Origin of the sequence: Microbacterium sp. NPDC087665 (assembly GCF_044743285.1) — a bacterium.
In the GTDB taxonomy this organism is placed as follows: domain Bacteria; phylum Actinomycetota; class Actinomycetes; order Actinomycetales; family Microbacteriaceae; genus Microbacterium.
This window is the reverse complement of sequence record NZ_JBIUWD010000002.1, coordinates 267134-671509: the sequence shown is the minus strand read 5'-3', so window position 1 is coordinate 671509 and position 404376 is coordinate 267134. Positions and strand designations below refer to the sequence as shown.

The following is a 404376-nucleotide window of genomic DNA, read 5'->3' as shown; positions in this document are numbered from 1 at the left end:
ACCTTCGTGTGATCGAACAGGAACCTAGACAGCTCCCACTCGACACCGAAGGTCTCTCCTACGTCAACAACGATCCGGGTCAGTACAGCTAGCGCGGTGCGGCGCCGCCGGTGGGCGCGGTCAGCGCGCGCCTCAGTCGGCGTGGCCTTCGGCGAGGTACGCGAGGCGATGGAGCGTCTCGGCGTTGCGCAGACGGAGCAGCGGCGTCGTCAGAAAGCTCGGAACGAGAGTGGCGGGTCCGCTCACCGGTTCCTCGTCGATCCGCACCATCGCACCGTCGCCCCACGAGCGCACGCGCAGCGTCACGCGGGCTTCGCCGATCGGCCACCCCTTCGCGCGCATCACCATGCGGTGCGGCGGCAGCCACTCCTCGACGACGGTCGTGTCGTCCAGCAGCGCCGGCCAGACTCCGACGGAGTGGTGCAGTTCGGCACCCGGCGACGGCCAGGTGTCATCGACGTCGCGCATGCGCGACGCGCCCACGACCCACGCGGGGTACAGCCAGCCGTTCTCCAGCACCCGGAAGACATCGCTCGGGAGGCAGCTCATCGTGCGTACGTTCTTCGCCATGTGCTGATGGTGGGGCCGAGTGGCCGGCCGCGCACAGGGGCTTGACTCGCGCCGTTCAGCGGGTGAGGTGTGCGCGCAGCGCCTCGACCACGAGTGCGTGGTCGTCGTGCATCTCGAGCCCGCTCACTCCGATCGCTCCGGCGAGCGTGCCGCCGATCCGGATCGGGAAGGCCCCACCGGCCGCGGCGAACAGGGTGGGGTCGAGACGGGAGCTCGTCGAGAAGTCCTCCCCGCGGGAGGCGAAGTCGTAGAACACGGCGAGTGAGGAGTGCCCGAAGTGCTCCACGACCCGGAACTTGCGTTCGAGCCAGGCGTCGTTGAGAGCGCTCGTGCCGGACGTCGCCATGTGGAACGCCCGCTGGCCGCCCAGCACGACCGAGGTGACGATGGGCAGAGCATCCGCCACCGCACGCTCGTGCAGCCATGACCCCACCGTCCACGCGTCTGCCACGGTGAATCGTTCGAAGTCCAACTCCCGCTCCTCGTCTTCGAGGGAACGCAGGACGTCACGGGGATCAGCACTGGTCATGTTCCGGACACTAGCAGCGCGCGATGGTCGCCAGAAAAGAAAGTCCGATCAATCTGTGACGTTTCGTGCGCTGCACCCGTCTTAGAAGTGTCGACGACAGTGCGACCCGCACCACGAGGCGCGGACACAGGCATGAAGGAGCGCATGATGGCGAACGTGACCGGTGGCAACCAGCCGAAGGCTCAGGTCGTGACGGCACCGATGGTGGCGTCTGTGGGGAGGACCACGATCGAAGACGGCGTCGTCGCGAAGATCGCGGGCATCGCTGCGCGCGAGGTCGATGGCGTCTACGCGCTCGGTGGGGGAGCCGCGCGCATGGTCGGGGCGATCCGCGATGCGTTGAACACGACGGACCTCTCGCAGGGCATCGCCGTGGAGGTCGGGGAGACGCAGGTCGCGGTCGACGTGACCATCGTCGCCGAGTACCCGGTGTCGTTGCAGAAGGTCGCCGACGACGTGCGTGCGGCGATCCACACCGCGATGGTCGAGCTCGTCGGCATGGATGTGGCCGAGGTGAACGTCACGATCAACGACGTGCACGTGCCCGCGGAAGACGACGAGGTCGAGGTCGAGGTCGTCCAGGAACGGGTCCTGTAGTCGAACCCCTTGACCGATGGTCGAGCGGAGCGTAGCCAGGGGATCGTGAGGATTCGATTCCGAGATCCGGATTCGAGGTGGGAAGGAGACGCGATGAGCGCCGCAGCACCCATCCGATGTCCACGCGACTCCGAACACCGAGGAGACGCGAGCGAGGGAGCGGGTAGATGGTTCGTGAAGGTTTTCGCGGTGAACTCGAGCGGGCCGACGACAGCATCGTCGCCGGCCGCGCCATGGATGGGGACGTCGCGGCGTTCGCGGTGCTGGTGCGGCGGTACACGCCGATGATGCGCGCGTACACGCAGCGGATGCTGAACGCCTCGGCCGAGGTCGACGACATCGTGCAGGAGGCTTTCGTCACCGCCTGGCAGCGGCTCCCCGAGATCGAGGAGCCGGCCAGGGTGAAGAGCTGGTTGATGCGCATCGTCAGTCGCAAGGCCGTCGACCGCATCCGCGCGCGGCGTCCCGTGGTCGACATCGACGAGATCGATCAGGCCGCACCGGAATCCGCGTCTCCTGCGCGCAGGGCGGAGACGCGGGCGGGGATCGCCGCGCTCGGCGCTGTGCTGGGCGAGCTTCCGGATGCTCAGAGGGAATGCTGGGTGCTGCGTGAGATCGGCGGCTACTCCTACGACGAGATCGCCGAGGAGCTCGGTGTTCCCACTGCCACCGCGCGAGGGCTGCTGGCTCGCGCCCGAAAATACATGATCGTGCGGATGGAGGAGTGGCGATGACTGACGACCGCGAGACTCCCGAACTGCGTCGACTCGGACTCGAGCCGACCGACCTCGACGGGCACACGCTGGAAGAGCTTTCCGACTACCTCGACTCCGGCCGGAGCCCTGCCGATCCGTCGATCGACGGATCGGCCGGATGCCTCCTGGCCCTGGACGCCCTCGACCGGCTCCGCGGTCTCGGCGGACAGCTGATCGAAGAGGATGCGGCGAACGGGCGCGAAGTCGAAGCGAGCTGGGTGGACAGCATCCTGAGCGGAATCGCCTTGGATGCCCGCGCGGGCCGGCGCATCCCCTTCCTCTCCGGCGATCCCACCGAAGATCTTGGAATCACGGAGGGCGCCGTGCGCGGCCTCATCCGCGCGGCCGAGACCGAGGTGCCGGGGCTGCTGGTCGGCCGGTGCCGTCTCGATGGAGATGTCTCCGAGCCGGGCGCGCCGATCCACATCACGCTCGAGGCGAGCATCCGCTACGGCGAATCGATTCCTCGTCTCACCGATCTGCTGCGCGCCGAGGTCGCGCAGCGGCTGAGCGTGCACACTGAACTGAACGTGGTCGGGATCGATATCGCGGTGCGGGGTCTCCAGGAACCCGGATCGCCGAAGGAGGAGGGGCGATGACTCCGCAGGAACGGCTGGATCTCGCCACTCGTCTCGAGGCCGTCGTGCGCGCGGTTCCCGGGGTGACGAACCTGTACAGGTCGGGTTCGCTCGTCTCCAACCTGATCGGCGACGGTGCGGCCGCCCTCGGCGTGCGCGCGGCCGCGGGGCCGTTGATCACCATCACCGAGAGCGATGACCGCATCGCGGTGGAGGCCTCGCTCGGAGTGGCCGGAGACGTCGGCTCTGCCGTGACTCTTCGCGCCGTGCGCGCAGCGATCGCTGCGGCGACCGCACCTGTCGCCGTGAGCGTGCACCTCACCGTGGCATACCTGCATGATCGGGAGTGATGGACTCCGGTCGCAGAAAGGCCCGGTATCCGACGGGGATACCGGGCCTTTTCGCGACAGGAAGCTACCGCCGCAGACGGGGATCAGGCGATCGCGCGCAACCCGTCGACGAGCGGCGTCGTCGCACGGCCGATCAGACGCGCGAGCGTGCCGTCGGTGTCGGCGAGAGCGCCATCGCGGATGCCCGCATCCAGTGCGGTGACGAAGCCCACGGTGCCGGCGTCAAGACCGGCGGCCTCCAGGGCCGCTGCATGCTGCTCCGGCGTCAGCGCACGGTACTCGACCGGGCGTCCGATCACCTCGCCGATCGCAGCGGCGAGGTCGTCGTACGTCCAGGCGACGTCGCCGCCGAGTTCGTACTCCTGGCCGATGTGGCCGTCTTCGAGAAGCACCACGGCTGCGGCATCCGCGAAGTCCGCGCGGCTCGCCGAGGCCACGCGACCGTCGCCGACACCGGCCGACAGCACGCCGGTCTCGCGCGCCTGGGCGAGATCGCCCGCGTAGTTCTCGGTGTACCAGTTGTTGCGCAGGATCACGGCGGGGAGCCCCGCCGCAGCGATGAGTTCCTCGGTGACCTTGTGCTCGGGCGCGAGCACGAGAGCGCTCGTCGGTGCCTTCGGAGCGCTCGTGTAGACGAACTTCGTCACGCCGGCGTTCTTCGCGGCGTCGATGACGGCGCGGTGCTGAGCGACGCGGCGTCCGACCTCCGACCCGGAGACGAGGAGCACGGAGTCGACGCCGTCGAGCGCGGCGGCGAGCGTCTCGGGTCGGTCGTAGTCGACGACGGCCGTGCGCACGCCCCGCGCCGCGAGATCGGAGGCCTTGGCGACGTCGCGCACACCGGCGACGATCGAGGAGGGCTCCGCTCCGCGGGCGATGAGGCTGTCGATGACGAGGCGGCCGAGGTGTCCGGTGGCACCGGTGACGAGAGTGGTCATGAGGGTCCTTTCGTGGGGATGACATCCTCGACAACCGGGCGTTGCTGTGAAACCTTCCGCTCGGTGGGTACCCACTTTGAAGTAAGGTACATACATGTCGGTGAGTTTTGCAGGAATCCGGGACAGCGCTCCGAACATCTTCGAAGAGGGATGCGGTACCCGCGTCGTCCTCGACCACATCATGAGCAAGTGGGGTGTGCTCGTGCTGTCGTGCCTGTCTGACGGCACGCTGCGCTGGGGCGCCCTCCGTCGCGAAGTCGACGGCATCAGCGAGAAGATGTTGGCCTCGACCCTGCGCACCCTCGCCGACGACGGACTCGTGCACCGCGAGTCCTTCCCCACGGTGCCCCCGCACGTCGAATACAGCCTTACTCCGCTCGGCCGCGACCTCATGGAGCGGATGCTGCCGCTGATGGCCTGGATCGCTGAACACTCGGACGGAATGCTCGGTCGCGACTGAAACTGCTGATTCCGTCGAACGCCTCGGGTAGAACCACGAAATCCGTCGCATCCAGAAAACGATTGACGCGATAACGCAACAGCCGTACTGTTCTGACCATGGCAGCAACGACGCCGATTCACCTTGAACGACCCGACGGCAAGGGACTGGCGGCAGGCACGCTGGGGCTGTGGGGTTCGACCGTCATCGGTCTGGCCTCCACCGCGCCCGTGTACTCGCTCGTCGCGACGCTCGGATTCGTGGTCCTCGCCGTCGGCGCGCAGGCGCCGATCGCCTTCATCATCGCTTTCGTGCCGATGCTCCTCATCGCCTTCGCCTACCGGGAACTGAACAATGCCGTGCCCGACTGCGGCACCACGTTCACGTGGGGGACCAAGGCATTCGGTCCCTGGGTGGGCTGGATGGGCGGCTGGGGTGTCGCGGTCGCCGGCATGGTCGTGCTCGCGAACCTCGCCCAGATCGCCTCCGTGTACTTCTGGTCGCTGGTTGGTCAGGACCTCGAGAACAACGACTGGCGGGTGGTGCTCGTCGCCGTCATCTTCATCGCGGCGATGACGTGGGTCAGCTGGCGCGGGGTCGAGATCGGCGAGCGCATCCAGAACATCCTGCTCGGCATCCAATACCTCGCTCTCGTGATCTTCATCGTGACGGCGCTGTGGCAGTTCTTCGCGGGCTCCGCCCCGAACCCCACACCGTTCGACATGGAGTGGCTGAACCCGTTCGCCTTCACCGACTGGTCCGGCTTCACCGAGGCGATCCTGCTCGCACTCTTCATCTACTGGGGCTGGGACACCTGCCTCGCGCTGAACGAGGAGACGAAGGACCCCAAGCGCATCCCGGGTCGCGCGGCGCTGCTGACCACCGTGATCCTGCTCTTCACGTACGTCTCGGTGACGATCGCGGCGATGATGTACGCGGGCCTCGGAGAGACGGGCACGGGTCTCGGCAACGAAGCCAACGCCGACGATTTCTTCCTCGCGATCAAGGACGGCCTGCTCGGCCCGTTCGGATGGGTGCTGGTGGTCGCGGTGATCATCTCGGCGATCTCGTCGACGCAGACCACGATCCTCCCCACCGCGCGCGGCACGCTCGCGATGGGCGTGTACCGCGCCCTTCCCGCACGCTTCAAGGACGTGCACCCCACTTACAAGACGCCGTCGTTCTCGACCCTGGTCATGGGCGTCGTCGCGACCCTCTACTACGTCGGCATGACGCTCATCAGCGACAACATCCTGCAGGACTCGATCCTGTCTCTCGGTCTCGCGATCGCGTTCTACTACGCCATCACCGGATTCGCCTGCGTCTGGTACTTCCGCAAAGACGTCTTCCGCTCGCCCCGCGAGTTCTTCTTCAAGGGACTGTTCCCGTTCCTCGGCGGCCTGATGCTGGCCGCGGCATTCGTGCAGTCGGCGATCGACATGTGGGACGTCGACTACGGCTACACGGTGCTCTTCGGCATCGGCGGAACGTTCGTGATCGGCATCGGTTCGCTCGCCTTCGGTCTGGTGCTGATGTTCGTCTGGTACCTGTTCCCGCGATCGAAGCGCTTCTTCCGCGGGGAGAGCCTCAACCGCGACACCGAAGTGATGGTGCCCGACGAGCCGGCCGTGGCGATCCGGTCGATCGACGGCGGCATCTAACCGCAGCTCCCAGCGTCCGCCGGCGGTGACCTAGGCTTGTCGTCGTGCGCATCCGGCTCGACATCGCCTACGACGGCACCCATTTCCGAGGGTGGGCGCGGCAGCCGACGCTGCGCACGGTGCAGGGCACGCTCGAGCAGGCCCTCTCGCGGATCGTCGGCTCCGAGGTGCAGTTCGTCGTCGCCGGGCGCACGGACGCCGGTGTGCACGCCTCCGGTCAGGTCGCGCACGTCGACCTCGACGAGGAGCAGTGGGGTCGCATCGAGTCGCGGCACGGCAAGGCATCGGTCGACCCGGCGGGCTCCATCGCCGGGCGCATGCGCGGGGTGCTCGGCGCCTACTCCGACGTCACCGTGACCCGGTCATCGATCGCCCCGGAGGGTTTCGATGCGCGCTTCTCGGCGGTCTGGCGCCGGTACCGCTACCGTCTGGCCGATGAGGAGACGGGTTTCGACCCCCTGCGCCGGCTCGACACCACGAGCTTCCGCGGGCGCCTCGACGTGCAGGCGATGGATGCCGCGGCACGCACGCTCATCGGGCTCCATGACTTCGCGGCGTACTGCAAGCCACGCGAGGGCGCCACGACCATCCGCACTCTCCTCGACTACCGGTGGGAGCGCGACGAAGAAGGCGTGCTCATCGCCGAGGTGAAGGCCGACGCGTTCTGCCACAGCATGGTGCGCGCCCTCGTCGGTGCCTGCGTCGCCGTCGGCGACGGGCGTCTCGGCATCGACGAGGTGGTCGCGCTGCGCGATGCGCTGACCCGCACCAGCGCGTTCAAGGTGCTGGCCGCCCGGGGGCTGGCGCTCGTCGAGGTGGGCTATCCCGCCGATGACCTGCTGACGCTGCGAGCCGAGCAGACGCGGGCGCGTCGCGATAGTGAGTGAGAGTCGGGTCGTCTCCACTACCGGACCCTCGGACCGACGACAACCCCGAGGTCGATCCACAGCACTCGGGAGTACCGTATCAAAGTCATGAAAGTCATCTCGTACAACCTCCGGAAGCACAAGGCAGCGGGCGAGCTCGCGGTCCTCGTCGCCGCCCACGATCCCGACATTCTGTGCCTGCAGGAGTGCGACGTGCCTCACCTGCCCGAACGTATCGGCGGACTCGTGCTCGCCGACGCGACACAGGGCAATCGCCTCGGCCTCGCCCTGTATTACCGGGAGAGTTCCTTCCGTCTTCGCGAGATCCGTGCGCTCGAACTCAAGAAGTCGCTGCACGATCGCGTGCTGAAGCCCGCCCACGAGCGGTTGCTCGGCGCGCGACTGATCGACATCGACGAGGGAAGGGACCTCATCGTCGCCTCCTTCCACGCCGCGCCCCTGACCGCGCTGAATTCCTTGCGACGTCACCAGATCCGCGCCGCGCTCACCGAGCTCGCGAAGCTCGGAGAGGACCTGCCGCAACTGATGGTCGGCGACTACAACTACCCGGTGTTCAAGGAGAACCTCGGTCAGGCCGTGCGCAAGCACGGTTACGCGTTGACGCTGAGCGACGACCACACGTATACGCGGTACCGGGTGTTCAGGGGTCACTACGACTTCGCGACATCGGTCGGCTTCGAGATCGACGGCATCACCACGCTTCCGCAGGGGGCGAGCGACCATCGCCCGATCCTCGTCACGGTGCACCCGGACTGAGACGCCCGGCATTTGAGTGAATCGCCCGCGTGGCGTATGCTGTCTCTTTGGTGCCCTTCCCTTCGTGGTGAAGAGCATCATCCGAACGTGAGCCCTCCACTGGCGTGTTCCTCCCCCTCGGGAAAGAACCACCCCGGAGTGGGATTCACGAACTTCTCCGTTCGATACAAGAAAGCAGCACTATCGTGACGCGCACTTACACCCCGAAGGCCGGCGAGGTCCAGCGTGACTGGGTCGTCATCGACGCCACCGACGTCGTTCTCGGCCGTCTCGCCTCGCACGCGGCAACGCTCCTGCGTGGCAAGCACAAGCCCACCTTCGCCAACCACATCGACTCCGGTGACTTCGTCATCATCGTGAACGCAGAGAAGGTCGCGCTCACGGGTCAGAAGCTCCAGAAGAAGCTGGCTTACCGTCACTCGGGCTACCCGGGTGGTCTGAAGTCGGTCACCTACGCCGAGCTTCTCGAGAAGAACCCCGTCCGCGCCGTGGAGAAGGCCATCCGTGGCATGCTCCCCAAGAACAGCCTCGGACGTCAGCAGCTGTCCAAGCTCAAGGTGTACGTCGGTGCCGAGCACCCGCACGCCGCACAGCAGCCGCAGACGTACACCCTCGACCAGGTCGCCCAGTAAGCGCCGTACAGACTTAAGGACATACTCGTGGCTGACATCCAGGACACCACCGAAACCCCCCAGAGCTTCTCGACCTCGACCCCTGAGACCGAAGCAGTCGAGGCGGCTCCCCGCCCCGTGCTCAGCGTCCCGGGTGCCGCTGTCGGGCGTCGCAAGCAGGCCATCGCCCGCGTGCGCATCGTCCCGGGCTCCGGCACGATCACGGTCAACGGCCGTACGATCGAGGACTACTTCCCGAACAAGCTGCACCAGCAGCTGATCAACGACCCGTTCACCGTGCTGAGCCTCACCGGTGCATACGACGTCATCGCACGCATCTCCGGTGGTGGCCCCTCGGGTCAGGCCGGTGCGCTGCGCCTCGGCATCGCCCGTTCGCTGAACGGCATCGACGAGGAGAACAACCGTCCGACCCTGAAGAAGGCCGGCTTCCTGTCGCGCGACGCTCGCGTCAAGGAGCGCAAGAAGGCTGGACTCAAGAAGGCCCGCAAGGCGCCTCAGTACTCGAAGCGTTAAGGTCCGCCGCTTCCGATGCCGATCTTTGGCACGGACGGTGTGCGAGGACTCGCCAATGGCATCCTCACCGCCGACCTCGCGCTCACCCTGGCCCAGGCGACTGCTGTCGTCCTGGGCCAGGGCCGTACTGCGGAGGCCCGTAAGGGCGAAGGCAAGCGTCTGACCGCAGTCGTGGCCCGCGACCCTCGGGTCTCCGGTCATTTCCTCACCGCCGCCGTCGCGGCGGGGCTCGCCTCCTCGGGCGTCGATGTACTCGAAGCCGGCGTCATCCCGACCCCGGCGCTCGCGTTCCTCGTCGCCGACCGTGACGCGGACTTCGGTGTGATGATCTCCGCATCTCACAACGCAGCCCCCGACAACGGCATCAAGATCTTCGCCCGCGGCGGCGTCAAGCTGCCCGACGTGGTCGAGCAGCGCATCGAGGCCGCGATGGCCGGCGAGATGCTGCGCCCGACCGGCGCGGGTGTGGGTCGCATCGATCGATTCTCGGATGCCGAGGATCGCTACGTGATCCACCTCCTCGGTTCGCTGCCGAACCGACTCGACGGCATCCACGTCGTGCTCGACTGCGCGCACGGCGCGGCATCCGGCGTCTCCCCGGAGACGTTCCGCGACGCCGGCGCCGAGGTGACCGTGATCGGCGCCGACCCCGACGGGCTCAACATCAACGACGGCGTCGGATCGACGCACCTCGACAACCTGGCTGAAGCGGTCGTGCGCCTGGGAGCCGACATCGGCATCGCGCACGACGGCGACGCCGACCGCTGCCTGGCCGTCGACGCCGACGGCGCATTCATCGACGGCGACCAGATCATGGCGATCCTCGCGGTCTCGATGAAAGAGCGCGGTCACCTCACCGACGACACCCTCGTCGCCACGGTGATGAGCAACCTCGGTCTGCACGTCGCGATGCGCGAGCACGGAATCACGGTGCGCCAGACGGGCGTCGGCGACCGCTACGTGCTCGAAGACATGAACCAGGGCGGATACGCGCTGGGCGGCGAGCAGTCCGGCCACGTGATCATGAGCGAATACGCGACGACGGGTGACGGCATCCTCACCGGGCTCCACCTGGTCGCCGAGATGGCACGCACGAAGAAGACGATCGCCGAGCTCGCCTCGGTGATGACGATCTATCCTCAGGTGCTCATCAACGTGCGCGGGGTCGACAAAGACCGCGTCGCCGATGACGAGGGCGTGCAGGCAGCGGTGCGCGAGGTCGAGGCCGAGCTGGGCAGCACCGGTCGTGTGCTGCTGCGCAAGTCCGGTACCGAAGCTCTGGTGCGGGTCATGGTCGAGGCGGCAGACGCCGAATCCGTGCAGATCTACGCCGAGCGCCTGGCCGATGTCGTTCGCGAGCGCCTGGCGCTCTGACGACGGCACTCCACGCGACTGGGATAGCCTTCACCGGGAATGTGTCCCCGCCGTGAAGGAGAGCGCGTGTCTTCGAATGACGTGATGGCCGACGAGACGGATCGGCTCGTCGCCGCAGCTCTGCAGGTGAATGGCAGGGCGTCGTGGGGCGAGATTGCGCGCGCCGTCGACCTCCCGGAACGCACGGTCGCGCGGCGCGGGCAGCGTCTGCTCGATCGCGGACTCGTTCGCGTCTCGACATATGTCGATCCGGCGCGCGTGCTCCACGCTCGAGCCGTGCTCTTCCGCATCACGACCGACCCCCAGGCGCTGTGGCACGTGGCCCGCAGGCTCGCACGCAGGACCGACGCGTCGTCGGTATCGGTGCTCGAGGGCAGCAGTGATATCGCAGGTATGCTTCTGCCGCACGATGATGCATCCATCCGGGAACTGCTGTTCACCGATTTCCCTCGCATCGAGGGCATCGTCTCGATCAACGTGACCACCGTGTTGAAGTTCTTCCGCTCGGGCCACGATTGGCGGGCGGGTGTGCTCACCGATGAGCAGGCGCGCATGCTCGATGAGTCTTCGGCGACCGAGGTCGATCCTGCCGATGCGTTGAGCGAGGACGAGGAGGCGTTGATAGCGCTTCTGCTCAAGGACGGGCGACTGCCGGTCGCGCAGCTCGCGAGGGCGCTCGGGCTCAACGTCACGACCACTCGCCGCCGCATGGAATCGTTGACGCGACGGGGGCTCATGCATCCGCGAACGGAAGTCGTTCCGCGCCTGTTCGGTCTCGGCCTGGAAGCACTCGTGTGGTTGCGCGTGCCCATGGAGCGTCTGGAAGATGTCGGCGCGGCCCTGGCCGCCGCGCCCGAGGTGAAGTTCATCGCGGCGACGACCGGAACCTCGCAGCTGCTCGCCAACGTTCTCGTCACGGATGCCGATGCCTTCTACCGGTTCCTCACCGGCCCCGTGGTTGCCGGTCATGACGGGCTCGAAGTCGTCGAGTCGCTCGTGGTGATCACACCGGTGCTCCGAGGGTCGCTGATCGTCGATGAGGCGCCCGACTCCCTGGCGCACGATGCGCCTACCGGGGCCATTCGTCTCTAGGCCGATTCTGTTACGGACGTGTAAAGAATTGGCGAGATAGTTCGCCAAAGCTTGCAACAGTGGCGAAATAGGGCAATCATCTCTTTCGGGGGCAACCAGCCCGCGGAAGGATGATCGTGTTCACGGCAACAGGAAATGACTGGGCGCAGCGCGCGGCCGTACTGCGTCTGCGTACGCGCATGTTCATCGACGGCGAGTGGGTCGACGGCTCGGCGGAACCGCTGAGCCCGATCAGCCCCCGCGACGGGCGGGAACTCCCCTCGATCTCTGCCGCATCCGCTCAGGACGTCGACCACGCGGTTCGCTCCGCGCGTCGCTCGTTCGAATCCGGTGTCTGGTCAGGTCTCGCGCCCCGCGAACGCGGACAGCTGCTCATCGCCTTCGCGCAGAAGATCCACGACGAGGCGGAAGAGCTCGCCCTCACGATCTCGCTCGAGATGGGCAAGCCCATTCGCGAAGCGCTGCAGACCGAACTTCGCGCTGTCGTGAACTGCTTCCGCTGGTATGGAGAAGCCGCGGACAAGGCGCTCGACGAGGTGCCCGTCACGGCTCCGGGGAGCCTCGCGCTCGTCACACGCGAGGCGGCCGGTGTCGTCGCCGCCGTGGTTCCGTGGAACTTCCCGCTGACGATGACCGCCTGGAAGCTCGCTCCCGCGCTCGCCGTCGGCAACAGCGTGGTGCTCAAACCCGCAGAGCACACCACGTTCTCGGCTCTGCGCCTCGCAGAGCTCGCCCATGAGGCCGGGATCCCGGCGGGCGTGCTCAACGTCACGCCCGGTACGGGCCAGATCGCCGGCCGTGCGCTCGGCGAGCACCCCGACGTCGACGTGGTGACGTTCACCGGATCCCCGGAGGTCGGAAGGAAGTTCCTCGGTTACTCCGCGGCGTCGAACGGCAAACGCGTCTGGCCCGAACTCGGCGGCAAGACGGCCAGCCTCGTGATGCCGGATGCCGACCTCGAGCGCGCGGTGCGCGCGACCGCCGACGGATGCTTCTACAACCAGGGTCAGATGTGCACGGCATCCTCCCGGCTGCTCGTGCCGCGCGCCCAGCGTGATCGTGCCTTGGAGATCGCGGCCGATGTCGCGCGCACCAGCCTGCCGTCCGATCCCTTCTCCATCTCCACCGGGATGGGCGCGATCGTCAGCGAACGACAGCTCCAGAGCATCTCCGGTTTCGTCGAGCGGGCACAGGAGCAGGGCGGCGAGCTCGCCGCAGGCACCGCTGAGCGCTTCACCGCGGTCGACGGAGGAAGCTACTTCGCCCCTGTCGTGCTCGGCGTGACCCCCGCGCACGAGATCGCACAGCGTGAAGTCTTCGGGCCCGTGCTGTCGGTGATCGGCTACGACGACGTCGAGGATGCTCTTGCGATCGCGAACGGGACCGAATTCGGCCTCGCCGCGGCGCTGTGGAGCAACGACCTCACGACCGTGCACACCCTGTCTCGACGTCTGCGCGCAGGCATCGTCTGGGTCAACTGTTTCGAGGAGGGCGACATGACGGTGCCGTTCGGCGGCGTCAAGGGCTCAGGATTCGGACGAGACAAGAGTCTGCACGCGATGGAGAAGTTCACGGATCTCAAGACCACGTGGATCGCGCTCTCATGACCCGCCCGTACATCGGCATCACGACCTGGCGCCGTTCCGTCGACACCGACCTCGGATCCGCGCGTCCCGTCCACAGCCTCGGAATCGAATACGCCGCGCCGCTCGAAGCTGCGGGAGCCGCCGTCGTCCTTCTTCCCCCGACCGGAGGCGTCGACGAAGTGCTCGACCGGCTGGACGGTCTCGTGCTGTCCGGTGGTCAGGATGTGCATCCGGGGCGTTACGGCGAACCGCCGCAGGCAGGAAAGTCCTACGACGATGCGCGGGACGAGTACGAGATCGCTCTGGTCCTCGGTGCGAAGAAGCGGGGAATCCCCGTGCTGGCGATCTGTCGCGGTATGCAGGTGATGAACATCGCCCTCGGCGGCACCCTCGTCGTGGATGTGCCCCGATCAGAGCATCACCGTCCGGTGAGAGAAGGAGCAGAGCAGCTCGCCGCGCGGCATCCGATCCACGTCGCCGAAGGCAGCCGAATGTCTGCCGCATACGGGGTCACCGACCGCACAGTGAACACGATCCATCACCAGTGCGTCGGCGTGCTCGCTCCGGGGCTCCTGCCTGTCGCCTGGGCGCCCGACGGCATCGTCGAGGCCATCGAAGCCGACGACGGCTGGCCGCTCTGGGCCGTTCAATGGCACCCCGAGAAGATGACCGGCCCCGATGAGGCCGCAGAAGAGCTGTCGCTGTTCGCGCATTTCGTCGCGGCCGCCCAGGAACGAGCAGTGGAAGTCGCCACTGCAGAGAAAGGAATACGATGACCAAGCAGGTCTTCCTCGAGTACGAGAACGGCGTCCGCGCCGTCGCCACCCTGTTCGAGGATCTCGCCCCTCGCACGTGCGAGGCCATGTGGGGTGCGTTGGAGAAGCCGGTCACCATGCAGGCGATGCACGCCATGTACGCCGGCCCCGAGGTCATGGTCGGTCTGCCCGAAGAGGCGCAGAACTTCGACCCCGAGGCCGTACCGTTCGAGAACCAGCAGGTGGTGCCCGCGCCGGGCGACCTGCAGTGGTACTGGCAGCGTCCTATGCAGATGGGAGGCCTGCCGTTCGAGTGGTACGAGATCGGGGTCTTCTACGATCGCGGGGCGCGAACCCTCGGTCCACTGGGATGGACGCCCGTCAACATCTGGGGCGGAATCACCGAGGGGCTGGCGGAATTCGCCAAGGAAAGCGCCGCCATCCGCATCGACGGCGCCAAGCAGCTCACCATCGGACGCCTGGTTTAGGCGTTCATTCCCCGTGCTGGACCCATCCCGAAGGAGCAGTGCATGAATACTCGCAGAATCCTCACCACCGTTGCCCTCATCGCCGCCGGTGCTCTCGTCCTCACCAGTTGCGCCGCAGGTGACGAGCCCGGTACCCCGACCGGTGACAAAGAGTTCGCCGGCGAGACCCTCGTCGTCACATCGTTCGGTGGCGACTGGGAGGCCGCCTTCATCGAGGCCGTCGTCGAACCCTTCGAGGAGGAGACCGGCGCGAAGGTCGAGCTGATCACCCTCTACAGTGCCGACGCCCTCGCGCAGGTCACCGCCCAGAAGGCGAGCCCGCAGATCGATGTCGTGCACTTCTCCGGAGGGCAGGAGTTCACTGCGGCGCAGGACGGGCTCATCGCTCCGATCGCCGCCGCCGACCTCTCGGAGTCCGGTGACCTCATCGACATCGCGACCGCTGGACTGGAACGCGGGGAGGGGCCCGTCATCCAGCTCGCTCCGATCGGACTCGTCTACAACACCGAGTCGGGCGCCCCGGTGCCCACCTCGTGGCTCGACCTCTTCGACGAGGAGTACGCCGGTCACGTCGCGTTGACCGACTTCTCGAACACCTACGGGGTGCTCTCGATGCTCCGTGTCGCCGACGCGCTCGGCGGCGGCATCGAGGATCCCTCTCAGGCGATCGATGACCTCGGTGAGCTGGCCTCATCGGGCGATGCGATCGTCGTGCCGACGTCTCCGGACCTGCAGACCGCTTTCGCCCAGCGCGACACGTGGCTCGCGCCGTACGCGATGGACTATGCGGGAACGCTGCAGGACGCCGGGCTGCCGGTCGAGTTCATCGTCCCGGATGAGGGCGTCACCGCCTCGCTCATCACGGCGAACGTCGTCGAAGGTCGCGAGAACCCCGAGCTGGCGACGCTCTTCATCGACTTCGAGCTTCGCCCGGAAGCGCAGGCCGCCTTCGCGGAGAACATGCGTTACTCGCCGGTCAACCTGAAGGCGGAGCTCTCCGGCGACACTGCGGATGCCGTGCTCACGGGCGACGAGCTGGACTCGATCGTCGTGTACGCGCCGGGTGAGATCGCTGCGGACCGCCCTGCGTGGACCGATGAGTGGAATGCGCTGATCACACGATGAGTGTTCGAACCCGTAAGGAGCCCTGGCTCCTTCTCCTGCCGGCGATCTCGCTCCTGGCTCTTGCCTTCATCACTCCGGTGGCGGGCATGCTCCTCATGAGCGTGCAATCGCCGGCAGGCGGGTTCACGATCGAGAACTTCACTCGTCTCTTCACGAGCGAGTACCACCTCCAGGCGGCGCTGCGGTCGCTCCGCCTGGGGGTGATCCAGACAGCCATCACCCTGGCGCTCGCCATCCCGCTGTCGTACGTGATGGCGCGGTCGGGGTCGAAAGTACGGTCCTTTCTGCTCATCGTCGTCATCCTTCCCCTGATGACGAGCGTCGTGGTGCGAACATTCGGATGGGTCGTGCTGATGGGGCCCTCGGGTCTTCTCATGCAGATCCCCGGGGCTGATCTCCTCGTCGGCGGCAACCAGGGCTTCCTCGGCACCGAGACGGGCGTCGTGATCGCCATGGTGCAGGTGCTGCTCCCGTTCGCGGTGCTCAGCATCCTCGGGGTGATCTCCGGCATCGGCCCCCAACTGGAGGAAGCCTCCCGCACCCTCGGGGCGGGCTTCTGGCGCACGCTCTGGCACGTCGTGCTTCCGCTCGCCGTTCCGGGCATCGTGGCGGGAGCGACACTCGTCTTCGTGCTGTCGGTGAGTTCTTTCATCACCCCGCGGTTCATCGGCGGTTCGCAGATCCCGGTGTTCGCTCAGACGATCTACGTCGATGCCACGACCAACCTCGACTGGTCGTTCGCTGCCGCTCAAGCGGTGTTGCTGTTCGCCGGCGTGATGTTCGTGCTGGCGGCGACGTCGCGACTCGGGAAGCAGAAGGTGTAATCATGGTTCGCTCCATTCCGATCCTGGGCCGAGTGCTGGCCCTCGCCCTGGGCGTTCTCGTGACGCTGTACATGCTCGTGCCCCTGTTCGTCGTCGCCGGTGCGTCGGTGGGGGAGAGTCGTTTCCTGACCTTCCCCGGCACGGGCTTCACTTTGGACTGGTACGTCGACGCGCTCACCTCCGACACCTACCTCGAACCGTTCCGGCTCAGCCTGATGGTCGGGGTCACCGTGGCCGTTCTCGCGGCGAGCATCGGCACTGCTGCTGCACTCGCCCTGACCCGTTTCCGTATTCCGGGCGCCGGGGCGATTCAGGGACTGCTCATGTCACCCTTGACGATCCCGACGATCATCCTCGCGATCGGAGCCCTGTCGATCGCGTCCCTCACGATCGGTGCACCGAATGTCGCGGTGCTCATCGCTGTGCACGTGGTCATCGCGATCCCCTATGTCATGCGCACCGTCACCGGTGTCATGACCCGCGCCGATCGCTTCACCGAGGAGGCCGCACGCACCCTCGGAGCAAGCACCTGGAACCGCTATCGGCTCGTCGTGCTGCCGATCGCACGTCCTGGCATCGCCGCGGGCGCCTTCTTCGCCTTCAACATCTCGTTCGACGATGCGGTCATCGCCCTCTTCCTGCGCACCCCGCAGCTGGAGACGCTGCCCATCGCCATCTATGGCCAGCTCGAGTTCAGCACGTCGCCCACAGTGGCGGCAGTCTCCACTCTCATGGTCCTGCTCACCGTCGTCCTGATGATCGTTCTCGAACGCATCATCGGCCTGGGAAGGTTGTTCGTCTGATGACCACGCTCACCATCTCCTCTCTCACGAAGGATTTCAAAGGGACGTCGGTGCTCAAGGGCATCGACCTCACGATGCAGTCGGGGGAGTTCGTCTCGTTGCTCGGGCCTTCGGGCTGCGGCAAGACGACGCTCCTCCGCTGCATCGCCGGGTTGGAGTCGCCGAGCGGCGGCACCATCGAGATCGATGGCACGGATGTCACGAACCTCCCGCCGGAGAAGCGGCACCTGGGCATGATGTTCCAGAGCTACGCGCTCTTCCCGCACATGAGCGTGGTCGAGAACGTGCGATTCGGCCTGCGGATGTCCGGCGAGAAGTCGAAGGTCGAGCAGAAGGCCCTGGCCGTGCGTGCGCTGGAGCGTGTGCAGATGGGACATCTCGCCGATCGGTCGCCGGCACAGCTGTCCGGTGGGCAGCAGCAGCGTGTCGCGCTCGCCCGTGCCATCGCGTTCGAGCCTCGTGTCCTTCTGCTCGACGAGCCGCTGTCGAATCTCGACGCGCGTCTACGTGAAGACATGCAGATCGAGCTGAAGGAGCTGCATCGTACGCTCGGCCTCACCACCGTGTTCGTGACGCACGATCAGGAAGAGGCGATGAGCCTTTCCGATCGGATCGTTCTCATGAACGGCGGCGTCGTCGAGCAGGAGGGTGCTCCCGCCGAACTCTACGGTTCTCCGAAGACGTCGTTCGCCGCCGACTTCATCGGTGCGGCCAACCTGCTCCCCGCGTCACGCGCCGGCGCGGTCGCCACACTCGACGGAGCATCGGTGAGCATCCCGTTGACGCATGCGGGGGCGGACGGTGCGGGCTCGGTCATGCTGCGGCAGGAAGACCTGCGCCTTGCGTCCGCTGTCGGCACCCACACCCCGGTCGGCGTCGAGATCGTGACCCAGGTCTATCGCGGCGCGGACCTCGTCTACGTCGTCGAGCTCGCTGGGCAGCGGGTTCGCGTGGTGCGTCCGCGGCACGAGGAAGTCCTGCCGGCGGGCCCCGCGGCGCTCGGATGGCGCGACGGATCCGCACTGTGGATCACCGGCTGAGGCGAAGCGTGCTCCGCTACAGCGACTCGATGTAGCGCAGCAGCACACCCTCGCGCAGCGCCCACGGCGACACTTCGAGCTCGTCGACATCGAGCGCGGTCATCGCGGTGTGCAGTGACACCGCGGCGGCCACGATCTGGAAGGTGCGGTCGGGAGTGATGCGCGGCAGTTCCTGACGCGCCGAGGCGGGCAGGCGCGCGAGCCGCGGAATCCAGGACCCGAGGGATTCCCGGGGGAGCAGCATCCGCTCCGACCCCGACCATCCGGGCGCCGGGTAGCCCACCAGGCGGGCGAGTGAGCGGATGGCCTTCGACGATCCGACGACGTGATCAGGGCGGGGAAGGCCGGCGAACCGGGGGAGCACGCTCGCCAGTGTGGCCTTCGCGTGCACGCGGAGCGCGTCGACATCGTGCTCACCGGGAGGATCGTTCGGCAGGAACTGCACGGTCATGCGCCCCGCACCCAGGGGGACGGATGCCGCGGCATCCGGAAGCTCTTCGCCGCCGGCGGCGATCTCGAGGGATCCGCCGCCGATGTCGAGCAGAAGGATCTGCCCCGCTGACCAGCCGAACCATCGACGCACGGCCAGGAAGGTGAGCTCCGCCTCGGTCTCGCCGTCGAGGACCTGCAGGGGCTGACCCAGCGCCGCTTCGATCCGGGCGATGACGTCTGCGCCGTTCGCCGCGTCGCGCACGGCGCTGGTGGCGGTCGCGAGCAGGGCATCGACGCGTTCGGCCTCGGCCACGCGTCGCGCCTGGGCCACGGCCGTCTCGAGCGCGCGCACGCCCTCTTCCGAGATCGCGCCGTCGGGCGTCAGATATCGCATGAGGCGGAGCACGGAGCGATCGCTGGTGGTCGCGAGCGGGCGGCCACCGGGCCGCACATCGGCGGCCAGCATGTGGACCGTGTTGGAACCGATGTCGAGGACTCCCAAGCGCACGGGAAGAGACTACCGCTGCCCCGATACGATGGTGGGGTGACCATCGCCGACTCCACGCAGCCTCTTTCTCCGTATCGGGAGATCGGTCGCGCGGACTGGGCGCGTCTCGCCGCTGATCTCGATCAGCCGTTGAGCGAGATGGAGGTCGTCGAGATCCGCGGTATCGGTGATCGTCTGAGCCTCACCGAGGTGCGCGAGGTCTACCTGCCCCTGAGCCGGCTGCTCAGCCTCTATGCCACGTCGACCAAGCGTCTGGGGGCGGCGACGAGTTCGTTCCTGCAGGAAGAGGACTCGACCACGCCGTTCGTCGTCGGCGTCGCGGGATCGGTCGCGGTCGGCAAGTCCACGATCGCGCGTCTCCTGCGTGAGCTGATGAGCCGCTGGCCGGGCACTCCGCGCGTCGAGCTGGTCACGACCGACGGGTTCCTGCATTCCAACGCCGAGCTGGAGCGCCGCGGGCTGATGGAGCGCAAGGGCTTCCCGGAGTCCTACGACCGTCGTGCCCTCATCGAGTTCCTCACCGAGGTCAAGAGCGGTGCCCCCGAGGTGCGCGCGCCGTTCTACTCGCACATGCGGTACGACATCGTGCCGGACGCCCATGTGGTCGTGCGCCGCCCCGACGTCGTGATCGTCGAGGGGCTCAACGTGCTGCAGCCACCGGCGTCTCCCAACGATGTGGCCGTCAGCGACCTCTTCGACTTCTCGATCTTCGTCGACGCCGATACCTCGCACATCGAGAAGTGGTACGTCGAGCGGTTCCTCGCGCTCCGTCAGGGCGCGTTCAGCAACCCGTCGTCGTACTTCAACGTCTTCGCCCATCTGACCGATGAAGAGGCGATCACGACGGCGCTCGGGTACTGGAACGAGATCAACATGCCGAACCTCGTCGAGAACGTGATGCCGACCAAGCACCGCGCGCGACTGGTTCTGAACAAGGGCGTGGATCACACGGTCGAGAGCGTTCTGCTGCGCAAGCTCTAGGCCCGTCGGCCGCTTATTGTTCGGACGACTCTCAAAATATGCGGCTTATTCTGGAGCCTATGTGTGGAATCGTCGGATACGTGGGCCCTCGCCCCAGCCAGGACATCCTTCTCGCCGGCCTTGCCCGTCTGGAGTACCGCGGCTATGACTCCGCGGGTGTCGCCGTCATCAACGAAGCAGGCTCGCTCGGCATGCGCAAGAAGGCGGGCAAGCTCAACGCCCTGCGCGAATCGCTGAGCGATGCGCCCCTGCCCGACGGCACCACCGGCATCGGCCACACGCGCTGGGCGACCCACGGAGGCCCCACCGATGTCAACGCGCACCCGCACCTCGCCGACGGCGACAAGCTGGCGCTGATCCACAACGGCATCATCGAGAACTTCGCCGCGCTGCGCGACGAGCTGCTCGCCGACGGCGTCAGCTTCCGCAGTGAGACCGACACCGAGGTGGCCGCGGCTCTCCTCGGTCGCGAATACGCCTCGAACGGCGGCGACCTCGAGCTCGCCTTCCGCGGCGTCGTCAACCGCCTCGAGGGTGCCTTCACCCTTCTCGCCGTGCACCAGGACCACCCGAACCTCGTGGTCGGCGCTCGCCGCAACTCGCCGCTCGTGATCGGTCTGGGCGAGGGCGAGAACTTCCTCGGCTCCGATGTCGCGGCCTTCGTCGAGCACACGCGCAAGGCGCTCGCCATCGGTCAGGACCAGATCGTCTCGATCACTCCGGATGCCGTGACCGTCGTCGACTTCGCCGGCACGCCCGTCGAGCCCGAGCCCTTCGAGGTCTCGTGGGACGCCGCCGCCGCCGAGAAGGGCGGCTGGTCGAGCTTCATGGCCAAAGAGGTCTCCGAGCAGCCCGAGGCCGTGGCCAACACCATCCGCGGTCGCATCCACGACGGCCAGGTCGTCATCCCCGAACTCGACGGTCTCGATGAGCTCTTCATCGGCATCAACCGGGTGATCATCACCGCCTGCGGCACCGCGTCGTACGCGGCGCTCGTCGGCAAGTACGCCATCGAGCAGTGGGCACGCGTCGCCGTCGACGTCGAGCTGGCCCACGAGTTCCGCTACCGCGACCCGGTGATCGGCGCTGACACGCTCGTCGTCTCGATCAGCCAGTCGGGCGAGACCATGGACACGCTCATGGCCGTCAAGTACGCGCGCGAGCGCGGCGCACGCACCCTGTCGGTGTGCAACACGCAGGGCGCGACGATTCCGCGCGAGTCGGATGCCGTCGTCTACACGCACGCCGGCCCCGAGGTCGCCGTCGCATCGACCAAGGCGTTCTCGGCGCAGATCACCGCGCTGCTGCTGCTGGGCCTCCACATGGGTCGCGTACGCGGCACCGTCGCCGACGCCTCGACCGATGTCGAGGAGCTCAGCGCGCTGCCCGAGAAGATCGCCAAGGTCCTCGCCGACGAGAACGAGCACGTCACCCAGCTCGCGAGCTGGATGGCCGACACGCGGTCGGTGCTCTTCCTGGGTCGCCACGTCGGGTACCCGATCGCACTCGAGGGCGCGCTCAAGCTCAAGGAGATCTCCTACATCCACGCCGAGGGCTTCGCCGCCGGCGAGCTCAAGCACGGACCGATCGCGCTCATCGAGCCCGGTCAGCCGGTGTTCGTGCTGGTGCCGTCGCCGCGTCACTCCGCGCTCGTGCACTCGAAGGTCGTCTCGAACATCCAGGAGATCCGCGCCCGCGGTGCCCGGGTGATCGTGATCGCCGAGGAGGGCGATGCCGCCGTGCTGCCGTTCGCCGACGAGGTCATCCACATCCCGCTCGCCGGTGCGATGTTCGAGCCGCTGCTCGCCGTGGTGCCGCTGCAGATCTTCGCGATGGCGCTGGCCACGGCCAAGGGTCTCGACGTCGACCAGCCGCGCAACCTCGCGAAGTCCGTCACGGTCGAGTAAGGCCGCATCTCGTCGCGCGGGGCAGGTGCGTGCGCCGCGAGTAGGCTGGACGGGTGATCATCGGGACCGGCATCGACCTCGTGGACATCCCCCGGTTCGAGCGGACCCTGGAGCGCACGCCCCGTCTTCTCGAGCGGCTGTTCGCGCCGGCCGAACGCGGGCTCCGGCTGGCGTCGCTCGCGGCGCGCTATGCCGCGAAGGAAGCGCTGATCAAGGCGCTCGGCGGATCGGACGGCGTGCACTGGACCGAGATCGAGATCGCGTCAGAACCGTCGGGCCGACCGTACTTCGTGCTGTCGGGATCGACGGCCGACGTGATCGTCGAGCGCGGGATCTCGACGATGCACCTGACCCTCAGCCACGATGCCGGTCTCGCCGCCGCATTCGTCGTCGCCGAAGGAGAACCCCTGTGACCGTTCCGTTCCGCGAAGCGACCATCGACATCGATGCGATCGCCGACAACGTGCGGCACTTCCGTCGTCTCACCGGTACCGAGGTGATCGCGGTCGTCAAGGCCAACGGGTACGGCCACGGCGCGGCTCCCGCGGCGGTCGCCGCGCTGTCGGGCGGGGCCACTCGGCTGGGCGTCGCCGAGATCCCCGAGGCCCTCGAGCTGCGACGACAGGGCATCCACGCGCCGATCGTCGCCTGGCTGCACGCTCCCGGAGAGAAGTTCGAGCAGGCGGCGGCCGAGAACATCGAAGTCGGCATCTCATCGTTCGATCAGCTGGAGGCGGCCGGTGCGGTCGCCAGCGTCGATCGTCCTGTGGCGGTGCACCTGAAGTTCGAGACGGGCCTGTCGCGCAACGGCATCGCGCCGGCGGACTGGGGACGGGTGCTGGCCGAGGCGGCCCGGCACGAGCGCATCGGCCGCCTGCGCATCGTCGGCCTCTTCAGCCATCTCTCCAACACTTCCGAGGCCGACGACCGTGCGGCCCTCGCGAAGTTCGAGGAGGGCGTCGCGGCCGCGGCATCCTTCGGCATCCACCCGGAGATCCGGCACATCGCCGCGACGGCCGCCGCCATCGACCTCCCCGAGATGCGCCTCGACGCGGTGCGCATCGGCGTCGGCATCTACGGTCTCTCGCCCTTCGACGACCGCAGCTCCGCCGAACTCGGCCTGCGCCCGGCGATGACGCTGCGCGGTGCGGTCGCCGCTGTCCGCCGCGTTCCCGCGGGCACCGGAGTCTCCTACGGCTACGACCATCGCACCGATCGGGACACGACCCTGGTCCTGGTTCCGCTCGGATACGCCGATGGGGTGCCGCGGCAGGCCTCCGGGCGACTGCCGGTGTCGATCGGCGGACGCCGGTTCACCAACGTCGGCCGCATCGCGATGGACCAGTTCGTCGTCGATGTCGGTGACATGCCCGTGTCCATCGGCGACGAGGTCACGCTGTTCGGCGACCCCACCCTCGGTGCGCCGTCGGCGGCGGAATGGGCGGATGCCGCGTCGACGATCAACTACGAGATCGTCACGCGCATCGGAGCCCGGGTGCCGCGGAGAACGACGTGAGCATCGATCCCGCTTTCCTCGGACGCCGCGAGATCGCCACCTCGGACGACATGGAGCGTCTCGGCTTCCTGATCGGCGAGCAGCTGCAGGCGGGTGATCTGGTCATTCTCACCGGGCCCCTGGGCGCCGGGAAGACCACGTTCACCCGCGGGCTGGCCGAGGGCCTGGGCGTTCGCGGTCCCGTGCAGAGCCCGACGTTCGTGATCGCGCGCACGCATCCTTCGCTCGTGGGGCGGGTGCCGCTCGTGCACGTCGACGCCTACCGCCTGGGGTCGGGGGCGGAACTCGACGACCTCGATCTCGACCTCGCCCGGTCCGTCGTCGTCATCGAGTGGGGGCGCGGCATGGCGGAAGACCTCGCCGACGTGTGGTGGGACATCGAACTCGAGCGGCCGATCGGTGGGGGAGACGACGAGCTCGACGCCTCCGAGCTCGATGCCGACGCTCCTCGCGTTCTCACCCTCACCCGCGTGGAGCGCTAACCTCCGCGGTCACTGGGGGCGCTGCAGTCCCATACCGGCGAGCGTGTCGTCGACGTCGGGAAACCCGAGTTCGTCCGCCCAGTCGAACTGCTCGCCGGCGCCCTCGATATCGATGTCGAGACCCTCTTCGCCGGTGAGCAGCATCACACCGGCGATGAAGGCGGCGCGGGCGTTCCCCGAATCACCCGCCCTTCGATACCACTCGACCGCGAGCGCCGCGTCCTTCGGCACCCCACGGCCGGTGGCGTACATGCCCCCGAGGTTCGACTGCGCGCGATCGCTGCCGAGCTCGGCCGCCCGGAACGTCCAGCGTTGCGCCGCCTCGTCGTCGGCGGGCACCCCGTCGCCGTTCGCGGTGAGGATGCTCAGTTCGAAGGCCGCGGCGGCCTCGCCACGGAGCGCCGCAGCCTCGAAGAAGCTCGCCGCCGCCTCGGCATCCGCAGCGAAGCCGTACCCCTGGTGCAGGAAGTAGCCGAGGTACAGCAGCACTTCCGCGTTCTCGGGCGAGGAGGTGTGCAGCTCTCCCAACCGGGCGGCGGCTGCCGCCGCGAGTTCGGCGTCGCGATCGAAGTAGGCGGCTCGGATCCATCCGAGTGCGCCCTCGAACGAGCCGAGGTCATCGGCGGCGCGATACAGCTCGACGGCAGCCGCCACGTCGCGGCCGGGGAACGGGGCCCACGGGGCGATCCCACCGCGCTGGTACAGCAGCGCCAGATCGAGGAGGGCAGGGGTGTGGCCCTGGTCTCCCGCCGCGCGGAACGTGCGTACGAGCAGGTCGGGCGCATCACCCGGGAGCAGCCCGATGGAGTGCTCGTTGCGCACGAACGCCTCACGCAGGTCGACCGCTGCCGCATGCAACCGCTCGGGTGGAGTGCCCGCCGTACGAACCAGGAGCGCGGCGTGTTCATAGTGCGAAGACGGCATGCGTCCACCCTAAACGCGCGGATCGCCGGTCACCGGCATCGATCGCGGGCGTCGTATCCCGGTCACGGCGAGCCCTCGTCTCGGCCGACTACCCTGGAGGGGTGATCCTCGCCGTCGACACCTCCCTGGGCAGCGCCGTCGCGCTCATCGATGCAGACGGCGCCACGCGCGCCGAAGCCGGTACGACCGACCCGCTCGGGCATGCCGAGGTGATCGGCGACCTGCTCGTCGACGCGCTCGCCGCCGCAGGGCCCGGCGATGTCACGCACGTCGTGGCGGGAATGGGACCCGGACCCTTCACCGGTCTGCGCATCGGCATCGCCGCTGCCCGCGCCTTCGCACTGGGGCGGAGCATCCCGGTGATCCCGGTTCCCAGCCACGTCGCGGCCGCACTCGCGGTGATCGAAGACGACGGCGTCGACGGTCCGTTCGCGATCGTGACGGATGCCCGCCGGCGCGAAGTCGCGATCACCGTGTTCGACGGCAGCGACTCCGACGGCATCCCGCAGATCACGGCGCAGACGGTGCTCGTGCTCGCGGCGGATGCCGATACGCATCTCGACGGCATCCGCCGCATCGATGTGACGTCCCTCTCGGGCGCGGCCCTCGCGCGGGTCGGCGCCAGGGCGCTCAGCGCCGGGCGCGTACTCACCGGCGGCGAACCCCTGTATCTGCGCAGCCCCGATGTGAAGCTTCCCGGTGCTCCGAAGCGGGTGGGGCTATGACGTTGCGCGACGCGACCCCCGGCGATCTCGCCGGCATCATGGCGATCGAGAACAGCTCGTTCCCCACCGACGCGTGGAGTTCCGAGGCGATGGCCGACGAGTTGGCGAGCCCGCACGGACGCTACCTGGTCGATGAGCACGACGGAGTGGTGATCGGTTACGGGGGAGTGCGGGCTCTGCCCGGGAGCCCGGATGCCGACATCCAGACCATCGCCCTCGACGCGGCGCACCGTGGCGCGGGCCGCGGGCGGGCGTTGCTGCGTTCCCTGCTCGCGGCCGCCGTCGAGCGGGGCGCTCGCGAAGTCTTCCTCGAGGTGCGGGCCGACAACCCCACAGCCGCGGGCCTGTATCTCTCGGAGGGTTTCGAGGAGATCGGCCGTCGGCCTCGCTACTATCAGCCGGATGATGTGGATGCGATCGTGATGCGGCTGGCCCTGCCTTCGCGCGCTGTCGCAGACATGGCAGAGGGGGCGACGCATGAGTGAGCCATTGGTTCTCGGTATCGAGACGAGCTGCGACGAGACCGGCATCGGGATCGTTCGCGGCCGCACGCTGCTGTCGAACACGATCGCCTCGAGCATGGACGAGCACGCCCGGTTCGGGGGCGTCGTTCCCGAGGTCGCCGCGCGGGCCCACCTCGAAGCGCTCCAGCCCTCGATCGAGGCCGCGCTCGCCGAAGCCGGCGTCACCCTCGACGACCTCGATGCGGTGGCCGTGACCAGCGGGCCGGGCCTCGCCGGCGCGCTCATGGTCGGAGTCGGCGCGGCGAAGGGCCTCGCGGTCGCACTCGACAAACCGCTCTACGCCGTCAACCATCTGGTCGGGCACATCGCCGCCGACATCCTCACCGCCGACTCCGAACCGTTGGAGTACCCCACCATCGCCCTGCTCGTGTCGGGTGGGCACACGTCGCTGCTGCACGTGCGCGATCTCACGACCGATGTCGAACTGCTCGGCGAGACCATGGACGACGCGGCGGGAGAGGCGTTCGACAAGGTCGCCCGTCTGCTGTCGCTCCCGTACCCGGGCGGCCCGGAGATCGACCGGGCCGCGCTCACGGGAGACCCGCAGGCGATCCGGTTCCCGCGGGGTCTCTCACGGGCATCCGATCTGGCGAAGCACCGCTACGACTTCTCGTTCTCGGGACTGAAGACCGCGGTCGCCCGCTGGGTGGAACGCTGCGAAGCCGAGGGTCTCGACGTGCCGGTGGCCGACGTCGCCGCGAGTTTCCGCGAAGCCGTCGTCGACGTGCTGGTGACCAAGGCGCTCGCCGCCTGTACCGATCTCGGCGTTCCCCGCTTGCTGCTCGGCGGAGGCGTCATCGCGAACCGCCGCCTGCGCGAGGTCGCGCTCGAGCGCGCCGCCGTCGCCGGTGTGACCGTGCGGATCCCCCCGCTGTCGCTGTGCACCGACAACGGGGCCATGATCGCGGCCCTCGCGGCCGAACTGATCTCGTCGGGCAAGGCGCCGTCGACGCTCGCGTTCGGTGCCGACTCCACTCTGCCGGTCACCGAGATCCAGGTCGCCGAACGGGTGCCCGCATGAGCGATTCCACCGAGCCGACTCCGCCCCTTCCTCCGACGCGTCTCGACAGCCCGAGCGGCGAGGTCGAGGGGCATCCCGCCGGCGCTGCCCGTCTGCCCGGCGCCCGCCGCGACGGGTACACGAAGCTGCCGACCGGCCCCGTCGGGATCGAGCCCGTCGTCGTGAGCGGTCCGGTGGCCGATGCTCCCGCGTCCGACGAGGAGTGGGCCCCGTCGGTGACCGAGATGATCCCGGTCGACGATGCGCGTCTCGCCCCCTGGGCGCTGCTCGCTGCGATCGTCGCGCTCGGCACCTCGTTCTTCGTCGGGTGGGGCATTCCCGTCGCCATCGTCGCGGTGATCGCCGCGATCATGTCGCTGCGGCGCCCGGTCGAGAGTCGGGCGATGGGGCGCTGGGCGCTCGTGCTGGGGCTCTGCGCGACGGTCTACAGCCTGGGCTGGTTGGTCTGGGCGGGCATGCAGTTCGAACGGCTCGGCTGACCGGATGCTCGACGCCGACGAACGGACCGAACTGCGCGCGCTTCAGGCGCGTGCCTACGGGCGCGACGGCGGGCTCGACGAGCGCGACGCCACGCGGCTGCATGAGCTGCTCGCGAGACGCACGGGGGGCGACGATCCGGCACAGGCATCGCCCGGGGCGGGGGACCACGACGGTGAGCGGCTCGCTGCCGCCCCCGCGGCATCCGACACCGATTCCGATGCTCCGGCGGCCACTGTCCCGCCGGAGCGGCCCTCGTTGCGTACCGCTCTCCGTTCGCACGCGATCGCGTTCGCCATCGGCGCGGTGGTCGTACTCGGGCTCGGCGCCGGCGCCGGGTGGCTGCTCGCCCAGCAGCCGTCGGGGGCGGGGGTCGCGCTCGACCCGGAGCAACAGGAGTGGCAGGAGACGATGGTCGCCGAGGAAGATTTCGATGCGGGGTCCGTGCGTGCCGCGGGGATCGAGGCCGACGCCGTCATCTGGGTCGCGACCAAGCAGCAGGGCGAGTGGACGTGCCTGGTCATCGGGACCGGCGAGAACGTGAACCCCGTATGCAATCCGACGGAATCCGTCGAGTCGATGGGCCTGTACGCCGCGGCGGAGGTCGAGGTCGACGACCAGCTCACCCGACAGATCTCGGCGCAACTGTTCCTGACGCTCGACGGCGACCCGGCGATCTCCTCGTACAGCTACATCTTCGCGCCGAGCGACAATGGCACGACCTACGCCAACGAACGCGAGGTCGAGATCGCGGAAGGCCTGGCGGCGCAAGGCTACGACTCGGGCAGCATCCAGCTCATCGGCTACGACGGCGACACGCCGATCTGGACCGCTAGGGAGACGGGGACCGGGGACTCGTGTCTGATCATCAGCGGAGAGGATGCCGCACAGGGGTTCACCTGCGAAGACGGCGACAACCTCGCGAAACCGGGGGCGACACTCGCGATGGCGATCTTCGACGGCGAATCCGGCACGTCCACGCGGTACGAGTACAGCCTCAGCGGCGCACCGCACCTCATCATCACGCACGACTCGGGCACGGGAACGTCCCGTGGCTGAGCTCGACGCGCAGCGCGAGCTGCGCGAGCTGCAGCGCAAGGCCTACGGGCGCGACGGCGGCCTGACCCACAGCGAAGCGGCACGTCTGCGGGAACTGCAGCAGAGCACCGGTGACGTCGCCGTCGTCCCCGAGTCGCCTGCCGCCGCGCCGGAGGCACTCACCGCCGATCCCGACGATGCCCTCATCACCGCGCTCGGGTTCGACGCCCCTGTCGCCGCGGAGCCCGTACGAGAGCCCATAGCCGACGTCGCCGAGCCGACGGACGGGCCGCGGACATCGGCCGCCAGACCGTCGATTCGCGCGGCCGTGCGCACGCACTGGCTCGCGGGCGCTCTCGCCGGAGTGGTGCTGCTCGCTCTGGGCCTGGGCCTCGGGTGGGCGCTCTTCACCCCGCAGGCCCGCGGCATCCCGCTCACGGCTGCGCAGCACGAGCGCCAACGTGTCCTCACGGAGAACAGCGACTTCGACCCCGGCAGTCTCATCGGCGTCGGCAAGGACGACGACGCGCTGGTCTGGTACGGCACGAAGAACGAGGGCGAGCTCGCGTGCATCGTGATCGATGTCGGCGACCTCTCGGAGGCGCAGTGCCAGACCACCGACGAAATGAGCCCGTTCGGCCTCAACGCCTCGGTCATGCTCCCTCCCGAGGCGGGCTCCGAGGAGTCGTTCGATTTCGCCACGGTCAACGGCACCGTGATGTTCTCGACGCAGGGCGAGCCCGTGGCGATCATCCAACGGTGGACGTCGGATGACTCGATGCTCGGCCAGTTCACCGGCGACGAGCGCGCGCGGGCGGAGGAACTGCTCAACCAGGGACTTCTCGCCAACCTGAGCATCGTCGGTTACTTCCGGGATGCTCCGGTGTGGGTGGCGAATCGTTGGACGAACGACCGCGAGCCGGACACGTGCATCATCGTCGACGGGGCTGAGGGGGAGCAGCAGTGCCTGCCGATGTCGGAGGCCATCGACACCGGCATCACCGTGCTCGTCTTCGATGAGGGCGGCACCGCGAGCGCCTCGGCCATCACCGTTGCCTATACGGCCACTCAGACGCCCTACCTGACCATCGCATCGGTCGCCGATGTCGCGTCGTTCGAGGTGAACTCCGACGACCCCGACGACTGACTCCGCCGGGAAAGGCTAGGCGGCCGAAGGCACACGGTCGGCGAGGATCGCGCGACGCTGAGAACCGCTGCGCACCAGGATGAGCGTCGCCGACTGCGTGCCGCGCAGCGTGAGCTTCTTGCGGAAGGCCGCGGGATCGATGTCGACACCGCGCTTCTTGATCTCGAGAGTGCCGATGTCGTGGGCCTTGAGTACCGCGCTGATGGCCTTCGGATTCGCGGCCATGGTCTCGCGCACGCGGAACGACTGCACGAAGGGGCTCGTCACCGCGGCATCCGAGGTGAGGTAGGCGATCTTCTCGTCGAGCATCCCCGCCTCGAGGCTGCGCGCGACGTCGCCGATCAGGCGCGCACGGATGACGGCTCCGTCGGGCTCGTGCAGGAAGGCACCGAGTTCGCGCACCTCGGCGTCGTTGGCGTCGGCTCCGGCGGTCAGTTCGTGCGAACGCTCGCCGCGGATGACGAGGGCCGACCGCCGCACGCCCTCGCGGGCGAGCGCACCGGTCCACAGCACCAGCTCGACGACGCTGCCATCGGCGCTGACCCACTGCGCCTCGGCGTCGGAGGGCAGGGCATCCCGATCGTGGGCGGGGCCCAGCTTGATGCCCGTCGGCATGCGCGAGGCGAGATCGAAGGCCCAGTCGAGCGAAGGGGAGTAGTCGTCGGCCGACACCCGCCGGGTCTCGCTGTGACCCGCCGTGCGCCGCGCAGGGTCCATCCACACGGCATCGCTCGCGGTCAGATCGGCGTCTTCGGCGGTGCCGTGCTGCACGCTCGCGCTGTCACCGAAGGGGGCGAGGTTGTAGGCGGCGATCGCCGCGGTCACCTCGTCGGCGTCGACCGCGTGCACGGCGATGCCTGCGCCGGCGAACGCGAGGGCGTCGCCGCCGATGCCGCATCCGAGATCGGCGATGCTCGTGATCCCCGCTCGACGGAACCGCTGGGCATGGCGCGCGGCGACCCCGAGGCGCGTGGCCTGTTCGAGGCCGGCGCGGGTGAACAGCATCCGCGCAGCGAACGGACCGAACTTGGCGGCGGCCTTGGACCGCAGATGCGCCTGACCGACCACGGCCGAGACGAGATCGGGGGAGTGGCCGTCGGCGCGCAGGCGAGAGACGGTGCGTGCCACGTCGGCCGTCGACTCGACCGGCCCGAGCGCATCGAGCAGCTCCAGTCCTGCCGGGGTCAGCAGGGCTTGCAGCTCAGAGATCTCCACGCGTTCAGCCTACGCGCGCCGCATCCGTTGGCACTCGCATTGCATGAGTGCCAACGGAACGCTTAGACTGGATTAGCACTCTCGGGTTGAGAGTGCGAACAAGTCTTTCGTGTCAGCGTCAAGAAAGAAGAGGTAGACCGTGTCGGTTTCCATCAAGCCGCTCGAGGACCGCATCGTCATCAAGCAGGTCGAGGCCGAGCAGACCACCGCGAGTGGCCTGGTCATCCCCGACACCGCCAAGGAGAAGCCCCAGGAGGGCGAGGTCGTGGCGGTCGGCCCCGGTCGCATCGACGACAACGGCAACCGTGTTCCGCTCGACGTCGCCGTCGGCGACCGCGTGCTTTACAGCAAGTACGGCGGCACCGAAGTGAAGTTCGGCGTGGACGATTTCCTCGTCCTGTCGGCTCGCGACGTCCTCGCGGTCGTCGTTCGCTGAGTCAGCGTTTCTCGAAGGGGCTCGGGTGCTACGGCATCCGGGCCCCTTCTGCATCCGCCAATCCGCATCGGATTCCTGCCGAAGTGCGGGTGCCCGCTCCCGCAGCGCGAAGCCGAGGTGCAGGGCGGGCATAGTGTGGGGCGGTGAGTTCCGCATTTCGCACGCCGTCGAGTCAGACCTCCGGTGTCGCGTACGCGGGCGGCGCCTACCTGCTCTGGGGCGTCCTTCCGCTCTACTTCATCCTGCTCGTTCCGACCGGCCCGTGGGAGGTCGTCGCCTGGCGGGTGCTGCTGTCGTTCGTCTTCTGCCTCGTGCTGCTCACGGTCATGCGGGGGTGGGGCGCGTTCCGGGCGATCATCCGTCAGCCCAAGCTGCTGGCGTGGACCGCCCTGGCGGGCCTGCTGATCTACGTCAACTGGCAGGTGTTCCTGATCGGCACGCTCACGGGGCATGTCGTCGAGACCAGCCTCGGGTACTTCATCAACCCGATCACGACGGTGCTCCTCGGGGTCTTCGTGCTGAAGGAGCGCATCCGGCGCCTGCAGTGGGTGGCCATCGCGATCGCCGCGGTCGCGGTCGTCGTGATCGTCGTCGCGTATGGGGACTTCCCCTGGATCGCCCTGTCGCTCACCGCCTCGTTCGGCCTCTACGGGCTCATCAAGAAGCAGATCGGGGCGGCGGTGGATGCCGTCAGCGGTCTGACGCTCGAGTCGTTCTGGCTCATCCCCATCGCCGTGGTGCAGCTGATCATCGTCGCCCAGACCCCCGAGGGCCTGACGATGGGCATGCACGGAGGATGGCACGCGCTGCTGCTGGCCTGCGCGGGAATCGCGACCGCCGTTCCGCTGCTGCTCTTCGCCGCGGGCGCCCGACGCATCAACCTCACGGTGATCGGGATGATCCAGTTCATCACCCCGGTCATGCAGTTCATCATCGGCGTCGCCGTGCTGGGTGAGCCGATGCCGACGGAGCGATGGGTGGGCTTCATCATCGTGTGGATCGCCATCGTCGTCTTCGTGATCGACCTGTTGCTCGCCGCACGACGAGGCCGAAGGACCGCTCCCACGCCCCTCGTCTGAGTACCGGCATTCCACCTCGGCGCGGATCGTTAACGCACCGAAACACTTGCGACCCCTGCGCGGCGGTTCTTCGCCCTAGGGTTAGAGCACTCGACTGTGGTCACCTCCACTTTCAGTTACGTAAGGGAGCATTATGAACGCACTGAAGGGTTCGCGCACCGCGAAGGTCTTCGCCGGCATTGCGCTGATCAGCGCATCCGCCCTCGTCATGGCAGGCTGCAGCAACACGCCCGCGGAAGAGACGGGTGGCGGCGACAAGCCGGCGACCGATCTCACGCTCAAGCTGGGCTCGCTGCTGCCCCAGACGGGCTCGCTGTCGTTCCTCGGACCGCCCATGGAATCCGGTGTCGGCCTGGCCGTCTCCGAGATCAATGAGGCCGACGCCGGGATCACGATCGACCTGACCGCCGAAGACGAAGGCGACACCGACACCAAGGCGTACGAGACGTCGATCACGAAGCTGCAGGGTGCAGACGTGACGGCCATCATCGGTGCCGCGGCATCCGGTGTCTCCAAGCTCATCCTCGACGGCAACGTCAGTGCAGGGATCCTCCAGATCTCGGCCTCGAACACGTCGCCGGACTTCACCGCGTGGGACGACGAGGGACTGTACTTCCGTACCGCTCCCAGCGACCTGCTGCAGGGCGAGGTGCTCGGCAACCTGATCGCTGAAGACGGCGCGAAGACGCTCGGCATCATCTACCAGAACGACGCCTACGGCACCGGCCTGAACGACGCCATCACGACGACGTTCGAGGGCACCGGCGGCGAGGTCGTCTCCTCGGTCTCGTTCAACGTGGGTGACGCGCAGTTCGACGCCCAGGTCGAGTCGATCAAGGCCGAGAACCCCGACGCCGTCGCGATCGTCTCGTTCGACCAGTTCAAGACCATCGCGCCGCTGCTGGTGAACGCCGGCATCTCGGCCGACAAGTTCTACCTGGTCGACGGCAACCTGTCGGACTACGGCGACGAGATCTCGGTCTCGCTCGAGGGCGCTCAGGGCACCAAGGCGGGCCCCGCGCTGGCCGATGACTTCACCGACCGTCTCCAGACCTACTGGACCGGCGAGGGCAACTCCGAGGTCAAGGACTTCACCTACGCGGCTGAGGCGTACGACGCCGTCGTGCTGGTGGCTCTGGCTTCGCTCGCCGCAGGCTCCACCGAGGGCGCGGACATCGCGGCCAAGATGCAGGAGGTCTCGGGCGGTTCCGGCGATGGTGAGAAGTGCACCAGCTTCGCTGAATGCGCCAAGATCATCAACGACGGTGGCACGGCCGACTACGACGGCTACTCCGGCGACGTCACGTTCGATGAGAACGGCGACCCGCAGGGTGCTTCGATCGGTATCTACAAGTACGCTGCCGACAACATGATCGAGCGCACCAACTGATACCTCTCCACGACGAAGGCCCCGGATGCTCGCATCCGGGGCCTTTCTCGTGCCCTGCCTCTGGGTGCCCGGCTCTGGTGCCCGGCTTCTCGTTGCCGGGGTGTGTGCGCGAGACCCCGCAGACGGCGCCCAAGACAACGCTTGGACGACGCCTGGACGACGAAGGAGGGGCGGGATGCTCTCGCATCCCGCCCCTCCTTCGTGGAATCGCTCAGGCGGCGTCGGTGCCGAGGGTTCCGAGGTAGAGCCCGATCACCTTGGGATCGTTGAGCAGATCGCGTCCTGTGCCCTCGTACGCGTCCTTGCCCTGATCGAGCACGTAGCCGCGATCGCAGATCTGCAGGCAGCGTCGGGCGTTCTGCTCGACCATGATCGTGGTCACGCCCGCCTTGTTGATGTCGGAGACGCGGATGAAGGCGTCGTCCTGACGGACGGGGGAGAGCCCGGCCGACGGCTCATCGAGCAGCAGGACCGACGGGTCCATCATCAGCGCCCGCGACATCGCCACCATCTGGCGCTCGCCGCCCGACAGCGAGCCGGCGCGCTGCTTCAAGCGCTTGCCCAGCTCGGAGAAGATGCCCGTGACGAACTCGAGGCGCTCCGTGTAGATCTTGGGGTTCTGGTAGAGCCCCATCTGCAGGTTCTCCTCGATCGAGAGCGAGGGGAAGACGTTGTTCGTCTGCGGCACGAAGGCCACGCCGCGCTTCACGAGCTTGTCGGCCTTCAGCCCGACGATGCTCTCGCCGTTCAGCGTGACGTCGCCATCCCGCACATTGACCAGACCGAACATCGCCTTCAGCAGGGTGGATTTACCGGCGCCGTTCGGACCGATGATGCCGATGAGCTCGCCCTTGCGCGCGACGAGGTTCGCGCCGTTGAGGATGTTCACGCCGGGAAGGTAGCCGGCGTGCACGTTCTTCAACTCGACGACGACATCTTCGTGCGACGGTGCCGGGGTCGAGCCCGCCGTGGTGTCCGCGCTCATGCGTTGTCCTTCTTGTCCGGGTCGGAGGCGCTCGTCGCTTCGAGCTCTGCCTCGCCCTCCGCCTCGATCTGCTCGCGCAGTTTCTCGGCGGCGGAGCTCTCGATGACGGGGATGCGGCCGGTGACGGCTCCGAGATCGACGTCCTGGTGGGCGCCCAGGTAGGCGTCGACGACTGCGGGGTCGTCCATGACCTCATCGGGCGGGCCCTCGGCGACGACGCGGCCCTCGGCCATGACGACGACCCAGTCGGCGATGTGGCGGACCATGTGCATGTCGTGCTCGACGAACAGCACGGTCATGCCGAGCTCTTTCAGGTCGAGGATGTGATCGAGCAGCGACTGCGTGAGGGCCGGGTTCACACCGGCCATCGGCTCATCGAGCATCACCAGCGTCGGGTCGCTCATGAGCGCCCGTGCCATCTCGAGCAGCTTGCGCTGTCCGCCCGAGAGTGAGGCGGCGAAGTCCTTCTCCTTGGCATCGAGCTTGAAACGGGCGAGCAGCTCGCGTGCCTTCCCCTCGATCTCGGTGTCCTGCTTGCGCCACAGGAACGGGAAGAGGCTCGACCAGAAGCCCTCGCCGCGCTGTCCGGGGGCTCCGAGCTTCATGTTCTCGAGAACGGTCAGCAGCGACAGCGACTTGGTGAGCTGGAAGGTACGCACCTGCCCCATGCGCGCCACCTTGAAGGAGGGGACGCCGGAGAGGCTCGTTCCGTCGAACGACCAGGTGCCGCTGTTGGGCTTGTCGAAGCCGCAGAGCAGGTTGAACAGCGTGGTCTTGCCCGCGCCGTTCGGTCCGATGAGGGCGGTGATCGCCCCGCGGGGGATCTCGAGGTGCTCGACGTCGACGGCGGTCATGCCGCCGAAGCGGCGCTGCACCGCGTCGGCCACGAGGATCGGGTCGACCTTCGGCACGCCGGGCTTGACCGGACCGTTGGTGAGCCCGGTCGTCTTCGGGCGGCGGATGCTCCCGGTTGACGGCGCGGGTTCGGGAATCAGTTCATTTGACAAAGGTCATCTCCCTCTTGTCTCCGAGGATGCCCTGTGGGCGGAAGATCACGAGCAGCATGAGTGCGACGCCCACGAAGATGTAGACGAGCGTCGCGGCCTGGCTGTCGGACATCGGCAGCAGACCCGCCTTCGCCATCTGCGGCAGCAGGTTGGCCATGAACGCGAAGACCAACCAGAACAGGATCGCGCCGAGCGTCGGTCCGAACACGGTCGCTGCGCCACCGAGGAGCAGGATCGTCCAGAGGAAGAACGTCAGCGAGGTCGAGTAGCTGCCGGGGACGACGGCCGATGGCAGCACGAAGACGATTCCACCGGCGGCACCGATCACTCCACCGACGAGGAGCGCCTGCATCTTGTAGGCGAAGACGTTCTTGCCGAGCGAGCGCACGGCATCTTCGTCTTCACGGATGCCCTTGAGCACGCGGCCCCAGGGGCTGCGCATGAGCGACCACACGAGGAGCACGGCGACCGCGAGAACGATGAGCCCGAACACGCGGTTCCAGAGATCGTTCGCGGTGTACGTCCACGGACCGAAGCCGTACGTTCCGGGTGGGAACGGGTTCGCATCGCGGAATCCGCCGTTGTACTGCGCGAGACCGTCGGCCGAGTTCGTGTACTCGTCGAAGACCTGGGTGGTGAACAGCAGGCGCACGATCTCGCCGGCCGCGATGGTCGCGATGGCGAGGTAGTCGGCGCGCAGCCGCAGCGTCGGGATACCGAGCAGAACGGCGAATGCCGCACCGCCGAGCAGTCCGATGAGCATGCCGATCCACCAGGGCAGACCGAAGCTGAGCACGGAGATGGCGTAGCCGTATCCACCGATCGCCATGAACGCGGCCATGCCGAAGTTGAGCAGTCCGGCGTAGCCGAAGTGCACCGCGAGGCCGGTCGCGGCGAGCGCGTAGGCCAGGGTGACCGGGCTGAAGAGGTAGACGGCGGTGTTGGAGAAGATGCTTCCGAAGTCCATGGTGATCAGCCCAACCTTTCCTTGCGACCGAGCAGGCCCTGTGGTCTGACGAGCAGGATGATGATGAGGATCACCAGAGCGCTCGCGTACTTGAGGTCCGAGGGGATCCAGAGTGTGGAGAGCTCGACCGCCATACCGACGATCAGCGAGCCGACCAGAGCGCCGAAGGCGGTACCGAGTCCGCCGAGCGTGATCGCGGCGAAGATGAGCAGGAGCATCTGCATGCCCATGTCCCATTTCACGCCGGGGCGGAAGTACGCCCACAGCACGCCCGAGAGGGCGGCGAGGGTGCCGGCGAGGATCCAGACGTACCGGATGACCTTGTCGACGTCGATCCCGGATGCTGCGGCGAGCTGCGGGTTGTCGGAGATGGCGCGGGTCGCCTTACCGATGCGGGTGCGCGTGAGGAAGTACGCGACACCGACGATGGCGATGATGCTGACGCCCATCGCGATGAGGTCGATGTACGACAGCGAGATCGGCCCGAACTGGATCGGGGTGGGGCTCGCTCCCGGGAGCTGCTGCGTGCCGCCCCCGATGAAGTACTGGAACAGATAGCGCAGCGCGAGCGAGAGTCCGATGCTCACGATCATGAGCTGGACCACACCGAGGCCGCGTCGCCGCAACGGACGCCAGAGGCCGGCATCCAGAGCCCACCCGAACAGGCCGCCGCCGATCACGGCTGCGGCGATGCCGAGCCAGAGCGGCAGGTGCCAGAACGAGGTGGTAACGAGGGCGACGAGGCCACCCCAGGTCACCATCTCGGCGTGCGCGAAGTTCGACAGTCGCGTCGTGCCGTAGATGAGTGCCGCGCCCATCGAGGCGAGCGCGAGGAGAAGGCCGAAGTTCAGGCCGCCGACGAGTCGGGAGAGCAGCTGGTCGATGAAGGTGACCGTGACCCGCTCGCCCTCTCCGAGGAAGAGGTTGAGGATCTTGGTGCCGGTGAGTCCGAACTCCACCTCGAACGACGCCGTCGTCCCCGAGATCGGCTGCGTGCCCTCGGGGAGCAGGGTCGGGTCGACGATCACGCCGTCGGGGAGCGTGTCCTCGTCGACCGTGATCTTGTACGTGTCCTTCTCGGGGACGTACAGACGCCACTTGCCTTCGGCGTCTGTCTCCGTCTCGCCCTCGAAGCCGTTGCCCTCGATCGAGAGCTCGACGCCCTCGACGGGCTGGTCATCGAAGGTGATGACCCCGCCGAAATAGAACTCTGTGACTTCTTGGCCGTCGTCTGTGGTTTCTGCCGAGGCGGCGAGCGGCGGCTGCATCAGGATCGCGCTGAGCGCGATCAGCACTCCGATGAACGCGACCAGCCACGGCTTCTTCCGTTGGACGGCGATTGTTGTGGGTCCCACGCAACCTCCACTGTGAGTGCACCTTCGCACAGACTTCTACCGTCTCGGGTTGGACGACGCACTTGACTGTAGTGCGGACTGTGCGTTTCGCCTACACCTTTAATCTGATCGAAATGAGAGCGCTACCAATACACCGGTGGACCGTCCGGTGTCGGGTGCTGCGGACTCCGGGAATGTTCTCGGGCGCGTCTCGCTTAGAATCTTCATACGGTTTCCGGCCGGATCGGCCGACCCACTCGTACTCGGATTCGCGCGACACGCGCAGGAGGAGCATCCATGGAACAGCACGATCCCTTCGGTTTCGTCGGACTCACGTACGACGACGTGCTGCTCCTCCCCGGGCATACCGACGTCATCCCCAGCGAGGCGGACACCTCGTCGCGGGTCACGCGCCGCATCTCGGTCGCTACTCCTCTTCTCTCCAGTGCGATGGACACCGTCACCGAGGCGCGCATGGCAATCGCCATGGCGCGCGAGGGCGGCATCGGCATCCTGCACCGCAACCTGTCGATCGCCGACCAGGCCTCGCAGGTCGATCGCGTCAAGCGCAGCGAGTCGGGCATGATCACCGACCCGATCACCACGACCCCCGACGCCACCGTCGAAGAGGTCGACGCGCTCTGCGCGCAGTACCGCATCTCGGGTCTTCCCGTTATCGATGACGACGGACGCCTGGTCGGCATCATCACCAACCGCGACATGCGCTTCGTCTCCGGCTTCGAGCGCCAGTCCACGCTGGTGAAAGACGTCATGACGACCGAGGGCCTCGTCACGGCCCCCGTCGGCGTCGCCGCCGGCGAGGTCATTGCGCTCTTCGCGAAGCACCGCGTCGAGAAGCTGCCGCTCATCGACGACGACGGCAAGCTCGCCGGCCTCATCACGATCAAGGACTTCGACAAGAGCGAGAAGTACCCCCTCGCCACCAAGGACGACCAGGGCCGTCTGCGGGTCGGCGCGGCCATCGGCTTCTTCGGCGACGCGTGGGAGCGGGCCGAGGCGCTGCGCGACGCGGGCGTCGACGTGCTCGTGGTCGACACCGCCAACGGCCAGTCGCAGGGCGTCATCGAACTGGTCAAGCGGCTCAAGGCCGACGCCTCGTTCGCGCACATCGACGTCATCGGCGGCAACGTCGCCACCCGCGAGGGCGCACAGGCGCTCGTCGACGCGGGCGTCGACGCGGTGAAGGTCGGCGTCGGACCCGGATCGATCTGCACCACCCGCGTCGTTGCCGGCGTCGGTGTGCCGCAGGTCACGGCGGTCTACGAGGCATCGCTCGCCGCACGCCCGGCCGGTGTGCCGGTCATCGCCGACGGCGGTCTGCAGTACTCGGGCGACATCGCCAAGGCGCTCGTCGCCGGCGCGGATGCCGTGATGCTCGGCTCGCTCCTCGCGGGCACCGACGAGTCGCCGGGCGAGATCGTCTTCCAGTCGGGCAAGCAGTTCAAGCAGTACCGCGGCATGGGTTCGCTCGGTGCGATGCAGACGCGCGGCAAGCAGACCTCGTACTCGAAGGACCGCTACTTCCAGGCCGACGTGCCCAGCGACGACAAGCTCATCCCCGAGGGCATCGAGGGCCAGGTTCCGTACCGCGGACCGCTCGCGGCCGTCGCCTATCAGCTGGTCGGCGGACTCCGTCAGTCGATGTTCTACGTCGGTGCACGCACCATCGAAGAGCTCAAGCAGCGCGGCAAGTTCGTGCGCATCACCTCGGCGGGTCTCAAGGAATCGCACCCGCACGACGTGCAGATCGTCGTCGAGGCGCCCAACTACAAGAAGTGACGCGCGAGCGCGCGTAAAAGAGAGAGGGACGGATGCCGCGGCATCCGTCCCTCTTCCGTGTCGGCGCGCCTCGCCCAGGTCGAGGCCGCGACTCGACGCGCGTGTGTCACAATCGTCAAGAACCTGCTCGCCCTTTCCCGCGTGCTCCTCGCCGCGAAGGCGCCGGGGGGTGGCACCGCCCCCATCGGTAGGGAATCTCCCCAAGGAGAGCTGAACCTTGTCGGAAGATGTCATCCGTGTCCTCGTCGTCGATGACGACGCAGACGTCTCGCTGCTCGTGAAGACCGTGCTGGAACGCCGCGCCGGGTGCGTGGTCGATCTCGCACCCGACGGCCTCGCCGCCGTCAAGCGCGTGGGCGAGATCCGCCCCGACGTCGTCATCACCGACATCGAGATGCCGGGCCTCAACGGTCTCGAGCTCCTCGCCGAGCTGCGCAAGAAGGCACCCGCGATTCCCGTCGTCGTGATGACGGCGCACGTCTCCGTCGAATACGCCGTCTCCGCGCTGCGCGCGCAGGCCGATGAGTTCCTGACGAAGCCCCTCGATAACGCACGCCTCGTCGAGGTCGTGCGTCGTCTGGCGGAGGAAGGACGCCGCCGCCGTGAGGAAGGGCGCCGCACAGAGGTCGTGCTCGCCGTCGGGGCGCACCCGGACGACGTCGAGATCGGCGTCGGCGGTGTGCTGGCGGCTCACGCTGCGGCCGGCGATGAGATCACCATCCTCACGCTCTCGCGCGGCGCACGCGGGGGAGACGCCGACAGCCGGCAGCACGAATCCCTCGCCGCCGCCGAACTGCTCGGCGCCCGGCTCTTCGTGAAGGATCTCGTCGACACCGAGATCTCGGGGGGAGGATCGACGGTGCGCCTGATCGAGGAGGTCGTCGAGCAGATCCAGCCGACGATCGTCTACACGCACTCGTCGCACGATCGGCATCAGGATCATCGGGCCGTCAACGAAGCGACGACCGTCGCCACCCGCCGTGTGGGCACCGTCGCCTGCTACCAGAGCCCCTCGTCGACCATCGACTTCCGCCCGACGCGGTTCGTGCGCATCGACGGCTACGTCGACGAGAAGCTGCGGCTGCTGGCGTGCTTCGACTCGCAGACGTCGAGTCGCGAGTACCTCACCCCGGACTTCGTGCGCGCGACCGCACGGTACTGGTCTAGATTCGGCGGAGGCCAATCGGTCGAACCGCTCGAGATCGTCCGCGAGACCGCCGCGTTCGTCGGCGCCCACGAACTCACCCGTCAGGAGAGCTGAGATGGCCCGCGTTCTCGTCACCGGTGCCGGTGGCCCCGCCGGAGTCGCGGTCATCCGCTCGCTCCTGCAGCGCCCCGATCTGACCGTCTTCGCCGCCGACATGGACGGCTGGGCATCCGGTCTCTACCTCGTGCCGGCGGAGCAGCGTCGACTCGTGCCGCCCGGGCGGGCGGACGACTTCGTGACCGAGGTCGCGCGTCTGGTGGCCGATGACCGGCTCGACCTCGTCATCTCGACGGTCGACGTCGAACTCATCACCCTGTCCCGTCGGCGCGAGGAACTCGCACCCGCCGTGCTCGCCGCACCCTCGGCGGACACCCTCGACACCGCACTCGACAAGATGCTGCTCGCCGAGCGCTGCGCACCTACGGGCAAGGCCCCGCGCACCGTGCTGGCGGGCCCCGACGCGCTGGCTGCGGACTGGGAGTTTCCCGTCTTCGCCAAGCCGCGACAGGGCGCTGGGAGCCGGGGCATCCGTCTGGTCCCCGACCGGGCAGCGCTCGAGGCCCTCCCGCTCGACGAGGGACTCATCGTGCAGGACTACCTGCCCGGTGAGGAGTACTCGGTCGACGTGATCGCCGATGCCGACGGTCGCATCGTCGCGGCCGTGCCGCGCACGCGTGCCCGCGTCGATTCGGGAGTGGCGATCGCGGGTCGCACCGTGCACGACCCCGAGCTGGAGGAGACCGCGGCGATCGTCGCGCAGGCCATCGGACTGGTCGGCGTCGCGAACGTGCAGCTCCGTCGTGATCGCACCGGTGCCGCCGTGCTGCTCGAGGTGAACCCGCGCTTCCCCGGGGCACTGCCGCTGACGATCGCTGCGGGCATCGACATCCCCTCGCTGGTCGTCGACCTGTTCCTGGGAGAGGAGCTGCCCGAGCGCCTGCCCTTCCGCGAGATCGCCTCCGTGCGTTTCCTCGAGGACATCGTGGTCGAGATCGACGATGTGCTCGTCTCCGAGCACGCGGGTCACCAGGAGGAGGCGTGACCGACCTCCTGCGCGGCGACCACCACGTGCACTCCACGTTCTCGGACGATGCGGTGTCGACGCCGGAGGAGAACGTGGCGGCGGCGGTCGCAGCGGGCCTCACGACCCTGCGGATCGTCGATCACGTGCGCCGCGACACCACCTGGGTTCCCGAGTACGTCGCCGCGATCGATGCGCTCGTGGTGCCCGAGGGACTGACGCTGCTCACCGGTGTCGAGGCGAAGGTGCTCGACACGGCCGGCACGCTCGACATCCCCGACCTGCCGCGCGGCATCGATCGCATCCTGATCGCCGACCACCAGTTCCCCGGCGCGGCGGGACCGCTCGGTCCGACGGCCGTGCGCGAGAAGATGGCCGAAGGCTGGGCGGCCGACGACGTGCTCGACGACTTCGTCACCGCGATGATCGCGGCGATGGAACGCCACCCGGGCAATCAGCTCGCGCACTGCTTCTCGCTGCTCCCCAAGATCGGACTCGCCGAGAGCGATCTCGGTGCCGAACGCCTCACCGCGTGGTCGCAGGCCGCTGCCCGCACGGGCACACTCGTCGAGATCAACGAGAAGTGGGGATGCCCCGAGCCGTCGTCGCTCGCGGCGCTCCGAGCTGCGGGCGCCGAGGTCGTCGCGTCGACCGACAGCCATGAGGCCGCGACCGTCGGCCGCTACGCGCGCGTGCGCGAGCTGCTGTCCGCCGAGAGCACCTCGTGAGCGGGGGACTGGAGTGGTGGCAGACGGCCATCGTCATCGTGCTGCTGATCTGCATCCTCGTCGGCACGCTCCCGGTGATCAACACGGGCCTGCAGTTCCTCTCGCTGCCGATGCACGCGTTCCGCAACCACTACGCACGCGCGGCTCCCTACCACCCGAACGTCGCCGTGATCATCCCCGCCTGGAACGAGGGCATGGTGATCGGCCCCGCCATCGAGCGGTTGCTGCAGCTGGAGTACCCGGTCGAGAAGCTGCGGATCTTCGTCGTCGACGATGCGTCGACCGACGACACCCCCGACATCGTCCGGGCGAAGGCCGCGGCCTACCCCGGCCGAGTCGCACACCTGCGGCGCGAGGTCGGCGGCCAGGGCAAGGCGCACACGCTGAACCACGGACTCGACATCGCGCTCGCCGACCCGTGGACCGAGGCCGTGCTGATCATGGACGCCGACGTCATCTTCGCGCGGGATTCGCTGCGCAAGCTCACCCGCCATCTCGCCGACGAGAAGGTCGGGGCGGTGACCGCCTACATCGCCGAGGGCAGCCGCGACCGCAACTATCTCACCCGGTTCATCGGGGTCGAGTACGTCATCGGCCAGCTGTCGTCGCGCCGCACGCAGAACGTGCTGGGGGCGATCGCCTGCCTCGCCGGCGGCGCACAGCTGCACTCCCGCGTGAACCTCGAGGCCATCGGCGGCCGCATCCCGACGGGAACGCTCGCCGAAGACACCATGACGACGTTCGAGGGGCAGCTCAAGGGTCGCCGCGCCGTGTTCGAGCCCCACGCGGTCGTGCTCGCGGAAGAGCCGCGCACGATCGACGGGCTGTGGAAGCAGCGGCTGCGCTGGGCTCGCGGCAACGTGCAGCTCACCTCGATCTACCGTCACCTGTGGTTCCGCCCCAGCCCCGACCACAAGCTCGGCAGCTTCTCGTTCGGCCTAGCCTGGTTCACGATCCTGCTGATGCCCGCGTTCATGGTGCTCGCCGCGGCTGCTCTGCTCACGCTCCTGATCTTCCACGCCGACATCGCGAACTTCGTCTTCCGATTCATGTGGATATCGGCGGCCTGCATCTACCTGTTCTCGATGCTCTACTCCGTGCAGCTCGACGGGCGGATCGGCCGTCACTCCTGGCGCGAGGCGATCATGTTCCCCGGGCTCGGTGCGCTCATCCTCATGGCGATCGCCCTGTTCCCCTGGGCGCTGGAAGGGATCGTGCGCGAAATGGGCGGCACGGTCACCGATCAGACCCGCTTCGTCTGGGCGGTGATCTTCTACCTGTGGGGCCCGATCTCGATGCTCGGGGTGTGGCTCGCCCGCTCGGTCGAGAAGCTCCCCGGGGGTCGGTTCTTCGCCGGCCTGCTGCTCTACATCTGCGGCTACGGCTCGCTGCTCTGCGCGATCACCGTGGACTCGTACATCAAGGAATGGCGTCGCGCCGACGCCTCATGGATCAAGACCGAAAAGATCGGACGGGTCGACTCATGAACGAGATGCCCACTCCCGAAGCTGAAGCCGACGAGATCGTCCAGGACGCACGATCGGAGCGCCGGCTGCTCTGGCAGGCGCTCGTCTCGCTCGTGATCGTGGCGGCCGTCGTCGTCGTCCGAGAGATGTTCCTGCGATGAGCGCGCGGCCGCTCGCCCTCGTGGTCGAGGACGACCTCGACCAGCTGGCTCTGCTGCGCCGGTATCTCGATCGTGAGGGGTTCGACGTGTTCGCAGCCGTCGACGCCGAGTCGGCGATCTCGGCGTTCCCCGAGATCCGACCGAGGGTCGCGGTGCTCGACCTCCTGCTGCCCGGAATCTCCGGCCACGAGTGCGCACGCCGCGTGCGGGAGGCCTTCCCGGAGTGCTTCCTCGTGATCAGCTCGGTGCTCGATGCGGCCGCCTATCCGTCCGCGGATGCGGCGTTGCCGAAACCCGTCGTCGGCGCCTCGCTGCGTCAGCTCCTCGAGAGCATCGCGCGATGAGCACCGGTATCGTCCCGGCATCCGTCGAGCGGGGATGGCGCAAGTACTTCGACGACCCGACGCCGCTGCTCAAGCAGGCGCCGACGGCCGTCGCGGTCGGACTCGCCGCTCTGCTCGTCGTGATCATCCCGAACTTCCCCGTCATACGCGAGCTGGCGCTGACGGCGACCGTAGGAATCGGCCTGGTCGCCGCCGTCACGGTGATGGCCGCGGTACTCACCGCTCGCGGCATGCACGAGGGCTGGGTCGTGCTGCTCATCCCGATGATCGACATCCTCGGCATCGGCATGCTGCGCGTGGGGACGGGCGGAACGAGCTCGTTGTTCTCGTCGCTCGTATTGTTGCCGGTGATCTGGATCGCGGCGGCCCCCGGATTCCGGCACGTCTTCATCGTCGGCATCTTCACCTCGATCGCCCTGCTGATGCCGTACGTGCTCGAGCCGCCCACCGACCCGCTCTCGTGGCTTCGAGGTGTGATCGGCCCGCTCGTGTTCGCCACGGTCGGCGCGATCGTCAACGAGCTCTCGCGACTGCAGCGCTGGCGCACGGTGCAGGCGGAGGCTCTGGTCGCCGAACGCACGGCGGCGCTCACCGAGAACCAGGCGATGATCGACCAGCTGCAGGCAGCCGAGACGCAGTACAAGTTCTTGCTCGACTCGTTCAGCAGCCTGTGGGCGTCGATCAACGCCCAGGCCGTGATCGCCACCGACCACGCGGGCACGATCATCGCGTGGAACCCGGGGGCGGTCCGGCTCATCGGACTCTCGGTCGACGAGGCGCTGGCCAATGTGCGGGTCGACCGCTTCTTCGCTCCCCATGCGCTCGCCCCGTTCGCCGACCCCTCGACCGAGCCCGTCGCCGGCGATGTCGCGCCCGGGCTGCGCACACTGTTCGACGAGGCCGATGGCGGCAGGTCGGTCGAAGCCGACATCGAGCTCACCACAGCCGGAGGATCGTCGATCCCTGCACGCGTCACGGTCTCGCCCTACCAGGGCACCGACGGCGCTCGCCGCGGCTACCTGCTGGTGATGACGGATGAGACGAAGGCATCCGAGGTCTCGCGCATGAAGGACGAGTTCGTGGGGATGATCTCGCACGAGCTGCGCACACCGCTCAGCGCCATCATCGGTTTCCTCGACCTGCTCCAGAACGACCCCGAGCAACCGCTCACCGACGACCAGAAGGACTTCGTCGCGGTCATCGAGCGCAACGCCAAGAGGCTGCTGAACCTCGTGGGCGATCTCCTCTTCACCGCCCAGGCCGAATCCGGGCGTTTCCCGCTCGAACGGGTCGACGCGGATCTGCGTGACATCGTGGGTTCCGCCCTCACCTCGGCGGGGCCCCATGCCCAGAAGGAGGGCGTCGAGCTCGTCGCCGAAATGCCGGACCAACCGATCAGGCTTCTCGTCGATCCCGGCCGCCTCGGGCAGGCCGTCGACAACCTCCTCTCGAACGCCATCAAGTTCACCCCGCGCGGCGGACGGGTCACCGCGCGACTCGAAGCCCGCGACGGGTCCGTGCGCATCTGCATCGCCGATACCGGCATGGGCATCCCGAAGGACGAGCAGGGGATGCTCTTCACCCGGTTCTTCCGGGCATCCACCGCCACCCGCAATGCCGTCCCCGGCGTGGGCCTCGGTCTCACCATCACCCGCGCCATCGTTCTCGCCCACGGCGGGAAGATGGATATGCGGAGCGAGGAAGGCGTGGGCACCGAGTTCTGGTTCGATCTCCCCGTCGGGCTGCGCACGGAGGCGCTCCGGCTGGGCGACCTGCGCACCACCTGATAGCCTGGTCGGCTCGCCATCGGTGGGCGGAAGGACGACCACTCACCATGGGGTACATCGATGTTTCCGGCGTCTCGCTGACGCTGCCGGATGGCAGGCCGTTGCTCGACGAGACGACGTTCCGCGTCGGTCAGGGATCGACGAGCGCGTTGATCGGGCCGAACGGCGCCGGCAAGACCACGCTGCTGCGCATCATCCGCGGCGATCAGGCGGCAGACGACGGGGTCGTGACGATCGACGGCGGGCTCGGGGTGATGGACCAGTTCGTCGGTCACGGCGAGCCGGGGGAGACCGTGCACCAGTTGCTCGTGCGCGTCGCGCCGCGCCGCATCCGCGCGGCGGCCGAGGCGCTCGAGGCGACGGAGAACGCGCTGATCGAACGCGACGAGCACGACACGCAGATGGCGTATGCCGCATCGCTCGCGGAATACGCGGATGCCGGGGGCTACGAGCACGAGACCGTGTGGGACCAGTGCACGATCGCCGCCCTCGGGGTGCCGTTCGAGCGCGCCCGCTATCGCGAGCTCACCTCGCTGTCGGGCGGCGAGCAGAAGAGATTGGCGTTGGAGGCCCTGCTGCGCGGACCCGACGAGGTGCTGCTGCTCGACGAGCCCGACAACTACCTCGACGTGCCCGCGAAGCGGTGGCTCGAGGATCAGCTGCGGCAGACGGCGAAGACCGTGCTGCTGGTCTCGCACGACCGCGAGTTGCTGGCGCGTGCGGCGGATCGACTGATCACCCTCGAACCGGGCGGGGCAGGAGCGAGCGCCTGGGTGCACGGCGGTGGGTTCAGTACCTACCAGCAGGCGCGCGCCGATCGGATGGACCGCCTCGACGAACTGCGGAGGCGGTGGGACGAGCAGCACGAGAAGCTGCGCATCCTCGTCGCGAACCTCAAGGTCAAAGCATCCGCGAACGACGGCTTCGCCTCGCGCTACCAGGCGGCGCAGACCCGCTTGCGCAAGTTCGAGCAGGCCGGACCGCCGGAGGAGCGACCGCCCGCGCAGGACTTCGACATGCGCCTGCGCGGTGCCCGCACGGGCAAGCGCGCGGTCGTCGCCGAGAAGGTCGAGCTGACCGGGCTGATGCGTCCGTTCAGCACCGAGGTCTGGTACGGCGACCGGGTGGCGGTGCTGGGGTCGAACGGATCGGGCAAGTCGCACTTCCTCCGCCTGCTCGCACGTGGAGGGACCGACCCCGACCCGACGCTCGGGCACGTCACGTCGACCGGCGAGCAATTGAGCGAGGTCGCCCATACCGGCCGCGCGGTGCTCGGTGCCCGCGTGGTGCCGGGTCTGTTCGCGCAGACTCATGCGCATCCCGAGTTCGTGGGGCGCACGCTGCTCGAGATCCTTCATCGGGGAGATGATCGTCGCGCAGGGATGCCGCGGGATGCCGCGAGTTCGGCCCTCGATCGCTACGGGCTCGTGCGCCAGGCGCAGCAGACGTTCGAGTCGCTGTCGGGTGGGCAGCAGGCCCGGTTCCAGGTTCTCCTGCTCGAACTCTCCGGCGCTTCGCTGCTGCTGCTCGACGAGCCGACCGACAACCTCGACCTGGAGTCGGCGGAGGCGCTCGAAGACGCCCTGGCGAGATTCGACGGGACCGTGCTCGCGGTCACGCACGACCGGTGGTTCGCGCGCTCCTTCGACCGGTTCCTCGTCTTCGGGACGGACGGCGACGTGTACGAGTCGGATGCTCCGGTGTGGGACGAACGCCGGGTCGCGCGGGCGCGCTGAGCCGTGCGCGAGGGGTCGGAACACGCCGGTTGCGGATGCTCCCGCGCGGCGTGCTCCGACCTCTCATGCGTCGGGTGCTTCCGCGGGCGGTCCCGCGCCCGGGTAGTCTGGAGGGGTGACCATGGAGATCGAGCTCGGCCGAGGAAAGCGCGCACGTCGCGCGTACACGTTCGATGACATCGCGGTGGTGCCCTCGCGGCGCACGCGCAACCCGGAAGACGTCTCGACCGCATGGACGATCGACGCCTTCGGCTTCGGCATCCCCGTGCTGGGAGCGCCGATGGACTCCGTCGTCAGCCCGCGCACCGCGATCATGCTGGGTCAGCTCGGCGGCCTGGGCGTCCTCGACCTCGAAGGCCTGTGGACCCGGTACGAGAACCCCGAGCCGCTGCTCGCGGAGATCGCCGGGCTCGGCGAGGCGCAGGCGACCGTGCGCATGCAGCAGCTGTACTCCGAGCCGATCAAGCCGGAGCTCATCCGGCAGCGACTCGCGGAGATCCGTGAGGCCGGTGTCACGGTGGCAGGGTCCCTGACCCCGCAGCGCACGCAGGAGTTCTACGACACCGTCGCCTCCGCCGGCGTCGACCTGTTCGTCATCCGCGGCACCACCGTGTCGGCCGAGCACGTCTCGAGCGTCGACGAGCCCCTGAACCTCAAGAAGTTCATCTACGACCTCGACGTGCCCGTCATCGTGGGCGGTGCTGCCACCTACACCGCGGCGCTGCACCTCATGCGCACCGGGGCGGCCGGCGTGCTCGTCGGCTTCGGCGGGGGAGCGGCGTCGACCACGCGGGCGACCCTCGGCATCCACGCGCCGATGGCGACCGCGGTCTCCGATGTCGCCGCCGCACGCCGCGACTACCTCGACGAGTCGGGCGGACGCTACGTGCACGTGATCGCCGACGGCGGAGTGGGCACCTCGGGCGACATCGTCAAGGCGCTCGCGATGGGTGCCGACGCGGTCATGCTCGGCGTCGCGCTCGCTCGCGCCACCGATGCCCCCGGGCTCGGATTCCACTGGGGTCCCGAGGCGCACCACCCCAAGCTTCCGCGCGGTCACCGCGTCGAAGTCGGCGGGATCGGCACGCTCGAGGAGATCCTCTACGGCCCGGCTCCGGTCGCCGACGGCACCGCGAACCTGATCGGGGCGCTCCGCAAGTCCATGGCGACGACGGGATACTCCGATTTGAAGGAGTTCCAGCGGGTCGAGGTCGTCCTCGCCCCCTACGAGGCCTGAACGCCGCCATCATCACCGTGTCATCTGCTCCGCTGTTCCCGCCGACCCTCCGTGAGGTGATGCTGCGGGGACGCTGGATCGGCATGCTGTTGTTCTGCCTGGTCGTGGCCGGCGTGTTCGCCTGGCTCGGTCAGTGGCAGCTCGAGAGGGCGATCGAGACCGATCCGCCCGCGCCCGGCATCACCGAGCAGGTGGAGCCGCTCACCGAAGTGGTCGACCCCGGTCAATACCTCGCGGAGCCCCTGGTCGGTCAGCGGGTCGAGACATCGGGCACCTGGGTCGACGACGATTTCCTCGTCGTCTCGCACCGCTTCAACGACGGCGTCGAGGGCTACTGGGTGACCGGACAGCTGCGCGTCGCCGAGCGCACCTCGATCGCGGTCGCGATCGGGTGGGCACCGGATCGCGAGAGTGCGGATGCGGCGATCGACCGGTTGAACGCCGAGAGCGACGGCTCCACCGTCGACATCAGCGGCCGCATCATCTCGGACGAAGGACCATCCGTCCCGCCCCGCACGGAGCCGGACCGCATGGACCGGATGTCGACCGCCGCCCTCCTCAGCCGATGGCACGACACCGAGCAACTCGACGTCTACCGCCCCTACCTCGCTTCCATCACGGCCACGGCGGGACTCGTCGACATCGCCTCCCCTGCTCCGGCCGAGATGTCGCCGATCAACTGGCTCAACATCTTCTACGCGCTCGAATGGGTGATCTTCGCGGGCTTCGCGTTCTACCTCTGGTACCGCCTGGCGAAAGACGCCTGGGAGCGCGAGGTCGAAGAGTTCGAAGACGCCGCGGAAGCCGCGGTGTGAGCGGCGGGATCAGACCGCGCGTAACCATTCGGCGATGCGCTCGTCGAACCAGTCCGGCCGCTGCAAGGGGATGCCGTGGCCGCAGCCGGCGACGACCGCGAGCTCGCTTCCGGGAAGTGCCGTATGGATGAGCTCCGCGGACTCCCGCATCAGGCGTCGCTCTCGCTTTCCGACCAGGACGAGCGCCGGCCCGGGAAACGTCGTCCACCCCGCCGGTAGCTTGAACCTGAGGTTCTCGCCCACGGCAGCCAGGAGGGTCGCTCTCGTCACGGCACTGCTCGTGCGCATGTACTCATCCATCAGATGCGGAGGGATGAGGAGCTCGCGCGCTTGCAGCTCGGCGAACCAGGGGCGACGGGCCAAAGGAGCGCTGATCGCGAGCGCACCGAGCGTGAGGTTCATGAACGGCATGACTTTGGCTTGCGCGCTGACGATCACCGCCTGACTCACGAGGTCGGCGTGCTCTGAGGCGAGTTGGATGGCGAGCTGGGCGCCGAGGGAGAATCCGACAACAGTCACCGGACGGTCGGATGCGGTGGCGACCAGGAGGCGGGCCAGCGCAGTGACCGTCTCCGAGTGCGAGACGTACGGCTCATCGGCGGAGTGTCCATGCCCCGGCAGGTCGGGGACGAGCACCCGGTACTCCGGTTCGAGTCGTTCTCGCAAAGAATCCCACATCCACCCGGCCACGCCACCGCCGTGGAGGAGCAGCACGGGCGCGGCGTCTTCGGGGCCAGAAGTATGCAGGAACATGATGCTCTCCATGCTGTCAGAGCGCGGGCGCACGAGGGACCGCGGTGAGCACTCGATGACCAATCGGCGAACACTGTTGAGGATGTCGGAGCCTCTCCGTAGGCTCGCTCACATGCGCGCACCCGATACGTCTGCCCGGGTGCTCCGCGCGACAGGCCTCACAAGGGCCCGCCGTCACCGAAATCCACAATGACGAGGAGACCGTTCGCATGTCAGCCCCCCACGACGACGCCCGCCCGGGAGCCGAGTCGTCCGAACACCGCAAGCGGGGGCGCGCCGGCGCTCTCGCCGTAACCACAGCCGTCGCGCTGGCCTTCGGGTCGCTCGGCGCCGTGCCCGCATCCGCCACCGATGAGCCGGTCGACGCCCCCGCGTCGTCGAGCACCGAGACGGAAGCCCCGGCATCCCCCACGCCCGACTCCAGCGCGCCGGTCGACACCACGACGCCCCCGCCCGCCGAAGCACCGGCCACCGAAGCGCCGGCGACCGAAGAAGCGCCAGCCGAAGAGGCGCCCGCCGAACAGGCGCCGGCCGACGAGGCTGCGGCGGCCGCCGCAACGCCGGCGACGCACACGATCGCCGAGGTGCAGGGCACCACCGACGTCTCTCCGGTGAGCGGTCAGACCGTTACCGTCGAGGGTGTCGTCACCGCCGACTACCGCACCGGCGGCTACAAAGGCATCGTCATCCAGACGCAGGGCTCCGGCGGAGCCGAAGACCCCACTCCCGGGGCATCCGACGGCGTGTTCGTGTACCTCAACGCCCTCGCGCCGGGACTCGAGATCGGCGACCTCATCTCGGTCACCGGCAAGGTCAGCGAGTACTTCGGCCAGACCCAGATCAACCCCACCGCGCTCACCGGCATCGAGGTGCTCACGGCCGGTGCGGGTGTTCCCGCGGTCACGCCGCTGCCCGACACGGTCGTCGGCACCGATCGCGAGCAGTACGAGAACATGCTCGTCGCCCCGGCCGGCACGTATCGCCTGGCATCCAGCCACCAGCTCTACAACTTCGGAACGCTCTGGCTGAACCCCGGCGACCTCAACGTCAAGAGCACCGAGACCACGCGTCCGGGTGCCGACGCCGCCGCGATCGCCGCGGCCAACCGCGCTGACCGCATCCTGCTCGACGACGCGTGGTCTCTGCAGGTGACGAACAACAACCACCCCGGCCACCAGCCGTACTTCACCACCGATACGGTCGTGCGCAACGGCGACATCGTCGATTTCAGCGACAGCGGCTACATCCTGCAGTGGGGCTTCGACGACTGGCGCCTGCAGCCGACCGTGCCGATCGACGATTCCTCGCCCGCCGACCTCAAGGTCGGGTTTGAATCGGCCAACCCCCGCACGGCATCCGCTCCGGATGTCGGCGGTGACGTGCAGGTCGCGTCGTTCAACGTCTTCAACTACTTCACGACGTTGAAGACCGAGAACGCCGACGCCCGCGGAGCCGCGAACGCGGCGCAGTTCGCGATCCAGAAGTCGAAGATCGTCGCGGCCATCAACGGACTCGACGCCGACATCGTCTCGCTGATGGAGATCGAGAACTCGGTCAAGCTGGGCAAGCCCATCGACACGGCACTGGCCGATCTCGTCTCCGGGCTCAACGAGGCCGCCGGCAGCGAGGTGTGGGCGTACGTGCCGACGCCGAGCGCGCTGAACGACGCGGCGACGACCGACTACATCACCAACGCGATCATCTACAAGAAGGATGCGGTCTCCCCGGTCGGCGACAGCGAGACCATCGTCGACGAGACGGTCTGGGGCAACGCGCGCGAGCCGATCGCCCAGGCCTTCGACATCGACGGGCGCGTGGTCACCGTGGTCGCGAACCACCTGAAGTCGAAGTCGCCGCCCGAGGGGGCAGGAGCAGAACCCGCCGACGGGCAGGGCTTCTTCAACGCCGATCGCGTGGCGCAGGCACAGGCCGTCCTGGACTTCACCGCCGAGCTCGAGGAGACCACCGGCAGCAGCGACATGCTGCTGATCGGAGACTTCAACGCGTACGGCAAGGAAGACCCGATCGACGTGTTCACGTCGGAGGGATGGAGCGACCTCGTCGCCGACAAGACCGACGGGCAGTACACCTACTCGTTCGACGGCGAGCTGGGCTCGCTCGATCACGTCATCGCGTCGCCGTCGCTGACGGCGTCGATCACCGGTGCCGGGGTCTGGGGCATCAACTCGCCCGAGTGGAGCGACCGCGGTTACGCGTTCGGCGCGACCGAGGCGGGTACTCCGTACCGGTCGAGCGACCACGACCCGATCATCGTCGGCGTCTCGTCGGAGATCCCTCCGGTGAGCATCGACGTCGTGACGATCAACGATTTCCACGGTCGGATCGAGGCCGACGGTGCCGCCGCCGGCGCCGCGGTCGTGGCGGGAGCGGTGCAGCAGTTCCGATCGGAGAATCCGAACACGATCTTCGCGGGAGCGGGCGACCTGATCGGCGCCTCGACCTTCACATCGTTCATCAACGACGACAACCCCACGATCGACGCGCTGAACGCGGCGGGACTCGATGTGAGCGCCGCGGGCAACCACGAGTTCGACCAAGGTTGGGAAGACCTCCGCGACCGCGTGCAGGACCGAGCGGACTGGGAGTACATCTCCTCGAACGTGTTCGTCACCGAGACCGGTGAGCCCGCGCTCGCTCCGGCCTGGATCAAGGAGCTCGACGGCGTCAAGGTCGGCTTCATCGGCGCAGTGACCGAAGACCTCGACTCGCTCGTGTCTCCGGAAGGGATCGCAGACCTCGAGGTGCGCAGCATCCCCGACTCGGTCAACGCAGTGGCCGACGACCTGCGCGATGGCGATGCGTCCAACGGCGAGGCGGATGTCATCATCCTCCTCGTGCACGAGGGCGCGGAGACCACCGACATCGCCGCCGTCACGCCGGACTCGCCCCTCGGCGAGATCGTCTACGGCGTGGACGACGACGTCGATGCGATCGTGTCGGCGCACACGCACCTCGCCTACAACCACGTCATCGACGGCCGCCCGGTCGTCTCGGCGGGCCAGTACGGCGAGAACCTCGGGCTGATGAACATCCAGGTCGATCCGACCACGAAGGACCTGATCTCGATCACCAACGAGATCAAGCCCCTCACGGCCAACGGGCAGCCGCTCTACCCGGCCGTCCCCGAGGTGGCCGAGATCGTCGCCGCGGCGAAGGCCGAGGCCGATGTCCTCGGTGCGATCAAGGTCGGAGACATCACCGCCGACTTCAACCGCGCACGTCAGACGAGCGGGGCCGAGAACCGCGGTGGCGAGTCCACCATCGGCAACTTCGTCGCCGATGTGCAGAAGTGGTCGACCGGTGCCGACATCGCGATCATGAACCCCGGCGGAATCCGCGCGAACCTGACGTACGCGTCGGGCGGAGCATCCGATCCCGCCGGCAACGTCACCTACCGTGAGGCCGCCACCGTGCAGCCGTTCGCCAACACGCTCGTCACGCTCACCCTCACCGGTGCTCAGCTGAAGGGTGTTCTCGAAGAGCAGTGGCAACCCACGGGGTCGGCACGGCCGTTCCTCAAGCTCGGCGTCTCGGAGGGTCTGGTCTACGCCTACGACCCGACCGCGGCGCAGGGGTCGCGGGTCACCTCGATCACGCTCGACGGCGAACCGATCGATCCGACGGCCGAATACACGGTCGCGGCGAACTCGTTCCTGGCCGCCGGAGGTGACAACTTCTTCACCTTCAAGGAGGGCACGAACAAGCGCGACACCGGCAAGATCGACCTGCAGTCGATGGTCGACTGGTTCGACGCGAACGGAACAGCGACCCCCGATCTCGCTCAGCGCGCGGTCGGCGTCGCGGTCAGCGCCCCGGATGCCGACGGCTACAGCGCCGGCGACCAGGTGACCGTCGCACTGTCGTCGCTCGCGTTCAGTGCGGGCGAGCCCGCACCGGGTGAGGTGACGGTGTCGCTGGGCGGTTCGGTGCTCGCCTCCGGTGCGGTCGACCCCACCATCGTCGACACGACGGACGAGGGTGGTCGTGCGACGCTCACCTTCACGGTTCCCGCGGGGGTGACCGGCGAGCAGCAGCTCACGGTCGCCGTCGCCTCGACCGGAACCACGGTGCAGGCGCCGTTCACGGTCACGGGTGAGGCGGAGTTCGCCGGCACCATCGACCTCGGATCCTCGAAGGTGACCGCGGGCAAGAAGCTCCCGATCACCGGGTCGGGATACGAGCCGGGCGAGACGGTGACGGTGCAGCTGCGTCCGACATCCGGCGCGGCGATCGATGTCGGAACGATCCAGGTCTCGGCCGACGGCTCGTTCGCCACATCGGTGACGGTGCCGAAGAATACGAAGGCCGGGACCTACACGGTCGCCGTGTCGCAGGCCGACGGTGACGAGGCCACGGCCACCGTCTCCGTCGCCAAGGCCGGCGGCATCGGGGGCATCATCGGTGCGATCCTCGACTGGCTGTGGGGTGTGATCGGCGGATGGTTCTGACGCTGTTCCTCGATTGACGAAAGCGGAGGCCGTCGGGAGTGATCCCGGCGGCCTCCGTCGTGCCCGAGCGGGCGTCGAGCGCTCGGAGTCCCCGGCTAGACTGGTCGCATGCCCGAACCGAAAGTCGCCAGCTTTCCGGCGATCCGCGGTGCGCTGAAGTTCTACCAGATCGCGTCGATCATCACCGGAGTCATGCTGCTCCTGCTGCTGACCGAGATGGTGCTGAAGTACACGCCGATCCACCTCGAACTCTTCCTCGGTGGGTCCGGTGGTCCCGTGTGGTTCGCCGGTGTGCTCGCCGGTGCCGACTGCCAGTGGTGGTCGCTGTTCGCCCCCTGGACCAACTCCTGCGAGATGACGTCTCTGGGCGACGGGTTCAACCTGTCGCTGTTCATCCTCGTCGCGCACGGCTGGTTCTACGTCGTCTACCTCTTCGCATGCTTCCGCATGTGGAGCCTGATGCGCTGGCCGTTCCCGCGCTTCATCCTGCTCGCACTCGGCGGCGTCATCCCGCTGCTGTCCTTCTTCATGGAGTCGATCGTGGCTCGTGAAGTGAAGACCTACCTCGCCACCAGGGAAGCCGCCGAGGCTCCCGCCCCTGCCACGGAAGGCATCCGTTGACCGAACAGTCCGAGACCCAGCAGCGTCCCGCGCTCGTCATCGACTTCGGCGCGCAGTACGCGCAGCTGATCGCACGCCGCGTCCGCGAGGCGGGTGTGTACAGCGAGATCGTGCCGCACACCGCCACCGCCGAAGAGATCGCCGCCAAGAATCCGGTCGCGATCATCCTCTCGGGCGGACCCTCGTCCGTCTACGAGGAGGGCGCTCCGCGGCTCGACCCCGCGGTGTTCGACCTCGGCGTTCCCACCCTCGGTATCTGCTACGGGTTCCAGTACATGGCCCAGACGCTGGGTGGAGAGGTCGCGAACACCGGCCTGCGCGAGTACGGGGCGACGGATGCCGTCATCACCGGTGACGGCGGAACGCTGCTGGGCGGACAGCCCGCGGCGCAGAACGTCTGGATGAGCCACGGCGACCAGGTCGCCCGCGCCCCCGAGGGCTTCGAAGTGCTCGCCACGACCGACGCCACGAAGGTCGCCGCGTTCTCGAACGAGGAGCGCGGCTTCTACGGTGTGCAGTGGCACCCCGAGGTCAAGCACTCCGACCACGGCCAGCAGGTGCTCGAGAACTTCCTGCACAAGGGTGCCGGTCTCGCCTCCGACTGGAACAGCGACAACGTGATCGCCGAGCAGGTCGAGCGCATCCGCGAGCAGGTGGGTGACGCCCGCGTCATCTCCGCTCTCTCCGGCGGCGTCGACTCCGCGGTCTCCACCGCGCTCGTGCACAAGGCCATCGGCGACCAGCTGACCGCCGTGTTCGTCGACCATGGTCTGCTGCGCAAGGGCGAGCGCGAGCAGGTCGAGAAGGACTACGTCGAGTCCACCGGTGTGCGCCTGATCACTGTCGAGGCCGCCGACACGTTCCTCGGTCACCTGAAGGGTGTCACCGACCCCGAGGAGAAGCGCAAGATCATCGGGCGCGAGTTCATCCGCGCCTTCGAGAAGGTGCAGCTCGATCTCGTCGAAGAGGCGAAGGCCGATGGCGGCGCCCCGGTCAAGTTCCTCGTGCAGGGCACGCTCTACCCCGATGTCGTCGAGTCCGGCGGCGGTGCGGGCACCGCGAACATCAAGTCGCACCACAACGTGGGCGGCCTCCCCGACGACCTCGACTTCGAACTGATCGAGCCGCTGCGTGCGCTGTTCAAGGACGAGGTCCGTGCGATCGGCCGCGAGCTCGGCATTCCCGAGGCGATCGTCGGTCGTCAGCCGTTCCCCGGCCCCGGCCTCGGCATCCGCATCATCGGTGAGGTCACCGCCGATCGCCTCGAGATCCTGCGCGAGGCAGACGCCATCGCTCGCGAGGAGCTCACCAAGGCCGGTCTCGACCAGGAGATCTGGCAGTGCCCGGTCGTGCTCCTCGCCGACGTGCGTTCGGTGGGAGTGCAGGGCGACGGCCGCACCTACGGGCACCCGATCGTGCTGCGTCCGGTCTCCAGTGAAGACGCGATGACGGCCGACTGGACCCGTCTGCCGTACGACGTGCTGTCGAAGATCTCGAACCGCATCACCAACGGCGTGCGCGACGTCAACCGCGTCGTTCTCGACGTGACGTCGAAGCCGCCGGGAACGATCGAGTGGGAGTGACGGGCGAGAGTGTCTCTCTCGCCTGAGACGGTGTCCGGCACGCTGCCGGATGCCGAGTACCTGGTGCTGTCGAGCCGGCTGATCCCCGATCTCGACGGCGGATACACGATCGCGACGCTGTCGCGCGCCCGGCAGCTCGCGGGAGCAGGCGTCGCCGAGGGCCTCGGTCCGCAGCTGCTGACGTTCGATCCCGGCACGGCGGCCGCTCACGCGGAGCACCGGGCGACGTTCGCCGCGCGCGGCGCGCTCGTCGACGCCTCTCGTCTGCGTAACCTCTTCGATGAGGCGGCCTCCGAGGCGGGCGGAGCGGCGGTCTGGCTGCGCGATGCGGCCGACGCGGCACTGATCCCCGCCGACGACGTCGAGTACCGCGTGATCGCGGATGCCGAGGGGCGCCCGGTCGTGGCGTTGCCCGTGATTTCGGGTGACCCCGACTGGCACCTGAGCCGCGAGCCCGTGCAGATCTACGATGCGACCGGTTCTGTGATCGGTGGCGTTCCCGGCTTCGGCGGACTCTACCGGGCATGGCTCGAGCACCTCGCCGCCGGGCTGGACGAGCGCCCGATCGTCGTGATCTGCGAGTCTCGACAGCTCGGTGAGTTGATCGTCGGCTGGTCGGAACCCCGGGTGCGCATCCTGCACACGATCCACACGATCCACCTCGAGGCCCCGTACACGGCGGATGCTCCGATGAACCCGCTGTGGACGCGCTGGCTCGGCATCGCGGACCGTTTCGATGCCGTGATCTGGCCCACCGCGACGCAGCGCGACGATGTCGTGGCCCGCTTCGGCGATGCGGCGGTGCACGAGGTCGTCCCGAACCCGATCCCCGCGGTCACCGTGCGCGAAGATCTGCGCGAACCCGGACTCGTCGCAGTGCTCGGGCGGCTCGCTCCGGGCAAGCGCGTCGATCAGGCGATCCGCGCGTTCCTCGGTGCCGACGTGCCGGGCACCCGTCTCGAGATCTGGGGAGGCGGGCCGGAACAGGAGCGCCTGCAGGCTCTGATCGACGAACTCGGCGCATCCGACCGCGTGGTGCTCGCCGGGTATACCGACGATCCGGGACGCGTTCTCGACCGGGCGTCGCTCGTGCTCACGGCGACGGCTTTCGAGGGCCAGCCGCTCTCGATCGTAGAAGCACTGCTGCACGGTGCGCCGGTCGTCTCGTACGACGTGCGCTACGGCATCCGCGACGTGCTGGGGGCCGGTGGGGGAGTGCTCGTTCCCGACGCCGATGTCGAAGGGCTCGCCGCCGCGGTGCGGGGAGTTCTCGACGACCCTGAGCTTCTCGCGCGGCTCAGCGCCGAGGCGCCGGGTGTCGCCGCGGCGTGGAGCCCCGAGAAGTCGCTGGCCGCGTTGACAGCCGTGATCGACGGCGCCGTGCGCCGCCCCTCGCGCCGCTGAGGAGCCGCTTTCTGCGCCCTTTCCATGGCGCCGGACGAAATCTCAGAATATTGTCGGGGCGATGTCGATCGGCGTCATTCCCGTTCGACGTCTTTGATGAGAGGGTCGAACGACGATCCCATCGATCAAGGAGAACACCATGAAGTTCATGCTCATCATGCGCTCGACCGACGAAGCAGTCGCGGCCTACAAGGAGATCCCCTTCGAGCAGGTCATCGAGGCCATGGGGAAGTACAACGAGTCGATGATCAAGGCCGGTGTGCTGGCAGCCGGTGAGGGTCTGACCGACGCTGCGGAGGGCTTCGTCGTCGACTTCAGCGCCGAGACGCCGCTCATCACCGACGGCCCCTACGGCGAAACCAAGGAACTCTTCAACGGGTTCTGGATCATCGAGGTGTCGAGCCGCGAAGAGGCAGCGGAATGGGCGAGCCGCGCGCCGCTCGGGGCGGGATCGTTCCTCGAGGTGCGTCGGGTGACCGACATGTCGGACTTCCCCGCCGACAACGAGTGGATCGAGAAGGAAGCCGGCTGGCGCGACGAGGCCGCGCAGCGCGCCCAGCAGTGAGATGACCACGTCTGCCGATGGCGATGCGGTGCGTTCCACTCCCGGCACAGGGTCGGTGGAGCGCACCGTCGCCGCGGTGTGGCGCATCGACTCGGCGAAGATCATCGGCACGCTCACCCGCATGACGGGGGAGTTCGGGCTCGCCGAAGATCTCGCGCAGGAGGCGCTGCTCGACGCGCTGCAGCAGTGGCCGGTCGAGGGCGTGCCCCGCAACGCAGCCGCCTGGCTCACCGCCGTCGCGAAGCGCAAGGCGATCGATCGGTGGCGGCGTCGTGAACGTCTCGACGAGCGGCTCGCGGTCATCGCGCACGACCTGGAGCGCGAGCAGGCGGAGTCGGCGGATGCCCCGCCGTGGGATCCGGATGCCGTCGACGACGACGTGCTGCGTCTGCTGTTCATCTCGTGCCACCCGGTGCTCTCGAAGGAAGCGCAGGTGGCGCTGTCATTGCGTGTGGTCGGCGGGCTGTCGAGCGAGGAGATCGCCCGGGCGTTCCTCGTGCCGACGGCGACGGTCCAGCAGCGTATCGTGCGCGCCAAGAAGACTCTCGCGGCGGCGAACGTGCCCTTCGAGGTGCCGCCGCGCGAAGAGCACACGGCGCGACTCGGCGCGATCCTCGGCGTGATCTACCTGATCTTCAACGAGGCGCACTCGGCGAGCAGCGGGTCGAATGTGCTGCGCGTCGATCTGGGCGACGAGGCCATCCGTCTGGGACGAGTGCTCGCGGCGCTCATGCCGCGGGAGCCGGACGTGCACGGGTTGCTCGCGCTCATGGAGCTCACCGCGGCCCGGTTCCCCTCCCGTACCGATGCGCAGGGCGAGCCGGTGCTGCTCGCCGATGAGGATCGCCGTCGCTGGGATCGCCGTCGCTGGGATCGTGGGCGCATCGCTCGCGGACGCGCGGCGCTGGCGCGAGCGGATGCTCTCGGGCGCGGACGCGGGGCCTACGGCCTGCAGGCGGCCATCGCCGAGCGCCACGCAGTCGCCCCATCGGTCGACGAGACCGACTGGGAGCAGATCGTGCTGCTGTACGAAGCGCTCGGGCGGCTATCGCCGTCTCCGGTGGTCGAGTTGAATCGGGCTGCTGCCGTGGCGATGGCGACGGGTCCGGCATCCGCCCTGCGCATTCTCGACCAGCTCGCCGCATCCGGAGCGCTGCCCGGCTACCACCTGCTGCCGGCGACGCGCGCGGAACTGCTGCGTCGCCTGGGCCGCGAAGACGAGGCGCGCAGCGAGTTCGCCGTCGCCGCGGGGCTCGCAGGCAACGATCGCGAGCGCACCCTCTTGGAGCAGAAGGCTCTCGGGCGCACGACATAGACCCGCCCCCTTCGGAGTGCCGGAGCAGCCGAAGAGGGCGGGCGTCGAGTTGCTGGTGCGATCAGTCGCGCACCTTGCTGCCGCGGCCGACGATCAGGCCGTAGATCAGCAGAACGATGATCGAGCCGCCGATGGCGAGGAGCCACGTGCCCAGATCCCAGAACTCTGTGAGAGGACGGTTGAGGATCAGGCTGCCGAGCCAGCCGCCGAGGAATGCGCCGACGACGCCGAGCAGGAGAGTGACGAACCATCCGCCACCCTGCTTGCCGGGAAGGATCAGCTTCGCGATGGCCCCGGCGATGAGACCGAGAAGAAGAAAACCGAGAAAGCTCATGATGACCTCCTGTTGTCAGACGACGGTCGTCTGTGATCTCCGATCGTGCTCTCCCAGCGATCTTCCAGGAACCCCCTTGCGCAGCGAGCCCGGGCATGGCAAGAGGCCCGCCTCCGGAAGGAAACGGGCCTCTCGCGATGAGAATGCGTCAGTTGCTGCCGCGGACGATCGCGATGATGCGCAGGATCTCGACGTACAGCCACACGACGGTGACCATGATGCCGAAGGCACCGAGCCAGCCGTACTTGCGCGGTGCGCCGTTGCGCACGCCCTGCTGGATCTGATCGAAGTCGAGCACCAGCGAGTACGCAGCCATGATGACCACGAGCACGCCGATGATCAGCCCGAGCGGGATACCGGCGATCGACTGGCTGTAGAGGCCGAAGGCCTGGTCCTGCGGGAGGACGCCCGTCCACATGAGCACGAGGTTCAGCAGCGAGAAGACGAGGTAGCCGACCATGGCGATCATGAAGATCTTGGTGGCCTTCTTCGACGCGCGGATCTTGCCGCTGGCGAAGAGGGCGAGCGTGACACCCACGACCGAGATGGTGGCGAGGGTGGCCTGCATGACGATGCCGGGCCAGATGACCTCGAAGAACGCCGAGATGCCACCGATGAAGAGACCCTCGAAGGCCGCGTACGCGAAGATCAGCGGCGGGCGCACCTTCTTGCGCGACGTGAACGCGATGACCATGGCGAGCACGAAGCCGCCTGCAGCACCGATGATCCACGGAAGCATCGAGATGTTCTCGGTGGGGATCGCCTGGACTCCGCCGAGCGTCCACACCCAGCCGACCGCCGCGGCGACCAGGAGGATCGCGAACAGACCGGCCGTCTTCCAGACGGTGTCCTCGACCGACATGCGGTCGGTCTCGATCGATCCGGCGGGCGGGGCCGCGTACATGCCCTCAAGCTGCGCGTTGGTCGCGGCATCGACCGAGGCGTGCTGGAACGACGCGGTCTGCGCGCCCTGAGCAGCCTGCGGGGCGCCGGGGTAGGTCGCGACGTTGCGCGGATCCTGCTGCTTGAACGCCGGGTTGTTGAAAGCAAAGTTGCTCATCGTGGGCCTCACTCCAAAAGGGGGTCGTAGGTCGCTTTCCTCTACGATACTCGGGCGGAGCGCCGGGTGGGGTGTTCTACGCTGAGAGCGTGCCCAGGAAATCTCCTCTCGTCATCGGGCATCGCGGTGCGCCCGGCTACCGTCCGGAGCACAGCCGCTCCTCGTACGAGCTCGCGCTGGCGATGGGCGTGGATGCGGTCGAACCGGATGTCGTGGCGACCCAGGACGGCGTGCTGGTGGTGCGGCACGAGAACGAGATCTCGGGCACGACCGATGTGGCGGAGCATGCGGAATTCGCCGATCGCAAGACGACCAAGCGCGTCGACGGCCAGGCGCTGACGGGCTGGTTCACCGAGGACTTCACCTGGGACGAGCTGTCGACGCTGCGGGTGCGCGAGCGGCTTCCCGAGGTGCGCGCGACGAGTGCGAGCTTCGACGGCGCCCAGAAGATCCTGCGACTGATCGATGTGCTCGACATCGTCCGCGACGGGTCCATCGAGCATGGCCGCGAGATCGGCGTCGTGCTCGAGGTCAAGCACGCCACCTACTTCGCCAGCATCGGCATCGATCTCGCGCCCCTGATCGAGCGCGATCTGCGCGCGGCTGGGTGGGCTGACGGAGAGCTCCCGCTGGTGATCGAATGCTTCGAGTCGACGATCCTCGGTGACCTGCGCGGGCGTGGCATCGCCGCGTCGTACATCTACCTGATCGAGTCGACGGGGCGCCCGTACGATCTGTTGGTCGCGCAGGGCAAGCACGCTCTGACGTACAAGGCGACGGTCGAGCCGAAGGGCTTGAACGGTCTCATCGGCAGGGTCGACGGCATCAGCGTGAGCAAGAAGATGCTGCTCGTGCGGGGCAACACGATCGTCGCGGACGCGCATGCCCGGGGGCTCACCGTCTTCACCTGGACGTGTCGTCCCGACAACGGATTCCTCTCGCCCGAGTTCCGCGGCGCCGGTGGCAAGGGCGACTTCGGTGACTACGAGGCGGAGTGGGGCGTGATCGCCCGCAGCGGCGTCGACGGCGTGTTCGTCGACCACCCCGACCTCGGGGTCGGGTTCTTCCGCAGCTGAGAGCCGGTCAGAGCGGTCCGAGAACCTCGGCGACCTCGCGCTCGAGCGTCAGAGTGCGCAGCGGTTCGAGGATCTCCCGCTCCTCGAACCGGAAGTGCGACTCCATGATCGCGCCGATGGCGTCGAGGTGGCGCCCGATCGTCGCCGGGTCCTCGCGCCTCTCGGCGGCTTCGCGCAGGCTGCCCAGCAGGTGCGACAGCATCGAGTGATCCTGCATGAGTTCGTCGATCATTCCATCGAGCTCCGGATGCTCCGCCCGCAGTGCCAGGAACAGCGCCCGATCCTCGCTGCGGTGGTGGCCGTCGAGCGCCGAGCAGAATCCGATGCAGAACAGCACCAGATCGGGGCTCGCTCGGGTCAGAGCGTGCGATCGAACGCCCCGCGGCGGGTCGAGACGATCTCCTTGCCCAGGGGCATGAGCGAGACGGGGATCATCTTGAAGTCGGCGATGCCCATCGGGATGCCGATGATCGTGATGCACAGCGCGAGGCCCGAAATGATGTGGCCGATCGCGAGCCACCATCCGGCGAGGATCACCCAGAGCACGTTGCCGAGGAAGGAACCGACCCCGGCGGTGGGCTTGCTCACCACCTCGCGACCGAAGGGCCAGATCGCGTAGCGCGCGATGCGGAACGAGGCGATCGCCCAGGGGATGGTCACGATCGGGATGCAGAGCAGCAGCCCCGCCAGGATGTAGCCGAGGAACAGTGCCCATCCGGCCAGGATGACCCAGATGATGTTGAGGATCGTGCGCATGAGCCGATTGTGCCATCCGCGGCTGTGCAGCCTGAGCATCCGCCCGGAGGTCCGCGGGTCGCGCGTGACCTGATGCCAGACTGGCCGGCATGAATGGAATCGCCGTCGATGGTGTCAGCAGATCGTTCGGGACGGTGCAGGCGGTTCGCTCGGCGACGCTGCGCGCTGAGCCCGGGCGGGTGACCGGCCTGGTGGGGCCGAACGGCGCGGGCAAGACCACGCTGCTGCTGATGCTCGCCTCCCTCCTCGCCCCCGACACCGGGACCATCCGCATCGGTGACGTCGACCCCTCGGAGGACCCGCTCGCGGCCCGTCGGATCCTCGGGTGGATGCCGGACGCCCTCGGCGCCTGGCCCTCGCTCACCGCGCGCGAGACGATGGTGACGACCGCCCGGCTGTACGGGATCTCGCCGGCCGATGCGGCGCTGCGCGCCCGGTATCTGCTCGATCTGGTCGATCTCGGCGCGCTCGCCGACTCTCCGGCGAAGGTGCTCTCCCGCGGCCAGAAGCAGAAGCTCGGGCTGGCCAGAGCGCTCGTGCACGACCCGCAGGTGCTGCTGCTCGATGAGCCCGCATCGGGACTCGACCCCGAAGCACGGGTGCAATTGCGCGTGCTGCTGCGGCGCCTCGCCGCCGAAGGCCGCACGATCCTGATCTCCAGCCACATCCTCTCCGAACTCGAAGAGGTCGTCGATGACGCCGTGTTCCTCGTGGCCGGGGCCGTCGTCGATGCGGCCGCCGTTCCGGCCGCCGTGCGCGCCTGGCGAATCCGCCTGGTCGGAGCATCCGCTGAACGGTTGAGCGCCGACGCCTGGCAGGTGGCGTCGACGCTCGGCGTTCCTCCCGAATCGCTGGGCGGTGACCGTGGCACGGTGCTGATCGGATTCGAGAACGAGGAATCGGCGGCCTCGGCGCTGCATCGTCTCGTCGCCGCGCAGCTGCCGATCTCGGAGTTCGCGCCGGCGCAGAGCGCTCTGGAGCACACGTTCCTCCACCTCAACCAGCCGAGAATGCAGCCGGCGCCCCCTGCGCCCCCTGCGCCCCGCACCGGATCGGAGGCGGGAGCATGAGCATCGCGCACATCGGAACCATCGCCCGTCTCGAACTCACGCAGCGCCTGCGCAGTGTGGGCTGGTACGTGCTCCTGGGCATCTTCGCCGTCGTACTCCTCGGCATCACCGCGCTCGCATTCGCCGTCTTCTCGTACGGAGACGCCCCCGGAGCCGGGGTCTACTCGATCGTCGTGAACATGGTGCTGCTGCTGGTCGTGCTGGTGTCGCCCACGCTCAGCGGCAACGCCATCAACGGCGACAGGGATGCCGCGACGCTCGCCGCGATCCAGGTCACCGCCGCATCGACCGGCGACATCATGCTCGGCAAGCTCCTCGCCGCCGTCGCCACCGGGGGAGCGTTCCTGCTGGTCGCGCTGCCGTTCCTCGCCTTCTCGCTCGTGGGTGGCGGTGCGGATGCCCTGGTGCTGCTCATCTCGCTGCTGGTGCTCGCGGTGGAGATCGTGATCGTCGCCGCCATCGGCGTGGGGCTGAGCGGCCTGATCGCGCGCCCGCTGTTCTCCGTCGCGACGACCTACCTCGTCGTCGCCTCGCTCGCGATCGGCACTCTCATCGTCTTCGCCCTCGGAGGATTCGCGATACGCAGCGAGGCGACCAACTACAGCCGGCCGTACGACCAGTCCGGCAACGCGATCTGCGACGAATGGGAGACGTACACGTACGAGGTCCCGCGCTTCGATCTCGTGTGGTGGGTGCTCGCCGCCAACCCCTTCGTCGTGCTGGCCGACGCCACCCCCACCGAGTACAGCCCCAACGGATACCCGGTCGATCTGTTCGGACAGATCAAGTACGGCGTGCGCACCGCCCAGCTGTCGCCGCTCGAGCAGCGATGGGACGAATGCGACCCCGACTACTCCTCGGACACGGCGAGCGACGTGATCGAGTCCACCGTGCCGAGCTGGTTCGTCGGTCTCGGTGTGCAGATCGTGATCGCCGGTTCGCTCTTCGCCGGGGCCTGGTCGCGCACCCGCACGCCGGCGCGGCGGCTACCTCCGGGAACGCGCATCGCCTGAGGGGGCTGCACCCCCGTGAGGGGCCGGACGGGCAACGGCAACCCCGCGTGCACCGCGCGTACAGCGCGGGGTTGCCGCGCGTCCATCCGGCATCGATGGTCTGGTCGGGCACCCGCCCGCACACCCGATCAGGAGTCCCATGTCCCGCCTGCATCGCGGGGTCTCGGTCACGGTGGTCTGCGCTCTCAGCGCGGCCGCCCTGCTCGCCGCCCCCGCTGCCGCCCTCGGCGCCTCGCCCGACCACCGCTCCACGGAGCTCCCGGAGGCCGCCGCGGCATCCTCCCTCGTCCTGAACGAGATCGTCTACAACGACGCGCAGACCGGCCTGGTCGACCAGGTCGAGATCTACAACGCAGGCTCCGAGACGGTCGCGCTCGACGGCTGGAAGATCTCGGATGAGAAGCGGGATGTCTTCGGCCAGGCGCCCGCCGGCACGAACCTGGCCCCCGGCGAGTTCGTGGTGCTCGTGAAGGACGTCGACTTCGACTTCGGGCTGGGAAAGGGCGACGAGGTCGTGCTCTATGCGCCCGACGGCGCGGTCGTCGACTCCTACGCCTATGCCAACACCGCGCCCCTCTCGGTCTGGGCGCGCTGCCCCGACGGCACGGGGGAGTGGGCACACGCCACTGCCGCCACTCCGGGAGCGGCGAACGACTGCTCGGTGGCTCCGGTCGACGGCTCCATCGTGATCAACGAGGTCGACTCGCAGCCGGCGGACTGGGTCGAGTTCTACAACCCCGGCACCGTCGCCTTCGACATCTCGGGATACGAGATCCGCGACAATTCCGACGACCACCGCTGGAGGTTCCTCCCGGGCACGAGCATCGCGCCCGGTGAATACCTGGTCATCGACGAAGGATCGATCGGCCTGGTCGACGGGGCCGAGACGGCGTTCCGAGACCCTATCGGCATCGGCAGCGCCGACCGGATCAGGCTCTTCGACACGAACGGCACCCTGGTCGACGACACGAAGCCGTGGAACGGTCACGCGGCGATCGACGGCGATGCCGCGGCGGCCACTCTCGCGCGCTGCCCCGACGGCGTGGGCGACTTCGTCCTCGCGTACGCGACACCCGGCGAGACCAACTCCTGCGTGCTGCCGTCGGTCGTCATCAACGAGATCGAGTCCAACGCCGACACCACCGACTGGGTCGAGGTGCTCAACACCGGCGCGACCGCCGTTGACGTGTCCGGTTGGACCGTGATGGACAACGACCCGATCGGGCATGCGAACGAGACCACCCCGCTGCCGGTCGGCACGATGCTGCAGCCGGGCGGGTACTTCGTCTTCGACCAGCCCGCGAACTTCGTCTTCGGACTCGGCAACGGAGACGTCGTGACCATCCGTGACGCGACAGGCAACACGGTCGCCGAGCACGCCTACGCGGCGCACGCCGACGGTGTGCTGGCGCGCTGCGCCGACGGCACCGGAGACTTCGCCGACATCGCCGTGTCGACCAAGGGCCTGCGCAACGCCTGCGGCAACCCTGTGCGCATCAACGAGGTCGAGTCCGACGGCGGGTCCCCCGACGACTGGATCGAGCTGGTGAACCCGACGTCGAGTGCGCTCGACGTCGCGGGAATCGTCGTGAAGGACGACGATGACACCCACACCTACACGATCCCCGCCGGCACGACGATCGCCGCGGGCGGCTACCTCGTGATCGAGCGGGATGCTCTCGGCTTCGGACTCGGCGACGGCGATGCGGTGCGCCTGTTCGAGGGCGACCTCCTCATCGATGAGACCTCCTGGGGTGCGGGCCACGCCGCCATGACGTGGGGTCGCTGCCCCGACACGACCGGCGCCTTCGCCGTCACCGCCGAATCGACCAAGGGCCAGCCGAACGTGTGCGCGGGAGAGATCGCCACCACGCCGTGGCCCGGTTCGGCCGAGGTGCGCGTGCTCGACCAGGCGCCGACGTTCCTCGAGGACAGCTCGGGTCTCGACGTGCAGGAGACCGCCGACGGCGCGTTCCTGTGGGCCGTGGACAACGGTGACGGGCGCATCTGGAAGCTCGCGGCGCACGCCGACGGTTCGGTGACCCAGATCGACGGCTGGACCGACGGCAAGCGCGTGCGCTTCCAGAAGGATGCCGGAGACCCGGGCGCCGCCGGTCCCGACACCGAGGGCATCACCGTCGACGGTGAGGGCTTCGTCTACGTGGCCTCGGAGCGCGACAACAGCGCCAAGGGCGTGAACCAGAACATCGTGCTCAAAGTCGACCCCGACTCCGCCTCCGGCGACCTCATCGCGCAGCAGGAGTGGGACCTCACCGCACTGCTCCCCGCCGTCGGAGCGAACCTCGGCATGGAGGCCGTGCAGTGGGTGCCGGACTCGGCGCTCGACGGCGCACTGTTCGACGACAACACCGGTGCCGCCTACGACCCCGACCTCTATGCGGGACACGGCGACGGGCTGTTCTTCGTCGCGGTCGAGGACACCGGCCATGTCTACGCGTTCGCGCTCGCCGCAGGGGGAGGAGCGACCCTGGTGTCGGAGATCGCCCCCGGCCTCACCGGCGTGATGGCACTGGACTACGACAGCGTGCGCGGCGTGCTGTGGGCGGTATGCGACGACGGATGCGGTGGGCGTTCGGCCGAGATCACGCTCAACGGGACCGCGCAGCCGGGGCTCTCCCACCACGACCGCCCTGCCGAGATGCCTGACATCAACAACGAGGGCTTCGCCACCGCTCCGGCTTCACTGTCGGTCGACGGACAGCGTCCGGTATGGTGGTTCGCCGACGGATTCGCCTCGCAGTCGCTGCGTGTCGGCACCCTTCCCGGTGCCGAGACCGAGACCCCGGGCGTCGGCACGCCGCCGCTTCCCGGCACCGCGCTCGTCGACGGCAACCGCAACGGGGTCACGATCAATCCCGCCGCGGCGGCTCCGGGCGAGCGGGTCACGGTTTCGCTCGATGCGTCTCACGCCGGCACCGAGGTCACCGTGTGGCTGTACTCCGAGCCCGTTCGTCTCGCGACAGGGGCGCTGGATTCGTCGGCGCGCATCTCCGTCACGATCCCGGCCGCTGCGGATGCCGGTGCCCACCGCATCGCCGTGTTCGCCGCCGACGGAGAACTGCTCGGATGGGGCGACCTCCGGATCACGGCGGCGGGTGGGGGAGCGGCCGACGGCAGCCTCGCCGCCACCGGGTCGGAGCTTCCCGCTGCGGCGATCGCGCTCGCGCTGATCCTTCTCCTGGTTGGGGGCGTCATCGGCCGGCGACGGAAGGCGCGCGTCTGACCACGGCGACGCCCGACGAGGGGACTGCGGAGGTCACCTCCGCAGTCCCCTCCCGCGTGCCCGCCCGTCGGCGGTGTCGGTGGCGCGGCCTAGACTCATAAGGCCATGACCGAAGCTCCCCTCATCGTTCCCGGAACCGCCGGCCCGCAGGGTCAGGACGACCTCCTCGCCGGCCTCAACCCCCAGCAGCTCGAAGCCGTGACGTACCGCGGCCCTGCGCTGCTCATCGTCGCGGGCGCAGGTTCCGGCAAGACGAGCGTGCTCACTCGGCGCATCGCCTCGCTGCTGCGCAGCCGAGAGGCCTGGCCGAGCCAGATCCTCGCGATCACGTTCACCAACAAGGCCGCCGGTGAGATGCGCGAGCGGGTCACCGACCTCGTCGGCGAAGCGGCGCGCGGCATGTGGATCTCCACCTTCCACTCGGCGTGCGTGCGCATCCTGCGTCGCGAGGCCGATCAGTTCGGCTTCACCAAGTCGTTCACCATCTACGACTCCGGCGACTCGCGCGCGCTCATCAAGCGCCTGGTGAAAGAGCACGAGGCCGACGCCTATGGCCTGACCCCGGCATCCGTGCAGTCGCGCATCTCGAAGCTCAAGAACGAGCTCGCCGACGCCGAGTCCTACGCCCGCCAGGCCAACATGTCCGATCCGGCCGAGCGCAAGTTCGTCGAGATCTTCGGCGATTACCAGCGCCGCCTGCAGAAGGCCAACGCGTTCGACTTCGACGACCTCATCGGCCAGACGGTCTACCTGTTCCGCGCCTTCCCGCAGGTCGCCGACACCTATCGCCGACGGTTTCGTCACATCCTCGTCGACGAGTACCAAGACACGAACCACGCGCAGTACGCGCTCATCCACGAGCTCACGAAGCCGGCCTCGGGCGACGCCCCCGACCCGTATGCCTCGAACGGCATGATGATCTTCGAACCCGACACGACCCCCGAGCTCCCGGGGGCATCACTCACCGTGGTCGGCGACTCCGACCAGTCGATCTACGCGTTCCGCGGCGCCGACATCCGCAACATCAGCGAGTTCGAGCGCGACTTCCCGGGTTCCCGCGTCGTGCTGCTCGAGCAGAACTACCGCTCGACCCAGAACATCCTGTCGGCGGCCAACGCGGTCATCGGCAACAACTTCGACCGCAAAGAGAAGAAGCTCTGGAGCGACCGCGGCGAAGGCGACAAGATCGTCGGCTTCACGGGGTACTCGCAGCACGACGAGGCGCAGTTCGTGGCCGACGAGGTCGAGGCGCTGCACCGCGCGGGCATGGCGTATTCCGAGATGGCCGTGTTCTATCGCACCAACTCGCAGTCGCGTGCGCTGGAGGAGATCTTCATCCGCTCGGCCGTCCCCTACAAGATCATGGGCGGCACGAAGTTCTACGAGCGCGCCGAGATCAAAGACGCCCTCGCGTACCTCGTCGCCGTCGCCAACCCGGCCGACGAGATGGCCGTGCGGCGCATCCTCAACAAGCCGCGCCGCGGCATCGGCGATGTCACCGAGACATCGATCGCCCGCTTCGCCGAAGAGAACGACATCAGCTTCCGCGACGCGCTCTCGATGCCGGCGCAGCTCGGTGTGGGCCCGAAGATCCAGGCGGCGATCGCGCATCTCGATGCCGTGCTCGCCGAGGCGACGGCCATCATGCTCCCGGCGACCGGCGAGCTCCCCGCCCCGACCACCGTCGCCGACGGTCTGAGCCTGCTGCTGGCCAAGAGCGGCTACCTCGATGCGCTGCGGGCGAGCCGCGACCCGCAAGACGAGGCGCGCGTCGAGAACCTCGACGAGTTCGTCGCCGTCGCCCGCGACTTCGCGCGCAACAACCCCGAGGGCACGATCGTGGACTTCCTCACCGATGTCGCCCTCGTCGCCGACGCCGACGATCTCGACGACGAATCCGGGTCGGTCTCCCTCATGACGATGCACACCGCGAAGGGGCTCGAATACGACGCCGTCTTCGTCACCGGCGTCGAGGAAGACCTCATCCCGCACCGTATCTCGGCGGGTGAGCCCGGCGGACCGCAGGAGGAGCGCCGGCTGTTCTACGTGGGCATCACCCGTGCGCGTAAGCGACTGCACCTCTCGCTCGCGATGACCCGGGCGCAGTTCGGCGAAGTCACGGTCGCGATGCCCAGCCGCTTCCTGCAGGAGATCCCCGCCTCGCTCATCGACTGGCGTCAGTCGCCCGGCGACGTCAATTCCCGCGGCGGCATGCAGTCACGGGCCCTGAACGCTCGCCGTCCCGGCGGATTCGGTTCGAGCGGATCGGGTTCCGGCGACCGCTTCGCCGTCAAGCCGCTGGCCGGGCGCGACTCGCTCAAGCCGCTGTCGACCGCGATGGATCGGTTCCCCAACCGTGTCACCGCCAAGGTGCGCGACAACGGCGATCTCGAGCTCGAGGCCGGCGACCGCATCCGTCACGTCGACTTCGGCGAGGGTCGGGTCGATGCGGTGACCGGAGAAGGCGCGAAGCGCATCGCGCACGTGCGCTTCGACACCTCGGGACAGAAGAAGCTGCTCATCAAGGTCGCACCGATCGAGAAGATCTAGCGCGCAGCGGGCGTGCGCCGCAGCGGGTTAGGCTGACAGATATGGCCCTGTTCTCCCGCCGCAAGAAGTCCGGTGACGATGCCGTCACACCCGCCTCCGACGCACCCGTAGAGGCGGCGGCATCCGATCAGGCGCAGCCGACCGAGACCGTCGAGCCGCCCGTCGCGGCGCCGTCGATCGGCATCTCGGTGCAGGCGTTCCGGGGAATGGGAGCCGAGGCCGGCCCCGCCGTGACGCTCCCCGACGCCGACGAGAAGCCCTCTCCTGCCGCGCCGGTGCAGGCCCCGCCCGCGGCTGCTGCTCCCGCCAATGAGGCGCGCGAGATCACCAGTCCCAAACTTCCGTTCGCGCCCGGTCTTCCTCCGGAGCAGACCGAATCCGTTCCCGGCATGAAGGACAACGTGCTGCTGCGCGAAGCCCTCCAGCAGGTCGAGAAGGGCGCGACCAACGAAGAGCTGCTCGGCGTCATGCGTCAGGCACTGCAGGGTCACCTCTACATCCGCGTGAACGGCGATGCCCGTGCGCAGATCAGCGAGGGCAAGCCGCTCGCGGTCGCGGTGGTGCGCGACGACGAGCGCCAGTTCATGCTCGCGTTCAGCTCGGCGGCCGCCGTGCGCGACTCCGTCAAGCTCGAGGCCGACCCGGCGGCGACATCCGCCGTGGCGCAGCCCTCGACGTCGGTCATGCAACAGGTCGTGCAGGGAGACTTCGCCGGCCTCATCATCGACAACGCCTCGGCCCCGCACCGCGTGGTCTTCCCGACAGAGCTGCTGCAGAAGACGCTCGAGCAGGCCGACACCGAGATGGTCGTCAAGGCGATCGTCGCGGCTCCGCGCGAGCAGGATTCGGCCAGCAAGGTCGGAGAGGCCCTGACACGCACCCGCATGTGGGTCGCGGTCAACGGCGGCAACGACGATGGCCAGGTCGGCATCGCCGAGGCGCAGACCACCGACGGAAAGCGTTTCCTGCAGCTGTTCTCGCACCCGCTCGAGGTCATCGCGCTCGGTCGGGGCGACCGGCCCCTGCCCTTCGAGCCGGAGCAGCTGGCGAAGGTTCTCGCGGGTCACCCCGAGATGGCGGGCGTCGTCGTCGACCCGGCCGGGCCGACGATGATCGTCGAGCGCGACGCCCTCGCCCCGGTGGTCGAACTCGCCACTGCGGCCGACACCACGGCCGAGGCCGCGCCCGAGGGCTGACCCGAGGCCTGACCTCGGCGCAGCAGGCGCAGCACGGTCTTCCGTGCGCGCTGCCCGCGCCCTAGGGTCGGTGCATGGCTTCAGAACGCGTGACCCTGACCGTCGCCGATCCCGAGGGGGAGCGCGAGGTCGTGCTCTCGAGCCCGAACAGGGTGGTCTGGCCCGAGCTCGGCATCACGAAGGCCGAGCTCGCCGAGTACACGCAGCTCGTCGCCGAGCCCTTTTTGGCTGCCAACGGCAACCGTCCGGTGTCGCTCGAGCGATTCCGCGATGGCATCGGCAGCGACGGCTTCTTCTCGAAGAATCCCCCGAAGGGCACACCCGACTACGTGGATGCGGTCACCGTGACGTACAACAGTGGGCGACAGCATCCGCAGATCGTTTTGAACCGCCCTTCGGCGATCGTCTGGGCCGTGCAGATGAACACGATCGTGTTCCACCCGTGGGCGTCGCTCGCGACCGACTCCGACAACCCCGTCGAGCTGCGCATCGATCTCGATCCGCAGCCGGGAACGGACTTCGCGGATGCCGTCGTCGCCGCGCACGGGCTGCGTGAGGTGTTGCGCGAAGCCGGACTCGACGCCTTCGCGAAGACGAGCGGTAACCGCGGTCTGCACGTGTTCGCGCCGATCGAGCCGACGCACGAGTTCCTCGACGTGCGGCATGCGGTGATCGCGGCCGGTCGGGAGCTGGAGCGGCGGATGCCCGAGCAGGTCACGATGAGCTGGTGGAAGGAAGAGCGCGGGGAGCGCATCTTCATCGATTTCAATCAGGCCAACCGCGATCGCACGATGGCGGGCGCGTACAGCCCCCGGGCGCTGCCGGGAGCGACCGTGTCGACGCCGGTCGCCTGGGACGAGCTCGACGGTCTCGATCCCACGCGATTCACGGTGCGCAGCGTGCCGCAGCGTCTCGCGGAGATCGGTGACCCCTGGGCCGAGAAGCAGTCGGCGCCGGGGCGCATCGACACCTTGCTCGAGTGGTGGGAGCGCGACGTCGCCGATGGCCTCGGCGAGTTGTCGTTCCCGCCGGAGTTCCCGAAGATGCCCGGTGAGCCGCCGCGCGTGCAGCCGAGCAAGAAGGTCGCCGCGCACTGGGATGCCGACGGCTCTCCCGCGGGCGACGACTGACTCAGCCCAGCACGTCGCCGAGGTCGTACCCGGCGACGGTGTCGAGCTGGTCGTAGGTGCACGAGCGCGCCTCGCGGTCGGGGCGCCACCGCTCGAACTGCACGGTGTGCCGGAAGCGTGCCCCCTCGAGCTGGTCGTACCGCACCTCGAGCACGCGTTCGGGACGCAGGCGCACGAACGACACGTCTTTCGACCCACTGAACCGCGACCTTTCCCCGGCGCCGGTCACAGCGGCGCCGGCGTCATCGCGTTCCACCAGCGGCGCGAGTTCCTCGACGAGTTCCTGGCGACGCGCATCGCTCCATGCGGCGACGCCGCCGACCTGGCGAAGCGATCCATCCGCGTCGTAGAGGCCCACGAGCAGCGACCCGACGCCCGAGCCCGACTTGTGGATGCGGTAGCCGAGAGCCACGACATCCGCGGTGCGGGCGTGCTTGACCTTGATCAGCGTGCGCTTGCCGGGTGCGTAGGGCTGGTCGAGGGGCTTGGCGACGACCCCGTCGAGGCCCGCGCCCTCGAACTCGGCGAGCCAGCGCACCGCGGCCTCGCGATCGCGGGTGGTGCGGGTGATGTGCAGCGGATGCTCCACCCCGGCCATCAGCGCCTCGAGGTGGGCGCGTCGATCGGCGAACGGGCTCGACAGCAGATCGTCGTCGCCCTCGGCGAGCAGGTCGAAGGCGACGAACATCGCCGGGGTCTCGGTGGCGAGCCGTGCGACGCGCGATGCCGCGGGGTGGATGCGCTGACTCAGCGCCTCCCAGTCGAGTCTCTGCGCGCCTGCGGCGCCCGTCGCGACGACGATCTCGCCGTCGAGCAGGCAGGGTCCCGGCAACAGGCGCGGGATCGCCTTGACGAGCTCGGGGAAGTAGCGGGTGAGCGGCTTCGCGCCCCGTGAGCCGATCTCGACGGTGTCGCCGTCCCAGGCGACGAGTCCGCGGAAGCCGTCCCACTTGGGTTCGTAGAGCAGCCCGCCCGGCGTCTTCGCCGGGTCCGGAACGGACCCAGCGGCTTTGGCGAGCATGGGCGCGGGGATCTCGTAGCGCATGAGTCCATCCTGGCGACAGCATCCGACGGGCGGAAGGGGCGTGTGTGCGGTCAGCCGAACAGGTCGTCGAGCTCGTGGGGGAGTCCGGCGTCGGAGAGGGCGGTGCGGGCGGCGAGCCAGCCCGCCATCCCGTTCACGCCCGGGCCGGGAGGGGTCGCGGCCGAGGCCAGGTAGACGCCGCGCATCGGCGTGCGCCACGGCGCGGGCGACAGCGTCGGGCGGCGCAGGGCCTGGAGCATGTCGAAGGCCCCTCCGAGCACGTCGCCGCCGATCTCGGCCGGGTTGACCGCTTCGCGTGACGACGCGGGCACCGCATGGTGGGCCAGGATGCGGTCGCGGAAGCCGGGCGCGAAGCGTTCGACCTGTTGAGTGATGAGTTCGGTGGCGTCGAGGTCGGAGCCGAGAGGTACGTGGATGTATGTCCAGAGCACCGCCTTGCCTTCGGGCGCGCGCGTGTCGTCGAAGATCGAGGGCTGCACGGTGAGCACGTAGGGGCGATCGCTCACGCGTCCCTGCGCGACCGCGTTCTCGCTGGCCCAGACCTGGGCTCGAGTGCCGCCGACGTGCACCGTCGGCGACTGGGCGACGTCGGCGTTCGCCCAGGGCACCGGCCCGTCGAGGGCGAAGTCGACCTTCGCCGCTGCCGGCCCGTACCGGTAGGCCGTGATCGCCCTGGCGTAGCCCGCCGGCACATCGGGGTGGGTGAGTGCGAGCCGCGGCGAGGTGTTCAGGATCAGCAGGTCGCCCTGGCGGGGATCGCCCCAGTCGAGAGTGCGCAGATCGGTCACGTGTGCGTTCGTCTCGACCGTGCCGCCGTGGGCCTCGAGGTCGGCGACGAGCGCATCGGCGATGCGCTGCGCGCCTCCGCGCGGATACATCCACCCCTGTGCGTGGCCGAGTGCGGCGAGCAGCAGTCCCGCGGCGGCACCGGCGAGCGAGGGGAGGGGCGTGTTGGCGTGGGCGAGCACCCCCGTGAGCAGTGCGGCGGCCTCTTCGGTGCGGAAGGCCCGCGCAGCCAACGGCGTTCCCTGATCGAGCATCCGCAGCGCATAACGGGCAGCGGTGATCGGTTCGTGGGGGATGCGCGGGATCTGGTGACCGGTGAAGTCGACCACGCCGTCGATATGGCGGCTGAGGGGGCGCACCCTGGCGAGCCAGGCGTCGCGGTCGGCGCCGAGGGCGTTGGCCGTGCGGTCGATGTCGCGCCACGCGATGGCGGCCCGTCCGTCGTCGAGCGGGTGCGCGTACGAGATGTCGGGGCGGATCCAGTCGATGCGCTCGGCGAGGCCGAAGGCCTGGAAGAAGGGCGAGGCGAGGGCGGCGGGGTGCACGGCCGAGCACACATCGTGGCGGAACCCGGGCAGCGTGGATTCGATCGTGCGCACGCCACCGCCGATCGTGTCGGATGCTTCGAGCACCCGCACTTCGTAGCCGGCCCTGGCGAGGGAGACTGCGCTCGCCAGGCCGTTGGGTCCACTGCCGATGATCGTCGCCCGTGCCATCTCGCCAGTCTTGCACGCGCTGTGCGGACGGTCTCGAACAGATGCGGTCCGAAAGGGCCGCCGATCGTGCGATGCTGGAACAGATGAATGAAGTTCAGGGCCCTACGCCCACCGGCACGTCCCGTCCATACCGAAACCTCGCCGAAGCGCTGCGCGCGCACAGGATCGACCCGGTGAACCACGAGTTCATCGGTGCGATCGTCGAGGCGGTGGGCGTGACCGCACTGATCGACCGCGGGCGATACATCGAAGCCCTGCGGCGCGGAGACAACGCGAACCTGCACATCGGGCGCACGTACACGAACGGCTTCACCGAAGACGAGGCGATCGTGATCGGCTCGACGCGGCTGCGCCTGCAGCCCAGCGAGGGGCGGACGCCGTACTTCTACGTCAGTCACCCGAGCGAGTACGGGGTCGTGCCGCAGGCGCGCACGGCGACGAAACGGTCGACGACGCCGCGGGCTGCGGCGGCTCCGCGCGCGGCGCGTGCCTCGACGCCGGTCACCGAGCGCGACTACGGCGTCTGCGACGTGTGCTTCATGGTGAAGACGCCCGCGGGCGGGTGCGGCTGCAACTGAGCCGCGCGGCCGCGTGCGCCGGGGTCAGGCGAAGGCGCTCATCCCGGTGATGTCGCGGCCGAGCAGCAACGCCTGAACGCTTTCGGTTCCTTCGTAGGTGTGGATCGCCTCGATGTCGGCGAGGTGCTGCATCACGCCGTTCTCGAGCAGGATGCCGTTGCCGCCGAGCAGGTCGCGCGCCGTCGACGCGATGCGTCGTGCTGCGCGGGTGTTGTGGAACTTCGCGAGCGACGCCTGCGTCGGACGCAGCTGCCCTGCCATCTCGAGATCGGCCATGCGACGGCAGTACAGCTGCATCGCGGTGAGGTCTTCGAGCATGTGCGTGAGGCGCTCCTGCACCATCTGGAACTTGGCCAGCGGTTTGCCGAACTGCACGCGCTGCGTGGCGTAGGCGAGGGCGGCCTCGTAGCAGGCGGTCGCGTGGCCGAGCGCCGACCAGGCGACGCCGGAGCGGGTCGCATAGAGCACGACGGAGGCGTCTTTGAAGCTCTTCGTACCGGGGAGGACGGCGTCGAGGGGCACGCGCACGTCGTCGAACCGGATGTGGGCCTGGTGGATCGCCCGCAGCGAGGCCTTTCCCGTGATGACGGTGCCGGTGTAGCCGGCGGCATCCTGCTCGACGAGGAAGCAGCGCACCGCGCCGTGCTCGTCTGCGGTCTCGTCGTCGACGCGTGCCCAGACGAACGTGATGCCGCCGGATGCTCCGTTGCCGATCCACTTCTTGGCGCCGCGGATCACCCAGCTGTCGCCGTCGCGGCGCGCCACCGTCTCGAGCGACACGGAGTCGGAACCGTGGTCGGGCTCGGTCAGGGCGAACGAGCCCAGCACGCTGGCGTCGGCGAGGGGCGCGAGCCACTTCTCCTGCTGCGCGGCAGAACCGAACAGCGCGAGCGTGCGGAGCGCCAGTCCGCCCTGCACGGCGAGGATCGTTCCCAGTGAGCCGTCGCCGCGCGAGATCTCCATATTGACCAGGCCGGCTGCCAGGGGCGAGAGCCGGGTCAAATCGGGATGCTCGATGCCGTCGACGACCAGATCCATCTTGCCCATGCGCCGGGCGGCAGCGAGGGGGTACTCGGCACGGTCCCAGGCATCCGCCATCTGGGGGGCCACCTCGTCGACGTACGCCTGCGCTCTCTCCCAGGCCGCGCGGTCGTCGGCGGGGATGTCGGCGAAGACGGCGTAGTAGTCGCTGTCCTGTCGTCCCGTGATGTCGTACGACGAGACGCGCTCGCCGGGAACGGGGGAGGCTGCGGTGCTCATGGAAACTCCTTCGTGGCACCAAGTATCGTACGCCTCGAAACTCAGTTCCACGACCTCCGCCGTGGAGTCGGGTCAGCCGAGTTCGGCGCGCACCCGTCGGGTGATCTCCGCCAGCGGCATCGAGCGCGGGAACACGGCGACGACGACATCGTCGGCCGAGGGCGCAGCCTCGGCATCGGCCAGCACCCCGAAGCGACGCATGGCCACGTCGAGAGCCTGCCGGAGAGCGGATGCCGGAACCCGCTTGCCGCGCAGCATCTGACGCAGCACGTGGTTGTGCACGGCCGTGACGACCGCGGCGAAGCTCACCGCATCCAGCGGGTCGAGGTCGGGGAGCGAGGCGCGCAGGTACTCGTCGAACAGGCGCTCGTAGCGGAAGACGGCGACGATCTCGCGCTCGCGGAGCGCCGGGATCTGCCGCACCAGCTCGTAGCGGCGACGCGCGACCTCGGGCTCCGCGGCGAAGTGGCGGTAGACCAGCATCGCCCCGTCGGTGACCGTCGACCAGGGGTCGTCTTCCGAGGCGGCGAAGTGCTCGCGCAGCACGTCGAGCAGCAGTTCGTGATCGGCGAAGACGACGTCGTCCTTGCCGCCGAACTGGCGGAAGAACGTCGACCGGGAGACGCCGGCGGCCTTGGCGATCTGCTCCACCGACGTCTGATCGAAGCCCTGCTCGGCGAACAGGTCGAGGGCGGCGGCGACGACGCGTGTCGCGCTCGCGGCCGCGGGAGCGGATTCAGTCATGCTCCGATGCTAGGTCACCGCTCCCGTGCGCGGGAGGCGAGGCCGTGCGGGCAGAGTGCGCCCAGGCCGAGGTAGTAGGCTGTGGGACTGGTCGATGTCTCGACATCGAGAGAATTACCAGACAGCAGCCCAGTGAAGGAACCACAGTGGATCTGTACGAGTACCAGGCACGAGACGTTTTCGAGAAGTACGGAGTGCCGGTTCTCGCCGGCATCGTCGCTGACACCCCTGAGGAGGTGAAGGCAGCCGCGGAGAAGATCGGCGGAGTCGTCGTCGTCAAGGCTCAGGTCAAGACCGGTGGTCGTGGCAAGGCCGGCGGCGTCAAGGTCGCGAAGACCCCCGAAGAGGCGTACGAGGCGGCCAAGGCCATCCTCGGCCTCGACATCAAGGGCCACGTCGTCAAGCGCGTCATGGTCGCCCAGGGCGCACGCATCGCCGAGGAGTTCTACTTCTCCGTGCTACTCGACCGGGCCAACCGCTCCTACCTCTCGCTGTGCTCCGTCGAGGGCGGCATGGAGATCGAAGAGCTTGCCGTCGAGCGTCCTGAGGCGCTCGCACGCGTCGAGGTCAACCCGCTGACGGGCATCGACAAGGCGAAGGCCGTCGAGATCGCCCGCGCCGCGAACTTCCGCGAAGACCTCATCGAGAAGGTCTCCGACGTGTTCGTCACGCTGTTCGACGTCTACAAGGGCGAAGACGCCACGCTGGTCGAGGTCAACCCGCTGGTGCTCACCGAAGAGGGCGACATCATCGCCCTCGACGGCAAGGTCACGCTCGACGACAACGCCTCCGAGATCCGTCACCCCGAGCACGAAGCGCTCGAGGACAAGGACGCCGCAGACCCGCTCGAGGCCAAGGCCAAGGCCTCCGGCCTCAACTACGTCAAGCTCGACGGAGCGGTCGGCATCATCGGCAACGGCGCAGGACTCGTCATGTCGACGCTCGATGTCGTCGCCTACGCCGGCGAGAACCACGGCAACGTGAAGCCCGCGAACTTCCTCGACATCGGTGGCGGGGCCTCGGCCGAGGTCATGGCCGCCGGCCTCGACGTCATCCTCGGTGACCCGCAGGTCAAGAGCGTCTTCGTCAACGTCTTCGGTGGCATCACGGCGTGCGATGCCGTCGCCAACGGCATCAAGGGCGCTCTCGAGACCCTCGGCGCCGCGGCTTCCAAGCCGCTCGTCGTGCGCCTCGACGGCAACCGCGTCGACGAGGGTCGCGCGATCCTCGCCGAGTACGCGCACCCGCTGGTCACGCTGGCCAGCACCATGGACGAGGGCGCCGACAAGGCCGCCGAACTCGCGAACGCCTGAGACACAAGGACTAGAGAAATGTCGATCTACCTCAACAAGGACTCCAAGGTCATCGTCCAGGGCATCACCGGCGGCGAGGGCACCAAGCACACCGCCCTCATGCTCAAGGCGGGCACCCAGGTCGTGGGCGGCGTCAACGCCCGCAAGGCCGGCACCACGGTCGCGCACACCGACAAAGACGGCAACGCCGTCGAGCTCCCCGTCTTCGCCTCGGTCGCCGAGGCGATGAAGGAGACCGGCGCCGACGTGTCGATCGCCTTCGTTCCCGGCGCCTTCACGAAGGACGCGATGATCGAGGCCATCGACGCCGAGATCCCGCTGCTCGTCGTCATCACCGAGGGCGTTCCCGTCGGCGACTCTGCCGAGGCCTGGGCCTACGCGCAGAGCAAGGGCAACACGACCCGCATCATCGGACCGAACTGCCCCGGCATCATCACCCCCGGCGAGGCGCTCGTCGGCATCACCCCGGCCAACATCACCGGCAAGGGACCGATCGGCCTCGTGTCGAAGTCCGGCACCCTGACCTACCAGATGATGTTCGAGCTGCGCGACCTGGGCTTCTCGACCGCCATCGGCATCGGCGGCGACCCGGTCATCGGCACCACGCACATCGATGCGCTCGCCGCATTCGAGGCCGACCCCGAGACCAAGGCGATCGTCATGATCGGTGAGATCGGCGGCGACGCCGAAGAGCGCGCGGCCGAGTACATCAAGGCGCACGTCACCAAGCCGGTCGTCGGCTACGTCGCGGGCTTCACGGCTCCCGAGGGCAAGACCATGGGTCACGCCGGCGCGATCGTCTCCGGCTCGGCCGGTACCGCTCAGGCCAAGAAGGAGGCCCTCGAGGCCGCCGGAGTCAAGGTCGGCAAGACGCCGTCCGAGGCCGCCGACCTGATGCGTGCGATCGTCGAATCGCTCTGAATCGGTAGAGCCCGTGCCGTCGTCCGGTTGCTGAGCGAGGAGCGCAGCGACGAGACGAAGTACTGAGTTATCATTGGAATGAAGGCCCCGGGCTCCACCCTGGGGCCTTCTTTCATGCCCGGACGGCTTTTCGGGACGCGTGATGTATGGTTCTGGGCGTGAGCGCGACGAGAAGCCCGGAACGATGATCCCCGCGACGAATCCCGCGCCCGGATGGTATGCGATCTCGCAGAGACCGCGGCTCCTGCGGTGGTGGACCGGGCTCGCCTGGTCCGACGCCCTGGTGGCACGCGGCTCGTCCATCGACGCCCACCAGACCACGACGGCTCTCTTGCGTCGAGGGCGCATGGTGGCGACAGGCATCTGGATTGTGGCCGGATTGTGGGTCGGGATGGCCGTGATGATGGCGCTGACGGGCGGATACGGGCCGATGCCCTTCCTCGCGCCGGTGGCGTTCATCATCGGGGGCATCTTCATGGAGAGCCGGGTGGCCACCTACCGCCGTCTGCTGGCGCCGGATGCGCCTCCGCCGTTCGGCCTGGCACCTCTGCGCTGACGCGAGTCGGCCGGCTTGGCGCACGAAAAGGGGGCGGATGCCGCAGCATCCGCCCCCTTTTGTCGTCTCGGTGTCAGATACCGACGCCGAACAGTGCTTCGATCGGCCCGCGGGCGAAGAAGATGAGGAACCCGGCGCCCACGACCCACAGCAGCGGGTGGATCGTCTTGGCGCGGCCGGAGAACGCGTTGATGACGATCCAGCTGACGAAGCCCGCGCCGATGCCGTTGGCGATCGAGTAGGTCATCGGCATGACCGTGGCGGTGAGGAACACCGGCAGGAGCACCCGGAAGTCGCTCAGATCGATGTTCTTGATCTGCGCGAGCATCATCGCACCGACGAGCACGAGCGCCGCGGCGGCGACCGCGCTGGGCACGAGCGAGGTCAGCGGGGTGAAGAACATCGCGACGAGGAACATCGCGCCGGTGATCAGCGTGGCGAAGCCGGTGCGCGCACCCTCACCGATGCCGGCACCCGACTCGACGAACACGGTGGCCGACGATGACGAGGTGCCACCACCGGCGATCGCGCCGAGGCCCTCGACGACCAGTGCCGACTTGATGCGCGGGAAGTCGCCCTTCTCATCGGCGAGGTCGGCCTCCTTCGCGAGACCGGTCATGGTGCCCATGGCGTCGAAGAAGTTCGAGAAGAGCAGCGTGAAGACGAACATCACCAGGGCGACGATGCTGACCTTCTGCAGGTCGAAGCCGAAGTCGACCTGACCGACGAGGCTGAGGTCGGGCAGACCCACGATCGCCCCGGTGAAGCCGAAGTCGAGACCGAACGGCCAGATGAGGTTGACGATGGCGCCGAGCACGGTGCCGCCGACGAGGGCGATCAGGATCGCGCCCTTGACACGCAGTGCGGTCAGCACGCCGCCGATCAGCAGGGTGATCACGAAGAGCAGGGTCGGGACAGACGCGACGGAGCCGCCGATGCCGAGGTCGACCGGAGGGGAGGGGTTTCCCGTCGCGGTGACGAAGCCGGCGTTCACGAAGCCGATGAAGGCGATGAAGAGGCCGATACCGACGGTGATCGCGAGCTTGAGCTGCACGGGCACGGCGTCGAAGATCATCTTGCGCAGGCCGGTCGCGGCGAGCAGCACGATGATCACACCGTTGATCATCACGAGCGCCATGGCCTCGGGCCAGGTCACCGAGCCGACGACGGAGAACGCGATGAACGCGTTGATGCCGAGGCCCGCGGCGAACGCGAAGGGCAGACGCGTGATCACGCCGAACAGGATGGTCATCACACCGGCGGTGAGCGCGGTGGCCGCCGCGACGGCGGATCCGGACAGCACATTGCCGTCGACGTCGGGTGTGGCGAGGATGATCGGGTTGAGGATCACGATGTACGCCATGGTGACGAAGGTCACCAGGCCGCCTCGGATCTCGGTGCCGAAAGTGGATCCGCGCTTGCTGATCTCGAAGAAGCGATCGACCGCGTTCTTCGGCTCGGTGGTCGCGGGGGCAGGGGACGGGGCAGTTGTCATCGGGTGAACCTCCGGATGAGACGATATCGTCTCTCCCGCACCGCGCGCGCCCACCGGGGGACACACGGGTTCTCGTCGTAGTCTCGAATCGCTATGCAACGCCTTCTCGTCGCGCTCCTCGCCGCGTTCGACGCCGCCATCGCGGCGGCCGTCGGACTCGTGGTGATCCTGGCGCCGTTGACCCTCCTGTGGACGCTCGCCTTCGGCGCCACGGCCGACTGGGGTGCGCTCTGGCCGCTCACCGGCACGCTCTGGGCGTTCGGGCACGGCGTGCCGATCGACGTCACCATCGCGCAGGAGGTTCTGGTCGCGGTCGGCGTCCCCGCCGAGGCCTCGATCTTCACGGTGTCGGTCGCCCCGCTCGCCTTCCTCGTCTTCACCCTGCTGTTCGCCGCGCGTTCGGGCGCACGAGCGGCGAACGCCGGCGCCTGGCTCACCGGAATGCTCTCCGGAACCCTCGCCTTCGCGCTGATCGCCGCCGGAGTCGCGCTGACGGCGCGGCTGGAGGCCGCGCACACGTCGCTCGTCCTCGCCATCGTGCTGCCCGCCGCCGTGTACCTCGTCGGCGCATTGTGCGGCGCTGTGCGCGCGGCGTGGGACGACGGTGACGGCGGCCTGCTCGACCGATTGCACGACCGGATGGATGCCTGGGGCGACTGGGCTCCGGTGCCGGCGGCGATCGTGCGCGGCACGGCGTTCGCGCTCGTCGCTGTGGTCGCGGTGTCGGCCGCGGGCCTCGCCCTCATGACGCTGCTGCGCGGCGGCGAGGTGGTCGCGCTCTTCCAGGCCGCGCGGGTCGACGCCCTCGGGGCGGTCGTGATCACCCTCGGCCAGCTGGTCTACCTGCCCACGTTGATCGTCTGGGCCGCCTCGTGGCTCGCGGGCCCCGGGTTCGCGGTCGGCGTCGGCACCGCCGTCTCCCCGGCCGGCACGCAGCTGGGCGTGGTGCCCGGCATCCCCGTCTTCGGCCTGCTACCGGAGAACGGCTCGATCTGGATGCTGATCGTCGTGCTGCTGCCGATCGCCGCAGGAGCGGTGGCGGGGTGGGTCGTGCGCTCGCGCCTGGTGTGGGAGGGCACTCCTCTCGGTATGGTTCCCCGGGCGGCGATCGCCGTCGGCATCGGTGCGCTCACGGCCGGCATCGCGGCTGTCGCGGCGTTGCTCGCGAGCGGATCGATCGGACCGGGGCGCCTCACCGAGGTGGGGCCGGCCGTCGGTCCCTTCGCACTCGCCCTGGGTGGTGAGGTGCTGCTGGGAGCGGCGATCCTGCTGCTGTCGCCGCGCAACCGCGACGAGCTCGCCGAGGAGCGCACCGATCGATGGGTCGCCGAGATGACGGCATCCGACTCCGGTCTCGATGTCGTGGCGCCCGCGCAGAGCGACGGGATCCCGGCGTTCGCCGAGACCGCGCCGCTCGATGACGCGACCGGGTTCGTGATCCCTCCGCGCGATGTGGACGACCGTCCCGACTGACCGGCATCCGCCCTCGGACGCCCCCGGTGAGAGGCCGGTGCGCGCCCCGGTAGACTGGGCGCGTGCTCACGGTCGCCGTTCTCATCTCGGGCACCGGCTCGAATCTTCGGGCCCTCCTCGAGGCCGCCCGCCATCCGGATTTCCCCGCGCGGGTCATCGTCGTCGGCGCCGACCGCGAAGCCGATGGCCTCGCCCATGCCGAGGAGTTCGGTATTCCGAGCTTCACCGTTCCGTGGCACGAGCACGAGAGCCGTGAGGCCTGGGGCGAAGAGCTTGGCCGGCAACTCGCGGTCTGGAACCCGGATCTCGTCGTGCTCAGCGGCCTCATGCGTCTGCTGCCCGCGTCTCTCGTCGCGGCCTACTCGCCGCGACTCGTGAACACCCACCCGGCGTATCTGCCCGAGTTCCCCGGCGCTCACGGCGTCCGCGACGCCCTCGCGTCGGGAGCATCGCAGACCGGCGCGAGCGTCATCGTCGTCGACGACGGTGTCGACACGGGCCCGATCCTCGCCCAGGAACGCATCGCGATCGTCGAGGGCGACACCGAGCACACCCTGCACGAGCGCATCAAGCCCGTCGAGCGACGTCTGCTGATCGACGTCGTCCGCCGGATCGCCACGGGCGAGCTGACGCTCGACCCGGCATCCTGACCTTTTCTCTTCCTCTCCCACGAACGACACCTCACGCACGCACGAAGGAGCCCACACATGGCCGGCCCCCGCCACGACCACTCGCAGTACCGCGATCGCGACACGGTGCCGATCCGCCGTGCCCTCGTCTCGGTCAGCGACAAGACCGACCTGCTGGTGCTGGCGGCGGCGCTCGCCGAGTCCGGCGTGCAGATCGTCTCGACCGGCTCCACGGCGGCGACGATCCGCGAGGGCGGCTTCGACGTCACCGACGTCGCCGCGGTCACCGGCGTCGACGAGATGCTCGACGGACGCGTGAAGACGCTGCACCCGAAGATTCACGGCGGTCTGCTCGCCGACCTGCGCCTCGAAGACCACGAGCGTCAGCTCGCCGACCTCGACATCGCTCCCTTCGAACTCGTCGTCGTCAACCTGTACCCCTTCGTCGAGACCGTCGCCTCGGGCGCCGTCGGCGACGATGTCGTCGAGCAGATCGACATCGGCGGACCCGCCATGGTGCGCGCCGCGGCGAAGAACCACGCCAACGTCGCGATCGTCGTCTCCCCGCAGTCGTACCCGGGCATCGTCTCGGCCCTCGCCGCCGGTGGCACCTCGCTGTCGCAGCGCCGCGAGCTCGCGGCACGCGCCTTCGCGCACACGGCGGCCTACGACACCGCGGTCGCCTCGTGGTTCGCCGAGGGCACGCTCAACGCCGACGGCGACCTGCCCGAGCACCTCACGATCCAGGCCGAGCGCCTCGCGACCCTGCGCTACGGCGAGAACTCGCACCAGCGCGGCGCGATCTACACGCGCGCCGGTGGTCACGGCATCGCCCAGGCCACGCAACTGCAGGGCAAGGAGATGTCGTACAACAACTACGTCGATGCGGATGCCGCGCTGCGCGCCGCCTACGACATGGTGCTGCCCGCCGTCGCGATCATCAAGCACGCGAACCCCTGCGGCATCGCCACCACCGCGCCGAACGCCCTCGATCCGATCGCGAGCGCGCACCTGCGCGCCCACGAGTGCGACCCGGTCTCGGCGTACGGCGGCGTGATCGCCGCGAACGGCACCGTCACGCTCAAGATGGCCGAGAACCTCAAGGACATCTTCACCGAGGTCATCGTCGCTCCGTCGTTCGAGCCGGCCGCCCTCGAGGTCTTCAAGTCGAAGAAGAACCTGCGTCTGCTGCAGCTCCCTGTCGACTGGCAGCAGGAGCGCATGGACGTGCGTCTCGTCTCGGGCGGTCTGCTCCTGCAGGATGCCGACCGCTTCCCCGACGACATCGTCTCGGTCGCGAAGAACTGGGAGCTCGTCTCGGGCGAGCGCCCGAGCGACGCCGAGATGGAGAACCTGATCTTCGCGTGGAAGGCGTGCCGCGCGGTCAAGTCGAACGCGATCGTGCTCGCCAAGGACAACGCGACGGTGGGCGTCGGTATGGGGCAGGTCAACCGCGTCGACTCGTGCCGCCTCGCGGTCGAGCGTGCGGGGGATCGCGCTACCGGGTCGGTCGCCGCATCCGACGCGTTCTTCCCGTTCGCCGATGGCGCGCAGGTGCTGATCGACGCCGGCGTGACGGCGATCGTGCAGCCCGGCGGATCGGTGCGCGATGAAGAGGTCGTCGACGCGGCGCGCAAGGCCGGCGTCACGATGTTCTTCACCGGAGAGCGCCACTTCTTCCACTGAGTCGCGTCACGAGGCCCCCATCTGCCGATGCTCGCAGGTGGGGGTCTCGGCGTGCGGGCGCCCCTCAGATCATGACGATCGCGCACATCGCGACGGTCGAGAGGCACATGGTCGAGTGATGGATCCGGTGCAGCCACGACCGCTCCGCACGCAGCGCGACCACCGCGAGCACCACGGACCCGAGCGCCAGCCCCGCTGTCAGCACCTCGGTCATCGCCGAGCCCCCTCCCGCGCCGTGCGCGTGCGACGGCGACATCACGGCGATGGCGGAGGACGACATCGTCGGCATCAGGAGGATGAGGGTCGCCGTGGTGACCACGCCGAGGGCGAGATGGGTCGAGAGCATCGATCCGGGCCGCGCGGTGGGGATGGGCATCCGTCGGCGTGCCCCGGCCAGGATCAACCCGGCGGCCAGGAGCACGGCGAACCAGACGACGGGCGGCAGCAGCGATACCGTCATGGCGTCGGTCATTCCCGCGAGCATCAGCGCCGCCGCGAGGATCTCCGGCAGCCCGGCATCCCGTCGCATGCCGACCAGAGCCCCCACGCCGATCGCCGCGGGGAGGAGGGCGCCGAGATGGAGGATGCCGTTCACCGCACGGCCGGAACGACCTCGTCGGCCACGCCGACGCGTCGCCAGTCGGCCGCAGCCACGTCGGCGGGAGCTGCGGCGGCGAACGCGATCGCTCCGCCGGCGACGTCGAGTGCGACGGTGAGCTTCGTCTCCCAGCGCAGGTGCTCGGGCTGCTCGGGTCGGGCGCGCACCGAGATCGGCGCATCGGGGATGCTTCCGAAGGCGAGCGCCCTCTCTCGGTCGTCGACGATGCGGGAGAGATCGGATGCCTCGGTCAGGCAGGTGTACCGGGGCACGCTCGTCGTCTCGTACGGCGAGTACTCACCGGCCGCGAGACGTTCGTCGAGGAAGTGGTTCGTGTGCGCGAGGGTGTTTCCGCGCGGGGCGGACAGCACGGCAACGCCGGTAGGGGAGACCTCGATGGCCGCGGCTTCGGGCACGGTGCCGTCGAACGCCACGACCGTCAGCACGCTGGATGCCGCCAGGGGGACGGATCGAGCGATCGCGACCGCTTCGCCGACCGAGCGGGCACGATCGAGGATCATCCGCGCGAGGACGTGCACGGGCACGCCCGCCTGCGACCCGTCGGTGCGGTGATGGAGGATGTTGAAGTGCAGGCCGAGACCGCGATCGTTGACGCCGATCTTGGCGGGCTGACCGAACTCCGAGAAGGTCACGACGCGGGCCCCGGATGCCGATCGAAGCCGCCGCACGACGGTCTCGTTCGAAAGCGTCTCATGCCAGTCCCACGTCTGCAGCGTGCGCGGGGGACGGGCGTCGCCAGGCACGTACACGACCGTGGAGCACTCCATCGAGGGCGTCATCCGCGCCAGGATCTCTGTGCGCGCGGTGAGCAGGAGAACATCGGTGAGCGCCAGCCCACTGCCCTCCGCGATGCCGCGGAACTCGTCCGCCACCTCCGGTGCATACGTCTCGGTCTCGATCCGGCACTCGTCGGCGATGATCCGCGCCTGTTCCCCGGAGACTCCGGACTGCTGGAACAGTCGCAGGTAGGAGTCGCGGGCACCCGTCAGCTGGGGGGCCCAGTGCGCGCCGAAGCGGCGGCCCTCCTCGTGCGCGTCCGTGGTGTCGGAGGTCCACTCATGAATGATCACGTCGCGCCGCCGATCCGCTCGACGAGCTCAGCGACATCCCCGTAGGGGCACCCGCGAGCACGAGAGGCGGCGGCGACCCGCTGCCGTACCTCGTGGGGCTTGTCCTGGCTCACCTTGAACACCGCCCGCTGCGCGAGGACGTCGAAGCGGAACGACACGATCCCCCCGACGATGCGCTCGAACGTGGGGAGGGAACTCGTCATGTCCCAGGCGTTGGGCTCGAGTTGCTCGAGTTCTTCGACGGTCCGCGTGACGACGTGCATCCCGTCGGCCGCACCCTCGAGCACGGTGACCCTGGCCGTCAGATGCACTGCCGCATAGTCCCAGGTCGGGACGTTGGGGTCGTCGGCGTAGGTCGTGGGTGAGACGTAATCGTGCGGTCCCGAGAACACCAGGAGCACCGAGTCGCCGTCCGCGATCTGCTCCCACTGCGGGTTCTTCCGGGCGATGTGCCCGAGCATCTCGCCGCCGACGAACCCCCCGTCGTCGGCCATCCGCTCGATGATGACGGGCGTGTGCGTGACCGTGGGGGCTCCGGCGTCGCCACCGCCATTGGTCACGATGAGCGCGAAGGGATGCCGCCGCACGAGCTCGTTCACCTCGTGCTGCGAGGGGGCGCGGTACTTCTCGAATTCGTGCACGATCAGCCCGCCGCGCAGAGGATCGCGTCCCACGCGGTCTCGCCGGCCAGCGTCGCGACCGCCGTCGAGTTCAGCGACAGCCGGCCTCGCGAGGTGCGGGGATCCTCGGGGAGTGCGACCTCGTCGGTCGTGAGAGCGAACAGCGTGTCGCCGTCGAGCGGAGTGTGGAAGGGCTGGATCCCGCGGTGCATCGAACTGTGCACCTGCAGTCCGAACTGCTTGAGTTCGACGTCCGAGAGTTGCACGTTCGTGACGACGGCCGTGATCGTCGTGTTGCCGGACATCGATTCCACGAGCCGCGATTCGCCGATCGCCTCCTCGTAGTCACGGGCGGGGTGACGACGTTCGCCCGTGGCGGCGTCGTAGTTGCCGCGGATGATCCGGCCCTCCCTGTCGAGGATCACCCCGTACGGGTTGAGGACGGTGACGACGAGGACCTTCACGTCGCCGACCTGGCGGAAGGCCGCGCCCTGCCCGGTGAGTTCGACCCGGGCGGGATCGACCTTGCCGGATGAAGCCGCCGCCCCACCGCCGACCCGTCCGACTTCGACGACACCCGCGCGGGCGGCCCCCAGTGCGGCTTTGCCGAGGGCGGTGTCGGGGAACACCGAATTGTCGCGGACCGAGTAGTCGTAGATGATCGCGCCGGACACCAGCTGGAGCTGGTCGAAGCCCGACCGGTGATCCGCGCGCTCGAACAGCGCTTCGGACACGCCCGCCACGGCCGAGAGGCCGTAGACGGAGCCTCCGGCGAGGCAGATCGCATGGTTGTAGCCGTAGAGACCGCTCGCGCCGACGGCGCCACCACGGCGGTCGGTGAAGGTCCGTGCGCCCGCGGGGATCGACAGCACCGTCGCCCCGGTGGGACCTTCCGCATACTCGGCGGTTCCGAGGAGAACCCCGGGGAAGTCGTATTCGACCTGGCCGCGGTCGGTGCCGTGCACGGGCGTGAGGGTGTAGTCGCCGTTGGAGCGGCGGGGCCCCGCGGGGATGACGGCGGCGAGGCGATGGGTATCGGTCACGATGAGAGCTCCTGGAACAGTTGACGCGAATAGGGATGCTGGGGGAGGTCGTAGAAGACGTCGGTCGGCGCGTGCTCGACGATCTCGCCGGAACGCATCACCGCCACGTGATGGGAGATGTAGCGCACGGCGGCGAGGTCGTGGGAGATGAACAGCGCCGCGAAACCGTGCTCGGCCTGCAGATCCTGGATGAGGTTGAGGATCTGTGCCTGCACTGAGACATCGAGCGCGCTCACTGCTTCGTCGAAGACGATGAAGGCCGGGTGCGTCACGAGCGCACGTGCGACGCTCACGCGCTGCAACTGGCCGCCGGAGAGCTGATGCGGGTGGCGCGCGGCGAAGGAAGCGGGAAGGCCGACTCGTTCGAGCATGGCGACCGCCCGCTCCTCGACCGCCGGGCCGCGGCGCTCGTGCACTAATAGCGGTTCGAGGACCGACGACAGCACCGTCGAGCGGGGGTCGAGCGCCCACCGAGGATGTTGGAGGACGGCCTGCATGCGTCCGGCGCGCGACCGCAGGCTTCGAGCGAGGGGTGCGCCCTGGAAGCGCACCGCACCGGAGTCGGGGCGCTGCAGGCCCAGGACCACTGTGCCGGTTGTCGTCTTCCCCGAGCCCGATTCCCCGACGAGGCCGAGAGTCTCCCCGGGGGAAACCGAGAACGACACCTGCGACATCGCTCTGACCTCGCGCCGACCCGACCCGATCCCGGAGGTGAAGGCGACGCTGACATCGACGAGTTCGATCGTCGGTTCGGATGCCGGGGACGCGGCGCTCATGCGCTGACCCCTTCCTCGGGCAGCGGGCCCGATCGGCGATCCGCATCGACGAGGTCGGCGGTGCGGATGCAGAGACTGTGACGCGGGGGCACCGGCTCGGGCCGGACGACCTCACAGGCGTCGATGCGATGCGCGCAGCGTGCGGCGAAGGCGCAGCCCTCCGACTCGCCATGCAGGACCGGCGGTGAGCCGGGGATGCTGGACAGGCGCTCGCCGCGTCGCGCCCGTGAGGGATCGGTGGCGGCGAGAGCCCGGCTGTACGGGTGCACCGGGCGACCGAGCACCGCGGATGCGGGTCCGTGCTCCACGACACGACCCGCGTACATCACCGCGACCTGGTCGCACCACCGGGCGACGGCGGGGAGGTCGTGGCTGAGCCAGAGGATCGTCGTGCCTTGCTCCTGCGCCTGGGTGAACAGCAGCCGGATGACCTCCTCACGCACCTGACTGTCGAGCGCTGCCGTCGGCTCGTCGGCGATGAGCAGCCGCGGACGTCGGCACATCGCCATCGCGATAGCCACCCGCTGCGCCATGCCTCCGGAGATCTGATGCGGGAACAGGCGCGCCACGCGCTCGGGATCTGCGATGCGCATCGACTCCAGCAGAGCGAGCTGACGACGGAGGGAGTCATCCTCGCCGACGGCTCGGAGCACGAGCTTCAGCTGTGCACCGATGCGCATCGTCGGATCGAGCGAGCCGATCGGGTCCTGCGCGATGTAGGCGAGCGTGTCGCGGCGGTAGGCGCGCAGGTCGTCGTGGCCGAGACCGAGCACGTCGACGCCGTCGACCTCGAGCTGCCCGCGCACGATGTGGGCGGATCGGGGCTGAAGGCGCCCGATGACGGCGGCGAGCGTGGACTTGCCGGATCCGGACTCGCCGACGATGGCGACGGAGCTGCCCTCGGCGACGTCGAGATCGACGCCGTCGAGCGCGCGGATAGTGGTGGCTCCGGTGAACTCCAGGGCCAGATCTCTGATGCGTACAGCGGTCATCGGAGGGACCTCGTCTCTCGCGGTTCGAATCGGTCGCGGAGGCCGTCGCCGATGATGTTGATGCACAGGATCGAGATGACCAGCACGGCGCCGGGGATGACGACCAGTTGCGGAGCCTGAGTCATGTAGAGCATCCCCTGCTGGATGAGCAGTCCGAGGGAGGCCTCCGGAACCTGGACGCCGAAGCCGAGGAAGCTCAGTCCGCCCTCGACGAGGATCGCGACGGAGAGGGCGTAGCTCGCCTGCACCGTGACGGTGCCCGAGATGTTCGGAAGAAGTCGGCGGGCGAAGATCACGGGCGTGCGCACACCGCTGATGCGCGCCGACACGATGAAGTCCCGTTCGGCGACCGCTCGGGTCGCGATTCGGACGACCCGGGTCATGAGGGGGATCGTGATGATGACGATGCTGATGATCGCCGCGGGGCGCCCGGGGCCGAGAAGCGCAGAGACCAGGATGGCCAGCACCAGAGCGGGGAATGCGTAGAGCACGTCCGCGACGCGCATGACCGCTTCATTGACCGCTCCGCCGTAGTATCCGGCGAGCATCCCCAGCACCGTGCTCACGACGGCGGAGCAGAGCACCGCGGCGATCGAGACCACGAGAGTCGTCGCCGTCCCCTGGAACACCCGGGGCAGCAGGGACCGGCCGAGGTTGTCGGTGCCGAGGGGAGCGAGTGCCGAGGGGCCGTCGAGGCGACCGGCCACGGTCGCCTCCGTGGATCCGGTCAGGCCGGTGAGCACCGCGAACAGCGTGACCACGACGATGAGGCCGAGCACGACGATCGCGGTGCGCAGGATCGCGTCGCTGCGTCGCCACGCGCCTCGGGACGCCTCGCCGGCGGCGCGGATGCGGTGCGTGGCCGTGGGTGCGATCGTCATCATCAGCGGTTCCCTCCCGTGAGGCGCAGGCGTGGATCCAGCGCGTTGGCGATGAGGTCGACGAGCAGGCTCGCGACGATGAAGACGATGGCGGCGAGGAGCACCGCGCTCTGCACGATGGCGTAGTCGCGTCGCCCCAGCGCGGTCTGCAGGTACGAGCCCATGCCCGGGATGTCGAACACGAACTCGACGATGACGGTGCCGCCGAGCAGCACGGCGACGAGCACCCCGACGATGGTCAGGATGGGGGCGGCGGCGTTGCGGAGAACATGGTGCCGCACGATGAAGCCCGGCGTCTCCCCGCGGGCGACCGCCGCATGCACGTGGGGTTCGACCAGCACGTTCATGACCGCATCTCTCGTGTTGCGCGCGACGACGGCCACGCAGCCCACGGCGAGGACGGTCACCGGGAGCACCAGCGACGCGAAGAATCGGGCGGGGTCGACGGCGAACGGGGCGAACCGGCCGACCGAGACGCCCAGTCCCAGCGTGGAGACGGCGAAGACCAGGAGCCCGGCGAGGAGGAACTCGGGGATGCTGATCCCGAGCGCGCTGACGATGCGGCCGAGTCCTCCGGCCGATCCCTGCGAACGGAGCGCGGCGAAGAAGCCGAGGGGAACACCGATCACGAGGGTGACGATGATCGTCAGCAGCGCGATCGTCGCCGTCACCGGCAGCCGCGCCGCGAATTCCTCCGATACGGACACGTTGGAGACGAAGGAATAGCCGAGATCACCGGTGAGGACCCCGAACAGCCAGCGGAAGTACTGCGCGATGACCGGTTCGTCGAGCCCGGAGGAGGCCACGGCCTGGGCCCGCTGCGCGTCGGTGGCGAGCGGACCCAGGACGAGATCGATGTAGTCACCCGGCATCAGGCGCACGGATCCGAAGATCAGCACCGAGACGACGACCAACGTCAGCAGTGCGGCGCCGATGCGCCGGAGCGACCACAGAGCGGCGGTCATGTCAGTTGGCGCGGAAATCGGTGATGTAGCGCAGGAAGTTGCCGTATCCCTCGTCGCTGCCGAGCGTCGGGGACAGCGACGCCGTGTTCCACCCGATGGTGGAGGGGCGCAGCACTAGGGGCACCATCTCGCTCTGCTCGTCAGCGAGTGCGCACAGCTTCTCGAAGACATCCGCTCGTTCCTCGCCCGGCGGGGTCGAGTATCCGTCCGCGATGAGGCCGTTGAGCTCGTCGCTTCCCTTCATGAAGACGGCCGAGAATCCGGCGACCTCCGGGTTCCACCAGGTCGTCACCATCGCGGGATCCGCGTAGCCGGCGAACCAGCTGAGCGCGAGATCGAAGTCTGCGGGGCTGCCGTAGACCTGATCGGAGTACGTCGCGTAGTCGACCTGCTGAATATCGACCTTCACGCCGATCTCGGCGAGGTTCTGCTGCATGACCTGGGCGATCTGAGCGAGCACCGGCTCATCCGTGTAGACGACGAGGCGGAGTTCGAGACCCCCGATCTCATCGATGACGGCTTTCGCGGCCCCGATGTCTCGTGCCGCCGAGGGCAGGTCTTCGGCCGCGCACGCATCGGGCAGGCCGGCGGGCGTGATGCCGGTCGCCGCCGTCGAACCGCCGAAAGCGAGCTCGTTGATCGCGTCGCGGTCGATGGCGGTGTTGATCGCGAACCGCACGTCCTCGTCCTGCAACGCCTCATCGCCGGTCAGCGAGTTGATGATGAGGTAGTGGAAGTCGGTGTTCCGCTGCCCGACCACGGTGACGTCCGCAGCATTCGCGAGGAGCTCGGAGGAGTCGATGGAGTTCAGCACGGCGAAGTCGGCCGAACCGTCGCGGAGTGCGGCGGCTCGCGTCGCCTCGTCACCGACGATGTCGATCGTCAGTGTCGAGAAGCCGAGGGAGTCGGCGTCGGGGTGATGGGGGTTCGGCTCGAACGACCACTCCTCGTCCTGGCGGTGCGAGGTCGAGACGAGCGGCCCGGTCCCGAGCATCTCCGTGGTGATGTCGACCTCGCCCGACTCGATCTCGGCCATCGGCAGGATGGCGGCCGGAGTGTTCGCCAGTGCCGCCAGGAACGGCGCATACGGGCTGGCGAGCGTGACGGTGACCTCCAGGTCGCCGGTCTCCTCGATCGACGCGATCGGACCGAGCTGGCCGGTCCACGTGGTGGGGGTGTCGATGAGGCGCTGCAGGCTGCCGGCGACATCGGCTGCGGTCATCGGGCGGCCGTTCGAGAACACCGCGTCGTCGGCGAGGGTGAAGACGTATTCGGTGTCGCTCGGGGTCTCCCAGGAGGTGGCGAGCTTCGGTACCACGGCGAGGTTCTCATCGATCGTGGTGAGCGTCTCGTAGGAGAGGCCCTCGAGCATCCAGGATCGCGCCGTGGCGGCGCCCTGCGGATCCAGGCCGCTCGCTTCGGCGGTGTCGTAGTCGACCTGCACGACGAGTTCGCCGCCGGCCTCGAAGCCCTCGTCCGTGACGGCGAGGAACCCGGGTGCCACCTCCTTCTGGGTCGGTTCGGTGTCGGGTGATGCGCCGGCGGCGCATCCGGTGAGGGCGAGGATGGCGACGGAGGCGATGGCCACCCCTGCTCGAGCTGCTGTGTGCATGTCGGTGTTTCCCTTCGGGATGCCGGACGACGTCGGGTCAGACGTCGTGCGACGACGGGCGGACAGAGAGGTGATGCAGGTGGTGCTCGGATCGGGCATCGCCGGCGTCTTCGTGAGCGCAGGCGCATGCGGTGGGGGAGGCCGGAACGTCCAGGGTCGGGTTCCGGTCGAAGAAGTCGTGGGGTTTCAGAGTGAAGCCGCAGGAGTCGACCGGCATGATCGGCCAGTCCTCGGTGCGCGGGAAGTGGGTGAGGCCGAAGGTATGCCAGAGCACCAGATCGGCGCCCTCGAGAGGGGCATCATCTGCGACGAAGGCCGGCAGGCCCTGTTCCGGGGCGGATTGGTTGACGACGTCGCCGGCGGGATAGCGCTCGTCCGCATCGTAGGCCGTGACCCAGAGGTCGGCCGTCGCGAACCGTGCGCGCGAGGCGATGACGGACTCGGGGCGAGCGAGGAGGACCGGCTTGCCCTCGGGGGTGAGGACGTAGGAGGTGGGGCGGCCGAGACGATTGGTCGCCGTGGCGCTGCTCACCCGCCACGTGCGGTCGACCGTCGAGTTGGCGCGCCGGCGTCCTTCGAGCTCGCTGCGCAGGCGCGTCTTCGTGAAGCCGATCGCGCTGCCGTGGAGGTTGTCCTCGTCGATCGGGAGGGCGTGCACGTCGATCTCGTCGATCACGGCCGGCCCCTCGTCGACCGCCATGTCGAGCCGCGCGCAGAACAGGTGCTGATGGTAGGGAGCGGCGAGACCGGGGGCGAGTTCGCTCGCGAACCGGCTGGTGCGCTCGTCGTACGCGGCGGTGAACACGAGTCCGGTGGCCTTGGCTTCGAACTCGATCTTGCCGTCCAGGTAGAGATACCAGTAGAACCCGTAGTCGTAATTGCCCACGGTGACGAAGAACGAGATGACGAGGCGGCGCTGACGGCGCACGTCGCTGGTCCCCGTGAACTGCTCGGTGTGCTTCCACAGCACCCCGGCATCCTCCTCGTGCACGCAGACCACGTTCGGGAGCACCTTCACGTTCCCTCGGGCATCGGCGATCGGGACGTCGAGGTAGGTGATGTCGCCGACGCAGTCGCAGCCGAGCTCCAGCGAGTTGGCGAGCCGACCGAGCAGGTACTCGCCGGTGTCGAAGTAGTTCTGCCAGAACCGCACGGGACCGGGATCGCCGTACGGCACCAGCATCTCGGCGATGGAGGCACGGTGCACGATGGGACGCACACGACCGTCGTCCTCGAAACCGATTCCGTGGAGGATCAGGCCTTCGCGCATGTCGTACCCGATGCGCAGCGACCACTTCTCCCACGAGATCACGTCTCCGTCGAAGGTGAAGCTGGGCCCCTCGGGTTGGGTGATGACGATGGGCTTCTGCGTCGTCCGCTCGGGGCCGAACGTTCCGGGCACGTGATAGTCGCCGGTCTCCTGCGGGATGGGCATGACCCCGGTGTCGATGACATCGACGACCGTGCGGCTCGCGAGATCGACGTACGCGACGAGTCCGTCGATCGGATGCGCCCAGGGCATGGTCTGCGCCGTGGGCTGGTGGTGTCCGAGCACCCGTGCGAGGCGCCTGCCTGCTTCGCCGTCGATGGGGAAGCGGCCCGCGGACAGACCTGCCAGTGCGACGGTGCCGGGATCGTCGATGCCGCGCGCGGCCAGCGCGGTGGCCCAGCGCTCGTCGGCGCCGATCAGTTCGCGGATGATGGTGTGCTCCTCCTGGAGCAGTGGCACCTGGCCGTCGATCTCGGGGTCGATGTCGACGTCGCTGGCGATCTCACCCGTGCCGATGTCGACCGAGAGGGCGCGGGCGCGCCCGATGTCGGTCTCGAGCAGCTGCACCCGCGCACGGCGGGGGACGGGGCGACCCGCGGTGACCTCGGCCCGGTCCGGCTCATCGAGTCCGACGTAGGCGATCCGGTGCGCCTCGTCCAGGGCGCCGTGGGCGCGCAGCGTCTCGGCGACCCGCCGCAGCTCGTCTGCGGAGAGCGTCGCATACGGAGCCCCGGACTCGTCTCCGAGCGGGCGAGAGCGCTGGACGTGATCGGACGAGGAACAGCTGCAGTTCATGGAGTCTCCATCGGTGTCGGTGCCGGAACACCTGCGTGCCGGAACGTTCCGGCAAAAGTATGCGATGAAGGCGTTACAGCGCAAGACCCCCCGTGTTTCGGGTGGGTTACGTCTCGCTCTGTGTGGTTAGACTCGGCCGCATGCAAGAGCCACGGCGCGCCCGATTGATCGACGTCGCTCGGCGCGCAGGGGTCGGGAAGACCACCGCGTCCGACGCGCTGAGTGGCGGTGGACGCGTTTCGCCGGCCACCCGGGAGACCGTCCTGGCGGCGGCCGCGGAACTCGGGTACTCGGTGAACACCGCCGCCCGGCACCTGCGCGGTGGCAGCATCGGCACGATCGGAATCGTGCTCCCCGAGGTGGTGTCGCGGTCGTCGTACTACATGGCGTTCACGTTCGGCATCGTGACGAGCGCGGCCGCGCACGACATCGATGTGACGATCGTCAGCCCGTCTCTGTCGTCCGGCCGGTCCCGACCGATCCGCGCCGACGGCCTCATCATCGGCGACCCGCTGTCCGGCGACCCCGGTCTGCCCTCGCTGATGGCATCGGGCATCCCGGTCGTGACGCAGGAGCACCTCCCCGAAGACGTCGCGGGGACCCCCGCCGGAGTGGTGTGGTCGTCCCATGAAAGCGGGATGCTGCGGCTGTTCGAGGAGATCGACGTCGTCGGTGCGCAGCATCCGGCGTTGCTGGTCGCACCCGACGCCACCGACTGGTCACGACAGCTGGTCGCCGGCTATCGGGAGGGCTGCCGGGTGCGCGGGCTGGACCCGGTGATCGCGCCGGTCTCGTTCGAAGCGCCCTGGCCCGCAGTCCGCGCAGCGACGGAGCGGGTCCTGCAGACGCATCCGGAGACCGACGTCATCATCTGCGGCCCCGATTCCAGCGCCATCGAGGTAGCGGCCGTCCTCGGGCGGCAGGGGCGCACGATCGGTGAGGACATCACCGTCGTCTCCTGCGTCGATCACCCCTCCCTGCCATTCCTGACGCCCTCGATCACATCGATCGACCTGCGCCCGCGCGACTCCGGAGTGGCCTGTGCCGAACTGCTCATCGATCTGCTCGAGGGGCGGGCCGCACCGGGCACGGACGTGGAGTTCCCGATCGCCGTCGTCGCGCGGGACTCCACCGCGCACCCGCTGCGGGCGCGCGCATGACCGCACCGCTCGACGGCATCGTCGTCGCCGATTTCTCCCGCGTGCTCGCCGGTCCCCTCGCCACGATGACCCTGGCCGACCTCGGAGCACGCGTCATCAAGGTCGAGCGTCCGGAGTCGGGCGACGACACGCGATCCTGGGGCCCGCCGTATGCCGAGTCCGGTATGACCACGTACTTCGAGTCGGCGAACCGCGGCAAGGAGTCGGTCACGCTCGATCTCACGACTCCGGCCGACCGCGAGCGGGCGCACGAACTCATCGCGCGCAGCGACGTGGTGATCGAGAATTTCCGGCCCGGACTGTTCGAGAAACTGGGCTTCGACTGGGCGACGCTGTCGGCCGCCCACCCCGGTCTGATCTTCGTGTCGGTCAGTGGGTTCGGCCTCGGCCTCGGCGCATCGCTGCCCGGCTACGACTTCGTGGCGCAGGCCGTCGGCGGGCTGATGCACATCACCGGTGAGGCCGAGGGCGGGGCGATGAAGGCCGGCGTGGCTCTCGTCGACGTGCTCACGGGCAAGGATGCCGTGATCGGCATTCTCGCCGCGCTGCGCCGGCGAGAACTCACGGGGCGCGGCTCGAAGATCGAGGTGAACCTTCTCTCCAGCCTGCAGGCTGCCCTGGTGAATCAGGTGTCCGCACATCTCGGCGCGGGCACCGAACCCGGGCGGCTCGGAAATCGGCACCCGTCGATCGCGCCCTACGAATCACTGCGGTGCGCGGATGCGCCCATCGCGGTGGCGTGCGGCAACGATGCGCAGTTCGCGAAGATGGTCGCCGAGCTCGGGATTCCCGCACTCGCCGACGAGGAGCGTTTCCGCCGCAACTCCGACCGTGTCTCGCACCGCGAGGCTCTCGTCCGCGAGCTGGAGGCGGCGCTTGCGGCGGACACGGCCGCGAACTGGGCGGAGAGGCTCAACCGCATCGGCGTCGCGGCGGGCGTCGTGAACACGATCGGCGAGGGCATCGCGCTCGCCGATCGTCTGGGCCTCGAGCCCGTGCGTGAGTCGTTCGGCAGCGACGGGCGGCGGTCGCGGCAGATCCGCTCGCCGCTCACCTGGAGTCCGGAGATCCCCGAGACCGTCTCCGCGCCGCCCCGTCTCGGCGAGCACGACGAGCTCGTGCGCGCCTGGCTCGACGACCGCGGCTAGATCGTTCGGTCGCGCAGCGCGAGCCAGAGCTCGGCCGCTACATCCGGATCGTCCAGCCTGACCGCGAGGAGGCGTTCCGCGGCAGCGATGCGCGGGCGCACCGTGTTGCGGTGCACACCGAGCTCTCGGGCGGTGCGCTCGGCCTGCTGGCGGTGGCGCAGATACGCGACTACCGTGCGTTGCAGCATCGGATCCGCCTCGGCGAGCAGATCCACCCAGCCCTCGGCCCGCGATTCCGGCTCGACCAGCAACGACGTGTGCGGCGTGTTCCGGTGCAGCGCCAGGGCGCGAGCAGCCGCAGCGGGGAGATCGTCGAGGATGGCCGGAGAACTGAGCGCGCCGGAGCCCCGTGTCACCTCGGCGTCAGCGGGTACGAGGGCGACGCGCACTCCGCGCTGCTCGATGCCGAAGTCGCTCGCGTCGTCGGCACCGACGAGCACGCGAAAGAGCAGGGGGAGTTCGATATCGGCGGCGGCTGCGAGGGCCCGCGCCGCCGCCGCGTCGCCCTGAAGGGCCAGTGCCGTGATCCACGCCTCCGGGTTGCGCCGGCCGGTCGACTGCACGGCGACCAGCCGGAGGAGCGCGGTGGCGGTGAGGGCGAGCTGACGGTCGGCGCGTGCCAGGGGGCGACCGGCTCCCAGCGCGAGGGCCCCGCGGATGCGCTCGCCATCCGTGACCGCATGCGCCATGACGGTCGAGCCGTGCGAGACGAACGATGCGGCTTCCACACCGGAGCGAACGAGCGTCCTCTCCACCTCGACCCGCACCGCCGGCAGCAGTCCTTCGAGTGACGGCGGATGCAGCATCCCGGCAGGTGCGCCCGCGCCGAACGGTAACCACGCCACCCAGCCTCCGATCGCCTGCGCCATCTGCCGCACGATCGCGGTGACGGGGTGCGCTCCGGTCGCCGCCTGCACCAGCCGGGTGTGCGCGTGCGCCGTGCGGAGCACCTCGTCGTCGCCCGTGCGTCCGGTGTTCGACCAGAACGCCCGGGAGACATCGAGGAACGGCGCACCATCCGGCACGGCGAACACGGGGATTCCGACCAGCCGGCACCGCTCGACGAGGGCGGGCGGTGCATCGTCCCAGCCCTCGCCCAGGCCGATCCCGATGGCTCCGATCCCGTGCGCATCGAGTCGGTCGACATAAGCCTCGATCGATCCGCTCCGGAGGGGGATGCCGGTGGTCAGCAGCAGTTCGCCCCCCTCGAGATACCGGCCGGGGTCATCGAGCTCGGAGGCGTGCACGCCGGTGATCGGGCGGGCAGCGTCGAAGGGCGCGAGGGGACGGAGCGATGCGCCGGCCGCGCGCGTGAGTTCACCGAGAGAGACCATGCGTTCAGTGTGCAGGATGCACAGCTCAGCGTCCAATATTGGGCGAAGTGCCACTTCGGGAGGCGGCCAGAGCTCTTAGCGTCTATCCCATGACGTCTGTTCCTCATCTGCGCACCGAGATCCCGGGGCCGCGTTCGCGCGAACTCCACGCCCAGCGCGAAGCCGCCGTGGCCGCGGGCTTCGGCATCACGCTCCCCGTCTTCATCGCGAGGGCGGGCACCTCCACGCTCGAAGACGTCGACGGGAACACGCTCATCGACCTCGCCTCGGGCATCGCCGTGACCAGCGTCGGTGCGGCGAACCCTCGGGTGCGCGAGAACGTCGCAGCCCAGCTCGACCTCTTCACCCACACCTGTTTCATGGTGACCCAGTACGAGGGCTTCGTGCGCGTGGCGGAGTGGTTGAATGCCCACGTGCCGGGCGATTTCGACAAGCGCACCGCCCTGTTCAGCACCGGCGCCGAGGCGGTCGAGAACGCCGTGAAGATCGCCCGCGCCCACACCGGGCGCCCCGCCGTCCTCGTGATCGACGAGGCCTATCGCGGCCGCTCCCTGCTCACGATGGCGATGACGGCCAAAGAGCATCCGTACAAAACCTCTTTCGGACCGTTCCCCGACGTCGCGGTGCGCGCCCCCAACGCCAACCCCCTGCGCGGTGCGGGGACCGAGGCCTCACTCGCCGAGATCGAACGCCTCATCGCCGAACACGGCCCGGAGCATTTTCGCGGCGTTGGTCGTCGAACCCATCCAGGGCGAGGGCGGATTCATCGTCCCGGCTCCCGGCTTCCTCCCGGGCCTGCGCCGCATCGCGGATGAGCACGGCATCGTGCTCGTGATCGACGAGATCCAGTCCGGTCTCGGCCGCACCGGCCGGCTGTTCGCGAGCGAGCACGAGGGCATGAGCGGCGACATCACCCTCACCGCCAAGGCGCTCGGCGGCGGGTTGCCGCTGAGCGCCGTGACCGGCCGCGCGGACATCATGAACGCCGCGCACCCCGGCGGTCTCGGCGGCACCTACGCGGGGAACCCGTTGGCCTGTGCGGCCGCGCTCGCCGTGTTCGACGTGCTCGACGATCCGGAGATCCTGCCCCGCGTGGTCGCGATCGAGCGCACCATCCGCCGTCACCTCGAACCGCTGCTCGAAGAGCGGGGCGCCGTCGCCGAGGTGCGCGGTCGCGGGGCCATGATGGCCATCGAGTTCGCGGACCCGACGACCCTCGCGCCGCGCGCCGATCTCGCGCAGACGATCGCGGCCGCCTGCCATGCGGCGGGTGTGCTCGTGCTCACCTGCGGCACGCACGGCAACGTCATCCGCTTGCTCCCGCCCCTGGTGATCGAGGAGTCCGTCCTCGACGCCGGGCTCGAGATCCTGACCGCATCCATCCGCTCCGCCCTCGCCGAGGAGACCGTCGCATGAACGCCGTCCCCGATCTGCTCGACTTCGATGACCTCCTCACCGATGAAGAACGAGCGGTCCGCGACCGTGTGCGCGGCTTCGTCGATGCGCGGATCCGCCCGCACATCGCCGACTGGTACGACCGGGCGGTCTTCCCCACCGAGCTGGTACCGGAACTCGCCGAACTCGGGGTGCTGGGCATGCACCTCACCGGCTACGGCTGCGGGGGACGGAGCGCCGTCGAATACGGACTCGCCGCGATGGAACTCGAGGCGGGGGACTCCGGCCTGCGCACCTTCGTATCGGTGCAGGGATCGCTGGCCATGAGCGCGATCCACAAGCACGGCAGCGAGGCTCAGAAGCAGCAGTGGCTGCCGCCGATGGCCCGCGGAGAGGTCATCGGCTGCTTCGGGCTCACCGAGCCCAACTCGGGGTCGGATCCCTCCAGCATGACGACGTTCGCGCGTCGCGACGGTGACGGGTGGGTGCTCAACGGCGCCAAGCGGTGGATCGGTCTCGCCTCGATCGCGCAGGTCGCGATCATCTGGGCGCAGACCGACGACGGGGTGCGAGGGTTCATCGTTCCCACGGATTCGGCCGGGTTCGTCGCCACCCCCATCACTCCGAAGCTGTCGATGCGCGCGTCGATCCAGTGCGACATCACCCTCACCGACGTGCGGCTGTCGGCCGATGCCCAGTTGCCCGAGGCGAAGGGCCTGCGGGCTCCGTTCTCCTGCTTGAACGAAGCGCGTTATGGAATCGGCTGGGGCGTGATCGGCGCCGCACGCGACAGCTACGCTTCAGCGTTGTCCTACTCCCGCACGCGTATCCAGTTCAATCAGCCGATCGCGGCCTTCCAACTCACCCAGCAGAAGCTGGTCGACATGGCGATCGAGATCGAGAAGGCGCAGCTCGTCGCCCTACGCCTCGGTCGTCTCAAGGATGCCGGCCGGCTCGAGCCGCATCAGATCTCCGTCGCGAAGCTCAGCAACACGCGTGCGGCGATCGAGATCGCGCGCGAGGCGCGGACGATTCTGGGCGGCAATGGGATCTCGGGCGACTACTCGCCGCTCCGTCACGCAGCGAACCTGGAGTCGGTGCGCACCTACGAGGGCACGGACGAGGTCCATACCCTCGTGCTCGGCGCACACATCACCGGCTTCTCCGCCTTCCGCACCCTCCACGAAGGAGCATGATGACCACCACGTTCGAACTCCGGCACTTCATCGACGGCACCTGGGTGGAGGGTTCCGGCGACCCGCTCGTCGATGTCAACCCCAGTCGACCGGACGACATCGTCGCGCAGGGCGTCGGGGCATCCGAGAGGGATGTCGACCGCGCTTACGCATCCGCCCGGGCGGCGCTCGAGGGGTGGCGCAAGACCCCGGCCCGATCGCGTGCCGCCATTCTGCTGCGCGCCGCCGACATCATCGAGGCGAACCGCGACGAGTGGGGGCGTGAGCTCGCACGCGAGGAGGGGAAGACCCTCGTCGAGGCGATCGGTGAGACCGGGCATGCCGCCCAGATCCTCCGCTTCCACGCGCAGGAGGTCGAGCGCCCCAGCGGCGGCCTCTTCGAGTCCCCGACCCCGGGGGAGCGCATCCTCGTCATCCGTCGGCCCGTCGGTGTGATCGGTGCGATCACGCCCTTCAACTTCCCCATCTCCATCCCGGCCTGGAAGCTGGCCCCGGCCCTCGTCTGGGGCAACACCGTGGTGTGGAAGCCCGCGACCTTCGTCCCGGTCCTCGCGATGCGGTTCGCCGAGGCGCTCGAGCGGGCGGGGCTGCCCCGGGGCGTCCTGAATCTCGTGAACGGCACCGCCGCCGTGGGGGAGGCGATCGTCGCTCATCCCGAGGTGGATGCCGTGACGTTCACCGGTTCGACCAAGGTGGGGCGGATCATCGCCGCGCAACTCGCCGCGCGCGGCATTCCGTTCCAGGGCGAGCTCGGCGGGAAGAACGCCTCGCTCGTGCTGGCGGATGCCGACCTCGACGTCGCCGTGGAACAGGTCGCGCTCGGAGCGTTCCGCGCGGCAGGACAGAAGTGCACGGCCACGTCGCGCGTGATCGTGCACGAGGCGGTGGCCGATGAGTTCCTCCGCCGGCTCGCGATCCGCGCGGAGCGGATCGTCGTGGGCGATGCGCAGGACGAGCGCGTGGAGATGGGGCCGGTCGTGGATGCCGCCGCCCGCGATCGCGTGGTCGCCGCGCTCGACAGGGCGCGGTCGTCGGCGAAGGCGATCATCGCTCCGCTGCCATATGCGTCGGGGGATCTCGCCGACGGATATTTCGTCCCGCCCTCGATCTTCGAATTGCACGAAGACGACCCGGGCGAGTTGTGGACGGAGGAGCTCTTCGGTCCGGTCATCGGCGTCCGTCGCGTCTCGTCCACGGCGGAGGGCATCGCTCTCGTGAACGACAGCGAGTACGGGCTCTCCACGGCCGTCTTCACCACCGGGCTGGCGGATGCGCTCGCCGCGATCGAGGAGATCCGGGTCGGGGTGGTGCACGTGAACTCGGCATCCGCCGGCGCCGATCTCCACGTCCCCTTCGGCGGCAGCGGATCCAGCGCTCTCGGTCCCAAGGAGCAGGGCGCGGCAGCGCGAGAGTTCTACACCGAGACGGCGACGGTGTATTTGCGGGGCTGAGTTTCGGCCTTCGTCGCGCAGGGCACCACGATGTCCGATTCCCGCCAGTCGATGTCGATGGTGCGTGTCAGCATGGAGACATGAGCCTCCCCGTGACCGACTTCGATGAGCGGTATCGAGCGATCAGTGCCCGCGACACGCGCTTCGACGGGCAGTTCGTCACGGCCGTCAGCTCGACCGGCATCTACTGCCGTCCCAGCTGCCCCGCGCGCACGCCGAAGCCGCAGAACGTCACGTTCTATCCCACCAGCGCGGCCGCGCACGAGGCCGGGTACCGCGCCTGCAAGCGCTGCCTCCCCGAGGCCGCGCCGGGTTCGCCCGCGTGGGATGTGCGGGGAGATGCGGCCGCGCGCGCGATGCGCCTCATCTCGTCGGGTGTCGTCGAACGCGAAGGGGTCTCGGGGCTCGCGGAACGGCTCGGATACTCGACCAGGCACCTCACGCGCCTGCTCGCGACCGAGCTCGGTGCGGGGCCGCTCGCCCTCGCCCGTGCGCATCGCGCGCACACGGCGCGCATGCTGCTGGTCGGTACCGACATGCCGGTCTCCGACGTGGCGTTCTCCGCGGGCTTCGCGAGCATCCGCCAGTGCAACGACACGATTCGCGAGGTGTTCGACCTCACACCCACCGAGTTGCGCGCGCGGCGAAGGATGCCGATGGCCGCGGCACCCGGAACGATCGATCTCGTGCTTCCGTACCGCGGGCCGCTCGACGCGTCGGGCATCTTCGCGTGGATGACGGCGCGAGCCCTGCCGGGAGTCGAAGAGGCCACAGCCACCTCGTTCGCCCGTCACCTGCGCCTGTCGGGCGGACCGGCCTGGTTCGAGGTGAGGCACGACGGGTCCGAACGGTTGCATCTGCGTGCACGGGTCACGCAGCTCGGCGATCTGGCACCGTTGGTGGGCACGGTGCGGAGGTTGTTCGACCTCGACGCCGATCCGCTCGCGGTCGATGCTGCCCTCTCCGCCCACCCCGAACTCGCTCCCCTCGTCGCCCGCACCCCGGGAATCCGGGTGCCGGGTGCCGCCGACCCGCACGAGATGCTGATCCGCGCCATGGTGGGTCAGCAGATCACGGTCGTCGCCGCACGCACCGCGTTGAGCAACCTCGCCGATGCGCTGGGGGAGCGCACCGACGACGGCGTGCTCTTCCCGACGATGACGGCGATCGCGGAACACGGTGCAGAGGTTCTCCGCGGGCCGGCCGCGCGCATCCGGGCGATCACCGGGGCTGCGGCAGCCCTCGTCGACGGGTCCCTCACCCTCACCATCGGCGACGACGGCATCGCGCAGCGCGCCGCGCTGCTGGCCATGCCCGGCATCGGACCCTGGACAGCCGACTACGTGCGCATGCGCGTGCTCGGTGATCCCGACATCCTTCTGCCCGGCGACGTCGCGATGCGTGCGGGTGCTACCGCATCCGGGCTGCCCGGCGACCCCGTGCCGCTCACGGCCTGGGCCGCGCGAACCGCGCCCTGGCGCAGCTATCTCACCGCTCACCTCTGGCGCGCGGCCCCGGTGCGCGCGCCACGAGCGTCCCGTCCCGCCCTTTCGAAGGAGACATCATGACCGCCATCATCCAGACCATCGACACCCCGGACGGGGCGTTCACGATCCTCGCCGATGAGCGCCAGCGGGTGCTGTCGTCGGGGTGGACGGCCGACAGCGATGCGATCGTCGCGCGACTCGGGGTACGCCACCGTCCGACCGAGATCCAGGTGGGGGAGACCGATGCCGCCGCTGCGGCTCGGGCCTTCTACGACGGCGACATCCGCGCCATCGACTCGGTGGCCGTCGCCCAGTACGGCACACCGCTGCAGATGACCGGATGGGCCGCGCTTCGGGAGATCGCTCCGGGCTCCCCGCTCACGTACACCTCGTTCGCCGGGCGCCTCGCCAACCCGCGGGCGGTGCGTGCCGCGGCATCCATCTGCGCGCGCAACGCCCCCGCCCTGTTCGTGCCCTGCCACCGCGTACTGCGCACCGATGGCACCCTCGGCGGGTTCGCCTGGGGGTTGGATGTGAAGCAGCGACTTCTGGCGCGCGAGGCGTCGGGGCGGTGACACCCGGATCGGTTCGTCCGGAACAGGAATGCGTCTTGTGCTCAGCTTGTTCACAGCAATAGGCTGGAGGGCTGTCGTCTCAACCGGGAGACGCCGCCGAGCCCTGAGGAGGACACCATGACCACGATCTTCGTCCCGCAGACCGCAGCTCTCGGCACGACCCCGGCGCGCACGCTCTTCTAGAGCCGCCCGGCGCCCCCTCTGCTTCGGTCGCCGGACTCCTCCTCCCCACTCTTCGAGTCCGGGATCCAGCGAGTCCGCTCGGCGTCCGCTCTGTTCCGCACCCCACCTTCCGTCTGAACTCGTCTGAGAGACATGTCTTCCTCGCAGAATCCTCCTCCGTCGTCCTCCTTGTCGGCCGCCGCAGCGCTGTGGCGTCTCAAGCCCTTCGTCCGTCCCGTCATCTGGCGTCTCGCCGGTGGCGCCGCCAGCGCACTCACTGCCGCGATCATCGCGTTGATGATCCCCATCGTTCTCGAGCAGATCATCCGCGGCCCCGTGCAGTCGGGTGAGATCGGCGCGATCGTCTGGGGCGCCGTCGCCATCCTCGGTCTCGCTCTCGGCGAGGCGCTGATGGTGTGGCTCCGCCGCCAGTTCGTGCTCAACCCGGCCACCGAGGTCGAGTACAAGATGCGCACCGAGCTGTACGCGCGTCTGCAGACGCTGCCGGTCGCCTTCCACGACCGCTGGCAGTCCGGCCAGTTGCTCAGCCGCATGATGCAGGACATCGGTCTCATCCGCCGCTGGCTCGCGTTCGGACTCGTGCTGCTCGTCGTCAACATCCTCACGATCGTCATCGGATCGGTGCTGCTGTTCCGCTGGCACTGGCTGCTGGGTGCGATCTTCCTCGTGACCGCGATCCCGCTGTGGGTGCGGGGCTACCTGTTCGAGAAGCGCTACGGAGCGCTCACACGACGCAGCCAGGATCAGGCGGGCGATCTCGCCACCAGCGTCGAAGAGAGCGTGCACGGCATCCGTGTGCTGAAGGCGTTCGGACGCGGCAAGCACGCCCTGAGCCGATTCAGCCGCCAGGCCGAGACGCTGCGCGAGACCGAGATGAGCAAGGCCAGCGCGATCGCGTCGATCTGGTTCTGGCTCGACCTCATGCCGCAGATCGCCTTCGGGCTCAGCCTGATGTCGGGTATCTGGTTGATCGCACAGGGCGAGATCGGGCTGCCCGAGCTGTTCGCGTTCTTCGCGATGGCGACCGTGCTGCGGTGGCCCATCGAGTCGATCGGCTTCCTCTTCTCGTTCATGCTCGATGCGCGCACGGCGACCGATCGCGTGTTCGAGATCTTCTCCGAGACGAACACGATCACCGACCCCGAGAAGCCGGTGCACATCGACGACCCGCGCGGCGAGCTCGCGTTCCAGAGCGCGCACTTCCGCTATCAGGATGCCGGCGCCAACGAGCGCGATCTGCTCGACGGCATCGACCTGGTGCTGCGCCCGGGCGAGACGATGGCGCTGGTCGGTCTCACCGGCAGCGGCAAGACCACGCTCACCACCCTGCCGACGCGTCTGTACGACGTCACCGGCGGCAAGGTCACGCTCGACGGGGTCGATGTGCGCGACCTTCCCCTCGCCGAGCTGCGGCAGCACATCGCGATGGCGTTCGAGGACGCCACGCTCTTCTCGGCATCCGTGCGAGAGAACGTGCTGCTCGGCCGGGCCGAACTCGACGTGCACAGCGACGAGGCGGAGCGCGTGCTGCGCGAGGCCCTGGAGGTCGCGCAGGCCACGTTCGTCGACGCGCTCCCCGATGGCGTCGAGACGATCATCGGTGAAGAGGGGCTGAGTCTTTCCGGAGGCCAGCGTCAGCGTCTCGCGCTCGCACGAGCCGTCGCCGCCAGGCCGAAGGTGCTCGTGCTCGACGACCCGCTCTCGGCGCTCGACGTCGACACCGAGGCTCTCGTCGAGGAGGCGCTGCGGCACGTGCTCGCCGACACCACGGCGATGATCGTCGCGCACCGTCCGTCGACGGTCGCCCTCGCCGACAGGGTCGCCCTGCTCGAAGCCGGTCGCATCACCGCGGTCGGCACTCACTCGGAGCTGCTGCGCACGAGCCGTCACTACCGGCACGTGATCTCGAGCCTCGAGGCCGAAGAGGCGGCGCGCACCGGCGCGATCCCCATCATCCGCGAGAGCGAGAGCGAGAGCGAGAGCGAGATCGATGAGGCGGTCCGCGATGCGGATGCCGAACGACCCGTGCTCGATCCGATCACCGAGAAGGAGGTGCAGTCATGAGTTCTGCCATCACCGGAACCCAAGACGAAGACCGCTCCCGGTACACCCGCGAAGAGAGCATCGCGATCCGTCGCCGCTCGCTGCGCCTGCTCGGATCGCTGGTGCGACCGCTCAAGCCGCAGGTCGTGCTCGCCGCCATCGTGCTCATCATCTCCACGGCACTGCAGGTCGCCGGGCCCATCCTCATCAGCATCGGACTCGATCGAGCCCTGCCCGCCGTGCTGGAGCACTCGGACTGGATGCCGACCTTCCTGATCGGCGGCGTCTACCTGACCGCCGGGATCGTGGCCGCCGCCCTCATCGCCTGGTACGTGATGATCGCGGCCCGTCTGACGCAGGCGGTGCTGCTCGATCTGCGCAAACGGATCTTCCTGCACACCCAGCGCCTGAGCCTGGAGTTCCACGAGTCGTACACCTCGGGGCGCATCATCTCGCGCCAGACGAGCGACCTCGACTCCATCAAGGAGCTGCTCGACGGCGGTCTCAACGAGCTCGTCTCCGGCGTGCTCTTCGGACTCTTCACCTTCATCGCGCTGTGCATCTGGGATTGGCAGTCCGGTCTGATCCTGGCGATCGGCGGCATACCGCTGTTCTTCCTGATGCGCTGGTTCTACTCCCGGTCGCAGCTCGTCTACCGGGAGTCCCGGGTGATCAGCGCGCAGGTGATCGTGCAGTTCGTCGAGACGATGACCGGCATCCGCGCCGTCAAGGCATTCCGCAAGGAGCCGCGCAACGACGTGAAGTTCCAGAAGATCGCGGGGGAGTACCGCGACGTCAACCGACGTTCGATGCTGCTGTTCGGCACCTTCGAACCGGGTCTGATGGCCGTGGCCGCGTTCACGCTCGGACTCGTCGTGCTCTGGGGCGGTATCCGCGTGTCGACCGAAGCGCTGAGCGTCGGCGTGCTGCTGTCGGCCGTGCTGTACGTGCGCAACTTCTTCGCGCCCATGCAGGAGATCGCGATGTTCCTCAACTCGTACCAGTCGGCGACGGCTGCACTCGAGAAGGTGTCGGGCGTGCTCGAAGAGGTCCCGACGGTTCCGGACCCCGAGAAGCCGGTCGATCTGTGGGAGTCGCGGGGACACATCGAGTTCGACGGCGTGACCTTCGGGTACACCGGCGAGAAGACGATCCTCCCGAACTTCTCGCTCGACATCCCGGCCGGGCAGACGATCGCCCTGGTGGGCACGACGGGCGCGGGCAAGTCCACGCTCGCGAAACTCATCTCGCGCTTCTACGACCCTTCGGTCGGTCGGGTCACCCTCGACGGTGTCGATCTGCGCAAGCTGCACCCGAAAGACCTGCGCCGTGCGATCGTCATGGTCACGCAGGAGGCCTACCTGTTCAGCGGCACCGTCGCCGACAACATCGCGCTCGGCAAGCCCGACGCGACGCTCGACGAGATCCGTGCGGCCGCGCGAGCGGTCGGTGCCGATGGCTTCATCGAGGCGCTGCCCGACGGCTACGGCACCGACGTCAACAAGCGCGGTGGGCGCGTGTCGGCCGGTCAGCGTCAGCTGATCTCGTTCGCCCGCGCCTTCCTTGCGGACCCGGCGGTGCTGATCCTCGATGAGGCCACGGCCTCGCTCGACATCCCGTCGGAGCGGCTGATCCAGGACGCGCTGCAGACACTGCTCGCCGACCGGACGGCGATCATCATCGCGCACCGTCTCTCGACGGTCGCCATCGCCGACCGCGTGCTCGTGATGGAGCACGGCGTGATCATCGAAGACGACACCCCCGCGGCGCTGATCGGCGGCACGGGCAAGTTCGCGCAGCTGCATGCGGCGTGGCAGGAGACGCTCGTCTGATCGCAGCCCGTTCCCTGCGCGCAACGAGATGCGGGGCAACCCTGAGATAGGTCAGGGTTGCCCCGCATCTCGCGCAGACGGCACCGCGCGCGCCGCACGCTGGGTAGCATCGAAGGATGGACCCGTTGCTGCTCGCCGCCGCCGCCGAATGGTGGTGGACGGCGCCCGTCGCGGTCGCCGGGGTGACGGCGGGCGCGGTGGGCATGCGCCGCCGCAGCAAGAGGAGTGGCCGCCGGCTGGCCTACGACGCCGCGCGGCACGATCTGAAGAGCGCTCGCGCAGCGGTGGTCGAGAAGCGGATGGCCGTGAAGGTCGCGCGCGCCGACCACGTGCGCCTCATGGCGGAGCGGAACGCGCGACGCGCGACCCCCGAGCAGGTCGCGAGCGCCAAGCGGATGCTCCGCGACGCCGAGCGCGATGTCAAAGCGGCCACGGCCGATGCCCGCGCCAAGCAGGTGCGACTGAATGCCGCGCGTGCGGCCATCCCCGCAGCATCCGCTCCTCGCCCCCTCGAACGCTTGAGTGCCGAGCACGACGCGATCGTCGCCCGCTGGATGCGGTACGAGACCGACCCCGCGCTGCAGATCGCCCATCCGGCGATGACCGACGTCAAGCAGCCGGCGACCGCTGCCTACCTGCGTGCGGCCGGTCGGGCGAACGACCTCCGGCGCGACGCGTTCCTCACGCCGACGCCCGCGGACTTCGCGGCCTATCGCGATGCGGTCGGCGAGCTGGCCCGCGCGTTCGACGTCGCGGAGCACACCGCGCGGGTGCGATCCGGCGAGGCACCTTCCGCGCCCGCATGGCAGGACGCCGCGCAAGACGCGATCTCGCGTTCCGCTGAGGCGATCGATCGCGCCGCGGCATCCGCGGCATCCGCCTTCGCCGCCTGGACCGCTCGCAAGCGCACGCGCGACGACGACACCGACCGCTGACCGCTGAACGCCGACACCGGCGACCGGGCTGCGAGGCGGGCTACGCCCCGACCGTGCGCGTACGCACGAGGTCGCGGTACCAGTGCCCGGAGTCCTTCACCGTGCGCTCGAGGGTGTCGAAGTCGACGCGCACGATGCCGAACCGTTTGGCGTAGCCGTAGCCCCACTCGAAGTTGTCGAGCAGCGACCATACGAAGTAGCCGCGCAGGTCGACGCCGCGTTCGAGCGCCCGATGCGCGGCCGTGAAGTGGCGGCGCAGGTAGTCGGTGCGTTCGGGGTCGGGCACGGAGCCGTCGTCGGCGACCTCGTCGTCGAACGCCGCCCCGTTCTCGGTGACCATGAGCGGCTGGGCGGGGAACTGCTCCGACAGCGACACCAGCAGTTCTTCCAGGCCCTCCGGGGCGATGTTCCATCCCATCGCCGTGTACGGACCGGGCTGCTCGACGAACTCGACCAGCCGGTCGCTGCCGGGCCAGGCGGTGCCGCCCGCCGTGCCCTTGTGCCCGTCGTTCTGCTGCGGGGGAGAGGTACCGTCCCACAGCCGCACGGTCGCCGTCGAGTAGTAGTTCACCCCGAGCACGTCGATGGGCTGGTGGATGGTGTCGAGGTCGCCGTCGTGCACGAAGCCCCAGTCGGAGACGGCTGCGGTGTCATCGAGCAGGTCGGCCGGGTACTCGCCGCGCAGCATCGGGCCCGTGAAGGCGCGGTTCGCCAGGGCGTCGATGCGTCGCATCGCCTCGGCGGCACCGTCTCCCTGGCCGCGCAGCACGTGGAAGTTGAGGGTGACGGAGTAGTCCGGGTCGCCCGTCGAGGTGGCCCGGAGTGCCCGCACGGCGCGTCCGTGGGCGAGGTTCAGGTGGTGCACGGCCGACAGGGCGGATGCCGGTTCATGGCGGCCGGGTGCATGCCCGCCCTGGCCGTAGCCGAGGTAGGCCGAGCACCACGGCTCGTTGAGCGTGGTCCACGTGTGCACGCGGTCGCCGAGGGCTGTGCCCATGATCTCGGCGTATCGCTCGAACGCGTCGGTGGTGGCGCGGGAGGTCCAGCCGCCGGCATCTTCGAGGTACTGCGGCAGGTCCCAGTGGTACAGCGTCGCGACGGGTCGGATGCCGCGTTCGAGAAGCCCGTCGACGAGGCGGGAGTAGAAGTCGAGGCCGGCCTGGTTCACGTCTCCCGCAGCCGTGGGAACGATGCGCGGCCAGGCGATCGAGAAGCGGTAGGCCTGGAGTCCGAGGTGCGACATCAGGTCGAGGTCTTCGTCGACACGGTGGTAGTGGTCGCATGCCACGTCTCCGGTATCGCCGTTCCACACCCGACCGGGTGTCTTGCTGAAGGTGTCCCAGATCGACGGGGTACGCCCGTCCTCGGCCGCGGCGCCTTCGATCTGGTACGAAGCGGTCGCCGAGCCGAACGTGAAGTTCTCGGGGAACACGAGGCCGGTGCCCCGATAGTCGTCGCGGGGTGTGAACAGCGTGGTCATGCGGTGATCTCCTCGAGGGCGACGGTGCGGTTCTCGGAGCGGCCGCCGGTGTTCGTCGGGGAGAGCCGCGGTGCGTGAGAGCGCTCTCTCACGGCGATGGTAAAGGCGACGGAGTCTCGATGGGGGAGGGGATTCGAGACCCCGCCGCCAGCCTAGGAGGTCAGGCGGATCGAGGCGATGACCTCGGCGTACTCGGTCTCGCCGACCGGGGTGAAGCCGACGCGGTGGAAGAACGCCTCGGGTCCGTCGTCGCCCGCTTCGTAGATGACATCGACGTGGTCGAAGCCGCGTCGCTTGGCTTCTTCGAGCAGACTCTCGACGGCGAAACGACCGACGCCGCGGCCCTGATCGTCGGCATCGACGTTGATGCGCCACAGCACGGAGCGGAAGTGGTCTTCGGGAGCCTCGGGATCGAAGTTGGCGCTGACGAAGCCCACGACGGTGTCACCGTCGAGCACGACGCGCTGCCACGACGTCTGAGGATTGATGACGGTCGCTGCGATCCCATAGGAGACCGGAGCGAGGAACTGCTCCTGTCCGGGCTTGAGCGACAGGTTGTTCACGGCGACGATCGTCGCAGCGGAGAGTTCGACCATGCGCAGTTCGGACATGACCCCAGGCTAACCCCTCGCGCCCGGACGCACACACGGATCGCGCAGATTTCTCCCTGAGCGTTCCTCCGTGCCGCGCGGATGCCCCGCCACAGGGGCCGGGACCACGGGGAGAGAGGCACTCAGGTATCTTGGTATCGAGACAAATCGCCTCGTGAATGGAGAACATCCAGGTGACTGACGACGCCATCATCTACACGCACACCGACGAGGCACCGGCACTCGCCACCGCCTCCTTCCTGCCGATCATCAAGGCATACACGGGCCAGGCCGGCATCGAGGTCGAGACCAGGGACATCTCGCTGGCAGGACGCATCCTCGCCGCCTTCCCGCAGAAGCTCACCCCCGAGCAGCAGGTCGGTGATGCTCTCGCCGAACTCGGTGGCCTCGCCACGCTCCCCGAGGCGAACATCATCAAGCTGCCGAACATCTCGGCATCGATCCCGCAGCTGAAGGCGGCCATCGCCGAGCTGCAGGCGAGCGGTTACGACGTTCCGGACTTCCCGGACGACCCCAGCTCACTCGAGGACAAAGACGTGCGCGCCCGCTACGACCGCATCAAGGGCTCCGCCGTGAACCCCGTGCTGCGCGAGGGCAACAGCGACCGCCGTGCGCCGCTCGCAGTGAAGAACTACGCGAAGAAGCACCCGCACCGCAACAAGCCGTTCGCCGAAGGCTCGAAGACACGCGTCTCGACGATGGGCCACGACGACTTCAAGGCCAACGAGAAGTCGTGGGTCGCAGCACACGACGACGTGCTGAGCATCCGCCACACCGCGAAGGACGGCACGGTCACCGTGCTGAAGGAGGGCCTCAAGGTCCTGCCGCGCGAGATCATCGACGCGACCTTCCTCTCGGCCGCCGCCCTCGACGCGTTCCTCGCCGAGACTCTCGAGCAGGCCAAGGCCGAAGACGTGCTCTACTCGGTGCACCTCAAGGCCACGATGATGAAGGTCAGCGACCCGATCATCTTCGGTCATGTCGTGCGCGCCTTCTTCGCCGACGTGTTCGCGAAGTACGGCACGCAGCTCACCGAGGCGGGTCTGCGCCCGAACGACGGGCTCGGCTCGATCCTCGCCGGACTCGGCGACATCGCCGAGGGTGCCGAGATCGCTGCGGCGTTCGATGCCGCACTCGCCGCGGGTCCGCGCGTCTCGTACGTCAACTCCGACAAGGGCATCACGAACCTGCACGTGCCCAGCGACGTCATCGTCGATGCGTCGATGCCGGCGCTGGTGCGTAACGGCGGAAAGCTCTGGGGCCAGGACGGCGGCGAAGACGACACGATCGCCGTCATCCCCGACTCCTCGTACGCCGGTGTCTACCAGGTCGTGATCGATGACGTCATCGCGAACGGCCCGCTCGACCCCGCCACGATCGGCACCGTCCCCAACGTGGGTCTCATGGCGCAGGCGGCCGAGGAGTACGGCAGCCACGACAAGACGTTCGAGATCGCGGCCGACGGTCTCGTGCAGGTGCTCGACTCCGAGGGCAACGCGCTCATCGAGCACGAGGTCCAAGCCGGTGACATCTGGCGTGCCACGCAGACCAAGCACATCGCGGTCATGGACTGGGTCAAGCTCGCGGTCACGCGTGCGCGGGCGACGGGCGACCCCGCCGTGTTCTGGCTCGACGCGAACCGCTCGCACGATGCGCAGATCATCGCGAAGGTGCACCAGGGCCTGGCGCTGCTCGACACGCACGGTCTCACGCTCACGATCCTCGCTCCCGAGGAGGCCACGCGCTACACGCTCGCTCGCATGCGCCACGGCCTCGACACCATCTCGGTGACGGGCAACGTGCTGCGCGACTACCTGACCGACCTGTTCCCGATCCTCGAGGTGGGCACGAGCGCCAAGATGCTCTCGATCGTTCCGCTGCTCGCCGGTGGCGGGCTCTTCGAGACGGGTGCCGGAGGATCGGCGCCCAAGCACGTGCAGCAGCTGGTCGAGCAGAACTACCTGCGCTGGGACTCGCTCGGCGAGTTCTTCGCGCTGGCGGCCTCGCTCGAGCACTTCGCCGACCGCACGGGCAACGAGAAGGCGCGTGTTCTGGCGCAGACGCTCGATGCCGCGACGGGTACGTTCCTTGAAGAGGACCGCTCGCCGGGCCGCGCGCTCGGCACGATCGACAACCGCGGCAGCCACTTCTACCTGGGCCTGTACTGGGCGCAGGAGCTGGCGGCGCAGACCCAGGACGCCGACCTCGCGGCCGCGTTCGCCCCGGTCGCCGCGGCGCTCTCCGAGAACGAGGAGAAGATCGTCGCCGAGCTGAACGCCGTGCAGGGTTCGCCGGTCGAGATCAAGGGCTACTACCGCCCCGACGACGCGCTGGTCACGGCCGTCATGCGTCCGTCGGCGACGTTCAACGGGATCGTCGACGCGCTCAGCTGAGACCGAGATCGAAGAAGGGGGCGGATGCTGCGAAGCATCCCCCCCTTCTTCGCGTCGGGGCCGGTCGTCGGCCGTCACGCCAGATGGCGACGCACGGACTGCACGATCCCGTCGACGACCTCGTCGCCGCTCGGGCGATCGATGTCGTCCAGCGCGGCGATCAGCGCGGTCTTCGCCATCGGGCGATCCGCCGAGGGTGGCAGGCGGAACGCGAGCACGTCGAAGTCCCCGTCGGTCGCTTCGGGGATCTGCGCCTTCACACGGCCCAGGGCCGGATCGTCATCCGTGAGGTGCACGTGAGTGCGCAACTCGGGGTCGAACGCCGTGCCGCCGACGTGCACGATCGCCCTCTGTGCGAGATCGACCCAGACGTACAGCCAAGACCCCGTCGGTGCGACGCGGCCACCACGAACCTCGATGATCCGAGACTCGACGCGGTCGCTCATGCCGGTGGCGGGACGAGTCCCGATCAGTTGTGGACCGAGACCTCGAGGCCGACGGGCGACCAGTCGTAGACGTACTTGGCGAGATCGATCGGCAGGTTGACGCAGCCGTGGCTCATGCGGTTGCCGTAGTTGTTGTGCCAGTACGTGCCGTGGAAGCCGATGTTGGTGGTGAACCACGTGATCCAGGGAACGTCTTCGGTGCAGTACGGAGCGCCCTCGTAGCAGCCCATGTCCTGCATGCGGGTGTGCGCGAACACCTTGAAGTTGCCGGTCGGCGTGGCCGTGCCCGGGAGGCCGGTGGAGACGAGCCAGCTGTTCACGACCTGGTCGTTCTCGTACAGGGTGGCGCGCTGGGTGCTGAGGTTGATGTCGATGTGGCGGTAGAGGTTCACCGACTCGAAGGCGACATCGGTCACGGTCAGCGCGAACACGCCGTTGCCGTCTGCCAGCTGCGCGGCGAACTGCTCGGCGATGCCGGAGGTGTCGCCGAGTTGGCGGCCGTTGACGCCCTCGGCCTCGGCGCGCAGCACGGTGCCGGCCGAGTCGACGACATTCGTCGCGTTGACGGGGGCACGATCGACGAATCCGGGGAGTGCATCGACGGTGGCCTGGATGGCCTGCTGGTCGGCTTCGATGCTCAGTGCACCGTCGTCCTCGACGACGGTGAGCCAGCTGGCGGCGACATCGGGGGCGACCGGCACGGTGCGCTCTTCGCCGACATAGAAGCCGATCGTGCCGAGCATCGTATTGAGCGAGGCCGCGGTCGTGGTGGCGTCTTCGTCGGTCACGGCCGGAAGAGCCTCGGTCGGATCGCCCGAGAACTCGACGGTCTTGCCGCCCGCGGCGACCGCGGTGGTGATGGCGTCGGTGAGATCGGCGACGTTGATCGCGGTTCCGGTCTCTGCCGGAGTGGTGACATAGGTGCCGGCGGCGGGGTCGAAGGCCACGCCCGCGTCGGTCGGGTCGTCGAAGCTCGAGGGCACGGCGGCGCGCAGCGCGCTGGTGGCCGCGGCGGTGTCGAGCGTGATCTCGCCGGCGATGGGGTCGCCCATCCAGGTGGTGACGTTCCACATCGGTCGCGTCGAGAAGGCGGTGTCGGCCAGGGCCTCGGCGTCGAGGCTGAGGCCCAGGTCTTTGCCGGTCAGCACGGTGTCGTCGCCCGCGCCGGTGAGAGTGACCTCGGTCTCGGCGAGGTGCGCGGAGACGGCGTCGGCGGCGGCGCCGGGCGTCATCCATCCGACGTTGATGCCGGCGACGGTCGTGCCCGGGGCGATCAGGATCATCGAGGCGGCGCCGGCGCCGAGGGCGACCACGCCGAGACCGAGACCGATCCAGAGGCCGAGACGGCGCTTCTTGGGAGCGGGCTCGTTGGGTGCCCAGGCGAGCGGCTGTTCGCCGGTCGTGGGCGGCACGGATTCGCCGGAAGTGGGCGCGTCGTCGTGCGCCTCGGTCGCAGCATCGTGCGCAGAGATCAGGTCGGTCACGAACTTCACCCCCCGGTTATCAACGTGTCGTGTACGTCAATGGTACGGGAAAGCTGGTAACGGGGAGGCAACGGTCGCGCGGCCTCCACGCGCCGTCACTCGACGATGGCGATGCCGTCGATCTCGACGAGCATCTCCTCGCGCGGCAGGCCGGTGAACACGGTGGTTCGCGAGGGGAGGACATCGCCGGTCGTGTGCGCCGAGACGAAGGCTCCGTACGCCTCGTTCATGATCGGGAAGTCCTCGCGCTTGGTGAGATAGACGCGCAGCATCACGACGTCGTCGAAGGTCGCACCGGATGCCTCGACGATGGCCTTCACGTTCTCGAGCGTGCGGGTGGTCTGCGCGGCGACATCGCCGGGGAACAGGTACTCGTTGGTAGCGGGGTCGACCGGTCCCTGACCGGAGACCTGCACGAAGGGGCCCTTGCGGACGCCCTGCGAGAAGGTGTGCGCGGGAGCAGGGGCGGCGGTGGTCGAGATACGGGTCTTCGCGGTCATGCAACCAGCCTAGTAGCCTTGTTAGATGCCTCAACAAATTCCGGATGCCGCACACGGGACGAGCGTCGACACCCTGGTGCTGAGCGCCGAGAAGGCGGCCGTCGGTCTCGTGCGCGTCTACCGCGGAGCGACCGTCGTGGATGGCACCGGAGTGCCGCGGTTCATCGCCGACGTGGCCATCGAAGGCGCTCGCATCGTCGCCGTGCTGCGCGCGGACGAGTCCGGCACCGACATCGTGCTGCCGGACGGCTCCGTCGAGATCGACGCGCGCGGTCTCGTCCTGGCCCCGGGATTCATCGACATGCACGCCCACAGCGATCTCGCACTGCTGCAGGGTGCGGCGCACGACGCGAAGATCCTGCAGGGCGTCACGACAGAGGTGATCGGGCAGGACGGACTCGGCTACGCCCCGCTCGACGACGCCACCGCCCCGGTGATCGCGGCGCAGATCGCCGGGTGGAACGGTCCGACGACGGCCCCCTGGCGTCGCATGGACGACCTTCTCGCCGCCCTCGACGATGCGGCGGTCGCGAACGCCGCCGCCCTCGTCCCCCAGGGCAACCTGCGCATGATCGTCCTGGGGCACGAGAACCGGCCGGCGACGACGGAGGAGATCGAGCGCATGGCGGCGCTCCTGGCCGAGTCCCTCGACGCCGGGGCGTTCGGGATGTCGAGCGGACTCACCTACACGCCCGGGATGTACGCCGACACCGCCGAGCTCGAGGCGCTCTGCCGCGTCGTCGCCGAGCGCGGCGGATACTGGGCTCCGCACACCCGCAGCTATGGTTCCGCGGCGATCGACGCCTACCGAGAGGCGCTCGACATCGGACGTCGCACCGGATGCCCCATCCACCTGACGCACGCGACGATGAACTTCGCCCCGAACCGGGGCCGCGCGAGTGACCTCCTCGCCGTCATCGACGAGGCGATCGCCGACGGCGTCGATGTCACGCTCGACACCTACCCGTACCTGCCCGGAGCCACGACCCTCGCCGCTCTCCTGCCCAGCCGGCTCGCCGAGGGGGGAGACCTGGTGACGACGATCGCCGCTCTCGATGCGGGCGAACGTGAGGCGGTGCGGGTCGAACTCGAGGACATCGGCTGCGACGGTTTCCACGGCGAGCGGGCGGACTGGGCGGCGATCCAGATCTCCGGCACGGCGAACCCCGCCCTCGCCCCTCTGCTGGGTCGCACGATCGCCGAGATCGCCGAGATGCAGGAGCGCCCCGCCATCGACGTCGTGCTCGACACGATCGTCGCGGATGCCGGAGCCACGGGCATCCTCATGCACATCGGCGACGAGGACAACGTCCGCGCGATCATGCGCCACCCCCGCCACACGGGCGGCAGTGACGGCATCCTCATCGGCGCGCGCCCGCACCCGCGCGGGCGCGGTGCGTTCGCGCGTTATCTCGGGCACTATGTGCGCGAGATCGGCGTGCTCACGCTCGAAGAGGCGGTGCGGCACCTGTCCGGCACGCCGGCGCAGCGACTCGGTCTCGACCGCGCCGACGCTCCGCGCGGAATCATCCGCACGGGAGCCGTGGCGGACCTCGTGCTGTTCGACGCGAAGACGGTCGCCGCCGGGGCGTCGTTCGAGGCACCGCACGATGCTCCCCGCGGCATCGCCGAGGTCGTCGTCGGCGGCGTGGTCGTCGTCCGTGACGGCGCCGTCACCGGCGCGACGCCCGGTCGCGCCCTGCGTATGCCGCCGCCACCCCACCGCGCCACCGTGCCGCGGGTCGACGCCCGCATCGATCCCTCCGCTCCCGGGTTCCGCTGGTCCGCGCGCACGCCGGTGATCGGCGAGCCGGCGCTGTCGGCGTCTCTGCGGCGCCTGAACGCCGACGACGCGCGCTCGGACAGGGGGGAGCATCCGCCCATCCGCCTCGTGCTCGACGCAGGACTCTCTGCGCCCGCATCGGCACAGGGCCGCATCGGCGACGAGTCGTTCCGCCTGACCGTCGCTGCCGACGGTATCGAGGTGCGCGGAGCGACCCCGGCGGGCGTCTTCCGCGGGGCGACCGTGCTGAGGCAGCTGCGCGAACCGGGCGCGGTCGAGGCGGTCATCCCGGCCGGCGTCTGGGAAGGATCGCCCGCCTACGGATGGCGGGGTGCGATGCTCGACGTGGCGCGGCATTTCCGTCCGGCCGACGATATCCGCCGCCTGATCGACCTGCTCGCCGACCACCACCTCAACATCCTCCACCTGCACCTCACCGACGATCAGGGCTGGCGATTCGAGGTGCCCGGGTATCCGAGGCTCACCGAGATCGGCGCACGCCGCACCGCGACGCAGCGCGGCCACGGGCCACTCGCGACCGTGGAGCCCGGGGTGCACGAGGGGCACTACACGCGGCAGGAGCTTCAGGACCTCGTCGCCTACGCCGCCGAGAGGTTCGTCACCCTCGTTCCCGAGGTCGAGCTGCCGGGCCACATCCAGGCTGCGCTCGCCGCCTATCCAGAACTCGGCAACACCGACGTGGGGGCGCCGATCACCGGCCCCTGGGAGCGCTTCGGCGTCAACCCGCGCACGCTCGCCCCCACCGAGGCTTCTCTCGCGTTCGGTCGCGCGGCGATCGATGCGCTGTGCGACATCTTCGATTCCGAGTGGATCGGCATCGGCGGCGATGAGGTCCCTGTCACCGAGTGGGCCGAGAGCCCGGCGGCGGCGGCGCGGATGGCGGAGCTCGGACTGGCGACGCCGCACGACGTGCAGCCGTGGTTCACGGCGCAGTTCGTGGCGCACGTGCGCCGTCGCGGGCGCACCGCACTCGCCTGGGACGAGGTGCTCGAAGGCGACGTGCCCGAGGGTGTGCAGATCCTCGCGTGGCGCGGCCCGGTCGCGATGCGCGACGCCGTGCGCCGGGGCATCCCGGTGGTGGCGTGCCCCGATCTGGAGGTCTATCTCGACTATCCGCAGTCGGAATCGGCCGAGGAGCCCATCCGGGTGGGGCCGCCGCTGAGCATCGAGAAGACGTACACCTTCCGCGTGGAGGAGGGGGCGGTGGGCGGCCAGGCGAACGTGTGGAGCGAGCACCTGCCCACCCGTGACCGCGTGGACTTCGCGCTGTTCCCGCGTCTGGCGGCCATCGCCGAGCGACTCTGGGAGGGCGGCGACCCTGCGCCGTTCGACGACTTCGCGCGTCGACTTCCGACGCACCTGCGCCGCCTCGCGGCCGCCGGCGTGCGGTACCGTTCCCCTGACGGTCCTGCACCCGCTCAACGGCGGCCCGGCGTGCCGGGCAAACCGCTCACGGTCGAAGCGCGCGAAGAGATCGTCGCCGGGCTCGTCGCACGACTGGTCGAACGAGCGGGGGAGGCACCGGATGGGTTCGTCACACAGAAGTAACGTTTCGGTAACCTCGGGGACTCGCCTGGCGAGCGGGGTTGCGTAAATTATGTTCGTAAGGTCTACTAACAAACATGTCCGTGTCGGATGAACCGCGCACCGCATCGCCGTCGGAGTACGTCGATGCGAATTCGCATGCCTTCGGCCCCGGCCGCCATCTGCGCTCGCGCTCCAAGGTCCTGCCCGAGCACGCGCGCGGGCACAACCGCGCGCTCGTGCTCCAGACGCTCTACCACGCGGGAGCGATGAGTCGAGCCGACCTCTCGCGCGAGACCGGCCTGACACGCGTCACGATCTCCGACCTCGTGGCCGAGTTCATCGCCGATGGCATCGTGATCGAGATGGGCATCCGCGAGACCGCCGGACCCGGCAAGCCTCCGATCCTCATCGATATCGACCGCCTCGGCCACCAGATCATCGGTCTCGACCTCTCAGGTCCCCACGCCTTCGTCGGCGCGGTACTCAGCCTCGACGGCGACGTGCTCGAGCGGCGCGAGGTTCCGCGTCCCGAGTCGCCCGACGGCGAAGCCGCATACGCGGCGACGCTCGAGCTCGCCCGCGCCCTCGTCACGGCGTCCACGCGACCGCTGCTCGGAGTGGGCATCGGCACCCCCGGTGTCGTGCGTCCCGACGGCATCGTGCTGAGCTCCCCGAACCTCGGGTGGACGAGCTTCCCGCTCGAAGCCAAGCTCGGCGCCGACCTCGACCTGCCGGTCCTCGCCCGCAACGACGCCAACGCGGCCGTGCTCGCGGAGTACACCTTCGGCGACGCCAAGGCCGACTTCATGCTCATCAAGATCGGTCGCGGAGTCGGCGCCGGTCTCATCACCGGCAGCCAGCCGCTGCTGGGCAGCCGCTTCGCCGCCGGTGAGATCGGTCACGTCACGGTCGGCACCGACGGCGGACCGCGCTGCGCCTGCGGCAAGGACGGATGCCTGGAGGCATGGCTCAGCGAGACGCGTCTCACCGATGCGGTCGCCGCGGATCCGACCGCACGCGACGAGATCCTGCGCGACGCCGGCACCCGCATGGCCATCGCGATCGCGCCCATCGTCGCCGCCCTCGACCTCTCCGAGGTCGTGCTCTCCGGTCCCGCAGAGCTTCTCGACGGCATCCTGATCGATGCCGCCGTCGACACGCTGCACGCCCGCACGCTCGAGGGCGTCTTCGAAGACGCGCTCATCCGACTGACCGTCCAGGAGGACATCGTCCTCCGCGGCGCCGCGGTGATGGTGCTGTCTGCGCAGCTGGGAGTCTCGTGACCCGCACGGCCACGAACCCGGATGATCCGGAGCTTCGTTCGCAGCGGCATGCCGCCCTCGGCGCGCCCGCGAACGGTTCCGTCCGCGTCGGTCTCGACGTCGGCGGCACGAAGATCGACGCGGTCGCCGTCGCGCCCTCGGGCGAGATCCTCGGACGCCTGCGTCGTCCTACGGGGTGGGGAGAAGACGCCGTCGTCGAGAACATCCTGCAGGCGGTCGCTGCCCTGGCGCAGGAGAACGGCATCGCACTGAGCGACATCGGCTCGGTCGGCGTCGGCATCCCCGGACTCGTCGACGTCGAGACTGGCACTGTCTTGCACGCGGTCAACCTGGGGGTGGCCTCGCTCGCCCTGGCGGCACGGGCCGAGGCGGCGATCGGCATCCCGTTCCGGGTCGAGAACGACGTCAAGGCCGCCGCGCTCGGCGCATCGGTGCTGCGCGGACTGACCGGATCGATGGCGTACCTGAACCTGGGCACCGGCGTCGCGGCGGGAATCGTGATCGACGGACGCATCCGGCGCGGAGCGCGGGGGACGGCCGGCGAGGTCGGCCACATCTCCGTCGATCCGAACGGACGCACCTGCGGCTGCGGTCAGCGGGGCTGCATCGAGACGTTCTGCGGGGGAGGATCGCTCGCGAAGGCCTGGTGTCGACCCGGTGCGCTGCCGGTCAAGGACATCCTCGACGCCGCGGATGCGGGGGATGCCGAGGCCATCGCCCTGCGCGACGACCTGCATCACGGAGCCGCGGCCGCCGTCCGCGTGCTCGTGCTGTCCGCCGACGTCGAGACCGTCATCATCGGCGGGGGCCTCACAGCGCTCGGCGCCCGACTGGAAGACGGCATCCGCGCCGCCCTGCGCGTCGATGCGGAGAAGTCCCCGTTCATGCGTTCGCTGCACCTCGATGAGAGAATCGAGATGCTCGCCGCAGGATCCCCTGCCGCCGCATTCGGCGCCGCACTCGTCGGCGCCTCCATACCCGAGAAGGAGATCGTCTTCCATGGCTGAGGTCGTCATCGTCGAGAGCAAGGAAGCCGCCGGCTCCTTGGTCGCCACCGAGATCGTCGCGCTCCTCGACGCACGACCCGATGCCGTGCTGGGCCTGGCGACGGGATCGACCCCTCTGCCCGTGTACGAGGCTCTGCGCGCGCAGCTCGCCGGACGCGATCTCTCCCAGGTGCGCGGTTTCGCGCTGGACGAGTACGTGGGAATCGACCCGAACCACCCCGAGAGCTATCGCTCGGTCATCACGCGCGAGGTCGTCGAACCCCTCGGGCTCGACCCCCGGCGCATCCACGTGCCGAACGGTGCGACCGCGACCATCCAGCACGCGGGAGACGACTACGAGGCCGCGATCGCCGCGGCAGGCGGCGTCGACCTCCAGATCCTCGGCATCGGCACCGACGGCCACATCGGCTTCAACGAGCCCGGTTCGTCGTTCGCGTCGCAGACGCGCGTGAAGACGCTCACCGAGCAGACCCGCGTCGACAACGCCCGCTTCTTCGATTCGATCGACGACGTGCCGATGCACTGCATCACGCAGGGACTCGGCACGATCCTGCGCGCCCGTCACCTCGTGCTGCTGGCATTCGGCGAGGGCAAGGCGCAGGCCGTGGCCGACGCCGTCGAGGGCCCGCTCACCGCCTCGCTGCCCGGATCCGCGATCCAGCTGCACCCGCACGCGACGGTCGTCGTCGACGAGGCTGCGGCATCGCGTCTCACGCAGGCGGACTACTACCGCTACACGTTCGCGAACAAGCCCTCCTGGCAGGGCATCTGAGGCTCGCCCTCGCGGTCAGCGCCGTGTCGCGGGCCACGCCAGCGGCAGCAGGTGCTCGATGCTCAGCGGCGCCATCGGCAGAGCCTCGACGTCGTCGGGAGTGATCCACCGCAGCTCGGCCAGCTCGGCCTGAACACTCACGGTCGACGGGTCGATCGTCGTCGCGAACGCGTCGGCGATCACCCGGTGGCCCGGCTCGTTGGCGGCGGCCGAGACGAACCGTCCCAGCGGGAGCAGATCGGACTCGGCGAGCTCGATCCCCAGCTCCTCGTGCAGTTCGCGCAACAGCGTCTGCGCCGGCGTCTCACCCTGTTCGGGCTTGCCGCCGGGCTGCATGAAGCGCGTGGTGCCCTGCTTGCGGACGACGAGCACCCGCCCGGTCGTGTCGGTGATCACGGCGGCGCTCACGATGATGTCAGGCATCGGCGACGAAGACCTTTCCGGGGTTGAGGATGCCGAGGGGATCGAACACCCGCGCGATCTGCCGCTGCAGCTCCCACTGATCGGCGCCGAGTTCGTCAGCGAGCCAGCGCCGCTTCAGGGTGCCGATGCCGTGCTCGCCCGTCAGGGTTCCTCCGAGCGCGATCGCGGCACGGAAGAGTTCGTCGGCGGCCTCCCAGATGAGGGGAGGCGTCTCGGGTCCCTCGAAGATGAAGTTCGGGTGCAGGTTGCCGTCTCCGGCGTGCGCGACGGTGGGGATGCTGATCCCGAATCGCTGCTCGATGCGGGCGATCTCGTCGAACATCGCCGGCATCGCGCTGCGGGGCACCGAGACGTCTTCGATGAGGGTCGTGCCGAGCGACGCCATCGCCGGATGCATCGAGCGGCGGATGGCGAGGAGGCGCTCTCCTTCGTCCGCGTCGTGCGTCACGGTCGTCAGGCCCCGGTGGGCGCGCAGCACGTCGGCGATCGCCTCGGCCTCGACGCCCGCGGCGGGACCGTCGGTCTGGATCGTCAGCTGCGCAGCTCCCGCCGCCGGAGCCGGCAACCCGAGCAGCGCGTGAACGGCCGCGAGGCTCGCGGAATCCATGAGCTCCATGATCGCGGGCTGGATGCCGGCGGCCGTGACGGCGGACGACGCGGTCGCCGCGGTGCGCACGTCCGGGAACGTGGCGGTGAGCGTGCAGGTCGTGCCCGGGACCAGGCGACGCAGCTTGAGGGTGGCGCCGACGACCACGCCGAGCGTGCCCTCGGACCCGATCACGAGCGAGGTGAGATCGAGGCCGGTGACGCCCTTGACGCTGCGGTGACCGAGGTGCAGGAGGCGACCGTCGGCGAGCACCAGATCGAGGCCCAGGACGGCATCGCGCACGACGCCGTACTTGGCGCACAGCAGCCCGCCCGCCCCGGTGGCGATGTTGCCGCCCACCGTCGAGATGTCGCGGCTGGCGGGGTCAGGGGCCCACCACACGCCCTGGGGCGCCAGGACCCGGTTGAGGTCGGCGTTCAGGATGCCGGGTTCGACGACGGCGAGCAGATCATCGGCGCGCACCTCGCGCACGGCCGTCATGCGCAGTGTGGAGAGCACGATCTCGCCATCTCCGGCGTTCGCGGCTCCGGCGAGTCCGGTACCGGCGCCGCGCACGACGACCGGGGTGCGGGTGGCCGTCGCGATGCGCATCGTCTCCTGCACGTGCTCGACGCTCTCGGCGTGCACGATGGCGAGCGGTCGGCCGGTCGCGGCATGGCCCGAGCTATCGGCGCGTGCGGCTTCGAGCGCAGCCGGATGCGTGTCGACGAGATCGCCGAGCACGGCGGTCAGCTGCGCGAGCACGCTCATCCGAGGGCGCGCCGCCCGCTGATGAGCCCGGTGACGATGGCGACGAGGGCGAAGGCCGAGCCGATCAGCGCCTGATCCATCGACCACCAGGCGATGGTGACGCCGACGTAGATGAGCAGCTCGACGGCGGCGCGCAGGAAGGGGTGCACCCGCAGCACGGGACGCGGGGAGAGGAAGAGGGCCCAGACCAGGATGACGACCACCGGGGCCCCGATGCCGACGACGATGTTCCAGGGCAGCGACCACGTGGCGAAGCCCCAGAGTGAGAGCGAGGCGACAGCGGCGATCAGGACGACGGTGCGGATGACGTCGAGCACGGTGATGACCGGGCGCTGGACGCCCGGAACGGAGACGGAATCCTGGGACATGGATCCCAGTCTATTCGGCGTCGGTAGGCTCCTCGTCCGTCACGACGACGAGCTCGGGAGTGATCGCCGCATCGACGCGCGCCTCGGTCTCGGCGGGTGCCGGAACCTCCTCTGCCGGTGCGGGTGCGGGCTCTTCGGCGGGAGCCGCAGTCTCCTCCGAGCGAACCGCGGCAGGAACGTCGGCCACGACCGGCGCATCGACCGGCGTCTCCTCGGCGGGAGGCTCGGCGACAGGCGTCTCCTCGGCGGGAGGCTCGGCGACCGGCGTCTCCTCGGCGGGAGGCTCCTCTCCGGGAGGCTCCTCCTCGACCAGTAGCCCGCAGGCCTGGCCGTTGCGATTCGGCAGCGTGGTGAGGGTTCCGGCCGAAGTCATTTCTCCGGTGACACCATCGATTGTGTAGGTGAAGGTGACGGTTTCGTCGGCCTCGGTGAAAACGCTGAGCTCTCCGAAGAGCATCGCGTAACCGGTGCCCTCCTCGCCGATCGTGGCCGGCTCGGTGCGCGCGGTGGCTCCGCTGAGGTACGGCTGCACGACAGTGCCGGGTTCCCCGGTGAATTGGACGATGTAGGTGGTGTACCCGACCCGCAGGTCGGTACTGAAAGGCACGCAGCTGACCGCGGTCGACACGATCGTCGGAGCGATGGGAACCTCGGGACCCGGGATCTCGGGGATGACCGGAACCTCGGGGGTGGTGCCGGGATTCGTGCCGGTTCCGGGCGACGGGTTCACGGGAATGATCACGACGGGAGCCGAAGGAACGTCGGTACGGGCGTCGGGAGCCGTCTCGACCTCGTCGACCGGAGGGGCGGCGTCGTCCTTCGGTGGCACGATCGGTTCCTCGACCGGCACGTCGTCTTTCGGGTCTGTCTTCATCGACTCGTCGGGACCGACGTCGGAGGCGATCGACGACGACTCGGAGTCTCCGGCGCTCGGAAGCGAGGTCGAGGGGTCGGCGCCCGCCAACCCGGGGATGATCGTGGCCGCGGCGACGACTCCCGCCACGACGAGCGCGGCAGAGCCTGCGCCGACGAGCGCGCCCATGCCCGAGAGCATGCCTCCGGATGCGCCGCCCGAACCGCCCGCACCACCGGCACCACCGCCGGCACCGCCCGCGGAGCCACCGGCACCGCCGGCGCCCGCAGCGGTGGAGCCTGCGCCGAGACCGCCCGCGCCGCCGTCGGTGACGACCACGCCGTTCGGGATGCTCGACGGCATCGCTGCGAGGGCGACGATCGGTGCGCCGCCACCCTGCAGGGTGGCCAGGTAACCGGCCGCACCGGTGACGCCGAGGACGAGCGGGAGCAGGACGAGGGCGAGGCGCTTGGAGACGTCTTTCGCCTCGGCGGCGACGATCATGCAGCGGGCGCACTCGTCGAGGTGCTCTTCGATGCGACGGTGGTCGCGCGTGCCGAGGTTGCCGCGGGAGTAAGCGCCGAGGTGCTCGATGGTCCACTGGCAGTCCGACCCGGGGGCGGAGCTGCGCAGATGCGCCTGGATCCACGCCTCGCGCAGACCCTCGCGCGCCCGGAAGGCGAGCTGCGAGACCGCTCCGGACTTCATACCGAGAAGAGGGGCGACCTCCTGGGGGCGCATCTGCTCGATCTCGGTGTACCAGAGCACTTCCTGCCACCGCGTCGGGAGGCTGCGGAACGCCTGCGCGGTGAGGCTGCGGTCGAGCGCGTCGTTGGACGCCTGCTCGGTGCTGTCGGGGTCGGCGACGGTGTCGAGCTCGTCCATCGCGTCTTCGCGGCGGGAGCGGCCCCATGCGGCGGCGGTGTTGCGGATGCTGGTGAAGAGGTATGCGCGGAACGAACCGTTGGGTCCGCCGCCCTTGACGATGGCCTGGTAGATGCGCGTGTAGGACTCCTGCACGAGGTCGTCGGCGTCGATGGACGACGTGACGGACCGGGCGACGGCGATACCGGAGGGGTAGTGACGACGCCAGAGTTCACCGAACGCCCCCGTGTCACCCGAGCGGGTGCGGAGGATGAGGTCGGCGTCGGCGATCGTGTCGTCGGTGTGAGGAGTGTTCTGTTCGTGCACTGTCTTCCCTCGGTCGCGGGACACGGATGTGCCTCCACAGAAGAGACGCGTGATGACGTATCTCATCACGCGTCTTTTCCATTCTCTCGTGAATCTCCCAGCATGGCCACCCCTGTCGCGCCTCGATCCGCAGATTCGCGGCTGGCGAAAAATCCCAGTTCGGGAGAGATATTCAGAAATCGGCGAAAGAAATTTCAGATTTTTTCTCAGGTTCGCGTAATGAATCGGCCCTGACGTCGTCTCATCTGTAGAGACAGCCACGAAGAACTCCACCGGGGGGCGGAGTTCGGGCTCCGATGCGAGGGGTATACGCATCGGTCGGGCGGGTCGGGAGCCTCGGGGGAGGAGTTCTCGGCCCGCCCACTCTCAAGAGGGGGCCGAGGCCGTCGATCCGGGGGGATCGGCGGCCTCCTCGGCCTCTCGGTCGCAGACCGGAGCGCACACGTGCTGCGCGTCGACGCGCGGGGCGGGCTCGCACCCGAAGCGGGCTCTATCCGACCCACACGCGCTCGACGCGCAGCCTCGCATCCAGCAGCACTCCGTCGCCGCGCCGACCGACCGTCAGGCTCCCGTGCTCTCCGTCGCATCCGATGGCCCGAGCCGGAGTCTCCGTGAGTGCCCGGACGGCCTCGCCGAGCGATGCGCCGGCGTCGATCGCGCGCCGCAGCGCGACGTCCTGCGTGAGCGTGGATCCGGCGATCGACCCGGTGTCGTCGGCGCGGGCGATGCCGTCTTCGACGGTCACGCTCACCGCGCCCAGGTCGTAGTGCCCGTCGGCGCTGCCGGCCGCGGCCATGGCATCCGTGATCAGAGCCACACGCCCGGGGGCGCTGTCGAACACGAGCTTGATGACGTGCGGATCGAGATGCACGTTGTCGGCGATCGCTTCGAGCACCACTCGGTGATCGGCGGCGGCGGCGAGCACCGGGCCGGGAGCACGATGGTGGATGCCCGGCATCGCGTTGAACGCATGCGTGAGGATCGACGCACCGGCCTCGAACGCGGCGACCGACATCGCAGCATCCGCATTCGTGTGCCCCACTGCCGCGGCGGCTCCCGCGGCGACGATCTGTCGGATGGCATCGAGCCCGCCGGGAAGCTCCGGTGCGATCGTGACCTGACGGATCGTTCCGCGGCCGGCCTCGAGCAGGCGTGCCACGTCGTCGGCGCGCGGTTCGCGCAGCAGCGACGGTTCGTGGGCTCCGTGGTGCTCGGGGTCGAGGAACGGTCCCTCCAGGTGCGAGCCGAGGATGTCGGCATCCGTCTGCATCAGGTCGGCGATCGTCGCGACGCTGCGGGCGAGGGAGTCGAGCGGAGCGGTGACGAGGGAGACGACCGCGCGGGTCGTCCCGTGCGCGCGATGCAGGGCGCGAGCGGCGCGGATCGCGTCGACGCCGTCGTCGAAGGAGGCGCCGGCGCCGCCGTGCCCGTGGATGTCGATGAATCCGGGGGTCAGCACCGCGCCCGGTCCCGCGACCGCCACGGCATCGACGACCTCATCGGCGGCAGTCCAGCCAGCTCCCGTGCCCCGCGCGGAGACGAGACCGTCGTCGATCCGTACCCAGGCGTCCTCGACGATCTCGCCGCGGTCGACGATGCGCGCCGAGTGGATGACCAGGCTTCCGGTCGCTGCGGTGTGGACGCTCATCGATCGCTCCAGGGGATGTCGGCGGACGGGTGGAATCGCACCCCCTCAGCCTTCCACAGCGGTGCGAGAGTGCCGAGACGCCCGCGGAACGACTCCCACGTGCGCTCGGGGGCATGCTTCGGCGACCAGGCGATCTCGGCTTCTGCGGCGGCCCGCGGGAACACGAGCTGCTCGACGTCGTCGATCGTGCGCGTGGTCTCCGACCAGAGGGGCGCTTCGACGCCGAGGATCGCCTCGTCGGGCACCTCCAGCACGGCGGTCGGCTCCCACTCGTAGGCCGTGCGCACGTCGATGATCGCGGCCCAGGTGAGTCCGAGCGGGAAGTCGGCGGTGTACTTCATGTCGAGGTAGGCGGCGTCGGCCGCCGACATGATGAGCGCGCCGCCGCGCTCGACGAAGTGCGCGGCCTCGGCCGCATGCGCCCCCGTGGGGATCTTCATGCCCCAGTACTGTCCGACCGTGCCTTCGGCGATGCCGGCTGCCGCGCCCATCTCGTGCCAGGCGACAGGCGTCTTACCCGCGTCGACGACGATCTGCGTCGCGCGCTCGGCGAAGTGGTCGAAGTCCTCCTGCGAGGTGCCCAGCGACTCGTCGCCGCCGATGTGGATGTACGGGCCGGGCGTCATCTCGGCGAGTTCGCGCACGACGTCGCGCACGAAGTCGTAGGTGCGCTCCTCGCGGATGCGCACGCTCGAGTGGCCGACGCCCCAGCCGAGATAGCTCTCGCCGGCGACGGGCAGGGGCTGGCCCAGGTTCTCGGCTTGCGTGACGAGGGCGTCGTTGAGCACCGGCGCCTCGACGAGTTCGGGGTAGGCGACGCCGACCGCGTGCGTGTGCCCCGGCAGATCGATCTCGGGGATCAGGATCATGTGCCGTGAAGCGGCGTAGGCGACGATGTCGCGGTAGTCGTCCTTCGTGTAGAAGCCACCGGCGTCGCCGCTCGCGGCGGTCGTCGACGAGAGCTCGGTCAGGAGCGGCCAGGAGTCGATGTGCACGCGCCAGCCCTGGTCGTCGCTGAGGTGCAGGTGCAGTCGGTTGAACTTGAGCGCGCTCGTGGCGTCGATGAACTTCTTGACCTCGGAGACGTCGAAGAAGTGCCGTGCCACGTCGAGCATCACTCCGCGATGCGGAAAGCGGGGTGCGTCGGTGATCTCGGTGCGGGGCACGCTCCATCCGTCGTCGTCCTGGCGCGCCAGCTGCAGCAGCGTCTGCACGCCGTAGAACAGGCCGGCCTCGTCATCGCCGACGATGTCGACGTGATCGCCGATGCGCAGGGAGTAGCCCTCGGATGCCGAGCCCTCCGCGTCGGTGCGCAGCACGATGTCGCCGGGTGCGGGCGCGTCGTCGCCGGCATCCGCCGGGGAGAGTGCGGGCCCGCCACGGCGGGCGAGGGCGTCGATCAAGATGCCGGCAGCGGGGGAGGAGCCGTGGACGCGCGCCGTCGCGGTCAGGGGCATCCGGCCCTCGTGCACGACGACGGCGGCGGGCAGCGGGACGAGCGGGAGGGTAGTTAAGACCATGAACAAAACCTAGCGCGGAGCTGGCGTGGCGACCAGGGCGAATCGGCTATGCTCATAATCGTCGCGACTGGCGTCTGGGTGGACTACCACCGGGGAGCGACCGACCACGGAATTCGACCGCGCGCCTGGGCCGATGAGAACACCCTTCGAATCCGTCGTCAGAGGAGCCTGTCATCATGACCGACCGTTACTTCAACGCCCCGCTCGCCGAGGTGGACCCCGAGATCGCCCAGGTCCTCGACCGCGAACTCAAGCGCCAGCAGACGTTCCTCGAGATGATCGCATCCGAGAACTTCGTCCCCGTCTCCATCCTGCAGTCGCAGGGTTCGGTGCTCACGAACAAGTACGCCGAGGGCTACCCGGGTCGCCGGTACTACGGCGGCTGCGAAGAGGTCGACGTCGCCGAAGAGCTCGCGATCTCCCGCGCCAAGAGCCTGTTCGGTGCGGAGTTCGCCAACGTCCAGCCGCACTCCGGCGCCTCGGCCAACGCGGCCGTGCTGCACGCGATCGCCCGCCCCGGCGACACGCTGCTCGGCCTGTCGCTCGACCAGGGCGGCCACCTCACGCACGGCATGAAGATCAACTTCTCCGGCCGTCTCTACAACATCGTCGCGTACGGCGTGAACCCCGAGACCTCCACGATCGACATGGACGAGGTGCGCCGCCTCGCCATCGAGCACAAGCCGAAGGTCATCATCGCCGGCTGGTCGGCATACCCCCGCACGCTCGATTTCGCCGCGTTCCGCGCGATCGCCGACGAGGTCGGCGCGCTGCTCTGGGTCGACATGGCGCACTTCGCCGGTCTCGTCGCCGCCGGCCTGCACCCCAATCCGGTGCCGCACGCGCACGTCGTCTCGTCGACCGTGCACAAGACCATCGGCGGCCCGCGCTCGGGCTTCATCCTGACCAACGACGCCGACATCGCGAAGAAGATCAACACCGCCGTGTTCCCGGGCCAGCAGGGCGGTCCGCTCATGCACGTGATCGCCGCCAAGGCGACCGCGTTCAAGCTCGCAGCGACGCCGGAGTTCGCCGAGCGTCAGGAGCGCGTGCTGCGGGGCGCCTCGCTGATCGCCGAGCGCCTCTCGCAGCAGGACGTCAAGGATGCCGGCATCGCCGTGCGTTCGGGCGGCACCGACGTGCACCTCGTGCTGGTCGACCTGCGCGACGCCGAGGTCGACGGCAAGCAGGCCGAAGACCTGCTGCACGACATCCACATCACGGTCAACCGCAACGCGGTGCCGAACGACCCGCGCCCGCCGATGGTCACCTCGGGTCTGCGCATCGGCACGCCGGCGCTCGCCACCCGCGGATTCGGCGACGCCGAGTTCACCGAGGTCGCCGACATCATCGCGCTGGCGCTGCTTCCCGGCGCCGACGTCGAGGCGCTGCGCGCGCGCGTCGACGCGCTCGCCGCGGGCTTCCCGCTCTACCCGGACCTGCAGCAGTGAGCGCTGTCGTCCTCGACGGCAAGGCGGCATCGGCGGCGATCAAGGCCGAGCTGACTGAGCGCGTCGCCGCGCTGCGCGAGCGGGGCATCGTCCCGGGCATCGCCACTGTGCTCGTGGGCGCCGACCCCGCCTCGCAGCTGTACGTGGGCATGAAGCACCGGCAGTCCGAGGCGATCGGGATGAACTCGATCCAGCGCGAGCTGCCGGCCGATGCCACGCAGCAGCAGGTCGAGGCGCTGATCGACGAGCTCAACGCTGACCCCGACTGCCACGGGTACATCGTGCAGCTGCCGTTGCCGAAGCACCTCGACACCGACGCGATCCTCGAGCGCATCGACCCCGCGAAGGACGCCGACGGTCTGCACCCGACCAACCTCGGGCGGCTCGTGCTCAACGTCAACAGTCCGATCCACACTCCGCTGCCGTGCACGCCGCGCGGTGTGATCGAGCTGCTGCTGCGCAATGACTACGACCTCAAGGGCAAGCACGTCGTCGTCGTGGGGCGTGGTGTCACGATCGGTCGTTCGATCGGGCTGCTGCTGACGCGCCGCGACATCAACGCCACCGTCACGCTCACCCACACGGGCACGGTCGACATGCCGCGCTACCTGCGCGAGGCCGACGTGATCGTCGCCGCCGCGGGTGTGAAGCACCTCATCCGTGCCGAAGACGTCAAGCCCGGTGCAGCCGTGCTCGACGTGGGCGTCACGCGCGAGAGCGATCCGGAGACGGGCAAGAGCCTCGTCTTCGGTGACGTGCATCCCGATGTGGCCGAGGTCGCCGGGTTCGTCTCGCCGAACCCCGGCGGTGTCGGCCCGATGACCGTCGCGCTGCTCATGACGAACGTCGTCGAGGCGGCGGAACGCCTGGTCTGACCACCGCGCGTCCCGTCAGGAACAGGGCGGATGCTCCGGCTCACCCGAGCTCGTCGAGCATCCGCCTCTGTTCCGGCGTGAGCCCGTCGTGCAGCTCTTCGCGCGCTGCAGCGGTCCGGCGCGTCTCGGGCGTCTCGGGCGTCGGGCGTGCGGTGGCGGCCGTGTCGGACTTCGCCCCGCCGCGCCCGATGCGCGCCTGCACCGAGTCGTACACCTCGGCCGTCTTGGCGCGCAGCCTGTCGTCGATCTGGTCGTAGATCATCCAGCCGAAGAGCAGCAGCAGCGGGGGGATCACGTATCCCCAGAAGCTCGATACCCGCACGCCGCTCAGCCAGATCGTCAGCACCCAGACGATCAGTTCGACGAGGTAGACGAGCACGTACTGCACGATCTTCTCGCCCGCCCTGGTGCGGTCGGCGGCGGACTTCGCGGCGGATCGGCGGAATGCGGCACGGAGCGTGGGCTTCACGAACAGCGCCGCCAGGGTGAGGATGATCGCCGCCCACAGCGCGTTCCAGCCGACGGAGACACCTCGCAGCAGCAGGCCGATGAGCAGCAGCACCGCGACGTTGAACACGTACAGCGACGCGAACCGGACGATTCCGTTCTTCATGAGATCAGAATCCCACACGCCACGCAGCGATGGGGGATTGCGACCGCCCTCAGCCCTGGGGTGCGAGCGAGCTCTCGATGCCGGCGATCCGAGCCTGGTCGTCGAAGCGGAAGGTGGCGGAGCCTGTCTGGTCGACGACGGTCGCTCCCGAGAACGCCTCGTCGGTCCAGGTGAGCGTCCAGCCCGCGAGGCGCGCGAGATCCCACACCGCGGTGCGGGCATCGGAGAGTGCGAGACCGGCGAGCAGGCGCGGCAGCGCGATCACGGCCGCGGCGACCGAGAGCGGTGCGATCGGCGCATCGAGCAGGAAGACCGCGCGGGTGCCGCCACCGACCGGAGCCGAGTAGTAGGGCGAGCGCCCGGTGAGCTCGACGGCCACACCGCCGACGGTGTGCGCGGCGCGGGCGATCCAGTCGTCATCGGCTGCGGCATCGGCCGGGAACGGCACCTCGGCCGAGGTGAGCTCGACCATGCCGTGCTCGGCGCCGTAGCTGCGCAGCTGTGCGGCCACGCCCTGCGCGTCGCCCTGCGGGTGCGCCCAGGCCCAGAGCATCGAACGCGGGCCGGGGGCGATGGTCGCGATGAGGTGCGCACGGGTGACGAGCTGACGCGAGGGGTCGGCGTTCGCGGTGAAGGTCAGCGTGCCCGCCGCCATGTCGGCGTCCCAGCGGTGCTCGCCCAGCGCGTCGGCCGCGGCGGACAGGGCATCCTGACGGAGCGCGGTGAACAGGGCGGCACGGTCGGCGAGCGGCTGGAGCGCGGCAAAAGTCATGCACACAGTTTCTCCCGCCACCCTATGAATCCGCCAGTCGGGCGCGACGCATTCAGTAGCTGGCGCGCGGGGAACCGTCGGATGCGATGAAGCGCGCAGCGAGCGCCTCGGAGGCGCGGGCGAGCAGCGCCACGTCGGCTCCGACGGCGACGAAGTCGGCCCCGGCCGCGAGGTAGGCATCGGCCGCGGCGGGATCGAAGGCGTTCACCCCGACGGGGGTGCCTGCCCCGTGCGCCGCCGCGAAGACGCGCTCGACGGCCGCGACGACGTCGGGATGCGTCTGCTGGCCGAGTAGGCCCATCGACGCCGACAGGTCGGAGGGACCGACGAAGACGGCATCCACTCCGTCGACCGCGGCGATCTCGGCGGCCGCATCGACTCCCGCGACCGTCTCGATCTGCACCGTCAGCGAGGTGTGCAGCGCGGAGTCCCGCAGGTAGTCGTCGACGCGGTTCCAGCGGGCGCTGCGCGCCAGCGCGCTCCCCACACCGCGCACGCCCTCCGGGGGGTATCGGGTCGCGGCGACGGCGGCCCGCGCCTCGGCGGCCGACGACACCATCGGCACGATGATGTTCTGCGCGCCCAGATCGAGGATCTGCTTGATCGCGACGGGGTCGTTGAACGGTGCGCGCACGACAGGCGTCACCGGATACGCGGCCACCGCCTGCAGCTGCACCTGCACCGTCTCGAGCGTGTTCGCGGAGTGCTCCATGTCGATGAGCAGCCAGTCGAGACCCGCGCCGGCCGCGACCTCGGCGAGCAGCGGGCTCGCCGAGCACACCCACATCCCGACGAGCGGGCGTGCGGAACCTGCGAGCGTCTCGCGGAACGACGGATCTAGACGAAGCGGCATGCGATTGTTCCCATCGGTCCGTAGTCGCACAGCACCTCGTCGCCGCGCGACACCCACATCGGGCGTGTGAACGATCCTGCCAGGATGATCTCGCCCGCCTCGAGCCGCGCGCCGTGCTGGGCGAACTTGTTGGCGAGCCAGGCGACGCCGGTCGCGGGGTGACCGAGGACTCCGGCGGCGACGCCCGTCTCCTCGATCTCGCCGTTGCGGGAGAGCACCCCGGGCACCCAGCGCAGGTCGATCTCGTCGGGCCGCTTGCGCACCGTGCCGAGCACCATCGCGCCGTACGCGGCGTTGTCGCTGATCGTGTCGACGATCGTTCGGCCCTCGAGCTCGATGTGCGAATTCAGCACCTCGAGCGCCGGGACCGCGTAGTCGATCGCTGCGAGGGCGTCGTCGAGCGTGCAGTCGGGGCCTTCGAGCGGATGCTTCAGCACGAACGCGAGTTCGACCTCGATGCGCACGTTCGAGAAGTGGTCGACCGGGATCTCGGCGCCGGATTCGTAGACGGTGTCGTCGAACATCACGCCGTAGTCGGGTTCGGTGATGCCCGTGGCCTGCTGCATCGCCTTCGACGTCAATCCGATCTTGCGACCGACGAGCGTGCGTCCTGCGGCGATCTGCGTGTCGCGCCAGACGCCCTGGATCGCATACGAGTCCTCGACCGTCGCCTCCGGGTAGCGCGCGGTGATCCGCGGGATCACCGTGTGCTCCCGGTCGGCCTGCGCGAGTTCCGCGGCGATCCGGGTGATGGCTTCTGCTGACAGCATCCGCTCCTCCTAGAGCTGGTGACCGAGCTTGTACTCGCCCTGCTTGTACTCGGGCATCGATGCCTCGCCCTCGTCTGGTCGCGTGTACGAGAAGCCGTCGGCGCCGATGGTCACGGCCATCTCGGAGCTGTCGGTGCGGGCGATGACGGGCTGGGGGTTGCCGTCGAGATCGAGCACGAGCGAGGCCTCGGTGTACCAGGAGGGGACGACCGGGTTTCCCCACCAGTCGCGGCGCTGGTTGTCGTGCACGTCCCAGGTGATGACGGGGTTGTCGGGGTCGCCGGTGTAGTAGTCCTGCGTGTAGATCTCGACGCGGTGCCCGTCGGGGTCGCGCAGGTACAGGTAGAACGCGTTCGAGACGCCGTGGCGTCCGGGACCGCGCTCGATCGCGTCGGAGCGGCGGAGTGCGCCCAGCTTGTCGCAGATGGCGAGGATGTTGTGCTTCTCGTGCGTGGCGAACGCGACGTGGTGCATGCGAGGTCCGTCGCCGCCGGTCGCTGCGGTGTCGTGCACGGTGGGCTTGCGGCGCATCCACGCGGCGTACACGGTGCCCTCATCGTCTTGGATGTCTTCGGTGACGCGGAACCCGAGGTCCTGGTAGTGCCGCACCGCGCGGGGAACGTCGGGGGTGACCTGGTTGAAGTGGTCGAGACGCACGAGCTCGCCGGGCGTGTGCAGGTCGTAACGCCACGACAGGCGTTCGACGTGCGTCGTCTCGAAGAAGAACTCGTAGGGGAAGCCGAGCGGATCGACCACGCGCACGGAGTCGCCGATGCCCTTCACGAAGCCGTTCGACTCGCGGCGCACGTCGCAGCCGAGCTCGGTGTAGAACGCGACGGCGCGGTCGAGGTCTTCTGCGCTGCGCACCCGGTACGAGAACGCGGCGACGGCCGCGATCGGCCCCTGGCGCAGCACGAGGTTGTGGTGGATGAACTCCTCGGTCGAGCGCAGGTAGATCGCGCTCTCGTCTTCTTCCGTCACGTAGAGCCCGAGCACGTCGACGTAGAACTGGCGCGACGCGGCGAGATCGGTCACGACGAGTTCCATGTACGCGCAGCGGAGGATGTCGGGCGGGGTGCTCTCGGGCGTCGCGACGGGGTTGTCGGAGTGGATCGGCGCTTCCTGCGACACGTAGTAGCCGGAGGAGGTGAGCGTCTTCTGGGTCTTGTCGGTCATGTCAGCGTCCTTGCTGTCGGTTCCTGCGGTGACAGGAAGGTGTCAGTTCTTGCCGAAGGTGGGGTTGTGGGCGCCGCCGAGCGTGATGTGCACGCTCTGCTGGTCGGTGTAGAAGTCGATCGAGCGGTAGCCACCCTCGTGACCGAGCCCCGAGGCCTTGACGCCGCCGAACGGGGTGCGCAGATCGCGCACGTTGTTGCTGTTCAGCCACACCATGCCCGCCTCGACCGACTGCGCGAAGTTGTGCGCGCGCGTGAGGTCGTTGGTCCAGATGTAGGCGGCGAGGCCGTACTTCGTGTTGTTCGCGAGCGAAAGGGCCTCGTCGTCGGAGTCGAAGGGGGTGATCGCGACGACCGGGCCGAAGATCTCCTCCTGGAAGATGCGGGCATCGGGGGAGACGTCGGCGAAGACGGTCGGGGCGACGAAGTTGCCCTCGTCGAAGCCCTCGGGGCGACCGCCGCCGGCGACGAGGCGGCCCTCGGTCTTGCCGATCTCGACGTAGCTCATCACCTTGTCGTAGTGCTCGGGGTGCACGAGCGCGCCGACCTCGGTCGACGGGTCGTGCGGGTAGCCGACCTTCACGCGCTTCGCCTGCGCGGCGTACCGCTCGACGAACTCCTCGTAGATCGACCGCTCGACGAGGATGCGCGAGCCCGCGGTGCAGCGCTCGCCGTTGAGCGAGAAGACGCCGAAGATGGTCGCGTCGACGGCGGCTTCGAGGTCGGCGTCGGCGAAGACGACGGCGGGCGACTTGCCGCCCAGCTCCATCGAGAGGCCCTTGAGGAAGGGAGCGGCATTGCCGAAGATGATCTGCCCGGTGCGGCTCTCGCCGGTGAACGAGATGAGGGGGACGTCCGGATGCTTCACCAGGGCATCGCCGGCATCCTCACCGAGTCCGTTGACGAGGTTGAAGACACCTTGCGGCAGCCCCGCCTCTTCGAAGATGCCCGCCCACAGCGAGGCCGACAGCGGCGTGAACTCGGCAGGCTTCAGGACGACGGTGTTGCCGGTCGCGAGTGCGGGGCCGAGCTTCCACGACTCGAGCATGAAGGGGGTGTTCCACGGGGTGATGAGCCCCGCGACGCCGATCGGCTTGCGGTTGACGTAGTTCATCTGGCGGCCCGGCACCTTGAAAGCGTCGTCGGACTGCGCGACGATCAGGTCGGCGAAGAAGCGGAAGTTCTCGGCCGCGCGCCGGGCCTGACCCAGCGCCTGCGTGATCGGTAGACCGGAGTCGTACGACTCGAGTTCGGCGAGGCGGGCGTCGCGCGATTCGACGATGTCGGCGATGCGGTGCAGCACGCGCGAACGCTCGCGGGGGAGCATCCGCGGCCAGGGCCCCTCGTCGAAGGCGCGCTTCGCGGCGGCGACCGCGAGTTCGATGTCGGCCTTCTTTCCGGCGGCCGCTGTCGTGTACGTCTTGTTCGTCACCGGGTCGAGCACGTCGAAGGTGTCGCCGTCGACCGAATCGACGAAAGCGCCGTCGATGTAGTGCTGGATGTGGTCGGGCAGGTCGGCGGGGATGCGCGGATCGGTCATGACAGGTCTCCGGTCGTCGGGGCGGAACGGGCGTGCAGGGCGTCGAGGAATGCGTCCATCGTGCGCCATCGGTGGTTGCGGGCGGCGAGCTCGATCTCGAGCGGATCGGCGCCCGCCCGGATGAGTTCGAGGATCTCGGTGTGCTCCTCGACGGAGTGCTGGGCGCGGCCGGGGATCGACGCGAACGTCGAATCGCGGATGCCCGAGAGCCGTGACCACCCGCGGTGCACGAGCTCGAGCAGGTGCGGGTTGGGGCACGGCTCGAACAGCACCGAGTGGAACTGGCGGTTGAGCTCGGTGAAGGCGTGGGCGTCGAGGTGGTCGAGCATCCGCGCCATGCGGTCGTTGATGCGTTCGGCCTCGGCGAGGGCGCTCTCGGTGAGCAGCGGGGCGGAGAGGGCGGTGGCCGATCCTTCGACGACCCCCAACGTCTGCATGGTGTGCGCGTACTCGCTCTCGTCGACGAGAGTCACACGCGCCCCGACGTTGCGCTCGAAGGTCACCAGCCCCTCGGCTTCGAGCCGACGGATCGCCTCGCGCACCGGCACCACACTCATCTGCAGGTCATCGGCGATGGATCCCAGCACCAGACGGTAGCCGGGGCTGTACTGGTGGCCGGTGATGCGCGAGCGGATCCACTCGTAGGCCTGCTCGGACTTGCTGGCGGCGGTCGTGGTCGTCGTCATCGGTCTGCGCCGGTCTCGGTCCGGCCCGACGTCGCGCGCTCGTAGCGGGCGCGCCACACGGCGTTCAGCGGGAACAATCCGTCGACGGGGTGACCGGCTTCGATCTGGGTGGCGATCCAGGCGTCTTCGTCTTCTTGCGCAAGGGCGGCATCGGCGACCTCTTCGGCGAGCGACGGCGGGATCACGATGACGCCGTCGTCGTCGCCGACGATGATGTCGCCGGGCTGCACGGCCGCCCCGCCGCAGGCGATCGTCACATCGACCTCCCACGGCACGTGCTTGCGCCCGAGCACCGAGGGGTGCGCGCCCTGCGAGAACACGGGCAGGCCGATCTCGGCGACCGCGGCGAAGTCGCGCACCCCGCCGTCGGTGACGACGCCGGCGGCACCGCGGGTGCGGGCGCGCAGGGCGAGGATGTCGCCGAGTGTTCCGGTGGAGGCATCGCCCCGGGCCTCGATCACGATGACCTCGCCCTCGGCGACCGCGTCGAAGGCGCGCTTCTGCGCGTTGTACCCGCCGCCATGGCTCGCGAAGAGATCTTCCCGGAACGGGACGAAACGGAGCGTCTTGGCGGTGCCGACGATCTTGGTGCCGGGGATGTTCGCGGCGATCCCGTCGATGAAGCAGGAGTGGTGGCCGCGCTTGCGCAGCTGCGCCGAGAGTCCGGCCGTCGGGGCGTCGAGCAGTTTGGCGCGCAGGGCGGGGGAGAGCCCTTCGTCTCGCTTCGCTCGCTCAGGAACCGGGCTGCTCGTGATCGGAGCTAGGCCAGCCGCTTCGGCGGAGCCCCACGCCTCGGTGCGCTGCAGGTCGTCGACGGCGGGCAGCGAGCCGACCTCGGGGTCGAACGGCACGGTGCCCTGGGTGACGGTCGTGACGAGGCGACCCGAAGTGGGGGCACCCGGCGCGTGCGGAGCATCCACCTCGATCTCGACGACGTCGCCGGGCACGATGACGGATGATCCGGCCGGGGTGCCGGTGAGGATCACGTCGCCCGGTTCGAGGGTGAAGTGCTGCGAGAGATCGGCGACGAGCTGGGCGAGGGGGAAGATCAGGCCGGCCGTGGTGTCGTCCTGGCGGATCTCGCCGTTCACCCAGGCGCGGACGCGCAGGTCGGTCGGGTCGACGGCGCGCGCATCGATGAGGTGCGGGCCGAGGGGCGTGTAGCCGTCGCCGCCCTTGGAGCGCACGTTGGATCCCTTGTCGTTGGCGCGCAGGTCGTACAGGCCGAGGTCGTTCGACGCCGTCACCCATCCGACGTGCGCCCAGGCATCCGCGAGTGCGACGCGACGGGCGGCAGTGCCGATGACGAGAGCGATCTCGCCCTCGAAGGCGAGCAGCTCGGTGCCGGCCGGACGTTCGACCGTTCCGCCGGAGACGCCGACGGAGCTGGCCGGCTTGAAGAAGTACGAGGGGGCGGCGGGGCGTCGACCGCGCTGGTCTGCGCGCGAGGCGTAGCTCAGATGGATCGCGATGATCTTGCCGGGGCGGGCAATGGGATCCGTCACGGGGCGCCTCCTCGCGCTTTCGCCGATGCCTTGTGCGTCGTATTCGAAATCATATATCATCGGTTCCACCCCCGGCAAGCACCTCGACCGACACTCGGATGCACGCCGTGACAATGCAGTCACGAACAAAGGAGACACCGCATGAGCGGTCAGTCACAGGCGGGCTTCACGCCCACCGGAACCATCGCGACGGCGGCCGACCGTCGCCGTGTCGTCTTCGCCACGGTGGTCGGAACCACCGTCGAGTGGTACGACTTCTTCATCTACGCCACCGCGGTCGGGCTGGTGTTCGGTCAGCTCTTCTTCGCACCCCTCGGCGCCGACAGCGCGATCATCGCCTTCGCCACGGTCGGCGTGAGCTTCCTGTTCCGCCCGCTCGGCGCTTTCCTCGCGGGGCACCTCGGCGACAAGCTCGGACGCAAGACCGTGCTCATGTGGACGCTCATCCTGATGGGTGTGGCGACCGCGCTGATCGGTCTGCTGCCGACCTACGAATCCATCGGTCTCGCGGCGCCGATCCTGCTGGTGCTGCTGCGCATCCTCCAGGGCATCTCGGCCGGTGGCGAGTGGGGCGGTGCGGTGCTGATGGCCGTCGAGCACGCTCCCCGCGCCAAGCGCGGCATCTTCGGCGCCTCGCCCCAGATCGGCGTGCCCCTCGGCCTGCTGCTCGCGTCGGGCGTGATGGCGCTGATGGCGGCGATCGCGCCGGGCGACCAGTTCCTCGAGTGGGGCTGGCGTGTGCCGTTCCTGCTCAGCGTCGTGCTGATCCTCGTGGGCTACTACGTGCGCCGCAAGGTCGAGGAGAGCCCCGTCTTCACCGAACTCGCGCAGCGCAAGGAGAAGGCGCGGATGCCGATCGTGCAGCTGTTCCGCAAGCACGCGCTCCTCGTGATCATCGCGGCGCTCGTCTTCGCCGGCAACAACGCCGTCGGATACATGACGACCGGTGGCTACATCCAGAACTACACGACGAACCCCGAGGGGCCGATCGCTCTCGAGCGCGGACCGGTGCTGTGGGCGGTCGCGGGCTCCGCCGTCACCTGGCTGATCACGACGCTCATCGCCGGGTGGCTGTGCGACCGGATCGGGCGTCGCACCACCTACATCATCGGCTGGGTGCTGCAGCTGGTCGGCGTGTTCACGCTCTTCCCCCTCGTCAACACCGGCGAGATCGGGCTCATCTTCGCGGCTCTCGCGATCCTCACGATCGGGCTCGGATTCACCTACGGCCCGCAGGCGGCGCTCTACACGGAACTGTTCCCCGCGAGCATCCGCTTCTCCGGCGTCTCGATCTCGTACGCGATCGGTGCGATCGCCGGTGGCGCGTTCGCCCCGACCATCGCCACGGCGATCGTCGCGGCGACCGGCTCGACCCAGGCGGTCACCTGGTACCTCGCCGGGATGACGCTGATCGGCCTCGTCGCGACCCTGCTGCTGCGTGACCGCTCGGGCATCCCGCTCGGACCGGATCACGAAGAAGAGCAGTCGGTGAGCCCGATCTACGGCCTCGCCAAGGCCTGATCTCCACCAGCGGCATCGCTCCCGTCGCACTTTCCGTCGCCTCCGCTCCGCGAGAACGACAGGAAGTGCGACGGGAGCGCAGAATGAGAAGAATCCCGGAAGGAATCGACGACGATGCAGTTCCACCACCACGGCTACGTGTCCGGCAATCCGCGCGTGCAGGATGCCGCGGGCACCGGGCTCGCGCGTCCGGCCGACCTGCCGGACGAGGTCGACGTGCTCATCGTCGGATCGGGTCCCGCCGGCATGCTGCTCGCCGCGCAGATGTCGCAGTACCCCGATGTGACCACGCGCATCATCGAGAAGCGCGATGGACGCCTCGTGCTCGGGCAGGCCGACGGCATCCAACCGCGCAGCGTCGAGACGTTCCAGGCGTTCGGATTCGCCGAGCGCATCACCGCCGAGGCGTACAACATCGGCTGGATGAACTTCTGGGGGCCCGACCCCGAGAATCCCCGCGACATCATCCGTACCTCGCGCACCGCCGACTACGCCTACGACATCTGCGAGTTCCCGCACCTGATCGTGAACCAGGCGCGCGTGCTCGACTACTTCGCCGAAGCGGCGGCCGACGGGCCGGGTCGCATCGCGCCCGACTACGGCGTGGAGTTCACCGGACTGACCGTGCACGACGACGGCGACTACCCGGTGGAAGTGGGCGTGCGATACGTCGCCGGTTCGCGGTCGGGCGAGGAGCGTACGATCCGCGCGAAATACGTCGCCGGATGCGACGGCGCGCGCAGCGGGGTGCGCGAGGCGATCGGGCGCACGCACGTCGGTGGGAGCTCCGCTCACGCGTGGGGCGTCATGGATGTGCTCGTCAACACGGACTTCCCCGACTGGCGCACCAAGTGCGCGATCAACTCGACGGCGGGCAACATCCTGCACATCCCGCGCGAGGGCGGGTACCTCAGCCGGATGTACATCGACCTGGGCGAGGTGGCCGACGACGACGACCATCGCGTGCGCCGCACCCCGATCGAGGAGATCATCCGCAAGGCGAATGCCATTCTGCACCCGTACACGATCGACGTGCGCGAGGTCGCCTGGCACAGCGTGTACGAAGTCGGCCACCGGGTCACCGACGGATTCGACGATGCCCCCGAGGCGTCGGGGCGCTCGCCGCGGGTGTTCCTCACCGGCGACGCGTGCCACACGCACAGCGCCAAGGCGGGGCAGGGCATGAACGTGTCGATGCAGGACGGGTTCAACCTCGGGTGGAAGCTCGGATCGGTGCTCACCGGGCGGGCTCCCGAGGCTCTGCTGGCCACGTACGGCTCCGAGCGGCGCCCCGTCGCGCAGCAGCTGATCGACTTCGATCGCGAATGGTCGAGCCTGATGGCGCGCAAGCCCGAAGAGATCTCCGACCCGAACGAACTGGCGACCTACTACCTGGCCACTGCCGAATTCCCGTCCGGATTCATGACGCAGTACACGGCCTCGATGATCACCGGGACCGACGCCCACCAGTCGCTCGCGGGCGGCTTCCCGCTGGGGAAGCGCTTCAAGTCCGCCGAGGTGGTGCGCGTCGGCGACGGCAACGTCGTGCATCTCGGGCACCACGCGAAGGCCGACGGCCGCTGGAGGGTCTATGCCTTCGGAGATCGCACGGGTGCCGGATTGGCCGCGTGGGCGTCGGAGGCGGAGTCGGTGTTCGCACGGTTCACACCGGCGGATGCCGCTCAGGACGCCGTGTTCGACGTGAAGGCGATCTATCAGCAGCCGTTCGAAGAGGTCGAGGTGACGACAGCTCCCGCGCTGTTCCAGCCCCGAACCGGACCGCTCGGGCTCACCGACTGGGAGAAGGTCTACGCGGCCGGGCCCAGCAAGTGGACAGACACCGACATCTTCGCCGCGCGCGAACTCTCGCGTGACGGGGTGGTGATCGTGGTGCGGCCGGACCAGTACGTCGCGGCGATCCTGCCGCTGGGTGGGGTGGCCGAGTTGGGGGCGTTCTTCGAGGGGGCGCTGCTTCCGGCCTGAGAGCGGGAGTCGAGTTTCCTGGCTTTCGGGGCTTTCGGGGCTTTCGGGGTTTCGACGTTTCGGGCTCTCGATGCGGTGGCGGATGCCCTGGCGAATGTCGGTGGCGCGGCCTACTTTTGACGCGGGCGGTGTCATGACGACGCTCCCCGCCAATCAGAAGGAGCTGCGTGATGGACTGGAAGATCGAACTCATCTTCGTGCCGGTGTCCGACGTCGACCGTGCGAAGGACTTCTACGTGAAGATCGGCTTCAACGCCGATCACGATCAGACCCCCATGGACGGGCTGCGGTTCGTGCAGATGACGCCGCCCGGATCCGCCTGCTCGATCGCGTTCGGCACGGGTCTGGGCATCGATCTCGAGCCGGGACAGCAGAATACGATTCAGGTCGTGGTGCCCGATGCCGATGAGGCGCTGGCTCATCTGCGCGGCGTGGGCGTTGAGGCAGACGGAGTCGACGACCAGGACTGGGGTCGTTTCGTGACCTTCAGCGACCCCGACGGCAACACGTGGACGCTGCAGGAACTGCCCGACTACGGAGCATCCAGCTAGGGCGTGCGGACCGCAACACCTAGGCGCGCGTCGCCTCTTGCGATTTCAGTTTGGCGGTGATGACGGCGAATGCCGCGGACCAGCCGCTTGCCAGAGCGGCAGCGATCGCGCTGGCTGCGGTCATCTGCGCTCCGGATGCGTCGACGGCGGCGAAGGCGAACCAGACTGCAGCCGCAACGATTCCGATGATCGCGACGACGGAGACCAGCCGTAATGTCAGACGCAACCGCGCCGAGGGAAGATTCCGCACACTTCCTCCTATAGACGTGACGACGATGAACGGATGACTCAACTGCACCAGATTCGTGCGGGTTCGGCATCCCCCTCACGACGGATACTGCATGATCAGTCAGCGCTTCGCTTCCGCACGTGGCGGCAGCATTGTCGGAACGCCACAGGCGGTGCGGTTCGGTGCGGTGCGTCAGGAAAGGTCTGCGACGACCTCGGCTTTGAACCCGGCGGAGTTCTGCAGCCATCCGGCGTAGTGGTCGGGGCCGCCGGCGTGCGGGTAGCGGTCGTGATACAGCGGGCGCCAACCGTGTGCCTCGGCATCGGCCATGATCGCGTCGACCGCCTCGCGGGTGCCGCCGCGGAAGGCGAGATGATTCACGCCCGGACGTCGCCGGTCATGCGCGGCATCGCGGAGGTTCGGCGACGTGGTGATCGTCAAGTAGGCGCTGCTGGGGCTCGGGCTGGGGCTGGGGGCTGTGTCCGTGTCTGCGTCGGTGCCAGAGCCCCACGATTGTCCTTCCGGCCATTCCTGCTGGGCTTCGAAGCCGAGCCGCGTGAGGAGCCATCCCCATTCGGCGCGAGCGGACGCGAGGTCGGAGACCCAGACTTCGATGTGATGGAAACCGGCCATGGTCCGAGTCTCTCAGCTCGAGTCGGGTGAACGGGCGCGCGGGCGCGCGGGCGCGCTGGCGTGCGGGTGAACGGGTGCTGGCTGGCCGGTGTTCGGGCCCAACGATGTGGTCCGGCCCGTCGCTTTCCGGGCGAGTGCACTCCAGAATCGTTGACTCTCAGAGCGTCAGATCCTGAGGGACACGCCTGTCTGCGCTCGATCATGATCTGCCGCGCGGTTATGGGCTGGTTGTGGTTGTCGCCATCTTCGGTGGGGGTCCCACCAGGCTGGCCCTCGCACTTGGGGTATCCCATTCTGCATGCGGATCTCCCACCCGGAGGTGTCGAGGGTGCGGTGGTGGTGCCAGCACAACGCGACGCCGTTGTCGGTGGACGTGGGTCCGCCGCGGGCGTGTTCTTCGACGTGGTGGATTTCGCACCAGGCGGCGGGGACGTGGCATCCGGGGATGAGGCACTCCTGGTCGCGGAGGGCGATGGCGCGTCGTTGGTGGGTGGTGAAGATGCGGTCGGTGGTGCCGATGCCGATGATGCGGCCTTCGGGGTCGAACAACACCCGCTGAACGCTGCCGCCGCAGGCGGTGTGCCGGGCGGAGGTGATGGGCACGGGGGTGTCGATGCCGTCGACATGCGCCCATCCGCGCCCGGTCGCATAGTCCTCCGCCGTGACCGAGACCACCAGCGTCGGGGCCGCGCCGCCCAGGCGGGGCATGTCGTCGTGGCGTGCGGCGATCGCGAGCGCGGCGGCGAGAGCGTCGTGTTGTTTCTGCGGGCGGGTGCGGAGATCTGCTGTGCCGAGCGTGCGGACATCGTCGCCGTCGGAGTCGGCCGTTGCCGACGAACCTGCATCATCGCGTGAGGGAGTGAAGTGCACACCGGGTAGGGGTGGCCCGTCGACTTTGGGGTTGAGATACGCGTCCATGATGCGTTGGAATTGCCCGGCCGCTTCGGGGAGCAGCCCGCCACGGATCGGGATGAGACCGTCTTTCGCACGCCCGAGGGTGATTCCACGCGCTCGCATCGCCCGCTCCTCCGCCGGCTCTGCACCGTCGGGGTCGAGATACGCGACGATCGCCTGCGCGAGTATCCGCAGATCTTCGGGTGTCGCGGGTGGCGCAGCAACCGCAGGATCGTCGTCGTCGCTGCCAGATTCTTCGGCGGCGGTGTCGCAGCCGCGCGCGTACCCGGCCAGTTCCGCATCGGCCCGGAGCCTCTCGGCTGTCCCCACTCGTGGCCCGGCCTGCTCGACCGGGCCGGTGGCCGCCAGCAGTCCCGCGACTCCGATCGTCCCGTCGACCAGCGCGCCCCGCAACGCCGACCACCGTGCCGGCAACAACCCACCCGACGACAGGTCCACCTCGCGGTGCACCATCGCCGCCGCTTTCACCACACGCGCCGCTCCTGGCCCATCGGTGCGGAGCACCCGCTGGACGAGCTCGTTCATGCCCCGGCATCCGAACCGCGCCGCGAACCCCGCCGCCCCAGAACCCGCAGCGTCACCACCCGAACCCGAACCCGCGCCCGCGACGGCTTCGACGACGACCGCGTCGACCAGGCGAAGCACCTCACCTGCCGCCCGCAGAACATCCATCGTCGCCGCATCGGACGCCCCCGCATCCGGCACCGCCACCACCGCATCGCCGCGCAGCGCACCCCGCAAGTCGGAGGCGATCCGACCGAGGAGTTCTGCGGTGCTGTTCATACCTCCCAGTCAACCGACCCCCACCGACATTTCGACCCGATAACCCCAGGTCAGGTGAGATATCCTCGCGATCCGTGGATAACCCGAACGTCACCCCCGCCCGTGCAGAACAAGTCCCACGCCCAGGAATCCGACGCCCAAGAACCCCACTCCCAAACCATCCACCCGCTTCACTCCACCTCCGCGTAACCACCTCACAACACCCGATCGGGTCTCCCGTTCACCCGCCGTCAACGGTTCCGTCATCGCCCACGCATAGCGTCGCGAGAGCTCACGCTCGAAAGGACCACCCCGCAATGACCACCCGCTTCCGCCGGACGCCTCGAGGGGCATTCGCACTCCTCGGTGCCGGCATCGCCCTCGCCGGGCTGCTCGTCGCGCCCGCAGCGCACGCCGCGACCGATACGCCAGGCGCCCCAGACGCACCAAGCACCTCAGACACCTCAGACACCGAGAACAACACCACAGCAGCACCCGCCGCCGCGGCCGCCGCTTCCCTCACTCTCGACACGGCGACCATCAGCACCGACGAGACGGTCACGATCAGCTTCGATGCCGGCGGCGCCGTGCACGATCGCAACTGGGTCGGCATCTACCGCGACGGCACGGTGCCCGGTGGTCCGGCCTCCCTCGACTGGCGCTACGTCGCCGAGCCGAACGGCGAGCTCACCTGGGGTCCGTCGGCGCGGGACGGCTGGTCGCGCAACACCGCCACGGTCGGCGCAGGGGAGTACGACCTCTACCTGCTCGAAGACGATGGCTACGGTGTGCTCGCCGGCCCGATCGACCTCACGGTCACCGGTGCCGAGACGCAGCCCCCGCATCCGCCCGCCGATCCGAAGCCTGAGATCGACGGGGTGAGCGAGCTCAACGTGCTCACCTTCAACGTGTGGCACGGCGGCACCCAGGTCGCCGAGGGCGCGCAGCAGATCGCCGACATCATCACCGAGACCGACGCCGACGTCACCTTCCTTCCCGAGGTGGGGCAGGCGCCCGCTCAGGTCGCGGCGCTGCTCGGCTACGACCACCTCATCGCCACCGACACCGGGATCGTCTCGCGGTATCCGATCGTCTCGACCGACACCGTCGGCCGCTGGTGGTCGAAGGCCGTCATCGACGTCAACGGCACGGAGGTCACCGTCTACGGCGGCCACCTGGAGTACCGCTGGTACACGACCTACCTGCCGCGCGGCTACGGCGGCGAGATCCACGGCGATTGGCCTGCGGGGTGGAACACCTGGAACAAGCTCGACGCCCCGGTGACGGATGTCGAGGCGATCCTCGCGGCCAACGTGCAGTCCGGGCGCCCGGCCGCTGCCGCGGAGCTCGTCGCAGACATCGACGCGGAGCGTGCCGCCGGACGCATCGCCATCGTCGGCGGAGACTTCAACGAGCCGCCGTCGCAGGACTGGACCGCCGCGACCGCCGACCTGTTCGATCACAACGGCGTCGTCATCCCGTGGCAGACCACGCAGACCCTGCTCGACGGCGGCCTCGTCGACGCCTTCCGCATCGTGCATCCCGATCCCGCCGCCAATCCGGGATTCACGTGGCCGTCGGACAACCCGTTGTTCCCGACCTCGTCACTGACCTGGGCACCGGAAGCGGACGAGCGCGACCGCATCGACTACATCTTCGCGACGCCCGACGAACGTCTCACGATCGACGGAGCGACGGTCGTCGGTCCGCAGTCCACGATCGTGCGCGACCAGCGCGTCGACGATGACAGTGCAGACGAGATCCTCACGCCGGATGCCGTGTGGCCGTCTGACCACAAGGCCGTGCTCGCCAACTTCCGCATCTGCGACGTCGACTGCGGCGCGACCGAGCCGGAACCGACCACCCCCACGCTGACGGTGGATGCGGCATCCGTCGTCGCCGGCGGCGCGGTCACCGTCTCGGGCACGGGCTTCGCAGCCGATGCCGCTCTGCGCATCGAACTGCGCTCGACGCCCGTCGAGATCGGGGCGGTGCGGGCCGATGCCGGCGGCGCCTTCCGCACCGCAGTGACGATCCCCGCGAACACGGCACCCGGCGCGCACTCGCTGGTGCTCATCGACGCCGACGGCGTGGAGACGGGCATCCCGCTCACCGTCACGGCAGCCGTGGGAGGCGGCGGCGGTCAGTCGGGAGGCGCCGCAGGCGGGGGAGCGACCAGCTCTTCCGGGGGAGGCGCACTCGCTGCGACCGGTGCCGACAGCACCTCGTTCATCGTCGCCGCGTTCGCCCTGATACTCACGGGGCTCGGACTCGTCGCGATTCGTCGGCGCCGCCTCGGCTAATGCGTGCTGCTCTCCCGGCTCTCAGCCGAGCCGGGAGAGCAGCAACTCCGGTGCGCCCTCGGGGAACAGCGTCCGCCGTCCGTCGCGCACCTCGGCGATCGGCACCCAGCGCACCGGGCTGCCCTCGTCGAGCACGTACAACTCGGCGTCCAAGGCGACAGCGTCGAGTTCCGCGGACTCGACCGCGAAGATGAACGCGATCTCGTGCCCGGGTTCGCCCTCGTAGGTGAAGATGTTCTCGCGCACGCCCAGGAGCTCGACCGCGTCGAGGCGCACACCGAGCTCTTCCATGAACTCGCGGCGCAGTGCATCCTCCGCCGTCTCGCCGAACTCGACACCGCCGCCGATCGCCCGCAAGAAGTCGAGTCGTCGCGAGTGATCGGTGCCCTCCAGAGCAAGCACATGGTCGTTCTTGATCGGGAGGCCGACGGCGATGGCGCGGATGGAAGGCATCACGGCAGGCTAGTCGACCGGGGCGATCGGATGCTCGGTCAGGAGTTCACGCGGATGATCTCCTGCTGGTACGGCGCGATCACATCGCCCGAGATCCGCAGATCGAGCAGCAGGAAGCGGCGCGTCGCCGGATCTTCCTCGGCCCAGGTGGCCAACCGGTCGAGGTCGTCGAGCGTGCGGACGACGACGCCTTCGGCACCGACCGCCGCTCCGAAGGCCGCGAAGTCGACCTCGGGGATCAGCATGGGCCCCTCGGCCAGTCCCTTGAGGCCATAGAGGTTGACCTCGGCGCCGTAGGCCGCGTCGTTCCAGATGACGGCGATTCCGCGGCCGGCCGCAGCGCGCACTGCCGACTCCAGATCGGCGATCGCCATCAGGCCACCGCCGTCGCCCGAGGTGAGCACCACGGTCGACTCCCGGCGTGCGAGTGCCGCGCCGACGACGCTGGGCCAGCCCTGCCCGATCGATTGGAAGGCCGTACCGATCATCATCATGCGATCGGGAGCGGCGACCGGCCAGTACATGTTCGCCCAGCCGATGAAGTGGCCGCCGTCCGAGACGACGACGCGATCCTCGGGCAGGAGCTCGGCGATGCGGCGGGCGGCGGAGCGGGGGTCGAGTCGTCCGTCGGGGGCGAGGGCGTCTCCCTCGTCGTAGGCGCGGGCGGCAGCCACATCGACCGTTTCGCGCCACGGGCGCACGGGGGTCGTCTCGGTGGCGGTCGACGGCGTGCCGGTCGTGACGGGAGCGGATGCCGCGCGCCGAGGATCTGCTCCGAAGATGTGCACGATGCTGGGGTTGGCCGCCGCTGAGGCGAGGCGTTCGATGATCGCTTCTGCCGCGAGACGCGCGTCCGCGCGCACGAAACCGCCGATGTTCGCGTGGGTCGCGGCCGGGGCGATATCGATCTGGAACACTCGCGTGCCCGGGGCGAACAACGCACCGAACCGCATCGTGAACTGATTCAGTGCGGCGCCGAAGACGACGGCGACGTCGGCCTCGCGGATCAGCTCCATGGCGCCTTCCGCTCCGAAGCCGCCGGTCACGCCGAGGTCGTACCGCGCGTCGGGGAAGACGCCGCGGCCGAGCGCGGTCGTCGCCGTGAGGGCGCCGGTGACGCTGGCGAGCCGGCCCAGGGCATCGCTCGCGCCGGCGAGCCACGCCCCGCGACCCGCGAGCAGCAACGGGCGCTCCGCATCGCGCAGCGCGCCGGCGATCTGCTCGAGCATTCCTTCGGCGAACTCGCCGCGCGGGCGAAGGGGAGAGGGGATGCGCGGCTCTGGGGCGGGCGGAACCTCGCCGGCCTCCAGCGACGCGACGTCGTAGGGGATGGCGAGCACGACCGGCACGCGATACGTGAGGGCGTGCTCGATGGCGATGACCGTGGTGGCCGCAGCATCCGCGCGTCCGACCGTATAGGTGCGTGCGCCGACCGCCGAAGCCAGGGCGATCTGATCGACGTCCCACGGGCGCGGACCCGAGGTGGGCTCGTCACCCACCACCAGCACCAGCGGCACATGCGCCTGCACGGCCTCGGCGAGAGCGGTGAGCGTATTGGTGAAACCGGCACCGTACGTCGAGGTGCCGGCGGCGATCCGCCCCGAGGCGCGGAAGTGCGCGTCGGCGGCGACCACGGCACCCTGCTCGTGGCGCACTGCGGTGAAGACGGCATCCGTCTGCGTTTCGATCGCATCGAGGAAGTAGGCGTTGCCGTTGCCCATCACGCCGAAGACGGCGTCGATGTGCTGGGCGAGGGTGAGCGCGACGTGCGCGGAGACAGTAGGCATGTACGGCCTTTCGAGAAGACGGAGACAGGGACGGAGAACTGAGGAACCCGTATGTGTCTCGCACCCGCGTCAGCGCGGGGTGTTTCGTGCCTCTTTTTCAGGCATCGGCGCCGTGGCGCCGGACCGGGCCAGTCTATCGTTCGGCCGATGCCGGGGATGAGAGAGAATGAACCGTGACTGATGCATCGAACGAGCGCGAGACGCTCACCTGGGACGGCTTCGGCGCGGCGACGCGCGACCTGGCACGCGACATCGTCGCCAGCGGCTTCGAGCCCGAGGTGGTCGTCGCGATCGCCCGCGGGGGACTGCTGCCAGCCGGCGCCATCGCCTACGGTCTGGGCGCGAAGAACTGCGGTGCGATCAACGTGGAGTTCTACACCGGCATCGGTACTGTGCTCGATGCGCCGGAGGTGCTTCCTCCCGAGCTCGACATGGCGTACCTCGACGGTCGCCGGGTGCTGCTCGTCGACGACGTCGCCGACTCGGGGCGCACCCTGGCCCTCGCTGTGCAGCTGCTCACCGACAAGGGCGCTGACGTACGCTCGGTCACGATCTACACGAAGCCGTCGACCATCATCCAGCCCGACTACGCCTGGAAGGACACCGATCTCTGGATCAACTTCCCGTGGTCGTTCCAGGGCACGGTGCGCGAAGAAGACGAGGGTCTCGCGCCTTCTGCCTGAGCGGATGCGGATGCCGGAGCGGATGCGGCGACTCACCCGCGCATCAGCGCGCGCAGCGTCTGGATCGTGTCGGCATCGGCGGGAGTCTTGTCGGGGCGGTACGCCTTGACGCGCGCGAACCGCAGAGCGATGCCCCCGGGGTAGCGCGGGGAGCGTTGCACTCCGTCGATCGCGATCTCGACGACGATCTCCGGGCGGAGGAACACGGTGTTGGCCGTGCGCCGCGTCTCGAACGACGGGAACGTCTCGGTCTGCCACCGCAGCAGTTCGTCGGTGAGCCCCTTGAACGTCTTGCCGACCATGACGAATCCTCCCGGATCACCGAACTCGCCGGCGGGATCGTGCGCGCCGAGATGCAGGTTCGACAACCACCCCTGCCGTCGCCCCGATCCCCACTCCGCGGCGAGCACGACGAGGTCGTAGGTGAGCACGGGCTTGACCTTGACCCAGGACTTGCCGCGTCGGCCGGCCGCGTAGGGGGAGTCGATCGCCTTGACGACGACGCCCTCGTGCCCCGCCGCGAGTGCATCGCGCGAGACCTGTTCGGCGGTGGCGGCGTCGGCCGTGACGGTGCCGGGCATGCGCCATTCGCCGGCGACGCGGTCGAGCTCGGCGAGTCGGGTCGCGAGGGGCTCATTGATCAGGTCGCGCCCGTCGACGTGCAGCAGATCGAAGAACCACGGGCGCAGCGCCAGCTCGCGAGAGGCATCGGCTCCGAAGCGCGACATCGTCTCTTGGAACGGGCGCGGCCCACCGTCTTCGTCGAGAGAGAGCGTCTCGCCGTCGAGGATCAGATCGTGGGCGGGGAGCGCGCGCACGAGCTCGACGAGCTCGGGCACCCTGTGCGTGATGTCGGCGAGGCTGCGCGTATAGACGCCCACCTCGTCGCCGTGCCGGTGCACCTGGATGCGCGCGCCGTCGAGCTTGTACTCGACCGAGGCCTCGCCGGTGATCTCGAGCGCCTCGGTCGGTGTGGCCGCGGTCGCGGCGAGCATGGGGAGCACGGGCCGACCGACGGCCAGCCCCACGGCATCGAGGTCGGCCTCGGTACCGGTGAGCGCGAGCAGTGCCGTCTCGCCGAGATCGCCCGACAGCATGGCAGCGCGTCGTACGACGGCCGGTGCGCGGTCGGACGCCCGCGCGATCGCGTCGAGGAGCACACCTCCGAGCGCGCCCGTGCGCAGCTCGCCGAGCATGGCGCGGGTCAGGAAGTCCCACTCGGCAGGCGTCGCGCGCGCGGCCAGTGCGAGGAGGGTGCCACTGCGTGCGGCGGCAGAGCCGGAACCGGACGTCGCGGCGAGCCGGTCGAGCGCCTCGTCGACATCGGTGATCGTGAGGGTCGAGGCCTCGGCGTGCGACACGTCGAGGGCGGCGATCCCCCGCCAGCCGACGCCGAGACGCCCCTGGCGCGGCGTCGCGAGCAGCAGCCCGACGAGCGGTGCGATCTCGAGCGGATCGGCCTGAGCCAGCACACGCGCGAGCGCGTCGATCTTCGCCAGTCGTGACGAGGTGGCCGCGACCTCTTCGGTCGACGAGACGAGCTGCGAGAGCATCATCCCGGAATCATCGCACCGGCCTCCGACATCCGGGAGAGCGTTGACAACGACGGGACCGACGCCCTCTCAGCGCCCCCGGAACTCGGGCTTCCGCTTCTCCTGGAATGCCGCGAACCCCTCGCGGTAGTCATCGGTGGCGCACAGGGCGGCCTGAGCGGCGTTTTCGACATCGACCGAGTCCCACAGGGCGAGGCGTTCGTCGCGGATACGCGCGATCAGCCGCTTGCTCGCCAGGAACGCGGCCGTGGGCCCGGATGCGGCGGCGGTCGCCGCATCCGCCGTCGCAGCCACGACCTCGTCGTCGGCGAGTACGCGCGAGAAGAGTCCGCACGCCACGGCTTCCGCACCGCTCATCAGACGACCCGTGTAGATGAGATCGAGGGTCTTGTGCGCACCGAGCCGGTCGAGGAACAGGGCGTGGCCGCCCGAGTCGAGCGTCGCGCCCAGCGCAGCGAAGGGCGAGCCGATCTTCGCCGACTCGGCGACGTACACGACATCGGTCGCGATCAGCAGCCCGAGACCGACACCCAGGCATGCGCCGTGCGCCACGGCGAACGTCGGCGCGGGAAAGCGCGACATCTTCTGCAGCAGGGGCGTCACCAGGCCGCCGAGATAGCCGATCACGTCGTCGTCGCGCGGGTCGACGCCCGCGATGTCGCGTCCCGCGCAGAACGCGCGTCCCTCGCCGCGCAGCACCAGCGCTCGAACGCCGGAGGCCTCGGCCTCGTCGTAGGCGTCGGAGAGATCGCGGAGCGCCTGCTCGTCGAGCGCATTCCGCTTCGCGGGGGCATCGAGGGTGACGTGGGCGACGTCGGCGTCGATGGTGAGATCGATCATGGATGCTCCTCGGGGATGGGCCCTTCGACAAGCTCAGGGGCCCAAGGGGGCGAGCTACACGTCGTAGTCGACGACGACGCGGTCGCTCGTGGGATGGGACTGGCAGGTGAGCACGAACCCGCGGGCGAGTTCGTCGGGTTCGAGGGCGTAGTTCTCGGTCATCGTCACGCTGCCCTCGACCACGCGGGCCCGGCAGGTGCCGCAGACGCCACCGGCGCAGGCGAACGGCGCGTCGGGGCGCACGCGCAGCGCGGCGTTGAGCACCGACTCGCGCGCCTCGACCGGACTCTCGACCGTCGATGAGACGCCGTCGAGCGTGACTTCGATCCGCACCGTCTTCTCACCCGCGCGCACCTGCACCGGGCGCGCAGCCCGTGCGGGTTCGTCGCCCGTCGTGAACAGCTCGAACCGGATGTGCTCGCGCGCGACTCCGACCTCTGCCAGCACCTCGCGGCACAGATCGACGAGGGCGAGCGGACCGCACAGGAACCACTCGTCGACGTCTCCGGGCGGCAGGAGCATGCCGAGGATGGTGCGCAGCTTCTGCTCGTCGAGACGCCCGGAGAGCACGGGGGCGGTGCGCTGCTCCCGGGAGAGCACGTGATGCAGGGTGAGGCGCGTGGGGAAGCGGTCCTTGAGATCGGCGAGGTCCTCGAGGAACATCACGTCGAGCGTCGAACGGTTCGTGTACAGCAGCGTGAACCGCGACGAGTCCGACCGCGTCAGCACCGTGTGGGCGAGCGCCATGAGCGGTGTGATGCCGGAGCCGGCCGCGATCCCCACGACATGCCGGTGGTCGAGGTCGTCGAGACCGGAGGTGAACGTGCCCTGCGGGCTCATCACATCGATCTCGAACCCGCGGTGGAGTCCCGTCTGCGCCCAGGTCGAGAACACGCCGCCCTCGTCGCGTTTGACCGCGACGCTCAACCGGGTGTCACCGCCATCGACGGGATGCTCCGGCGCGCGGCACAGCGAGTACGACCGCCGCAGTTCGACCCCGTCGAGGGTGGTGCGCAACGCCACGTACTGCCCGGGGAGATGGTCGTATTCGTCGGCCAGCGCGGCGGGCACCGTGAAGGTCACCTCGACCGCGTCGTCGGTGAGCGGGCGCACGTCTTCGACGACGAGGGTGTGGAAGCGGGCGCGCCTGCGGGGCAGCGCTGCGGTCGCCGCGCGGGCGGCAGGAGGGGCGGATGCCGCGGCCGACGTGAACAACGACATCAGTGCACCTTGAAATGATCGAAGGGTTCGAGGCAGGCCCGGCACTCGAACAGCGACTTGCACGAGGTCGACCCGAAACGGGAGACCTCGCGGGTGTCGAGCGACCCGCAGCGGGGGCAGCGCACGCTCAGGGCCAGACGGATCGGCCCGGTCGACACCGCTGCGCGCCCGGAGGGCGGCGCGATGCCGTATTCGACGAGCTTGCGCTTGCCGGCCTCCGACATCCAGTCGGTGGTCCAGGCGGGGGAGAGCACGAGGCGCACGTCGACGCTGTCGAAGCCGGCCGCGGTCAGCGCCAGGATCACATCGTCACGGATGGTGTCCATCGCGGGGCATCCGCTGTACGTCGGCGTGATGTCGATGCGCACGCTGTCGCCGTCGACCTCGACGGCACGCAGCACCCCGAGATCTTCGATCGTCAGCACCGGCACCTCCGGATCGGCCACGGAGGCGGCGATCCGCCAGGCATCTGCCTTCTGCATCACCATTCCCTCACCAGCCCTCACCACGTCGCTCCCGGATGCCGGCGCGCGAGCACCTGCATCTCGGCCAGGATGTGGCCGAGCGGCGTCGCGTGCGAGCCGTGCCGGCCGCCCGCTGACGACGCGGCGACGGGCGGGATGTCGAGCTCGGCCTGGTGGAAGACCGTGTCGACCACGGCGTCGAAGCCACCACGCAGAGCCGACGGACGGGCGGCGGCGTCTCCGAGGCGATCGATCAGTTCGTCGTCGCGGAACAGCTCGTCGACGAACGGCCAGACATCGCCGATGGCGCGGACGATGCGGGCGCGCGACTCCTCGGTGCCGCCGGCGAGACGCAGCATCCACTGCACCGCGTGATCGCGGTGGTAGTCGACCTCTTTGAGCGCCTTCTCGGCGATCGCGGCGAGCGTCTCGTCACTGCTCGACCGCAGCGCGGAATACAGCTCGAACATGTACGTGGCGACCACGAACTGCCGCGCGATCGTCTGCGCGAAATCGCCGTTGGGCCGCTCGACGATCCAGGAGCTGCGGAACTCGGGCTCGTCGCGGAAGTACGCCAGGTCGTCTTCGCTGCGCCCGTCGAACGACCCCGCGTAGTGCAGCAGCGAGCGCGCGTGACCGAGCAGATCGAGGGCGATGTTGCCGAGCGCGACGTCTTCTTCGAGCTCCGGCGCGCGTGAGATCCAGGCGCCGAGCTGCTGCGAGAGGATCAGCGCGTCGTCGCCGAGCCACAGCGCGTACTCGGCGATGTCGGCGGATGCCGCGGTCGCGCCGGAACCCGCGAGCTCCTGCGCGAGGTGCAGCTCGTCGACGGTGACGTCGCCGTGGGCGCGCATGTCGGTGTTCACAGGTGCGGCACCCCCTCGGAGGCCGTGTAGTAGACGGCATGGCGGTAGTTCTTGCCCGCGGGGCTCTCGAAGTACGCGCCCTTCGCATCGGGATCGCTCGTGGTGATCGCCTCGGCGGGCGCCACCCAGATCGAGACGCCCTCGCCGCGTCGGGTATAGAGGTCGCGTGCGTTACGTATCGCCATCTCGGCATCCGGCGCGAGCAGCGACCCGACGTGCACGTGACTCAGCCCCCGGTTCGCGCGCACGAAGACCTCCCACAGCGGCCACACTTCGCGCGCGTCGGTGTCCTGACTCGCCATCAGGCCACCGCCCCTTCGACAGGCTCAGGGGCCCAGGATGCTGCCTGCTTGCGTACGTACTCCGCTGCGGCCTCGCGCACCCAGGCGCCGTCTTCGTGCGCCGTGCGGCGGCGTTCGAGCCGTTCGGTGTTGCACGGACCGTTGCCGCGCAGCACCTGGAAGAACTCGTCCCAGTCGATCTCGCCGATCACGTACTCACCGGTCGTCTCGTCGAAGCGCAGCTCGGGGTCGGGGAGGGTGACGCCCAGGATCTCGGCCTGCGGCACGAGCATCCCGACGAAGCGCTGGCGCAGCTCGTCGTTCGAGAAGCGCTTGATCTTCCAGGCCATCGACTGCGCCGAGTTTGGCGACTGGTCATCGGGCGGACCGAACATCGCCAGGCTCGGCCAGTACCAGCGGTTCACCGCATCCTGCGCCATCTGCCGTTGCTCGTCGCTGCCCTGCATGAGCGTCAGCAGGATCTCGAATCCCTGCCGCTGGTGAAACGATTCCTCTTTGCAGACGCGCACCATCGCGCGGCCGTACGGGCCGTACGAGGCGCGGCACAGCGGCACCTGGTTGCAGATCGCGGCGCCGTCGACGAGCCAGCCGATCGCCCCCATGTCGGCCCAGGTGGGGGTGGGGTAGTTGAAGATCGACGAGTACTTGGCCTTGCCGTCGATGAGCTGCTGCATCATCTCGTCACGGCTGATGCCGAGGGTCTGCGCGGCGGAGTACAGGTAGAGGCCATGGCCCGCTTCGTCTTGCACCTTCGCCATCAGGATGGCTTTGCGCTTGAGGCTGGGCGCTCGCGTGATCCAGTTGCCCTCGGGCTGCATGCCGATGATCTCGGAGTGCGCGTGCTGCGAGATCTGGCGGATGAGCGTCTTGCGGTAGGCCTCGGGCATCCAGTCGCGGGGTTCGATGCGCTGCTCGTTCGCGATGAGTTCGTCGAAGAGGCGCTCCTCATCGGAGATCGCTGAAGGCTGGTCGCCGGCAATTGACGGGTCTGCGGGGCTGTTCATGATCGCTCCTCGCGGTCAGCATCTTTACTGACCGATCGTTAGGTAATTCTGACACGACGACGAGTGATCTTCAAGACGCATCCGACGGTCGCCGGGGTCAGTGCGAGCGCGTCACCAGCTCCAGGAGCGCGAAGCCGTACGCCTCGGAGGGATCGGGATGCTCGAAGGAGAGCACGGAACCTGCGATCTCCACCCGCACCCGGAAGGTGTCTGCGAGGCGTTCCAAAGAGCGGAAGGTTCCGCGCAGCAGCTCGCGCAGCTGATCTTCGCGGGGGAGCCACACCGCATCGGCGAGGGTGACCGCGTCGAGCGCCCACTCGGTCGTGCCGTTGAACGCCAGGTCGGTGCCGCTCGGTGTCTGCCGCGCCTCGATCGTCATCGCGCTCACGGTGAAGACATCGGCCTCGGATTCCAGCTCGACCTCGTTCGGGAGGTCGAGCTGGAAGCGGTCGCCCTCGGTCGGATGCCACACGAGGCCGGCGGAGCGGAGGGCGACGGCGAGTTCACGGGAGATCACGTCTTCCACGCTAGACGACGGGATCCGTGCCGGGGCCGAGTGAGGCGCCGCGTGCGGGCGGCCGGGGTGAGCAGTGTCGGCGGCGTGAGGCAGAGTGGGGGAATGACCTCCCCTTCTCCCGCCGACACCCGCGCGGCCGCCCTCGATGCCCTGCGCGAGCTGGTCGGCCGCCCCGACGTCGATTTCCACGACGGGCAGTACGAGGCCATCGAGGCGCTCGTCGCGGAGCGCCGTCGTGCGCTGGTCGTGCAGCGCACGGGGTGGGGCAAGTCCGCGGTCTACTTCGTCGCCACGCTGCTGCTGCGGCGGCGGGGTGCGGGGCCGACCGTGCTCGTCTCGCCGCTGCTGGCACTGATGCGCGATCAGATCGCCGCAGCCGAGCGGGCCGGTGTGCGGGCGGTCGCCATCAACTCCACGAACGCCCACGAGTGGACCGACGTGCTCGCTCAGCTCGATCGCGATGAGGTCGACGTGCTGCTGGTGTCGCCCGAGCGTCTCAACAATCCGGCCTTCCGCGAGCAGCAGCTGCCGGCGCTCGTCCGCCGCATCGGCATGCTGGTCGTCGACGAGGCGCACTGCATCAGCGACTGGGGTCACGACTTCCGCCCCGACTACCGGCGCCTGCGCGACCTCATCGCCGAGATGCCCGCCGACGTGCCGGTGCTCGCCACGACGGCCACGGCGAACAGCCGCGTCGTGGCCGATGTCGCCGAGCAGCTCGGCACGAGCGCCGAAGGGCTCGGCAGCGGCGCCCCCGGCGCCGGCTCTGAGGTGCTGACGATTCGCGGTCCGCTCGCGCGCACATCGCTGCGCCTCGGGGTGCTGCGACTGCGCGACTCCGCGAGCCGCCTGGCCTGGCTGCTCAGCCATCTCGACGACCTTCCCGGCTCGGGCATCATCTATACGCTCACGGTCGCGGCGGCGGTCGACACCGCCCGCCTGCTGCGCGATCACGGGCACGATGTGCGCGCCTACACCGGCCAGACCGACACCGAGGAGCGTGCCGAATCCGAGGGCATGCTCAAGCGCAACGAGGTCAAGGCGCTCGTGGCGACCAGCGCCCTGGGCATGGGCTTCGACAAGCCTGACCTCGGTTTCGTGCTGCATCTCGGCGCTCCGTCGTCACCCGTGGCGTACTACCAGCAGGTGGGCCGCGCGGGGCGCGCCAGCGAGAGTGCCGATGTGCTGCTGCTGCCCGGTGTCGAAGACCGCGACATCTGGCACTATTTCGCCACCGCGTCGATGCCCGATCGCGAGCGCGCGGAGCGGGTGATCGACGCCCTCGGCGGTACGCCGATCTCGACGCCCGCGCTCGAGGCGATGGTCGACATCCGCCGCACCCCGCTCGAGCTGCTGCTCAAGGTGCTCGATGTCGACGGTGCCGTGCACCGGGTACAGGGCGGGTGGATCGCGACGGGGGCGCCGTGGAGCTACGACGCCGAGCGGTACGAGCGCATCGCGGGGGAGCGCCTCGCAGAGCAGCAGCACATGATCGACTACGAGCAGACCGACGGATGCCGGATGGAGTTCCTGCAGCGCGCTCTCGATGACGACACGGCGAAGCCCTGCGGGCGATGCGACAACTGCGCGGGCGAGTGGTTCCCGCGTGAGATCGGCGCGGCGGCGACCACGCAGGCCTCGGAGTCGCTCGATCGGGTCGGGGTACCGATCGAACCGCGCCGCGCCTGGCCGACCGGGGCCGATCGCCTCGACGTGCCCGTCAAGGGTCGCATCGCCGCCGACGAGCAAGCGGGCGAGGGGCGGGCGCTTGCGCGCCTGACCGACCTCGGCTGGGGCGGCACGCTGCGTGCGCTGTTCGCGGCGGGTGCGCCGGATGCGGCGGTGACCCCGCAGGTGCTGGACGGCTGCGTGCGCGTTCTGGCCGGGTGGGGATGGGAGCGGCGTCCGGTCGCGGTGGTCGCCCTGCCGTCGCGCTCGCATCCGCTGCTGGTCGACAGCCTCGCGCGCGGACTGGCCGAGGTCGGGCGCCTGCCCTATGTCGGCGCGCTCGAACCGGCGGGCGGGGGGCCGACCGGGCAGCCGGGAGGGAACAGCGTCTTCCGGCTCGGCGGTCTCTGGGACCGGTTCAGCGCCGATCACCTCGAGATCCCCGACGGCCTGGTGCTGCTCGTCGACGACCTCGCCGACAGCAGGTGGACCCTCACGGTCGCCGCGCGCACGCTCCGGCGGGCGGGCGCCACCGAGGTGCTGCCGTTCGTGCTCGCGCTGCGGGGCTGAGACGGCGGGGCTGAGAGCGCGGTTCGGATGTACCGATCGACCTTGACAAGTCGATCAGGCCCGAGCATGTTCGACAGTGACGGATAACTTTCCGATTCTCGCGAAAGTTGGGCCCTTCGATGGCTCGGGGACCCAGGGACAGATCAAAGGAGATCGCACGATGAAAAAGCTCATCAACGCCCCCGAGGACGTGCTCGTCGAATCGCTCAAGGGAGTCGCGCTCGCACACCCCGAGCTGGCGGTCGACCTCGCGACCAGCGTCATCACGCGGGCGACGCCCAAGGATCAGGGCAAGGTCGCGATCGTCTCCGGTGGCGGATCGGGCCACGAGCCGCTGCACGGCGGGTACGTCGGCACGGGCATGCTCGACGCGGCCGTCGCGGGCGAGGTGTTCACCTCGCCGACTCCCGACCGCGTGCAGGCGGCGACCAAGGCCGTCGACCGCGGTGCCGGGGTGCTGCACATCGTCAAGAATTACACCGGCGACGTGCTCAACTTCGAGATGGCGGCCGAACTCGCCGAGATGGACGGCATCGAGGTCGGCACGGTCGTCGTCGACGACGACGTCGCCGTGCAGGACTCGCTCTACACCGCCGGTCGCCGCGGGGTCGGCCTCACTGTGCTGCTGGAGAAGATCGTCGGCGCGGCCGCCGAAGAGGGGCAGGATCTCGCCGCCGTCGTCGCCCTCGCCCAGCGCGTCAACGGCCAGGGGCGTTCGATGGGGATGGCGCTCACCAGCTGCACCGTGCCCGCGGCGGGCAAGCCCACGTTCGACCTCCCCGACGACCAGATGGAGATCGGCATCGGCATCCACGGCGAACCGGGTCGTCACCGCGAACCGCTCGCCCCGGCATCCGACATCGCCCGACAGCTCGTCGAACCGATCCTCGCCGACCTCGACTTCGCGGGCGACGCGATCGTGATGGTCAACGGCATGGGGGCGACGCCGCAGATCGAGCTGTACCTGATGTACGCCGAGGTCGCCGCCCTGCTCGAGAAGGCCGGCGTGCGGATCGCCCGCAACCTGGTCGGCAACTACATCACCTCGCTCGACATGGCCGGATGCTCGGTCACGGTGCTCAAAGCCGACGACGAACTGCTGCGCCTCTGGGATGCACCGGTCGTCACCCCGGGACTGCGCTGGGGTGCCTGAGCTTGTCGAAGGGCAGCGACTCGAGCATCGACGGAGAGAACGAAGGACGACCATGACCGACAGCATCACCACCGCCACCCTGCAGGACTGGATCACGCGCTTCGGCGCGGCGGTCGCCGAGAAGCGCGACTGGCTCACCGAGCTCGACTCCGCCATCGGCGACGCCGACCACGGAGCCAACATGACCCGGGGAATGAGCGCGGTCGCCGAGAAGCTCTCCGGCGGAGCCCCGGCGACGGCCGACGAGCTGCTGAAGAGCGTCGGCATGACGCTGGTGAGCTCGGTGGGCGGGGCGAGCGGGCCGCTCTACGGCACGTTCTTCCTGCGCACGGGGATGACGGCGGGAGCGGTGACCGAGCTCGATGCCGTCGGCCTCGCCGCCGCCCTGCGCGCCGGATTCGAGGGGGTCGTCGCCCGCGGAAAGGCGGAGGCGGGCGACAAGACCATGTTCGACGCGATGTCGCCGGCCGTCGATGCGCTCGACGCAGCGATCGCGGGGGGCGGCGACCTCGTCGAAGCGAGCAAGGCCGCGGCGGTCGCGGCCGCCAACGGCCGTGACGCGACGCTGCCATTGGTCGCGCGCAAGGGACGCGCCAGCTATCTGGGAGAGCGGAGTGCGGGGCACCTCGATCCGGGGGCGGCCTCCACCGCCCTGCTGTTCGAGACCCTCGCCGCGGCGATCGCGGAGAGCTGATGATCGGCATCGTCGCCGTCTCCCACAGTGCACGACTCGGGGAGGCGGCGCTCGAACTCGCCCTGCAGATGGTGCAGGGCGGGGGCGTGCGGGTGCGGGTCGCCGCGGGAGCGGGGACGGATGCCGAGGGCGCGCCGATCCTGGGCACCGATGCGGTGGCAGTGGCGGGTGCGATCGATGAGCTCGCCGCCGAGTGCGACGGTGTGCTCGTGCTGATGGACCTCGGCTCGGCCGTGATGAGCGCGGAACTCGCCCTCGAACTGCGCATGAGCGACGTGCCCGTGCGCCTCGCCCCGGCCCCGTTCGTCGAGGGACTTCTCGCCGCGGTCGTGTCGGCCGCGGCCGGGGGAGATCTCGACGCGGTGGCGGCCGAAGCATCCGCCGCGCTCGGCGCGAAGACCGCGCAGATCGGCGATCCCGATCCCGAGCCCGAGCCCGAGCACGAGCCCGCGTCCCCGGCCCCGGCGACTCCGGTCGTGGCTTCCTCCGCGGAGACGACGACCCGCATCGTGCGGGTGCGCAACCCGCAGGGCATCCACGCGCGCCCCGCAGCGCTGATCGCCGAGGCATCCGCCGGGGCCGATGTGCGCCTGCGACGCCTGCCCGACGGCCCCGAGGCGTCGGCGGCGAGCCTGTCCCGTCTGCTCATCCTCGGTGCACGGCAGGGCGACGAGCTCGAACTATCGGCTCAGGGTTCCGACGCGGAGGCAGCCCTGGACCGCCTCGTCACGCTCTTCGACGACGGGTTCGGCGAGGGAACCGAACCGCCCGCGGCATCCGCACCCGAGCCGGCATCGCCGACCGCCCTCGCCGCCCCCACCTCCGTTCCCGCGGGTTCCGTGCTGCGCGGACGCGGAGTGAGCCCCGGTCTCGCGGTCGGGCCGGTCGTGCATCCGGCGCCCGCGCTGCCCGAGCCGGACGCCGGAGTGGTGATCGCCGAGGCGGATCGCGACGCCGAGGTCGCGGCGATCGACACGGCGGCCGTCGCGGTCGCCGACCAGCTGCGTGCGCGCTCCGAGGGCGCATCCGGAGAAGCCCGGGCGATCCTCGAGGCCTCGCGGTTGCTCGCCTCCGACCCCGAACTCGTCTCGGAGGCCACCGCCCTCGTGCGCACGAAGGGTCGCAGCGCCGCACGCGCGGTGTGGGAAGCGGCGACGGCGCACGGGAAGGCACTCGGCGCTCTGGGCGGACGCACGGCGGAGCGCGCCGCCGATATCCGCGATGTGCGCGACCGCATCGTCGCTGAGCTCCTCGGCCTCGAGATGCCCGGAGTCCCGGAGCACGACGAGCCGTTCGTGCTCGTCGCCACCGATCTGGCTCCTGCAGATACCGCAGCCCTCGACGGCGGCACCTGCATCGCGCTCGTGACGGAGCAGGGCGGCCCGACCTCGCACACCGCGATCATCGCCCGCTCCCTCGGACTGCCCGCGATCGTCGGTGTCGCGGGCGCCACCGGGATCGCGGCCGGTGAGACCGTGCTCGTCGATGGCGGGCGCGGGAGCGTCGAGGTCGCGCCCGCCGACGATCGCATCGCGGCGGCGAGATCTGCCGCCGTGGTCGTCGCCTTCGACGGCGCCGGTCGTCTCGCCGACGGGCACACGCTGCCGCTGCTCGCCAACGTCGGGGGCGCCGCAGATGCGGTGAGCGCCGCGGCCGCGCGGGCCGAGGGCGTCGGGCTGTTCCGCACCGAGTTCTGCTTCCTCGACAGGACGGATGCCCCGACCGTCGACGAGCAGGTCGCGGCGTATCGCGGGGTGCTCGCCGCCTTCCCCGACCGCAAGGTCGTCGTGCGCACGCTCGACGCGGGCAGCGACAAGCCGCTGCCCTTCGCCAACGCCGACGACGAAGACAATCCGGCCCTCGGCGTGCGCGGACTGCGCATCGCGCGGCGCTCGCCGCAGCTGCTCGACGATCAGCTGCGGGCGCTCGCACGGGCTGCTGCCGAGGAATCGGCCGATGTCGAGGTGATGGCACCGATGGTCGCCACGGTCGAGGAAGCGCGGGACTTCGCCGCGCGCGCACGGGCTGCTGGCATCGCGCGCGTCGGCATCATGATCGAGACGCCCTCGGCGGCGCTGCTCGCGGCCGAGCTGTTCGAGGTCGTCGACTTCGTGAGCCTCGGAACCAACGACCTGGCCCAGTACACACTCGCGGCCGACCGACTGCTGAGCGATCTCGGCGACCTCAACGACCCCTGGCAGCCCGCGGTGCTGCGGCTGATCGGCATGGTCGGCGATGCGGGGCGGGCGGCGGGGCGCGCGGTCGGGGTCTGCGGAGAGGCGGGCGGCGACCCGCTCCTCGCCCCGGTGCTGATCGGACTCGGAGCGACGTCGCTGTCGATGACCCCGCGTTCGCTCGGACGCGTGGCCGAGGCGCTGGCCGCCGTCACCCTCGACGACTGCGACCGAGCGGCTGCCGCGGTGCTCCGAGCGGCGACGGCCGAGGAGGCGCGCGCCGCGGCATCCGCCGTGCTCAGCGAGGGCAAGGCGGGCTGATCACACCTTGTTCACGAGCGTGAGCACGTCGTAGGTCGCGACCGCCTCGTCGTGCTGGTTGCGGATCACGGCGTCCCAGCGCACCTCGCCGTACTCATCGGTCTCGCGCGGGGTGATCTGCTTGGCGGTCAGCTCGACGCGGATCGCATCGTCGGGTGATACCGGAGTGAGGAACCGGAGGTTCTCGAGACCGTAGTTCGCGAGCACGGGTCCCGGTTCGGGATCGACGAAGAGTCCGGCGGCCCACGACACGAGCAGGTAGCCGTGCGCCACGCGGCCGGGGAAGAACGGGTTGGCGGCCGCGGCCTGCTCGTCCATGTGCGCGTAGAAGGTGTCGCCGGTGAAGTGCGCGAACGTCTCGATGTCGTCGAGGGTCACGGTGCGCGACTCCGAGGCGATCTGCTCGCCGATCCGCAGCTCGGCGAGCGACTTGCGGAACGGATGCCGGCCGTCGCTGTGCGCGGCAGCCCCCGCGTGCCACACACCGGTGAGGGCGGTGAGCATCTCGGGGGAGCCCTGCACGGCCGTGCGCTGCATGTGGTGCAGCACCGCACGGATGCCGCCGAGTTCCTCCCCGCCGCCCGCCCGACCCGGGCCGCCGTGCACGAGGTTCGGCAGGGGAGAACCGTGGCCCGTGGAGGAGCGGACATCATCGCGGTCGAGCAGCAGCATGCGTCCGTTGAACGGGGCGATCCGCGTCGCGAGCGCGACCGCCTGCGCCGGGTCGTGGGTGGCGACGCTCGTCACCAGCGACCCGCCCCCGCGGATGACCAGGTCGGCGGCCTGCGCGGTCGTCTCGTAGGTGAGCAGCGACGCCACCGGGCCGAAGGCCTCGATCTCGTGCACCGCGTCGGCCTGCGCGTCGTCGAAACGCAGCATCAGCGGAGCCACGAAGGCGCCCTCGTCGGCGAGTCCCGTCGAGCCGTCGGCGCGCACGACCCGGGGCGCATCGGTCGACCCGATGACGAGCCGCCCGCCCCCGGTCTGCAGCGCGCGCACCTGCCGCAGCACCTCGTCGCGCTGCGCGCGTGAGGCGAGGGGGCCCATGGTCACGCCTTCGGCGCGCGGATCGCCCAGCACCGTCTTGTTGGTGATGCGTGCACGCACGGCATCGATCACGGCGTCCGCAGAGTCGGCGGGCACGATCGCGCGACGGATCGCCGTGCACTTCTGCCCCGCCTTCGTCGTCATCTCGGTGACGAGCTGGCGCACGTACGCGTCGAACTCGGGGGTGCCCGTGACGGCATCGGTCCCCAGCACCGAGGCGTTGATCGAGTCGGTCTCGGTGGTGAAGCGCACACCGCCGGTCTGCACCGACGGATGCTGTCGCAGGCTCTCGGCCGTCGAGGCGCTGCCGGTGAACCCGACGATGTCGCCGAGGCGCAGATGGTCGAACAGCGAGGGCACACTCCCGCTCACGAGCTGCAGCGACCCCTCGGGCACGAGCCCGGAGTCGACGAGGATGCGCACCATCAGCTCGGCCAGATATCCGGTCGGCGTCGCGGGCTTGACGAGCGTCGGCATGCCGGCGAGGAACGCGGGGGCGAGCTTCTCGAGCGACCCCCACACCGGGAAGTTGAACGCGTTGATCTGCACGGCCACCCCCGGCAGCGTCGTGTAGACGTGGCGCCCGAGGAATGATCCGTCCTTCGACAGCGGCTCGACGGGGCCGTCGACGTGCACCGTGCTGTTGGGCAGCTCCCGGCGTCCCTTGCCCGAGTACGAGAAGAGCACCCCGATGCCGCCGTCGATGTCGACCCAGGAGTCGGCCTTCGTCGCGCCGGTGCGCGCCGACAGCGCGTAGAGCTCGTCCTTGCGCTCCGTCAGGGCGAGTGCGAACTGCTTGAGCAGAACCGCGCGCTGGTGAAAGGTCAGCGCCGCGAGGCTCGCCTGGCCCACCGTGCGGGCGTGCTCCAGGGCGCCGGCGAGGTCGAGGCCCTGCGACGAGACGCGTGCGACCACCTCGCCGGTCGAGGCGTCGCGCACCTCGGTCGCGGTCGCGCCATCGGCGGGCGTCCACCACGCACCCTGCACATAGCTCGGAAGGTACTCGGTCATCGCGTCTCCTCTGTCCAGTCGTAGAACCCGGCACCGCTCTTGCGGCCCAGGCGCCCCTCGGCGACCATGGTCCGCAGCAGTGCGGGCGGTGCGAAGCGGTCGCCCAGCTCGCGGGCGAGCTCTTCGGCGATGCTCAGGCGCACGTCGAGGCCGACGAGGTCGGTGGTGCGCAACGGGCCGACAGGATGCCGATACCCGAGCGTCATCGCGGCATCGATGTCGGCGGCCGAGGCGACCCCCTCCTCGAGCATCCGGATCGCCTCGAGACCGAGCATCACACCGAGCCGCGACGAGGCGAAGCCGGGGGAGTCGGCCACGACCACGGGCGTCTTGCCGAGAGCCGTCACCCAGCTGCGCGCCGCATCGATCACGGCGGCATCGGTCGCCGTGCCGTGCACGATCTCGACGAGCGCCGACGCGGGAACCGGGTTGAAGAAGTGCAATCCCAGAAAGCGCTCCGGCCGACGTCGACCGGCGGCGAGCCCGTCGATCGACAGCGACGAGGTGTTCGTGGCCAGCACGGCGGTCTCCGCGATGACGGCCTCGACCCGGGAGAGGGCGTCCTGCTTCAGCTCCGGATCCTCGGGAACCGCCTCGATCACCAGACCATCGTCGGCGAAGAGGGCGACGTCGACCCCCGTGCGCAGGCGGGCGGCGAGGCCTCCGGCGTCGAGCGCCGGGTCGCGGTCGACGGAGCGGCGGATGCTCTCGCCGACGCGCTGCGCCGCGGCATCCGCGCTCACCGCATCGCGCTCGACCACCGTGACGTGAGACCCCGCCAGCAGGAAGGCGTGCGCGATGCCCGCGCCCATCCGTCCTCCGCCGAGCACGCCGACGCGTTCCGGGGCGCTCATCGTCGCGCCCCGCGCTCGAGGAACTCGGTCATGCGTCGTGTCTTCTCGGGGCTCTCGAACAGTTCGGCCTGCAGGTGCTTCTCGATCTGCGGATGCTCCGACCGCGGCGCGCGCAGTGCGCGTTTGGTGTGACGGGTGGCGAGGGGATCGTTGAGCGCGATGCGGTCCGCGATCGTGTGCGCCGCGTCGAGGAGCTTCTCGGACGGGTGGATCGCCGAGACCAACCCCCAGGAAAGGGCATCGTCGGCGTCGAGGATGCGGCCGGTGAGCAGCAGATCGGCCGCCCGCGCCGCACCGACGATCTCGGGCAGACGCCACGTCGCGCCTGCGGCGGCCATGATGCCGAGTCCCGTCTCGGGGTTGCCCATGCGCAGAGACGGCGTGCCGATGCGCAGGTCGGCGGCGTAGGCGAGTTCGGCACCGCCACCGAGCACGTACCCGTCGAGTGCCGCGATCACCGGCATCGGCAGCTCGGCCACGCGGATGAAAGCTGCGGTGTTGATGGCGCGACGGGCGTCATCGGCACCGCGATCGCGCAACTGGGCGATGTCGGCGCCGGCGGCGAAGGTGCCACCCGCGCCGGTCAGGATCAGCGTGCGGGGATCGGCCTCGAGCTCGGCGCACAGGGCGTGCAGCGCATCGATGGTCTCCTGATCGATGGCGTTGCGCTTCTCGGGGCGATCGAGGGTCGCCACCACCCGGTCGGGGCGGCGGTCGACGCGCAGGGGCTCGCTCATCACACCCGCTCCACGATCATCGCGGTGCCCTGGCCGACGCCCACGCACATGGTCGCGAGTCCCAGGCCCGCACCCTCACGCTCCATGCGCCCGAGCAGGGTGACGACGATGCGGCAGCCGCTGGAGCCGAGCGGATGCCCGAGGGCGATCGCCCCGCCGTCGCGGTTCACGCGCTCCGGGTCGAGTCCGAGGCGGCGGATCGAGGCGAGGGACTGCGTCGCGAACGCTTCGTTCAGCTCGATCGCGCCGAGCGCGTCGACCGAGAGCCCGGTGCGGTGCAGCGCTTTCTCGGTGGCGGGGACCGGGCCGAGGCCCATGATCTCGGGGGCGAGGGCCGCCGAGGTGCTGGTCACGATGCGGGCGCGCGGGGTGAGCCCGTACCGCCGCACGGCTTCGCCGCTCGCGACGATCACGGCGGATGCCCCGTCATTCAGCGAGCTGGAGTTGCCCGCGGTCACGACGCCGCCGCCCGCCACCACGGGGCGGAGCGCCGCGAGTGCGTCGAGGCTGCTGTCGCGCCGCGGCCCCTCGTCGAGCGTGACGTCGCCGGCGCGCGTCGGAACGGCGACGATCTCGGCGGTGAAGCGCCCGGCATCCGTCGCCGCGATCGCCCGCTGATGACTGCGCAGCGCGAAGGCGTCGGCGTCGGCGCGCGTGATGCCCTCTCGGCGTGCGACCTCTTCGGCGGTCTCGGGCATCGTGAACGTGGCCTGCGCGCGAGCGGCGAGCCGCGGGTTCGTGAACCGCCAGCCGATCGACGTGTCGAAGGCCTCGCCGGGTTTCGCCCAGGCGTGATCGGGCTTCGCCTGCACCCAGGGCGCGCGGGTCATCGATTCCACGCCGCCGGCGACCATCAGCTCGGCGTCGCCGGCACGGATGGCTTGCGCTGCCATCGCGATCGCCGACATGCCCGAGGCGCACAGACGGTTCACCGTGATGCCCGGAACGTCGTCGGGGAGGCCGGCGAGCAGCACGGCCATGCGCGCGACGTTGCGGTTGTCTTCGCCGGCCTGATTCGCCGCGCCGAGGATCACCTCGTCGATCGCCTCATCGGGCACTCCCGCGCGGTCGACGGCGGCGCGCACCACGAGCGCGGCGAGATCGTCGGGGCGCACGGCGGCGAGTGCTCCGCCGTAGCGACCGATCGGGGTGCGAACCCCTCCGACCAGGTATGCCTCGGTCATATCCGGCTCCTCACACTCGGCCGAAGGCGTGCAGCGGATGCTCGATCAGTTCGACCACGCGGCGCAGGAAGCTCGCCGCATAGCCCCCGTCGCAGACGCGGTGGTCGAAGACGAGCGAGAGCTGCGCGATGCGCCGCGCCACGATCTCGCCCTCCACGACCCACGCGCGCTCGAGGATGCGTCCGATGCCGAGGATCGCGACATCGGGGTGGTTGATGATCGCCGCGGAACCGTCGACCCCGAGGCCGCCGTAGTTGTTCAGGGTGAACGTCGAGCCGCGCAGACGCTCGGGAGGCATCGTGCCCGAGCGAGCAGTCTCGGAGAGCTCGCGCAGCGCGTCGTCGAGCTGGGTGATCGAGAGGGCGTGCGCGGAGGGGATCACCGGCACCAGCAGCCCGCGCGGGGTGTCGGCCGCGATGCCGAGGTTCACGCCCTCGAAGGAGATGATCTCGGAGGCATCATCGCTCAGGCGCGAGGCGAGCACCGGATGCTCCTCCAGGGCGATGAGCGCGAACCGGGCGACGAGGGCCGTCAGCGAGGGAGCGCGATCGCCGCCTTCTGCCATCTCGCGCCGCAGATCCCACAGCCGCGTCGCGTCGACGTCGACCCAGACCGTGGCCTCGGGGATCTCGGAGCGGCTCCGGCTCAGTCGCGCGCTCACGGCCTTGCGCAGGGGCGACAGGCGCTCGCGGCTGCGAACGGTCAGGCCATCGAGCGTGCCGTCTGCGGGTGCGGGTGCGGGTGCAGGTGCGGGGGAGTCGGGGGTGCGAGCGGATGCCGGGTTCGGCACGCCGTCGACGGCATGATCGACCGCGGCGCGCAGCACATCGGCGCGGGTGACGGCGCCGTCGGCTCCGGTCGGCGTGATCGTGTGCACATCGAGTCCGAGATCGCGTGCGAGACGACGCACGAGCGGCGAGCGCACGGCGACCGTGCGCGCGGCAGGGGCGGTCGTCGACGGGGTGCTGAGCGCGACCACCGGAGCCCTTCGACGGCCCGAACCCCGTCGTTCCGACGTGCCGTACCCGATGAGTACGTTGCCCGACCCCGCCCGTTCCTCGGCGCGATACGCCTCGTGCTCGGCGGGGGCCGATGCATCCGGAGCCTTCCCTGCATCCGGAGCATCCGTCACTTCGAGCACCGGCGCACCGACCGAGATCGTGTCGCCCGCCTCACCGTGCAGCGCCGTCACGACGCCGGCGAACGGCGAGGGCAGCTCGACCACGCTCTTCGCGGTCTCGACCTCGGCGATCGGCTGATCGGTCGTGATCGTGTCGCCGACCGCGATGAGCCACTGCACCAGCCCCGCCTCGGTCAACCCTTCGCCGAGGTCGGGCAGCCGGAATACGTGGGCGGTCAGTGTGCTCATGACTCGTCCTCCCAGTGCAGGGTGTCGATGGCGTCGAGCACGCGGTCGACGTCGGGCAGGTACCAGTGCTCGAGCTTGGGGGGAGCGAACGGGGTGTCGAAGCCGGTGACCTTGCGCACCGGCGCCTCGAGGTATTCGAAGCAGCGCTCGAACACCCGTGCCTGGATCTCGGAGGCGACACTGACGTATCCCGGAGCCTCGGCGATCACGACCGCGCGGCCGGTCGCACGCACGGCGGCGGTGACGGTCGCGTCGTCGAAGGGCGAGAGCAAGCGCACGTCGATCACCTGCACGCTGCGGCCCTCGCCAGCGGCGACCTCGGCGGCCTCGAGCGCGAGCGGCACCGCGGCGCCGTAGGCGAGGAGAGTGACGTCCGTACCCTCGCGGGCGATGCGCGCGGTGCCGAGCGCGGCGGTCACCGAGGTGTCGACCTCGCCCTTCGACCAGTAGAGCTTCTTCGGCTCGAGGAAGACGACCGGGTCGGGCGAATCGATCGCGGCGCGCAGCAGCGAATAGGCGTCCTGGGGTGTGGAGGGGCTCACCACCGTGAGCCCGGGGGTGTGCGCGTAGTACGCCTCGGACGAGTCGCAGTGGTGCTCGACGCCGCCGATGCCTCCACCGAACGGGATGCGGACCACCAGGGGCATCCTGATCCCGCCACGCGTGCGATTGCCCATCTTCGCGACGTGGCTCACGACCTGCTCGAAGGCGGGCAGCGCGAACGCGTCGAACTGCATCTCGACCACGGGGCGCATGCCGTTCATGGCCATGCCCACCGCGGTGCCGACGATGCCCGACTCCGCCAGCGGGGTGTCGAAGCAGCGGTCCTCGCCGAAGCGGGCGGTCAGACCGTCGGTGATGCGGAACACCCCTCCGAGCGCCCCCACATCCTCTCCGAACACGACGACCTCGGGGTCGGCGGCGATCGCATCGGCCAGCGCGCGGTTCAGTGCCCCGGCCATCGTCATGGTCTGCGTCCGCCCCGGCGTCTGGCCGGCAGCGGAGACCGCCCCGTCGGTGCCGGGGGCGGGGCGTACGTCGTCGTGCGCAATGGTCATCGGGATGCTCCTGACTCGGTGCTCGCCGATGTCGATGAGGCCGCCTCGAACGCGGCCGAACGCTCGATCTCGCCGCGCAGCATCTGCCACTGCTCGTCGAGCTGCGGGGAACGGGTGGCGGTGACGAAGCGGAACAGGTCTTCGGGATCGAGGTCGGCGTCGGTGTTGAGGGCGGTGCGCAGGGCTGCGGCGATCTCGTCGGCGCTCGCCGCGTACTCGGCCTCGCGCGCCTCGTCGAGTGCGCCCGTCGCACGCAGGTGCGTGCGCAGCCGCACGAGCGGGTCGCGCTCCACCCAGGCCTGCACCTCCGCGCGCTCGCGGTAGCGCGTGTCGTCGTCGGCGTTGGTGTGCGCCTGCATCCGATAGGTGTGCGCCTCGACGAGCGAGGGGCCACCGCCCGCGCGGGCACGATCGACGGCCTCGCCCAGCACGGCCAGCACGGCGGCGACGTCGTTGCCGTCGACGCGTTGCCCGGGCATCCCGTATCCGATCGCCTTGTGCGCGAGCGAGGGAGCAGCCGTCTGGCGCGCGAGGGGCACGGAGATCGCGAACTCGTTGTTCTGCACGAAGAAGACGACCGGCACGCCGAACACGGCGGCGAAGTTCATCGCCTCGTGGAAGTCGCCCTCGCTGGTCGCGCCGTCGCCGCACAGGGCGAGCACCACGGTGTCGTCGCCCCGACGCGCGGCCGCATAGGCGAAGCCCACGGCGTGGAGCAGCTGCGTCGCCAGCGGAGTGGCCTGCGGGGCGACCCGGTGCGCGCGCACGTCGTAGCCCGAGTGCCAGTCGCCCTTGAGCAGCACCATCGCATCGGCGGGCGAGACGCCGCGCCCGATGATCGCCACCGCGTCGCGGTAGGTGGGGAAGAGCCAGTCCTCAGTTGCCATCGCGAGCGCGGCCCCGACCTGGCATGCTTCTTGCCCGTGCGACGACGGATAGACGGCCAGGCGGCCCTGGCGCACGAGCGCGCTGGCCTGGTCGTTGATGCGGCGCGCCTCGACCAGCCCGCGATAGGCGGCGAGCAGGGTCTCCCCGTCGGGGAGCGGGTAGTCCGGGTCGGCGGTGACGACGCCGTCGGCGTCGATCAACCGCACCGCGGAGTCGCGGGGGAGCATGTCATGGTGTTGCATCTGGTCGCCTTCCTCGCCGAGCCTGATGAGGACAGCATGCGCGTCGATCGACAGTCATCCAAGAGCGGGGCGCGAAACCTGGACGATTTGTCGCTCATTGCGGTTTCGCGCGTCGAAGTGTCAGAATTCGGACACGGGACGAAGGGGTGCCATGACTGCGTTGGACGAGATCGATCAGGCGATCCTCGACGAGCTGCGTCGCGACGCGAGGGCGTCGATGACGGCGATCGCGGATGCCGTGCACATCTCACGCGCGGGCGCGCATGCGCGCATCAAGCGGCTCACCGACTCCGGGGTCATCACGGGGTACACGGTGCGCACCGATCCCGCGCTGCTCGGCCATCACTCCAGCGCCTACGTGACACTCGCCATCGAGCAGGCCACCTGGCAGGTCGTGCAGGAGCGCCTGCGGGCGATCCCCGAGGTCGAGCACATGGCTCTCGTCGGCGGCGATTTCGACGTCATTCTCCTCGTGCGCGCGAATGACGCCCGGCACCTGCGACGCATCGTGCTCGAAGACATCCAGGCGATCCCGTCGATCCGTTCGACGCGCACCACCCTGATCTTCGAGGACTTCGCGCGCTAGCCCGGCATCCGTCGTCGGGGTGCTCGGCGTACGGCTGCCCGGCGCGGGGCGCGTGCCAGACTGGGGCGATGAGCGAGTCGGCACGTCGAGGACGCCCGGGGTACGACCGCCGGGGACTGCTCGACGCCGCGGTCGCCGTGTTCAACGAGTCCGGGTACGACGCGACGTCGGTGGCGGCGCTCGCCGCCCGCCTCGGCCTGTCGAAGGCCGCGCTCTACCACCACTTCTCCTCGAAGGAGGAGATCCTCGAGACGGCACTCGGCGAGGCCCTGGACGGTCTCGAGGGCGTGCTGACGGCGACGGATGCCGTGCGCCCCGGCGACCGGTTGGCCGCGGTGCTGCAGGGCGCCGTAGGCGTGCTCGTCGCCCATCTGCCGAGCGTCACCCTGCTGCTGCGCGTGCGCGGCAACAGCGAGGTCGAGCGGCGGGCGCTGGAGCGTCGGCGTGCGTTCGATCAGGCGGTCACGGCCATCGTGCGCGCGGCCCAGCACGAGGGTGCCGTGCGCGCCGACGTCGATGCCTCCGTCGCCACCCGCCTGCTCTTCGGCATGGTGAACTCGCTGGTCGAGTGGTACCGCCCGGGCGGTCCGGAAGACGCCGAGGCGCTGGCCCGCGACGTGCTCACCGTGGCGCTCGACGGGTTGCGCACTCGCTGAGCCGCAGCATCCGATCGTCCGTCGATGGGGCGATCGTCAGTCGACGGTCAGCACGAACCCGTCGTCGGTCGCCACGACGCGCACCTGCGTCAGGTCGTCGACCTCCGCCTGGGGCGAGTGGGCGTGGGCGTGCGGACCGACGCCGATCACGCGCATGCCCGCGGCGTGCGCGGCCTGGATGCCCGCACCGGAGTCCTCGAACACGACGCAGTCCTCGGGGGCGATGCCGAGCTCGGATGCCGCGCGCAGGAACCCCTCGGGATCGGGCTTCGACTTCGACACGCTCTCGGCGGTGATCGTGAGCGCGGGGAGTGCGAGCCCCGCCGCGCCCATGCGGGCCGTCATCAGGGCGACGTCGGCCGACGTCACGATGGCGTGCGGATGCGGGTGCAGCGACTCGAGCAACGCGGCGGCGCCGGTGATCTCGACGACGCCGTCGACGTCGCCGCTCTCGGTCGCGAGCATCGTCACGTTCTCGCGCAGGTTGATCTCATGATCGCGCTCCGGCAGCAGGATCGCCATGCTCTGGTGTCCCTGTCGTCCGTGGATCACCTCGAGCACCGTCGCCGGATCGAGCCCGTGCGGCTCGGCCCAGGCGAGCCAGAGGCGTTCGACGACCGAGGTCGAGTCGACCAGGGTCCCGTCCATGTCGAGGAGGACGGCGCGGGCGGAGAGAGTCTGGGTCACGCTTTCAGGCTACTGCCGCGCATCGGGCACGAGATGCCTCTGTCTGGCGACGATGCCCGGCTCTAGGATGTGGGCGGGAGGCCGATGATGCGCGATATCGCCGACAGGGTCAGGCAGGTGCTCGCCCAGGTGCGGGGCCCGGTGCCACCGGCGGGAGTCTTCGAGGCGAGCGCACTCATCATCGGCGCGCTGTTCTTCGTCGTGGGCTTCGTGATCGGACTGCCGGTGTTCTGGGGGCACGAGATGTCGATCAGCGGCTCCGGCTCGATCGGGAACTTCGCGGCGTACGGCGGCGCAGCCACGGCCGCGGCCGCCTTCGTCGTGGGGCGTCTGATCGTGCGGCCCGAGCACGTGGATCCCGACGTCGTCCGCGACGGATTCAGCGTTCCCGGCGACCGTCTGCGCTGGTACGACCTCACGGCCATCGCCTTCGCGCACGCCGCGATCGCCTACCTCGGCTGGCTCGGCATCGCGAAACTGCTCGAGCAGAGCTTCACCGACGCCCCGGTCTTCCCGTTCCCCGGGGCGGTTCTCGTGGGCGTGGCCTTCGCCCTCACGGCCTACGTCGCCTTCCTCAGTTCGGTGGCGCTGACCCCGACGACGCTCTCGCTCGTGCTGGCGGTGTTCCTGGTGATCGCGGCGTTCGCGAGCATGCTCGCCTCGAGCGACCCGCACTGGTGGCGCGACAACCTCTCGGCGCTCGGCATGAGCACCAACAACGCCTCGGTCGCGTTCAACATCACCCTGATCATCGCCGGCATCATGGTGACGACGATCTCGCGCTATGCCACCGCCGGCCTTCCCGCCACCGATCGGGCCGACCGGCGCGGACGACTGATCGTGCGCGGCGGCCTCATTCTGATCGGGATCTTCCTCGCCTGCGTCGGCGTGTTCCCGGTCGACGAGTTCTTCGCGGTGCACAACACCGTCGCTACCGGGATGACCGTCGCCTTCGCGGTGATCGTCGTGGGTCTGCCGTGGTTCGTGCACGGCATCCCACGCACCTTCGTGGCGCTCGGATGGATCTACGTGCTCGTGATCGTGCTGCTTGCCGTGTTCTTCGCCACCGGCTACTACAACCTCACGGCCGTCGAACTGATCGCCGCCGTGCTCATCTTCAGCTGGATCATCGTGTTCCTGCGCACGGCGGGCCCGATCGGCGCCCCGCAGCCCCGAGCGAACGCGCTGCCCGCCGAGGTCTGACCCGGCTCACTCGCCGCGCAGGGCGAGGGTCGCCGCGGCGCTGCGCTCGAGGGCGTCCACGGCGATGTCGCGGCGCAGCTGAGCCGCACCGATGAACAGGCAGTCGACCAGGGCGAGCTGGGCGATGCGGCTGACCATCGCCCCGGCACGGAAGCGGGACTCGCGGGCGTGCGTGATGAGGGCGTGGTCGGATGCGCGGATGAGGGGCGAGGAGATCGAACCCGAGATGCCGATCGTCGTCGCACCGGTCGAGCGTGCGGACTGCAGGAACCGAACGCTCTCGGGGGTGGTGCCGGAGTTCGAGAAGCCGATCGCGACGGTCGGGGCGGTCTGGAGAGCCGCGGCCGCACTCGCCTCGTGGGCGTCGTCGAGCGCGATCGCGTTATGGCCGATGCGCAGCAGCTTGTGCCCGAGATCGGAGGCGGCGAGCCGGCTCGCGCCGATCCCGAACAGCAGGATGCGACCGGCGGAATCGATCGCCGAGGCCGCCGCGGCGAGGGCGTCGTAGTCGAGTCGCTCCACCGTCTCCTCGATCGCGAGGCGTTCGAGCGCGGCGAGCTTGGCGGCTGCGGTGCGCAGGGAGTCGTCGGCGGCGATCTCGGCACCGAATCCGCTCTTGGTGCCGAGCTGCACCGACTCGCGTCCGAGTTCGGCGGCGAGTGCGCGACGCAGGGCGGCGTACCCGCTCACGCCGATCGCGCGGCAGAAGCGCACGATCGAGGCGACGGAGGTGCTGCAGGTGAGGGCGAGCTCGGTGATGGTGCTCTCGATCACCTGCGTCGGATCGTCGGCGACCACGCGTGCGATGCGGGCGAGTGAGGGCGGCAGCGTGTCGACAGAGGCCGCGATCGTCGTCTGGATGCTCATGCGGGTCCTCTGCTCGGGCTCGGTGTGAATAATTCTTTCACGGTGGCAGTGTTCGGCGTAGACTATTTTTATGACCTCTTCGCCCCGCGTGCTCGCCGTCGACCTCGGCAAGACACGCTGTCGGCTCGTCGTCTCCGAGAATGCACGGCAACCTGCACATGAGGGTACAGGTGCCCCGGGGTTGGCCGCCGCCGGTGGCGTCGATGCATCCGCCGCGGCGATCCTCCCGCTGCTCCACGAGGCCCTGCGCAACGAGGGCGACCCGGTCTCCGCTCTGGGCGTGGGCGCGGCCGGAGCGTGGGCCGCTCCGGCCGCCGCGGCCGACCTCGCCCGCCGACTCGCTGCCGTGGTGCACGCTCCCGTGGCCGTCGCCTCCGACGTCGTCACGGCGCACATCGGCGCGCTGGGCGGGCGCGACGGCGTTCTGCTGATCGCCGGAACCGGAGCGGCCGCACTCGGCGTCGACGCCGACGGTGCACGCCTGGTCGACGGCTGGGGCCCCGAGGTCGGGGACTTCGGGAGCGGATCGTGGCTCGGTCGGGAGGCGCTCCGCGCCGTGCTGCGGGCATCGAACGGCCTCGGCCCGCACACCGTACTCAGCGCCGCGATCGCAGAGCCCGTGGGCGGAGCATCCGACATCATCGACTGGCTCGCCGGCGACGGCGCGCTCGCTCGCCGGCTCGCCACCCTGGCACCCCTCGTGCTCGACGCCGCACGCGACGGCGACGTCGCGGCCCTCGCGATCGCCGACGAGGCCGTGCGCCTGCTGACCGCCTCGGCCGTGGCCGCATCGCCGGCGTCGGCAGACGTCGTACTGCACGGCGGGCTCACCGACCATGCGTGGTTCCGCGCGCATCTCACTTCTTCGCTGCAGGCTGCGGGGCGCGCCGTGCGTCCGGCGGTCGGCGACGCACTGGACGGCGCGCTCCTCGTCGCCGCCCGATTCGATCTTCCCCACGAAAGGTTCGTGCACCGTGCCGAATGACCGTCTCACCGCGCTGATCGCCGAGCTGTCGACGCTCGACACCGAGGCCGCGACGACCGAGAGAGGCGACCTCGATCTGCTCTCCACCGCCGAGCTCACCGAGCGCATGAACGCCGAAGACGCCCGGGTCGCCGGGGCGGTGGCAGCGCAGTCGCTGCCCATCGCCGCAGCGATCGACGGCATCACCGAGCGGTTCCGCCGCGGCGGACGCCTCATCTACATCGGTGCGGGCACCGCCGGTCGTATCGGCGTGCTGGACGCGAGTGAATGCCCGCCCACGTTCGGCACCGACCCCTCGCTCGTCGTGGGGATCATCGCCGGGGGCGAGACCGCCATCCGCTCCGCCGTCGAGAACGCCGAAGACGACGGGCACGCCGCCGAAGCCTCGCTGAGCGAGCTGCAGCTCACCGAGGCGGACACCGTCGTGGGGATCTCGGCATCCGGCCGCACTCCCTACGTGCTGGGCGGGCTCGCCTACGCTCGCAGCGTCGGCGCGCTCACCGTCGCCATCGCATCCAACGCCGGATCGGCGATCGGCACGGCCGCAGACATCGCCATCGAGGTCGTGACCGGACCCGAGTTCATCTCGGGATCGACGCGGCTGAAGTCGGGCACCGCGCAGAAGCTCGTCGTGAACATGCTCACGACGCTGTCGATGATCAAGCTCGGCAAGACGTACCGCGGTGTGATGGTCGACCTGCTCGCGACGAACGAGAAGCTGCACGCGCGCTCGATCCGCACCGTGTCGCAGCTGGCGGGCGTCGACACCGACGACGCTGCGCGCACGCTGCGCGAGGCCGACGGTTCGGTGAAGCTCGCGGTGCTCATGCTCGCCACCGGCGCCTCGGCGTCGACGGCGGCCTCTGCACTGACCGACGCCGACGGCCTGTTACGCGAGGCGATCTCGGCGCTGAGCTGAGGCGAGCGGTCCGATCGGGGCGGGCTCAGTGCCCGAACTCGATCAGTGCGACGCCGACCGCGATGAGGGCGACACCGGCCGCCATCATTGCCGAGAAGTGGTCTTTGAAGAGCACGCGCCCCAGGATCGCGGTGATCGCGACGCCCGCGGCGGCCCAGATGCCGTAGGCGACGCCCACGGGCATGCCCATTGCGAGGATCGTGCCGAGCAGCACGAACGCGGCGAGATAGCCGACGACGATCACCGGGATCCAGCGGCGACGCCGCAAGCCCTCGGATGCGCGCAGGCTCAGCGTCGCGGTGACCTCGCTGGCGATCGCGAGCACGAGCAGCACCCAGATCATGAGGCGCGCTCCGGCGACGTCGCCCGCGGGTGCGAGCCGAGTTCGACCAGCAGCACCCCGACCACGATCGCGCCGACGCCGATGATCTGCACGGTGCCCAACGTCTCGCCGAACAGCGCGGTGCCGAGCACGGCGGTGAGCACCACGCCGATGGCCGACCAGATGCCGTAGGCGACGCCAACGGGCATCCCGCGGTCGAGCACGACCGACAGCAACCAGAGCGATCCGGTGTATCCGATGACGACCGGGATCAGCCAGAACGGATGCGTGAATCCCTCGGCGGCCCGCAACGACAGGGTCGCCGTGACCTCGAGAGCGATCGCGACCAGGAGTGGTGGCCATGCCGAGCGGTGGTGCGGTGTCATCGGAGGCCTTTCTGTTCTGCCGAGGAGAACGCGTCGGATGCTCGCAGGATTCCCTGTCCGGGAGGTGAACGGCGGGTCGCGGTCGAAGCCGGAGCTGCCCGGATGTCGGTGGCCCGAGGCATCATGGGGTCATGAAGATCGGGACTCTGCGCGCGGAGCGACTCCGTTCGCATCGGCTCACCGCCCCGGTGCCGACGGTCACGGCCGCGGCACAGCACATGCTCGCCGTGCAGAGTCAGGATTTCGCGGCCGGCCGCTGGGCGCTCGCCGTACGCACTCGGGGTGCGGCCACGCTGCGCACCGTCGATCGGGCGTTCGATCGCGGCGACCTGGTTCGGGCGTGGACGATGCGCGGCACGCTGCACACCATCCCCGCGCGAGATCTGCGTTGGGTGCTGTCGGTCACGAGCGAGCGGCAGCGGCAGCAGGCGGCGTCGCGGCACCGTGATCTCGGCATCGACGACGAGATGGTCGCGGCGGCCGCTCGTGTCTTGGAGCCCCGGCTGCGCGATGGCGGATGCACCCGCGCCGAGGTCTTCGCCCTCCTCGAGAGCGTCGGGATCGATCCCACCGGGCAACGCGGGCTGCACCTCCTGTTCACCCTCACGATCGACGGGCTGATCTGCCAGGGTCCGGTCGTTCCCGCCCCCACGGCATCCGGCATCACCCGCGAGCAGCGCTTCGTGCTCGTCGACGAGTGGATCCCCGACTCCGCCGAGCCCGACGACCCGCTCACCGAGCTCTTCGTGCGGTACATCGACGGTCACGGCCCGGCGGGCGCTGCCGATTTCGCCTGGTGGTCGGGGCTCACCCTCGGGGCCGCGCGCGAGGCGGCGTCGCGGGCGCACGGGCGCGTCGTCGAGGTCGAGGAGGGACTGTTCGTCGCGGCCGCGCGTGCACGGCGGTCTGCGGGGGCTGCCGCGGTGCACGCCCTCGGCGCGTTCGACGAGTACTACATCTCGTACGCCGACCGCACGGCCGTGTGCGCCGCCGACGACCTGGCGGCCGTCGGACCGGGCAAGAACGGCATGGTGCGTCCCGTCGTGCTGGCCGACGGCGTCGTGGCGGGAGTATGGCGGATGCCGCCGACCGCCGCGCGCGGGGGAGTCGAGCCGATCGCCGAGCTGTTCCGATCCGGCGAGGTCGACGAGGTCGAGCTGCGCACGGCGCTCGCCCGGTACGCCGACTTCCTCACCGCAGACGTGCGCGGCTGACGCCGCAGACCGTTCGCCCGACTATTCGGCGGCGTGCCGTCCGAGGAAGTCGTACACCTCGTTGTCGTCGACACCGGGGAACGCGCCGCGGGGGAGCGGCGAGAACATGTGGGTGTGCACGCGGGCGCTGGGCCAGGACTTGCCGCTCCACCGCTCGCTCAGCTCGGCCGAGGGCCGACGGCAGCACGACTCATCGGGGCAGGTCGAGACCGCGCGATCGGTCGTCTCGCGCCCCCGCCACCAGCGGGCGTCGTCGAACGGCACCCCGACGGTGATCGAGAACTCGCCGTCGCTCGACGAGCCGGTCTGCGTCGCGCACCAGAACGTGCCCGAGGGGGTGTCGGTGTACTGGTGGTGCTCGGTGGTGCGGTTCTGCTGGGTGAACGCACCACGCGCCTGGAACTTGCGGCACACGCGCTGGCCCTCCACGGCGCCGGTCACATCCATCGGCAGCGGCAGGTCGTCGTTCTCGTAGACCCGGGTGATCGCACCGTCGGAGTCGACGCGCAGGAAGTGCAGCGACATGCCCAGGTGCTGTGTGAGCAGGTTGGTCATGCGCATGCCGGCCGCCTCATGGGTGACCCCGAAGGCGTCGCGGAAGTCTTCGACGGCGAGGTTGCGATCCTTCTTCGCCTGCTGCAGGAACGCCACCGACGCCGTCTCGGGCATGAGGCAGCACGCACCGAAGTAGTTGATCTCGAGGCGCTGTTGCAGGAAGTCGGCGTAGTCGGTCGGCGGGGTGTGCCCGAGAAGGCGGTGCGCCATGGCCTGCAGGGCCATCGATCGCAGGCCGTGGCCGCCGGGGATCGAAGCCGGCGGCAGGTAGATGCGGCCGTTCTCGAGGTCGGTGACCGACCGCGTCGAGTGCGGCAGGTCGTTGACGTAGATGAGCTCGAAGCCGAGGCGTTCGGCCATGATGCTCACGGTGCGGTGGCTGAGCGCGCCCTGCACGTGGCCGGCGGCGCGCAGCTGCTTCTCGGCGAGCTTCTCGATGTCGCCGAGGTAATTGTTCTGGGCCCTCATGCGCAGCCGCAGTTCGGTGTTCGCGCGGCGGGCCTCTTCGGGCGTGGCGATGGCCTCGCGCTCGCGGCGCTGCAGTTCGCGGTGCAGGCCGAGCACGGATTCGATCGTCTCGTCGCTCATGCCCTTCGAGACGCGCACGGGGGTGATCCCGAGCTGTCGGAACACGGGGCTCTCCTGCGCGCGTTCGAGTTCGATCTCGAGCGCCGCCCGCCGGTTCGGCGGTTCGCCGGAGATGAGATCGGTGACCTCGGTGCCGGTCGCGTGCGCGATCGCCTGCAGCAACGAGAGCTTGGGTTCGCGCTTGCCGTTCTCGATGAGGCTCAGCTGCGAGCCCGCGACGCCCACGAGTGCTCCGAGTTCGTCGAGGGTGAATCCCTGGGCTTGGCGGTGGTGCCGGATGCGGTGACCGAGAGTCGTGAGGTGGATGCCGGAGGACGCCATTCCTTGATCCTAGCGAAAGAAGTTCATTTCTTATGAGCGAAATCCGCAGAAACTCGCGATCTCTTGTGAAGAAGATGGATGCAAGGCCCCACACTTCAAAGGAGCAGCCATGGCAATCGCCGACGTCTTCACCCCCCGCACCTCGCCCGTCGCCCCCGCGCGCACCTTCGGCACGGTGCCGGGTTATGACACGCCCGCGATGGCAGAGCTCGTCGCCTGGGTCGAGGAGATGCGTGCACTCACGCAGCCCGACTCCGTGCACTGGGTCGACGGCTCCCGCGCCGAGAACGACTGGCTGCTGCGCAGCATGGTCGACGAGGGCAAGCTCATCAAGCTGAACCCCGAATGGCGCCCCGGTTCGTACCTGGCCCGCTCGCACCCGAGTGATGTCGCCCGCACAGAGGGGCGCACGTTCATCTCCTCCGAGCGGGAAGAGGATGCCGGTCCCACGAACAACTGGGCCGCTCCCGCCGAGATGCGCGAGAAGATGAACGGCCTCTTCGAGGGCTCGATGCGCGGTCGCACGATGTACGTCGTGCCGTTCTCGATGGGTCGCGTCGGCGGCCCCCTGTCGCACATCGGCGTGCAGATCACCGACAGCGCCTACGCCGTGGCATCCATCGGCATCATGACCCGCGTCGGCGATGCGGTCACCCGCCAGATCGCCGAAGGTGCGCCGTGGGTCAAGACCGCGCACACGGTCGGCGCCCCGCTCGCACCGGGCGAAGCGGATGCCGAGTGGCCCTGCAACGACGAGAAGTACATCGTGCATTTCCCCGACACCCTCGAGGTCTACTCGTACGGTTCGGGCTACGGCGGAAACGCGATCCTCGCCAAGAAGTGCTTCGCTCTGCGCATCGCCTCGGTGATCGCCCGTGACGAGGGATGGCTCGCCGAGCACATGCTGCTGATCCGGGTGATCGACCCGGCGGGCAAGGCCTACCACGTCGCTGCCGCCTTCCCCTCGGCGTGCGGCAAGACCAACCTGGCGATGCTGCGTCCGACGATCCCCGGATGGAAGGTCGAGACCCTCGGCGACGACATCGCGTGGATCCGCCCGGGTGAAGACGGGCGCCTGTGGGCGATCAACCCCGAGGCCGGGTTCTTCGGGGTCGCGCCGGGCACCGGTGAGTCGACCAACGTCACCGCGGTCGAAACCCTCTGGGGCAACACGATCTTCACCAATGTCGCGCTGCGTCCCGACGGCGACGTCTGGTGGGAGGGACTCACCGACCAGGCGCCCGCCGAGCTGACGGACTGGGAGGGAAACGCGTGGACGCCGGACGCCGATCGTCCTGCCGCGCACCCGAACTCGCGCTTCACGGTCGCCGCGGCCCAGTGCCCGCAGATCTCCGAGGACTGGGAAGAAGCCGTTCCGCTCGACGTCATCCTGTTCGGTGGTCGTCGTGCCACGAACGTCCCGCTCGTGGTCGAGGCCACCGACTGGACGCACGGGGTGTTCCTCGGTTCGAACATCTCGTCCGAGCGCACGGCCGCCGCGGAAGGCACGCTCGGCGAGCTCCGTCGTGATCCCTTCGCGATGCTCCCGTTCTGCGGCTACAACATGGGCGACTACTTCGCGCACTGGTTGAAGGTCGGCCGCGGCCTGCGGTTCGACCGCGCGCCGCGCATCTTCCAGGTGAACTGGTTCCGGCGCGGCGACGACGGGCGCTTCCTGTGGCCCGGATTCGGCGACAACTCGCGCGTCATCGACTGGATCATCCGCCGGATCGCCGGTGATGTCCCCGCCGTCGACAGCCCCATCGGCCGTCTGCCCGTCGTGAGCGACCTCAACCTCGAGGGGCTCGACATCCCGCAGGCCGACCTCGACGAGCTGTTCTCGATCGATCCCGAAGCGTGGAAGATCGAGGCCGACCGCACCGAGGAGTTCTACGACACGTTCGGCGATTCGCTCCCCGCCGCGCTCCGCGCCGAACTCGCCTCGCTGCGCTACCGCCTCGCGAAGGCGTAGCTCACCGCGCACACGACCAGGCGCCGGTTCGGGGGAGCCGGCGCCTCAGGTCCCTCCCCGAGGGGCCGCACGACCCGCGAAGGCGGGATGTCGGAGACGAACCCATGGCTGAGTGGTCTCCGGCATCCCGCCTTCGCGTCGTTCCGGGCGCGCGCCTCAGGCGAGCAGCTGGTGGCGTGCGAGGTCGCGGTAGAGCGGAGTCGACTCGACGAGCTCGGCGTGGGTGCCCTGTCCGACCATGAGACCGTCCTGCAGCACGATGATCAGATCGCTGTCGACGACGGTCGACAGGCGGTGCGCGATCACGACCAGGGTGCGATCGGTCGAGACGGCATCGATGGCCTCGCGCATGCGCTGCTCGTTCACGCCGTCGAGCGACGACGTCGACTCGTCGAGCAGCAGGATGGGAGCATCCGTCAGCAGAGCACGAGCGATCGCGAGCCGCTGACGTTCACCACCCGAGAGCATGACGCCGTCTTCGCCCACCGGGGCGGCGAGCCCGAGCGGGCTGCGCTCGAGCACGTCGCCGAGGTTGACCGCGCGCAGCACGCGCTCGCACTCCGCATCGGATGCCTCGGGGGCGGCGAGCCGCAGGTTGTCGGCGAGGGTGCCGGCGAGAGTCGGAGCATCCTGCTCGACGTAGCCGAACTGCGCCCGCAGCTCGTCGCGCGGGTAGGTGCGCGAGTCGTGGCCGTACAGGCGGATGGAGCCGCCCGTCGGGTCGTAGAAGCGCTCGAGCAGCGACAGGATCGTGCTCTTGCCGGCGCCGCTGGGGCCGACGAGCGCGACGCGCGCCCCGCGCGGCACCGCGAACGAGACGCCGCGCAGCACCTCGCGGTCGACCGCCGGGGCGGGAACGTCGTCGACCTTCTCGACATGGGCGTCTTCGAGCAGCGTGCGCGCCTCGCGGGCAGCGGCCTCGCGCGCAGCCACGACGTTGTCGGGGTACTGGAAGTGCACGTCGCGGAACTCGACGGCCGCAGCCCCCGGGTCGGCCTCGTCGCGGGTGATCCCGGCGGCGATCCGGGCGTCGTCCTGCGTCTCGGTCGGCAGATCGAGAACCTCCTGGATGCGACCGAGCGCGCCCAGCGCCTGGTTCACCGAGGTGATGGCGCCGAACGTCGAGGCGAGGGGCATGATCAGCAGGAAGAGGAACATGACGAACGCGATGAGCGAGGCGATCGTGATGGCTCCGGCGGCGACGCGGAAGCCGCCGACGCCCAGCACGACGATCAGCGACAGCTGCATGGCGATGCCGGCGACGGGTACGACGAGCGACGAGATCTTCGCGATCCGCACGCCGATGCCGTAGGCCTCGGAGGCGAGCTCCGACACGCTGGCAGTCTCGCGTTCCGCGGCCCCGGAGGCGCGGATCGTGCGGATCGAGCCGACCGCGCGCTCCACCCCGGAGGCGAGCTCGCCGACCTTGGCCTGCTGCGCGGTGGATGCCGTGCGGATGCGTCCGCTGAGGGCGACGACCACGACCACCGAGACGCCGATGACGAGAACGATCAGCAGCAGCAGGATGGGGTCGATCACGAGCATCGCGATCAGGGCCCCGAGGAAGAGCACGACGTTGCCGACGGCATCCGCCAGGCCCTGCGTGAGCACGGCGTAGAGCAGGGTCGTGTCGGTGCCGACGCGCGAGACGAGGTCACCGGTGCGGCGGGCATCGAACTCCGACGTGGGCAGGTGCAGGATGCGCGCGATGAGTTTGCGGCGGCTGGAGTAGACGACCGCGGTGCCCGTGCGCTGCAGCAGGTAGTGCTGGAAGCCGGAGATGATCGACGACACGATCACGAAGCCGACCAGCAGCCACACGAGGATGCCGAGGGTTCCGCCCGCCTGCACGGCCGTGATGACCTGCCCGACGAGCAGCGGCTGCACGAGCGACGTTGCCGCGCCGAACACGCTGAGCACGCCGACGACGATGAGCGTGCGCTTGTGCTCGAAGAGGAAGGGGAGGAGCTGGCGGAACGTGGCGCGCGGGCCATCCTGCTGCGCGCCGCGTCCGCGTCGGCGTTCGGTCGCCGTGCGAGACATGGAGAACCTCGTTCTGAGAAAAAGGGGGTACTACGACCGTACTTCCTGCGAGAGGGGTCGGTGGTCGCTCAGCGGCGCCCGAATCGGCGATGCGCTGCCTGCTTGCTGACGCCGAGCGCGCTCGCGATCGCCTGCCAGGAATATCCGGCGTTGCGAGCGCGGCGCACCTGCGCCTCTTCGGCGCGCGAGATGTCGCGACGGATCGCGGTGAGCCGGTTCAGTTCGGCGATCGGCTCGCCCTCCGGGTCTGTCGCGACGGCGGTGTGGATGCTCATGCTGACCTCCTTCGATCGTCAACGTACATTGACTTCTGAGGGAAGTCAACTTCTGTTGACGCACGCCTGCGGCAGACTGGACGGATGCTGTCGACACCCGCCCTCCGACCCGGCGACCGTATCGCGGTGCTGTCGCCCGCCTTCGCAGCTCCCGCTACCGCTCCCGAGATCCACGACCAGGCCATGCGCCGTCTCCGCGAGGTCACCGGCCTCGTGCCCGTGGAGTATCCGACGACGCGCATGCTCGACGCGAGTCCGGAAGCGCGCGCCGCCGACGTCAATGCGGCCTTTGCCGATCCGAGCATCCGCGCGATCCTTGCGACCATCGGCGGTGACGACCAGATCCTCGTCGTTCCGCATCTCGACCCGGCGCTCGCGCTCGCCGACCCGAAGCCGTTCCTCGGGTACAGCGACAACACGAACATCCTCAACCGGCTGTGGGGTCTCGGCATCCGCGGGTACTACGGCGGCTCGACCGCCGTGCACCTCGGTCCGGGCCCGGCGGTCGACGACGTGCACCTCGCGTCGCTGCGCGCCGCGCTGCTCGACCGCGCGACGGTCGAGATCAACGAGCCCGGAGAATCCGAAGACGTGGGCCAGCGGTGGACGGACCCGCGCTCGCTGACCGAATTCGGCGACCGCATCCCGACCGAGCCGTGGGCCTGGGCCGGGCCAGGTCGCGTCGTCTCGGGCACGACCTGGGGTGGATGCCTCGAGGTCATCGACAGCCTCGCGCTCGCCGACCGGCTGCCCTCCGTCGGCGAGCTCGGCGGTGGCATCCTGCTGCTCGAGACCAGTGAAGAGCGACCGCCCGCGAGCTGGGTGCACCGGTGGATGCGCGGTCTGGGGGAGCGCGGCATCCTCTCCGCCGTCGCCGGCGTCGTCGTGGCGCGCCCTCCGGTCAGCGACTTCGACTTCCACCCGTCGCGCGAAGAGGCGCGGGTCCTCCGCGAGGCGCAGCGCGACGTCGTGATCGACGTCGTCGCCCGCTACAACCCCGATGCCGTGGTGTGCGTCGGCCCGCCGTTCGGCCACACGCGCCCGCAGTGGATCGTCCCGTACGGCGGCACAATGACCCTCGACGGCTCCGCCCGCCGGATCACCGCCGTCTACTAGTGCGCCGACGCACGCGCTGCGCGCGAGAACGCCCCTGGGTCCCTGAGCTTGTCGAAGGGTTCCAGAGGCGTTCTGCGGCGGAAAGCCAGGAGGCTACGGCTGGGGCACCGCCGCGACCCCGAGGTCATCCTCGTAGTCGTGATCCTTGGTCTCTTTCGAGAGCAGGAGCGCGATGAACGTCAGCACTCCCATCGCCGAAAGGTAGAGGCCGACCATCCAGGGCTGTCCGCCCGCCGCCTCCCACAGCTTGAGGGCGATGAGCGGAGCCACGGCTGCACCGAGGATCGACGAGACGTTGTAGGCGATCGCCGAGCCCGAGTACCGCACGTTGGTCGGGAAGAGTTCGGGCAGCAGCGCGCCCATCGGACCGAACGTCGCACCCATGAGCATGAACCCGAACACCAGGAACGCCAGCGTGAGCGCTCCGCTGAACTTCGGGTCGACCGTCGGCATCAGGAACGTGTTGAAGGTGAAGCCGAAGACGATGATCAGGCCCGTGACCCACAGCAGCAGCTTGCGACGGCCGATGGCGTCGGCGATGGGTCCCGACAGCAGCGTGAAGATACCGAAGAACACGACGCCGATGATCTGCATGAGCACGAAGTCGGTGTATCCGAATCCGAGTCCGGGGTAGAACTGCGCGGCGAATGCCGAGGCGTCGAAGTCCGCTCCGGTGGCCTCTGCGGCGGCCTTCGCGGCGGCGGATGCCGTCTCGAGCGATGCCGCCTTGGTGCCGTACGAGAGGGTGAAGTTCGTCATCAGGTAGAAGAGCACGTAGGTCGCCAGCATGATGAACGTGCCGAGGATGAGGTTCTTCCAGTGGTAGCGGAACACGGTCGCGAGCGGCAGCTTGCGGATCGTGCCCTTCGTCTCGGCCTTCTTGAACGTGTCGGACTCGACGAGCTTGAGTCGCACCCAGAGGCCGATGATGACCATCACGGCCGAGAACAGGAACGGGATGCGCCAGCCCCACGCGAGGAATGCCTCGGACTTCAGTGCCGGGTTCTCGGAGTGCGGCAGCAGCCAGTTGATGGCGAGGAACAGGAAGTTGGCGATGATGAAACCGAGCGGGGCTCCCAGCTGCGGGAAGGTGCCGTACCAGGCGCGCTTGCCCTTGGGGGCGTTCTCGGTGGCGACCAGTGCCGCTCCCGACCACTCGCCGCCGAGCGCGAAGCCCTGGGCCAGGCGCAGGACGAGCAGGAGCAGCGCCGCCCACCAGCCGATGAGCTGATAGGTGGGCAGCACACCGATGAGGAACGTCGCGATGCCCATCGTGAGCAGAGACGCGACGAGTGTCGCCTTGCGGCCGTACTTGTCGCCGAAGTGGCCGAAGATCACGGCGCCGATCGGACGCGCGACCATGGCCGCACCGAAGACGGCGAACGATGCGAGAAGCGATGTCGTGTCGTCGCCGGTGGGGAAGAAGAGAATCGGGAACACGAGCACTGCCGCCGTGGCGTAGGCGTAGAAGTCGTAGAACTCGATGGTCGTACCGACCAGGCTCGCGGTGATGACACGCGAGCGAGGGTTCGCCGGCGCTGTGGTCGTACTCATACTGCTCCTTAGGTCGGACGCCCGGTACACCGGGCCACCGGGTGAGTTTACGCCTTCCTGGGAGTTGCCTGGACGCACGGTGGCGTTCCATGACGACCGACGACCGCCCTGCCTAGAGTCGGAAGTGTCGGAGGGACACCAGCATGGCCATCGAGATGCCCGTCTACCGGGCCCCCATGCGGTCCCGCGACGACGACGTGCCGCGGGGCATCGGTGCGGAGCGCGGGCTCGAACTCGGGCTGTGCGGGATCGGCGGCCCGCTGTCTCCGCGCCCGGCGACGCTCGACGAGGCGCTGACCCTCGCCGACGCGCAGAGCGGCATCCGTCTGGCGTGGCGGATCGAACGCTTCGCCAAGGCGCCCATCGGGTCGTATACCTGGACGCGCGATATCGACGGCCTGAGCTACCTCGGGCGGCTCACCGGACCCTGGACCTACGACCCATCGGACGAAGCGCATGCCGCCGACCTCGTGCACGTAAGGCGCTGCGACTGGATCCTCGAGCCGATCGCGGAAGACCTCATCCCCGGCGCCGTGCAGGCGGCCTTCGGTCGCGGGGGTCGCAACTGGCAGCGCATCCGCGCCGAGGGCGTCACCCCACCCACGGCGGCCATCTGGCAGCGGTACCGCGGCGACGCCTGAACGGGCGGCACCGCGTCGTGGCGCTACTCCTCGGTGTCGCCGAGGTGCAGTCCGCGCACGAACTCCGCGCGCGGCGAGAGCAGCTCCTCGAGCTCCAGCACGACGACCCGGTTCGAGCCGGCGCGCGTCGCCGGCGCCGGCACGAACAGCGTGCGCTGCGGACCGTTGCGCCAGTAGCGGCCGAGGAAGAACCCGTTCACGAAGGCAAACCCCTTGCTCCATGCGCCGGTGTCGAGGAACAGATCAGCCGGGGCATCCAGCGTCAGATCACCCACCCAGGCCGTCGGGCCGTCGCCGTCGCTCACGGCAGAAGTGCCGGTGCGGGCGGCGACCTCGGCGGCGACCGCAGCGACGTCGATCGGCGTCGAGGTCCAGCCTGTGAGGGCGGCGCCGTCGAGCGTGGGCGAGCCGATCAGGCCCTTCTCCTCGCCGAGGCGGTGGTCATAGTTCACGCGGCCCTGCTCCTCGACGAGGATGCTGAGGGTCTTGCCCGCGGGAATGCGGATGCTCCGGTCGTGGCGCGTGCGCGACAGGGCGCCGACGCGCTGGCCGTCGACGCTCACCCAGCCGAGGTCGCGCACCTCGTCGAGCACGAGCAGCGCGGAGCCGTCCATTGCGGGGAGGGCGACGTCGTAGCGCACGAGGGCGCTGAGGTGTGCGAGCTCGTCGAACGTGGCGGGGCGATCGGCCGGGGCCGCGGATGCCGCGGCATCCGTCCACGCACCCACCGGCGTCAGCTCGACACTCGCGACGGGAGCGGGGCTCGCCGCCTGCGGAAGCTCGTCGGGAACGGGGGCGTACTTGGCGATCACATCGCGGAACGCGGAGAACTTCGGCGTCGGGTTGCCCGCCTCATCCAGCGGGGCGTCGTAGTCGTACGACGTGACGATCGGCAGGTAGCGGCCCTTGTGGTTCGCGCCGTTGGTGAGTCCGAAGTTCGTGCCGCCGTGGAACATGTAGATGTTGACGGACGCCCCGGCCGAGAGAAGCGCATCGAGGTCGGCGGCCGCAGCATCCACATCGGTGGTGTGGTGCACGCCGCCCCACCAGTCGAACCAGCCGTCCCAGAACTCCGAGCACATGAGCGGGCCGGTGGGCTGGTGCGCGCGCAGCGTCGCAAGGCGCTCGGCGCTGCGCGACCCGAACGAGCCGGTCTTGTGCAGCTCGGGCAGGCTGCCGTCGTCGAGCATCTGGTCGACGGGCTGGTCAACCGTGGTCAGCGGCACCGTGATGCCGGCTTCTCTCGTGAGGGCGACGAGTGCCTCGAGGTATGCCTTGTCGGAGCCGTAGGCGCCGTACTCGTTCTCGATCTGCACGAGCACGACGGGGCCGCCACGATCGATCTGACGCGGCACGACGATCTCGTACACGCGGCGCAGGTACGCGCTGATGTCGGCGAGGAATGCCGGGTCCGAAGAACGAAGCGCGCGCTCGCCGCCGGTGAGCCACGTGGGCAGGCCGCCGTTGTGCCACTCGGCGCAGATGTAGGGGCCGGGGCGCACGATCGCGTCCATCCCCTCGGCGTGCACGAGGTCGAGGAACCGGCCGAGGTCGTTCCACCCCGTCGCGTTCCACTCGCCCTTTCGCGGTTCGTGGGCGTTCCACGCCACATAGGTCTCGATCGTGTTCAGCCCCATCAGGCGCGCCTTGCGGATGCGGTCCTGCCACTGGTCCGGGTGCACGCGGAAGTAGTGCAGGGCTCCGGCGATCACCTGGTGCTTCTGCCCGTTGCGGAGGAAGTCGGTGTCGCCGATGGAGAAGGAGGTCACGATGTGAAGTGCTTTCGTTCGAGGGGCGGCCGGGTCGGGTCCGAAGGGCCCAGGGTTGGGTCCCTGAGCCCAGGGTTGGGTCCCTGAGCCTGTCGAAGGGCCCGACCCGGCCACCGGTGTCACTTGTTGACGGTGAAGCCCTGCGAGCTGCCGTACTCGACCAGCGCGTCCTGCCAGTCGACGAGGCCCTCGTTCAGGTCCGTGCCGTTCTGGTACGACTGACCGACGGTGTCACCGAAGATGCTGTTGCCGTACACCTGGTAGGGCAGGTAGTTCCAGCCTTCGACGACGTCGCCCGCGGCGGCCGCGAGCACCTCGTTGATCTTCTGGCCACCGAAGTACTCCGGTGCGTCGGCGAGGAAGTCCTCGCTCGAGAGCGCGGCCGTGGTCGACGGGAATCCGCCGCTCTCGAGGAACATGTCGATGCTGTCCTCGGAGTTGTTCAGCCACCACAGGAAGCCGGCCGCGAGCTCGGGGTTCTTGCTCTGCGTCGTCACGGCCTGGCCGCCGCCGCCGTTCTCGGCGGTCGCGGGGGTGCCGTCGTACGTCGGCATCGGTGCGACGCGCCAGTTACCGGCGCCGTCGGGTGCGCCGGTGATGAGGTTTCCGGGCATCCAGGCGCCGATCACGAGGGTGGCGATGCTGCCGTCGCCCAGGGCGCGGAACCACTCGTCGCTCCAGCTGCTGGTCGGGGCGACGAGGTCTTCCTCGACGAGGCGGTTCCAGGTCTCGGTCCACTTCTTCGAACCCTCGTCCTGCAGGTCGATCGTGACGTCGGTGCCGTCGGTCGAGAACGGCTGTCCGCCGGCCTGCCAGATCATCGACGTCGCGAAGCCCGCGTCACCGGTGTCGTTGGTGATGTACGCGTTCGGGTTGGCGGCGTGGATGGCCTTGGCGGCCTCGTAGTACTCGTCCCATGTGGTCGGCACAGCCACGCCTGCGGCGTCGAAGACTGCCTGGTTGTAGAACAGCGCCATGGGCCCCGAGTCCTGGGGGAGGCCGTAGATGGCGTCGCCCTCGGTGACGGAGTTCCAGGTCGACGCCGTGTAGTCGTCTTCGAAGTCGGCGAAGCCGTACTGCGAGAGGTCGACGAACGCGTCGGTGAGGGAGAACTGCGGGAAGGCGTAGTACTCGATCTGTACGACGTCGGGTGCGCCCGAGCCCGCCTTGATCGCGTTCTGCAGCTTGGTGTACTCGTCGTTGTTGGTGCCCGCGTTGACAACGTTCACCTTCACGTTCGGGTACTCCTTCATGAAGGCTGCGGCCTGGTCCTCGGCAGACGGCGTCCACGACCAGTACGTGATCTCGCCGCCCTTCTCGAGGGCGGCCTCGACCGAGTCGAACGAGCCGTCGCCGGCGGCACCGCCGGCGTCGGTGTTTCCGGTGCTGCATCCGGCCAGCGCCAGCGCTGCGACGGTTCCGGCTGCGAGCACCGTCAGGGTGCGGCGCGCAGCGGGGTGAGGAAGGTGCTTCATTGCTGTGTCCTTTCGGGGGTGCGATCCAGCATCGGATCGACGGTTTTCCTTGCGGGAGCGGGGTGCTTACTGCTTGACGCTTCCCGCGGTGAGACCTGACTGCCAGAACCGCTGCAGCAGCAGGAAGGCGATGACGATCGGGATGATCGTCAGGAGCGAACCCATGATCACGAGGTTGTAGATCGGCTGGGATCCGGCGCCGATCGCTTGCGAGCTCCACTGGTTCAGGCCCACGGTGAGCGGGTACCAGGCGGGGTCGGAGAGCATGATCAGCGGGAGGAAGTAGTTGTTCCAGGTGGCGACCACCGTGAACAGCGCGACCGTCACGATGCCGGGGGCGAGGAGTCGCATCGAGATCGTGAAGAACGTGCGGAACTCGCCGGCGCCGTCGATGCGCGCAGCCTCGAGGAGTTCGGTCGGCACGGATTCCGAGGCGAACACCCAGATCAGGTAGAGGCCGAACGGGCTGATCAACGAGGGGATGATGACGGCCCACGGGGTGTTCGTCAGGCCCAGCTCGCTGAAGAGCAGGAAGGTCGGCACGGCGAGGGCGGTTCCGGGCACGGCGACTGCGCCGAGCACGACGGCGAACACGGCCCGGCGGCCGGGGAAGCGGTACTTCGCGAGACCGTAGCCGGCCATGGTCGCGAGCAGCGTCGCGCCACCGGCGCCGACGACCACGTACAGCAGGGTGTTGCCGAGCCAGCGCAGGAAGATGCCGTCGCGGTAGGTGAACGTGGCCACGAGGTTGTCGAAGAAGGCGAAGTCGTCGGCGAACCAAAGACCGAACGAGCTGAACAGACCCGACTGCGTCTTCGTCGAGCTGAACAGCAGCCAGACCAGCGGCACCAGTGTGTACAGCGCGTAGAGCACCATGACGATCAGGAGCGTCTTCGACGACTTCGGGTTCATCGGATCGTTGCGCTTGCGTGTCGAACGGGCGAGGGGGAGTGCCATGTCAGCGCACCTCAGACTTCGAGCCGCGCAGCTGCACGACGTAGGCGATCACGGCCGTGATGATGCCCATGATGATGGCGATCGTCGCGGCGTAGTTGAACTGCTGGCCGGCGAACGAGAGGTTGTACGCGTACATGTTCGGGGTGAAGTACGTCGTGATCACGTTCGGGGCGAGCGGGCGCAGGATGTTCGGCTCGTTGAAGAGCTGGAAGCTGCCGATGATCGAGAAGATCGTGGCGATCACGAGCGCGCCGCGCACCGACGGGATCTTGATGGAGAAGATGGTGCGCCATGCCCCCGCACCGTCGAGCGATGCCGCTTCGTACATCTCGGTGGGGATGGTCTTGAGCGACGAGTAGAAGATCAGCATGTTGTAGCCGACGAACTCCCAGGTGACGATGTTGCCGATCGAGACCAGCATCCATTCCTTCGCGAACGGCGTGAGCAGGTCGACGCCGAGGAAGTCGTTGATGTTCGAGGTCAGACCGAACTGGTCGCCGTAGATGTATCCCCACATCAGCACGGCGACGACGGCGGGCACCGCATATGGCAGGAAGATCAGGATGCGGAAGAAGGACGCTCCGCGCAGACGCGCGCTGTCGAGGGCGAGGGCCGCGCCGAGGGCGAGGGCGAGCATGATCGGCACCTGAACTACCAGGAAGATGATCACGCGGCCGAAGGCCTCCCAGAACTGGGAGTCGGTGAGGGCCCGGACGTAGTTGTCGAACCCGACGAACGCGGTCCCGCCGATGAGCTTCTCCTGGAAGAAGCTCAGGTACAGCGCGTATGCGAGCGGGGTGAGGAACACCAGGGCGAACACGATCATGAAGGGACCGACGAAGGCCCATCCCTTCCAGTCGCGCTTCTCGCGGCGGCGGATGCCGAGGCCTCCGGGGGCCGCAATGATTTCAGTCGTCATCGACGAGACCTTCTCCAAGTCATGGCGCTCACTGCGCCGTGTGTCAACGTCAACATATGCGATGCGCTGCTAGTGTGTCAACGTCAACACATGAATGGATGATCACATCGTGTCCTTGGAATCCCCGACAGAGCAGTCGCCGCGACGCCGTGACCCCTCCATGGAAGATGTCGCGCGCGAAGCCGGTGTCTCCGGCCAGACGGTGTCGCGCGTGGTGAACGCCCGCGGCTACGTCGGGGCCGCCACACGCGAGCGCGTCGAGCGGGCGATGCAGAACCTCGGATACCGGCCCAACAGCGCGGCGCGGGCCCTGCGATCCGGTCGATTCCGCGCCATCGGCGTGATCATGTTCTCGTTCAGCTCGTACGGAAACCAGCGCACGCTGGATGCCATCGCGGTGCGAGCCGCGCAGATGGGCTACGCGCTCACCCTCATCCCCGTCGAATCGAGCGCCCTCGAAACCGTCGCCGGTGCGTTCCGCCGGCTCGAAGAGCACGCGGTCGACGGCATCATCATCGTGCTCGAAGCGCACCAGCTCGACGAGGCCGAGGTCGAGATCCCGAACGGCCTGCCGATCGTGCTCGTCGACTCGAACCGCGGCTCGACCCACCCGTTCGTCGACACCGACCAGGCGCAGGGAGCCCGTCTCGCCACCGAGCATCTGCTCGACCTCGGGCACGACACCGTCTGGCACGTGTCCGGACCCACCGAGTCGTACTCGGCCGAGAGGCGCCGCGAGGCCTGGCGCTCGACCCTCGAGGCGCGGGGCAGGCGCGTGCCCGACATGCTCCCCGGCGACTGGAGCGCCGAGTCCGGCTATCTCGCGGGCGTGCAGCTGCGCGACCGCGACGATGTCACCGCGGTCTTCGCCGCCAACGACCAGATGGCGATCGGTGTGGTGCGCGCCTTCCGCGAAGCGGGCAAGGACATCCCGGGCGATGTCAGCGTGGTCGGCTTCGACGGCCTGCCCGATGCGGCGCAGATCTGGCCGCCGCTGACCACGGTGCAGCAGCATCCCGAGAAGGTCGGTGCCCTGGCCGTCGAGGCCCTGCTCGCAGAACTCGACGGGGGAGCGCGCGCTCAGACGCCCCTGGTCGGCACCGAGCTCGTCGTGCGCGAGAGCACGGCGGCTCCGCGCGCCTGATTCACTCCAGCGTTCGGGAGGAGATCCTCATTCGGGAGGGTGATTTCGCGGCATCCGTCCTCCCGAGTGCCGATCTCCTCCCGAGTGACGGGCGGGTGGGGGCGGCTCGGGATGGGTGGAAGCGCCCCCGCCGCCCTCGACTTCCCATGCACCGCCATCAATCGGGAGGAGATCCTCATTCGGGAGGGTCTTTTCGCGGCATCCGTCCTCCTGAGTGCCGATCTCCTCCCGAGTGACGGGCGGGTGGAGAGGAGCGTCCTCCTGCACGGATGCCCCCACCCGCGCGTTGTCCACATTCGCCGGCGGAGCCTCTCCGCACTCGCCGAGAAGACCCCGCCGCGTGACAACCTCGGTCCATGAGTTCGCGGGTCATCGAGGGGGTGAGAGACGTCGTCTCGGTGAGGTCGCTCCTCCTTGCTGGCACCAGCCGACACGCGATCGCCTCCGCGGTCGGTCGAGGCATTCTGGTGCGTGTGCGACGGGGTTGGGTCGCTGCTCGGGATGCCGATCCGATGCTGGTCGCGGCGGCACAGAGCGGCGTGGTTCTGACCTGCGTCACGCAGGCGAAGCGGTTGGGATGCTGGGTCGTCGATGACGGAGTCGTGCACGTGGCTGCCCCGCCGCACGCCGGGCACGTCGTGGTCGATGGTCACGTGCACTGGGAAATGCCCGCGATCCCGCGAAGTCCGGACTCGCTCGTCGACCCGATCGAGAACGTGCTGGCGGTCGTCGCACGATGCCAGCCCCGCGATGCCGCGCTCGCGATCTGGAACTCCGCTTTGCACTCGGGGCTCATCGACATCGACGTCCTGCGCAGGCTTTCGCTTTCTCCGGCGGCGCAGGCCCTGCTCGACGAGGCGACACCCTTCGCCGATTCCGGCTTGGAGAGCGTCGTCGTGCCGCGTCTGCGCTGGCTCGGGCTGCCGATGCGCCGTCAGATCTGGATCGCCGGTCACCGCGTCGATCTGCTCATCGGCGAGAAGCTCGTGCTGCAGATCGACGGTGGCCATCATGTCGGGGCACAGCGCACGCGAGACATCGAGCACGACGCGCGGCTGATGTTGATGGGGTACCACGTGATTCGCGTGGGCTACGACCAGGTCATGAGCGGGTGGCCCGCCGTGCAAGAACTGATCATGCGCGCCGTCGCACAGGGGTTGCACCGTGCGCGCTGAGCCGGAGCAGCTCCGTCATTTCGGAGGAGATCCTCATTCGGGAGGAGAGAATCCTCGAATTCGTCCTCCCGGGTGCCGATCTCCTCCCGGGTGAAGTCCGGGCGGGGCGAACAGCGACGAGCGGATGCCGCGGCTCAGCGCCAGATGGCGGCGATGGCGGCGTTCGCCGCGGTCAGGATGCCGACGAGCCAGAACATGGCGGCGGGGACGGATGCTCCGCGCTTCTGACGCGCGGTGCCGATGCCGAGGAGCGCGCCGATGACCAGCAGCAGCACCAGCTTCACGCCGATCTTCACGTAGTTCAGCTCGTAGGAGATGCCCCACGGGGCGGCGAGGGCGAGCCCGGCGACCGCGGCGATCGCCATGCCGATGCTCATCAGCCGGGTGAACTCCCGCTTGCCGCCGAATGCCTGCACCGCCCACGCGCCGAACAGCACGGCGAAGCCGATGAGGTGAACGAACAGCACGATGTGGCGCAGGGTCTCCATGCCCTCACGCTAGGGCTCAACGAAGGCGAGCCGCCAGGAAGGACAGGCTCGCCTCAGCGCTGAACCTCAGCGCTGAACCTCAGCGCTGAACCTCAGCTCCGAAACCTCAACGCCCGAGACCTCAGCCCCGCAGCTCCTTGATGACGAGGGCGGTGCGCAGCGCAGCATCCGCCGCCTCCGCGCCCTTGTCTTCCTTGGAGCCCTCGAGGCCCGCACGGTCGAGGCCCTGCTGCTCGTCGTCGAGGGTGAGCAGGCCGAAGCCGACCGGCTTGCCGGCATCGAGCGACACGCGGGTGAGGCCGTCGGTCGTCGCGGCCGAGACGTACTCGAAGTGCGGGGTGCCGCCACGGATGATCACGCCGAGCGCGACCACCGCATCCGCACCGCCGGCGAATGCCGCCTGCGCCGCGACGGCGAGTTCGAACGAACCGGGCACGCGCACCAGGCGGTGGGTGGCCTGAGCCTCGTTCAGCACGCGTTCGGCACCCGCGATCAGGCCGTTGCTGATCGTGTCGTGCCAGGTGCCGGCGACGATGACGACGTCGATCCCGCGTCCGTCGATGTTGCCCGCGGTCGGTGCTCCTGCGCCGCTCATGCGTCGTCCTTTCCTTCGGCGAGAGCCGCCTTGAGGGCGGCTTCTCCGATGATGTGACCCATGCGGTCACGCTTCGTCTCGAGATACTGGTGGTTGTTGGGGCCCACTCCGACGATCAGCGGCACCTGTTCGACGACGTCGAGGCCGAGCTCGCGGAGCTGGTTGACCTTGTCTATGTTGTTCGTCAGCAGGCGCACCTTCGACACGCCGAGGTCGGCGAGGATGCCGGCAGCCGCCGCGTATTCGCGAGCGTCGGCGGGCAGTCCGAGCGCGAGGTTGGCGTCGACCGTGTCGAGCCCTTCCTCCTGCAGGCTGTACGCACGCAGCTTGTTGATGAGTCCGATGCCTCGACCCTCGTGGCCGCGCATGTAGATGACCACGCCACCCTCCTGCTCGATCGCGTCGAGAGCGGCGTCGAGCTGCGGGCCGCATTCGCACTTGAGCGAGCCGAACGCCTCGCCGGTGAGGCATTCGGAATGCACGCGCACCAGAGCCGCCTCCTGCGGTTCGCCCGAGACGACGGCGATGTGGTCGGTGCCGGTGACGCGGTCTTTGTAGGCGAGGAAGCGGAAGGTGCCGTGCGTCGTCGGAACGGTCGCATCGGCGCGCAGGCTCACCCGACGGTTGTGACGGGGGCCGGCGTCGTCCTGGGGATCGACCTCGTTGAGGTGGGCGATGAGCTGCTCGATCGTGATCACGGGCACTCCGTCGCGCGCTCCGAGCTCGAGCAGTCCGGGCAGTCGCATCATGCTGCCGTCTTCGGCGACGACCTCGGCGATCGCTCCGACGGGCTGCAGCCCGGCGAGGCGCATGAGGTCGACGGCCGCCTCGGTGTGGCCGCTGCGCTCGCGCACGCCGCCGTCGACCGCACGCAGCGGAAGCACGTGTCCGGGGCGGATGATGCTCCGCGCCGTCGATTCGGGGTTGGCGAGCACGTTGAGCGTGTGGGCGCGGTCGTGCGCGCTGATGCCCGTGGTCACGCCCTCCGCCGCATCGACGCTGACCGTGTAGGCGGTCGAGCGGGCGTCTTCGCTGGCGGCGACCATCGGCTGCAGATTGAGGTTATCGGCGAGGTCGGTCGGCATCGGTGCGCAGATGAATCCCGACGACCAGCGCACCGTCCACGCCACCCACTCGGGGGTGGCGAGCTCGGCCGAGAGGATGACGTCGCCCTCGTTCTCGCGGTTCTCGTCGTCGGCGACGAGAACGGGCCGCCCGGCGCGCAACGCGTCGAGGGCCTCGGTGATGGTGGAAAGGCTCATCGGGAGCCTCCTTCCGGTGCAGCGCGGAACGCGAGCAGACGCTCGACGTGACGGGCGAGGATGTCGGTCTCGAGGTTGACGCGGTCGCCGACGACGCGGCTGCCGAGGGTGGTGGCGGTGAGGGTTTCGGGGATCAGCGAGATCTCGAACCAGGCGGATGCCTCGGTGGGAGCGCTGACCGCGCTCACCGTGAGAGAGGTGCCGTCGACCGAGATAGAACCCTTGTCGACGACGAGCGGCGCGAGGTCGGTCGGCAGACTGATGCGCAGCACGCTCCACTGCGCTCCGGGACGCACATCGAGAACTTCGCCGACACCGTCGACGTGCCCCTGCACGATGTGACCGCCGAGTCGGGCCCCCACGGGCATCGCCTTCTCGATGTTGACGCGCGTTCCGACGGCCGCGCCGCCGAGAGCTGCGACATCGAGGGTCTGCTTCATGACGTCGGCGTCGAAGGAGTCGGCGCTCGATGCGACGACGGTGAGGCACACGCCCGAGACCGCGATCGACTCGCCGTGCACGGCATCCGCCGCGGCTTTCGGCGCGCGCACCGTCAGCCGCCAGCCGTCACCCGATGGTGAGATGGCGGTGATCTCGCCGATCTCCTCGATGATCCCGGTGAACATCAGACGGCTCCTTCGGTCGTGCGGTCGGATTCGTTCGCGGTGGTGTCGCGGTCAGCTGTGGTGTCGGGGTCAGATGTGGGGTGGGCGATCGCCAAGAGGTCGGCGCCGAGGGGAACCCACTCGTCGATCGTCAGACGATGGGCCTCGGCGATCGACGAGACGCCGATGTCGGTGAGAGCCAGACGTCGGCCTCCCAGCAGCACGGGCGCGACGTACGCGAGTACCTGGTCGACGAGCCCCGCGGCGATGAAGGCGCTGGCGAGAGTCGGCCCGCCCTCGACGAACACGCGCTGGATGCCGCGGCCGTGCAGGTCGCTGAGCACCGCGCGCAGATCGCGGGTGTCGTAGAAGAGGGGAGTGTGCGGGTGATCGCGCAACGCTGCGTCGGCGGGCGTCGCCCGCGAGCCGATCACGACGGGCACCGGCTGCGACGGCAGCAGCTGCGCTCCGTCGCGTGCGGTGAGGGCGGGGTCGTCGGCGAGCACGGTGCCCGTGCCGACGACGATGGCGTCGGATGCTGCACGTCGCCGGTGCACATCGGCACGAGCCTCGGGGCCGGTGATCCACTGGCTGGATCCGTCGTCGGCGGCGGCGCGGCCGTCGAGGCTCTGCGCCCACTTCACGGTGACGTACGGGCGTCCGAGGCGCTGCGCGGTGAGCCATCCGTCGATCAGGGCGTGCGCGGCATCCGCCTGCTCACCGGCCTCGACGCTCACTCCCGCGGCACGCAGACGCTCGGCGCCTCCGCCCGAGACGGCGCCCGGATCGTCGAGCGCGTAGACGACGCGGTCGACTCCCGCCTCGATCAGCGCGAGCGCGCACGGACCGGTGCGTCCGGTGTGGTTGCAGGGTTCGAGGGTGACGACGGCGGTGGCACCGCGTGCGGCACCGGGCGCGAGCTTCGAGAGCGCGTCGACCTCGGCGTGCGGGGTGCCGGCTCCGTGGTGCCAGCCTTCGGCGAGGATGTCGCCTTCGGGGGACAGGATGACCGCGCCCACCTGAGGGTTCACGCCGCGGGGGCCGAGGGCGGCGAGTTCCCGCGCACGGCTCATCGCGCGGCGCTCGGTCTCGTTCACTGCCATCCGTCGTCCTTCTGTGAGGCTCCGGGGGACTGCAGACGGCGCGCACGGCGGCGCATCGTGCTGCCTCCCTTCCGGACTAGCGAGATTTCTCTCGCACCACCGTCGGTCCCGGAATTCCACCGGATCGGCCCCTCGGATGAACCGAGGCGCTCGCGGACTGTCACCGCCGGTTCGGATTCTCACCGACCCCGGAGCACGTTGATGCTCTGAGTGTACTCAACGCGCCTGAAGGCATTTCATTCCGAGTCGGAGAGGCCGTGCACGGGGTCGGTCAGGAGGCCCCGCCCGGTGCACTCGCCCTCACTTGCCTATGCCCTCGGAGAGACCCTTCACGAAGTAGCGCTGGCTCGCGAAGAAGAGCACGATCACGGGCAAGGCGGCGATGACCATCCCGGCGAACACGACGGGGTAGTCGGTGCCGTGCTTGCTCATCAGACTGGTCAGACCCACGGGGAGGGTCTGCACCGTGGTGCCGCTGGTGAACACCATGGCGAAGAGGTATTCGTTCCACGCGAAGAGCACATGCAGGATCACGGTCGAGATGATGATCGGCCTGCACATCGGGAGGGTGATGCGCCAGAACGTCGTCCACCGTTTCGCGCCATCCATCTCGGCCGCCTCGTCGACCTCGCGGGGCAGGTCGATCATGTAGGCGCGGATCAGGAATGTGGTGAAGGGGATGCGGAAGGCCGTGTACAGGATCAGCAGCGCCCAGAAGGTGTTGTAGAGGCCCATCGACTGGAACATCCGCACGAGGGGGACGAGAGCGACCGCCGGGGCGAGCATGAGTCCGCCGAGGATGATTCCGGACACCGCGCGTCCGAAAGGCATCCGCACCCGGGTCAGACCGTAGGCGGCCCACGCGCTGATGAACACGGTCGCGATCGTCGAGGTCACCGTCACGAGCACGCTCGCGGTGAGGTAGTCGCTGACGCCGCGGTTCCATGCTTCTGCGTAGTTCTGCCAGTTCAACTGCAACGGCAGAGCGAAAGGATTGCCGAACAGTTCGGCGTTGGTCTTGAAACCGTTCAGCACCATCCACAGCAGGGGGTAGATGACGACGACGACCAGCGCGAGCAAGAACGACCACATGAAGACGCGAGTGATCGCGCCGAGGAATCCGGTGCGGGTCATCAGAAATCCACCTTCTTGCGTCGGGTGTACCAGAGTTGTGCGACCGCGATCAGCAGCGTCACGACGAAGATCACCGTGGCGATCGCCGCGGCATACCCGAAGTCGTTCCGCACGAACCCGCTCCGGTACAGCCAGGTGGCGAGCACCTGGGTCGAGTTGTTCGGGCCACCGCTGGTCATCACCATCACCTCGTTGAACACCTGGAAGGCGCCCGAGACCGTGACGATGACCATGAGGCCGGTCATCTCCCGCACCAGAGGCACCGTCACGTGCAGGAATCGCCGCACTGGGCCGATGCCGTCGAGCGAGGCGGCCTCGTAGAGCTCGGACGGGATGCGCTGGATCGCGACGGCGAACAGCAGCGTCGAGTATCCGAACCCCTGCCACTGGCTCATCGCGATGATCGCGACCATCGCGGTGGACTCCTGGCCCAGCCACGGCTGCGCGAGCGCGTCGAGACCGAGTGCGTCGAGCAGGTTGTTGAGCAGGCCGAGGTTCGGCTCGTAGATGAAGTAGAACAGCAGCCCGGCCACGGTCAGGGAGATGGCGGACGGGACGAAGTAGATCGCGCGCAGAGCTTTGCGCCAACGGATGCTGCGCAGACTCTCGATCATGGCGGCGAGCACGAGCGCCCCGCCGACCTGGAAGACGATCGAGAGCGCCGCGTAGAGCAGGTTGTTGCTCAGCGACGACCAGAACACCGGGTCCTGGAGCAGCTTCTCGTAGTTCTTCAGTCCGACGAACTCCGAGATGCCGGAATAGATGTCCCATTCCTGCGTCGAGAACGCGATGTTCTGCACGAGCGGCAGATAGACGAAGACGCCCAGAAGCACGAGCGCGGGTACCACCCACGCGAGTCCGGCGAGGCGGGCGGCGCGGCTGCGGGTGCCGCGACCGGAAGATCTCCCGCCCGGTTTCGCCGGCGTGGTGATCGCTTCGGTCACCGTCGGGGGCAGGCGGAAGCCCGCCCCCGACGTCGCCTCACTGGGCGGAGTCGTTTGCTGCGCGGACACTCTCGAGCACTTCCTCGGCGCTGCTGCTGCCGCTGATGATGGCTTCGCCGCCGGCCAGCCAGGCGTCGGCCACCTCGGGCACGGTGACCGTGTCGAGCCAACCGACCAGCTGCGAGGCCTCGTTGACGGCCGTGATCCCTTCGAATACCGCACGACTCGAGGTCTGCTGGGTGACGGCGCCGATGACCGCGCTGGGGTTTCCGTAGGGCGAAGCCGAGAGCGTCGTCGCGTTCTCGGATTCCGTGACGAACTTCATGAAGTCGACGGCGAGTGCGGCCTGCGGCGACTTCGCGTTGATGAGATACCCCTCGGGTGCACCCTCGATCGCGCCGGGATCGCCGGCGGCCCCGTCGGGGACGGGCAGCGGGAAGATGCCGAAGTCGTCATCCGTGAGCGCCGCGCCCTCCACCGTGACGGTGTCGAACTCCAGCACCTCCTGGTAGTACATGGCTGCGCGGCCCCCGGCGAGCGCCTCCTGCGCAGTGGTGTACAGCACCCCGTTGGTTCCCTTCCCCGTGTCGGTGCACTCGGTCACCAACGTCTGGAGCTGCTCGAGCGAGGCGACGTAGCCGGGGTCGCTCCATTCGGCCGTGGCGGGGTCGAAGTCCGCCTGGAGCACGTCATCCGGAACGTTGTACGCGAAAAGCTGCTGCATGTAGTGCAGTGCCGGCCATCCGTCCTTGTTGCCGAAGGCGATCGGCTCGTATCCCGCATCGCGCAGGGGCCCGCACGCGTCGATGAGTTCGTCGAAGGAGGTGGGAACCTCGACGCCGGCTGCGGCGAACGCGGCCTTGTTGTAGCCCATGAACTTGCCGTTGTTGTAGAGCGGGATGCCGTAGTACTTTCCGTCGCTCTCGAACGCCGACAGCGACGCCTCCCCGAAACGGTCCCCCCACTCGGTGCCCGGTCTGATCACCTCGCTGAGGTCGGCGGCGAGACCACCATCGATGAAGTTCTGGGCCCAGTCGCCCGTCCACGTGAAATAGATGTCGGGAAGTGCGCCCGACGCGGTGAGCGTCTTCGTCTTGTCCTTGACGGACTGGTCGGTCTCCTGGATCAGCTCGACGGTGACGTCGGGATGCTCGGACTCGTACTCGGCCGCGAGGTCTTCGAAGTAGGTCTGGAGCGGCTCGCCGCCGAACTTGGTCAAAAGGGTGAGTTTGCCCTCGAAGACCGGTTCTGCGGTGACGTCGGCCGCGGGCTGGGCCGGTGGGCCGGCGCAACCCGCGAGGGCTATGGCGGCCGCCGTGACCGCTGCGGCGATCGGGAGCGTGCGTGTGGTGCGCATGGTCTGCCTCTCAGAGTGGGCGGACTGCGCCCGCGGATGCCGCGGGCACCGATCCGCCGTTGGAATTTCGGTGCGTGCCTGTCGTGAGAGTGTAGCGAAAACCTAGTACCGGTACCAGCTCGGATTACAAATTAGAGATTTGGAGCCGTTCTATGGGCTGAAATTGCGGGATTGTTGACCGATTCCAGGTCGCTGTGTCAGCATATGGTCTACCTGACACCGGTACCACAATCTCTGCGGGCAGCTCATGTCGCCGCAGGAAGGATCAATGATGCTCAAGTTCGACGAGACCGAATTCCGCGCCCAGATCGCCAGCGCGGTCGCGCTCCGCCCCCGGATCGAGGAACTGGTCGACCGGTTGCGGGCGGCAGGGATCGACAACGTGCTGCTGGTCGGCGCGGGAGGCACGTACAGCCAGATGTGGCCGTACGAGCTGCTTGCTCGTGAGCGCTCGACGCTTCCCGTGCGCGCCTCGATCGCCGCAGAGCTGGTGGTCGCAGGAGACGCCCTGCTCGGTGAGCGCACCGCTGCGGTCTTCACCTCCGTCACCGGAACCACCGAAGACGTGCTGCACGCCATGGAGTACGTCACCGCCGCCGGGGCGACGACGATCGCGTTCACCGGTCACGCGGATTCGCCGATCGCGACGGCAGCGCAGCATTCGCTCGTCTCGGAGCCGAAGACGTGGCCGTTCGACATGCAGCTGCTGCTGCTGATCGGCCGCCTCCTCGAGCAGCGCGGGGAGTTCGACGGATACGCCTCGCTCGCCGATGAGCTCGTGCACCTGCCCGATGCCCTCGTCGCCGCCGCGCAGCAGGCCGAGTCGCATGCCGAGGCATTCGCCGACGCGCACAAGGACACCGACTACTACTTCTTGATCGGTGGCGGACCGCTGTGGTCGTTCGCCTATCTGTACTCGATGTGCATCCTCGAAGAGATGCAGTGGCTGCGCACCACTCGCGTGCACAGCGCCGAGTTCTTCCACGGCTCCCTCGAACTCCTCGAGGAAGACACCGCGGTCATGATCTTCCAGGGTGAGGACAGCACCCGGCCCCTCACCGATCGTGCGCAGGCGTTCGCCGAGCGGATCTCCAGCGATGTGTCGGTCTTCGACACCCGCGACTATGCCCTCGAAGGGTTCAGCCCCGAGAACCGCGCACTCATCGCACCGATCGTGCTCGACACCGTCATGGGCCGGGTGAGCAAGCACCTCGAGCGCGTCCGGGATCACTCGCTCGACCTGCGCCGGTACTACCGCGTCATGGACTACTGAGACGACGAGGTTGCCTGCGATGCGCGTATTGGGCTTCGGCGACAACATCGTCGACCGCTTCCTCGACCGAGGTCTCGAGTACCCCGGGGGGAACGCGGTCAATGTCGCCGTCTACGCCCGTCGGCTCGGCGCGCACGCCGAATACCTCGGGGTGCTCGGCGATGACCAGGCGGGACCGTTCCTGCGCGCGTCGATCGAGGATGCCGGCGTCCCGACTCCCCGGTGCGTGGTCCGCGCAGGGGAGTCGGGGGTGTCGTCCCTTCGGGTGATCGACGGCGACCGCGTCTTCCTCGGGTGGAACGGCGGAGGCGTCACCGTGCGTGAGCCGATCGATCTGGCCGACGGACGGGAGGAGTACGCATCGACCTTCGACGTCGTGCACTCCAGCGTCTATTCGCGCACCGAGGAGCAGCTGCCGCGGCTGCGCGCCCACGATCTGCTCGTGAGTTTCGACCTGTCGAGCGAGGCGGAGTTCCGTCAACCGCGCTACCTCGATCGCGTCGCGCCGTACGCGGATCTGGTGCTGCTGTCGTGTGCCGGTCTGGCGGAGGACGCGGCATTCGCAGTGCTCGACGATGCGGTGTCGCGCGGCGCGGGTCTCGCGCTGGGTACGCGGGGGACCGACGACGCTCTGGTGACCGATGGCCGCGTGCACTGTTCCGCGCCGGCCGAGATGATCGACGACGACGTGATCGTCGACACGATGGGCTGCGGTGATGCTTTCGTCGCCGGGTTCCTCGTCGACCTGCACGCGTCGGGATGGAGACGGGATTCCGCCGCGTCGGAATCGGCCCTGCACCACGCCCTGCAGGCGGGAGCGCGCGCGGCGCGCGATCAGTGCCGCGTCGAGGGCGCCTTCGCCCGGGGTCGCCCGATCGGCGATCCGGTCGCGGCTAACATGTGGTGAACCCGTGACGAGGAAAGGGGGGAGGGCGATGACCTCTGAACGCTCCGTCCCACCCACCATCTCAGAGGTGGCCGCGGCCGCCGGCGTCGGCCGTTCCACCGCTGCGCGCACGCTCGGAGGCTACGGCTACGTCGGTCAGGAGCTCCGTGAGCGCGTGCTCGAGGCGGCCGACCGCTTGGGCTACCGCGCGAACGCGCTGGCGCGCAGTATGTCGACGGGCGTCAGCCAGACGCTCGGCGTGATCGTCGCCGATATCGCCAACCCCTTCTTCGGGGGCGTCGTGCGCGGAATCTCCGACGCGGCGAAGGCGCGCGGCGTCGAGACCCTCGTGCTCAGCACCTACGAAGATCTCGCGGAGGAGATCGCTGCCACCAACGTCCTGATCGACAAGCGGGTCGACGGCATCGTCGTGGCCTCGGCCGCGCTCGACGCCGCCTCTGCCGGTCACATCCAAGAAGCTCGGGATCGGGGCATCCCGGTCGTGCTCGTCGACCGCGCGGTGACGGGACTGCACCTCGACGCCGTCGTGATCGACAACCGCGATGCCGCCCGTGGGGCAGTGACGCGTCTCCTCGATGCGGGGCACCGCCGCGTCGGATTCGTCTGGGGCCCGCCCGTCGAGGAGCGCCCGCGGCGACGACGGGAGCTGATCGACCTCGCCGCCCGCAACCTGTGGACCGACGGTGAGCGACTGCAGGGGTATCTGGACGCGCTCGACGATGCGGGCATGGCCTTCGACGCGGACCTGGTGATGGTCGGCGCGAAGACCGAAGAGCACGCTCAGGTCGAGGTCGAACGCATGCTCGACCTCGAGAGCCCGCCCACGGCACTGTTCTGCACCGAGAACGATGCGGTGACGGGCGCGCTGCGTGCCCTGCGCGCGCGCGGAGTGAGGGTCGGCGCCGACATCTCTCTCATCGGCTTCGACGACAGCTCCTGGGCGGCCGTCATGGAACCCCCGTTGACGATGATCGAACAGCCGACTCTGGCGCTGGGAACGCGGGCCGCTGAGGTGCTGTTCGCGGCGATCGACGGCGAGTCCGGAGCGGCAGAACTCCACACGCTCAAGACGCGTTACATCGAGCGTTCGTCCGTCGCCCCGCCGCCGGCCGGCTGAGCAGGTCGTCGCATCACTTGAGCAGCCGGGAGAGACGCCGGTCGGCGAGCGGCTTTCCGCCGGTCTGGCAGGTCGGGCAGTACTCGAGCGAACGGTCGGCGAAGAACACGCTGCGCACCGTGTCGCCGCAGACCGGGCAGGCCTCGCCGCGTCGCGCATGCACCTGCATGCCCCGCCGTTTGGCGTCTTTCAGGTCGGCGGGAGGCTTTCCGGATGCTTCGGCCACCGCCTCGCGCAGGGTCGACTGCATCGCGGCGAACAGGCGGTCGACATCGTCGGCGTCGAGCGTCGCGGCGATCGCATAGGGCGACATGCGTGCGGCGTGCAGGATCTCGTCGGAGTAGGCGTTGCCGATTCCCGCGATGACAGCCTGGTCGCGCAGCAGCCCCTTGATCTGGGTGCGCCGGCCCTCGAGCAGCGCGGCGAAGGCGTCGCGGGTGAACGATTCGTCGAGAGGATCGGGGCCGAGCCGCGCGATGCCGGGAACGTCATCGGGATCACGCACGACGTACACCGCGAGCGACTTCTTGGTGCCCGCCTCGGTGAGGTCGAAACCGCTGTCGTCGTCGAGCGCGACGCGCAGGGCGATCGGAGTCTTGCCGGGCTTGATGAGCGTCGCCGGCAGCGTCTCGTACCACCGCAGCCACCCCGCCTTCGCCAGGTGGAATGCGAGGTGCAGGTCGTCGCTGAAGGAGAGCACGATGAACTTGCCCCGGCGCGCGGATGCCGTGATCGTCGCGCCGTGCAGCGCGGTGATCTGCGGATCGTACGTCTTCAGCGCAGCGATCGCCGCGACGCTCGTGCGCGTGATCGTGCGTCCGACGGCGCGCTCGCCGAGGAAGTCGACGAGCCCCTGAACCTCCGGCATCTCGGGCATGGTGTCATCCTGCCACCGGCATCCGACATCGTCACCCCCGCATCGGGAACATGATCAGAGGATCGACCAGTCGACGGGGGAGCGATCGTCGGTGGCCAGGAGCCCCGCCATCCAGCCGTCGTCACGACCTCGCTGGCCGGTCAGCGCCTGCCGCTGGAGGCCTTCGTAACGGAACCCGACCGCCCGGGCGGCTCGCGCCGAGGCGACGTTGCCGACGACCGCGCGCCAGGCGATGCGTGCCAATCCGAGCTCGGCGAAGCCCCAATCGATCACAGCGCGCGACGCTTCGACGACATAGCCCTTGCCCCGGGCGGATGCGGCGACCCAGTAGCCGAGTTCGGCGTGCCCACCCGCAGGATGCTCGGTGATGCGGTGCAGCCCGATCGAGCCGACGAGCTCGCCGTCGACGTACATGCCCCAGACCGTCTCGGACCCGTCGGCCCACCATTCGCCGACGAGCCGCACGTAGTCCTCGGCGTTCTCGCGCGTGTATGGGCTGGGCACGGTCGTCCACCGGGGGATCTCCGGGTCCTGGCACGCGGCGGTGATCGCATCGAGGTCGCGCTCCGTCGGCGCGGCCAGCACGAGGCGTTCTGTCTCGAGTCGTACTGCTTCCATTCGGCTACGGTATCGCCCGCTGCGGACGGAGAGGGGGGATGCCGGCGCCGATGTCGGAGGTGGCGGCTAGGCTTATCCGGTGACTGTTCCGGGGATTCTGCGCGCCTTGGAAGAGGCGACCCTTTACCGCGATGCCCTGGGTTGGGCCCACACCGATGCCGACCTCGGTCTCGTCGATGGGCTCGATGCTCCGGCACTCGCCGGCCTGCTCGCCAAGCGCGGTGCGGCCGGCCATCCGGAGGTGCTTCTCGCCGTCGTCCCCACGGGGCGTCGCGCCGAGAGTCTCGCCGAGGCGCTCGCCGCCTACATCCCCACGGCCGAGGTCGTCACCTTCCCCGCGTGGGAGACGCTGCCGCACGAGCGCCTGAGCCCGAGCCCCGACACGGTCGGACAGCGCCTGCAGACACTCCGACGCATCCGCGAGTGGTCGGGCGACCATCCGCTCGTCGTCGTCGCCTCGGTGCGTGCGGCCCTCCAGCCGATCGCCGGCAACCTCGGCGAGATCGAGCCGCTCGAGCTCACGGTCGGTGGCCGTGGATTCGACCTCGACACGGTCGCCGCGCAGCTCGTCGAACGCGCCTACACCCGTGTCGACATGGTCTCGCGCCGCGGCGAGTTCGCCGTGCGCGGCGGCATCCTCGACGTCTTCCCGCCGATCTCCGAGCATCCGTTCCGCGTCGAATTCTTCGGCGACGAGGTCGACCAGATCCGCGCGTTCTCGGTCGCCGACCAACGATCACTTCCCGGCGACATCGACGGCGTCGACCTGCCGCCGAGCCGCGAACTGCTGCTGACCGACGACGTACGCGCGCGCGCTCGCGCGCTGATCAGCGGCTTCCCGGCCATTGCCGGGATGCTCGAGAAGATGGCCGAAGGCATCCCGGTCGAGGGCATGGAATCCCTCCTGCCCGCCGTCTCCGGTCCTCTCAAGTCGCTCGCCGAGTACCTGCCCGCGGGCAGCGCAACCGCCGTCGTCGATCCCGAGCGCTCGTCGGCGCGTGCGATCATCCTCGGTGACACCAACCGCGAGTTCCTCGACGCCGCATGGAGCGCCGCGACCTCGGGAGCATCCGCCCCCATCGACCTGGGCGCCGGGGACTTCCTCACCATCGCCGAGCTGCGCGAGGTCGTTCGCGACCGTGGCGGCGTGTGGTGGCGGCTGAGTCCGTTCGGAGCCGGCCTGGGCGAGGGCGACGTCGAGGCCGCGAACCTCGATGCCGCCGTCATCCCTTCTTTCCACGGCAACGTCGACGGCGCGATCTCTTTCGTCGAGGCCAAGGTCTCAGACGGCTGGCGGGTCGTCGTGATCGCCACCGGCACGGGACTCGTCGACCGCGCCCGCGACGTGCTCGCCGACCGCGGCATCGCCGCCCGCATCGTCACCGCGCTCGACGAGGCACCCGAGGCCGGTGTCGCGACTCTGGTCGCCGGCTCCGTCGAAGCGGGGTTCCAGATCGCCGAGGCGAAGCTCGCCGTCCTCACCGACAACGAGTTCTACGGCCGAACGATCGGCGGCGACCAGCGTGTCGTCAAGAAGCTCGCCTCCCGACGCAAGAACGTCGTCGACCCGCTGCAGCTCAAGCCCGGCGACTTCGTGGTGCACGGCACGCACGGCATCGGCCGCTTCGTCGAGATGACCAAGCGCGAGGTGTCGACCGGCGGCCGTAACGCCACCAAGTCGATCCGCGACTACCTGGTGCTCGAGTACGCGCCGTCGCGGCGCGGGTACCCGGGCGACAAGCTCTACGTGCCCACCGATCAGCTCGACCTGCTCTCGAAGTACGTCGGCGGCGAAGCGCCGAACCTCTCGAAGATGGGCGGCAGCGACTGGGCGCAGGCGAAGGGCAAGGCGCGCAAGGCGGTGCGCGATATCGCCGTCGAGCTCGTCAAGCTCTACTCGGCGCGCATGAGCGCGAAGGGCCACGCCTTCGGTCCCGACACTCCCTGGCAGCGCGAGCTCGAAGAGGCGTTCCCGTTCGCCGAGACCCCCGATCAGCTGCAGACGATCGACGAGATCAAGGCCGACATGGAGCGGCCGATCCCGATGGATCGCCTGCTGTCCGGCGATGTCGGGTTCGGTAAGACCGAGGTCGCCGTGCGGGCCGCGTTCAAGGCGATCCAAGACGGCAAGCAGGTCGCGATGCTCGTGCCGACGACCCTGCTCGTCAAGCAGCACCTCGAGACGTTCACCGAGCGCTTCGCCGGGTTCCCGGTGAAGGTGAAGCCGCTGTCGCGTTTCCAGACCGACAAAGAGGCGCGCCTGACTCTCGAGGGGCTGCTCGACGGCACCGTCGACATGGTCATCGGCACGCACCGCATCCTCACCGACCAGGTGATGTTCAAAGACCTGGGCCTCATGATCATCGACGAGGAGCAGCGGTTCGGCGTCGAGCACAAAGACACGCTCAAGAAGATGAAGACGAACGTCGACATCCTCGCGATGAGCGCGACGCCCATCCCGCGCACGCTCGAGATGGCGGTGACAGGCATCCGCGAGATGTCGACGCTCGCCACTCCTCCGGAAGACCGGCATCCGATCCTCTCGTTCGTCGGTCCTCGCAGCGACAAGCAGATGGCGGCCGCGATCCGGCGCGAGATCCTGCGCGAGGGGCAGATCTTCTTCGTGCACAACCGCGTGCAGTCGATCCAGCGGGTCGCGGCAGAGCTGGCCGAGCTGGTTCCCGAGGCGCGCATCGCCGTCGCGCACGGACAGATGGGCGAGCACCAGCTCGAGCAGGTCGTCGACGACTTCTGGGAGCGCAAGTTCGACGTGCTCGTCTCGACGACCATCATCGAGACGGGTCTCGACATCGCGAATGCGAACACGATCATCATCGACCGCGCCGACAAGTACGGGCTCAGTCAGCTGCACCAGCTGCGCGGACGCGTGGGGCGTGGCCGTGAGCGTGCCTACGCCTACTTCCTCTACGACGAGATGAAGCCTCTCAGCGAGACCGCCGCCGATCGCCTGCAGACGATCGCCGTGAACAACGATCTCGGCTCGGGCATGCAGGTGGCGTTGAAAGACCTCGAGCTGCGCGGTGCCGGAAACCTGCTGGGCGGCGAGCAGGCGGGTCACATCGCCGGTGTCGGGTTCGACCTGTATCTGCGCATGATCGGCGAGGCCGTCTCGACGTTCCGCGGCGAAGAGGTCGAGACCGGGGCCGAGCTGCGACTCGAGCTGCCCCTCGATGCGCGCATCCCCGATGACTACATCGACAGCGAGCGCCTGAGGCTCGAGGCGTACCAGAAGCTCTCGGCGGCCTCGACGGCGACGGCGAAGGACGACGCCATCGACCTCGTGATCGACGAGCTCACCGACCGCTACGGCACGCCGCCCGACGAGGTGGCCGGGCTGATCGCCATCGCCCGTTTGCGGCGGCGCGCTGCCCGCGCGGGGTTGTCGGATGTCGTGGTGATGGGCTCGAACCTCCGGATCGCGCCCGCGCACCTCGAGGATTCGATCAAGGTGCGCCTGCAGCGGCTGTATCCGAAGGCCAAGCTCGTCGCCGGGGGAGAGGCACTCGTCGTGCCCCTGCCCACGGTCGCCGCCGCGGTCGGAGTGGGTCTCGAACCGCTCCCCGACGGTGCCCTGTTGGAGTGGGTCGCGCAGCTGTTCACCGCGATCTTCCCGGAGCCCGCGAAGGTCGAGTGACCGGGCCTCAGCCCAGCGAGAACCCGCCGTCGGTCGTGAGCACCTGGCCCACCACCCACGCCCCGGCATCGGTGCACAGCCAACCGATGAGGCGCGCGGGATCGTCGGGGCGCCCCACCCGTCCGAACGGTGTGCTCGCGAGCCACTCGTCGAGCCCCGACACATCGCGATCGCTGGTGTCGGCGTCGAGGTAGCCGGTGTTCACCGGGCCTGGGTTGACGGTGTTGAGCACCAGACCGACGTCGAGCAGCTCGGCGGCGGAGGTCGCCGTGATCCCGGCGAGGGCAGCCTTGCTGGTCGCGTAGGCGACTTCGCCGCGCATCGGCCCGTGCAGTTGCCCCGACGTCATCCAGATCACGGTGCCTGTGGGCTTCTCGAACGGCCCGGCGGAGCGGATGCGATCGCCGGCGCGCGCGGCGTCGTGCTGCGCGACGACTTCGGCCCCGTCGAGCTCGGCCCGCCGCCGCCGTGCCAGCCCCGCGGTCAGCAGCAGCGTCGCGCGGGCGTTGGCCTGCCAGTGCGCGTCGAGGCTGTCGGCGGTCATGTCGAAGATGCTGCCGTCGCCGCCGCTCATGGCCTGGTTGCAGACGAGGATGTCGAGCCTGCCGGTGAGGGCGGATGCCGCGTCCAGCAGCGGCTCGATGGTCGCCGCGTCGCGCAGGTCGGCGTGCAGGTCGCCCGTGCGCGCACCCGGGGTGAGGGCTTCCGCCAGCCCGTGACGCACGGCGTCGAGGTCGTCGCCGCCCCACGGGTGGTCGAGATCGTGCGGGCGGTAGTGGTGGAAGAACACGTTCGCGCCGAGAGCGGCGAGGGTCGTGGCCGTGGCGTAGCCGATTCCGCGGCGGCGCGAGACGCCGGTGACGAGAGCGGTCTTTCCGGCAAGAGGGAGGGTGTGCGAGGGCATGGGCGTGGCCTTTCGATCGAGGCTGCTGCGGCGCACCGAGCGGCGTCCACGCAGCGGGGAGAGAGGGATCGAAGTCATCAGCACAACATGGGCGACAGATTAGCAGGGTTGCGCGCCCCGTCAACGGGGTGCCTCGAGCGCACCGCCGCGAGGAGGGTGTGCGCATGTGGATACTCGTGATACTTCTTCTGATCGTGTGGGCCGGTCTCGCGGTGTTCGGGTTCGTCGTCAAAGGGCTGCTGTGGTTGGCGGTCCTCGGGATCGTGCTGTTCCTCGCGACGCTCGTCATCGGGATGCTCCGCCGCGGAGCCTCGACGAGGGAGTAGCCCCTCCGACGCGGCCGCCGCACTACGCTGGCACCATGTTGTACGAGCACCTCGGGGCTCGGCCCCGGATTCATGACACCGCCGTCATCGCGCCCACCGCCGTCGTGTCGGGCGACGTGCAGATCGGAGCCGGTTGCCAAGTGCTGCACGGGGCGGTGATCACCGCGGAGGGCGGGCCGATCACGCTCGGCGAGCACGTGATCGTGATGGAGAACGCCCTCGTGCGTGCGACCGCAGCCAATGCCGTGCACATCGGCGACCACACCCTGGTGGGCACGCTCGCGAGCATCGCGGGTGCCACCGTGGGCGACGAGGTGTTCCTGGCCTCGGGTGCACGCGTCTTCAACGGCGCCCTGGTCGGGCCGCGTTGCGAGGTGAGGGTCAACGCGATCGTGCATCGCCGCGCGCGCCTCCCCGAGGGCACCGTCGTGCCGATCGGCTGGGTGGCCGTGGGCGATCCGGTGCAACTGCTCTCGCCCGATCGCGCCGATGACATCGCTTCGGCGCAGCCCGATCTCGACTTCCCCGGGCACGTCTTCGGGGTCGACCGCGACACCCCCGACCTGATGGTGCAGCTCACCGAGCGCTACGGCAGCTCTCTCGCTCGCCACGCCCACGACACTCTGATCTCGGGCGACGCCATTGGGCGCTGAGGCCGAGGTCGGCGCGGGCCTCGTCCGCCCCGACGTCGACGAGACCGCCGCCGCCCTGATCGCTCGCGACTGCTACGGCATCATCGCCGCTGCCAGTGAGCTGGGCAGCAACCAGGATCGCAACTTCGTGCTCGTCGAGCCCGACGGTTCGCGCAGTGTTCTGCGCATCGACAACCCGGTGTTCGGTGACGAGGCCCGCGACGCGCAGCACGCGGCACTCGACGCGTATCGCGCAGCCGGCGTCTCGGTGCCGGCGGTGCTGCCGGGACTCGATGGCGCGCTCACCCAGCGGTGGCAAGGTTTCGCCGCGCGTCGCAGCGAGTTCGCCGAGGGGGAGGCCCTGGTCGATGCGGGCTATCTCGCACCCGTCGTGCTGGCCGAGTTCGGGGCGTTGGCGGCGGCGTCGGTCACCGCGCTCGCCGGCCTGGAGCATCCGGGCCTGCACCGGGACCACATGTGGGACATGCGGGTCGCGTTCGCACAGACCGTGCGTCTCGCGCCCTCGATCACCGACACGGGGCTGCGCGAGCGGGTGCTCGCGGCAGCGGAGGAAGCCCGTGACGCACTCGCTCTCGTCGCCGACGACCTGCCGGTGCAGCCGATCCACGGCGATCTCACCGATGACAACGTCACCGGCATCCGCGGCGACGATTCGCGCCTGCATCCCCATACGGTGCTCGACCTCGGCGATCTGGCTCTCGGATGGCGGGTGGCCGAACTCGCGGTCTGCGCATCGTCGATGCTGCACCACGAGCCGGAGCGTCCGCTGCGCGTGCTCGACACGATCGATGCCTTTCATGCTGCTGCGCCGCTGAACGAGTCCGAGGCCCGCGCCGTCTGGCCGCTCATCGTGCTGCGGGCATCGCTGCTCGTGGCGAGCGGGTGGCGACAGCTCGAGATCGACGGCGACAACGACTACGCCCGGGAGCGCATCGAGGGAGAACAGGCGATCTTCGACGCGGCGACGCTCGTGCCGCTCGCCGAGGCGACCGAGCACGTGCTGGCGCGGGTGCGGATCGACGCGCCCGTGTTCATGCTGACGACGGATGCTCCGCCCCTCGCAGCGCTCCTGCCGGAGTTCGAGGGCGAGGTTCGCATGCTCGACCCGGGAGTGGAATCCGAGCACCTCGATGCCGGCCGGTGGTTGCCGTCTGATGCCGAGGCGGTTCTCGTGGCGGATGCGCTGAGCTCCGGTGCTGCGGCGGCGGTGCTGCCGTACGGCGCCTTCCGGTTGACCCGCACGGCCATCGATGCGACGGATGCTGCGCCGACCTGGCCCGTGCAGACCGAACTGCACCTCGGCGCCGGGCCCCGGCTGCGCGTGACGACCCCGGTCGACGGCGCGCTGCGCGCCCATCACGAAGAGCCGCGCATCGTGCTCGATGAAGGCTGGGTGCTCGCCCTGCGGGGTGTCGAGATCGATGACAGGGCCGCGTTGCACGTCGGTGCGGGCGACATGATCGGGTGGCTCCCGGCCTCCGACGAAGACCGCGTGCTGACGGTGGGGGTGCGGCGCACCGATGCACCGGGTCTGCGGGCCCCGGCGTCGGGGGCGAGCCTGATCCCGCCCGATCGCGTCGCCGCGTGGAGTCGCTTCACGGCCGACCCGGCCCCGCTTCTCGGGCTGCCCGCACGGGCCCAGACCGATGAGTCGACCGCCGAACTGCATCGCCGCGAGCGCATCTTCGCGGGGGCGCAGGAACGGTACTACGAGCATCCGCCGCAGATCGAGCGCGGCTGGCGCCATCACCTGGTCGACACCACCGGCCGCGCGTACATCGACATGGTCAACAACGTCGCCGGCCTCGGGCACAGCCATCCGAAGGTCGCCGATGCGGCCAGCCGGCAGCTGCGCACGCTGGGCACCAACTCGCGGTTCCTGTTCCGGGAGCTCGCCGAGTACAGCGAGCGGTTGTTGGCACTGATGCCCGAGGGAAGCGGACTCGACACCGTGCTGCTCGTGAACAGCGGTTCCGAAGCCGTCGACCTCGCGATCCGTCTGGCGCAGGCCGCGACCGGGCGGCGCACCGTCGTGGCGCTGCGCGAGGCGTACCACGGGTGGACGATGGCGAGCGATGCGGTCACGACCAGCGCATATGACAACCCCTTCGCCCTGGCGACGCGACCCGACTGGGTGCACGTCGCCGACGTGCCCAACCGATTCCGCGGTACCTATCGCGGAGACGACACGGCGGGGCGGTACCTTTCCGACCTCGCCGACGATCTCGCGGGGCTCGAGGCGGAGGGGCGCGACGTCGCCGCCTTCCTCTGCGAATCCGTGCTCGGCAATGCCGGGGGAGTGTTGTTGCCCGAGGGGTACCTCGCGGGCGCCTACGAGCGCGTCCGCGCGGCCGGAGGGCTCTGCATCGCCGACGAGGTGCAGGTCGGTTTCGGTCGCATGGGCTCGAGCTTCTGGGGCTTCGAGCAGTCGGGCGTGGTGCCCGACATCGTCACCATCGCGAAGCCGATGGGCAACGGGTTCCCGATCGGCGGCGTGATCACCTCGAAGGCGATCGCCGACGCCCTGGCCACCCAGGGGCAGTTCTTCTCGTCGGCCGGGGGCAGCACGCTCAGCTGCCGCGTCGGCATCGCGGTGCTCGACGCCATGGTCGAAGACGATCTGCAGCGCAACGCCGAGGTGATCGGGGCGCGGCTCGCCGGTGGCCTTCGCGCTCTGGCCGACCGGCATCCGATCGTCGGAGTCGTGCACGGCGAGGGGCTGTATCTCGGCGTCGAACTCGTACACGATCGGGAGTCGATGGAACCGGCGGATGCCGAGGCGGCGGCCATCTGCGAGCGGATGCGCGAACTCGGCGTGATCGTGCTCACGACGTCGGAACGCTCGAATGTGCTGAAGATCAAGCCGCCGTTGTGCCTCACCGCCGAGAGCGCCGATCACGTCGTCGCGATGCTGGATCGGGTGCTCCGCGAAGGCTGGTGATTTCGGCATCCGTCTTCGAATCCCGCTTCTTTTCGTCATGTTAAAAGCGCATTTCGAATCGAAATAGGGGTCGCGCAAAGGAATATCCGTACTCCATACTGATCCCAGCGTCGGACGACCCGAAGTCCGGCCCATGCGCTGTTCCTCGAGGAGTACCCATGGCACTGAAGACGAAACCGCTCGCGCAGGGCGGCGGAACACTCCGACGAAATCTCGGTCTCTGGGCTATCGTCGGTCTCGGACTCGGGTACATGACGCCCACCGTCGTGTTCGACACCTTCGGCATGGTGGCGCGCGACACGAACAACGTGGTCCCCGCCGCCTACCTCGTCGCTCTCGTGGTGATGGTGTTCACCGCCATCAGCTACGGCAAGATCGCCGGTGCCATCCCGAGTGCGGGCTCCGCCTACACATACGTGCGCGAATCGATCCATCCGAACCTCGGATTCATGGTCGGGTGGACGTCGCTGATCGACTACGTGCTGCTGCCGATGGTCAACTGCCTCATCATCAAGAGCTACCTCGAGGCCATGTTCCCCGACATCCCGGGCTGGATCTGGGTCGTGCTGTACTGCATCCTCGTGACGAGCATCATCTACATGACCATGCGTGGCACCTCGAACCTGAACGTGATCCTGCTGATCTTCTCGATCATCGTCATGGCCGTCTTCGTCGTTCTCGTGGTCGCGCAGCTGATGCGCGGCGAGGGAGCGGCGACCATCCTCTCCGTCGGCGCGTTCCTGCACGACGACGTGACCATGACCGCGGTGCTCACCGGCGCCACGATCGTCTGCTTCTCGTTCATCGGTTTCGACGCGGTCACCATGTACGCCGAAGAGGCCAAGGACCCGAAGATCATGCCGAAGGCGATCCTGCTGACCGTCCTCATCGGCGGTGGCATCTTCCTCGTCGCCTCGTACGTCACCCAGCTGCGCTTCCCCGACTGGAACGAATTCGCCCCCGGCGGCGACCAGCAGTTCATCGAGGACTCGACGCTCCCGGTCATCGGAGAGCTGGTCGGCGGCAACGTGCTCGCGGCGGTGCTCACGGCCGCCGGCTTCTGCGCCACGCTCGCCTCGGGGCTCGCGTCGCACGCATCGGTCTCGCGCATGCTGCTCGTGATGGGCCGCAACAACGTGCTGCCGCAGAAGGTGTTCGGCTACATCAACCCCCGCACCCACACGCCCACGTTCAACATCGTGCTGGTGGGTGCGATCTCGCTGCTTGCCATCCCGTTCACCCTCGAAATCATCGCCGCCTGGATCAACTACGGTGCGCTGATCGCGTTCACCTTCGTCAACGTCTCGGTGATCGCCTGGTTCGCGATCCGCAAGGGGCGTCGCAAGACCCCGGCCGACATCTTCAACTTCATCGTGATGCCCACCATCGGCATGCTGCTCACCGGCTTGCTCTGGGTGAACCTGCACCAGGATGCGCTCATCGGCGGCCTGATCTGGACGGCGATCGGGCTCGTCTACCTGACGATCATCACGCGAGGATTCCGCAAGAAGGTCGTCGCGTTCGATGAGAACCAGGCGGTGACCGGGTTCAACAAGGTCGTGAAGGTGCCCGTCGACGAGAGTTGACGAGGTCTCTCGATGCGAAGGGCTGCCTCCCGAGTCTTTTCGGGGAGGCGGCCCTTCGTCGTGTACGGTGGCGAATCGCGCGCCGTCAACACCCAGGGGGACCTCATGATGAACTTCGAGACGGACTATGTTCGGACGGCGAACTCGGCATTCGGGCCTGCGTCATTGCTGGACGGTGCTCTTCTGCCGTGGCAGGGGCGCATTCCATTGAGCGCCTACGACGGTCTGCAGCAGGAGGCGCTCGACGTGCAAGAAGACGGGTGGGTGACGCCTTTCAATCCGATTCTGGTGAGGGGTGAGGCGCGGATCCTGCCGCTCGCATGGCGGGGTGACGTGGCCTCTGGGCACGGGGCCGCGGTGGTGCCGGGGGAGATCGACGAGTTCGTATCGAAGATGCAACGTACCGGTATGCATTGGGCCGGTACGTGGAGCGATTTCGATTGGCTCCAGGAATCGAAGGAGAACAGTGTTACCTCGTATTCGGCGGCGCTTCTCGACTCGGGTGTCACGCAGGGCAATTTCTGGGTACTCAGGGGAGACATTGGCCTGGGGTTGATCTGGGCAGGGGAGGAGGCCGAGGGAACCATGTCGCTGGCCTTGCACGTTGTTCCTGCGAGTTGGGTCTATCAACTTCGCCCATCGAAACCGATCGTTGGTATCGATCTTCGCTGGTCGTGGGCGGATGTGATCGAGTTGTATCGGAGCCACGGAGGTGGTGCGACGGTCTGACCATGAAAGGTGACACTGATCGTCTGACGCAAGCCATCGTGGCTTACGTCGGCTACGGATCTCGTCGGACTCCTGATAGCGATGAGGCTGCTGTGCTCGCTCTGGATCCGGTCGACGGCGAGCGTACTCTTGCGCTGGTAAAGCAGATCGTGGCTGTGAGCGATCGACTCCACATCCCGAGGGAGGCATTCGGCACTCAGAACAAGTCAGTCCTCTTCGGCGCGGAGTTCGAGAAGATCTGGCCGGGGCTGAGTCCGGAGGCTCTCTCCGCGCTCTCGTGGCGATGGGCGTATTTTGAGTTCTTTTGAAGATGCCAGCTGGTGCAGGCGAGCCGGTCGGCATCGCTCGCAACGGCGGCGTTGACGGTGCTGTGCAGCCCGCGAGGACAAGATGCGCACGGCGTGAGCAGTTCTCCACAGGGGTAGTACTGCCCACTTGATTTCCTCGCGACTCCCGGTAACCTATCCCGGGGCGGTGACCGCCTGTTGATTGATCTAGGGGGAATTTTCTGATGGCCGGACATGATTTTGGTGCAACATACAGCGAGATGGAAGGCGCGGCAGCGCGTCTGCGTGACGGGCGCAGCACCGTCACCGACACTCTGAAGGAGCTTCAGGGCGTCATCGATGACCTGGTGCAGGACGGGTTCAAGACCGAGAACGCGTCGGATGCGTATTCGACGGCGTACTCGGAGCTTACGGCATCCCTCGACGATGCAGCCGAGGCCGTGAACGACATGGCGCAGGCTCTGGACCGCATGGCGGACTCGATCCGTGACAAGGACTCGGAGCTCGCGGGCGGCTGACCCACCGCGTAGCTCGGAGGAGTTCGTGGCGGCGGCTGCTTGGCCGACGCCACGATCCCTTCCTGCCTGAGGCTCGCGGGTGCCGTGAGTCGAGTCGCCGCGTGCGGCGAGGTTGTTTTGGTGTCTTCGGGGGAAGCACCGGCACATCGTGCTGATCGTCTTGCCCTGCTGCGTGTGAGGGGTGCGTTATGGGCATGATGTTGCCCAATGAGTTGGTCTGGGTCATGGAGAAGCTCCGCTTCGAATGGCCCGATATCGACGAGGACGAGGTCCGCAAGGGAGCGCTGCTGGTGCGCAACCTGGGGTCGGATCTCGAGGATGTGGTCCAGGCGATCGACCGCAAGATGAACGGTGACATCGCCGGAGCGATGCGCGGTCAGACGGGACCTGCGACGCTCGGGGCGTGGAACGCAAACCGTTCGCAGAACCTGCAGAAGCTGATCGACATCATGCCCCCTGCTTCGTCGGCGATGGACATCGGGGCGGATGCCATCTTCGCGCTGAAGATGAAAGTGATCGTCGACGTGTCGACGACGCTGATCGCGCTCGTCGCGATGCTGACGAACCCGGTTACCGCTGCCGGTGCGGGGCCGATGCTGCTGATCAAGAAGAAGTTGCTCAACGCCGCGGTCGATATCGCGGTCGAGCAGTTGCTCAATCAGCTTCTGCCGATGGCGATCGAACCGATGGCTCAGCAACTGCCTGCCGTGATCGACGCGATCTTGGATGCTCCTGTGGTGGAGTCGATGGCCGGGGACTCCGACGAGTTCTACGCCGACCTGGCAGCGCTCGAAGACGCGCAGTCGATGATGAAGCTCCACGGTTCCGACATCCAGACGCTGACGTCGACGTTCTTCTCGGAGTTCTCGGCCCTCGACTTCGGCGGAGACAGCTGATGAGTGCGATGAAGTCCGTCTTCCGCGAACTCCGACAGGCCGTGCTCGACGGGATGGCCCACTCGAAAGACAAACTCCACCAGCTCGCCGACAACCTGACCGACCACCTCGACAACGTCATCCGACAGATCAAAGACAAAGACAAATTCGACGCAGACGGCGTCACGCGGCCCAAGCCGTTGACTCATCCCTATGTACCGAGTACCAGTCGCAAGCCACCGGGGATGAGCGACCAGGACTACTTCGACATCCTCAACTCGAGCGTGCACAATCCGAATGGCCTCGAAGTGGTGCTGGGCAAGTTCCGCGTGCCCGGCACCCCCAGCTACATCGATGTCGCTGAGGGAAAGATGCCGCCAGGTACTTACTTCAGTCTTGGTGATCGTTGGGACGACATCGCTGATGCGCACCATCTTGATGATGACGGAATGTTTGGTGCCTTCAACGTGCCGTTCCTCGAGCGCGTCATCGCTGAGGGCAAGCCGATCGGTTTCTCGCACAATCCACAGGACTTCCCGGGGACGGCGCTCGCAGACGAACTCGATTTCCTGGAGGATCATGGATACCGGTTCGATCCGACGACTATGCAGGCGATTCGGCGATGACACCAAGGAGTGAGAATGCCACACGATGATTTGACCGCGGACGATGTGCTCGATCTGGTCGACGCTCATCTTCCTGCCGCGACACAGGGACGCAAGAAGTCGGATGCCGAGCTCGGTTTCGTGCTGTACGACGCGTTTGCGATCCGTGGATCGTATGACGACTATGGGCGCGGAAACTGGGGTTTCAGCATTGAACTGGGCGGCGACGCGACGGTGTCCAAGGTTCTCGGGCGGAAACTCACGCTGTGCGGAACCCGAGATGCAGTGAAGGCCGCACTTGAAGCGATCGACAGCTACGTGCGGTTGCGACTGGGCTCCGAGTACCTCGCCGCCTACGAGGCCGCGTCTGCTCGCTGAGCGTCGCGAGCACTTCCTTCCGGAGCCTGCACACGATCCCGGTCGCTTGCGGCGGGGTGATCTCCGCACGCGAATCGAGGACGGAGATGTCGATCTAGGAGCGATGGTTTTTCGACACGGTAGACGCAGAGGAACGATTGTGGCGTACGCAGGCGCTTGCGACATTTGCTCCGGACATTGGCTCACCTACGCGCGCGACTCTCGTGGAGTGACGATCGGCGAGAGTGAAGAGTTCATGGCCGAGGTGCGCCGGTGCAGGTACTGCGGCGCCTACTGGGATATCGGCGTGTTCAGCTATCCGAAGGTGATCTCGCGCGACGAGGCGCGACAAGAGCTCCCGAATCTCGATGAGCTGGAGGAGAAGCTGGGAATCGACTTCCCTGAGCCTCCATCGCTGGCGCACGGTTGACTGAGATCCCATGGAAGATCGAGAGCTGAGCCAGGCGATCATCGCGTTTTTGGGGTCCGGGCGCACCGCGTGGCCCGCGAGCGACGAGTCCGCCGTCGTTGCGTGCGCAGTGGAAACTGATCCGACCGTGCTGCTGGGCAGGGTGCGCGCGATCATCGGTGAGTGCCTGAGCGTTCCCGTCGACGGGTCGGGCATCAGCCTCACCGAGGGCGGAGACCTCGCTCGGAAGGCGATGGCTCTTCGACATCCCGAGCTGACCGTGGAGGCACTCGATGAGCTGCGGTGGATGTTCACCTATAACTGGAAGTGACCTGACGCCGCGATCGAAAGGCAACGGATGACAGAGCACGACGTCGATATCAGCACGGCTATCACGCTTTACCTCGCGCACTTCCCGGGCGCCGACGAGCACGAGTTCACGGCTCGGTTCCCTGACGTATCCGTCGAGGAAGAAGTGCGAGCGATTCTCTTGGAGACCAACAGGATCGAGATCGAATGGGGAAACAAGACCCTGATCGAGATCGGCGAAGAGGTTCGACACATCATGCACGCACGGCATCCTGAACTGACGGAGGCGGCGCTCAGAAAGCTGGGCAACTACTTCACCTACCTCATGAAGTGAATCCGCCGTCGGCAACCTGCGCTCCGCTGGACACACGAAGGGCCGCCTCCCGAGGTTCGGGGGAGGCGGCCCTTCGTCGTGCCGCTGCGGATCGCACGGCATCGGGATCGGCGTCGTGGAAGACGCGTCCCGCAGGGGTCAGATGACGCCCTGCGCGAGCATCGCCGCGGCGACGCGCTCGAAACCGGCGATGTTGGCGCCGGCCACGTAGTCTCCCGGCACGCCATGACGCTCGGCGGCGTCGAAGGCGGCGGTGTGGATGTCGGCCATGATCTCGCGCAGTTTGTTCTCGCTGTCGCCGAAGGTCCAGCGCTGACGCGAGGCGTTCTGGCTCATCTCGAGGGCCGAGGTCGCGACGCCACCGGCGTTCGCGGCCTTGCCGGGCGCGAAGAGCACGCCGGCATTCTGGAAGGCGTCGACCGCCGCGGGAACGCACGGCATGTTGGCGCCCTCCGACACGACGCGCACGCCGTTGGCGATGAGGGCCTCGGCATCCGCCAGGCTGACCTCGTTCTGCGTGGCCGACGGAACGGCGATGTCGACCGGCACCTCCCACGCGCTGCCGCCTTCGACGAAGCGCGCGCTCGGGCGTCGGTTGGCGTACTCGACGATGCGGGCGCGCTCGACCTCTTTGATCTGACGCAGCAGGTCGACGTCGATACCGGCGTCGTCGACGACGTAGCCGGAGGAGTCGGATGCAGTGACCGGCACAGCGCCGAGCTGGGTGGCCTTCTGGATCGCGTAGATGGCGACGTTGCCCGAGCCCGAGATGCCGACGCGCTTGCCGTCGAACGAGTCGCCCTTCACGGCGAGCATCTCCTGGGCGAAGAACACCGCGCCGTAGCCTGTGGCCTCGGTGCGCACCTCGGCACCGCCCCAGCCCGTGCCCTTGCCGGTGAACATGCCGGATTCGTGGCGGTTGGTGACCTTGCGGTACTGGCCGAACAGGTAGCCGATCTCGCGTCCGCCCACACCGATGTCGCCGGCGGGAACGTCGGTGTGCTCACCGAGGTGGCGGTACAGCTCGTTCATGAACGACTGGCAGAAGCGCATGACCTCGGCGTCGGACTTGCCGTGCGGGTCGAAGTCGGACCCGCCCTTGCCGCCGCCGATGCCCTGGCCCGTCAGAGCGTTCTTGAAGATCTGCTCGAAGCCGAGGAACTTGATGATCGAGAGGTTCACCGACGGGTGGAAGCGCAGGCCGCCCTTGTACGGGCCGAGGACCGACGAGAACTGGATGCGGTAGCCGCGGTTGACGTGCAGCTTGCCGGAGTCGTCGACCCACGGCACCCGGAACAGGATCTGACGCTCGGGCTCGACGAGCCGTTCGAGGATGCCGCCGTCGACGTACTCGGGGTGGGCCGCGAGAACCGGGGCGATCGAGTGCAGAACCTCGTGCACGGCCTGGTGGAACTCGGGCTCGTGCGGGCTGCGGGAGAGCACCGTGTCGAAAACGGGCTGCACGGCGGCATCGAGCGGGTGGAAGGCAGGGGTGGGTGCAGACACGCGGAAGCTTTCTCAGTGGGGGATTGTGGTGCAGGCGATCGTGTCGCGTGAAGCGGCGCCGGATCGGGCGCGAGTTTTCACTCTAGCGGGCGTCGCTCGCGCCCCGAATCCGGATGACCGCCCCGGGCTCACCCGGTGTTCTGCAGGCCGGCGGCGACACCGCTGACCGATAGCAGCAGTAGGCGCTGCTGCTCGGCGTCGGCTCCAGAACCCGTGGCCTCGGCATCCGACGGCGCGCGCAGCGCACGCAGAGCGCGCAGCTGCAGAAGCGAGAGTGCGTCGACGTACGGGCTGCGCAACTGGACGGCACGCTGCAGCACGGGCTTGTTCTCGAGCAGTCCGTCACCGCCGGTCAGACGGATCACCCACTGCCGCGTCAGCGCCAGCTCGTCGAGCACGAGAGCGGCGAGATCGTCACGGTCGCCGAGCGCGAGGTATTCGCGGGCGATGCGCTCGTCGGTCTTCGCGAGGCTCATCGCGACGTTGTCGATCATGGTGTGCAGCAACGGCCACTCGCGATACGCCTCGATCAGCAGAGCCTCGTCACCGACCGCATCGAGCGCGGTGCCGAGTCCGAACCAGCCGGCGAGGTTGATACGCGCCTGCGTCCACGCGAACACCCACGGGATGGCGCGCAGGTCTTCGAGCGACTCGACCGAGAGCCCACGGCGTGCGGGACGCGAACCGAGCGCGAGCAGACCGATCTCCTCGAGAGGGGTGACCGTGGCAAACCACGGCGCGAAGCCCTCGGCCTTCACGAGCGAGAAGAACCGCTCACGAGACGACCGGTCCATGACGGAGGCGACCTCGGCGTAGCGTGCGGCCGCGCCGCTGGTGCGCTTCTCGACGGTCGGCGACGACGCGAGCAGGGTGGCCGCGGCGACCTGATCGATGTGGCGCATCGCGATGGCCGGCTCGCCGTAGCGGGCGAAGATCGTCTCTCCCTGCTCGGTGAGCTTGAAGCGTCCGTCGACCGAGTGCGGCGGCTGCGCGAGGATCGCCGAGTTGGCGGGTCCGCCGCCACGACCGAGCGCACCACCGCGACCGTGGAACAGGGTCAGTTCGATCTCGGCATCCTGCGCCCATTGGGCGATCCTCTCCTGCGCCTCGTACAGGGCGAGGTTCGCGGCGACCGGGCCGACGTCCTTCGACGAGTCGGAGTAGCCGAGCATGACCTCGAGCCGGTTGCCGGTGGCTGCCATGCGTGCCCGGAACTCGGGGAACGTCACGGCCTCGGCCAGGATGCCGGGGGCCGCCTGCAGGTCGGCGAAGGTCTCGAACAGCGGAACGACGTCGAGCACGGGCGCGTCGTCGCCGAGTGCGTGCCGCGCGAGCTTGTGCACGTTCGCGAGGTCGGAGGCGGCCTGCGTGAACGAGACCACGTAGCGACCGGCGGCGCGCAGGCCGCGGTCGCGCTGGATCTCGGCGATCGCGCGGAAGACCTCGAGCACCTCTTCGGTCTGGGCGCTGATCGCCTCACCCGACTCCAGCTCGGCGAGAGCCTTCGCGTGCACCTGCGAGTGCTGACGAACCTCGAGCTCGGTGAGGTGGAAGCCGTAGGTCTCGACCTGCCAGATCAGGTGCTGCACGCCGCCGAAGGCGTGACGGCGGGCGCCGGATGCCGCGAGCGAGGTCTGCACGGCCCGGAGGTCCGCGAGCAGTTCTTCGGGCTGCCCGTAGCGCTGCGCGCTGTCACCGCGTCGAGTGGCGGCGACTCGGTGTGCGAGCAGCAGCAGCACGCGTCGGTGGGGTTCGTCGGGGGAGCGCGTGGCGAGCTCGGTGGCCGCCTGCGGGTCGGCCGCGGCGAAAGCACCCCAGAGGGCGGCGACCTCGGCGCTCGGCGGCGTGCTCTCGGCGTCGAGGGTGAGCGTGCGGCCGATGCGGTCGAGGGCGCGTTCGAGTCCGCGCAGAACGTGGTCGGAAGCGATCTGCGACGCTTCGCGCGTGACGGATGCCGTGACGAAGGGGTTGCCGTCGCGGTCGCCGCCGACCCACGAGCCGATGCGCACGAATGCCGGCACGACGGGGGCGGTGGCACCGGAGTCTTCGCCGCGGAGCGCGTCGTCGATGCGGCGGTAGACGTGGGGCACGGTGGTGAACAGCGTCTCGTCGAACACGCCCATGACGGTGCGCACCTCATCGGTGGGCGAGGGCTTCTGCGAACGCAGCGGGGCCGTGCGCCACAGCGTGTCGATCTCTTCGAGCATGCGACGGCGCGCACGGTGCTCTTCGGCACCGCCGACGCTCGCGGCGTCGTGCTGGGTGAGCAGTTCAGACAGGCGGCGGATGCTCGACGACACCGCGCGGCGGCGTGCCTCGGTCGGGTGAGCGGTGAAGACCGGGTGGAAGCGCAGGCCGTCGAGGCGGCGTCGTGCTTCGTCGTCGCCGACCTCGGTGCGCAGGCGCGCGTATGCGGTGGCGACCGTGTCGGCGGCGTCTTCGCGGCCGGGCTGACCGGCGCGCTCGCGCAGCACACGAACGCGCTGGTGCTCCTCGGCGAGGTTCACCAGGTGGAAGTAACAGGTGAAGGCCCGAGCGACCTCGTCGGCGCGGGCGATCGTGAAGGACTCGGCGATCGCGGCGGCACGCACGAACGCGTCGGAGGTGGAGTCTTCGTAGGCCTGGATGGTCGCCAGGCGCAGGCGCTCGACGTCGTCGAACAGGTCGTCTCCACCCGCCTCGCGCAGCACCTGGCCGAGCAGCCCGCCCAGCATCCTGACGTCGGAGCGCATGGCGTCCGGTATGCCTTGGCCTGCCTCGAAGCGCCCGATGACGCGGATGGCTTCGGTGTTCGTGGGCTCGGAGAAGCTGTGTTCGGGGATCACCGTTCGAGAGTATCCCGGTCGACGGGGTGCTCCGAACGCATGACGATGTGCGACGGCTCCTTCGCACCGGCGGCGCGGCCGAGGAGCCCGCGCCTACCATGGAGGGGATGCGTATCTCGGCGAACCCCCTTCGCGGCCAGCAGTTCCCGGCCGTCCTCCTTCTCGTTGCCGCGGGCCTCGGTCTGCTGCTCGCCAACCTCCCGACGCACGGGGTGATCGCCGACGCTCTCGACGTGCATCTCGCGGTGCCGGGAACCGGTTTGGATCTCTCGGTCGCGCACTGGGTGTCGGACGGATTGCTCGCCGTCTTCTTCTTCGTCGTGGCTATCGAACTGCGCCACGAACTCACGCACGGCGAGCTCGATTCGCCGCGCAAGGCCGTGCAGCCGGCGATCGCGGCGGCCGGGGGAGTGCTCGTGCCGATCGCGGTGTACCTGCTCATCGCCGGCGACGGTGCGACGGCGGCCGGATGGCCGATCCCCACGGCGACCGATATCGCCTTCGCCCTCGGTGTGCTCGCGATGTTCGGACGCGGCCTGCCGTCGACCGTGCGCGTGTTCTTGCTCGCCCTCGCGATCCTCGACGACATCATCGGCATCATCTTCATCGCGGTGCTGTTCGCGCACGACGTGGACTGGTTGCTGTTCGGCTCGGGCGTCGTGGCGGTGGCCGTGTTCTGGCTGCTCAGCCGATGGCTCGGTGCGACCGGACATACGGCGATCGCGGTGCTGATGGTCGTCGTCGGAGTCGTCTGCTGGGGCCTCGTTGCCGCTTCCGGCATCCATGCCACCATCGCCGGTGTCCTGCTGGGGCTCGTCATGGCGCCGACTCCGGCGAGTCGCTCCCGGCACGCGCTGGAGCCGACGGTGAACGGCGCGATCCTGCCGCTGTTCGCGTTCGTCGCGGCGTTCGTGGTCATTCCGCAGGTCTCGCCGACGCAGCTTTCGCCCGCTTTCTGGGGCATCGTGGTCGCCCTGCCGGTGGGCAAGATCGTCGGCATCGGTCTGTTCGGCTGGCTCGCGATGCGCATCCGTCCGCGTGGCACTGCGCCGGCGCTCCCGTTCCCCGACCTGTTGGCGGCGGGTTCGCTCGGCGGCATCGGGTTCACCGTCTCTCTCCTGCTCGCGAACCTCGCCTTCGAGAACGACGCGGGCATCCGCGACCAGGCGATCCTCGGCGTGCTCGTGGGGTCGCTCCTCTCGCTGCTCGTGGCTGGCGTCGTCGTCTCCCTGCGCGCCCGCTACTACCGTCGCTTCCCCGTCGAGGTCTCGTGATGTCCGACGGCAGCGCTCGTCTCGACGGAGGAGGAACCATGGATGCTCGCTCGGGTACGTTCGATGCCGAGACCGCACGCGACCCTCTGCGCGCCGCGGCCGACACGATGCGCGCGGTGCGCGAACGGTGCGTCTGGTCGCAGCAGATCACCCACCGCGACCTGGTGCCGTACCTGATCGAGGAGTCGCACGAGGTCATCGACGCCGTCGAGAGCGGCACCCGCGCCGATCTGCGCGAGGAACTCGGCGATCTGCTCTGGCAGGTGCTGTTCCACGCGGCGATCGCGGCGCAGGACCCCGACGATCCGTTCGACCTCGACGACGTGTCGCGCACCCTCACCGAGAAGATGGTGCGACGGCATCCGCATGTCTTCGCGGGCGAGACGGCGACCACGCCCGAAGAGGTGCTCGTGCACTGGAACGCGGCGAAGGCCGCCGAGAAGCGCACCAGGACCAGCGTGCTCGACGGTGTGCCCCGCGGAATGCCTGCGCTCGCCCTGGCCCAGAAGCTCGCGGGACGAGCGGCAGGGGCGGGCCTCGAGACTCCCGCGGCCCACGGGCCGACCTCCGAGGCAGAGCTCGGTGAAGCGCTGTTCGCACTGGTCGGGCGAGCCCGTGCCGAGGGCTGGGATGCGGAGCGCGCGCTGCGCGAACGCCTGCGATCCCTCGAAGACGACGTGCGCGCCGCCGAGTCCGCGCACTGACCCGGCACAGGGGCGTCGGCAGACCTGGAAAGATGGAGCCGTGGCTACTGTGAACCCGCCGCGCGGAATGCGCGACATCCTCCCCGCTGACAAGGCCCGCCGTGAGCGCGTGCTCTCCGTCATCCGCGACCGCTATCTGGCGCACGGCTTCGACGAGATCGAGACACCGGTCGTCGAGGACTACGCCCGCCTACACTCCGGCATCGGCGGCGACAACGAGAAGCTCGCCTACAACGTGCTGCGCCGCGGACTCGATGCCGACGCGATCCGCGCCGCCGCCGATGACCCGGCTGCGCTCTCCGACCTGGGGCTGCGCTACGACCTCACCGTGCCGCTCGCCCGCTTCTACGCCAGCAACCGCGGTCAGCTCCCCGGCGTCTTCCGCTCGATCCAGATCGGTCCGGTCTGGCGGGCAGAGCGGCCCCAGAAGGGTCGCTACCGCCAGTTCGTGCAGTGCGACATCGACATCATGGGCGACGACTCCTCGCGTGCCGAGGCCGAGCTCATGGTCGCCTCGCTCGATGCCGTCGACGCGCTCGGGCTCGAGGGCGCGACGATCCGCATCAACGACCGTCGCGTGCTGGACTGGATGCTCGACAGCTTCGGGTTCGCCGAAGAGGAGCGCCCCGGCGTTCTCATCACGATCGACAAGCTCGACAAGATCGGCCCCGACGGGGTCGCCGCGGAACTGCGCGATCGTGCCCTTCGACAGGCTCAGGAACCCAGCGAATCGGGAGCCATCGACGCGTTCGAGGAGTTCCTGCGCCGCCCGCAGACGCTCGAGTACAACGCATTCGGCGAGCGGCAGATCCGCAAGGCGCTGCCCGAGAACGCCCCTGACGAGATCGTCGAGCATCTCGTCGCAATCGGCGATGCCGTCGCCGCCGGACGCGGGCAGACGGATGTTCCGCTCGTCTTCGATCCGTTCCTGGTGCGCGGCATGGGGTACTACACGGGCACGATCTTCGAACTCGCCCACCCCTCGGTCGACTACTCGCTCGGTGGTGGCGGACGCTACGACGGCATGATCGGGCGCTTCCTCGGGCAGCAGGTGCCGGCTGTCGGCTTCTCGCTCGGGTTCGAGCGCCTCGTCGACCTCGTCACGGCCGGAGCGGACTCCGAGGCCGAGGCCATCGTGCTCATCCACGACACCGACGTTCCGGTCGCCGAGCTGCTCGCCCACAAGACCGCGCTCATCGCCACGGGCGCCCGCGTGCGGCTGGAACGCCGCACCAAGAATCTCAAGGCACTGCTCGAGCGGGCATCCGCCGAGGGATTCACGGCGTTCGCGACGGTCTCGTCGGGCGCGACCGAGCTGGAGCGCAAGCCGCTCGCCTGACCCCACAGGTGCTGTCGCAGATGCCGTTCACGCGGCGTTCACGTCGGCGGTGTCGGATCAGGGCATGCCTCGTGCGCGTCTCCTCGGTGCGGCCGGTGCGGCCGGTGCGGCCGGTGCGGCCGGTGCCGCTGCCGCGGTCGTCGGCGTCGTCTTCGCCGGGCGGATGCTGCTGACCCGTCAGGCCGCGATCGCCCGGCGGCGCATCGGCAAACCCCTGGGCGAGGAGTCGCTCGACGCGGATCGCGTGTGGCGGCGCGCGCTCGACGGCGCACCCATCGAGCTGGTTCTGCTCGGTGACTCGCTCGCGGCGGGCCTCGGAGCAGCGCGGCGCAAGGAGACGCTGGGCGGTCGCCTCGCGAAGGCGATGGCCGGGCGGATGCATCGCCCGGTGCGCCTGCGCACGGCGGCGGTCGTCGGCTCGGAGTCGCCCGACCTCGAGGCGCAGCTCGACGGGCTCCCCGCGGACTATCGGCCCCATGTCGCGGTGATCGTGGTGGGCGGAAACGATGTCACGCATCGTCTGCCGGTGTCGGTCTCGGCGCACCATCTGAACCAGGCGATCCGGCGCCTGCGCGAGCGCGGGGCCGAGGTCGTGGTGGGCACCTGCCCCGATCTGGGGTCGCTGCGTCCGGTGCCGCAGCCGCTGCGCCGGATCGTGTCGAGCCTGTCGCGCAGACTCGCCGAGGTCCAGGCCGAGACCGCACGTCACGCGGGGGCCGAGCCCGTCGATCTGCGTCGCTCCGTCGGGCGGATGTTCTTCGACGAGCCGGAGCAGATGTTCAGTCTCGACCGTTTCCATCCGAGCCCGCTCGGCTACCGGCGCACGGCCGAGGCTTTGCTCCCCGCCGCGTGCCGGGCCGCCGACCGTGCCCTGGCATCGGCGCGACGGTCTCCCTCAGCGGCGAATCCTACGGAGCCGCCGCAGTCGCAGCATCCGATAGACGACACCGATGGCGACGACCGCGGTGCCGACGAGTGAGGCGACGACCGGCAGCGAGTTGACGAGCAGCAGGCAGCCCAGGGCGCCGATCACCTGCAGAGCGCGCGGGTAGCGGCGGGCCGGTGCCCCCTGCCGGAACGCCGCCGCGTTCGCGATCAGGTAGTACAGCAGCACTCCGAACGACGAGAAGCCGATCGCATCGCGCAGATCGGCGACAAGCACGATGATCACGACGATCAGGCCGACCGTCACCTCTGCCCGCCGTGGAACCTGCCAGCGCGGGTCGATCGTCGCGAGGAACGAGGGCACGTCGCGTTCGCGGGCCATGGCGAGTGTCGTGCGGCCGATGCCGGTGAGCAGAGCGAGCAGGGCGCCCAGCGACGCAGCCGCGGCGGCGATGCGAACGACGGGTGTCAGCTCCGGCCACCCGGAGGTGGCCACGACATCGACCAGGGGAGCGGTGCTGCGCGCGGCATCCGCTCCGAGCGTGACCATGACGACCACCGCGACGACGGCGTAGACGACGACGGCGCCGGCCAGAGCGAGCACGATGGCGCGGGGGATGGTGCGGGCGGGCGAGGTGACCTCCTCGCCCATGGTGGCGATGCGCGCGTAGCCGGCGAACGCGAAGAACAGCAGGCCTGCTCCCTGGAGCACCCCGTAGGCCGTGGTGTCGGGGAGTGGAGGGGGCGACGCGGCGGGGCCGCCCGAGAAACCCACCGCGACGACGACGGCGAGGCCGAGCAGAGAGCAGACCACCAGGATGCGGGTGAGCAGAGCCGTGCGGGTCACCCCGAAGCAGTTCACGGTGACCAACGCGACGACGGCGACGATGCCCGTGACCCGTTCCCAGCCGGCCGGCGCGGCATACGCGGCGAAGGTCATCGCCATCGCCGCGCAGCTGGCGATCTTGCCGACCACGAAGCTCCAGCCGGCGATGAATCCCCACCACGGCCCGATCTCGGCCCGCGCGTACGCGTAGGTGCCGCCCGCCACGGGATGCGCCGCCGCGAGCTGCGCCGATGCCGTGGCGTTGCAGTACGCCACGAGCGCGGCGATCGCGAGGGCCACGAGCAGGCCGTTGCCCGCGACGCCGATCGCCGGACCCCACACCGAGAAGACACCGGCGCCGATCATCGAGCCGAGACCGATGAACACGGCGTCGCCGAGAGTCAGACGGCGGGCGAGGGGCATCCGGTCATCGTCGCACGAACCGGTGAACGGGTGGTGACGAGGTCAGCGACGGGACTCGGTCACACGCTTCTTCTCACGGATGTAGACCTCGCGCCGCACGCGCGCCACCACATCGCCCTCGCGGTCGGTGATGACCGTCTCGAACCACTCGAGCACCTTCGCTCCGCCGTGCGCCTTCTCGCGCATCTCGTCGACCTTGGCGGGTGACACCTCGAATTCGGCGGTGAGCACGCCGCGTCCGGGCTTGACGAACTCGATCTCGCCGCGGGTGTCCCACACCACGTAGTCACGCCCGAGCTGATGCATCACCAGCATGAAGAAGTACGGGTCGGTCATCGCCGACATCGACCCGCCGAAGGCCGTCTTGACGTAGTTGCGCGTGAACACGTTCACGTGCAGTTCGACGGTGGCGTGCGTCCAGTCGTCACGGAAGCGGCGGATGCGGATGCCGCTGAACAGGTTGGGGATCCACAGGCTCATGCCGAGGGCGAGGCGGCGGGGAGTGATGCGCATGGCGCCAGTGTGGCGGAGGAGGCGGGAGCGGCAAAGACCGCTGGAGGATTGCGACAGTTGTTATAGTTCACATAGAATTACTATAAATTCGCGAGACGACGGACGGAGGCGTGATGCTGATCAGGATCGACCCCGACAGTTCCCGTCCGCTCTACGACCAGGTGGCGGCCTCCGTGCGTGCCGACATCCTCGCGGAGCGCCTCGCCCCGGGAGACCATCTGCCGGCCGCCCGCGAGGTCGCGGCAGCGCTCGAGATCAACCTGCACACCGTGCTGCACGCCTATCAGCGTCTCCGCGATGAAGGCCTCGTCGACCTGCGCCGCGGTCGCGGAGCCGTCGTCGCGGCATCGGCTGCTCCGCTCGCCGCGCTCGCGCACGACATCAGCGCGCTCGTCCAGCGCGCCGAGGGTCTCGGCATCAGTGCGGAGACCCTCGCCGCCGTCGTCAAGGAACACCGCCCTCCCGGAAAGGGGAACGCCTCATGACCGAACACGACCTCCGCCGTGAACCCGCACCCCGGCTGAAGACTGCGCGCCTTCGGTTCGGGATCGTCGCGCTGGTGGTGCCGCTCGTGATCACCGTGATCGGCGTCGCCGTGATCCTCCAGTGGATGCCCGATCTCCCCGACCCGGTCGCCATCCACTGGGGCACGACCGGCGTCGACGGCTTCGGGCCGCCCTCGACGTTTCTCTGGCTCATGATCGGCGTCGGACTCGGCATCCCCGCTCTCCTCGCCGTGATGACCTTCGCGACCGGTCGCGAATCCTGGGGCGCCACCGCGCGATTCATGGGAGGGATGGCCGCTGGGATGTCCGCATTCGCCCTCGTGCTCTGCCTCGGATCGGTCGCGCTGCAGCGTGGGCTCGACGATGCGACGCAGACGCCCGGAATCGGGGGAGTGATCGCGGTCGCTTTCCCGGCTCTGCTCGTCGTCGGGGCGGCGGCGTGGGCCGTGCAGCCGCGTGTCGACGCGACGCCCGGTGCGTCGCTCGAATCGACGCGCGCCATCGAGGTCGTCCCCGGTGAACGTGTCGTCTGGGTCGCGACCACGGCGATGCCCCGGCCGGTGCTGTGGGGGCTCGCGGCCGTCGTCGTCGCGAACATCACGCTCTCGGCCTTCCTCTTCGCACGAGACCCCGGTTCCGGCTGGGTGAGTGTGATCGCGCTCGCCGCGGTATGCGGAGCGGTCGCCGTCACCGCCGTGTTCCGCGTGCGGATCACGCCCGAGGCGTTCTCCGCGCGTTCTCTGCTCGGCATTCCGCGTGTCACCATCCCCGTCGCGCAGGTCACGGCGGTCCGCGCTCGCGAGATCAACCCGTTCGCCGAGTTCGGTGGCTGGGGATGGCGCATCAGCACGGACGGCCGCCACGGCATCGTGCTGCGCCGCGGGGCCGCGATCGAAGTCTCCCGCGTCGGTCGTCGTCCCTTCGTGGTGACGATCGACCGTGCCGATGAAGGCGCGGCGCTGCTGCAGGCGTACGTCGATGCACGCCCCGACCATTCCGTGTCCGAACGAGGAGAATCCCGATGACCACCCACCCGTTCCCACCCACCGCCCGACGGGTCCCCTGGGTCGCCGTCGTCGTCTTCGTCGTGCTCGCCTGCGGTCTGGCCTGGGCCGTCGCCCTGCCGCTGTGGCTGGGCGACGGTCTCGCCGAGCCGATGGTCGGCGTGCTGCTGCCGGTGATGATGTTCACCCCGGCGCTCGCCACGCTCGTCGTGACCTTCGCCCTGCGCACGCCGGCCAAGGGCGAGAGGGCGAGGTTCCTCGGTCTGTGGCCGTTGCGGCCCGCGAAGCGCGTGATCTGGTTCATCGTGCTCGGATGGTTCGGTCCGCCACTGCTCATCGCCCTCGGCATCCTCGTCGCCGCGGCGCTCGGTTTCGTGCAGCTCGACTTCACGTTCGCAGCCTTCGCCGCCCAACTCGAGAGCATGCTGCCGGCGGGGGCCGAGCTTCCCCCGGTCGGCCTCCTCGTCATGGCTCAGTTGGCCTCGATACCGGTCGGTGCGTTGATCAACTGCTTCGTCACCTTCGGCGAGGAGATCGGGTGGCGCGGCTGGCTGCTTCCCGCCCTCCGTCCACTCGGCACGTGGCCGGCCCTGCTGCTCAGCGGAGCCATCTGGGGTCTCTGGCACAGCCCCGTGATCCTGCTCGGCTACAACTTCGGGCGCACCGACATCACGGGCGTGCTGTTCATGATCGGCGGCTGCGTCGCGTGGGGCATCGTGCTCGGGTGGCTGCGTCTGCGGTCGGCATCGCTCTGGCCGGCCGTGATCGCCCACGGCGCGATCAACGCCGCCGGCGGAGCGGTGATCATCTTCGCCGCCACTCAGCCCGACCTCGCGCTCGCCGGCCCCTTGGGTGTCGCGACGTGGATCGTGCTCGCCGTGGTCATCGGGGCGCTGATCGTGACCGGTCAGTTCCGTCGTCAGCCCGAGCTCGCGGGCGCGCGGGGACGACTGCTGTCGGCTCCGCGCAGCTGAACCGTCTGCGCCGACACCCCCTTGACGGTCCCCGCGACGAACGGTTGGCTGAGCCCATGGAATCCACGCCCGAAGTTTGGTCGAACGCCGATGCCTTCCTCGCCGACACGCTCGTCGGCCACGATGACGCGCTGGAGTCGGCTCTCGCCGCGCAGCGCGCCGCCGGGTTGCCCGAGATCGAGGTGGCGCCGGTCGGCGGCAAACTCCTGAACCTGCTCGCGAGGATCAGCGGCGCGCGGCGCGTGCTCGAGATCGGCACACTCGGCGGCTACTCGACGATCTGGCTCGCACGCGCCGTCGGCCCCGACGGGCGGGTGGTCACGATCGAGGCGGAGGCCGAGAACGCGGCCGTCGCGCGGGCGAGTATCGACGCGGCGGGTGTCGGCGATCGCGTCGACATCCGCATCGGACGCGGTGCCGACGTGCTGCCGACTCTGGTCGGCGGGTTCGATCTGGTCTTCATCGACGCCGACAAGGAGTCGAACACGGTCTACCTCGACTGGGCGGCGAAGCTCGGGCACCCCGGCACCGTCATCGTGCTCGACAACATCGGTCGCGAGGGCGAGATCGTGCGCGAGGACTCGACCGATTCGAAGGTCGTCGGCACACGCGACGGACTGCGGATGCTGGGGGACGACCCCCGCTTCGATGCCACCGCACTGCAGACCGTCGGGGTGAAGGGCTGGGACGGCATCGCGCTCGCCGTCGTCGTCTGACGGCAGGTCGTCCCCGCTTCACCCATCGTTCTCCGGGGGCTCCGACCGGGCGGGCTAGACTGGGCGCGGATCGACGACGCTCCACACAACGTTTTCCCCCTGAGCAAGGAGCACATCAGTGGCACTGATCGAGGCTGTAGGCGCACGCGAGATTCTCGACTCGCGCGGAAACCCGACCGTTGAGGTGGAGGTACTGCTCGACGATGGCATCGTCCAGCGCGCCGCCGTCCCCTCCGGTGCATCCACCGGTGCGTTCGAAGCGTACGAACTGCGCGACGGCGACAAGAGCCGTTACGGCGGCAAGGGCGTGCTGAAGGCCGTCGAGGCCGTCATCGACGAGCTCGGCCCGGCACTCGAGGGCGTCGAAGCCAGCGAGCAGCGCATCGTTGACGAGATCCTCAACGAGGTCGACGGCACCGAGAACAAGAAGCGTCTGGGCGCGAACGCGATCCTCGGCGTGAGCCTCGCGGTCGCCAAGGCCGCGGCCGACTCGGCTGATCTGCCGCTGTTCCGCTACCTGGGCGGCCCGAACGCGCACGTGCTGCCCGTTCCGCTGTTCAACGTCATCAACGGTGGCGAGCACGCCGACAACGGCATCGACATGCAGGAGTTCTTCCTCGCCCCGATCGGTGCCGAGACCTACTCCGAGGCACTCCGTTGGGGTGTCGAGACCTACCACGTGCTGCGCAGCGAGCTCAAGGCCGCCGGCTACGCGACGGGCCTCGGCGACGAGGGCGGCTTCGCCCCCGATCTGCCCAGCAACCGCGAGGGCCTCGACTTCCTGGTGAAGGCGATCGAGAAGGCCGGCTTCACGCCGGGCACCGACATCGCCCTCGGCCTCGACGTCGCGGCGACCGAGTTCTTCAAGGACGGCGTCTACCGCCTCGACAACAAGGACTGGGACGCTGCGGCGCTCACCGAGTACTACGTCGGCCTGGTGAACGACTTCCCGATCGTCACGATCGAAGACGCTCTCGCCGAAGACGACTGGGACAACTGGAAGCACCTCACCGACGTGCTCGGCTCGAAGGTGCAGCTGGTCGGCGACGACCTGTTCGTCACCAACCCGCAGCGCCTGGCCGACGGCATCAAGCGCGGCGTCGCCAACTCGCTGCTCGTGAAGGTCAACCAGATCGGAACGCTCACCGAGACGTTCGACGCGGTCAGCCTCGCGCAGCGTTCGGGCTACACGGCGATGCTCTCGCACCGCTCGGGTGAGACCGAAGACACCACGATCGCCGACCTGGCCGTCGCCACCAACGCGGGTCAGATCAAGGCGGGTGCGCCTGCTCGCAGCGAGCGCGTCGCGAAGTACAATCAGCTTCTGCGCATCGAGGAAGAACTGGGCGACGCAGCGGTCTTCGCCGGTCGTTCGGCGTTCCCGCGCGCCCAGGCCTGAGTGCAGCTGAGACAGAAGACGCCGCTCCTGTAGCGGCATGACGGAGGAGGAGCCGTGGTACGACGACCGGCTCCTCCTTCGGCGTCTCCGGGCGCTGCCACGCCCACCCCATCGAAGAAGTCAGCGAAGAAGGCCGCGAGCAAGGCCGCGAACCGACCTCCGAAGTCTGCGGCCGAGCGCCGCGCCACGTCGGAACGCCGTGTCGACGTGCGGGAGTGGGCCTCCGGCATCCGCCTTTCCGCCTTCTCGGTGATCATGCTGTCTCTGGTCGTTCTCGGAGCCTGGGTGCTCGTGCCGACGCTCGGCACGTTCATCGATCAGCGTCAGAAGATCGCGGCGCTCGAAGCGTCGGTGCAGGTCAGTGAAGAGCAGATCGCCGACCTGCAGAAAGAGCGCGAGCGCTGGCAGGATCCGGCGTACATCACCACCCAGGCGCGTGAGCGCCTCTACTACGTCAAGCCCGGAGAGGTCGTCTTCCTCATCGACAACGACCTCGACCCCGCGGCTCTTCCCCGTGAGCAGGAGCCCGTCAGCGACACGCTCGAGGAGAAGACCGCCGATTGGATGCCGCAGCTGCTGCGCACCCTCACGGCGAGCGGCCTCAGCGACACCGCCGCGGTCGCGCCCTGAGCATCGGCTCGAAGCATCTTCTCGGCGGCCTCCCCTACGCTGGTGGGGTGACTACGCCGCCCTTCCCCGCTCCCACCGCCGCTGAACTCGCTGTCGTCTCGACCCAGCTCGGTCGTACCGTCCGCGGCGTCGTCGGCATCGCGGCGCGGTGCGCATGCGGCAACCCGACGGTCGTGTCGACCACGCCCCGGTTGCCCGACGGCACGCCCTTCCCCACGTTCTACTACCTCACGCATCCGGCGGCCACCGCGGCGATGTCGACGCTCGAGGCCACGCAGGTGATGCCCGAGCTCGCGGCGATGCTCGCCGACGACGAGGCGATCTCGGCCGCCTATCTCTCGGCCCACCAGGCCTACCTCGCCGACCGCCTGCAGTTCGGCGATGTCACCGAGATCGACGGCATCTCGGCGGGCGGCATGCCCACTCGGGTGAAGTGCCTGCACGCGCTGGCCGGTCACGCGCTCGCGGCCGGTCCCGGAGTGAACCCGATCGGCGACATCGCGCTCGCGCGGTCGTCGTGGTCGCCCGACGTCTGCCGGTGCGACGACCCGGGTGCGGCGCTGCGCGACGAGACCTCCGTCGGCGACGAGACGGGCACGTCTTCGTGACGGCCCGACGGATGCTGCGCAGCACCGCCGCCTTCGCGGTGGTCGCGGTATCCGTCCTGCTCCTCGGCGCCACCGCGACGCCCGGCCCGGGAACGGGCCCGGTACCCGACGACCCGACCGATCCCGTCCGTGCTCAGGAGTATTGGCTCGATGGCGCGCGCATCCGCGAGGCCTGGCAGACCACCCGCGGCGAAGGCGTGACCATCGCGGTCATCGACACCGGCATCGGCAAGGTGCCCGAGGCGTTCGGCGATGCCGTGGTCGGCGGCACCGACGTGTCCGGAGCGGGTTCGCCCGACGGACGCACGCCGCTGGGCGCGGTCGACGGCAACCACGGATCGTGGGTCGCCTCGCTCGCCGCAGGCCGCGGTGCGGCCGATGGCACCGGCATGATCGGCGTGGCCCCCGAGGCGAACCTGCTGTCGATCTCCGTCGGGTTCGGAGCCGCGGCCGCCGTTCCCTTCAGCGAGCAGGTCGCGAAGGCGATGCGCTGGGCGGTCGACCACGGTGCCGACGTCATCAATCTCTCCTTCACGACCAACACCCTCGACTGGGACAAGAGCTGGGACGAGGCGTTCCTCTACGCCTTCGAGCACGATGTGGTCGTGGTCGTCGCCGCCGGTAACCGGGGGAGCGGCACCAGCATCATCGGCGCTCCCGCCACGATCCCCGGTGTGCTGACCGTGGCCGGTGTCGATCAGACGGGCACGGCGAGCATCGAGGCGTCGACCCAGGGCATCACGATCGGCATCTCCGCCCCCAGCGAGGGGCTTCTCGGAGTGTCCGCCGACGGAAAGCTCGCCTCCTGGAGCGGCACGAGCGGCGCGGCACCGATCGTCGCCGGTATCGCCGCCCTCATCCGCTCGGCGCATCCCGACATCAAGGCGATCGACGTCATCAACCGCATCATCAAGACCGCCATCCCCGTGCCGGGTGTGCAGAAGGTGCCCGACCCGCTCTACGGCTACGGTCTGGTCGACGCGGCAGCCGCGATCGCGGCCGACCTCCCCGCCGTCGACAAGAATCCGATGGGCGACCTCGCCGAGTGGATCCGTCTTTATCGTCGAGCCGACACCGTCGAAGAGCCCGAACCGACGGCCGTTCCCGTCGAAGTCGCGCCGCTTCCCGATGCCGATGCGCCCACAGAAGCGGGTTCACCGCTGCTTCCCAGCGCTGAATCTCTGCGCTACGGTACCCTGCCGCTCATTGCACTCACAGTCCCTGGTATCCTGATGGGGCTTGGCGTCACCGCAGCTGCCCGGCGCATCCGATCGGCGCGCGCTCCACGTACGCCACATTCCTGACTCCCGAGGAGTTGTCCCCCTGTGCCTCAGAACAGCATTGTGCCCAAGATTCTGATCGTTGGTGGAGGCTATGCAGGCTTCTACAGCGCATGGAAGCTCGAAAAGCACCTGCGTAAGGGCGAAGCCGACGTCACCATGGTCGACCCGCTGCCGTACATGACGTACCAGCCGTTCCTCCCCGAGGTCGCCGCCGGTTCCATCGAGGCCCGCCACTCCGTGGTCGCGCACCGTCGTCACCTCAAGCGCACCAACGTCGTCACGGCCAAGGTCACCGGAATCAACCACGCCGAGAAGGTCGCCACGATCACTCCGCCGTCGGGTGAGCCCTACGAGTTCGCGTACGACCAGATCGTCGTCACCGCGGGCGCCGTGTCGCGCACGTTCCCGATCCCGGGCATCGCCGACAACGCGATCGGCCTGAAGACGATCGAAGAGGCCGTCGCGATCCGCGACCGCGTCATGTCGAACTTCGACAAGGCGGCATCGCTGCCCGCCGGACCCGAGCGCGACCGTCTGCTGACCGTCGTCGTCGTCGGTGGTGGCTTCGCCGGCATCGAGGTGTTCGCCGAGCTGCGCTCCCTCGCTTCGGCGCTCGTGGGCAAGTACCCGCAGCTGCGCTTCGAAGACACGCACTTCCACCTCATCGAGGCGATGGGCCGCATCATGCCCGAGGTCTCGCTGCAGACCAGCGAGTGGGTCCTCAAGGATCTGGCCAAGCGCGGTGCGAACGTGCACCTCGACACGCAGCTCACGAGCGCGATCGACGGCAACGTCGAGCTCTCGACGGGCGAGGTCATCCCCACCGACGTGATCGTCTGGACCGCCGGTGTCATGGCGAACCCGACCGTCGTGCGCGGCGGCGACCTGCCGATCGAAGAGCGCGGTCGCATCCAGACCCGCGCCGACCTGCGCGTCGGCACGCCCGAAGCCTTCGTTGAGGGTGCCTGGGCCGCTGGCGACGTGTCCGCCGTCCCCGACCTCTCGGGTGGTGGCGTCGGCGGGTTCTGCGTGCCGAACGCCCAGCACGCGGTGCGTCAGGCGAAGCTGCTCGCGAAGAACCTCGTCGCAGTGCTCCGTGGGGAAGACCCCAAGGAGTACTTCCACAAGAACATGGGCGCTGTCGCGGGTCTCGGCCTGTACAACGGCGTCTTCCAGTCCGGCAAGATCGCCCTCAAGGGCTTCGTCGCGTGGGTTGCGCACCGTGGTTACCACGGTCTCGCGATGCCGACGTGGGAGCGCAAGTGGCGCGTGCTGTGGGGCTGGTGGAACAACCTGTGGCTGGGTCGCGACATCGTGAACCTGCAGACCGTGCAGAACCCGCGCTACGTGTTCGAGGAGTTCGCTGCTCGTCCGCGTCCGGCGGCGGATGCTGCTCCGGCAGCGGCGCCTGCGGCTGCGAAGCCCGCCGCCGAGAAGGCTCCGGTGAAGAAGGCCGCCGCGAAGAAGCCCGCCGCGAAGAAGCCTGCGGCCGAGAAGCCCGCTGCGGAGACGGTCGTCGAGCCGGCCGCCGCGAAGTAATCTCGCTCGAACGAACGCCCCGATTCCTCACGGTGTCGGGGCGTTCGCCGTTCCCGGGCGGTGGCGTTCGCATGGCGTTCATAGCTCGACTCGGTAGCGTCGGGCGGGCAAGGGGAGTACTCCCGTCTGCGGTGGTGTCGTCAATACGGACATGTCATCATGTCCCGGCCCGCCGGCCCCGTAGGGGTGGAGGAGACCTGGCGTCCGCATTCGTGGACGGCCGTGGTCCCCTCGCATCATCCGGTGTCGTGGGGTTCGTGGCCGTCTGCAGACCGCACGAAGGAACCACCGCACCATGGGAAAGCTCTCTCGCCTCATCGGACTCGCCACGCAGGCCCTCGACATGGACCCGTCGAAGAACCGCACGGAGAACCCTCGACCGGCTCAGCCGGCGTCCACGCCCACGCAACGCACGGCGCCTCGAAACGAGTACGCGCCGCCCCCGGCATCCGCCTCTGCTCCTCCGGCGAGCGATGCAGATCGCGCCGCGATCGCCCGCTACGACTACCTGCTGCAGACCGCGGAGCCGCACCAGATCGAGCAGATCCACCGTGACGCGTTCGCGCGCCTCACCCCCCAGCAGCGGGTGCAGGTGCAGGAACGGATGCGTGTCGACCTGGAGCCGCATGAGCAGCCGGCGTCCGCCTCGCCCGAGCACCTCGCACGCGCGGCCGGACGCGCCGAAGCTGCACGCCCGGGGCGCGTGCGCACGTTGCTGTCTCGTGTGCGCGGGCGCGGCGCCGCGGGTGCCGTCGGGGGAGCCGCCGTCGGCGTTCTCGGTGCGGTGGCGGGTGGTGCCGTGCTGAGCACGGTGGGCGCGCCGCTGCTCGAGCAGGCGTCGAACCTCGGCGTCGATTTCACGGCCCTGGCCGAGGGTGTCGACCTCGAAGCACTCGCCGGCGGGTTCGACGTGGAGGGGCTCGCCGGAGCGGCTGACGGCCTCGTCGGTTCAGCGGGCGAGGCCGTCTCCGGGCTCGGAGACACGGCGAGCGCATGGGGCGAGCGCCTCGGCGACCTGGGCCTCCCCGGCATCCGGGATCTGTTCGGGCGCTGACGGGGAACGGATGCTGCGCGAGAGGTGCCCCCGCTGGGACTCGAACCCAGACTGAAGCGATTTTAAGTCGCCTGCCTCTGCCATTGGGCTACGGGGGCCCGTTCGGGCAAGCCTAGCGAAGGGGATGCTCTGCGATCGGGTACCGCATGTGGTGACCCTGAGTCCGAGAAGCCGTAGGGTGGGGGAGTGCTCGATCTCACAGCTGAACTGAGCCCTGATTCCCGACGACCCGCGGTCGCCCCTGAGTGGGAGGACCCCGCCCGGTACTGGTCGCGGCTGTCCGCCGCCACCGGTCATCTCCCCGCGCCGGTCGCCGTGATCGATCGCGAGGCGCTGCGGTACAACGCGATGGACATGCTGGTGCGCTCGGGCGGTCTGCCGATCCGCGTGGCATCCAAGTCGGTGCGGGTCCGGGCCGTTCTCGACGCGGTGCTCGAGCTTCCCGGGTACCGTGGCATCCTCGCCTTCACGCTGCCCGAGGCCCTGTGGCTCGCCGAGAAGCACGACGACATCGTCATCGGGTATCCGACGGTCGATCGCGCCGCGCTCGAGAAGCTCTTCGCCGACGAGCAGGCCGCGCAGCGGATCACGTTGATGGTCGATGACCTCGTGCACCTCGACTTCATCGACAGCGTCGCAGCGCCCGGCAACCGACCCGAGATCCGCGTCGCGATCGACGTGGATGCGTCGTGGCGTTCCGGGCTGCTCGGCCACATCGGTGTCCGCCGCTCGGCGCTGTTCACGCCCGGAGAGGTCGCGTCGTTCGCCCGCGCCGTCGTCGCCCGACCGGGGTTCCGGCTCGTGGGGCTGCAGATGTACGACGCGCAGATCGCCGGTCAGGGAGACGATGCAGGATCGGATGCTCCGCTGATCCGAATGGTGCAGGCGCGCTCCCGCGCCGAGCTGCGCGAGCGGCGCGCGGCGATCGTCGCGGCCGTCACCGACGTGGCTCCGCTCGAGTTCCTGAACGGCGGGGGAACCGGCTCGCTGGAGTTCACGGGCAGCGACGAGTCGCTCACCGAGGCCAGTGCCGGCAGCGGGCTGCTCGGCGGCCACCTCTTCGACGGCTACCGGTCGTTCCAGCCCGCACCCGCTTCGGCGTTCGCCTTCGACGTCGTGCGTCGTCCGGCGCCCGACATCGCGACCGTTCTCGGTGGAGGGTGGATCGCCTCCGGACCGCCCGTCGCCTCGCGTCAGCCGCGCCCGGTGTGGCCCCAGGGCCTCCACACGCTGTCGCGCGAAGCGGCCGGAGAGGTGCAGACGCCCTTGCAGGGGCGCGCGGCCAGCGGTCTCGGAGTCGGAGACCGCGTCTGGTTCCGCCACGCGAAGAGCGGGGAGCCGGCCGAGCGCATCGACGCGTACCACCTCGTCTCCGGCGATGAGGTCATCGGCGAGCTGCCGACCTATCGCGGCGAGGGAAAGGCGTTCCTGTGACGAGAATCGGCGGCACCTGGCAGAACTGGGGGCGGTCGGCATCGGTCACACCGGTGCGCGTCGAGCGCCCTCGCAGCCCCGAAGGCGTGCAACGCGCGGTCAAAGCCGCCGCGGCGCAGGGGCTCACGATCAAGGCGGTCGGCGCAGGACACAGCTTCACGGGCATCGCGGTCGCACCCGGGGTGCTGCTCGAGCTCGACGACATGCAGGGCCTCGTCGCTGCGGATACGGTCACCGGGCGCGTCACGCTGCTCGCCGGCACGCGGCTGCACCGGATTCCGGGCCTGCTCGCCCGGTACGGCCTCGCGATGGAGAACCTCGGCGACATCGACCGGCAGTCGATCTCCGGGGCGATCTCGACAGGCACCCACGGCACGGGCACGGAGTTCGGCGGACTCGCCACCCAGGTGGTGGGCGTCACTCTCGTCACGGCCGCAGGAGATTTCCTGCGCGTCGACGACGAGCACAATGCCGAGATGCTGCCCGCCGTCGCGCTCGGACTCGGCGCCCTCGGCATCATCGTCGAGGTGACGCTGCAGTGCGTCCCGGCGTTCGTGCTTCAGGCGGTGGATGAGCCCGCTCCGCTCGCCGATGTCCTCGCGACCGTGCACGACCGCGCCGCAGCATCCGACCACTTCGAGTTCTACTGGTTCCCGCACACCGATGTCGCACTCACGAAGCGCCAGACGCGTCTGCCGGAGTCGACCGTGCGCAAGCCGTTGCCTCTCGTCGGCAAGTGGATCGACGAATCCCTCCTGTCCAACGGTGTCTACCGTGCGGTGTGCGCCGCCGGCCAGGTCGTCCCGGCCGTCACGCCCCCATTCAGCCGCCTCGCGGTGAAACTCACCGGAGACCGTCAGTACACCGACCACTCCCACCGCGTGCTGACGCAGGCGCGCACCGTGCGCTTCCGCGAGACGGAGTACGCCGTGCCCGCCGAGAACGCGGTGCCGGCCTTCCGTGCCGTGCAGGCCCTGATCGCCGAGCGCGGCTGGCGCATCGAGTTCCCGATCGAGGTCCGCTTCGCGGCGCAGGACGACCGCTGGTTGTCCACGGCCTACGGGCGTCCCACCGCGTACATCGCGGTGCATCGGTACTGGCGCGCCGATCCGACCGCGTACTTCGAGGCGGTTGAGCAGATCCTGCTCGAGTTCGGAGGACGACCGCACTGGGGCAAGCTCCACACTCTGGGCGCCGACCAGTTGCGCGAGCGCTATCCGCGGTTCGACGACTTCCTCGCACTGCGCGACCGACTCGATCCGGATCGCCTCTTCCGCAACCGATATCTCGACCGCGTCCTCGGCGCCTGAACGGATTCACAGGACTTGGGGTGCTCCGCGCCCAGTCCACGTGCAGGAGTGCCGGATAGGATGAGAGAAACACGAGGAAGGGTGGGCCTCTGATGGAATGGCTCGTGCCGGTACTGATCATCGTCGGTGTGATTCTGCTGATCGGAATCTATCTCTGGGCCACATACAACTCCCTCGTGCAGTTGAATGTCCGGGTCGACGAAGCATGGAGCGGCATCACCGTCCAGCTGAAGCGTCGAGCCGACCTCATCCCGAACCTCATCGAGACGGTCAAGGGCTACGCCTCTCACGAGAAGGCCGTGTTCGAGAACGTCACGCGTGCCCGGGCCGAGACGCTCTCGGCGGGTGGGCCGGGGGCCGCAGGCATCGCCGAGGGGCACCTGCAGCAGGCGTTGCGCAGTCTCTTCGCCGTCGCAGAGGCATACCCGCAGCTGCAGGCGAGCCAGAACTTCCTCCAGGTGCAGCAGGCGCTGGTCGACACCGAAGACAAGATCCAGGCGGCCCGTCGGTTCTACAACGGTGGTGTGCGCGAGCTCAACACCAAGATCAAGGTGTTCCCGAACAACCTCTTCGCCAAGGGCCTCGGCTTCACTGAGCGCGAGTTCTTCGAGGTCGCCGACAGCGGTGCGATCTCCGAGCCGCCGCGCGTGCAGTTCTGATCCCGATCACCACGTTTCGAGCATTAGCTCGCGATCGCTGAAGGTCACATCCCCGCGCACGGACCAGTCGTCGGTGCGATAGGTCAGGGTGCGCGCGGTGCCGTCTTGCCCGGTGCCGGAAACGGTGGCGACGAGTGCGCCGTCTGCCGCAGTGAACCCCGACTCGGAGAGCACGATCGTCGGCAGTGCGTCGATGCGGTAGCCCACCTCTGAGACGTCGCGGAAGTCCGTGCCCCAGGGAATGCGGATGCCGCAGCCGTCGGGAACGACTTCGCCGCTCGACGTGCACTCTTCCAGATGCTCATCGAGCTGTTGCTGCGCTGCCGTTGTCGCCTCGGGGAGCAGCACCGCGTCGACGGAGATCTCCGTCTGCGCTCCGGGCAGCACGACGACGTCGGCGCCACCGTCGAGCAGATCGGCGGGAGCAGCCACGGCGGCATAGACCGCAGGGAGCAGAACGATGTCGTCGGATGCCGTGAACGTCGCGGCCCCGAGCGAGATGGCCGTGCCGGGTGACGTCTTCGCGCTGACCGTGCCCAGGCCGGAAGAATCCACCGTCCACGACCCGTCCGTCAGCGCGAGCGAGAGTTCGGCGTCGTGCGTCGCGCCGCCGAGGGTGAAGGACACGTCGGCCGTGGCCGTTGCGTCCGCCTGTTCGACGGCCGTCACAGCGGCCTCGTCGATCAGCGCATCCGCCTCATCGAACGCTGCGAGCGCCTCCGGTGTCACGGCGATTCCGGTGGCCTCGACGGCGGCCGAATCTCCGGACTCGAGTGCACGCAGGTAGGCGGCGGCCGCATCTTCTGCCGACACGGGCGCTGACGACTGCCCGATCCAGATCGTCGCCGCCCCGATGACGATCACGATCGCGGCACCGCCGGCGATGAGGAGGCGTGCTCGAAGGCTCATGGGCGCTCCTCGCGGGCGTGGACGTGCCTCTTCACCCTGCCGCCCTGGCTGAACAGCGCCGCGTGGAGCGCCTCGGCCGCATCGCCCCAGCCCGACACCGAGACGTGCTCGAGCCCCTGCCAGTGGGCGGCGAGAGCGAGTTCACGAGCGATGGGCGGGGCGTCATCGGGTCGCGCCTGCGGTTCCCACCAGGCCGACTGCACCTGCAGGGTCGACGTCGCACGATCGGCCTTGAGATCGACGCGCGCGACGATGCGGTCGCCGACGAGTACGGGCAGCGAGTAATAGCCGTACCGGCGCTTCTCGGCGGGAACGTAGATCTCGATCCGGTAGTCGAGACCGAAGGCCCGCAACGCGCGATCGCGGAACCACACGACCGGATCGAACGGCGTCAGCAAGGCGGCGGCGTTCACAGCGCGGGGGAGTGCGGCCTCACGGTGGCGCCAGGCGGGGATCGGGCGCCCTGCCCGCTCCCATCCGCGTACCTGCACGGGGAGGAGATCGCCGCTGTCGACGAGGTCGTCGATCGCCTGCGAGACCGCCGACCGATCGCGGATGCGGTAGTAGTCGGCCAGATCGGACTGCGTGGCGACACCCGACGAGCGTGCGGCCCGCCGCACGAGTTCGCGGATCGCGTCGGCACGGGGAATCGTCTGGGCGCGCACCGCCTCGGGGATGACGTGCTCGGCGAGGGCGTACGTGCGCTCGAACCCCTTGCGTCCGCTGATCGCGACGTCTCCGGTGCGCCACAGGTGCTCGAGTGCCAGTTTGACGTCGTCCCAGTCCCACCACGTACCGCGCTCCCGGGGCGCGTCTTCGCGCAGATCGACCGGACGCAGCGGCCCTCTGGCCCGCAATTCGTCTTGCACCCATGCGAGCGTGCGCGCGTTCTGGCTCGTCCAGGAGTCTTCGCCCTCCCAGCGGCGACGGAAATCGTCCATCCGGAACTGCCAGAGCGGCCAGTCGTCGATCGGGATGAACGTCGCCTCGTGGGCGGTGTATTCGACGTAGTGCGTCGTGCGCGAGAGGAAGACCCGATCGAGCAGCGCAGGGTCGTAGTCCCCGAGCCGGGAGAACAGCGGCAGGTAGTGCGAGCGCGCGAAGACGTTGACGGAGTCGATCTGCAGGACCCCGAGCCGATCCATCACCCGATGGATGTGTCGGGTCGAGACCGACGTCGGCCGCGCGCGCGTGAAGCCCTGAGCCGCCAATGCGATACGACGCGCCTGCAGGGCGCTGAGGGTTTCGGTCACGTCGGCCAGCGTATCGCCGGGCTCCGACACAGGGATCTGACGCCGGGCGGATCGCCGTAGACTTGGGCGATGAGCGACGAGCAGCGACCACGGCTGAGAGATCTCTTCCGTCCGCGCCCGGTCTCCACCGACCGGACGGTGTCGACGCAGGCCGATGAGGCCGTTCCGCTTCCCCTGCGCATCACGGCGGCGTACGCCTGGCGCATGCTGCTGATCGCCGCCGCTGTGGCCGGGATCATCTGGATCGTCATCCAGCTCAAGCTCCTCGTGATCCCGCTTCTCGTGGGAATCCTGATCACCGCGCTGCTCTGGCCCGCGTTCGGATGGATGCTCCGGCACCGGTTCCCACGGTGGGCCGCCGTGGCGATCTCCATCCTCGGCACCATCGCCATCGTCACCACTCTCATCTGGCTCGTCGTGTGGCAGATCCGCGCGCAGCTCCCCGACGTGCAGGCGCGCACGGGCGCAGCCGTCGAGCAGTTCCGCCAGTTCCTGCTCGAGGGACCGCTGCATCTCACCGAGAAGCAGATCCAGGACTACATCGACCAGGGCTTCGCGCTCGTCAACGAGCAGGCACAGCTTCTGCTCAACGGTGCGCTGGCGGTCGGCACCACCGCAGCGCACGTCGCCACCGGCGCGGTGCTCTCGCTCTTCATCCTCATCTGCCTCCTCGCCGACGGCGCGGGAATCTGGCGTTGGACCCTGCGTCTCTTCCCGAAGGCCGCACGTCCCGCGGCCGACGGCGCCGGCCGCAACGGGTGGGGCACGATCGTCAACTACGCACGCACACAGCTGCTCGTCGCAGCGATCGACGCGGTCGGCATCGGCGTCGGCGCGGCGATCCTCGGGGTGCCGATGGCTCTCCCCGTCGCGGTCCTCGTCTTCCTCGGATCCTTCGTGCCGATCGTCGGTGCCGTGGTGACCGGTGCCATCGCGGTGCTGCTCGCCCTCGTCTACAACGGCGTCTGGATCGCACTCGCGATGCTCCTCGTCGTTCTCGGCGTACAGCAGCTCGAAGGACACGTCCTGCAGCCGATCCTGATGGGATCCGCTGTGAAGGTGCATCCGCTCGCCGTCGTGCTGGTGGTCGCGGGTGGAGCGATGGTCGGGGGCATCCCCGGCGCCCTCTTCGCCGTGCCGCTCGCCGCCTTCGTGAACGTCGTCGCCGTGACGATCAGCACCGGCTCGTGGCGCACGGGCGATCAACCGAACGCAGACCTAATCTGGAGCACAGTTCCGCGACAGCGGAGACGGAGGAATCGATGAGCGAAGTCCCCAGCCTGACCGAGTTCGAGCACGCCGCTCAGAGTCTGGCTGAGGTGATTTCACACACGCCGACGCTGCCCTCCCGCGTCCTCTCCGACATTCTCGGGGCACCGGTCCTGCTCAAGATGGAGAACCTGCAGCGCACGGGCTCGTTCAAGATCCGCGGCGCGGCCTACCGGCTGTCGCGCCTGAGCGCCGAGGAGCGCTCTCGCGGCGTGGTCGCGGCATCCGCCGGCAACCACGCCCAGGGCGTCGCTCTCGCCGCGCAGGAGCTCGGCATCGCGGCCACGATCTTCATGCCCCTGGGCGTGCCGGTCCCGAAGCTGCTCGCGACCCGCGGATACGGGGCGGAGGTCGTGCTCGAGGGCGAGACCGTCGCCACGTCGCTGCGTCTCGCCGCCGAGTACGCCGAACGAACCGGCGCCGTGCTCATCCCTCCGTTCGACCACCGCGATGTGGTGATCGGCCAGGGAACGCTCGGACTGGAGCTTCTCGCCGACGCACCCGACGTCGAGACGATCGTGCTCGGCATCGGCGGGGGCGGGCTCATCGCCGGCGTCGCCGCCGCAGTGAAGGCCCGTGCCGCCGAGCTCGGCCGCACCGTGCGCATCATCGGCGTGCAGGCCGAGAACGCCGCCGCCGTGCCGCCCTCACTGGTCGCGGGGCATCCCGTCGACATCGTCACACGGCCGACGATCGCCGACGGAATCCTCGTCGCACGTCCGGGGGCGATCCCATTCGACATCATCAAGGAGTACGTCGACGAGGTCGTCACCGTGACCGACGACGATCTCGCCCGGGCCATCCTCGTGCTCCTCGAACAGGCCAAGGTCGTCGTCGAGCCGGCCGGTGCTGCCGGAGTCGCGGCGATCCTCGCGGGCAAGATCTCCGCCACCGGCACCACCATGGCGATCCTCTCGGGCGGAAACATCGATCCGCTCCTGCTGCAGCGCGTCGTCTCGCACGGACTCGCCGCCTCCGGGCGCTACCTCACCATCCGCATCCCCCTGCCCGACCGCCCGGGCCAGCTCGCGCGGGTGTCGGAGCTCATCGCCGAGGCCGGTGCCAACGTCATCGAGGCCATGCACACCCGTCATGGGCACGGACTCCAGATCAGCGACGTCATCCTCGAGCTCAGCGTCGAGACGCGCGGGCCCGAGCATTCGGAGCGCACGCTCGACACCCTGCGGCGCGAGGGCTTCGAGCCGCTCGTCGTTCCGGACTGACCCGTCGGCAGGCTCCGCCCCGTCGACGGGGCGGAGGCGGTTCGACTCGGCCACGAAACGAGAGCGCCCCTCCGACTCGAAAGACGGAGGGGCGCTCTGCGTATCGGGAATGTCAGCCGGTGTAGGTCTCGACGTTGACGATCTCGACGGCGATCGAGCGGCCGTTCGGAGCCTCGTACGACGACTTCTCGCCCACCTTCAGGCCGAGGATCGCCTGGCCCAGCGGGCTGGCCTCGCTGTAGACGTCGAGATCGCTGCCGACGGCGATCTCGCGGCTGCCGAGGAGGAAGACCTCTTCGCCACCGGCCACGAGCGCGGTGACGACCGTGCCGGGCTCGACGATACCGCGGCTGGCCGGAGCCTCGCCGACCTTCGCGGTCTTCAGCAGGTTCTCGAGGGTGCGGATGCGGGCTTCCTGCTTGCCCTGCTCGTCCTTCGCGGCGTGATAGCCGCCGTTCTCCTTGAGATCGCCCTCTTCGCGAGCAGCCTCGATGCGCTTCGCGATCTCCTCGCGACCCGTGGTCGAGAGGTGCTCCAGCTCGGCGACGAGACGGTCGTACGCTTCCTGCGTGAGGAAGGGAACCTGAGCGTCGGTGGACATGACGAAGCTCCTTCTTTCGGTATCGCGCCCGCACGCGGCGGGGGATATGCCAAGACGCCCCGGCACGTGCCAGGGCGTCGTCTGTCTGCGTCGAGTCTAAGCGACCCAGCAGGTGTTCACCAAACCTGTCGTGGCGGCCGAGACGGTGGGGATCGTGGCCGCGAGAGCCTGTGAGTGACTGTCTCCGGCGGGAATCTCGATGACCTTCCACCCCACCACGCCGAACTCCTCGTCGAGGGCCTCGACGATGCAGACGACGTCTTTGCCCTGCACCCCGGTGATCTGGAAACGCACGTCCACGGAGTGCTCGTCGACCAGCTCGTATCCGAGATCGTCGGCGTCGACCGAGTTCATCGACTGGGTCACCGTCATCCATCCGTACGCACCGACGGCGAGAACGGCGATGGCGCCCGCGATGATCCACGGGGTGCGCCGCGCGCGCGTGCGGCCGTAGCGTTCGTCGAGCTGCTCAGGGGTCGTCACGGCGGGGGTCTTCCGATCGTTAGGCTGGTATGACCAGGTTATGCGACCTGCGTACGAAAGGCCGATTCATGCTCGCTCTGTCCGAGACCCCGATGCCGACGCCGACGATGACGGTCGATCCCGAGACCGTCACTCCGGGCTTCGTCGGGTTCGCAGCGATCGTCGTCATCCTGATCGCCGTGATCCTGCTGATCTGGGACATGAACCGTCGCATCCGCCGAGTGCGGTACCGCGAAGAGGTGCGCGACGAGCTCGATGCCGAAGAAGCCGCCCGCGCGGCCGACGAGGCCACCGAGACGGATGCCGACCTGCCGATCGTGCGCGAGGGAGACGACGACCCGCGAACGACCTGACCGCCCCCGGGCGCTCGGCTCAGCCGGGCGATCCCAGCGAGGGGGTCAGCGGAGCGATCGCGATCAACAGGCACGCCGCCCAGTGGCAGAGGAACGCCAGCACGGTGCATACGTGGAAGATCTCGTGGAAACCGAAGTGTCCGGGCCACGGGTTGGGCTTCTTCACCGCGTAGACGACGGCGCCGCCCGTGTAGAGCAGGCCCCCGATGATGACGAGCAGCATCATCGTCACGTTCGCGGCCAACAGGTCGCCCATGTACATCACCGCGGCCCAGCCGAGCAGCAGGTACAGCGCCACGTACAGCCAGCGCGGCGCATTGATCCAGAACACGCGGAACAGGATGCCGAGCAGCGCTCCGCCCCAGACGAGGTAGAGCAGCAGAGCGCCCTTCTCGGGCGGGAGCGCGAGCGTCGCGAGCGGGGTGTAGGTGCCTGCGATCAGCAGCAGGATGTTCGCATGGTCGATGCGCTTGAGGGTGGCCTTGATCTTCGGGCTGCCCTCGAAGCGGTGGTAGATCGCCGAGTTGCCGAAGAGGAGCAGCGAGGAGGTCATGAAGACGACCGCGGCCCACTTCGCCGGCGCCCCCTGGGCGACCACGATGAGCACGATGCCCACCACGACGGCGACGGGGAACGTGCCGGCGTGGATCCATCCTCGCCAGGTCGGCTTCACGTCGACCGCGGCATCGGCGGCGGCGGCTTCGACGAGGGGCAGCTGGGGCAGATCGGGGCCCGCGTCTACGGGCGCGTCGTCGGGAGTGCTCACCTGCACACTCTATGCGCGCCGGTATTCCGCGAGCCGTACATTCGCTCAGCATCCGCACCGGACGATGGGCGGTCGACAAGGTAGCGTAGGAAGGTGATGTCACGGGATAACCAGGGGCGAGGGCCGCTGTACCGGCTCTACAGCAAAAGGCTGCGCCGCCATCTGGATCTGGCGTCCGTTCCGCACCATATCGCCATGATGATCGACGGCAACCGCCGGTGGGCTCGTCAGCTGGGGTACGCGACGCCGGCGCATGGCCACCGGGCCGGCGCGGTGAAGATGCGCGAGTTCCTCGGCTGGTGCGACGAACTCGGCGTGCGCGTCGTCTCGCTGTACCTGCTGTCGAGCGACAACCTCCTCAAGCGGGACTCCGCAGAGCTCGCCGACCTCATCGAGATCATCGCGGAACTCGCCGAGAGCTTGTCGCGCGAGGGCAACTGGCGGGTCAAGCACGTGGGCCGCTCAGACATCCTCCCTCCGGAACTCGCGCGGGTGCTCGCCGAGGCCGAGGAACGCACGAAGGACCACACCGGGCTGCACGTGAATCTCGCGGTGGGCTACGGCGGACGCAATGAGATCGTCGATGCCGTGCGCAGCATCCTGATGAAGCACGAGGCCTCCGGCGGCACGATGGAAGATCTTGCCATCCAGCTGACCCCCGAGATGATCGGCGAACACCTCTACACCGGTGGGCAGCCTGATCCCGATCTGGTCATCCGCACGAGCGGCGAGCAGCGTCTGAGCGACTTCCTGCTCTGGCAGAGCGCGCACAGCGAGTTCTATTTCGTCGAGGCCCTCGGACCCGATCTGCGCGAGGTCGACTTCCTGCGCGCGATCCGCGACTTCGCGGACCGCGACCGCAGATACGGGCGCTGACGGCCGCGAGCCAGAGTATCGGTGCGCCCGACGCGCCGTGCCAGACTTACTCGGTGAACACCATCGACGACTATCTCGCGACCTTCGACAGCGAGCCCGGCTATCTCAACTGGGCCGCCTTCGGACCTCTCTCGCCCTCGGTGCGCGAAGAGGTGTTCGCCGATGCCGACCTGCTGGGGAGCGGGCGCCCCTCCTCACTCGCCCTCGTCGCGGAGCGCGTCGCTCAGGCGCAGGAGGTCGTGGCGCAGCTGCTGGGCGCTGACGCCGCCGATGTCACCGTGCAGCCGTCATCGACACAGGGTCTCGCACACGCGCTGTACGGCCTGTCGGGAGCGGTGATCGCGTCGACGGCGGAGTTCCCGAGCGTCAGCCTCACGCTCGAACGGGCGGCTGCTCTGTCGCAGGGTTCGCTGGTCGCACGCTGGCTGACGCCGGATGACGGCAGGGTCACGCCGGATGCCGTCGCCGAGGCGCTCGACGACGAGGTCGGCGCGCTGGCCGTGAGTCATGTCGACTTCCGCACGGGATATCGAGCCGATCTCGCCGCGCTGCGCGACGTCATCGGCCCGGACCGTCTGCTCATCGTCGATGCCGTGCAGTCGTTCGGGATCGTCGACGAGGACTTCTCCGTGGCAGACGTGGTCGTCGGCCACGGCTACAAGTGGCTGCGAGCGGGGAGGGGCACGGCGTTCGCCTGGTTCTCGCCCCGCGCGCGGGAGCGGATCGTCCCCGTCCTCAGCGGTATCACGGGCGCCACTGGGGAGGGGCTCCCCGTTGACGATCGCCCCGCTCCTGCAGCATCCGCTCGCGCCTTCACGGTGAGCGGCCCCGACACCCTCGCCGCAGGGCGCCTGGCCGTCGGCGCCCGTACCGTGCGCGACGCCGGCGTGGGGGAGATCGAAGCGCGTATCGCCGCGCACGTCGATGCGATCATCGAGATCGCGGACCGTCACGGCATCGCCGTCAGCTCGCCCCGCGAACGCGCGCAGCGGGCGGGGATCGTGGCACTCGCCCCCTCGGAGCCCGCGCGCCTGGCAGCGGCGCTGGCCAACGCCGGAGTCGTGGCGACGGCGCGGGGCGCGGCCGTGCGCGTCGCCCCGCACGCCGGGACCGATGCCGAGACCATTCGGATGCTCGACGACGCTCTCGCCGGATTCGGCAACGAGACGTTCATCAGCGCGTAACGAATCGCTGGCGTGTCGAGCCGGGCAAATGTCGGCGGCAGGTCTTAGTTTCAAGTCATCGGGCACGGAGCCCGGTCGGGTCGGCCACAGGCAAACGACTCGTGACCCCCTGGTCGACTCGTTCGAATAGCCGGGATTTCCCGGGTCGGGAGTGGGTCGTGACCTCACGTACAGCGCAGCAGTCCACCAGCACCGCGCAGCAGTCCACCCGTCAGACGACGAGGCGGGCCACGTCAGCAGATCCGGATCAGGATCTTCGCACCTACGTGCTCGACACGTCGGTACTGCTGAGTGATCCGCAGGCGTTCTTCCGATTCGCGGAGCACTCGGTGGTGATCCCCGTCGTGGTGATCACCGAACTCGAGGGCAAGCGCCACGACCCGGAGATCGGCTACTTCGCCCGTCAGGCCCTCCGGCACCTCGACGACCTCCGCGTCGAGCACGGCCGACTCGACTTCCCCGTCGAGGTGGGCGAAGGCGGCACGCTCCGCGTCGAACTCGGCAACACCGACGCGTCGGTGCTGCCGGCCGGCATCCGTCTCAGCGACAACGACACCCGCATCCTCTCGGTCGCGATGCACCTGTCGCAGGACGGACAAGAGGTCACGATCGTCTCGAAGGACCTGCCGATGCGCGTCAAGGCTGCATCTCTCGGTCTGCGGGCCGAGGAATACCTCGCAGAACAGGCCATCGACTCCGGCTGGACCGGGATCGCGTCGCTCGACCTGTCGGGCGACGACATCAGCGACCTCTACGAGAGCGAGGTGGGCCTCAGCGAAGACGCGCGGGGGATTCCCGTGAACACCGGACTCATCATCCACTCCGAGCGTGGCTCCGCCCTCGGACGAGTCACCGGCGACGGGGAGTACAAGCTCGTCCGCGGCGACCGCGACGTCTTCGGTATGCACGGGCGCTCGGCCGAGCAGCGCATCGCGATCGACCTCCTCACCGACCCTGAGATCGGCATCGTGTCGCTCGGTGGTCGCGCGGGCACCGGCAAGTCGGCGCTGGCGCTGTGCGCGGGTCTCGAAGCGGTGCTCGAACGGCAGCAGCAGAAGAAGATCATCGTCTTCCGACCGCTGTTCGCCGTGGGCGGGCAGGAGCTCGGCTACCTGCCCGGTGACCAGGGCGAGAAGATGGGGCCGTGGGGTCAAGCGGTCTTCGACACGCTCGGGTCCGTGGTCTCCGGCAACGTGGTGGAGGAGATCGTCGAACGGGGCATCCTCGAGGTGCTCCCGCTGACGCACATCCGCGGACGCTCGCTGCACGACGCCTTCGTGATCGTCGACGAGGCGCAGTCGCTCGAACGCAACGTGCTGCTGACGGTGTTGAGCCGCATGGGGCAGAACTCGCGGGTCATCCTGACGCACGACGTGGGCCAGCGCGACAACCTCCGCGTCGGTCGGCACGACGGCATCGCCAGCGTGATCGAGACGCTCAAGGGCCACGACCTCTTCGCGCACGTGACGCTCATGCGCTCCGAGCGCTCCGCGATCGCCGCGCTGGTCACGGAACTCCTCGAAGGCGGCGAGCTGAGCTAGCTCCGCCCGACACGGCTCGCGGGATCGCATCGCCGTGGAAACGCAGAACGCCGGCCCCCGAAGGAGGCCGGCGTTCTGCGTCTGACGGGATTCAGCCCGGGTGCGTCATCGAGAGCAGGTCGAGCTTCTCGTCGAGCTGCTCCAGCGTGAGGTCGCCGCGCTCGACGTAACCGAGATCGATGACCGCATCGCGCACGGTGATGCCGTTGGCCACGGAGTGCTTCGCGATCTTCGCCGCGGCCTCGTAGCCGATGAGCTTGTTCAGCGGGGTGACGATCGACGGGCTCATGCCCGCGAATGCCGCTGCGCGCTCGACGTTCGCCTGCAGGCCGTCGATCGTCTTGTCGGCGAGCACGCGTGAGGCGTTCGACAGCAGACGGATCGACTCGAGAAGCGCCGTTCCCATGACCGGGATGGCGACGTTCAGCTCGAACGAACCGGATGCTCCGGCCCACGCCACGGTCGCGTCGTTGCCGATCACGCGGGCGCACACCATCAGCACGGCCTCGGGAACGACCGGGTTGACCTTGCCGGGCATGATCGAGGAGCCGGGCTGCAAGTCGGGGATGTGCAGTTCGCCGAGACCCGTGTTGGGGCCCGATCCCATCCAGCGCAGGTCGTTGTTGATCTTCGTCAGCGAGACCGCGATGGTGCGCAGGGCGCCGGATGCCTCGACGAGACCATCGCGGTTGGCCTGCGCCTCGAAGTGGTCCTTCGCCTCGGTGATCGGCAGCTCGGTCTCGGCCGCGAGCAGCGCGATGACCTTCTGCGGGAATCCGAGAGGCGTGTTGATGCCGGTGCCCACGGCCGTGCCGCCCAGCGGCACCTCGGCGACGCGGGGGAGTGCGGACTGCACACGCTCGATGCCGAGGCGCACCTGGCGGGCGTAACCACCGAACTCCTGGCCGAGCGTGACGGGCGTCGCATCCATCAGGTGGGTGCGACCGGACTTGACGGCGTCCTTCCACAGCTCCGCCTTGGCCTCGAGGGCCACCGCGAGGTGGTCGAGTGCGGGGATGAGCGTGTCGATGAGCGCCTGCGTCACAGCGATGTGCACGGAGGTCGGGAACACGTCGTTCGACGACTGCGAGGCGTTCACGTGGTCGTTGGGGTGCACGTTCGCGCCGAGGATGCGCGTCGCGAGCGTTGCGAGCACCTCGTTCATGTTCATGTTCGACGAGGTGCCCGAACCGGTCTGGTACGTGTCGACCGGGAACTCGCCGTCGTGGGCGCCTGCGGCGACCTGGTCGGCAGCCTGAGCGATGGCGTCGGCGATGGCGCCGTCGAGCGTGCCGAGTTCTTTGTTCGCGAGGGCGGCAGCCTTCTTGATCCGTGCGAGGGCGGCGATCTGCGTCGACTCCAGCCCCTTGCCCGAGATCGGGAAGTTCTCCACGGCGCGCTGCGTCTGCGCTCCATAGAGCGCGTTCACGGGCACTCGCACTTCACCCATGGTGTCGTGCTCGATGCGGTACTCGGTGTCGGTCATTCCGATCCCTCCTGCGGTTCGGGGTCGATCCCCACGGTGATGACGGGCACGGCCGTGCCCTCAGCCAGACGGTAGTTGGCGCCGACGATGCCCAGACGGCCTTCGGCGACGGCGTCGCTGATCAGTTCGGACGACTGCAGCAGATCTGCGACGGTGTTGCGCAGGTGCTCCTGTCCGACGAGTTCGGCGTCGATCTCGTCGACGGTCGTTCCGCCGTTCGCGGCGAGCACCTTGCGGGCCGCGGGCACGATCGGCGAGATCAGCTTCCAGATGTGCGGCGGCAGGGGACTCGCGTCGATCGCGGTGCCGTCGATCGCGGCGCGGACCGCGCCGCACGAGTCGTGCGCGAGAACGACGATCAGCGGAACCTTCAGCACCGCAACGGCATACTCCAGGCTGCCGACGATCGATTCGCCGATGACCTGACCGGCGTTGCGCACCACGAAGAGGTCGCCGAGGCCGAGGTCGAAGATGATCTCGGCGGCCAGACGCGAGTCCGAGCATCCGAAGAGCGTGGCGACCGGGTTCTGCGCCTGCGCGAGGTTCTTGCGCCGCGCGACGTCTTGGTTCGGGTGCCGTGGCTCGTCGTCGACGAATCGACGGTTTCCGTCCTGCATCTGCTTCCACGCGGCGGCGGGAGTGAGATCGTGCGTCATGAAGCCTCCGAGAGGGCGCGGATCTGGGGAACGAGAGATTCGGCGAGTTCGGCGGTGGAATCGGCGGAACGCGAGCCGTAGAGCAGCACGTAGTCGTCGCCGGCCTGAGTGCCGAGTGCATAGGAGATGTTCTGGTTGGCAGCGGAGTCGCTGGGCGTGAAGACGTCCCACTCGATCCCGCCGACAGTCACGGTGTCGGTCGCCGCGGTGCCGCCGAGACGTTGCGGCGCCCACTTCGAGTCGGCGTCGAACGCCTGCGCGACCTTGATGAATCCGCGCTCGTCATCGGCGGACGGAGCGAGGGTGATGTCCCAGACGACCGTGGCGCCGCCCTGCAGCTCGGCGGCGTTGACCCGCCAGAAACTGCCCAGATCCGGAACGATCACCGCGCTGTCCATCGTCGACTCGACGTCGGCGGCGATACCGGTGAGGTCGATCTCCTCGGCAGCGGTCGGCTCACCGCGCGGCACGGCGAAGATGATCACGGCGAGGATGGCGAGGGTCGCCAGCAGCGCGGCGATGAGGCTGCGCACGGTCTGGCTCGATCGGTAGGCCTTGCTCGACGCGGCTTTGCGGGCCGCGGTCTCTTCGGGCGTCTCGGGACGGCCGAGTTCGGCGACGATCGGAGCCGGCTTGTTCACGACTCGTCCTCGTCCGACGTGCGCTCGGCGGCGTCGTCGGCGGCCGAGCGGGCCGCATCGAGGCGACGCTTCGCACCCAGCAGCCATTCTTCGCAGCGGGCGGCGAGTGCCTCGCCACGCTCCCAGAGGGCCAGCGAATGCTCCAGCGTCGGAGAGCCCTGTTCGAGTTCTGCGACGACCGTGACGAGCTCGTCTCGGGCGGCCTCGAACGTCAGCGTCTCGACGGGGGTTTCGTTCAGCGCGCTCACTCCTCCATCCTACGGCGTGCCACCCTCATCGGTGATCGGGGCCGCAGGCGGCCCGGGGTCACGGTGCTTCGGCGATCTCGCCGTCCGACCGTGCGGCGATCGAGCCCTTGTCGACCGTGATCGTCAGGGGAGTGCCGGCCGGAGCATCCGCCGCATCGCGCAGGATGACGCCGCCGTCGAGATGCGCGATGGCGTAGCCGCGCGCCAGCGTCGCCGCCGGCGAGAGCGCACGCAGCGATGCGCGCAGCTCGCTCGTGCGCCGGCCGGCGAGGTCGAGACGACGCGTGAGCGTGTCGCGTCCGCGCGACAGCAGCAGCCAGAGCTCCTGAGCCCGCGCATCGATGATCGGGGCGGGGGAGCGCAGCACCGGCCTCGACCGCAGCTGTTCCAGTTGGGCGATGTCGTGCGACAACCGCTGCGTGAGCCGCGTCGTGGCCCGTGAGCGCAACTGGGCGATCAACGCGCGCTGCTCGCCGACATCGGGCACCACGCGCTTCGCGGCATCCGTCGGCGTCGAGGCGCGCAGATCCGCGACATCGTCGAGCAGCGGGTGATCGTTCTCGTGCCCGATCGCGCTCACGATCGGGGTGGATGCCGCCGCCACCGCGCGCACGAGACGTTCGTCGCTGAAGCCCAGCAGCGTCTGCGGGTCTCCGCCGCCGCGGGCGATGATGATCACGTCGACGTCGGGATCGGCGTCGAGACGGGCCAGAGCGGCGAGGGTCTCCGGCACGCACCGGTCGCCCTGCACGGCGGCGTACTCGGTGCGGAAGCGCACCTGCGGCCAGCGCAGCTCGGAGTTGCGGTGCACGTCTTTCTCGGCATCCGATCGCTCGCCCGTGATCAGGCCGATGACGTGCGGGAGGAAGGGCAGGCGCTTCTTGCGCGAGGGATCGAACAGGCCTTCCCGGCGCAGCTGCGCCCGCAGCTTCTCGAGTTTCTCGAGCTGGTCGCCGAGCCCGACGTGCTTCATCGCCGAGACGGTGAAGCTGAAGTCGCCCGCCTTGACGAAGTAGTCGGCCTTGACCGCGGCGACGACGTGATCGCCGATACCGAGATCGGAGGGGATGCGCCCGCGCACGCTCGACCACACCCGGATCGAGATCTGCGCGTCGGACTGCACGTCTTTCAGGCGCGCGAACACGTTGCCTCCGCGCATGTTCCACGAGGTGATCTCGCCCTCGACCCACACCGTGTTCCAGCGGGCGATGAAGTCTCGGATCGTCGCATTCAGACGAGCGACGGAGGTCGGGGCATCCGCCGTCGAATCGCGGGGCGCGACCGCATCTGCGGGCGGCGCCTCGCCGGGACCGGTGGCTGCTTCGAAGACCGTCATCTGCTCTCATCCCTGGAGGTTGTCGTGCACTGCGGGTTCTCGGCCTTCCCCAGGGTGGACGCCGATAGAATCGAGGGGTGACTTCGACTGCCGTTCATCTCCCCATCCCCCGCCTCCCACGAGTGCGTGCGGCGGCCGGGCGGCTTCAGGATATCCCGGTGGCCGGACACAAGCGGGTTCTGCTCGCCGCACCGCGCGGATACTGCGCCGGCGTCGACCGAGCCGTCGTGGCCGTCGAGAAGGCCCTGGAACGCTACGGAGCCCCCGTCTACGTGCGCAAGCAGATCGTGCACAACATCCACGTCGTCACCGAGCTCGAGGAGAAGGGCGCGATCTTCGTCGAAGAGGTCGACGAGATCCCCGAGGGTGCGCACGTCGTCTTCAGCGCGCACGGCGTCTCGCCGGCCGTTGTGAACGCAGCATCCGACCGCGGCCTGCACGCGATCGACGCGACCTGCCCGCTGGTGACGAAGGTTCACCGTGAGGCGGTGCGCTTCGCACGTGACGACTTCGAGATCCTGCTCATCGGCCACGAAGGGCACGAAGAGGTCGAGGGCACCGCGGGTGAGGCCCCGAACCACGTCACCGTCGTGAACTCGCCGGCCGAAGCCGACACCGTCGTCGTCAAAGACCCGAACAAGGTCGTCTGGCTCTCGCAGACCACGCTCTCCGTCGACGAGACCATGGAGACCGTCAACCGTCTGCGCACCCGATTCCCGGAACTCCAGAATCCGCCGTCGGACGACATCTGCTACGCCACGCAGAACCGCCAGGTCGCGATCAAGAAGGTCGCCGTCGGCGCCGACCTCGTGATCGTGGTCGGGTCATCGAACTCGTCGAACAGCGTCCGCCTGGTCGAGGTCGCACTCGAGTACGGCGCCAAGGCGGCGTACCGCGTGGACTACGCGGAAGAGATCCGGCAGGAGTGGCTCGACGGCGTCGAGACCGTCGGCGTCACCAGCGGGGCCTCCGTTCCCGAGGTCCTCGTGCGCGAGGTTCTCGACGCGATCGGCGATGCCGGCTACCGCGATGTCGAAGAGGTGAAGACGGCCGAGGAAGACCTCATGTTCTCCCTGCCGAAGGAGCTGCGCCACGACGCCTCGGGCCAGCGCGACGATCGGGCCCTCGGCGGTCGCGCAACCGGAGGAGGCGCGTAGCTTTGCGCGCCGAGGCGCCGGAACCCACGCTCATCGGCTCGGTGCAGCGGGCTCTTCGCCTGGTCGACATCGTCGCCAACTCCCCGCGTCCTCTGCCGCCGAAGATGCTGGCGGCGATCACCGGCCTCACCCCGGGCACCACATACAACCTGGTGCGCACGCTCATCCACGAGGGATACCTCGCGGCCGAGCCCGACGGGTTGGTGCTCGGCACACGATTCCCGACCTTTCAGCACGAGATCGACTCCCGCGGCGTCTTCCTCGCACGCGTGCGAACGGCGTTGCGCGCCGTGACCGATGAGATCGGAGCAACCGCGTACCTCTCCCGTTACGACGACGGCGAGATGCACCTCGTTGACATCGTCGACGCCGAGCGCAATCCTCGCGTGGAACTCTGGGTCGGTCTGCAGTCCAGCGCGCACGCGACGGCTCTCGGCAAGCAGATTCTCGCGGAGCTGACCGACGACGACCGCCTGGACTATCTCTCGCGGCACGCTCTCGAAGAACTCACTCCCCGCACGATCAGCAATCGACGCACGCTGCTCATGCAGCTCGAGCATACGACCGGGTGGGTGGTCGACCAGGAGGAGTACATCATCGGTGCGACCTGCGTCGCCGTGCCGGTGATCGCGCCCAACCTCACCGCGTCGCTCGCGATCTCGCTGCCCGCCGATCAAGCGGTCGTCGATCGTTCGCTCGTGTCGAAGCTGCAGAGAACGGCCCGGCTGCTGTCGCTGCAGCTCGGGGCGGATGCTTTCACCGAGGGCGAGCCGGCGCCCGAGTTCACTATCTGAAGATCCGCACCTGGCGCGGCATCCGTCCCCTTTCTACAATGAGGATGTAGTCGTCTGTGCATAACGGCACTACTGGTCGCATGAGGGTCCCCAGCCCTGTGCGGCTGATTGTGAGGAGGATGCGTCCCCAGCGCTCCGAATCCGCGGCCCCGAGAGTCCCCAAATCTCCGGGGCCGCCCTTCTTCCCGCTCCGGCCCGCTCCGATCGCCGGTCGGAGCGTCTCATCGGGCGTCAGCCCACAGGCGAGGCGGTTAGCATGGCGGGATGACCGATCAACGGCCCCAGTACGGAGAACTCGCCACACCCGAGGAGCAGCGGCGCGCCGCTGGACTCCCGCCCGTGGCGGAGCCCTCCCCGGCCGCAGGGCAGCCGCCGATCGCGTCGACCGTGACATCCGCTCTCGTCGAGGCGGCGCCCGTACGCTCGCATCCGGTCGACCGCTTCGTGACGATCGGGCTTCTCGCCTACGGCCTTGTGAACGTCGTCGTCAGCGGGCTCTCGTACCTCGACCCGACCCGCGTCATGAACGAGACCCTGGCCGTCCTCGGTGTCGACGGGGAGTTCACCAACATCGCGCAGGGCAAGCTGTGGGGCACGATCGCCGCGATGCTGCTCGTCGCCGGCTGGGCGATCACGTCGGCGCTGTCGATCCGGCGCCTCCGCCGCGGAAAACTCACCTGGTGGGTGCCGCTCGTCGGCGCGGTCGTGACGATCGGCCTCGCCTCGATCTGCATCGCGGTGCCGATGCTCGGCGACCCTGCCTTCGTCTCGCACATGAACAGCATCTCCGGCGGCTGAGCCGTACGACGACGACGGGTGCCCCGCCTCGCGGCAGGGCACCCTTCGTGCATCCGGTCGGTGTGCGGTCAGCTCTTCGACTGGCCGTACGAGCCGAGCTGGCGCGTCGACTCGACGACGCGGGCGGCCATCGCAGCCTCGGCGACCTTGCCCCAGGCGCGGGGGTCGTAGAGCTTCTTGTTGCCGACCTCGCCGTCGACCTTCAGGACGCTGTCGTAGTTCTTGAACATGTAGTCGGCGATCGCACGCGTGTAGGCGTACTGGGTGTCGGTGTCGATGTTCATCTTGACGACACCGTTGGCGACGGCCGTGGCGATCTCCTGGTCTGTGGAACCGGAGCCGCCGTGGAACACGAGGTCGAGGGGCTTCGCGCCGGTGTTGTACTTGGCGGCGACCTCGGCCTGGATCTCGCCGAGGAGCTCGGGACGCAGCTTCACGCCACCCGGCTTGTACACGCCGTGAACGTTGCCGAAGGTGAGGGCGGCGATGTAGCGGCCCTGCTCGCCGAGGCCCAGTGCCTGCACGGCCTGGTCGACGTCGGCGAAGGTCGTGTAGAGCGCCTCGTTCGAGCCTTCGTGGGTGACGCCGTCTTCTTCGCCGCCGACGACACCGATCTCGACCTCGAGGATGGCGTTGATCGCCTTCATGCGGGGGAGGAGGTCCTTGGCGATCTCGATGTTCTCGGCGAGCGGCACGGCCGAGCCGTCCCACATGTGGGACTGGAAGATCGGGTTGCGTCCGGCCTTGACCTCTTCTTCGGAGGCGGCGATCAGGGGCTCGACGAAGCCGGCGAGGGCGTCCTTCGGGCAGTGGTCGGTGTGGAGGGCCACGGTGACGGGGTAGTTCTTGGCGACCTCGGTCGCGAAGCGCGCGAAGGCGAGTGCTCCCGTGGCGCGGCCCTTGACCGTGTGGCCGGCGAAGTAGTCGGCACCGCCGGTCGTGACCTGGATGATGCCGTCGGAGCCGGCCTCGGTCAGTCCCTGAAGGACGGAGTTGATCGTCTGCGAACTGGAGACGTTGAAAGCGGGGTACGCGAAGCCGCCGGCCTTCGCGCGGTCGAGCATTTCTGCGTACTGATCCGGGGTGGCGACGGGCATGAGAACTCCTGCGTTAGGTGAGCCGGGACAGCAGTCACTCTAGCGGGGCGAGTCGAAGGATGCCGGGAGGCAGGGGCGAGCGGGGGACCCCACCTTCTTTCGTCCTGTTAAGAAACGCGAATCCTTCGTCGTGAGCGGCCAAAAAGTCGGCGATATTACGCACACCGCTGGCTAGGCTGACCCCATGGTGAGTCTGACTGCAGATCTGAGCCCGCTTCGACCCGACCGCAACCTCGCGATGGAGTTGGTGCGAGCGACGGAGGCGGCGGCCATCCGTGCCGTCCCGTTCATCGGTCGCGGTGCGAAGGAAGCAGCGGACGGCGCCGCCGTCGATGCCATGCGCGCTTTTCTCGGCACGGTCGACTTCCAGGGTCGCGTGGTGATCGGCGAGGGCGAGAAGGACAACGCCCCCATGCTCTTCAACGGCGAGGTCGTCGGCACGGGCCAGGGCCCGCTCTGCGACATCGCGGTCGACCCCATCGACGGCACGTCACTGACCGCGGCAGGGCGTCAGAACGCGCTGTCGGTCATCGCTGTCTCCGACCGCGGAACGATGCTCGATGCCTCCACCGTCTTCTACATGGACAAGCTCGTCACCGGCCCTGCCGGCGTCGGGGTGGTCGACATCCGCCTCCCGATCGGTGAGAACATCCGGCGACTCGCCGGAGCGCTGGAGAAGCCCGTCGACGAGATCGTCGTCTCGGTGCTGAACAGGCCCCGCCACGAGCAGCTCATCCAGGAGATCCGCGAGGCGGGCGCGGGCACCCGTCTCATGAGCGACGGCGACGTCGCCGGCGGAATCAATGCCGCCCGCCACGACGCGCGCACCGACATGTGCGTCGGCGTCGGCGGGAGCCCGGAGGGGATCGTCACCGCCTGTGCCATCAAGGCGTTGGGCGGGCACATCCAGGGCCGCCTCTGGCCGCGTGATGACGACGAGCGCCAGCGCGGGATCGACGCGGGTCTCGAGATGGATCGCGTCTACGAGGCGGATGACCTCGTGAGCGGCAGCAACACGATCTTCGTGGCCACCGGCGTCACCGACGGCCAGCTCGTCGCGGGTGTGCGGCGCGAGCGCGGCTACGTGTACACCGAGAGCGTCGTGCTGCGCGGTGCCTCCGGAACGCTGCGGCGCATCGCTTCGGAGCATCTCGTCTCGAAGTGGCTGTAGGGATCGCGCGCGGCTGAGCCGCCTCCGCCGGATCGGCATCGTTACCGACCCGGTATCGCTCCTCGGGGTCGGATCCTGCGATTCGTCGGCCATCGTGTCAGACTTGTCACTGGGTTTGTCGCCGACGGCCGAGCCGTCTGGCACCACAGGCACAGGAGAGGCGAAATACATGACCACGCCGCGGACACGCAGCTCGAAGGCCGAACCGACCACCATCGTCACGACGAACACCGGTCGAATTCTGCGCGTGAGCGCAGCGGAAGCCGAAGCGAACATCGCTGCCTCCGCGCCGGCCGTCGCATCTACTCAGCCGGTCGTCGATCCGGCCCGTCGCGCCGACGTGCTGTTCCGGGTGCGACGCGACGAGGGTCATGAGATCAGCGCCTGGTGGATGATCGGTGCGTTCCTCGCGACGAGCGGTCTCGTCATCCTGCTGCTGAGCGGCGTCCCCGCCATCGCGTCCTGACCGTCACCGCTCGCTGTCGTCATCGAACAGCACGCGGTCTCGCACCTCGCCGATCTCGGCTCGTACCCGCCGTGCGTCGTCCGACTCCTCACTGACGAGCTCCGGAGCGGTGAAGCGTCGAGACGGCGCGATGATCCGCTGCGGCTCGGCATCGAGGGTCGTGGCATCGATGCCCGGGAATTGCCGGGCGGTCACCAGGACGCGATTCTCGAGTGATCCGGCGAACTTGTTGTAGCTCTCGACCGTGCGTTCGAGCGCTCGCCGCAGGTCGTCGGCATGTCCGGCGAGTGTGCCGAGCCGGTCGTAGAGCTGGGTACCCAGGGCCAGGAGCGTTCTCGCCTCGGTCGAGACCTCTTGCTGCGTCCACGTGTAGGCAACGGTCTTGAGTACTGCCCAGAGGTTGACGGGGGAGGCCAGCGCGACCCGCTTGCTGAACGCGTAGTCGAGCAGGGTGGGGTCTTCGTCGATCGCCGCAGCGAGCAGCGACTCGCTCGGCAGGAAGCAGATCACGAACTCGGGACTCGAGTCGAGACCCGACCAATATGCCTTCTTCGCCAGGGCGTCGATGTGCGCGCGCACCGCCTTGACGTGCTTCTGCATGTGCACGCGACGCTGTGCCTCGTGCGTGTCGCCTCCCGGCAGCGCGGAGGCTTCGAGGTAGGCATCGAGTGGCACCTTCGCATCGACGGCGATCGACGCCCCTCCCGCCAGTCGGATCACCATGTCGGGGCGACCGACACCGCGGTCGGACGAGATCGTCGTCTGCAGATCGAAGTCGACGTGGCGCGTGAGGCCGGCAGCCTCGACGACCCGCCGGAGCTGCGTCTCGCCCCACACTCCGCGCGTCGACGTCGAACGCAGCGCGCCGGCGAGCGACTCGGTGGTGGCACGCAGTGCTTCGTCGGACTCCTGTGCGCGTCGCAGTTGCTCGGCGAGAGAGCCGAACTGCGCGTGGCGCTCCTGCTCGATCGACGACACCTTCTGCTGCATCTGCTGAAGGCTCTCGCGCACCGGGGCGAGTGCCGTGAGCACCGCGTTCTGCTGCTGCACGCGCTGCGCTTCGGCGCGCTGCTCGGCGCGTGTGTGCTCGACGGCGTCTCGGTACAGGTCGTACTGGCGGTCGCGGTCGTCGCGCGCCGCGGCCAGTTCGGCCTGCGCGCGTGCGAGATCTGCAGCCCCGCGTCCGGCGCGGAGGAACCATCCGACGGCGGCGCCGGCGCACAGAGCGGCGACGAAGAGGAGAACGATCAGCGGAGCATCCATGTGTTCATGATGCGCCCGGCATCCGACATTCTCCGGGAATGCCGCTGCCTACGCGACCGCGCGCTCCGGAGTGCGAGCCGGAGTGCCCGCCACGCGAAGGCTCAACAGCTCCGCGAGCATGTCGACGTCCGCGGCGCCGGCGCGGCGCGCGGCATCGATCACGATCTGCGCGCACGCCCGCGCGTCGGCGAGCGCGTCGTGGTGGGCGAACTCCTCGAAGCCCGCCGCCGCGGCAGCCACGGGCAGGCGATACGAGTCCAGCTGATACGTCTTGCGTGCCACCTGCAGGCTGCACAGCGAGCGATACGGGGGGCAGATGCCTCCGGTGGCCTCGGAGGCGCGTCGCAGCACGTTGAGATCGAACCCGGCGTTGTGCGCGACGAGCACGTCGGCCCCGGCGAAGTCGCACAGCCGATCGAACTGATCGGCCCATGTCGATGCGGACAGCACGTCCTCCGCGCGGATGCCGTGGATGCGCACGTTCCATTCCTGGAACTCGTCGTGCCCGGGCGGCGGCTGGATCAGCCAACCGGTCGTCGCGACGACCTCGCCGTCTCGAACGCGGACGAGTCCGACGGCGCAGGCGGAGGCGGGGCTCGAATTCGCCGTCTCGAAGTCGATGGCGGTGAAGTTCAGGGGCACGTATCCACTCTCACGGCAGACCCTGTTCTGCCGCGGAGGGCACGCCGTATGCTGGCGAGATGGCGGACAGCAGAGCGACGTCTTTCGGCGCAGAGGCACAGAATTACGAGGCCGGACGACCCGAGTACCCGTTCGAGGCCGTGGCGTGGATGCTCGACATCCTCCCGGTCGGGGCGAACCGCATCGCCGATGTCGGGGCGGGCACCGGCAAGCTCACGCGTGCGCTCGTGGCAGCGCCCGGGGCGCAGGTCGTGGCGATCGATCCCGATCCCGGGATGCTCGCAGCTCTCCGGGCAGCTCTCCCGGGCGTGCCGACCTTCGTCGGAACCGCTGAGTCGCTTCCGCTGCCGGATGCCGGCGTCGACGCGGTGGTCCTCGGTCAGGCATGGCACTGGGTCGATCCCGTCGCGGCGTCGCGCGAGATCGGCCGGGTGGTGCGGCCGGGTGGCGCCCTCGGGCTCATCTGGAACGTGCGAGACGAGCGTGCCGACTGGGTGCGGGCGCTCACCGAGATCATGCACCCCAGTGCGGCCGAGGAGATGCTGGCGCAGGGCGCCCCCATCGTCGATGCCCCCTTCGGCGCTCTCGAGAGCGCATCGTGGGAGTGGTCCCGAGAGATCAGTCGTGAGCAGTTGCATCGGCTGGCATCGTCTCGAAGCGCGGTGATCATCGCGGATGAAGACGAGCGGTCGCGGATCCGACGCGCGATGGATGCGCTGTTCGACGACCTCGGTCTGCACGACGGCACGATCACGCTTCCCTATGTAACCCGGGCGTTCCGCGCCATCCGCGAGGCGTGAGCCATGAGCGGCGATGAGACGGTCGCTGCCGGGCCGCATCGTGTCCGCTGGGCGCGTCGGCATCCGCGCGCGACCGTCGTCCTGAGCGTGATCGCGGTCATCCTGCTGCTGGTCGTGGTCGACGGCGTCCGCCGGGTCGCGGAGGGCGAGGCCGAGCTGGCAACGGATCCGGCGTTCTACGCGTCGCCGTCTCCGTCTCCCACCGCGGAGCCGGGAACCGTCATCCGCAGTGAGGAGATCGCGAGCGCGCCGGCCGGATCGACAGCCTGGCGCGTCCTCTACGCATCCCGTGATCTCGCCGGAGCCGAGATCACCGTCTCGGGCGTGGTGATCGTTCCGAACAGTCCTGCGCCGTCCGACGGCCGCACGGTCGTCGCGTGGGCGCATCCGACGACCGGGGCCGCGATGGAATGCGCGCCCTCCCTCGGGCTCGATCCCTTCGAGTACATCGCCGGGATGCACGAGCTGCTCGATGAGGGCTACGCCATCGCGGCGACCGACTATCCGGGACTGGGAGTCGACGAGGCATCGTCGTATCTGCTGGCGGTGCCCGAATCGAACAGCGTTCTCGACATGGTGCGCGCGGCGCACAGCATCGAGGATGCCCAGATCAGTGAGAGGTTCGTGCTGTGGGGGCACTCCCAGGGCGGCCAGGCCGCGCTCTTCGCCGCCGAGAGGGCAGCGGCCTATGCGCCGGAGCTGACCCTCGAGGGCGTCGCCGTCGCCGCACCGGCCGCCGACCTGACGACCCTGATGAGCGATGACATCGACGACATATCGGGCGTCACGATCGCCTCCTACGCGATCCCTGCCTACACCGCCGCCTACGCCGACCGCTTCGGCGAAGACGCCATCCAGGCGATCCTCACTCCGGCCGGCGCCGCAGCGACCGCCGACATGGCCGCGCTCTGCCTCCTCACCGAGAACGAGAAGATCCACGCGATCGCCGGCCCGCTCGTGGGGGGATACGTCACCAGCAACCCGGCGACGACCGAACCCTGGCAGACGATGCTGCGCGAGAACAGTGCCGGCGGAGCGCCCATCACGGTGCCGGTCTTCGTGGCGCAGGGGCAGGCCGACGAACTCGTCGCACCGACCGCGACCGACGCCTATGTCGAGCAGCTCTGCACGCAGAAGACCGACGTGACCTTCCATCGACTTCCCGACGTCGATCACGGCTTCGCCGCCTACGCCGCTCTGCCGGAACTGCTGCCGTGGCTCGTGGAACTCGAAGCGGGCACGCCCAAGGGCAACTGCCCGTGACCGCGGAGACGCATCACCGCGACAGGTAGACTCGTACCCCGTGGCTCTCACTATCGGAATCGTCGGCCTGCCCAACGTCGGCAAGTCCACCCTTTTCAACGCTCTCACCAAGAACGACGTGCTCGCGGCGAACTATCCGTTCGCGACGATCGAGCCGAACGTCGGGGTGGTGAACCTGCCCGATCCGCGTCTCGACAAGCTCGCCGAGATCTTCGGCAGCGAGCGCATCCTCCCGGCAGCGGTGTCGTTCGTCGACATCGCCGGCATCGTGCGCGGCGCCAGCGAGGGAGAGGGCCTGGGCAACCAGTTCCTCGCGAACATCCGTGAGGCCGACGCGATCGCGCAGGTCGTGCGCGGGTTCTCCGACGATGACGTCGTGCACGTCGACGGAGCCGTCAACCCGGCCTCCGACATGGAGACGATCAACGCCGAACTGATGCTCGCCGACCTGCAGACCGTCGACAAGGCGATCGCGCGGTACGAGAAGGAAGTGCGCGGCAAAAAGATCGACCCGTCGGTGCTCGAGGCGGCGATCGCCGCGAAGGATGCTCTCGAGCGGGGCGTGCTCCTCTCGACGAGCGGCCTCGACCTCGACCCGATCCGCGAGCTGGGTCTGCTCACCGTGAAGCCGGTCATCTTCGTCTTCAACGTCGACGAGGGCGTGCTCACCAGCGACGACCGCAAGGCGGAGCTCGCCGCCCTGGTCGCCCCGGCCAAGGCCATCTTCCTCGACGCGAAGATCGAGTCGGAACTCATCGACCTCGACCCGGCGGATGCGGCCGAACTGCTGGCATCGACCGGACAGGATGAGTCCGGTCTCGACCAGCTCGCCCGCATCGGCTTCGACACCCTCGGCCTGCAGACGTACCTCACCGCCGGCCCGAAGGAAGCGCGCGCCTGGACGATCCCCAAGGGCTCCAAGGCGCCGCAGGCGGCCGGTGTCATCCACACCGACTTCGAGAAGGGCTTCATCAAGGCGGAGATCGTCTCGTTCGCCGACCTCGTCGAGACCGGCTCGGTGGTCGAAGCGCGCGCCAAGGGCAAGGCCCGCCTCGAGGGCAAGGACTACGTCATGCAGGACGGCGACGTCGTGGAGTTCCGCTTCAACAACTGAACAATTGAGCGCCAGTTGATTTCGTGAGCAAGTCCATCAGGGCGTCGGCGTCGGAGTGGGATCGTCGCGGACGAATTGCGGTTCGCCGGGCGTGATGCCGAAGAACAGCGGATCGGTCGGAGCCTCGACATCGGGGAGATAACCTTCGCTGAGGTAGACGCCGCCGAAGAGTATGTCGGAGAGTTCGAAGGCGTCACCGGGACGGCAGGCAGTGTCAACGCTGATACCGATGCTGCCGTTCTTGAGGAACCGGACCAGGAACAGCTCGTAGTCACCTTGGTCGCGAATGATGACCTGGAGCACTTGACCATCGTTGTCGTCGGCACCGATGACTTGACGTGACGGCGAGAGCCCCTCTTCTTTCAGGAAGCGTTCCGCGATGTCTGCGTACTCCTCACGCTGGGAGGCGTCCAGCCGAATGCTGCGGTGCAGAGTGAAGTTGTAGCCCGCGTCGTTGTCGCACTGATTGGGCTGCATGCCGTATGAGCCGATCGATCCCACCTCCCACGGGCCATCGTGGTATTTGAGTTGAAGCTCGTTGACGACTTCCCGATAGGAGAAGTAGGTCTGTTCCGCGTCAGCGTAGAGCGCGTCGCCGGTGGGGGCGGGGGTGCATCCGGTCATGAGGAGGGCTCCTGTCAGCGCCAGCACGATGTAGGCGCCAAGCCGCGGCGGGGACGGGCCCTTGCGTGTCACCGTTGCCGTCTGTTCATCAGGGTGTCGGCGTCGGAGTGGGATCCTCGCGGACGAACTGCGGGTCACCGGGCGTGATGCCGAAGAACAGCGGATCGGTAGGAGCCTCGACATCGGTGGGGAGATACCCCTCGCTGAGATAGACGCCGCCGAAGAGCATGTCGGAGAGCTCGAAGGCATCTCCAGGGCGACAGGCAGTGTCGACGCTGATGCCGACGTTGCCGTTCTTGCGGAACTCGACCATAAGCAGTTCGTAGTCACCTTCGTCGCGGACGATGACCTGGAGTATCTGGCCGTCGTTGTCGTCGGCACCGAACACCTGACGTGCCGGGGATAGCCCCTGCGCTTTCAGGAAGCGTTCGGCAATGTCCGCGTACTCCTCCCGTTTGGAACCATCGAGCCAGACATTGCGGTTCAGGGTGAAGTAGTAGCCTTTGTCGTTGTCGCACTGCCGGGGCTGCATGCCGTAGGAACCAAGCGATCCAACCTCCCACGGGCCATCGTGGTACTCGAGTTGAAGCTCGTTCGCGAGTTCTCGATAGGACAAGTAGGTCTGTTCTGCGTCAGCGTAGAGCTCGTCACCTGTAGGGGCGGGGGTGCATCCGGTCATGAGAAGGGCTCCTGTCAGCGCCAGCACGATGCAGGCGAGGTGTCGTCGCTGTCGGTCTTTCGGGGTCGAAGAAGTCATCCTTGCAACACAGTCTGGCTGCCAAAGCCGCCTGGGGCCGTCACCGGTTCGCCGCTGGTGATGATTCCGATGATGTTCGCGAACGACTCCGAACCTTCTTGGAGGTACCCGCCCGGCTGATCCCAGGGGAGAGGAATGGTGCCTTCGCTGTGGGTGCCGTGACCGGGGGTTTTGAGAAGGGGCGTACCGTCGTGCTGCTGCCAGGTGGGTTCGGACCCGTCAGGGGTGGGTGTGTAGCTGCCGTCGGAATCGAAGGACACGGCCCCGTCGATGCTGCCGGGATCGATGGGGTGGGGACTCAGGCGGCCTATCCGAGCCAGGGCGTCATCGGGGGACGTGGAGGCGAAGACGTTCGTGCCTGAGTAGTCGACCCGAGCGTCGGGATCGGTGCCGAGCGCGTGATCGGTGAGTCCTGCGGATCCGACGGCGATCAGGTTGTCCACCCCCAGATTATCTGCGGCGCTGCCGACAGCGAGGAACGCGGTCGTACTGCCATAGGAGTGCCCGATCACCGTCGTGACCGCGTTGGGCGGTGCTGCCTGGTCGAGTCCGCGCAGGAACCCGGTCAAGGTCTCTGCACCCACGACCGCCTGCCCCGTCGAAGGCTCCGTGATGACATTCGGCGAGTCATACCCGAACCACACGATCGTCGCACCTAGCCCCCGCTTCGGTCGATTTCCTCGTTCATGTTCTTGGCGGATTCGCCAAACTCCCCGATGCCGTTGAGCGGCGTACGTGACACTGAAATCATCTGGCATGTGGCCCCCCGACCCATAAGACTCGCCACAGACTAACAACCGGACCGCAACCCTGCCTAGCAGGGCCCCACCCGGCTGACAGAACCGAGTCGAGCGAGTCGCCTGAGCGGGCGCGGCGAATGTCGAGCTGCATCCCGTGCCGGTCGCGCTGACATACTGGCGGCATGGCCGAACTCCTTGTCGAGATACATGTCCCTCTGACGCCGAACGATGTGCCGGAAGGCGAGTACCCGTTTCCGTGGATCGACGCAGTCATGGAGTTCCTTTTCGAGCTCGACGGCTCGAAGGGGGAGATGTACGACGATGGGGAAGAGCTCGGTAGTGAGTATCTGTTCTTCGTGCACGGAGCGCCTGAGGCGCATCTGATCGCCCTTGCTCGCGAGGTAGCGACCCTTCCCGGTGTGCCTGCGGGGGCCTATGCGACCGTCACCGACACAGAGGCTGACATGGGCGGCGGCAGGCGCGTCGAGCTTGGATCGTGATGCTGACCGGCGTTCGGAGCGTCGTGGAATTCCGCGTCGGAAATCCATCTACGGGCAAGCGCTGAGTCGACGGTTCCCGGCGGTTGCATCAGGCACTCCGACGAGGTCAGGAGGCGAAGGCGATTCTGCGTATCGAGCGCAAGCCGAAATTCGCCGACCGGGTCGATGGCATCGTGCTTCGAATCGGCAAGAGGTGGGTGCTGCTGGCGCAGACTACCGACGGCGGATACTTCGACGGGTGCATTGTGCTCCGATTGCGCGACGTCGCGCGCGTCACGCCCGACGAAACGTTTGCCCAGGAGTTCGTCAAGATGCAGCCTGAGTGGCCACCTTCCTTCCCCCTCGACGTCGATTTAAACGATGCGGCGTCGGCCCTCGGCGGTTTCACACGTCAAGGCGAGTTGCTCGGGATTCAGAAGGAAAATGAACGCAGCGCGATCTGGGTCGGCACTCTGGATCAGGTGACCCCGCGCTACATCTACCTGAACGAGGTTCGACCAGATGCCACGTGGCATCCTCGACCGCTCGGATACAAGCTGCGGTCGATCACTAGGGCCGAGGTGGGTACACGGTACCTCTTCGGGCTGTCGGCCATCGCAAACGCGCGTGCGTCGCCGGTTCTACCCGAGCAGGATGGCGACGTCACGGACTTCCACGCCAACAACTGAGCGAACCCGACGCTATCCCCGCCGGTCGACGTCCTGACTCAGGACTTCGGGCCAGGCTTCGACATCTTCCGGGGTGCGGGCGACCGTGAGCGTCGCGTGCGGCAGCAGCACGGCGAGGGCTTCGGCGGTGGACAGCGGGTGGCCCGGATCATCCACCCACGCCAGGATCGTCGTCGGCACGTCGATTCGCGCGACGACCTCAAGCGCAGGCAGGTCGCTGAGCCCCGCGCCGCGGAGCAAAGACGGCAAGAGGGCATCCGCGACGTCGGGCCATGTCTCGGGTGCACCGACGGTGGCCGGGGGAGGTGTCGCCCCGCGTGAGGCGGCGAGGAAGGCTTCCACACCGTCGGATTCGATGAGCGCCGCCGCTGCACGGTAGATCGCGGCTTGATCGGGTCTGGTGTCCCACGCCGTGGGCGGCACCATGAGCGTGAGTCCGGTGAAACGGTCCGGTTCGACCGCGGCAGCGTGCAGAAGAGTCGCCGCGCCCATGGAGGGCCCCACGCCGTGCACGCGTTCGCCCGGAAACCAGCGGTCGAGCAATCGCAGAAGATCGTCGGCGAGGTTCTGCCAGCGATAGTCCTCGGGGACCTTCCGCCCCGTCGACCGGCCATGGCCGCGTGCGTCGTACCGCAGTAGTCGGGTGCCGCTGAGCCCTCGACCGAGGTCGAGATTGAGCACCCGATCGCGGGCCCGGCTCGACGTGAGGCCGTGCAGCTGCACGACCGGGTGTCCGCCTTCATCGCTCAAAGCGACGGCGAGCTCGGCTCCGGGTACCTCGAAAGTCGGCATCAGGCTCCTCCATCGATGACTGATCGAATCCGCTCGGGCAGTCGTGTGAGTTTCAGATTATCGGGGGCGATAGGGTGCTACCCATGCGACTGACCAACGTCACGCACCTCCGCCTCCCTTTCGGACGGCTCTGGGGTTACGACGTCACCGCGTCTGCGCTCGGACGACGCCTCCCCGTGTCCTTCGATCAGCGGCTCCATGTCGGGGCTGGCGATCGACCCGGCTCCTGGATGGCGTTGTCCTTCCGGCTGCCTGCACCGACGCGCCGTGAGGCGATCGCCGAGGCCTGGCTGGCTGTCATCGCTCGGCATGGCACGCTGCGATCGGCGTTCGCGCCCGGTGCGGATGGCGATCCGGTACTCCACGAGATCGAGATCGCACCCGGAAGCTGGGTCGAGCATCCGGTGGCATCCGGTCAGGCGGTCAACGACGCATTGCGGGACATCCTCGATGCGGCATGTTCGCCGTATCAACGTCCCTCGCACCGGCTGTGCGTGTTGGAGACCGCCGCGGGGCTCACGGTCGTGATCGCAGCGGACCACGCTCACGTCGACATGTGGTCGATGCTGGTGATCGCGCGCGACCTGCTGTCTGCCCTCGACACCGAGAGGGCCAGCGCGAAGCCGATGCCAGCGCCGGCATTCGTCGAGCACACGCAGGCGCTGCTGGATCGGGATGCCGCGCCCGATCACGTGCGTCAGCGCTGGGAAGACATCATCGCGGACAGCGGTGGCGTGATGCCGCAGTTCCCGTTGCCACTGGGTGCGCCCGAACCGCATCGGGAGCGCGTGGAAGTGCGCGATGTGTTCGATGTCGACGATGCCGCCGCGTTCGCTGCGCAGGCCCGCGACGACGGCGTCTCGACCCTCGCACGCGCCGTGGTCGCGATGACCGCGGTGACCCGCGAATTGGCGGATGCCCCGCTCCGAGCAGTGTTCCCCGTGCACAGCCGCTTCGAGGACACGTGGCATGACTCGGTCGGGTGGTTCATCACCAACTCCGTCCTCGAGTCGGATGTCGCCGAACCGCACGCGGCAGCAGCGGCGGTGAAGGAAGCGGTGCAACTCGGGGCGTGGCCGCTCGCAGACGTGCTCGCTCCGTGGGGCGGCATGCCCGTGGCACCCGGGATGTTCGCGATCTCGTGGCTGGATCTGCGCAGGCTGCCCGTGCGCATCGACTCCGTCGGGCTCGACGCCCAGTACGTCAGCGCAGCGACCGACACCGACGGCGTCATGCTCTGGTTCATCCTGGACGAGTCGGGCCTGCACCTGAGATGCCGCTATCCCGACACCGTCGAGGCTCGCGCCAGCGTCGGTGGATGGCTCGACCTGCTCGTCGCCAGGTTGCAGGCGGACGCGCGGTCGTCCGTTCGTGGACGACTGCAGGTGGCGGGCCGTATCTTCCGGCTCGAGCGTGCGGATCGCGGTGACATCGGGGGGATCGCCGCGCTGCTGTTCGATGATCAGTTCGGTGCGGACCGTGAGAGCGTCGAACTCGAGCGATATGAGGCGGCCTTCAGCGCGATCGCTCGCGACAGCTCCCACTATCTGGGGGTCGTCCGCGACAGTGGCGACCACATCGTCGCCACGATGCAACTGACCGTCATCCCCGGGCTATCCCGCAGCGGATCGACCCGACTGCAGATCGAGGGACTGCGCGTTGCGCCGAAGGAACGATCACAGGGCCTCGGCGCGGCGATGCTCGAGTGGGCGCACGAGTTCGGTCGCGCGCGGGGAGCGCGATTGGCGCAGGTGACCACCGACGAAGCACGGGATCGGACCCGCGCCTTCTATGCCCGACTCGGCTATGAGACGGCCCACGTCGGGCTGAAGAGACACATATAGCCGCGAACGTTGTACGCGTCGCCTCCACTCCTCCTCAATCCGTGTTTCGAGGTACTTGCTCACACTTGTCGAGGATGTCCGCGAAATTGCCGGCGATCTCGTCGACCTTCAGAATGAGTTGCGGGTCTCAAGGACCGTCGACCGCGACACGCGATATGCGCTCGACTATCTCAGCCGGGCGGTGGTTTTCACGACGCATCTGGCGGCATCCGATCGGGGATTCGCCTACCTGTTCGGCTGACGGTGGGGCATCCAATACCGCGTGATATCGTTAGTGATATCACGCGAGGAGGTGGCTCCCACATGGCATCGATCATCGTTCGAGGACTCGATGAACGGGTTAAAGAACAGCTCGCTGCGCAGGCGAAGAGTCACGGGCGTTCGATGGAGTCCGAGGTCCGTGACATTCTGACGAGGGCAGCACGCAGGCCGCACATCGGGCTGGCGCTCATGCAAGCCGCGCAGGGCATCGAAGGCGTCGATGGCCTCGTGGTTCCTGAGCGCAACGACATCGCGCGAGCGGTGGACTTCGATTGATCGTCCTCGACACGAACGTCATCTCGGAGGTCTTCCGGTCTTCTCCGAATGAACACGTCGTCGCCTGGCTCGAGGCGCTCACCGGCGATGTCGCGATCACTGCGGTGACGCTGGCTGAGCTGCTGGCCGGCGTGGCGCGACTCCCCGATGGTCGCCGCATGGACGAGCTGTCCTCTCGAGTCGAAGCCGCGATCGAGCCCTTTCGTGGCACGCGTTCGATTCTGGCCTTCGACGACACCGCTGCCTCTCACTACGCGGGTGTCCTCCGCGCGCGCGAAGCGTCCGGGCATCCGATCAGTACTGCCGATGCGCAGATCGCTGCGATCTGCCTCGCGCACGAAGCAACGTGTGCGACTCGAAACACCAGGGGCTTTGCGCACACCGGGGTCGGTCTGCTCGATCCGTGGGGGAGCGCGGCGTAGTCCTCAGCCGATCAACGCGTGCGGGTACTCCGATTCACGGCTCTGGAAGCTGAGGATGCTCGGGTTCTGGATCACGCCGTCACGGATCTCGATGGCTCGCTCGAGGGTGGGTGTCGTCGCCCACGCGCCTGGCCCTTCCATGACCGTGCGCAGGAACGGCAGCATCGCCTCGCTGATCTCCCACGTGGCGGCGTTCCACAGGTACGACGGGCTGTGGTCGACGGCGTAGTAGTCCACCCCGTCGCCGACGGTGAACATGGGCTCGTCGAACGTGGTGGTCTTCGCCCATTCGAAGCCCATGCCCTCGTCGCACGACACGTCGATGATCAGAGTTCCGGCGTCGAACCCCTTCAGATCTTCGGTCCGCAGGTAGGTGAGCGGAGCCGCGACGTCCTGGAACGTGCAGTTGACGATGATGTCGCGCGAGGCCAGGAAGTCCGGCAGAAGAACGTTGCCCTCGTCGGTCAGGACCTCGCTGAGGTGGGTGGCTCCGTCGTCGGTGTTCAGCTGGGTGATGTGGGCGTTGTGGATGGGGGAGCCCACCGCCGCGATACCCCGCTGGGTGAGCACCTCGATATCGTGGATGCCGTGCGCGTTGAGCGCGGTCACCGCGCCGCGGGCCGTCGCGCCGAAGCCGATCACGACCGCGCTGAGGCGCGGTCCGTAGTCACCGGTGGATCCGACGAGGCTCAGCGCGTGCAGGACCGAGCAGTATCCGGCCAGTTCGTTGTTCTTGTGGAACACATGCAGGCTGATGTCGCCCTGGTGGGTCCAGTGGTTCATCGCCTCGAACGCGATGAGCGTCAGTCGGCTGTCGATGGCCGTCTGCGTCATCCCGGCATCCTGCACGCAGTGCGGCCATCCCCAGAGCACCCGGCCCTCGGGAATCGCCGCGACGTCTGCGGCCTGCGGCTTCGGCAGCAGGAACACATCGGCGGAGGCGAGCACCTCGGCGCGGTCGGCGACCCGGCCAACGCGGGATTCGATGTACCCGTGCGCGAGACGGAAGTCGGCGCCGTATCCGCGCTCGACGATCATCCGCGCGCGGATGTCCGGGTCGATCCGGTCGAAGTGGTGCGGGTGGATGGGCAGGCGGCGCTCGTTCTCCATCGAGGAGTCGGCGAGCAGTCCCAGCGTGAGCAACTCGGTCGGCGGAGTGCTGTGTGCGGAGGCGGTCGGGGCAGAAAGGAAGAGCGGTGTGGCGGTGGACAACGTGATTCCCATCATTGGAGAACCAAAGTCAGTTCCTTCTTTGACAGTACGCTCATCTGCCGAGTGCGGGTCACCGCCCCCGATCCGCCTCGTCCGGGAGCGCCTCAGCCGGCACGACGACGACGTCCTGCACCTTCCAGTCGAGGTCGGCGATGCCCTCGGCGACCCGAGAGATGTCCTGCACCGCGATCTTGCCCCGTCTCGGTACGACGAAGGCCTCGACGTGGAAGACCTGCCCCTGATCGCGCAGGCGCACGGCGGCATCCCTCACCCACGGGCGGCTGCGAAGGTAACTGACGATCTCCCGAGCGAGCGGGTCGGGGTGGGCGCTGTCGAAGGTGCGGGCCCGCTGATCCATGAGGTCGACGATCGCCGTCCTGGTGTTGCGGGCTCCGTCCCAGATGATGCCGAGCGAGATGAACACGGCCGCCGCTCCGTCCAACCACCACACCCCCGCTCCCACCCCGAGCACGCCGACGATGGATGCGACGGTCGTCTGCCAGTCGGCCTTCGCCATGTCGGCGTCGGCAAACAGGAGCTTGTTGTGCAGGACGGGCGCGAGCCTGGCCTTCGCGGGGCCGTAGAAGAAGATCGGCCCGACCACGACGACCGCCATCACGGCGACCATGAGCCACCCCAGCCACACGGTGTGACCCCACAGCTGCACCGTCCCGATCGTGGGGTGCTCGCCGGCGATGAGACCGGCGGCGGACTCGACAGCCAGGTTCACACCGACGGCGAGCAGGGCGACACCCGCGACGAGGTGACCGACCCCCATGGCGCGGTGAAGACCGTACGGATGCTTCAGGCTGGGGCGCCGCCGCACGAAGAGAAGTGCGATCAAGAACGCGAACTGCGGGATCAGCGACAGCATGTCTTCGATCCACGCGGTGCGCATGGCCTGCGAATTGCCGACGACGAGCGCGATCACGGCGATCGTGATGCTCGTGTAGCCGATCGTGAACCACTCCCAGCGGATGGCCGATCGGAGCGCCTTGGCCTGCTCGGGCGGAAGGTCGGTGCGCCCGAACTCGTGGTTCTTCACGATCCGACCTCCTCATCGAGGAACGCTTCCAGATCGGAGAGGAAGGCGTTCTCGCCGAGGGGGACCAGCATCACGAGTTCGCGACCGTCGGCGCCCGGGATGCCCGGGTAGCCGCGCGATACTCCGGCCTTGTCGACCCAGGGGGTGTCGGAGGTGATGCCACCGGCGACGAGGTCGAGGTCGCCGGCTTCGAGCATCCCGACGAGGGTCTCCTCCGTCGCGACGGTCCATTCCGGTCGTGCGTCGAGGCTGTCGGCGAAGTCCTCGACAAGGTCGACGACGCTCCCGGTCGGAACGCCGTCGTCGACGCGCACCAGGTCGCCCTCGGGCGCGACGCCCACACGGATCTCGTGGCCGCGTACTGAGTCGAGGGTGCCGTCCGGATCCGCCGGGATCGTCACGCCGCACCCGACGAGCATCACCGCCATGGTGGCCGCCGCAACGGTGCCGACGATCCGGCGCAGGGACGTACTGATCGTGCTCGCGAGGGCAACAGTGCTCGTCGCGCCGGTGCCCGGGAAGACGATTGACGCGGCCGCGTGGGCGGGGTAGGGAACGCCGGCTTCGGGCTGCTGCTTCGTCACCCGTGTCTTCGTTCTGTACGCTGGGTAAGGCCCACCTCACTCAAGGAGATTGCCCGAAACATGGTCGACACTCAGATCTTCGAACCCGATGGACGCGCGATCCCGTTCACTGTGGAAGGCGCAGGGCCCGCCGTGGTCCTCATCGCAGGGCACGGTCTGAACGTCGCCTACCTCGAGCTTCTCGCGCACTCCGTCTCGGAAGAGGACTTCCAGGTCGTGCGCATCGGATCGCGCCGTCCGTCGGATGCCGCGGTGTCGATGAACGATCTGGCCCAGGACGTCGTCGATGTCATGGACCACCTGTCGGTATCGAATGCCTGGGTCGGCGGTCACGCGTTCGGAGGTGCCGTCGCACGCGTCGTGGCACTCGACCACCACGATCGCGTCAACGGCGTGCTGCTGCTGGGCGTCGACGAGGCCGCCCCGTCGGCCGAAGCGCTCGCCGCGATTCCGGCCCCGGCGCGCGATGCGGAGGTCGACGCGTTGCAGATCGCCGCATGGCAGGCGCCGGCACCTCTGGCCGAGGGACTGCCGGTGCTCGTCGTGCAGGGCACGGACGACCCGATCGCGCCCGCTGCGAACGGCGAGAAGCTGCAGGCATCCGCTCCCGATCGCGTCAGCGTCGTGCCGGTCGAGGGCGGCGGCTACCTGTTCCCGTTCACGCACATGGGCGCGACGTCCTGGGCCATCGAGGACTACCTCGACTGGGACTGACCTTCCGGACTGAGAAGATGGTCTGATGACCGCCACCCTCGTTGCACAGAATCTGGCCGGTGGGTACGGCCATCGCATCCTCTTCGAGGACCTCGATCTGACGGTCGCCCCCGGCGATGTCGTCGGCGTCGTCGGCGCGAACGGCGCGGGCAAGTCGACTCTTCTCCGCCTGCTCGCGGGCGCGGACGCGCCCGCCGCGGGTACGGTCTCGCTCGCACCGGCGGATGCCTTCGTCGGATGGTTGCCGCAGGAGCACGAGCGCATCGACGGCGAGACGATCGCGCAGTACGTCGCCCGCCGCACCGGCTGCAGCGCAGCGACCCGAGAGATGGATGCCACGGCGGCGGCGCTCGGTGACCCCACTCTCGCGCCGCCCGGGGTCGATCCCGCCGACGCGTATTCCGAGGCACTGGATCGCTGGCTGGCGAGCGGCGCTGCCGACCTCGATGATCGCCTCCCGGTGGTGCTCGCCGACCTGGGACTCGACATCGCGGGCGGCCTGACCGCGGAGACGCCGATGACGGCGCTCTCCGGCGGACAGGCGGCGCGCGTGGGGCTGGCGGCCCTCCTGCTGTCGCGTTTCGACATCGTGCTCCTCGACGAGCCGACCAATGATCTCGACCTCGACGGTCTCGACCGGCTGGAGTCTTTCGTGCACGGCCTGCGCGGGGGAGCGGTGCTCGTCAGCCATGACCGCGAATTCCTGGCGCGCAGCGTCACCAAGGTGCTCGAACTGGATCTCGCGCAAGGATCGAACCGTCTGTACGGCGGCGGCTACGACGCCTACATCGAGGAGCGGGCCACGGTACGCCGTCATCTTCGCGAGAAGTACGACGAGTTCGCCGAGAAGAAGGCCGATCTCGTCGGCCGGGCGCGCACCCAGCGCGAATGGTCGAGCCAGGGCGTGCGCAACGCCATGAAGAAGGCGCCAGACAACGACAAGATCAGACGCAAGGCGTCGACCGAGTCGAGCGAGAAGCAGGCGCAGAAGGTCCGCCAGATGGAGAGCCGGATCGCGCGGCTCGAAGAGGTCGACGAACCCCGCAAGGAGTGGCAGCTGGAGTTCACGATCGGCTCCGCACCGCGGTCCAGCACCGTCGTGTCGACCCTGAGCTCGGCCGTGCTCCGCCAGGGCGCTTTCACCCTCGGCCCGGTCTCGCTGCAGATCAACGTCGGCGACCGGATCGGTATCACCGGTCCGAACGGCGCCGGCAAGTCCACGCTCCTGCGCGCCCTGCTCGGGCGGCAGGCGCCCGACGAGGGAACGTCGAGCCTCGGCAGCAGCGTGCAGATCGGCGAGATCGATCAGGCGCGGTCATTGCTCGTCGGTTCCGAGCCCCTCGCCGAAGCGTTCGAGGCGCTCGTGCCGGAGATGGCTTCCGCCGAGGTGCGCACACTCCTGGCGAAGTTCGGCCTCAGAGCCGACCACGTCACACGCGCCGTCGATGGCCTCTCACCCGGGGAGCGCACGCGCGCGGCGCTGGCGCTGCTGCAGTCGCGGGGTGTGAACCTGCTGGTTCTCGATGAGCCGACGAACCACCTCGACCTCCCGGCGATCGAGCAGCTCGAACAGGCGCTCGACTCGTACGACGGCACGTTGCTGCTCGTAACCCACGATCGCCGCATGCTCGACACGGTGCAGACCAATCGACGGTGGCATGTCGAGGCGGGGCAGGTCACCGAGCTGTAGAGGTCGCTCAGTGGTGTGGGCTCAGTGGTGTGGGCTCAGCGGTGCGGACTCAGCGATGCGCGCTGAGTGACGCCGCTCAGCGGCCCTGACGCTTCTTGTACGGCTTCGGCTGTCCCTTGACGATCGGGGCGCGGCCCTTGCCCTTCGAAGCCTTGGCCTTGCCTCCCGCGGGAGCGACGGTCTTCGGCGCGGGCGGGGGAGCGGCGGCCACCGCTGCCTGCGCCTCGACGAGGAACAGCTCGCCGACGGGCGTCAGTCGGGGCGTGCCCTCACGGTGGACGAGGGTGTTGCCGAGTTCTTCCTCGAGCTTGTCGAGCGAGGTGTAGAGCGAAGCGAGCGGGATGCCGAGCTGTTCAGCGGCGCGCGGGAAGTGCAGCGTCTCCGCGAGGACGACGTAGCGGCGGAGAAGTGCGATCTTCATGAGTGCCAGCGTATCCGCACCCGCCGGTCGAGCGTGACGGACCGGGACGCGGAACGAGCGGGAACACAGCGGATGCCGCGACCCGAGCGGGCCGCGGCATCCGAAGTCTGAAGGTCAGGCGACCTGGGGAAGGACCGCGAACGACACGGTTCCTTCGTCGTCGACGCCCGCATCGAGAACCTTGTCCTCGAGGGCAGCAGCGGCTGTCTCATCGAGGAAAAGGCGGGTGCCCGCGATCTCGACCGTCTGGTCGAGCGGGTCGGGATCTGCCGTGACCTGCACAGCCAGGCGGGATTCCCCGCTGGGGCTCTGCTCGGCCGTCGAGTGGATGCGGAGACCCGCATCGGGTGCCTCGGTCTGACGGGTCACGAGGGTGGTGACGATGGCGGAGGCGTTGTCGGTGAGGGTGAGCACGAGACTCTCCTTCCGGTTGGGGCATGCCACGGTCGCGACATGTCCGGGCTACGATTCCTCAGGTCTGCAGGCATCTCAACCCCGACGCGCGGGTTCGGAGGAACCTCTCACCTGCGTAATTGCTTTCGCAGGAACACCTGCTCGGTCCCGTCGCCGTCGGGCACGCGCTCGCTCTCCTCGTATCCGCACGACTCGTAGAGCCGGATGTTCGCCTCGCTCAGGCTGCCGGTGAAGAGTTCGGCGACGCGCGCCTCCGATGCGTTCTCGGCCGCGTCCAGAAGCATCCGCCCGATGCCCTCGCCCTGCATGTCGGGGGCGATGGCGATGCGCCCGATCAGGAGCGTGTCGTCATGCTCCCGGAAGCGGATCGCACCCACGAGGCGACCGTCGATCCGTGCGCCCAGGCCGGTTCCGCTGCGAAGCTCGGCAACCATCTCCTCGAGGGTCTGCGTCAGCGGGGGCATGTCCGCACTGCCGTAGATCTGCGCCTCCGACACGAAGGCGGCGCGTTGCACGGTCAGCACCTCACCTGCGTCGCGCTCGCTGAGCGGTGCGATCACCGTCTCGGGTTCATCCGGCTGCTGTTCGGGGTGTGTCATGGAACTCCTTTCGCCCGTAACCATCGAGGCTGCCGGGCACGACTGTCAACCCCCTCGGTAGCGCGCCGGGAAGTGGCTAACGTCGGCGTCAGGAGGAACACCATGGCACAGAGCAAGAACACCCCCAAGACCTCGACGACGAAGCAGGGCGCGAAGACCACGCGACGACAGAACGCGGAGAAGGGCTTCACCGCCTCCCCGACTCTCGCCAAGAACCTTCAGGCCGTTCTCGTCGATCTGCTCGAACTCGCCCTGCAGGGAAAGCAGGCCCACTGGAACGTGGTGGGACGAAACTTCCGCGATACGCATCGCCAGCTCGACGAGATCATCGAGGATGCTCGCACCTTCAGCGACACGATCGCCGAGCGCATGCGTGCGCTCCACGCCGTGCCCGACGGGCGCAGCGCCACGATCGCCGCGACGACCACGCTGCCCGAGTTCCCCGCAGGTGAGGTGTCGACGTCCGAGACGACGGACCTCGTCACCGAGCGCCTGGAGGCCACGGTCGCCACGCTCCGCGACGTGCACGACGCCGTCGACGAGGAAGATCCGACGTCGGCAGATCTGCTGCACGCCGTCATCGAACGTCTCGAGCAGTTCGCCTGGATGGTGAGCGCCGAGAACCGGAGCCCTGCGGGCCGCTGAAGGGAGCACCCGCATGGCCACGCGTTCGGGGAGCGACGCGCTGGGGCGCGGTCGGGGTCAGCCCTTCGGGGGCGTCTTCGACCGCGCTGCGCGCCGGACGACGCGTGGAAGCACCGCCCAGAGCGCGACCACCACGACGAGCGCGGAGCACAGGGCGATGAGGCCGGCGGTGCGGTCGACAGTGAAGTCGATGATCAGAGTGGTCACGCCGATCGTCAGGGCGCCGATCACGATCAGGTCGATCTTGACGATGCGTGCCGCGATCTTCACCAACTCCGGCTTGCGGCGGAGGCCGAAGAACGCGCGGTGCATGCCCACCGGGGCGAGCGCGAGAATCGTCGCCAGCGCGGCGAGTGCGACCAGCACGACATACACATCGCGCTGGAACTCGTCCATGTCGGTGAAGCGCGGTTGGAAAGCGACCGCGAGAAGGAACCCCGTGAGGATCTGGGTGCCCGTCTGCATGACGCGCAGTTCCTGCAGCAGCTCATCCCAGTTGCGATCCGCGCGCTCGTTCGGCGTCTCGTCCCGGCCGTCCTCGCGATCGTCGAAAGCCGGCCCCGGTAGTGCTCGCACCACTCATGGGCTCAGTCTCCTGCGCCGCGCTCAGCCCTGTCCAGATGCTTGACCCGAACCCAGAGAAGAGACCATCATGACCCTCCCCCCGATTCACGACTGGTGGCCGCACCTCTCCGTCGATGCGCGACACGAACTGCTCGAGAGCGGCTCGCCCCATCTGGGCGATACGGTGCGTAAGGAGATCCGCGAGATCACCGGTGCCGTCGTCGGAAAAAAGGAAGAGCTGACCGAGGACGACGTCGCCTTCGTGCGTACGCAGATCGAATCGGTCGACTGAGCCGGTCGTTCGTCGCGCTCAGGCGCCGTCGGCGACGGGCGGCTGCTGTTCCTCGCGCAAGCGGGGAACGGTGCGACGCTCCGGGCGTACGCCGGCCTTGTCCGCATAGAACGCGCGGATGCGATCCATGTCGGCGCCGACGTCACCGGTGACGTCGATCGTGGGTCCGAGGCCGGTCGTCCGCGTCGTGCGGTCGACGAAGCCGAGCGTCAGGGGCATCCCCGTCTCCCGGGCGATCCGGTAGAAGCCCGACTTCCAGTACTCATTGCCGCCGCGGGTGCCATCGGGCGTGATGACCAGGCCGAAGACCTCACCCGCGTGCACCTGACTCACGACCTCCGCCACGACCCTTCCCGGGTCGGCTCGGTCGACGGCGACGCCGCCCAGCCGCCGCATGATCGGTCCGCGCCATCCGCGGAACAGGCTCTTCTTGCCGAGCCAGTGCACATCGATGCCGAGGCGCCACGAGATGGCGAGCATCAGGACGAAGTCCCAGTTCGACGTGTGCGGGGCTCCGATGAGGATCGTAGGCCGCGTGGGAACGGAGTCGTGTCCGACGAGCGTCCAACGGCTGAGGGCCCAGTACAGGCGGGCGATCGAACGCTTGAGCATCCTTCCACCGTAGAGGGTCGGGACTCTGCATCTGCTGTCGACGACACGACGCCGCCCCGTCAGGACAGGCGTACGATCGAGGGATGACTGATTCGCAGGGAGAGACCACCGAGCAGACTGTGCCCCTCGGGCTGCAGCCGGTGCCCGGCACCCTCAATCTTCTCGACGGCGATGCCGGAGGATGCTGCGGCGGTGGCGCCTGCAGCATGCCGGCGCCTAAGACACCGTAGCTCCAGACGACACCGCCCCGCTGAGGCGGTCAGTGACCGCCGTGGAAGTCGCCGTTGGCGTCGTCGGCCGGCTTGCTGACGAACGGGCTCAGCGCCACGGCCGCGAGCGAGATGATCGCAGCGATCAGGAACGCCATGCGGGCTCCCGGAGCCCCGGCGACGGCGGTCGAGAGTCCCTCGTTCTCTCCCGCGTGCAGGATCGCCGAGTAGGTGACCGTGAGCACCGCAACGCCTGCGGCCCCACCGACCTGCTGCAGGGTGTTGAGCACCGCGGATCCGTGCGAGTAGAGCGAGCGCTGGAGTGAGCCGAGCGAGGCCGAGAACAGCGGGGTGAACGACATCGCGAGGCCGACCGACATGGCCGCCTGCACGATGACCAGCACCCATGCGACGGTGTGCTCGCCGACCGTGGAGTAGTAGAACAGCGCCGCCGACACCAGGATCGTGCCCGGAATGAGCAGCGGGCGTGTGCCGCGGGCGTCGTACACGCGACCCATGATCGGACCGAGAAGACCCATCAGCACCGAACCGGGCAGCAGGATGAGGCCTGACTCGAGCGCGCCGAGACCGGCGACGTTCTGCAGGTACTGGGGGAGCAGCGTGAGCGTGCCGAACATCGACAGCGCGAGGATCGACATGATGATCACGGAGAACGAGAAGTTGCGGGAGCGGAAGACACGCAGATCGAGCAGTGCGTCGTCGACGCGCTGCAGCACCAGCTGACGCCAGACGAACAGAGCCAGCGACACGGCACCGACGGCCAGCGCGATCACTCCGGCCGTCTCGCCGGAGCCGCCCTCGCCACCGAACTGGCTGAGACCGTAGACGATGCCGCCGAAGCCGAGCGCGGCGAGCGGGATCGAGAGGATGTCGAGCGGCAGGCGGCGGGTCTCGCCGAGGTTGGTCATCCACTTGACGCCCATCGCGAGGGCGATGAGAGCGATGGGGAGGATGATCGCGAACAGTACGCGCCAGTTGAACGCCTCGAGGACGGCACCGGCGAGCGTCGGGCCGATCGCGGGGGCGAGCGAGATCACGAGGCCGACGCGACCCATCATGCGACCGCGCGACTGCGGCGGCACGACGTTCATGATCGTGGTCATGAGCAGCGGCATCATGATTCCGGTGCCGGCGGCCTGGATCACGCGGCCGACCAGGAGGATCGGGAATCCGGGGGCGATGAGGCACACGAGGGTGCCGACCGAGAACGCGATCATCGCGGCGATGAAGACCTGGCGGGTCGTGAAGCGCTGCAGGATGAAGCCGGTCGTCGGGATGACGACCGCCATCGTCAGCATGAAGGCGCTGGTGAGCCACTGACCGAGCTCGGGCGGAATGCCCAGATCGGTGTTGAGATGCGGGATCGCGATCCCCATCGTGGTCTCGTTGAGGATCGCGACGAAGGCGGCGACGAGCAGCAGCCAGATCACGCGCATGTCGGAACGCGGGATGGTTCCGTCGGAGTGAGTGGGGGTCGTGATCGACCCGGTGTCGACGGCAGACATACGGCCTCCAGGGCGCGAGAAGAATGAGGAAGAGATGCGCGAGTGCGCGGGGACCACTCAGCGTAACCACAGCATCCGACATTTCATTCCGCGGCCGCGATATATCTGGCGTGGCGGATGCCGCGCCCCGATGTCCCCGGGGCTGGATACGCTGACCTCATGAGCATGGGCGGCGGTATGGGCGGGCGGCACCCCGGAGGATTCCGCGGCGTCGACGAAGAGGCGCAGCGACGGTTGAACGCCGAGGCTCCGCGCATCAGCGGTCTGGGCGCACGGGTGGTGACCCTGTTCCGCCCCTACAAGTGGCGCATCCTCGTGACGGGCGTCCTCGTCGTCATCGGAGCGGGCATCGCCGTGCTCCCTCCGCTCATCGTGCAGCGCGTGTTCGACGATGCGCTGTTCCCCGTCGACGGCGGAGGTCCGCACCTCGAACTGCTCGGGTGGCTCGTGCTCGCGATGATGGGCCTGTTCCTCATCTCGGCCGCGCTCGGGGTCGGTCAGACCTGGTTCACCTCGACGGTGGGCAACAACGTGACCGGAGACCTGAGGGTGCGTCTGTTCGAGCATCTCCAGGCGATGGAGCTCGGCTTCTTCACCCGCACGAAGACCGGGGTGATCCAGTCGCGGCTGCAGAACGACGTCGGCGGAGTCTCGGGCGTGCTGACCAACACCGTCACGAGCATCCTGGGCAACGTCGTCACGGTGATCGCGTCTCTCGTGGCGATGATCCTCATCGACTGGCGCCTCACGCTCATCGCCGTGGTGCTGATGCCGTTCCTCATCATCGTGCAGCGTCGCGTCGGGCAGGTGAGGGCGCGCATCGCCGGCGAGACGCAGGAGTCGCTCTCCGAGCTCACCTCGATCACGCAGGAGACGCTGAGCGTCTCGGGCATGCTGCTCTCGAAGGCGTTCAACCGCCAGCGCACGGAGTCGGAGCGGTATCAGGCGGAGAACCGCAACCAGGTGACCCTGCAGGTGCGTCGGGCGATGAGCGGGCAGGGGTTCTTCGCCGTCGTGCAGGTCATCATGGCGAGCGTTCCCGCCGTGATCTACCTGGTCTCGGGATATCTGATCGCCGGCGGCACCGGAGCGATCACGGCCGGCACGGTCGTCGCCTTCACGACCGTGCAGGCGCGCCTCTTGCAGCCGCTCATGGGCCTCATGCGCGTGTCGCTCGATCTGCAGACGTCGTCGGCGTTGTTCGCCCGCATCTTCGAGTACCTCGATCTGGTGCCCGAGATCGAAGACGCTCCCGACGCCATCTCCGTCGCTCAGGCCCCCGGGCCGCGCGGTCGTGTCGAGTTCGCCGACGTGGTGTTCCGCTATCCCGACGCAGCGCCCGACTCCCGGCCCACACTCGACCGGGTCTCGTTCGTCGCGGAACCGGGTCAGCACGTCGCGTTCGTCGGACCGTCGGGCGCAGGCAAGACCACCGTGCTCTACCTCGCGCCGCGCCTGTACGAGGCGCGCGGCGGTGCGGTGCTGTTCGCCGGCGCCGATGTGCGCTCGCTCACGCAGGAGTCGATCATCGACGACGTGGGCATCGTGTCGCAGGAGACCTATCTCTTCCACGCCACGATCCGCGAGAATCTTCTCTACGCGAAGCCGGGAGCCTCGGACGACGAGGTGATCGAGGCATGCATCGCCGCGAACATCCACCACATCATCACGGGCTTCGAGAACGGGTACGACACCGTCGTCGGAGAACGCGGTTACCGTCTCTCGGGTGGTGAGAAGCAGCGCATCGCGATCGCTCGGGTGCTGCTCAAGGATCCGCCCGTGCTCTTGCTCGACGAGGCGACCTCGGCCCTCGACACGGTGTCGGAACGCGTGGTGCAGGAAGCGCTCGATGAAGCGGCGCGCGGTCGCACGACGATCTCGATCGCGCACCGGCTCTCGACGGTGATGGGCGCCGATGTCATCCACGTGCTCGACGCGGGGCGCATCGTCGAGTCCGGCACCCACTCCGAGCTCCTCGCTCTCGACGGCCTGTACGCCGAGCTCGCCGCTCAGCAGATCGCCGCGTCGAGGGTGCTGGCGACCGAGGCGGTCGTCGAGGCCTCCGTGACCGGGGGAGTGGGCGCCGGACTCACCGAACGCCGTGCCGATCGCGCACCCGAAGATTCCGCCGGGGCGGATGCCGTCGAAGCGCTGACGGTACCGGTGCCGTTGCTCGACGTGCCCCGCGCCGACGACCGCGTGTACCCGCCCGAGACCCCCTGAGCCTCAGCCCGCACCGGCGCCGGCACCCGCACCCGCACGGCGGGGGTGGGGCGTCGCGGTGGCGGGTGCCACCGCCGTGACGTGCGTCAGTGCGCGGAGAGCCCGCCATCGACGAAGAGCGAGTGCCCGGTGACATAGGCCGAGCCTGCTCCGGCGAGGAAGACCGCGGCGCCGGCGAAGTCGCTCGGCAGGCCGTTGCGTCCGATCATGGTGCGTGCCGCAAGTGCGGCGACCTGAACCGGGTCCTCCTGGAGGCGCGCGTTCAGCGGGGTGAGCACGAACCCCGGCACGAGGGTGTTGCTGGTGACTCCGGTGCCGCCCCAGGCCTCGGCCTCCGATCTCATCAGCGACTCCACCGCGCCCTTCGAGGCGCCGTAGATGCCACTGGAGGCGAAGGCGCGATGCGCCTGCTGGGAGCTGATGTGGATGAGGCGTCCGAACCCTCGATCGGCCATGCCCGGGGCATAGCGCTGCCCGAGCAGGAACGGCGCCAGGGCGTTGACGGTCATCGTCGCGTCCCAGTCCGCCTCGGTGATGTCGGCGAACGAGGGGCGGATGTTGATGCCGGCCGAGTTGACGAGGACGTCCGGTTCGCCGAACGGTTCCACCGCGGCATCCGCAGCGGCACGGATGCCGTCGCGGGTGCTGAGGTCGCCGACGACGCCGGCGACCGTGCATCCGGAGTCCTGCAGTTCACGCACGGTCTCCGCGATCCGCTCCTCGCCCCGCGCGACGATCACGGTCGATGCTCCGGCGCGGGCGAGCGCGGTGGCGATGCCGCGCCCGATGCCCGAGCTGCCGCCGGTGACGACGGCGGTACGGCCTTCGAGCGAGAACAGCGATTCCAGGTAGGTCGACATGGGTCTCCTTGATCGGTTCACCAGCGGAGAGCTGCGGTGAGGGTGTGGTCGGGGGCGGCGTCGGCGTACTCCGGCATCCCGATGATCTCGGCGATGAAGCGATCCACCGCGTCGGCGTAGGCGGAGTCGGGGTGGGTGCGGGCGATCTCCTGCAGGGGCGGGAGGTCCATCGCGATGATCAGCGAGAGCCGTGCGGCGACGGCGGCCGAAGCGCCGGCATCGCGCAGCACCCCGATCCCCCCGCGCAGTGCGGCGAGGTAGTCGCGCAGCACGGGCAGTCGCCCCTTGCCCTGCGTGATCGATGTGCCGTCGGCGCGAACACGCCACCGCGCGATGACGTCGGGGATCACATCGAACGCCGTCGCCCTCGTGTACATCAGCTGCGCCACGATCTGGTCCTCGTAGGCGACGCCCTCGGGGAACCGGAGGTCGTGCCAGAAGTCCGTGCGGCTGACCTTCGACCACGCGACGATGTTCGCCGCTGCGTGCGGATGCTCGAGAATCGTCGTGCCGAGCCTCTCGGGGGCCGTCGCGGCGACCACCCACGGCTGCACACGCCCCGCGACGTACGCATCGCCCTGCAGGCGCGAACGCACATAGGCGCCGGCCACGAAATCGCTGCCGGTCTCGGCGAGGGTTGCCGTCATGCGTGCCAACGCGGTCGGGGTGAGTTCGTCGTCGGCGTCGAGGAACCCGAGCAGGGGCGTGTCGACGAGGTCGAGGCCGGCATTGCGCGCGGCGCCGAGTCCGCGAGCATCGACGCGGCGCAGCATCCGGAACCGCGAGTCCGCCGAAGCCGCGGCCTCGAAGATCTCGGCCGTGGCGTCGATCGACCCGTCGTCCACGAGGATCGCGTGCCATCGGGTCTCGGTCTGCGCGAGCAGCGATGCGATCGCGGCGGGGGCGAACTCGGCGATGTCCCGTCCGGGAACGATCATCGTCACGATCGGGTCGGATGCGGTCACCCTCCGATTCTAGGACGGCGCTGTCAGCCGAGGACCGCCCGCACGGACTCGGCGACCAGGGCGGCGAGACGCTCGGGCGCGTCATCGGGGAGGGGCTCGCGTCCGAATGTGAAGCGCACCGAGGTCTGCGCCGTGGAGGCGTCGATGCCGCATGCCAGCAGCACCGGGGAGGGCTCGTCGCTGCCTGCCGCGCACGCCGATCCGCTCGACGAGATCACACCGCGGCGCTCGAGTTCGAGCAGCACCGATTCGCCGCTCGTGCCCGCGAAGGTGAAGCTCGCGGTGCCGGGGAGGCGATGGTGCGGGTCTCCCGTCAGCGCCGCGCGGGGGACGGAACGCAGCACAGCGGCGATGAAGCGCGCGGTGGCAACACCGATCGAGGACGCCACCGATTCGCGCTCCGCTTCGGCCAGGTCTAGTGCGGTGGCGAGGCCGACCGCTCCCGCCACGTTCTCGGTGCCCGAGCGGCGTCCGCGCTCCTGCCCACCCCCGTGCAGCAGGGGCTCGAGCGGCACGCGACCGCGCACCGACAGGGCGCCGATGCCCTTCGGCGCGCCCAGCTTATGCCCGGCGATCGAGATCGCGTCGGCGTCGATTCCGTTCAGGGTGAGCCACCCGGCGGACTGCACCGCGTCGAGGTGCAGGGGAACTCCGGCGGAGTGGGCGACCGCGGCGAGGCCCTCGGCATCCTGTACCGTGCCGATCTCGTTGTTCGCGTGCCCCAGCGAGACGAGAGCGGTGTCGTCTCTGATCGCGGAGCGCAGAGCATCCGGAGAGATGCGCCCAGCGGCGTCGACGGCGACGGCGGTGACCGCGACGTCGTGGAACCGCTGCAGGTAGTCCGCGGATTCGAGGATCGATTCGTGCTCGATCGGCGACACGACGAGATGGCGGCGACCGCGCGCGAGCGCTGCGAGCACGATTCCCTTCACGGCGAGGTTGTTCGCTTCGGTACCTCCGGCCGTGAAGATCACATCGCCCGTGCGCACCCCGAGCACGCGGGCGACTCGACGGCGGGCATCGTCGAGCGCGTTCGCGGCCGCTTCGCCGGCCGTGTGGTGACTGGACGGGTTGCCGAAGACGCTGGTGAGGTACGGACGCATCGCCTCCAGCACCTCGGGCCGCACCGGAGATGTGGCCGCGTGATCGAGATACAGCATGGCGTCAGAGGATCCGCAGATCCAGACCCAGGTCGAGCGCCCGCGCGGAGTGCGTGAGCGCGCCGACGGAGATCACATCGACCCCGGTGGCGGCGATCGCGCCCACGGTCTCCAGATTCACGCCACCCGACGCCTCGGTGGTGGCCCGGTCGCCGATCAGCGCGACCCCGGCGCGCAGATCGTCGAGGGTGAAGTTGTCGAGCAGCACCGTGTGGGCTCCGCCCGCGAGCACGGCCTCGATCTGATCGATCCGATCGACCTCGACGACCACGTGGGTGGTGTGGGGGAGCCGCGTGAGGGCGTCGCGCAGCGCCTCGGCCAGATCCGCACCGGAGCGGGTGAGCACCGCCAGATGGTTGTCCTTCGCCATCACGGCGTCGGACAACGAGTAGCGATGGTTGCTCCCTCCGCCCGACACCACGGCATGACGCTCGAATGCGCGCAGCCCCGGCGTCGTCTTGCGCGTGTCGGCGATGCGCGCGGCCGTTTCGGCGACGGCGCGCACGTAGGCGGCGGTGACCGTGGCGATGCCGCTCATCCGCTGGGTGAAGTTGAGAGCAACGCGTTCGGCGGTGAGGATGCTCCGCGCCGAACCCGACACGGAGGCGAGCACGTCGCCGGCGGCGAAGGCATCGCCGTCTCCGACATGCAGGTCGACGGCGACGTGCGGATCGGTGAGCGCGAACGCGGCGATGAAGACGGAGCCGCCGCTGAACACACCCGGTTCGCGGGCGACGAGATCGGCGGTGGCGGTGGCGTCTTCGGGGATGAGCGCGGCGCTGGTCAGATCGCCCCAGGGCGAATCCTCTTCGAGCGCGGCCCCGACGACGCGGGTGAGGGTGGCGGGCGTGATCATCGGGCTCCGATCAGAGAGTGTTCGCGGAAGTGCGCGCCGACCGACGCCGTGCGTGCGAGAGCGGCGCATGCCGTCGCCTCGGCGAGGAGCAGGAGGTTGGCGTCTTCCCGCTCGTCGACGGCGCCCGGCCCGACGGTGCTCGGATCGGCTTCCGGGCCGGCGGCCGCGCTCCAGGCGCGGATCGTCGAGAGAGCGTGGCGCAGGCCGTCGTCGGTGCGGATGAGGCCGACCTCGTCCCACATCAGCCGCTGCAGCGCGGCGCGGGTGAAGGAACCGGCGCTCGCCGCGGGCTCGAGGTCGACCGCCTGCGACACCGGCGGCGCTGCGCGTCGAGGCCAGGGGGCGCCGAGCACCGCAGCGGCACGGGCGCCGAAGACGGCACCCTCGAGCAGTGAGTTGGAGGCCAGGCGGTTGGCGCCGTGCACGCCGGTGCGCGCGACCTCGCCGACCGCGAAGAGGCCGGGGAGGGAGGATCTGCCGTCGAGATCCGTGGCGATCCCGCCCATGAGGTAGTGCGCGGCCGGTGTCACGGGGATGGGCTCGCGAGACCAGTCGAACCCGCGCTCGCGCGTGATCCGGTCGATCGTCGGGAATCGATGGGCGAGCGTCTCCGCACCGAGCAGGGTGGCGTCGAGGCGCACGGGGGAGCCCTGTGCCGCCGCCTGCCGGGCGATCGCCCGCGACACGACATCGCGCGGCGCGAGCTCACCATCCGGGTGGGTGTCGAAGACGAACCGGCGGCCCTCGTCATCGATCAGGGTGGCGCCCTCGCCGCGCACGGCCTCCGAGACGAGGAATGCAGGCCCGGCGCCGAGGATCGTCGGGTGGAACTGCACGAACTCGAGGTCCGCCACGGCGGCTCCGGCCCGGAGCGCCGCGGCGATCCCGTCGCCGGTCGCGCCGAGGGGGTTGGTCGTGTGGGCATAGAGGTGCCCGGCACCGCCGGTGGCGAGGATGACGGCATCCGCCTCGAGCGTGCGCGGGCCGTCGGGGCGGAGAATCCGAATGCCCTGCGTCGCTCCGCTCCCCACCACCAGATCGGTGAGGAACGCGTGCTCGACGACCGTGATCGTGGTGCGCCGCACGGCGGCGACGAGGGCGGCGGAGATCGCAGCTCCCGTGGCATCGCCCCCGGCGTGCACGATGCGCGCGTGACTGTGTGCGGCCTCGCGACCGAGCAGCAGCTCGCCGTCCGGCGAGCGGTCGAAAGCGACCCCGCGAGCGATGAGCTCGGCGATCCGGGCGGCGCCGTCGGCGACGAGCACGTCGACGGCCGCGTCGTCGGAGAGCCCGGCACCCGCGACGAGCGTGTCCTCGGCGTGCTGGTCGCGGGAATCGTGCGGTCCGTAGACCCCGGCGACGCCGCCCTGCGCGAACCCCGTGCAACCGTCGCCGAGCGCGCCCTTCGTGACGACCGTGACGGCGTGACCGGACTCGTGGGCGTGCAGGGCCGCGGTGAGTCCGGCGATGCCGGAGCCCACGACCACGACGTTCATCGGATGCCCGCCGTCACCGGAGGCTTCGCCGCGAGCATCCGCTCCAGAGCCACGCGCGCCGGGTCGGCGACGTCGGCGCTGACCGTGATGCGGTTCGGGGTGCGGCCGGCGACGAGCTCTTCGAGCACCCACGCGAGATACCCGGGGTGGATGCGGTACATCGTCGAGCACGGGCAGACGACCGGATCAAGGCAGAAGATCTCGTGCTGCGGGTACTGCGCGGCCAGGCGTCGCACCAGGTTGATCTCGGTGCCGATCGCGAAGGTCGTCGGTTCGGTCGCGGCGTCGATCGCGAGACGGATGAACTCCGTCGATCCGGCGGCGTCGGCCGCGTCGACGACCTCCATCGGGCACTCCGGGTGCACGATCACGCGCACTCCGGGGTGCTCGGCACGGGCCTGGTCGATCTGCGCGACGGTGAAACGGCGGTGAACCGAGCAGAAGCCGTGCCAGAGGATCACCCGGGAGTCGTCGAGCTGCTCCGGGGTCGAACCGCCGAACGGTTTACGAGGGTTCCACATCGGCATCTGCTCGAGCGGCACCCCCATGGCCTTGGCGGTGTTGCGCCCGAGGTGCTGGTCGGGGAAGAAGAGCACGCGCCGTCCGCGCTCGAACGCCCACTCCAGCACCGTCTTCGCGTTGGACGAGGTGCAGACGATGCCGCCGTGACGTCCGACGAAGCCCTTGATCGCCGCCGAGGAGTTCATGTACGTCACCGGGATCACGGGAACACGGCCGTCGGCGTCGACGGCGTCGAGGTCGCCGAGCACGTCGGCCAGCTGCTCCCAGCAGTCCTCGACCTGATCGATGTCGGCCATGTCGGCCATCGAACAGCCGGCAGCGAGATTGGGCAGGATCACGGCCTGCTCCGGCCCGGAGAGGAGGTCGGCGGTCTCGGCCATGAAGTGCACGCCGCAGAAGACGATGGCCTCGGCATCCGGGCGGCCCTTCGCAGCGGTCGCGAGCTGGAAGGAGTCACCGACGTAATCGGCGTGCCGCACCACTTCTTCGCGCTGATAGAAGTGTCCGAGCACGACGACGCGGTCCCCGAGCGTGGCCTTCGCCGCGCGGACGCGGTCATCGAGCTCGTCTTCGGTCGCTTCGCGGTAGGAGGCCGGGAGCTCGCCCTGTCGGGGAGCGCCGGTGGGGACGACATCGCCCATCGACGAGCCGGGGCCGTAGCCGGGGCGTGCGTCGAAGTCCCAGGGGCCGGCCGCGAGATCGGTGGTGCACGTCGCGTCGGTCGAGGCGCCGGCGACGATGTCCTGGATGGCGTGATCGACGGAGGCGTCGATCGGGGGGAGCGCGGGAGTGGGGACGAAGGTGATGCTCATCGGATGCTCGTTTCCTCGGGGTCGAGCGGACCGCGATCGGCCAGCTCGACATCGGTGTTGTCGCGATAAAGACGGGCGGGACGGTGGCTTCCCGTGCGGAAGCGGTCGGTGGGGATCAGGTTTCCGGCGGCCTCGACCTGGCGGCGGAAGTTGGCCGGGTCGAGGTGCTTGCCGAGGATTGCCTCGTAGGCCTCGCGCAGATCGGCGAGGGTGAATTCCGCGGGCAGGAACCCGTGCGCGACCCGGCTGTATCCGACCTTGTTGCGCAGTCGCCAGAGCGCGTACTCGATGATGTCGACGTGGTCGAACGCGAGGGCGGGGAGGGCGTCGATGTCGAACCATTCGACGTTCTCGGGGGCGTGCCCGGATGCGCGATGCGCGGCGCTCTGTGCGAGCACGTCGTCCTGCCGGAGCAGCGCCCAGTAGACGATCGAGACCACGCGTGTGGGGGAGCGGTCGACCGCTCCGAACGCGTAGAGCTGCTCGAGATACGACGGTGCGAGGCCGGTCGTCTCGGCGAGGGTGCGGGCGGCGGCGTCGATGGGGGATTCGACGGCGGTGAGCCAGCCTCCCGGAAGCGCCCAGCGGTCGGCGAACGGCTCGCGCGTGCGCCGGACGAGGGGGAGCGCGAGCACCGGCGTTCCCTGTGCTGACGGGCGCAACGTCAGGATCACGGTCGAGACCGCGACGCGGATGCCGTCACTTCGAGTCATGGGAACCTTAACCTCCACGACGATCTTAGTGTCATGAAGACCCTTAGTGCGAATTCATGACGGTCATCGTCGCCGAGTCCGAAACGTTATCCGATCGCTCGGAGAAGCCTTGTGACGAGGGAAATGGTTTGTTAGGTTACTGTCCTAACAAACCCCTCCGGTGGCAGAGCTGCCTCGGAGGTGACGATCCCCACCCCCGAGGATCGGCTCCATCCGGAGCATCCCTCCTGCAGTGCAGCACCGAGAGGAATTTCACATGATCCGTAATGGAAAGCGCAGAATCGCGCTCACCGCGGTAGCGGGGGCATCCGTCCTCGCTCTGGGTCTCACCGCCTGTGGCACCGGCGGAAGTGGCGACGGCGACGCGAATGGCGACCGCGCCCTCCGCGTCTGGGCCGGCAGCCAGACCCCGATCACCGCGAACTACAACCCGTTCGCACCCACCGTGCTCCACGGTGCGCTCGGACCGATCTACGAGCCGTTGTTCTTCTTCAACAAGACGGCGGACTCCGAGCCGGTCGGCCTGATCGGCGACACGTACGAGTACAACGAAGACGGCACGGCGATCACCGTCACGATCAAGCCCGACCTCAAGTGGAGCGACGGCGAGCCGCTCACGGCCGCCGATGTCGCCTTCTCGTTCAACTACGAGGCGAACAACCCCGAGGGCAACGGCCTGCTCTCGGCCGAGGCAACCGACGACACGACCGTCGTGCTGACCTACTCGAGCGCGCAGTACACCACCGAGTTCCAGCGTCTCGGCTCGACCTATATCCTCCCGGAGCACATCTGGGCCGACGTCACCGACTTCGCGAACTTCGCGAACGAGGAGCCGGTCGGATCCGGCGCGTACGTGGTCGACAAGACCACGAGCGAGTCGTACACGCTCGTGGCCAACGAGAACTTCCGCGACGCCGCCGATCTCGGTGTCAAGAAGGTGCAGTACATCGCGGTCGACAACAACCAGACCGCGCAGGACCTGCTGGCCGCGGGCAAGCTCGACTGGACCGGCATGTTCATCCCCAACCCGGACGACGTCACCGCCAACGGTGCGATCGACTGGGTCAACACGCCGCAGGACCCGACGGTGCTGTACACCTGCTCGAACGCCGACCTCGGCTGCACCGGCCCGCAGACCGACGTCGCCGTGCGTCAGGCGCTCAACGTCGCCATCTACCGCGGCACGATCAAGGAGAAGGCCTTCGTCGGTCTGACCGGCGACATCTCGCCGACCTATGCGCTGCTCCCGCGCGACGAGAAGTGGGTCGTCGACCCGGCCAACGAGCTCAGCCCGCAGGAGGCCAACGCGGCAGAGGCGGGCAAGATCCTCGAGGCCGCCGGCTACACCAAGGGCTCCGACGGCATCTACGAGAAAGACGGCGTGCCCGTCGAGCTCAGCCTGACCTCGGTCGACGGCTGGACCGACTACAACGACGCCGCCAAGCTCATCGCCGAGCAGGCGGAGGCCGCGGGCATCAAGATCAATGCCTCGACCGTGCAGTGGCAGGAATTCTCGGATGCCCGTCAGGGCGGCGACTTCCAGCTCATCGTCGGCGGCATGATCGGCACCTCCGTGGCCGACCCGTTCCAGATCTACCGCGACTGGTTCGGTGGCACCGCCGTCGAGTCGACGAACCCCGTCGGGGAAGAGGTCCCTGCCGGGCGCTGGAACTTCAGCCGGTACGACAACCCCACCGTCGATGCCGCCATCCAGGCAGCGATCAGCACCGACGACGAGGCCACGAAGAAGGAGCTCTACGGCACGATCCAGACTGAGATCGTTCGCGACCTGCCGTACATCCCGCTGGTGATCAACGCCACGCAGACCTTCTACAACACGAAGGACTTCACGGGCTGGCCGACGGAGGACGACATGTACGCCTTCCCGCCGTCGTGGGGTGCGATCGCGGCCGGGTACGTCCTGACGCATCTGCAGCCGGTCAAGTAACAGCCGTCGTCGGGGAAGCAGGAAGTCAAGGAAGACTGACAGATGAAGTTCTATGCACGACGGATCGGGTTCTACGCGTTCACGCTGTGGGCCGCGATCTCCCTCAACTTCCTGCTTCCCCGCATGATGCCGGGCAATCCCGCCGACATCATGATCGCCAAGATGCAACGTGCCGGCGGTGAGGTGTCGGAGAACACCATCCGCAACATCAAGCTGCTGCTGGGCGGAGACGACTCCACGCTCTGGGAGCAGTACCTCGCCTACTGGGGGCGCATGTTCCAGGGCGACCTGGGCGTCTCGGTGACGAAGTTCCCCACCCCGGTCTCCGAGCTGATCGCACAGGCGCTGCCCTGGACGCTCATCCTCGTCGGCACCGCCACCGTGATCTCGTTCGTCCTCGGCATCGTGCTCGGTGCCTGGGCCGGCTGGAAGCGCGGCACCTGGGTCGACCACCTCATCCCCGCGACCACGGTGCTGCAGTCGATCCCGTACTTCTGGATGGCGCTCATCCTCGTGGCCGTCTTCTCGGTGGGGCTGGGCTGGTTCCCGATCTTCGGCGGCTACGACGTGTTCGACTTCCCCGACGGGCCGGAACCGACCTGGGCGTTCTTCACCAACGCCCTCTCTCACGCCATCCTCCCCGCTCTCACCATCGTGATCGCCTCCGTCGGCGGCTGGATGCTCGGGATGCGCAACATGATGGTGTCGACGCTCGCCGAGGACTACGTGCTCACGGCCGAGGCGAAGGGACTGCGCCCCCGGCGCATCCTCTCCACCTACGCCGCCCGCAACGCCGCCATCCCCTCGATCGCCGGCTTCTCGATCACCCTCGGGTTCGTCGTCGCCGGCTCCATCGTGATGGAGCAGGTGTTCACCTACCCGGGCATCGGCAAGCTCATGTTCCAAGCCGTCACCAACAACGACTACGCGCTGATGCAGGGCCTCTTCCTCGTCATCACGATCACGGTGCTCGCCGCCAACTTCTTCATGGACCTGATCTACGGATTCATCGACCCGAGGGCTCGCCAGAATGTCTGAGACCGAGAACACCACACTCCTGCTCGCGAAGGACCAGCCGGCCACGTCGCCGGCCAGCACGATCACCCTCGCGACCCAGCGTCCCCGTCGCGGCCGGGGCCTGCTGCCCACGCGTTCGCCGAAGTTCATCACGGGACTCGTCCTGGTGCTCGCGATCGTGCTGTTCGCGATCATCGCGCCGATCTTCTCCCAGAACCCGCGGAGCACCGACAACCCGGCGCTCGAGCCGCCGTCGGCCGAGCACTGGCTCGGCACCACGAAGCTGGGCAACGACATGTTCGCGCAGCTCGCGATCGGCGCCCAGGGCTCGCTCCTGGTCGGACTCCTCGCCGGCGGCATCGCGATCCTTCTGTCTCTGGTCTTCGGCGTCCTCGCCGGGTACCTCGGCGGATGGCGCGAAGACGGACTCGCGCTGGTCACGAACGTGATGATCGTGATCCCCGGTCTCCCGCTCGTCATGGTGATCGCGTCGTTCGTTCCGCAGCGCAGCTGGCAGCTCGTGGCCTTCGTGCTCGGCATCACCTCGTGGGCCGGAGCGGCCTATGTTCTCCGCCTGCAGACGCGTTCGCTGCGCACCCGCGACTACGTCTACGCGGCGAAGGTCGCGGGCGAGAAGTCGCTGCGCGTGATCCTCGTCGAGATCATGCCCAACCTGCTGCCGCTGCTGACCGCCCAGTTCATCTTCGCGATCATCTTCGCGATCCTGGGCGAGGCGGGGCTGTCGTATCTCGGCCTCGGTCCGAACTCGTCGATCACCTGGGGCACGATCCTCAACGACGCCCAGTCGGGGCAGGCGCTCGGACGCGGAGCCTGGTGGTGGTTCGTGCCGCCCGGCATCATGATCGCGATGCTCGGAGCCGGACTGTCGCTCATCAACTTCGCGATCGACGAGGTCATCAACCCCAAGCTGCGCAATGCGCCCGATGCTGCCCGCCGTCTGCGCAAGGCCGCGAAGACGAAGGGGGTCACCGCATGAGCGAGGCCGTTCTCACCGCACGCAACGTCTCGATCGAGTACGAGGTCGATCCGCCCGTGAAGGCCGTCCGCAACGTCTCGCTCACCCTGAACCGGGGAGAGATCCTCGGTCTCGCGGGGGAGTCGGGGTGCGGCAAGACGACGCTGGCGTACGGCTTCAACCGTCTGCTCAAAGCACCGGCCCTCATGACGGAGGGCGAGATCGTCTTCCACGATCGAGACGGCAACGACATCGACATCGTCGGGCTGAAGGACGACGGGCTGCGGGCCTTCCGCTGGGACAAGATCTCGATGGTGTTCCAGGGCGCGATGAACTCGCTCAACCCGGTGATCGACATCAGGGCGCAGATCTTCGACATCTTCGACACCCACCGCCCCGGAATGACGAAGGCGGCCAAGACCGCGCGGGCACAAGAGCTGCTGACGCTCGTCGGCGTCGATCCGTCGCGGCTCACCAGCTTTCCTCACGAGCTCTCCGGCGGCATGCGCCAGCGCATGATGATCGCGATGGCACTCGCGCTCGACCCGCAGGTCATGATCATGGACGAGCCGACCACCGCCCTCGACGTCGTCGTGCAGCGCGGGATCATCCGCGAGATCATGCGGTTGCGCGAGAAGCTCGGCTTCGCGGTGATCTTCATCACGCACGACCTCCCGATGCTGATCGAGATCTCCGACCGCATCGCCGTGATGCTCCAGGGCGAGATCGTCGAGGAGGGCACGGCGGAGGAGATCTACCGCACTCCGCAGCATGCCTACACGAAGAAGCTGCTGTCGAGCTTCCCGAGTCTGCGCGGCGCGCGCGGAGACTTCGTCCGCACCGGTGTGCACGAGAGCCAGGAGCAGGTCCGATGAGTGCGAAGACGGATGCCGTGACGACCACGACCCTGGAGGCGCGCAACCTGACGAAGGACTTTCATCTGCGTTCGGGCTTCAAGACGAGCGTCCTGCACGCGGTGAAGGACGTGTCGTTCACGCTCGAGGCAGGCAAGACGATCGCGCTCGTCGGCGAATCGGGGTCGGGGAAGTCCACGATCGCCCGCATGCTGATGAAGCTCGAGACGCCGACGAGCGGGCAGATCCTGCTCGACGGCGTCGACTCCGGCAGCCGCGGCCAGGCTCTGGCGCGCTATCGGTCCGACGTGCAGATGGTCTTCCAGGATCCGTTCGCCTCGCTGAACCCGTTCCATTCGATCGTGCATCACCTCGAGCGTCCGCTGCGCATCCATCACCCGGAATTGAGCGGTGCGCAGGTGCGCGAGCGCGCACTGGAGCTGCTCGATCGCGTGCGGTTGTCGCCCGCGCAGAGCTTCGCCGAGCGCAAGCCCCACGAACTGTCGGGCGGTCAGCGGCAACGTGTGGCGATCGCTCGCGCTCTCGCGCCGGGAGCGCGGTTCATCGTGGCCGACGAGCCCGTATCGATGCTCGACGTGTCGATCCGACTCGGTGTGCTGAACCTGCTCGCCGACCTGCAGCGCGAAGAGAACCTCGGCGTGCTCTACATCACGCACGACCTCGCGACGGCCCGTCACTTCTCCGACGAGATCATGGTGCTCTACCACGGCGATGTCGTGGAACGGGGTCCCGCCGACGAGGTCATCCTCAACCCGCAGCACGACTACACGAAGACGCTCCTCGGGGCGGCGCCCGAGCCGGAGAACCTCGGACGACTGCGCGACGAAGTACGCCGCGAGTTGGCGGGGGAGACCCGCTAGACTGAGCGCACAACCGAACACAGGCCGAATGAACCACGCGGGAGAGCCCCGGCGAACGCAGCCGGGCACCGAAGGAGCAAGCCTCCCCGCCAATCTCTCAGGTACGCGTACCGCGCGGTTCCGGCCACTCTGAAAAGCGATTCCGTGCTGTGCGGCATCCGCCGACGGTGAAAGCCCTGCCTCTGCGCGCGGGCGAAACTCTCAGGCCTATGACAGAGGGGGAGTTCCGAGGAATGGCGTCACCGCCGTTCCGCCCGCTCATACCCGGGAGAACTCCATGTCAGACGCCCGCTACACACCGCTCCGAGAGCGCCACAAAGCTCTCGGTGCCTCGTTCACCGACTTCGGCGGCTGGCAGATGCCGGTGCGTTACACCTCCGATCTCGCCGAGCATCACGCGGTGCGACAGGCCGCCGGCATCTTCGACATCTCGCACATGGCCGAATTCCTGGTCACGGGGCCGTATGCGGGAGAGTTCCTCGACTACTCGCTCGCCGGTCGCATCTCCACGATGCCGGTAGGCAAGGCCAAGTACTCGCTGGTACTGGCATCCGACGGCGGCATCGTCGACGACGTGATCGCCTACCGCATCGCGGACGACCGCTACCTGGTGATCGCGAACGCCGGCAACCGCGGCTTCGTCGACTCCGCCTTCGCATCGCGCGTGCGTTCCTTCCCCTCCATACTCGAACGCGAGCAGCAGCGGGCGGAAGGCGAGGAGCGCAGCTTCGCCGGGTTCCTCGGCGATCGCGGAGTCGATGTGGAAGACGTCTCCGACTCGTTCGCCCTCGTCGCCGTGCAGGGCCCCGCGGCGGAGAAGATCCTCGCCGACACCCCCGGTATCGAGGCGCTCAGCATCCCCTGGGACGAGCAGAAGTACTACGCCTGGGCGGAGGCGACGTTCCTCGGACAGCACCTCCTCATCGCCCGCACCGGATACACGGGCGAAGACGGGTTCGAGCTCCTGGTGCGCGCCGACGACGCCCCCGCGCTGTGGGATGCGCTGATCGTCGCCGGTGAGCCGCACGGACTCGTGCCGGCCGGTCTCGCCGCGCGCGACACCCTGCGACTGGAGGCGGGCATGCCCCTCTACGGTCACGAGCTGACGACCGAGACCAAGCCCGCTCAGGCGGGGCTCGGCCGGGTCGTCGCCGCTGACAAGCCGAGCTTCATCGGCAAGGACGCGGTGGATGCCACATCCGACGCCCCCGTGCTCGTGGGGCTCGTCGCCGAGGGCAAGCGCGCCGGTCGTGCCGGCTACGCCGTCGTCGACGGCTCGGGCGCGGTGATCGGCGAGATCACCAGCGGTGCCCTCAGCCCGACGCTCGGGCATCCGATCGCGATGGCCTATGTCTCTCCTTCTTCCGCCGAAGAGGGAACCGCCCTGTTCCTGGATGTGCGGGGGACCAAGATCCCCGCGACCGTGACCGCTCTGCCTTTCTACCGGAGGATGAAATGACTGATCTCAACGCGCTGCACTACACCGACGAGCACGAGTGGATCGCCGCAGACGGCGGCACCGTGACGATCGGCATCACCGACTACGCCGCTGAGAAGCTCGGCGACGTCGTCTTCGTCGAACTGCCCGCCGTGGGCACCGAGATCGCCGCCGGCGCGGTCGTCGGCGAGATCGAGTCGACGAAGTCGGTCGGAGAGCTCTACGCCCCGGTCAACGGCACGGTCGTCGAGATCAACGACGCCGTGGTCGACGACCCCTCTCTCGTCAACGCCGAGCCGTTCGCGGGCGGATGGCTGCTCAAGGTCTCGGTCGCCGATGGCGCGCTCGACGGACTGCTCGACCGCGACGCGTACGTCGCACTCACGGAGGGCTGATCCGCACGTGGTCTCTTTCGCCGATCGTCACATCGGACCCACGGCCGACGCGCAGCGTCAGATGCTCGACGCGCTGTCGCTCGCGTCTGACGCCGCGGACTCCTCGCCCGTCGAGGCGCTGATGCGCCAGGCCGTCCCCACCTCGATCTTCACCGCCGCCACGGAGGACTCGGTCATCCCGAGCGCCGCCAGTGAGACCGAGGCGCTGCAGGAGCTGCGGGCACTCGCCTCGCGCAACACCGTGAACCGACCGATGATCGGACTCGGATACTACGGCACGATCACCCCGCAGGTGATCCAGCGCAACGTGCTCGAGAACCCGTCCTGGTACACGGCGTACACGCCGTACCAGCCGGAGATCTCGCAGGGCCGTCTCGAGGCGCTCATCAACTTCCAGACGATGGTCGCCGACCTGACGGGGCTGTCGACGGCGAACGCGTCGATGCTCGACGAGTCGACCGCGGTCGCCGAGGGCATGCTGCTGGCCCGCCGTGCCTCGAAGGCGAAGACCGATGTGTTCGCGGTCGACGCGGACGCGCTGCCGCAGACGAAGGCGCTTCTCGAGAACCGGGCGGATGCCGTGGGCATCGAGCTGGTGTCGGTCGACTTCGCCGCGGGCGAGGAGTTGCCGTCCGAGCTGTTCGGCGTCTTCGTGCAGTACCCGGGTGCCTCCGGTCGGGTCTGGGATCCGTCCGCCGTGATCGACGCCGCGCACCTCGCCGGTGGTCTCGCGGTCGTGGCCGCCGACCTGCTCGCGCTCACGCTGATCTCGTCGCCCGGCTCGCTCGGCGCCGACGTCGCCGTGGGAACCACGCAGCGGTTCGGTGTGCCCCTGGGCTTCGGCGGACCCCACGCCGGCTACATGGCCGTCCGCGCGGGTCTCGAACGCCAGCTCCCCGGCCGCCTGGTGGGCGTCTCGGTCGACGCCGACGGCAAGCCCGCCTACCGACTCTCGCTGCAGACGCGCGAGCAGCACATCCGTCGCGAGAAGGCGACGTCGAACATCTGCACCGCGCAGGTGCTCCTGGCCGTCATGGCCTCGATGTACGCCGTCTACCACGGCCCAGACGGGCTGAAGGCGATCGCGAGCGAGACGGCGGCCAAGGCCGCCCTGCTCCGTGAGTGGCTGGTCGAGGCAGGGGCGGAGGTCGTGCACGACGCGTTCTTCGACACCCTCCAGGTGCGCGTCCACGGGCGCGCGGCCGAGTACGTCTCGCAGGCGCACCACGGCTACGGCATCCTCCTGCACACGGCGGATGCCGACACCGTCGGCATCTCGATCGACGAGACCACCTCGGTCACCGAACTGCACCAGGTCGCGCGTGTCTTCGGCGGCAAGCAGGAGCGCGCCTTCGGCATGATGGGCACCATGAGCGCCCTGCCGAAATCGATGGACCGCACGGACGAGTTCCTCACGCACCCCGTCTTCCACGCGCACCGTAGCGAGACCGCCATGATGCGATACCTCAAGAGCCTCGCCGATCGTGACTACGCCCTCGACCGCGGCATGATCCCGCTGGGCTCGTGCACGATGAAGCTCAACGCGGCCACCGAGATGGCTGCGGTCACGTGGCCGGAGTTCGCGGGCATCCACCCCTTCGCGCCGGCATCCGATGTCGTGGGCTACCTCGATCTCATCGATCAGCTCGAGGCCTGGCTGGCCGAGGTCACCGGGTACGACGCCGTGTCGCTCCAGCCGAACGCCGGTTCCCAGGGCGAGCTCGCGGGGCTTCTCGCGATCCGCGGCTACCACCGGGCGAACGGTGACGAGCAGCGCACCGTGTGCCTGATCCCTTCATCCGCGCACGGTACGAACGCGGCATCCGCCGTGCTCGCCGGAATGAAGGTCGTCGTCGTCGCCTGCGACGAGCTCGGCAACGTCGACCTCGACGACCTGCGCGCGAAGATCGCCTCCCACGCCGACGAACTCTCCGCGCTCATGATCACGTACCCGTCGACGCACGGCGTGTACGAGCACGATGTGGTCGAGATCACCGCAGCGGTCCACGATGCGGGCGGACAGGTCTACGTCGACGGTGCGAACCTCAACGCACTGCTCGGCTACGCCCGGTTCGGAGACCTCGGCGGCGACGTCTCGCACCTGAACCTGCACAAGACGTTCGCGATCCCCCATGGCGGTGGCGGGCCCGGTATCGGCCCGGTCGCGGCGAAGGCGCACCTCGCACCGTTTCTGCCCTCGCATCCGCTCGCGCAGCGCGCCGAGCATGCGGGAGGTTTCGTGTTCGACGGCGGGGTGGTCTCCGGTGCGCCCTACGGCTCGGCCGGTGTGCTGCCGATCTCGTGGGCGTACGTGCGCATGATGGGCGCCGACGGTCTGCGTCGCGCCACGGCGGCAGCGGTGCTGTCGGCCAACTACATCGCCGCGAGGCTGGGCGACCACTACCCGGTGCTCTACACGGGAGAGCACGGGCGCGTGGCGCACGAGTGCATCCTCGACCTGCGACCGCTCAAGGAGGCGACCGGTGTCACAGTGGATGACGTGGCCAAGCGCCTCATCGACTACGGCTTCCACGCCCCGACGATGTCGTTCCCGGTCGCGGGCACGCTCATGGTCGAGCCGACCGAGTCCGAGGACCTCGCCGAGATCGAGCGGTTCATCGAGGCGATGATCCAGATCAAGGCCGAGGCGGATGCCGTCGCCGCGGGTCGTTGGCCCGCCGACGACAACCCGCTCGTGCACGCCCCGCACACGGCGGTGTCGCTGATCGCGGGGGAGTGGACCCACGCGTACACCCGCGAGGAGGCGGCCTACCCGGTGCGCGCCCTCATCGCCGGCAAGTACTGGCCGCCGGTCCGTCGGATCGATCAGGCATACGGTGACCGCAACCTGGTGTGCGCCTGCCCGCCGGTGGAGGCGTTCGCCTGAGCCGATCCGCAGAGCAGAACGGCGCTGTCCCACCCATCCGGGGGCAGCGCCGTTCTCGTTCCGGCGTGTTTCCGCGATGTTTCAGATGATCACCACTCAGTAACGGTTGATTAGCCGAGTGCAGGGACTCCTGAATGCCGAGATACTCTGAACTATCCCTACGTGCTCGACGATGAGCGCGCAGTCTGAAGTACACGTCCTAGGAGGACACATAGTGAAGCGCAACAAGATCGCCCTTGCGGGCACCGCGCTGTTCGCGATCGGCGCCCTGGCGCTCGCGGGCTGCGCGAGCGGTGGCGGAGACTCCAACGGCGGCAGCGCCGGCGGCGAGATCGATGCAGACGCCATCATCACGACCAACGGTTCGGAGCCGGAGAACCCGCTGATCCCGACCAACACCAACGAGGTCGGCGGCGGAAAGATCCTCGACGAGATCTTCGCAGGACTCATCTACTACGACGCCGACGGCAAGCCGGTCAACGACGTTGCTGAAGAGATCACGACCGAAGACCCTCAGCACCTCACGGTGAAGCTCAAGGAAGGCCAGACCTTCACCGACGGTGAAGAGGTCACGGCAGACAACTTCATCAAGGCATGGAACGAAGGCGCCAAGGCTTCCAACCAGCACCTCTCCAGCTACTTCTTCGAGGACATCGAGGGCTTCAGCTACGACGAGGACTCCGAGCTCACTGGCCTGCAGCAGGTCGATGACTACACCTTCACGATCGCGCTGAACAAGCCGGCATCCGACTTCGCTCTGCGTCTCGGCTACTCGGCCTTCTACCCGCTGCCCGACGTGGCTTTCGAGGACATGGACGCCTTCGGTGAGAACCCGATCGGCAACGGCCCGTACATGATCGACGGCGAAGGCGCGTGGCAGCACGACGTGCAGATCGACCTCGTTCGCAACGACGACTACGACGGTGGACGCAAGGCCCAGAACGGTGGCCTCACGATCAACTTCTACGCCACGCAGGAGGCCGCATACGCCGACCTGCAGGGCAACAAGGTCGACGTCATCGACGCGATCCCGGCCATCTCGCTGCCGACGTTCCAGGATGACCTGGGCGATCGTGCGGTGAACCAGCCGTCGGCGGTGTTCCAGTCGTTCACGATCGGTCAGTTCCTGCCGCACTTCTCCGGCGAAGAGGGCATCCTCCGTCGCCAGGCGCTCTCGATGGCGATCGACCGCGAGCAGATCACCGACAAGATCTTCTCGGGCACCCGCACCGCGGCTTCGGACTTCACCTCGCCGGTCATCGCCGGCTGGTCGGACGACGTTCCCGGCAGCGAGGTCCTGGAGTTCGACCCCGAGAAGGCGAAGGAGCTGTGGGCCGAGGCCGACGCCATCTCGCCGTGGGACGGCACGTTCCAGATCGCGTACAACTCCGATGGTGGACACCAGGAATGGGTCGACGCCGTCACGAACCAGATCAAGAACACTCTCGGCATCGACGCCTCCGGCGCTCCGTACCCGACGTTCGCCGTCGTTCGTGAAGAGATCAACAACCGCACGATCAAGACGGCTGCCCGCTCCGGCTGGCAGGCGGACTACCCGGGTCTGTACAACTTCCTGGGCCCGCTCTACGCGAGCAACGCCGGTTCCAACGACGGTGACTACTCGAACCCCGAGTTCGACGACCTGATCGCCGCCGGCATCAGCAACCCGGACGCCGACGCGCAGATCGAGGACTTCACCAAGGCGCAGGAGATCCTGTTCAACGATCTCCCCGCGATCCCGCTGTGGTACTCCAACGTGACCGGTGGATACAGCGAAGGTGTCGACAACGTCACCTTCGGCTGGAACTCCGTCCCGCTGTACTACGAGATCACGAAGACCAAGTAGGTCTGAGAGAACGACCCGCGAGGCGGTGACGGCAACCCCGTCACCGCCTCTTAGGCCGTTCTCGACCACCTGCTCGCGTTCCTCAGAAAGGGACAGCGGATGCTCAGCTACATCCTCAGACGACTTCTGCAGGTGATCCCGGTCTTCTTCGGGGCCACCCTGCTCATCTACTTCCTGGTCTTCGCCATGCCCGGAGACCCGATCCTCGCCCTGTTCGGCGACCGCACGCCGAATCCGGCGCTCGTCGACGCGCTGCGAGAGCAATACCACCTGAACGACCCGTTCATCGTGCAGTACTGGTACTACATCACCGGTGTACTGCAGGGCGATCTCGGCGATACCTTCTCGGGTCGCCCGGTGTCCGCGGTTCTGGCCGACACCCTTCCGGTGACCGGCCGCCTCGCGATCATGGCGATCGCCATCGAGTTCACGCTCGCGATCATCATCGGCACCGTCTCGGCGCTGCGCAAGGGCAAGATCTTCGACAACGTCGCTCTCCTCGTCGCGCTGATCGCGCTCGCGGTGCCGATCTTCGTGCTCTGCTTCCTCGCCCAGTACTTCCTGGCGATCCAATGGGGGTGGTTCAGCCCGACGGTCGGAGCCGACAACGGCTGGGGCGGTCTCTGGCTGCCTGCGATCGTGCTCGGATTCAGCCTGTTCGCGGTGAGTATGCGCCTGATGCGCAGTTCTGTGATCGAGACACTGAACCAGGATTGGGTGCGCACCGCCTACAGCAAGGGCCTCTCGCGGGGTCGTGTGCTTCCCGTGCACGTTCTGCGCAACTCGCTCATCCCGGTGATCACGAACTCGGCCACCAACTTCGGTGTGCTGCTCGTCGGCGCCACCGTCACCGAGGGAATCTTCAACGTTCCCGGCGTCGGTAACACCCTCTTCGAGGCTGTCCGACGCGGAGAAGGACCCACGGTCGTCTCCTTCGTGACGGTGTTCGTCATCCTGTACGTTTTGGTCAACCTGGTCATCGACCTGCTTTATGGTCTGCTCGACCCGAGGATTCGCTATGTCTGATCCCACAACTCAGAAGCACTACGTCGCCCCTGTCGAGACGCAATCGATCGCGGTCGACGCCGTTCGTATCGCGGAGAAGCCCAGCAACCTCTGGCGTGACGCGTGGCAGGACCTGCGTCGTCGCCCGCTGTTCTGGTTCTCCGTCGTGCTCGCAGCCCTGTTCGTCGTCATCGCCGTCTGGCCGTCGTTGTTCACCAACGTCGACCCGCGCAGTTGCGACCTGATGTACAGCAACGAAGGACCCGCCGCAGGGCACCCCCTTGGCTACACTTTCCAGGGATGCGATATCTACTCGCGTCTCATCTGGGGCGCGCAGACGTCGCTCGCGGTCGGTGTCATCGCCACGGTGCTCTCGTCGTTCCTCGGACTCATCATGGGTGCGATCGCCGGGTTCTACGGTGGATGGCTCGACGCGCTGCTCTCGCGCATCGGTGACATCTTCTTCGCGATCCCGTACATCCTCGCGGCCGTCGTGGTGATGACGGTGTTCTCGGACTTCCGCACGGTGTGGACGCTCGCGTTCGCCATCGGTGGTTTCGCCTGGGCATCCACCGCTCGCGTGGTTCGCGCCGAGATCCTGCGCGTCCGCCAGGCGGACTTCGTCATGGCCTCGCGCTCGCTCGGGCAGTCGAAGTTCAAGACGCTGGTGAACCACGTCATCCCGAACGCCATCGCGCCGCTGCTCGTGGTGTCGACGCTCGGACTCGCGGCGGCCATCGTCGCCGAGGCGACCCTGTCGTTCCTCGGCGTCGGTCTCGGCAGCGACGTCATGTCGTGGGGTAACGACATCAGCAACGCTCAGGCGTCGCTGCGGGTGGCCCCGATGTCGCTCATCTATCCGTCGATCGCGCTCACCCTTGCGGTTTTGGCGTTCGTGACCCTGGGCGAGCTCATCAGAGACGCCCTCGACCCGAAGGCGAGGGCCCGCCGATGAGCGACCGCATTGCCGAACAAGTCCCCCTGTTGAGCATCCGCGATCTCAAGGTCGCGTTCCGCACGCAGGACGGTCTGCGCGAAGTGCTCCACGGAATCAGCTTCGATGTCATGCCCGGCGAGACCGTCGCGATCGTGGGCGAGTCGGGTTCCGGCAAGTCCACGACGGCCACGGCCATCGTGAACCTGCTCCCGGGCACGGGAACCGTCACCGGCGGATCCATCACCCTCGAGGGACGCGAGCTCACCACCCTGAGCCGCACCGCGATCGAGAGCGTGCGAGGCCGCGACATCGGCTTCGTTCCGCAGGATCCGATGTCGAACCTGAACCCGGTGTGGAGCATCGGCTTCCAGGTCAAGGAGGCGATTCGCGCCAACGGCATCGCCCAGGGTCGTCAGGCCGTCAAGGAACGTGCCATCGAGGTGCTGCAGCAGGCGGGTCTGGCCGACGCCGAACGACGCCTGCACCAGTTCCCGCACCAGTTCTCGGGCGGTATGCGTCAGCGTGCGCTGATCGGAATCGGTCTCGCGGCCGACCCGAAGCTGCTCATCGCCGACGAGCCGACCTCGGCTCTGGACGTGACTGTGCAGCGCGTGATCCTCGATCACATGGCTTCTCTGACGCGTGACAAGGGCACCTCGGTGCTGCTGATCACGCACGATCTCGGCCTCGCGGCCGAGCGCGCCGAGAAGATCATCGTGATGAACGGTGGGAACATCGTCGAGGCGGGTCCCAGCCGCGAGATCCTCGAGAACCCGCAGCACCCGTACACGAAGCGGCTCGTCGCCGCGGCGCCCAGCGTCGCGTCGAAGCGCATCCAGGCGGTCGTCGAGGACCGGGGCATCGAAACGCTCGAAGACCTCGCCGACATCCCGCCCACGGTGCGCGTCGCGGAACTCACCAAGGATTACAAGATCCGTCAGGGGAACTTCCGCAGCGAGGCCTTCCGTGCGGTCGACAACGTGTCGTTCGAGATCCCGCGAGGCAAGACTCTCGCGCTCGTCGGCGAGTCCGGTTCGGGCAAGTCGACCGTCGCGAAGATGCTGCTGAAGCTCGAAGAGCCCACCAGCGGCACGATCGAGGTCGACGGGCAGGACGTCTCCCGGCTGTCGAACGCGCAGGCGTTCGCGCTGCGTCGCCGCATGCAGCCGGTCTTCCAGGACCCGTACGGCTCGCTCGATCCGCTGCGCAACATCGGCAACACGATCGCCGAACCGCTGCAGATCCACGGCGTCGGCGACCGCGCCTCGCACCGCGAGCGGGTCGAGGAACTGCTCGACCAGGTCGCGCTGCCGCGTGCACTGGCCACGCGCTACCCGAACGAGCTCTCGGGCGGTCAGCGGCAGCGTGTCGCGATCGCGCGTGCGCTCGCGCTGAAGCCCGACATCGTGGTGCTCGACGAGGCGGTCTCCGCTCTCGACGTGCTCGTGCAGGATCAGGTGCTCCAGTTGCTGGCGGAACTGCAGTCCGAGCTGAACCTGACCTATCTGTTCATCACGCACGACCTCGCCGTCGTCCGCGTGTCGAGCGACCTGGTCTGCGTCATGGAGCGGGGCAAGGTCGTCGAGCAGGGCACCGTCGACGAGATCTTCGCGAACCCGCAGCAGGAGTACACCGAACGCCTCCTGCAGGCGATCCCCGGCGCGTCGCTCACGCTCGGCGGACAGGGCGCGTGACAGACCCTCAGGCCCCGGAGGACGCGCGCACGTATCGCGCGTCTTCCGGGCCGGTGGTCCTCGTCGTCACCGGTCTTCTCGCCCTCTTCCTGCTCGGCGACACCGTCGTGCGGGGGAGCTGGCTGCAGATGATCCTCGTCGCCCCCTGGGTGCTGTTGGCGCTCTGGGCGGTGTACGAACTCAGCTTCGTCTCGCTGGTGCGCGTCGATGGCGCGGGTGCGGTCGTGCAGAACATGCTCCGCCGCACGACGTTCGGCTGGAGCCGCGTGCGCGACATCGACTTCCGGTGGCAGCTCGAGTTCTCGCTCGACGACGACACCCGGGTGAGCGCTTACGGCGGACCCGCGCGGTCGCGGCCGACGCGCAGTAGGGTCCGCGACGAAGACGTCGCCAAGGCCCCGGCGGGTGTGCGCGATCTGGCGGACATCCGTGATCGTTGGCAGACGGCCGATGGCTCGGCGGATGCTCCCATCCGACGTGAGTGGGATGTACGGGCCCTCATCGCCCTCGCGGTGCTCGTGGTGTGGGCCGTCGCCGCGGTGCTGATCGTGAATGCGGGCTGACCGCACGCCGCGGGTTCAGCTCGGAAGACCGAACAGCGCCGGCCAGGTCGCTGCTGCCCACGGATAGCCCACGAAGACGGTCGCGTCGATGAGGAAGTGCGCCACGAGGAACGGCAGGAGTCGTCCCGTGCGCACGAAGAGCCAGCCGAAGAGCAGGCCCATCGCGAGGTTGCCGATGAAGGCGCCCGGCCCCTGGTACAGGTGATAGCTCGCACGCAGCACTGACGTGGCGATGACGATCGTCCACGGCGACCAGCCCAGCTGCTTCAGTCGGGCGAACAGGTAGCCGAGCACGACGAACTCCTCCTGCAAGGAGGCGCGCGCGGCCGCCAGCAGCAGGATCGGGACGGTCCACCAGTGCGCATCGAGGCCGGCGGGGTTCACGGCCACGAACAGTCCGAGGGAGCGCCCGACGATGTACAGTGCGAGCCCGGGTACGCCGATCGCGACCACGAGGAACACGCCGCGCAGTGCGTCGCCGCCGATGCGTGTGCCGTCGAGACCCAGTCGTGCGAGGTGCGGGCGCGAGCTCTGCCACAGCAGGAAGCAGACCAGGATGACGGGGACGAGCGAGAACCCGATCGACAGCACCTGATAGATCAGGTCGAAGATCTCGCGGTCGCTGCGGGAGGGGTTGAGCGTCGCCGTCTGGTCGGCCAGCGGCGTCTCGTCGGTGAGCCGGTACGCGAGCTGCACGACCGCGTATACCGCGGACTGCCCGAGGCCGAGGGCCAGGACGACCGCGATCTCCCACCAGATCCGTGCGCGCGACGGTGCGGTGTGCGAGGGGAGGCTCATGACGCCACCGATAGTACTCGCCCTGATGAGGTCACTGCGGCATGGGTGCGTGCACCTCGGCCGCCCACGCACGCATGAGCTGACGTTCTTCGTCAGTGCAGATGTAGCCGTAGCCCGTTTCGCGACCTTCGAAAGTCAGGGGCCACAGATTCAGGGAGGTCAGCGCATAGCAGTCGGCGAACACCTCACTGCTCCCCTGGAAGTGCCCCTGCTCGATGAGCACCAGCGATGCCGAAGGCTGGTTGCCTTTGGCATCGCTGTCGGCGCGCATGTAGAGATGGGCGAGCTCGTGCAGCACGACCTGACGCATGCCGCTGTCGCCGCCGAGCTGGCTTTCCGGAGCAAGATGCACCGCGAGCGGATCTTCCGAGACGCACCCGATCGTGGTGCGTCCCTCATCGGCTCGTCGAGAGATCCCGCACGCGGTGTCCGCGTCCCACAGGATGTCGATGAACCCGTGACCGGCCTCATCGACGATCGCCTCGGTGACCGAGCCCGAGACGTTCGCCCGTCGGATGGCGGCGTCGGCGATCCGCTGCTCGAGACTCTCCCGGGCGGTCTGGGCGTCCCTCGCGTAGCCCGCGACCGAATCGTCGGTGAGCTGGGGGTTCGCGATGCTGGCCTCCCAACGACGGAATGCCACCACGTCCGCGACCAGAGGGGCCACCGGATTGCCCTCGAGTTGAGCGTAGAGCTCGTAGTACCTGCTCCGTTCCGCATCGAACGCCGCGAAGGATTCCTCCCGAGAGGTCGTGCCCTCGGACGTCGGCCGATCCGGAGGAGCGGATGACGCGACCAGACCGGCGACGATGAGCACGGCGACGAAGGCGAAGCCCAACAGTGCGGCTCCACCGCACCCGATGACTGCGCACAGTCCGCCGCGGCCGCGTCGCGGAGCCTGGGCAGCCGTCATCATCGTTCCCGCCGAGGGGTTGACGTGGAGGATCCACTCGCGCAACTGCGGATAGCACGCCGGATGGTTCAGGATGAGCGTATGCAGGTCGCCTCGACGCGACGCGATCTCCGCGAGCTGAGCCGGCGCCGTCGACGGATTCTGTACACCGGCGAGGTCGTTGTCGAACGTCTGGCCCCCCATACGGCGACGATATCGAACCGTCCGAGCGCCTTCGGCTGAGAGTCATGACGAACATCAGGGGGTGCCCTTCAGGAACCTTTCGCGTGCGTGCGCTATCCTGGAACGTCGGTTTCCCGGCGCACACCCACACCCTTTTAGGAATTCTGCATGGCTCACGCCCTCCGCTCTGACCTCCGCAACGTCGCAATCGTCGCCCACGTCGACCACGGCAAGACCACTCTTGTCGACGCGATGCTCCGCCAGACGGGGTCCTTCGGTGAACACGCCCACGTCGACGAGCGCGCGATGGACTCGAACGACCTGGAGCGCGAGAAGGGCATCACGATCCTCGCGAAGAACACGGCGATCACCTACAAGGGTGTCCACGCCAAGGACGGCGAGGTGACGATCAACGTGATCGACACCCCCGGCCACGCCGACTTCGGTGGCGAGGTCGAGCGCGGCCTGTCCATGGTCGACGGTGTCGTTCTGCTCGTCGACGCGAGCGAGGGCCCGCTGCCCCAGACCCGCTTCGTGCTGCGCAAGGCGCTCGAGTCGAAGCTCCCCGTCATCCTCCTGGTCAACAAGACCGACCGCCCCGACGCCCGCATCGCCGAGGTCGAAGAGGAAGCCCACGATCTGCTGCTGGGTCTCGCCTCCGACCTCGTCGACGACGTGCCCGACCTCGATGTCGACGCACTGCTCGACGTGCCGGTCGTCTACGCCTCCGGTCGTGCCGGTGCCGCGTCGCGCAACCGCCCCGCCGACGGATCGCTGCCCGACAACGACGACCTCGAGCCGCTGTTCGAGGCCATCCTCGAGCACGTCCCCGCTCCGTCGTACGATGACGAGGCTCCGCTGCAGGCCTGGGTCACGAACCTCGACTCCAGCCCGTTCCTAGGCCGTCTCGCGCTTCTCCGCGTCTTCAACGGCACGCTGAAGAAGGGCCAGACCGTGGCCTGGGTGCGCGCCGACGGCACGCACCAGAACGCTCGCATCACCGAGCTCCTGAAGACCCGCGCCCTCGAGCGCTACCCGGCCGAGTCCGCCGGCCCCGGCGACATCGTCGCCATTGCCGGATTCGAGAACATCACCATCGGTGAGACCATCGCCGACCCCGAAGACGTGCGCCCGCTGCCGGCGATCACGGTCGACGACCCCGCCATCTCCATGACGATCGGCACGAACACCTCGCCGCTCATGGGCAAGGTCAAGGGTCACAAGCTCACCGCGCGCATGGTCAAGGACCGTCTCGACAAGGAGCTCATCGGTAACGTCTCGCTCAAGGTCGTCGACGTGGGCCGACCGGATGCCTGGGAGGTGCAGGGCCGTGGAGAGCTCGCCCTCGCCATCCTCGTCGAGAACATGCGTCGTGAGGGCTTCGAGCTCACCGTCGGAAAGCCTCAGGTCGTCACGAAGAAGATCGACGGCAAGACCTACGAGCCGTTCGAGCACCTGACCATCGACACCCCCGAAGAGCACCTCGGCGCGATCACGCAGCTCCTCGCCGGCCGCAAGGGCCGCATGGACAACATGACCAACCACGGCACCGGCTGGGTGCGCATGGAGTTCGTCGTCCCGTCGCGCGGCCTGATCGGCTTCCGCAGCGAGTTCCTGACGACGACCCGCGGTACCGGCATCGCGAACGCGATCTCGCACGGCTACGAGCCGTGGGCGGGTTCGATCACGACGCGCCAGAACGGCTCGATCGTCGCCGACCGTCAGGGTGTCGTCACCCCCTTCGCGATGATCGCCCTGCAGGAGCGCATGTCCTTCTTCGTGCAGCCCACGCAGGAGGTCTACGAGGGCATGGTCATCGGCGAGAACTCGCGCGCCGACGACATGGACGTGAACATCACCAAGGAGAAGAAGCTCACCAATATGCGTGCAGCGAGCTCCGACACGTTCGAGTCGATGACGCCGCCGCGCCAGCTGACGTTGGAGGAGAGCCTCGAGTTCGCCCGTGACGACGAATGCGTCGAGGTGACCCCCGAGGTCGTCCGCATCCGCAAGGTCAACCTCGACGCGAACACGCGTGCACGTGAGACGGCGCGTCTCAAGCGTCAGGACGCCAACGCCTGAGTCTCGCACTCCGACGAAGAGGGTCCCGTGCCGCCGACAGGCGGACGCGGGGCCCTTTTCTCATGAAAAGCCCAGGTGGAACAATGGTTCCATTCAGGTGAGGCGGAGGTTTCGCCCAGGTCGATGACGCAGACTCGAACACTTGCGCCCGATGAGTCGGCTCCCGATGAGTCGCCCTCCACGCAGGTCCGGGCGTTCGACGACCCGAAAGTCGATTCGTGCTTCACCCTCACAACACCCGTGCTTCCCGGCGCGCCCTCGCGGCCGCTTCCACCGTTTCCGCCGTCCGTTCCCGGCGCCCGCTGCTTCTGCTCGGGACCGCCGCCGGTGCGCTCCTCGGCATCACACTGACCGTCGGACTCGTGTCGGCTCCCGCCGCCGGAGCCGCCCAGGCAGGCGCCGCGGATGCCGCGGCCGCCAAAGCCACCTCGGCTCCACTGCTCAAGCTGCCGGACGAGATCGCGCAGGCGACCACCGCCGCGAAGGATGCCGTCGCCACCGCCGATGCCCTGACTGCGGAGGTCTCCGCCGCCGGTCTCGATCTCGGCGAGACGGCACCCGTCGTCGACACGACCGAACTCCAGGGCATCGTCGAGGATCTGGCCGAACGCGCCTCCACCCCCGCCGTCGAGCTGACGCTTCTCGCGGTCGCCGCCGAGCAGCGCACCGACGAGGTCGTGAGCGAGACGGCGACGCTGCAGGCTGCCTTCACCGCAGCGCAGGAGCAGAAGGCCGCAGAGGACGCGGCCGCTGCTGCCGCCGAGCAGGCGGCTGCCGAGGCGGCGGCGCTGGCCAACGCGAACACGGTCGACGGGGCGAAGGCGACCGCGCAGGCGATGGCCGCGAGCGAGTACGGCTGGGGTGCCGACCAGTTCTCCTGCCTCAGCTCGTTGTGGCAGAAAGAGTCGAGCTGGAACTACCAGGCGTACAACCCGAGCGGCGCGACGGGCATCCCGCAGGCCCTTCCCGGCAGCAAGATGGCCTCGGCGGGGAGCGACTGGCAGACGAGCGCTGCGACGCAGATCGCCTGGGGACTCGGCTACATCTCGTCGGTCTACGGCACTCCGTGCAGCGCCTGGTCGCATTCGCAGTCGAGCAACTGGTACTGAACGCCGGCGGGACCGAGTCGGCGGGATGCCCGCGCGGGCACCGATTTGCCCCGACGAGCAGATCGACGCCGCGGTCGCGACGAACGAGGCATCGCCCCTGAACGCGCTGCGCCTCCGGCTGCTCGTGCTGGCCGGGGTCGGAGTGAGCGTCAGCGCAGCTCGGAGATGAGTACGGCGCTCGTCCCGGCGACCGTGGCCTCGAAGACATGGGGCGCGTCTCCGGGATACGTGAGGTAGTCGCCGGGCTGGAGCAGGACGGGCTCGTCCGCGGGGCCGACGTGCGCCTGGCCCGCCAGCAGCACGACGTGTTCGATGGTGCCCGGGTGGTGGGGATCCGACCTTCTCGCCTCGCCGGGTTCGGCCTTGATCAGGTAGAGGTCTCGTCGTGCGCCGGGCGGGCTCGCGGCGAGCAGTGTGGCGCTGTAGGCCGCCGCTGCGGAGGGGACTCCGGAGAGGTCGGCCGCGCGGATGAGGGTGGGGCCGCTCGCCGGCGGGTCGACGAACACCGCGAAGGGCACGTCGAGCGCGACGCCCAATGCCCACAGGGTCTCGACGCTCGGGTTGCCCGCGCCGCTCTCGAGCTGCGAGACAGTGGCCTTCGACACTCCGGCGCGGCGGGCGAGTTCCGAGACCGAGAGTGCGGCGGCCTCGCGTTCGCGACGAAGGGTACGGGCGATGCGTGTGCGGAGATCCTCCATGCGTTCATCATGTCAAACGATCGTTCGCTTGACTATCCGGCACGCGTTGTTCAGAATTATGGTCATGTGTTCATCGAATCGAACGCTTCGGATGCTCTCATGATGACCGCAGAGCGAGAAGTGTGGCGCGAGGCCCTCGGAGTCGTGCTCGCGACCAGCGCGTACGGCGTCTCGTTCGGCGCGCTCGCCGTCGCCTCTGGCCTCGATGTCTGGCAGACCTGCGTGCTGAGCCTGCTGATGTTCACGGGCGGGTCCCAGTTCGCCTTCGTCGGAGTCTTCGCCGCGGGTGGAATCGCGGCGCTGCCGTCGGCGATCGCCTCGGCCGCACTGCTGGGGGTGCGCAACGTCGCCTACGGCATGCGCATGTCGCCGATCGTCAGCGGAGGGCCGGCACGCCGAGCGGCCGCCGCGCACTTCACGATCGACGAATCGACGGCCGTCGCGATCTCGCAGAGCGACCCGCGTCTTCGGCAGGTCGGCTTCTGGGTCACGGGCGTCGGAATCTTCGTCGGATGGAACATCACGACCCTGATCGGGGCGCTGGTGGGTGACGTCCTCGGCGATCCGAAGGCGTGGGGGCTGGACGCAGCGGCCGCGGCGGCCTTCCTGGCACTGCTGTGGCCGAGACTGCAGCAGCGCCAAGCCGTCGCCGTGGGCATCGCCGCCGCCGTCGTCGCCGCTGCGCTCACGCCCTTCATCCTGCCCGGTCTTCCGGTGCTGGTCGCCGCTCTCGTCGCGATCGCGGTCGGGTGGTTCAACTGGCTCGGACGCCCGGATGCGATTCCGGGCGCAGGCGATGCCGGCGCGGCGGATGCCGGAATCGGGGCGGCATCATGAGCGTCTGGAGCGCGATCCTGCTCGCGGCCCTGATCTGCCTGGCCCTGAAGGCGATCGGCTATCTCGTTCCCGCCCGGGTGCTCGAAGCGCCCCGGCCGGCGCGCATCTCCGACCTGCTGACCGTCGCTCTGCTCGCAGCGCTCGTCGCCGTGCAGTCCCTCGGTGACGGGCAGGCGATCGTGGTCGATGCCCGCGTGCCGGCGCTGCTCGTCGCGGGCGGTCTGCTCTGGCTCCGCCAGTCGTTCCTCGTGGTCGTCTTCGCCGCCGCATTCGTCGCGGCCATGCTGCGCCTGTTCGGGCTCGCGGCGTGAACCCGCGCGCGGCGCGTAGGATCGAACCGTGCGGGTGAGCTGGGTATCGAGAGTGCTGTCGTGGGTCGCCTCGGCGTTGGTGGGCGGCGTGTACGGCGTGGCCGGAACGATCGGCCACAGTCTGACCTGGGGCCCGATCCCCGTCGGACTGATCGTCGGCGGAATCGCGTGCGCGGCCATCCTCGTCGCGATCCGCGCGCTCACCCACGATCGTGGCGCAGCGGTCGCGGCCGGACTCGGGATGATCGGCATGATCCTGGTGATCTCCGGCGTCGGCCCTGGTGGCTCGGTCGTGGTGGAGAACACCCTGTCCGGGCAGATCTGGACGTACCTCGTCGCAGCCCTGGTGCTGCTCGTGATCGCCTGGCCGTCGTTCCGGCGGCTTCCGGTGCGCACCGATGCTCAGCCCGAGAACCCCGCTCCGCTGCCTCCGTCGATCATCACGGCGGTGCCGCTCGCACCCGAGGTGGGGCAGGCGCACCCCGGCAGTGCTGCAGGTTCCACCGATCACGCGAAGTAGACTGAAGCAGTGACGTATGTGATCGCTCTGCCGTGTGTCGATGTGAAGGACCGTGCCTGCATCGACGAGTGTCCCGTGGACTGCATCTACGAGGGTGAACGGTCGCTGTACATCCACCCCGACGAGTGCGTCGACTGCGGTGCCTGCGAGCCCGTCTGCCCCGTCGAGGCGATCTACTACGAAGACGATCTCCCCGACGAGTGGCAGGACTACTACAAGGCCAACGTCGAGTTCTTCGACGAGATCGGCTCGCCCGGGGGAGCAGCGAAGGTCGGCGTCATCGCCCATGACCACGCCGTCATCAAGGCTCTGCCGCCCCAGGGCGAGTGAGTCGATCACGTGAGCATCCGCGACCTCGCCGACTATCCCTGGGACGCCGTCGTCCCGTTCCGCGAGCGCGCTTCCGAGCATCCTGACGGCCTCGTCGATCTCTCCGTCGGTTCGCCCGTCGATCCGACTCCGCCGATCATCCGTCAGGCCCTCGCCGACGCGACCGACGCGCACGCCTACCCGCAGACGGCCGGCACGCCGGCTCTGCGCGAGGCGATCGTCGGGTGGTACGCGCGGCGGAGGGGCGTCGACGACCTCACCGTGGCCAACGTGCTGCCGACCATCGGCTCCAAGGAGTTCGTGGCGCTCCTGCCCACGCTCCTCGGACTCGGCCCCGGCGACATCGTCGTGCATCCCCGCGTGGCATACCCGACCTACGAGGTCGGCGCCCGTGTGGTCGGAGCGACCCCGCTGCCCGCCGATGACCCCGCCGACTGGCCCGAGGGCACCAAGCTCATCTGGATCAACACGCCGGGCAACCCTGACGGGCGCACGTGGACCGTCGACGAACTCGCGGCCGCCGTCCGCCGGGCTCGCGAACTCGGCGCGGTCCTGGCGAGCGACGAGTGCTACGCCGAACTCGGCTGGGACGGCCCCTGGGCCACCGAGGCGATTCCGTCGATCCTCGACCCGCGGGTGACCGGTGGCAAGCGCTCCAATCTGCTGAGCGTCTACTCGCTGAGCAAGCAGTCGAACCTCGCCGGCTACCGGGCGGCGTTCGTCGCCGGCTGCGCCCGCATCGTGGGAGAGCTGCTGACCGCCCGCAAGCATCTGGGACTCATGCCGCCCGAACCCGTGCAGCAGGCCATGATCGCCGCTCTGGGCGACGACGAGCACGTCTCCGTGCAGAAGGAGCTGTACCGGCAGCGCCGCGACGCCCTGCGTCCGGCGCTCGAGGCTGCGGGCTTCCGCATCGACGGCTCCGAGGCGGGTCTCTACCTCTGGGCCACCGAGAGCCGCGACGCCTGGGAATCGATGGAGCGTCTGGCCGGTCTCGGCATCCTCGCCGGTCCCGGCCCGTTCTACGGTGCGCCCGCAGCTCAGCACGTCCGTCTGGCGTTGACGGCGCCGACCGAGCGCGTCATCGAGGCTGCGCGGCGTCTGCGCGGCACTGCTCTGTAGAGGATCTGTAGATTTCCTCCTTGCCGGGCTGTTCTGTTTGGCGGATGCGACAGTAGGCACGCGCGACTACTAGGCTGTAAAAGCGATTCGGTCGTGACCCGACCTGGCGCTGAGCGCCGTGTGATCGCCCGCTTTGATTCGATCCGGCTCCCAGGATGACCGATCTCGTCGAGCGAGACGAGACAGACTACGGGCAGAAACCCCAAGGAGGTCCGCGTGAGTGCAGCGGCAGACCAGCAGACCACGGCAAAGCTGACGATCGGTGAGACGACCGCCGAGTTCCCGGTTCTGCAGGGCACGGCGGGGCACAACAGCATCGACTTCTCGACGCTGACCCGCCAGACCGGCTACACGGGTCTCGACTACGGCTTCGTGAACACGGCGTCGACCAAGTCGGCGATCACGTTCATCGACGGCGACAAGGGCATCCTGCGCTATCGGGGCTATCCGATCGAGCAGCTCGCGGGCCGCACCAGCTACCTCGAGGTGGCCTGGCTGCTCATCTACGGCGAGCTGCCCTCCGAGACGGAGCTGGCCGAATTCGACGAGAAGATCCGTCGCCACACGCTGCTGCACGAAGACCTCAAGCACTTCTTCTCGGCTCTGCCGCACACGGCGCACCCCATGTCGGTGCTCTCATCGGCCGTCGCCGCACTCTCCACCTACTACGAGGGCCAGACCGACCCGCACAACCCCGAGCACGTCGAGATCAACATGATCCGCATGCTCGCCAAGCTGCCGGTGATCGCTGCGTACGCGCACAAGAAGAGCGTCGGTCAGGCGTTCCTGTATCCCGACAACTCGCTCGGCTTCGTCGAGAACTTCCTCAAGCTCAACTTCGGTGTGCACTCCGAGCCCTACGAGATCAACCCGGTCATGTCGAAGGCGCTCGAGCTGCTGCTCATCCTGCACGAAGACCACGAGCAGAACGCCTCCACGTCGACGGTGCGCCTGGTGGGTTCCACGGGAGCCAACCAGTTCGCTTCGGTGTCCGCCGGCATCCAGGCGCTCTCCGGCCCGCTGCACGGCGGTGCCAATGAGGCCGTGCTCACGATGCTCGGGCAGATCCGCGACTCGGGTCAGAGCGTCTCGCGCTTCGTCGAGCGGGTGAAGAACAAGGAAGAGGGCGTGAAGCTGATGGGCTTCGGGCACCGCGTCTACAAGAACTACGACCCGCGCGCCAAGCTCGTCAAGGATGCCGCCGACGAGGTTCTCGCCTCTCTCGGAGTCACCGACCCGCTCCTCGACCTCGCCAAGGAGCTCGAAGAGATCGCCCTCGCCGACGACTACTTCCGCGAGCGTCGCCTCTACCCGAACGTCGACTTCTACACGGGCGTGATCTACAAGGCGATGGGCTTCCCCACGCGCATGTTCACGGTGCTGTTCGCGATCGGGCGCCTGCCCGGCTGGCTGGCGCAGTGGCGCGAGCTGCAGCTCGACCCCCAGACCAAGATCGGCCGTCCCCAGCAGCTGTACACGGGGTCGCCGGAGCGCTCGTACCCGAACCGCTGAGCCGCGTTCATCTCTGATGCCCGTCGTCAGCGCTGAGGCCTTCGTCCCCGTCGATCCTGCGACCGCGTTCGCCGTATCGCAGACGACCGGTGCGGTGCGCCGGCGCTGGGACCCGTTCATCAACGAGCAGCACTTCCTGGATGGTGCGGAGCTGCCGGCGAAGGACGTGCGCACGTTCACCCGTCAGCGCTTCGGCTTCTCGATGGTGAGCCGCTACGTGTCGTACGCGCCGCCGCGCAACGTCGGCATGGTGATGGAAGACGGCCCCTGGTTCTTCGAGAAGCTCGGGGGCGGGTGGCGGTTCTCGCCCGGGCCGGACGGCGAGGGGACCATCGCGGTCTGGAAGTACAACTTCTCGTGCCGGCCGGCGTGGATCGCGCCGGTGGCCGAGCGCATCGGCACCTGGGTGCTGGGCTTCGAGATCCGTCGGCGTCTCGCCGGATTCGTGCGGGGATGCAGCGACCCCGAGGTCCTCCGCGCAGTGCGCGACTGAACCCCGGGGTCGGATGATGCTGTCGGTCAGCGGCCCTGCGCGCTGCGGCCGCCCTGACGAGCCTGGCCGCCCTGACGAGCCTGGCCGCCCTGACGGGAGAAGCCACTCTGGCCCTGGCCACCCTGTCCCTGACCGGCGGAGCGCGGACGACGGCTGCGACGGGCGGGCGGGTTGGCCGCGCCGCTCTTCTCGCCGCCGGCGGGGCGCTGCTTGGTCGCCTGACGCTGGACCGGCTGCGGGGGAGCGGGACGCACGTGCTCCGCGCGCTCCGGAACGAGCTCGGTGACCATGTTCGCGGTGACGTCCTCGAGCGGGGCGACGATGGCCGCCTTGCGCAGGAGGTCCTTCACGTCACGACGCTGCTCGGGGAGCACGACGGTCACGACGGTGCCCGCAGCGCCCGCGCGAGCGGTGCGACCGGAGCGGTGCAGGTACGCCTTGTGCTCCATGGGCGGGTCGACGTGCACGACGAGGTCCACGTTGTCCACGTGCACACCGCGTGCGGCGACGTCGGTGGCGACGAGCACGCGCACGCCTCCGTCTGCCGGGTCGGAAGAGAAGGCGCTGAGGTTGCGCTCACGCGCGTTCTGCGAGAGGTTGCCGTGCAGGTCGACCGCGGGGATGCCCGCGGCGGTGAGCTGCTTGGCGAGCTTCTTGGCCTGGTGCTTGGTACGCGTGAAGAGGATGCGGCGACCGGTGCCCGAGGCGAGGTCCCGCACGAGCGTGGTCTTGTGGTCGGTCGAGTTGACGACGAGCACGCGGTGCGTCATCTCGCCGACGGGAACGCTTTCCTCATCGACTTCGTGGCTGACCGGGTTGACGAGGAAGCGGCGGGCGAGCCCGTCGATTCCGCGGTCGAGGGTCGCGCTGAACAGCAGGCGCTGGCCGCCGGCGGGCGTGGCGGTGAGGATGCGGGTGACGCCGGGCAGGAAGCCCAGGTCGGCCATGTGGTCGGCCTCGTCGAGCACGGTGACCTCGACGGATCCGAGGCGCACGACGCCCTGCTTCATGAGGTCTTCCAGGCGACCGGGGCAGGCGACGACGATGTCGACGCCACCCTTGAGGGCCTGTTCCTGCGGGCGCTGGCTGACGCCGCCGAAGATGGTGGTGACGCGGAGGCCAGCGGCCTCGGCCAGAGGCGTGATGGTCGCCGCGATCTGGGTGGCGAGCTCGCGGGTCGGTGCGAGCACGAGACCGCGGGGCAGTCCGGCGCGACGCGCCTTGCCCGACGAGGCGAGACGAGCGACCAGGGGAAGCGCGAAGGCGATCGTCTTTCCGCTGCCGGTGCGGCCGCGGCCGAGCAGGTCGCGTCCGGCGAGCGAGTCGGGAAGGGTGTCGCGCTGGATCGCGAAGGCTTCGGTCTTGCCGGAATCGGCGAGAACGGCGGCGAGATCGGCGGGTACGCCGAGTTCGAGGAAAGTGGACATGCATGACTCCGTCCGTGCACGAGGAAACGGCACGATAGTGGGCTGAGGTGGGCGACGGCGCTCGCAGGAGGCGTGCGCATCGGTTCGCCGTGCGAAAGGCCAGCGAATGCTGGTGGTGGGAGCCGGGCGGCTCGCTTCGGTCCTCAAAGACCCCGTGTCGACGACGACGTTGCACGGCCCGAAGGGCAGGCAACGACATCAGTCTATCAGTGCGCACCTGTGAGAGGCCGCATGCGGCCCATCACGGCGTGGTTCAGGCGTGCAGGGCCTCGTTGAGCGTCACCCCGACGCCGGCGCGGCGCACGGCCTCGACAGCGCCGCTGAGGGAGTTGCGACGGAAGAGGAGACCGTTCTCGCCGGAGAGCTCCGCGCCCTTGACGGTCTTGCGCGTTCCGTCCGCGGTGACGGGGCCGTCGGCGAGCACGATCTTGCTGCCGGCGGTCACGTAGAGGCCCGCCTCGACCACGCAGTCGTCACCGAGCGAGATGCCGATGCCCGAGTTCGCACCGAGCAGGGTGCGCGACCCGATAGCTACGCGATGCGCGCCGCCGCCCGAGAGCGTGCCCATGATCGACGCGCCGCCGCCGATGTCGCTGCCGTCGCCGACGACGACACCCTGCGAGATGCGGCCCTCGACCATCGAGGCGCCGAGCGTACCGGCGTTGAAGTTGACGAAGCCCTCGTGCATCACGGTGGTGCCGGGAGCAAGGTGTGCCCCGAGGCGTACGCGCGAGGCATCGGCGATCCGCACGCCCCGCGGTTGGACGTAGTCGGTCAGCCGGGGGAACTTGTCGAGCCCCTGCACCTGGATGCCGGCGCGCTGGAGCTGCGGGCGCAGTCGAGCGGCGTCGTCGGGGAGCACGGGACCGGCGTTGGTCCAGGCGACGTTGGGCAGGTGGCCGAAGATGCCGTCGAGGTTCAGCTCGTTGGGACGCACGAGCAGGTGCGACAGCGCGTGGAGTCGCAGGTATGCGTCGGCGGTCGAGGTCGGCGCGGCATCCAGGTCGATCTCGAGGCGGACGAGCTCGACGGTGACGTTGCGTCGCTCGTCGGGGCCGACGAGTCCGTCGCCGGTGAAGGTCGAGACGGATGCTCCGGCCGATGCGAGGGACCCGGGCCCGAGGTCGGCATACCAGGCGTCGAGGGTCGTGCCGTCTCCGGCGATCGTGGTCAGTCCGATACCCCACACCGTGCGCGCGTCAGTCATGCCTCCACGCTACCGGCTGGCCGGGCGGCGGCCGCACGTGTGACCGCCGACGTCGATCAGGGCTGCCAGGTCATAGGCTGGGCTCATGGTGCTCGATCTGACGGCGTCCTCTGTCGACCTCACACGCGCGATCTGCGACGTGCCGAGCGTGTCGGGGGACGAGAAGACCCTGGCCGATGCGATCGAAGCGGCGCTCGCGCCGTTCGCGCACCTCGAGGTCATCCGTCACGGCAACACGATCGTGGCGCGGACGGCGCTCGGCCGCACGCAGCGCGTCGCGATCGCCGGGCACATCGACACCGTGCCGATCAACGCGAACCTGCCCACGCGGCTGATCGACGTCGACGGGGAGCCGTACCTGTGGGGGCGCGGGACGGTCGACATGAAGGCCGGCACGGCCGTGCAGCTGAAGCTCGCCGCAGAACTCTCCGACCCCGCGATCGACATCACCTGGATGTGGTACGACAACGAAGAGGTCGAAGCATCCAAGAACGGCCTCGGACTGCTCGCGGCGGTCCGCCCCGATCTCTTCGTCGCCGATTTCGCAATCCTCGGAGAGCCCTCCAACGGCGAGGTCGAGGGCGGCTGCAACGGCACCATGCGCGCCATCGTGCGCACGAGCGGCGTGCGCGCACACAGCGCTCGCGCATGGATCGGTGAGAACGCGATCCACCGTGCGGCGCCGATCCTGAGCCGCCTCGCGGAGTACCGTGCTCGCGAGGTGCTGGTCGAGGGACTCCTGTACCGCGAGAGCATGAGCGCCGTGCGCATCGCCGGTGGTGTCGCGGGCAATGTCATCCCGGACGTGTGCGAGGTCGAGGTCAACTACCGGTTCGCGCCGAGCAAGTCCGCCGCCGACGCCGAGGCGCACGTGCGCAGCGTGCTGGCCGGATTCGACGTGGAGATCACCGACGCGGCCGAGGGCGCCCGCCCCGGACTCGACGCGCCGATCGCGCAGCAGTTCGTCGAAGCGGTGGGTGCCGAGCCGCGACCGAAGTACGGATGGACCGACGTCGCGCGCTTCTCCGCTCTCGGCATCCCTGCCGTGAACTACGGTCCGGGAGACCCGCACCTCGCACATCACGACGAGGAGCGCGTCCCGCTCGCTCAGATCGATGCCGTCGAGCGGGGACTGCGGGCGTGGCTCAGCTCGCGCTGACCGTCGGGCGCCGGTGGGCGCAGACGCCGATGGCGTTGCGCATCGCCGTCATCTATCTGATCGCGCGGCTCGTCACGACGGGCTTCCTGATCCTTGCGGCCTCTCTGTCGACGTCGCTGTCGCGCTTCGGCGCGGGCGCAGGACTCGTCGACTTCGTCGTCGGTTGGGATGCGCAGTGGTACTGGCTGGTCGCCGAGAGCGGGTATCCGACGGAGTTGCCGCTGACGGATGCCGGAACGGTCGCCGAGAATCAATGGGCGTTCCTCCCCGTCTTCGCGTTCGCCGCCAAGGGGCTCGGGTTCGTGCTCGGCTCCTGGGGAATCGGCGCCTTCGTGCTCTCGTTCGTCGCCGGCTACCTGGCGTGTCTCGCCCTGCATCGACTGCTGCGCGACCGGATCGGATCGGCTGCGGCGCTGTGGGCGGTGGTGTTCTTCGCCGCAGGACCGATCGCCGCCCTCTTCCAGGTCGGATACGCCGAGACCCTCTTCCTCCTCCTCCTCTTCCTCGCACTCGAGGCGGTGGCGCGGCGCCAGTACTCCTGGCTGTATCTGCTGATTCCCGTCATGGCGTTCACGCGCCCCGGCATCCTGGCGTTCGCGCTCTTCCTGGGGTTGCACGGTCTGCTGCGCTGGCGCAACCGCCGCGATGATCCATTCCGGCCTCGTGAGATCATCCACATCCTCGCCCTCGGAGCCCTCACGACCCTGGCGGGCTTCTCCTGGCAGGTGATCGCCGGTCTCGCCACGGGAGACATGGGGGCGTACCTCGCGACCGAACTGGCGTGGCGTCAGCATTGGGTCGCCGGTGGCGTCGCCGGATTCGTGCCCTTCGAGGGCTGGATCCAGGCGGCGCAGTTCTGGTTCGTGCAGTGGGGACTGCCGGCCTGGAGCGGCCTGGTCGCCCTCGTGCTGGTCGTCGTGGCGACCGCGCTCGCGCTGCTCCGTGCTCCTCAGGTGCGGGCGCTCGGTACGGACCTGCGCCTGTGGAGTGCCAGCTACCTGCTCTACCTGCTGGCGGTGTTCTTCCCCCAGTCGAGCACGTTCCGGCTGCTTCTGCCGATCAGTCCGTTGTGGGGAGCGGTCGCCGTACCCCGATCGCGGGTCTGGCGGATGAGTGTGGTGGCGCTGTGCCTGTCCGGTCAATGGCTGTGGATCTACCACATCTACGCCCTGGGGAACACGTTCTGGCAAGTGCCCTGAACATGAAGAGTCGATGCATTTCTTCACAGGTGACGTCCAGGTGGCGGTGACACCGATAAACTCTTCACATACCACCGAGGAAAGGAAGCCGCGATGGCAGCGATGAAGCCGAGGACCGGCGATGGTCCCATGGAAGCCGTGAAAGAAGGACGACTCATCATCGTGCGTGTTCCGCTCGAAGGCGGCGGCCGTCTGGTCGTGTCTGTGAACGACGCCGAGGCGAAGGAACTTCACGACGTGCTTGCCGGCGTCGTGGCTCCGGCCTGACTGATGTGATCCGCTCGCGGATCAGGAAGAGGGCGATGGATCATCCGATCCGTCGCCCTCTTTCGTCTGCCGGAATCGGGCTCTCAGTCCCGTTCGGCGACGCTGATCAACTGCAGCAGACCTTCGCCAGCGGTGGAGACCGTGGCGAGGACGGCGGAAGACTCCTGCGTCTCCTGGATGAGTGAGCGATACGCCGAGGTGACCTCGTCGCGCTGCACCGGGTCGGCGACACGGCCGCCCGCGAGAACGCGGGGAACGAGCACCATGCCGCCGGTCCGGATGAGCCGAAGGCCGTGCTCGACGTAATCGATGACGTTCTCGGGGTCGGCATCGACGAGGACGATGTCGTACGACGCTTCGTTCATGCGGGGGAGCACGTCGGCTGCACGGCCGGTGATGAACCGTGCCCTCGTCGCGGGCACCCGCGCCTCGGCGAACGACTGGCGGGCCGCCGCCAGATGCTCCGGCTCGTTGTCGATCGATGTGAGGACGGCCTGGGGTGCGCCGCGCAGCAGCCAGAGTCCGGAGACTCCCGTGCCCGTGCCGATCTCGACGATCGAACGGGCTCCGGTCGCCGCCGCGAGGACGGCGATCTGCGAGCCGAGGACGGCGCTGATCGGTGCGGCGCCGAGCTCGACGGCGTGCGCCCGTGCGCGCGCGATCGTGTCCGGTTCCACGATGGATTCACGAATGAAACGTGCGTTCGCGTCGTGCTCGCTCATGGACTGGTCCTCCCGCCTGCGCCGTGTGTTCTTCACAGCGTATTGGCTCGGTGCGCGCGTCGAGTGCAGGCGCGGCGGTAGCCTGGACAGATGCAGTTCGGGTTGACCTTCGAGAAGCTGTTGCTGATCGGTCTCATCGCGGTGCTCATCGTGGGCCCGGAGCGACTTCCGCGCATGGCGGAGGGCTTCGCCAGTGTGGTGCGCCGTGCCGGCGAGTACCTCCGCGACACCCGTTCGCGCGTCCGTGACGAGATGGGCCCCGAGATCGACGAGGTCGATTGGCGCAAGCTCGACCCGCGCCAGTACGACCCGCGACGGATCATCCGAGACGCGCTGCTCGAAGAGCCGAAGCCGTCCACGCCGCCGATGCCCACCGTGATCGCCGAACCCGCTCCGCGCCGGGCGCCGGAGGAGTTCACGTCATCGAACCTGCCCCCGTTCGACCTCGAAGCGACGTGAGCGCAGGGCTTTCCTGATCAGCTGAGCGACATCGGCAGCGAACGCCCCGAGAGACCGCGCCCGCGCGTGGCGAGTCGACGTGCGAGGTCGCGGATGGCCGTCGCCGCGGCATCCGTCTCGGATGCCAGCACGACCGGCTCTCCGGCATCCCCACCGGCGCGCAGCGCGGTGCTCAGCGGGATCGACGTCAACAGGGGAACCACGGTGTCCGGCGTCGAGAGCGCCGTCGCGACGGCCGCCCCGCCGCCCGAGCCGAAGAGATCGACGACCGTGCCGTCGGGCAGCGTGAGGGCGGCCATGTTCTCGACGACGCCGATGACCGTCTGCCCCGTCTGACGCGCCACCAGTCCGCTGCGGATCGCGACGTCGGCGGCTGCGGTCTGCGGGGTCGTGACGACGAGCACCTCGGCGTGCGGAAGCAGCTGCCCGATCGAGATCGCGATGTCACCGGTGCCGGGAGGCATGTCGATGAGCAGCACGTCCAGGTCGCCGAAGTGCACGTCGGTGAGGAACTGCGACACCGTGCGGTGCAGCATCGGGCCGCGCCAGGCCACCACCCCTTCGCCGTCGCGCAGGAACATGCCGATCGAGATCGTCTTCACCCCGTGCGCGACCGGGGGCAGCATGAGGTCGTCGATCCGGGTCGGCTGGGTACCGGCGGGAATGCCCAGCAACCCGGGAATCGAGAAGCCGTGCACATCGGCGTCGACGAGCCCCACGGCCAGCCCGAGATCGGCGAGGGCGACGGCGAGGTTCGCGGTGACCGTCGACTTGCCGACGCCGCCCTTGCCGCTGGAGACGAGGATCACGCGGGTCAGCGAGTCGGGGCCGAACGGCATCTGCCGCGGCGCGCGGCCGTCGCGCAGCTTCTCGGTCAGAGCCTTGCGCTCCTGCGGCGTCATGACGCCCACCTCGACATCGACCGCGGCGATGCCGGCGACGGATGCCGCGGCGTTGCGCACATCGGACTCGATCTTCGATGCGGCCGGGCATCCGACGATGGTCAAGACGATCGCCACGTGCGCCGTGTCGCCCTCGACGGTGATCTCGCGCACCATGTCGAGGTCGCCGATGGGCCTTCTCAGTTCGGGGTCGGTGACGGCCGCAACGGCTCGACGCACCGCGTCGGGCGACGTCATGCGCGGGGTCGCGGCGAACGTGTCTTGATCGGCCCCGTGCGCGGGTGCGAAGACGTCGTCTGGTCGGTGGGGGCGGAATCGATGTCGGAATCGTCGAGCTCGGCGAGCAGCGCCTTCAGCTCGTGGCGCAGCACGTCGCGCGTGACGACCTGCGAGTTGCGCTCCTCCAGCGCCAGGCGCAGCGCCACGATCTCGCGCGCCAGGTACTCGGTGTCGGCGAGGTTGCGCTCGGCGCGCTGGCGGTCCTGCTCGATCTGCACGCGGTCGCGGTCGTCCTGGCGGTTCTGTGCGAGGAGGATCAGGGGAGCGGCGTAGGAGGCCTGCAGCGACAGCATGAGCGTGAGCGCCGTGAAGCCGAGGGCGGCGTCATCGAAGCGGAGCTCGTCGGGTCCGAGCGTGTTCCAGACGATCCAGAGGATGCAGAACAGGCTCAGGATGAGCAGGAACGTGGGCGTGCCCATGGCGCGGGCGACCCACTCGGTGAAGCGCCCGAAACGGTCGCGCGACGTGGTGCGCGGGCGGGTGGTGCCGCGGCCGAGGGGCGCGTCGAGGCGGGGGGAGGACCGGGCCATCAGCGCACCTCCGCGGTGGTGTCGTTGTCGTGGGTGCGCCAGTCGTCGGGCAGCAGGTAGTCGAGCACGTCGTCGACGCTGATCGCGCCGACGAGGCGGTGGGCCGCGTCGACGACGGGGAGCGACACGAGGTCGTAGCTCGCGAGCAGGCGCGCGACCTCGGCGGCCGAGGCGTTCACGGGCACCGGCTCGAGGCTGTCGTCGACGATCGCGCCGAGTCGCTCGTGCGGCGGATAGCGGAGCATCCGCTGGAAGTGCACGACCCCGAGCAGGCGTCCGGTCGGCGTCTCGAACGGCGGAAGGGTCACGAACACCGCGGCGGCGAGTGCCGGGTGCAGCTCGTGACGGCGGATGAGCGCCAGCGCCTCGGCGACCGTCGCATCGGCCGACAGGATGATCGGCTCAGGAGTCATGAGGCCACCGGCGGTGTCGGGGCCGTAGCGCAGCAGCATGCGCACGTCTTCGGCCTCTTCCGGCTCCATCAGCTCGAGCAGGTGCTCGAGTCGGCTCGGCGGCAGCTGTGCGAGCAGGTCGGCGGCGTCGTCCGGCTCCATCTGGTCGAGGATGTCGGCGGCGCGTTCGTCGCCGAGGCGATCCAGGATGTGCACCTGGTCGTCTTCGGGCATCTCCTCCATCGCGTCGGCGAGGCGATCGTCCGACAGCTCTTCGGCGACCTCGATCATGCGCTGCTGCGGCAGGTCGAGGAGCGTGTTGGCGAGGTCGGCGGCATGCAGCTCGGAATACGACGCCACCAACTGCTCGGCGGACTGCGATTCACCGGGGGCGCGCTCCTCGGAGACCTCGCTCCACGCGGCGAACGTCGTCGAGCCCTTCGCGAACGGCGAGGCGCTCGTCTTCGGCCGACGCAGGAAGAGCTGGCTGATCGCCCATTCCCCGAGACGGTTCGGTTCGATCGCCACGTCTTCGATGACTGCCGAGCCGCTGCCGTCGGCGAAGCTCACCCGGCGTCCGAGGAGTTCGGCGAGAACTCGCACTTCTCCGGGGCGGGGCGAGAACCGGCGCACGTTGATGAGGCCGGTGCTGATGACCTGGCCCGAGCGGATCGACGTGACGCGCCCGATCGAGAGGAACACCTGACGGCGTCCGGGAATCTCGACCACGAGGCCGATCACCCGCGGCGCGGCCGTACTTCGATACACGATGACGACGTCACGGACCTTGCCGAGCCGGTCGCCGACGGGGTCGAAGACGGCGCACCCTGCCAGGCGCGCGGCGAATACCCGTTGTGTGCTCACCTGCCCAGCGTAGTCCGCGAGGCCGATGGAGACCTCACCCCCGAGACGGCGCGGCCGCGTCGTGGAAGAATGGTCGGATGAGCATGCTCAACCGTCCCGTGAACAGCACCGAAACCGGTGAGATCGTCGCCTCGATGCGCGACTACGAGGCCGCGCAGAAGGCGGTGTCGACCTTGATCGCGGGCGAGGTCCCTGCGCGGGACATCGCGATCGTCGGGCAGAGCATCCGCACGGTCGAACGCATCACCGGCAAACTGGGCTACGCGACGGCCGCCCGCTCGGGAGCGATCAACGGTGTGCTGATCGGACTGTTCCTCTCCGCCATCCTCGTCATCGGCAACCCCGAGGTCCCGATCCAGCTCTTCGTCGGCTTCGTGCTGATCGGCGTGGCGATCGGCATGATCCTCAGCCTTCTCACCTTCTCGATCATCCGTCGCCGTCGTGACTTCGCGAGCGTGACGCAGTTCGCCGCCGACCACTACGAGGTGACGGTGCTGCCGTCGTCGCTCGTGAAGGCCCGTCAGGTGCTGGGCGTCGAGCGTCCCGCCGCCGTCCGGCCTCCGGTCGACCTCGACGAGCCGCCGCGGTACGGGGAGCGCATCCCCACGGGCACGACGACACCGCCGGCCGCACCGGTGCCCGACCCGGTGATCCCTCCGCGCCCCGCCGATCCGGTGCCGCCGACCGGCGATGCACCGACGGGTCCCGAGGGCGTCGTCGAGCCCGGAATCACCGGAAAGCCCGCAGAGACCGCCTGATGACCGCGGGCGAGCGGTTCTCGTTCGAGGTCGCCCTTCCGGCAGGCGCCGTCGCCGTCTCGGCCGAGCGCACGACGGGAACGAACGGCGCCACGATCCTGCTCGCGCACGGGGCAGGCGCCGGAATGGATCATCCGTTCCTCGAGGGCCTGGCCGATGCGCTCACCGCTCTCGGGTTCTCGACGCTGCGTTTCAACTTCCCTTACGTCGAGCAGGGGAGGCGGATGCCCGGCCCGGCCACGCATGCCATCGCGACGTGGCGCGCCGCGGTCGACACCGCACGCCGGCACGATCCCGACGCCATCTTGTGGGCGGCGGGTAAGTCCTACGGCGGGCGCATGGCGTCGATGGCCGTCGCCGAGGGACTGCAGGTCGACGGCCTCGTCTACCTCGGCTACCCCCTGCATCCGCCCGGGACGCCCGAGAAGCTCCGCGCCGAGCACCTGCCCGCGATCTCCGTTCCGCAGCTGTTCATCGAGGGGTCGAACGATCCCTTCATCCAGCCCCTCGATCAGTTCGACTCGGTGCTCGCCGCCTGTCAGGACGCCCGTGTGGTCTGGATCGACGGGGGCGGGCACAGCTTCGAGGTGAAGGGTCGGAAGCGCCCGGCATCCGACATCGGCGCGTCCCTCGCCCCGCTCATCGCCGAGACCATCGCCCCCTGACCGCCACCCGCGACCGCAGACGCCGGGTCGACACCTGTCAACGACCGAGAGGCCCCCGCGCGTTCGCACGCGAAGGGGCCTCTCGGGTCAAGCGGGCGGCCGGCGCCCCGGGGCTCAGCTCTGGACGCGGGCGATCCACGCCTCGATCTCGTCGGCAGTGCGGGGGATCCCGGCCGACAAGTTGACCGGGCCGTCCTCCGTCATGAGGATGTCGTCTTCGATGCGCACGCCGATGCCACGCAGTTCGGCGGGGACCGTGAGGTCATCGATCTGGAAGTACAGGCCCGGCTCGATCGTGAAGACCATGCCGGGGGCGAGGATGCCGTCGTAGTACATCTCCCGCCGCGCCTGCGCGCAGTCGTGCACGTCGATGCCCAGGTGGTGCGACGTGCCGTGCACCATGTAGCGGCGGTGCTGACCGCCCGCATCGGCGTCGAGCGCCTCTTCGGCGGTGACCGGAAGCAGGCCCCACTCGGCGACGCGTGCGGCGATCACCGACATCGCAGCCGCATGCACATCGCGGAAGCGCACGCCGATCTTGGCGGCGGCGAACGCGACGTCGGCTGCCTCGCGCACCGTCTCGTAGACGCGGCGCTGCACCTCGGTGAACGTGCCCGAGACCGGGAGGGTGCGGGTGATGTCGGCGGTGTACAGGCTGTCGGCCTCGACTCCGGCGTCGACGAGGATCAGATCTCCGGGGACGACCGCGCCGTCGTTGCGCGTCCAGTGCAGATAGCAGGCGTGGGGGCCGGACGCGGCGATCGTGTCGTAGCCCTCGCCGTTGCCGTCTTCGCGCGCGCGGCGGTGGAAGACGCCTTCGACCACGCGCTCGCCGCGGGCGTGCGCGACGGCCGACGGCAGCTCGCGGATGATGTCATCGAAGCCGTTCGCGGTGATATCGACCGCGCGGCGCATCTCGGCGATCTCGTACTCGTCCTTGATGAGGCGCAGCTCCGAGACGGTACGGGTCAGGGCGTCGTCGTCATCGAGCACGAGCTCGCCGTCGACGGGAAGGTATTCCGCGAGATGTTCGGTGGCGAGATTGAGATCTGCCGCGACACCCGCGAGCGAGGGGCGAGGGCCGATCCAGAACTCGCCGACGGTCGCATCGGCGTAGAACTCGGTCGTCGTGCGGTCGGCGCGCTCGCGGAAGTACAGGGTGACGTCGTGGCCGGCGTCGGTCGGGTCGAAGACCAGCACGGAGTCGGGCTCGGTGTCGGAGGCCCAGCCGGTGAGGTGAGCGAACGCCGAGTGCGGGCGGAACACGTGGTCGGTGTCGTTGCTGCGCTGCTTGAGCGATCCCGCAGGGATGACCAGGCGCTTTCCGGGGAAGGCTGCCGACAGGGCTGCGCGGCGCACGGCGGCGAAGGGGGCCTGCTCGCGGGCCGGCGGGAGGTTCTCGGGGCGCTCGGCCCACCCGGTGGAGATGGTGTCGAGGAAGCCCCGGGGGAACGGCTGCTTGCGGTTCGTGTTGCTGTTCTCGACGTCGGGCTCAGCGATCGTGTCGCGTTCTGCGGTGCTCATCCCTCCAGTCTCTCACCAGAGGGGCTGCGCGGGTGCTCAGCCGGCCGGCTCGAGCTGCACGATCAGGGCGCGGTGGTCGCTTCCGCCGGCATCGTCGAGGACGGCCGATCCGGTCGGGGTCCAGTTCTGCGAAGCCATGACGTGATCGATCGGGGCGCCGACCAGCGCGGGCACCGAGCTGGGCCAGGTGCCGACGAGGCCGCTGCCCGTGCGCGACGCGACATCCCGGCAGTAGCCGATGTCACCGCCGTCGACACCGAGGGTGGCCATGTGGTCGATCGTCGCGTTGAAATCGCCGGCGAGGATGAAGTCGCCCTGCGGGCACTGGTCGGCGATCCATGCCAGATCGGCCTGCCACTGCACCATCTCCTCCTTGCGCGGCGCGACGGCGTGCACGGCGACGACCGTGGGGCCCGAGCCGTCCACGGGCATCAGCACGACGCTCGGAACGGAACCCGTGTTGTTGGAGCCGTCTTCGGAAGACTCGATGACCGAGTACTCGCCCAGATCCGGCGAGACCAGCACCGTCGTCTGCCACGACTGCGGGCCGTTGGGCACGTCGGGGCGGAACTGCACGTGATGCACCCACATCGGATGCCCCTGCTCACGCAGCATGAGGGCGATGCGCTCGCCCACGGCCTCGGTGGTCTCGGGCAGCGCCACGATGTCGGCGCCCTGGTCGAGGATCTGCTGGGCGATCTGCTCGGCCGGCACCGCCTCGCCCGCGGTGTTCCAGGTGAGCACGCGCAGGCTGGTGTCGGTCTTCGCGGGAAGCGCGGATGCTCCGAAGCCGCGGGTCGCGCCGATGATCCCCGTCGCGCCCGCTCCGAGCAGCGCGACGATCAGCACCGAGGCGGCGAACCCGCGCAGCGGACGCGCGAGGAGGAGCAGGAGGGCGATGACGGCGAGGATGATGAACCCGGCCAGGACCACCCCGCGGGCGGCGACGATCTGTGCGAACGGATAGGTCTGCTCCAGACGGAAGAACTGGGGCCACACCACGACCGCCGTGACGGCGGCGAGCAGCACGGTGAACAGGAATCCGAGGAGGCGAAGCATCCGTTCCAGCCTAGGAGCGCCGCCTGTGAAAACTCTGCCGCGCCGAGCCGCTCCGCACGCTGCGCACCCGGGTACCGGCGCGCTCGGTACGCTCGGAGGATGGTCGTTGAGCATTCCCGTCGATTCGCAGGTCCGGCGGACCTGCACCTGCACTCGAACCAGTCCGACGGTACCGAGTCGCCGGCCGAGGTGGTGCGCCAGGCGCACGCCTACGGGCTGCGCACGGTCGCGCTCACCGATCACGACCGCACCACAGGTTGGGCGGAGGCTGCCGAAGCCGCCCACGGACTCGGGATGACGTTCATCCCCGGCATGGAGCTCTCCGCCAAGCACGAGTGGCGCAGCGTGCATGTGCTCGGTTACCTCTTCGACCCCGACGACGGCGATCTTCGCGCCGAGACGGAACGCATCCGCAGCGATCGTGTCGGGCGCGCCGAGCGCATCGTGCGCAGCATCGGGCGCGACTACGACCTGCACTGGGACGACGTGCTGGCCCAGACCACGACGGATGCGACGGTCGGGCGCCCGCACATCGCCGACGCGCTCGTGGCCAGAGGGATCGTGCGCGATCGCACCGAGGCCTTCGACGGCATCCTGCATCCGCGCGAGGGGTACTACGAACCGCACTACGCGCCCGACCCGCTCACGGCGGTACGCCTCATCACGAACGCCGGGGGAGTGGCGATCATCGCCCACCCCGTCACCGCGGGGCGGGATCGCATGATGCCCGTGCCGTTCATCGATCGACTGGTCGACGCGGGATTGGGCGGCTTCGAGGTCGATCACCGGGAGAACACCGAAGCGGGCAAGGCCCTGCTGCGCGACATCGCGACGCGCCGCGGACTGATCGTCACCGGGTCCAGCGACTACCACGGCACCGGAAAGCCCAACCGTCCCGGAGAGAACACGACCAGCGACGACATGGTCGAACGCCTCATCGCGAAGGCGACCGGTAGCACACCGAGCTACCCCTGACATCGGGCGGCGGCACTCTGACGGCGAACTCCCGGTACTCTCGCGATCGCCGTTGATACGGTCGGCGGATGCAACGGGCAACATCTCTCGAGCGCCGCATCGACGCGGTCGCCCACCGCCTTCTTCGGGGGGCTCCCGCCGACGGCATCCGCGCGGGCCTGGTCGAGTTCACGGTGTTCGTGCTCAAGCAGGCCTGGGCCTGCGTGTTCGGAGCGCTGCTGCTGGTCGCGATCGTCGCCGCGCGGCTGTGGTACCCCGACGACGCCGTCATCGCACGGAACGACGCCCTCACGATCGCCGCGGTTCTCATCCAGGTGGCGATGCTGGTCTTCCGCTTGGAGAGCGGGCGCGAACTCTGGGTGATCCTGCTCTTCCACATCACCGGCACCGTCATGGAACTCTTCAAGACCGACGTGGGCTCGTGGGCATATGCCGCAGACGGCATCCTCCGCATCGGAGGCGTTCCGCTGTTCAGCGGGTTCATGTACGCCGCGGTCGGGTCGTACATGGTGCGCGTGTACCGGCTCTTCGACCTCGGGTTCACCCGGTACCCGCGACGGTGGCTCACCGCGCTCGCCGCCGCGGGGATCTACCTCAACTTCGTCACCCACCATTTCTGGTGGGACGCGCGGTGGGTGCTGCTGATCGCCGTGGTCGTGCTGTGGCTGCCGACCGTCATGCACGCACGCGTATGGCGGCGCACGCTGCGGATACCGCTGCTCCTCGCCTTCGGGGGAGTCGCGGTGTTCATCTACCTCGCCGAGAACATCGGCACCCTCGCCGGCGCCTGGGCCTACCCCGACCAGGAAGTCGCGTGGCAGCTCGTCTCGCCCAGCAAGCTCGTGTCCTGGTTCCTGCTGATGATCATCTCGGTCGTTCTCGTGACCTGGGTCTACCCGCCGCGGGTGCCTGCGGCGATCGTGCGCCAGAACGAAGAAGCGGGGCGGATGCCGTAGCATCCACCCCGCTGAATCGTCTGGTCTCAGGCGCCTGCGACCGGCGCGGCACCCGTTCCACCCGAACCGCCGCGGCGGCGACGGCGGCGACGAGCCGGTGCCGGCTTGCCGTCGTGGTGCTCCTTGCCTTCACCGTCGTGCGTTCCGGCGCCCTCGGCGCTGCGGTCTGCGGCGGGAGCGCTGTCGCCCTCACCGGACTCTGCGGAAGCACCCTCGGCGAACGTCGAACCGACCGGCGTCGACGCGCCACGGCGGCGACGGCGACGACGCGTGCCGCCCTCTTCGGTGCCTTCGGCGGCGACGTCGGCCGCGCGCTCGGGACGCGGGGTGCGGGGCGGCTTGGTGGACTCCGCCTTCGGGGCCGTCGTCAGGCGGCCCTTCGTGCCCTCGGGGATGTTGAGGTCGCTGAACAGGTGCGGGCTCGACGAGTACGTCTCGACCGGCTCCGGCTGCCCGAACTCGAGCGCACGGTTGATGAGCGCCCACTTGTGCAGGTCTTCCCAGTCGACGAACGTGACCGCGATACCGGTCTTGCCCGCGCGACCGGTGCGGCCCGCGCGGTGCAGGTACGTCTTGTCCTCGTCGGGGATGGTGTGGTTGATGACGTGGGTCACGTCGTCGACGTCGATACCGCGGGCGGCGACATCGGTGGCGACGAGAACATCGCGCTTGCCGGCCTTGAACGCGGCCATCGAACGCTCGCGCTGATCCTGGCCCATGTCGCCGTGCACGCCGCCGACGTTGAAGCCGCGGTCGCCCAGTTCGTCGACGAGACGCTGCGCGGCGCGCTTGGTGCGCGTGAAGATCACGGTCTTGCCGCGGCCCTCGGCCTGGAGGATGCGGGCGATGACCTCGTCCTTGTCCATCGAGTGCGCGCGGTAGACGAGGTGCTTGATGTTCGCCTGCGTGAGGCCCTCGTCGGGATCGGTGGCGCGGATGTGGATCGGGTTCGTCATGAAGCGACGGGCGAGGGCCACGATCGGTCCCGGCATGGTCGCCGAGAACAGCTGGGTGTGGCGCACCTCGGGGACCTTCTGGAAGATCTTCTCGATGTCGGCGAGGAACCCCAGGTCGAGCATCTTGTCGGCCTCGTCGAGCACGACCTCGGTCGCGTTCGAGAGATCGAGCAGGCGCTGACCGGCGAGGTCGATCAGACGACCCGGCGTGCCGACGACGATCTGCGCGCCGGCCTTGAGCTGATCGATCTGGCCCTCGTACGCCTTGCCGCCGTAGATCGCGACGACGCTGGTGGAACGGTTGCTGGTGAGCAGGTCGATGTCTTCGTAGACCTGCACCGCGAGCTCGCGGGTCGGGACCACGATGAGAGCCTTGACGCCGTGCTCGGGGTTCAGACCCAGACGCTGCACGACGGGGATGCCGAAACCGAAGGTCTTGCCGGTACCGGTCTTCGCCTGGCCGATGATGTCCTGCCCCGGGAGGCCGAGAGGAATCGTCTGCTCCTGGATGGGGAACGCGTCGACGATTCCCTTGGCGGCGAGGGCGTCGACGATGTCCTGATCGACGCCGAGGTCGGAGAAAGTAGTCACTGTATTCAGATTGCCTGTCCGGCGATCTCGCTAAGACCGCCACGTAAACGATCCACGCCGTCTCTTGTGCCACAGGCGCGGGGCCCCGCTCCTACGGCGGGGACACGCCCAGCCTACCCGAGGGGGTGCGAACACCCGGGGATGAGCCCGCGCCCGGGTATTGTGAACGTCGTGGCGAACTCGGTAGGGAGACCTCGTGGTTAAGTGGTTCTGGCAGCGCGATGCGGCGCCGCGACGCACCCTCGCCCTGCGGGGCCGGGGTGATCAGGGCGATGCGACCCGCGTCGACTTCGCCGAACTCGCCCCCGAGCTTCCGCGCTTCCTCGGCCAGGCCGCCTACCTGCAGCTCGGATACTTCGAGACGCTCACCCGCCTGATCCGGGCGACGCCCGAGCTCGCCGAGAAGGAGGCGCTGTCGCGCGCCGCCGGTGCGGCGCTCACGAAGCACCGGGGGATCGTCGACCTGATCGCCGCACGCGGCGATGATCCGACGCAGCTCATGCTCCCGTTCCGCGAGAACCTCGATGCGTTCCGGCGCAAGACGATCGGTGTTCGTCCGCGGGAGACGCTCCTGGCCGTCTACATCACGGCCGGAATGCTCGACGACTTCTACCTCGCGCTCTCCTCCAGCTACGGCGAGACCGGGCATCGCGTGGCCGACATCCTGCGCGAAGACGACGCCCGCCACGAGATCGTCGCCATCGTCCAGGAGACCATCGAGAGCGACGAGGAGTGGCGATCGCTCCTCTCGATGTGGGCGCGGCGTCTCGTCGGAGACACCATCCTCGTGTGCCGCACGGCGCTGCGGCCCGAGCGTCTCGCTGTCGACGACGAGCGGATAGAGCCGGTCTACACCGAGCTCATGGGAGCACACGCCCGGCGCATGGATGCGATGGGGCTGGCCTCCTAGGCGACCTGCGCCATCCGCTCGAGGCGGCGCGTCAGACGCCACGCGATGAGCAGCGGGATGGCACCGATCACGCCGAAGGAGATGTCGATCAGCTGCCATCCGAGAGGGATGCCCCGCACGCTACCGGCGATGAGCGCGAGCGGCACGATCCCGATGCACGCGATGACGCCGAACTGCGTCACCCAGATGTTGCGCACCGGGTCGATGAGGGGGCCGATGAACACCACGGCGATCACGAGGTGCGCGTAGGCGAGCCAGTCCGTTCCATAGGAGATGAACGGGTACCGGCCGTCGACGTCGACGAGCGCTGCTGCCACCCGATCGACCCAGCCGACGGCGTCCGGGAACCACTGCGCGATCGGAGTCGCATGCAGGATGTCGGAGCCGAGGCCGAGCTCCACCCGCAGGGGGAACGCGGTGATGCCGCTGACGAAGAGCCCGAGCATCAGGATCCCGATGCAGATGCGGGTCCACAGCAGGGTGCGTCGTTCGGTCACTCCTGCACCCCGCCCGTGCTCAGATGCCGAGGGCGGTGATCTTCTCGGCATCCGACCGGCGACGCACCGCGACGATGGTGATCGTCGCGACGACCGCCACGGCGGCACCGCCGAGGATGCTCGCCACCCACAGCCAGACGTTGCCTTCGCCGAGACCGGCCCACTGCAACGCGGTGTAGACGATCGCCGCCACCGCGGTCGCGATCGCGGGGGTCAGAGCGACCCCGCGCAGGTCGCGACCGTCGATCATGTAGTGCGCGGCGATGCCCAGGACGCAGGCGCCGATGAGCGCGAGGAGGATGTACATCGCGGTCAGGCGACGAAGCCCACGCGACGCGATTCCTCGGTGCCCAGTTCGATGTAGGCGAGGTTCGCGGTGGGGACGATGTAGGAGTTTCCCTTGACGTCGGTGAAGCTGACGTGCGCGGTGCTCTGCTCGAGTGCTGCGGCGATCTGTGCGCGCACCTCGTCCGAGGGGGTCGCCGTCTCGAAGCTCAGCTCGCGGCCGGTGTGAATGATGCCGATGCGGATTTCCACGCGTGCTCCTTGGGATGTCAGGACGACGTCGCCGTCCGATGTCTGCCGCCAACTCTACCCCGCGGCCCGGCGGCGAGATCGGCCGCGGCACCGGGTTTCGCCCTGAGCGCACAGCACGCTCCGACGGCCGGGGCGGCGATGTCCGCGCACCCCGCTAGCGTGGAGTTCATGACAGGGGATGCCGCGCAGCGAGCCGTCGTCGAGGCCGCGGTGACGGCATCCGGCGTCATCATCGGAGCACCCGGAACCGGCAAGACCCGCACCCTCGCCGACCGCGTCGTGCACCTGCTCGACGCCGGGGGCCTGCGTCCCGAAGAGCTTCTCGTACTCACTCCGAGCCGCCAGGCGGCCACAGCGCTGCGCGACCGCATCGGGGTGCGCATCGGTCAGGCGACACCCGGACCGCTCGCCCGATCGCTCGGCTCGTTCGCCTTCCAACTCGTGCGCGGCGCGATGGTGCAGGCGGGAGCGGAGCCGCCCGCGCTGCTCACGGGCGCCGACCAGGACCGCATCATCGCCGAGCTGCTCGCCGGCGACATCGAAGACGGGCGCATCCCCTGGCCGGAATCGCTCAGCCCTTCCGTGCGGGCGTCCAAGGGATTTCGTTCCGAACTGCGGGCATTGCTCGCCGAATGCACCGAGCTGGGGGCGTCGCCCGCCGAGCTCCGCGCATCGGGCGATGAGGCCTGGGCCGCGACGGCCGACTTCCTCGTCGAGTACCGATCGATCCTCGACGCGCTCCGTTCCGCCCACCGTGACGCCGCCGACCTCCTGAGCGAGGCCAGCGTGATCCTGCGGTCCGCCGATCCTGCCACGCTCGGCGCTCTGGCGCCCCTCCGCGTGGTGCTGATCGACGATGCGCAGGAACTGACCCGCGGCGGCATCGCGATCGTGCAGGCGCTCCGAGCGCGGCGCATCGCCGTGCTCGCCTTCGGCGATCCCGACATCTCCTCCGGTGCGTTCCGCGGCGCGAGCCCCGAGCTGTTCGCCGAGTTGGCGGGGGCTCTGGGAGACGTGCACGTGCTCGATGGCGCCCACCGTCAACGTCCGCCGCTCACGGCGCTCACCCGCACTGTGACGCAGGCGATCGGCGCCTCGGGACGCGTCGACCATCGTCGCGCACCCGTGGCCGTCGAGCCCGACGAAGCAGATGCCGTCGTGACGACGTTCCTCGCGCCCTCGCCGCACGAGGAGTTCGATCGGATCGCCGGGGTGATGCGCGAATGGCACCTCGCCTCCGACATCCCGTGGGACAGGATGGCGGTCGTCGCGCACGACACCCGCCAGGTGACGCTCCTCGAAACCGAACTCGCCGCCCGCGAGATCCCGACCCGCGCCGCCGGAGTGCAACGACCTCTCGGCAGCGAAGGGATCGTCCGCGACATCGTCGGGGTCGTCCGCCTCGCTCTCACTCCCGTCGTCGAACGCACGAGCGACGACTACGAAGAGGCGCTGCGCACCGCGTTCGGGGGGATGGACGCGATCGGTCTTCGTCGACTGCGCGCGCGCCTGCGCCACCTCGAACTCGAACAGGGCGGATCGACACCGGCCAGGGAACTGCTGCGGCAGGCGATGGCCAATCCGGCCCATTTCTCGCTGATCGATGCGCCCGAGTCGCGAACGGCCGGCAGATTCGCCGACACACTCGCCGCCGTGTCCGCCGCTGCGGCCTCCGGAGAGACCGTGCACGACCTGCTCTGGCGCGTCTGGGATCAGGCGCGAGCCGTCGACGGTCGTCGCCTGCACGTCGCGTGGCGCGAGATCTCGCTCCAGCCCAGCGGCGCCGAGACGGCGCGGGCTCTCGATGCCCTCGTCTCGCTGTTCGACGCGGCGAAGCGGTTCGTGGAGCGCACACCGAACGAGAAGCCCGAGGCGTTCGTCCGCGACATCCTCGACAGCGAAGTGCCCGAAGACTCGCTGTCGACCCCGGATCGGCCGGGGCGGGTCACGCTGCTGACCCCGGCGACGGCCCTCGGCACGGAGTTCGACGCGGTGGTCGTCGCGGGCCTCCAAGACGGCATCTGGCCGAACGTGCGCCTGCGCGGCGGCATGCTGCAGACCTGGCGGCTCCCCGACGCGCTCGCCGCTCTCCGCACCGGGGTGAACACCGAACCTCCCGGCGCACTCGATCGTCGCCGCGCGGCGTTGCACGACGAACTGCGCCTCTTCGTACGAGCGGTGTCGCGCGCACGCGACCGCCTGCTCGTCACGGCCGTCGACGACGACGATCTGACGCCGAGCCCCTTCTTCGCGTTCCTGCCGACGCCCGACGCGCCCGAGAAGCACGCGTCGGCGGAGCATCCGCTCACCCTGCGTGGGCTGGTCGCGCGCCATCGTCGCACGCTCACCACGACCGTGTCCGATGCCGCGCGCGAAGCCGCTGCGACGCAGCTGGCCGTGCTGGCTCGGGAGGGAGTCGCGGGCGCCGACCCCTCGGACTGGTACGGCGTGACCGCCGCGAGCACGCAGGCGGCCCTGCGCGACCTGAGCGAGGAGGGGGCGCGCGTGTCGCCGTCGAAGATGGAGTCCTACGAGGAGTGCGGCCTCAACTGGGTGGTCTCCGCGCTCGGCGGAGACACCGTGATGCCGCCGACCGCCGGGATCGGCACGATCATCCATGAGGCGATGGAGAGGTCGCCCGAGGGCGATCTCGAGCAGATGCGTGCGATCGTCGCCGAGCACTGGCCCGAGCTCGATTTCGAGACCCCGTGGATCGGCCGCAAGGAGCGCCGACGCGCCGACCTCTACGTGGACCGACTGCACTCCTACCTCGGCGACGTGCGACGCGACGGAGGACGCGTGATCGGGAGCGAGGCGCGCTTCGACTTCGCGGTGGCTCTTCCCGACGATGACGGCGTTCCGACCGTCAGGCCGGCCGACGAGGAGGGCATCGGCGCGCGCGCGATCGTCAGCGGGTACATCGACCGCGTCGAGGCGTACCCGCCGGCCGGCGGCGAGCATCCGCACGCCCGTGGTCGGGGCTGGACCGAGATGTCGTCCGCGAGCGGTGCGGGCGAACGCACGGTCGTCGTCGACCTGAAGACGGGCAAGACCGATCCGGAATCCGATCCGGGCGTGGTCGAGCACGCCCAGCTCGCGGCCTACCAGGTGGCGGTGCAGGAAGGACTCGTCGACGGCGCGGCCGCCGACTCGCTCGCCGGGGCCCGTCTGGTCATCGTCTCGAAGACGCTCTCCCAGAGCGACTATCGCGTCGCGCATCAGCACACTCTGGGAGACGAGGCCCGCGAGGCCTTCCTCAGACGCGTGGCGGATGCCGCGCGCGGGATGTCCGCCTCGAGCTTCACGGCACAGGTCGAGTCGCACTGCGCCGACACCCAGCGCCGGGTGCATCCGTGCCGCATCCACACGGTTCCGGCGGTGAGCGCATGAGCGCCTGGGAGGGTACGCTCGCGATCTCCGCGACCGACGTCGCCGCCGCCCTCGGACAACCATCGCCGACGCCGGCGCAGCAGCGTGTGATCGAAGCCCCGCCGGAGCCGGCCCTCGTCGTCGCCGGCGCGGGCAGCGGCAAGACCGAGACGATGTCGGGTCGGGTCGTGTGGCTCGTCGCCAACGGTCACGTGCGGCGCGAAGAGATCCTCGGACTCACCTTCACGCGCAAGGCGGCGGGAGAGCTCGCGGAGCGCATCGGATCGCGGCTCGCCGTGATCGACGAGTACCGTCGCCGGGGCCTTCTGCCGCACGTCAGCGAGATCGTCGGCTCGGGCGCTCTGCGACGCGTCGACGACGCCGCGCCGGGTCGCCAACGGGAACTCGTGCGCTCGCACGTCCTGAACGAGTTGGCGGAGACCTACCGAACGGGTTGGGATCCGGCGACTCCGCGTGCGGCGGAAGAACTGATGATCCGGCCGCGCGTCTCGACCTACAACGCCTTCGCCGATGGCATCGTGCGCGAGCACGCCGCACGGATCGGACGCGATGCCGACGTGGCGATGCTCAGTCAGGCGGCGTCGTGGATGCTGGCGCGCGAGGTCGTTCTGCGCGCTGACCTGCCCGAGCTCGAGGGCATCGAATACGCGCTCGGCACGGTCATCGACGCCGTGCAGAAGCTCGCCGGCGAAGCCCTCGACCATCGCGTCGACCTCGAACGGGCCGAGGAGATCGCGCGGGAGACCGCGCTCTCGTTCGAGCCGTACCGGGGCAACGCCGACGTCGAGCGGGCGGCGACGAACCTGCTCAGCCTTCCCACGCTCACCAAGCTCGTGCGCGACTACATCTCCGAGAAGCACCGACGCGGGGTGCTCGACTTCGCCGATCAGGTGGCCGGCGCCTACGACATCATCGAGTCGGCCCCCGATGTGCGGGCCGATCTGCGCGAGCAGCATCGTGTCGTCCTGCTCGATGAGTATCAGGACACGTCGGTGATCCAGACGCAGTTCCTCGCCGAGCTGTTCCGGGATTCCGCGGTAATGGCCGTCGGCGATCCGCACCAGTCGATCTACGGGTGGAGAGGTGCGAGTGCCGACAACCTGTATGCGTTCGCCGGGTCGTTCGCGCACGCAGCCCCCGCGCACACGTTCAGTCTGATGACGAGCTGGCGCAATGACCGGGCGATCCTCGACATCGCGAACCGGGTGCTCGAGCCGCTCCAACGGCCGGGCCTCGATGTTCCTCCGCTCGATCCCCGCCCGGGCGCGACCGACGGCGCCGTCGATGTGCGGTTCGCGTTCACGGTCGACGACGAGGCCACCGACGTCGCGCGCTGGTTCGCGGATCGTCGCGCAGCGCACGACGAACGCGCTGCCGGGCGGCCGCACACGGGGGCCATCCTGTTCCGGTCGAAGCGGCACATGCAGACGTTCGCGGCGGCGCTCGCCGCGCAAGGGGTGCCGCACCGCATCCTCGGACTCGGGGGGCTCCTCGCCACCCCCGAAGTGGTCGACGTCGTGTCGACCCTGCGCGTCGTCCACGACCCGACAGCGGGCTCGGCGCTGATCCGTCTTCTCACTGGCCCGCGCTTCGGTGTGGGAGTGGCCGACATGGCGGCGCTCTACGACCTGGGTCGCACGCTCGCCGACCGCGACACCGCGATGATGCCGCTCCCCGAAGAAGTGCGGGTGCGCCTGCGCAGCTCCCGCGGTGCCGACGAGGCCGTGTCGATCGTCGATGCGGTCGACGTGGTCCGTGCAGTGCGCGACGACTATCGGATGCTCGAGCGCATCACGCCGCAGGGACGGGCTCGCATCCGGTCGGCGGGGGAGATGCTCGAGCGCCTGCGGCGAGCGACCTCGCAGCCGCTGCCCGAACTGCTGCGTCTGATCGAGTTGGAACTGCGGCTCGACATCGAGTTGGCGGCCAACGAGACGCGCGGACCCGCCCGGATCGCGTCGACACAGCTGCGTGCGTTCTCGGATGAGGTGCGCACGTTCCTCGCGGCCGACGAGCGCGGATCCATCGGCAGCCTGCTCGCCTGGCTCGACAAGGCCGAGAGCACCGACGAGCTCATGCCGCGTCCGGAACCGCCGGAACCGGGCGTCGTGCAGCTCCTCACCATCCACGGTTCCAAGGGCTTGGAGTGGGACGCCGTGGCCGTCGTCCGCCTCGTCGTCGATGAGCTGCCCAGCCGGGTGTCCGACACGTCGGGGTGGTTCGGGTTCGGTGTGGTGCCGTTCGCGCTGCGTGGCGATCGCGATGCGCTCCCGCGCTTCGACTGGGATCCCGCTGCCGCTGTCGGAAGCGAGTCCGACCCGAAGAAGAGGGCCGCGCTGGCTCAGTCATCGCTCTCGGGCGGGGTGACGAAGGCGAATCCGCAGGGCGGTGCGATCCGCCGCTTCAAAGACGCCTACCGCGCCTATCAGCAGCAGGAGGAGCGGCGACTCGCCTACGTGGCGATCACTCGTGCCCGTACCGATCTCCTGCTCACCGGGGCGCACTGGGCGGGGCAGAAGTCGCCGCGCACGCCGAGTCCTTTCCTCGTCGAGGCGATGGAGGTGCGGGGGATCGATCCTGTGGATCCGGTCGACCCGGAGGAGAATCCCTACGACGGTCCGGGAGCGACCATGCTCTGGCCGCTCGATCCGCTCGGCGCGCGACGCGCGGTGGTCGAGCGTGCGGCGGCCGCCGTCGATGCTGCGGTCGCCCGAGCTTCGGCCGAGCCGGATGCCGTTCAGCCGACCGATGAGCTCGCACGTCTTCTGGCGGAGAGGGCAGCGCGTATGCGAGGGATCGACGCGACGCCTCCGACGCGTGTGCCGGCATCGCGGTTCAAGGACTACGTCACCGACTACCGCGGAACCGTGTCGTCCATCGTCCGCCCGATGCCGGAGCGACCGTACCGGCAGACGCGCTTGGGGACGCTCTTCCACGCCTGGGTCGAGCAGCGCTCCGCTCTCGTGGGTGTCGGCAATCGAGTCGATGAGGCGCTGTGGGAGATCGATGACGACGAGCCGCCCGTCGTCTCCGACTCGGCGACCGGGAGCGCGGCCGACGCGGTCGATCTCGCCGTGCTCCAGGCCACGTTCGAGCGCAGCGAATGGGGGACCCTCCAACCGATCGCGGTCGAGATCGAGATCGACTTCGCGCTCGGTGCCGGAATCCCGGAGGCAGGACGCGATGCGGCCGCCCACATCGTCATCTGCAAGCTGGATGCGATCTACCAGCGCGAAGACCGCGGTGGACGCATCGAGATCGTCGACTGGAAGACGGGAAAGACACCGCGCACGGTCGAGGAGCAGGACGAGCGGATGCTGCAGCTCGCGCTGTACCGTCTCGCGTATCACCGACGGTTCGGCGTTCCGATGGAGGAGATCGACGTCGCGCTGTACTACGTCGCAGACGATCTCGTCATCCGCGGGGACCGGATCTACTCGGAGGCGGAACTCTTCCAACGCTGGAGCGCGGCACGCGCGGCGCGCTGAGCCTCATCGTCCGTCTCCGGCTCGTCACGGTCGGATGACGCCGCGTCCGGCGCGGTGAACAGGTCGCCGACGCCCGAGAGGTCTTCCGTCTCGACGTTCAACATCTCGGCTCGGCGTGCCGCCCCGGCATCCGATCCCGAGGTCCGGGCGACGTCGCCCGTGAGCGATCCGTCGTCGTCCGCCCAGAGCTCATCGGGGTTGTACGCGTCGGTCTGCATCGAGGTGTCGCCGCGCAGCGCGGTGTCGGCGGGGACGCGATCGAGCGCGTCGAGGGCAGAGTCGACGCCGTCTGCGCGCTCAGCGACAACGGCGAGGTCGTTCACGCGAAGTCCCTCGGCGAGGGCTTCGAGAAGGGCGGCGGCGTCGTCGACGATGTCGGAACGACGCAGGGAATCGCCGTGCACGAGCCATCTCGCGAACTCGAGTTCGGCGAACAGACGTGCGCGCACGTCGAGCGCCGGGTCGGGAAGGCGATCGAGCGACCGGGCATAGGCCGCGTGCACGTCGTCGGACGCATCGGGAGCCGCGGAGAGCCATGCGAGATCGACGGCGGGGTCGCCCACGGCGAGGCCATGCCAACCGAGCAGGCCCACCACCTCCGGGCCGCGCTCGTCGTCGTCGTCGAACAGGAACGACGTCGCCTGAACTCCGCTCAGGATCACGGTCGACTCGAATCGCCACAGTTCGTCGTCGGCGACGGCATCCCGCCACCGCACGGTCAGGCGAGCGGGAACGCGTCCGGTCGCGGCAGCGTCGTCGACCAGGCGACGCACGTCTTCTCGGCTCTCTTCTGCGGAGCGGGACGAGAGCCCGGCGCCCCGCACGACCGAGGTCGGCAGTGCGTGCACGGCGGCGATGGCGGCGCCCATCGACGGTGCAGCGCCCCGACCCGCAGGAACGTGCGGCGCTTCGATCTGGAAGCCGGGGAGGAGTTCGGTGACGAGCGCGCGGCCTTCGCCGACGCGGGTCTCGCCGATGTACTCCGGGGCGCGGAACGGGAGCATCGCACGAGCGCCTGCCGTCAGAGCGCGAAGCGCGAGCGCCTCGGCGGCCAGCTCGCGTGCGGCGTCATCGTCGTCGGCGACACGGATCGCGAGTTCGCGGCCGTCGGCGAGCGAAGCGACGGCGGAATCGAACCGTGCGTCGCCCCCGGCGCTCAGCAGGCGAGTCCCCGTGACCTCCGCGCCGGGCAGTGCAGCTGTCACAGCCGCGGCTAGAGTGAAAGGTGAGCGTCCCATGCCCCCAGGGTAGGTCGGCTCAGGGGCGGTCCCGCCTCCGCCACGCCCGTGAGAGAGGGAGTCGATCTCCATGCAGCGCCCATCTCTGGACCGAGCAGCCGATCTCCGAGAAGAACCCGAGGTCATCGACCGCCTGCGCCACGAACCCGGAACCCGCGCGATCGTCGTGCGCGAGGGGCGAGCGCGAGTGACGAGTTCGGCTCTCCTGCGTGTGCCGTCGTCCGAACCGGTCGACGCCGCCTGGGCGCTTCTCGGGCGCGATGCCGACGGCACGCCGCTGCTGCTCGCTGCGCTCTCGCCCGAGGTCGAAGCCGTCGACACGGCGCCCGACGAGACGTGGCTCGGACTGCGTGACCTCGGTGCGCGATTGGAGCCGGCGGAGACCGAGCTGCTGATCGAGGCGCTCGCGCTGGCCGCCTGGCTGCGTGATGCACCGTTCTGTCCGGCGTGCGGCGGGGCGACGGAGCTTCGTCAAGCCGGATGGTCGCGTCACTGCCTCGTCTGCGGGCGCCAGCACTTCCCTCGCACCGACCCTGCGGTGATCGTCGCGGTCGAGAGCGCAGACGGCGAGCGTCTGCTGCTCGGCGCGAACGCGAACTGGGGCGGGCGGATGTACTCGTGCTTCGCCGGATTCGTCGAGGCGGGGGAGTCTCTCGAGTCCACGGTGCACCGTGAGATCGAAGAGGAATCGGGTGTGCGCCTGTCTGCTCTGCGATACCTCTCGTCGCAGGCCTGGCCGTTCCCGCGCTCTCTGATGGTGGGGTTCCGCGCCGTCGTCGACGATGAGGCGGCCGCGCGGCCGGACGGTGAGGAGATCATCGACGTGCGGTGGTTCACCCGAGCGGAGATCGCGAGCGCGCTCGACGGCGCCGGCCCGGTCGGTCTTCCCGGTCCCGCGTCGATCGCCCGGGCTCTCATCATCGATTGGCTCGAGGACACCGCATGAGCGCACTCGATGCGCTCGACGAACGGCAGCGCGAGGCCGCGTCGGTGCTGCGTGGTCCGGTCGCCGTTCTCGCGGGCGCCGGCACCGGCAAGACGCGCGTGATCACGCACCGCATCGCCCACGGCGTCGACACGGGCGCGTACTCGCCCTCGCGGGTGATGGCGGTGACGTTCACGGCCAAGGCCGCCGGCGAACTCCGCGGTCGGCTCCGCGCCCTCGGCGTGGAGGGGGTGGCCGCGCGCACCTTCCACGCGGCCGCGCTCGCGCAGCTCAACTTCTTCTGGCCGACGCTCGCCGGACAGCCCGCGCCGTCGATCATCGACAACAAGGTGCGGATGCTCGGGCAGGTCGCCGATGCCGTGCGTCTGCGCCCGAGTACTGCCACCCTGCGCGATATCGCCTCGGAGATCGAATGGCGCAAGGTGTCGATGCTGTCGATCGACCAGCATGCGGCGCTCGGACGGTCGGTCGGGAACATCGACACCACCCAGCTCGCCGAATTCCAGCGCGCGTACGAGAAGCTGAAGGACGAGCGGCATCAGCTCGATTTCGAGGATGTCCTGCTCGCGTGCGCCGGCATGCTGGAGGCGGAGCCGAGGGTCGCGGCATCCGTGCACGAGCAGTACCGGCACTTCACTGTGGACGAGTTCCAAGACGTCTCGCCGCTTCAGAACCGCCTTCTGGAGCTCTGGCTCGGCGATCGCCGCGACCTCTGCGTCGTCGGTGATGCGAGCCAGACGATCTACTCCTTCGCCGGTGCCGAGCAGCGGTTCCTCCTCGAGTTCGAGCGTCATCACCCCGATGCAACGGTCGTGCGTCTCGAGACGAACTATCGGTCCCAGGCGCCGATCCTCGTTGCCGCGAACGCGCTGATGAAGGGGCGTCCGGGAGCCCTCGAACTGACCCCTGCCCGTGAGCAGTTCGGAGCGGATGCCCCGACCGTGACCGCTTTCGACAGCGAGCGAGCCGAGGCGGAGGGCATCGCCCATTCCATCTCCGCTCAGATCGCCGACGGCGTGTCGCCGGCCGACATCGCCGTGCTGTACCGCGCGCATGCGCAGTCCGCCGCACTGCAGCAGGCGCTCGCGGCCGAAGGCATCGCGACCACGGTGCTCGGTGGCACACGATTCTTCGCGATGCCGGAGGTGCGTCAGGCGATCCTCGCGTTGCGGGCGGCTGCCGTGGCTCCCTCGGAGCAGGACTTCCTCTCGGGCGTGCAGCGCGTGCTGCGCGAGCTGGGGCTCACAGAAGAGCCTCCGGTGGCCGGCGGTGCGCAGCGGGATGGGTGGGAGGCGCGACGCGCGATCCTCCGTCTCGCCGAGGATGCCGGTCCCGAGGCGACGCTCCGGTCGTTCAGCGACGCCCTGATGGCCAGGGCCAAGGATCAGCACGAGCCGACGATGAGAACGGTGACCCTCTCGACGCTGCATGCCGCGAAGGGCTTGGAGTGGCTGCACGTCTACCTCGCCGGGTGGGCGGAGGGCGCGCTCCCGATCTCGTACGCCACGAGTTTCGAGTCCATCGACGAAGAGCGCCGGCTCGCGTACGTCGGAGTCACGCGAGCCGCGCGAACCCTGTCGCTGTCGTGGTCGCGTTCGGCAGGACGAGGGGAGCGGGCGCCGTCGCGCTTCCTCGCCGAGATCGGGACGACGGGGCGCGGCACAGGCATTCTTCGTGAAATCTCACCGAGCGCCACTCGCGGGAGCCGTCGGCGCTGAGCCGCACCATCGGCGTCTGCATGGTCTCGGACGTGCCGAGTCGAGTCGCGGAGGCGAGCAGTTCCGCGACGAGCGCTCCTGCACCGGCGACGAGGGCGGCGCGCACGGGCCCGTGATCGCGCCCGATCATCTGCGCGTGCAGGCGCGGCCAAGTGCTGTCGCGGTCGCGCTCGTTCGCGTCTCGGCACGACAGGCACGGGGTGAGTCCGGGCACGACCAGCGGCCCGACCGTGACGTGCGACGGTGCGAAGGCGACCGGAAGGTGCGCGACATCGGAGCGGAGATACGGCGCGAACTGCAGAGCGGCAGCGGCTCCCGGCACGAGGATGACTCCGATGTCTTGCGCGCGGGATCGGATGCCGTGCGGCACGCCTTCGTCGGCGAGGCTCTCCCGCATGCGGTACTCGCAGCGGCCGTCGGACAGGGCGATGCTCTCGACCCATGCCGCCGGAAGCGCAGGCGACTCATCCACGAGGAGGCCCTCGACCCGGCCGAGAAGGTCGCGTGCCTGCGCGCGCGGAGCGCCCAGGGCATGCGCCATCACGTGGTACGACGCGCGCCGGAAGCCGCGGCTCATTCGCGCGAGAAGCGGCTCCGCCCACTCGTTGTCGACGTCGATGTGCACGTCTCCGTCGAGGCCGAACTGCAGGGTGCGCTCATCTCGCCAGAGCAGCGGCAGACCGGGCGCCAGGCGCGTGATGATCGTCGGGGTGAGGGGAGGCATCCCTCGATTCTGGGCAGTTCACCCGGGCCATGGGCGCCGTATCAGGCATCCGTGGAGAACTCGTTCCCCCGCATCGGATGGGGAGAACGAGTCACCGCGGGTACCGCTCGCCGTCAGACCGGACGCTCGCCGTCGGGACGCTCCTCGCCGGGCCCGTCATCGTCGGAACCGGCTTCGTCGGAACCTGCGTCGTCGGACGTACCGTCGTCGGACGACGCGTCATCGACGCCGTCGACCGCTCCGTCGGCGGAGAAGTCATCGCCGTCGAGGAGTCGCGCCAGCGCCTCGTCGAACTCATCGGCGACCGGCTGCTCACCGCGGGCGACCGCCTGCAGGCGAGCCACGAGTGCGGTCGGGTCGTCGATGTCCTCCGACGTCGGCATGAGGTCGGGGTAGTCCCAGAGCGCATCGCGACCGGCGATGCCGACGGCATCCGTCACGGCCTGCCACATCGCCGATGCCTCGCGCATGCGCCGAGGGCGCAGCTTGAGGCCGACCAGGGCGCCGAGCGCGTCTTCGGCCGGCCCGCCGACGGCGCGACGGCGACGCGCAGCCTCGGCCAGGCGAGCGCCCTCGGGGAGGCGCGTCGTGGCCTGCGCCGTGACGACATCGACCCATCCGTCGATCGTCGCGATGAGGCTCTCGAGTCGAGCCAGCGCCTCGCGCTGGGCCTCGGTCTGGGTCGGCAGCAGTGCGCCGCCCTCGATCGCCGCCCGGAGTTCTTCCGGGTTGGAGGGGTCGAGGCGGCTGGCCACGTCTTCGAGCGCGTCGACGTCGACGGTCACGCCGCGGGCGAAGTCGGTGATCTGAGCCATCACGTGCAGGTGCAGCCACTTGGCGTGACGGTACAGCCGCGCATAGGCGAGTTCGCGGGTCGCGAGGTAGAGCGCGATCTGGTCGTCCGGAATCTCCAGACCCTCGCCGAAAGCGGTCAGGTTCTGCGGGATCACGGCCGCCGTGCCCGCGGGCAGCACCGGGATTCCGACGTCGCCGCCGGAGACGACCTCCAGCGAGAGGTTGCCCAGCACCTGGCCGAACTGCGCGGCGAAGACCGATCCGCCGAGGCCGCGCATGAGCTTGCCCGCTCCTTGCACGACATCGCGCATGTCTTCGGGCACCTGCGTGTCGAGGGCGCTGGTGAGCGCGTCGGCGATGCTCGTCGAGACCGGGCCGGCGATCTCCTTCCACACGGGAAGCGTCTTCTCGACCCATTCGCCCCGCGTCATCGCGACCGGTGGCTCGGCGAGGTCGGAGATGGTCGTCGCTTCGCCGAGCCACAGGCCCGCGAGCGCGAATGAGTCCACGAGCGAGGTGCGCGAGCCGTCGGTGATGCCCTGGCCCTCTCGATTCGCGATGTGGAGCGCCTGCCGCAGCGTGTTCTCCCAGGGATCGCCGCCGAAGGCGCCCTGCAGCTGCGACATGATCGTCTGCATCATCGCCGGATCTATCGAGAAGCCGTCCATGCCCTCGAGCGCGCCGCGGAGCGCTTCGGGGTCGATGTCTCCGCCTTGGCCCGCGAGCATTCGCCGCAGGAACTCCTGGAAGTCTTCGGGTGTCGGGTCGTTGTCTGCCATGTCGCTCGCCCTCTCAGCACGCCTATAGCCGTGGCATCTACGCTAGTCACAGGTTCATGCGAGCGACCCCCATGCGGGCAGATCGCTGTACGCCGCTCGCGAACGACGGAGGAATGCTGTGGAACGAACACGGTCGGGGAAGCTCGGACTCGGAGTCTGGGCGCTGATCGTCGCGCTCATCGCGCTGGTCGTCCTCACGTTCCTCCCGACGCCCTACGTGATCCAGCGCCCCGGACCGGTCTACGACACCCTCGGTTCCGCCGCCGGCGCCGACGGCGAGCAGATCCCGTTGATCAGCATCGACGGCGCGGAGACGTTCGAGACCGGGGGAACCCTCGACCTCACGACCGTGCAGGTCGTCGGAAACCGGGTGCGCACACCGAGCTGGTTCGAGCTGGCGCTCGCCTGGACGGACTCCTCCCGCGCCGTCGTCCCGCTCGACTCGGTCTTCCCCGAGGGGGTAACCAGCGAGCAGCGCGACGAGCGCAATGCCACGCTAATGGTCGACTCGCAGCACGAGGCGACCGCCGCGGCGCTGAACGAACTCGACTACGACACCGGGGCGGAGGTGGCCGTCGTCGAGGCCGTCGACGACACTCCGGCCGCGGGCGTTCTCGAGCCGGACGACGTGATCACGGCCATCGACGGCGAGCCCGTCACCTCCGCCAAGCAGCTCCGTCAGTCGATCCAGGATCGCGGGGGAGAGCCGATCGCCCTGACCATCCTGCGTAACGACGCGGAGCAGGAGGTCTCGCTCACGCCGCAGAAGTACACCGAAAACGGCACCACGACCTGGCTGATCGGCATCACGCTGCGCACCGATTACGACTTCCCGATCGACGTGACGATCCAGCTCGACAACGTCGGCGGCCCCAGCGCCGGGATGATGTTCGCGCTCGGGATCGTCGACCAGCTCACACCGGGAGAGCTCAACGGCGGCGAGAACGTCGCGGGCACGGGCACGATCGAAGCCGACGGCACGGTCGGTCCGATCGGTGGGATCCGCCAGAAGCTCTACGGTGCGCGGGATGCCGGAGCCGATTACTTCCTCGCACCGGCATCCAACTGCGACGAGGTCGTCGGCCACATCCCCGACGGGCTGCGGGTCATCCGCACCGCCACCCTGGAGGAGTCTCTCGACGCTCTCGAGGTGATCGCCGACGGCGGTGACCTCGATTCATTGCCGACGTGCAGCACGTCGTGACCTCGCCGTGACCGGGATGACAGCCCCCGTACAGTGAGCCGAGCCTAGGATGGAACGGTGACCTCGACCTCAGCCCCGAACCCGGCCACTCCTCGAACCTCCCGACGTATATTCGGCATCTCGCTGGTGATCATCGCCGCGTTGATCGCGGTGTTCTTCGTCTTCGCGTCGCTCTACACCGAATTCCTCTGGTTCGATCAGGTGGGCTTCACCGGCGTCCTCACCACGCAGTGGATCGCCACCGTGGTGATGTTCCTCGTCGGATTCCTCGGGATGGCGGTGCCGCTGTTCGTCGTGATCCAGCTGGCGTACCGCCTGCGCCCGGTCTACGTGCGTCTGAGCTCGCAGCTCGACCGCTACCAGGAGGTGATCGAGCCTCTGCGTCGCCTGGCGATGTGGGGTATGCCGATCTTCTTCGGGCTCTTCGCCGGATTCTCGGCCGCGAGCCAATGGAAGACGGTCTGGCTCTGGGCCAACGGCGTAGCCACCAGCACGGTCGACCCGCAGTTCGGGATCGACACCGGCTTCTACATGTTCGCGATGCCGTTCTACTCGATCGCGCTCGCGTTCGTCTCGGCCGTGCTGCTGCTGTCGCTGCTCGTCACCGCGCTGGTCACCTACCTCTACGGCTCGGTGCGCATCGGTCAGGGAGAGCTTCGGATCTCGAAGGCCGCACGCATCCAGCTGGCCGTCATCGCGGGTCTCTACCTGCTCGTGCAGGCGGCGAGCCTCTGGCTCGACCGCTACAAGACGCTGGTCACCCCCGATGACCGCATCACGGGTGCCGCCTACACCGGCGTCAACGCCACGATCCCCGGCCTCGCGATCCTCGCGATCGTGGCCGCGCTCGTCGCCATCCTGTTCTTCGTCACCGCCGTCATCGGTCGCTGGCGCTTCCCGCTGGCAGCCACCGCGCTGCTCATCGTCGCGTCGCTCGTCGTCGGCATCGGCTACCCGTGGGTCGTGACGACCTTCCAGGTCAAGCCGAACCAGAACGCCTACCAGGCCGAGTTTTACCAGCGCAACATCGACGGGACGAAGGAGGCCTACGGCGTCGCGAACCTCGAGACGACGACCTTCGAGGCCGAGACCGACCCCGAAGCGGGCCAGCTGCGCGCCGACGCCGACACCACGGCATCCATCCGCATCATGGACCCCAAGGTCATCAGCCCGACCGTCCGCCAGCTCGAGCAGTACCGCGCGTACTACCAGTTCGAGCAGACCCTCGACGTCGACCGCTACGAGATCGACGGCGAGATGCAGGACACCGTGGTCGCCGTACGCGACCTCGACATCACCAAGCTCGGTGAGGGCGACAACTGGAACAACCGCGTCGCGGTCTACACGCACGGTTACGGCCTCGTCGCCGCGGCCGGCAACCAGCGCACCAGCGACGGCGAGCCCGTGTTCCTCGAGCGCGGCATCCCGTCGTCGGGCTTCCTGACCGACCGCGAGAACTTCGAGCCCCGCGTGTACTTCGGCGAGCACTCGCCCGAGTATTCGATCGTCGGCGCCCCGAAGGACTCCGACCCGGTCGAGATCGACTACCCGCGTGGCAAGGACGGCTCGAACGAGACCAAGACCACGTTCGAGGGAGAGGGTGGGCCGGCGATCGGCGACACCTTCACCAAGCTGCTCTACGCCCTGAAGTTCCAGTCCGAGCAGATCCTCTTCTCGAACCTCGTGAACGAGGACTCGCAGATCCTCTACGACCGCGACCCGAAGACGCGCGTGCAGAAGGTGGCGCCGTACCTCGAGCTCGACAGCGACCCGTACCCGAGCGTCGTCGACGGCCGCATCGTCTGGATCGTCGACGGATACACGACCAGCTCGAGCTACCCGTACTCGACGAGCGTGAGCCTGTCCGAGGCGATCACCGACACGAACACCCGGGCCCCGAGCGTGGCGATCGACGAGATCAACTACATCCGCAACTCGGTCAAGGCCACGGTCGACGCCTACGACGGCACCGTGACCCTGTACGCGTGGGATGCCGAGGACCCGATCCTGAAGACCTGGCAGAAGGTCTACCCGTCGACCGTCAAGCCGGTCAGCGAGATGTCGGGCGAGCTCATGAGCCACGTGCGCTACCCGACCGACCTGTTCAAGGTGCAGCGCGACATCCTCGGCGTCTACCACATCGACACCGCGGGCTCCTTCGCGCAGCAGGACAACCGGTGGCAGACGCCGAACGACCCGCGCAGCGACGCCTCGCTGCAGCCGCCGTACTACCTGACGATGCAGATGCCCGGTCAGGACTCGGCGCGCTTCTCGATGTTCTCGACCTTCATCCCGGCATCCCAGGGCACCGGCAGCAGCCGTGACGTGCTCATGGGGTATCTCGCCGTGGATTCCGATGCGGGCTCCGAGAACGGGGTGAAGGCAGAGGGCTACGGTCAACTGCGAATGCTCGAGATCAACGACGACATCACCGTCCCCGGTCCCGGTCAGGTGCAGAACACGTACAACTCCGACACGGCCGTGGTGCCGCAGCTCAACCTGCTGCAACAGGGTGAGTCGGAAGTGATCTACGGCAACCTGCTCACGCTTCCCGTCGGTGGCGGTCTGCTCTACGTGCAGCCGGTCTACGTGCAGTCTTCGGAGGGCACGCAGTTGCCCCGCCTGCAGAAGGTGCTCGTCGCGTTCGGTGATCGTGTCGCCTTCGAGAACACGCTGACCGAGGCGTTGGATGCTCTCTTCGGCGGTGATTCGGGAGCCACCGGTGGTGATGACGATGTGGAAGTCGAACCGGCCGAGCCCGATCCCGAGACGGGGGAGGTGCCGACCACCGACCCCTCGACGCCGACCGACACCCAGGCGGCGGCTCTGGCCGACGCTCGACAGGCTCTCCTCGACCGCGATGCGGCTCTGAAGTCCGGTGACCTCACGAAGTTCGCCGAGGCCGACGGACGCCTCACCGAGGCCGTCGAGAAGCTCCTCGATCTGGACACGACCTCCGAGTAGTCCTCGGCGCCACGTGCGACGAATGCCGCATCCTCACGGGTGCGGCATTCGTCGTCTGCGCCGGGGCGTCGATGCGGGGGCGTCGATGCCGGGGGTGGCATCACGCCAGGACGGGCGGCTACCCGCCACGAAGTGGGCAAAGCAAAAGGCCCCTGATCGGGATAAATCCCAGATCAGGGGCCTTTCTTGTGTCGCATTCTCGTTGCGGGGACAGGATTTGAACCTGCGACCTCCGGGTTATGAGCCCGGCGAGCTACCGAACTGCTCCACCCCGCGGCACGAGTTATAGCCTAACACGGGAATCAGGAGTGCGCGAATCGAGCCGGCACTCGACGGATGGGGGAGGATGAGGACATGTCCGAAAGCCCCGCCGTTCCCGTCGCCGTCTGCCAGTTCGCGCCCACCGATTCGCGCGCGGACAATCTCGAACGGATCACGGAGCTGGTGGCGGATGCCGCGGCACGCGGTGCGCGACTGATCGTGCTCCCGGAGTACTCGAGCTACTTCGTCAATCCGATGGACGACTCGCTCGCCGCCCACGCCGAGACGCTCGACGGCGACTTCGTCACGACGCTCACAGGGCTGGCCGCCGAATACGGCGTCGTCATCGTCGCCGGTCTCGTCGAGGCGGCAGACGGCCACCGCGTGCGCAATACGGTCGTGGCCCTGCGGGGTGACGGCATCCTGGCCGTCTACCGCAAGCAGCACCTCTACGATGCCTTCGGGCAGACCGAATCGGACTGGATCGAACCGGGTGAGCTGGGAGAAGCGGCGACGTTCGACCTCGGCGGGCTCCGCTTCGGTCTCATGACCTGTTACGACCTGCGGTTCCCGGAGGTCGCCCGCACCCTGGTCGACGCCGAGGCCGACGTGCTGGTGGTGCCTGCCGAATGGGTGCGCGGACCGCTCAAGGAGCATCACTGGACCGTTCTGCTCGCGGCGCGCGCCATCGAGAACACGGTCTACGTCGTGTCGGCCGACCATCCGGCGCCGATCGGGGTGGGGCATTCGCAGATCGTCGACCCTCAGGGGGTCGTCATCGCCGGAGTGGGCACCGCCGAGGGCATCGCGGTCGCGGCGGTCGAGCGCGCGGCGATCGACCGCGTGCGCGCGGTGAATCCCTCGCTGCGCGCACGGCGCTACGCGGTCGTCCCGCGCTAGCCGATCAGGCGCGCAGAGCGGCGAGGCGAGAGACGGCCTCTTCGATCACCGGAACGCGCTTGCAGGCGGCGAACCGCACGATGCCGGAGTAACCGGGGTCGGAGCGGTGCTCCGCCGGCAGGAACGCCGCCATCGGGATCGCCCCGACGCCGACGCGTGTCGGCAGGGTGCGGCAGAACTCCGCGCCGTCGGCGCCGCCGACGGCCGTCGCATCCGCGAGGGTGAAGTAGCCGCCCTGCGGTGAGAAGACGGTGAAGCCGGCATCGCGCAGGCCCGCTCCGAGGATCTCGTGCTTGCGGGCGAGGGCGGCAGCGGCATCCGTGAAGAACGAATCGTCGAGTCGGAGCCCCCGGGCGATCGCGGGCTGGAAGGGCGAGCCGCCCACGTAGGTGAGGAATTGCTTGACGGTGATGACCGCGGTGATGAGTTCCGCCGGGCCGTGGATCCAACCGATCTTCCATCCCGTCGCCGAGAACGTCTTCCCGGCCGAGGAGATCGTGAGCGTGCGCTCCGGTGCCCCGGGCAGCGTGGCGATCGGCGTGTGCGGAGCGTGGAAGGAGAGGTGCTCGTAGACCTCGTCGGTGACGATGATCGCGTCGTGCAGGTGCGCCAGCCGCACGACCTCGGTCAGCACGTCTCGACCGAAGATGGCGCCGGTGGGATTGTGCGGATCGTTGACGAGGATGATGCGGGTGCGATCCGTCACCGCGGCAGCGAGGAGTTCGAGATCCGGCTGGAAGTCCGGCGCGCGCAGCGGCACCGTCCGCAGCGTCCCTCCCGCGAGAGCCACGGCTGCGGCGTAGGAGTCGTAATACGGCTCGAACACGACGACCTCGTCGTCGGGGCCCTCGATCAGGGCGAGCAGGGTCGCGGTCAGGGCCTCGGTCGCCCCGACGGTCACGAGCACCTCGGTCTCGGGATCGACGCTCAACCCGTAGAACCGGTGCTGGTGCTCGCTGATGGCGGCTCGCAGGTCGGGGGTGCCCCGCCCTGGCGGGTACTGGTTCAGCCCATCAGCGATCGCGGCCCTGGCCGCCTCGAGAACCTCGGCCGGACCGTCTTCGTCGGGGAATCCCTGGCCGAGATTGATCGCACCTTCTTGGGCCGCAAGGGCCGACATCTCTGCGAAAATGGTGGGCGATACGGTCCCGTCCGTCGCGAGCAGACCTGCGCCCGCTGCCGTTCGCCGCCATGCGCCGGTAATGACACTCATGAAGAACAGGCTAAGGGCATAGCGGAAACTCACCTTCGCCATACGAAACGCACAGACTCGGAGAGCACTCTGAAGGGGCGTTGTTGAAGGAGCACACACCATGAACGAAGACAACACCCCCGACCACTCGGCACCCGTCGTGCCGTCCACCGAGGCCGCAGAGGCCGCCGATCACTCGGCGGGCGATGCCGCCGCTCACACCCCGCTGGCGTCTCTGCTGGGCCAGTCTGCACCGGCGGCCGCCCCGGCTGCCGGTCACACGGTCCCGCCGACGTTCACCTCGAGCGCCCCGGCCGTGCCCACTCCGCCCGTGATCGCGCCGGTCGCGCCGCAGCAGTTCGCTGCCCCTGCGTCATCGGGCGGAGCATCCGGGTCCACCGGAGCGGCGTTCGGTATCCAGCCGGATGCCTCGCACACCCAGCCCACCACGCCCTACGGCACCGTGCCGCTCGGGTTCGGCGAGACCTCGGGTGACGCAGCCACGAAGACGAAGGACACGAAGCCCCGCGGAGGTGTGAAGCTCGCGGCCATCGTCGTGGCGGCCGCACTCGTCGGTGGCGTCGCAGGCTTCGGCGGCGGTGCCATCTGGAACGCCGTGGGAAACCCTCCGTCGACGGGCGTCGCCGAGGGGCCCTCGACGGTCACGGTCAACAACCCCGGCTCGGTCAACGAGACGACGGCCGTGGCGGCGAAGGCCCTGCCCTCGGTGGTCACCATCGAGGTGGCCGGTTCGAGCGAGGCCGGCAGCGGCTCCGGCGTCATCATCAGCGACGACGGCTACGTCCTCACGAACACGCACGTCGTCACCCTGGGCGGTGCCGTGGCCGATCCGACGATCCGGGTCACCACCTCCGACGGGCGCATCTTCGATGCGACGGTCGTCGGCACGGATCCGATCTACGACCTCGCCGTGATCAAGCTCACCGGCGCCAAGGATCTGACGCCGATCGAATTCGCGGACTCGTCGAAGCTCAACGTCGGCGACACCACGGTCGCGCTCGGTGCGCCGCTCGGACTCGCGAACTCGGTCACGACCGGCATCGTCAGCGCCCTGAACCGCAGCATCCAGATCGCGTCGTCGGCTCTGCCCGATTCGTCCGCCGAGGATGCCCCGCAGGAAGAGGCTCCCGAAGAGGGCGAGCAGGGACCGTTCCAGTTCGACCTGCCCGGCAACGGCCAGCAGCAGAGCACGGAATCGATCTCGATCGCCGTCATCCAGACCGACGCCGCGATCAACCACGGCAACTCCGGTGGCGCCCTCGTCAACAGCAAGGGCGAACTGATCGGTATCAACGTGGCGATCGCGAGCTCCGGCTCGTCAGAGGAATCCGGCTCGATCGGCCTCGGCTTCTCGATCCCGTCGAACATCGCCCAGCGCGTGTCCGAGGAGATCATCGCCGACGGCAGCGCCACCCACGGCCTGCTCGGAGCTTCGGTGCAGGATGCCGCCGCGGTCGAGGGTGCAGACGTGGCCGGTGCCTACATCGCAGAGGTCACCAGCGGCGGAGCAGCAGCGGCCGGAGGTCTCAAGGCCGACGACATCGTCACCGCCTTCAACGGCGTGCCGATCACCAGCGCCAGCGACCTCACTGCGCAGGTGCGCGCTGCGGCCGGCGGCAGTGACGCGAAGGTCACCTACATCCGTGACGGCAAGGAGTACGAGATCGATGTGACGCTCGGCGAACTCGCCGGCTGATCCCGATCGGCTCCGAGCCCGATCCGCTCAGAGAAGGACGCCACCTCCGCGATAGGCTCGCGGAGTGGCGTCCTTCTCTTTCGGCTCCGGCAATGCGGCCAAGCTGCTCCGGATCCCCCTCTACGCCCTCGGACGGGTCGGTACGGCCCTCGTCCCCCGGGGCGAGCGATGGGTCTTCGGGTGCGGGGCCGGCATCGGTGACGGCGCGCTCGCGCTGCACCGGCACGTCGAGAACCGCGGTCATGACGTCGTGTGGCTGACCTCATCCGATCGCGAGGATGCGGATGCCGCGGCTCTCGGTATCCGGACGATCCGCAAGAGCGGGATCCGGGGCTGGTGGGCGACGGCGCGCGCGGGAGTGGTCGTCGTCACGCACGGACTGGGCGACGTGAACCGTTACGCGAATTCCGGCGCCTTCGTCGTGCAGCTCTGGCACGGCATTCCGCTCAAGCGCATCGGGCTGGATTCGCCGGCGACGACGCAGGTGCCGAATGTTCCCGGCGCCGCCGTGCTGCGCCGCCTCGTGACGTACCTGTACCGGTCGGCGGCGCAGCGGATTCGCGTTCTCCCGGCGGCGTCTCACCGCTCGCGGGGTCGCCTGGAGTCCGCCTTCGGGCTTCCGGGCGACCGTGTCGTCGTGACGGGCGAGCCCCGGGTCGACGTGCTGTCCCACGGCTCGGAAGACGAGCGTCGCGCCGCAGCATCCGCTCTGCTGCACCGGGTCGACGAAGACCTTCCACAGACGGCGCGCACGATCCTGTACGCCCCGACCTGGCGCGACGGCGCCGCGGATCCCGCGGTTCCGACAGCGGACGAGTGGGTGCGGATCGTTCGTGCGCTCGAAGAGCGCGACGCGGTTCTTCTCGTGCGCTCGCATCCTCTCGGCGAGGGATCGTATCTGCCGCCGCTGCCCACCCGGCGGGTGCGGATGCTCGGCTCGGCGGTGCTCGCCGACGTCACCCCGGCTCTGCCCGCCGTCGACGTGCTCGTCACCGACTACTCATCGCTCGCCTTCGATGTCGGGCTCCTGCGCATGCCGGTGCTCTTCCTCACGCCCGACGCATCGGAGTACGCGCGCACGCGCGGCTTCTACGGCCGTCTTGACGACGTCACGGGCGACGACGCGGCCTCCTCGTGGACGGAGCTCGTGGCGCAGCTCGACGCGCTGCTGTGCGACGACGACGTGTTCACGTCGCGGGCCGAGCGTTCCGCTACGCTCAGCGCGGAGATGCACGCGTACCGCGACGGGAACAACACGCGCCGGGTGTATCAGGCAATCCGTGCGCGGGGAATCCGTGCACCGAAGGGAGCAGTATGACCACGGCTCGGATCGATGAGGCAGCGCAGACGCTGGTCATCGAAGGGACCGGACGGCGTCCGGCAGACGCCGAGCTCGTCGGCCCTCGTGCGCGGGTCGGCGCACGCGTCTCGGGCGAGGGCGACACCTGGACGGTCACCCTGCCGCTGCAGGCCGGTCGCTGGGGCGGACCGGCGCTTCCGCTCCCGGCGGGTCCCTATGAGCTGCGCCTCTCCGACGCCGATCTCTCTGACCTCACCATCGTCCCCACGATGCTTCCCGGGTTGCGCATCGCCGTCACCGGGAATGACGTGAAGATCGCGGCTCCGCTGGATCCGGTCTACGAGACCGCCGAGGGACAGGCGACACTCGAGGAACGCTACGTCGCTCAGGTCGGCGGAACCGAGAACGCGGTCTTCTTCGAGAGCTTCTACGGGCGCAGTGTCGGGTGCAACCCGCAGGCGATCGATCGCGAACTCGCTCGACGTGCGCCGGACGTGCGGCGCTACTGGAGCGTCGTCGACTTCTCGGTCCCGGTGCCCGAAGGAGCCATCGCCGTCGTCGAAGGCAGCCCGGAGTGGTGGCGGGCGCGGGGAGCAGCGCGGCTGCTCGTGGTCAACGACTGGCTGCGTCGGCGTTTCGCCCGCAAGCCGGGGCAGAAGGTGCTGCAGACCTGGCACGGCACGCCGCTCAAGCGCCTCGCTCTGCACCGCCCGGGATTCGATCCGCGCCGGATGGCAGCGGTCGTGAAGGAGTCCCGACGGTGGGACGTGCTGCTCGCGCAGAACACCTACGCCGAACGCATTCTCAAGAAGGCATACGCCTTCTTCGGTCGCCCGATCTGGGTCGAGGGCTACCCCCGCAACGACGCCCTGACGACGGGCGATCCGATGATCGTGCGCGCCGCGCTGGGGATCGGGCCCGAGGAACGCGTGCTGCTGTACGCCCCCACCTGGCGCGATGACCGCACCGAGATGGTCGACTTCATCGATGCCGAGCAGCTCGCCGAGCAGGCGGATGCCGTCGTGCTGGTGCGAGGGCACTCCCGGACTCTCCAGGAGGGGCGCGATCACGCTGGCGCTCGCGTGATCGATGTGACCGGCTACCCGGAGACCGCGCAACTGCTCCTCGCGGCCGATGCGCTCATCACGGACTATTCCTCGGTGATGTTCGACTTCAGCGTCACCGGCAAGCCGATGTACTTCCTCGTCCCCGATATCGACCACTACCGCGGCACGCTGCGCGGTTTCTACTTCGATCTCGAGGAACGCGCGCCGGGTCCGCTCGTGCGATCGCAGGACGAGCTGGTCACGGCCCTCGGCGATGCGACTCTCGTCGACGCCTATGCGCAGCGGTACGCGGCCTGGCGTCGGCAGTTCAACACCCGCGACGACGGGCATGCAGCGGAGCGCGTGGTGGACCGGATCCTCGACCAGGGATACGTCACCCGCTGACGCACTGCTGTCGCGCTGCCGACTTCAGGGAAGAGGGGTGTTGCGGGTGCCCAGCCGCGACGCGTCGACGGTGTCGCCGGCGCCGCGCAGCACGCCGCCGAGGAATCCCACACCCCACGACAGGTGCATCGTCGGAAGCACGAGAAGAGTCCAGAGGCGCTGCCGCAACCCGCCGCCGCCCGGCGCGAAGGCCACCGCGATCACGAGGAGCGCGTAGGCGATCAGCGGCAGGTACACGACAGAGGCCAGGAGCGAAGCGAGCCCGCTGAGCACGCCCGAGAGTTGCAGGATGCCGATGACGAGCGCGACCACCGTGATCAGCACCAGGGCGGGGGGAGCGAAGTAGCGCACGCCGTTGCGGCGGCCGAAACGACGCACCAGTTCACCTCGCCACGCGCCGGTGGCACGGAACTGGCGGGCGAGCCGCAACCAGCTCTCGCGCGGCCAGTAGGTGACCGACAGTGTCGGGTCGAACCACACGGTATGGCCGGCGTGACGGATGCGGAGGTTGAGCTCCCAGTCCTCTCCACGGCGGATCGTCTCGTCGAACAGCCCGACCTCGTCGAGCACGTCGCGGCGCATCACACCCAGATAGGCGGACTCGGCCTCGCCCTCGTCGGAGCCGCCGTGGTAGGCGCCGCCGCCGAGACCGACGGGGGAGTTGTAGAGGCGCGCGACCGCCTTCTGGAACGGGGTGCGTCCTTCCGCGTGCATCACGCCGCCGACGTTGGCGGCGCCGGTGCGCTCGAGCGTCTCGATGGCCCGCGCCGCGTATCCGGCGGAAAGCTCCGAGTGCGCGTCGACGCGGATGATCGTCGCATAGCGGCTGGCGCGGATGGCCGCGTTGAGGCCGACCGGGATGTGCGCGGCCGGGTTCTCGACCAGCTGGATGCGGTTGTCACCCGCCGCGAGCGCGTGCGCGAGTTCGGTCGTGCCGTCGGTCGACGGGCCGAGCGCGAGGATCAGTTCGACGGGGACATCGAGATCCTGTTCGAGCACTGAGGCCACAGCGTGCGCGAGATAGGCGCTTTCGTTGAGCACCGGCATGACGAAGGAGACCCCAGCGGCCGGAGCGTGCGAATCGTCGTCATGCATCCGTCGATCATGTCATGGGCGTCGGAAGGTTCGCTGAATCGAGATCTGAGGCACAGGTGGACTCAGTACTCTGGAGGGATGGGTGCACTCTCTGATGCGAAGAAGGCATACCGACTGCTGACGCGGGCGGTGACGTCCCGCACAGCGGTGCAGCGTGTGCGCAGACGCCTGTCGACGGCCGAGCCCTACCCCGACGAGCACTTCGAGATCGCCGTGTACTTCGCCGACGGTGCCGTGAACATGTACCAGATGCGTCAGTGGTACCGGCCTCTGCTCGAACTGTCGCAGTGGTGGCCCGTGGTCGTGCTCGCGCGACAGGCGACGGGCGCCGAGAAGCTCCTCGAAGAGGATTCCCCGCCGGTGGCGTTCGTGCCCACGGTGCGCGACCTCGAGCGCTTCGTGGCGAAGCACGACATCCGCATCGTCCTCTACGTCAACCAGAACACGCGCAACTTCCAGATGTTCCGGTACGGCCGTCGCTGGCACGTCTTCATCAACCACGGCGAGTCCGACAAGATGTACATGACCACCAACCAGTACAAGGCGTACGACTACGCTCTGGTGGCCGGTCAGGCTGCTCGCGACCGGCTCTCCCGCACCCTGTGGGACTACGACATCGATCGCCGTACGATCGAGATCGGTCGGCCGCAGGCCGATCACTACTCCGGATCTCTTCCCTACGCGCCGGATGACCGCACCGTCGTGCTCTACGCGCCGACGTGGGAAGGCGATCGTCCCAGCGCCCACTACGGCTCGATCGCCACGCACGGGGAGAAGCTCGTGAACGCTCTGCTCGCGACCGGAGAGCACCGGGTGATCTACCGTCCCCACCCGCGCAGCGGTGTCGTCGACGACGAGTACGGTGCCGCGCATCGGCGCATCATCGCCTCGATCAACGCGGCCAACGCCGCGGACTCCGCCGCCCAGCACTTCTACGACGACGGTCCGGAGCTGGGGTGGCAGCTGTCCGCCGCCGATGTGGCCGTCGTCGACATCTCCGCCATGGTCTACGACCGCCTGGCCGCTGGCAAGCCGTTGATGATCACGCGCCCGGGCGACGACCGCGCCTCGATCGACATGAGCGGTTATCTCGCGGATTGCGAATGGCTGACGGTCGCCGCGGCATCCGACATCGTCGCCGAGGTCGAGCGGGTGCGCGCCGACGAAGCAGCGGTCGCGAGACTGCGCATGTGGGTGCAGCACTACTTCGGAGATACGACGCCCGGGGCGGCGACGGCCAAGTTCCACGCCGCGATCGAGAAGCTCATGCAGGAGTGGGAGCACTGGCAGGCGCATGAGATGGGCTCGCTTCGCCCCGATGAGGACGACGACGACGAAGAAGGCGACGAAGAGGAGGTCTGATCATGGACTTTCCTCTCGCCCGGCGGGCTGCCGCCCGGTTCGATGTCGTCGACGAGACCGGTTCGACCAATGCCGACCTCCGTGCTCACGCGGCTGACGCCGATGCGTGGCCGCATCTCTCCGTGCTGGTGACGCGCAATCAGACCGCCGGTCGCGGACGCCTCGACCGCACGTGGGTGGCCCCGGCGGGTTCCGCGCTCGCCGTCTCGATCCTCATCAGACGCGCACTCGATCCGTCGATGCGAGGCTGGATCCCGCTGATCGCCGGCGTCGCGATGGCAGACTCCGTCGCCGCGCAGCTGCCCGACCGCGTCGTCGCGGTGAAGTGGCCGAACGATGTGCTCGTCGACGAGCGGAAGATCAGCGGGATCCTCGCCGAGGTCGCGGGCGACGCGATCATCGTCGGAGCGGGAGTGAACACCGCGATGACCGAGCAGCAGCTGCCGGTGCCGACCGCGACCTCGTTCGCCGTCTCGGGCGGGGTCGTCGACGAAGACCGCCTGCTCGCGGACTACCTCCGCACGCTCGACCGTCATCTCGAGAGTCTCGTAGCCACCGGAGACGCGATCGTGAGTGGCCTGCACGCGCGGGCGACGGCACGCAGCGCCACTCTGGGGCGGGCGGTGCGGGTGTGGTTGCCGGGCGACAGGATGCTCGACGGGACCGCTGCCGCGCTCGACGGAGAAGGGCGCCTCGTCGTCGACGCCGACGGCGAATCGCACGTCGTGTCGGCCGGCGACGTCGTGCACGTCCGCGCGAACTGAGACTGACACGCCGCCCGTTCAGGCGGGAGTTGCGTGAGAACACGGGCACAATGGTGGGGTGACGCAGCCAGTGACGCTCGGTGGTCGTCCGATGATGCCGCCGCCCGGTGCGCCGTCGGAGGAACATCTGATCGCGCGCTTCCGTGGTCACGCTCGCCGCCTCCTCTGGTCGGCGATCGTGTTGATCGCGACCTTCGGGGCGACCGCCTACTTCTACGACAATCTGCCGGCACCGTTCGAGAACTGGATGCTCCTGGCCGCCGCTGCCGTCGTCGTCGTGCTGCTCGTCATTGTGCCGTTCGGAGTCTGGTACTCCCGATCCACCACGGTCACCACGCGGCGAGTGATCGCACAGCGGGGAGTCGGTGCGCGGCAGCGCCGCGAGATGTCCCACGCACGCGGATACACGATCGCCGTACGTCGCGGACCGCTGCAGCGGCTGTGGGGCGCAGGCTCGATCACGCTGTCGAACGGGGTGGATGCACCGCTGCGACTGGCCAACGTTCCCAACGTCACGCTCGTGCATGAGACGCTTGCCGACCAGATCGAGGTGGGCCAGATCCTCGCTCATCGGGATGCGCAGGCGGGTGGCGAGGCGTTCGGCCTCGAGTGAGTCGGGCTTCGGGGCTGCGCGACAGCGATCGCTGCGTGCATCCGTCGACGTGTCATCCGATCGCGTGGCGATGCAGGAGAATGGTCGTGACGAATGGAGACGGCACATGGCACTGCGTGTGGGCGTGATCGGCGGAGGACAGCTGGCCCGGATGATGATCGCTCCGGCGGTCGAGCTCGGACTCGAGATCAGGGTGCTGGCTGAGGCCGAGGGCATGTCCGCCCAACTCGCCGCTTCGGCCGTCGGCGACTATCGCGACCTCGAGACGGTCCGTGCCTTCGTCGCGGATGTCGATGTCGTGACGTTCGACCACGAGCATGTCCCGCAGGACATCCTGCGCGCGCTCGTCGATGAGGGCGTCTCCGTGCACCCGGGTCCCGATGCGCTGCAGTTCGCGCAGGACAAGCTCGTCATGCGTGCGCGCCTCGCCGAGCTCGGCGTGCCGCAGCCCGAGTGGGCGGCGGTGCATTCGACGGGCGAGCTGCAGGCGTTCCTCGACGCGCATGACGGTCGAGCGGTCGTCAAGACGCCGCGCGGCGGCTACGACGGCAAGGGCGTGCGCGTGGTGCGAGCGGTTGCCGAAGTACAGGATTGGTTCGACGCGCTGCCCGACGGCGATGCGCTGCTCGTCGAAGAACTCGTGCCCTTCGTCCGCGAACTCGCCCAGCAGGTCGCGCGGCGGCCGAGCGGACAGATGGTCGCATACCCCGTCGTCGAGACGGTCCAGCGCGATGGGGTGTGCGCCGAGGTGATCGCGCCCGCGCCGCGGGCAGCAGAACGTCTCGTCGAGGTGGCCGAGGAGATCGGCACCAGCATCGCCGAGGGGCTCGGAGTCACCGGGATGCTCGCGGTCGAGCTCTTCGAGACCGACGACGAGCGCATCCTCGTGAACGAGCTCGCGATGCGTCCGCACAACAGCGGCCACTGGAGCCAGGACGGAGCGGTGACCGGGCAGTTCGAACAGCACCTCCGCGCTGTGGCCGACCTTCCTCTCGGGAGTGCGGCGCCGCGCGCGCCCTGGTCTGTGATGGTCAACATCCTCGGCGGGCCCGCCGAGGGAACTCTCGGCGAGCGGTTCGACGCGGCCATGGAAGCCCATCCCGACGCCAAGATCCACACCTATGGCAAGGATCCGCGTCCGGGGCGCAAGGTCGGTCATGTCAACGTCGCGGGCGACGAACTCGACGACGTGGTCTACGTGGCTCGCGCGGCCGCGGCCCATTTCGACTGATCGGGCCAGAGCCTGGGCCTCGGCCGCGTGCCGTTAGGGGAATCTCCAGCGCCAGACCGTAGCCTGAGTGTGTGACCGAGCCACTGCACTCTTCCGCCACGCCTCTCGTCGGCGTCGTGATGGGATCTGACTCCGACTGGCGTGTGATGAGCGATGCGTCTCAGGCGCTGACCGACTTCGGCATCGCGCACGAGGTCGAGGTCGTCTCGGCGCACCGCACGCCGGACAAGCTCATGAGCTACGCCCGCGAGGCCCGGGGCCGCGGCATCCGGGTGATCATCGCCGGCGCCGGCGGCGCAGCGCACCTGCCCGGCATGATCGCGTCGATGACGGCGTTGCCGGTCATCGGGGTTCCGGTTCCGCTCGCGTACCTCGACGGCATGGACTCCCTGCTCTCGATCGTGCAGATGCCTGCAGGCATCCCGGTCGCGACCGTCTCGATCGGCGGCGCCCGAAACGCCGGCCTCCTGGCCGCGCGCATCCTCGGCACCTCCGACGACGATCTCGCCGATCGTGTCGAGGCCTACGCGAAAGACCTCGAGTCTCAGGTCGAGGAGAAGAACGAACGGTTGAAGGCGTCCCTGTGACCCTGGCGCCGCCCCGCGCGTCCGGTCGACCGCTCATCGAGACCCGGCCGATGCGGCATCCCGATGCGTCCGACTCGGGAGCGATGACCAAGCGCGGTTGGTGGCTCGTGGTCCTCAACCTGCTGCTTCCGGGCTCCGCCCAGGTGCTGGCGGGCAACCGACGACTCGGTCGGATCGGCCTCCGTGCGACGCTGCTGTCGTGGTTCCTGATCATCGTGGTCGCCGGGCTCGCACTCTTCGCCCGCCCGGTCTTCCTCTGGTTGACGATCGGCGCGGGGTGGTTCTCGGCGCTCGTGCTGACTCTGGCGCAGATCCTGCTCGTCGGGTACGTCGCGCTGTGGATCGTCCTCACCTTCGACGTTCTGCGTCTGGTGCGCCTGGTGAAGGTGCCGACGGCCTCGAGATTCGCGATCCCGGTGGTCGCGCTGATCCTTCTCGGACTCGTCGGCGGAGCGGCGGGCTATGCCGCCACGGCCGTCGGATCCGTCCGCAGCACCATCAGCACCATCTTCGGGCAGAGTGGACCGAGCCTGCCGCCCAGCGACGGCTACTACAACATCCTGCTGCTCGGCGCTGACAGCGGTGACGGGCGTGACTCGATGCGCTTCGACAGCATCTCCGTCGTGTCGGTGAACGCCGAGACGGGGGCCGTGACGATCACGGGTATTCCCCGGGAACTGCCGAACGCCCCGTTCAGCGAGGGCAGTCCGATGCAGGAGCTCTACCCGAACGGGTTCGAGGGCCACGGCTCATCGACATGCGGGTGGAACGGGTGGATGAACCACGTGCGCAACGCTGCCGAGGTCTGCCGCGACGACAAGGGCGTATCGCTCTACCCGGATGCCGCGGCCGCCGGTTCGGATCCGGGTATCGAAGCGACCAAGGACGCTGCCGAGGGTGTGCTCGGCATCGAGATCCCGTACTACGTCTTCGTCGACATGCACGGCTTCGCCGATGTTGTCGACGCGCTCGGGGGCGTCGACATCAATGTCGTCGAGCGGCTGCCGAAGGGCGGGCCGCCCGAGGGTTGGCACGGCACCGACGCGAATGACTGGGCCATCGGCTGGATCGAACCCGGTCAGCAGCACATGGACGGTGATACCGCGCAGTGGTACGCCCGATCGCGGTACACGACGAGCGACTGGGATCGCATGAAACGTCAGCGGGAGCTGCAGGAGGCGATCCTCGACCAGTTCACGCCTCAGACCGTGTTGACGCGATTCAACGAGGTCGCCGCGGCGGGAACGGCGCTGATCAGCACCGATCTGCCGCAGGACAAACTCCCCGAGTTCTTCGACCTGATGATGAAGGCCAAGGAACAACAGGTCGCGACGATCGAGCTGACACCGGAGAACGGCGTCGACGAGCATCAGCCCGACTACGCGTACATCCACGAGATGATCCAGCAGGCACTGCATCCGCCGACGCCGGCTCCTACGCCTGCGCCCTGACCAGCTGTCCGCACGCACGAGATCCTGTCTCGCTCGACCGTGCCGGCGCATGAAAGTGCCCACGGCTGCCTCGGGAGAGTGAAAGAGGAAGCCGTGGGCATCCGGTGTGACCACCGGATTCACCAGACGACGGTGATCGGAGGGGGAGGGATCACCGTCGTCCAGTCGACCACCGCACAAGGCGGTGATCAGATCTAGGCGCGCTTGCGGCGAGCAGCTCCGATGACGACGAGGCCACCGCCGATGGACAGCGCAGCTGCTCCACCGCCGATGATCCACGGCGAGATGCTTCCGCCCGTGAGAGCGAGTTCGAAAGTGCCCGTCCCCGTGCCGGTGCTGAGCGGCAGCTCAGTACCCGCCGGAGCGACGGTCGGATCGTGATCGCAGCTCGACTTCGCATCACTGACGGTGATGACTGCGGTGTACTGACCGATCGTGGTGACGGCCGCAGCGCGGGCCGTCGCAGCACCGCCGGCAGCGGTGAAGGTGATCGAGTAAGCGCCGGAGGCGCCGGACGGCGGACGGAACGTCACCGTCAGACTGCCGTCGGAGCCCGCCGTGTTGCCGGACACGGATGCCTCAGAGGCATTCAGGCCGGAGACGGAGACGCCCACCTGTTCGGAAGGTTGGAACGATCCCGGACCGAAGACGATGGTCGAGACGTTGCAGATGTCGATGATCGGGTCGTTGACCGTCACACTCGGTTTGTCGGCATAGGAGTCGGTCTCCGCGTTCGCGGCGGCCGGTGCGGCGAGCAGAATGACGCCAGCGGCAAGGCTGATAGCAGCCAGTTTCTTCAGCATGATAATCCCCAGAATTCACGCGGAATCGCATCCGAATACACCCCTGCATTCGACTGCGTGGATTCTCCCTGCCCCCACGGCAGGTTTTTAGAACCCAGATATTCCCCAGTGAGAAGAACGTACCCCATCGCGGGGCGATTGTCACGAAGCGCAGCGCAGTTCGTGGCGCGTCGCGTCCGGAGCGTCGATCGTGGGGGTCTGCACCACGCGGGTGACCCGCTCTCCGGCACCCTCGCCCTGGAACTCGACGGTGATCGTGGCCGACTCGCCGGGGGCGAGGACGACATCGTGCTGCACGGCGGAGCGCGCGCCCAACAGCGTGGTCTGCACCGGTGCCTCGGCGCCGTCCAGATCCGTATGCGAGAGGGGCGCGCCCTCCGGACCGAACACGGTGATCAGGGTGCGAACGGACCCCGGGGGGACGCCGTAGTTCCCGCCGCCGGTGACATAGGGCGGAAGGGAGGTCGCCGCATCCGCCGGAGCATCGTTGGTCCAGGTGACCCGCACCTGCGTGGTCGGACGACCATCGCAGACGCCGATCGCGGTCGTCACCGACTCCGACGCGTAGTAGTCCATCTTGCCGCCGGTCGTGTCGTTGAGCAGCACGCCGACGTGACTGATGCCGTCGGTGTCGTTCGGGATCGTTCCCCCGAGCGACGACGCGGCGAGCAGGAGCTGCTCGTCTTCGTGCGCGCTCCAGATGCGGATCCTGTTCTCGCCCGCCGACTCGGCCAGAGACGACAGGAGAGCCTGCGGGTCGGCGCCCGACAACGCAGCCCCGAGCAGGCCGGTCGCGGCCTGGGCGAACACCTGGTCCTGGACGACCGGATCCGGGATGGCTGCGTAGATCTCGGAGAGCAGGATGCTGACCACGTTCTCCGACGTCGCGGTGAACGGGCCGAAGCTCAGGTCGCCCACGGCATCCATCAGGTGGGCCGCGACGACGGTGTCGACGGCGATCACCCCGTCGACCTGCCCGCCGAAGACTCCCTGCCACCGCGTCGCGATCGCGGGGCCGGCCTCGGCGAAGTCCGGGATGCTCGTCAGGTTCTGCAGGTATCGTCCCGGACCGTCCTCGAACAGCGCCACGGTCGAATCGCTGAGGGGGAGTGGGGCATCCAATGGAGGGAAATCGACGGTGGAGGCCTGACGTTCGAGCGTGATCCGGCCGCTCTCGGCGCGAAGAAGGGCGATCGAGCCGATGATTCCGCCGGAGGAGCGAAGCTCGGCGTTGTTCTGCATCGCGAGCACGTAGTAGCGCGGTTCGGTGCTCCCCAGCATCGTCGGCAGCAGCACCGATGCTCCGTGGAGCGTCCCGACGACCGTCGCCGCCTCGGTCACGGTCGACCGCATCTCACGCACTGCATCGGCGAGGGGAGGGAGCGTCGCATCCGCGTCGATGCGCACCGCGCGCTCTTCGGCTTCGTCAAGAGCGGCGGTGGCCTGGGCGAGAGGTGCCTGCACCGCGCCGAACGGGGTGAGGTCGATCGCGCCGCCGCTGAAGCCGAGTCCGGCCAGGTCGATGTCGTCCGCGGCCGCCAGCATCGGCGCGAGCGCCTCGGTGGAGACGTCGTCGGCGATCTGCGCGATCTCGCTCACGGCGCGGAAGTTGGGGCCGAGCCATGGAATCAGGGCGAATCCCTGCCAGACCGGGTCGGAGGTCAGCTCCCGTGCCGACGCGGCATGGCGGGTGATGCTCTCGGAGTACTTCCCGGCTCGAACGAGATCGCCCTCGGCGATCGCGGCCTTGAGCTGTGAGGAGTTCTGCGCGACCTGCTGCAGATTGTTGACCGCGCCGATTCCGCGGATCGTCACCCAGCCGAAGGCCACCAGCAGGCACGCCAGCACGATGCCCAGGACCCATCGTCCCCATCGGCGTCGTCTCGGAAGTCGCCCGTCACTCACGTGAGCATTCAAGCATGAACGCCCGATCCCGGGGGAAGAAGCTGAGCGATCGCTGACAGTCCCGCGGCGCGTCGTGAGGCTGCGGGGTGCGCGGGACCGGCGGAGTTACGCTGTTCACATGGGTGCTCGGCTGCGTGTGGTTCTTGATCAGCTGGTGCATGTCGTCGACCACGATCAGGCCGCCGCAGCGGTCGATCTGACGCGCGGACTGGTGATGACGGCGCCCTCGGGGTGCGCGGTCGAGGCGATCGTGCCCGCGGGCAGCGACGTGCCGATCGACGGAGTCGTCGATGTGCGCAGGATGGGTCTCGCGCGACGCGAGCTCGCGGCATCCTGGCAGCTCGGCCTCGTCGGTGGCGTCGGTGGCGGGCTGATCCATTCGGCCACGCTCATGGCACCGCTCGTGCGACACGATCGCGTGCATGACAACGATCAGACGACGGTCACGCTGTGGGGACTTCAGGCGTGGGAGGCCCCGGAAGCGATGTCGAGGTCGGCTGTCGCGTGGAACAAAGCCATGATGCGGCGTGCGGTCAAGCATGCAGACGCCGTGGTCGTGCCCTCGCACGCGATGGCGGAGCGTCTCGGCCATATCGCCAAGCTGGGGGAGCGCATCCGGGTGATCGCGGGAGCCGCGCCCCACGAATTCGTCATCCCCTTCGATGCGGTCGCGCGTCGGGAGGCGCTGTCGCTGCCCGAACGCTATGTCGTGCTCACCGGCTCACCGTCGTCGCTCGCCGAAGGATTCCGGGGCGCGGTCGCTGCCGGTGCCCATGCGGTCGTCCTCGATGCCCCCGACGGAGCGGAGCCCCGCCTGGCAGAGATCGCCTCGGCGGCGGGCCTGCCGGAGCAGCACGCGCATATCCGCGGATTCCTCTCCGCAGACGACCGCGCGGCGGTCTTCGCCGGGGCTGCGGCGCTCGCGGCGACCGACGCGGTTTCCGCCTGGCCCTGGCGCGTCGTCGAGGCGATGACGCTCGGCGTCCCGGTCGTCGCGGTCGATGGTGGAGTGCACCGCGATGTCATCGTCGACGGGGGGATGCTCGTCCCCCCGGGCGAGGTGGCGGAGGCCGTCGCCGACGCGGCGGGCGAGCGCTCGCGGCGCCTCGGCGTGCTCGGCGCGGACCGCGCGCGAGCCTTCTCCTGGGTGAGTTCGGCGGAGCGGGTGTGGGGATTGCACGCCGAGCTGTAGTCGACTGAGGTGTGATCGCGCCGCGCGTTATGCGTGTCCCCCCCCAATTTCCTGACAATCTCCGTCAGAATTGCTGTATGTCTGGACATCCCCCACGTCCTCCCCGTTTCAGCGTTCCCCGGCGCTGGGCCGCGGCCTTGCTCGCCACGGCGGCTCTTGTCGTCGGCATCCTGGTTCCGACCGGTGCTGCCGTCGCTTCGCCGACGGCCAGCGGCGTCAGTACCGCAGCCGGTGCCGCGATAGACCCGGCCACCGGAATAGCGAAGACGACGCTCGCCGGGTTCGACGCGGGCAACATCATCAGCGACGCCGTGTTCACGAACAAGAACACGATGTCGGAGGCACAGATCCAGACCTTCTTCAACAGCAAGGTCGCGAGCTGCCAGAGCGGGTACGTCTGCCTCAAGGACTTCAAGATCACGTCCGTCACCCGTCCTGCCGATGCATACTGCAGCGGGTATACGGGCGCGGCGAACGAGTCCGCCGCGCGCATCATCTACCGTGTCGCGCAGGCCTGCAACATCAACCCGCAGGTACTCATCGTCATGCTCCAGAAGGAGCAGGGACTGATCACGCACACCTGGCCGAGCGACTGGCGATACAACATCGCGCTCGGGCAGGGATGCCCCGACACGGCGCCCTGCGACCCGAACTACATCGGCTTCTTCCACCAGATCTACGGTGCTGCTCGCCAGATGCAGATCTACATGGAGGACCGCTGGTTCCAGTGGTACGCGCCGGGCAAGACCTGGAACATCCTCTACAACCCCAACGCCAACTGCGGATCGTCTCCCGTCTACGTCGCCAACAAGGCCACGTCGGCCCTCTACTACTACACGCCGTACCAGCCCAATGCTGCGGCGCTGCGAGCAGGGTACGGAGAGGGCGACGGATGCTCCGCCTACGGCAACCGCAACTTCTACAACTACTTCACCGACTGGTTCGGATCGACGCAATCAGTGGCGAAGGATGATCCGATCGGTGTCGTCGAGACCATCGAAGCCCTGCCCGGTGAATTCCGGGTGCGGGGATGGACGGTCGACCCGAACTCCGCCGAGAGCCTCGCGGTCCACATCTACGTCGGTGGCATCGGCTACCCGTTCGTCGCGGACCAGGAGCGTCCCGATGTGGGAGCCGCGTACCCCGGCAAGGGGAACAAGCACGGTTTCGACGTGCGCATCCCCGCGACGGCGGCGGGCGCCGTGCGGATCTGCGCATACGGGATCAATGTCGGCGCCGGCGGAAACTCCACATTGAGATGTGAAGAGGTCGTCGCGAAGACGGGCTCGCCGCTCGGCGGGCTGGAGTCGGCCGCGGGCGTCAACGGCGGCATCGACGTGTCGGGCTGGGCGCTCGACCCCGACACCGCCAGCTCGATCTCGGTGCACGTGTACGTCGGGTCCTCTGCGACCGCGCTCGTCGCGAGCCGGTCCCGCACGGACGTGCGGGCGCAGTATCCCCTCTACGGAGACGCGCACGGCTTCGGCGCGAAGGTGAGCGCCCCCGCCGGTACGCACAACGTCTGCGCCTATGGCATCAATGTCGGCAACGGCACGAATTCGCTGCTCGGCTGTGCGACGGTCGTCGTCCCGCAGGCCACGGATCCGGGACGCGTCCCCGTCGGCCACCTCGAGAGTGCGGTCGCAGGCCCCGGTGGCGCCACGCTGTCGGGATGGGCTTACGACCCCGACACGACCGACCCGATCGGCGTACGCGTCACGGTCGACGGCGCCGCGCAGAACTTCCGGGCCGACAAGGATCGTGCGGACTTCGGAGCGGCCTACCCGTCGATGGGATCGCGTCACGGCTTCAACGAGTTCGTCTCGATGTCGGTCGGATCGCACCAGGTGTGCGTATACGCGGTCAACAACGGCGCGGGCGGCGACACTCTGATCGTCTGCTCGACCGTGAAGGTGACCGCTCCGGTGGATCAGGGGCGCGTGCCCGGAGGGTTCGTCGAGGGCATCGCACCCGGTGCCGGCGGCGCGACGGTCTCGGGCTGGGCGTTCGACCCGGACACCACCGATCCCATCCAGGTGCACATCTACGTCGACGGTGCGGGCAAGAGCTACCTCGCCGACAAGGCGCGTGCCGACGTCGCGGCTTCGTACCCCGGCGCGGGACCGCGCACGGGCTTCAGCGAGTTCGTCTCGATGTCCGTCGGAACCCACCAGGTCTGCGTATACGCGATCAACAACGGCGCGGGTGGCAATCCGCTGATCTCCTGCTCGACCGTGAAGGTGACGGCGTCGGTCGATCTGGGTCGCGTGCCCGGCGGCTTCGTCGAGAGCATGACGCCCGGCACCGGCGGCGCGACGATCTCGGGCTGGGCATTCGACCCCGACACGACGGACCCGATCCTGGTTCACATCTACGTCGATGGCGTGGGCAAGAGCATCCTCGCGGACAAGGCGCGTGCAGACGTCGCCGCCGCATACCCGGGCGCGGGACCGCGCACCGGCTTCAGCGAGTTCCTTCCCATGTCGGTCGGGTCGCACCAGGTGTGCGTCTACGCGATCAATACGGGTGCCGGCGGTAATCCGCTGCTCGTGTGCTCCACGGTCAAGGTCAATGCCGCACCGGCGCCCGTCGACCAGAGTCGCGTGCCCGTCGGATTCGTCGAGAGCATGGTTCCGGGTGCGGGCGGCGCGACGCTCACCGGCTGGGCGTTCGACCCCGACACCGCCGATCCGATTCAGCTGCACGTCTACGTCAACGGCGTCGGCACGAGCTTCATCGCCGACAAGGAGCGCGCCGATGTCGGCGCCGCCTACCCGTCGGTCGGGTCGCGACACGGGTTCAGCCAGTTCGTGGCCATGCCGTCGGGGTCCAATCAGGTCTGCGTGTACGGCATCAACAACGGCGCAGGGGGCAACCCGCTGCTCGTCTGCTCGACAGTGAGGGTCCCGTGACCGCGCGGCTCGGAGATCACTGATCCCCACCCGCACTGACAACGGATGAGGCCGCCCGCGAGAGTTCGCGGGCGGCCTCATCCGTGTGCGGGGCGAATCAGTTCGCGGCGACGGCCTCGGCAGCATCCCGACGCTGAATGGAATTGTTGAGTCTACGGGCGAGCCGGTGGATGGGGCGCTCGAACGCGTAATAGAAGCCGACCGCGACGGCGAGGCTCACCAGTACAGTGAGGGCCGCAGGTACAGCTCCGACGCCCGTCGCGAAGCCCATCGCGATCATGATCGGTCGATGCACCAGGTAGAGGCTGAACGAGATCGTGCCGAGGAACACCATCACCCGCAGGTAGAGCACACGGCTGAGCGGCCGCCATTGGACGCTGGTGACCGTCAGCAGCATGATGCCGGCCAGCACGAGCGGCATCGTCGCCAGACGAGGATCGATGTCCATACCGACCAGCCACCGCCCGAGCAGGAAGAACGACGTCATCCCGCAGATCGAGACCACGACCAGGATCGCCCCGGCGGTGTGGCCCGCCCATCCGCCACGCTTCAAGAAGCTGAAGCAGCGGAGGATCTGCTCCCAGTACTGGGCGAGGAGCGCACCGAAGAAGAACATCGGCATGTAGGACAGGAGCTGATTGTTCACACTCCACCCGATCCAGCATCCGACGATCGCGACCACCGTCGCCCACCCCGGATGCCTGCGGACCAGATACAGATACACGGGCAGGAGGAGCGAGAACACGACCTCCCACTGCAACGACCACAGCACACCGATCGAGCCACTGGTCCCGCCCAGCAGCGTCGCGTCGCGCACGATATCCACCCACTCGTAGCTCGTCGGCAGGGTGGTGATGGCCATGTTGTCGCCGGGCTCGGCGACGTGCGGCACCAGCACGTACGTCAGCCACGCGAAGAGGATCGCGAAGAGGACCGGACCGTACAGGCGCAGCATCCTGCTGGGGAAGTACGCCGACCAGCTGAATCCCGGCTTCGTCGCTGCCTTCGTCAGAGCGAAGCCGGAGAGCACGAAGAAGAACCAGACGGCTTCCGCCCCCAGCCACGCGACGTGCACGGGCGAGAAGATGAGGATGTTGTAGATCTGGCGATCCGCCGGCTCCAGATTGATGCCGTTCTGTAGCGGAAGCCAGTTCAGCGCGAGCACATGGTAGAACAACACCGACAACGCAGCCAGACCGCGCAACGAGTCGAGTTCACGATTTCTGATGGGGTACCTCACAGGAATGACGAGCGGAAGCGGCTGCATGCGAGCCGTGTGCCAGCCAGTGCGTTCGCCGAGGTGCGGGCGACCCGCCGTCGTCCTAGCCGAGGTACGCCGCGAGTGAATCCAGCATAGGGGAGGGTGCGAAACCCGCCGCCGTGATCTTGTCGAGCGCCAGGACGCTGTTCGCAGGGCGGGGAGCGACGGGCGCCGTAGCGGCGGAGAAATACTCCTCGGTGCTGACGCCGGTGACCCGAGCGGGATCGTGACCGGTCGCCGAGAAGACGTGCTTCGCCAGTTCCGCCCAGGTCATCGGAGCTCCGGAGCCGGTGAGGTTGTACACGCCGTAGGCAGCATCGTTCTCGAGGAGATGGCGCACCCCCGCGGCGATGTCGGACGTGAACGTCAGGCGCCCGGTCTGGTCGTCGACCACCTTCGGATCGATCCCGCGCTCGGCGAGCGACGCCATGGTCTGGACGAAGTTCTTCCCCTCGCCGATCACCCACGACGTGCGGATGATGTAGTGACGGGGCACGGTGCTGACGATCGCGTCTCCTGCGGCCTTCGTCTGCCCGTACACACCCAGAGGCCGGATGCCGTCTTCTTCAGTGTATTCGCCGGGCTTCGTGCCGTCGAACACGTAGTCGCTCGACACATGGACGAGCGTGATGCCGTTCTGGGCCGCGATCTTCGCGAGAGCGGCCACTCCGGTGGCGTTCGCCGCCCAGGCATCCGCTCGCCCTTCCGGTGTCTCGGCCAGATCGACCGCCGTGTATGCCGCCGCGTTGATGATCGTCGCGTAGTCGCGCCAGCGGCGGGACCCGACGAACGACGGGTCGGCGAGATCCAGCTCAGCGCGCCCTGCGTACTCGAATTCGGCGGACTCCCCGAGCAGGCCGCGCATCGCACGACCGAGCTGACCGTTCGCTCCGACGATCAGGGTCTTGCGCGGCGGGATGGGAGTGACGTCGGCGAGACGCGGGTGCGCGAGGTCCTTCGCGGAGATCTCGACCTCGGCCAGCGGGATCGGCCAGTCGATCGCAGACGTCTCGTCGGCGAGGTTGAGGAAGGAGTACTCCGCATCGGGCGACCAGTGATCGTTCACCAGGTAGACGTAGGCGGTGTCGGCCTCGAGCGTCTGGTAGGAGTTGCCGACGCCGCGGGGCACGAAGATCGCGCGTGACGGGTCGAGCTCCGCCGTGAACACGGTGCCGAAGGAGGGGCCTTCGCGCAGATCGACCCACGCACCGAAGATTCGTCCCGTCGCGACGGACACCCATTTGTCCCAGGGCTCCGCGTGGATGCCGCGGGTGGTGCCGATCTCATCGTTGAAGGAGATGTTGTTCTGCACGGGACCGAAGTCGGGGAGTCCGGCCGCCAGCATCTTCTCGCGCTGCCAGTTCTCCTTGAACCAGCCGCGGGAATCCCCGTGGACGGGAAGATCCGCGATGAGCAGTCCCGGGATGGTCGTCTCGACCATTCCCAGAGACTTGCCGAACTCGGTCATCACTGTCCCTTGGAGGCGTAGAAGGACTCCGTCGCGTCCTTCGACGGTGCCCACCAGGTCTCGTTCTCGCGGTACCACGCGATCGTGGAGGCGAGTCCGGACTCGAAATCACCGTACGTCGGGGTCCACCCGAGCTCGGTGCGCAGCTTCGTCGAGTCGATGGCATAGCGGAGATCGTGGCCCGCACGGTCGGTGACGTGGTCGTAGGCGTCGGCCGGCTGGCCCATCTCGGTGAGGATCAGCTCGACGACGGACTTGTTGTCCTTCTCGCCGTCGGCTCCGATCAAGTACGTCTCGCCGATCTCTCCCTTGTCGAGGATGGTGAGAACCGCGGAGGAGTGGTCGTCGGCGTGAATCCAGTCGCGCACGTTCAGCCCTGCGCCGTAGAGCTTGGGGCGGATGCCGCGGATCACGTTGGTGATCTGACGCGGGATGAACTTCTCGACGTGCTGGTACGGGCCGTAGTTGTTCGAGCAGTTCGAGATCGTCGCACGCACACCGAACGACCGAACCCAGGCACGGACGAGCAGATCGCTGCCGGCCTTGGTCGACGAGTACGGCGAAGAGGGGTTGTACGGGGTGGACTCGGTGAAGCGCTCCGGGTCGTCGAGCTCCAGGTCTCCGTACACCTCGTCGGTCGAGATGTGATGGAATCGGCGATCGCGACGACGAGCCGCCTCGAGCAGGGTGTAGGTGCCGATGATGTTCGTGTCGAGGAACGGGCGCGGGTCGTGCAACGAGTTGTCGTTGTGCGATTCGGCGGCGTAGTGCACGACGGCGTCGACCTCGGCGAACAGTCCGTCGACGAGTTCCGCGTCAGCGATGTCTCCCTCCACGAACCGCAGACGGTCCGCCGGGAGGCCATCGAGAGAGGCCCTGTTCCCTGCGTACGTCAGCTTGTCCAGAACGGTGACGTGGGCGTCAGTGTTCGTGATGACATGGTGCACGAAGTTCGAACCGATGAATCCGGCACCGCCGGTGACGAGCAGTTTCTGCATGCTCCCAGCGTACCGGGAGCGCACCTGGGGATTCGGGGCGTTTGTTCAGGTGCATCGGATCAGCGAGACTAGGGGGTATGCGTGGCATCATTCTCGCCGGGGGCACAGGATCCCGGCTGCACCCGATCACCCTCGGCGTCTCCAAGCAGTTGGTCCCGGTGTACGACAAGCCGATGATCTACTACCCGTTGTCGACCCTGATCCTCGCGGGCATCCGCGACATCCTCATGATCACGACACCCCATGACGTGGAGTCCTTCCAGCGTCTGCTGGGCGACGGATCGAAGTTCGGCGTCTCCATCACCTACAAGACCCAGCCGTCGCCCGACGGCCTCGCACAGGCGTTCCTGCTGGGCGAGGAGCACATCGGCAACGAGCCGGTCGCGCTCGTTCTCGGCGACAACATCTTCTACGGCCAGGGGATGGGCACCCAGCTTCGCCAGTACACCGAGCTCGACGGCGGCGTCGTCTTCGGCTACTGGGTCAACGACGCGACCGCCTACGGCGTGGTGGAGTTCGACGATGCCGGCAAGGCCGTCTCCCTCGAAGAGAAGCCGGCGCAGCCGAAGAGCAACTACGCGGTCCCCGGGCTGTACTTCTACGACAACGACGTCATCGAGATCGCCAAGGCGCTCAAGCCCTCGCCGCGCGGCGAGCTGGAGATCACCGATGTGAACCGCGAGTACCTCGACCGCGGCAAGCTCAAGGTTCAGCTGCTCACGCGCGGGACCGCCTGGCTCGACACCGGGACGTTCGATTCGCTCGCCGAGGCCACGGACTTCATCCGCACGGTCGAGAAGCGTCAGGGCCTGTCGATCGGCTGCCCCGAGGAAGTCGCCTGGCGCATGGGATTCCTCACCGACGACGAGCTGCGCGAGCGCGCGGAGCCGCTGCGCAAGAGCGGGTACGGCGAGTACCTCCTCAAAGCACTGCAGCAGGGAGGCCGCTGAGTGGTGTCGAACGGCGTGCTCCCGGAGCCGCGGAGAGCAGTCGTCTATGCGCTCTCGGCAGACTCGCGCACCCTGGAATCGTCCACAGTCGCCGCGATCGAGGCGGTCGCGTCGCACGCCACCCGTCTGGTCGTGACGGTACCGACGAACGCGTCGGATGCCGCGGCCCGGCTGGCGCACCTCGACGCGCAGGTCATCGATGTGCACACCGCGCGATTCTCGCCGAGCAACTATCGGGAGGCGCTCGAGGCGCTCAAGCCGCTCCACGGTGAGATCGACGAGATCGTGCTCACCGGAGACGGGTGGTTCGGTCCGCTGAACTCGTTCGACGCGATGCTGGAACGCATGGACGCCGTTCCCGGAGACGGATGGCAGGCGGCGGAGATCGCGGGGGAGCTCGACGAGTCCTTCCCCGACCAGGGGCACGCTCTCCAGGCCATGCCCTGGACCTGGTTCGTCGCTCGTCGGTCGCTCTTCGAGAGCAGGGCATGGAACGCCTTCTGGGACGAGCAGGCCCGGCGCCCGAGAGAAGCCGAGCACGAGCGTCTGATCGCGCGGGTACTCACCCGCGCCGGCCGCCGCATCGAGTTCGCCTTCGCCTCCGCGAGCTACCCGACCGGTAACGCGCCCACGCACGTTCCCGATCTGCTGATCGAAGACGGATACCCGTTCCTCGACCGCGGCGTGTTCGGCTGGTACCCGGCCTACCTCGACAAGCACGGCATCATCGGCAGCGACGTCCTCGATGCCGCCGAGGGCCGGGGGCTCGATCGCGATGCGACACTGAGCGCGTTGGCGCGCACCGTGCAGCCCCGCACCCTCAACGCGAACGCCGGCCTGCTGGAGATCCTCCCGAGGCGAACTGTGGTGCCCGGAGCAGACGCCAGCGGCCTGCGCGTCGTGGCCGTCGTCTACGCTCGCGATCTTCCCGAGTTCGAGAATCTGTGCGGGCAGCTCGCCAATCTCCCGGCCGGATTCGATCTCGTCGTCACGACGACCGACGGGCGCAAGGCAGCCAGGGTCGAGCGGTTCATCGAAGCACAGGAACTCGGTCACAGCCGTCTCGATGTGCGAGTGACCCCGTCGAAGAAGGGGCGCGACATGGCCGACTTCTTCGTCGGCTGCCATGACCTGCTGCTCGAGCGCGACTACGACGTGATCGTCAAGGTGCACGCGCGCAAGCACACCAAGAAGACCCTCAACGTGGTCCGCTACTTCACGCGGTACCAGACGGAGAACCTGCTGTCGTCGCCCGAATACGTGCAGAACGTGCTCGGGATGTTCGCGGCCAAGCCTCATCTCGGCGTCGTCTTCCCTCCGACGATGCACATCGGATACTCCATCCTCGGCTCGGGGTGGGGCGGCGGTCGCTACCGCATCGCCGCGACCCGTTTCCTGCGCAAGCTCGGCGTCCATGTGCCTCTCGAGAACGTGTCGCCGCTCGCCCCGTACGGCGGGATGTGGATCTGCCGCCCGGAGGCGCTCGCTCCGCTCGCCGAGCGTCGACTGGGCTACCGCGACTACACCTCGAGCGGACCGATCAAGGACTTCGCCCGCATCCAGGAGCGTGTGATCGCGCACGTCGCGGGCGAGGCCGGATACTACGCGCAGACCGTGCTCACGCCCGAGCACGCGGCGATCAGCCACACGGCGATTGACTACAAGGTCGATCAGCTCTTCTCCACCACCCGCGGCTACCCGGTCGACGCGATCCGACTCGTGCAGCGGGCGGGACGGATGAGCGGGAGCGGAATCTTCGGCCTGTCGCGCATGCACCTCACGATGAACCACCCCGTGCTCGCCGCGATCGCGAGCCCGGTGTACAAGGCCGCCTACCTCGCCATCCACGTGGCCAAGCTCGGACGCAAGGCGATTCGATACGCTCGGCGCCGCATCAGCAACTACCGGGGAGGATTCTGATGAGAACCGCCGAACTCACCACCTTCCCGACGCGGGAAGCCGCGCGATTCCCCGACGGCGGAAGCCGCTTGCTCGTGTACGTCGTGTACGACCGCCGCGGCGAGGTCGAGGACTACGTCCCCTATGCGTTGAAGGATCTGCGCCGCTTCTGCGATCGCATCCTCGTGATCTCCAACGGCGCTCTCACCCCCGAGGGACGGGAGACGCTGGAATCCGTCGCCGATGAGGTGGTCGAGCGCGAGAACTTCGGGTTCGACATCTGGGGCTACAAGCACGGACTCGATCACGTCGGCGAAGCCATCGGCGACTACGACGAGGTCATCCTCGCGAACGACACCTGGTTCGGCCCCGTGCGCCCCTTCGATCCGGTGTTCGAGCGCATGGACCGCCAGGAGCTCCACTTCTGGGGGATGACGGATCACGTCCGCGTCGAGCCGAACCCGTTCACCGGGCGCGACTACCTCGCCTACCACCTGCAGTCGTACTGGTTGGTCGCGCGCAAAGAACTCGTCGCGAGCACCGAGTGGATCGACTACTGGGCGAATCTGCCGGTCATGAACGGCTACGAGGATGCCGTCGTCAAGCACGAGGCCGTCTTCACCGAGAAGTTCACGTCGTTCGGTTTCGTGGGCGAGGTGGCGTTCCCGACGATCACCGACAAGGTCGAGAACCACGCGGTGCTCTACGCCGAGCAATTGCTCGATGCGGGCTGCCCGACGCTGAAGCGCCGCCCGTTCTTCCAGTGGCCCCCGTACCTCGACAGGCTCGCCGTGATCGGCGCGTGGACCCTCGAGGCTGCAGCCCACTACGGCTACCCGATGCCGATCCTCATGCAGGACCTCGCGAGGAACGTCGAGCCCCGAACGTTGAATGCGGATGCCGCATTGCTCGACGTGATCTCGGAGCACGACTCGACCTACGACGAGACGGCGCCGCTGCGCATCCTCGCCATCGCGCACATCTACTATCCGGAGCTCACGTCGAGCATGCTCGACGGTCTCGATCGTCTGCCGGGGGAGTACGACCTCATCGTCACCACCGCGGACGACGAGCGAGCAGACCAGATCCGGTCGGTGCTGTCGACGCGCACCGCCCGCGGCAACGTCGACGTCCGTGTCGTGGAATCGAACGACGGTCGTGACCAGAGCGCACTCCTGGTGGCCTGCCGTGACGAACTCCTCAACGGCGAACACGATCTGATCGTGAAGATCCACTCGAAGAAGACGCCGCAGGACGCCTTCAACCCCGGGCGTCTCTTCGCCCGGCAGCAGTTCGAGAACCTGCTCCCCAGCGAGGGATACGTGGCGAACGTCGTCGGACTGTTCCAGCGTGAGCCCGGCCTCGGGCTCGCCTACCCGCCGATGGTCCACATCGGGTACGGCACGATGGGGCACGCCTGGTGGGACAACCGGCCACGGTTCGTGGAGGTCGCCAAGGATCTGGGCATCCGCGTGCCGGTCGATCAGCTGTCGCCGCTCGCACCGTTCGGCTCGATGTATTTCGCGCGTCCCGAGGCGCTCCGCCTGCTTCTCGCAGAGGAGTGGAGTTACGATGACTTCGGCGGGACCGAGGCTTACAAGGACGGCGGACTCGCGCACGTCCTCGAGCGCATGCCGTCGTACGCGGCAGGCGAGCTCGGTTACCACACCCGCACGATCGCGACCCCTGCGTATCTGGCGCGGAGCTACACCGCGTTGGAGTACAACCTCGATCAGATGTCGAGCACGATGATGGACACGACGATGCAGCAGATCGAGCGGATGCGCGCCGCAGGCGACTTCGGGGATGGACGCCTCGAGGACTTCGCCTACATGTATGCGCGTATGAACAGACCAGAGCTGGAGCCGCGATTCCGCGACGTCTTCGCGAAGGTGGAGCCATGGCGACGTCGCCTCGGCAGGCTCCGCCCCTCGCGAATCCTCCGCAGACTCTTGCCGAAGCCCGGCAACAAGGGAGCATGAACGGAATGACAGAGGCAACGCCTTCGGCGGCCAGTGCGAGGTTCGCGCGAATCGCCGAGATGCCGATGCGCAGTATCGGCGCCATCGGGAAGGGAGCGAGCGGTGGGTTCTTCGGACCCTTCCGTGAGCTGATCGACCATCGGGAGATGCTCTCCCTCCTCGTCAAGCGCGACCTCAAGGCCCGCTACAAGGACTCGGCGCTGGGCTTCCTGTGGGTGCTCGCGCGCCCGCTGATGCAGCTCGCGATCTACTTCGTCGTGCTCGGGCACTTCCTCGGCGCAGCCCGCGGCATCCCCGATTTCGCCATCTACGTCTTCGCCGGTCTGACGGCGATGGGTCTCTTCCAAGAGATCCTCGTCGGCGGCACCGGATCGATCCTGGCGAATGCCGGACTCGTGAAGAAGGTCTATGTGCCACGCGAGGTCTTCCCGCTCGCGAGCACCGGAGCTGCCCTGTTCAACTTCGGCGTGCAGCTCGTCGTGCTCGTGATCGCGACGTTCGCGATCGGAAAACCACCGCTGCATCTCGGTCTGATCTACTTCCTGCCGGCGCTCGCCCTGATCGTCGTCTTCGGACTCGCTCTCGCGCTCCTGTGCGGCGCGATCAACGTGTATCTCCGGGACACCCAGTACCTCGTCGATGTCATCACGATGCTGCTGTTCTGGGCCTCGCCGGTTGTCTACGCCTGGCAGATGGTCGCCGATCTCGTCAAGACGCCCTGGGTCGTCGAGCTGTACACGAACAACCCGCTCACGCTCGCCGTGCTCGGCTTCCAACGGGCGTTCTGGGTCTCGGGTGACGCCGTCGCGTGGCCGGACAACCTCATGGTTCGGATGCTCATCGCCCTGATCATCGGGGTCGTCCTGCTCTTCGTGAGCCATCGTGTCTTCCTGCGGCTGCAGGGCAACTTCGCGCAGGAGCTTTGATCATGACGGAAACGATGACGCAGGACTTCGACGCAGCGGCCCCCGAGGTCATCCGGGTTACGAACGTGTCGAAGCGGTTCACGGTGCGCAAGGATTCGTCGCTGAAGGAGCGTGTCGTCACGCTCGGTCGTGCCGGTCGTCAGCACCGACAGGACTTCTGGGGCCTCAGCGACGTGAGCGTCGGCATCAGCGCCGGCACGACGATCGGCCTGATCGGGCACAACGGCTCCGGAAAGAGCACGCTGCTCAAGGTGCTGGGTGGGATCATCCAGCCTACCGAGGGAACCGTCGAACAGCGCGGCCGGGTGGCTGCGCTGCTCGAGCTCGGCGCCGGCTTCCACCCCGATCTCACCGGGCGCGAGAACGTGTTCCTCAACGGTTCCGTGCTCGGCCTCAGCCGGGAAGAGGTCGAAGGGCAGTTCGCGGCGATCCTCGAGTTCTCCGGTGTGGGCGACTTCATCGACACCCAGGTGAAGTTCTACTCGTCGGGCATGTACGTGCGTCTCGCATTCGCGATCGCCGTGCACACCGACCCGGACATCCTCCTCGTCGATGAGGTTCTGGCGGTCGGCGACGAGCAGTTCCAGGAGAAGTGCCTCGCGAAGATCCGTGAGTTCCAGACCGAGGGACGAACGATCATCATCGTCAGCCACGCGCTCGACCAGATTTCGTCGCTCTGCGACCGGGTCGTCGTGATGGATAAGGGCAAGCTTGTCTACGACGGCATCCCGGTGACGGCGATCGAGCGCTTCCGCAAACTGCTGACGGACAACGCGGTCGGACAGGCGCGACCCGATCAGGTGTCGCGTGCCCTCGAGATCCGATCCGTCGACATCCATGATGCCGGCGGGAAGGCCGTCGCCCAGATCACAGCCGGCGAGGAACTCACGCTCGAGGTCGACGTGGAGATGATCCGACCGATCGAACGGTGGGCGATCGGCTTCAGCGTCGACTCCTCGCTCGGGCAGATCGCCCTCGCCTCGAACACCGATCTGCTCGACATCGTCCTCGACCCGCTCAGCGCATCGCGGACGGTCTCGATCTCGTTCACGACCGATGGAATGAGCCCCGGTCGGTACTCCGTGAACGTGAACGCCTCGGGAATCAGCGAACCCACCTCGCACGGGCTGATGAACGGAGCGGAGTTCGAGGTGCTCGGCGAAGTCCGGTCGGTCGGCCCGGTCGCCACGTCGGTCCGGATCGTATGACTTCGGAAGATCCCGTTCTGAGACCGCTCGTCTCGATCATCGTTCCGGTGTACAACTCCGGTGCGCACCTCCTGCCCTGCGTTCGCTCGATCCTCGCTCAGACGCACGCGCACCTCGAGCTCATCCTCATCGACGACGGATCGACCGATGATTCGGGTGCGCTCTGCGATCGATTGGCGCAGGAAGACTCGCGGGTCATCGTGCGGCACCAGGCGAACGGCGGTATCGCCGCAGCGCAGAACGCGGGTCTGGACATCGCGTCTGGCGCGCTCATCACGTTCTGCGACAACGACGACCTCATGGCGCCCCGGATGCTGGAGCGACTCGTCGACCTGATCGAGTCGACCGGCGCGGACATGAGCTGCTGCCGTTGGCGCAATGTCGGCGCCAGCCAGGGCGAGGCCGAACTCGCCAAGCACAGCGACGATGCCTTCGGCACCTTCGAGGTGTTCGGCGACCCGGGCAAGGCGTACCAGACCGTGTTCTCGGTCGCGGTCCGGCGGCTGTTCCGCAAGGAGCTGAAGTACTTCAGCGAGGCGAACTGGGGCAAGCTCTACCGATCGCACCTGTTCGAGGGTGTGCGGTTCCCGGCGGGACGCTACGCGCAGGACGTCGCTGTGGCGATGACGCTCTACGAGCGCATGTCGACCGTCGTCTCCTGCTCGGATGCCCTCTACTACTGGCTGCAGCGCGGCGACAGCGTCTCGCACGCCGTGAAGTCGACGAGCTATTACTCCGACATCGTCCACGCCCACCTCACGTCGTTCGATGTCGCGCTGCGGCTCGGGATCACGCCCGCCCGGGCTTTCTCCGGGCTGAAGACCCTGCGCTTCGAACGGCGCAGCGCGAAGACGGAGCAAGAGCGCGCGGTCTTCGACGCCGACGTCGCCGATGTCCGTCGCCGCACTGCGCAACTGAGTTTCTGGCAGCTCGCCCTCTGCGAGCTGCTCTACCTGCAGCGGGCGCTCGAAGTCCAGGTGTACAACCGCACAATCCATCGACGTCGCTGACGTCGAGCACATCGCGATTAGGATGGCTAACCGTGGCGAAAGTGAATGAACGCGTACTCGTGATCGTCCCTGCGTGGAACGAGGAGAAGAACGTCGGCCACACCGTCGAAGAGATTCTCCGCGCTGACGCGCTCTACGACGTGATCGTCGTCGACGACGGCTCCACCGATGACACGGCGGCCGTCGCGAAGGCATCCGGCGCCCGCGTGCTGCCGCTCCCGTTCAACCTGGGGGTCGGCGGGGCGATGAAGACGGGGTACACCTACGCGCAGCGCCATGGGTACACGCGGGCGATCCAGGTCGACGCCGACGGACAGCACAATCCGGCGAACATCGCCGAGGTGCTCAAGGGACTCGAGCACGCGGACATCTCCATCGGCGCGAGGTTCGCCGATGTGGGGGACTACTCCGTTCGCGGTCCGCGGAAGTGGGCGATGCTGTTCCTCGCCTCCGTCGTGTCCCGAGTCGCGAAGGCCAAGCTCACGGACGTCACGAGTGGTTTCCGCGCGGCGAACTCCCGTGCGATCGCGCAGTACGTGCGCTACTACCCGGCCGAGTATCTGGGTGACACCATCGACTCTCTCGTCGCCGGCGCCCACGCGGGTCTCACGGTCACCCAGGTTCCCGTGGCGATGCGGCCGCGCGTCCACGGACGCCCGTCGCAGGGATCGATCGGGTCGACCATCTACCTCTTCCGCTCCGTGTTCGCGCTCGGCCTCGCGTTGATGCGCGGCCGTCGAAAGGTCGTCGCATGATCGTCTTCCTCGGGGTCACATTCGCGCTGTTCATCCTCGCGATCATCGTCTGGATGCTGCTGAGCAAGCGCCTGCGCGAGAAGTACGCCATCCTGTGGCTGATCATCGGTATCGGGATGCTCGTGCTGACGGTCTTCCCCGACCTGCTCGTCTGGCTCTCGAACGTCCTCGGCGTCCAGGTGCCCTCGAACCTGCTCTTCGTGGGGGCGCTGGCGCTTCTCGTCGGCGTGACGCTCCACCAATCCTGGGAGCTGTCGACGGCCGAGGACGAGACGCGACGCGTCGCCGAGGAGGTCGCCATCCTGCGCGCCGAGGTCGACGCGCTCAAGGATCGCGCCGCGGACACCGACATCAGCACCGACGGCGACCGCCGGAACTGATCGGTCGGACGCCCGCCCCAGCCCCCGGCGTCAGACCGCGGTGGGCGTCGTGATGGCGATCTGTTCCGTCTTCTTCTCGCTCCACGCCAACCACGCGAACACGGCGAGAGCGATCGCGAACGCCATCGACCCCCCGATCCAGACCGTCATCGGAGAGATCGGCGTGTTCCACCACCACTCGGCGTCGCGGTCGAGATTCACACCCGTGCCGTCCAGTCCGGTGATGTAGCGACGCATGTTGATGTGCAGCGCCAGGCTGTTCGCCACGGTGAGTCCCGTCGCGAGGATGGCGAGCTGCATGCGGCTCATCGAGAGCGTCGCGCGTCGCGTGCCGACGAGCGCCACCCCGGCGAAGATGATCATCATCGGGTACACGTACCTCGGCTGGACTCCCGTTCCCACGAGCAACCCCTCGCGGACGAGGATGTAGAGGGGAACGACGATCAGACCCGCCGAGACGCCCGCGAGGGCGAGCCACTTGCGCGGCGTTCCCTTCTTCAGGCCCCAGAAGGCCACAGCGACGGCGACGGCCACGGATGTCGTCCACACGAGGGGAGGCAGGGGAGTGTCGAACCAGCCGAGTCCCCACGAACCCAACGCACCGGTCCACAGTCCCGGCAGCAGCTGGAGGTTCGCGACGATCAGCGAGTACAGGCCCTGGGTCCTCTCGGTCTCGGCGGTGAGCACGCCGGACTGGCCGCTCGTGAGGAAGAGGCCGGCGGCGATCGCGACGAGCGCGACGGGCAGGATGAGCTCGAGCAGGAAGCGCTTGTCCTTGCGCCATCCGAGGACGACGGCGACGGCGACGGCGAGAACGCCATAGGCCGCTGAGTCGCTGCGCGCACCGGCGCCGATCACCATCAGCAGCACTGCGAGCGCTGCCAGGCCGATCTTGCGCTTCCCGGTCTGCTGGAAGAAGCCCCAGGTCGCGAGCCACAGGCCGCTGGCCTGGAGGATCGACCAGGAGCTGGGGTTCACGCTGGGGATCAGGAAGGTGCCGAGCGGGACGATCGCGACCAGCGCACCCCACACCAGCAGATGGCGCATGCGCAACGGGAGAAGGAAGAACAGCGCGACCAGCACTCCGACGTAGAGCAGGGCGTTGAAGCTGCGCATCACGATGATGGACACCGACAGATCCGGGCCGACGAATGTGCTCATGACCGCGTAGAACACCGGCGGGTAGCCGTTGTCGAGCCAATTGCCGCGGATGGTCGGGACCATCGACGATTCGTCGAGAGGGCAGGTCGCTGCCTGACCGGAGTGGAACGCGAAGCAGGCGGCGGCCTGGACCACGTCGCCGGGGAGCTCGCGGGTCGTCTCATCACCCGTGGTCTCGCAGCGCCCGTCGATCGGGCCGTTCGCGCACCAGATGCTGCCCATGTGATAGTCCTCGTCGGGGCTCGAACCCGGGGGAGAGGAGACCCCCCAGGCGAGCAGCGCTACGAGGAGCGCGAGAGGAGCGAGTACAGCTGCGACGATCTGTCGTGTCCGGCGGGTCATCGTGGGGGGAGCTCCTCGATCTGGGTGACGACGCCGGCGAGCGATGTCAGCGGCGTGGTGAGGTCACAGGTATTCTTTGGTGGTGCGTCTTAACCGAGTCCCATCTTATCTGCGCGCCCGGTGCACCCCCATTGGCGTCTGCGGGCGGTCGCTGTGACCGGTCCGGGCGCAGCGGCGCTGAGCGTCGTCATTCCGTCGTACAACTCCGCGCAGTGGTTGCCGTCGACACTCGATGCGCTCGCCGTCGCGGTGCGTGAAGCCGGTACCGATGTCGAAGTGATCGTCGTCGATGACGGCAGCGACGACGGATCCGAAGGTGTCGTCGAGGCGCTCGCGCCCGGATTCCCCGGGTCGCTCGTCGTCGTCCGGCAGGAGAACGGCGGCCGCTTCCTCGCGCGATGGGCAGGCCTTGAGCAGGCCCGGGCCGATCTTGTGCTCCTTCTCGACTCCCGGGTGCTGCTCGCGCCCGATGCGCTCTCGTATCTGCTTCCGCAGGTCGAAGCGGATCCCCGCCCCGCGGGGTGGAACGCGCACGTGCACACCGACCGCACCTCGCCCCTGGTCGGTCGGTTCTGGGAAGTCCCGACGTTCGTCTTCTGGGGCGGATACCTGCGTTCGCCGCGTCCGTACGACCTCACCCCTGACACGTTCGACTCGGCTCCCAAGGGCACCGGCGCGTTCCTCGCCCGCCGCGAGGTTCTCGTCGAGGCGTTCCGATACGCATGGCCCGAAGGCGATGCGAAACTGATCTCCGACGACACCAAGATCCTGCGATGGATCGCGGAGCGCGGCGGCATCCGCCTCGATCCCGGATTCTCGGCCATCTACCGGCCCCGCACCACCGTCAAGGGCTTCGTGAAGCACTCGTTCGACCGCGGCACGTTGTTCGTCGACAGCTACGCGGGCACATCGCTCGTGCGCTCCGCGGTGATCATCCTGGCGGCGCTGGCCCCCCTCGTGCTGATCGCACTGCTCGTCGGACTGCTCGTGGCCGGCGCGTGGCCGGCGGCGGTCATCATCCTCGTGGTGGCCGTGCTCGTTCTCCTCGCCCCGATGCTCCCCGCGGCGATCAACCGATGCCCCGCGCGTGCGCAGGCGG

The 404376-nt window shown here is 68.7% G+C and carries 374 protein-coding genes, 2 tRNA genes, 1 pseudogene and 3 riboswitches (1 of these 380 running past the window's edge); of the genes and pseudogenes, 220 read left to right on the top strand and 157 right to left on the bottom strand.

All coding sequences use genetic code 11. From position 1 onward, the window contains the following. Nucleotides 1-132: 132 nt before the first annotated feature. Complete coding sequence (locus tag ACIOSY_RS06690) at nt 133-570, bottom strand: SRPBCC family protein (RefSeq protein ID WP_400850906.1); 438 nt, start codon at nt 568-570, stop codon at nt 133-135. A gap of 55 nt (nt 571-625) precedes the next feature. Further along, the gene (locus tag ACIOSY_RS06685) at nt 626-1099 is read right to left on the bottom strand and encodes a heme-degrading domain-containing protein (RefSeq protein WP_400850903.1); all 474 of its coding nucleotides are present in this window, start codon (nt 1097-1099) and stop codon (nt 626-628) included. A 147-nt stretch (nt 1100-1246) separates the two neighbouring features. On the opposite strand from ACIOSY_RS06685, the gene ACIOSY_RS06680 reads away from it, so the two are divergent. The 4 genes from ACIOSY_RS06680 to ACIOSY_RS06665 all read left to right on the top strand — a co-directional run bounded on the left by ACIOSY_RS06680 (nt 1247) and on the right by ACIOSY_RS06665 (nt 3379). Beyond that, nucleotides 1247-1696 carry an Asp23/Gls24 family envelope stress response protein gene (locus tag ACIOSY_RS06680; protein WP_400850900.1) on the top strand — a complete coding sequence of 150 codons (450 nt, stop codon included), beginning with the start codon at nt 1247-1249 and terminating at the stop codon, nt 1694-1696. A gap of 167 nt (nt 1697-1863) precedes the next feature. Further along, nucleotides 1864-2430, top strand: coding sequence for an RNA polymerase sigma factor (locus tag ACIOSY_RS06675; RefSeq protein WP_400850897.1), 567 nt, complete (start codon nt 1864-1866; stop codon nt 2428-2430). Then, nucleotides 2427-3050 carry a hypothetical protein gene (locus tag ACIOSY_RS06670; RefSeq protein WP_400850894.1) on the top strand — a complete coding sequence of 208 codons (624 nt, stop codon included), beginning with the start codon at nt 2427-2429 and terminating at the stop codon, nt 3048-3050. The genes ACIOSY_RS06675 and ACIOSY_RS06670 overlap by 4 nt, the downstream gene beginning before the upstream one ends. Then, nucleotides 3047-3379 carry a hypothetical protein gene (locus ACIOSY_RS06665; RefSeq protein ID WP_400850891.1) on the top strand — a complete coding sequence of 111 codons (333 nt, stop codon included), beginning with the start codon at nt 3047-3049 and terminating at the stop codon, nt 3377-3379. The genes ACIOSY_RS06670 and ACIOSY_RS06665 overlap by 4 nt, the downstream gene beginning before the upstream one ends. Before the next feature lie 83 nt (nt 3380-3462). Here ACIOSY_RS06665 and ACIOSY_RS06660 read toward each other — a convergent pair whose 3' ends face one another. Further along, complete coding sequence (locus tag ACIOSY_RS06660; RefSeq protein ID WP_400850888.1) at nt 3463-4317, bottom strand: SDR family oxidoreductase; 855 nt, start codon at nt 4315-4317, stop codon at nt 3463-3465. Nucleotides 4318-4411: 94 nt separating this feature from the next. Between ACIOSY_RS06660 and ACIOSY_RS06655 the strand changes: the two genes are divergently transcribed. The 15 genes from ACIOSY_RS06655 to ACIOSY_RS06585 all read left to right on the top strand — a co-directional run bounded on the left by ACIOSY_RS06655 (nt 4412) and on the right by ACIOSY_RS06585 (nt 18292). Continuing rightward, nucleotides 4412-4777, top strand: a complete 366-nt coding sequence (locus ACIOSY_RS06655) for a winged helix-turn-helix transcriptional regulator (protein ID WP_400850885.1) — start codon at nt 4412-4414, stop codon at nt 4775-4777. 98 nt (nt 4778-4875) lie between these two features. Further along, nucleotides 4876-6417: an APC family permease gene (locus ACIOSY_RS06650; protein WP_400850882.1), complete on the top strand. Its 1542-nt coding sequence runs from the start codon at nt 4876-4878 to the stop codon at nt 6415-6417. A gap of 44 nt (nt 6418-6461) precedes the next feature. Next, nucleotides 6462-7304 carry a tRNA pseudouridine(38-40) synthase TruA gene (gene truA / locus ACIOSY_RS06645; protein ID WP_400850879.1) on the top strand — a complete coding sequence of 281 codons (843 nt, stop codon included), beginning with the start codon at nt 6462-6464 and terminating at the stop codon, nt 7302-7304. Nucleotides 7305-7391: 87 nt separating this feature from the next. Further along, the gene (locus ACIOSY_RS06640; RefSeq protein ID WP_400850876.1) at nt 7392-8060 is read left to right on the top strand and encodes an endonuclease/exonuclease/phosphatase family protein; all 669 of its coding nucleotides are present in this window, start codon (nt 7392-7394) and stop codon (nt 8058-8060) included. A gap of 185 nt (nt 8061-8245) precedes the next feature. Next, nucleotides 8246-8692: a 50S ribosomal protein L13 gene (rplM, locus tag ACIOSY_RS06635; RefSeq protein ID WP_400850873.1), complete on the top strand. Its 447-nt coding sequence runs from the start codon at nt 8246-8248 to the stop codon at nt 8690-8692. Nucleotides 8693-8719: 27 nt separating this feature from the next. Next, nucleotides 8720-9205, top strand: a complete 486-nt coding sequence (gene rpsI / locus ACIOSY_RS06630) for a 30S ribosomal protein S9 (RefSeq protein WP_400850870.1) — start codon at nt 8720-8722, stop codon at nt 9203-9205. Between the two features lie 15 nt (nt 9206-9220). Next, nucleotides 9221-10579, top strand: a complete 1359-nt coding sequence (glmM, locus tag ACIOSY_RS06625) for a phosphoglucosamine mutase (protein WP_400850867.1) — start codon at nt 9221-9223, stop codon at nt 10577-10579. A gap of 66 nt (nt 10580-10645) precedes the next feature. After that, the gene (locus tag ACIOSY_RS06620) at nt 10646-11671 is read left to right on the top strand and encodes an Lrp/AsnC family transcriptional regulator (RefSeq protein ID WP_400850863.1); all 1026 of its coding nucleotides are present in this window, start codon (nt 10646-10648) and stop codon (nt 11669-11671) included. 116 nt (nt 11672-11787) lie between these two features. Continuing rightward, nucleotides 11788-13278, top strand: coding sequence for an aldehyde dehydrogenase family protein (locus ACIOSY_RS06615; RefSeq protein WP_400850860.1), 1491 nt, complete (start codon nt 11788-11790; stop codon nt 13276-13278). Beyond that, complete coding sequence (locus tag ACIOSY_RS06610; RefSeq protein ID WP_400850857.1) at nt 13275-14033, top strand: gamma-glutamyl-gamma-aminobutyrate hydrolase family protein; 759 nt, start codon at nt 13275-13277, stop codon at nt 14031-14033. The genes ACIOSY_RS06615 and ACIOSY_RS06610 overlap by 4 nt, the downstream gene beginning before the upstream one ends. After that, nucleotides 14030-14500, top strand: a complete 471-nt coding sequence (locus ACIOSY_RS06605; RefSeq protein ID WP_400850854.1) for a DUF3830 family protein — start codon at nt 14030-14032, stop codon at nt 14498-14500. The genes ACIOSY_RS06610 and ACIOSY_RS06605 overlap by 4 nt, the downstream gene beginning before the upstream one ends. A 42-nt stretch (nt 14501-14542) precedes the next feature. Then, nucleotides 14543-15625, top strand: a complete 1083-nt coding sequence (locus ACIOSY_RS06600) for an ABC transporter substrate-binding protein (protein WP_400850852.1) — start codon at nt 14543-14545, stop codon at nt 15623-15625. Further along, nucleotides 15622-16449: an ABC transporter permease gene (locus ACIOSY_RS06595; protein ID WP_400850849.1), complete on the top strand. Its 828-nt coding sequence runs from the start codon at nt 15622-15624 to the stop codon at nt 16447-16449. Before ACIOSY_RS06600 ends, ACIOSY_RS06595 begins: the two co-directional genes overlap by 4 nt. A gap of 2 nt (nt 16450-16451) precedes the next feature. Further along, on the top strand, nt 16452-17252 hold the full coding sequence (locus tag ACIOSY_RS06590; RefSeq protein WP_400850846.1) for an ABC transporter permease: 801 nt from the start codon (nt 16452-16454) through the stop codon (nt 17250-17252). Continuing rightward, nucleotides 17252-18292: an ABC transporter ATP-binding protein gene (locus ACIOSY_RS06585; RefSeq protein ID WP_400850843.1), complete on the top strand. Its 1041-nt coding sequence runs from the start codon at nt 17252-17254 to the stop codon at nt 18290-18292. The genes ACIOSY_RS06590 and ACIOSY_RS06585 overlap by 1 nt, the downstream gene beginning before the upstream one ends. 16 nt (nt 18293-18308) lie before the next feature. Here ACIOSY_RS06585 and ACIOSY_RS06580 read toward each other — a convergent pair whose 3' ends face one another. After that, complete coding sequence (locus ACIOSY_RS06580; protein ID WP_400850840.1) at nt 18309-19232, bottom strand: Ppx/GppA phosphatase family protein; 924 nt, start codon at nt 19230-19232, stop codon at nt 18309-18311. Between the two features lie 36 nt (nt 19233-19268). Between ACIOSY_RS06580 and coaA the strand changes: the two genes are divergently transcribed. The 5 genes from coaA to tsaE are packed head-to-tail and all read left to right on the top strand — an operon-like array spanning nt 19269 to nt 24118. Further along, nucleotides 19269-20213, top strand: coding sequence for a type I pantothenate kinase (coaA, locus tag ACIOSY_RS06575; protein ID WP_400850837.1), 945 nt, complete (start codon nt 19269-19271; stop codon nt 20211-20213). Between the two features lie 59 nt (nt 20214-20272). Further along, nucleotides 20273-22120, top strand: a complete 1848-nt coding sequence (gene glmS, locus ACIOSY_RS06570) for a glutamine--fructose-6-phosphate transaminase (isomerizing) (RefSeq protein ID WP_400850834.1) — start codon at nt 20273-20275, stop codon at nt 22118-22120. Between the two features lie 53 nt (nt 22121-22173). After that, on the top strand, nt 22174-22533 hold the full coding sequence (locus ACIOSY_RS06565) for a holo-ACP synthase (protein WP_400850831.1): 360 nt from the start codon (nt 22174-22176) through the stop codon (nt 22531-22533). After that, the gene (gene alr, locus ACIOSY_RS06560) at nt 22530-23636 is read left to right on the top strand and encodes an alanine racemase (RefSeq protein ID WP_400850828.1); all 1107 of its coding nucleotides are present in this window, start codon (nt 22530-22532) and stop codon (nt 23634-23636) included. Before ACIOSY_RS06565 ends, alr begins: the two co-directional genes overlap by 4 nt. Further along, nucleotides 23633-24118 carry a tRNA (adenosine(37)-N6)-threonylcarbamoyltransferase complex ATPase subunit type 1 TsaE gene (gene tsaE, locus ACIOSY_RS06555; RefSeq protein WP_400850825.1) on the top strand — a complete coding sequence of 162 codons (486 nt, stop codon included), beginning with the start codon at nt 23633-23635 and terminating at the stop codon, nt 24116-24118. The genes alr and tsaE overlap by 4 nt, the downstream gene beginning before the upstream one ends. 9 nt (nt 24119-24127) lie before the next feature. On the opposite strand, the gene ACIOSY_RS06550 is transcribed toward tsaE, so the two are convergent. Next, a complete protein-coding gene (locus tag ACIOSY_RS06550) occupies nt 24128-25042 on the bottom strand; it encodes a tetratricopeptide repeat protein (protein ID WP_400850822.1) in 915 nt (304 codons plus the stop codon). Between the two features lie 101 nt (nt 25043-25143). Here ACIOSY_RS06550 and tsaB point away from each other — a divergent pair, with 101 nt between their 5' ends. Genes tsaB through ACIOSY_RS06520 form a run of 6 tightly spaced genes read left to right on the top strand, consistent with a single transcriptional unit; the run spans nt 25144 to nt 29974 of the window. Next, entirely contained in the window at nt 25144-25767 is a 624-nt protein-coding gene (gene tsaB, locus ACIOSY_RS06545) for a tRNA (adenosine(37)-N6)-threonylcarbamoyltransferase complex dimerization subunit type 1 TsaB (protein ID WP_400850820.1), read from the top strand. Continuing rightward, the gene (gene rimI / locus ACIOSY_RS06540; protein ID WP_400850817.1) at nt 25764-26252 is read left to right on the top strand and encodes a ribosomal protein S18-alanine N-acetyltransferase; all 489 of its coding nucleotides are present in this window, start codon (nt 25764-25766) and stop codon (nt 26250-26252) included. Before tsaB ends, rimI begins: the two co-directional genes overlap by 4 nt. Further along, nucleotides 26245-27312, top strand: a complete 1068-nt coding sequence (gene tsaD, locus ACIOSY_RS06535) for a tRNA (adenosine(37)-N6)-threonylcarbamoyltransferase complex transferase subunit TsaD (RefSeq protein WP_400850814.1) — start codon at nt 26245-26247, stop codon at nt 27310-27312. Before rimI ends, tsaD begins: the two co-directional genes overlap by 8 nt. Continuing rightward, the gene (locus tag ACIOSY_RS06530) at nt 27309-27791 is read left to right on the top strand and encodes a hypothetical protein (protein WP_400850811.1); all 483 of its coding nucleotides are present in this window, start codon (nt 27309-27311) and stop codon (nt 27789-27791) included. Before tsaD ends, ACIOSY_RS06530 begins: the two co-directional genes overlap by 4 nt. 4 nt (nt 27792-27795) lie before the next feature. Beyond that, the gene (locus ACIOSY_RS06525; protein WP_400850808.1) at nt 27796-28848 is read left to right on the top strand and encodes a hypothetical protein; all 1053 of its coding nucleotides are present in this window, start codon (nt 27796-27798) and stop codon (nt 28846-28848) included. Next, on the top strand, nt 28841-29974 hold the full coding sequence (locus ACIOSY_RS06520) for a hypothetical protein (protein ID WP_400850805.1): 1134 nt from the start codon (nt 28841-28843) through the stop codon (nt 29972-29974). The genes ACIOSY_RS06525 and ACIOSY_RS06520 overlap by 8 nt, the downstream gene beginning before the upstream one ends. A 15-nt stretch (nt 29975-29989) precedes the next feature. On the opposite strand, the gene ACIOSY_RS06515 is transcribed toward ACIOSY_RS06520, so the two are convergent. Continuing rightward, nucleotides 29990-31189 carry an SAM-dependent methyltransferase gene (locus ACIOSY_RS06515; protein WP_400850802.1) on the bottom strand — a complete coding sequence of 400 codons (1200 nt, stop codon included), beginning with the start codon at nt 31187-31189 and terminating at the stop codon, nt 29990-29992. Between the two features lie 139 nt (nt 31190-31328). Between ACIOSY_RS06515 and groES the strand changes: the two genes are divergently transcribed. The 3 genes from groES to ACIOSY_RS06500 all read left to right on the top strand — a co-directional run bounded on the left by groES (nt 31329) and on the right by ACIOSY_RS06500 (nt 34094). Beyond that, nucleotides 31329-31625, top strand: a complete 297-nt coding sequence (gene groES / locus ACIOSY_RS06510; protein WP_400850800.1) for a co-chaperone GroES — start codon at nt 31329-31331, stop codon at nt 31623-31625. A 143-nt stretch (nt 31626-31768) separates the two neighbouring features. Continuing rightward, complete coding sequence (rarD, locus tag ACIOSY_RS06505) at nt 31769-32704, top strand: EamA family transporter RarD (RefSeq protein WP_400850797.1); 936 nt, start codon at nt 31769-31771, stop codon at nt 32702-32704. Between the two features lie 133 nt (nt 32705-32837). Continuing rightward, on the top strand, nt 32838-34094 hold the full coding sequence (locus ACIOSY_RS06500) for an ABC transporter substrate-binding protein (RefSeq protein ID WP_400850794.1): 1257 nt from the start codon (nt 32838-32840) through the stop codon (nt 34092-34094). Nucleotides 34095-34305: 211 nt separating this feature from the next. Here the strand turns inward: ACIOSY_RS06500 and ACIOSY_RS06495 are convergent, their stop codons facing one another. From ACIOSY_RS06495 to ACIOSY_RS06480, 4 genes are read right to left on the bottom strand one after another with little or no spacing between them, the layout of a single operon-like run. Next, nucleotides 34306-35079, bottom strand: coding sequence for an ABC transporter ATP-binding protein (locus ACIOSY_RS06495; protein ID WP_400850791.1), 774 nt, complete (start codon nt 35077-35079; stop codon nt 34306-34308). Then, on the bottom strand, nt 35076-36086 hold the full coding sequence (locus tag ACIOSY_RS06490) for an ABC transporter ATP-binding protein (RefSeq protein WP_400850788.1): 1011 nt from the start codon (nt 36084-36086) through the stop codon (nt 35076-35078). The genes ACIOSY_RS06495 and ACIOSY_RS06490 overlap by 4 nt, the downstream gene beginning before the upstream one ends. Beyond that, nucleotides 36076-37053, bottom strand: coding sequence for a branched-chain amino acid ABC transporter permease (locus tag ACIOSY_RS06485; RefSeq protein WP_400850785.1), 978 nt, complete (start codon nt 37051-37053; stop codon nt 36076-36078). The genes ACIOSY_RS06490 and ACIOSY_RS06485 overlap by 11 nt, the downstream gene beginning before the upstream one ends. Before the next feature lie 5 nt (nt 37054-37058). Continuing rightward, nucleotides 37059-38321, bottom strand: a complete 1263-nt coding sequence (locus ACIOSY_RS06480) for a branched-chain amino acid ABC transporter permease (protein ID WP_400850968.1) — start codon at nt 38319-38321, stop codon at nt 37059-37061. A gap of 363 nt (nt 38322-38684) precedes the next feature. Between ACIOSY_RS06480 and guaB the strand changes: the two genes are divergently transcribed. The 11 genes from guaB to ACIOSY_RS06425 all read left to right on the top strand — a co-directional run bounded on the left by guaB (nt 38685) and on the right by ACIOSY_RS06425 (nt 50689). Then, a complete protein-coding gene (gene guaB / locus ACIOSY_RS06475) occupies nt 38685-40187 on the top strand; it encodes an IMP dehydrogenase (RefSeq protein ID WP_400850782.1) in 1503 nt (500 codons plus the stop codon). A gap of 217 nt (nt 40188-40404) precedes the next feature. Continuing rightward, nucleotides 40405-41448: a response regulator gene (locus ACIOSY_RS06470; RefSeq protein ID WP_400850779.1), complete on the top strand. Its 1044-nt coding sequence runs from the start codon at nt 40405-40407 to the stop codon at nt 41446-41448. 1 nt (nt 41449) lies between these two features. Continuing rightward, nucleotides 41450-42436 carry an ATP-grasp domain-containing protein gene (locus ACIOSY_RS06465; RefSeq protein WP_400850776.1) on the top strand — a complete coding sequence of 329 codons (987 nt, stop codon included), beginning with the start codon at nt 41450-41452 and terminating at the stop codon, nt 42434-42436. Next, nucleotides 42433-43143 carry a PHP domain-containing protein gene (locus tag ACIOSY_RS06460; protein ID WP_400850773.1) on the top strand — a complete coding sequence of 237 codons (711 nt, stop codon included), beginning with the start codon at nt 42433-42435 and terminating at the stop codon, nt 43141-43143. Before ACIOSY_RS06465 ends, ACIOSY_RS06460 begins: the two co-directional genes overlap by 4 nt. Continuing rightward, on the top strand, nt 43140-44630 hold the full coding sequence (locus tag ACIOSY_RS06455; protein WP_400850770.1) for a glycosyltransferase: 1491 nt from the start codon (nt 43140-43142) through the stop codon (nt 44628-44630). The genes ACIOSY_RS06460 and ACIOSY_RS06455 overlap by 4 nt, the downstream gene beginning before the upstream one ends. After that, on the top strand, nt 44627-44770 hold the full coding sequence (locus ACIOSY_RS06450) for a hypothetical protein (protein ID WP_400850767.1): 144 nt from the start codon (nt 44627-44629) through the stop codon (nt 44768-44770). The genes ACIOSY_RS06455 and ACIOSY_RS06450 overlap by 4 nt, the downstream gene beginning before the upstream one ends. Beyond that, a complete protein-coding gene (locus ACIOSY_RS06445; RefSeq protein WP_400850764.1) occupies nt 44767-45114 on the top strand; it encodes a response regulator in 348 nt (115 codons plus the stop codon). Before ACIOSY_RS06450 ends, ACIOSY_RS06445 begins: the two co-directional genes overlap by 4 nt. Then, entirely contained in the window at nt 45111-46901 is a 1791-nt protein-coding gene (locus ACIOSY_RS06440) for a sensor histidine kinase (protein ID WP_400850761.1), read from the top strand. Before ACIOSY_RS06445 ends, ACIOSY_RS06440 begins: the two co-directional genes overlap by 4 nt. Nucleotides 46902-46948: 47 nt before the next feature. Then, a complete protein-coding gene (locus ACIOSY_RS06435; protein ID WP_400850758.1) occupies nt 46949-48637 on the top strand; it encodes an ABC-F family ATP-binding cassette domain-containing protein in 1689 nt (562 codons plus the stop codon). Nucleotides 48638-48758: 121 nt separating this feature from the next. Further along, nucleotides 48759-49874 carry a GuaB3 family IMP dehydrogenase-related protein gene (locus ACIOSY_RS06430; RefSeq protein ID WP_400850965.1) on the top strand — a complete coding sequence of 372 codons (1116 nt, stop codon included), beginning with the start codon at nt 48759-48761 and terminating at the stop codon, nt 49872-49874. 59 nt (nt 49875-49933) lie between these two features. Continuing rightward, on the top strand, nt 49934-50689 hold the full coding sequence (locus tag ACIOSY_RS06425) for an SURF1 family protein (protein WP_400850962.1): 756 nt from the start codon (nt 49934-49936) through the stop codon (nt 50687-50689). A 9-nt stretch (nt 50690-50698) separates the two neighbouring features. Here the strand turns inward: ACIOSY_RS06425 and ACIOSY_RS06420 are convergent, their stop codons facing one another. Next, nucleotides 50699-51454: an alpha/beta fold hydrolase gene (locus ACIOSY_RS06420; protein ID WP_400850756.1), complete on the bottom strand. Its 756-nt coding sequence runs from the start codon at nt 51452-51454 to the stop codon at nt 50699-50701. 197 nt (nt 51455-51651) lie between these two features. On the opposite strand from ACIOSY_RS06420, the gene ACIOSY_RS06415 reads away from it, so the two are divergent. From ACIOSY_RS06415 to ACIOSY_RS06390, 6 genes are all read left to right on the top strand, one after another. Further along, nucleotides 51652-55911, top strand: coding sequence for an ExeM/NucH family extracellular endonuclease (locus ACIOSY_RS06415; protein WP_400850753.1), 4260 nt, complete (start codon nt 51652-51654; stop codon nt 55909-55911). A 108-nt stretch (nt 55912-56019) separates the two neighbouring features. Further along, entirely contained in the window at nt 56020-56532 is a 513-nt protein-coding gene (locus tag ACIOSY_RS06410) for a DUF3817 domain-containing protein (RefSeq protein ID WP_400850750.1), read from the top strand. Beyond that, a complete protein-coding gene (gene guaA / locus ACIOSY_RS06405) occupies nt 56529-58115 on the top strand; it encodes a glutamine-hydrolyzing GMP synthase (protein ID WP_400850747.1) in 1587 nt (528 codons plus the stop codon). Before ACIOSY_RS06410 ends, guaA begins: the two co-directional genes overlap by 4 nt. Nucleotides 58116-58124: 9 nt before the next feature. Continuing rightward, entirely contained in the window at nt 58125-59519 is a 1395-nt protein-coding gene (locus tag ACIOSY_RS06400) for a glycosyltransferase (RefSeq protein ID WP_400850744.1), read from the top strand. Nucleotides 59520-59658: 139 nt separating this feature from the next. Continuing rightward, nucleotides 59659-60084 carry a YciI family protein gene (locus tag ACIOSY_RS06395; RefSeq protein ID WP_400850741.1) on the top strand — a complete coding sequence of 142 codons (426 nt, stop codon included), beginning with the start codon at nt 59659-59661 and terminating at the stop codon, nt 60082-60084. Between the two features lies 1 nt (nt 60085). After that, nucleotides 60086-61399 carry an RNA polymerase sigma factor gene (locus ACIOSY_RS06390; protein ID WP_400850738.1) on the top strand — a complete coding sequence of 438 codons (1314 nt, stop codon included), beginning with the start codon at nt 60086-60088 and terminating at the stop codon, nt 61397-61399. 61 nt (nt 61400-61460) lie between these two features. On the opposite strand, the gene ACIOSY_RS06385 is transcribed toward ACIOSY_RS06390, so the two are convergent. Together ACIOSY_RS06385 and ACIOSY_RS06380 are read right to left on the bottom strand one after the other, a co-directional pair. Beyond that, entirely contained in the window at nt 61461-61733 is a 273-nt protein-coding gene (locus ACIOSY_RS06385; RefSeq protein ID WP_400850735.1) for a GlsB/YeaQ/YmgE family stress response membrane protein, read from the bottom strand. Nucleotides 61734-61881: 148 nt separating this feature from the next. After that, on the bottom strand, nt 61882-62793 hold the full coding sequence (locus ACIOSY_RS06380; RefSeq protein WP_400850732.1) for a Bax inhibitor-1/YccA family protein: 912 nt from the start codon (nt 62791-62793) through the stop codon (nt 61882-61884). A gap of 89 nt (nt 62794-62882) precedes the next feature. On the opposite strand from ACIOSY_RS06380, the gene ACIOSY_RS06375 reads away from it, so the two are divergent. Continuing rightward, nucleotides 62883-63869 (top strand): glycerophosphodiester phosphodiesterase family protein, encoded by a 987-nt coding sequence (locus ACIOSY_RS06375; protein WP_400850729.1) that lies wholly within the window; start codon nt 62883-62885, stop codon nt 63867-63869. Nucleotides 63870-63876: 7 nt separating this feature from the next. Here ACIOSY_RS06375 and ACIOSY_RS06370 read toward each other — a convergent pair whose 3' ends face one another. Further along, nucleotides 63877-64206 carry a hemerythrin domain-containing protein gene (locus ACIOSY_RS06370; RefSeq protein ID WP_400850726.1) on the bottom strand — a complete coding sequence of 110 codons (330 nt, stop codon included), beginning with the start codon at nt 64204-64206 and terminating at the stop codon, nt 63877-63879. A gap of 20 nt (nt 64207-64226) precedes the next feature. Beyond that, nucleotides 64227-64625 carry a YccF domain-containing protein gene (locus ACIOSY_RS06365; RefSeq protein ID WP_400850723.1) on the bottom strand — a complete coding sequence of 133 codons (399 nt, stop codon included), beginning with the start codon at nt 64623-64625 and terminating at the stop codon, nt 64227-64229. Nucleotides 64626-64714: 89 nt separating this feature from the next. Here ACIOSY_RS06365 and ACIOSY_RS06360 point away from each other — a divergent pair, with 89 nt between their 5' ends. From ACIOSY_RS06360 to ligD, 6 genes are all read left to right on the top strand, one after another. Then, a complete protein-coding gene (locus tag ACIOSY_RS06360) occupies nt 64715-65695 on the top strand; it encodes an ABC transporter ATP-binding protein (RefSeq protein ID WP_400850720.1) in 981 nt (326 codons plus the stop codon). After that, nucleotides 65692-66708, top strand: a complete 1017-nt coding sequence (locus tag ACIOSY_RS06355; protein WP_400850717.1) for an ABC transporter permease — start codon at nt 65692-65694, stop codon at nt 66706-66708. Before ACIOSY_RS06360 ends, ACIOSY_RS06355 begins: the two co-directional genes overlap by 4 nt. A gap of 139 nt (nt 66709-66847) precedes the next feature. Then, nucleotides 66848-69952 (top strand): lamin tail domain-containing protein, encoded by a 3105-nt coding sequence (locus ACIOSY_RS06350; protein ID WP_400850714.1) that lies wholly within the window; start codon nt 66848-66850, stop codon nt 69950-69952. 105 nt (nt 69953-70057) lie between these two features. After that, on the top strand, nt 70058-72502 hold the full coding sequence (locus ACIOSY_RS06345) for an ATP-dependent helicase (protein ID WP_400850711.1): 2445 nt from the start codon (nt 70058-70060) through the stop codon (nt 72500-72502). Between the two features lie 41 nt (nt 72503-72543). After that, a complete protein-coding gene (locus ACIOSY_RS06340; protein WP_400850708.1) occupies nt 72544-73698 on the top strand; it encodes an SseB family protein in 1155 nt (384 codons plus the stop codon). 74 nt (nt 73699-73772) lie between these two features. Beyond that, nucleotides 73773-74828: a non-homologous end-joining DNA ligase gene (ligD, locus tag ACIOSY_RS06335; RefSeq protein WP_400850705.1), complete on the top strand. Its 1056-nt coding sequence runs from the start codon at nt 73773-73775 to the stop codon at nt 74826-74828. Between the two features lies 1 nt (nt 74829). On the opposite strand, the gene ACIOSY_RS06330 is transcribed toward ligD, so the two are convergent. Then, nucleotides 74830-75873: an ATP-dependent DNA ligase gene (locus ACIOSY_RS06330; RefSeq protein WP_400850702.1), complete on the bottom strand. Its 1044-nt coding sequence runs from the start codon at nt 75871-75873 to the stop codon at nt 74830-74832. 50 nt (nt 75874-75923) lie between these two features. After that, complete coding sequence (locus tag ACIOSY_RS06325) at nt 75924-77375, bottom strand: phytoene desaturase family protein (protein ID WP_400850699.1); 1452 nt, start codon at nt 77373-77375, stop codon at nt 75924-75926. An 83-nt stretch (nt 77376-77458) separates the two neighbouring features. Here ACIOSY_RS06325 and ACIOSY_RS06320 point away from each other — a divergent pair, with 83 nt between their 5' ends. Further along, nucleotides 77459-77953 carry a hypothetical protein gene (locus ACIOSY_RS06320; RefSeq protein ID WP_400850696.1) on the top strand — a complete coding sequence of 165 codons (495 nt, stop codon included), beginning with the start codon at nt 77459-77461 and terminating at the stop codon, nt 77951-77953. 24 nt (nt 77954-77977) lie between these two features. Here ACIOSY_RS06320 and ACIOSY_RS06315 read toward each other — a convergent pair whose 3' ends face one another. After that, nucleotides 77978-79213 carry an acyl-CoA dehydrogenase family protein gene (locus ACIOSY_RS06315; RefSeq protein WP_400850693.1) on the bottom strand — a complete coding sequence of 412 codons (1236 nt, stop codon included), beginning with the start codon at nt 79211-79213 and terminating at the stop codon, nt 77978-77980. Between the two features lie 72 nt (nt 79214-79285). After that, nucleotides 79286-79957 (bottom strand): TetR family transcriptional regulator, encoded by a 672-nt coding sequence (locus ACIOSY_RS06310; RefSeq protein ID WP_400850691.1) that lies wholly within the window; start codon nt 79955-79957, stop codon nt 79286-79288. Between the two features lie 146 nt (nt 79958-80103). On the opposite strand from ACIOSY_RS06310, the gene sucC reads away from it, so the two are divergent. The 3 genes from sucC to ACIOSY_RS06295 all read left to right on the top strand — a co-directional run bounded on the left by sucC (nt 80104) and on the right by ACIOSY_RS06295 (nt 82747). Then, nucleotides 80104-81270 (top strand): ADP-forming succinate--CoA ligase subunit beta, encoded by a 1167-nt coding sequence (sucC, locus tag ACIOSY_RS06305; RefSeq protein WP_400850688.1) that lies wholly within the window; start codon nt 80104-80106, stop codon nt 81268-81270. Between the two features lie 18 nt (nt 81271-81288). Continuing rightward, nucleotides 81289-82191, top strand: coding sequence for a succinate--CoA ligase subunit alpha (gene sucD, locus ACIOSY_RS06300; protein ID WP_400850685.1), 903 nt, complete (start codon nt 81289-81291; stop codon nt 82189-82191). A 139-nt stretch (nt 82192-82330) separates the two neighbouring features. Next, nucleotides 82331-82747, top strand: coding sequence for a hypothetical protein (locus tag ACIOSY_RS06295; protein ID WP_400850681.1), 417 nt, complete (start codon nt 82331-82333; stop codon nt 82745-82747). Between the two features lie 73 nt (nt 82748-82820). Here ACIOSY_RS06295 and ACIOSY_RS06290 read toward each other — a convergent pair whose 3' ends face one another. Then, a complete protein-coding gene (locus ACIOSY_RS06290) occupies nt 82821-84242 on the bottom strand; it encodes an NCS2 family permease (RefSeq protein ID WP_400850678.1) in 1422 nt (473 codons plus the stop codon). 93 nt (nt 84243-84335) lie between these two features. Between ACIOSY_RS06290 and ACIOSY_RS06285 the strand changes: the two genes are divergently transcribed. The 3 genes from ACIOSY_RS06285 (at nt 84336) to purH (ending at nt 88030) form a co-directional block, all read left to right on the top strand. Then, a complete protein-coding gene (locus ACIOSY_RS06285) occupies nt 84336-85715 on the top strand; it encodes a DUF6350 family protein (RefSeq protein ID WP_400850675.1) in 1380 nt (459 codons plus the stop codon). 62 nt (nt 85716-85777) lie between these two features. After that, entirely contained in the window at nt 85778-86365 is a 588-nt protein-coding gene (purN, locus tag ACIOSY_RS06280) for a phosphoribosylglycinamide formyltransferase (RefSeq protein WP_400850672.1), read from the top strand. 57 nt (nt 86366-86422) lie between these two features. Next, nucleotides 86423-88030: a bifunctional phosphoribosylaminoimidazolecarboxamide formyltransferase/IMP cyclohydrolase gene (gene purH, locus ACIOSY_RS06275; RefSeq protein WP_400850669.1), complete on the top strand. Its 1608-nt coding sequence runs from the start codon at nt 86423-86425 to the stop codon at nt 88028-88030. A gap of 64 nt (nt 88031-88094) precedes the next feature. On the opposite strand, the gene ACIOSY_RS06270 is transcribed toward purH, so the two are convergent. The 10 genes from ACIOSY_RS06270 to ACIOSY_RS06225 are packed head-to-tail and all read right to left on the bottom strand — an operon-like array spanning nt 88095 to nt 98673. Continuing rightward, a complete protein-coding gene (locus ACIOSY_RS06270) occupies nt 88095-88625 on the bottom strand; it encodes a hypothetical protein (protein ID WP_400850666.1) in 531 nt (176 codons plus the stop codon). After that, nucleotides 88622-89719: a C45 family autoproteolytic acyltransferase/hydolase gene (locus ACIOSY_RS06265; RefSeq protein WP_400850663.1), complete on the bottom strand. Its 1098-nt coding sequence runs from the start codon at nt 89717-89719 to the stop codon at nt 88622-88624. The genes ACIOSY_RS06270 and ACIOSY_RS06265 overlap by 4 nt, the downstream gene beginning before the upstream one ends. Next, nucleotides 89716-90393, bottom strand: coding sequence for an FMN-binding negative transcriptional regulator (locus ACIOSY_RS06260; protein WP_400850660.1), 678 nt, complete (start codon nt 90391-90393; stop codon nt 89716-89718). The genes ACIOSY_RS06265 and ACIOSY_RS06260 overlap by 4 nt, the downstream gene beginning before the upstream one ends. Next, the gene (locus tag ACIOSY_RS06255; RefSeq protein ID WP_400850657.1) at nt 90363-91382 is read right to left on the bottom strand and encodes a P1 family peptidase; all 1020 of its coding nucleotides are present in this window, start codon (nt 91380-91382) and stop codon (nt 90363-90365) included. Before ACIOSY_RS06255 ends, ACIOSY_RS06260 begins: the two co-directional genes overlap by 31 nt. Next, the gene (locus ACIOSY_RS06250; RefSeq protein WP_400850654.1) at nt 91379-92158 is read right to left on the bottom strand and encodes an ATP-binding cassette domain-containing protein; all 780 of its coding nucleotides are present in this window, start codon (nt 92156-92158) and stop codon (nt 91379-91381) included. The genes ACIOSY_RS06255 and ACIOSY_RS06250 overlap by 4 nt, the downstream gene beginning before the upstream one ends. Next, the gene (locus ACIOSY_RS06245; protein ID WP_400850651.1) at nt 92155-93150 is read right to left on the bottom strand and encodes an ABC transporter ATP-binding protein; all 996 of its coding nucleotides are present in this window, start codon (nt 93148-93150) and stop codon (nt 92155-92157) included. Before ACIOSY_RS06245 ends, ACIOSY_RS06250 begins: the two co-directional genes overlap by 4 nt. Next, nucleotides 93147-94034, bottom strand: coding sequence for an ABC transporter permease (locus tag ACIOSY_RS06240; RefSeq protein ID WP_400850648.1), 888 nt, complete (start codon nt 94032-94034; stop codon nt 93147-93149). Before ACIOSY_RS06240 ends, ACIOSY_RS06245 begins: the two co-directional genes overlap by 4 nt. After that, nucleotides 94034-94996, bottom strand: a complete 963-nt coding sequence (locus tag ACIOSY_RS06235) for an ABC transporter permease (RefSeq protein ID WP_400850645.1) — start codon at nt 94994-94996, stop codon at nt 94034-94036. Before ACIOSY_RS06235 ends, ACIOSY_RS06240 begins: the two co-directional genes overlap by 1 nt. A gap of 1 nt (nt 94997) precedes the next feature. Continuing rightward, nucleotides 94998-96707, bottom strand: a complete 1710-nt coding sequence (locus tag ACIOSY_RS06230; protein WP_400850643.1) for an ABC transporter substrate-binding protein — start codon at nt 96705-96707, stop codon at nt 94998-95000. Beyond that, nucleotides 96646-98673: a primary-amine oxidase gene (locus ACIOSY_RS06225; protein WP_400850640.1), complete on the bottom strand. Its 2028-nt coding sequence runs from the start codon at nt 98671-98673 to the stop codon at nt 96646-96648. The genes ACIOSY_RS06230 and ACIOSY_RS06225 overlap by 62 nt, the downstream gene beginning before the upstream one ends. Nucleotides 98674-98813: 140 nt before the next feature. Between ACIOSY_RS06225 and ACIOSY_RS06220 the strand changes: the two genes are divergently transcribed. Together ACIOSY_RS06220 and ACIOSY_RS06215 are read left to right on the top strand one after the other, a co-directional pair. Further along, nucleotides 98814-99833: a LacI family DNA-binding transcriptional regulator gene (locus ACIOSY_RS06220; RefSeq protein ID WP_400850637.1), complete on the top strand. Its 1020-nt coding sequence runs from the start codon at nt 98814-98816 to the stop codon at nt 99831-99833. Beyond that, nucleotides 99830-100981, top strand: a complete 1152-nt coding sequence (locus ACIOSY_RS06215; RefSeq protein WP_400850634.1) for a CaiB/BaiF CoA transferase family protein — start codon at nt 99830-99832, stop codon at nt 100979-100981. The genes ACIOSY_RS06220 and ACIOSY_RS06215 overlap by 4 nt, the downstream gene beginning before the upstream one ends. Here ACIOSY_RS06215 and ACIOSY_RS06210 read toward each other — a convergent pair. Next, a complete protein-coding gene (locus ACIOSY_RS06210) occupies nt 100978-102315 on the bottom strand; it encodes a PucR family transcriptional regulator ligand-binding domain-containing protein (RefSeq protein WP_400850631.1) in 1338 nt (445 codons plus the stop codon). The two genes, ACIOSY_RS06215 and ACIOSY_RS06210, sit on opposite strands and share 4 nt — an antisense overlap. An 89-nt stretch (nt 102316-102404) precedes the next feature. Here ACIOSY_RS06210 and gabT point away from each other — a divergent pair. The 8 genes and pseudogenes from gabT to ACIOSY_RS06170 all read left to right on the top strand — a co-directional run bounded on the left by gabT (nt 102405) and on the right by ACIOSY_RS06170 (nt 113412). After that, nucleotides 102405-103731: pseudogene (gene gabT, locus ACIOSY_RS06205) on the top strand (4-aminobutyrate--2-oxoglutarate transaminase). Further along, the gene (locus ACIOSY_RS06200; RefSeq protein ID WP_400850629.1) at nt 103728-104906 is read left to right on the top strand and encodes an acyl-CoA dehydrogenase family protein; all 1179 of its coding nucleotides are present in this window, start codon (nt 103728-103730) and stop codon (nt 104904-104906) included. Before gabT ends, ACIOSY_RS06200 begins: the two are co-directional and overlap by 4 nt. Then, nucleotides 104906-106357, top strand: coding sequence for an aldehyde dehydrogenase family protein (locus ACIOSY_RS06195; protein WP_400850626.1), 1452 nt, complete (start codon nt 104906-104908; stop codon nt 106355-106357). Before ACIOSY_RS06200 ends, ACIOSY_RS06195 begins: the two co-directional genes overlap by 1 nt. 80 nt (nt 106358-106437) lie before the next feature. Beyond that, nucleotides 106438-107925, top strand: a complete 1488-nt coding sequence (locus ACIOSY_RS06190; protein ID WP_400850623.1) for a DNA-3-methyladenine glycosylase 2 family protein — start codon at nt 106438-106440, stop codon at nt 107923-107925. Next, the gene (locus ACIOSY_RS06185; RefSeq protein ID WP_400850620.1) at nt 107922-108419 is read left to right on the top strand and encodes a methylated-DNA--[protein]-cysteine S-methyltransferase; all 498 of its coding nucleotides are present in this window, start codon (nt 107922-107924) and stop codon (nt 108417-108419) included. The genes ACIOSY_RS06190 and ACIOSY_RS06185 overlap by 4 nt, the downstream gene beginning before the upstream one ends. A 315-nt stretch (nt 108420-108734) precedes the next feature. After that, complete coding sequence (locus ACIOSY_RS06180; RefSeq protein WP_400850617.1) at nt 108735-110666, top strand: ABC transporter ATP-binding protein; 1932 nt, start codon at nt 108735-108737, stop codon at nt 110664-110666. Next, the gene (locus ACIOSY_RS06175) at nt 110663-112477 is read left to right on the top strand and encodes an ABC transporter ATP-binding protein (protein ID WP_400850614.1); all 1815 of its coding nucleotides are present in this window, start codon (nt 110663-110665) and stop codon (nt 112475-112477) included. The genes ACIOSY_RS06180 and ACIOSY_RS06175 overlap by 4 nt, the downstream gene beginning before the upstream one ends. 116 nt (nt 112478-112593) lie before the next feature. Next, nucleotides 112594-113412 (top strand): hypothetical protein, encoded by an 819-nt coding sequence (locus ACIOSY_RS06170; protein WP_400850611.1) that lies wholly within the window; start codon nt 112594-112596, stop codon nt 113410-113412. Nucleotides 113413-113452: 40 nt separating this feature from the next. Here the strand turns inward: ACIOSY_RS06170 and ACIOSY_RS06165 are convergent, their stop codons facing one another. Together ACIOSY_RS06165 and ACIOSY_RS06160 are read right to left on the bottom strand one after the other, a co-directional pair. After that, nucleotides 113453-114892: a GH1 family beta-glucosidase gene (locus ACIOSY_RS06165; protein ID WP_400850608.1), complete on the bottom strand. Its 1440-nt coding sequence runs from the start codon at nt 114890-114892 to the stop codon at nt 113453-113455. A gap of 152 nt (nt 114893-115044) precedes the next feature. Then, complete coding sequence (locus ACIOSY_RS06160) at nt 115045-115503, bottom strand: GNAT family N-acetyltransferase (RefSeq protein ID WP_400850606.1); 459 nt, start codon at nt 115501-115503, stop codon at nt 115045-115047. 173 nt (nt 115504-115676) lie between these two features. On the opposite strand from ACIOSY_RS06160, the gene ACIOSY_RS06155 reads away from it, so the two are divergent. Beyond that, nucleotides 115677-117896: an NADP-dependent isocitrate dehydrogenase gene (locus ACIOSY_RS06155; protein WP_400850604.1), complete on the top strand. Its 2220-nt coding sequence runs from the start codon at nt 115677-115679 to the stop codon at nt 117894-117896. A 74-nt stretch (nt 117897-117970) separates the two neighbouring features. Here the strand turns inward: ACIOSY_RS06155 and ACIOSY_RS06150 are convergent, their stop codons facing one another. The 3 genes from ACIOSY_RS06150 to ACIOSY_RS06140 all read right to left on the bottom strand — a co-directional run bounded on the left by ACIOSY_RS06150 (nt 117971) and on the right by ACIOSY_RS06140 (nt 120326). Continuing rightward, the gene (locus ACIOSY_RS06150) at nt 117971-118342 is read right to left on the bottom strand and encodes a hypothetical protein (protein ID WP_400850601.1); all 372 of its coding nucleotides are present in this window, start codon (nt 118340-118342) and stop codon (nt 117971-117973) included. 23 nt (nt 118343-118365) lie between these two features. Continuing rightward, entirely contained in the window at nt 118366-119826 is a 1461-nt protein-coding gene (locus ACIOSY_RS06145; protein ID WP_400850598.1) for a L,D-transpeptidase, read from the bottom strand. 95 nt (nt 119827-119921) lie between these two features. Beyond that, nucleotides 119922-120326 carry a RidA family protein gene (locus ACIOSY_RS06140; protein ID WP_400850595.1) on the bottom strand — a complete coding sequence of 135 codons (405 nt, stop codon included), beginning with the start codon at nt 120324-120326 and terminating at the stop codon, nt 119922-119924. A gap of 25 nt (nt 120327-120351) precedes the next feature. On the opposite strand from ACIOSY_RS06140, the gene ACIOSY_RS06135 reads away from it, so the two are divergent. The 4 genes from ACIOSY_RS06135 to ACIOSY_RS06120 all read left to right on the top strand — a co-directional run bounded on the left by ACIOSY_RS06135 (nt 120352) and on the right by ACIOSY_RS06120 (nt 126719). Continuing rightward, a complete protein-coding gene (locus ACIOSY_RS06135) occupies nt 120352-123678 on the top strand; it encodes a family 20 glycosylhydrolase (protein ID WP_400850592.1) in 3327 nt (1108 codons plus the stop codon). Between the two features lie 74 nt (nt 123679-123752). Continuing rightward, a complete protein-coding gene (locus tag ACIOSY_RS06130) occupies nt 123753-124940 on the top strand; it encodes an ROK family protein (protein WP_400850590.1) in 1188 nt (395 codons plus the stop codon). After that, nucleotides 124937-125947, top strand: coding sequence for an ROK family protein (locus ACIOSY_RS06125; RefSeq protein WP_400850588.1), 1011 nt, complete (start codon nt 124937-124939; stop codon nt 125945-125947). Before ACIOSY_RS06130 ends, ACIOSY_RS06125 begins: the two co-directional genes overlap by 4 nt. Then, nucleotides 125940-126719, top strand: coding sequence for a glucosamine-6-phosphate deaminase (locus tag ACIOSY_RS06120; protein WP_400850586.1), 780 nt, complete (start codon nt 125940-125942; stop codon nt 126717-126719). The genes ACIOSY_RS06125 and ACIOSY_RS06120 overlap by 8 nt, the downstream gene beginning before the upstream one ends. 15 nt (nt 126720-126734) lie before the next feature. Here the strand turns inward: ACIOSY_RS06120 and ACIOSY_RS06115 are convergent, their stop codons facing one another. The 6 genes from ACIOSY_RS06115 to ACIOSY_RS06090 all read right to left on the bottom strand — a co-directional run bounded on the left by ACIOSY_RS06115 (nt 126735) and on the right by ACIOSY_RS06090 (nt 134079). Further along, on the bottom strand, nt 126735-127142 hold the full coding sequence (locus ACIOSY_RS06115) for an NUDIX domain-containing protein (RefSeq protein WP_400850583.1): 408 nt from the start codon (nt 127140-127142) through the stop codon (nt 126735-126737). Further along, nucleotides 127135-128499: an FAD-binding oxidoreductase gene (locus tag ACIOSY_RS06110; RefSeq protein WP_400850580.1), complete on the bottom strand. Its 1365-nt coding sequence runs from the start codon at nt 128497-128499 to the stop codon at nt 127135-127137. Before ACIOSY_RS06110 ends, ACIOSY_RS06115 begins: the two co-directional genes overlap by 8 nt. Beyond that, nucleotides 128496-128867 carry a YrdB family protein gene (locus ACIOSY_RS06105; protein WP_400850577.1) on the bottom strand — a complete coding sequence of 124 codons (372 nt, stop codon included), beginning with the start codon at nt 128865-128867 and terminating at the stop codon, nt 128496-128498. The genes ACIOSY_RS06110 and ACIOSY_RS06105 overlap by 4 nt, the downstream gene beginning before the upstream one ends. 10 nt (nt 128868-128877) lie before the next feature. Next, complete coding sequence (locus tag ACIOSY_RS06100; RefSeq protein WP_400850574.1) at nt 128878-130911, bottom strand: sigma-70 family RNA polymerase sigma factor; 2034 nt, start codon at nt 130909-130911, stop codon at nt 128878-128880. A gap of 490 nt (nt 130912-131401) precedes the next feature. Next, complete coding sequence (gene nagA, locus ACIOSY_RS06095; protein WP_400850571.1) at nt 131402-132559, bottom strand: N-acetylglucosamine-6-phosphate deacetylase; 1158 nt, start codon at nt 132557-132559, stop codon at nt 131402-131404. Next, the gene (locus ACIOSY_RS06090; protein WP_400850568.1) at nt 132556-134079 is read right to left on the bottom strand and encodes a family 20 glycosylhydrolase; all 1524 of its coding nucleotides are present in this window, start codon (nt 134077-134079) and stop codon (nt 132556-132558) included. Before ACIOSY_RS06090 ends, nagA begins: the two co-directional genes overlap by 4 nt. 53 nt (nt 134080-134132) lie before the next feature. Beyond that, nucleotides 134133-134217, top strand: a riboswitch (ZMP/ZTP riboswitch). Nucleotides 134218-134255: 38 nt separating this feature from the next. Here ACIOSY_RS06090 and glyA point away from each other — a divergent pair. Together glyA and ACIOSY_RS06080 are read left to right on the top strand one after the other, a co-directional pair. Continuing rightward, entirely contained in the window at nt 134256-135530 is a 1275-nt protein-coding gene (gene glyA / locus ACIOSY_RS06085; RefSeq protein ID WP_400850565.1) for a serine hydroxymethyltransferase, read from the top strand. After that, the gene (locus ACIOSY_RS06080) at nt 135527-136405 is read left to right on the top strand and encodes a bifunctional methylenetetrahydrofolate dehydrogenase/methenyltetrahydrofolate cyclohydrolase (RefSeq protein ID WP_400850563.1); all 879 of its coding nucleotides are present in this window, start codon (nt 135527-135529) and stop codon (nt 136403-136405) included. Before glyA ends, ACIOSY_RS06080 begins: the two co-directional genes overlap by 4 nt. Before the next feature lie 40 nt (nt 136406-136445). Here the strand turns inward: ACIOSY_RS06080 and ACIOSY_RS06075 are convergent, their stop codons facing one another. The 8 genes from ACIOSY_RS06075 to ACIOSY_RS06040 are packed head-to-tail and all read right to left on the bottom strand — an operon-like array spanning nt 136446 to nt 144319. Next, nucleotides 136446-137018 (bottom strand): hypothetical protein, encoded by a 573-nt coding sequence (locus ACIOSY_RS06075; RefSeq protein WP_400850560.1) that lies wholly within the window; start codon nt 137016-137018, stop codon nt 136446-136448. Nucleotides 137019-137067: 49 nt separating this feature from the next. Then, nucleotides 137068-137790, bottom strand: a complete 723-nt coding sequence (locus tag ACIOSY_RS06070) for a DUF6882 domain-containing protein (protein WP_400850557.1) — start codon at nt 137788-137790, stop codon at nt 137068-137070. 52 nt (nt 137791-137842) lie between these two features. Continuing rightward, nucleotides 137843-138643: an HpcH/HpaI aldolase/citrate lyase family protein gene (locus ACIOSY_RS06065; protein WP_400850554.1), complete on the bottom strand. Its 801-nt coding sequence runs from the start codon at nt 138641-138643 to the stop codon at nt 137843-137845. Then, a complete protein-coding gene (locus ACIOSY_RS06060; protein WP_400850551.1) occupies nt 138628-139413 on the bottom strand; it encodes a 2-keto-4-pentenoate hydratase in 786 nt (261 codons plus the stop codon). Before ACIOSY_RS06060 ends, ACIOSY_RS06065 begins: the two co-directional genes overlap by 16 nt. A 9-nt stretch (nt 139414-139422) precedes the next feature. Then, the gene (gene hpaD, locus ACIOSY_RS06055; RefSeq protein WP_400850548.1) at nt 139423-140589 is read right to left on the bottom strand and encodes a 3,4-dihydroxyphenylacetate 2,3-dioxygenase; all 1167 of its coding nucleotides are present in this window, start codon (nt 140587-140589) and stop codon (nt 139423-139425) included. A gap of 42 nt (nt 140590-140631) precedes the next feature. After that, the gene (gene hpaE / locus ACIOSY_RS06050) at nt 140632-142128 is read right to left on the bottom strand and encodes a 5-carboxymethyl-2-hydroxymuconate semialdehyde dehydrogenase (protein ID WP_400850545.1); all 1497 of its coding nucleotides are present in this window, start codon (nt 142126-142128) and stop codon (nt 140632-140634) included. After that, a complete protein-coding gene (locus ACIOSY_RS06045) occupies nt 142125-142814 on the bottom strand; it encodes a GntR family transcriptional regulator (protein WP_400850542.1) in 690 nt (229 codons plus the stop codon). Before ACIOSY_RS06045 ends, hpaE begins: the two co-directional genes overlap by 4 nt. After that, complete coding sequence (locus ACIOSY_RS06040) at nt 142811-144319, bottom strand: fumarylacetoacetate hydrolase family protein (RefSeq protein ID WP_400850540.1); 1509 nt, start codon at nt 144317-144319, stop codon at nt 142811-142813. The genes ACIOSY_RS06045 and ACIOSY_RS06040 overlap by 4 nt, the downstream gene beginning before the upstream one ends. 141 nt (nt 144320-144460) lie before the next feature. Between ACIOSY_RS06040 and ACIOSY_RS06035 the strand changes: the two genes are divergently transcribed. From ACIOSY_RS06035 to ACIOSY_RS06025, 3 genes are all read left to right on the top strand, one after another. Next, on the top strand, nt 144461-145840 hold the full coding sequence (locus tag ACIOSY_RS06035; protein ID WP_400850537.1) for an MFS transporter: 1380 nt from the start codon (nt 144461-144463) through the stop codon (nt 145838-145840). Nucleotides 145841-145954: 114 nt separating this feature from the next. Then, nucleotides 145955-147823 (top strand): FAD-dependent monooxygenase, encoded by a 1869-nt coding sequence (locus ACIOSY_RS06030; RefSeq protein WP_400850534.1) that lies wholly within the window; start codon nt 145955-145957, stop codon nt 147821-147823. Between the two features lie 170 nt (nt 147824-147993). Next, nucleotides 147994-148374: a VOC family protein gene (locus tag ACIOSY_RS06025; RefSeq protein ID WP_400850531.1), complete on the top strand. Its 381-nt coding sequence runs from the start codon at nt 147994-147996 to the stop codon at nt 148372-148374. 19 nt (nt 148375-148393) lie between these two features. Here the strand turns inward: ACIOSY_RS06025 and ACIOSY_RS06020 are convergent, their stop codons facing one another. The 3 genes from ACIOSY_RS06020 to ACIOSY_RS06010 all read right to left on the bottom strand — a co-directional run bounded on the left by ACIOSY_RS06020 (nt 148394) and on the right by ACIOSY_RS06010 (nt 150934). Continuing rightward, entirely contained in the window at nt 148394-148624 is a 231-nt protein-coding gene (locus ACIOSY_RS06020; protein WP_400850528.1) for a hypothetical protein, read from the bottom strand. A 171-nt stretch (nt 148625-148795) separates the two neighbouring features. After that, a complete protein-coding gene (locus ACIOSY_RS06015; protein WP_400850525.1) occupies nt 148796-149236 on the bottom strand; it encodes a VOC family protein in 441 nt (146 codons plus the stop codon). Nucleotides 149237-149401: 165 nt separating this feature from the next. Further along, on the bottom strand, nt 149402-150934 hold the full coding sequence (locus ACIOSY_RS06010) for a DUF222 domain-containing protein (protein WP_400850522.1): 1533 nt from the start codon (nt 150932-150934) through the stop codon (nt 149402-149404). A gap of 296 nt (nt 150935-151230) precedes the next feature. Between ACIOSY_RS06010 and ACIOSY_RS06005 the strand changes: the two genes are divergently transcribed. After that, nucleotides 151231-153216, top strand: coding sequence for an endonuclease/exonuclease/phosphatase family protein (locus ACIOSY_RS06005; protein WP_400850519.1), 1986 nt, complete (start codon nt 151231-151233; stop codon nt 153214-153216). Between the two features lie 21 nt (nt 153217-153237). Here the strand turns inward: ACIOSY_RS06005 and ACIOSY_RS06000 are convergent, their stop codons facing one another. Beyond that, on the bottom strand, nt 153238-153669 hold the full coding sequence (locus ACIOSY_RS06000; RefSeq protein ID WP_400850516.1) for an NUDIX hydrolase: 432 nt from the start codon (nt 153667-153669) through the stop codon (nt 153238-153240). Between the two features lie 38 nt (nt 153670-153707). Next, complete coding sequence (locus ACIOSY_RS05995; protein ID WP_400850513.1) at nt 153708-155456, bottom strand: thiamine pyrophosphate-binding protein; 1749 nt, start codon at nt 155454-155456, stop codon at nt 153708-153710. A 173-nt stretch (nt 155457-155629) separates the two neighbouring features. Here ACIOSY_RS05995 and ACIOSY_RS05990 point away from each other — a divergent pair, with 173 nt between their 5' ends. After that, on the top strand, nt 155630-156139 hold the full coding sequence (locus ACIOSY_RS05990) for a phosphoribosyltransferase (protein WP_400850510.1): 510 nt from the start codon (nt 155630-155632) through the stop codon (nt 156137-156139). Nucleotides 156140-156171: 32 nt separating this feature from the next. On the opposite strand, the gene ACIOSY_RS05985 is transcribed toward ACIOSY_RS05990, so the two are convergent. The 8 genes from ACIOSY_RS05985 to ACIOSY_RS05950 form a co-directional block, all read right to left on the bottom strand. Next, entirely contained in the window at nt 156172-157695 is a 1524-nt protein-coding gene (locus tag ACIOSY_RS05985) for an ATP-dependent DNA ligase (protein WP_400850507.1), read from the bottom strand. Between the two features lie 66 nt (nt 157696-157761). Continuing rightward, entirely contained in the window at nt 157762-158532 is a 771-nt protein-coding gene (locus tag ACIOSY_RS05980) for an enoyl-CoA hydratase/isomerase family protein (RefSeq protein ID WP_400850504.1), read from the bottom strand. Nucleotides 158533-158586: 54 nt separating this feature from the next. Beyond that, on the bottom strand, nt 158587-159753 hold the full coding sequence (paaE, locus tag ACIOSY_RS05975) for a 1,2-phenylacetyl-CoA epoxidase subunit PaaE (RefSeq protein ID WP_400850501.1): 1167 nt from the start codon (nt 159751-159753) through the stop codon (nt 158587-158589). After that, nucleotides 159753-160235, bottom strand: a complete 483-nt coding sequence (gene paaD, locus ACIOSY_RS05970) for a 1,2-phenylacetyl-CoA epoxidase subunit PaaD (RefSeq protein WP_400850498.1) — start codon at nt 160233-160235, stop codon at nt 159753-159755. Before paaD ends, paaE begins: the two co-directional genes overlap by 1 nt. A 20-nt stretch (nt 160236-160255) precedes the next feature. Next, entirely contained in the window at nt 160256-161071 is an 816-nt protein-coding gene (gene paaC, locus ACIOSY_RS05965; RefSeq protein WP_400850959.1) for a 1,2-phenylacetyl-CoA epoxidase subunit PaaC, read from the bottom strand. An 8-nt stretch (nt 161072-161079) separates the two neighbouring features. Further along, nucleotides 161080-161385, bottom strand: a complete 306-nt coding sequence (gene paaB, locus ACIOSY_RS05960) for a 1,2-phenylacetyl-CoA epoxidase subunit PaaB (protein ID WP_400850495.1) — start codon at nt 161383-161385, stop codon at nt 161080-161082. Then, on the bottom strand, nt 161385-162389 hold the full coding sequence (gene paaA / locus ACIOSY_RS05955; protein ID WP_400850492.1) for a 1,2-phenylacetyl-CoA epoxidase subunit PaaA: 1005 nt from the start codon (nt 162387-162389) through the stop codon (nt 161385-161387). The genes paaB and paaA overlap by 1 nt, the downstream gene beginning before the upstream one ends. 97 nt (nt 162390-162486) lie before the next feature. Continuing rightward, complete coding sequence (locus ACIOSY_RS05950) at nt 162487-162906, bottom strand: pilus assembly protein CpaE (RefSeq protein ID WP_400850489.1); 420 nt, start codon at nt 162904-162906, stop codon at nt 162487-162489. A gap of 102 nt (nt 162907-163008) precedes the next feature. Between ACIOSY_RS05950 and ACIOSY_RS05945 the strand changes: the two genes are divergently transcribed. The 4 genes from ACIOSY_RS05945 (at nt 163009) to ptsP (ending at nt 169486) form a co-directional block, all read left to right on the top strand. Next, the gene (locus tag ACIOSY_RS05945; protein WP_400850486.1) at nt 163009-165144 is read left to right on the top strand and encodes a DEAD/DEAH box helicase; all 2136 of its coding nucleotides are present in this window, start codon (nt 163009-163011) and stop codon (nt 165142-165144) included. 160 nt (nt 165145-165304) lie between these two features. After that, nucleotides 165305-166297 (top strand): dihydroxyacetone kinase subunit DhaK, encoded by a 993-nt coding sequence (dhaK, locus tag ACIOSY_RS05940; RefSeq protein WP_400850482.1) that lies wholly within the window; start codon nt 165305-165307, stop codon nt 166295-166297. Between the two features lie 52 nt (nt 166298-166349). Continuing rightward, entirely contained in the window at nt 166350-166991 is a 642-nt protein-coding gene (gene dhaL, locus ACIOSY_RS05935) for a dihydroxyacetone kinase subunit DhaL (RefSeq protein WP_400850479.1), read from the top strand. Beyond that, entirely contained in the window at nt 166991-169486 is a 2496-nt protein-coding gene (ptsP, locus tag ACIOSY_RS05930; RefSeq protein WP_400850476.1) for a phosphoenolpyruvate--protein phosphotransferase, read from the top strand. Before dhaL ends, ptsP begins: the two co-directional genes overlap by 1 nt. Here ptsP and paaZ read toward each other — a convergent pair whose 3' ends face one another. The 7 genes from paaZ to ACIOSY_RS05895 are packed head-to-tail and all read right to left on the bottom strand — an operon-like array spanning nt 169487 to nt 177876. Then, nucleotides 169487-171544: a phenylacetic acid degradation bifunctional protein PaaZ gene (gene paaZ, locus ACIOSY_RS05925; RefSeq protein ID WP_400850473.1), complete on the bottom strand. Its 2058-nt coding sequence runs from the start codon at nt 171542-171544 to the stop codon at nt 169487-169489. Next, a complete protein-coding gene (locus ACIOSY_RS05920) occupies nt 171541-172398 on the bottom strand; it encodes a 3-hydroxyacyl-CoA dehydrogenase family protein (protein ID WP_400850470.1) in 858 nt (285 codons plus the stop codon). Before ACIOSY_RS05920 ends, paaZ begins: the two co-directional genes overlap by 4 nt. Next, the gene (locus ACIOSY_RS05915) at nt 172395-173135 is read right to left on the bottom strand and encodes an enoyl-CoA hydratase/isomerase family protein (RefSeq protein ID WP_400850467.1); all 741 of its coding nucleotides are present in this window, start codon (nt 173133-173135) and stop codon (nt 172395-172397) included. Before ACIOSY_RS05915 ends, ACIOSY_RS05920 begins: the two co-directional genes overlap by 4 nt. Next, nucleotides 173135-174319 carry a thiolase family protein gene (locus ACIOSY_RS05910; RefSeq protein ID WP_400850464.1) on the bottom strand — a complete coding sequence of 395 codons (1185 nt, stop codon included), beginning with the start codon at nt 174317-174319 and terminating at the stop codon, nt 173135-173137. The genes ACIOSY_RS05915 and ACIOSY_RS05910 overlap by 1 nt, the downstream gene beginning before the upstream one ends. A 10-nt stretch (nt 174320-174329) precedes the next feature. Then, entirely contained in the window at nt 174330-175688 is a 1359-nt protein-coding gene (locus ACIOSY_RS05905; RefSeq protein ID WP_400850461.1) for a dihydrolipoamide acetyltransferase family protein, read from the bottom strand. Continuing rightward, complete coding sequence (locus tag ACIOSY_RS05900) at nt 175685-176746, bottom strand: alpha-ketoacid dehydrogenase subunit beta (RefSeq protein WP_400850458.1); 1062 nt, start codon at nt 176744-176746, stop codon at nt 175685-175687. Before ACIOSY_RS05900 ends, ACIOSY_RS05905 begins: the two co-directional genes overlap by 4 nt. Next, a complete protein-coding gene (locus tag ACIOSY_RS05895; protein ID WP_400850455.1) occupies nt 176743-177876 on the bottom strand; it encodes a thiamine pyrophosphate-dependent enzyme in 1134 nt (377 codons plus the stop codon). The genes ACIOSY_RS05900 and ACIOSY_RS05895 overlap by 4 nt, the downstream gene beginning before the upstream one ends. Nucleotides 177877-178027: 151 nt before the next feature. Here ACIOSY_RS05895 and ACIOSY_RS05890 point away from each other — a divergent pair, with 151 nt between their 5' ends. Together ACIOSY_RS05890 and ACIOSY_RS05885 are read left to right on the top strand one after the other, a co-directional pair. Further along, nucleotides 178028-178462 (top strand): Lrp/AsnC family transcriptional regulator, encoded by a 435-nt coding sequence (locus ACIOSY_RS05890; RefSeq protein ID WP_400850452.1) that lies wholly within the window; start codon nt 178028-178030, stop codon nt 178460-178462. Between the two features lie 68 nt (nt 178463-178530). Beyond that, nucleotides 178531-179118 (top strand): TetR/AcrR family transcriptional regulator, encoded by a 588-nt coding sequence (locus tag ACIOSY_RS05885; protein ID WP_400850449.1) that lies wholly within the window; start codon nt 178531-178533, stop codon nt 179116-179118. Nucleotides 179119-179154: 36 nt separating this feature from the next. Here ACIOSY_RS05885 and ACIOSY_RS05880 read toward each other — a convergent pair whose 3' ends face one another. Continuing rightward, nucleotides 179155-179805, bottom strand: a complete 651-nt coding sequence (locus tag ACIOSY_RS05880) for an HAD-IA family hydrolase (RefSeq protein ID WP_400850446.1) — start codon at nt 179803-179805, stop codon at nt 179155-179157. 84 nt (nt 179806-179889) lie between these two features. Here ACIOSY_RS05880 and ACIOSY_RS05875 point away from each other — a divergent pair, with 84 nt between their 5' ends. Beyond that, the gene (locus ACIOSY_RS05875; RefSeq protein ID WP_400850443.1) at nt 179890-181008 is read left to right on the top strand and encodes a DUF998 domain-containing protein; all 1119 of its coding nucleotides are present in this window, start codon (nt 179890-179892) and stop codon (nt 181006-181008) included. Between the two features lie 6 nt (nt 181009-181014). Here ACIOSY_RS05875 and ACIOSY_RS05870 read toward each other — a convergent pair whose 3' ends face one another. Then, a complete protein-coding gene (locus ACIOSY_RS05870; RefSeq protein WP_400850440.1) occupies nt 181015-181875 on the bottom strand; it encodes a MurR/RpiR family transcriptional regulator in 861 nt (286 codons plus the stop codon). A 70-nt stretch (nt 181876-181945) separates the two neighbouring features. On the opposite strand from ACIOSY_RS05870, the gene ACIOSY_RS05865 reads away from it, so the two are divergent. Then, entirely contained in the window at nt 181946-182860 is a 915-nt protein-coding gene (locus tag ACIOSY_RS05865; protein WP_400850437.1) for an N-acetylglucosamine kinase, read from the top strand. Further along, nucleotides 182850-183779 (top strand): N-acetylmuramic acid 6-phosphate etherase, encoded by a 930-nt coding sequence (gene murQ / locus ACIOSY_RS05860; protein ID WP_400850434.1) that lies wholly within the window; start codon nt 182850-182852, stop codon nt 183777-183779. Before ACIOSY_RS05865 ends, murQ begins: the two co-directional genes overlap by 11 nt. 25 nt (nt 183780-183804) lie before the next feature. On the opposite strand, the gene ACIOSY_RS05855 is transcribed toward murQ, so the two are convergent. Further along, entirely contained in the window at nt 183805-184122 is a 318-nt protein-coding gene (locus ACIOSY_RS05855) for a DMT family transporter (protein ID WP_400850431.1), read from the bottom strand. Next, a complete protein-coding gene (locus ACIOSY_RS05850; RefSeq protein WP_400850429.1) occupies nt 184119-184487 on the bottom strand; it encodes a DMT family transporter in 369 nt (122 codons plus the stop codon). The genes ACIOSY_RS05855 and ACIOSY_RS05850 overlap by 4 nt, the downstream gene beginning before the upstream one ends. Before the next feature lie 131 nt (nt 184488-184618). Here ACIOSY_RS05850 and ACIOSY_RS05845 point away from each other — a divergent pair, with 131 nt between their 5' ends. After that, nucleotides 184619-185701 carry a winged helix DNA-binding domain-containing protein gene (locus ACIOSY_RS05845; protein WP_400850426.1) on the top strand — a complete coding sequence of 361 codons (1083 nt, stop codon included), beginning with the start codon at nt 184619-184621 and terminating at the stop codon, nt 185699-185701. A 21-nt stretch (nt 185702-185722) separates the two neighbouring features. Here the strand turns inward: ACIOSY_RS05845 and ACIOSY_RS05840 are convergent, their stop codons facing one another. Then, entirely contained in the window at nt 185723-187165 is a 1443-nt protein-coding gene (locus ACIOSY_RS05840; RefSeq protein WP_400850423.1) for a helix-turn-helix domain-containing protein, read from the bottom strand. A 109-nt stretch (nt 187166-187274) separates the two neighbouring features. On the opposite strand from ACIOSY_RS05840, the gene ACIOSY_RS05835 reads away from it, so the two are divergent. Beyond that, the gene (locus ACIOSY_RS05835) at nt 187275-189137 is read left to right on the top strand and encodes a phosphoenolpyruvate carboxykinase (GTP) (RefSeq protein ID WP_400850420.1); all 1863 of its coding nucleotides are present in this window, start codon (nt 187275-187277) and stop codon (nt 189135-189137) included. Nucleotides 189138-189293: 156 nt separating this feature from the next. Here the strand turns inward: ACIOSY_RS05835 and ACIOSY_RS05830 are convergent, their stop codons facing one another. Then, nucleotides 189294-191180 (bottom strand): ABC transporter ATP-binding protein, encoded by a 1887-nt coding sequence (locus tag ACIOSY_RS05830; protein WP_400850417.1) that lies wholly within the window; start codon nt 191178-191180, stop codon nt 189294-189296. 68 nt (nt 191181-191248) lie between these two features. Continuing rightward, on the bottom strand, nt 191249-191455 hold the full coding sequence (locus ACIOSY_RS05825; protein WP_400850414.1) for an AsnC family protein: 207 nt from the start codon (nt 191453-191455) through the stop codon (nt 191249-191251). Nucleotides 191456-191539: 84 nt separating this feature from the next. Here ACIOSY_RS05825 and ACIOSY_RS05820 point away from each other — a divergent pair, with 84 nt between their 5' ends. After that, nucleotides 191540-192571 (top strand): LD-carboxypeptidase, encoded by a 1032-nt coding sequence (locus tag ACIOSY_RS05820; protein ID WP_400850412.1) that lies wholly within the window; start codon nt 191540-191542, stop codon nt 192569-192571. 93 nt (nt 192572-192664) lie between these two features. Here the strand turns inward: ACIOSY_RS05820 and ACIOSY_RS05815 are convergent, their stop codons facing one another. Then, nucleotides 192665-194125: an MFS transporter gene (locus tag ACIOSY_RS05815; protein WP_400850409.1), complete on the bottom strand. Its 1461-nt coding sequence runs from the start codon at nt 194123-194125 to the stop codon at nt 192665-192667. Nucleotides 194126-194268: 143 nt separating this feature from the next. Between ACIOSY_RS05815 and ACIOSY_RS05810 the strand changes: the two genes are divergently transcribed. Then, on the top strand, nt 194269-194766 hold the full coding sequence (locus ACIOSY_RS05810) for a GAF domain-containing protein (RefSeq protein ID WP_400850406.1): 498 nt from the start codon (nt 194269-194271) through the stop codon (nt 194764-194766). A gap of 23 nt (nt 194767-194789) precedes the next feature. Here the strand turns inward: ACIOSY_RS05810 and ACIOSY_RS05805 are convergent, their stop codons facing one another. From ACIOSY_RS05805 to ACIOSY_RS05790, 4 genes are all read right to left on the bottom strand, one after another. Further along, nucleotides 194790-196535, bottom strand: a complete 1746-nt coding sequence (locus ACIOSY_RS05805) for a beta-galactosidase family protein (RefSeq protein ID WP_400850403.1) — start codon at nt 196533-196535, stop codon at nt 194790-194792. A 119-nt stretch (nt 196536-196654) separates the two neighbouring features. After that, a complete protein-coding gene (locus tag ACIOSY_RS05800) occupies nt 196655-198010 on the bottom strand; it encodes an ABC transporter substrate-binding protein (protein ID WP_400850400.1) in 1356 nt (451 codons plus the stop codon). A gap of 66 nt (nt 198011-198076) precedes the next feature. Then, on the bottom strand, nt 198077-198922 hold the full coding sequence (locus ACIOSY_RS05795; protein ID WP_400850956.1) for a carbohydrate ABC transporter permease: 846 nt from the start codon (nt 198920-198922) through the stop codon (nt 198077-198079). A gap of 46 nt (nt 198923-198968) precedes the next feature. Continuing rightward, the gene (locus ACIOSY_RS05790) at nt 198969-199886 is read right to left on the bottom strand and encodes a carbohydrate ABC transporter permease (RefSeq protein ID WP_400850397.1); all 918 of its coding nucleotides are present in this window, start codon (nt 199884-199886) and stop codon (nt 198969-198971) included. 160 nt (nt 199887-200046) lie between these two features. On the opposite strand from ACIOSY_RS05790, the gene ACIOSY_RS05785 reads away from it, so the two are divergent. Further along, nucleotides 200047-201030, top strand: coding sequence for a LacI family DNA-binding transcriptional regulator (locus ACIOSY_RS05785; protein ID WP_400850953.1), 984 nt, complete (start codon nt 200047-200049; stop codon nt 201028-201030). Between the two features lie 467 nt (nt 201031-201497). Then, complete coding sequence (locus ACIOSY_RS05780) at nt 201498-202205, top strand: endonuclease domain-containing protein (RefSeq protein ID WP_400850394.1); 708 nt, start codon at nt 201498-201500, stop codon at nt 202203-202205. A gap of 134 nt (nt 202206-202339) precedes the next feature. On the opposite strand, the gene ACIOSY_RS05775 is transcribed toward ACIOSY_RS05780, so the two are convergent. The 8 genes from ACIOSY_RS05775 to ACIOSY_RS05740 form a co-directional block, all read right to left on the bottom strand. Next, a complete protein-coding gene (locus ACIOSY_RS05775) occupies nt 202340-202693 on the bottom strand; it encodes a Fe-S protein (protein ID WP_400850391.1) in 354 nt (117 codons plus the stop codon). Nucleotides 202694-202814: 121 nt separating this feature from the next. Further along, entirely contained in the window at nt 202815-203288 is a 474-nt protein-coding gene (ribH, locus tag ACIOSY_RS05770; RefSeq protein WP_400850388.1) for a 6,7-dimethyl-8-ribityllumazine synthase, read from the bottom strand. Further along, entirely contained in the window at nt 203285-204550 is a 1266-nt protein-coding gene (ribA, locus tag ACIOSY_RS05765) for a GTP cyclohydrolase II (protein ID WP_400850385.1), read from the bottom strand. The genes ribH and ribA overlap by 4 nt, the downstream gene beginning before the upstream one ends. After that, nucleotides 204547-205176, bottom strand: coding sequence for a riboflavin synthase (locus ACIOSY_RS05760; RefSeq protein ID WP_400850382.1), 630 nt, complete (start codon nt 205174-205176; stop codon nt 204547-204549). Before ACIOSY_RS05760 ends, ribA begins: the two co-directional genes overlap by 4 nt. Continuing rightward, nucleotides 205176-206258: a bifunctional diaminohydroxyphosphoribosylaminopyrimidine deaminase/5-amino-6-(5-phosphoribosylamino)uracil reductase RibD gene (ribD, locus tag ACIOSY_RS05755; protein WP_400850379.1), complete on the bottom strand. Its 1083-nt coding sequence runs from the start codon at nt 206256-206258 to the stop codon at nt 205176-205178. Before ribD ends, ACIOSY_RS05760 begins: the two co-directional genes overlap by 1 nt. 53 nt (nt 206259-206311) lie before the next feature. Beyond that, nucleotides 206312-206459: riboswitch (FMN riboswitch) on the bottom strand. Between the two features lie 99 nt (nt 206460-206558). Beyond that, on the bottom strand, nt 206559-207392 hold the full coding sequence (locus tag ACIOSY_RS05750; protein ID WP_400850376.1) for a carbohydrate ABC transporter permease: 834 nt from the start codon (nt 207390-207392) through the stop codon (nt 206559-206561). Then, entirely contained in the window at nt 207392-208405 is a 1014-nt protein-coding gene (locus tag ACIOSY_RS05745) for a carbohydrate ABC transporter permease (RefSeq protein ID WP_400850373.1), read from the bottom strand. Before ACIOSY_RS05745 ends, ACIOSY_RS05750 begins: the two co-directional genes overlap by 1 nt. After that, nucleotides 208374-209693 (bottom strand): ABC transporter substrate-binding protein, encoded by a 1320-nt coding sequence (locus ACIOSY_RS05740; RefSeq protein ID WP_400850370.1) that lies wholly within the window; start codon nt 209691-209693, stop codon nt 208374-208376. The genes ACIOSY_RS05745 and ACIOSY_RS05740 overlap by 32 nt, the downstream gene beginning before the upstream one ends. Before the next feature lie 271 nt (nt 209694-209964). Between ACIOSY_RS05740 and ACIOSY_RS05735 the strand changes: the two genes are divergently transcribed. From ACIOSY_RS05735 to ACIOSY_RS05725, 3 genes are read left to right on the top strand one after another with little or no spacing between them, the layout of a single operon-like run. Continuing rightward, the gene (locus ACIOSY_RS05735; protein WP_400850367.1) at nt 209965-210966 is read left to right on the top strand and encodes an SIS domain-containing protein; all 1002 of its coding nucleotides are present in this window, start codon (nt 209965-209967) and stop codon (nt 210964-210966) included. A gap of 19 nt (nt 210967-210985) precedes the next feature. After that, the gene (locus ACIOSY_RS05730; protein WP_400850364.1) at nt 210986-211873 is read left to right on the top strand and encodes a PfkB family carbohydrate kinase; all 888 of its coding nucleotides are present in this window, start codon (nt 210986-210988) and stop codon (nt 211871-211873) included. Between the two features lie 28 nt (nt 211874-211901). Then, the gene (locus ACIOSY_RS05725; RefSeq protein ID WP_400850361.1) at nt 211902-212990 is read left to right on the top strand and encodes a LacI family DNA-binding transcriptional regulator; all 1089 of its coding nucleotides are present in this window, start codon (nt 211902-211904) and stop codon (nt 212988-212990) included. Between the two features lie 13 nt (nt 212991-213003). On the opposite strand, the gene ACIOSY_RS05720 is transcribed toward ACIOSY_RS05725, so the two are convergent. Together ACIOSY_RS05720 and ACIOSY_RS05715 are read right to left on the bottom strand one after the other, a co-directional pair. Further along, nucleotides 213004-213867, bottom strand: a complete 864-nt coding sequence (locus ACIOSY_RS05720) for an Fpg/Nei family DNA glycosylase (protein WP_400850358.1) — start codon at nt 213865-213867, stop codon at nt 213004-213006. Between the two features lie 54 nt (nt 213868-213921). Then, nucleotides 213922-214485, bottom strand: coding sequence for a GNAT family N-acetyltransferase (locus ACIOSY_RS05715; protein WP_400850355.1), 564 nt, complete (start codon nt 214483-214485; stop codon nt 213922-213924). 79 nt (nt 214486-214564) lie between these two features. Between ACIOSY_RS05715 and mfd the strand changes: the two genes are divergently transcribed. Next, nucleotides 214565-218140: a transcription-repair coupling factor gene (gene mfd, locus ACIOSY_RS05710; protein WP_400850352.1), complete on the top strand. Its 3576-nt coding sequence runs from the start codon at nt 214565-214567 to the stop codon at nt 218138-218140. Between the two features lie 7 nt (nt 218141-218147). Here the strand turns inward: mfd and ACIOSY_RS05705 are convergent, their stop codons facing one another. Continuing rightward, complete coding sequence (locus tag ACIOSY_RS05705; protein WP_400850950.1) at nt 218148-219044, bottom strand: SDR family oxidoreductase; 897 nt, start codon at nt 219042-219044, stop codon at nt 218148-218150. A gap of 164 nt (nt 219045-219208) precedes the next feature. Between ACIOSY_RS05705 and ACIOSY_RS05700 the strand changes: the two genes are divergently transcribed. The 13 genes from ACIOSY_RS05700 (at nt 219209) to ACIOSY_RS05640 (ending at nt 228973) form a co-directional block, all read left to right on the top strand. Continuing rightward, the gene (locus tag ACIOSY_RS05700) at nt 219209-219370 is read left to right on the top strand and encodes a hypothetical protein (protein WP_400850349.1); all 162 of its coding nucleotides are present in this window, start codon (nt 219209-219211) and stop codon (nt 219368-219370) included. Nucleotides 219371-219405: 35 nt separating this feature from the next. Beyond that, on the top strand, nt 219406-220023 hold the full coding sequence (locus ACIOSY_RS05695; RefSeq protein ID WP_400850346.1) for a gamma carbonic anhydrase family protein: 618 nt from the start codon (nt 219406-219408) through the stop codon (nt 220021-220023). After that, a complete protein-coding gene (locus ACIOSY_RS05690; RefSeq protein WP_400850343.1) occupies nt 220013-222964 on the top strand; it encodes an aminotransferase in 2952 nt (983 codons plus the stop codon). The genes ACIOSY_RS05695 and ACIOSY_RS05690 overlap by 11 nt, the downstream gene beginning before the upstream one ends. Nucleotides 222965-223122: 158 nt before the next feature. Beyond that, nucleotides 223123-224550 carry an APC family permease gene (locus ACIOSY_RS05685; protein WP_400850340.1) on the top strand — a complete coding sequence of 476 codons (1428 nt, stop codon included), beginning with the start codon at nt 223123-223125 and terminating at the stop codon, nt 224548-224550. A 105-nt stretch (nt 224551-224655) separates the two neighbouring features. Further along, nucleotides 224656-225279: a hypothetical protein gene (locus tag ACIOSY_RS05680; protein ID WP_400850337.1), complete on the top strand. Its 624-nt coding sequence runs from the start codon at nt 224656-224658 to the stop codon at nt 225277-225279. A gap of 2 nt (nt 225280-225281) precedes the next feature. Next, the gene (locus ACIOSY_RS05675; RefSeq protein WP_400850334.1) at nt 225282-225587 is read left to right on the top strand and encodes a hypothetical protein; all 306 of its coding nucleotides are present in this window, start codon (nt 225282-225284) and stop codon (nt 225585-225587) included. Between the two features lie 203 nt (nt 225588-225790). Then, on the top strand, nt 225791-226084 hold the full coding sequence (locus ACIOSY_RS05670; protein ID WP_400850331.1) for a WXG100 family type VII secretion target: 294 nt from the start codon (nt 225791-225793) through the stop codon (nt 226082-226084). A 194-nt stretch (nt 226085-226278) separates the two neighbouring features. Then, entirely contained in the window at nt 226279-226980 is a 702-nt protein-coding gene (locus ACIOSY_RS05665) for a hypothetical protein (RefSeq protein ID WP_400850328.1), read from the top strand. Further along, nucleotides 226980-227585 carry a hypothetical protein gene (locus ACIOSY_RS05660; protein ID WP_400850325.1) on the top strand — a complete coding sequence of 202 codons (606 nt, stop codon included), beginning with the start codon at nt 226980-226982 and terminating at the stop codon, nt 227583-227585. The genes ACIOSY_RS05665 and ACIOSY_RS05660 overlap by 1 nt, the downstream gene beginning before the upstream one ends. Nucleotides 227586-227600: 15 nt before the next feature. Continuing rightward, complete coding sequence (locus ACIOSY_RS05655; RefSeq protein WP_400850322.1) at nt 227601-227942, top strand: hypothetical protein; 342 nt, start codon at nt 227601-227603, stop codon at nt 227940-227942. 208 nt (nt 227943-228150) lie between these two features. Then, complete coding sequence (locus tag ACIOSY_RS05650; protein WP_400850319.1) at nt 228151-228351, top strand: hypothetical protein; 201 nt, start codon at nt 228151-228153, stop codon at nt 228349-228351. A gap of 10 nt (nt 228352-228361) precedes the next feature. Further along, complete coding sequence (locus ACIOSY_RS05645; RefSeq protein ID WP_400850316.1) at nt 228362-228661, top strand: hypothetical protein; 300 nt, start codon at nt 228362-228364, stop codon at nt 228659-228661. Nucleotides 228662-228688: 27 nt separating this feature from the next. Then, entirely contained in the window at nt 228689-228973 is a 285-nt protein-coding gene (locus ACIOSY_RS05640; protein WP_400850313.1) for a hypothetical protein, read from the top strand. A gap of 138 nt (nt 228974-229111) precedes the next feature. On the opposite strand, the gene gdhA is transcribed toward ACIOSY_RS05640, so the two are convergent. Continuing rightward, entirely contained in the window at nt 229112-230479 is a 1368-nt protein-coding gene (gene gdhA / locus ACIOSY_RS05635) for an NADP-specific glutamate dehydrogenase (protein WP_400850311.1), read from the bottom strand. A 128-nt stretch (nt 230480-230607) separates the two neighbouring features. Continuing rightward, nucleotides 230608-233304, bottom strand: coding sequence for a phosphoenolpyruvate carboxylase (locus ACIOSY_RS05630; protein WP_400850308.1), 2697 nt, complete (start codon nt 233302-233304; stop codon nt 230608-230610). Between the two features lie 107 nt (nt 233305-233411). Between ACIOSY_RS05630 and ACIOSY_RS05625 the strand changes: the two genes are divergently transcribed. From ACIOSY_RS05625 to ACIOSY_RS05610, 4 genes are all read left to right on the top strand, one after another. Next, complete coding sequence (locus ACIOSY_RS05625) at nt 233412-234578, top strand: Na+/H+ antiporter NhaA (RefSeq protein ID WP_400850305.1); 1167 nt, start codon at nt 233412-233414, stop codon at nt 234576-234578. Nucleotides 234579-234616: 38 nt separating this feature from the next. Further along, nucleotides 234617-235282 (top strand): MazG family protein, encoded by a 666-nt coding sequence (locus ACIOSY_RS05620; RefSeq protein WP_400850302.1) that lies wholly within the window; start codon nt 234617-234619, stop codon nt 235280-235282. Nucleotides 235283-235349: 67 nt separating this feature from the next. Then, the gene (gene hisS, locus ACIOSY_RS05615) at nt 235350-236621 is read left to right on the top strand and encodes a histidine--tRNA ligase (RefSeq protein ID WP_400850947.1); all 1272 of its coding nucleotides are present in this window, start codon (nt 235350-235352) and stop codon (nt 236619-236621) included. 64 nt (nt 236622-236685) lie between these two features. Next, entirely contained in the window at nt 236686-237600 is a 915-nt protein-coding gene (locus ACIOSY_RS05610; RefSeq protein ID WP_400850299.1) for an SGNH/GDSL hydrolase family protein, read from the top strand. Here the strand turns inward: ACIOSY_RS05610 and ACIOSY_RS05605 are convergent. Further along, complete coding sequence (locus ACIOSY_RS05605) at nt 237517-238755, bottom strand: APC family permease (RefSeq protein ID WP_400850296.1); 1239 nt, start codon at nt 238753-238755, stop codon at nt 237517-237519. The genes ACIOSY_RS05610 and ACIOSY_RS05605 overlap by 84 nt on opposite strands. Before the next feature lie 42 nt (nt 238756-238797). After that, on the bottom strand, nt 238798-239268 hold the full coding sequence (locus ACIOSY_RS05600) for a DUF4442 domain-containing protein (protein ID WP_400850293.1): 471 nt from the start codon (nt 239266-239268) through the stop codon (nt 238798-238800). 113 nt (nt 239269-239381) lie between these two features. Between ACIOSY_RS05600 and ACIOSY_RS05595 the strand changes: the two genes are divergently transcribed. The 10 genes from ACIOSY_RS05595 (at nt 239382) to ACIOSY_RS05550 (ending at nt 248981) form a co-directional block, all read left to right on the top strand. Continuing rightward, nucleotides 239382-239753, top strand: a complete 372-nt coding sequence (locus ACIOSY_RS05595) for a GntR family transcriptional regulator (RefSeq protein WP_400850290.1) — start codon at nt 239382-239384, stop codon at nt 239751-239753. Beyond that, nucleotides 239750-240799, top strand: coding sequence for a DUF1648 domain-containing protein (locus tag ACIOSY_RS05590; RefSeq protein ID WP_400850287.1), 1050 nt, complete (start codon nt 239750-239752; stop codon nt 240797-240799). The genes ACIOSY_RS05595 and ACIOSY_RS05590 overlap by 4 nt, the downstream gene beginning before the upstream one ends. Beyond that, on the top strand, nt 240796-241752 hold the full coding sequence (locus tag ACIOSY_RS05585) for a lysostaphin resistance A-like protein (RefSeq protein WP_400850284.1): 957 nt from the start codon (nt 240796-240798) through the stop codon (nt 241750-241752). Before ACIOSY_RS05590 ends, ACIOSY_RS05585 begins: the two co-directional genes overlap by 4 nt. A gap of 56 nt (nt 241753-241808) precedes the next feature. Beyond that, nucleotides 241809-242468, top strand: a complete 660-nt coding sequence (locus ACIOSY_RS05580; protein ID WP_400850281.1) for an O-methyltransferase — start codon at nt 241809-241811, stop codon at nt 242466-242468. A 118-nt stretch (nt 242469-242586) separates the two neighbouring features. Beyond that, nucleotides 242587-243867, top strand: a complete 1281-nt coding sequence (gene eno / locus ACIOSY_RS05575; protein WP_400850278.1) for a phosphopyruvate hydratase — start codon at nt 242587-242589, stop codon at nt 243865-243867. 54 nt (nt 243868-243921) lie between these two features. Next, nucleotides 243922-244497 (top strand): septum formation initiator family protein, encoded by a 576-nt coding sequence (locus ACIOSY_RS05570; protein ID WP_400850275.1) that lies wholly within the window; start codon nt 243922-243924, stop codon nt 244495-244497. A gap of 47 nt (nt 244498-244544) precedes the next feature. Then, complete coding sequence (locus tag ACIOSY_RS05565) at nt 244545-245105, top strand: DUF501 domain-containing protein (RefSeq protein WP_400850272.1); 561 nt, start codon at nt 244545-244547, stop codon at nt 245103-245105. 11 nt (nt 245106-245116) lie between these two features. Then, nucleotides 245117-246409: a S8 family peptidase gene (locus ACIOSY_RS05560; RefSeq protein WP_400850269.1), complete on the top strand. Its 1293-nt coding sequence runs from the start codon at nt 245117-245119 to the stop codon at nt 246407-246409. 39 nt (nt 246410-246448) lie between these two features. After that, entirely contained in the window at nt 246449-247927 is a 1479-nt protein-coding gene (locus ACIOSY_RS05555) for an NAD(P)/FAD-dependent oxidoreductase (protein WP_400850266.1), read from the top strand. Nucleotides 247928-248222: 295 nt separating this feature from the next. Beyond that, complete coding sequence (locus ACIOSY_RS05550; RefSeq protein WP_400850263.1) at nt 248223-248981, top strand: cation-transporting ATPase; 759 nt, start codon at nt 248223-248225, stop codon at nt 248979-248981. A gap of 25 nt (nt 248982-249006) precedes the next feature. Here ACIOSY_RS05550 and ACIOSY_RS05545 read toward each other — a convergent pair. After that, nucleotides 249007-249079: transfer RNA gene (locus ACIOSY_RS05545), tRNA-Leu, on the bottom strand. Between the two features lie 88 nt (nt 249080-249167). Here ACIOSY_RS05545 and ACIOSY_RS05540 point away from each other — a divergent pair. The 3 genes from ACIOSY_RS05540 to ACIOSY_RS05530 all read left to right on the top strand — a co-directional run bounded on the left by ACIOSY_RS05540 (nt 249168) and on the right by ACIOSY_RS05530 (nt 252384). Further along, nucleotides 249168-250415, top strand: a complete 1248-nt coding sequence (locus tag ACIOSY_RS05540) for an alanine racemase (protein WP_400850260.1) — start codon at nt 249168-249170, stop codon at nt 250413-250415. Continuing rightward, nucleotides 250412-251725 (top strand): D-arabinono-1,4-lactone oxidase, encoded by a 1314-nt coding sequence (locus ACIOSY_RS05535; RefSeq protein ID WP_400850257.1) that lies wholly within the window; start codon nt 250412-250414, stop codon nt 251723-251725. The genes ACIOSY_RS05540 and ACIOSY_RS05535 overlap by 4 nt, the downstream gene beginning before the upstream one ends. Nucleotides 251726-251817: 92 nt before the next feature. After that, nucleotides 251818-252384 (top strand): LemA family protein, encoded by a 567-nt coding sequence (locus tag ACIOSY_RS05530; protein ID WP_400850253.1) that lies wholly within the window; start codon nt 251818-251820, stop codon nt 252382-252384. A gap of 6 nt (nt 252385-252390) precedes the next feature. Here ACIOSY_RS05530 and ACIOSY_RS05525 read toward each other — a convergent pair whose 3' ends face one another. After that, on the bottom strand, nt 252391-253293 hold the full coding sequence (locus ACIOSY_RS05525; RefSeq protein WP_400850250.1) for a hypothetical protein: 903 nt from the start codon (nt 253291-253293) through the stop codon (nt 252391-252393). Next, entirely contained in the window at nt 253290-254546 is a 1257-nt protein-coding gene (locus ACIOSY_RS05520) for a winged helix-turn-helix domain-containing protein (RefSeq protein WP_400850247.1), read from the bottom strand. Before ACIOSY_RS05520 ends, ACIOSY_RS05525 begins: the two co-directional genes overlap by 4 nt. Nucleotides 254547-254615: 69 nt before the next feature. On the opposite strand from ACIOSY_RS05520, the gene ACIOSY_RS05515 reads away from it, so the two are divergent. After that, a complete protein-coding gene (locus ACIOSY_RS05515; protein WP_400850244.1) occupies nt 254616-255812 on the top strand; it encodes an AI-2E family transporter in 1197 nt (398 codons plus the stop codon). Beyond that, nucleotides 255809-257038, top strand: coding sequence for a threonine ammonia-lyase (ilvA, locus tag ACIOSY_RS05510; protein WP_400850241.1), 1230 nt, complete (start codon nt 255809-255811; stop codon nt 257036-257038). Before ACIOSY_RS05515 ends, ilvA begins: the two co-directional genes overlap by 4 nt. 112 nt (nt 257039-257150) lie before the next feature. On the opposite strand, the gene greA is transcribed toward ilvA, so the two are convergent. After that, nucleotides 257151-257639, bottom strand: a complete 489-nt coding sequence (gene greA, locus ACIOSY_RS05505; protein WP_400850238.1) for a transcription elongation factor GreA — start codon at nt 257637-257639, stop codon at nt 257151-257153. A gap of 96 nt (nt 257640-257735) precedes the next feature. After that, a complete protein-coding gene (locus ACIOSY_RS05500) occupies nt 257736-258122 on the bottom strand; it encodes a DUF4307 domain-containing protein (RefSeq protein ID WP_400850235.1) in 387 nt (128 codons plus the stop codon). A gap of 68 nt (nt 258123-258190) precedes the next feature. Here ACIOSY_RS05500 and ACIOSY_RS05495 point away from each other — a divergent pair, with 68 nt between their 5' ends. Continuing rightward, nucleotides 258191-258475 (top strand): hypothetical protein, encoded by a 285-nt coding sequence (locus tag ACIOSY_RS05495; RefSeq protein WP_400850232.1) that lies wholly within the window; start codon nt 258191-258193, stop codon nt 258473-258475. Between the two features lie 19 nt (nt 258476-258494). On the opposite strand, the gene ACIOSY_RS05490 is transcribed toward ACIOSY_RS05495, so the two are convergent. Continuing rightward, nucleotides 258495-259199, bottom strand: coding sequence for a hemolysin III family protein (locus ACIOSY_RS05490; protein ID WP_400850944.1), 705 nt, complete (start codon nt 259197-259199; stop codon nt 258495-258497). A gap of 138 nt (nt 259200-259337) precedes the next feature. Here ACIOSY_RS05490 and ACIOSY_RS05485 point away from each other — a divergent pair, with 138 nt between their 5' ends. From ACIOSY_RS05485 to ACIOSY_RS05475, 3 genes are all read left to right on the top strand, one after another. Continuing rightward, on the top strand, nt 259338-260117 hold the full coding sequence (locus ACIOSY_RS05485; RefSeq protein WP_400850229.1) for an isoprenyl transferase: 780 nt from the start codon (nt 259338-259340) through the stop codon (nt 260115-260117). Between the two features lie 53 nt (nt 260118-260170). Then, nucleotides 260171-261301: an aminotransferase class V-fold PLP-dependent enzyme gene (locus ACIOSY_RS05480; RefSeq protein ID WP_400850226.1), complete on the top strand. Its 1131-nt coding sequence runs from the start codon at nt 260171-260173 to the stop codon at nt 261299-261301. A gap of 158 nt (nt 261302-261459) precedes the next feature. Continuing rightward, complete coding sequence (locus ACIOSY_RS05475) at nt 261460-262842, top strand: PhoH family protein (protein WP_400850223.1); 1383 nt, start codon at nt 261460-261462, stop codon at nt 262840-262842. Between the two features lie 91 nt (nt 262843-262933). On the opposite strand, the gene ACIOSY_RS05470 is transcribed toward ACIOSY_RS05475, so the two are convergent. From ACIOSY_RS05470 to xseA, 5 genes are read right to left on the bottom strand one after another with little or no spacing between them, the layout of a single operon-like run. Then, nucleotides 262934-264328, bottom strand: a complete 1395-nt coding sequence (locus ACIOSY_RS05470; protein ID WP_400850220.1) for a class II fumarate hydratase — start codon at nt 264326-264328, stop codon at nt 262934-262936. Further along, nucleotides 264325-264984, bottom strand: a complete 660-nt coding sequence (locus ACIOSY_RS05465) for a carbonic anhydrase (protein WP_400850217.1) — start codon at nt 264982-264984, stop codon at nt 264325-264327. Before ACIOSY_RS05465 ends, ACIOSY_RS05470 begins: the two co-directional genes overlap by 4 nt. Then, complete coding sequence (locus tag ACIOSY_RS05460; protein ID WP_400850214.1) at nt 264981-265625, bottom strand: DUF4245 family protein; 645 nt, start codon at nt 265623-265625, stop codon at nt 264981-264983. Before ACIOSY_RS05460 ends, ACIOSY_RS05465 begins: the two co-directional genes overlap by 4 nt. Beyond that, a complete protein-coding gene (locus ACIOSY_RS05455) occupies nt 265622-265873 on the bottom strand; it encodes an exodeoxyribonuclease VII small subunit (RefSeq protein ID WP_400850211.1) in 252 nt (83 codons plus the stop codon). The genes ACIOSY_RS05460 and ACIOSY_RS05455 overlap by 4 nt, the downstream gene beginning before the upstream one ends. 58 nt (nt 265874-265931) lie before the next feature. Then, nucleotides 265932-267209, bottom strand: a complete 1278-nt coding sequence (gene xseA / locus ACIOSY_RS05450) for an exodeoxyribonuclease VII large subunit (RefSeq protein ID WP_400850208.1) — start codon at nt 267207-267209, stop codon at nt 265932-265934. A 77-nt stretch (nt 267210-267286) separates the two neighbouring features. On the opposite strand from xseA, the gene ACIOSY_RS05445 reads away from it, so the two are divergent. The 3 genes from ACIOSY_RS05445 (at nt 267287) to ACIOSY_RS05435 (ending at nt 269958) form a co-directional block, all read left to right on the top strand. After that, entirely contained in the window at nt 267287-268366 is a 1080-nt protein-coding gene (locus tag ACIOSY_RS05445) for a 4-hydroxy-3-methylbut-2-enyl diphosphate reductase (protein ID WP_400850205.1), read from the top strand. Nucleotides 268367-268368: 2 nt separating this feature from the next. Beyond that, nucleotides 268369-269160 (top strand): IclR family transcriptional regulator, encoded by a 792-nt coding sequence (locus ACIOSY_RS05440; protein ID WP_400850202.1) that lies wholly within the window; start codon nt 268369-268371, stop codon nt 269158-269160. Nucleotides 269161-269424: 264 nt separating this feature from the next. Continuing rightward, nucleotides 269425-269958 carry a DUF6264 family protein gene (locus ACIOSY_RS05435; RefSeq protein ID WP_400850199.1) on the top strand — a complete coding sequence of 178 codons (534 nt, stop codon included), beginning with the start codon at nt 269425-269427 and terminating at the stop codon, nt 269956-269958. Between the two features lie 68 nt (nt 269959-270026). Here ACIOSY_RS05435 and fbaA read toward each other — a convergent pair whose 3' ends face one another. Then, nucleotides 270027-271055 (bottom strand): class II fructose-bisphosphate aldolase, encoded by a 1029-nt coding sequence (gene fbaA / locus ACIOSY_RS05430; protein WP_400850196.1) that lies wholly within the window; start codon nt 271053-271055, stop codon nt 270027-270029. 184 nt (nt 271056-271239) lie between these two features. Here fbaA and glpX point away from each other — a divergent pair, with 184 nt between their 5' ends. Both glpX and ACIOSY_RS05420 read left to right on the top strand, forming a co-directional pair. Next, nucleotides 271240-272226, top strand: a complete 987-nt coding sequence (gene glpX / locus ACIOSY_RS05425) for a class II fructose-bisphosphatase (RefSeq protein ID WP_400850193.1) — start codon at nt 271240-271242, stop codon at nt 272224-272226. 169 nt (nt 272227-272395) lie between these two features. Next, a complete protein-coding gene (locus tag ACIOSY_RS05420) occupies nt 272396-272692 on the top strand; it encodes a hypothetical protein (protein ID WP_400850190.1) in 297 nt (98 codons plus the stop codon). Between the two features lie 3 nt (nt 272693-272695). Here the strand turns inward: ACIOSY_RS05420 and ACIOSY_RS05415 are convergent, their stop codons facing one another. Continuing rightward, nucleotides 272696-273955 carry a DNA recombination protein RmuC gene (locus ACIOSY_RS05415; protein WP_400850187.1) on the bottom strand — a complete coding sequence of 420 codons (1260 nt, stop codon included), beginning with the start codon at nt 273953-273955 and terminating at the stop codon, nt 272696-272698. A gap of 48 nt (nt 273956-274003) precedes the next feature. Continuing rightward, the gene (locus ACIOSY_RS05410; RefSeq protein ID WP_400850184.1) at nt 274004-274597 is read right to left on the bottom strand and encodes a 3'-5' exonuclease; all 594 of its coding nucleotides are present in this window, start codon (nt 274595-274597) and stop codon (nt 274004-274006) included. 59 nt (nt 274598-274656) lie between these two features. Here ACIOSY_RS05410 and ACIOSY_RS05405 point away from each other — a divergent pair, with 59 nt between their 5' ends. From ACIOSY_RS05405 to ychF, 3 genes are read left to right on the top strand one after another with little or no spacing between them, the layout of a single operon-like run. Then, a complete protein-coding gene (locus tag ACIOSY_RS05405) occupies nt 274657-275397 on the top strand; it encodes a class I SAM-dependent methyltransferase (RefSeq protein ID WP_400850181.1) in 741 nt (246 codons plus the stop codon). A gap of 3 nt (nt 275398-275400) precedes the next feature. Then, nucleotides 275401-276660, top strand: coding sequence for an alpha/beta fold hydrolase (locus ACIOSY_RS05400; RefSeq protein ID WP_400850178.1), 1260 nt, complete (start codon nt 275401-275403; stop codon nt 276658-276660). Nucleotides 276661-276700: 40 nt separating this feature from the next. Beyond that, complete coding sequence (gene ychF, locus ACIOSY_RS05395) at nt 276701-277774, top strand: redox-regulated ATPase YchF (protein WP_400850175.1); 1074 nt, start codon at nt 276701-276703, stop codon at nt 277772-277774. 36 nt (nt 277775-277810) lie between these two features. Here ychF and ACIOSY_RS05390 read toward each other — a convergent pair whose 3' ends face one another. Genes ACIOSY_RS05390 through ACIOSY_RS05380 form a run of 3 tightly spaced genes read right to left on the bottom strand, consistent with a single transcriptional unit; the run spans nt 277811 to nt 279913 of the window. Beyond that, nucleotides 277811-278470, bottom strand: coding sequence for a hypothetical protein (locus ACIOSY_RS05390; RefSeq protein WP_400850172.1), 660 nt, complete (start codon nt 278468-278470; stop codon nt 277811-277813). Between the two features lie 16 nt (nt 278471-278486). Continuing rightward, nucleotides 278487-279155 carry a hypothetical protein gene (locus ACIOSY_RS05385; protein ID WP_400850169.1) on the bottom strand — a complete coding sequence of 223 codons (669 nt, stop codon included), beginning with the start codon at nt 279153-279155 and terminating at the stop codon, nt 278487-278489. Beyond that, nucleotides 279152-279913, bottom strand: a complete 762-nt coding sequence (locus tag ACIOSY_RS05380; RefSeq protein ID WP_400850166.1) for an alpha/beta hydrolase — start codon at nt 279911-279913, stop codon at nt 279152-279154. The genes ACIOSY_RS05385 and ACIOSY_RS05380 overlap by 4 nt, the downstream gene beginning before the upstream one ends. A gap of 164 nt (nt 279914-280077) precedes the next feature. On the opposite strand from ACIOSY_RS05380, the gene ACIOSY_RS05375 reads away from it, so the two are divergent. Together ACIOSY_RS05375 and ACIOSY_RS05370 are read left to right on the top strand one after the other, a co-directional pair. Continuing rightward, entirely contained in the window at nt 280078-280395 is a 318-nt protein-coding gene (locus tag ACIOSY_RS05375; protein ID WP_400850163.1) for a hypothetical protein, read from the top strand. A gap of 83 nt (nt 280396-280478) precedes the next feature. Beyond that, nucleotides 280479-281063: a hypothetical protein gene (locus ACIOSY_RS05370; protein WP_400850160.1), complete on the top strand. Its 585-nt coding sequence runs from the start codon at nt 280479-280481 to the stop codon at nt 281061-281063. Between the two features lie 12 nt (nt 281064-281075). Here the strand turns inward: ACIOSY_RS05370 and ACIOSY_RS05365 are convergent, their stop codons facing one another. Beyond that, nucleotides 281076-281855 carry an alpha/beta fold hydrolase gene (locus ACIOSY_RS05365; RefSeq protein WP_400850157.1) on the bottom strand — a complete coding sequence of 260 codons (780 nt, stop codon included), beginning with the start codon at nt 281853-281855 and terminating at the stop codon, nt 281076-281078. Nucleotides 281856-281938: 83 nt separating this feature from the next. On the opposite strand from ACIOSY_RS05365, the gene ACIOSY_RS05360 reads away from it, so the two are divergent. The 4 genes from ACIOSY_RS05360 to ACIOSY_RS05345 all read left to right on the top strand — a co-directional run bounded on the left by ACIOSY_RS05360 (nt 281939) and on the right by ACIOSY_RS05345 (nt 284658). Further along, the gene (locus ACIOSY_RS05360; protein WP_400850154.1) at nt 281939-283699 is read left to right on the top strand and encodes a GNAT family N-acetyltransferase; all 1761 of its coding nucleotides are present in this window, start codon (nt 281939-281941) and stop codon (nt 283697-283699) included. A gap of 55 nt (nt 283700-283754) precedes the next feature. Beyond that, nucleotides 283755-283940, top strand: a complete 186-nt coding sequence (locus ACIOSY_RS05355) for a hypothetical protein (protein WP_400850151.1) — start codon at nt 283755-283757, stop codon at nt 283938-283940. 62 nt (nt 283941-284002) lie between these two features. Continuing rightward, a complete protein-coding gene (locus ACIOSY_RS05350) occupies nt 284003-284236 on the top strand; it encodes a FitA-like ribbon-helix-helix domain-containing protein (RefSeq protein ID WP_400850149.1) in 234 nt (77 codons plus the stop codon). Beyond that, the gene (locus tag ACIOSY_RS05345) at nt 284233-284658 is read left to right on the top strand and encodes a type II toxin-antitoxin system VapC family toxin (protein ID WP_400850146.1); all 426 of its coding nucleotides are present in this window, start codon (nt 284233-284235) and stop codon (nt 284656-284658) included. Before ACIOSY_RS05350 ends, ACIOSY_RS05345 begins: the two co-directional genes overlap by 4 nt. Before the next feature lie 3 nt (nt 284659-284661). Here the strand turns inward: ACIOSY_RS05345 and ACIOSY_RS05340 are convergent, their stop codons facing one another. The 3 genes from ACIOSY_RS05340 to ACIOSY_RS05330 form a co-directional block, all read right to left on the bottom strand. Continuing rightward, entirely contained in the window at nt 284662-285768 is a 1107-nt protein-coding gene (locus ACIOSY_RS05340) for a N(5)-(carboxyethyl)ornithine synthase (protein WP_400850941.1), read from the bottom strand. Nucleotides 285769-285940: 172 nt separating this feature from the next. Continuing rightward, a complete protein-coding gene (locus ACIOSY_RS05335) occupies nt 285941-286915 on the bottom strand; it encodes a cation transporter (RefSeq protein ID WP_400850143.1) in 975 nt (324 codons plus the stop codon). Next, nucleotides 286912-287499 carry a transporter substrate-binding domain-containing protein gene (locus ACIOSY_RS05330; protein WP_400850141.1) on the bottom strand — a complete coding sequence of 196 codons (588 nt, stop codon included), beginning with the start codon at nt 287497-287499 and terminating at the stop codon, nt 286912-286914. Before ACIOSY_RS05330 ends, ACIOSY_RS05335 begins: the two co-directional genes overlap by 4 nt. A 60-nt stretch (nt 287500-287559) precedes the next feature. Between ACIOSY_RS05330 and ACIOSY_RS05325 the strand changes: the two genes are divergently transcribed. After that, nucleotides 287560-288213, top strand: a complete 654-nt coding sequence (locus tag ACIOSY_RS05325) for an alpha/beta fold hydrolase (protein WP_400850138.1) — start codon at nt 287560-287562, stop codon at nt 288211-288213. 25 nt (nt 288214-288238) lie between these two features. Further along, nucleotides 288239-289903: an ABC-F family ATP-binding cassette domain-containing protein gene (locus tag ACIOSY_RS05320; RefSeq protein WP_400850135.1), complete on the top strand. Its 1665-nt coding sequence runs from the start codon at nt 288239-288241 to the stop codon at nt 289901-289903. 76 nt (nt 289904-289979) lie between these two features. Here ACIOSY_RS05320 and ACIOSY_RS05315 read toward each other — a convergent pair whose 3' ends face one another. From ACIOSY_RS05315 to ACIOSY_RS05305, 3 genes are all read right to left on the bottom strand, one after another. Further along, nucleotides 289980-290324 carry a LysR family transcriptional regulator gene (locus ACIOSY_RS05315; protein WP_400850132.1) on the bottom strand — a complete coding sequence of 115 codons (345 nt, stop codon included), beginning with the start codon at nt 290322-290324 and terminating at the stop codon, nt 289980-289982. Nucleotides 290325-290438: 114 nt separating this feature from the next. Then, nucleotides 290439-290738 (bottom strand): Fe-S cluster assembly protein HesB, encoded by a 300-nt coding sequence (locus ACIOSY_RS05310; protein WP_400850129.1) that lies wholly within the window; start codon nt 290736-290738, stop codon nt 290439-290441. 107 nt (nt 290739-290845) lie between these two features. Further along, nucleotides 290846-291337, bottom strand: coding sequence for a GNAT family N-acetyltransferase (locus ACIOSY_RS05305; RefSeq protein ID WP_400850126.1), 492 nt, complete (start codon nt 291335-291337; stop codon nt 290846-290848). 102 nt (nt 291338-291439) lie between these two features. Between ACIOSY_RS05305 and ACIOSY_RS05300 the strand changes: the two genes are divergently transcribed. Beyond that, nucleotides 291440-291982, top strand: coding sequence for a Dps family protein (locus tag ACIOSY_RS05300; RefSeq protein WP_400850123.1), 543 nt, complete (start codon nt 291440-291442; stop codon nt 291980-291982). Nucleotides 291983-292039: 57 nt separating this feature from the next. Here the strand turns inward: ACIOSY_RS05300 and ACIOSY_RS05295 are convergent, their stop codons facing one another. Beyond that, a complete protein-coding gene (locus ACIOSY_RS05295) occupies nt 292040-292561 on the bottom strand; it encodes a DUF6328 family protein (RefSeq protein ID WP_400850120.1) in 522 nt (173 codons plus the stop codon). Between the two features lie 73 nt (nt 292562-292634). Here ACIOSY_RS05295 and ACIOSY_RS05290 point away from each other — a divergent pair, with 73 nt between their 5' ends. Beyond that, on the top strand, nt 292635-292838 hold the full coding sequence (locus tag ACIOSY_RS05290; protein WP_400850117.1) for a hypothetical protein: 204 nt from the start codon (nt 292635-292637) through the stop codon (nt 292836-292838). Between the two features lie 18 nt (nt 292839-292856). On the opposite strand, the gene ACIOSY_RS05285 is transcribed toward ACIOSY_RS05290, so the two are convergent. Then, a complete protein-coding gene (locus tag ACIOSY_RS05285; protein WP_400850114.1) occupies nt 292857-293450 on the bottom strand; it encodes a 1-acyl-sn-glycerol-3-phosphate acyltransferase in 594 nt (197 codons plus the stop codon). Nucleotides 293451-293533: 83 nt separating this feature from the next. Between ACIOSY_RS05285 and ACIOSY_RS05280 the strand changes: the two genes are divergently transcribed. Continuing rightward, a complete protein-coding gene (locus ACIOSY_RS05280; protein ID WP_400850111.1) occupies nt 293534-293680 on the top strand; it encodes a hypothetical protein in 147 nt (48 codons plus the stop codon). Between the two features lie 29 nt (nt 293681-293709). Here ACIOSY_RS05280 and ACIOSY_RS05275 read toward each other — a convergent pair whose 3' ends face one another. Continuing rightward, a complete protein-coding gene (locus tag ACIOSY_RS05275) occupies nt 293710-295185 on the bottom strand; it encodes an MDR family MFS transporter (RefSeq protein ID WP_400850108.1) in 1476 nt (491 codons plus the stop codon). Between the two features lie 165 nt (nt 295186-295350). Between ACIOSY_RS05275 and ACIOSY_RS05270 the strand changes: the two genes are divergently transcribed. Beyond that, nucleotides 295351-297408 carry an ABC transporter ATP-binding protein gene (locus ACIOSY_RS05270; protein WP_400850938.1) on the top strand — a complete coding sequence of 686 codons (2058 nt, stop codon included), beginning with the start codon at nt 295351-295353 and terminating at the stop codon, nt 297406-297408. A gap of 86 nt (nt 297409-297494) precedes the next feature. Here ACIOSY_RS05270 and ACIOSY_RS05265 read toward each other — a convergent pair whose 3' ends face one another. Genes ACIOSY_RS05265 through ACIOSY_RS05235 form a run of 7 tightly spaced genes read right to left on the bottom strand, consistent with a single transcriptional unit; the run spans nt 297495 to nt 304792 of the window. Next, the gene (locus ACIOSY_RS05265) at nt 297495-298268 is read right to left on the bottom strand and encodes an SDR family NAD(P)-dependent oxidoreductase (RefSeq protein WP_400850105.1); all 774 of its coding nucleotides are present in this window, start codon (nt 298266-298268) and stop codon (nt 297495-297497) included. A 17-nt stretch (nt 298269-298285) separates the two neighbouring features. Then, nucleotides 298286-299233 (bottom strand): glycosyltransferase family 2 protein, encoded by a 948-nt coding sequence (locus tag ACIOSY_RS05260; protein WP_400850102.1) that lies wholly within the window; start codon nt 299231-299233, stop codon nt 298286-298288. A gap of 23 nt (nt 299234-299256) precedes the next feature. Then, a complete protein-coding gene (locus ACIOSY_RS05255; protein ID WP_400850099.1) occupies nt 299257-300393 on the bottom strand; it encodes a cysteine desulfurase family protein in 1137 nt (378 codons plus the stop codon). A gap of 4 nt (nt 300394-300397) precedes the next feature. Then, nucleotides 300398-301249: a carboxylating nicotinate-nucleotide diphosphorylase gene (nadC, locus tag ACIOSY_RS05250; RefSeq protein WP_400850096.1), complete on the bottom strand. Its 852-nt coding sequence runs from the start codon at nt 301247-301249 to the stop codon at nt 300398-300400. After that, nucleotides 301246-302745 carry an L-aspartate oxidase gene (gene nadB, locus ACIOSY_RS05245; RefSeq protein WP_400850093.1) on the bottom strand — a complete coding sequence of 500 codons (1500 nt, stop codon included), beginning with the start codon at nt 302743-302745 and terminating at the stop codon, nt 301246-301248. The genes nadC and nadB overlap by 4 nt, the downstream gene beginning before the upstream one ends. Further along, a complete protein-coding gene (gene nadA, locus ACIOSY_RS05240) occupies nt 302742-304079 on the bottom strand; it encodes a quinolinate synthase NadA (RefSeq protein ID WP_400850090.1) in 1338 nt (445 codons plus the stop codon). The genes nadB and nadA overlap by 4 nt, the downstream gene beginning before the upstream one ends. Then, on the bottom strand, nt 304076-304792 hold the full coding sequence (locus ACIOSY_RS05235; RefSeq protein WP_400850087.1) for an NrtR DNA-binding winged helix domain-containing protein: 717 nt from the start codon (nt 304790-304792) through the stop codon (nt 304076-304078). Before ACIOSY_RS05235 ends, nadA begins: the two co-directional genes overlap by 4 nt. 256 nt (nt 304793-305048) lie before the next feature. Here ACIOSY_RS05235 and ACIOSY_RS05230 point away from each other — a divergent pair, with 256 nt between their 5' ends. The 13 genes from ACIOSY_RS05230 (at nt 305049) to ACIOSY_RS05170 (ending at nt 321233) form a co-directional block, all read left to right on the top strand. Beyond that, nucleotides 305049-306740, top strand: coding sequence for an ABC transporter substrate-binding protein (locus ACIOSY_RS05230; RefSeq protein ID WP_400850084.1), 1692 nt, complete (start codon nt 305049-305051; stop codon nt 306738-306740). A gap of 42 nt (nt 306741-306782) precedes the next feature. Then, nucleotides 306783-307778 (top strand): ABC transporter permease, encoded by a 996-nt coding sequence (locus ACIOSY_RS05225; RefSeq protein WP_400850081.1) that lies wholly within the window; start codon nt 306783-306785, stop codon nt 307776-307778. Then, complete coding sequence (locus ACIOSY_RS05220) at nt 307771-308754, top strand: ABC transporter permease (RefSeq protein ID WP_400850078.1); 984 nt, start codon at nt 307771-307773, stop codon at nt 308752-308754. The genes ACIOSY_RS05225 and ACIOSY_RS05220 overlap by 8 nt, the downstream gene beginning before the upstream one ends. Continuing rightward, nucleotides 308751-309608 (top strand): ABC transporter ATP-binding protein, encoded by an 858-nt coding sequence (locus ACIOSY_RS05215; RefSeq protein ID WP_400850075.1) that lies wholly within the window; start codon nt 308751-308753, stop codon nt 309606-309608. Before ACIOSY_RS05220 ends, ACIOSY_RS05215 begins: the two co-directional genes overlap by 4 nt. Next, nucleotides 309605-310468, top strand: coding sequence for an ABC transporter ATP-binding protein (locus ACIOSY_RS05210; protein ID WP_400850072.1), 864 nt, complete (start codon nt 309605-309607; stop codon nt 310466-310468). Before ACIOSY_RS05215 ends, ACIOSY_RS05210 begins: the two co-directional genes overlap by 4 nt. Nucleotides 310469-310496: 28 nt before the next feature. Beyond that, a riboswitch (glycine riboswitch) is annotated at nt 310497-310591 on the top strand. A gap of 154 nt (nt 310592-310745) precedes the next feature. After that, a complete protein-coding gene (locus ACIOSY_RS05205) occupies nt 310746-311927 on the top strand; it encodes an aminomethyltransferase family protein (protein ID WP_400850069.1) in 1182 nt (393 codons plus the stop codon). Beyond that, a complete protein-coding gene (gene gcvH, locus ACIOSY_RS05200) occupies nt 311924-312301 on the top strand; it encodes a glycine cleavage system protein GcvH (protein ID WP_400850066.1) in 378 nt (125 codons plus the stop codon). The genes ACIOSY_RS05205 and gcvH overlap by 4 nt, the downstream gene beginning before the upstream one ends. Before the next feature lie 61 nt (nt 312302-312362). Continuing rightward, entirely contained in the window at nt 312363-315188 is a 2826-nt protein-coding gene (gcvP, locus tag ACIOSY_RS05195; protein ID WP_400850935.1) for an aminomethyl-transferring glycine dehydrogenase, read from the top strand. Nucleotides 315189-315402: 214 nt separating this feature from the next. Then, complete coding sequence (locus tag ACIOSY_RS05190) at nt 315403-317034, top strand: ABC transporter substrate-binding protein (RefSeq protein ID WP_400850063.1); 1632 nt, start codon at nt 315403-315405, stop codon at nt 317032-317034. 99 nt (nt 317035-317133) lie between these two features. Further along, nucleotides 317134-318060, top strand: a complete 927-nt coding sequence (locus ACIOSY_RS05185; protein WP_400850060.1) for an ABC transporter permease — start codon at nt 317134-317136, stop codon at nt 318058-318060. Continuing rightward, entirely contained in the window at nt 318053-318994 is a 942-nt protein-coding gene (locus tag ACIOSY_RS05180; RefSeq protein ID WP_400850057.1) for an ABC transporter permease, read from the top strand. Before ACIOSY_RS05185 ends, ACIOSY_RS05180 begins: the two co-directional genes overlap by 8 nt. Further along, a complete protein-coding gene (locus ACIOSY_RS05175; RefSeq protein WP_400850054.1) occupies nt 318991-320670 on the top strand; it encodes a dipeptide ABC transporter ATP-binding protein in 1680 nt (559 codons plus the stop codon). Before ACIOSY_RS05180 ends, ACIOSY_RS05175 begins: the two co-directional genes overlap by 4 nt. Continuing rightward, a complete protein-coding gene (locus tag ACIOSY_RS05170; RefSeq protein WP_400850051.1) occupies nt 320667-321233 on the top strand; it encodes a PH domain-containing protein in 567 nt (188 codons plus the stop codon). The genes ACIOSY_RS05175 and ACIOSY_RS05170 overlap by 4 nt, the downstream gene beginning before the upstream one ends. A 15-nt stretch (nt 321234-321248) precedes the next feature. Here ACIOSY_RS05170 and ACIOSY_RS05165 read toward each other — a convergent pair whose 3' ends face one another. Together ACIOSY_RS05165 and ACIOSY_RS05160 are read right to left on the bottom strand one after the other, a co-directional pair. Further along, nucleotides 321249-322031, bottom strand: coding sequence for a CPBP family intramembrane glutamic endopeptidase (locus ACIOSY_RS05165; RefSeq protein ID WP_400850048.1), 783 nt, complete (start codon nt 322029-322031; stop codon nt 321249-321251). Nucleotides 322032-322062: 31 nt separating this feature from the next. Beyond that, nucleotides 322063-323127 carry a hypothetical protein gene (locus ACIOSY_RS05160; RefSeq protein ID WP_400850044.1) on the bottom strand — a complete coding sequence of 355 codons (1065 nt, stop codon included), beginning with the start codon at nt 323125-323127 and terminating at the stop codon, nt 322063-322065. A 147-nt stretch (nt 323128-323274) separates the two neighbouring features. Between ACIOSY_RS05160 and typA the strand changes: the two genes are divergently transcribed. The 3 genes from typA (at nt 323275) to ACIOSY_RS05145 (ending at nt 326466) form a co-directional block, all read left to right on the top strand. After that, nucleotides 323275-325188, top strand: a complete 1914-nt coding sequence (gene typA, locus ACIOSY_RS05155; RefSeq protein ID WP_400850041.1) for a translational GTPase TypA — start codon at nt 323275-323277, stop codon at nt 325186-325188. Between the two features lie 218 nt (nt 325189-325406). Beyond that, nucleotides 325407-326297: a phospholipase gene (locus ACIOSY_RS05150; protein ID WP_400850038.1), complete on the top strand. Its 891-nt coding sequence runs from the start codon at nt 325407-325409 to the stop codon at nt 326295-326297. A gap of 25 nt (nt 326298-326322) precedes the next feature. Next, nucleotides 326323-326466 (top strand): hypothetical protein, encoded by a 144-nt coding sequence (locus tag ACIOSY_RS05145; protein ID WP_400850035.1) that lies wholly within the window; start codon nt 326323-326325, stop codon nt 326464-326466. Here ACIOSY_RS05145 and ACIOSY_RS05140 read toward each other — a convergent pair. Then, nucleotides 326447-326995, bottom strand: a complete 549-nt coding sequence (locus ACIOSY_RS05140; RefSeq protein WP_400850032.1) for a helix-turn-helix domain-containing protein — start codon at nt 326993-326995, stop codon at nt 326447-326449. The two genes, ACIOSY_RS05145 and ACIOSY_RS05140, sit on opposite strands and share 20 nt — an antisense overlap. 102 nt (nt 326996-327097) lie before the next feature. Between ACIOSY_RS05140 and ACIOSY_RS05135 the strand changes: the two genes are divergently transcribed. From ACIOSY_RS05135 to ACIOSY_RS05105, 7 genes are all read left to right on the top strand, one after another. Continuing rightward, complete coding sequence (locus tag ACIOSY_RS05135) at nt 327098-327832, top strand: AzlC family ABC transporter permease (RefSeq protein ID WP_400850029.1); 735 nt, start codon at nt 327098-327100, stop codon at nt 327830-327832. After that, nucleotides 327829-328143: an AzlD domain-containing protein gene (locus tag ACIOSY_RS05130; protein WP_400850026.1), complete on the top strand. Its 315-nt coding sequence runs from the start codon at nt 327829-327831 to the stop codon at nt 328141-328143. The genes ACIOSY_RS05135 and ACIOSY_RS05130 overlap by 4 nt, the downstream gene beginning before the upstream one ends. A 28-nt stretch (nt 328144-328171) precedes the next feature. Continuing rightward, complete coding sequence (locus ACIOSY_RS05125; RefSeq protein ID WP_400850023.1) at nt 328172-328663, top strand: histidinol dehydrogenase; 492 nt, start codon at nt 328172-328174, stop codon at nt 328661-328663. A gap of 9 nt (nt 328664-328672) precedes the next feature. Beyond that, on the top strand, nt 328673-328993 hold the full coding sequence (gene fdxA, locus ACIOSY_RS05120) for a ferredoxin (protein ID WP_400850020.1): 321 nt from the start codon (nt 328673-328675) through the stop codon (nt 328991-328993). A gap of 9 nt (nt 328994-329002) precedes the next feature. Then, nucleotides 329003-330115 (top strand): succinyldiaminopimelate transaminase, encoded by a 1113-nt coding sequence (gene dapC, locus ACIOSY_RS05115; RefSeq protein ID WP_400850017.1) that lies wholly within the window; start codon nt 329003-329005, stop codon nt 330113-330115. Nucleotides 330116-330331: 216 nt separating this feature from the next. Further along, entirely contained in the window at nt 330332-331627 is a 1296-nt protein-coding gene (locus ACIOSY_RS05110; RefSeq protein ID WP_400850014.1) for a citrate synthase, read from the top strand. 16 nt (nt 331628-331643) lie between these two features. Beyond that, nucleotides 331644-332120 (top strand): SRPBCC family protein, encoded by a 477-nt coding sequence (locus ACIOSY_RS05105; protein ID WP_400850011.1) that lies wholly within the window; start codon nt 331644-331646, stop codon nt 332118-332120. A gap of 26 nt (nt 332121-332146) precedes the next feature. Here the strand turns inward: ACIOSY_RS05105 and ACIOSY_RS05100 are convergent, their stop codons facing one another. After that, entirely contained in the window at nt 332147-333547 is a 1401-nt protein-coding gene (locus ACIOSY_RS05100; protein WP_400850008.1) for a DEAD/DEAH box helicase, read from the bottom strand. A 253-nt stretch (nt 333548-333800) separates the two neighbouring features. Continuing rightward, the gene (dapD, locus tag ACIOSY_RS05095; protein ID WP_400850005.1) at nt 333801-334754 is read right to left on the bottom strand and encodes a 2,3,4,5-tetrahydropyridine-2,6-dicarboxylate N-succinyltransferase; all 954 of its coding nucleotides are present in this window, start codon (nt 334752-334754) and stop codon (nt 333801-333803) included. 85 nt (nt 334755-334839) lie between these two features. On the opposite strand from dapD, the gene dapE reads away from it, so the two are divergent. From dapE to ACIOSY_RS05080, 3 genes are all read left to right on the top strand, one after another. Further along, entirely contained in the window at nt 334840-335913 is a 1074-nt protein-coding gene (gene dapE / locus ACIOSY_RS05090; protein WP_400850002.1) for a succinyl-diaminopimelate desuccinylase, read from the top strand. Continuing rightward, nucleotides 335895-337112 (top strand): hypothetical protein, encoded by a 1218-nt coding sequence (locus ACIOSY_RS05085; RefSeq protein ID WP_400849999.1) that lies wholly within the window; start codon nt 335895-335897, stop codon nt 337110-337112. The genes dapE and ACIOSY_RS05085 overlap by 19 nt, the downstream gene beginning before the upstream one ends. Before the next feature lie 93 nt (nt 337113-337205). Beyond that, nucleotides 337206-337379: a DUF3117 domain-containing protein gene (locus ACIOSY_RS05080; protein ID WP_141872549.1), complete on the top strand. Its 174-nt coding sequence runs from the start codon at nt 337206-337208 to the stop codon at nt 337377-337379. An 83-nt stretch (nt 337380-337462) separates the two neighbouring features. Here the strand turns inward: ACIOSY_RS05080 and ACIOSY_RS05075 are convergent, their stop codons facing one another. Beyond that, a complete protein-coding gene (locus tag ACIOSY_RS05075; protein WP_400849995.1) occupies nt 337463-338101 on the bottom strand; it encodes an O-methyltransferase in 639 nt (212 codons plus the stop codon). 90 nt (nt 338102-338191) lie between these two features. On the opposite strand from ACIOSY_RS05075, the gene ACIOSY_RS05070 reads away from it, so the two are divergent. Then, nucleotides 338192-338560, top strand: a complete 369-nt coding sequence (locus tag ACIOSY_RS05070; protein WP_400849992.1) for a Sec-independent protein translocase TatB — start codon at nt 338192-338194, stop codon at nt 338558-338560. A 17-nt stretch (nt 338561-338577) separates the two neighbouring features. On the opposite strand, the gene ACIOSY_RS05065 is transcribed toward ACIOSY_RS05070, so the two are convergent. Genes ACIOSY_RS05065 through ACIOSY_RS05055 form a run of 3 tightly spaced genes read right to left on the bottom strand, consistent with a single transcriptional unit; the run spans nt 338578 to nt 341527 of the window. Beyond that, a complete protein-coding gene (locus tag ACIOSY_RS05065) occupies nt 338578-339699 on the bottom strand; it encodes an Mrp/NBP35 family ATP-binding protein (RefSeq protein WP_400849989.1) in 1122 nt (373 codons plus the stop codon). Continuing rightward, a complete protein-coding gene (locus tag ACIOSY_RS05060; RefSeq protein ID WP_400849986.1) occupies nt 339696-340271 on the bottom strand; it encodes a DUF1003 domain-containing protein in 576 nt (191 codons plus the stop codon). Before ACIOSY_RS05060 ends, ACIOSY_RS05065 begins: the two co-directional genes overlap by 4 nt. Continuing rightward, nucleotides 340271-341527, bottom strand: a complete 1257-nt coding sequence (locus ACIOSY_RS05055; protein WP_400849984.1) for a magnesium transporter MgtE N-terminal domain-containing protein — start codon at nt 341525-341527, stop codon at nt 340271-340273. Before ACIOSY_RS05055 ends, ACIOSY_RS05060 begins: the two co-directional genes overlap by 1 nt. Nucleotides 341528-341604: 77 nt before the next feature. Between ACIOSY_RS05055 and ACIOSY_RS05050 the strand changes: the two genes are divergently transcribed. Both ACIOSY_RS05050 and ACIOSY_RS05045 read left to right on the top strand, forming a co-directional pair. After that, a complete protein-coding gene (locus ACIOSY_RS05050) occupies nt 341605-342285 on the top strand; it encodes a general stress protein (RefSeq protein ID WP_400849981.1) in 681 nt (226 codons plus the stop codon). Further along, entirely contained in the window at nt 342285-342950 is a 666-nt protein-coding gene (locus tag ACIOSY_RS05045) for an alpha/beta family hydrolase (protein WP_400849978.1), read from the top strand. Before ACIOSY_RS05050 ends, ACIOSY_RS05045 begins: the two co-directional genes overlap by 1 nt. 114 nt (nt 342951-343064) lie before the next feature. Here the strand turns inward: ACIOSY_RS05045 and ACIOSY_RS05040 are convergent, their stop codons facing one another. Further along, entirely contained in the window at nt 343065-344474 is a 1410-nt protein-coding gene (locus tag ACIOSY_RS05040; RefSeq protein ID WP_400849975.1) for an aminopeptidase P family protein, read from the bottom strand. Between the two features lie 36 nt (nt 344475-344510). After that, nucleotides 344511-345533, bottom strand: a complete 1023-nt coding sequence (locus ACIOSY_RS05035; RefSeq protein ID WP_400849972.1) for an endonuclease/exonuclease/phosphatase family protein — start codon at nt 345531-345533, stop codon at nt 344511-344513. 99 nt (nt 345534-345632) lie between these two features. On the opposite strand from ACIOSY_RS05035, the gene ACIOSY_RS05030 reads away from it, so the two are divergent. Continuing rightward, a complete protein-coding gene (locus ACIOSY_RS05030) occupies nt 345633-346508 on the top strand; it encodes a PHP domain-containing protein (protein WP_400849969.1) in 876 nt (291 codons plus the stop codon). A gap of 68 nt (nt 346509-346576) precedes the next feature. After that, nucleotides 346577-347464 (top strand): DUF817 domain-containing protein, encoded by an 888-nt coding sequence (locus ACIOSY_RS05025; RefSeq protein ID WP_400849966.1) that lies wholly within the window; start codon nt 346577-346579, stop codon nt 347462-347464. 26 nt (nt 347465-347490) lie between these two features. On the opposite strand, the gene ACIOSY_RS05020 is transcribed toward ACIOSY_RS05025, so the two are convergent. Next, nucleotides 347491-349011: a DEAD/DEAH box helicase gene (locus ACIOSY_RS05020; RefSeq protein WP_400849963.1), complete on the bottom strand. Its 1521-nt coding sequence runs from the start codon at nt 349009-349011 to the stop codon at nt 347491-347493. A 196-nt stretch (nt 349012-349207) separates the two neighbouring features. Between ACIOSY_RS05020 and ACIOSY_RS05015 the strand changes: the two genes are divergently transcribed. Beyond that, nucleotides 349208-349921 carry a ferritin-like fold-containing protein gene (locus ACIOSY_RS05015; RefSeq protein ID WP_400849960.1) on the top strand — a complete coding sequence of 238 codons (714 nt, stop codon included), beginning with the start codon at nt 349208-349210 and terminating at the stop codon, nt 349919-349921. On the opposite strand, the gene ACIOSY_RS05010 is transcribed toward ACIOSY_RS05015, so the two are convergent. The 3 genes from ACIOSY_RS05010 to ACIOSY_RS05000 are packed head-to-tail and all read right to left on the bottom strand — an operon-like array spanning nt 349918 to nt 350955. Next, a complete protein-coding gene (locus ACIOSY_RS05010; protein ID WP_400849957.1) occupies nt 349918-350418 on the bottom strand; it encodes a hypothetical protein in 501 nt (166 codons plus the stop codon). The genes ACIOSY_RS05015 and ACIOSY_RS05010 overlap by 4 nt on opposite strands. A 19-nt stretch (nt 350419-350437) precedes the next feature. Continuing rightward, nucleotides 350438-350725 (bottom strand): hypothetical protein, encoded by a 288-nt coding sequence (locus ACIOSY_RS05005; protein ID WP_400849954.1) that lies wholly within the window; start codon nt 350723-350725, stop codon nt 350438-350440. 5 nt (nt 350726-350730) lie between these two features. After that, on the bottom strand, nt 350731-350955 hold the full coding sequence (locus ACIOSY_RS05000; protein ID WP_400849951.1) for a DUF3107 domain-containing protein: 225 nt from the start codon (nt 350953-350955) through the stop codon (nt 350731-350733). Between the two features lie 168 nt (nt 350956-351123). Between ACIOSY_RS05000 and ACIOSY_RS04995 the strand changes: the two genes are divergently transcribed. Together ACIOSY_RS04995 and ACIOSY_RS04990 are read left to right on the top strand one after the other, a co-directional pair. After that, complete coding sequence (locus ACIOSY_RS04995; protein WP_400849948.1) at nt 351124-354345, top strand: ATP-dependent helicase; 3222 nt, start codon at nt 351124-351126, stop codon at nt 354343-354345. Then, nucleotides 354342-357833 (top strand): UvrD-helicase domain-containing protein, encoded by a 3492-nt coding sequence (locus tag ACIOSY_RS04990; RefSeq protein WP_400849946.1) that lies wholly within the window; start codon nt 354342-354344, stop codon nt 357831-357833. The genes ACIOSY_RS04995 and ACIOSY_RS04990 overlap by 4 nt, the downstream gene beginning before the upstream one ends. On the opposite strand, the gene ACIOSY_RS04985 is transcribed toward ACIOSY_RS04990, so the two are convergent. Beyond that, entirely contained in the window at nt 357779-359071 is a 1293-nt protein-coding gene (locus ACIOSY_RS04985) for a hypothetical protein (protein WP_400849943.1), read from the bottom strand. The genes ACIOSY_RS04990 and ACIOSY_RS04985 overlap by 55 nt on opposite strands. A 70-nt stretch (nt 359072-359141) precedes the next feature. Here ACIOSY_RS04985 and nudC point away from each other — a divergent pair, with 70 nt between their 5' ends. Beyond that, nucleotides 359142-360017, top strand: a complete 876-nt coding sequence (gene nudC / locus ACIOSY_RS04980; RefSeq protein ID WP_400849940.1) for an NAD(+) diphosphatase — start codon at nt 359142-359144, stop codon at nt 360015-360017. Continuing rightward, nucleotides 360014-361735: an ATP-dependent helicase gene (locus ACIOSY_RS04975; RefSeq protein WP_400849937.1), complete on the top strand. Its 1722-nt coding sequence runs from the start codon at nt 360014-360016 to the stop codon at nt 361733-361735. The genes nudC and ACIOSY_RS04975 overlap by 4 nt, the downstream gene beginning before the upstream one ends. Nucleotides 361736-362572: 837 nt before the next feature. Here the strand turns inward: ACIOSY_RS04975 and ACIOSY_RS04970 are convergent. Then, entirely contained in the window at nt 362573-364033 is a 1461-nt protein-coding gene (locus ACIOSY_RS04970) for a zinc-dependent metalloprotease (RefSeq protein WP_400849934.1), read from the bottom strand. 118 nt (nt 364034-364151) lie between these two features. On the opposite strand from ACIOSY_RS04970, the gene ACIOSY_RS04965 reads away from it, so the two are divergent. After that, complete coding sequence (locus ACIOSY_RS04965; RefSeq protein WP_400849931.1) at nt 364152-365237, top strand: PDZ domain-containing protein; 1086 nt, start codon at nt 364152-364154, stop codon at nt 365235-365237. A 57-nt stretch (nt 365238-365294) separates the two neighbouring features. After that, the gene (locus tag ACIOSY_RS04960) at nt 365295-368201 is read left to right on the top strand and encodes a UPF0182 family protein (RefSeq protein ID WP_400849928.1); all 2907 of its coding nucleotides are present in this window, start codon (nt 365295-365297) and stop codon (nt 368199-368201) included. A gap of 202 nt (nt 368202-368403) precedes the next feature. On the opposite strand, the gene ACIOSY_RS04955 is transcribed toward ACIOSY_RS04960, so the two are convergent. After that, nucleotides 368404-368477 (bottom strand) — tRNA-Met (locus ACIOSY_RS04955). A 78-nt stretch (nt 368478-368555) separates the two neighbouring features. Here ACIOSY_RS04955 and ACIOSY_RS04950 point away from each other — a divergent pair. Then, entirely contained in the window at nt 368556-369362 is an 807-nt protein-coding gene (locus ACIOSY_RS04950) for a carbon-nitrogen hydrolase family protein (protein WP_400849925.1), read from the top strand. 4 nt (nt 369363-369366) lie between these two features. Here ACIOSY_RS04950 and ACIOSY_RS04945 read toward each other — a convergent pair whose 3' ends face one another. After that, nucleotides 369367-370575, bottom strand: a complete 1209-nt coding sequence (locus ACIOSY_RS04945; RefSeq protein ID WP_400849922.1) for an aminotransferase class I/II-fold pyridoxal phosphate-dependent enzyme — start codon at nt 370573-370575, stop codon at nt 369367-369369. A 100-nt stretch (nt 370576-370675) separates the two neighbouring features. Between ACIOSY_RS04945 and ACIOSY_RS04940 the strand changes: the two genes are divergently transcribed. The 3 genes from ACIOSY_RS04940 to ACIOSY_RS04930 all read left to right on the top strand — a co-directional run bounded on the left by ACIOSY_RS04940 (nt 370676) and on the right by ACIOSY_RS04930 (nt 375022). Next, the gene (locus ACIOSY_RS04940) at nt 370676-372271 is read left to right on the top strand and encodes a S1C family serine protease (protein ID WP_400849919.1); all 1596 of its coding nucleotides are present in this window, start codon (nt 370676-370678) and stop codon (nt 372269-372271) included. Nucleotides 372272-372335: 64 nt separating this feature from the next. Then, nucleotides 372336-373589 carry a CDP-glycerol glycerophosphotransferase family protein gene (locus ACIOSY_RS04935; RefSeq protein ID WP_400849916.1) on the top strand — a complete coding sequence of 418 codons (1254 nt, stop codon included), beginning with the start codon at nt 372336-372338 and terminating at the stop codon, nt 373587-373589. Continuing rightward, entirely contained in the window at nt 373586-375022 is a 1437-nt protein-coding gene (locus tag ACIOSY_RS04930) for a CDP-glycerol glycerophosphotransferase family protein (RefSeq protein ID WP_400849913.1), read from the top strand. Before ACIOSY_RS04935 ends, ACIOSY_RS04930 begins: the two co-directional genes overlap by 4 nt. Nucleotides 375023-375046: 24 nt before the next feature. Here the strand turns inward: ACIOSY_RS04930 and ACIOSY_RS04925 are convergent, their stop codons facing one another. After that, a complete protein-coding gene (locus tag ACIOSY_RS04925) occupies nt 375047-376117 on the bottom strand; it encodes a glycosyltransferase family 2 protein (RefSeq protein ID WP_400849910.1) in 1071 nt (356 codons plus the stop codon). A 78-nt stretch (nt 376118-376195) separates the two neighbouring features. Between ACIOSY_RS04925 and ACIOSY_RS04920 the strand changes: the two genes are divergently transcribed. From ACIOSY_RS04920 to ACIOSY_RS04895, 6 genes are all read left to right on the top strand, one after another. Next, complete coding sequence (locus tag ACIOSY_RS04920; protein WP_400849907.1) at nt 376196-377479, top strand: CDP-glycerol glycerophosphotransferase family protein; 1284 nt, start codon at nt 376196-376198, stop codon at nt 377477-377479. Nucleotides 377480-377481: 2 nt separating this feature from the next. Beyond that, nucleotides 377482-378243 (top strand): biotin--[acetyl-CoA-carboxylase] ligase, encoded by a 762-nt coding sequence (locus ACIOSY_RS04915; RefSeq protein WP_400849904.1) that lies wholly within the window; start codon nt 377482-377484, stop codon nt 378241-378243. Nucleotides 378244-378337: 94 nt separating this feature from the next. Then, nucleotides 378338-378856, top strand: a complete 519-nt coding sequence (locus tag ACIOSY_RS04910) for a PH domain-containing protein (RefSeq protein WP_400850932.1) — start codon at nt 378338-378340, stop codon at nt 378854-378856. A gap of 70 nt (nt 378857-378926) precedes the next feature. After that, entirely contained in the window at nt 378927-380087 is a 1161-nt protein-coding gene (locus ACIOSY_RS04905; protein ID WP_400850929.1) for a 5-(carboxyamino)imidazole ribonucleotide synthase, read from the top strand. A 119-nt stretch (nt 380088-380206) separates the two neighbouring features. Then, nucleotides 380207-380674 (top strand): 5-(carboxyamino)imidazole ribonucleotide mutase, encoded by a 468-nt coding sequence (purE, locus tag ACIOSY_RS04900; protein WP_400850926.1) that lies wholly within the window; start codon nt 380207-380209, stop codon nt 380672-380674. Then, a complete protein-coding gene (locus tag ACIOSY_RS04895) occupies nt 380671-382125 on the top strand; it encodes an LCP family protein (protein ID WP_400849900.1) in 1455 nt (484 codons plus the stop codon). The genes purE and ACIOSY_RS04895 overlap by 4 nt, the downstream gene beginning before the upstream one ends. A gap of 194 nt (nt 382126-382319) precedes the next feature. On the opposite strand, the gene ACIOSY_RS04890 is transcribed toward ACIOSY_RS04895, so the two are convergent. Continuing rightward, nucleotides 382320-382928, bottom strand: a complete 609-nt coding sequence (locus ACIOSY_RS04890; protein WP_400849897.1) for a hypothetical protein — start codon at nt 382926-382928, stop codon at nt 382320-382322. A gap of 141 nt (nt 382929-383069) precedes the next feature. Continuing rightward, the gene (locus tag ACIOSY_RS04885; protein ID WP_400849894.1) at nt 383070-384833 is read right to left on the bottom strand and encodes a DUF4012 domain-containing protein; all 1764 of its coding nucleotides are present in this window, start codon (nt 384831-384833) and stop codon (nt 383070-383072) included. Nucleotides 384834-384951: 118 nt separating this feature from the next. Here ACIOSY_RS04885 and ACIOSY_RS04880 point away from each other — a divergent pair, with 118 nt between their 5' ends. Both ACIOSY_RS04880 and ACIOSY_RS04875 read left to right on the top strand, forming a co-directional pair. After that, on the top strand, nt 384952-386025 hold the full coding sequence (locus ACIOSY_RS04880) for a glycosyltransferase (RefSeq protein ID WP_400849891.1): 1074 nt from the start codon (nt 384952-384954) through the stop codon (nt 386023-386025). A gap of 77 nt (nt 386026-386102) precedes the next feature. Beyond that, nucleotides 386103-388937: a hypothetical protein gene (locus ACIOSY_RS04875; protein WP_400849888.1), complete on the top strand. Its 2835-nt coding sequence runs from the start codon at nt 386103-386105 to the stop codon at nt 388935-388937. Between the two features lie 97 nt (nt 388938-389034). On the opposite strand, the gene ACIOSY_RS04870 is transcribed toward ACIOSY_RS04875, so the two are convergent. From ACIOSY_RS04870 to rfbB, 3 genes are read right to left on the bottom strand one after another with little or no spacing between them, the layout of a single operon-like run. Further along, nucleotides 389035-390204 carry an acyltransferase family protein gene (locus ACIOSY_RS04870; protein ID WP_400849885.1) on the bottom strand — a complete coding sequence of 390 codons (1170 nt, stop codon included), beginning with the start codon at nt 390202-390204 and terminating at the stop codon, nt 389035-389037. A gap of 55 nt (nt 390205-390259) precedes the next feature. Next, complete coding sequence (locus ACIOSY_RS04865; RefSeq protein WP_400849882.1) at nt 390260-391666, bottom strand: sugar nucleotide-binding protein; 1407 nt, start codon at nt 391664-391666, stop codon at nt 390260-390262. Then, on the bottom strand, nt 391666-392664 hold the full coding sequence (gene rfbB / locus ACIOSY_RS04860) for a dTDP-glucose 4,6-dehydratase (protein WP_400849879.1): 999 nt from the start codon (nt 392662-392664) through the stop codon (nt 391666-391668). The genes ACIOSY_RS04865 and rfbB overlap by 1 nt, the downstream gene beginning before the upstream one ends. 77 nt (nt 392665-392741) lie before the next feature. On the opposite strand from rfbB, the gene rfbA reads away from it, so the two are divergent. The 8 genes from rfbA to ACIOSY_RS04820 all read left to right on the top strand — a co-directional run bounded on the left by rfbA (nt 392742) and on the right by ACIOSY_RS04820 (nt 401774). After that, a complete protein-coding gene (gene rfbA / locus ACIOSY_RS04855) occupies nt 392742-393614 on the top strand; it encodes a glucose-1-phosphate thymidylyltransferase RfbA (protein ID WP_400849876.1) in 873 nt (290 codons plus the stop codon). Further along, nucleotides 393615-395534: a rhamnan synthesis F family protein gene (locus ACIOSY_RS04850; RefSeq protein WP_400849873.1), complete on the top strand. Its 1920-nt coding sequence runs from the start codon at nt 393615-393617 to the stop codon at nt 395532-395534. It begins immediately after the preceding gene. Then, nucleotides 395534-397495, top strand: a complete 1962-nt coding sequence (locus tag ACIOSY_RS04845; RefSeq protein WP_400849870.1) for a rhamnan synthesis F family protein — start codon at nt 395534-395536, stop codon at nt 397493-397495. The genes ACIOSY_RS04850 and ACIOSY_RS04845 overlap by 1 nt, the downstream gene beginning before the upstream one ends. A gap of 65 nt (nt 397496-397560) precedes the next feature. Beyond that, on the top strand, nt 397561-398421 hold the full coding sequence (locus tag ACIOSY_RS04840; RefSeq protein ID WP_400849867.1) for an ABC transporter permease: 861 nt from the start codon (nt 397561-397563) through the stop codon (nt 398419-398421). Nucleotides 398422-398423: 2 nt separating this feature from the next. After that, nucleotides 398424-399629, top strand: coding sequence for an ABC transporter ATP-binding protein (locus ACIOSY_RS04835; protein WP_400849865.1), 1206 nt, complete (start codon nt 398424-398426; stop codon nt 399627-399629). Further along, entirely contained in the window at nt 399626-400639 is a 1014-nt protein-coding gene (locus ACIOSY_RS04830) for a glycosyltransferase family 2 protein (protein ID WP_400849862.1), read from the top strand. Before ACIOSY_RS04835 ends, ACIOSY_RS04830 begins: the two co-directional genes overlap by 4 nt. Nucleotides 400640-400671: 32 nt before the next feature. Further along, nucleotides 400672-401394, top strand: coding sequence for a glycosyltransferase family 2 protein (locus ACIOSY_RS04825; protein ID WP_400849859.1), 723 nt, complete (start codon nt 400672-400674; stop codon nt 401392-401394). Next, a complete protein-coding gene (locus ACIOSY_RS04820; RefSeq protein ID WP_400849856.1) occupies nt 401391-401774 on the top strand; it encodes a DUF2304 domain-containing protein in 384 nt (127 codons plus the stop codon). Before ACIOSY_RS04825 ends, ACIOSY_RS04820 begins: the two co-directional genes overlap by 4 nt. A 30-nt stretch (nt 401775-401804) precedes the next feature. On the opposite strand, the gene ACIOSY_RS04815 is transcribed toward ACIOSY_RS04820, so the two are convergent. Beyond that, entirely contained in the window at nt 401805-403277 is a 1473-nt protein-coding gene (locus ACIOSY_RS04815; RefSeq protein WP_400849853.1) for a DUF2142 domain-containing protein, read from the bottom strand. Between the two features lie 153 nt (nt 403278-403430). On the opposite strand from ACIOSY_RS04815, the gene ACIOSY_RS04810 reads away from it, so the two are divergent. Then, nucleotides 403431-404376: the 5' portion of a glycosyltransferase family 2 protein gene (locus ACIOSY_RS04810; protein WP_400849849.1), read on the top strand. The gene runs 134 nt beyond the window's last position; only the first 946 of its 1080 coding nucleotides appear in the window; it begins with the start codon at nt 403431-403433; its stop codon lies beyond the right edge, outside the window.

Coding starts and splice junctions, on each gene's coding strand:
- ACIOSY_RS05005 (WP_400849954.1), bottom strand. CDS start 350,725: ATGTACATCCTCCTCGCGCTCATCGGCGCCTGCGTCCTGGGCATCGCC.
- ACIOSY_RS05220 (WP_400850078.1), top strand. CDS start 307,771: ATGTCTGAGACCGAGAACACCACACTCCTGCTCGCGAAGGACCAGCCG.
- ACIOSY_RS05215 (WP_400850075.1), top strand. CDS start 308,751: ATGAGCGAGGCCGTTCTCACCGCACGCAACGTCTCGATCGAGTACGAG.
- ACIOSY_RS06150 (WP_400850601.1), bottom strand. CDS start 118,342: ATGAGCGACCGCGTCGAGTCTCGGATCATCGAGGTTCGTGGTGGCCGC.
- ACIOSY_RS05205 (WP_400850069.1), top strand. CDS start 310,746: ATGTCAGACGCCCGCTACACACCGCTCCGAGAGCGCCACAAAGCTCTC.
- ACIOSY_RS06465 (WP_400850776.1), top strand. CDS start 41,450: ATGGCCCGCGTTCTCGTCACCGGTGCCGGTGGCCCCGCCGGAGTCGCG.
- ACIOSY_RS06360 (WP_400850720.1), top strand. CDS start 64,715: ATGAATGGAATCGCCGTCGATGGTGTCAGCAGATCGTTCGGGACGGTG.
- ACIOSY_RS06440 (WP_400850761.1), top strand. CDS start 45,111: ATGAGCACCGGTATCGTCCCGGCATCCGTCGAGCGGGGATGGCGCAAG.
- ACIOSY_RS05030 (WP_400849969.1), top strand. CDS start 345,633: ATGGTCGTTGAGCATTCCCGTCGATTCGCAGGTCCGGCGGACCTGCAC.
- ACIOSY_RS05895 (WP_400850455.1), bottom strand. CDS start 177,876: ATGCAACACCATGACATGCTCCCCCGCGACTCCGCGGTGCGGTTGATC.
- ACIOSY_RS05530 (WP_400850253.1), top strand. CDS start 251,818: ATGGAATGGCTCGTGCCGGTACTGATCATCGTCGGTGTGATTCTGCTG.
- ACIOSY_RS05270 (WP_400850938.1), top strand. CDS start 295,351: ATGGGCGGCGGTATGGGCGGGCGGCACCCCGGAGGATTCCGCGGCGTC.
- ACIOSY_RS06245 (WP_400850651.1), bottom strand. CDS start 93,150: ATGACCGCTGTACGCATCAGAGATCTGGCCCTGGAGTTCACCGGAGCC.
- ACIOSY_RS06355 (WP_400850717.1), top strand. CDS start 65,692: ATGAGCATCGCGCACATCGGAACCATCGCCCGTCTCGAACTCACGCAG.
- ACIOSY_RS06495 (WP_400850791.1), bottom strand. CDS start 35,079: ATGAGCGCGGACACCACGGCGGGCTCGACCCCGGCACCGTCGCACGAA.
- ACIOSY_RS05165 (WP_400850048.1), bottom strand. CDS start 322,031: ATGAGCCTCCCCTCGCACACCGCACCGTCGCGCGCACGGATCTGGTGG.
- ACIOSY_RS05380 (WP_400850166.1), bottom strand. CDS start 279,913: ATGCCAGATGATTTCAGTGTCACGTACGCCGCTCAACGGCATCGGGGA.
- ACIOSY_RS06670 (WP_400850894.1), top strand. CDS start 2,427: ATGACTGACGACCGCGAGACTCCCGAACTGCGTCGACTCGGACTCGAG.
- ACIOSY_RS06445 (WP_400850764.1), top strand. CDS start 44,767: ATGAGCGCGCGGCCGCTCGCCCTCGTGGTCGAGGACGACCTCGACCAG.
- ACIOSY_RS06185 (WP_400850620.1), top strand. CDS start 107,922: ATGACCGCCATCATCCAGACCATCGACACCCCGGACGGGGCGTTCACG.
- gcvP (WP_400850935.1), top strand. CDS start 312,363: ATGCTCGACGCGCTGTCGCTCGCGTCTGACGCCGCGGACTCCTCGCCC.
- ACIOSY_RS06650 (WP_400850882.1), top strand. CDS start 4,876: ATGGCAGCAACGACGCCGATTCACCTTGAACGACCCGACGGCAAGGGA.
- paaA (WP_400850492.1), bottom strand. CDS start 162,389: ATGAACAGCCCCGCAGACCCGTCAATTGCCGGCGACCAGCCTTCAGCG.
- ACIOSY_RS05785 (WP_400850953.1), top strand. CDS start 200,047: ATGGAAGATGTCGCGCGCGAAGCCGGTGTCTCCGGCCAGACGGTGTCG.
- ACIOSY_RS05740 (WP_400850370.1), bottom strand. CDS start 209,693: ATGCGCACCACACGCACGCTCCCGATCGCCGCAGCGGTCACGGCGGCC.
- ACIOSY_RS05670 (WP_400850331.1), top strand. CDS start 225,791: ATGGCCGGACATGATTTTGGTGCAACATACAGCGAGATGGAAGGCGCG.
- ACIOSY_RS06075 (WP_400850560.1), bottom strand. CDS start 137,018: ATGAAGAACGGAATCGTCCGGTTCGCGTCGCTGTACGTGTTCAACGTC.
- sucD (WP_400850685.1), top strand. CDS start 81,289: ATGTCGATCTACCTCAACAAGGACTCCAAGGTCATCGTCCAGGGCATC.
- ACIOSY_RS05135 (WP_400850029.1), top strand. CDS start 327,098: ATGACCGCAGAGCGAGAAGTGTGGCGCGAGGCCCTCGGAGTCGTGCTC.
- ACIOSY_RS05320 (WP_400850135.1), top strand. CDS start 288,239: ATGACCGCCACCCTCGTTGCACAGAATCTGGCCGGTGGGTACGGCCAT.
- ACIOSY_RS06485 (WP_400850785.1), bottom strand. CDS start 37,053: ATGGACTTCGGAAGCATCTTCTCCAACACCGCCGTCTACCTCTTCAGC.
- ACIOSY_RS05890 (WP_400850452.1), top strand. CDS start 178,028: ATGACTGCGTTGGACGAGATCGATCAGGCGATCCTCGACGAGCTGCGT.
- ACIOSY_RS04920 (WP_400849907.1), top strand. CDS start 376,196: ATGGGTGCACTCTCTGATGCGAAGAAGGCATACCGACTGCTGACGCGG.
- ACIOSY_RS06410 (WP_400850750.1), top strand. CDS start 56,020: ATGCCCGAACCGAAAGTCGCCAGCTTTCCGGCGATCCGCGGTGCGCTG.
- ACIOSY_RS05160 (WP_400850044.1), bottom strand. CDS start 323,127: ATGGGGGGCCAGACGTTCGACAACGACCTCGCCGGTGTACAGAATCCG.
- ACIOSY_RS05485 (WP_400850229.1), top strand. CDS start 259,338: ATGTCACGGGATAACCAGGGGCGAGGGCCGCTGTACCGGCTCTACAGC.
- paaD (WP_400850498.1), bottom strand. CDS start 160,235: ATGCAGAAGGCAGATGCCTGGCGGATCGCCGCCTCCGTGGCCGATCCG.
- ACIOSY_RS04845 (WP_400849870.1), top strand. CDS start 395,534: ATGAGAACCGCCGAACTCACCACCTTCCCGACGCGGGAAGCCGCGCGA.
- ACIOSY_RS06550 (WP_400850822.1), bottom strand. CDS start 25,042: ATGCCGTCTTCGCACTATGAACACGCCGCGCTCCTGGTTCGTACGGCG.
- ACIOSY_RS05645 (WP_400850316.1), top strand. CDS start 228,362: ATGGAAGATCGAGAGCTGAGCCAGGCGATCATCGCGTTTTTGGGGTCC.
- rfbB (WP_400849879.1), bottom strand. CDS start 392,664: ATGCAGAAACTGCTCGTCACCGGCGGTGCCGGATTCATCGGTTCGAAC.
- ACIOSY_RS05845 (WP_400850426.1), top strand. CDS start 184,619: ATGAAGATCGGGACTCTGCGCGCGGAGCGACTCCGTTCGCATCGGCTC.
- ACIOSY_RS05285 (WP_400850114.1), bottom strand. CDS start 293,450: ATGCTCAAGCGTTCGATCGCCCGCCTGTACTGGGCCCTCAGCCGTTGG.
- ACIOSY_RS06015 (WP_400850525.1), bottom strand. CDS start 149,236: ATGGCCGGTTTCCATCACATCGAAGTCTGGGTCTCCGACCTCGCGTCC.
- ACIOSY_RS06110 (WP_400850580.1), bottom strand. CDS start 128,499: ATGAGCGTGCTCGCGCAGCTGACCGCCGTGCTCGGCGATCTCGTCGAC.
- ACIOSY_RS05560 (WP_400850269.1), top strand. CDS start 245,117: ATGCTGCGCAGCACCGCCGCCTTCGCGGTGGTCGCGGTATCCGTCCTG.
- ACIOSY_RS05840 (WP_400850423.1), bottom strand. CDS start 187,165: ATGGCGTCCTCCGGCATCCACCTCACGACTCTCGGTCACCGCATCCGG.
- ACIOSY_RS05715 (WP_400850355.1), bottom strand. CDS start 214,485: ATGGAAGCAGTACGACTCGAGACAGAACGCCTCGTGCTGGCCGCGCCG.
- ACIOSY_RS05595 (WP_400850290.1), top strand. CDS start 239,382: ATGCTGATCAGGATCGACCCCGACAGTTCCCGTCCGCTCTACGACCAG.
- ACIOSY_RS06660 (WP_400850888.1), bottom strand. CDS start 4,317: ATGACCACTCTCGTCACCGGTGCCACCGGACACCTCGGCCGCCTCGTC.
- ACIOSY_RS06215 (WP_400850634.1), top strand. CDS start 99,830: ATGACCGCACCGCTCGACGGCATCGTCGTCGCCGATTTCTCCCGCGTG.
- ACIOSY_RS06640 (WP_400850876.1), top strand. CDS start 7,392: ATGAAAGTCATCTCGTACAACCTCCGGAAGCACAAGGCAGCGGGCGAG.
- gcvH (WP_400850066.1), top strand. CDS start 311,924: ATGACTGATCTCAACGCGCTGCACTACACCGACGAGCACGAGTGGATC.
- ACIOSY_RS04990 (WP_400849946.1), top strand. CDS start 354,342: ATGAGCGCCTGGGAGGGTACGCTCGCGATCTCCGCGACCGACGTCGCC.
- ACIOSY_RS05600 (WP_400850293.1), bottom strand. CDS start 239,268: ATGCGCATCACTCCCCGCCGCCTCGCCCTCGGCATGAGCCTGTGGATC.
- ACIOSY_RS06135 (WP_400850592.1), top strand. CDS start 120,352: ATGCCTCAACAAATTCCGGATGCCGCACACGGGACGAGCGTCGACACC.
- ACIOSY_RS05465 (WP_400850217.1), bottom strand. CDS start 264,984: ATGACGCACGATCTCACTCCCGCCGCCGCGTGGAAGCAGATGCAGGAC.
- ACIOSY_RS06010 (WP_400850522.1), bottom strand. CDS start 150,934: ATGAACAGCACCGCAGAACTCCTCGGTCGGATCGCCTCCGACTTGCGG.
- tsaD (WP_400850814.1), top strand. CDS start 26,245: ATGAGTGAGCCATTGGTTCTCGGTATCGAGACGAGCTGCGACGAGACC.
- greA (WP_400850238.1), bottom strand. CDS start 257,639: ATGTCCACCGACGCTCAGGTTCCCTTCCTCACGCAGGAAGCGTACGAC.
- hisS (WP_400850947.1), top strand. CDS start 235,350: ATGCGCGACATCCTCCCCGCTGACAAGGCCCGCCGTGAGCGCGTGCTC.
- ACIOSY_RS05680 (WP_400850337.1), top strand. CDS start 224,656: ATGATGAACTTCGAGACGGACTATGTTCGGACGGCGAACTCGGCATTC.
- ACIOSY_RS04890 (WP_400849897.1), bottom strand. CDS start 382,928: ATGCTGAAGAAACTGGCTGCTATCAGCCTTGCCGCTGGCGTCATTCTG.
- ACIOSY_RS05280 (WP_400850111.1), top strand. CDS start 293,534: ATGACTGATTCGCAGGGAGAGACCACCGAGCAGACTGTGCCCCTCGGG.
- ACIOSY_RS05235 (WP_400850087.1), bottom strand. CDS start 304,792: ATGACTCGAAGTGACGGCATCCGCGTCGCGGTCTCGACCGTGATCCTG.
- typA (WP_400850041.1), top strand. CDS start 323,275: ATGGCTCACGCCCTCCGCTCTGACCTCCGCAACGTCGCAATCGTCGCC.
- ACIOSY_RS05730 (WP_400850364.1), top strand. CDS start 210,986: ATGCGCGTATTGGGCTTCGGCGACAACATCGTCGACCGCTTCCTCGAC.
- ACIOSY_RS06420 (WP_400850756.1), bottom strand. CDS start 51,454: ATGGAGAGCATCATGTTCCTGCATACTTCTGGCCCCGAAGACGCCGCG.
- ACIOSY_RS04880 (WP_400849891.1), top strand. CDS start 384,952: ATGGGTGCTCGGCTGCGTGTGGTTCTTGATCAGCTGGTGCATGTCGTC.
- fbaA (WP_400850196.1), bottom strand. CDS start 271,055: ATGCCCGTCGCCACCCCGGATCAGTACGCAGAAATGCTCGACCGCGCG.
- ACIOSY_RS06140 (WP_400850595.1), bottom strand. CDS start 120,326: ATGACCGCGAAGACCCGTATCTCGACCACCGCCGCCCCTGCTCCCGCG.
- ACIOSY_RS06225 (WP_400850640.1), bottom strand. CDS start 98,673: ATGAACTGCAGCTGTTCCTCGTCCGATCACGTCCAGCGCTCTCGCCCG.
- ACIOSY_RS06310 (WP_400850691.1), bottom strand. CDS start 79,957: ATGACTGAATCCGCTCCCGCGGCCGCGAGCGCGACACGCGTCGTCGCC.
- ACIOSY_RS05660 (WP_400850325.1), top strand. CDS start 226,980: ATGAGTGCGATGAAGTCCGTCTTCCGCGAACTCCGACAGGCCGTGCTC.
- nagA (WP_400850571.1), bottom strand. CDS start 132,559: ATGAGCGTCCACACCGCAGCGACCGGAAGCCTGGTCATCCACTCGGCG.
- ACIOSY_RS04995 (WP_400849948.1), top strand. CDS start 351,124: ATGACAGGGGATGCCGCGCAGCGAGCCGTCGTCGAGGCCGCGGTGACG.
- ptsP (WP_400850476.1), top strand. CDS start 166,991: ATGATCGGCATCGTCGCCGTCTCCCACAGTGCACGACTCGGGGAGGCG.
- ACIOSY_RS05665 (WP_400850328.1), top strand. CDS start 226,279: ATGATGTTGCCCAATGAGTTGGTCTGGGTCATGGAGAAGCTCCGCTTC.
- ACIOSY_RS05605 (WP_400850296.1), bottom strand. CDS start 238,755: ATGCCCCTCGCCCGCCGTCTGACTCTCGGCGACGCCGTGTTCATCGGT.
- ACIOSY_RS04905 (WP_400850929.1), top strand. CDS start 378,927: ATGCAGGAGAATGGTCGTGACGAATGGAGACGGCACATGGCACTGCGT.
- ACIOSY_RS05550 (WP_400850263.1), top strand. CDS start 248,223: ATGGGAAAGCTCTCTCGCCTCATCGGACTCGCCACGCAGGCCCTCGAC.
- ACIOSY_RS06115 (WP_400850583.1), bottom strand. CDS start 127,142: ATGCCTGACATCATCGTGAGCGCCGCCGTGATCACCGACACGACCGGG.
- ACIOSY_RS05065 (WP_400849989.1), bottom strand. CDS start 339,699: ATGACGTCGCCCGACGCGGTGCGTCGAGCCGTTGCGGCCGTCACCGAC.
- ACIOSY_RS06655 (WP_400850885.1), top strand. CDS start 4,412: ATGTCGGTGAGTTTTGCAGGAATCCGGGACAGCGCTCCGAACATCTTC.
- ACIOSY_RS05685 (WP_400850340.1), top strand. CDS start 223,123: ATGGCACTGAAGACGAAACCGCTCGCGCAGGGCGGCGGAACACTCCGA.
- ACIOSY_RS04910 (WP_400850932.1), top strand. CDS start 378,338: ATGCCGCCGCCCGGTGCGCCGTCGGAGGAACATCTGATCGCGCGCTTC.
- ACIOSY_RS05700 (WP_400850349.1), top strand. CDS start 219,209: ATGTGGATACTCGTGATACTTCTTCTGATCGTGTGGGCCGGTCTCGCG.
- ACIOSY_RS05185 (WP_400850060.1), top strand. CDS start 317,134: ATGCTCAGCTACATCCTCAGACGACTTCTGCAGGTGATCCCGGTCTTC.
- ACIOSY_RS05795 (WP_400850956.1), bottom strand. CDS start 198,922: ATGAACCCGAAGTCGTCGAAGACGCTCCTGATCGTCATGGTGCTCTAC.
- ACIOSY_RS06665 (WP_400850891.1), top strand. CDS start 3,047: ATGACTCCGCAGGAACGGCTGGATCTCGCCACTCGTCTCGAGGCCGTC.
- ACIOSY_RS05800 (WP_400850400.1), bottom strand. CDS start 198,010: ATGAAGCACCTTCCTCACCCCGCTGCGCGCCGCACCCTGACGGTGCTC.
- ACIOSY_RS06500 (WP_400850794.1), top strand. CDS start 32,838: ATGAACGCACTGAAGGGTTCGCGCACCGCGAAGGTCTTCGCCGGCATT.
- ACIOSY_RS06035 (WP_400850537.1), top strand. CDS start 144,461: ATGAGCGGTCAGTCACAGGCGGGCTTCACGCCCACCGGAACCATCGCG.
- nadB (WP_400850093.1), bottom strand. CDS start 302,745: ATGAACGTCGTGGTCGTGGGCTCCGGCATCGCCGGACTCACCGCGGCC.
- ACIOSY_RS06320 (WP_400850696.1), top strand. CDS start 77,459: ATGAATGAAGTTCAGGGCCCTACGCCCACCGGCACGTCCCGTCCATAC.
- ACIOSY_RS05385 (WP_400850169.1), bottom strand. CDS start 279,155: ATGACTTCTTCGACCCCGAAAGACCGACAGCGACGACACCTCGCCTGC.
- ACIOSY_RS05265 (WP_400850105.1), bottom strand. CDS start 298,268: ATGTCGACCTACCTGGAATCGCTGTTCTCGCTCGAAGGCCGTACCGCC.
- ACIOSY_RS06430 (WP_400850965.1), top strand. CDS start 48,759: ATGGAGATCGAGCTCGGCCGAGGAAAGCGCGCACGTCGCGCGTACACG.
- ACIOSY_RS04865 (WP_400849882.1), bottom strand. CDS start 391,666: ATGACCGAGTTCGGCAAGTCTCTGGGAATGGTCGAGACGACCATCCCG.
- ACIOSY_RS05175 (WP_400850054.1), top strand. CDS start 318,991: ATGAGCGACCGCATTGCCGAACAAGTCCCCCTGTTGAGCATCCGCGAT.
- ACIOSY_RS05525 (WP_400850250.1), bottom strand. CDS start 253,293: ATGAGCCTTCGAGCACGCCTCCTCATCGCCGGCGGTGCCGCGATCGTG.
- ACIOSY_RS06000 (WP_400850516.1), bottom strand. CDS start 153,669: ATGCCTTCCATCCGCGCCATCGCCGTCGGCCTCCCGATCAAGAACGAC.
- ACIOSY_RS05900 (WP_400850458.1), bottom strand. CDS start 176,746: ATGACCATTGCGCACGACGACGTACGCCCCGCCCCCGGCACCGACGGG.
- ACIOSY_RS04985 (WP_400849943.1), bottom strand. CDS start 359,071: ATGGGACGCTCACCTTTCACTCTAGCCGCGGCTGTGACAGCTGCACTG.
- ACIOSY_RS05050 (WP_400849981.1), top strand. CDS start 341,605: ATGAGCATGCTCAACCGTCCCGTGAACAGCACCGAAACCGGTGAGATC.
- ACIOSY_RS05180 (WP_400850057.1), top strand. CDS start 318,053: ATGTCTGATCCCACAACTCAGAAGCACTACGTCGCCCCTGTCGAGACG.
- ACIOSY_RS05835 (WP_400850420.1), top strand. CDS start 187,275: ATGGCAATCGCCGACGTCTTCACCCCCCGCACCTCGCCCGTCGCCCCC.
- ACIOSY_RS05905 (WP_400850461.1), bottom strand. CDS start 175,688: ATGAGCACACTGACCGCCCACGTATTCCGGCTGCCCGACCTCGGCGAA.
- paaC (WP_400850959.1), bottom strand. CDS start 161,071: ATGCGCGCCCACGGCGACGTCACCGTCGACGAGCTGCACCTCGCGCAG.
- ACIOSY_RS05720 (WP_400850358.1), bottom strand. CDS start 213,867: ATGCCCGAGATGCCGGAGGTTCAGGGGCTCGTCGACTTCCTCGGCGAG.
- ACIOSY_RS05820 (WP_400850412.1), top strand. CDS start 191,540: ATGCTGTCGACACCCGCCCTCCGACCCGGCGACCGTATCGCGGTGCTG.
- ACIOSY_RS05070 (WP_400849992.1), top strand. CDS start 338,192: ATGCAGTTCGGGTTGACCTTCGAGAAGCTGTTGCTGATCGGTCTCATC.
- glyA (WP_400850565.1), top strand. CDS start 134,256: ATGACCGACCGTTACTTCAACGCCCCGCTCGCCGAGGTGGACCCCGAG.
- ACIOSY_RS06380 (WP_400850732.1), bottom strand. CDS start 62,793: ATGAGCAACTTTGCTTTCAACAACCCGGCGTTCAAGCAGCAGGATCCG.
- ACIOSY_RS06045 (WP_400850542.1), bottom strand. CDS start 142,814: ATGACGACGACCACGACCGCCGCCAGCAAGTCCGAGCAGGCCTACGAG.
- paaE (WP_400850501.1), bottom strand. CDS start 159,753: ATGTCGTTGTTCACGTCGGCCGCGGCATCCGCCCCTCCTGCCGCCCGC.
- ACIOSY_RS05420 (WP_400850190.1), top strand. CDS start 272,396: ATGACCACGCCGCGGACACGCAGCTCGAAGGCCGAACCGACCACCATC.
- ACIOSY_RS05340 (WP_400850941.1), bottom strand. CDS start 285,768: ATGGAGAACGAGCGCCGCCTGCCCATCCACCCGCACCACTTCGACCGG.
- paaB (WP_400850495.1), bottom strand. CDS start 161,385: ATGGCGAGTCAGGACACCGACGCGCGCGAAGTGTGGCCGCTGTGGGAG.
- ACIOSY_RS04945 (WP_400849922.1), bottom strand. CDS start 370,575: ATGAGTGTCATTACCGGCGCATGGCGGCGAACGGCAGCGGGCGCAGGT.
- ilvA (WP_400850241.1), top strand. CDS start 255,809: ATGAGCGAAGTCCCCAGCCTGACCGAGTTCGAGCACGCCGCTCAGAGT.
- ACIOSY_RS06220 (WP_400850637.1), top strand. CDS start 98,814: ATGCAAGAGCCACGGCGCGCCCGATTGATCGACGTCGCTCGGCGCGCA.
- ACIOSY_RS05075 (WP_400849995.1), bottom strand. CDS start 338,101: ATGAGCGAGCACGACGCGAACGCACGTTTCATTCGTGAATCCATCGTG.
- ACIOSY_RS05470 (WP_400850220.1), bottom strand. CDS start 264,328: ATGACCGACACCGAGTACCGCATCGAGCACGACACCATGGGTGAAGTG.
- ACIOSY_RS06590 (WP_400850846.1), top strand. CDS start 16,452: ATGGTTCGCTCCATTCCGATCCTGGGCCGAGTGCTGGCCCTCGCCCTG.
- ACIOSY_RS04930 (WP_400849913.1), top strand. CDS start 373,586: ATGACCACGGCTCGGATCGATGAGGCAGCGCAGACGCTGGTCATCGAA.
- ACIOSY_RS05985 (WP_400850507.1), bottom strand. CDS start 157,695: ATGATGCTCTCGCAGCTCGTCTCGTCGACCGAAGAGGTCGCGGCCACC.
- ACIOSY_RS04870 (WP_400849885.1), bottom strand. CDS start 390,204: ATGCAGCCGCTTCCGCTCGTCATTCCTGTGAGGTACCCCATCAGAAAT.
- ACIOSY_RS05810 (WP_400850406.1), top strand. CDS start 194,269: ATGGCCATCGAGATGCCCGTCTACCGGGCCCCCATGCGGTCCCGCGAC.
- ACIOSY_RS04830 (WP_400849862.1), top strand. CDS start 399,626: ATGACTTCGGAAGATCCCGTTCTGAGACCGCTCGTCTCGATCATCGTT.
- ACIOSY_RS05025 (WP_400849966.1), top strand. CDS start 346,577: ATGCAACGGGCAACATCTCTCGAGCGCCGCATCGACGCGGTCGCCCAC.
- ACIOSY_RS05910 (WP_400850464.1), bottom strand. CDS start 174,319: ATGACCGAGGCATACCTGGTCGGAGGGGTTCGCACCCCGATCGGTCGC.
- ACIOSY_RS05515 (WP_400850244.1), top strand. CDS start 254,616: ATGAGCGACGAGCAGCGACCACGGCTGAGAGATCTCTTCCGTCCGCGC.
- rimI (WP_400850817.1), top strand. CDS start 25,764: ATGACGTTGCGCGACGCGACCCCCGGCGATCTCGCCGGCATCATGGCG.
- ACIOSY_RS05640 (WP_400850313.1), top strand. CDS start 228,689: ATGACAGAGCACGACGTCGATATCAGCACGGCTATCACGCTTTACCTC.
- ACIOSY_RS04940 (WP_400849919.1), top strand. CDS start 370,676: ATGAACGAAGACAACACCCCCGACCACTCGGCACCCGTCGTGCCGTCC.
- ACIOSY_RS06345 (WP_400850711.1), top strand. CDS start 70,058: ATGACCGAAGCTCCCCTCATCGTTCCCGGAACCGCCGGCCCGCAGGGT.
- ACIOSY_RS04835 (WP_400849865.1), top strand. CDS start 398,424: ATGACGGAAACGATGACGCAGGACTTCGACGCAGCGGCCCCCGAGGTC.
- ACIOSY_RS06395 (WP_400850741.1), top strand. CDS start 59,659: ATGAAGTTCATGCTCATCATGCGCTCGACCGACGAAGCAGTCGCGGCC.
- ACIOSY_RS05365 (WP_400850157.1), bottom strand. CDS start 281,855: ATGCCGACTTTCGAGGTACCCGGAGCCGAGCTCGCCGTCGCTTTGAGC.
- hpaE (WP_400850545.1), bottom strand. CDS start 142,128: ATGACCGATCCGCGCATCCCCGCCGACCTGCCCGACCACATCCAGCAC.
- ACIOSY_RS05405 (WP_400850181.1), top strand. CDS start 274,657: ATGGCGGACAGCAGAGCGACGTCTTTCGGCGCAGAGGCACAGAATTAC.
- dapD (WP_400850005.1), bottom strand. CDS start 334,754: ATGACTGACGCGCGCACGGTGTGGGGTATCGGACTGACCACGATCGCC.
- ACIOSY_RS05620 (WP_400850302.1), top strand. CDS start 234,617: ATGGATGCTCGCTCGGGTACGTTCGATGCCGAGACCGCACGCGACCCT.
- ACIOSY_RS06585 (WP_400850843.1), top strand. CDS start 17,252: ATGACCACGCTCACCATCTCCTCTCTCACGAAGGATTTCAAAGGGACG.
- ACIOSY_RS05130 (WP_400850026.1), top strand. CDS start 327,829: ATGAGCGTCTGGAGCGCGATCCTGCTCGCGGCCCTGATCTGCCTGGCC.
- ACIOSY_RS05255 (WP_400850099.1), bottom strand. CDS start 300,393: ATGCTGTATCTCGATCACGCGGCCACATCTCCGGTGCGGCCCGAGGTG.
- ACIOSY_RS05325 (WP_400850138.1), top strand. CDS start 287,560: ATGGTCGACACTCAGATCTTCGAACCCGATGGACGCGCGATCCCGTTC.
- ACIOSY_RS05045 (WP_400849978.1), top strand. CDS start 342,285: ATGACCGCGGGCGAGCGGTTCTCGTTCGAGGTCGCCCTTCCGGCAGGC.
- ACIOSY_RS05980 (WP_400850504.1), bottom strand. CDS start 158,532: ATGATCGATCTCACCATCGACGCCGACGTCGCCCACGTCACCCTCGAT.
- ACIOSY_RS06240 (WP_400850648.1), bottom strand. CDS start 94,034: ATGATGACGATCGCACCCACGGCCACGCACCGCATCCGCGCCGCCGGC.
- ribH (WP_400850388.1), bottom strand. CDS start 203,288: ATGAGCGGCGCAGGAGCACCGACCGCGGGCAACATCGACGGACGCGGG.
- ACIOSY_RS05655 (WP_400850322.1), top strand. CDS start 227,601: ATGCCACACGATGATTTGACCGCGGACGATGTGCTCGATCTGGTCGAC.
- ACIOSY_RS06685 (WP_400850903.1), bottom strand. CDS start 1,099: ATGACCAGTGCTGATCCCCGTGACGTCCTGCGTTCCCTCGAAGACGAG.
- ACIOSY_RS06290 (WP_400850678.1), bottom strand. CDS start 84,242: ATGACAACTGCCCCGTCCCCTGCCCCCGCGACCACCGAGCCGAAGAAC.
- ACIOSY_RS05415 (WP_400850187.1), bottom strand. CDS start 273,955: ATGGATGCTCCGCTGATCGTTCTCCTCTTCGTCGCCGCTCTGTGCGCC.
- ACIOSY_RS05920 (WP_400850470.1), bottom strand. CDS start 172,398: ATGAGCGCCCCGGAACGCGTCGGCGTGCTCGGCGGAGGACGGATGGGC.
- ACIOSY_RS05040 (WP_400849975.1), bottom strand. CDS start 344,474: ATGAGCACCGCAGAACGCGACACGATCGCTGAGCCCGACGTCGAGAAC.
- ACIOSY_RS05350 (WP_400850149.1), top strand. CDS start 284,003: ATGGCATCGATCATCGTTCGAGGACTCGATGAACGGGTTAAAGAACAG.
- ACIOSY_RS04915 (WP_400849904.1), top strand. CDS start 377,482: ATGGACTTTCCTCTCGCCCGGCGGGCTGCCGCCCGGTTCGATGTCGTC.
- ACIOSY_RS04975 (WP_400849937.1), top strand. CDS start 360,014: ATGAGCGCACTCGATGCGCTCGACGAACGGCAGCGCGAGGCCGCGTCG.
- ACIOSY_RS06675 (WP_400850897.1), top strand. CDS start 1,864: ATGGTTCGTGAAGGTTTTCGCGGTGAACTCGAGCGGGCCGACGACAGC.
- ACIOSY_RS05060 (WP_400849986.1), bottom strand. CDS start 340,271: ATGGCCCGGTCCTCCCCCCGCCTCGACGCGCCCCTCGGCCGCGGCACC.
- ACIOSY_RS05870 (WP_400850440.1), bottom strand. CDS start 181,875: ATGAGCATCCAGACGACGATCGCGGCCTCTGTCGACACGCTGCCGCCC.
- ACIOSY_RS06325 (WP_400850699.1), bottom strand. CDS start 77,375: ATGGCACGGGCGACGATCATCGGCAGTGGACCCAACGGCCTGGCGAGC.
- ACIOSY_RS06105 (WP_400850577.1), bottom strand. CDS start 128,867: ATGTCCCAGGATTCCGTCTCCGTTCCGGGCGTCCAGCGCCCGGTCATC.
- ACIOSY_RS05360 (WP_400850154.1), top strand. CDS start 281,939: ATGCGACTGACCAACGTCACGCACCTCCGCCTCCCTTTCGGACGGCTC.
- ribA (WP_400850385.1), bottom strand. CDS start 204,550: ATGAGCCTTTCCACCATCACCGAGGCCCTCGACGCGTTGCGCGCCGGG.
- ACIOSY_RS06365 (WP_400850723.1), bottom strand. CDS start 64,625: ATGCGCACGATCCTCAACATCATCTGGGTCATCCTGGCCGGATGGGCA.
- ACIOSY_RS05080 (WP_141872549.1), top strand. CDS start 337,206: ATGGCAGCGATGAAGCCGAGGACCGGCGATGGTCCCATGGAAGCCGTG.
- ligD (WP_400850705.1), top strand. CDS start 73,773: ATGGCTTCAGAACGCGTGACCCTGACCGTCGCCGATCCCGAGGGGGAG.
- ACIOSY_RS05750 (WP_400850376.1), bottom strand. CDS start 207,392: ATGACCCGCACCGGATTCCTCGGCGCGATCACTCGCGTCTTCATGTGG.
- glmM (WP_400850867.1), top strand. CDS start 9,221: ATGCCGATCTTTGGCACGGACGGTGTGCGAGGACTCGCCAATGGCATC.
- ACIOSY_RS05230 (WP_400850084.1), top strand. CDS start 305,049: ATGATCCGTAATGGAAAGCGCAGAATCGCGCTCACCGCGGTAGCGGGG.
- ACIOSY_RS05305 (WP_400850126.1), bottom strand. CDS start 291,337: ATGACACACCCCGAACAGCAGCCGGATGAACCCGAGACGGTGATCGCA.
- ACIOSY_RS05995 (WP_400850513.1), bottom strand. CDS start 155,456: ATGCCTACTGTCTCCGCGCACGTCGCGCTCACCCTCGCCCAGCACATC.
- ACIOSY_RS05210 (WP_400850072.1), top strand. CDS start 309,605: ATGAGTGCGAAGACGGATGCCGTGACGACCACGACCCTGGAGGCGCGC.
- ACIOSY_RS06120 (WP_400850586.1), top strand. CDS start 125,940: ATGGCTGAGGTCGTCATCGTCGAGAGCAAGGAAGCCGCCGGCTCCTTG.
- dhaL (WP_400850479.1), top strand. CDS start 166,350: ATGACCGACAGCATCACCACCGCCACCCTGCAGGACTGGATCACGCGC.
- ACIOSY_RS05400 (WP_400850178.1), top strand. CDS start 275,401: ATGAGCGGCGATGAGACGGTCGCTGCCGGGCCGCATCGTGTCCGCTGG.
- ACIOSY_RS05875 (WP_400850443.1), top strand. CDS start 179,890: ATGATGCGCGATATCGCCGACAGGGTCAGGCAGGTGCTCGCCCAGGTG.
- ACIOSY_RS04820 (WP_400849856.1), top strand. CDS start 401,391: ATGATCGTCTTCCTCGGGGTCACATTCGCGCTGTTCATCCTCGCGATC.
- ACIOSY_RS05705 (WP_400850950.1), bottom strand. CDS start 219,044: ATGCCCTCGCACACCCTCCCTCTTGCCGGAAAGACCGCTCTCGTCACC.
- ACIOSY_RS06235 (WP_400850645.1), bottom strand. CDS start 94,996: ATGACCGCCGCTCTGTGGTCGCTCCGGCGCATCGGCGCCGCACTGCTG.
- ACIOSY_RS06415 (WP_400850753.1), top strand. CDS start 51,652: ATGTCAGCCCCCCACGACGACGCCCGCCCGGGAGCCGAGTCGTCCGAA.
- ACIOSY_RS05580 (WP_400850281.1), top strand. CDS start 241,809: ATGGAATCCACGCCCGAAGTTTGGTCGAACGCCGATGCCTTCCTCGCC.
- ACIOSY_RS05100 (WP_400850008.1), bottom strand. CDS start 333,547: ATGTCCACTTTCCTCGAACTCGGCGTACCCGCCGATCTCGCCGCCGTT.
- nudC (WP_400849940.1), top strand. CDS start 359,142: ATGCAGCGCCCATCTCTGGACCGAGCAGCCGATCTCCGAGAAGAACCC.
- ACIOSY_RS06480 (WP_400850968.1), bottom strand. CDS start 38,321: ATGCAGCCGCCGCTCGCCGCCTCGGCAGAAACCACAGACGACGGCCAA.
- guaB (WP_400850782.1), top strand. CDS start 38,685: ATGGAACAGCACGATCCCTTCGGTTTCGTCGGACTCACGTACGACGAC.
- ACIOSY_RS06435 (WP_400850758.1), top strand. CDS start 46,949: ATGGGGTACATCGATGTTTCCGGCGTCTCGCTGACGCTGCCGGATGGC.
- hpaD (WP_400850548.1), bottom strand. CDS start 140,589: ATGACCGACAAGACCCAGAAGACGCTCACCTCCTCCGGCTACTACGTG.
- ACIOSY_RS05735 (WP_400850367.1), top strand. CDS start 209,965: ATGCTCAAGTTCGACGAGACCGAATTCCGCGCCCAGATCGCCAGCGCG.
- ACIOSY_RS05625 (WP_400850305.1), top strand. CDS start 233,412: ATGCGTATCTCGGCGAACCCCCTTCGCGGCCAGCAGTTCCCGGCCGTC.
- ACIOSY_RS04875 (WP_400849888.1), top strand. CDS start 386,103: ATGTCTGGACATCCCCCACGTCCTCCCCGTTTCAGCGTTCCCCGGCGC.
- ACIOSY_RS06425 (WP_400850962.1), top strand. CDS start 49,934: ATGCTGCGGGGACGCTGGATCGGCATGCTGTTGTTCTGCCTGGTCGTG.
- ACIOSY_RS05865 (WP_400850437.1), top strand. CDS start 181,946: ATGACCTCTTCGCCCCGCGTGCTCGCCGTCGACCTCGGCAAGACACGC.
- ACIOSY_RS06090 (WP_400850568.1), bottom strand. CDS start 134,079: ATGGTCTTAACTACCCTCCCGCTCGTCCCGCTGCCCGCCGCCGTCGTC.
- ACIOSY_RS05140 (WP_400850032.1), bottom strand. CDS start 326,995: ATGGAGGATCTCCGCACACGCATCGCCCGTACCCTTCGTCGCGAACGC.
- ACIOSY_RS04970 (WP_400849934.1), bottom strand. CDS start 364,033: ATGGCAGACAACGACCCGACACCCGAAGACTTCCAGGAGTTCCTGCGG.
- ACIOSY_RS06210 (WP_400850631.1), bottom strand. CDS start 102,315: ATGGTCTCTCTCGGTGAACTCACGCGCGCGGCCGGCGCATCGCTCCGT.
- ACIOSY_RS06175 (WP_400850614.1), top strand. CDS start 110,663: ATGAGTTCTGCCATCACCGGAACCCAAGACGAAGACCGCTCCCGGTAC.
- ACIOSY_RS06390 (WP_400850738.1), top strand. CDS start 60,086: ATGACCACGTCTGCCGATGGCGATGCGGTGCGTTCCACTCCCGGCACA.
- ACIOSY_RS06450 (WP_400850767.1), top strand. CDS start 44,627: ATGAACGAGATGCCCACTCCCGAAGCTGAAGCCGACGAGATCGTCCAG.
- glpX (WP_400850193.1), top strand. CDS start 271,240: ATGGTGAGTCTGACTGCAGATCTGAGCCCGCTTCGACCCGACCGCAAC.
- ACIOSY_RS06230 (WP_400850643.1), bottom strand. CDS start 96,707: ATGCCCGATCCGAGCACCACCTGCATCACCTCTCTGTCCGCCCGTCGT.
- ACIOSY_RS06250 (WP_400850654.1), bottom strand. CDS start 92,158: ATGAGCGCCGCGTCCCCGGCATCCGAACCGACGATCGAACTCGTCGAT.
- xseA (WP_400850208.1), bottom strand. CDS start 267,209: ATGACGGTCTTCGAAGCAGCCACCGGTCCCGGCGAGGCGCCGCCCGCA.
- dapE (WP_400850002.1), top strand. CDS start 334,840: ATGGTGCTCGATCTGACGGCGTCCTCTGTCGACCTCACACGCGCGATC.
- ACIOSY_RS04815 (WP_400849853.1), bottom strand. CDS start 403,277: ATGACCCGCCGGACACGACAGATCGTCGCAGCTGTACTCGCTCCTCTC.
- ACIOSY_RS06610 (WP_400850857.1), top strand. CDS start 13,275: ATGACCCGCCCGTACATCGGCATCACGACCTGGCGCCGTTCCGTCGAC.
- ACIOSY_RS06350 (WP_400850714.1), top strand. CDS start 66,848: ATGTCCCGCCTGCATCGCGGGGTCTCGGTCACGGTGGTCTGCGCTCTC.
- ACIOSY_RS06025 (WP_400850531.1), top strand. CDS start 147,994: ATGGACTGGAAGATCGAACTCATCTTCGTGCCGGTGTCCGACGTCGAC.
- ACIOSY_RS05585 (WP_400850284.1), top strand. CDS start 240,796: ATGACCACCCACCCGTTCCCACCCACCGCCCGACGGGTCCCCTGGGTC.
- ACIOSY_RS06330 (WP_400850702.1), bottom strand. CDS start 75,873: ATGCGCTACGAGATCCCCGCGCCCATGCTCGCCAAAGCCGCTGGGTCC.
- ACIOSY_RS06005 (WP_400850519.1), top strand. CDS start 151,231: ATGACCACCCGCTTCCGCCGGACGCCTCGAGGGGCATTCGCACTCCTC.
- ACIOSY_RS06130 (WP_400850590.1), top strand. CDS start 123,753: ATGTCCGTGTCGGATGAACCGCGCACCGCATCGCCGTCGGAGTACGTC.
- ACIOSY_RS06065 (WP_400850554.1), bottom strand. CDS start 138,643: ATGCCGCTTCGTCTAGATCCGTCGTTCCGCGAGACGCTCGCAGGTTCC.
- ACIOSY_RS05945 (WP_400850486.1), top strand. CDS start 163,009: ATGACCTCCCCTTCTCCCGCCGACACCCGCGCGGCCGCCCTCGATGCC.
- ACIOSY_RS05300 (WP_400850123.1), top strand. CDS start 291,440: ATGGCACAGAGCAAGAACACCCCCAAGACCTCGACGACGAAGCAGGGC.
- ACIOSY_RS05375 (WP_400850163.1), top strand. CDS start 280,078: ATGGCCGAACTCCTTGTCGAGATACATGTCCCTCTGACGCCGAACGAT.
- ACIOSY_RS06530 (WP_400850811.1), top strand. CDS start 27,309: ATGAGCGATTCCACCGAGCCGACTCCGCCCCTTCCTCCGACGCGTCTC.
- ACIOSY_RS06605 (WP_400850854.1), top strand. CDS start 14,030: ATGACCAAGCAGGTCTTCCTCGAGTACGAGAACGGCGTCCGCGCCGTC.
- ACIOSY_RS05315 (WP_400850132.1), bottom strand. CDS start 290,324: ATGAAGATCGCACTTCTCCGCCGCTACGTCGTCCTCGCGGAGACGCTG.
- ACIOSY_RS04925 (WP_400849910.1), bottom strand. CDS start 376,117: ATGCATGACGACGATTCGCACGCTCCGGCCGCTGGGGTCTCCTTCGTC.
- ACIOSY_RS05775 (WP_400850391.1), bottom strand. CDS start 202,693: ATGGAGACCCTGCGCCACATCGTGCTGTTCGTTCACCTCATCGGCTTC.
- purH (WP_400850669.1), top strand. CDS start 86,423: ATGGCCGGCCCCCGCCACGACCACTCGCAGTACCGCGATCGCGACACG.
- ACIOSY_RS05675 (WP_400850334.1), top strand. CDS start 225,282: ATGAAAGGTGACACTGATCGTCTGACGCAAGCCATCGTGGCTTACGTC.
- ACIOSY_RS06315 (WP_400850693.1), bottom strand. CDS start 79,213: ATGAGCACCGCAGCCTCCCCCGTTCCCGGCGAGCGCGTCTCGTCGTAC.
- ACIOSY_RS06285 (WP_400850675.1), top strand. CDS start 84,336: ATGCAACGCCTTCTCGTCGCGCTCCTCGCCGCGTTCGACGCCGCCATC.
- purE (WP_400850926.1), top strand. CDS start 380,207: ATGGGATCTGACTCCGACTGGCGTGTGATGAGCGATGCGTCTCAGGCG.
- nadA (WP_400850090.1), bottom strand. CDS start 304,079: ATGAGCATCACCTTCGTCCCCACTCCCGCGCTCCCCCCGATCGACGCC.
- ACIOSY_RS06180 (WP_400850617.1), top strand. CDS start 108,735: ATGTCTTCCTCGCAGAATCCTCCTCCGTCGTCCTCCTTGTCGGCCGCC.
- ACIOSY_RS05790 (WP_400850397.1), bottom strand. CDS start 199,886: ATGACGACTGAAATCATTGCGGCCCCCGGAGGCCTCGGCATCCGCCGC.
- ACIOSY_RS06690 (WP_400850906.1), bottom strand. CDS start 570: ATGGCGAAGAACGTACGCACGATGAGCTGCCTCCCGAGCGATGTCTTC.
- ACIOSY_RS04950 (WP_400849925.1), top strand. CDS start 368,556: ATGTCCGAAAGCCCCGCCGTTCCCGTCGCCGTCTGCCAGTTCGCGCCC.
- ACIOSY_RS05850 (WP_400850429.1), bottom strand. CDS start 184,487: ATGACACCGCACCACCGCTCGGCATGGCCACCACTCCTGGTCGCGATC.
- ACIOSY_RS05915 (WP_400850467.1), bottom strand. CDS start 173,135: ATGAGCGAGCCCCTGCGCGTCGACCGCCGCCCCGACCGGGTGGTGGCG.
- ACIOSY_RS05815 (WP_400850409.1), bottom strand. CDS start 194,125: ATGAGTACGACCACAGCGCCGGCGAACCCTCGCTCGCGTGTCATCACC.
- ACIOSY_RS05885 (WP_400850449.1), top strand. CDS start 178,531: ATGAGCGAGTCGGCACGTCGAGGACGCCCGGGGTACGACCGCCGGGGA.
- ACIOSY_RS05725 (WP_400850361.1), top strand. CDS start 211,902: ATGACCTCTGAACGCTCCGTCCCACCCACCATCTCAGAGGTGGCCGCG.
- ACIOSY_RS05145 (WP_400850035.1), top strand. CDS start 326,323: ATGCCCGCGCGGGCACCGATTTGCCCCGACGAGCAGATCGACGCCGCG.
- nadC (WP_400850096.1), bottom strand. CDS start 301,249: ATGATCACGCCCGCCACCCTCACCCGCGTCGTCGGGGCCGCGCTCGAA.
- ACIOSY_RS06525 (WP_400850808.1), top strand. CDS start 27,796: ATGCTCGACGCCGACGAACGGACCGAACTGCGCGCGCTTCAGGCGCGT.
- ACIOSY_RS06680 (WP_400850900.1), top strand. CDS start 1,247: ATGGCGAACGTGACCGGTGGCAACCAGCCGAAGGCTCAGGTCGTGACG.
- ACIOSY_RS06060 (WP_400850551.1), bottom strand. CDS start 139,413: ATGCTGTCAGCAGAAGCCATCACCCGGATCGCCGCGGAACTCGCGCAG.
- ACIOSY_RS06165 (WP_400850608.1), bottom strand. CDS start 114,892: ATGACCACGCTGTTCACACCCCGCGACGACTATCGGGGCACCGGCCTC.
- ribD (WP_400850379.1), bottom strand. CDS start 206,258: ATGGCAGTGAACGAGACCGAGCGCCGCGCGATGAGCCGTGCGCGGGAA.
- ACIOSY_RS06195 (WP_400850626.1), top strand. CDS start 104,906: ATGACCACCACGTTCGAACTCCGGCACTTCATCGACGGCACCTGGGTG.
- ACIOSY_RS06030 (WP_400850534.1), top strand. CDS start 145,955: ATGCAGTTCCACCACCACGGCTACGTGTCCGGCAATCCGCGCGTGCAG.
- ACIOSY_RS05825 (WP_400850414.1), bottom strand. CDS start 191,455: ATGAGCATCCACACCGCCGTCGCGACAGACCCGGAGGGCGAGCCGATC.
- rfbA (WP_400849876.1), top strand. CDS start 392,742: ATGCGTGGCATCATTCTCGCCGGGGGCACAGGATCCCGGCTGCACCCG.
- ACIOSY_RS06595 (WP_400850849.1), top strand. CDS start 15,622: ATGAGTGTTCGAACCCGTAAGGAGCCCTGGCTCCTTCTCCTGCCGGCG.
- ACIOSY_RS06190 (WP_400850623.1), top strand. CDS start 106,438: ATGAGCCTCCCCGTGACCGACTTCGATGAGCGGTATCGAGCGATCAGT.
- ACIOSY_RS05495 (WP_400850232.1), top strand. CDS start 258,191: ATGCTCGCTCTGTCCGAGACCCCGATGCCGACGCCGACGATGACGGTC.
- dhaK (WP_400850482.1), top strand. CDS start 165,305: ATGAAAAAGCTCATCAACGCCCCCGAGGACGTGCTCGTCGAATCGCTC.
- ACIOSY_RS05105 (WP_400850011.1), top strand. CDS start 331,644: ATGCCCGTCGTCAGCGCTGAGGCCTTCGTCCCCGTCGATCCTGCGACC.
- ACIOSY_RS04840 (WP_400849867.1), top strand. CDS start 397,561: ATGCGCAGTATCGGCGCCATCGGGAAGGGAGCGAGCGGTGGGTTCTTC.
- ACIOSY_RS05610 (WP_400850299.1), top strand. CDS start 236,686: ATGCCTCGTGCGCGTCTCCTCGGTGCGGCCGGTGCGGCCGGTGCGGCC.
- ACIOSY_RS05035 (WP_400849972.1), bottom strand. CDS start 345,533: ATGCTTCGCCTCCTCGGATTCCTGTTCACCGTGCTGCTCGCCGCCGTC.
- ACIOSY_RS06340 (WP_400850708.1), top strand. CDS start 72,544: ATGGCCCTGTTCTCCCGCCGCAAGAAGTCCGGTGACGATGCCGTCACA.
- ACIOSY_RS06160 (WP_400850606.1), bottom strand. CDS start 115,503: ATGTCCGAACTGCGCATGGTCGAACTCTCCGCTGCGACGATCGTCGCC.
- ACIOSY_RS06200 (WP_400850629.1), top strand. CDS start 103,728: ATGAACGCCGTCCCCGATCTGCTCGACTTCGATGACCTCCTCACCGAT.
- glmS (WP_400850834.1), top strand. CDS start 20,273: ATGTGTGGAATCGTCGGATACGTGGGCCCTCGCCCCAGCCAGGACATC.
- ACIOSY_RS06170 (WP_400850611.1), top strand. CDS start 112,594: ATGGACCCGTTGCTGCTCGCCGCCGCCGCCGAATGGTGGTGGACGGCG.
- ACIOSY_RS05290 (WP_400850117.1), top strand. CDS start 292,635: ATGACCCTCCCCCCGATTCACGACTGGTGGCCGCACCTCTCCGTCGAT.
- ACIOSY_RS05855 (WP_400850431.1), bottom strand. CDS start 184,122: ATGATCTGGGTGCTGCTCGTGCTCGCGATCGCCAGCGAGGTCACCGCG.
- ACIOSY_RS05760 (WP_400850382.1), bottom strand. CDS start 205,176: ATGTTCACCGGGATCATCGAGGAGATCGGCGAGATCACCGCCATCTCA.
- ACIOSY_RS05830 (WP_400850417.1), bottom strand. CDS start 191,180: ATGTCTCGCACGGCGACCGAACGCCGACGCGGACGCGGCGCGCAGCAG.
- ACIOSY_RS06385 (WP_400850735.1), bottom strand. CDS start 61,733: ATGAGCTTTCTCGGTTTTCTTCTTCTCGGTCTCATCGCCGGGGCCATC.
- ACIOSY_RS06600 (WP_400850852.1), top strand. CDS start 14,543: ATGAATACTCGCAGAATCCTCACCACCGTTGCCCTCATCGCCGCCGGT.
- ACIOSY_RS06070 (WP_400850557.1), bottom strand. CDS start 137,790: ATGACTTTTGCCGCGCTCCAGCCGCTCGCCGACCGTGCCGCCCTGTTC.
- ACIOSY_RS05695 (WP_400850346.1), top strand. CDS start 219,406: ATGTTGTACGAGCACCTCGGGGCTCGGCCCCGGATTCATGACACCGCC.
- ACIOSY_RS05225 (WP_400850081.1), top strand. CDS start 306,783: ATGAAGTTCTATGCACGACGGATCGGGTTCTACGCGTTCACGCTGTGG.
- paaZ (WP_400850473.1), bottom strand. CDS start 171,544: ATGACCGAGTACCTTCCGAGCTATGTGCAGGGTGCGTGGTGGACGCCC.
- ACIOSY_RS05590 (WP_400850287.1), top strand. CDS start 239,750: ATGACCGAACACGACCTCCGCCGTGAACCCGCACCCCGGCTGAAGACT.
- ACIOSY_RS05435 (WP_400850199.1), top strand. CDS start 269,425: ATGACCGATCAACGGCCCCAGTACGGAGAACTCGCCACACCCGAGGAG.
- ACIOSY_RS05275 (WP_400850108.1), bottom strand. CDS start 295,185: ATGTCTGCCGTCGACACCGGGTCGATCACGACCCCCACTCACTCCGAC.